Origin of the sequence: Staphylococcus hsinchuensis (assembly GCF_038789205.1) — a bacterium.
Lineage (GTDB): Bacteria > Bacillota > Bacilli > Staphylococcales > Staphylococcaceae > Staphylococcus > Staphylococcus hsinchuensis.
Genome location: NZ_CP128355.1, coordinates 1,440,378 through 1,901,750, shown reverse-complemented (window position 1 = coordinate 1,901,750; position 461,373 = coordinate 1,440,378). Strand labels below are relative to the sequence as shown.

442 protein-coding genes, 2 other RNA genes, 5 pseudogenes, 4 riboswitches and 2 other annotated features (1 of these 455 cut by a window edge) are annotated in these 461,373 nt (G+C 33.3%); of the genes and pseudogenes, 255 read left to right on the top strand and 194 right to left on the bottom strand.

What is annotated here, in order from left to right; translation table 11 throughout:
* From QQM35_RS09485 to QQM35_RS09470, 4 genes are all read left to right on the top strand, one after another.
* Positions 1–38 carry the 3' end of a uroporphyrinogen-III synthase gene (locus tag QQM35_RS09485; protein WP_251520041.1) on the top strand. It extends 640 nt beyond the left edge of the window, so the window shows 38 of its 678 coding nt (coding positions 641–678); its start codon lies beyond the left edge, outside the window; the stop codon is at positions 36–38.
* Complete coding sequence (hemB, locus tag QQM35_RS09480) at positions 38–1,015, top strand: porphobilinogen synthase (protein WP_251943919.1); 978 nt, start codon at positions 38–40, stop codon at positions 1,013–1,015. Before QQM35_RS09485 ends, hemB begins: the two co-directional genes overlap by 1 nt.
* A gap of 12 nt (positions 1,016–1,027) precedes the next feature.
* On the top strand, positions 1,028–2,311 hold the full coding sequence (hemL, locus tag QQM35_RS09475; RefSeq protein ID WP_251942815.1) for a glutamate-1-semialdehyde 2,1-aminomutase: 1,284 nt from the start codon (positions 1,028–1,030) through the stop codon (positions 2,309–2,311).
* A 95-nt stretch (positions 2,312–2,406) separates the two neighbouring features.
* On the top strand, positions 2,407–3,504 hold the full coding sequence (locus QQM35_RS09470) for an AbrB family transcriptional regulator (RefSeq protein ID WP_251520047.1): 1,098 nt from the start codon (positions 2,407–2,409) through the stop codon (positions 3,502–3,504).
* Between the two features lie 82 nt (positions 3,505–3,586).
* Here the strand turns inward: QQM35_RS09470 and QQM35_RS09465 are convergent, their stop codons facing one another.
* On the bottom strand, positions 3,587–4,153 hold the full coding sequence (locus QQM35_RS09465) for a DNA-3-methyladenine glycosylase I (RefSeq protein WP_251520050.1): 567 nt from the start codon (positions 4,151–4,153) through the stop codon (positions 3,587–3,589).
* 59 nt (positions 4,154–4,212) lie between these two features.
* Positions 4,213–4,454 (top strand) — a binding site (T-box leader).
* 42 nt (positions 4,455–4,496) lie between these two features.
* On the opposite strand from QQM35_RS09465, the gene QQM35_RS09460 reads away from it, so the two are divergent.
* From QQM35_RS09460 to QQM35_RS09450, 3 genes are read left to right on the top strand one after another with little or no spacing between them, the layout of a single operon-like run.
* Positions 4,497–7,127 carry a valine--tRNA ligase gene (locus tag QQM35_RS09460; protein WP_251520066.1) on the top strand — a complete coding sequence of 877 codons (2,631 nt, stop codon included), beginning with the start codon at positions 4,497–4,499 and terminating at the stop codon, positions 7,125–7,127.
* An 11-nt stretch (positions 7,128–7,138) separates the two neighbouring features.
* On the top strand, positions 7,139–8,401 hold the full coding sequence (locus QQM35_RS09455) for a folylpolyglutamate synthase/dihydrofolate synthase family protein (protein ID WP_342610359.1): 1,263 nt from the start codon (positions 7,139–7,141) through the stop codon (positions 8,399–8,401).
* Positions 8,402–8,457: 56 nt separating this feature from the next.
* Positions 8,458–8,691 carry a hypothetical protein gene (locus QQM35_RS09450; protein WP_251520072.1) on the top strand — a complete coding sequence of 78 codons (234 nt, stop codon included), beginning with the start codon at positions 8,458–8,460 and terminating at the stop codon, positions 8,689–8,691.
* 114 nt (positions 8,692–8,805) lie between these two features.
* Here the strand turns inward: QQM35_RS09450 and QQM35_RS09445 are convergent, their stop codons facing one another.
* The gene (locus tag QQM35_RS09445; protein WP_251520075.1) at positions 8,806–9,564 is read right to left on the bottom strand and encodes a MerR family transcriptional regulator; all 759 of its coding nucleotides are present in this window, start codon (positions 9,562–9,564) and stop codon (positions 8,806–8,808) included.
* 165 nt (positions 9,565–9,729) lie between these two features.
* Here QQM35_RS09445 and QQM35_RS09440 point away from each other — a divergent pair, with 165 nt between their 5' ends.
* The 5 genes from QQM35_RS09440 (at position 9,730) to QQM35_RS09420 (ending at position 13,247) form a co-directional block, all read left to right on the top strand.
* Complete coding sequence (locus tag QQM35_RS09440) at positions 9,730–10,710, top strand: ketoacyl-ACP synthase III (protein ID WP_251942817.1); 981 nt, start codon at positions 9,730–9,732, stop codon at positions 10,708–10,710.
* A gap of 508 nt (positions 10,711–11,218) precedes the next feature.
* Complete coding sequence (locus QQM35_RS09435) at positions 11,219–11,746, top strand: MarR family winged helix-turn-helix transcriptional regulator (RefSeq protein WP_251520081.1); 528 nt, start codon at positions 11,219–11,221, stop codon at positions 11,744–11,746.
* The gene (locus tag QQM35_RS09430) at positions 11,721–12,089 is read left to right on the top strand and encodes a rhodanese-like domain-containing protein (RefSeq protein WP_251520084.1); all 369 of its coding nucleotides are present in this window, start codon (positions 11,721–11,723) and stop codon (positions 12,087–12,089) included. The genes QQM35_RS09435 and QQM35_RS09430 overlap by 26 nt, the downstream gene beginning before the upstream one ends.
* A 30-nt stretch (positions 12,090–12,119) precedes the next feature.
* Positions 12,120–12,635 carry a MepB family protein gene (locus QQM35_RS09425; RefSeq protein WP_342610357.1) on the top strand — a complete coding sequence of 172 codons (516 nt, stop codon included), beginning with the start codon at positions 12,120–12,122 and terminating at the stop codon, positions 12,633–12,635.
* Positions 12,636–12,656: 21 nt separating this feature from the next.
* On the top strand, positions 12,657–13,247 hold the full coding sequence (locus tag QQM35_RS09420; protein ID WP_251520087.1) for a DJ-1/PfpI family protein: 591 nt from the start codon (positions 12,657–12,659) through the stop codon (positions 13,245–13,247).
* 549 nt (positions 13,248–13,796) lie between these two features.
* Here the strand turns inward: QQM35_RS09420 and QQM35_RS09410 are convergent.
* The gene (locus tag QQM35_RS09410; RefSeq protein WP_251520093.1) at positions 13,797–14,057 is read right to left on the bottom strand and encodes a hypothetical protein; all 261 of its coding nucleotides are present in this window, start codon (positions 14,055–14,057) and stop codon (positions 13,797–13,799) included.
* Between the two features lie 157 nt (positions 14,058–14,214).
* Here QQM35_RS09410 and QQM35_RS09405 point away from each other — a divergent pair, with 157 nt between their 5' ends.
* From QQM35_RS09405 to radC, 3 genes are all read left to right on the top strand, one after another.
* Positions 14,215–15,033: a squalene/phytoene synthase family protein gene (locus tag QQM35_RS09405; RefSeq protein ID WP_251520095.1), complete on the top strand. Its 819-nt coding sequence runs from the start codon at positions 14,215–14,217 to the stop codon at positions 15,031–15,033.
* Between the two features lie 149 nt (positions 15,034–15,182).
* Complete coding sequence (locus QQM35_RS11465) at positions 15,183–15,851, top strand: prepilin peptidase (RefSeq protein WP_418128721.1); 669 nt, start codon at positions 15,183–15,185, stop codon at positions 15,849–15,851.
* Positions 15,852–15,869: 18 nt separating this feature from the next.
* On the top strand, positions 15,870–16,547 hold the full coding sequence (gene radC, locus QQM35_RS09400) for a RadC family protein (RefSeq protein WP_251942821.1): 678 nt from the start codon (positions 15,870–15,872) through the stop codon (positions 16,545–16,547).
* A gap of 159 nt (positions 16,548–16,706) precedes the next feature.
* Here radC and QQM35_RS09395 read toward each other — a convergent pair whose 3' ends face one another.
* A complete protein-coding gene (locus tag QQM35_RS09395; protein ID WP_251520101.1) occupies positions 16,707–16,907 on the bottom strand; it encodes a hypothetical protein in 201 nt (66 codons plus the stop codon).
* Positions 16,908–17,057: 150 nt separating this feature from the next.
* Between QQM35_RS09395 and QQM35_RS09390 the strand changes: the two genes are divergently transcribed.
* From QQM35_RS09390 to QQM35_RS09275, 24 genes are all read left to right on the top strand, one after another.
* A complete protein-coding gene (locus QQM35_RS09390) occupies positions 17,058–17,516 on the top strand; it encodes a DUF4930 family protein (RefSeq protein WP_251520104.1) in 459 nt (152 codons plus the stop codon).
* 70 nt (positions 17,517–17,586) lie between these two features.
* Positions 17,587–17,742, top strand: a complete 156-nt coding sequence (locus tag QQM35_RS09385; RefSeq protein WP_342610355.1) for a hypothetical protein — start codon at positions 17,587–17,589, stop codon at positions 17,740–17,742.
* Between the two features lie 434 nt (positions 17,743–18,176).
* Entirely contained in the window at positions 18,177–19,022 is an 846-nt protein-coding gene (gene mreC, locus QQM35_RS09380; protein WP_342610354.1) for a rod shape-determining protein MreC, read from the top strand.
* A complete protein-coding gene (mreD, locus tag QQM35_RS09375; RefSeq protein ID WP_251520110.1) occupies positions 19,022–19,546 on the top strand; it encodes a rod shape-determining protein MreD in 525 nt (174 codons plus the stop codon). The genes mreC and mreD overlap by 1 nt, the downstream gene beginning before the upstream one ends.
* A gap of 29 nt (positions 19,547–19,575) precedes the next feature.
* Positions 19,576–19,650: a sequence feature (ribosomal protein L21 leader region), on the top strand.
* 12 nt (positions 19,651–19,662) lie between these two features.
* On the top strand, positions 19,663–19,971 hold the full coding sequence (gene rplU / locus QQM35_RS09370) for a 50S ribosomal protein L21 (RefSeq protein ID WP_251520113.1): 309 nt from the start codon (positions 19,663–19,665) through the stop codon (positions 19,969–19,971).
* A gap of 2 nt (positions 19,972–19,973) precedes the next feature.
* Positions 19,974–20,294: a ribosomal-processing cysteine protease Prp gene (locus tag QQM35_RS09365; RefSeq protein WP_251520116.1), complete on the top strand. Its 321-nt coding sequence runs from the start codon at positions 19,974–19,976 to the stop codon at positions 20,292–20,294.
* A gap of 11 nt (positions 20,295–20,305) precedes the next feature.
* Entirely contained in the window at positions 20,306–20,590 is a 285-nt protein-coding gene (gene rpmA, locus QQM35_RS09360) for a 50S ribosomal protein L27 (RefSeq protein ID WP_251520119.1), read from the top strand.
* A 129-nt stretch (positions 20,591–20,719) separates the two neighbouring features.
* Positions 20,720–22,015 carry a GTPase ObgE gene (gene obgE / locus QQM35_RS09355; RefSeq protein ID WP_251520121.1) on the top strand — a complete coding sequence of 432 codons (1,296 nt, stop codon included), beginning with the start codon at positions 20,720–20,722 and terminating at the stop codon, positions 22,013–22,015.
* Positions 22,016–22,026: 11 nt separating this feature from the next.
* The gene (locus tag QQM35_RS09350) at positions 22,027–22,482 is read left to right on the top strand and encodes an ACT domain-containing protein (protein WP_251520124.1); all 456 of its coding nucleotides are present in this window, start codon (positions 22,027–22,029) and stop codon (positions 22,480–22,482) included.
* Positions 22,483–22,495: 13 nt separating this feature from the next.
* On the top strand, positions 22,496–23,095 hold the full coding sequence (gene ruvA, locus QQM35_RS09345; RefSeq protein WP_251520127.1) for a Holliday junction branch migration protein RuvA: 600 nt from the start codon (positions 22,496–22,498) through the stop codon (positions 23,093–23,095).
* A gap of 34 nt (positions 23,096–23,129) precedes the next feature.
* Positions 23,130–24,131 carry a Holliday junction branch migration DNA helicase RuvB gene (gene ruvB / locus QQM35_RS09340; RefSeq protein WP_251942829.1) on the top strand — a complete coding sequence of 334 codons (1,002 nt, stop codon included), beginning with the start codon at positions 23,130–23,132 and terminating at the stop codon, positions 24,129–24,131.
* A 1-nt stretch (position 24,132) separates the two neighbouring features.
* Positions 24,133–25,158 carry a tRNA preQ1(34) S-adenosylmethionine ribosyltransferase-isomerase QueA gene (queA, locus tag QQM35_RS09335; RefSeq protein WP_251520133.1) on the top strand — a complete coding sequence of 342 codons (1,026 nt, stop codon included), beginning with the start codon at positions 24,133–24,135 and terminating at the stop codon, positions 25,156–25,158.
* 20 nt (positions 25,159–25,178) lie between these two features.
* Positions 25,179–26,318 (top strand): tRNA guanosine(34) transglycosylase Tgt, encoded by a 1,140-nt coding sequence (tgt, locus tag QQM35_RS09330; protein ID WP_251520136.1) that lies wholly within the window; start codon positions 25,179–25,181, stop codon positions 26,316–26,318.
* 17 nt (positions 26,319–26,335) lie between these two features.
* On the top strand, positions 26,336–26,596 hold the full coding sequence (yajC, locus tag QQM35_RS09325; RefSeq protein ID WP_251520139.1) for a preprotein translocase subunit YajC: 261 nt from the start codon (positions 26,336–26,338) through the stop codon (positions 26,594–26,596).
* A gap of 468 nt (positions 26,597–27,064) precedes the next feature.
* The gene (secDF, locus tag QQM35_RS09320) at positions 27,065–29,353 is read left to right on the top strand and encodes a protein translocase subunit SecDF (protein WP_251520142.1); all 2,289 of its coding nucleotides are present in this window, start codon (positions 27,065–27,067) and stop codon (positions 29,351–29,353) included.
* Between the two features lie 150 nt (positions 29,354–29,503).
* Complete coding sequence (gene recJ, locus QQM35_RS09315; RefSeq protein WP_251942831.1) at positions 29,504–31,783, top strand: single-stranded-DNA-specific exonuclease RecJ; 2,280 nt, start codon at positions 29,504–29,506, stop codon at positions 31,781–31,783.
* 12 nt (positions 31,784–31,795) lie between these two features.
* Complete coding sequence (locus QQM35_RS09310; RefSeq protein WP_342610351.1) at positions 31,796–32,314, top strand: adenine phosphoribosyltransferase; 519 nt, start codon at positions 31,796–31,798, stop codon at positions 32,312–32,314.
* 510 nt (positions 32,315–32,824) lie between these two features.
* Positions 32,825–35,014, top strand: a complete 2,190-nt coding sequence (locus QQM35_RS09305; RefSeq protein WP_251520195.1) for a RelA/SpoT family protein — start codon at positions 32,825–32,827, stop codon at positions 35,012–35,014.
* 13 nt (positions 35,015–35,027) lie between these two features.
* Positions 35,028–35,480, top strand: a complete 453-nt coding sequence (gene dtd, locus QQM35_RS09300) for a D-aminoacyl-tRNA deacylase (protein ID WP_342610350.1) — start codon at positions 35,028–35,030, stop codon at positions 35,478–35,480.
* Complete coding sequence (locus QQM35_RS09295; RefSeq protein ID WP_251520228.1) at positions 35,477–36,352, top strand: N-acetylmuramoyl-L-alanine amidase; 876 nt, start codon at positions 35,477–35,479, stop codon at positions 36,350–36,352. Before dtd ends, QQM35_RS09295 begins: the two co-directional genes overlap by 4 nt.
* Before the next feature lie 330 nt (positions 36,353–36,682).
* Entirely contained in the window at positions 36,683–37,942 is a 1,260-nt protein-coding gene (hisS, locus tag QQM35_RS09290; protein ID WP_251520246.1) for a histidine--tRNA ligase, read from the top strand.
* 16 nt (positions 37,943–37,958) lie between these two features.
* Positions 37,959–39,725, top strand: coding sequence for an aspartate--tRNA ligase (gene aspS / locus QQM35_RS09285; protein ID WP_251942834.1), 1,767 nt, complete (start codon positions 37,959–37,961; stop codon positions 39,723–39,725).
* 63 nt (positions 39,726–39,788) lie between these two features.
* A non-coding RNA gene (ssrS, locus tag QQM35_RS09280) (6S RNA) lies at positions 39,789–39,980 on the top strand.
* A gap of 173 nt (positions 39,981–40,153) precedes the next feature.
* Entirely contained in the window at positions 40,154–40,924 is a 771-nt protein-coding gene (locus tag QQM35_RS09275) for a tRNA threonylcarbamoyladenosine dehydratase (RefSeq protein ID WP_251520253.1), read from the top strand.
* Between the two features lie 492 nt (positions 40,925–41,416).
* Here QQM35_RS09275 and QQM35_RS09270 read toward each other — a convergent pair whose 3' ends face one another.
* Positions 41,417–42,697 carry a replication-associated recombination protein A gene (locus QQM35_RS09270; protein ID WP_251520256.1) on the bottom strand — a complete coding sequence of 427 codons (1,281 nt, stop codon included), beginning with the start codon at positions 42,695–42,697 and terminating at the stop codon, positions 41,417–41,419.
* Between the two features lie 87 nt (positions 42,698–42,784).
* On the opposite strand from QQM35_RS09270, the gene cymR reads away from it, so the two are divergent.
* The 3 genes from cymR to QQM35_RS09255 all read left to right on the top strand — a co-directional run bounded on the left by cymR (position 42,785) and on the right by QQM35_RS09255 (position 43,694).
* Positions 42,785–43,204 carry a cysteine metabolism transcriptional regulator CymR gene (gene cymR, locus QQM35_RS09265; protein ID WP_251520259.1) on the top strand — a complete coding sequence of 140 codons (420 nt, stop codon included), beginning with the start codon at positions 42,785–42,787 and terminating at the stop codon, positions 43,202–43,204.
* 106 nt (positions 43,205–43,310) lie between these two features.
* Positions 43,311–43,508, top strand: a complete 198-nt coding sequence (locus tag QQM35_RS09260) for a CsbD family protein (RefSeq protein ID WP_251520262.1) — start codon at positions 43,311–43,313, stop codon at positions 43,506–43,508.
* 24 nt (positions 43,509–43,532) lie between these two features.
* Positions 43,533–43,694: a hypothetical protein gene (locus QQM35_RS09255; RefSeq protein WP_251520265.1), complete on the top strand. Its 162-nt coding sequence runs from the start codon at positions 43,533–43,535 to the stop codon at positions 43,692–43,694.
* Between the two features lie 62 nt (positions 43,695–43,756).
* Here the strand turns inward: QQM35_RS09255 and QQM35_RS09250 are convergent, their stop codons facing one another.
* The gene (locus tag QQM35_RS09250; protein WP_251520268.1) at positions 43,757–44,755 is read right to left on the bottom strand and encodes an LLM class flavin-dependent oxidoreductase; all 999 of its coding nucleotides are present in this window, start codon (positions 44,753–44,755) and stop codon (positions 43,757–43,759) included.
* 280 nt (positions 44,756–45,035) lie between these two features.
* Between QQM35_RS09250 and sal the strand changes: the two genes are divergently transcribed.
* From sal to QQM35_RS09150, 21 genes and pseudogenes are all read left to right on the top strand, one after another.
* A complete protein-coding gene (gene sal / locus QQM35_RS09245) occupies positions 45,036–46,667 on the top strand; it encodes a Sal family ABC-F type ribosomal protection protein (protein ID WP_251520271.1) in 1,632 nt (543 codons plus the stop codon).
* A gap of 60 nt (positions 46,668–46,727) precedes the next feature.
* A complete protein-coding gene (locus QQM35_RS09240; RefSeq protein ID WP_251520274.1) occupies positions 46,728–47,870 on the top strand; it encodes a cysteine desulfurase family protein in 1,143 nt (380 codons plus the stop codon).
* Positions 47,871–48,983 carry a tRNA 2-thiouridine(34) synthase MnmA gene (gene mnmA / locus QQM35_RS09235; RefSeq protein ID WP_251520277.1) on the top strand — a complete coding sequence of 371 codons (1,113 nt, stop codon included), beginning with the start codon at positions 47,871–47,873 and terminating at the stop codon, positions 48,981–48,983.
* A 155-nt stretch (positions 48,984–49,138) separates the two neighbouring features.
* Positions 49,139–49,804: a tetratricopeptide repeat protein gene (locus tag QQM35_RS09230; protein WP_251942841.1), complete on the top strand. Its 666-nt coding sequence runs from the start codon at positions 49,139–49,141 to the stop codon at positions 49,802–49,804.
* A 3-nt stretch (positions 49,805–49,807) separates the two neighbouring features.
* Positions 49,808–52,219 carry an SF1B family DNA helicase RecD2 gene (gene recD2 / locus QQM35_RS09225; protein ID WP_342610349.1) on the top strand — a complete coding sequence of 804 codons (2,412 nt, stop codon included), beginning with the start codon at positions 49,808–49,810 and terminating at the stop codon, positions 52,217–52,219.
* Between the two features lie 311 nt (positions 52,220–52,530).
* Complete coding sequence (gene alaS, locus QQM35_RS09220; RefSeq protein WP_342610348.1) at positions 52,531–55,161, top strand: alanine--tRNA ligase; 2,631 nt, start codon at positions 52,531–52,533, stop codon at positions 55,159–55,161.
* 66 nt (positions 55,162–55,227) lie between these two features.
* Positions 55,228–55,488, top strand: coding sequence for an IreB family regulatory phosphoprotein (locus QQM35_RS09215; RefSeq protein WP_342610347.1), 261 nt, complete (start codon positions 55,228–55,230; stop codon positions 55,486–55,488).
* A gap of 2 nt (positions 55,489–55,490) precedes the next feature.
* A complete protein-coding gene (gene ruvX, locus QQM35_RS09210) occupies positions 55,491–55,919 on the top strand; it encodes a Holliday junction resolvase RuvX (RefSeq protein ID WP_251520291.1) in 429 nt (142 codons plus the stop codon).
* 15 nt (positions 55,920–55,934) lie between these two features.
* Complete coding sequence (locus QQM35_RS09205; RefSeq protein ID WP_251520295.1) at positions 55,935–56,258, top strand: DUF1292 domain-containing protein; 324 nt, start codon at positions 55,935–55,937, stop codon at positions 56,256–56,258.
* A gap of 370 nt (positions 56,259–56,628) precedes the next feature.
* Positions 56,629–57,270, top strand: a complete 642-nt coding sequence (locus tag QQM35_RS09200) for an O-methyltransferase (protein ID WP_251520298.1) — start codon at positions 56,629–56,631, stop codon at positions 57,268–57,270.
* On the top strand, positions 57,267–58,190 hold the full coding sequence (locus tag QQM35_RS09195) for a peptidase U32 family protein (RefSeq protein ID WP_251520301.1): 924 nt from the start codon (positions 57,267–57,269) through the stop codon (positions 58,188–58,190). Before QQM35_RS09200 ends, QQM35_RS09195 begins: the two co-directional genes overlap by 4 nt.
* 13 nt (positions 58,191–58,203) lie before the next feature.
* The gene (locus tag QQM35_RS09190) at positions 58,204–59,472 is read left to right on the top strand and encodes a peptidase U32 family protein (RefSeq protein ID WP_251942852.1); all 1,269 of its coding nucleotides are present in this window, start codon (positions 58,204–58,206) and stop codon (positions 59,470–59,472) included.
* Positions 59,472–60,095 (top strand): uridine kinase, encoded by a 624-nt coding sequence (gene udk, locus QQM35_RS09185; protein ID WP_251520307.1) that lies wholly within the window; start codon positions 59,472–59,474, stop codon positions 60,093–60,095. Before QQM35_RS09190 ends, udk begins: the two co-directional genes overlap by 1 nt.
* A gap of 25 nt (positions 60,096–60,120) precedes the next feature.
* Positions 60,121–60,597, top strand: a complete 477-nt coding sequence (gene greA / locus QQM35_RS09180) for a transcription elongation factor GreA (protein ID WP_251520310.1) — start codon at positions 60,121–60,123, stop codon at positions 60,595–60,597.
* 388 nt (positions 60,598–60,985) lie between these two features.
* Positions 60,986–61,720, top strand: a complete 735-nt coding sequence (pxpB, locus tag QQM35_RS09175; RefSeq protein WP_251520329.1) for a 5-oxoprolinase subunit PxpB — start codon at positions 60,986–60,988, stop codon at positions 61,718–61,720.
* Positions 61,710–62,714 (top strand): biotin-dependent carboxyltransferase family protein, encoded by a 1,005-nt coding sequence (locus tag QQM35_RS09170; RefSeq protein WP_251520332.1) that lies wholly within the window; start codon positions 61,710–61,712, stop codon positions 62,712–62,714. Before pxpB ends, QQM35_RS09170 begins: the two co-directional genes overlap by 11 nt.
* 2 nt (positions 62,715–62,716) lie before the next feature.
* A pseudogene (locus tag QQM35_RS11460) lies at positions 62,717–62,825 on the top strand (acetyl-CoA carboxylase biotin carboxyl carrier protein subunit); the annotation flags it as partial.
* A 110-nt stretch (positions 62,826–62,935) separates the two neighbouring features.
* Positions 62,936–63,163, top strand: a pseudogene (locus QQM35_RS11455) (acetyl-CoA carboxylase biotin carboxyl carrier protein); the annotation flags it as partial.
* Positions 63,164–63,185: 22 nt separating this feature from the next.
* Positions 63,186–64,544, top strand: coding sequence for an acetyl-CoA carboxylase biotin carboxylase subunit (locus tag QQM35_RS09160; protein ID WP_251942853.1), 1,359 nt, complete (start codon positions 63,186–63,188; stop codon positions 64,542–64,544).
* Positions 64,545–65,303, top strand: a complete 759-nt coding sequence (pxpA, locus tag QQM35_RS09155) for a 5-oxoprolinase subunit PxpA (RefSeq protein WP_251520338.1) — start codon at positions 64,545–64,547, stop codon at positions 65,301–65,303.
* A gap of 5 nt (positions 65,304–65,308) precedes the next feature.
* Positions 65,309–66,541, top strand: coding sequence for an NRAMP family divalent metal transporter (locus tag QQM35_RS09150; protein WP_251520340.1), 1,233 nt, complete (start codon positions 65,309–65,311; stop codon positions 66,539–66,541).
* 193 nt (positions 66,542–66,734) lie between these two features.
* On the opposite strand, the gene QQM35_RS09145 is transcribed toward QQM35_RS09150, so the two are convergent.
* Positions 66,735–67,055: a GNAT family N-acetyltransferase gene (locus tag QQM35_RS09145; RefSeq protein ID WP_342610587.1), complete on the bottom strand. Its 321-nt coding sequence runs from the start codon at positions 67,053–67,055 to the stop codon at positions 66,735–66,737.
* Between the two features lie 513 nt (positions 67,056–67,568).
* Between QQM35_RS09145 and QQM35_RS09140 the strand changes: the two genes are divergently transcribed.
* Positions 67,569–67,952 carry an effector binding domain-containing protein gene (locus QQM35_RS09140; protein ID WP_342610346.1) on the top strand — a complete coding sequence of 128 codons (384 nt, stop codon included), beginning with the start codon at positions 67,569–67,571 and terminating at the stop codon, positions 67,950–67,952.
* 307 nt (positions 67,953–68,259) lie between these two features.
* Here QQM35_RS09140 and QQM35_RS09135 read toward each other — a convergent pair whose 3' ends face one another.
* On the bottom strand, positions 68,260–68,541 hold the full coding sequence (locus tag QQM35_RS09135; protein WP_342610345.1) for a hypothetical protein: 282 nt from the start codon (positions 68,539–68,541) through the stop codon (positions 68,260–68,262).
* Positions 68,542–68,783: 242 nt separating this feature from the next.
* Here QQM35_RS09135 and QQM35_RS09130 point away from each other — a divergent pair, with 242 nt between their 5' ends.
* From QQM35_RS09130 to holA, 13 genes are all read left to right on the top strand, one after another.
* The gene (locus tag QQM35_RS09130; RefSeq protein WP_251520349.1) at positions 68,784–69,470 is read left to right on the top strand and encodes a 5'-methylthioadenosine/adenosylhomocysteine nucleosidase; all 687 of its coding nucleotides are present in this window, start codon (positions 68,784–68,786) and stop codon (positions 69,468–69,470) included.
* 13 nt (positions 69,471–69,483) lie between these two features.
* Positions 69,484–70,011, top strand: coding sequence for a YqeG family HAD IIIA-type phosphatase (locus QQM35_RS09125; RefSeq protein WP_251942859.1), 528 nt, complete (start codon positions 69,484–69,486; stop codon positions 70,009–70,011).
* Positions 70,012–70,020: 9 nt separating this feature from the next.
* Positions 70,021–71,118 carry a ribosome biogenesis GTPase YqeH gene (gene yqeH, locus QQM35_RS09120; RefSeq protein WP_418129372.1) on the top strand — a complete coding sequence of 366 codons (1,098 nt, stop codon included), beginning with the start codon at positions 70,021–70,023 and terminating at the stop codon, positions 71,116–71,118.
* 13 nt (positions 71,119–71,131) lie between these two features.
* Positions 71,132–71,929, top strand: coding sequence for a shikimate dehydrogenase (gene aroE / locus QQM35_RS09115; RefSeq protein ID WP_251520358.1), 798 nt, complete (start codon positions 71,132–71,134; stop codon positions 71,927–71,929).
* 11 nt (positions 71,930–71,940) lie between these two features.
* Positions 71,941–72,231: a ribosome assembly RNA-binding protein YhbY gene (gene yhbY, locus QQM35_RS09110; RefSeq protein WP_251520361.1), complete on the top strand. Its 291-nt coding sequence runs from the start codon at positions 71,941–71,943 to the stop codon at positions 72,229–72,231.
* Positions 72,231–72,812: a nicotinate (nicotinamide) nucleotide adenylyltransferase gene (nadD, locus tag QQM35_RS09105; RefSeq protein ID WP_251520364.1), complete on the top strand. Its 582-nt coding sequence runs from the start codon at positions 72,231–72,233 to the stop codon at positions 72,810–72,812. Before yhbY ends, nadD begins: the two co-directional genes overlap by 1 nt.
* Positions 72,793–73,377 carry a bis(5'-nucleosyl)-tetraphosphatase (symmetrical) YqeK gene (gene yqeK / locus QQM35_RS09100; protein ID WP_251520367.1) on the top strand — a complete coding sequence of 195 codons (585 nt, stop codon included), beginning with the start codon at positions 72,793–72,795 and terminating at the stop codon, positions 73,375–73,377. The genes nadD and yqeK overlap by 20 nt, the downstream gene beginning before the upstream one ends.
* Positions 73,378–73,731, top strand: coding sequence for a ribosome silencing factor (gene rsfS, locus QQM35_RS09095; protein ID WP_251942862.1), 354 nt, complete (start codon positions 73,378–73,380; stop codon positions 73,729–73,731).
* Positions 73,732–73,733: 2 nt separating this feature from the next.
* Complete coding sequence (locus tag QQM35_RS09090) at positions 73,734–74,453, top strand: class I SAM-dependent DNA methyltransferase (protein ID WP_251520373.1); 720 nt, start codon at positions 73,734–73,736, stop codon at positions 74,451–74,453.
* A 52-nt stretch (positions 74,454–74,505) separates the two neighbouring features.
* Positions 74,506–75,228 carry a helix-hairpin-helix domain-containing protein gene (locus QQM35_RS09085; protein WP_251520375.1) on the top strand — a complete coding sequence of 241 codons (723 nt, stop codon included), beginning with the start codon at positions 74,506–74,508 and terminating at the stop codon, positions 75,226–75,228.
* Between the two features lie 63 nt (positions 75,229–75,291).
* Positions 75,292–75,753, top strand: a complete 462-nt coding sequence (locus QQM35_RS09080) for a ComE operon protein 2 (RefSeq protein ID WP_342610343.1) — start codon at positions 75,292–75,294, stop codon at positions 75,751–75,753.
* A gap of 44 nt (positions 75,754–75,797) precedes the next feature.
* Positions 75,798–77,969 carry a DNA internalization-related competence protein ComEC/Rec2 gene (locus QQM35_RS09075; RefSeq protein ID WP_342610342.1) on the top strand — a complete coding sequence of 724 codons (2,172 nt, stop codon included), beginning with the start codon at positions 75,798–75,800 and terminating at the stop codon, positions 77,967–77,969.
* Between the two features lie 75 nt (positions 77,970–78,044).
* Entirely contained in the window at positions 78,045–79,019 is a 975-nt protein-coding gene (holA, locus tag QQM35_RS09070; protein ID WP_342610341.1) for a DNA polymerase III subunit delta, read from the top strand.
* 41 nt (positions 79,020–79,060) lie between these two features.
* On the opposite strand, the gene rpsT is transcribed toward holA, so the two are convergent.
* Positions 79,061–79,312, bottom strand: coding sequence for a 30S ribosomal protein S20 (rpsT, locus tag QQM35_RS09065; protein ID WP_251520387.1), 252 nt, complete (start codon positions 79,310–79,312; stop codon positions 79,061–79,063).
* 322 nt (positions 79,313–79,634) lie between these two features.
* Here rpsT and lepA point away from each other — a divergent pair, with 322 nt between their 5' ends.
* The 19 genes from lepA (at position 79,635) to recO (ending at position 98,181) form a co-directional block, all read left to right on the top strand.
* The gene (lepA, locus tag QQM35_RS09060) at positions 79,635–81,458 is read left to right on the top strand and encodes a translation elongation factor 4 (protein ID WP_251520397.1); all 1,824 of its coding nucleotides are present in this window, start codon (positions 79,635–79,637) and stop codon (positions 81,456–81,458) included.
* A 148-nt stretch (positions 81,459–81,606) separates the two neighbouring features.
* Positions 81,607–82,731, top strand: coding sequence for a radical SAM family heme chaperone HemW (gene hemW, locus QQM35_RS09055; protein WP_342610340.1), 1,125 nt, complete (start codon positions 81,607–81,609; stop codon positions 82,729–82,731).
* Between the two features lie 95 nt (positions 82,732–82,826).
* Entirely contained in the window at positions 82,827–83,807 is a 981-nt protein-coding gene (gene hrcA, locus QQM35_RS09050; RefSeq protein WP_342610339.1) for a heat-inducible transcriptional repressor HrcA, read from the top strand.
* 26 nt (positions 83,808–83,833) lie between these two features.
* The gene (gene grpE / locus QQM35_RS09045; protein WP_251520412.1) at positions 83,834–84,472 is read left to right on the top strand and encodes a nucleotide exchange factor GrpE; all 639 of its coding nucleotides are present in this window, start codon (positions 83,834–83,836) and stop codon (positions 84,470–84,472) included.
* A 55-nt stretch (positions 84,473–84,527) separates the two neighbouring features.
* Positions 84,528–86,378, top strand: coding sequence for a molecular chaperone DnaK (gene dnaK, locus QQM35_RS09040; protein ID WP_251520414.1), 1,851 nt, complete (start codon positions 84,528–84,530; stop codon positions 86,376–86,378).
* Positions 86,379–86,570: 192 nt separating this feature from the next.
* Positions 86,571–87,701, top strand: coding sequence for a molecular chaperone DnaJ (dnaJ, locus tag QQM35_RS09035; RefSeq protein WP_251520416.1), 1,131 nt, complete (start codon positions 86,571–86,573; stop codon positions 87,699–87,701).
* A 3-nt stretch (positions 87,702–87,704) separates the two neighbouring features.
* Positions 87,705–88,646 carry a 50S ribosomal protein L11 methyltransferase gene (prmA, locus tag QQM35_RS09030; protein ID WP_251520418.1) on the top strand — a complete coding sequence of 314 codons (942 nt, stop codon included), beginning with the start codon at positions 87,705–87,707 and terminating at the stop codon, positions 88,644–88,646.
* Positions 88,646–89,398 carry a 16S rRNA (uracil(1498)-N(3))-methyltransferase gene (locus tag QQM35_RS09025; protein WP_251520420.1) on the top strand — a complete coding sequence of 251 codons (753 nt, stop codon included), beginning with the start codon at positions 88,646–88,648 and terminating at the stop codon, positions 89,396–89,398. Before prmA ends, QQM35_RS09025 begins: the two co-directional genes overlap by 1 nt.
* Before the next feature lie 5 nt (positions 89,399–89,403).
* Entirely contained in the window at positions 89,404–90,750 is a 1,347-nt protein-coding gene (gene mtaB / locus QQM35_RS09020; protein ID WP_251520423.1) for a tRNA (N(6)-L-threonylcarbamoyladenosine(37)-C(2))-methylthiotransferase MtaB, read from the top strand.
* 122 nt (positions 90,751–90,872) lie between these two features.
* The gene (rpsU, locus tag QQM35_RS09015) at positions 90,873–91,049 is read left to right on the top strand and encodes a 30S ribosomal protein S21 (protein WP_251520426.1); all 177 of its coding nucleotides are present in this window, start codon (positions 90,873–90,875) and stop codon (positions 91,047–91,049) included.
* Positions 91,050–91,448: 399 nt separating this feature from the next.
* Positions 91,449–92,159: an NfeD family protein gene (locus tag QQM35_RS09010; RefSeq protein WP_251520429.1), complete on the top strand. Its 711-nt coding sequence runs from the start codon at positions 91,449–91,451 to the stop codon at positions 92,157–92,159.
* A gap of 12 nt (positions 92,160–92,171) precedes the next feature.
* A complete protein-coding gene (gene floA, locus QQM35_RS09005; RefSeq protein WP_251520431.1) occupies positions 92,172–93,158 on the top strand; it encodes a flotillin-like protein FloA in 987 nt (328 codons plus the stop codon).
* 16 nt (positions 93,159–93,174) lie between these two features.
* Positions 93,175–93,831, top strand: a complete 657-nt coding sequence (locus QQM35_RS09000; RefSeq protein ID WP_251520434.1) for a hypothetical protein — start codon at positions 93,175–93,177, stop codon at positions 93,829–93,831.
* Between the two features lie 410 nt (positions 93,832–94,241).
* Positions 94,242–95,189 (top strand): PhoH family protein, encoded by a 948-nt coding sequence (locus tag QQM35_RS08995; protein ID WP_251520437.1) that lies wholly within the window; start codon positions 94,242–94,244, stop codon positions 95,187–95,189.
* A complete protein-coding gene (gene ybeY, locus QQM35_RS08990) occupies positions 95,190–95,651 on the top strand; it encodes an rRNA maturation RNase YbeY (protein ID WP_251520449.1) in 462 nt (153 codons plus the stop codon).
* A 9-nt stretch (positions 95,652–95,660) separates the two neighbouring features.
* Positions 95,661–95,999 carry a diacylglycerol kinase family protein gene (locus QQM35_RS08985; protein ID WP_251942872.1) on the top strand — a complete coding sequence of 113 codons (339 nt, stop codon included), beginning with the start codon at positions 95,661–95,663 and terminating at the stop codon, positions 95,997–95,999.
* Positions 96,000–96,100: 101 nt separating this feature from the next.
* Positions 96,101–96,508, top strand: coding sequence for a cytidine deaminase (gene cdd, locus QQM35_RS08980; RefSeq protein ID WP_251520502.1), 408 nt, complete (start codon positions 96,101–96,103; stop codon positions 96,506–96,508).
* The gene (era, locus tag QQM35_RS08975) at positions 96,505–97,404 is read left to right on the top strand and encodes a GTPase Era (protein WP_342610338.1); all 900 of its coding nucleotides are present in this window, start codon (positions 96,505–96,507) and stop codon (positions 97,402–97,404) included. The genes cdd and era overlap by 4 nt, the downstream gene beginning before the upstream one ends.
* 21 nt (positions 97,405–97,425) lie before the next feature.
* Positions 97,426–98,181, top strand: coding sequence for a DNA repair protein RecO (gene recO / locus QQM35_RS08970; RefSeq protein ID WP_251520561.1), 756 nt, complete (start codon positions 97,426–97,428; stop codon positions 98,179–98,181).
* A 62-nt stretch (positions 98,182–98,243) separates the two neighbouring features.
* Here the strand turns inward: recO and QQM35_RS08965 are convergent, their stop codons facing one another.
* Positions 98,244–99,635, bottom strand: a complete 1,392-nt coding sequence (locus QQM35_RS08965; protein ID WP_251520564.1) for a glycine--tRNA ligase — start codon at positions 99,633–99,635, stop codon at positions 98,244–98,246.
* A gap of 345 nt (positions 99,636–99,980) precedes the next feature.
* Between QQM35_RS08965 and QQM35_RS08960 the strand changes: the two genes are divergently transcribed.
* The 30 genes from QQM35_RS08960 to gcvPB all read left to right on the top strand — a co-directional run bounded on the left by QQM35_RS08960 (position 99,981) and on the right by gcvPB (position 127,588).
* Positions 99,981–100,604 carry a helix-turn-helix transcriptional regulator gene (locus QQM35_RS08960; RefSeq protein ID WP_251520967.1) on the top strand — a complete coding sequence of 208 codons (624 nt, stop codon included), beginning with the start codon at positions 99,981–99,983 and terminating at the stop codon, positions 100,602–100,604.
* Positions 100,605–100,617: 13 nt separating this feature from the next.
* Complete coding sequence (locus QQM35_RS08955; RefSeq protein ID WP_251520567.1) at positions 100,618–101,439, top strand: pyruvate, water dikinase regulatory protein; 822 nt, start codon at positions 100,618–100,620, stop codon at positions 101,437–101,439.
* A gap of 45 nt (positions 101,440–101,484) precedes the next feature.
* A complete protein-coding gene (gene dnaG, locus QQM35_RS08950) occupies positions 101,485–103,260 on the top strand; it encodes a DNA primase (protein ID WP_251942878.1) in 1,776 nt (591 codons plus the stop codon).
* A 128-nt stretch (positions 103,261–103,388) separates the two neighbouring features.
* Positions 103,389–104,495 (top strand): RNA polymerase sigma factor RpoD, encoded by a 1,107-nt coding sequence (gene rpoD, locus QQM35_RS08945; protein ID WP_251520573.1) that lies wholly within the window; start codon positions 103,389–103,391, stop codon positions 104,493–104,495.
* A 68-nt stretch (positions 104,496–104,563) separates the two neighbouring features.
* Positions 104,564–105,241: a tRNA (adenine(22)-N(1))-methyltransferase gene (locus QQM35_RS08940; protein ID WP_251520590.1), complete on the top strand. Its 678-nt coding sequence runs from the start codon at positions 104,564–104,566 to the stop codon at positions 105,239–105,241.
* Positions 105,242–106,345 (top strand): Nif3-like dinuclear metal center hexameric protein, encoded by a 1,104-nt coding sequence (locus QQM35_RS08935; RefSeq protein WP_251520604.1) that lies wholly within the window; start codon positions 105,242–105,244, stop codon positions 106,343–106,345.
* Positions 106,346–106,439: 94 nt separating this feature from the next.
* Positions 106,440–107,771 carry a DEAD/DEAH box helicase gene (locus QQM35_RS08930; RefSeq protein ID WP_251520607.1) on the top strand — a complete coding sequence of 444 codons (1,332 nt, stop codon included), beginning with the start codon at positions 106,440–106,442 and terminating at the stop codon, positions 107,769–107,771.
* A gap of 9 nt (positions 107,772–107,780) precedes the next feature.
* Positions 107,781–108,671, top strand: a complete 891-nt coding sequence (locus QQM35_RS08925; RefSeq protein WP_251520611.1) for a deoxyribonuclease IV — start codon at positions 107,781–107,783, stop codon at positions 108,669–108,671.
* 169 nt (positions 108,672–108,840) lie between these two features.
* Positions 108,841–109,614, top strand: coding sequence for a metal ABC transporter ATP-binding protein (locus tag QQM35_RS08920; RefSeq protein ID WP_251520614.1), 774 nt, complete (start codon positions 108,841–108,843; stop codon positions 109,612–109,614).
* Positions 109,611–110,474 carry a metal ABC transporter permease gene (locus tag QQM35_RS08915; protein ID WP_251520617.1) on the top strand — a complete coding sequence of 288 codons (864 nt, stop codon included), beginning with the start codon at positions 109,611–109,613 and terminating at the stop codon, positions 110,472–110,474. Before QQM35_RS08920 ends, QQM35_RS08915 begins: the two co-directional genes overlap by 4 nt.
* Positions 110,461–110,874 (top strand): Fur family transcriptional regulator, encoded by a 414-nt coding sequence (locus QQM35_RS08910; protein WP_251520619.1) that lies wholly within the window; start codon positions 110,461–110,463, stop codon positions 110,872–110,874. The genes QQM35_RS08915 and QQM35_RS08910 overlap by 14 nt, the downstream gene beginning before the upstream one ends.
* 220 nt (positions 110,875–111,094) lie before the next feature.
* Complete coding sequence (locus QQM35_RS08905; protein ID WP_251520623.1) at positions 111,095–111,694, top strand: superoxide dismutase; 600 nt, start codon at positions 111,095–111,097, stop codon at positions 111,692–111,694.
* Between the two features lie 198 nt (positions 111,695–111,892).
* Positions 111,893–114,085 carry a penicillin-binding transpeptidase domain-containing protein gene (locus QQM35_RS08900; RefSeq protein ID WP_342610337.1) on the top strand — a complete coding sequence of 731 codons (2,193 nt, stop codon included), beginning with the start codon at positions 111,893–111,895 and terminating at the stop codon, positions 114,083–114,085.
* A gap of 103 nt (positions 114,086–114,188) precedes the next feature.
* Complete coding sequence (gene rpmG, locus QQM35_RS08895; protein ID WP_251520629.1) at positions 114,189–114,338, top strand: 50S ribosomal protein L33; 150 nt, start codon at positions 114,189–114,191, stop codon at positions 114,336–114,338.
* Positions 114,339–114,722: 384 nt separating this feature from the next.
* Entirely contained in the window at positions 114,723–115,265 is a 543-nt protein-coding gene (locus QQM35_RS08890) for a 5-formyltetrahydrofolate cyclo-ligase (RefSeq protein WP_251520632.1), read from the top strand.
* 11 nt (positions 115,266–115,276) lie between these two features.
* Positions 115,277–116,716: a rhomboid family intramembrane serine protease gene (locus QQM35_RS08885; RefSeq protein WP_251520635.1), complete on the top strand. Its 1,440-nt coding sequence runs from the start codon at positions 115,277–115,279 to the stop codon at positions 116,714–116,716.
* A gap of 1 nt (position 116,717) precedes the next feature.
* On the top strand, positions 116,718–116,921 hold the full coding sequence (locus QQM35_RS08880) for a YqgQ family protein (protein WP_251520638.1): 204 nt from the start codon (positions 116,718–116,720) through the stop codon (positions 116,919–116,921).
* Between the two features lie 399 nt (positions 116,922–117,320).
* Positions 117,321–118,307 carry a glucokinase gene (locus tag QQM35_RS08875; protein ID WP_251942885.1) on the top strand — a complete coding sequence of 329 codons (987 nt, stop codon included), beginning with the start codon at positions 117,321–117,323 and terminating at the stop codon, positions 118,305–118,307.
* Entirely contained in the window at positions 118,307–118,633 is a 327-nt protein-coding gene (locus QQM35_RS08870) for an MTH1187 family thiamine-binding protein (protein WP_251520646.1), read from the top strand. The genes QQM35_RS08875 and QQM35_RS08870 overlap by 1 nt, the downstream gene beginning before the upstream one ends.
* Positions 118,633–119,256: an MBL fold metallo-hydrolase gene (locus QQM35_RS08865; RefSeq protein WP_251520650.1), complete on the top strand. Its 624-nt coding sequence runs from the start codon at positions 118,633–118,635 to the stop codon at positions 119,254–119,256. The genes QQM35_RS08870 and QQM35_RS08865 overlap by 1 nt, the downstream gene beginning before the upstream one ends.
* Positions 119,257–119,308: 52 nt before the next feature.
* Positions 119,309–120,283: a competence type IV pilus ATPase ComGA gene (gene comGA, locus QQM35_RS08860; RefSeq protein WP_251942889.1), complete on the top strand. Its 975-nt coding sequence runs from the start codon at positions 119,309–119,311 to the stop codon at positions 120,281–120,283.
* The gene (gene comGB, locus QQM35_RS08855; RefSeq protein WP_251942891.1) at positions 120,255–121,322 is read left to right on the top strand and encodes a competence type IV pilus assembly protein ComGB; all 1,068 of its coding nucleotides are present in this window, start codon (positions 120,255–120,257) and stop codon (positions 121,320–121,322) included. The genes comGA and comGB overlap by 29 nt, the downstream gene beginning before the upstream one ends.
* Before the next feature lie 17 nt (positions 121,323–121,339).
* A complete protein-coding gene (gene comGC, locus QQM35_RS08850; protein ID WP_251520656.1) occupies positions 121,340–121,660 on the top strand; it encodes a competence type IV pilus major pilin ComGC in 321 nt (106 codons plus the stop codon).
* Positions 121,647–122,087 (top strand): competence type IV pilus minor pilin ComGD, encoded by a 441-nt coding sequence (comGD, locus tag QQM35_RS08845; protein ID WP_251520659.1) that lies wholly within the window; start codon positions 121,647–121,649, stop codon positions 122,085–122,087. The genes comGC and comGD overlap by 14 nt, the downstream gene beginning before the upstream one ends.
* Positions 122,068–122,364 (top strand): hypothetical protein, encoded by a 297-nt coding sequence (locus QQM35_RS08840; RefSeq protein WP_251520662.1) that lies wholly within the window; start codon positions 122,068–122,070, stop codon positions 122,362–122,364. The genes comGD and QQM35_RS08840 overlap by 20 nt, the downstream gene beginning before the upstream one ends.
* The gene (locus QQM35_RS08835) at positions 122,339–122,776 is read left to right on the top strand and encodes a ComGF family competence protein (protein WP_251520665.1); all 438 of its coding nucleotides are present in this window, start codon (positions 122,339–122,341) and stop codon (positions 122,774–122,776) included. The genes QQM35_RS08840 and QQM35_RS08835 overlap by 26 nt, the downstream gene beginning before the upstream one ends.
* A gap of 206 nt (positions 122,777–122,982) precedes the next feature.
* The gene (locus QQM35_RS08830; protein WP_251520970.1) at positions 122,983–123,456 is read left to right on the top strand and encodes a shikimate kinase; all 474 of its coding nucleotides are present in this window, start codon (positions 122,983–122,985) and stop codon (positions 123,454–123,456) included.
* Positions 123,453–123,593: riboswitch (glycine riboswitch) on the top strand. (Overlaps the previous gene by 4 nt.)
* 74 nt (positions 123,594–123,667) lie before the next feature.
* Positions 123,668–124,759: a glycine cleavage system aminomethyltransferase GcvT gene (gene gcvT, locus QQM35_RS08825; RefSeq protein WP_251520668.1), complete on the top strand. Its 1,092-nt coding sequence runs from the start codon at positions 123,668–123,670 to the stop codon at positions 124,757–124,759.
* A 17-nt stretch (positions 124,760–124,776) separates the two neighbouring features.
* On the top strand, positions 124,777–126,126 hold the full coding sequence (gcvPA, locus tag QQM35_RS08820; RefSeq protein ID WP_251520671.1) for an aminomethyl-transferring glycine dehydrogenase subunit GcvPA: 1,350 nt from the start codon (positions 124,777–124,779) through the stop codon (positions 126,124–126,126).
* Entirely contained in the window at positions 126,116–127,588 is a 1,473-nt protein-coding gene (gcvPB, locus tag QQM35_RS08815) for an aminomethyl-transferring glycine dehydrogenase subunit GcvPB (RefSeq protein WP_251520674.1), read from the top strand. Before gcvPA ends, gcvPB begins: the two co-directional genes overlap by 11 nt.
* A 195-nt stretch (positions 127,589–127,783) precedes the next feature.
* Here the strand turns inward: gcvPB and QQM35_RS08810 are convergent, their stop codons facing one another.
* Positions 127,784–128,170: a rhodanese-like domain-containing protein gene (locus QQM35_RS08810; RefSeq protein WP_251520677.1), complete on the bottom strand. Its 387-nt coding sequence runs from the start codon at positions 128,168–128,170 to the stop codon at positions 127,784–127,786.
* A gap of 167 nt (positions 128,171–128,337) precedes the next feature.
* Between QQM35_RS08810 and QQM35_RS08805 the strand changes: the two genes are divergently transcribed.
* Positions 128,338–129,168: a lipoate--protein ligase family protein gene (locus QQM35_RS08805; protein ID WP_251520681.1), complete on the top strand. Its 831-nt coding sequence runs from the start codon at positions 128,338–128,340 to the stop codon at positions 129,166–129,168.
* 55 nt (positions 129,169–129,223) lie between these two features.
* On the opposite strand, the gene QQM35_RS08800 is transcribed toward QQM35_RS08805, so the two are convergent.
* Positions 129,224–129,445, bottom strand: coding sequence for an SA1362 family protein (locus QQM35_RS08800; RefSeq protein WP_251520684.1), 222 nt, complete (start codon positions 129,443–129,445; stop codon positions 129,224–129,226).
* Positions 129,446–129,468: 23 nt separating this feature from the next.
* The gene (locus QQM35_RS08795) at positions 129,469–130,056 is read right to left on the bottom strand and encodes a hypothetical protein (RefSeq protein ID WP_251520687.1); all 588 of its coding nucleotides are present in this window, start codon (positions 130,054–130,056) and stop codon (positions 129,469–129,471) included.
* Between the two features lie 102 nt (positions 130,057–130,158).
* Here QQM35_RS08795 and QQM35_RS08790 point away from each other — a divergent pair, with 102 nt between their 5' ends.
* The 17 genes from QQM35_RS08790 (at position 130,159) to QQM35_RS08710 (ending at position 146,248) form a co-directional block, all read left to right on the top strand.
* Complete coding sequence (locus QQM35_RS08790) at positions 130,159–131,217, top strand: M24 family metallopeptidase (protein WP_251520690.1); 1,059 nt, start codon at positions 130,159–130,161, stop codon at positions 131,215–131,217.
* A gap of 28 nt (positions 131,218–131,245) precedes the next feature.
* Positions 131,246–131,803 carry an elongation factor P gene (efp, locus tag QQM35_RS08785; RefSeq protein WP_251520693.1) on the top strand — a complete coding sequence of 186 codons (558 nt, stop codon included), beginning with the start codon at positions 131,246–131,248 and terminating at the stop codon, positions 131,801–131,803.
* 199 nt (positions 131,804–132,002) lie between these two features.
* Positions 132,003–132,479, top strand: coding sequence for an acetyl-CoA carboxylase biotin carboxyl carrier protein (gene accB, locus QQM35_RS08780; protein WP_251520696.1), 477 nt, complete (start codon positions 132,003–132,005; stop codon positions 132,477–132,479).
* On the top strand, positions 132,479–133,828 hold the full coding sequence (gene accC / locus QQM35_RS08775) for an acetyl-CoA carboxylase biotin carboxylase subunit (RefSeq protein ID WP_251942903.1): 1,350 nt from the start codon (positions 132,479–132,481) through the stop codon (positions 133,826–133,828). Before accB ends, accC begins: the two co-directional genes overlap by 1 nt.
* Before the next feature lie 22 nt (positions 133,829–133,850).
* Positions 133,851–134,213 carry an Asp23/Gls24 family envelope stress response protein gene (locus QQM35_RS08770; protein WP_251520702.1) on the top strand — a complete coding sequence of 121 codons (363 nt, stop codon included), beginning with the start codon at positions 133,851–133,853 and terminating at the stop codon, positions 134,211–134,213.
* Positions 134,214–134,352: 139 nt separating this feature from the next.
* Entirely contained in the window at positions 134,353–134,739 is a 387-nt protein-coding gene (gene nusB, locus QQM35_RS08765) for a transcription antitermination factor NusB (RefSeq protein WP_251520705.1), read from the top strand.
* A gap of 13 nt (positions 134,740–134,752) precedes the next feature.
* A complete protein-coding gene (xseA, locus tag QQM35_RS08760) occupies positions 134,753–136,093 on the top strand; it encodes an exodeoxyribonuclease VII large subunit (protein WP_251520708.1) in 1,341 nt (446 codons plus the stop codon).
* Entirely contained in the window at positions 136,083–136,319 is a 237-nt protein-coding gene (locus QQM35_RS08755; RefSeq protein ID WP_251520973.1) for an exodeoxyribonuclease VII small subunit, read from the top strand. The genes xseA and QQM35_RS08755 overlap by 11 nt, the downstream gene beginning before the upstream one ends.
* Positions 136,297–137,178, top strand: coding sequence for a polyprenyl synthetase family protein (locus QQM35_RS08750; protein ID WP_251520711.1), 882 nt, complete (start codon positions 136,297–136,299; stop codon positions 137,176–137,178). The genes QQM35_RS08755 and QQM35_RS08750 overlap by 23 nt, the downstream gene beginning before the upstream one ends.
* Positions 137,179–137,465: 287 nt before the next feature.
* The gene (gene ahrC / locus QQM35_RS08745; protein ID WP_251942905.1) at positions 137,466–137,918 is read left to right on the top strand and encodes a transcriptional regulator AhrC/ArgR; all 453 of its coding nucleotides are present in this window, start codon (positions 137,466–137,468) and stop codon (positions 137,916–137,918) included.
* Between the two features lie 23 nt (positions 137,919–137,941).
* Complete coding sequence (recN, locus tag QQM35_RS08740; RefSeq protein WP_251520716.1) at positions 137,942–139,612, top strand: DNA repair protein RecN; 1,671 nt, start codon at positions 137,942–137,944, stop codon at positions 139,610–139,612.
* Between the two features lie 286 nt (positions 139,613–139,898).
* Positions 139,899–141,320 (top strand): dihydrolipoyl dehydrogenase, encoded by a 1,422-nt coding sequence (gene lpdA, locus QQM35_RS08735; RefSeq protein ID WP_342610334.1) that lies wholly within the window; start codon positions 139,899–139,901, stop codon positions 141,318–141,320.
* A gap of 16 nt (positions 141,321–141,336) precedes the next feature.
* On the top strand, positions 141,337–142,335 hold the full coding sequence (locus tag QQM35_RS08730; RefSeq protein WP_251942911.1) for a thiamine pyrophosphate-dependent dehydrogenase E1 component subunit alpha: 999 nt from the start codon (positions 141,337–141,339) through the stop codon (positions 142,333–142,335).
* The gene (locus tag QQM35_RS08725; RefSeq protein ID WP_251942913.1) at positions 142,328–143,311 is read left to right on the top strand and encodes an alpha-ketoacid dehydrogenase subunit beta; all 984 of its coding nucleotides are present in this window, start codon (positions 142,328–142,330) and stop codon (positions 143,309–143,311) included. The genes QQM35_RS08730 and QQM35_RS08725 overlap by 8 nt, the downstream gene beginning before the upstream one ends.
* Before the next feature lie 12 nt (positions 143,312–143,323).
* On the top strand, positions 143,324–144,607 hold the full coding sequence (locus tag QQM35_RS08720; RefSeq protein ID WP_251520728.1) for a dihydrolipoamide acetyltransferase family protein: 1,284 nt from the start codon (positions 143,324–143,326) through the stop codon (positions 144,605–144,607).
* Between the two features lie 205 nt (positions 144,608–144,812).
* Entirely contained in the window at positions 144,813–145,250 is a 438-nt protein-coding gene (gene brxB / locus QQM35_RS08715) for a bacilliredoxin BrxB (RefSeq protein WP_251520731.1), read from the top strand.
* A gap of 11 nt (positions 145,251–145,261) precedes the next feature.
* Entirely contained in the window at positions 145,262–146,248 is a 987-nt protein-coding gene (locus QQM35_RS08710; RefSeq protein WP_251520734.1) for an aromatic acid exporter family protein, read from the top strand.
* A 131-nt stretch (positions 146,249–146,379) separates the two neighbouring features.
* On the opposite strand, the gene prli42 is transcribed toward QQM35_RS08710, so the two are convergent.
* Positions 146,380–146,475, bottom strand: a complete 96-nt coding sequence (prli42, locus tag QQM35_RS08705) for a stressosome-associated protein Prli42 (protein ID WP_251520737.1) — start codon at positions 146,473–146,475, stop codon at positions 146,380–146,382.
* A gap of 222 nt (positions 146,476–146,697) precedes the next feature.
* Between prli42 and QQM35_RS08700 the strand changes: the two are divergent.
* A pseudogene (locus QQM35_RS08700) lies at positions 146,698–147,830 on the top strand (M20/M25/M40 family metallo-hydrolase).
* A 68-nt stretch (positions 147,831–147,898) separates the two neighbouring features.
* Positions 147,899–149,308 carry an NADP-dependent phosphogluconate dehydrogenase gene (gene gndA, locus QQM35_RS08695; RefSeq protein WP_251520740.1) on the top strand — a complete coding sequence of 470 codons (1,410 nt, stop codon included), beginning with the start codon at positions 147,899–147,901 and terminating at the stop codon, positions 149,306–149,308.
* Positions 149,309–149,424: 116 nt separating this feature from the next.
* Here gndA and QQM35_RS08690 read toward each other — a convergent pair whose 3' ends face one another.
* The gene (locus QQM35_RS08690) at positions 149,425–150,279 is read right to left on the bottom strand and encodes an AraC family transcriptional regulator (protein ID WP_251520743.1); all 855 of its coding nucleotides are present in this window, start codon (positions 150,277–150,279) and stop codon (positions 149,425–149,427) included.
* Between the two features lie 222 nt (positions 150,280–150,501).
* The gene (zwf, locus tag QQM35_RS08685; protein WP_251942921.1) at positions 150,502–151,986 is read right to left on the bottom strand and encodes a glucose-6-phosphate dehydrogenase; all 1,485 of its coding nucleotides are present in this window, start codon (positions 151,984–151,986) and stop codon (positions 150,502–150,504) included.
* A gap of 149 nt (positions 151,987–152,135) precedes the next feature.
* Between zwf and rnz the strand changes: the two genes are divergently transcribed.
* Positions 152,136–153,056: a ribonuclease Z gene (gene rnz, locus QQM35_RS08680; RefSeq protein ID WP_251520748.1), complete on the top strand. Its 921-nt coding sequence runs from the start codon at positions 152,136–152,138 to the stop codon at positions 153,054–153,056.
* Positions 153,057–153,151: 95 nt separating this feature from the next.
* Here rnz and proC read toward each other — a convergent pair whose 3' ends face one another.
* Positions 153,152–153,973 (bottom strand): pyrroline-5-carboxylate reductase, encoded by an 822-nt coding sequence (gene proC / locus QQM35_RS08675; protein WP_342610333.1) that lies wholly within the window; start codon positions 153,971–153,973, stop codon positions 153,152–153,154.
* Positions 153,974–154,118: 145 nt separating this feature from the next.
* Between proC and QQM35_RS08670 the strand changes: the two genes are divergently transcribed.
* Positions 154,119–154,871, top strand: coding sequence for an SDR family NAD(P)-dependent oxidoreductase (locus QQM35_RS08670; RefSeq protein ID WP_251520754.1), 753 nt, complete (start codon positions 154,119–154,121; stop codon positions 154,869–154,871).
* A gap of 93 nt (positions 154,872–154,964) precedes the next feature.
* Here QQM35_RS08670 and QQM35_RS08665 read toward each other — a convergent pair whose 3' ends face one another.
* Positions 154,965–155,879, bottom strand: coding sequence for an aldo/keto reductase (locus tag QQM35_RS08665; protein WP_251520757.1), 915 nt, complete (start codon positions 155,877–155,879; stop codon positions 154,965–154,967).
* Between the two features lie 190 nt (positions 155,880–156,069).
* On the opposite strand from QQM35_RS08665, the gene QQM35_RS08660 reads away from it, so the two are divergent.
* From QQM35_RS08660 to xerD, 3 genes are all read left to right on the top strand, one after another.
* Complete coding sequence (locus QQM35_RS08660) at positions 156,070–156,612, top strand: NUDIX hydrolase (protein WP_251520760.1); 543 nt, start codon at positions 156,070–156,072, stop codon at positions 156,610–156,612.
* A 106-nt stretch (positions 156,613–156,718) separates the two neighbouring features.
* Positions 156,719–157,165, top strand: a complete 447-nt coding sequence (locus tag QQM35_RS08655; protein WP_251520762.1) for a Fur family transcriptional regulator — start codon at positions 156,719–156,721, stop codon at positions 157,163–157,165.
* A gap of 159 nt (positions 157,166–157,324) precedes the next feature.
* Positions 157,325–158,212: a site-specific tyrosine recombinase XerD gene (gene xerD, locus QQM35_RS08650; protein WP_342610332.1), complete on the top strand. Its 888-nt coding sequence runs from the start codon at positions 157,325–157,327 to the stop codon at positions 158,210–158,212.
* Positions 158,213–158,310: 98 nt separating this feature from the next.
* Here xerD and QQM35_RS08645 read toward each other — a convergent pair whose 3' ends face one another.
* Positions 158,311–158,826, bottom strand: coding sequence for a DUF309 domain-containing protein (locus QQM35_RS08645; protein ID WP_251520768.1), 516 nt, complete (start codon positions 158,824–158,826; stop codon positions 158,311–158,313).
* 92 nt (positions 158,827–158,918) lie between these two features.
* On the opposite strand from QQM35_RS08645, the gene QQM35_RS08640 reads away from it, so the two are divergent.
* From QQM35_RS08640 to QQM35_RS08615, 6 genes are all read left to right on the top strand, one after another.
* Positions 158,919–159,650, top strand: coding sequence for a segregation and condensation protein A (locus QQM35_RS08640; RefSeq protein ID WP_251520770.1), 732 nt, complete (start codon positions 158,919–158,921; stop codon positions 159,648–159,650).
* Positions 159,637–160,185 carry an SMC-Scp complex subunit ScpB gene (gene scpB / locus QQM35_RS08635; protein ID WP_251520773.1) on the top strand — a complete coding sequence of 183 codons (549 nt, stop codon included), beginning with the start codon at positions 159,637–159,639 and terminating at the stop codon, positions 160,183–160,185. The genes QQM35_RS08640 and scpB overlap by 14 nt, the downstream gene beginning before the upstream one ends.
* Positions 160,178–160,918: a pseudouridine synthase gene (locus tag QQM35_RS08630; protein WP_251520775.1), complete on the top strand. Its 741-nt coding sequence runs from the start codon at positions 160,178–160,180 to the stop codon at positions 160,916–160,918. The genes scpB and QQM35_RS08630 overlap by 8 nt, the downstream gene beginning before the upstream one ends.
* A 111-nt stretch (positions 160,919–161,029) precedes the next feature.
* The gene (locus QQM35_RS08625) at positions 161,030–161,755 is read left to right on the top strand and encodes a response regulator transcription factor (protein ID WP_251520778.1); all 726 of its coding nucleotides are present in this window, start codon (positions 161,030–161,032) and stop codon (positions 161,753–161,755) included.
* Positions 161,739–163,505 carry an ATP-binding protein gene (locus QQM35_RS08620; RefSeq protein ID WP_285813498.1) on the top strand — a complete coding sequence of 589 codons (1,767 nt, stop codon included), beginning with the start codon at positions 161,739–161,741 and terminating at the stop codon, positions 163,503–163,505. The genes QQM35_RS08625 and QQM35_RS08620 overlap by 17 nt, the downstream gene beginning before the upstream one ends.
* A gap of 151 nt (positions 163,506–163,656) precedes the next feature.
* Positions 163,657–163,786: riboswitch (FMN riboswitch) on the top strand.
* Positions 163,787–163,850: 64 nt separating this feature from the next.
* On the top strand, positions 163,851–164,396 hold the full coding sequence (locus tag QQM35_RS08615) for an ECF transporter S component (protein ID WP_342610331.1): 546 nt from the start codon (positions 163,851–163,853) through the stop codon (positions 164,394–164,396).
* A 216-nt stretch (positions 164,397–164,612) separates the two neighbouring features.
* Here the strand turns inward: QQM35_RS08615 and QQM35_RS08610 are convergent, their stop codons facing one another.
* Positions 164,613–164,861, bottom strand: a complete 249-nt coding sequence (locus tag QQM35_RS08610; RefSeq protein ID WP_017637952.1) for a ferredoxin — start codon at positions 164,859–164,861, stop codon at positions 164,613–164,615.
* Positions 164,862–164,969: 108 nt separating this feature from the next.
* Here QQM35_RS08610 and QQM35_RS08605 point away from each other — a divergent pair, with 108 nt between their 5' ends.
* From QQM35_RS08605 to ypdA, 4 genes are all read left to right on the top strand, one after another.
* A complete protein-coding gene (locus QQM35_RS08605) occupies positions 164,970–165,920 on the top strand; it encodes a helix-turn-helix domain-containing protein (RefSeq protein ID WP_251520786.1) in 951 nt (316 codons plus the stop codon).
* 39 nt (positions 165,921–165,959) lie between these two features.
* Positions 165,960–167,339, top strand: coding sequence for an ATP-dependent DNA helicase RecQ (locus tag QQM35_RS08600; RefSeq protein ID WP_342610330.1), 1,380 nt, complete (start codon positions 165,960–165,962; stop codon positions 167,337–167,339).
* Positions 167,340–167,490: 151 nt separating this feature from the next.
* The gene (locus QQM35_RS08595) at positions 167,491–169,116 is read left to right on the top strand and encodes an elastin-binding protein (protein WP_251520792.1); all 1,626 of its coding nucleotides are present in this window, start codon (positions 167,491–167,493) and stop codon (positions 169,114–169,116) included.
* Between the two features lie 241 nt (positions 169,117–169,357).
* The gene (gene ypdA / locus QQM35_RS08590; protein WP_251520795.1) at positions 169,358–170,344 is read left to right on the top strand and encodes a bacillithiol disulfide reductase YpdA; all 987 of its coding nucleotides are present in this window, start codon (positions 169,358–169,360) and stop codon (positions 170,342–170,344) included.
* A 59-nt stretch (positions 170,345–170,403) separates the two neighbouring features.
* Here the strand turns inward: ypdA and QQM35_RS08585 are convergent, their stop codons facing one another.
* Positions 170,404–171,372 (bottom strand): asparaginase, encoded by a 969-nt coding sequence (locus QQM35_RS08585; RefSeq protein ID WP_251520798.1) that lies wholly within the window; start codon positions 171,370–171,372, stop codon positions 170,404–170,406.
* Between the two features lie 78 nt (positions 171,373–171,450).
* On the opposite strand from QQM35_RS08585, the gene cmk reads away from it, so the two are divergent.
* From cmk to QQM35_RS08460, 25 genes are all read left to right on the top strand, one after another.
* Entirely contained in the window at positions 171,451–172,107 is a 657-nt protein-coding gene (cmk, locus tag QQM35_RS08580) for a (d)CMP kinase (RefSeq protein ID WP_251520801.1), read from the top strand.
* Between the two features lie 308 nt (positions 172,108–172,415).
* Positions 172,416–173,609, top strand: coding sequence for a 30S ribosomal protein S1 (gene rpsA / locus QQM35_RS08575; protein ID WP_251520804.1), 1,194 nt, complete (start codon positions 172,416–172,418; stop codon positions 173,607–173,609).
* A gap of 223 nt (positions 173,610–173,832) precedes the next feature.
* Positions 173,833–175,143, top strand: a complete 1,311-nt coding sequence (gene der / locus QQM35_RS08570; protein WP_251520807.1) for a ribosome biogenesis GTPase Der — start codon at positions 173,833–173,835, stop codon at positions 175,141–175,143.
* Between the two features lie 17 nt (positions 175,144–175,160).
* Positions 175,161–176,159: an NAD(P)H-dependent glycerol-3-phosphate dehydrogenase gene (locus QQM35_RS08565; RefSeq protein WP_251520810.1), complete on the top strand. Its 999-nt coding sequence runs from the start codon at positions 175,161–175,163 to the stop codon at positions 176,157–176,159.
* A 171-nt stretch (positions 176,160–176,330) separates the two neighbouring features.
* Positions 176,331–176,603, top strand: a complete 273-nt coding sequence (locus QQM35_RS08560; protein ID WP_251520812.1) for an HU family DNA-binding protein — start codon at positions 176,331–176,333, stop codon at positions 176,601–176,603.
* Positions 176,604–176,881: 278 nt separating this feature from the next.
* On the top strand, positions 176,882–177,445 hold the full coding sequence (locus tag QQM35_RS08555; protein ID WP_342610329.1) for a heptaprenyl diphosphate synthase component 1: 564 nt from the start codon (positions 176,882–176,884) through the stop codon (positions 177,443–177,445).
* A 10-nt stretch (positions 177,446–177,455) separates the two neighbouring features.
* Complete coding sequence (locus QQM35_RS08550) at positions 177,456–178,157, top strand: demethylmenaquinone methyltransferase (RefSeq protein ID WP_251520832.1); 702 nt, start codon at positions 177,456–177,458, stop codon at positions 178,155–178,157.
* A 26-nt stretch (positions 178,158–178,183) separates the two neighbouring features.
* Positions 178,184–179,137: a polyprenyl synthetase family protein gene (locus QQM35_RS08545; RefSeq protein ID WP_251520836.1), complete on the top strand. Its 954-nt coding sequence runs from the start codon at positions 178,184–178,186 to the stop codon at positions 179,135–179,137.
* A 138-nt stretch (positions 179,138–179,275) separates the two neighbouring features.
* Positions 179,276–179,725 carry a nucleoside-diphosphate kinase gene (gene ndk, locus QQM35_RS08540; protein ID WP_251520839.1) on the top strand — a complete coding sequence of 150 codons (450 nt, stop codon included), beginning with the start codon at positions 179,276–179,278 and terminating at the stop codon, positions 179,723–179,725.
* A 291-nt stretch (positions 179,726–180,016) separates the two neighbouring features.
* A complete protein-coding gene (gene aroC / locus QQM35_RS08535) occupies positions 180,017–181,183 on the top strand; it encodes a chorismate synthase (protein WP_251520842.1) in 1,167 nt (388 codons plus the stop codon).
* A gap of 34 nt (positions 181,184–181,217) precedes the next feature.
* On the top strand, positions 181,218–182,285 hold the full coding sequence (aroB, locus tag QQM35_RS08530) for a 3-dehydroquinate synthase (protein WP_251520845.1): 1,068 nt from the start codon (positions 181,218–181,220) through the stop codon (positions 182,283–182,285).
* Between the two features lie 9 nt (positions 182,286–182,294).
* On the top strand, positions 182,295–183,593 hold the full coding sequence (gene aroA / locus QQM35_RS08525) for a 3-phosphoshikimate 1-carboxyvinyltransferase (protein WP_251520847.1): 1,299 nt from the start codon (positions 182,295–182,297) through the stop codon (positions 183,591–183,593).
* Positions 183,594–183,596: 3 nt separating this feature from the next.
* A complete protein-coding gene (locus QQM35_RS08520; protein WP_251520865.1) occupies positions 183,597–184,841 on the top strand; it encodes a tetratricopeptide repeat protein in 1,245 nt (414 codons plus the stop codon).
* A 21-nt stretch (positions 184,842–184,862) separates the two neighbouring features.
* Positions 184,863–185,411 (top strand): YpiB family protein, encoded by a 549-nt coding sequence (locus QQM35_RS08515; RefSeq protein WP_251520891.1) that lies wholly within the window; start codon positions 184,863–184,865, stop codon positions 185,409–185,411.
* Between the two features lie 18 nt (positions 185,412–185,429).
* The gene (locus QQM35_RS08510) at positions 185,430–186,032 is read left to right on the top strand and encodes a DUF1405 domain-containing protein (RefSeq protein ID WP_251520976.1); all 603 of its coding nucleotides are present in this window, start codon (positions 185,430–185,432) and stop codon (positions 186,030–186,032) included.
* Positions 186,033–186,069: 37 nt separating this feature from the next.
* Positions 186,070–186,768 carry a zinc metallopeptidase gene (locus tag QQM35_RS08505; RefSeq protein WP_251520894.1) on the top strand — a complete coding sequence of 233 codons (699 nt, stop codon included), beginning with the start codon at positions 186,070–186,072 and terminating at the stop codon, positions 186,766–186,768.
* A gap of 240 nt (positions 186,769–187,008) precedes the next feature.
* Complete coding sequence (locus QQM35_RS08500) at positions 187,009–187,326, top strand: nucleotide pyrophosphohydrolase (protein ID WP_251520897.1); 318 nt, start codon at positions 187,009–187,011, stop codon at positions 187,324–187,326.
* A 30-nt stretch (positions 187,327–187,356) separates the two neighbouring features.
* Entirely contained in the window at positions 187,357–188,505 is a 1,149-nt protein-coding gene (gene bshA / locus QQM35_RS08495) for an N-acetyl-alpha-D-glucosaminyl L-malate synthase BshA (RefSeq protein WP_251520902.1), read from the top strand.
* The gene (locus tag QQM35_RS08490) at positions 188,498–189,706 is read left to right on the top strand and encodes a CCA tRNA nucleotidyltransferase (RefSeq protein WP_251520904.1); all 1,209 of its coding nucleotides are present in this window, start codon (positions 188,498–188,500) and stop codon (positions 189,704–189,706) included. Before bshA ends, QQM35_RS08490 begins: the two co-directional genes overlap by 8 nt.
* On the top strand, positions 189,690–190,661 hold the full coding sequence (locus QQM35_RS08485) for a biotin--[acetyl-CoA-carboxylase] ligase (RefSeq protein WP_251520906.1): 972 nt from the start codon (positions 189,690–189,692) through the stop codon (positions 190,659–190,661). Before QQM35_RS08490 ends, QQM35_RS08485 begins: the two co-directional genes overlap by 17 nt.
* A 21-nt stretch (positions 190,662–190,682) precedes the next feature.
* Positions 190,683–193,370 (top strand): helicase C-terminal domain-containing protein, encoded by a 2,688-nt coding sequence (locus QQM35_RS08480; RefSeq protein ID WP_342610328.1) that lies wholly within the window; start codon positions 190,683–190,685, stop codon positions 193,368–193,370.
* Positions 193,371–193,469: 99 nt separating this feature from the next.
* Positions 193,470–194,762, top strand: coding sequence for an asparagine--tRNA ligase (asnS, locus tag QQM35_RS08475; protein WP_342610327.1), 1,293 nt, complete (start codon positions 193,470–193,472; stop codon positions 194,760–194,762).
* A gap of 78 nt (positions 194,763–194,840) precedes the next feature.
* Positions 194,841–195,527 carry a DnaD domain-containing protein gene (locus QQM35_RS08470; protein WP_251520912.1) on the top strand — a complete coding sequence of 229 codons (687 nt, stop codon included), beginning with the start codon at positions 194,841–194,843 and terminating at the stop codon, positions 195,525–195,527.
* Positions 195,517–196,170, top strand: a complete 654-nt coding sequence (nth, locus tag QQM35_RS08465; RefSeq protein ID WP_251520914.1) for an endonuclease III — start codon at positions 195,517–195,519, stop codon at positions 196,168–196,170. The genes QQM35_RS08470 and nth overlap by 11 nt, the downstream gene beginning before the upstream one ends.
* Before the next feature lie 33 nt (positions 196,171–196,203).
* Complete coding sequence (locus tag QQM35_RS08460; RefSeq protein ID WP_251520916.1) at positions 196,204–196,536, top strand: YpoC family protein; 333 nt, start codon at positions 196,204–196,206, stop codon at positions 196,534–196,536.
* 84 nt (positions 196,537–196,620) lie between these two features.
* Here the strand turns inward: QQM35_RS08460 and QQM35_RS08455 are convergent, their stop codons facing one another.
* Both QQM35_RS08455 and recU read right to left on the bottom strand, forming a co-directional pair.
* Positions 196,621–198,975 (bottom strand): transglycosylase domain-containing protein, encoded by a 2,355-nt coding sequence (locus tag QQM35_RS08455; protein ID WP_342610326.1) that lies wholly within the window; start codon positions 198,973–198,975, stop codon positions 196,621–196,623.
* Positions 198,972–199,598: a Holliday junction resolvase RecU gene (gene recU / locus QQM35_RS08450; protein ID WP_251520921.1), complete on the bottom strand. Its 627-nt coding sequence runs from the start codon at positions 199,596–199,598 to the stop codon at positions 198,972–198,974. Before recU ends, QQM35_RS08455 begins: the two co-directional genes overlap by 4 nt.
* A 382-nt stretch (positions 199,599–199,980) precedes the next feature.
* Here recU and QQM35_RS08445 point away from each other — a divergent pair, with 382 nt between their 5' ends.
* From QQM35_RS08445 to QQM35_RS08410, 8 genes are all read left to right on the top strand, one after another.
* Entirely contained in the window at positions 199,981–200,319 is a 339-nt protein-coding gene (locus QQM35_RS08445) for a DUF1798 family protein (RefSeq protein WP_251520923.1), read from the top strand.
* Positions 200,316–200,879, top strand: a complete 564-nt coding sequence (locus tag QQM35_RS08440) for a DUF1273 domain-containing protein (protein WP_251520925.1) — start codon at positions 200,316–200,318, stop codon at positions 200,877–200,879. The genes QQM35_RS08445 and QQM35_RS08440 overlap by 4 nt, the downstream gene beginning before the upstream one ends.
* A 13-nt stretch (positions 200,880–200,892) precedes the next feature.
* Positions 200,893–201,225: a cell division regulator GpsB gene (gene gpsB, locus QQM35_RS08435; protein ID WP_251520927.1), complete on the top strand. Its 333-nt coding sequence runs from the start codon at positions 200,893–200,895 to the stop codon at positions 201,223–201,225.
* 105 nt (positions 201,226–201,330) lie between these two features.
* Positions 201,331–201,706: RNase P RNA component class B (gene rnpB, locus QQM35_RS08430), an RNA gene on the top strand.
* Between the two features lie 139 nt (positions 201,707–201,845).
* Positions 201,846–202,982 carry a class I SAM-dependent RNA methyltransferase gene (locus QQM35_RS08425; RefSeq protein ID WP_342610325.1) on the top strand — a complete coding sequence of 379 codons (1,137 nt, stop codon included), beginning with the start codon at positions 201,846–201,848 and terminating at the stop codon, positions 202,980–202,982.
* A gap of 300 nt (positions 202,983–203,282) precedes the next feature.
* The gene (locus QQM35_RS08420) at positions 203,283–203,897 is read left to right on the top strand and encodes an SDR family oxidoreductase (protein ID WP_342610324.1); all 615 of its coding nucleotides are present in this window, start codon (positions 203,283–203,285) and stop codon (positions 203,895–203,897) included.
* A gap of 395 nt (positions 203,898–204,292) precedes the next feature.
* Entirely contained in the window at positions 204,293–207,733 is a 3,441-nt protein-coding gene (locus QQM35_RS08415; RefSeq protein ID WP_251520932.1) for a dynamin family protein, read from the top strand.
* Between the two features lie 19 nt (positions 207,734–207,752).
* A complete protein-coding gene (locus tag QQM35_RS08410) occupies positions 207,753–208,640 on the top strand; it encodes a 5'-3' exonuclease (protein ID WP_342610322.1) in 888 nt (295 codons plus the stop codon).
* Positions 208,641–208,834: 194 nt separating this feature from the next.
* Here QQM35_RS08410 and QQM35_RS08405 read toward each other — a convergent pair whose 3' ends face one another.
* Positions 208,835–209,245 carry a ribonuclease HI family protein gene (locus QQM35_RS08405; RefSeq protein ID WP_251517078.1) on the bottom strand — a complete coding sequence of 137 codons (411 nt, stop codon included), beginning with the start codon at positions 209,243–209,245 and terminating at the stop codon, positions 208,835–208,837.
* Positions 209,246–209,389: 144 nt separating this feature from the next.
* Positions 209,390–210,094: a queuosine precursor transporter gene (locus tag QQM35_RS08400; RefSeq protein WP_251517076.1), complete on the bottom strand. Its 705-nt coding sequence runs from the start codon at positions 210,092–210,094 to the stop codon at positions 209,390–209,392.
* Between the two features lie 221 nt (positions 210,095–210,315).
* Between QQM35_RS08400 and QQM35_RS08395 the strand changes: the two genes are divergently transcribed.
* The 24 genes from QQM35_RS08395 (at position 210,316) to QQM35_RS08275 (ending at position 230,787) form a co-directional block, all read left to right on the top strand.
* On the top strand, positions 210,316–210,510 hold the full coding sequence (locus QQM35_RS08395) for a zinc-finger domain-containing protein (protein ID WP_251517074.1): 195 nt from the start codon (positions 210,316–210,318) through the stop codon (positions 210,508–210,510).
* Between the two features lie 12 nt (positions 210,511–210,522).
* Positions 210,523–210,780 carry a NifU N-terminal domain-containing protein gene (locus QQM35_RS08390; RefSeq protein ID WP_251517072.1) on the top strand — a complete coding sequence of 86 codons (258 nt, stop codon included), beginning with the start codon at positions 210,523–210,525 and terminating at the stop codon, positions 210,778–210,780.
* Between the two features lie 13 nt (positions 210,781–210,793).
* Positions 210,794–211,909: a conserved virulence factor C family protein gene (locus QQM35_RS08385; RefSeq protein ID WP_251942944.1), complete on the top strand. Its 1,116-nt coding sequence runs from the start codon at positions 210,794–210,796 to the stop codon at positions 211,907–211,909.
* 28 nt (positions 211,910–211,937) lie between these two features.
* Complete coding sequence (brxA, locus tag QQM35_RS08380; protein WP_251517068.1) at positions 211,938–212,375, top strand: bacilliredoxin BrxA; 438 nt, start codon at positions 211,938–211,940, stop codon at positions 212,373–212,375.
* A gap of 482 nt (positions 212,376–212,857) precedes the next feature.
* Entirely contained in the window at positions 212,858–213,010 is a 153-nt protein-coding gene (locus QQM35_RS08375; protein ID WP_251517066.1) for a hypothetical protein, read from the top strand.
* Positions 213,011–213,147: 137 nt separating this feature from the next.
* Complete coding sequence (locus QQM35_RS08370) at positions 213,148–213,351, top strand: hypothetical protein (RefSeq protein WP_251517065.1); 204 nt, start codon at positions 213,148–213,150, stop codon at positions 213,349–213,351.
* A 575-nt stretch (positions 213,352–213,926) separates the two neighbouring features.
* Positions 213,927–214,883, top strand: a complete 957-nt coding sequence (locus tag QQM35_RS08365) for a thymidylate synthase (protein ID WP_251517063.1) — start codon at positions 213,927–213,929, stop codon at positions 214,881–214,883.
* A 97-nt stretch (positions 214,884–214,980) separates the two neighbouring features.
* Entirely contained in the window at positions 214,981–215,457 is a 477-nt protein-coding gene (locus QQM35_RS08360) for a dihydrofolate reductase (RefSeq protein WP_251517061.1), read from the top strand.
* A gap of 19 nt (positions 215,458–215,476) precedes the next feature.
* Complete coding sequence (locus tag QQM35_RS08355; protein ID WP_342610321.1) at positions 215,477–216,316, top strand: DegV family protein; 840 nt, start codon at positions 215,477–215,479, stop codon at positions 216,314–216,316.
* Positions 216,317–216,425: 109 nt separating this feature from the next.
* Positions 216,426–216,959, top strand: coding sequence for a peptide-methionine (S)-S-oxide reductase MsrA (msrA, locus tag QQM35_RS08350; protein ID WP_251517057.1), 534 nt, complete (start codon positions 216,426–216,428; stop codon positions 216,957–216,959).
* Complete coding sequence (gene msrB, locus QQM35_RS08345) at positions 216,952–217,380, top strand: peptide-methionine (R)-S-oxide reductase MsrB (RefSeq protein WP_251517054.1); 429 nt, start codon at positions 216,952–216,954, stop codon at positions 217,378–217,380. The genes msrA (QQM35_RS08350) and msrB overlap by 8 nt, the downstream gene beginning before the upstream one ends.
* 17 nt (positions 217,381–217,397) lie before the next feature.
* Positions 217,398–217,898 (top strand): PTS glucose transporter subunit IIA, encoded by a 501-nt coding sequence (locus QQM35_RS08340; RefSeq protein WP_342610320.1) that lies wholly within the window; start codon positions 217,398–217,400, stop codon positions 217,896–217,898.
* Positions 217,898–218,119, top strand: a complete 222-nt coding sequence (locus QQM35_RS08335; RefSeq protein WP_251517049.1) for a YozE family protein — start codon at positions 217,898–217,900, stop codon at positions 218,117–218,119. The genes QQM35_RS08340 and QQM35_RS08335 overlap by 1 nt, the downstream gene beginning before the upstream one ends.
* A 175-nt stretch (positions 218,120–218,294) precedes the next feature.
* The gene (locus tag QQM35_RS08330; RefSeq protein WP_342610319.1) at positions 218,295–219,758 is read left to right on the top strand and encodes a S41 family peptidase; all 1,464 of its coding nucleotides are present in this window, start codon (positions 218,295–218,297) and stop codon (positions 219,756–219,758) included.
* Positions 219,759–219,778: 20 nt separating this feature from the next.
* Positions 219,779–220,288, top strand: coding sequence for a GNAT family N-acetyltransferase (locus QQM35_RS08325; protein ID WP_251517043.1), 510 nt, complete (start codon positions 219,779–219,781; stop codon positions 220,286–220,288).
* Between the two features lie 9 nt (positions 220,289–220,297).
* Entirely contained in the window at positions 220,298–221,371 is a 1,074-nt protein-coding gene (locus QQM35_RS08320; RefSeq protein ID WP_251519032.1) for an undecaprenyldiphospho-muramoylpentapeptide beta-N-acetylglucosaminyltransferase, read from the top strand.
* 14 nt (positions 221,372–221,385) lie between these two features.
* Entirely contained in the window at positions 221,386–222,000 is a 615-nt protein-coding gene (locus tag QQM35_RS08315) for a phosphatase PAP2 family protein (protein ID WP_251517040.1), read from the top strand.
* Positions 222,001–222,547: 547 nt separating this feature from the next.
* On the top strand, positions 222,548–223,210 hold the full coding sequence (locus tag QQM35_RS08305; protein WP_251517037.1) for a response regulator transcription factor: 663 nt from the start codon (positions 222,548–222,550) through the stop codon (positions 223,208–223,210).
* Entirely contained in the window at positions 223,207–224,562 is a 1,356-nt protein-coding gene (locus tag QQM35_RS08300) for a HAMP domain-containing sensor histidine kinase (protein WP_251517033.1), read from the top strand. The genes QQM35_RS08305 and QQM35_RS08300 overlap by 4 nt, the downstream gene beginning before the upstream one ends.
* 197 nt (positions 224,563–224,759) lie before the next feature.
* Entirely contained in the window at positions 224,760–227,561 is a 2,802-nt protein-coding gene (locus QQM35_RS08295) for a 2-oxoglutarate dehydrogenase E1 component (protein ID WP_251516987.1), read from the top strand.
* Between the two features lie 13 nt (positions 227,562–227,574).
* A complete protein-coding gene (sucB, locus tag QQM35_RS08290; RefSeq protein ID WP_251942959.1) occupies positions 227,575–228,849 on the top strand; it encodes a dihydrolipoyllysine-residue succinyltransferase in 1,275 nt (424 codons plus the stop codon).
* A 1,116-nt stretch (positions 228,850–229,965) separates the two neighbouring features.
* Positions 229,966–230,145 carry a hypothetical protein gene (locus tag QQM35_RS08285; RefSeq protein ID WP_342610318.1) on the top strand — a complete coding sequence of 60 codons (180 nt, stop codon included), beginning with the start codon at positions 229,966–229,968 and terminating at the stop codon, positions 230,143–230,145.
* A 141-nt stretch (positions 230,146–230,286) separates the two neighbouring features.
* Positions 230,287–230,466 (top strand): hypothetical protein, encoded by a 180-nt coding sequence (locus QQM35_RS08280; RefSeq protein ID WP_251516937.1) that lies wholly within the window; start codon positions 230,287–230,289, stop codon positions 230,464–230,466.
* A 141-nt stretch (positions 230,467–230,607) separates the two neighbouring features.
* Positions 230,608–230,787 (top strand): hypothetical protein, encoded by a 180-nt coding sequence (locus QQM35_RS08275; RefSeq protein WP_251516934.1) that lies wholly within the window; start codon positions 230,608–230,610, stop codon positions 230,785–230,787.
* A gap of 438 nt (positions 230,788–231,225) precedes the next feature.
* Here the strand turns inward: QQM35_RS08275 and QQM35_RS08270 are convergent, their stop codons facing one another.
* Entirely contained in the window at positions 231,226–231,429 is a 204-nt protein-coding gene (locus tag QQM35_RS08270) for a Mid2-like cell wall stress sensor domain protein (protein WP_251516931.1), read from the bottom strand.
* A gap of 207 nt (positions 231,430–231,636) precedes the next feature.
* Between QQM35_RS08270 and QQM35_RS08265 the strand changes: the two genes are divergently transcribed.
* From QQM35_RS08265 to QQM35_RS08250, 4 genes are all read left to right on the top strand, one after another.
* Positions 231,637–232,449, top strand: a complete 813-nt coding sequence (locus QQM35_RS08265) for a VOC family protein (RefSeq protein WP_251942961.1) — start codon at positions 231,637–231,639, stop codon at positions 232,447–232,449.
* A 17-nt stretch (positions 232,450–232,466) separates the two neighbouring features.
* On the top strand, positions 232,467–232,670 hold the full coding sequence (locus QQM35_RS08260; RefSeq protein ID WP_251516925.1) for a DUF6501 family protein: 204 nt from the start codon (positions 232,467–232,469) through the stop codon (positions 232,668–232,670).
* 266 nt (positions 232,671–232,936) lie between these two features.
* Positions 232,937–233,728, top strand: coding sequence for an ATP-binding protein (locus QQM35_RS08255; RefSeq protein ID WP_251516922.1), 792 nt, complete (start codon positions 232,937–232,939; stop codon positions 233,726–233,728).
* A gap of 12 nt (positions 233,729–233,740) precedes the next feature.
* A complete protein-coding gene (locus QQM35_RS08250) occupies positions 233,741–235,630 on the top strand; it encodes a vWA domain-containing protein (RefSeq protein ID WP_251942963.1) in 1,890 nt (629 codons plus the stop codon).
* Positions 235,631–235,733: 103 nt separating this feature from the next.
* Here the strand turns inward: QQM35_RS08250 and QQM35_RS08245 are convergent, their stop codons facing one another.
* Genes QQM35_RS08245 through QQM35_RS08235 form a run of 3 tightly spaced genes read right to left on the bottom strand, consistent with a single transcriptional unit; the run spans position 235,734 to position 237,812 of the window.
* Entirely contained in the window at positions 235,734–236,885 is a 1,152-nt protein-coding gene (locus QQM35_RS08245; RefSeq protein ID WP_251516917.1) for a toxic anion resistance protein, read from the bottom strand.
* Between the two features lie 23 nt (positions 236,886–236,908).
* The gene (locus QQM35_RS08240) at positions 236,909–237,529 is read right to left on the bottom strand and encodes a 5-bromo-4-chloroindolyl phosphate hydrolysis family protein (protein WP_342610317.1); all 621 of its coding nucleotides are present in this window, start codon (positions 237,527–237,529) and stop codon (positions 236,909–236,911) included.
* Between the two features lie 13 nt (positions 237,530–237,542).
* Positions 237,543–237,812, bottom strand: coding sequence for an acylphosphatase (locus QQM35_RS08235; RefSeq protein WP_251516912.1), 270 nt, complete (start codon positions 237,810–237,812; stop codon positions 237,543–237,545).
* Positions 237,813–238,079: 267 nt separating this feature from the next.
* Here QQM35_RS08235 and msaA point away from each other — a divergent pair, with 267 nt between their 5' ends.
* From msaA to QQM35_RS08220, 3 genes are all read left to right on the top strand, one after another.
* On the top strand, positions 238,080–238,385 hold the full coding sequence (gene msaA, locus QQM35_RS08230) for a regulatory protein MsaA (RefSeq protein ID WP_342610316.1): 306 nt from the start codon (positions 238,080–238,082) through the stop codon (positions 238,383–238,385).
* Positions 238,386–238,569: 184 nt separating this feature from the next.
* Positions 238,570–238,770 (top strand): cold shock protein CspA, encoded by a 201-nt coding sequence (gene cspA / locus QQM35_RS08225; RefSeq protein ID WP_002507639.1) that lies wholly within the window; start codon positions 238,570–238,572, stop codon positions 238,768–238,770.
* A 284-nt stretch (positions 238,771–239,054) separates the two neighbouring features.
* Positions 239,055–240,017 carry an NAD(P)H-dependent flavin oxidoreductase gene (locus QQM35_RS08220; RefSeq protein ID WP_251942968.1) on the top strand — a complete coding sequence of 321 codons (963 nt, stop codon included), beginning with the start codon at positions 239,055–239,057 and terminating at the stop codon, positions 240,015–240,017.
* Between the two features lie 107 nt (positions 240,018–240,124).
* Here the strand turns inward: QQM35_RS08220 and lysA are convergent, their stop codons facing one another.
* The 10 genes from lysA to QQM35_RS08170 form a co-directional block, all read right to left on the bottom strand.
* Positions 240,125–241,390, bottom strand: coding sequence for a diaminopimelate decarboxylase (gene lysA / locus QQM35_RS08215; protein ID WP_251516903.1), 1,266 nt, complete (start codon positions 241,388–241,390; stop codon positions 240,125–240,127).
* Between the two features lie 3 nt (positions 241,391–241,393).
* Positions 241,394–242,467 carry an alanine racemase gene (locus QQM35_RS08210; protein ID WP_342610315.1) on the bottom strand — a complete coding sequence of 358 codons (1,074 nt, stop codon included), beginning with the start codon at positions 242,465–242,467 and terminating at the stop codon, positions 241,394–241,396.
* The gene (locus tag QQM35_RS08205; protein ID WP_251516899.1) at positions 242,467–243,621 is read right to left on the bottom strand and encodes an amidohydrolase; all 1,155 of its coding nucleotides are present in this window, start codon (positions 243,619–243,621) and stop codon (positions 242,467–242,469) included. The genes QQM35_RS08210 and QQM35_RS08205 overlap by 1 nt, the downstream gene beginning before the upstream one ends.
* A gap of 191 nt (positions 243,622–243,812) precedes the next feature.
* Positions 243,813–244,532 carry a 2,3,4,5-tetrahydropyridine-2,6-dicarboxylate N-acetyltransferase gene (dapD, locus tag QQM35_RS08200; protein ID WP_251516897.1) on the bottom strand — a complete coding sequence of 240 codons (720 nt, stop codon included), beginning with the start codon at positions 244,530–244,532 and terminating at the stop codon, positions 243,813–243,815.
* A 23-nt stretch (positions 244,533–244,555) separates the two neighbouring features.
* Positions 244,556–245,278, bottom strand: coding sequence for a 4-hydroxy-tetrahydrodipicolinate reductase (dapB, locus tag QQM35_RS08195; RefSeq protein WP_342610314.1), 723 nt, complete (start codon positions 245,276–245,278; stop codon positions 244,556–244,558).
* Positions 245,275–246,162: a 4-hydroxy-tetrahydrodipicolinate synthase gene (gene dapA / locus QQM35_RS08190; protein WP_251516893.1), complete on the bottom strand. Its 888-nt coding sequence runs from the start codon at positions 246,160–246,162 to the stop codon at positions 245,275–245,277. Before dapA ends, dapB begins: the two co-directional genes overlap by 4 nt.
* A 1-nt stretch (position 246,163) precedes the next feature.
* Positions 246,164–247,153, bottom strand: coding sequence for an aspartate-semialdehyde dehydrogenase (locus tag QQM35_RS08185; protein WP_251516890.1), 990 nt, complete (start codon positions 247,151–247,153; stop codon positions 246,164–246,166).
* Positions 247,154–247,203: 50 nt separating this feature from the next.
* The gene (locus QQM35_RS08180) at positions 247,204–248,406 is read right to left on the bottom strand and encodes an aspartate kinase (RefSeq protein WP_251942976.1); all 1,203 of its coding nucleotides are present in this window, start codon (positions 248,404–248,406) and stop codon (positions 247,204–247,206) included.
* Positions 248,407–248,495: 89 nt separating this feature from the next.
* Positions 248,496–248,674: riboswitch (Lysine riboswitch) on the bottom strand.
* A gap of 301 nt (positions 248,675–248,975) precedes the next feature.
* A complete protein-coding gene (locus QQM35_RS08175) occupies positions 248,976–249,806 on the bottom strand; it encodes an aldo/keto reductase (RefSeq protein WP_251516883.1) in 831 nt (276 codons plus the stop codon).
* A gap of 179 nt (positions 249,807–249,985) precedes the next feature.
* Positions 249,986–251,599, bottom strand: coding sequence for an ABC-F family ATP-binding cassette domain-containing protein (locus QQM35_RS08170; RefSeq protein WP_251516831.1), 1,614 nt, complete (start codon positions 251,597–251,599; stop codon positions 249,986–249,988).
* 141 nt (positions 251,600–251,740) lie between these two features.
* Here QQM35_RS08170 and cvfB point away from each other — a divergent pair, with 141 nt between their 5' ends.
* From cvfB to QQM35_RS08135, 7 genes are all read left to right on the top strand, one after another.
* Complete coding sequence (gene cvfB, locus QQM35_RS08165) at positions 251,741–252,640, top strand: RNA-binding virulence regulatory protein CvfB (protein ID WP_251516828.1); 900 nt, start codon at positions 251,741–251,743, stop codon at positions 252,638–252,640.
* A gap of 439 nt (positions 252,641–253,079) precedes the next feature.
* The gene (locus tag QQM35_RS08160; protein WP_251516825.1) at positions 253,080–254,072 is read left to right on the top strand and encodes a PstS family phosphate ABC transporter substrate-binding protein; all 993 of its coding nucleotides are present in this window, start codon (positions 253,080–253,082) and stop codon (positions 254,070–254,072) included.
* A 203-nt stretch (positions 254,073–254,275) separates the two neighbouring features.
* Positions 254,276–255,205, top strand: coding sequence for a phosphate ABC transporter permease subunit PstC (gene pstC / locus QQM35_RS08155; protein ID WP_251516823.1), 930 nt, complete (start codon positions 254,276–254,278; stop codon positions 255,203–255,205).
* Between the two features lie 2 nt (positions 255,206–255,207).
* A complete protein-coding gene (gene pstA / locus QQM35_RS08150; protein ID WP_251516821.1) occupies positions 255,208–256,119 on the top strand; it encodes a phosphate ABC transporter permease PstA in 912 nt (303 codons plus the stop codon).
* Between the two features lie 85 nt (positions 256,120–256,204).
* Positions 256,205–257,089: a phosphate ABC transporter ATP-binding protein PstB gene (gene pstB, locus QQM35_RS08145; RefSeq protein ID WP_251516819.1), complete on the top strand. Its 885-nt coding sequence runs from the start codon at positions 256,205–256,207 to the stop codon at positions 257,087–257,089.
* Positions 257,090–257,095: 6 nt separating this feature from the next.
* Positions 257,096–257,746 carry a phosphate signaling complex protein PhoU gene (gene phoU / locus QQM35_RS08140; RefSeq protein ID WP_251516817.1) on the top strand — a complete coding sequence of 217 codons (651 nt, stop codon included), beginning with the start codon at positions 257,096–257,098 and terminating at the stop codon, positions 257,744–257,746.
* A gap of 134 nt (positions 257,747–257,880) precedes the next feature.
* Positions 257,881–258,459, top strand: a complete 579-nt coding sequence (locus QQM35_RS08135; RefSeq protein WP_251516815.1) for an ATP-dependent Clp protease proteolytic subunit — start codon at positions 257,881–257,883, stop codon at positions 258,457–258,459.
* A 64-nt stretch (positions 258,460–258,523) separates the two neighbouring features.
* Here QQM35_RS08135 and pepF read toward each other — a convergent pair whose 3' ends face one another.
* Positions 258,524–260,335, bottom strand: a complete 1,812-nt coding sequence (gene pepF / locus QQM35_RS08130; RefSeq protein WP_251942979.1) for an oligoendopeptidase F — start codon at positions 260,333–260,335, stop codon at positions 258,524–258,526.
* Positions 260,336–260,575: 240 nt separating this feature from the next.
* Here pepF and QQM35_RS08125 point away from each other — a divergent pair, with 240 nt between their 5' ends.
* Positions 260,576–260,941: a hypothetical protein gene (locus QQM35_RS08125; RefSeq protein WP_251516811.1), complete on the top strand. Its 366-nt coding sequence runs from the start codon at positions 260,576–260,578 to the stop codon at positions 260,939–260,941.
* Positions 260,942–261,611: 670 nt separating this feature from the next.
* Here QQM35_RS08125 and QQM35_RS08120 read toward each other — a convergent pair.
* The 11 genes from QQM35_RS08120 to QQM35_RS08070 form a co-directional block, all read right to left on the bottom strand.
* Positions 261,612–262,871, bottom strand: coding sequence for an aminoacyltransferase (locus QQM35_RS08120; RefSeq protein WP_251516809.1), 1,260 nt, complete (start codon positions 262,869–262,871; stop codon positions 261,612–261,614).
* Between the two features lie 27 nt (positions 262,872–262,898).
* On the bottom strand, positions 262,899–264,158 hold the full coding sequence (locus QQM35_RS08115) for an aminoacyltransferase (protein ID WP_251516807.1): 1,260 nt from the start codon (positions 264,156–264,158) through the stop codon (positions 262,899–262,901).
* Positions 264,159–264,564: 406 nt separating this feature from the next.
* Entirely contained in the window at positions 264,565–265,224 is a 660-nt protein-coding gene (locus QQM35_RS08110) for a type 1 glutamine amidotransferase domain-containing protein (protein WP_251516805.1), read from the bottom strand.
* Between the two features lie 130 nt (positions 265,225–265,354).
* The gene (trpA, locus tag QQM35_RS08105) at positions 265,355–266,101 is read right to left on the bottom strand and encodes a tryptophan synthase subunit alpha (RefSeq protein WP_251516803.1); all 747 of its coding nucleotides are present in this window, start codon (positions 266,099–266,101) and stop codon (positions 265,355–265,357) included.
* Positions 266,094–267,308 carry a tryptophan synthase subunit beta gene (trpB, locus tag QQM35_RS08100; protein ID WP_251519030.1) on the bottom strand — a complete coding sequence of 405 codons (1,215 nt, stop codon included), beginning with the start codon at positions 267,306–267,308 and terminating at the stop codon, positions 266,094–266,096. Before trpB ends, trpA begins: the two co-directional genes overlap by 8 nt.
* Positions 267,298–267,939, bottom strand: coding sequence for a phosphoribosylanthranilate isomerase (locus QQM35_RS08095; protein WP_251516801.1), 642 nt, complete (start codon positions 267,937–267,939; stop codon positions 267,298–267,300). The genes trpB and QQM35_RS08095 overlap by 11 nt, the downstream gene beginning before the upstream one ends.
* A complete protein-coding gene (gene trpC, locus QQM35_RS08090; protein WP_251516799.1) occupies positions 267,936–268,718 on the bottom strand; it encodes an indole-3-glycerol phosphate synthase TrpC in 783 nt (260 codons plus the stop codon). The genes QQM35_RS08095 and trpC overlap by 4 nt, the downstream gene beginning before the upstream one ends.
* A complete protein-coding gene (gene trpD, locus QQM35_RS08085) occupies positions 268,702–269,718 on the bottom strand; it encodes an anthranilate phosphoribosyltransferase (protein WP_251519029.1) in 1,017 nt (338 codons plus the stop codon). The genes trpC and trpD overlap by 17 nt, the downstream gene beginning before the upstream one ends.
* The gene (locus QQM35_RS08080; protein ID WP_251516797.1) at positions 269,696–270,289 is read right to left on the bottom strand and encodes an anthranilate synthase component II; all 594 of its coding nucleotides are present in this window, start codon (positions 270,287–270,289) and stop codon (positions 269,696–269,698) included. The genes trpD and QQM35_RS08080 overlap by 23 nt, the downstream gene beginning before the upstream one ends.
* Positions 270,286–271,692, bottom strand: coding sequence for an anthranilate synthase component I (locus QQM35_RS08075; RefSeq protein ID WP_251516795.1), 1,407 nt, complete (start codon positions 271,690–271,692; stop codon positions 270,286–270,288). The genes QQM35_RS08080 and QQM35_RS08075 overlap by 4 nt, the downstream gene beginning before the upstream one ends.
* 571 nt (positions 271,693–272,263) lie before the next feature.
* A complete protein-coding gene (locus QQM35_RS08070) occupies positions 272,264–272,818 on the bottom strand; it encodes an NAD(P)H-dependent oxidoreductase (protein ID WP_251516793.1) in 555 nt (184 codons plus the stop codon).
* 291 nt (positions 272,819–273,109) lie between these two features.
* Here QQM35_RS08070 and QQM35_RS08065 point away from each other — a divergent pair, with 291 nt between their 5' ends.
* Positions 273,110–274,201: a prephenate dehydrogenase gene (locus tag QQM35_RS08065; protein WP_251516791.1), complete on the top strand. Its 1,092-nt coding sequence runs from the start codon at positions 273,110–273,112 to the stop codon at positions 274,199–274,201.
* 94 nt (positions 274,202–274,295) lie between these two features.
* Here the strand turns inward: QQM35_RS08065 and QQM35_RS08060 are convergent, their stop codons facing one another.
* Positions 274,296–275,558: a Y-family DNA polymerase gene (locus QQM35_RS08060; RefSeq protein WP_251516789.1), complete on the bottom strand. Its 1,263-nt coding sequence runs from the start codon at positions 275,556–275,558 to the stop codon at positions 274,296–274,298.
* Between the two features lie 147 nt (positions 275,559–275,705).
* Between QQM35_RS08060 and QQM35_RS08055 the strand changes: the two genes are divergently transcribed.
* On the top strand, positions 275,706–275,894 hold the full coding sequence (locus QQM35_RS08055) for a 2-hydroxymuconate tautomerase (protein WP_251516786.1): 189 nt from the start codon (positions 275,706–275,708) through the stop codon (positions 275,892–275,894).
* Positions 275,895–275,962: 68 nt separating this feature from the next.
* Here the strand turns inward: QQM35_RS08055 and QQM35_RS08050 are convergent, their stop codons facing one another.
* On the bottom strand, positions 275,963–276,979 hold the full coding sequence (locus tag QQM35_RS08050; RefSeq protein WP_418128591.1) for an LCP family protein: 1,017 nt from the start codon (positions 276,977–276,979) through the stop codon (positions 275,963–275,965).
* Positions 276,980–277,084: 105 nt separating this feature from the next.
* On the opposite strand from QQM35_RS08050, the gene msrA (QQM35_RS08045) reads away from it, so the two are divergent.
* Positions 277,085–277,600 (top strand): peptide-methionine (S)-S-oxide reductase MsrA, encoded by a 516-nt coding sequence (gene msrA / locus QQM35_RS08045; RefSeq protein WP_251516782.1) that lies wholly within the window; start codon positions 277,085–277,087, stop codon positions 277,598–277,600.
* Between the two features lie 449 nt (positions 277,601–278,049).
* Here msrA (QQM35_RS08045) and QQM35_RS08040 read toward each other — a convergent pair whose 3' ends face one another.
* The 4 genes from QQM35_RS08040 to parE form a co-directional block, all read right to left on the bottom strand.
* Positions 278,050–279,276 carry an AI-2E family transporter gene (locus tag QQM35_RS08040; protein WP_251943931.1) on the bottom strand — a complete coding sequence of 409 codons (1,227 nt, stop codon included), beginning with the start codon at positions 279,274–279,276 and terminating at the stop codon, positions 278,050–278,052.
* A 393-nt stretch (positions 279,277–279,669) separates the two neighbouring features.
* Positions 279,670–281,112 carry an alanine/glycine:cation symporter family protein gene (locus tag QQM35_RS08035; protein ID WP_251516778.1) on the bottom strand — a complete coding sequence of 481 codons (1,443 nt, stop codon included), beginning with the start codon at positions 281,110–281,112 and terminating at the stop codon, positions 279,670–279,672.
* Positions 281,113–281,353: 241 nt separating this feature from the next.
* A complete protein-coding gene (gene parC, locus QQM35_RS08030; protein WP_342610313.1) occupies positions 281,354–283,756 on the bottom strand; it encodes a DNA topoisomerase IV subunit A in 2,403 nt (800 codons plus the stop codon).
* On the bottom strand, positions 283,753–285,747 hold the full coding sequence (gene parE, locus QQM35_RS08025) for a DNA topoisomerase IV subunit B (RefSeq protein WP_251519027.1): 1,995 nt from the start codon (positions 285,745–285,747) through the stop codon (positions 283,753–283,755). The genes parC and parE overlap by 4 nt, the downstream gene beginning before the upstream one ends.
* Positions 285,748–285,945: 198 nt before the next feature.
* On the opposite strand from parE, the gene plsY reads away from it, so the two are divergent.
* The gene (gene plsY, locus QQM35_RS08020; RefSeq protein ID WP_251516774.1) at positions 285,946–286,554 is read left to right on the top strand and encodes a glycerol-3-phosphate 1-O-acyltransferase PlsY; all 609 of its coding nucleotides are present in this window, start codon (positions 285,946–285,948) and stop codon (positions 286,552–286,554) included.
* A 404-nt stretch (positions 286,555–286,958) separates the two neighbouring features.
* Positions 286,959–287,255 carry a HesB/YadR/YfhF family protein gene (locus QQM35_RS08015; protein WP_251516772.1) on the top strand — a complete coding sequence of 99 codons (297 nt, stop codon included), beginning with the start codon at positions 286,959–286,961 and terminating at the stop codon, positions 287,253–287,255.
* A gap of 90 nt (positions 287,256–287,345) precedes the next feature.
* Here the strand turns inward: QQM35_RS08015 and menI are convergent, their stop codons facing one another.
* The 3 genes from menI to QQM35_RS08000 form a co-directional block, all read right to left on the bottom strand.
* Entirely contained in the window at positions 287,346–287,798 is a 453-nt protein-coding gene (gene menI / locus QQM35_RS08010) for a 1,4-dihydroxy-2-naphthoyl-CoA hydrolase MenI (RefSeq protein ID WP_251519025.1), read from the bottom strand.
* 149 nt (positions 287,799–287,947) lie between these two features.
* Positions 287,948–290,653 carry an aconitate hydratase AcnA gene (gene acnA, locus QQM35_RS08005; protein WP_251942994.1) on the bottom strand — a complete coding sequence of 902 codons (2,706 nt, stop codon included), beginning with the start codon at positions 290,651–290,653 and terminating at the stop codon, positions 287,948–287,950.
* Positions 290,654–291,008: 355 nt separating this feature from the next.
* The gene (locus tag QQM35_RS08000) at positions 291,009–292,664 is read right to left on the bottom strand and encodes a glycine betaine uptake BCCT transporter (RefSeq protein WP_251516768.1); all 1,656 of its coding nucleotides are present in this window, start codon (positions 292,662–292,664) and stop codon (positions 291,009–291,011) included.
* 210 nt (positions 292,665–292,874) lie between these two features.
* Here QQM35_RS08000 and mscL point away from each other — a divergent pair, with 210 nt between their 5' ends.
* Entirely contained in the window at positions 292,875–293,234 is a 360-nt protein-coding gene (mscL, locus tag QQM35_RS07995; RefSeq protein ID WP_251516766.1) for a large conductance mechanosensitive channel protein MscL, read from the top strand.
* Between the two features lie 200 nt (positions 293,235–293,434).
* Here mscL and sbcC read toward each other — a convergent pair whose 3' ends face one another.
* The 5 genes from sbcC to QQM35_RS07970 form a co-directional block, all read right to left on the bottom strand.
* Complete coding sequence (gene sbcC, locus QQM35_RS07990; protein ID WP_342610312.1) at positions 293,435–296,464, bottom strand: exonuclease subunit SbcC; 3,030 nt, start codon at positions 296,462–296,464, stop codon at positions 293,435–293,437.
* On the bottom strand, positions 296,465–297,595 hold the full coding sequence (sbcD, locus tag QQM35_RS07985) for an exonuclease subunit SbcD (protein ID WP_251516762.1): 1,131 nt from the start codon (positions 297,593–297,595) through the stop codon (positions 296,465–296,467). It abuts the gene before it with no gap.
* A gap of 143 nt (positions 297,596–297,738) precedes the next feature.
* Positions 297,739–298,206, bottom strand: coding sequence for a CcdC family protein (locus tag QQM35_RS07980; protein WP_251516760.1), 468 nt, complete (start codon positions 298,204–298,206; stop codon positions 297,739–297,741).
* A gap of 239 nt (positions 298,207–298,445) precedes the next feature.
* Positions 298,446–298,631, bottom strand: coding sequence for a hypothetical protein (locus tag QQM35_RS07975; protein ID WP_251516758.1), 186 nt, complete (start codon positions 298,629–298,631; stop codon positions 298,446–298,448).
* A gap of 184 nt (positions 298,632–298,815) precedes the next feature.
* The gene (locus tag QQM35_RS07970) at positions 298,816–299,166 is read right to left on the bottom strand and encodes a hypothetical protein (RefSeq protein ID WP_342610311.1); all 351 of its coding nucleotides are present in this window, start codon (positions 299,164–299,166) and stop codon (positions 298,816–298,818) included.
* Positions 299,167–299,505: 339 nt separating this feature from the next.
* Here QQM35_RS07970 and QQM35_RS07965 point away from each other — a divergent pair, with 339 nt between their 5' ends.
* A complete protein-coding gene (locus tag QQM35_RS07965; protein ID WP_251516754.1) occupies positions 299,506–299,745 on the top strand; it encodes a YneF family protein in 240 nt (79 codons plus the stop codon).
* A gap of 320 nt (positions 299,746–300,065) precedes the next feature.
* Here QQM35_RS07965 and tkt read toward each other — a convergent pair whose 3' ends face one another.
* The 3 genes from tkt to sosA form a co-directional block, all read right to left on the bottom strand.
* Positions 300,066–302,054, bottom strand: coding sequence for a transketolase (gene tkt, locus QQM35_RS07960; protein ID WP_251943000.1), 1,989 nt, complete (start codon positions 302,052–302,054; stop codon positions 300,066–300,068).
* Between the two features lie 92 nt (positions 302,055–302,146).
* A complete protein-coding gene (locus QQM35_RS07955) occupies positions 302,147–302,380 on the bottom strand; it encodes a DUF896 domain-containing protein (protein ID WP_251516750.1) in 234 nt (77 codons plus the stop codon).
* 113 nt (positions 302,381–302,493) lie between these two features.
* Positions 302,494–302,727 (bottom strand): DNA damage-induced cell division inhibitor SosA, encoded by a 234-nt coding sequence (gene sosA / locus QQM35_RS07950; protein WP_251516748.1) that lies wholly within the window; start codon positions 302,725–302,727, stop codon positions 302,494–302,496.
* Positions 302,728–302,868: 141 nt separating this feature from the next.
* Here sosA and lexA point away from each other — a divergent pair, with 141 nt between their 5' ends.
* Entirely contained in the window at positions 302,869–303,492 is a 624-nt protein-coding gene (gene lexA, locus QQM35_RS07945) for a transcriptional repressor LexA (protein ID WP_251516746.1), read from the top strand.
* Positions 303,493–303,691: 199 nt separating this feature from the next.
* Here the strand turns inward: lexA and QQM35_RS07940 are convergent, their stop codons facing one another.
* The 3 genes from QQM35_RS07940 to rpsN form a co-directional block, all read right to left on the bottom strand.
* Positions 303,692–304,675 (bottom strand): CAP-associated domain-containing protein, encoded by a 984-nt coding sequence (locus tag QQM35_RS07940; protein ID WP_418128581.1) that lies wholly within the window; start codon positions 304,673–304,675, stop codon positions 303,692–303,694.
* A gap of 52 nt (positions 304,676–304,727) precedes the next feature.
* Positions 304,728–305,705, bottom strand: a complete 978-nt coding sequence (gene guaC / locus QQM35_RS07935; protein WP_251516744.1) for a GMP reductase — start codon at positions 305,703–305,705, stop codon at positions 304,728–304,730.
* Between the two features lie 319 nt (positions 305,706–306,024).
* Positions 306,025–306,294, bottom strand: coding sequence for a 30S ribosomal protein S14 (gene rpsN / locus QQM35_RS07930; protein WP_251516742.1), 270 nt, complete (start codon positions 306,292–306,294; stop codon positions 306,025–306,027).
* Between the two features lie 331 nt (positions 306,295–306,625).
* On the opposite strand from rpsN, the gene rpmG (QQM35_RS07925) reads away from it, so the two are divergent.
* Positions 306,626–306,775 carry a 50S ribosomal protein L33 gene (gene rpmG, locus QQM35_RS07925; RefSeq protein WP_251516740.1) on the top strand — a complete coding sequence of 50 codons (150 nt, stop codon included), beginning with the start codon at positions 306,626–306,628 and terminating at the stop codon, positions 306,773–306,775.
* 199 nt (positions 306,776–306,974) lie between these two features.
* Here rpmG (QQM35_RS07925) and QQM35_RS07920 read toward each other — a convergent pair whose 3' ends face one another.
* Positions 306,975–308,462 (bottom strand): catalase, encoded by a 1,488-nt coding sequence (locus tag QQM35_RS07920; protein ID WP_251943007.1) that lies wholly within the window; start codon positions 308,460–308,462, stop codon positions 306,975–306,977.
* A 216-nt stretch (positions 308,463–308,678) separates the two neighbouring features.
* Between QQM35_RS07920 and QQM35_RS07915 the strand changes: the two genes are divergently transcribed.
* Positions 308,679–310,127: an amino acid permease gene (locus tag QQM35_RS07915; RefSeq protein ID WP_251516736.1), complete on the top strand. Its 1,449-nt coding sequence runs from the start codon at positions 308,679–308,681 to the stop codon at positions 310,125–310,127.
* Positions 310,128–310,478: 351 nt separating this feature from the next.
* A complete protein-coding gene (locus QQM35_RS07910) occupies positions 310,479–310,793 on the top strand; it encodes a hypothetical protein (RefSeq protein WP_251516734.1) in 315 nt (104 codons plus the stop codon).
* Between the two features lie 65 nt (positions 310,794–310,858).
* Here the strand turns inward: QQM35_RS07910 and QQM35_RS07905 are convergent, their stop codons facing one another.
* From QQM35_RS07905 to QQM35_RS07890, 4 genes are read right to left on the bottom strand one after another with little or no spacing between them, the layout of a single operon-like run.
* Positions 310,859–311,662 (bottom strand): Cof-type HAD-IIB family hydrolase, encoded by an 804-nt coding sequence (locus QQM35_RS07905; RefSeq protein ID WP_251516731.1) that lies wholly within the window; start codon positions 311,660–311,662, stop codon positions 310,859–310,861.
* A gap of 45 nt (positions 311,663–311,707) precedes the next feature.
* Entirely contained in the window at positions 311,708–312,628 is a 921-nt protein-coding gene (thrB, locus tag QQM35_RS07900; protein WP_251943011.1) for a homoserine kinase, read from the bottom strand.
* 2 nt (positions 312,629–312,630) lie between these two features.
* Positions 312,631–313,692 (bottom strand): threonine synthase, encoded by a 1,062-nt coding sequence (gene thrC, locus QQM35_RS07895; protein WP_251943013.1) that lies wholly within the window; start codon positions 313,690–313,692, stop codon positions 312,631–312,633.
* A gap of 5 nt (positions 313,693–313,697) precedes the next feature.
* Positions 313,698–314,978 carry a homoserine dehydrogenase gene (locus QQM35_RS07890; protein WP_251516725.1) on the bottom strand — a complete coding sequence of 427 codons (1,281 nt, stop codon included), beginning with the start codon at positions 314,976–314,978 and terminating at the stop codon, positions 313,698–313,700.
* A 187-nt stretch (positions 314,979–315,165) separates the two neighbouring features.
* Between QQM35_RS07890 and QQM35_RS07885 the strand changes: the two genes are divergently transcribed.
* Positions 315,166–316,533, top strand: coding sequence for an aspartate kinase (locus tag QQM35_RS07885; RefSeq protein WP_251516722.1), 1,368 nt, complete (start codon positions 315,166–315,168; stop codon positions 316,531–316,533).
* 62 nt (positions 316,534–316,595) lie between these two features.
* Here QQM35_RS07885 and QQM35_RS07880 read toward each other — a convergent pair whose 3' ends face one another.
* Positions 316,596–317,189 (bottom strand): hypothetical protein, encoded by a 594-nt coding sequence (locus tag QQM35_RS07880; RefSeq protein WP_251516719.1) that lies wholly within the window; start codon positions 317,187–317,189, stop codon positions 316,596–316,598.
* Between the two features lie 102 nt (positions 317,190–317,291).
* Positions 317,292–317,750, bottom strand: coding sequence for a hypothetical protein (locus tag QQM35_RS07875; protein WP_251516692.1), 459 nt, complete (start codon positions 317,748–317,750; stop codon positions 317,292–317,294).
* Positions 317,751–318,046: 296 nt separating this feature from the next.
* On the opposite strand from QQM35_RS07875, the gene QQM35_RS07870 reads away from it, so the two are divergent.
* Complete coding sequence (locus tag QQM35_RS07870; RefSeq protein ID WP_342610310.1) at positions 318,047–318,907, top strand: hypothetical protein; 861 nt, start codon at positions 318,047–318,049, stop codon at positions 318,905–318,907.
* Between the two features lie 148 nt (positions 318,908–319,055).
* Here the strand turns inward: QQM35_RS07870 and nucI are convergent, their stop codons facing one another.
* The gene (nucI, locus tag QQM35_RS07865; RefSeq protein ID WP_251516671.1) at positions 319,056–319,586 is read right to left on the bottom strand and encodes a thermonuclease NucI; all 531 of its coding nucleotides are present in this window, start codon (positions 319,584–319,586) and stop codon (positions 319,056–319,058) included.
* A gap of 168 nt (positions 319,587–319,754) precedes the next feature.
* Between nucI and QQM35_RS07860 the strand changes: the two genes are divergently transcribed.
* Positions 319,755–319,940 (top strand): LapA family protein, encoded by a 186-nt coding sequence (locus QQM35_RS07860; RefSeq protein WP_251516668.1) that lies wholly within the window; start codon positions 319,755–319,757, stop codon positions 319,938–319,940.
* 74 nt (positions 319,941–320,014) lie between these two features.
* Here QQM35_RS07860 and QQM35_RS07855 read toward each other — a convergent pair whose 3' ends face one another.
* The 5 genes from QQM35_RS07855 to hflX form a co-directional block, all read right to left on the bottom strand.
* Positions 320,015–320,212, bottom strand: coding sequence for a hypothetical protein (locus QQM35_RS07855; RefSeq protein ID WP_251516665.1), 198 nt, complete (start codon positions 320,210–320,212; stop codon positions 320,015–320,017).
* A gap of 271 nt (positions 320,213–320,483) precedes the next feature.
* Positions 320,484–321,824 (bottom strand): type I glutamate--ammonia ligase, encoded by a 1,341-nt coding sequence (glnA, locus tag QQM35_RS07850; protein WP_251516662.1) that lies wholly within the window; start codon positions 321,822–321,824, stop codon positions 320,484–320,486.
* A gap of 17 nt (positions 321,825–321,841) precedes the next feature.
* Positions 321,842–322,213: a MerR family transcriptional regulator gene (locus QQM35_RS07845; RefSeq protein ID WP_251516659.1), complete on the bottom strand. Its 372-nt coding sequence runs from the start codon at positions 322,211–322,213 to the stop codon at positions 321,842–321,844.
* A gap of 253 nt (positions 322,214–322,466) precedes the next feature.
* On the bottom strand, positions 322,467–323,705 hold the full coding sequence (locus tag QQM35_RS07840; protein WP_251943025.1) for an aminotransferase class I/II-fold pyridoxal phosphate-dependent enzyme: 1,239 nt from the start codon (positions 323,703–323,705) through the stop codon (positions 322,467–322,469).
* A gap of 15 nt (positions 323,706–323,720) precedes the next feature.
* Positions 323,721–324,956, bottom strand: a complete 1,236-nt coding sequence (hflX, locus tag QQM35_RS07835; RefSeq protein ID WP_251519021.1) for a GTPase HflX — start codon at positions 324,954–324,956, stop codon at positions 323,721–323,723.
* A 103-nt stretch (positions 324,957–325,059) separates the two neighbouring features.
* Between hflX and QQM35_RS07830 the strand changes: the two genes are divergently transcribed.
* Positions 325,060–325,533, top strand: coding sequence for a glutathione peroxidase (locus QQM35_RS07830; protein WP_418128572.1), 474 nt, complete (start codon positions 325,060–325,062; stop codon positions 325,531–325,533).
* A gap of 155 nt (positions 325,534–325,688) precedes the next feature.
* Here the strand turns inward: QQM35_RS07830 and hfq are convergent, their stop codons facing one another.
* The 17 genes from hfq to QQM35_RS07745 form a co-directional block, all read right to left on the bottom strand.
* Positions 325,689–325,901: an RNA chaperone Hfq gene (gene hfq, locus QQM35_RS07825; RefSeq protein ID WP_251516650.1), complete on the bottom strand. Its 213-nt coding sequence runs from the start codon at positions 325,899–325,901 to the stop codon at positions 325,689–325,691.
* An 8-nt stretch (positions 325,902–325,909) separates the two neighbouring features.
* The gene (gene miaA / locus QQM35_RS07820) at positions 325,910–326,854 is read right to left on the bottom strand and encodes a tRNA (adenosine(37)-N6)-dimethylallyltransferase MiaA (protein WP_251516647.1); all 945 of its coding nucleotides are present in this window, start codon (positions 326,852–326,854) and stop codon (positions 325,910–325,912) included.
* A 5-nt stretch (positions 326,855–326,859) separates the two neighbouring features.
* Positions 326,860–327,789, bottom strand: coding sequence for an alpha/beta fold hydrolase (locus QQM35_RS07815; RefSeq protein ID WP_251516643.1), 930 nt, complete (start codon positions 327,787–327,789; stop codon positions 326,860–326,862).
* Positions 327,790–328,008: 219 nt separating this feature from the next.
* Positions 328,009–329,682, bottom strand: coding sequence for a glycerol-3-phosphate dehydrogenase/oxidase (locus tag QQM35_RS07810; protein WP_251516640.1), 1,674 nt, complete (start codon positions 329,680–329,682; stop codon positions 328,009–328,011).
* A 144-nt stretch (positions 329,683–329,826) separates the two neighbouring features.
* Positions 329,827–331,326: a glycerol kinase GlpK gene (glpK, locus tag QQM35_RS07805; protein ID WP_251516637.1), complete on the bottom strand. Its 1,500-nt coding sequence runs from the start codon at positions 331,324–331,326 to the stop codon at positions 329,827–329,829.
* A 168-nt stretch (positions 331,327–331,494) separates the two neighbouring features.
* A complete protein-coding gene (locus QQM35_RS07800) occupies positions 331,495–332,313 on the bottom strand; it encodes an MIP/aquaporin family protein (protein ID WP_251516634.1) in 819 nt (272 codons plus the stop codon).
* A 364-nt stretch (positions 332,314–332,677) separates the two neighbouring features.
* On the bottom strand, positions 332,678–333,211 hold the full coding sequence (locus QQM35_RS07795; RefSeq protein ID WP_418128566.1) for a glycerol-3-phosphate responsive antiterminator: 534 nt from the start codon (positions 333,209–333,211) through the stop codon (positions 332,678–332,680).
* A 12-nt stretch (positions 333,212–333,223) separates the two neighbouring features.
* Positions 333,224–335,188, bottom strand: a complete 1,965-nt coding sequence (gene mutL / locus QQM35_RS07790) for a DNA mismatch repair endonuclease MutL (protein WP_251516628.1) — start codon at positions 335,186–335,188, stop codon at positions 333,224–333,226.
* Positions 335,189–335,200: 12 nt separating this feature from the next.
* Positions 335,201–337,828, bottom strand: coding sequence for a DNA mismatch repair protein MutS (mutS, locus tag QQM35_RS07785; RefSeq protein WP_418129364.1), 2,628 nt, complete (start codon positions 337,826–337,828; stop codon positions 335,201–335,203).
* Positions 337,829–338,267: 439 nt separating this feature from the next.
* A complete protein-coding gene (gene thiW, locus QQM35_RS07780) occupies positions 338,268–338,756 on the bottom strand; it encodes an energy coupling factor transporter S component ThiW (protein WP_251516620.1) in 489 nt (162 codons plus the stop codon).
* A 29-nt stretch (positions 338,757–338,785) separates the two neighbouring features.
* Complete coding sequence (locus QQM35_RS07775; protein WP_251516617.1) at positions 338,786–339,145, bottom strand: RicAFT regulatory complex protein RicA family protein; 360 nt, start codon at positions 339,143–339,145, stop codon at positions 338,786–338,788.
* Entirely contained in the window at positions 339,145–340,686 is a 1,542-nt protein-coding gene (miaB, locus tag QQM35_RS07770) for a tRNA (N6-isopentenyl adenosine(37)-C2)-methylthiotransferase MiaB (protein ID WP_251516614.1), read from the bottom strand. Before miaB ends, QQM35_RS07775 begins: the two co-directional genes overlap by 1 nt.
* A 287-nt stretch (positions 340,687–340,973) precedes the next feature.
* Entirely contained in the window at positions 340,974–341,270 is a 297-nt protein-coding gene (locus QQM35_RS07765) for a thiamine-binding protein (protein WP_251516611.1), read from the bottom strand.
* Positions 341,271–341,340: 70 nt separating this feature from the next.
* Positions 341,341–341,964, bottom strand: a complete 624-nt coding sequence (locus QQM35_RS07760; protein ID WP_251516608.1) for a poly-gamma-glutamate hydrolase family protein — start codon at positions 341,962–341,964, stop codon at positions 341,341–341,343.
* A 111-nt stretch (positions 341,965–342,075) separates the two neighbouring features.
* Complete coding sequence (locus QQM35_RS07755) at positions 342,076–342,942, bottom strand: 2-oxoacid:ferredoxin oxidoreductase subunit beta (RefSeq protein ID WP_251516605.1); 867 nt, start codon at positions 342,940–342,942, stop codon at positions 342,076–342,078.
* On the bottom strand, positions 342,943–344,703 hold the full coding sequence (locus QQM35_RS07750) for a 2-oxoacid:acceptor oxidoreductase subunit alpha (protein WP_251516602.1): 1,761 nt from the start codon (positions 344,701–344,703) through the stop codon (positions 342,943–342,945).
* 111 nt (positions 344,704–344,814) lie between these two features.
* Entirely contained in the window at positions 344,815–345,606 is a 792-nt protein-coding gene (locus QQM35_RS07745) for a TIGR00282 family metallophosphoesterase (RefSeq protein ID WP_251516600.1), read from the bottom strand.
* A gap of 164 nt (positions 345,607–345,770) precedes the next feature.
* Here QQM35_RS07745 and QQM35_RS07740 point away from each other — a divergent pair, with 164 nt between their 5' ends.
* Complete coding sequence (locus QQM35_RS07740; protein ID WP_251516598.1) at positions 345,771–345,986, top strand: hypothetical protein; 216 nt, start codon at positions 345,771–345,773, stop codon at positions 345,984–345,986.
* A 213-nt stretch (positions 345,987–346,199) separates the two neighbouring features.
* On the opposite strand, the gene rny is transcribed toward QQM35_RS07740, so the two are convergent.
* From rny to ylqF, 42 genes and pseudogenes are all read right to left on the bottom strand, one after another.
* On the bottom strand, positions 346,200–347,759 hold the full coding sequence (rny, locus tag QQM35_RS07735; RefSeq protein WP_251516596.1) for a ribonuclease Y: 1,560 nt from the start codon (positions 347,757–347,759) through the stop codon (positions 346,200–346,202).
* A 281-nt stretch (positions 347,760–348,040) separates the two neighbouring features.
* Positions 348,041–349,087, bottom strand: coding sequence for a recombinase RecA (gene recA / locus QQM35_RS07730; protein ID WP_251516594.1), 1,047 nt, complete (start codon positions 349,085–349,087; stop codon positions 348,041–348,043).
* A gap of 171 nt (positions 349,088–349,258) precedes the next feature.
* The gene (locus QQM35_RS07725) at positions 349,259–350,401 is read right to left on the bottom strand and encodes a CinA family nicotinamide mononucleotide deamidase-related protein (RefSeq protein ID WP_251516592.1); all 1,143 of its coding nucleotides are present in this window, start codon (positions 350,399–350,401) and stop codon (positions 349,259–349,261) included.
* Positions 350,402–350,700: 299 nt separating this feature from the next.
* Positions 350,701–351,285, bottom strand: coding sequence for a CDP-diacylglycerol--glycerol-3-phosphate 3-phosphatidyltransferase (gene pgsA, locus QQM35_RS07720; protein WP_251516586.1), 585 nt, complete (start codon positions 351,283–351,285; stop codon positions 350,701–350,703).
* Positions 351,286–351,310: 25 nt separating this feature from the next.
* Positions 351,311–351,703 (bottom strand): helix-turn-helix domain-containing protein, encoded by a 393-nt coding sequence (locus tag QQM35_RS07715; RefSeq protein WP_251516584.1) that lies wholly within the window; start codon positions 351,701–351,703, stop codon positions 351,311–351,313.
* A 33-nt stretch (positions 351,704–351,736) separates the two neighbouring features.
* On the bottom strand, positions 351,737–352,579 hold the full coding sequence (locus tag QQM35_RS07710) for a YmfK family protein (protein ID WP_251516582.1): 843 nt from the start codon (positions 352,577–352,579) through the stop codon (positions 351,737–351,739).
* 154 nt (positions 352,580–352,733) lie between these two features.
* Positions 352,734–353,438: an elongation factor P 5-aminopentanone reductase gene (gene ymfI, locus QQM35_RS07705; protein WP_251516578.1), complete on the bottom strand. Its 705-nt coding sequence runs from the start codon at positions 353,436–353,438 to the stop codon at positions 352,734–352,736.
* 3 nt (positions 353,439–353,441) lie between these two features.
* On the bottom strand, positions 353,442–354,728 hold the full coding sequence (gene yfmH, locus QQM35_RS07700) for an EF-P 5-aminopentanol modification-associated protein YfmH (protein ID WP_251516576.1): 1,287 nt from the start codon (positions 354,726–354,728) through the stop codon (positions 353,442–353,444).
* Positions 354,721–355,992: an EF-P 5-aminopentanol modification-associated protein YfmF gene (gene yfmF, locus QQM35_RS07695; protein WP_251516574.1), complete on the bottom strand. Its 1,272-nt coding sequence runs from the start codon at positions 355,990–355,992 to the stop codon at positions 354,721–354,723. The genes yfmH and yfmF overlap by 8 nt, the downstream gene beginning before the upstream one ends.
* A gap of 31 nt (positions 355,993–356,023) precedes the next feature.
* Positions 356,024–356,737, bottom strand: a complete 714-nt coding sequence (locus tag QQM35_RS07690) for a GntR family transcriptional regulator (RefSeq protein ID WP_251516572.1) — start codon at positions 356,735–356,737, stop codon at positions 356,024–356,026.
* Positions 356,738–356,739: 2 nt separating this feature from the next.
* Positions 356,740–358,437, bottom strand: a pseudogene (locus tag QQM35_RS07685) (DNA translocase FtsK); the annotation flags it as partial.
* Positions 358,438–359,507: 1,070 nt separating this feature from the next.
* Entirely contained in the window at positions 359,508–361,181 is a 1,674-nt protein-coding gene (rnjB, locus tag QQM35_RS07680; protein WP_251516567.1) for a ribonuclease J2, read from the bottom strand.
* Between the two features lie 251 nt (positions 361,182–361,432).
* Positions 361,433–363,532, bottom strand: coding sequence for a polyribonucleotide nucleotidyltransferase (pnp, locus tag QQM35_RS07675; protein ID WP_251516565.1), 2,100 nt, complete (start codon positions 363,530–363,532; stop codon positions 361,433–361,435).
* 349 nt (positions 363,533–363,881) lie between these two features.
* Positions 363,882–364,151: a 30S ribosomal protein S15 gene (gene rpsO / locus QQM35_RS07670; RefSeq protein ID WP_251516562.1), complete on the bottom strand. Its 270-nt coding sequence runs from the start codon at positions 364,149–364,151 to the stop codon at positions 363,882–363,884.
* Between the two features lie 104 nt (positions 364,152–364,255).
* Positions 364,256–365,227 (bottom strand): bifunctional riboflavin kinase/FAD synthetase, encoded by a 972-nt coding sequence (locus QQM35_RS07665; RefSeq protein ID WP_251516559.1) that lies wholly within the window; start codon positions 365,225–365,227, stop codon positions 364,256–364,258.
* A 13-nt stretch (positions 365,228–365,240) separates the two neighbouring features.
* Positions 365,241–366,158: a tRNA pseudouridine(55) synthase TruB gene (gene truB / locus QQM35_RS07660; RefSeq protein ID WP_251516555.1), complete on the bottom strand. Its 918-nt coding sequence runs from the start codon at positions 366,156–366,158 to the stop codon at positions 365,241–365,243.
* A 123-nt stretch (positions 366,159–366,281) separates the two neighbouring features.
* Complete coding sequence (gene rbfA / locus QQM35_RS07655) at positions 366,282–366,629, bottom strand: 30S ribosome-binding factor RbfA (RefSeq protein ID WP_251516553.1); 348 nt, start codon at positions 366,627–366,629, stop codon at positions 366,282–366,284.
* 408 nt (positions 366,630–367,037) lie between these two features.
* Complete coding sequence (gene infB, locus QQM35_RS07650; protein ID WP_342610307.1) at positions 367,038–369,137, bottom strand: translation initiation factor IF-2; 2,100 nt, start codon at positions 369,135–369,137, stop codon at positions 367,038–367,040.
* Between the two features lie 4 nt (positions 369,138–369,141).
* Positions 369,142–369,459 carry a L7Ae/L30e/S12e/Gadd45 family ribosomal protein gene (locus tag QQM35_RS07645; RefSeq protein ID WP_251516549.1) on the bottom strand — a complete coding sequence of 106 codons (318 nt, stop codon included), beginning with the start codon at positions 369,457–369,459 and terminating at the stop codon, positions 369,142–369,144.
* The gene (rnpM, locus tag QQM35_RS07640; protein WP_251516547.1) at positions 369,456–369,740 is read right to left on the bottom strand and encodes an RNase P modulator RnpM; all 285 of its coding nucleotides are present in this window, start codon (positions 369,738–369,740) and stop codon (positions 369,456–369,458) included. Before rnpM ends, QQM35_RS07645 begins: the two co-directional genes overlap by 4 nt.
* Before the next feature lie 17 nt (positions 369,741–369,757).
* Positions 369,758–370,987, bottom strand: a complete 1,230-nt coding sequence (nusA, locus tag QQM35_RS07635) for a transcription termination factor NusA (protein WP_251516545.1) — start codon at positions 370,985–370,987, stop codon at positions 369,758–369,760.
* Between the two features lie 20 nt (positions 370,988–371,007).
* Entirely contained in the window at positions 371,008–371,475 is a 468-nt protein-coding gene (gene rimP / locus QQM35_RS07630; RefSeq protein ID WP_251516543.1) for a ribosome maturation factor RimP, read from the bottom strand.
* A 150-nt stretch (positions 371,476–371,625) separates the two neighbouring features.
* The gene (locus tag QQM35_RS07625; protein WP_251516542.1) at positions 371,626–375,942 is read right to left on the bottom strand and encodes a PolC-type DNA polymerase III; all 4,317 of its coding nucleotides are present in this window, start codon (positions 375,940–375,942) and stop codon (positions 371,626–371,628) included.
* A 249-nt stretch (positions 375,943–376,191) separates the two neighbouring features.
* A pseudogene (locus QQM35_RS07620) lies at positions 376,192–377,912 on the bottom strand (proline--tRNA ligase).
* Between the two features lie 18 nt (positions 377,913–377,930).
* Entirely contained in the window at positions 377,931–379,217 is a 1,287-nt protein-coding gene (gene rseP, locus QQM35_RS07615; RefSeq protein WP_251516536.1) for an RIP metalloprotease RseP, read from the bottom strand.
* Between the two features lie 254 nt (positions 379,218–379,471).
* Positions 379,472–380,254 (bottom strand): phosphatidate cytidylyltransferase, encoded by a 783-nt coding sequence (locus QQM35_RS07610; protein WP_251516534.1) that lies wholly within the window; start codon positions 380,252–380,254, stop codon positions 379,472–379,474.
* 16 nt (positions 380,255–380,270) lie between these two features.
* Positions 380,271–381,035 (bottom strand): isoprenyl transferase, encoded by a 765-nt coding sequence (locus QQM35_RS07605; protein ID WP_251516530.1) that lies wholly within the window; start codon positions 381,033–381,035, stop codon positions 380,271–380,273.
* Between the two features lie 223 nt (positions 381,036–381,258).
* Positions 381,259–381,813 carry a ribosome recycling factor gene (gene frr / locus QQM35_RS07600; RefSeq protein WP_251516527.1) on the bottom strand — a complete coding sequence of 185 codons (555 nt, stop codon included), beginning with the start codon at positions 381,811–381,813 and terminating at the stop codon, positions 381,259–381,261.
* Between the two features lie 16 nt (positions 381,814–381,829).
* On the bottom strand, positions 381,830–382,552 hold the full coding sequence (pyrH, locus tag QQM35_RS07595) for a UMP kinase (RefSeq protein WP_251516523.1): 723 nt from the start codon (positions 382,550–382,552) through the stop codon (positions 381,830–381,832).
* Between the two features lie 133 nt (positions 382,553–382,685).
* The gene (gene tsf / locus QQM35_RS07590) at positions 382,686–383,564 is read right to left on the bottom strand and encodes a translation elongation factor Ts (RefSeq protein WP_251516519.1); all 879 of its coding nucleotides are present in this window, start codon (positions 383,562–383,564) and stop codon (positions 382,686–382,688) included.
* Between the two features lie 92 nt (positions 383,565–383,656).
* Positions 383,657–384,445: a 30S ribosomal protein S2 gene (gene rpsB / locus QQM35_RS07585; protein ID WP_251516516.1), complete on the bottom strand. Its 789-nt coding sequence runs from the start codon at positions 384,443–384,445 to the stop codon at positions 383,657–383,659.
* Between the two features lie 442 nt (positions 384,446–384,887).
* On the bottom strand, positions 384,888–385,661 hold the full coding sequence (gene codY, locus QQM35_RS07580; protein ID WP_251516513.1) for a GTP-sensing pleiotropic transcriptional regulator CodY: 774 nt from the start codon (positions 385,659–385,661) through the stop codon (positions 384,888–384,890).
* Between the two features lie 24 nt (positions 385,662–385,685).
* Positions 385,686–387,092, bottom strand: coding sequence for an ATP-dependent protease ATPase subunit HslU (gene hslU, locus QQM35_RS07575; RefSeq protein WP_251516510.1), 1,407 nt, complete (start codon positions 387,090–387,092; stop codon positions 385,686–385,688).
* Positions 387,093–387,193: 101 nt separating this feature from the next.
* Positions 387,194–387,736 carry an ATP-dependent protease subunit HslV gene (gene hslV, locus QQM35_RS07570; RefSeq protein ID WP_418128544.1) on the bottom strand — a complete coding sequence of 181 codons (543 nt, stop codon included), beginning with the start codon at positions 387,734–387,736 and terminating at the stop codon, positions 387,194–387,196.
* A 3-nt stretch (positions 387,737–387,739) separates the two neighbouring features.
* Complete coding sequence (gene xerC / locus QQM35_RS07565; RefSeq protein ID WP_418128542.1) at positions 387,740–388,663, bottom strand: tyrosine recombinase XerC; 924 nt, start codon at positions 388,661–388,663, stop codon at positions 387,740–387,742.
* An 84-nt stretch (positions 388,664–388,747) separates the two neighbouring features.
* Positions 388,748–390,055, bottom strand: a complete 1,308-nt coding sequence (trmFO, locus tag QQM35_RS07560; protein ID WP_251516506.1) for an FADH(2)-oxidizing methylenetetrahydrofolate--tRNA-(uracil(54)-C(5))-methyltransferase TrmFO — start codon at positions 390,053–390,055, stop codon at positions 388,748–388,750.
* A gap of 145 nt (positions 390,056–390,200) precedes the next feature.
* Positions 390,201–392,267, bottom strand: coding sequence for a type I DNA topoisomerase (gene topA / locus QQM35_RS07555; RefSeq protein WP_251516504.1), 2,067 nt, complete (start codon positions 392,265–392,267; stop codon positions 390,201–390,203).
* A gap of 159 nt (positions 392,268–392,426) precedes the next feature.
* Positions 392,427–393,308, bottom strand: coding sequence for a DNA-processing protein DprA (dprA, locus tag QQM35_RS07550; protein ID WP_251516502.1), 882 nt, complete (start codon positions 393,306–393,308; stop codon positions 392,427–392,429).
* A gap of 211 nt (positions 393,309–393,519) precedes the next feature.
* A complete protein-coding gene (gene sucD, locus QQM35_RS07545) occupies positions 393,520–394,425 on the bottom strand; it encodes a succinate--CoA ligase subunit alpha (RefSeq protein WP_251516500.1) in 906 nt (301 codons plus the stop codon).
* Positions 394,426–394,446: 21 nt separating this feature from the next.
* Positions 394,447–395,613, bottom strand: a complete 1,167-nt coding sequence (sucC, locus tag QQM35_RS07540) for an ADP-forming succinate--CoA ligase subunit beta (protein WP_251516498.1) — start codon at positions 395,611–395,613, stop codon at positions 394,447–394,449.
* Between the two features lie 101 nt (positions 395,614–395,714).
* A complete protein-coding gene (locus QQM35_RS07535; protein WP_342610586.1) occupies positions 395,715–396,485 on the bottom strand; it encodes a ribonuclease HII in 771 nt (256 codons plus the stop codon).
* Positions 396,486–396,499: 14 nt separating this feature from the next.
* Positions 396,500–397,360: a ribosome biogenesis GTPase YlqF gene (gene ylqF, locus QQM35_RS07530; RefSeq protein WP_251516494.1), complete on the bottom strand. Its 861-nt coding sequence runs from the start codon at positions 397,358–397,360 to the stop codon at positions 396,500–396,502.
* Positions 397,361–397,720: 360 nt separating this feature from the next.
* Here ylqF and QQM35_RS07525 point away from each other — a divergent pair, with 360 nt between their 5' ends.
* Entirely contained in the window at positions 397,721–400,291 is a 2,571-nt protein-coding gene (locus tag QQM35_RS07525; RefSeq protein WP_342610306.1) for a YfhO family protein, read from the top strand.
* Between the two features lie 61 nt (positions 400,292–400,352).
* A complete protein-coding gene (locus tag QQM35_RS07520; RefSeq protein WP_251943068.1) occupies positions 400,353–402,980 on the top strand; it encodes a YfhO family protein in 2,628 nt (875 codons plus the stop codon).
* Between the two features lie 428 nt (positions 402,981–403,408).
* Here the strand turns inward: QQM35_RS07520 and rplS are convergent, their stop codons facing one another.
* From rplS to QQM35_RS07490, 6 genes are all read right to left on the bottom strand, one after another.
* On the bottom strand, positions 403,409–403,759 hold the full coding sequence (gene rplS / locus QQM35_RS07515; RefSeq protein WP_251516488.1) for a 50S ribosomal protein L19: 351 nt from the start codon (positions 403,757–403,759) through the stop codon (positions 403,409–403,411).
* Positions 403,760–403,862: 103 nt separating this feature from the next.
* A complete protein-coding gene (trmD, locus tag QQM35_RS07510; RefSeq protein WP_251516485.1) occupies positions 403,863–404,600 on the bottom strand; it encodes a tRNA (guanosine(37)-N1)-methyltransferase TrmD in 738 nt (245 codons plus the stop codon).
* Entirely contained in the window at positions 404,600–405,106 is a 507-nt protein-coding gene (gene rimM, locus QQM35_RS07505) for a ribosome maturation factor RimM (RefSeq protein WP_251516482.1), read from the bottom strand. Before rimM ends, trmD begins: the two co-directional genes overlap by 1 nt.
* 214 nt (positions 405,107–405,320) lie before the next feature.
* Entirely contained in the window at positions 405,321–405,587 is a 267-nt protein-coding gene (gene rpsP, locus QQM35_RS07500; RefSeq protein WP_251516480.1) for a 30S ribosomal protein S16, read from the bottom strand.
* A gap of 182 nt (positions 405,588–405,769) precedes the next feature.
* Positions 405,770–406,273, bottom strand: coding sequence for a hypothetical protein (locus tag QQM35_RS07495; protein ID WP_251516477.1), 504 nt, complete (start codon positions 406,271–406,273; stop codon positions 405,770–405,772).
* Positions 406,274–406,278: 5 nt separating this feature from the next.
* A complete protein-coding gene (locus QQM35_RS07490) occupies positions 406,279–406,467 on the bottom strand; it encodes a helix-turn-helix transcriptional regulator (protein WP_251516474.1) in 189 nt (62 codons plus the stop codon).
* 153 nt (positions 406,468–406,620) lie between these two features.
* Positions 406,621–406,720: riboswitch (TPP riboswitch) on the top strand.
* Positions 406,721–406,830: 110 nt separating this feature from the next.
* Here QQM35_RS07490 and QQM35_RS07485 point away from each other — a divergent pair.
* Both QQM35_RS07485 and QQM35_RS07480 read left to right on the top strand, forming a co-directional pair.
* On the top strand, positions 406,831–407,583 hold the full coding sequence (locus QQM35_RS07485) for a 3-oxoacyl-ACP reductase (RefSeq protein WP_251516471.1): 753 nt from the start codon (positions 406,831–406,833) through the stop codon (positions 407,581–407,583).
* Positions 407,584–407,610: 27 nt separating this feature from the next.
* Complete coding sequence (locus QQM35_RS07480) at positions 407,611–408,915, top strand: LLM class flavin-dependent oxidoreductase (protein ID WP_342610305.1); 1,305 nt, start codon at positions 407,611–407,613, stop codon at positions 408,913–408,915.
* A gap of 114 nt (positions 408,916–409,029) precedes the next feature.
* On the opposite strand, the gene ffh is transcribed toward QQM35_RS07480, so the two are convergent.
* The 15 genes from ffh to QQM35_RS07405 all read right to left on the bottom strand — a co-directional run bounded on the left by ffh (position 409,030) and on the right by QQM35_RS07405 (position 426,260).
* Positions 409,030–410,397: a signal recognition particle protein gene (gene ffh, locus QQM35_RS07475; RefSeq protein WP_251516465.1), complete on the bottom strand. Its 1,368-nt coding sequence runs from the start codon at positions 410,395–410,397 to the stop codon at positions 409,030–409,032.
* 23 nt (positions 410,398–410,420) lie between these two features.
* A complete protein-coding gene (locus tag QQM35_RS07470; protein WP_251516463.1) occupies positions 410,421–410,753 on the bottom strand; it encodes a putative DNA-binding protein in 333 nt (110 codons plus the stop codon).
* Positions 410,740–411,972, bottom strand: coding sequence for a signal recognition particle-docking protein FtsY (ftsY, locus tag QQM35_RS07465; protein WP_251516461.1), 1,233 nt, complete (start codon positions 411,970–411,972; stop codon positions 410,740–410,742). Before ftsY ends, QQM35_RS07470 begins: the two co-directional genes overlap by 14 nt.
* The gene (gene smc, locus QQM35_RS07460; protein WP_342610304.1) at positions 411,969–415,538 is read right to left on the bottom strand and encodes a chromosome segregation protein SMC; all 3,570 of its coding nucleotides are present in this window, start codon (positions 415,536–415,538) and stop codon (positions 411,969–411,971) included. Before smc ends, ftsY begins: the two co-directional genes overlap by 4 nt.
* 74 nt (positions 415,539–415,612) lie before the next feature.
* Complete coding sequence (gene rnc / locus QQM35_RS07455) at positions 415,613–416,323, bottom strand: ribonuclease III (RefSeq protein WP_418129362.1); 711 nt, start codon at positions 416,321–416,323, stop codon at positions 415,613–415,615.
* A 227-nt stretch (positions 416,324–416,550) separates the two neighbouring features.
* Positions 416,551–416,784 (bottom strand): acyl carrier protein, encoded by a 234-nt coding sequence (locus tag QQM35_RS07450; protein ID WP_251516455.1) that lies wholly within the window; start codon positions 416,782–416,784, stop codon positions 416,551–416,553.
* A gap of 160 nt (positions 416,785–416,944) precedes the next feature.
* Positions 416,945–417,679: a 3-oxoacyl-[acyl-carrier-protein] reductase gene (fabG, locus tag QQM35_RS07445; RefSeq protein ID WP_251516453.1), complete on the bottom strand. Its 735-nt coding sequence runs from the start codon at positions 417,677–417,679 to the stop codon at positions 416,945–416,947.
* Positions 417,672–418,598 (bottom strand): ACP S-malonyltransferase, encoded by a 927-nt coding sequence (gene fabD, locus QQM35_RS07440; protein WP_251516451.1) that lies wholly within the window; start codon positions 418,596–418,598, stop codon positions 417,672–417,674. The genes fabG and fabD overlap by 8 nt, the downstream gene beginning before the upstream one ends.
* On the bottom strand, positions 418,591–419,577 hold the full coding sequence (gene plsX / locus QQM35_RS07435; protein ID WP_251516449.1) for a phosphate acyltransferase PlsX: 987 nt from the start codon (positions 419,575–419,577) through the stop codon (positions 418,591–418,593). The genes fabD and plsX overlap by 8 nt, the downstream gene beginning before the upstream one ends.
* Positions 419,570–420,139, bottom strand: coding sequence for a transcription factor FapR (fapR, locus tag QQM35_RS07430; protein ID WP_251516446.1), 570 nt, complete (start codon positions 420,137–420,139; stop codon positions 419,570–419,572). Before fapR ends, plsX begins: the two co-directional genes overlap by 8 nt.
* 166 nt (positions 420,140–420,305) lie before the next feature.
* A complete protein-coding gene (gene recG / locus QQM35_RS07425; RefSeq protein ID WP_251516429.1) occupies positions 420,306–422,351 on the bottom strand; it encodes an ATP-dependent DNA helicase RecG in 2,046 nt (681 codons plus the stop codon).
* Position 422,352: 1 nt separating this feature from the next.
* Entirely contained in the window at positions 422,353–423,222 is an 870-nt protein-coding gene (gene sdaAA / locus QQM35_RS07420) for an L-serine ammonia-lyase, iron-sulfur-dependent, subunit alpha (RefSeq protein ID WP_251516401.1), read from the bottom strand.
* Positions 423,223–423,235: 13 nt separating this feature from the next.
* Positions 423,236–423,901: an L-serine ammonia-lyase, iron-sulfur-dependent subunit beta gene (sdaAB, locus tag QQM35_RS07415; protein WP_251516398.1), complete on the bottom strand. Its 666-nt coding sequence runs from the start codon at positions 423,899–423,901 to the stop codon at positions 423,236–423,238.
* Positions 423,902–424,212: 311 nt separating this feature from the next.
* Complete coding sequence (gene fakA, locus QQM35_RS07410) at positions 424,213–425,874, bottom strand: fatty acid kinase catalytic subunit FakA (protein ID WP_251516395.1); 1,662 nt, start codon at positions 425,872–425,874, stop codon at positions 424,213–424,215.
* 14 nt (positions 425,875–425,888) lie between these two features.
* Positions 425,889–426,260 carry an Asp23/Gls24 family envelope stress response protein gene (locus QQM35_RS07405; RefSeq protein WP_251516392.1) on the bottom strand — a complete coding sequence of 124 codons (372 nt, stop codon included), beginning with the start codon at positions 426,258–426,260 and terminating at the stop codon, positions 425,889–425,891.
* Between the two features lie 241 nt (positions 426,261–426,501).
* Between QQM35_RS07405 and rpmB the strand changes: the two genes are divergently transcribed.
* Positions 426,502–426,690 (top strand): 50S ribosomal protein L28, encoded by a 189-nt coding sequence (rpmB, locus tag QQM35_RS07400; protein ID WP_002483503.1) that lies wholly within the window; start codon positions 426,502–426,504, stop codon positions 426,688–426,690.
* A gap of 77 nt (positions 426,691–426,767) precedes the next feature.
* Here the strand turns inward: rpmB and QQM35_RS07395 are convergent, their stop codons facing one another.
* The 16 genes from QQM35_RS07395 to gmk form a co-directional block, all read right to left on the bottom strand.
* The gene (locus QQM35_RS07395; RefSeq protein WP_251516389.1) at positions 426,768–427,403 is read right to left on the bottom strand and encodes a thiamine diphosphokinase; all 636 of its coding nucleotides are present in this window, start codon (positions 427,401–427,403) and stop codon (positions 426,768–426,770) included.
* Between the two features lie 5 nt (positions 427,404–427,408).
* Positions 427,409–428,053, bottom strand: coding sequence for a ribulose-phosphate 3-epimerase (gene rpe / locus QQM35_RS07390; RefSeq protein WP_251516386.1), 645 nt, complete (start codon positions 428,051–428,053; stop codon positions 427,409–427,411).
* A gap of 1 nt (position 428,054) precedes the next feature.
* Entirely contained in the window at positions 428,055–428,930 is an 876-nt protein-coding gene (rsgA, locus tag QQM35_RS07385; protein WP_251943084.1) for a ribosome small subunit-dependent GTPase A, read from the bottom strand.
* Between the two features lie 235 nt (positions 428,931–429,165).
* Positions 429,166–429,570, bottom strand: a complete 405-nt coding sequence (locus QQM35_RS07380; protein ID WP_251516381.1) for an SRPBCC domain-containing protein — start codon at positions 429,568–429,570, stop codon at positions 429,166–429,168.
* A gap of 286 nt (positions 429,571–429,856) precedes the next feature.
* Positions 429,857–431,884, bottom strand: coding sequence for a Stk1 family PASTA domain-containing Ser/Thr kinase (gene pknB, locus QQM35_RS07375; protein ID WP_342610303.1), 2,028 nt, complete (start codon positions 431,882–431,884; stop codon positions 429,857–429,859).
* Complete coding sequence (locus QQM35_RS07370; RefSeq protein WP_251516375.1) at positions 431,881–432,624, bottom strand: Stp1/IreP family PP2C-type Ser/Thr phosphatase; 744 nt, start codon at positions 432,622–432,624, stop codon at positions 431,881–431,883. Before QQM35_RS07370 ends, pknB begins: the two co-directional genes overlap by 4 nt.
* A gap of 4 nt (positions 432,625–432,628) precedes the next feature.
* Positions 432,629–433,723: a 23S rRNA (adenine(2503)-C(2))-methyltransferase RlmN gene (gene rlmN, locus QQM35_RS07365; RefSeq protein WP_251516372.1), complete on the bottom strand. Its 1,095-nt coding sequence runs from the start codon at positions 433,721–433,723 to the stop codon at positions 432,629–432,631.
* Positions 433,724–433,726: 3 nt separating this feature from the next.
* Positions 433,727–435,040 (bottom strand): 16S rRNA (cytosine(967)-C(5))-methyltransferase RsmB, encoded by a 1,314-nt coding sequence (gene rsmB, locus QQM35_RS07360; RefSeq protein ID WP_342610302.1) that lies wholly within the window; start codon positions 435,038–435,040, stop codon positions 433,727–433,729.
* Positions 435,037–435,969: a methionyl-tRNA formyltransferase gene (gene fmt / locus QQM35_RS07355; RefSeq protein WP_251519017.1), complete on the bottom strand. Its 933-nt coding sequence runs from the start codon at positions 435,967–435,969 to the stop codon at positions 435,037–435,039. The genes rsmB and fmt overlap by 4 nt, the downstream gene beginning before the upstream one ends.
* Complete coding sequence (locus tag QQM35_RS07350; RefSeq protein ID WP_251516366.1) at positions 435,962–436,450, bottom strand: peptide deformylase; 489 nt, start codon at positions 436,448–436,450, stop codon at positions 435,962–435,964. The genes fmt and QQM35_RS07350 overlap by 8 nt, the downstream gene beginning before the upstream one ends.
* A 287-nt stretch (positions 436,451–436,737) precedes the next feature.
* The gene (locus QQM35_RS07345) at positions 436,738–437,430 is read right to left on the bottom strand and encodes a GNAT family N-acetyltransferase (protein WP_251516364.1); all 693 of its coding nucleotides are present in this window, start codon (positions 437,428–437,430) and stop codon (positions 436,738–436,740) included.
* Positions 437,431–437,549: 119 nt separating this feature from the next.
* On the bottom strand, positions 437,550–437,744 hold the full coding sequence (locus QQM35_RS07340) for a helix-turn-helix domain-containing protein (protein WP_251943092.1): 195 nt from the start codon (positions 437,742–437,744) through the stop codon (positions 437,550–437,552).
* A gap of 256 nt (positions 437,745–438,000) precedes the next feature.
* The gene (gene priA, locus QQM35_RS07335; protein ID WP_342610301.1) at positions 438,001–440,409 is read right to left on the bottom strand and encodes a primosomal protein N'; all 2,409 of its coding nucleotides are present in this window, start codon (positions 440,407–440,409) and stop codon (positions 438,001–438,003) included.
* A 1-nt stretch (position 440,410) separates the two neighbouring features.
* Positions 440,411–441,619, bottom strand: a complete 1,209-nt coding sequence (coaBC, locus tag QQM35_RS07330) for a bifunctional phosphopantothenoylcysteine decarboxylase/phosphopantothenate--cysteine ligase CoaBC (RefSeq protein ID WP_251516358.1) — start codon at positions 441,617–441,619, stop codon at positions 440,411–440,413.
* A 333-nt stretch (positions 441,620–441,952) separates the two neighbouring features.
* Positions 441,953–442,156 carry a DNA-directed RNA polymerase subunit omega gene (gene rpoZ, locus QQM35_RS07325; protein ID WP_251516357.1) on the bottom strand — a complete coding sequence of 68 codons (204 nt, stop codon included), beginning with the start codon at positions 442,154–442,156 and terminating at the stop codon, positions 441,953–441,955.
* On the bottom strand, positions 442,156–442,779 hold the full coding sequence (gene gmk / locus QQM35_RS07320; RefSeq protein WP_251516355.1) for a guanylate kinase: 624 nt from the start codon (positions 442,777–442,779) through the stop codon (positions 442,156–442,158). The genes rpoZ and gmk overlap by 1 nt, the downstream gene beginning before the upstream one ends.
* A gap of 159 nt (positions 442,780–442,938) precedes the next feature.
* On the opposite strand from gmk, the gene QQM35_RS07315 reads away from it, so the two are divergent.
* Entirely contained in the window at positions 442,939–444,636 is a 1,698-nt protein-coding gene (locus QQM35_RS07315; RefSeq protein WP_251516353.1) for an Rqc2 family fibronectin-binding protein, read from the top strand.
* A 101-nt stretch (positions 444,637–444,737) separates the two neighbouring features.
* Here QQM35_RS07315 and QQM35_RS07310 read toward each other — a convergent pair whose 3' ends face one another.
* The 14 genes from QQM35_RS07310 to ileS form a co-directional block, all read right to left on the bottom strand.
* Positions 444,738–445,145 (bottom strand): VOC family protein, encoded by a 408-nt coding sequence (locus QQM35_RS07310; protein ID WP_251516350.1) that lies wholly within the window; start codon positions 445,143–445,145, stop codon positions 444,738–444,740.
* Positions 445,146–445,541: 396 nt separating this feature from the next.
* Positions 445,542–445,919 (bottom strand): VOC family protein, encoded by a 378-nt coding sequence (locus QQM35_RS07305; protein WP_251516347.1) that lies wholly within the window; start codon positions 445,917–445,919, stop codon positions 445,542–445,544.
* A 464-nt stretch (positions 445,920–446,383) separates the two neighbouring features.
* Positions 446,384–446,569, bottom strand: a complete 186-nt coding sequence (locus QQM35_RS07300; RefSeq protein ID WP_251516323.1) for a hypothetical protein — start codon at positions 446,567–446,569, stop codon at positions 446,384–446,386.
* A gap of 25 nt (positions 446,570–446,594) precedes the next feature.
* Complete coding sequence (gene pyrE, locus QQM35_RS07295) at positions 446,595–447,206, bottom strand: orotate phosphoribosyltransferase (protein ID WP_251516320.1); 612 nt, start codon at positions 447,204–447,206, stop codon at positions 446,595–446,597.
* Between the two features lies 1 nt (position 447,207).
* Positions 447,208–447,900 carry an orotidine-5'-phosphate decarboxylase gene (gene pyrF / locus QQM35_RS07290; RefSeq protein WP_342610300.1) on the bottom strand — a complete coding sequence of 231 codons (693 nt, stop codon included), beginning with the start codon at positions 447,898–447,900 and terminating at the stop codon, positions 447,208–447,210.
* Between the two features lie 83 nt (positions 447,901–447,983).
* Positions 447,984–451,157, bottom strand: a complete 3,174-nt coding sequence (gene carB, locus QQM35_RS07285; RefSeq protein ID WP_251516314.1) for a carbamoyl-phosphate synthase large subunit — start codon at positions 451,155–451,157, stop codon at positions 447,984–447,986.
* Complete coding sequence (locus QQM35_RS07280; protein WP_251516311.1) at positions 451,150–452,250, bottom strand: carbamoyl phosphate synthase small subunit; 1,101 nt, start codon at positions 452,248–452,250, stop codon at positions 451,150–451,152. The genes carB and QQM35_RS07280 overlap by 8 nt, the downstream gene beginning before the upstream one ends.
* Positions 452,250–453,524: a dihydroorotase gene (locus tag QQM35_RS07275; protein WP_251516308.1), complete on the bottom strand. Its 1,275-nt coding sequence runs from the start codon at positions 453,522–453,524 to the stop codon at positions 452,250–452,252. The genes QQM35_RS07280 and QQM35_RS07275 overlap by 1 nt, the downstream gene beginning before the upstream one ends.
* A gap of 5 nt (positions 453,525–453,529) precedes the next feature.
* Positions 453,530–454,420 carry an aspartate carbamoyltransferase catalytic subunit gene (locus QQM35_RS07270; protein WP_251943101.1) on the bottom strand — a complete coding sequence of 297 codons (891 nt, stop codon included), beginning with the start codon at positions 454,418–454,420 and terminating at the stop codon, positions 453,530–453,532.
* A gap of 28 nt (positions 454,421–454,448) precedes the next feature.
* Positions 454,449–455,756: a uracil-xanthine permease family protein gene (locus QQM35_RS07265; RefSeq protein ID WP_251943939.1), complete on the bottom strand. Its 1,308-nt coding sequence runs from the start codon at positions 455,754–455,756 to the stop codon at positions 454,449–454,451.
* A 293-nt stretch (positions 455,757–456,049) separates the two neighbouring features.
* On the bottom strand, positions 456,050–456,577 hold the full coding sequence (pyrR, locus tag QQM35_RS07260; RefSeq protein ID WP_251516304.1) for a bifunctional pyr operon transcriptional regulator/uracil phosphoribosyltransferase PyrR: 528 nt from the start codon (positions 456,575–456,577) through the stop codon (positions 456,050–456,052).
* Between the two features lie 379 nt (positions 456,578–456,956).
* The gene (locus QQM35_RS07255; protein WP_251516302.1) at positions 456,957–457,874 is read right to left on the bottom strand and encodes an RluA family pseudouridine synthase; all 918 of its coding nucleotides are present in this window, start codon (positions 457,872–457,874) and stop codon (positions 456,957–456,959) included.
* A 20-nt stretch (positions 457,875–457,894) separates the two neighbouring features.
* The gene (gene lspA, locus QQM35_RS07250; protein ID WP_251516300.1) at positions 457,895–458,371 is read right to left on the bottom strand and encodes a signal peptidase II; all 477 of its coding nucleotides are present in this window, start codon (positions 458,369–458,371) and stop codon (positions 457,895–457,897) included.
* 223 nt (positions 458,372–458,594) lie between these two features.
* Entirely contained in the window at positions 458,595–461,345 is a 2,751-nt protein-coding gene (gene ileS, locus QQM35_RS07245; RefSeq protein ID WP_251516298.1) for an isoleucine--tRNA ligase, read from the bottom strand.
* Between the last annotated feature and the right edge of the window lie 28 nt (positions 461,346–461,373).

Genomic DNA, 461,373 nt, shown 5'->3' with positions numbered 1-461,373 from the left:
CATTAATTAATATTATTAGAGAAAGTTGGGAAAAATGATGAAATTTAATAGACATAGAAGATTACGTAGCAGTAAAACAATGAGAAATATGGTAAGTGAAACACATGTAAGAAAAGAAGACTTAATCTATCCTATATTTGTCGTTGAACGAGATAATGTTAAAGAAGAAATCAAATCTATGCCAGGCATTTACCAATTAAGTTTGAATTTATTAAGTGAAGAAATTAAAGAAGCGCACGATTTAGGCATCAAAGCATTTATGTTCTTCGGTGTACCAAATGAAAAAGATGAAGTTGGTACGGGCGCTTATGATCATAACGGCATCGTTCAAGAAGCTACTCGTTTAGCAAAATCTATGTATGATGATTTACTTGTAGTAGCAGATACGTGTCTATGTGAATACACAGATCATGGTCATTGTGGTGTCGTAAATCATGAAACGAAAGATGTTGATAATGATAAATCATTACCATTATTAGTAAAAACGGCGATTTCTCAAGTTGAAGCGGGTGCAGATATTATAGCTCCTAGTAATATGATGGATGGTTTCGTAGCAGAAATTAGAGCTGGACTTGATGATGCAGGTTATTACAACATTCCAATTATGAGTTATGGTATTAAATATGCCTCAAGTTTCTTTGGACCGTTCCGAGATGCTGCTGAATCAACGCCACAGTTTGGTGATCGTAAAACATATCAAATGGATCCTGCTAATAGACGTGAAGCTTTAAGAGAACTTGACAGTGATCTTAAAGAAGGTGCAGATATGATGATTGTTAAACCTGCTTTAAGTTTCTTAGATATAATTAGAGATGTTAGAAATACGACAAACTTACCAGTGATTGCGTATAACGTAAGTGGGGAATACAGTATGACGAAAGCAGCTGCGCAAAACGGTTGGATTGATGAACAAGCTGTAGTCATGGAACAAATGATTTCTATGAAACGCGCAGGTGCAGATATGATTATCACATATTTCTCTAAAGACATTTGTAGATATCTAGATGAAAAATAAGGAGGCACATTGATGAGATATACAAATTCTGAACAAGCGATGGAAAAGGCGGAAGAACTTATGCCAGGTGGCGTTAACAGCCCCGTACGAGCATTTAAATCTGTAGATACACCAGCTATATTTATGGATCATGGTAAAGGATCTCGTATTTATGATATAGATGGAAATGAATATATTGACTATGTATTAAGTTGGGGACCGTTAATTCTAGGTCATCGTAACGAACAAGTAATCAGCAAAATCCATGAAGCCGTTGATAAAGGTACAAGTTTCGGTGCTTCAACTCTCCAAGAAAATAAATTAGCTGAACTCGTAATTGAACGTGTACCTTCTATTGAAAAGGTGCGTATGGTTTCTTCAGGTACAGAAGCAACATTAGATACGTTACGTCTCGCACGTGGTTATACAGGACGTAATAAGATAGTTAAATTTGTAGGTTGTTATCATGGACACAGTGATTCACTATTAATAAAAGCAGGTTCAGGTGTAGCAACATTAGGACTACCTGATTCACCTGGTGTGCCAGAAGGTATTGCTAAAAATACAATTACTGTACCTTACAATGATTTAGATGCAATTAAAGTTGCCTTTGAAGAATTTGGTGATGACATTGCTGGTGTTATCGTAGAACCTGTAGCAGGCAACATGGGCGTTGTGCCTCCTGTTGAAGGATTTTTACAAGGATTAAGAGATATAACAAATGAATTTGGTTCATTGTTAATCTTTGATGAAGTAATGACAGGCTTCAGAGTAGGGTATAACTGTGCCCAAGGTTATTACAATGTAACACCTGATTTAACTTGTTTAGGTAAAGTTATCGGTGGTGGATTGCCTGTTGGTGCAATTGGTGGTAAAAAAGAAATCATGGATAAAATAGCACCGACTGGTGATATCTATCAAGCTGGTACATTATCAGGTAACCCATTAGCAATGACGAGTGGTTATGAGACGTTAAGTCAATTAACGCCTGAATCTTACGATTATTTCAATCGTTTAGGTGATTTATTAGAAGAAGGACTAACTGAAGTATTTGCGAAACATAACGTGCCAATTACGATTAATAGAGCCGGTTCAATGATTGGTTATTTCTTAAATGAAGGGCCTGTTACCAACTTCGAACAAGCAAATGAAAGTGACCTTGAATTCTTTAGTCAAATGTACAGAGAGATGGCTAAAGAAGGTATATTCTTACCACCTTCACAATTCGAAGGTACTTTCCTTTCGACTGCTCATACGGAAGAAGATATTAAACAAACAGTACAAGCATTTGATCGAGCTTTAAGTAGATTAGTATAATCAACTTCAGTGCCCATGCATAAATTTTGCATGGGTACTTTTTTGTGATTAAATGCACATTGGAGCGTGACGATAAAGACGAAAGATGTGAGGACATGAAGATGCGATTAAAGAATAATATTATTGTATTCATTTTAGCACTTGTGATTAGTTTAATATTAAATGCTGTGCATATGTTACTACCATTTATGTTCGGACCTATCATTGCCAGTATTATTTGTGTAAAAGTTTTCAAAATGAAAGTAGAGTGGCCTCAATCCTTAGGTTTACTAGGTATGATATTACTAGGTGTACAAATTGGTTCAACATTTACTAAAAAAGTTATCCTCGAAATAAAGGATGATTGGTTATCAATTGTTTTCATTACCTTGATGCTATTAACCCTATCGATGATAATTGCATACTTCTTTAAGAAAATTGCAAAAGTAAATTATGAAACTGCAGTTTTAAGTGTCGTGCCCGGCGCCCTAAGTCAAATGTTGATTATGGCCGAAGAAAATAAAAAAGCTAATATTATGGTAGTGAGTTTAACTCAAACTTCTAGAATTATATTCGTAGTTATTTTAGTACCTTTAATATCATTTTTCTTTAAAGATTCAGGGTCCGGAAGTGCTGGAGCATCATCCGTGAAACCATTAACTCAAATGTTATCGCTTCCTAATGTAATAATATTAATTGTTGCAATTGCGCTTGTTTATTATATTATGGATAAGATTAAATTTCCTACTAAGCAATTGCTGGCACCGATTATAGTACTCATCGCGTGGAACTTAATTACAGGTATTAACTTTAAACTAGATAACTTCCTTATAGCAGGTGCACAAATTATTTATATGATTAGAATTGGTATCCAAATATCTAAATTGTTAGATCAGATGAAAGGCCGTGTCGCAGTAGCAATAGCTTTTCAAAATATATCATTAATATTGTTGTCATTTATCATGGTATTGATTATTTCAACATTTACGAAACATCCTATCAATGAATTGTTCTTAGGTGCAGCCCCTGGAGGAATGAGTCAAATTGTTCTTGTTGCAATAGAAACAGGAGCGGATGTCGCCCGAATTTCTAGTTATCACATCTTTAGAATATTCTTTATCCTATTCGTAATAGCACCATTAATCAGTTATCTCTTAAAATATTTAGCAAAATTAGATCTTCAGAAAGAAAAAAACGAAGAATCACAAAGGTGAAAATTCATATATAAATAAACTGTCGATTAACTACAATGTTGATCGACAGTTTTTCTAGAATAAGATATTTTCAATTTGAATGTTATATAGTTTGGTTGTTTGGATTATGAGGACAATCACGTAAGTGGGCGTTATATAAACCTGCTGCTTCTAAAAATGAAAATACTGTAACTGGACCTAAGAATTTAAAACCGTAACTTTTAAGTTTTTTAGATAAACGTGTTGCTCGTTCATCTACCGTAATACGGTCGCTTGAATGAATATACCCCATGTCTATTGGTTCATCATCTACGTATGACCATAGAAACTTACTAAAACTTCCATAATCTTCCTCAATTTTAAAATAACCTTTAGCTTGACTCACAATCGCTTCCAATTTCTTACGATTATGAACGATATTTGGAAATTCCATAAGTGCGTCTATATCACTCTCTGTCATCTGTGCAATTTTTTCTGGTTGAAAATCATGAAAGGCTGCTTCATAAGATGCTTTCTTTTTTAAAATAGTTAACCAAGATAAGCCTGCGTGTTGGGATTCAAGTGCTAATAATTTAAATAATTGATGACTATCATATAATGGTTTGCCCCAAACTTCATCATGATATTTTAAATAAACAGGATCTTTAGTACCAAAAGCGCATTCATTCATTTTTATTCCTCCTGTGGATTGACTTATTTTATTATCCATTATACTATAAATGATGAAAATGAATAATGTCGATTGGGAAGAGTAAATAGAGTTGAATTTCACAGAGAGTGCATATAGGCTGAGAATGTACATTTTACTTTGTTGAAGGTAGCCCAGAATAATCTTTGATTGAACGGCTGTGGAGAGTAAACAGTTAAAGTAGATGAAAGCGTGATTGAGCGTTAATCATAAATTAAGTGCTCGAGATGCATATTTCACATCTTGAGAATTTAGGTGGTACCACGGAATATCCGTCCTATATGATTTAGGACGGATATTTTTATATTTAAGGAGGATGTTGTAAATGGAGATGAAACCAAAGTATAACCCGAGCGAAGTTGAATCGGGTCGCTATGACCAATGGGTTAATAATGGTTATTTTGAAGCGGAAGGTAGTCAAACTAAAGAAACATATACGATCGTAATCCCACCTCCAAATGTGACTGGTAAATTACATTTAGGACATGCATGGGATACGACTTTACAAGATATCATTACACGTATGAAACGTATGCAAGGTTATGACACTTTATATTTACCTGGTATGGATCATGCAGGTATTGCGACTCAAGCTAAAGTTGAAGCTAAGTTAAACGAACAAGGTATTTCACGACATGATATTGGCCGTGAAAAATTCTTAGAACAAGCATGGGATTGGAAAGAAGAATACGCACAGTTTATTCGCAGTCAATGGGCTAAACTAGGATTAGGTTTAGATTATAGTAGAGAGCGTTTCACATTAGATGAAGGTCTTAGTAAAGCAGTTAAAAAGGTCTTTGTTGATATGTACAACAAAGGATTAATTTATCGCGGAGAATATATTATTAACTGGGATCCTCATACACGTACTGCATTATCTGATATCGAGGTTATTCATGAAGATGTACAAGGGAAATTCTATCACTTTAAATATCCTTATGCCGATGGTGATGGATTTATTGAGATTGCTACAACACGCCCTGAAACTATGTTAGGGGATACAGCTATTGTAGTTAACCCAGATGATGAGCGCTATAAAGATGTTATTGGTAAAAAGGTTATTTTACCTATCGTTGGGCGTGAATTACCAATTTTAGCAGATGAATATGTCGATAAAGAATTTGGTAGTGGTGCAATGAAAGTGACACCTGCACATGATCCAAATGATTTCGAAATAGGTAATCGTCATGACTTAGAACGCATCGTAGTTATGGATGAATCTGGTAAGATGAATCAACACGCTGATAAATATGAAGGTATGGATCGATTTGATTGTCGTAAACAACTTGTTGAAGACTTAAAGGCTGAAGATCTTGTTATAAAAATCGAAGAACATGAACATTCTGTCGGACATTCTGAACGTTCTGGTGCGATTGTCGAACCTTATTTATCAACACAATGGTTCGTTAAAATGAAACCACTTGCCGAACAAGCACTCAATAACCAAGATACTGATAACCGTATAGACTTTGTTCCGCAAAGATTTGAAAAGACTTTCAACCGTTGGATGGATGAAATAAGAGATTGGACGATTTCACGTCAGTTATGGTGGGGTCATCAAATCCCTGCATGGTATCACAATGAAACTGGTGAAATGTATGTAGGAGAAGAAGCGCCATCAGATATTGAGAACTGGACACAAGATGAAGATGTACTTGATACTTGGTTCTCAAGTGCTCTATGGCCGTTCTCAACTTTAGGTTGGCCAGATTTAGATAATGAAGATTATCATCGTTATTTCCCAACAAATGTATTAGTTACAGGATATGACATCATCTTTTTCTGGGTAGCTAGAATGATTTTCCAAGGATTAGAATTTACTGGGCAACGTCCATTTAATGATGTGTTACTACATGGCTTAGTACGTGCAGAAGATGGACGTAAAATGAGTAAATCCCTTGGAAATGGCGTTGATCCAATGGATGTTATTAATGAATATGGTGCAGATAGTTTAAGATACTTCCTAGCAACTGGTTCTTCACCAGGTCATGATTTACGTTATTCAACTGAAAAGGTTGAATCCGTATGGAATTTCATTAATAAAATATGGAATGCGGCACGATTTAGCCTCATGAACATTGGCGAAGAGTTTAAAGTTGAAGATGTTGATTTATCAGGCAACTTGTCATTAGCAGATAAATGGATTTTAACGCGATTAAATGAAACAATAAAAACAGTAACTGAGTTAAGTGATAAATATGAATTCGGCGAAGTTGGTCGTGCACTATATAACTTCATTTGGGATGAATTCTGTGATTGGTATATTGAAATGAGTAAGATTCCAATGAATAGTGATGACGAAAGTCAAAAACAAGTCACGCGTTCCGTATTAACTTATGTATTAGATAATACGATGAGAATGTTACATCCATTTATGCCTTTCGTAACAGAACAAATTTGGCAGAATCTTCCACATGAAGGTGACACAATTGTCAAAGCAGCTTGGCCACAAGTTAATGACGCGTTAGTTTTTGATGAAAGTAAGGAAACAATGCAACATCTAGTTGAGATTATAAAATCTGTAAGAACATCTAGGTTAGAAGTGGATACACCGTTATCTAAAGCGATACCTATTTTCATCCGTGCGAAAGATAGCAATATTAAACAAACATTAAATGACAATTCAAACTATATTGATCGTTTCTGTCATCCAAGTGAATTAACAATAGATACAGAAATCGACATTCCAGAAAAAGCTATGACTTCTATAACAACGGCGGGAGAAGTTGTGCTACCATTAGAAGGGCTCATAGATATGGATAAAGAGATAGCTAGATTAGAAAATGAACTTGTCAAATGGGAAAAAGAATTAGACAGAGTAAATAAAAAATTAGCGAATGAAAACTTTGTAAATAAAGCACCTGAAAAAATTATTAATGAAGAACGTGAGAAAAAACAAACGTATCAAGAAAAATATGACGGTGTTAAATTACGAATTAATCAATTAAAAGCATAGGAGTCGTAGAGATGAATTACCTAGACAGCTTATATTGGATACATGAACAAACTAAGTTTGGTGTGAAACCTGGTGTGAGACGTATGGAATGGATGCTCCAACGTTTGAATAATCCTCAAGAAAAGATCCGTGGTATTCATGTAGGTGGAACAAATGGGAAAGGTTCTACCGTTGCATACTTAAGAACTGCATTAGTAGAAAACGGATATCAAGTTGGAACATTCACTTCTCCATTTGTTGAGATTTTTAATGAACGCATCGGATTAAATGGAGAACCTATTTCTGATGATGCCATTGTCGAATTAGTGAAACATGTCAAGCCTGTCAGTGAAGCATTAGTACAAGAAACAGAATTAGGTTCAGCAACTGAATTTGAAATTATTACCACGATGATGTTTTTATATTTTGGAGAAATACATCCAGTGGATTTTGTCATAGTTGAAGCGGGTTTAGGCATAGCAAATGATTCTACAAATGTGTTTAAACCGATACTTTCAATACTTACAAGTATTGGTTTAGATCATACTGAAATTTTAGGAAATACATTTGCGGATATAGCTAGAGACAAAGGTGAAATCGTGAAGACAGAGACACCTGTAATTTACGCTGTTAAAAACGAGGATGCCTTAAAAATTATTCGAAATAACGTTGAAGAAAGAAATGCGATAGGTATCGAGTTAGATAGAGAAATTAGCGTTATTTCCGATGATGAAGAATTCACTTATCGTTACAAAGATTATGAACTTGAAAACTTATTACTAGATATGAAAGGTGAACACCAAAAAGAAAATGCAGCATTAGCAATAACAGCACTTATTGAAATGTATGAATCTAATATAGTAGATTTAGATTTTAATAAGATGATAAATGGTATAGAATCTGTAAGTTGGATAGGTAGAATTGAACAAGTTAAGGAAGAACCAATCATCATTTTAGATGGTGCACATAATGTAGAAAGTGTAGAAGCATTAACAGATACATTAAAAAAATATTATAAGATAGATAACATAGATATACTATTTTCAGCTATTCAAGGTAAACCATTACATGAAATGTTGGATCAACTTACTACGATTGCCTCAACGATGTATATTACTGAATTTGATTTTCCAAAGGGTTTAACAAAGGAAGAAATATACGAAGAATTACAATATGATGATAAAGAAATCATTTATGATTATGTTGACTTTATTGAAAACTATAACGGCGAAGGTTTAATAATTACGGGTAGTTTATATTTTATTAGTGACGTTAAAACTAAGGTTAAATTTTAATTATTTGCATCTAAGTTAATTAATATATTTTGTTTTGCTGGAAGGAGAAGTTTAATTTGAATAAAGACATTAAGTATCCACAATTGAGGCTATTGATTGATGTCATCGGTTCATTAGCAGCAGTAGGCTTTGTAATTATGATGGTATTCGGTAGTTATTTTAAAAATGACACAACTGGTTTTGAATTAGGAATCAATTTAACAGGAGAACTTATGCCAGTATCTATGACATTTTTAAGTATTGTAATTATTTGTGCGGTAGCTTCTATCGTCTTGCAAAGAATTAAATAATCCGGCTTTTTATGCAAAAGAGAGTGGACAGTAATCGAATTTTTAATGGAAAATTCGTGGTCACACCTAAATGAAAAAAGTCTGAGACACCTATTTTTGTCTCAGACTTTTGTTTTATTTATTTACGTATTCTGCAATTGCATCTCTTAAAAACTGCGTACCACCCTTAACGTGTTTATCATAATATGCAGTAAATCGTTCGTCTGCGATATACATTTCGGCTAACCCGAGATGTGCCTCTTTCGTGTATCTTGGCCAAGTGTAAGTCAGCCATTGACGATGCTTATCAGCGAGTAATTGCGCCTCTTCTGAAGTTGGGTCTTGTGTTTGATATGCATCTGCGAGTAATTCTAGTATTTCATGCTCTAATTGTTTAAATTGTTGGAAGTCTTTCTCGGACATTCCCATAACTTTCGCATTGCTCTTATCAATCATATCATTACCATATTTTTCTCTTATTTCATCCCCGTAAAGTGCTTCATTTTTATCAATCATGTCTTGTTTAAATCCTTCAAATTTTTCGTTATCATTCATAGTTACCTTTCCTTTATGGTAGGCTAGCGTTTTTTCAATTGTCGTGAGTATTTGGTCTAAACGATCTCGTTTAGCGGTTAATTTACGATGTTGTTCATCTAATGTTTCAATTTGGTTATACGATGGTTCGTTTAGTAATTTTTTTATCTGTTGTAGTGATAAATCTAATTCTCGATAAAAAACAATCTGTTGTAATACATCGACGTGTGTAGTTTGATAAATACGATAACCTGCTTGATTAATTCTTGATGGTTTGAGTAAATCAATTTCATCATAATAACGTAACGTACGTGGACTTACACCTGAAATTTTAGCTAGTTCACTAACTGTGTACTCCATAACATCACCTCCTACAATTGCAATATAAACTATGACGTAACGTAAACCTCAATACTAAAATAGCATATTTTTATACTAAGCATGTTTTTAATAATATTTGCTATTGTATATTGTTCAGTGGTAAGTTTTATGTAGATTAACTAAGGGTCAATAGGGGGATTATAAATGAATTCGTTAGCAAAAATTACAGCCCATGGGAAATATGTTCCGTCTAAAGTAATGACGAATGAAGATTTTGAAAAAATTGTAGAAACTTCTGATGAATGGATACAACAAAGAACCGGTATTAAAGAACGTAGAATTACTGCTGATAACGAATACACGAGTGATATGAGCTATCAGGCAATTTTAAATCTCAAAGAGAAGTACAATGTAGATTTAACTGATGTAGACATGATTATTAACGCAACAATGACACCCGACTATAAAACGCCAAGCGTAGCAGCATACGTACAAGCTAGACTTGGACTTAAACAATGTGGTTCATTAGATATTAATGCAGCCTGCGCAGGTTTTGCTTATGGATTGAATATAGCGAATGGGTTGATTACTTCTGGACAACATAAAAAGGTATTAGTGGTCGGGGCAGAGGCTTTATCAAAAATTACCGATTATAAAGACAGAAATACATGCATTTTATTTGGTGATGGTGCAGCAGCATTTTTAGTAGAATATAGTGAAGATGAAACGAGTTTCATCGCGAGTAGCACAGGTACTGATGGTGAAAAAGGGAAATATCTCTATAGTACAGATCTATCTAATAAGATGTTTGACGAAGACATGGAAAATCCTGGGTATATCGTACAAAATGGTCGCGGTGTATATAAATGGGCAGTTACTAATGTGCCACAAGTTATTCAAAACACATTATCTCAAACTGAATATAGTATAGATGATTTAAATTGGTTTGTACCACATAGTGCGAATGCACGTATGATTGAAGCAATTTGTAAAAAGTCTGGTATCAGTTATGACAAAGCATTAATGAGTTTACAATATTTTGGAAATACCTCTTCTGCAACGATACCTCTCGCAATTGATTTAGCAATGGAGCAACAAAAGTTAAATAAAGGAGATTTAATGTTGCTCGTTGGTTTTGGTGGAGGATTAACTTACGCCTCTACTTTGATAAAATGGACGATTTAATAATACTTAAGTATAGAATTTAGAATATCAATTTCTAGCATTAAGCCCATCAAAGTTTCTGCAAACTTGATGGGCTTAAATTATATCGATAATTAGTTTTGACTTTGCTCGCTTACCTAGGGGGCTGGGTCGAGCCTCGGTCTCGACACACATCCTGCTCCCTCTGGTGTCTCGCAAGCAACATCACTTTTTATATATGATTATTATAAAATATGACAATTACGTAAATTATAAAGTACAACCTCACCAATTTAACGACTTGTCTTTAAATTAAAAGTTTTAACAACTCTCAATTAACTCTACCAATGGTAACTGAAATGATACCACACATATTGAGAAACATTTAGTAGAAACGATTCCAGAAAAAATTTAATATTTTCTATGGTGCTGCCTCTTATCAACTTAAAGCGATGTAAAATCATATTTTATTTAAAGATGTTTGTGTAAATATACAAATAATGATATCATTAAATTAGTTAGGTACCTAACTAATTAGGAGGCAGTTTTCATGAAAGATTTTTATTTATACGATAGTCCTTCTTTTAAAAGACTTAAAAATTTACGACAAGATTATCCAGAGTTAGATCCGAATTCTGTAATGCTTTATTTAGAGTTACAGAAAACTTATAAGTTAATGAAAGAAAAGCACGATAATTTAATGCAACAGTACGAAATATCAGATGCAAAATTTACAATTATGATGTTATTAACTAAAGAACAAGATATGACATTAGCGCCATCACAATTATCAAAAAAGATAGGAAGTAAAAAATCTACTATTACTGGCATTTTAAAAGGGATGGAGAATAAAGGTTTAATTCAAAGAAAGTTATATGAAGAAGACAAAAGAACTAATTATGTACAGCTTACGAAAGAGGGATTAACTGTATTAAAAAAAGTTTTACCAGAAAATTATGAATTAGTATCTAGTATGTTTGAAACTTTCACTTCAGAAGAAAAGGAGACTTTTTATAATTTAATAAGCAAGTTAAAAAATAAATTATTAAAGGATGAGGAAAATGAAGAAGAAAATTGAATTATTAGAAACATATTTAAGTTTGTATATTAACCATCATGAAGTTTTAGAAGATATGGAAAAAGACGGGAATAAATATAAAGTTATTGACGTAAGAAATGCTCCAAAAAAAGTAAAAAAAGATAAAATAAAGAATTCTATTGAAATACCTGCCAAAGAATTGAAAGAGCAGTTAGATACATTATCTAAGGATTACATTTATGTCGTATATGATTGGACAGGTGGCACAATACTAGGAAAGGTTGCACTACTAGAATTATTGAAGAACGACTTTGAAGCTTATGAATTAGCTGGAGCACTTGAGGGATGGAAAGGTATGAACCTCCCACTTGAAGAAGTTTAAGTAATTAAAATAAAAAAATGAGTGAATGTGATGAAAAAAGTTTTGGATGATTTTAGTTCTTATCAATTTATAAAATATGTACTGTCTTATATGGAGATAGATAGTATAGATAGCCCTACTAAAGAAAGATATAACGTTGAATATGAAGCATTTCAATTTTCTGTTCAAAACACAACCTTTAAAAGTCGGTTAGCAAAACAGACACCTAAGAAAAAAGGGTATTTTGTCGCAATATGGCACAAAAACAAGGACAATGTAAATATTCCATTTCATTTCGAAATCATGCAAGACTTTTTAGTGATTAATATATTAGATAAAAACTATAAAGGACAGTTCATTTTTCCGAAAGAACTTTTAAGACACAAAGGCCTCATTACTTCAAATAAACACAAGGGTAAAATGGCATTTCGTGTGTATCCATCATGGGAAACAAATTTAAATAAAACTGCCAGCCAAACGCAAAAATGGCAACTACAATATTTTATAGATATGTCGGAAGAAATGGATTTCATAAAAATGAAGAATCTGTATTTTAATAAATTTTAAAATCGAAAAGAGGCTATAAAATTGAAAATAGCAACATTTCTTATATTAGACCAATATGCTGAATGGGAAGCAACGTATCTAAGTGCAACTTTGAGCAAGAGTGATGAGTGGGAAATACGAACAATCTCAACTCATCAACAAGTTAGGTCAATAGGTGGGTTTAATACGTTAGTAGATTATACATTAGAAAATGATCCTGGTGATGAAGCGTTACTTGTGTTAGTTGGTGGAGATAGCTGGAATATTGAGGACCCTACTGTGACAGAAAAAGTAAAGGATGCTTTTGATAAAGGCATTGCCATTGGGGCAATTTGTGGGGCAGTCGATTATTTAGCACGTTATGGCTTTTTAAATCAATATATTCATACGGGTAACGATCAATCTTTGTGGTCTAATTATGTTAATTATCAACCTGACAAACATTTTGTGTCTCAACAATCAGTTGCGGATGGCAATCTTGTTACTGCTAATGGAACTGCTGCGCTATCATTTACTCAAAAAGTGTTACAATTAGTGAACTTTGATACAACTGAAAATATAGAAAAGCTGACGTATCTATATCAAAATGGCTTCTATCGTTATTGCGAAAAGTATGGTAATCCATATATGTAATATTTTCGTAATGTAAGACAATTATGCATTTTTACTACAAAAATATTTCATAACTGGGACAGTTAAGCACTGAAATTGACCATTTAATGAATTTAATGTCATTAATTGAAAAAAATGATAGAATTTAAATTACATTATTGTTACAACTATGACATGTATTTTACATTCAATAATAAATGACATGTTAATATTAAAAAATTGGTGTGATTCAGTGGAAAGCCCGATATTATTAAAAAGGTTATTGATACCTGTGTACTTTATATTAGTATTTTTATTATTTTTACTTTTTTGTGTGCATATTAAGACAGAGGTATTTGCAATTTATGTTTTGATTTTTATGTTATTTGGTTTAGGTATTGCTTCCATTATTTATAACTATAAAATCAAGCAGTGACAAATAAATAATAAAACCTTCCTTAGGTTTAAAAAAGGCTGGCATAGATTATGTGCCAGCCTTAAATTTATGTTGTAATCCCTATAAACATGTGTAGGAATACATAGATTATGCTTCATACGGTAAACAAATTTCAATATTCAACCTATATTGTATTAAATAATGAAGACAACTAAAATAATTACAATTAATAAAATTGATATCCAAATGACTATATCTTTAATCTTTCCGTGAAGGACTTCAGGTAACATTAGTAAAATAACGCCTAGGATGACAAGTGTTTTTGACAAATAACTTAAAAAGTTAGGGCTGGGCGTTACTGTGTCCCCAATAATAAGTAAAATAATAGCTAAGATAAAAACATATTTTGCGAAAGAACTAAGTTTTTTTAATATTAATTTGCTTTGATCTTTCATTAATAGCCTCCTACAGGTAATTATGTCTTTTTTAGCGTATCATAATGGTACTTTTTCTAATAGTTAATTTATTAAATTAATATCGTTTATTTGACATAAGAATAATGTTTTATTTTAAGATAATGTGATAGTATTTAAAAAAGGGAGGCAAGGAAAAATGTCAGATAAAAAATTCCCAAAAGATGCGATGCGTGTCTTGAAAGAAACGAGTCGTACATTCTATATACCCATTACATTTTTGGAAAAGGAATTAAAACATTCAGTTGCGTCAGCATATCTTATCATGCGTGCGATTGATGAAATTGAAGATCACGAAGATGTTGATAATGACACTAAAAATAAAATATTATTACAAGTCAGTGATTTATTAAAACATTCATTTGATGAAACGCGTTATCAAGAAATATTGAGTCCTGTAAAAGAAAAAATGCCGGAGGTTACTATACGGTTAGGCGATTGGATTGATGCTTGTCCTGATCAAACAGTGTCAATCGTTACGGAATATTCTAGTGAGATGGCTGAAGGCATGGCAAAATGGGCTAAAGCAAATTGGAATGTTCGTACCCGTGAAGAGTTAGACGATTATACATATTACGTGGCAGGCCTTGTCGGAGTGATGTTGTCCGAGTTATGGGAGGTTTGTGCAGGAGAAAAAACAGATCGTGAACTTGCGATTGGTTATGGTCGAGGACTACAAGCCGTAAATATTTTACGCAACGAAGAAGAAGATTATGAGGAACGTGGTGTAAGTTTTGTTCCAGACGATATGAATCGTGATGATTTATTTAAATATGCCGAGGACAATTTGGCGAAGGCTGATGAATATATGACTATGGTACATAAACGCAGTATAAGACTTTTCTGTAAATTACCATTAGCGTTAGCTCATAAATCTTTAAAAGCAATGAAAGATGGACGTGAAAAGATTTCTCGTCAGGAAGTAGAAGAAACAGTAGAAGAAGTAAAAAAAGATTAAATTAATTTTAAGTGGAACTCAGAACTGATCACGGTCATGAGTTCCATTTTTTTGTATTAAAAGTATAAAATTATAAAAGTTTTTAGGAATATGATAATTTTGTTAAGTTTATGATTTATACGTGCTATACTTAGTACGGAGGCGTTCTGATGATTTATATATTATTATTTTGTCCTGTTCTCTTTAGCTTTTTATATCAATTTTGTGAGGTAGAAGATTTATCGTTAAAATATTTATTTCGTCGATCTACATGTGATTATTGTCATCAACCGTTAGGTTTTACTAGTTTAATACCTATTTGGAGTTTCATCCAACTTAGAGGTCGTTCCATTTGTTGTCACCAACGCATTTCAAGAACATATTTGATTGGTGAATTATTCGCACTTATTCCTATAATTTTTTTTTATTTCACTTTTCCTATCAATTCCACTTCTTATTTACTTACATATTTATTTTTACTCACTTTTGCAATCTATGATTTTAAAACTTTCACCTTACCATTACATGTCTTTATTGTATTTAGTTTCTGTGTGTTTTATTTAATTTCAGGTGAGTGGTTATTTTTTATCTTAGTAACGCTTTTATCACACTTATTTTATTTTCTTTGTCATAAAGGTATAGGATATGGTGATATTTTAATATTTTCTATCTTATCTTACATACTTCCATATAACACGTTAGTTATTATGCTTTTATTAACAAGTATTTTAGCCACTATTTTTGGGCTCTATTACCATTTGTGTTTACATCAGAAAAATAAAAAAATACCATTGTTACCATTTGTATTTATAGCTTTCAATATTGCTATACTATTTTAAACAAGGAGATGAAACATCATGAGAATCAATGAATTGGCAGATTATCAAAAGCCAAAAGAACGCATGCTTAATCATGGTGCCTCTGAATTGTCTCATGCTGAATTGTTAGCAATTCTAATTAATACAGGGCGAAAAGGATATTCAAGTTTAGACATTGCACATGAATTATTGAGATCAGTCAGTAATTTAAAGGAATTAAAGTCACTTTCATTAAATGATCTAAATCAAATCAAAGGAGTAGGAGTATATAAAGCATTAACATTAAAGGCGGCATTTGAACTTGGGGAGCGTATGCATTCAGGTAGTGTTGAAGAAAAGGTTCAAATCAATTCACCAAAAGATGTCGCTAATTATATGATGGCTAAAATGGAGCATTTAAAACAGGAACAACTTGTAGTGTTATTTTTAGATGCTAAAAACGTTGTGTTTAAACAAAAGATAATATTTATTGGTACATTAAATTCTTCAATTGTGCATCCTCGTGAAATATTTAATGAAGCCATTAAACAATCTAGTCATTCAATAATACTCATTCATAATCATCCTTCAGGAGAGGTCACGCCTTCTAATGAAGATATCGAGACAACAAAAAGACTCATCCAATGCGGTGCAATCATAGGTATTGAGATTTTAGATCATATTATTATAGGGGACCATCAATATCTAAGTTTAGCTGAAGAGGGATATATTGATTGAAATTTTGAAATAGATAGACAGAAATCGAATTTTCTGACAGAGGTTTCGTAGCCACTTTTAAATGATAAAGAGTCTGAGACAATTATTTTTGTCCCAGACTCCTACAGATATAGTGGGTTTTTAATTTGAATAGTAAAGATTATTTAAACGTTGAGACAATTAGATACTAGATTTCACATCATAAATTAACTGATTGATATCTACATTGAAATAATCTAGCGCGTATAATGCACCTTGATAAGCTAAATAAAGGCATAAAAGTACAAGACCTATATATATTAAAGCTCTTATAATCGAAACGCTAACTCTAAATAATAAAATAACTAAGAGTGCGATAAGTATGATAGTTAGCACGCTCATGATATATTCACTCCTTTATGTATATCATACAGTTTACAAGACCAATTGACATCGGTCTATGGTAATGTTTGAATTACGCCCATAGACTGATGTAGTTATATACTTATAGAATTTATAATATGATAGTATATTAGAAATGGAGGGTGGTTCATGCGTTTTATATTTAGGTTAATAAAGAATATTATTGCTATCATTGCGATATTGATGATTGTCTTTTTCGCTATGAGATACGCACCAGTTTTAAAAGATCAAGCATGGAACCCAGTTCATAATGAAGAACCATCTATGAATAAGAACGCACCAAACTCACAAATGACCGGTGGCGAAAGGTATACGGTCGAAGATAATGATTTATTGAATAATGTACCATTGAGCCAAGTTAAAAATGTGTTCAATTTTATTGATAAGAGAGAGTTTATGTCAGTATCTGGCATAGGACGTATGGGGTATAATGATAAATATTTAGCAGGCCAAAGAGATGATAAATTTATTATATATAAATTTGGTTCAGATTCTATCAGAGTATATAAAACTGAAATTGAAATGCAACAAGACTTAAATAAAATGGGTCAAAATATTGAGTTAAAACCACCATCAAGCTTTGAGTAACACATTTGAATTATACTATAAAATGCGTTAGCCTTAATACAGTAAATTATTAAAAGGTTGGTGTGTAATGATGAGTGAAAAATCTAGCGAGAAAAAAGCTGATGAACAAGCAAAAGCACAAAATCTATTTGCACGTTGGCGTAAAGATGAAACTTTATATAAAGAAGATGAAAAGGATTCAAACGAATCTAAAGAAACAGATGAATCTAAAGAGGATAATAAATAATATTTTATTAACCAAAATTACAATTTTTCAGATAGCTTAAGAAAGATGGTTTCTCTAACAAGAGACAGCCATCTTTTTTTATTGCAAAATAAAGTGCAACGGTAATCGAATTCGAATCCATTGGTCGAGGGTTAAAGAAATGGTATACTTTGATAGCGTGAGGTAAGTTGAATTTAGAACAAATTTAAACAAGTTATATTTGTTATTCATGCTTGTATTATCGCTAATAGTAATCATATTGATAATATTAATATACATATTTATATTTTTATGGATACATAAATGGTTTTATTTGAAAATTTTTCACATCAAATTATCAAATATAATTTCAAACAATTTTGATATTCATAAATATGGTTAGTGCTTTATTTCATAAGATAAGTAATATAAAATAAGAACAGAACATAATAAGATGGTTAATTGAGGTGTTTAGGTTGTCAAAGTTTTTTAAAAATAACAAAGCGGTTGTTATTTTATGTGCAATCATTCTTTTTATAGCGTTGATTGAGATGTCGTTACGTTCTCAATCACAATCACCAGTTGAACAATATGTGGGTGACTCAGTTTCCTTAGGACAGAGGGTAGTTAGTTATCCTACGCAATTTATCGCTGGTTCAATCGGCAATTTCTTTAATAATGATAAAGATTCTAAAGATGAGTCTGCAAAGTTAAAAAAACTTGAAGCCGAAAATGAAAGATTGAAAGCTGATAACAAGAAATATAAAAAGGAATTGAAAATTGATGATATTTCAAAATATGAGCCGATATCAAGTACAGTTTTGGCAAGAAATCCTGATCAATGGATGAACAAATTAGTAATCAATCAAGGTGCTAAAAATGGAATAGATAAAAATATGGCCGTAATGACTTCGAAAGGTTTAGTAGGTCGTATCACAAAGGTCAACCAATTCTCCTCTCAAGTTGATTTAATTACTACGAAAGCACGTTCCAATCGTTTATCTGTAAACATACAACATAAAGGTAAGAATGTGTTCGGTTTAATCGATCATTACGATTCTAAAAATGAAGAGTTAGTCATTTCAGATGTCGATAATAAAGATAAAATCAAAAAAGGGGATAAAGTTGTTACAAGTGGTTTAGCTGATCAACTTCCAAAAGGTATTTACATAGGTGAAGTTACTAAAGTTCAAAATGACGAATATGGTTTATCAAAACAAGTCAAAATAAAAACAGCAGCTGACTTATCAGATTTAAATCATGTATATGTCGGAAAGAGAGATCCTGATACATTACCAAAAGAAGAAAGTGGGGACAAGTAATGCGTACGTTATCCTACTTCTTAATTGGTTTAATATTATTTTACATTGATACGATTATTGGTTTAGTCATACCAATGCAAATCAATGATAAAGCAATCATCTTTGTACCACATTTAACATTAATGTATCTTTTAATGCTATGCATTTATCGTAGTTTTGGTGTATCTATTGTATTATCTATTATCTTGGGATTAATGGCAGATTTATATTTTGGAAGTTTTTATGGGTTATATCTATTTGGATATATATTACTCGTAGTGATGATGGACTTTTTCTTCAAAACATTTTATAGAGATCATGGAATGATATTTATAGTAGTGTTATTTGGAACTATGGTTTTTGAAGTATACAGTGGTGTTATTTATAGTATTTTAGGTATCGTTGATATGAACGTAGTCAATTTCATATTATTTAGAATGATTCCAACATTTATCTTGAATTTTATTTTATTATTGATTTTATTTCCAATTATCAAGAAATTTACATCGAAAATGCAATTCAAGATTGACAGTAAGAATAGCTGATGCTAAAATGCAGTAGTTGAGTAGTTTATAGCTACATACAACCGCTCAAATACAGGTTTAAGTACATTCAATGTCACCTGCATTTGGCGTGACTTAAATTATAGGAGGTGCAAAGTATGTTTGCTATTATTGAAACAGGCGGTAAACAAGTTAAAGTTGAAGAAGGTCAAGAGATCTTTGTAGAAAAATTAGCTGCAAACGAAGGTGATTCTTTCACTTTCGATAAAGTACTATTTGTAGGTGGAGACGCAGTGAAAGTTGGTGCGCCAACAGTTGAAGGTGCTTCAGTTTCTGCTACAGTGCAAAAGCACGGTCGCGGTAAGAAAATCACTGTTTTCACTTATAAACGTCGTAAAGACTCTAAGCGTAAACAAGGTCATCGTCAACCTTACACTAAATTAACAATCGACAAAATCAACGCATAATTATGATTAAAGTTGATGTTACATTAAATGACGATGGTCAAGTAACAGACGTGATTATGGATGGTCATGCAGAAGCTGGCGATTACGGACATGATCTCGTGTGTGCTGGTGCTTCAGCAGTTCTATTTGGTAGCGTGAATGCTATTATGGGACTAACGACTGAAAAACCAGATATCGATTACGCCGATGATGGAGGATACTTCCACATCAGAAGTGTTGATACAAACAATGAACAAGCGCAATTAATTCTTCAAGCTATGCTCGTATCGTTACAAACTATTGAAGAAGACTATAAAGAAAATATTAGATTAAATTATAAGTGAGGTGCAACCAAATGTTAAAATTAAACTTACAGTTCTTCGCATCTAAAAAAGGGGTAAGTTCTACAAAAAACGGCCGTGACTCAGAATCAAAACGTTTAGGTGCTAAACGTGCTGACGGTCAATACGTAACTGGTGGTTCAATTCTTTTCCGCCAACGTGGTACTAAAATTTATCCTGGTGAAAATGTAGGTCGTGGTGGAGACGATACATTATTCGCTAAAATCGACGGCGTTGTTAAATATGAACGTAAAGGTCGCGACAAAAAACAAGTTTCTGTATACGCAGCAGCTGAGTAATTTTTGTCTTCGGTAACACCAGAAGTTATACTTCTGGTGTTTCTTTTTTGTCTTTATTTTCTACAAAGCTAGATAATGCTATAATAAAAAAGATACGATAAAAGTAAATTGAGAAAAAGAGGTGAAATCATGTTTGTCGATCAAGTTAAAATATCACTTAAAGCAGGTGATGGTGGTAATGGTATAACTGCCTATAGAAGAGAAAAATATGTGCCGTTTGGAGGCCCAGCTGGTGGCGATGGTGGAGACGGTGCAGATGTCGTGTTTGAAGTAGATGAAGGTTTAAGTACCTTATTAGACTTTAGATACCAAACTCATTTCAAAGCTAAACGTGGCGAAGGCGGACAAAGTAGTAATATGCATGGTAAAAATGCAGAAGATTTAGTATTGAAAGTACCACCTGGCACAATTATTAAGAGCTTAGAAACAGAAGAAGTATTAGCCGATTTAGTTGAGCATGGCCAACGTGCTGTGGTTGCTAAAGGAGGTCGCGGTGGTCGTGGAAATTCACGATTTGCATCACCAAGGAACCCTGCACCTGATTTTAGTGAAAATGGTGAACCAGGTGAAGAAATTGATGTCACATTAGAACTGAAATTACTTGCAGATGTCGGATTAGTTGGTTTCCCAAGTGTAGGTAAATCAACATTATTGTCAATAGTTTCAAAAGCAAAACCAAAAATCGGTGCTTATCATTTTACAACGATTAAGCCTAATTTAGGTGTGGTATCTACGAAAGATAATAGAAGTTTCGTCATGGCAGACTTACCAGGTTTAATCGAAGGTGCGTCAGATGGCGTAGGGCTTGGACATCAATTTTTACGACATGTTGAACGTACGAAAGTAATAGTACACATGATTGATATGAGTGGTTCAGAAGGTAGAGATCCTTTTGAAGACTATAAAGTGATAAAAGAAGAATTAAAAGCCTATGAGCAACGATTAGAAGATCGCCCTCAAATCTTGGTGGCGAATAAAATGGACATGCCAGATGCAGAGGATAATTTAGAATTATTTAAAGAACAATTAAATGATGAAACAATGCAAATTATACCTATGTCTACTTTCAAACATGATCACATTGATGAGTTGCTATACACAATTGCTGACAAATTAGAAGAAGTGAAAGACATAGATTTCACCAAAGTTGACGATGAAGCAATGGGTATTAACCGTGTGGTTTATAAACATACGCCAGATCAAGATAAATTTACAATTACACGTGATGATGATGCTGCTTATGTAGTAAGTGGTAAATCGATTGAACGTATATTCAAGATGACTGACTTTAATAGTGAACCAGCAGTACGTCGATTTGCACGTCAAATGCGCTCTATGGGTATTGATGATGCCTTACGTGCACGTGGCTGTGAAAATGGCGATATCGTAAGAATCTTAGGTGGAGAATTCGAATTTGTTGAATAGGAGTGCTAAATATGGACACAAACGATCATAAAAAGTTTTATTTAATTAGAGAAGACGTACTTCCAGAATCGGTTGTTAAAACACTTGAAATTAAAGATGCTTTGAAGAAAGATCCATCACTGTCCATATTTGAAGCTGTTAAACAACATAACTTATCGAGAAGTGCATTTTATAAATATCGAGATACAATTTTTCCTATTGATGACAAAAAAGAAGAAACGAGAGAATTTACATTAATTCTATATGTTAACGACATGGTTGGTATGTTAGCGAATGTACTTAATAAGTTATCCAGTTTAAGCCTATCAGTACTGACGATACATCAAAGTATCCCGATGGAAGGCAGAGCAACTATTACGCTTTCATTAGATGCACAAGCAACAGATTTGGAAATTGATGATATTATGGAATCTATAAAAACCATTGACCATATTTCTAAAGTAGAATTAATCAGTATGTCAATGTAAGGGAGTAAAATAGATGTATGCATATGTAAAAGGAACTTTAACAGAATTATATCCAACACATGTTGTTGTTGAAACGGGTGGAGTTGGTTATGAAATACAGACACCCAATTCCTATCGATTTCAGAAATATTTAGATAATGAATTAAAAATCTTTACGTCTTTAATCGTACGTGAAGATGCTCAGTTACTTTATGGTTTTATAAATCAAGAAGAGAAAGAGATGTTTCTAAATTTAATTAAAGTAACTGGTATTGGACCAAAATCTGCGCTTGCTATATTAGCAACGAGTACGCCAAACGAAGTTAAAATAGCAATTGAAAATGAAAATGATGCGTACCTCACTAAATTTCCAGGTATCGGAAAGAAAACAGCACGACAAATCGTTTTAGATTTAAAAGGTAAAGTTCAAGTTAATGATACAGAAGAACAACAAGTGCTAACTCACGAAGAAACGTCTGATCAATCACCGTTAATCGAAGAAGCGTTACTTGCTCTAGGTGCGTTAGGTTATTCAAAACGAGAACTTACAAAGGTGGAAAAAGCCTTAAATAAAGAAACAGTTGAGTCTGTAGATGACGCAGTTAAACGCGGTTTACAATTACTCGTTTCTTAATATGATAAATTATGTATTATAAGGGGGATTAAACATGGATGATCGAATGGTAGATCAATCATTACATGATGACGAATCTAACTTTGAATTGTCGTTAAGGCCAACCAAATTAAGACAATATATCGGTCAATCAACTATAAAGTCAAATCTAGAAGTTTTTATTAAAGCAGCTAAAATGAGACAAGAACCATTAGATCACGTGTTGTTATTTGGTCCCCCTGGGTTAGGTAAAACGACATTATCAAATATTATAGCGAACGAGATGGAAGTCAATATGAGAACAATAACGGGTCCTTCCATTGAACGACCTGGTGATTTAGCAGCAATATTATCTGGATTACAACCTGGCGATGTTTTGTTTATTGATGAAATACATCGCTTGAGTAGTGTCGTTGAAGAAGTATTATATTCAGCAATGGAAGATTTCTTCTTAGATATTGTCATTGGAAAAGGCGAGGAAGCACGTAGTATTCGTATAGATTTGCCACCATTTACACTCATAGGAGCTACAACGAGATCAGGTAGTTTATCAGCACCTTTACGTGATAGATTTGGTGTTCATCTAAGATTAGAATATTATAAAGAACAAGATTTGAAAGAAATTATATTGCGAACAGCAGAAGTACTTGGTACTCAAATTGATGATGAAAGTGCGAGTGAATTAGCTAAGAGAAGTAGAGGCACACCACGTGTTGCCAATCGTTTACTTAAAAGAGTGAGGGATTTTCAACAGGTGGAAGATGATGACTATATTAAAATTCGTACCACAAAGCGTTCTTTAGAGTTGCTGCAGATTGATGATGAAGGTCTTGATTATATTGATCATAAAATGATGAATTGTATATTAAAGCAATACAATGGTGGACCAGTTGGTCTAGATACGATTGCTGTATCAATTGGTGAAGAACGTGTGACCATTGAAGATGTTTATGAACCATTTTTAATTCAAAAAGGTTTCCTTGAGCGCACACCGAGAGGACGTAAAGCGACGGCATATGCGTTCGAACATTTTAATATGCATGGAGAGAGGGAATAATTTGGAAATTGAAGCATTTGATTATGATTTACCGGAATCTTTAATCGCTCAAACCCCATTGAAAAATAGGGATCAAAGTCGATTGCTTGTTTTAGGCAGATCTACTGGAGAAACAGAGCATAAACAGTTTAAAGATGTTATTGATTATTTTGAGAAAGGCGACACGCTCGTTCTTAATGATACACGTGTAATGCCAGCACGATTATTTGGGCTAAAAGAAGAAACTGGCGCAAAGGTAGAAATGTTAATGTTAAACCAAATCGAAGGCAACGATTGGGAAGTATTACTTAAACCAGCTAAACGTGTCAAAATAGGTCAGGTTTTAACATTTGGAGAAGGCAAAATAAAGGCTGAATGCGTTGAAGAACTAAATCAGGGCGGTCGTATTATGCGTTTACACTATGAAGGTATTTTACAAGAACGTTTAGATGAATTAGGAGAAATGCCATTACCTCCATATATTAAAGAACGTTTAGATGACCCTGATCGATACCAAACTGTATACGCTAAAGCGATTGGTTCAGCTGCTGCACCAACAGCAGGATTACACTTTACAGATGCATTGTTGGAACAAATTCGTGAAAAAGGCGTAAACATTGCCTTTATAACGTTGCATGTAGGTTTAGGCACATTTAGACCTGTAAGTGTTGATAATATAGATGACCATGAAATGCATAGTGAGTATTATCAAATGGATCAACAAACTGCAGACTTATTAAATGATACAAAAGCACGTGGTAAAAAGATTGTGTCAGTTGGTACAACGACAACACGAACGCTTGAAACTATTATGCAAAATCATACAGAATTTAAGGCGCAAAGTGGTTGGACAGATATATTTATCTTCCCAGGATTTCAATACAAAGCAATAGATGCACTTATCACAAATTTCCATTTGCCAAAATCAACGCTCGTAATGTTAGTTTCAGCGTTTAGTACACGTGATAATATATTAAATGCATATAAAGAAGCAGTGGAGATGAAATATAGATTCTTTAGTTTTGGAGATGCTATGTTAATCATATAGTGAAAGGATTGAAATAAAATATGCCAGCAGTGACATATGAACATATAAAAACATGTAAACAATCTGGCGCTCGATTAGGAATCGTTCATACACCGCATGGTTCATTTGAAACGCCGATGTTTATGCCTGTAGGAACAAAAGCGACAGTTAAAACAATGAGCCCTGAAGAACTACATCAAATGAATGCTAAGATTATCCTTGGAAACACCTATCATTTGTGGTTACAACCGGGAAATGATATTATTAAAAAGAGTGGGGGCTTGCACCAGTTTATGAACTGGGATGGTCCTATACTGACGGATTCAGGCGGATTTCAAGTATTTAGTTTAAGTAATTTACGTAATATTACTGAAAAAGGTGTTGAGTTTAGACATCATACCAACGGTTCGAAATTATTTCTAAGTCCTGAGAAATCAATGCAAATTCAGAATGATTTAGGCTCAGATATAATGATGGCATTTGATGAGTGTCCACCAATGCCATCAGAGTATCAATATGTAAAGGACTCACTAGAAAGAACGACACGTTGGGCTGAAAGATGCTTGAAAGCACATCAAAGACCTGAAGATCAAGCTTTATTTGGAATTATTCAAGGTGGAGAATATAAAGATCTTCGTCAACAAAGTGCCGAAGAACTTGTAGCATTAGATTTTCCTGGCTATGCAATTGGTGGTTTGTCTGTAGGTGAACCGAAACCAGTAATGTATGATATGGTTGAACATACTGTACAATTCATGCCAGAAGATAAACCACGTTATTTAATGGGTGTTGGATCACCTGATGCATTAATCGAATGTAGTATACGTGGTATGGATATGTTTGATTGTGTATTGCCGACAAGGATTGCGCGTAACGGCACTTGCATGACTTCACAAGGTAGACTGATCGTAAAGAATGCCAAATATGCGGAAGATTTACGACCGCTTGATGAAGCATGTGATTGTTATACTTGTAGAAATTATAGTCGTGCTTACATAAGACACTTAATCAAGGCAGATGAAACATTTGGTATTCGTCTGACAACGTATCACAACTTACACTTCCTCTTAAAGATGATGGAAGATGTAAGACAAGCAATTCGTGAAGATCGTCTTCTAGATTTCAAAGAAGAATTCTTCGAACAGTATGGGCTCAATGTAGACAACCCTAAAAACTTTTAGAAAGGAGTTTTATAATAATGAATACATTACAGTTTATTTTTCCTGTCTTATTAATCGTATTAATGTATTTCTTAATGATTCGTCCACAACAAAAGAAAGCAAAACAGCATCGTGAAATGATCAATCAAATTGAATCAGGTCAACGCGTAACTACAATTGGTGGTATTAAAGGTACAGTACGTAGTGTTGATGAAACAACTGTTGTATTAACTTTAAATGGCAGTGGCACTGAAGTTACTTTAGAAAAACCAGCAATCAAACAAGTTGATCCTTCATAGTTGTAAAACTGAAGGTTCACGAAGAATAAATGTGTAAAGTGTTTAAGACATTGATATTACACATATTAAAATAAACGATGATTTCTACAGCTATTTGTAGAGGTCATCGTTTTTGTATTTGTTCAAATTTATTCACTTTTACTGGAAAATATCATTTTATATTTCAAAAAAACAAAATGGATGAGTGGTATATTTGGTCATTGTTTATTTTGATTTGCTTTTAAGGAAATTGACAATACATGTTATACTATAGTAGTTGTCATTTTTATTAAATTTACCAAAAGTGATACAATGACGCATGTTCAATCGAAAGGATTGTAAAAATGATTTCATGTGTTTGTTTTTACAAACAATGTAATATGTTAAGATATATATCGCCGTTAGAAAATCATAATTATAGACTTTAACTTGCAATATTATGATTTAATCGAGTATTCTTAAAACATAAGCTTACAATGAGGTGTTCAAGTGAAGAAAGGTAGTAGAATAGTTGCGTTCTTATTACTTGTAGTTCTATTGTTCGCGGGCATGGGACTTACATATAAAAAGGTAGTAAAAGATGTAAACCTTGGTCTAGATTTACAAGGTGGTTTCGAAGTATTATATCAAGTTAACCCTCTTCAAAAAGGCGATAAGGTAGACGATAAAGCAGTAAAAGCAACTGCAAAAACGCTAGAAAATCGTGTCAACGTCTTAGGGGTCTCGGAGCCGAAGATTCAAGTCGAAGATAAAAACAGAATCCGTGTTCAACTTGCCGGAGTTAAAAATCAATCACAGGCGAGAGATATTTTATCTTCACAAGCTAACTTAACGATTCGTGATGCTAATGATCACGTAATGTTAACAGGTAAAGATCTGAAACAGGGCTCTGCGAAGCAAGAATTTAAACAAAATACGAACCAACCCGCTGTTACATTTAAAGTAAAAGATAGCGATAAATTTAGAAAAGTTACAGAAAAAATTTCTAAAAAACGCGAAAATATGATGGTTGTGTGGTTAGATTACGAAAAAGGCGATTCTTATCATAAAGAGAAAAAGAAAGAAGAAAACCACAAAAAGCCTAAATACGTATCTGCCGCTTCCGTAGATAAACCAATTAATTCAGACAGCGTTGAAATTTCTGGTAACTTCAATGGTGAAGAAGGCGTTAAAAAGGCCAAACAAATAGCTGATTTATTAAATTCTGGTTCATTACCAGTAGATTTAAAAGAGATTTATTCAAACTCAGTGGGAGCACAATTTGGTCAAGATGCCTTAAATAAAACAGTGTTTGCTTCACTTATTGGTATTGCGGCAATTTACTTATTTATGATTGGGTTCTATCGATTACCGGGTCTCGTTGCAACAATAGCGTTAACTGCTTATATTTACTTAACGTTATTAGCATTTAACTTTATTTCCGGTGTGTTAACATTACCTGGTCTTGCTGCCCTTGTGCTTGGTGTAGGTATGGCTGTCGATGCTAATATCATTATGTACGAACGGATAAAAGATGAACTCAAGATTGGTCGAACGCTTAAACAAGCGTATAAGAAAGCAAATAAAAGCTCTTTCTTAACAATCGTCGATGCACAGTTAACCACTGTCATTGCTGCAGCAGTACTATTCTTCTTCGGTGAAAGTTCAGTAAAAGGTTTCGCAACAATGTTATTATTAGGTATTTTAATGATCTTTGTTACAGCAGTATTCTTATCACGAGGTTTATTATCATTACTCGTTTCATCAAACTTCTTTAAGAAATCAAAATGGTTGTTTGGTGTTAATAAGAAGAATGTTCATGATATCAACGAAGGTAAGGATGTTCACGATTTAAAAACACCTTACGAACGCATCAATTTCATGAAATTAGCTAAACCATTACTTTCTTTAAGTGTTTTAATATTACTTGTAGGAACGATTATTTTATTCATTTTCAAATTGAATTTAGGTATCGATTTCTCAAGTGGTACACGCGTTGATTTTGACTCGAAAGATCAAGTTAGCGATAAAAAGGTAACGAAAGTATTGGAACAAAAAGATTTCAAACCTGATCAGGTTTCTATAGGTGGTAATGGCAAGCAAGGTACTGTTCAATTTAAAAAGGATTTATCAAAAGATGAAGTCTCTAAAGTTAAATCAACGATTAAAGATGAATTTGGTAAAGATCCTTCAGTCAATACGGTATCACCAGTTATTGGTCAAGAACTTGCTAAGAACGCAATGTTAGCACTTGCGTATGCTGCAATTGGTATTATCTTGTATGTCACATTCAGATTCGAATGGCGCATGGGCTTAGCCTCAATCTTGTCATTATTACACGATGCCTTTATGATTGTTGCTGTATTCAGCTTATTCCGACTTGAAGTCGACATCACATTTATCGCTGCTGTGTTAACGATTATCGGTTATTCTATCAACGACACAATCGTTACATTCGATAGAGTAAGAGAAAACTTACGAAAAGTTAAAGTGATTACTGACAAGTCACAAATTGATGATATTGTGAATAGATCAATACGTCAGACAATGACACGTTCAATCACTACAGTATTAACTGTTGTAATTGTAGTTATAGCACTACTTATTTTAGGTGCAAGCAGTATCTTTAATTTCTCATTAGCATTATTAATCGGATTAATTTCAGGTGTATTCTCATCTGTCTTCGTCGCTGTTCCTTTATGGGGCATTATGAAAAAACGTCAGTTGAAAAAATCAGATAACAACAAATTAGTTGTTCATAAGAAGAAAAAATCAAACGACGAAAAAATCCTCGTTTAATAATCAGATGAAGCCATAATTCATGATAAATCATGAATTATGGCTTTTTAATTTAAATGAAATAAATACAATAAGTAACGGCACTGGTAAACTACTTTTTATTTTAGGTTATCTTTTGTATAATGGCTTGTGGAAACGAGGGAGAGACGTATGATTAAATCTAAATTTAATTGGGATATTCAAACACCCGAAACTGAAATATCAGAAGAAGTTGCATCTAAGTTTAAGTTATCTCCAATAGTCAAGAAAATATTAGAAAGCAAAGGTTTCATTGCTGAAGATACGATTGACTCAATACTATCAGGTACACAAACATTACATGATCCATGGCAACTCAGCGATATGTCAAAAGCAGTAGAACGTATTAACTTTGCTATTGACCAAAATCAAAAGATATTAGTTTATGGAGATTATGATGCAGATGGTGTGACATCAACCACAATACTAGTAAATACGCTTAAAGAACTTGGTGCACACGTTGGCTGGTATATACCAAATCGTTTTTCAGAAGGTTATGGACCAAATGAAATGGCCTTTAAAAATGCATATGATGAAGGTATATCACTTATTATCACCGTAGATAATGGCATCCAGGGTCACGATGAAATTCAAATGATACAAGAATTAGGCGTTGACGTTATTGTCACAGACCATCATGAAATCGGTAGAACTTTACCGAATGCTCATTCAATCATACATCCAATGCATCCTGATTTTGATTATCCTTTTAAATATCTATGTGGTGCGGGCGTAGCTTATAAATTAGCACAAACTTTATTATCACAACCGCCGTCATACTTTGTAGGTTTAGTGGCTATAGGGACAATAGCTGATTTAGTTTCTTTAACTAATGAAAATAGAACACTGGTTAAACAAGGTTTAGAAGTATTAAATGATCATTGTCCACCTTCAATCAAGTCCATTTTAAAGCAAGCTGCTTATAATGATGATATTAATGAAGAAACGGTCGGTTTTGTAATTGGCCCAAGACTTAATGCAGTGGGCAGACTTGAAGATGCGGGACTTGCAGCTGAATTATTAATGTCAGACTCTGAAGACGAGGCAGAATTTCTCGCTGAACAGGTAGAATTCTTTAATCAAGAACGTAAAGATATTGTTGCAAAAATCACAGAACAAGCTTTAGAAATGGCTGAGACACAAGTTCAACAAGGCAATAAGTTCTTACTACTTGCCGAAAGAGATTGGCATGAAGGTGTGCTAGGTATCGTTGCATCAAAAATAGTCGAAACATATCATTTACCTACATTGATATTGAATATTGATGATATTCAAGACCATGCGAAAGGTTCAGCTCGAAGTATCGCTCAAGTTTCGATGTTTGAAATATTAAATAGTCATTCAGATTTAATTTCTAAATTTGGTGGTCATCATATGGCAGCTGGTATGACTATGCCTATTGAAAATGTAGAGCCGTTACAAGAAGCGTTAAATGCATGGATGGATCAACTTGCTGAAACAACATCATTAGAACCAAGTAAAAAGGTAGACGTGCAAATTAATGAATCTGAGATAACGATTGATAACATTCGTGATATTGAAAGGTTGCGACCATTCGGTACTGATTTTGCAAGCCCTTGCTTTGAATTACAAGATGTTAACGTACATCAAGCGAAAGGTATCGGCCAAGATAAAAGACATTTAAAACTCGTAATAGGTCAAAGTCAACTTCAAGCCCTCTATTGGCAAAATGGTAAACTCGTACACGAATTAGGGCAACAACAACCTATCAATGTTATCGGTACATTACAAATTAATGAGTGGAACGGTCATCAATCTCCTCAATTTATGATTCAAGATCTAGCAAGTAATAATTTACAAGTGTTGGATTACCGTAGTAAAAATAAAACAACCAATTTCGAGGAAAATGATACAGAAGTTGCATATTTTATCCATGAAAAAAGTGAAAAATTGGGTGAGCATTATTATTTCTATGGCGAATATGTGCCACGCGATTACGAAAAATATGTACTTAGAGATTTACCTGCGACAATTAAAGAATTGCAAGTTACTTTACAAATGATTAACGCTTCACAAATTTATCTCGTCTTAAATCATAAGCATTCAGTATATTTTGACGGTATGCCAAAGATTGAAACCTTTAAGCAATGTTATAAAGCGCTCATTGCTAAGCAAGAGACAGATTTATCGAAAGATGGGATGCAACTTTGCAATTATTTAAATATTAAGCCTGAGTTACTGAAGTTCATTCTGAAAGTATTTATCGATTTAGAATTTATCCAACAGCAAGAGGGTATAATTAAAATAAATCATTCTTCTGAAAAGACGGCGATTGAATCAAGTCAATTTTACCAAGCACGCCTTGAAAGAATTGAAGTAGAGAAAAGATTGTTGTATGAAGATTTCGGTAATCTGAAACAATGGATTAGAAATGAAATGAAAGAGAACTAGGAGGAAGTTTGTATGGATTTAAAGCAATATGTATCAGAAGTCAGTGATTGGCCAAAACCGGGTGTAAACTTTAAAGATATTACGACAATTATGGATAACGGTGAAGCTTTTGGTTATGCTACGGATCAAATCGTTGAGTATGCTAAAAATAGAGACGTAGACCTTATAGTAGGTCCGGAAGCACGTGGCTTTATAATCGGCTGTCCAGTAGCGTATTCAATGGGAATAGGTTTTGTTCCAGTGCGTAAAGAAGGTAAGTTACCTAGGGAAGTCGAGCGTTATGAATATGATTTAGAATATGGAACAAATGTCTTAACAATGCACAAAGACGCTATTAAACTAGGTCAACGCGTATTAATTACTGACGATTTATTGGCAACTGGTGGGACAGTAGAAGCCACGATTAAAATCGTTGAAAAATTAGGCGGCATTGTGGTCGGTTTAGCTTTCATAATTGAACTTAAATATTTAAATGGTATTGATAAATTAAAAGATTATGATGTTATGCGATTAATCTCTTACGACGAATAATAGAAAGTGTAAATATTAATTAAAAACCAAGTGATGCCAAAGATGTTGGCGGTCATTTGGTTTTTCTCTATGCCAAATATTTATACACTAAGATGGAAATGTTTCCAATTTAGTTAAATTGCTGTAACGCATTATACAAAATGTTATTTCATCTATTGAACGCATTTATTTATTTAATAACATGTAGTATTATATAACTATTATCAAAAATTATAGAGTAAGAATTATAATGTCATATTAGTAACTTAAACCTAAGGATAATACGTATTCGAAATAGAAATTTGCATTTAGAACTTGTCATCAATCACACTTTCAAGTAACTACTAGGTGCATAATAATAAATACAGTATATGTATTTATTATTATGAAAATCGTACTTTTACTATCGTTATATGGGTAAAACAAGTAAACAATGATATCATGTTAAATTTCTTTCTTATCTTGAATTTTTGTAATAATATGACAGATAAATATTGAAATTGATGTTTAAAATAGAATGGGGGGTCTCAAATGAATAATGAATATCCATATAGTGCGGATGAGGTATTATATAAAGCCAAATCATATTTAACAAAAGAAGATTATGAGTTTGTGCTAAAAAGTTATCATATCGCATATGAAGCACATGAAGGACAATTTCGTAAAAATGGCCTTCCATATATCATGCACCCCATTCAGGTCGCAGGTATTTTGACTGAAATGCATTTAGACGGGCCTACCATTGTCGCTGGGTTTTTACATGATGTAATAGAGGATACACCTTATACATTTGATGATGTAAAAGGCATGTTTAATGAAGAAATTGCAGTCATCGTTGAAGGTGTGACTAAACTTAAAAAGGTGAAATACAGATCAAAAGAAGAACAACAAGCTGAAAATCACCGTAAGTTATTTATTGCTATAGCTAAAGATGTGCGTGTCATTTTAGTTAAATTAGCTGATCGTCTACATAATATGAGAACGTTAAAGGCAATGAAAAGAGAAAAACAAATTCGTATTTCTCGAGAGACTTTAGAGATATACGCACCATTAGCGCATCGTTTAGGTATTAATACGATTAAGTGGGAGTTAGAAGATACTTCTTTACGATATATAGATAGCGTGCAATATTTCAGAATTGTCAATTTAATGAGAAAGAAAAGAAGCGAACGAGAAGAATACATTCAAAATGCCATTGACCGTATTAATGTAGATATGACTAAAATGAAAATCGATGGTGAAATTAACGGTAGACCTAAGCATATTTATAGCATTTATAGAAAAATGGTGAAACAGAAGAAGCAATTTGATCAAATATTTGATTTATTAGCTATAAGAGTGATCGTTAATTCGATTAATGATTGCTATGCTGTATTAGGTTTAGTTCACACTTTATGGAAACCTATGCCAGGTAGATTTAAAGACTATATTGCAATGCCTAAACAAAATATGTATCAATCATTACACACCACCGTTGTTGGGCCTAACGGTGATCCATTAGAAATTCAAATTCGTACCTTTGAAATGCATGAAATAGCTGAACATGGGGTTGCTGCGCATTGGGCATATAAAGAAGGCAAACAAGTTACTGACGAATCTCAGAATTTTAATAAAAAACTGAATTGGTTAAAAGAATTAGCCGAAACAGATAATACCACTTCAGATGCGCAAGAATTTATGGAAACACTGAAGTTTGATTTACAAAGTGATAAAGTGTATGCTTTCACGCCTGAAAGTGATGTTATCGAATTACCTTATGGTGCCGTTCCAATAGACTTTGCATATTCGATTCATAGTGAAGTAGGAAATAAGATGATTGGCGCCAAAGTAAATGGTAAAATAGAACCAATCGATTATGTCTTGCAAACAGGTGATATCGTTGAAATTAGAACGAGTAAACATTCATATGGTCCAAGTCGTGATTGGTTAAAAATTGTTAAATCCTCAAGTGCGAAGAGTAAAATTAGAAGTTTCTTCAAAAAACAAGATCGTTCATCGAACATCGAAAAAGGTAAGTTCATGGTCGAAGCGGAAATTAAAGATCAAGGATTTAGAGTTGAAGATGTTTTAACGGATGAAAATATTCAAATCGTAAATGAGAAATATAACTTTACAAATGAAGATGATTTATTTGCAGCAGTTGGGTTCGGCGGTGTGACGTCGTTACAAATCGCAAATAAATTAACAGAAAAGCAACGTATTTTAGATAAACAGAAAGCACTTAACGAAGCACAAGAAATAAGCAAATCAATCCCTATAAAAGACGGCATTACAACTGACAGTGGAGTTTATGTTGAAGGTATTGAAAATGTCTTGATCAAATTATCAAAATGTTGTAATCCAATCCCAGGAGATGATATTGTAGGTTATATCACGAAGGGTCATGGTATAAAGGTACATAGAACTGATTGTCCAAATATTAGAAACGAACAAAACCGTTTAATTAACGTAGAATGGGTGCGTTCTAAAGACTCTTCACAACGATATCAAGTTGATTTAGAAGTTAATGCATATGATAGAAATGGACTACTTAATGAAATATTACAGGCTGTAAATTCTACAAAGAGCAACCTTGTCAAATTTGCTGGTAGATCTGATGTGGATAAAAATGCAGTTATTAATATTAGCGTTATGGTAAAAAATGTAAACGAAGTATACCAAGTTGTAGATAAAATTAAACAGCTCGGAGATGTGTATACCGTCACGAGAGTATGGAATTAGAGGTGCAACATAAATGAAAATAGTGGTTCAAAGAGTAAAAGAAGCAAAGGTTACTAATGAATCCATTGAAAATAGTATAAATCAAGGTTTTTGTTTACTCGTTGGGGTTGGCCAATCTTCAACTAAAGCTGACATAGAGACTTTAGCTAAAAAGATCGCTAATGCACGATTATTTGAAGATGAAAGTGGTAAGTTAAATCTTAATATTCAACAAATTGAAGGTCAGATTCTATCTATTTCTCAATTCACATTATATGCAGATGTTAGAAAAGGAAACCGCCCAGGTTTTGCTAAATCTATGCCACCACAAGAAGCAAAAGAAATGTATGAACAGTTCAATGATGCATTACTTGCTTACGGAATTGAAGTTAAAACAGGTGAATTCGGTACAGACATGCTTGTAGATATCGCAAACGATGGACCTGTGACTGTTATATACGAAAGTCAGGATGGCAAAATAATATGAAAAAAATCATCGCATGGTTAGAGAAACATAATCTTTTAAATTTACCTTCATTAATTATCGCAATTTCTTTTGTTTTCTTTGTAATTTTAATCATTGCATTATTAAATGTTAATGATAAAGATAGTAATAATATTTATGTTACAGAGAACGCTGAGTTAAGAACCGGACCAAGTCCTGTTTATCCTGAATTAAATAAAGTACACCAAGGGCAAAACTTCAACAAAGTAAGTGAACAAGGAAAATGGATTCAAGTAGAGTCATCTAATGGTAAAGAAAAAGGTTGGATTGCTGGGTGGCATACCAACCTCAATATCAAATCTGATGCTAACCCTAACAAAAAACCACTTAAGAAAAAAACAATCGTATTAGACCCTGGACATGGGGGCAGTGATGAAGGAGCTTCCAGTAATACAAATAAAAAAAGTAAAGAAAAGACTTACACTTTGAAAACAGCTAAAGAATTAAAAAAGCTTCTTGAGAAAAAAGGTGCAACTGTAACTATGACACGTAATTCTGATACATATGTGTCACTTGATGATCGAAATATTAAAGGTGATGCTTATATCAGTATACATAACGACGCATTAAAATCAGATAAAGCAAACGGTAGCACAGTTTATTGGTTTAAACAAAATCAACAAACATTAGCCCAAACGTTAAATGCGAGCTTACAGAAAAAAGCATTGTTGACAAATAAAGGTGCAAGACAACAAAACTATCAAGTTTTAAGACAAACTGATATACCAGCTGTATTAATAGAGATGGGCTATATCAGTAATCCAACAGATGAGAATATGATTAAGGATAGATTACACAGACAAATTGTAGAACGTGGCATAGTCGATGGGTTAGAAACTTATTTCTCTGGTTAAATATGTTGCAAATCATTTCAAAAACAGTTAACATATAACTTGAATTCTATATTAAAACCGTTATGATTCTTGAAGACTCACTATGAAACAGGTAGTACAATAATTGTGCGTAGAGACGTAATGCTAGGCTGAAACATTATGCTGAGTAATTTTGGGTTTAAACACAAGAACAGGTGCTTATACAAGCCGTTTAACGAACGTTATTCGTATGAAGTGGGTTACACTTTTTGTTATTGTAACCAATAAGGGTGGCAACACGGAGTTTCGTCCCTTGTATGACTGTATAGTCATGCAAGGGGCTTTTTTATTGTCGAAAAGGAGAGGTTGTTTATGATAAATATTCCTAGAGGGACACAAGATATTTTACCTGAAGAAACCAAAAAATGGCAGTTGATAGAAGCAAAATTACATGAATTAATGAAATTATATAATTATCAAGAAATTAGAACACCTATATTTGAGAGCACTGATTTATTTGCTAGAGGCGTGGGTGATTCAACTGATGTTGTGCAAAAAGAAATGTATACATTTAAAGATAAAGGTGACCGTAGCATTACGTTAAGACCAGAAGGTACAGCGGCTGTAGTACGTTCATATATTGAGAACAAAATGCAAGGTTTACCGAATCAACCAGTTAAACTTTATTATAATGGTCCAATGTTCCGTTATGAACGTAAACAACGCGGACGTTATAGACAATTTACTCAATTCGGTGTAGAAGCAATTGGTGCTGAGAATCCAGCAATTGATGCCGAAGTATTAGCGATGGTTATGCATATATATCAATCATTCGGTTTAAAACATTTGAAACTTGTAATTAATAGTATTGGTGATATTGATTCACGTAAAGAATACAATGAAGCGTTAGTTAAACATTTTGAACCTGTGATAGGCGAGTTTTGTTCTGATTGCCAATCTAGACTACACACGAATCCAATGAGAATACTAGATTGTAAAGTAGACCAAAATCATGAAGCCATTCAAAATGCACCAAAAATTAACGATTATTTAAACGAAGAATCAAAAACATATTTTGCAAATGTAAAACAGTATTTAGATGAGCTCGATATTCCATATGTAGAAGATTCAAACTTAGTTCGTGGATTAGATTATTACACGCACACTGCATTTGAACTAATGATTGATAATCCTGATTATGATGGTGCAATCACAACGCTTTGTGGTGGGGGACGCTATAACGGATTATTAGAGTTATTAGATGGTCCAAGTGAAACAGGCATTGGCTTTGCATTTAGTATCGAACGTTTATTGATGGCTTTAGAAGAAGAAGGCATTGATCTTGGTGTTGAAAATAATTTAGATCTCTTCATCGTTACGATGGGAGAAGAAGCTGATGATTATGCCGTACAATTGTTAAATAAATTACGCCACAACGGTGTGAAAGCTGATAAAGATTACATGGAACGCAAGATTAAAGGTCAAATGAAACAAGCTGATAGACTGAAAGCTCGCTATACAGTTGTTATTGGAGATCAAGAATTAGAAAACAATCAAATTAACGTAAAACATATGGAATCAGGTAACAGTGAAACAATTCGACTATCTGAAATAGTAAACTTTTTTAATTAATAAGGAGAAGATATAAATGAGTAAACGTACTACGTATTGTGGTTTAGTCACAGAAGAGTATTTAGATCAAGAAATCGTATTAAAAGGTTGGGTACATAACCGAAGAGATTTAGGTGGCCTAATCTTTGTTGATTTACGTGATCGTGAAGGTATTGTTCAAATCGTATTTAACCCTGATTTTTCACAAGAAGCTTTAGCGACAGCAGAAACAGTAAGATCAGAATACATCATTGAAGTTAAAGGTACGGTTAAAAAACGTGATCCTGAAACAGTAAATCCTAAAATTGCTACTGGACAAGTTGAACTTCAAGTTTCACACATTGAAATTATAAATAGATCAGAAACACCTCCATTTGCGATTAATGAGGAGAACCAAAACGTTGATGAAAATATTCGCTTAAAGTATCGCTATTTAGATTTAAGAAGACAAGAATTAGCACAAACATTTAAGATGCGTCATCAAACTACACGTTCAATTAGACAATATTTAGATTCTACAGGATTTTTCGATATTGAAACGCCAGTGTTAACAAAATCAACTCCTGAGGGTGCACGTGACTATTTAGTGCCTTCTCGTGTACACGAAGGTGAATTTTATGCACTACCACAATCACCACAGTTATTTAAACAATTATTAATGATCAGTGGTTTCGATAAATATTACCAAATCGTAAAATGTTTCCGTGATGAAGATTTACGTGCTGACCGTCAACCAGAATTTACTCAAGTCGATATTGAAATGAGCTTTGTCGATCAAGAAGATGTTATGGATATGGGAGAAGAAATGCTCCAAAAAGTAGTTAAAGATGTTAAAGGGGTAGAGGTGCCACGACCATTCCCACGTATGACATATAATGAAGCAATGGCTCGTTTCGGTTCAGATAAACCTGATACACGTTTTGGTATGGAATTGAAAGATGTATCTGATTTAGGTCGCTCTATGGATTTCAAAGTATTTAAAGATACAGTAGAAAATAACGGTGAAATTAAAGCAATTGTAGCAGAAGGTGCTGCCGATCAATATACACGTAAAGATATGGATGGCTTAACAGAATTTGTAAATATTTATGGTGCCAAGGGTCTTGCGTGGGTTAAAGTTGTAGATGATGGATTAAGTGGTCCGATTGCAAGATTTTTCGAAGAAGAAAATGTAGAACAAGTATTACAATTAACTGGTGCTAAATCAGGTGACTTAGTGATGTTCGTTGCTGATAAACCAAACGTTGTTGCTCAAAGTTTAGGCGCTTTACGTATTAAGTTAGCTAAAGAATTAGATCTTATCGACCAATCTAAATTAAATTTCTTATGGGTAACTGATTGGCCATTATTAGAATATGACGAAGATACTAAACGTTACACTGCAGCACATCATCCTTTCACTGCACCAAAAACAGAAGACATTGATAAATTAGAAACTGAACCAGAAAATGCTCAAGCTAATGCCTATGATATCGTATTAAACGGTTATGAACTCGGCGGTGGTTCAATAAGAATTCACGAAGCAGAAATTCAACAGAAGATGTTTAAAGCATTAGGTTTCACAGAAGAACAAGTACAAGAACAGTTTGGATTCCTAATGGATGCATTTAAATATGGTGCTCCACCACATGGCGGAATTGCATTAGGCTTAGACCGATTAGTAATGTTATTAACAGGCCGTACGAACTTACGTGATACAATTGCGTTCCCTAAAACTGCATCTGCGACTTGCTTATTAACTAATGCACCAGGTGAAGTGTCTGACGCACAATTAGAAGAGTTATCTTTACGTATCCGTCATTAGTCTAAATGTAAGTTCAAATCCTTGCTAAATAGGAATTATGTGGTATGATATTTAGCATAAGATAGTCATCTGTAGTGTTCGTAAGTTTGCTTTTTATTTGGGCCTAACGCACTTTGATCAGGGAGCTCAATAGGTTTTCTTGCAGCGCACACGCCTCTAAAGGAGGACTTGCAAAACAAGAAACAGGGCACCCACCTGTTATATAGCAGGCCGAATGATCAAGCATTTTATAACTACGGCACAGACGGACTCTATCGGTACGCAAGGCTTTAAGTCTTGCGTATTTTTTTGTTTAAAATGCAAAATTTAAATTAGATAGTTAGTTGATTTAATCTTACGTTGGCAATCATTGTTTCGTTCGATATAATACATATTAAAGCATAGTAGTTTAATAAGAATCATTATTATTTTAAGGAGTAACGATTTAAATGAGACATCAGTTTTCTAGAAACGAATTAGCATATGGCCAAGAAGGTCTAGACCTATTAAAAGAAAAAACAGTTGTCGTATTAGGTGTAGGTGGAGTAGGTTCATTTGCAGCAGAAGCTTTAGCACGTACTAATATAGGACATATTATTTTAATTGATAAAGATGATGTGGATATAACAAATGTCAATCGACAAATACATGCACTCACTACCACTGTAGGACAAAGTAAAGTTAATTTGATGGAAGAACGTATTAAATTAATAAATCCAGAGTGTAAGGTTACATCGTTACATATGTTTTATACTGAAGAAACGTATGAAGCATTATTTAGTGAGTATGACATCGATTATTTTATCGATGCGAGTGATACAATAATGTATAAAGTACATTTAATGAACGAATGTTTAAAGAGAGATATTAAAGTTATTTCAAGTATGGGAGCTGCTAATAAAATAGATCCTACTCGTTTCCAAATTGCAGACATTTCTCAGACACATACAGATCCTATGGCGAAGATTATACGTCAAAAACTTAAAAAGTTAGGCATTCGTCGCGGAATACCAGTTGTTTTTTCCGATGAAAGTCCAATTGTTATTAGAGAAGACGTCAAAGATAAAGTTGGAGATGCAAATGCGCCATCAAGAAAAGGGCAAATGCCACCATCTTCAAATGCTTTTGTTCCAAGCGTTGTAGGATTAATTTGTTCAAGTTATGTTATTAATGACATTTTAAAAGATATACCAGTCACACGTATCAAAGATAAGAGATAAAATAAAAACATTTTAGGATGATAAGAAGAGGCACCATAGGAATGGTTGAATTCATTTTCTAGAATTTTTTTACTAAATGATTTACAATTTGTACGGTATTTTGTCAGGGATAAGCATTTCAGTTTCCATCAGTAGAGTTTCTTGAGACATGTTATAAATTTATACATAAGACACCTCGTTAATTTGGTTTAGTGGTTTTTATTAAATTATACGAAAGTGTCTTATTTTTTTGTAGTAATAATATATAAGAACTAAGTGTTGTTTGCGAGACACCTGTATAGAAGTACTAGCTTCAAAATAGATATATTTTGAAGCTAGTACTTCTTAATGCAAGTGACAATGGTCACTTGTATACCACTGTGATTGGGTCGAGAACGAGGCTCGACCCAGCCCCCTAGGTAAGCGAGCAATAACAAGCCCATCAAAGATCAAAATCTTTGATGGGCTTAATGCTAGGTATTTATGTCCCGGCTTCTATTTTGTTTTAAATCATTACTTGTTTTTGTGTTGTGATTGATTAATATGTTCGAAAATTGATTTAAACTGTTGTTCTGTTTTTGAAGTTGTTTTAGGTTCATAATATATTTTATCTTTTAATTTATCCGGTAAATATTGTTGCGCAACGAATCCGTTATCATAATTATGTGGATATTTGTATCCTATTGCGCGACCTAAATCTTTTGCACCTGAATAATGTCCATCTCGTAAATGATTAGGTATTTGTCCGACGTTGCCTTTTCTAATATCAGACAATGCTGAATCAATTGCCTTAATGCCTGAGTTTGATTTAGGTGAAAGACATAGTTCAATTACGGCTTGGCTTAATGGGATTCTTGCTTCAGGAAAGCCTAGTCTTTCAGCTGATTCAATAGCAGCTAACGTGCGTTGACCAGCACCAGGTGAAGCAAGTCCGATATCTTCATAAGCAATTACAAGCAAACGACGTACAATTGTTGGTAGGTCTCCAGCTTCAATTAAGCGGGCAAGGTAATGCAATGCAGCGTTGACATCACTACCTCGGATTGATTTTTGAAAGGCACTCATCACATCATAATGCATATCGCCATCTTTATCACTGACGAATGCACCTTTTTGTAAGCAATCTTTTGCATCTTGCAATGTAACATGTCTGACGTCGTCTTCTGGTTGTGCACTTAATACTGCTAATTCTAAAGCATTTAATGCACTTCTGACATCTCCTTGACTTTGTGTAGCAAAATACTCAATTGCTCCTTCTTCAACTTGTGGATGATAAGATGCTAGACCATCTTCAGCATTTTCTATTGCACGCTCAATAGCAACTCTAATGTCATTTTCATCTAATGGATACAACTCAAATATTTGTGCTCTTGAACGAATTGCAGGGTTTATTGCATGGTATGGATTAGAAGTCGTGGCACCGATGAGTATGATTTTTCCATTTTCTAAATAAGGTAATAAGAAATCTTGTTTAGCTTTGTCTAATCGATGAATTTCGTCTAACAATAGGATTACTTGTCCAGACATCTTAGCTTCTTCTACAATGAGTTGCATATCTTTTTTTGTATTTGTAACAGCATTTAACTGTCTAAATTTAAATTGTGTGCTTCCTGCAATGGCTTTTGCAATACTTGTTTTACCAATGCCTGGTGGACCATGAAAAATCATTGAAGATAATCTTTTTGTTTCAACCATTCTCCTGATAATCCCTTTAGGGCCGACAAGATGTTGCTGTGAAATAATATCGTCTATGGAGTTTGGTCTCATTTTGGAAGCTAATGGTTCATTAGTCAAAATCATTCAACACCTTTCTAATATAATATTAACGTAAAAAATGATAGAATGTTATCATATAGTATTCGAATTAAGTGAGGTTATAATATGAAAATATCAACAAAAGGGAGATACGGTTTAACTTTAATGATATCTTTAGCTAAGAAACAAGGTCAAGGTTGTGTCTCATTGAAATCAATAGCTGAAGAAAATAATTTAAGTGATTTGTATCTAGAACAACTGGTTGGACCTTTAAGAAATGCAGGATTAATTCGAAGTGTCCGTGGGGCCAAAGGTGGTTACCAATTGCGTATACCAGCAGAAGAAATAACTGCTGGCGACATTATAAGATTATTAGAAGGTCCTATTACATTTGTAGAAAGTATCGAATCTGAACCCCCAGCACAGAAACAATTATGGATAAGAATGCGCGATGCAGTACGAGATGTATTAGATAATACGACTCTAAAGTATTTAGCAGAATATAAAGAAACGAACAATTTAGACGGCTATATGTTTTATATTTAATAATTTTCATTTTTAATAGTGAAGAACTTAAAATATAATATGATATGTTTATAATTTTTCTTAAACGGGAATGTCTAATACATAAGTATTAAGGAGGTTCTTTATAATGGCTGATGAAAGTAAATTTGAACAAGCAAAAGGTAACATGAAAGAAACTGTAGGTAATTTAGCTGACGATAAAGATTTAGAAAATGAAGGTAAAGAAGATAAAGGTTCTGGAAAAGCGAAAGAATTTGTAGAAAATGCAAAAGAAAAAGCTAACGAAACTATCGATAAACTTAAAGGTAATAACAAAGACCAATAAGCTTTATTAAAAGAGGTGTAAAACATGGCTGAAAATTTCTTAGATAAAGCTAAAGAAACTGCAAAAAACGTTTCAGACAAATTAAAAAATAGCGATAATGAAAAAGCACAACAAGCTTCAGAACAAATTGATAAATATACAGGCGGTAGCGAAGACAACAACGAAAACGACAAAGAAAATGAATAGTTGTTAATTATTATAAAAGGCTTAATCCAAATGGATTAAGCCTTTTTATTTATAATAACAACTTACAGTTGTTCGACTACATTTTTTAGCTTTTTATAAGATTCAAGTTGTGCTGTTTGGTCATAGATATAACTAACAGCCATGAGCTCATCTATTTCACCATAATCGTGTATGAATTGATTAAGTTTTTGTTTAACTGTTTCTTCTGATCCAACGAGTGAGTGTTGAATACGCATTTGCGCCATTTCATATTCTCTAGGCGTTAGTAGTCCTTTTAAATCATCAGTAGGGGGTTGGACAGGTTGCATTTTGCCTCGCGTGATACTCGTCATCACTTGAGCTTGTGTTGTTGCTAAATAATGAGCTTGTTCATCAGTATCTGCGACGATCGCATTTAAACAAACAATCATATAAGGCTCGCTTAATACATCTGAAGGTTCAAATAATTCTTTGTATATTTCCATAGCTTCTTTCATTTGTTGTGGAGCAAAATGACCTGCAAATACATAAGGTAATCCCTTTCTCGCAGCTAAATGAGCAGAATCAGTAGACGATCCTAATATATATAAAGGTACATTTTTACCGATTGCAGGATAAGCACGTACATAAGCCTGTTGATTAGCAGGTCCGAAATATGTGGCTAATTGTTCAACTTCGTCAGGGAATTCATAAACACCGTTATGTTGATCCCTTCTCAGTGCGCTTGCCGTTATCATATCTGTGCCGGGTGCTCTACCTAAACCTAGATCTACACGATTAGGAAAGACCGTGGCCATTGTACCGAATTGTTCTGCTACAACGAGGGGGGCATGGTTAGGTAACATAATGCCTCCTGAACCTACACGAATATGATTTGTATGCTCTAAAGTATGTTGAATTAATAGTGCTGTCGCAGAACTTACCAAGTTTGGAGCGTTATGATGTTCTGCAATCCAATAACGATGATAATTTAATGATTCTAAATTTTGAGCTAATGTGACCATATCAGCAATAGCATCTTTATCTTCTTGACCTTCACGAATAGGTACTAAATTTAATGCTGAAAGATTTAAACGTTTCATCTCGTCCTTAACTCTCCTTATTTTAATAATATAAAGAGTATAACAGTCAAAAAGAAAGTTGCGTAAAATATTGCTCACTGTTATAATATACCCAATTAAAACGTTAGGTGGCTTAAATTAAGACGATGGATATAACTCATAAGAAACAATTAATTAATAACAATATATTAAATAAATTATGGGATATGTCTATGTCTTAAAAAGCCCGTGTTATATAAAATAACAGAATATAAATGAGTTCGTTTATGACATGTCATATCTTCGAAAGTGAGGAATAGGTATGTCATTTTATTTTGAAGAAAAACCTTTCGAGAAATATGGTAAAGAACTGATAAAGCACGTTAATATTAAGGTAGAACCAGGGGAACATATCGCAGTGATAGGTGAGAACGGTATAGGGAAGACGACATTACTGCGTTCCATTTTTAATAAATATGAAGAGACAGCTTATTTAATGGAACAAGATTTATCACAATTTCAGGAATTTACTGCTTTAGATTACATTATGTCTTGGTATCCTAAGTTGTTTGAATTGAAGCGTAAAATTACAACAGATTATGAATATATTTCAGATTATATTGAACATAATGGTTATGAAATTGAAGAACGTATTATACGAGTGGCTAAACAATTTGCATTATCTGAGGAAGATTTAGATAAAACATTATCTGTATTGAGTGGCGGACAACAAACTAAAGTAGCATTAGTGAGAGCAATGATTTCGCAACGCAGTTTAATATTATTAGATGAACCTACTAACCATTTAGACCATGAAATGATAGATGAAGTTGTAAAATATATTAACCGTAGTAATAGTAGTCTATTATTTGTGTCGCATCATCGAGGATTCATTGATTTAACTGCCAGTCATATTATTGAAGTCAGTCCGGATAGCACAAGAAAATTTGTAGGTAATTATAGTCAATACCAATCAATTATCGATGTGGAACGCCAAACAGAAGCAAGAGCATATGAAAAAAAGCAAAAGGAAATCAAAGCACTGGAATCGACTATTCAACGCGTTCAAGATTGGCATCATTCTGCTAAACAGTCGGCAAGTGTGCGTAATCCATTAGAACAGAAGCGTTTAAGTAAACTCGCTCAAAAAGCAAAAGTTAAAGAATCTCAACTCAACCAAAAGATTGATAAACTCAATACTCAAAAACCGAATGAAGATAATAGGCATTTTCATTTTGTTAATCAGCATAGTGTAAATAAGAAATTCTTAGTAACTATGAAAGATGTGTCAGTAACAATAAATAATCAAATTATTTTTAATGAGATGAATTTTGAAATAAAACATAATGAAAATATATTACTGACTGGTCCGAATGGTAGTGGTAAATCATTATTGATTGCGTTAATAAGTCAACAATTTGCTCCTGATGAAGGCGATGTATATGTTACTCCTTCATTAAAAATCGCGTATTTCGACCAAAAAAATGCTAATTTGGATTATCAAAGTACACCGCTATCGATGTTATTAGATATGGATGGTATGGCACGGAGCCAAGCGCAAACGATACTTGCTTCATTTGGATTTGATCAACGCAAAATCACTCAACCAATTTCAAATCTATCCATGGGCGAAAAAAGTCGATTACAATTTGTTCTCTTATATTTTTCTAATCCACATTTACTCATATTAGATGAACCGACCAACTATTTCGATATTGCTACACAAGATTTAATTTTAAAAATGTTAGACAGCTTTACAGGCCAAGTATTAATCGTTACACATGATGATTATTTAAAATCCCAGTTTGAAGCTACACATTGGTCAATTGAAAATAATAAATTAGTCAATGTATCATTAACGCCACAAGAAGAATCAAATGTCGATGATACATTAAAATTATTGGAGGATTATAACTCTATTGATGAAGATGGACATTTTCAAACAGACGACTAGAAAATTTAATTAGATGGTGCTATCATTGGAACATTGATAAAATTGTAAGGAGTGTCAAACATGGAAGTTTATGCGGATTATGCTGCAACCACGCCAGTTAAAGAGGAAGTTATAGATAAGATGACTGCAGTGTATCAACAACACTTTGGTAACCCCTCTTCAATTCATAGTGTTGGCAGAAATGCACGTAAATATTTAGATGATGCACGTCGTCAAATTGCTAAAGGATTAGGCGCGAAGACAAGTGAAGTTATCTTTACAAGTGGTGCGACAGAATCAAATAATACCGCTATTAAAGGTATTGCATACGCAAATAAACATCGAGGCAATCATCTCATTACCTCTAAGGTAGAGCATCATTCTGTACTTCATGTATTTGAGCAACTAGAAAGAGAAGGCTTTGACGTTACTTATTTAGATGTAGACAATGAAGGACTTATTAAATTAGATCAATTAGAAGCAGCGATGACTGAGGAAACAATATTAGTTTCTATTATGTTTGTTAATAACGAAGTAGGTACCGTTCAACCAATGTATGACATCGATGCTATCGTTTCTAAATCTAACGCGTTATTCCATGTAGACGCAGTTCAAGCTGTTGGCCATTTAGAGATAGACTTTCATGACTTCGATATTGATACTATGAGTATAACTGCACACAAGTTTGGAGGCCCAAAAGGAATTGGGGCGTTTATAGTTAAAGATGGGACTACAATAAACTTTCCGCAATTAGGTGGAGAACAAGAGAAGAAAAGAAGAGCAGGTACAGAAAATGTGCCTCAAATTGTTGGTTTTGCAGAAGCATTGAAACTAGCGAATGAACATCGAGATGCAAACAATGTTCATTTAATGAACTTAAAGAATTTATTTCTTGTATCATTACAAGAACGTTCAGTTCCATTCGAATACAATGGTTCAATGACTGATTCTACAGGTCATGTAGTAAATCTCTATTTCCCATTTATCGATGTTGAAACGATGTTGACGTTATTAGATTTATCGAATATTTATGTCTCTTCAGGGTCAGCATGTACGGCTGGTACTACAACTGCTTCCCATGTACTCGTTGCCATGTATGGAGATGAAGATAGAGCAAATCATTCCGTTAGATTTAGTTTTAATGAACAAATGACAGAACAAGAGATTAAATATATAACTACGGAAATTCATAAAATTTATCATAAGTTTAAGGAGGAAAATTAGTTGTCAAATAAAGATATACGTGTAGTTGTAGGTATGTCTGGTGGTGTAGATAGTTCAGTGACGGCACACTTGTTAAAAGAACAAGGCTATGATGTCATCGGAATATTTATGAAAAATTGGGACGATACCGATGAAAATGGTGTTTGTACAGCTACAGAAGATTATAATGATGTCATTGAAGTGTGTAACCAAATTGGAATTCCATACTATGCGGTGAATTTCGAACAAGAATATTGGGACAAAGTATTTACTTACTTCTTGGACGAATATAAAAAAGGACGTACACCAAATCCTGATGTGATGTGTAATAAAGAAATTAAATTTAAAGCATTTTTAGAACATGCTTTAAAATTAGGCGCAGACTATGTAGCGACAGGACACTACGCGCGTGTAAGACGACATGAAGATGGTCATGTAGAAATGCTACGCGGTGTAGACAATAACAAAGACCAAACTTATTTCTTAAATCAATTATCTCAATCACAACTAAAACATGTCATGTTCCCAATTGGTGATATCGATAAGAAAGAAGTTCGTAAAATTGCTGAAGAACAAGATTTAGCCACGGCTAAAAAGAAAGATTCTACTGGAATTTGTTTCATAGGCGAACGTAATTTCAAAGAATTCTTATCTAACTATTTACCTGCACAATCAGGTGACATGCGTACATTAGCAGGCGAAAAAGTAGGCACTCATGCAGGATTAATGTATTATACAATAGGCCAGCGTCATGGTCTTGGCATAGGTGGAGACGGCGACCCATGGTTTGTTGTAGGAAAGAATCTAAATGATAACGTGCTTTACGTTGAACAAGGCTTCCACAATGAAGCATTATATAGTGATTATCTAATTGCTTCAGATATTTCATTTGTGAACCCTGTCGATTTAGAAAATGGCTTTAATTGTACGGCTAAATTTAGATATAGACAAAAAGATACAAAAGTTTTCGTATCAAAAGAAAGCGATAATTCAGTTCGAGTTACATTTGATGAACCAGTTAGAGCAATTACACCTGGTCAAGCAGTTGTATTTTACGATGGTGATGTGTGTCTAGGTGGCGCTACTATTGATGACGTGTATAAACAATCAGGTCAATTGAGTTATGTCGTTTAATCATTAATGAATTAAGGTGAGAGATTAGAACAAGTGCACAACAAGAGTATTAAAGACTCTTTGTAATCCGCATCTGTTCTAATCTCTTTTTTTAAAATGAATGTTTCCACCTATATGAAAATGTTATAATAAGATGCAGAAAAGAGGTTTTTTAAGTGAATCAACAACAAATTTATGAATTAATAAAACAAGGTCAATTTGAAACAGCGTTAAAAGCATTATTTGAAAATATAGAAGCTGAACCAAAAGAGGTTGAAAATTACATAAATGCAGGAATATTATTGGCTGAAGCAGGAGAAATTGAAAAAGCTGAACGTTTTTTCCAGAAAGCCTTAACGTTAGATCCTGAAAACGGAGCAATTTATTACAACTTAGCTAACGTCTATTACAATGTGGATCAATTTAAAGACGCAATTAAGTTATATCAACAAGCGTTAAAATTTAACGTAGATAAAATTGATACGAATTATATGATAGGTATGTCTTTCAATCATTTGGAAGCATTCAAAGAAGCTCTACCATTCTTTATGACAGCTGCAGAAATGGACGATCGAAAAGATGTAGAAGTACAGTTTCAATACGGACTCGTACTCTGTCATTTAGAAATGTTTGACCAGGCAATTAAACAATTAGAGTACGTATTAACACTAGATGAAAAACATACAGATGCATTATATAATCTTGGTTTAGCAACTTATATGAAAACTGAAGACACCGACAAGGCGATTAAATTATTTGAACGAGCGGTTGAGATTAACCCAGAACATCATATGAGCCAACACGCAATCACAACCTTTAAAGCTATAGCAGAGGAGGAATAACATATGGATGACCCTACATTATTTACACAGTCGATGATCAAAGGGACTGTTGACGCCATACTTTTTCAAAATAAAGACAACTTTTATACCGTGTTGAAAGTCGACACGATTGAGTCAGACGAGTCATTTGATTCTATGCCGACGATTGTAGGGTTCTTTCCAGATGTTACTGAAGGAGATGTCTATACTTTCAAAGGTCAAGTTGTTACACACCCTAAATACGGTAAACAATTAAAAGCTGAAACATTTGAAAAAGAATTGCCACAAACTAAAGAAGCTATCATCAGTTACTTATCCAGTGAATTATTTAAAGGTATCGGTAAAAAAACAGCGCAAAATATTGTAAATACGATTGGCGAAAATGCAATCAACGACATTTTAAACAACCCAGAAGTATTAGAGCGCGTTCCAGGTTTATCTAAAAAGAAACAAAAGCAAATTGCCGATCAAATTGCTAGTAATCAGGAAACTGAACAAATTATCGTAAGATTACATGACCTTGGATTTGGTCCGAAATTAGCGATGTCCATTTATCAAGCTTATTTAGGTGAAACACTTAATATTGTTGAGAACAAACCCTATCAACTTGTTTATGATGTGCGTGGTATAGGTTTTAATAAAGCAGATGCACTAGCGAGAAAGTTAGGCATTCACTTTAATGATGTAGAAAGAATTAAAGCAGGGTTACTATACGTATTAGAAGAAGAATGTGTAAAACAAGGACATACCTATTTACCGAAAGCATATACACTTGAAACAACACAAGACATGTTATCTAATGAACCTTCCGAAATAATTGAAATAGAAGATTTAGCTCAGGTAGTTGATGATTTGGTGCAAAATGATCAGTTGATTCTACAACAAGATGAGTTAGCGATACCTAGTTTATATTACTCAGAATTAAAAAGTGTACAAAATCTTTATCGAAATTATAGTTATACTCAAAAGTTAACCGAGATAGAACAATCGGATGTATTGATGGAAATTGGAGAGATTGAGGATTATAACAAAGTTTCGTATGCTGCATCACAAAAGGACGCATTACAAACTGCTATCAATTCAAAGGTGATGTTATTAACCGGGGGACCTGGTACTGGTAAGACTACTGTTATCAAAGGTATCGTAGAATTATATGCACAAATTCATGATTTATCACTAAATTACGATGATTATCAGAATAACGACTATCCAGTCGTTTTAGGTGCACCAACAGGTCGCGCTTCTAAACGTTTAGCCGATGCAACAGGATTAGAAGCGATGACCATTCATAGATTAATTGGTTGGAATCAAGATACACAACCCGAAGATTTATTAGAGAATGAAATAAACGCAAAATTGATTATCATTGATGAAATGTCAATGGTCGATACTTGGTTGTTCCATCAATTTATGAACGCAGTACCTTTAGATGCTCAAATCATATTGGTAGGAGATGAAGATCAATTACCATCCGTAGGTCCTGGTCAAGTGTTTAAAGATTTAATAGATTCTAAAGTGATTCCTCGAGTAAATTTGACGGAGGTATATCGACAACAAGATGGCTCAAGTATTATAGAGTTAGCCCACCGAATGAAACTCGGTCAAGACATAGATATTACACAGCGATTCCACGACCGAAGCTTTATTAATTGTTCAACAGAGCAAATACCTAACTTTGTAGAAAAGGTTGTCGCAAGTGCTGTGAAGAAAGGTTACGATATGAGTGATATCCAAGTGTTAGCACCAATGTATAAAGGTGCTGCAGGTATTAAAAAGCTCAATGTAATCTTACAAGATATTTTAAATCCAAAGGAAAAAGATTCAAGAGAAATCACTTTTGGAGAGGTTGTTTTTAGAAAAGGCGATAAAGTTCTGCAACTTGTGAATCGCCCGAGTGATAATATCTTTAATGGCGACATTGGCGTTATCGTCGGTATATTTTGGGCTCAAGAAAATGACTTAAATAAAGATGTGTTAGTCGTGGATTTCGAAGGTAATGAAATCACATTTACGAAACAAGATTTGATGGAACTCACACATGCTTATTGCACTTCAATTCACAAAGCACAAGGTTCAGAGTTTCCTATCGTTATTATGCCGATGGTTAAACAATATTTTAGAATGTTACAAAAGCCTATTCTATATACAGGGCTTACACGAGCAAAGCAATCCTTAGTGTTTTTAGGCGATCCTCAAGCTTTTGAAATAGGCTTGAAGACGCACGGTCAAACGAGAATGACTCATCTGTGTACATTTTTAAAGGCATACTTTAATAATGAAGAAATAGAACCTAAACTTTCAACAGCTAACACGGGCGATTCAGACGAAGAAGAGAATGAATATGCATCGCTCGTATTAACTGAAGAAACGATATTTAAAATTAATCCTATGATTAATATGGGACAAATTACGCCTTATGACTTTGTTGAAGATTGACACGAGCTTGTAAAATAAATACAATAAAGATAACTTCAACATAAAGATGAGTAAATTGTGTTAGTCATAAAGAGATGTGCTGGTTGGTGTAAAGTACAGGTGACACAATTGAACGCTACTTTATGTCAAACTTTATACTTAACTAATTGAGTGATAAATGTGTAAATCATTGACGTTATATACATTGATGAATGTGGTTTACTTTATTTATAACTAGGGTGGTACCGCGAAACGTTCGTCCCTTTTTGAGGATGAGCGTTTTTTTTGTTTGGACAAAACGTTTAAAAATTGTTCTTATGGGAGGAAAAAAGATGAAAAATTTAAAAGCAAGTGAAATTAGACAAAAATACATTGATTTTTTTGTTGAAAAAGGGCATATGGTAGAGCCTTCAGCACCATTAGTACCGATAGATGACGAATCATTATTATGGATTAATTCAGGTGTTGCTACATTAAAAAAATACTTCGATGGTCGTGAGACGCCTAAAAAACCGCGTATTGTAAACTCTCAAAAAGCGATTCGTACGAATGATATAGAGAATGTAGGTTTTACTGCACGTCACCACACATTTTTCGAAATGTTAGGTAATTTCTCAATCGGTGATTACTTTAAAAAAGAAGCAATCGAGTTTGCTTGGGAATTTTTAACAAGTTCAGATTGGATGGGAATGGAACCAGAAAATTTATACGTTACAATTCATCCAGAAGATACTGAAGCATACCGTTTATGGAATGAAGAAATTGGTTTAGAAGAAAGTAGAATAATAAGAATTGAAGGTAACTTCTGGGATATCGGTGAAGGTCCATCTGGTCCTAATACTGAGATATTCTATGATAGAGGGAAGGAGTTTGGACAAGAAGACCCACCAGAAGAAATGTACCCAGGTGGCGAAAACGAGCGCTATTTAGAAGTTTGGAACCTAGTATTTAGTGAATTTAACCATAATAAAGATAATACGTATACGCCGCTTCCAAATAAAAACATTGATACGGGTATGGGACTAGAACGTATGGCATCTATTGCTCAGAATGTACGTACGAACTATGAAACAGATTTATTTATGCCTATTATTAAAGAAGTTGAGCAAATTTCAAACAAAAAATATCTTGAAAATAATACTTATGATATCGCGTTTAAAGTTATTGCAGACCATATCCGAACAATTTCATTTGCTATTTCAGACGGTGCATTGCCAGCTAATGAAGGTCGTGGCTATGTATTACGTCGTCTACTCAGACGTGCAGTTAGATTTAGCCAATCATTAGAAATTAATGAACCATTTATGTATCGCTTAGTTGATATTGTTGCTGAAATTATGGAACCATATTACCCAAATGTGTTACAAAAATCAGACTTTATTAAACGTGTAATTAAATCTGAAGAAGAACGTTTCCATGAAACATTAGAAGAAGGTATGGCTATACTGAATGATTTAGTGGCTGAAGCTAAAGAAGGTTCAAAGATAATAGATGGTAAAGATGCCTTCAAGTTGTATGATACGTATGGTTTCCCAATCGAATTAACAGAAGAGATCGCAACACAAGATAATTTAACTGTTGATATGGAAACATTTAACGTTGAAATGGAAAAACAAAGAGAAAGAGCAAGAAATGCCCGTCAAAATTCACAATCTATGCAAGTGCAAAGTGAAGTATTGAAGAAGATTAATACTGAAAGTAAGTTTGTAGGCTACGATGTTTTAGAAACAAACACAACTTTATCTGATATTATTTTTAATGGTGAACTTGTAGATGAAGTTGAAGCGGGAGAAACGATTCACTTTATTTTACAAGAAACGCCATTTTATGCAGAAAGTGGTGGACAAGTAGCGGATAAAGGAAATATTAGTAATGAAAATTTTGAAATTGCAGTTCAAGCCGTTACAAAAGCACCCAATGGTCAGAACTTGCATAAAGGTGAAGTACAATTTGGCACTGTAACTCAAGGCAGTACAGTGACAGCGACTGTAGATGAAGCTAATCGACGTGTGATTGAGAAGAATCATAGTGCGACGCATTTAGTTCATGCTGCATTAAAAGAAGTATTGGGGGACCATGTTAATCAAGCAGGTTCACTCGTTGAGCCAGATAGACTAAGATTTGACTTTTCACACTTTGGTCCAATGACTGCTGAAGAAATTCAACAAGTAGAAACTAAAGTGAACAATGAAATTTGGAAGAATATTAACGTTAAAGTTCAAGAAATGCCAATCGATGAAGCGAAACAAATGGGAGCTATGGCGTTATTTGGAGAAAAATACGGCGATATCGTACGAGTAGTTAACATGGCGCCATTCTCTATTGAACTTTGCGGTGGTACGCATGTAAATAATACTGCAGAAATTGGCTTATTTAAAATAGTAAGTGAATCAGGTACTGGAGCTGGCGTGCGTAGAATCGAAGCATATACAAGTAAGGCTGCTTTCCTATATTTAGAAAGTATTCAAGAAAAGTTCAATACTGTTAAAGATAATTTAAAAGTTAAATCAGATGACCAAGTCAATGAAAAAGTATTACAATTACAAACGACAGAAAAAGATTTAACGAAACAATTAGAACAAAGCAATAGAGAAATTACGGCACTGAAGATGGGTGACATTAAAGATCAAGTTGAAGAAATAAATGGAATTAAAGTACTTGCTACGGAAGTTGAAGTTGCTAATGCTAAAGCAATTCGTGAAACGATGGATGACTTCAAATCAAAATTACAGGATACAGTGATTATTTTAGTGAGTGACGTCGGAGGCAAGGTTTCTCTAGTAGCAACTGTTCCGAAAGATTTAACAGATAAAGTGAAAGCTGGAGATATCATTAAAAATATGGCACCAGTCGTTGGTGGTAAAGGTGGTGGCCGCCCAGACATGGCTCAAGGCGGTGGTACGGAACCTGAGAACATCACAGAATCATTACGTTTCATTAAAAATTACATTAAATCGCTATAACTTCCTTTTGTAGTACGGTAAAATGTAAGCAAATATGTTTTATTCAAGTTAAAGGAGTGTTTATAAATGGATGGCTTCGACAAAACTATGAAATTTAATTACGAGGAAATTCCTAAAGAGGATGTAAAGACTGTATTTCAAAATGTTTATAATACGTTACAAGAAAGAGATTATAACGCTGTGAACCAAATTGTAGGTTACTTATTATCAGGGGATCCCGCATATATTCCACGTCACAATGAAGCACGAAATCAAATCCGTCGAATTGACAGAGACGATATTATGGAAGAATTAGTGTCTACGTATTTGCAAGAGTACGATAAATAAATATGCTCAAACATAAAATAATTGGTTTAGACGTAGGTAGTAAAACCGTGGGGATCGCTATAAGTGATCTCATGGGATGGACCGCACAAGGTTATGATACACTCCGCATTGATGAAAGTAATAATGATTTAGGTATTGATAAGTTAGTAGAGATTATTAATAAGGAACAAGTAGGCACAGTAGTAATCGGTTTACCAAAAAACATGAACAATTCTATTGGATTTCGCGGCGAGGCTTCGTTACAATACAAGGAGCAACTTAAAGAAACACTGCCATCTATTGAAATTATTATGTGGGATGAGCGATTAAGCACCATGGCTGCAGAACGTTCACTATTAGAGGCTGATGTTTCCAGACAGAAACGTAAAAAGGTAATAGATAAAATGGCAGCAGTATTTATCCTACAAGGATATTTAGACTCTATTCAATAAAAGGAGCGTTTTAAAATGACAGAGCATAATCATGATGCTGAATTAGAAGTTAACAACGAAGAGGAACTATTAACTTTATATGATGAAGAAGGAAATGAAGTATTATATCGTAAAGTCTTAGAATTTTATCATCCAGAATTCAAGAAAGAATACGTTATTCTTGCAGAAGAAGGCGCAGAGTCAGACGATGATGATATGATAGAATTAGTTCCAATGATTAATGACCCAGACGAAGATGGAGAGGGAGGAAAATTCCTTCCTGTTGAAACTGATGAAGAATGGGATATGATCGAAGAAGTGGTTAACACAGAAATGGATGACCATGACCACGAACATTAATTGAGTGGTAATTAAACAAATATGTTATTCAAACCTTCAAAGTATACAACTATATACTTTGAAGGTTTTTTATTATTTATGAGGTCCTTTTGAGAATTATTGGATTCAAATTTAGAAGAAATATATTCACAATTTACACTTATATTCTAACTTACTTTATGGTAAAATATATTAAGTTAAATTGTAACGTTATGGTAAATTGTAATTTTTTAAATATCAAAGACGTCGTGAAGAACGTTAAAAAGATTAACTTAATCAGTCACCTATATATGACTGATTTATTTTATTGTAGGGCGGAAGAAGAGATTATAAATTAAAGAATATCTATGTAAGCCGACCTCTGAACAGTAGATAAAGGAAGTTTTGAAATATGGATAAAAATCATCTATATGTTCTGAGTTTATTAGAACATAATAATGTAGATATAGAATCGTTGAGACCTTACGCTGAAAGGCATAAGGTCCCTATTGTTGATAAAGTCAGTTTAGAGATGATTAAACAAACTATACGCCTTCATAAACCAATACATATATTAGAAATTGGAACGGCTATCGGCTATAGTGCGATGCAATTTGCTTCTGTCGATCGAAATATTCAAGTTACAACGATTGAAAGAGATGAATCAATGATCAATTTGGCTAGAACAAATTTCAAGCAATTTGGGTATGAACAACAAATCAATTTGATAGAAGGAAATGCATTAGAACAGTTTGAGAGCGTTGAGGATAAACAATTCGACATGATTTTTATTGATGCCGCAAAGGCGCAATCATTAAAGTTCTTTCAACTTTTTACACCTTTATTAAAAACAGGTGGTGTTGTAATTACGGATAATGTATTGTACCACGGCTTTGTTTCAGACATAGATGTAGTGAGAACGAGAAATGTACGTCAGATGGTTAAAAAGGTTCAACAATACAATGAGTGGTTAATGCAACAACCTAATTTTAATACAAACTTTTTAAACATAGATGATGGTTTAGCCATTTCAATCAAAGGAGAGTCAAAATGACAGAATTACTAGTAACACCTAAATCTGTTAATCATATAGAAACTTTAATAGAAAAAGGTGCCGATGCATTTGTAATTGGGGAACAGAAATATGGACTGAGACTTGCTGGAGAGTTTAACAAGCAAGCGATGCGTGAGGCAGTTGAATTAATTCATAGTCATAATAAAAAGGCATATGCTGCAGTCAATGGTATTTTTCATAATTATCATCTAAATGGATTAAAAGCATATATTGAATTTTTACATGAAATTCAAGTTGATAGAATCATTTTTGGCGATCCTGCTGTTGTTATGTATGTAAATGAACAAGCAAATCCGATTGCTCTTCATTGGGATGCCGAAACGTTAGTAACCAACTATTTCCAATGTAATTATTGGGGCAAGAAAGGTGCTAAACGTGCACAACTTGCTCGAGAACTAAGTTTAGAAGAAATAATCAATATCAAGAAAAATGCTGACGTTGAAATTGAAGTTCAAGTTCACGGAATGACTTGCATGTTTCAGTCAAAACGAATGTTATTAGGCAATTACTATACATTCCAAGAACGACAATTGAAAATAGAACGTAATCGTGAAGCGAATGAATTGTTACTTTATGATGAAGAAAGAGATAACAAATATCCAGTTTTTGAAGACTACAATGGTACACACATTATGTCGCCGAATGATATTTGTTTAATAGAAGAATTAGATGCATTATTAGAACACGGTATTGATGCGTTGAAGATAGATGGTGTGTTGCAAACTGAAGAATATATCAACGTTTGCACCGAACAATATCGACAAGCAATTGATTTATACGATGAAGATCCAGAACTATATGATGACGAAAAATTTATGTTAGTAGATCCTATTGAAGATATACAACCAGAGCATCGCCCGTTTGATGAAGGATTCTTATTTAAACATACTGTATATTAAGGGAGGCTTTATAATGAAAGTTTTAGAAGAAGTACAACCAAAATCTAAACCTAAGATGAAAAAGCCTGAACTTCTCGCTCCTGCCGGTAATTTAGAAAAACTAAAAATCGCTGTACATTATGGTGCAGATGCTGTATTTTTAGGCGGTCAAGAGTATGGGTTAAGGTCTAATGCAGATAACTTTACGATGGAAGAAATTAAAGAAGGTGTAGAGTTTGCTAATCGTTATGGTGCACAAATTTATGTTACAACTAACATCATTGCTCATGATGAAAATATGGACGGCTTAGATGACTATTTACGTGAATTAGAACAAACAGGAGCAACTGGTATTATTGTTGCTGACCCTTTAATTATCGAAACATGTAAAGAAGTTGCACCTAAATTAGAAATTCATCTATCTACACAACAATCTCTTTCCAACTACAAAGCTGTAGAATTTTGGAAACAAGAAGGATTAGATCGTGTAGTATTAGCGCGTGAAACAGGTGCACGTGAAATGCAGGAAATGAAAGACAAAGTCGATATTGAGATTGAATCCTTTATTCATGGTGCAATGTGTATTGCTTATTCAGGGCGTTGTACATTGAGTAACCACATGACAGCACGTGACTCTAATAGAGGCGGTTGTTGTCAAAGTTGTCGCTGGGATTATGATTTATTGCAAGTAGACGACGAAGGAGAACTAGATTTATTCTATGAAGATGGTGAAGTGACGCCATTTGCAATGAGTCCTAAAGATTTAAAACTAATTGAATCTATTCCCAATATGATGGATATCGGTGTGGACTCATTAAAAATAGAAGGGCGTATGAAGTCTATCCACTATATTGCAACGGTCGTTTCTGTTTACAGAAAGGTTATCGATGCATATGCTGAAGATCCAGACAAGTTTAAAATTAAACCAGAATGGCTCATGGAATTAGATAAATGTGCTAATAGAGATACCGCTTCATCATTTATCGAAGGTACACCAGGATATGAAGAGCAAATGTTTGGAGATCAAAATAACAAAAAAACACCTTATGATTTTTGTGGATTAGTGTTGGATTATGATAAAGAGAGTGGTATTGCGACAGTTCAACAAAGAAATAACTTCAAACCAGGTCAGGAAATCGAATTTTTTGGACCTGAAATAGATACATTCAGACAAGTTATTGATACGATCTATGACGAAGAAGGTAACGAATTGGATGCTGCTAGACATCCATTGCAAATTGTTCAAATCAAAGTAGATCATCCAATTTATGCTAACAACATGATGAGAAAGGAAATTGGATAATGAAACACACAACTATTATCGGCATTGCTGGTGGCTCAGGTTCAGGTAAAACATCAGTAACGAATGAAATCATGAAAAATCTTGAAGGTCACAGTGTAGCTTTGTTAGCACAAGATTATTATTATAAAGATCAATCACATTTATCATTTGAAGAAAGACTTGAAACAAATTATGACCATCCGTTTGCTTTTGATAATGATTTATTAATCAAAAACCTAAATGAGTTGAAAAATGGTCAAACAATCGAGGTGCCGACGTACGATTATTCTACACATACACGTAGTGATGAAACAATTGCATTTGAGCCAAAAGATGTTATCATCGTAGAAGGCATATTTGCACTGGAAAATAAAACATTAAGAGATTTAATGGATGTTAAAATTTATGTCGATACAGATGCAGATTTACGTATTCTTCGTAGATTAATGAGAGATACAGAAGAGCGTGGTCGTACAATGGATTCAGTTATTAACCAATACTTGAATGTTGTTAGACCAATGCACAATCAGTTTATCGAGCCAACGAAAAAGTATGCGGATATTATTATCCCTGAAGGCGGAAGCAACAAAGTGGCTATCGACATAATGACAACAAAGATTCAAACGTTAGTGAGTAAACAATAGTATATATGTAAAGGAAGATGACAATATGGAAAACCAAAAACAATATCCTATGACTCAAGAAGGATTCGAAAAACTTGAACAAGAATTAGAAGAATTAAAGACTGTTAAACGACCAGAAGTCGTTGAAAAAATCAAAGTTGCTCGTTCATTTGGTGACCTTTCAGAGAACTCCGAATACGATGCAGCAAAAGACGAACAAGGATTTATTGAACAAGATATTCAACGTGTAGAACATATGTTACGTAATGCATTAATCATTGAAGATAATGGTGATAATAACCAAGTACAAATCGGCAAAACAGTAACATTTGTTGAACTACCAGGTGAAGAAGAAGAAAGTTATCAAATCGTAGGTTCAGCTGAGTCAGATGCATTTAAAGGTAAGATTTCAAACGAATCACCTATGGCACAAAGCCTTATCGGTAAGAAATTAAACGAAGAAGTACGTGTACCACTACCAAATGGTGATGAAATGAATGTTAAAATTGTTAATATAAAATAATAAACTTAATTATAATTCATTTGTAATGAACTTTAAATTGCAAAAGTACCCATAAATGATGATTTCTATATGTATTTTTATAATAGAAATCATCTTTTTGTGTACGAATCATCTGCAATTTTCATACATTTACACAAAAAATGTAAACGATTACATAATATTTTATATACTTATTGACTGGTTTTTGGTAAATTATAAATATATCTATACATAATTTATCCTTGTGTATTTGCAAAATTTATTTTAACAAAATTGTTGGCAGTGATTACTTATAATTTATATCATTAATTAAGCAAGATTTGTACGTAGATGGTACAATAGTAGTATTACGCGTTAATGAGTATAATCTAAGTTAAATTTTTATTTTATGGTAAAGGGGAGTATTATTTTGGAATATAAGTTGATAAATGAACAGACGTTTATGATTTATTTTAATAACCAAATCGATCGTCAAACGTTCCAAAAAGTACAACAAGTTGAACAATACATAAAAGATCAACAACATGACGCTATAGTTGAAGTTATACCATCATACCGTGCTATTATGGTCAATGTTGATATTACTCAACAGAACGTTAAACAAGTTATTGACGATTTACAGCTAGATCAACTAGATGAGTCACAACTGTCAATGACTGATAGTCGCACACGAGTTATCAATCTACCAGTTGTTTACGGGGGACAATATGGTCAAGATATTGAGGAAGTTGCGAACTATAATGATATTACTGTTGATGAAGTTATTTCCAAACATACAAAGAATGCTTATTTAATCTATATGTTAGGATTTATGCCTGGTTTTCCTTTTTTAGGTGGACTTGATGAAGCATTACATACGCCACGTAGAACAGAACCAAGAACACGCATTGATGCTGGTTCAGTTGGTATCGCTAATAATCAAACAGGTTTATACCCTACAGAGTCACCAGGCGGTTGGCAGATTATTGGGCGTACGCCAATTAAAGTATTTGATTTGAATCGAAACCCTATGTGTTTATATGAACCCGGTGATTATTTGAAATTCTATGCAATCGATGAAGCGACATATGAACAAATTCTCGATGAAATGAAACAATCAGATTTTAATATTGAAAAGTGGGTGAAAGTTCAATATGAGCATTAAAATATTAAAACCAGGTTTATTTAGTACGATTCAAGACTTGGGCAGAATAGGTTATCAAGATCAAGGTTTTTCAACTGCGGGTGTGTTAGATTCATATGCATTTAGATTAGGTCAAGCATTAATCAATAATGAAGGACCTGCGATTGAATGTACCGTGATAGGGCCTGAGATTCAATTTTTAGAAGATAATGCTTTTGTTATCACAGGTGCACTATTTGATGCCAAATTAAATGATGAATCAGTGAGTAATCAGACAGTTTATTCAGTTGAACAAGGTGATGTACTTAAACTTGGCCAAGCCGTGACGGGTGCACGTGGCTATGTACTATTCGAGAAACCCTTGGATTTACCACTTGTAGCTGAAAGTTATTCAACTCATACGCGAAGTCAAATGGGTGGTTTACAAGGCCGTGTGTTAAAACCTAATGATATTATCCCTTGTAAAACAATAGAAGATCTTACTTCACACGTTGCTTACAGTTTAAATATAGATCATCAAGACTTTGAACAAAATACAATTAGAATCATTGAAGGTTCTCAAATTGATGCGTTTTCTCAAGAAGCTCAAGAAATTTTAGTTTCAAATGAATATAAGATTTCTGAAAAATCAGACCGAATGGGCTATCGATTACAAGGTGAAAATATTTCTCCTGAAGAGAAAGCAGATATTATTTCAGAACCTGTAGCTTTAGGTAGCATCCAAGTACCGAATGATGGTAATCCGATTATCCTCCTTAATGATAAACAAACAGTAGGTGGGTATACTAAAATCGCAACTGTATGTGCAGCAGATCTTTCTGTTTTAGCTCAGAAAAAACCAGGTGAAACAATTCATTTTGAGTGGTCTACAGTAGAATCTGCGATAGAAAGTTTAGAACAAAAGGAAAAATCATTCCAAGAAAGAATTAAGCAAGTAGTTGAGATGCCAACTTTTGATATAAATCAAATGCGACGTACGTCAACACGTATTAATAATTTATTAAAAGGAGAATAATAATGAACTTTGAAAATATTGAACAAGTTATCAAATTAATCAAACAAAATGATGTGAAAAAATTTAAATATAAAGATAACGAATATGAAATAGATGTTGACTTTACTGAAGCTGTAAGTCAAAGTCCAGCACCACAAGTAACTCAAGCTACGCAACAAACTGAATCTACTACTTCAACGTCAGATTCACAAAGTAGTTCTGAATCAACTCAAGGAGAAGAAGTTAAATCACCAATGGTTGGTACATTCTTCTTACAAGACGAAAAAGAATTAACTGATCCAATCATTGAGGTTGGCGATGAAGTGAAAAAAGGTGACGTAGTAGGTTATATCGAAGCTATGAAAGTTATGAATGAAGTTACAAGTGATGTCGAAGGTGTAGTCGATGAAATTCTAGTATCACACGGTACGAATGTAGAATATGATCAAGCTATTATTAGAGTGAAATAACTTTGAGAAAGGGGCGTTTGCAGTGTATCGTTGTTTAATTGCAAACAGAGGTGAAATTGCGGTTCGAATCATCCGTGCTTGTAGAGAATTAAATATTGAAACAGTTGCAGTTTATGCAAAAGGGGACGAATCAAGCTTGCACGTTAGTTTGGCTGACCAAGCAATTTGTATTGGTGAAGCGAATCCATTAGATAGTTATTTGAACCAAGATAGAATCATAAGTGCAGCAGATATTACAGGAGCGAATGCAATTCATCCTGGTTATGGATTTTTATCTGAAAGTTCATCATTTGCACAAAAAGTTGAAGAAAATGATATCCACTTTATCGGTCCTACGAAGAAAACGATGGAGTTAATGGGAGATAAAATAACAGCTCGTCAAACAGTTGATAATGCTGGTGTGCCCATTATTCCAGGTTCAACAAATGATGTTAAATCTGTAGAAGAAGTAAAAGAATTGGCTGAAGAAATTGGCTATCCATTAGTATTAAAAGCAGCAAGTGGCGGTGGCGGTAAAGGTATCCGTATCGTTAAATCAGAAGATGAACTTGCAAAATCATTTAAAGAAGCGAAAAGCGAAGGTAAAAAATACTTTGATGATGATCGTGTGTATGTTGAAGCATTTATACCTGTAGCTAAGCACGTAGAAGTTCAAGTTATTGGTGATGGAAAAGACAATTACATACATTTAGGTGAACGTGATTGTTCAGTTCAACGTAAAAATCAAAAGCTCATAGAAGAATCACCATGTGCTGCAATTTCCGATGAAATGAGAGAATCGATGTGTAACGACGCCGTTAAAGTTGCGCGAGCTTCAAATTATAGAAGTGCAGGAACGATTGAGTACCTCGTGACTGATGATGCTTACTATTTTATCGAAATGAATGCACGTATTCAGGTTGAACATACAGTCACTGAAATGCGTTCAAATAGAGACTTATTGAAAGCACAACTTTATTTACTACAAAATGGCGAGCTACCTTTCTCACAAGAAGACATAATCTTTGATGGGCATGTCATAGAAGCGAGAATTAATGCTGAAAATCCACAACGTCAATTCCAACCTTCACCAGGTAAAGTTAAAGCATTACATTTACCACAAGGTCACAACGTTCGTGTTGATAGTTTACTATATCAAGGATACATGGTTTCACCTAATTATGATTCGTTAGTTGCGAAGGTAATCGTAAAATCAGAAGATCGTCAATTAGCAATCAATAAATTAAAAGTGACACTAGATGAGATGGTCATCGATGGATTTACGACAACTGCTGATTTCTTATATGCAGTCTTATCATTCCCATTATATGCTGATGGAGATGCTAAAGATGTCGACATCAAATTCTTAGATAAACATCAAATTATCAAGGAGGAATCATAAATGCAAATAGATTTAAATTGTGATTTAGGAGAAGCATTTGGTAATTATTCATTTGGTGGCGATGCGCAAATTATCCCTCACATTACTTCAGCTAATATAGCTTGTGGTTTCCATGCTGGAGATCCAGATGTAATGAATGAAACGATAAAGCATGCAAAAGAACATGGCATTGGAATTGGTGCGCACCCAGGTCTGCCTGATATACAAGGTTTTGGTCGTAGAAAAATGGATTTATCACCACAGGAAGTTTACGATATTGTTGTTTATCAACTCGGTGCATTAAATGGTTTCTGTCGTATTCACGACGTAAAACTAAACCATGTTAAACCACATGGTGCACTTTACCAAATGGGTGCGAGAGACGCAGCTATTGCTAAAGCTATTGCACAAGCGGTATATGATTTTGATTCTTCACTAATTTACGTTGGTTTATCTAATACATTATTAATTTCAGAAGCAAAAGCAGTTGGCTTAACAACGGCTTCAGAAGTATTTGCAGATAGACGCTATGAGGATGATGGACAACTTGTAAGTCGTAAAGAAAGTGATGCAGTTATTACAGATACAGAGCAAGCAATAGAACAAGTCGTGATGATGGTAAAATCACAAAAAGTTGTTTCAAAAAACAACAAAAAAATTGATATTGAAGCGGATACAATTTGTGTGCACGGCGATGGCGCTCATGCCGTTGAATTTGTATCACAAATCAAAGAAAGATTAACGAAAGAAGGAATTTCTATTTCGAAATTAGGGGGATAAGATATATGGGAGAAAAACAAATACCTAAAGAAAATGACGCGAAGTTTACGAAAAACCATCGCAGGTTGTTATTAGGATCAGTATTCTTAATGGCAACTTCAGCGATTGGGCCTGCGTTTTTAACGCAAACAGCAGTGTTCACTGAACAATTTGCTTCAAGTTTTGCTTTTGCAATTTTACTATCAATCCTGATAGATATTGGAGCTCAAATTAATATATGGCGTGTGTTAGTAGTTACAGGGAAACGTGGACAAGAAGTAGCTAACGATGTTGTAAAAGGTCTAGGAACAGTTATTTCTGTACTCATAGCCATAGGTGGTCTTGCCTTTAACATAGGTAATATCGCCGGTGCAGGTTTAGGTCTACAAGCTATATTTGGGATAGACGTTAAAATTGGTGCAGCAATTACAGCGATTTTATCAATTGCAATCTTTATGAGTAAGAGTGGACAAAAAATCATGGACGTCGTTACGATGTTCCTTGGTATTTTAATGATTGTAGTCATTGCATTTGTAATGGTAAAAGCACAACCACCATATTTAGAAGCAGCACAACATTTAGTATTACCAGAAAAACCGCTCGCACTCGTACTTCCAATTATCACATTAGTTGGTGGTACAGTTGGGGGTTATATCACATTTGCAGGAGCACACAGAATTTTAGACTCAGGTATTGAAGGTAAGTCTTTCTTACCTTTCGTTAATAAAGCAGCTGTTTCTGGTATTTTAACAACTGGTGTATTACGAGCTTTATTATTCTTAGCTGTACTTGGCGTAGTTACAACAGGCGCAGCATTGAACGCAGATAATCCACCTGCATCAGTATTTGAACATGTATTAGGCCCAATAGGTCGTAATATTTTTGGTATCGTTTTATTTGCAGCGGCGATGTCATCAGTTATTGGTTCTGCATACACAAGTGCAACTTTCTTAAAAACTATGACAAAATCTTTAAATAATCGTACTAACTTAATCGTTATAGCATTTATTGTTATTTCTACTCTCGTATTTTTATTTATTGGTAAACCTGTAACATTATTAATCGTTGCAGGTGCGTTAAATGGATTAATTTTACCGGTTACTTTAGGAACAATCTTAATTGCGAGTAAACGTAGATCGATTGTTGGAGATTATAAACATCCAACGTGGATGTTAGTTGCAGGTATTATTGCAGTTATCATAACGATTTTTACAGGGGTATTTTCACTTCAAGAATTAGGTCAATTGTTTGGAAAATAAGGGTTTTGACGACTCTAACATTTCAACCTTGGGTTTTAAATTTTAAAACTCAAGGTTTTTTGTTTTGAAAAAGGACAAAAAAGGCAGATTTAATAAGTAATTTTTTCTAACTTTTCATCTAATTTTTTATCAATTTTTTAATCACGATTTAGAAAATGATTTTTAGATTTCATATTTACCTCAAAATATACAATCACTTATTCCAATACATTATGTATTCTTTGTTTTGAGTTTCATCTTTGGTTTCTTCTTTTATTTTAAAGTTATGATGTTTATAAAATTTAATTGCTTTTTTGTTTTGTTGATATACTTTTAGTGATAGATTATCTTTTTCAGTTTGCAAGTATTTTATTAATTTATCACCTATCCCTTGATTTCTTTCATTTTTTTCAACAAACATTCCTGCTATATAATTATCCACCAAACCGCAGAAACCTATGATTTCTTCATTTCTTGTATAAACAATAATATCAGCTTTTTTAAAGGCTTTTAAAACATTTTCATAATTACTAATCCAATATTTTTCATCGATAAAGTTATGGGTAGTTATATTTGAATTTAATCAGAGGTCTCCTAAAGTCTTTAATTTTTGTTCGTCCTTATTGTTTAATTTATAAATCATTTTTTTACCACCTTGGTCTTGATTTTTAAAGCACGTTGTTATCTTGATGTTACTATAAATTAAATTATACGAATACGCAAAAACTTACCTATTAATTTAGGTGGTTTTTAAGGGTAAAAAAGGACAGATTTAATAAGTAATTTTTTATCAATTTTTTAATCACGATTAAGAAAATGTTTTTTAGACTCTATTTTTAAAAGTTAGAGATACTTTCAAAGTTTTTAGTTTATGTCGAGAATATTTATTGATGGTGAGAAGTACCCTTAACTAAATTTGGAGACGAATGTTGGCAGAGCGTGAGCTATTAAGCCCACGATTCGACAAGTTTTGGGATTGTTAAGGGTTCCGAAGATTAATGTCAATAAAGTAAATTTTTTGGTAAGATAAAAAGAAAGGGGTTATTTTATGAAGTTGTATGTTTATAAAACTGTTAGGACAAATAATTTTGAAGATAAAGATATTATGAATAAAATTCTAGGGATGTGGGATAGCTTTTATAAAAATAATGATGATTATAATGGTAAGGTATATGCAGTTTACTATGATTATGAGTCGAATTATAAAGGCGATTACTCGTTAGCTTTGTGTACAGAAGATATTTTGGCTGATAAATTTTTCGAGGTTGACTTTGCTAAGAGTATTGAATATAAGTGTGCTGGAAAAGATGAAATTATAACCGTATGGAAACGAATTTGGGAAGATGAAGAAGAAAACAAAATTAAAAGAAGTTATGATATTGATTGTGAAGAATATAAAAAAGATGGATCAGTTGTTATACATCTATTTTAGCTTTTTGTAAAACGAGTTTCTTCTTGTATTAATCTTTCAATTAGGAATTTTGCTTTTCAAGATTTCTAGAGGTATTATAGCAGTTATCATAACGATTTTCAAAAGGGTACTTTCATTTCGAGAATTAGGTCAATTTTTTGATAAATAAAAATAGATTTAAATGTAAATAAAGAATGCGAACTTCCTTTAAATTATACAAAAGGGATTCGCATTCTTTTTTTGATATGAAAATTTTATTAATTGAAATTTGTTATTAATTTTTGTCTTGTTTTTTAGTCTAATAACAATTTGATACCTCTAACTATGTTTAATATAAATAAACTGTTAAAGCTAATAATATAATAGCGATAACGATCACTAAAAAGAATAACCATCCACTATCTTGCAATAATGGACCTGATCCTACCAAAGCTAAAATGCCTAAGTAGAAACATACTACGGTTAATATATGATTTAATAATGCTTTGAAACTATGACTAGATGTTTCTCCTTTTGCTACAATACCTACAATAAGTGGTAAAATAATTGGTGCAAAAAAGAAACTTAAATAACTTATAGAAGAAAGAACATGTTCGTTTCGTTGATTCATACGTTACACCTCCTACAACTATTGAACCATATAATTTGCATAAAAGTAATGGTAATGATGTGATATAACAAAAGTGTTAGGTCGTAAGCGTTTGCACCAAATTTGATTCAACATTTTGTCATTATATTGTATGGAAAACATTTATGGGTTATTATTTTATATTTATAGATGTATGATCGAGGTATTTACATAAATATGATAAAATAATCAAGGTTAGGATTAATTTAATGAGGTGAGTGTGAATGATAGGTATCATTGGTGCAATGGAAGAAGAAATTACAATTTTAAAAAATAAATTAACAGAATATGAAGAAATAAATATTGCCCATGTTCATTTTTATAAAGGTAAGCTCGAAGGTAAAGACGTTGTCCTTACTCAAAGTGGTATTGGTAAGGTAAATGCTTCAATATCAACCACATTATTAATTGAAAAGTTTAATCCTGAAGTAATTATTAATACAGGTTCTGCGGGGGCTCTAGATGATAAGCTAAATGTAGGTGATATTGTTGTAAGTGATAAAGTAAGTTATCATGATGCAGATGCTCGTGCATTCGGCTATCAAATAGGCCAAATTCCTCAAATGCCAGAAAGTTATCAAACAAACGTTGGTTTATTGGATAAAACGGTTCAAATTATTGAACAATGTCAACTTGTTGCACAAACAGGTTTGGTTGTCAGTGGGGACAGCTTTATTGGTACACCCGAACAAAAAACACAGATTAAAAGTAACTTTCCAGAAGCGTTAGCAGCTGAAATGGAAGCTACAGCGATTGCACAGACATGTTACCAATTCAATACACCATTTATTATTACCCGTGCCATTTCAGATTTAGCTGATGGAGATGCGGGAATAACATTTGAAGAATTTTTAGGTAAAGCAGCAAAATCGTCTAGTGAAATCGTCGTACGACTCATTAATAATATATAAAAAGGTGAATGATATGGGAATTATTAAAAAAAATTTCTTGCCAAATGAATATGTTCAATCGGTTTATCAAATCGATTTTAATAAATTAGCTGAACAAGGATTTAAAGGCATAATTACAGATTTAGATAATACACTTGTTGGTTGGGATGAGTTACAACCAACTGAATCAATAAAGAAATGGTTTAAACAAGCAGATGACCTTGGCATTACGGTAACGATTGTATCGAATAATCATGAAAAGCGTGTGGCTGATTTTTGTGAAGATTTAAATGTTGATTACATCTTCGAAGCGAGAAAACCACGCGGTCGTGCTTTTAATCAAGCGATTCAACGTATGAATTTACAACCATCTGACATCGTAGTAATTGGAGATCAAATGATGACTGATGTATTTGGTGGGAATCGTCGTGGATTATTTACAATTATGGTTGTGCCAATCAAAAAAACAGACGGTTTTGTTACGAAATTTAATCGCATAGTTGAAAGAAGATTATTGCATCACTTTAAGCGAAAAGGTTATATAAAATGGGAGGAAAACTGATTGACTGAAATAGAAGAATTAAAATGTATAGGTTGTGGCGCGCCATTACAATCTGAGAATCCTGATGCGCCTGGTTATGTGCCTGAACATAATTTATTTCGCGAAGACGTCATTTGCAAGAGATGTTTTCGTCTGAAAAACTATAATGAAGTTCAAGATGTTGGATTAGACAGTGAAGATTTTCTGAATTTACTCAATGGACTTGCAGATAAAAAAGGCTTAATTGTAAATGTAGTAGATGTTTTTGATTTTGAGGGTTCATTTATCAATGCAATTAAAAGAATAGTTGGCAATAAGAAAATTATTTTAGTTGCTAATAAAATAGATTTATTACCTAAACAAATTAATAAACGTCGCGTTAAAGAATGGTTGAAAAAAACTGCACGTCGATACGGACTAGAGGCAGAAGAGGTTGTCTTAATTTCAGCTGAGAAAAATGAAGGTATTGAAGATTTGTTACAATCAATTAATCAGAATCGTAATAATGAAGATGTTTATATCGTTGGCACTACAAATGTCGGCAAATCAACTTTAATAAATAAACTGATTGAACGTAGTGTAGGTGAGAAAGACGTTGTTACTACTTCAAGATTTCCTGGAACGACATTAGATATGATTGATATCCCACTAGATGAAACAACCTTTATGTATGATACACCAGGTGTAATACAGTCTCATCAAATGACTCATCTAGTGTCAGATCAGGAATTAAAAACAATTATGCCTAAAAAGGAAATAAAACAACGTATTTATCAGTTAAATGAAGGGCAAACATTATTCTTTGGAGGTTTAGCAAGAATTGATTATGTTAGCGGTGGCAAACGACCTTTAATCTGTTATTTCTCAAATGAGTTAAATATCCATCGTACTAAAACTGAAAATGCAAATGACTTATGGCGAAATCATTTAGGTGATTTATTATCCCCACCTAATCAAACTGAAAATTTCGATTTAGAAAATATTAAAGCTGTTCGACTAGAAACAGGAAAAGAAAAGAGAGACGTAATGATTTCAGGGCTTGGCTTTATTACGATTGATGCTGGTGCCAAAGTGATCGTACGTGTCCCTAAAAACATTGATGTAGTATTAAGAAATTCTATCATGTAAGGTGTGGTATCAAATGAAATACGCAGTAATTGGTCACCCTATAGATCATTCATTATCACCTGTCATGCACAATGCAAATTTCGAATCTTTAGGTGCGTCTTCATCATATGAAGCATTAAATATACCGGAACAACAATTTCATCTCATTAAAGATATAATATCAGATAAAGGATTAGCAGGTTTTAACGTAACGATTCCTCATAAAGAACGCATTATTCCATATTTGGATGAGATTGATGACCAATCAAAAACAGTTGGCGCAGTTAATACTGTTAATATCGAAAATGGTAAGTGGATTGGGTATAATACAGATGGAATAGGTTATGTAACTGGTCTAAGACAAACCTATGAAAATTTAGAAGAAGCGAAAATTTTAATAATTGGCGCAGGTGGAGCAAGTAAAGGCATCGCGAATGAATTGCAACAATTTGTGAAACCAAAACTTACTGTTGCAAACCGTACATTAAGTCGGTTTGATAACTGGCACTTAGATATTAACAAAATGAGTCTAGCTGAAGCGGAAACTTCATTAGCTAACTTTGATATTGTAATAAACACAACACCAATTGGTATGAAAGATAACCGAGAAGTCGTGATAAGCTTGGACAATCTGTCCTCTCATACATTAGTGAGTGATATTGTTTATATTCCATTTAAAACTTCAATTTTAAAACTAGCTGAAGCAAAGGGAAATCCAATTTATAACGGGTTAGATATGTTTGTGTTTCAAGGCGCAGAAAGTTTTAGAATATGGTCGGGTCAAATGCCTGATATAAACACGATGAAACAAGCTGTATTAAAACGATTATAAAGGAGATTTATATGTTAACAGGAAAACAAAAAAGATTTTTACGTAGTAAAGCACATCATCTTGAACCAATTTTCCAAGTAGGGAAATCTGGTATCAATGACAACATGGTGCAACAACTAGTAGAAACACTTGAAAAAAGAGAATTAATTAAAATCCACGTATTGCAAAATAATTTTGAAGATAAAAATGAATTAGCTCAAGACTTAAGTAAAGCAACTGAAAGTGATGTTGTACAAGTTATCGGGTCTATGATCGTACTATATAAAGAATCTCAAGAAAATAAACAAATTCAATTACCATAATGACACAATCAATTGTATTGTACGGTGGACAGTTTAACCCGATTCACACCGCACATTTAATAGTTGCTAGTGAAGTGAACTTTCAGATCAAACCAGAAAAGTTTGTCTTTTTACCAAGTCATATGTCTCCGCTTAAAAAACATGATGATTATTTAAGTGGTGAACATAGAGTTAACATGATCAAAGGTGCAATCGAAACACTAGGTTTTGGGGAAATTTGGTTAGACGAGTTGGAAAGAAAAGGCCAAAGTTACACTTATGACACAGTAAATGATATCGTTAAACGATATCCTCAAGCACAAGTATTTTTTGTTATAGGAACTGATCAATACAATCAATTAGATAAGTGGTATATGATTGATGCTTTAAAATCAAAGATAACTTTCATCGTCGTAAATCGCGAAAAAGAAACACAAAAGGTAGAACGTGGCATGAAAGCTATAAATATTCCACGAATTGATATTAGTTCAACTTCTATACGAGAAAGAGTAAAAAATAATCAAAACATCCAAATGCTAGTTCCTCAAACAGTAGAAAGCTATATTAGAGAGGAAGGGTTATATGAAAATAGAGAAAGCTAAAAAGTTAATCGAAGATAAATTACCAGAAAAAAGATATAAACATTCTTTAAGAGTAGCTGAAACCGCGGTTAAATTAGCGGATATCTATGATGGTGATAAAGATAAAGCAGAACTCGCAGGTATTTTACATGACTATTGTAAATACGATGACTTAGGTTCAATGTATCAAATCGTCAGACAACATGAACTTAATAGTGATTTACTGAGCTATGGTTCAGAAATTTTACACGGGCCGGTTTGTGCTGTAATTATGAAAGAACAGTATGGTGTCAGCGATGAAGAAGTCTTATTAGCTATTGAAAATCACACGACTGGCCGTGCACAAATGACTAAAACAGAAAAGCTTGTGTTTATTGCAGATTATATAGAACCCGGTCGTCAGACCCCAGGAATTGAAGAAATTCGAGATTTAGCATACAATCAAGGTAGCTTAGATAATACAATTTATGAAATATCTAAGCGAACTGTCTTGCACTTAATCAGTAAGGATATCAATGTTTTTGACGCGACCATTGGATGCTTGAATTATTACAATTATAGTGACCAAAGAGTAAAGGATGATTAAATGAATTCAGATCAATTATTAAACATGGCTGTCGAAGCGACAGAGAGTAAAAGAGCAGAAGATATTATTTCTTTAAACATGAACGGTATTAGCGATATGACAGATTACTTTATCGTTTGCCACGGCAACAATGAAAGACAAGTACAAGCGATTGCACGTTCAGTAAAAGATGCTGCACACGAAGCGGGCATTGATGTAAAACGTATGGAAGGATTTAACGAAGCAAGATGGATACTTATCGATTTAGCTGACGTGGTTGTCCATATTTATCATAAAGACGAACGTGGTTATTACAATATCGAGAAATTATATCAAGATGTTCCTCTGGAAACCTATAGACAGGCAGTTTATTAATTATGGTTCAATATGAAGAAATGAGTTTATTTTATGATCAATTAACATTTGATCAACCATATGAATCATGGTTGGACATCGTAAACCATTTTTCATTGAAAAAGTCATCAATATTAGATTTAGGTTGTGGAACCGGTAGTTTTACAACATTGTTAGAAAGCTTTGATGAGGTAACCGGTATGGATTTAAGCATTGATATGTTATCCGTGGCAACTCAAAAATCTAATAACGTTAACTGGATAGAAGGTGACATGACTGAATTCAATCTCGACAAACAATTTGATGTAATTACGATATTTTGTGATTCATTAAATTATTTGCCAAATGAAGATGATGTCATATCAACATTCTATAATGTCTTCAAACATTTAGACCAAGAAGGTACATTTATGTTTGATGTACATACAGTTCATAAGATGAATACATTATTTAATAATCAAAGCTATATTGATGAGTCAGAAGATGTATTCTTAGCATGGGAAGCTGTTAGAGGTGAAGAACCTCTAAGTGTGTGGCATGACATGACGTTTTTTATTAACCAAAGTGAGCATAACTATAAACGTTTTGATGAATCGCATTACCAACGTACATTTACTGAAGCAAAATATAAAGAAATGCTTACTCGAGTAGGCTTTTCTAAAATAGATACATTTGTAGACTTTGAAATAGAACATCATGATGATAATGCAGCTGAGCGCTTATTTTTCATAGTTAGAAAATAAATAAAGTAAAAGCACTTCTTTATACGTGTAATGTATAATGGAGTGTTTTTTTATGCAACGATATTGGGAGAAGATTAAACCGTTTATTTTAAAGTATAAATTGATTATAGCTTTGAGTCTCACCTTAGTAATGATGTGTGCTTTATTAATATCTAGTTTGTTTAACTCTAATCATGCTAGCTCTGAACCTCTAAAAACGGATGAATTTAATTTGAATCAAACCCCGTCTTTAGCATCATCGACGAACGAATTGTCTGCACAACAAAATAAACATACGCCAAAACAGCCTCAAACTGAATCGCAAAGTACAAATGATTTTATTTATGTTGATATAAAAGGGGCAGTAAAAAAACCAGACGTCTATAAAATGAAAGCAACGGACCGAATTAAACAACTTTTAGCGAAAGCCCAAGCCAAAAGTAATGCTGATTTAAGTCAAGTGAATCTTGCTGAAAAACTTATGGATCAAAAACTCGTCTATATTCCTAAGAAAGGAGAACAAAGTAATCAAATAAGTGGAAATATTGATGGTCATCAAGAAGATGTGGCTGCTACTAGTAATGTTTCTAAATCTGAAAACAGTGAAACAATAAACTTAAATAATGCAACAGAATCTGATTTAATGAAAGTTCCTGGTATCGGACCAGTAAAAGCACAAGCGATAATAGAATATAGAGACAACGAAGGCAGTTTTAATTCTGTAGATCAACTAACTGAAATAAGAGGTATTGGTGAGAAGACATTAGAAAAATTACGAGACTATTTCACAGTTTAGTTATTGAAAAATGATTTAAATATATTTAATCTATGAGTATATGAAATTTTTGGAGGTAACATCATGAAACGAATAAAATGGGATGAATACTTTATGGCTCAAAGTCACTTATTGGCATTACGTTCTACATGTCAGCGTTTGTCAGTAGGTGCGACCATTGTTAAAGATAATAGAATTATTGCTGGCGGATATAATGGTTCAGTTTCCGGCGAAGTACATTGTATTGATGAAGGTTGTTTAATTGAGGATGGCCATTGTATAAGAACGATTCATGCAGAGATGAACGCGTTATTACAATGTGCCAAGCAAGGGGCATCCACTGAAGGAGCAACGATATATGTAACTCATTTTCCTTGTCTCAATTGTACGAAGTCAATTATTCAAGCGGGTATTACAACAATTTATTACGCTGAAGATTATCATAATCATGAGTATGCAATAAGATTATTAGATCAATCTAATATTGAGTATAAAAAAATACCTTTCGACCAGCATCACGTAGCCCAATATTTATTAAATAAATAATAATGATCTACTACGCTATCGCATTATTAGTAGGTATCTTATGGGTGCACGTTAAATTATTAGCTATATGTGTTTTTATATTATTAATCTTTGTTGCCATTAGGAAACATTTTAAATGGCAACAATATTTACTGCTTTTAACTATTCCAATAGTAAGTTATTTTTATTTTCAACACCATTATAATTTAGCAATTTCAAAGCAAACATACATAAAGACACACGAAGATTTTAATGGAAGTGTTCAATTTTTAAACCAAGCCTTTATAAAAGATAATAAATTACAAGGCACAGTCAAAGTAAATGATGATTTATATAAATATTACTATTTTCTAGATAATCAAGATTTAAGTAAAGTGCAAATGTTTCTACAACATCGCAGTTGTAACGTTAAGGGTAAGATAAAGCAGAATAATAAAGATCCAAATAGTAAACCTTTTTTATTTATTAATGATGTGGACTTCAAGAGTTGTAAAGCAACAGATAACGCAGTTTTGTTAAATCTTTTAAATCATCATAAGCAATATATTTATGAGAAGTTGAAAGGGACACAACTCAATAAACCTGAAAGAATTATTGCTCACATTAGTGGTGACACGTTGAAAATGGACGAAGACATTATTGATAAATTTAAAGAAATAGGAATATATCATTTATTAGCAGTGAGTGGCACACATATAGGCATTATAGTGGGATTATTGTATTTCATCTTAAATAAACTTAAGATACCGTTAATATTGATTAACACCATTATTGTTATGATATTGCCAATTTATGCGATTTATACTGATTTTGCTCCGAGTGCGGTACGTGCAATATGTGGGGCTATTTGTATCGTATTGTTTAAAGACCTTATCTTTAAAAATTCAATGAATATTTTAGGTTGTAGTTTTATATTTTTGAGTTTGTTGAACCCCTCGTTAATATATAATATTGGTTTCCAGTTCTCCTATTTAATCACTTTTTGTATATTATTTTCTTCACCAATTTTCACTAATACGACTCCTATTTTTGCGCTCATACATATGACGGTCATTGCCCAATTAGGGTCATTTATTATCAGTGCAATCTATTTTAATCAAATTCAATGGATAGGAATTTTTGCAAATCTATTCTTCGTCCCTTTTTATAGTTTATTATTTTTCCCGATAATTATTTTATATTTTATAACAGTTCATTTTCCTTTTGAAATAAACATTCTCACTTATTTCGTTAATATATTATTTAATTTTCATGATTTTATGATTGAGTTATTTTATTTATTAAGTCGTTTTAAATGGTTTATTCCAAAACTTAGTGAATTGTACGTAGTGATTGCAGTTTTATTGATTTTATTTATGTTGATTATTTATACTTATAAACGCTATTTGTTATTTATTATGATGAATGTTGCGCTTTATGTATTGGTTACTATTCTACCTATCCCCCATGAATATAGATTAACTATGTTAGATGTTGGCCAAGGCGATGCTTTACTATTTGAAACCGCGCATCATCATAGTATTTTAATAGATACCGGTGGAAAGGCGATGCGTCAGAAAGGACATAATAGCCATAATATAGCAAAATACCATATACTACCTACTTTAAAAAAGCATGGTCTAAATCAAATCAATTACCTCGTTTTAACACATCCACATGAAGATCACATCGGTGAACTCTTTTATTTAATTGACCATTTCTCTATTGAACATATTATTATAAATCCAGCTAGTTATAACAGTATACAATTACAACATTTAAAGCACGTCTGCGATCAAAAGCACATCAAATTAATAGACTATGTATCATTATCTTCCTTTAAATTTGATGATGCACAAATTACATTTTGTAAAACAACAATGAATCAATCGCAGGATCTTAATGAACATAGTATTACTACGTATATCCAGTATAAACACTATAAGATTTTATTAATGGGAGATGCGACTACGAATAATGAACAACAATTTTTGCAAAGATATAATATTTCTCATATTGATATTTTGAAAGTTGGACACCACGGTAGTAAAACAAGTTCAAGTGAACAATTTATAAATCAGGTAGAACCTAAAGTTAGTTTAATATCGGTAGGTAAAAACAATATATATAACTTACCAAACAATGAAGTTTTAGAACGACTTCAGCGTTTACATTCAAAAATTTTTATGACCTCAACTGAAGGTGAGACAACTGTGACTTTATCTGAGGAATTACAAGTTGAGACCGAAGCATCATAATGATTTTATCTAGTTAGAAATTATTACACATGATATAATGACGAAGTATGTATTAGCGATGAAAGGGTGCCACTTATGAGTGAAAATATAATCGTTTTATATGGGGAAGTACCTGAATTAATCGAGAAGAAGTCGGAAGAGTTGATTGACCAATATTTAGATGAACCGAAAGATGATTTCAACTTTGTTAAATTTAATTTGTATGAAACAGAAATCTCACAAATTATTGAAGAGGCCTTAACAATGCCGTTGTTCTCAACCCAAAAAGCATTACTCATTCAAAATGCTTTTGTCTTTACTGGAGAAAAGCCACCTAAAGATATTAATCATAATCTTGAAGCATTAAAGGAATTTATTGAAAAATACGATGGTGAAAGTTTAATTATTTTTGAAGTTTATAATACAAAGCTAGATGAAAGAAAAAAGCTTGTTAAAACATTAAAGAAAAATGCCCAATTAAAAAAGATTGAACAAATGTCAGAAGAAGAAATAAAAAAATGGATTCTTAATCAATTACATAATAATTATAAAGACATTAAAAGAGACGGATTAGACTTATTTATTGAGTTAACAGGCGTAAACTATAATATAGTGAAACAAGAGTTAGAAAAATTAATGCTTTTTTTAGGGGATCGTCCAACGATAAACAAACAGGATGTTAACAAAATTGTTAATAGAAGTCTTGAACAGAATGTGTTCCTTCTTACTGATTACATTCAGAAAAATAAAAAAGATAAAGCAATTCAACTTGTAAAAGATTTAATTGCGATGAAAGAAGAACCAATAAAATTACTAGCACTGATTACGAGCAATTATCGTTTGTTTTATCAAAGTAAGATTTTAAGTCAAAAGGGCTATAGTGGGCAACAAATTGCGAAAACGATTAGCGTGCATCCATATCGAGTTAAATTGGCTTTGAATCAAGCTAGATATTATCAATTAGAGGATTTGTTAAATATAATAGATAGCTGTGCAGAAACTGATTATAAATTAAAATCATCCTATATGGATAAGCATTTAATCCTTGAATTGTTCATACTTTCACTTTAAATCAAATAAAAAAAGTTCAAGCTAAGGCTTGAACTTTTTTATTATTTACTACCAGTCATCAATGATGATTTGATGCGAGCAGCTTTATTTTTGTGGATTAAGTTGCGTTGAGATGCTTTGTCAACTTTTTTCAAAGCAAAGCTTACTAATTCATCTTTGTTATCAGCGTTTGTGTTGATAGCTGAATGTGCTCTTTTAATAGCAGTACGCATTTCACTTTTTTGTGAGATATTACGTTCCTCAGCAGTGTGAGTTGTTTTAACACGTTTAATTGCAGATTTAATGTTTGGCATCTATGTCACCTCCTAAAAGTGATCTTTTCTATCAAATAGAAATTTGATTACAACAAGAAATATTTTATCAAAAGGAGCCTTTTTCTGCAATCATTATTTTACTAAAGCACGATTTAATAAATAATATGAGGTTATGCCATTTGGCATAAGCGACAATAACTACTATAATGTTAAGCGTATTAATAACAGAATTTAATAATACTTATATTACTTTAATAGAGTTCTTGAGACGTTTGCAATTGTGTTGTAAAAGCGTTATTATATCGAAGAATGTTATACATAAGATAAGGTAATAATTTTGAAAGTGGGAAGGAAAAATTACATGGATAAACAAGAACGTTTTGATAGAAGGAAAAATATTAGAAATTTTTCTATAATCGCACATATAGATCATGGAAAATCTACATTAGCTGATAGAATTTTAGAAAATACTAAATCAGTTGAAATGAGAGACATGAAAGATCAATTACTAGATTCCATGGATTTAGAAAGAGAACGAGGCATTACAATAAAGTTAAATGCTGTTCGCTTAAAGTATGAAGCTAAAGATGGAGAGGTCTATACGTTCCATCTTATAGATACACCTGGACATGTCGATTTTACATATGAAGTTTCACGTTCATTAGCAGCTTGTGAAGGTGCTATTCTCGTAGTAGATGCTGCTCAAGGTATAGAAGCACAAACACTCGCAAATGTATATTTAGCTTTAGATAACGAACTAGAGTTACTTCCTGTAGTTAATAAAATTGATTTACCAGCAGCTGAACCAGAACGCGTGAAACAAGAACTTGAGGACGTAATCGGTTTAGATCAAGATGAAGTCGTTTTAGCAAGTGCTAAATCTAATATTGGAATTGAAGATATCCTAGAGCAAATCGTTGATACTGTACCACCACCAAGCGGTGATCCAGAAGCACCATTAAAAGCATTAATTTTCGATTCGGAATATGATCCTTATCGAGGTGTTATTTCATCAATTCGCGTTATCGAAGGTGTAGTTAAAGCTGGAGATCGTATTAAAATGATGGCGACAGGTAAAGAGTTCGAAGTGACAGAAGTGGGTATCAACACGCCGAAACAATTAGCCATTGATGAATTAACAGTAGGTGACGTTGGTTATATCATAGCTAATATTAAAAATGTTGATGATTCTCGTGTTGGTGATACAATCACACATGCGGCTAGACCAGCTGAAGAAGCATTAGAAGGTTATAAGAAAATGAACCCGATGGTCTTTTGTGGTCTATTCCCAATAGATAATAAAGACTACAATGATTTACGTGAAGCGCTTGAAAAATTACAGTTAAATGATGCCTCACTTGAATTCGAACCAGAATCATCTCAAGCATTAGGTTTTGGTTACCGTACTGGTTTCCTAGGCATGTTACATATGGAAATTATACAAGAACGTATTGAACGTGAATTCGGAATTGAACTTATAGCGACAGCGCCTTCAGTAATTTACCAATGTATCATGAAAACAGGAGAAGAAATTTCAGTAGATAATCCAGCGCAAATGCCAGAAAGAGATCAAATAGAGGCGATTTATGAACCGTTTGTTAAAGCTACTATGATGGTTCCAAACGATTTCGTAGGTGCGGTAATGGAATTATGTCAACGTAAGCGTGGGAATTTTGTAAATATGGAATATATCGATGATGTACGTGTAAACATCATTTATGAAATTCCATTATCTGAAGTTGTATTTGATTTCTTCGATCAACTTAAATCAAATACGAAAGGTTATGCTTCATTTGATTACGAATTTATTGATAATAAAGAAAGTAATTTAGTGAAAATGGATATCCTCTTAAATAGTGAAAAAGTAGATGCACTTAGCTTTATCGTACATCGTGATTTTGCTTATGAAAGAGGTAAAGCATTAGTTGAAAAACTTAAAACACTCATACCAAGACAACAATTCGAAGTGCCTGTTCAAGCAGCTGTTGGGCAAAAGATAGTAGCCCGTACAAATATTAAATCTATGGGTAAAAACGTATTATCTAAGTGTTACGGCGGGGATATTAGCCGTAAGAGAAAATTATTAGAAAAACAAAAAGCAGGTAAGGCTAAAATGAAAGCAGTTGGTAATGTAGAAATACCTCAAGATGCTTTCTTAGCAGTTTTAAAAATGGATGATGAATAGAAACCTTAATTTTGGAGGTCAGGACAAAGTGCTAATAAATGATTTACCTTTCATAGGTGATTAGCACAACATTATAAAGTGTCCTAGCCTCCAGTTTTTTTGGAAAAATAGAAGTAAAGTAAGTATTATAAAGTCGGGTGAATTAATAATGGAAGTAAAAAGTGCATATATTCATATACCATTTTGCGTGCGAATATGTACATATTGTGATTTCAATAAATATTTTATACAAAATCAACCAGTCGACGAATACTTAGATTGTTTGATAGAAGAAATGGAACGAAGTACTGTACGAACACTACAAACAGTATTTGTGGGAGGCGGGACGCCAACTGCATTAAATTTAGCACAATTAGAAAAGTTATTACTTGCCATCACGAAAATCTTTAACATTAAAGGTGAATTTAGCTTTGAAGCAAACCCTGACGAATTAACTTTAGAAAAAGTAAAATTATTAAAAGCATATGGCGTCAATCGCTTATCGATGGGTGTACAAACATTTAAGCCTGAATTATTAGAAATCTTGGGACGCACTCATAATATGCAAGACATATATCAATCCGTTGAAAACGCTCGTAAAGTAGGTATCCCATCAATTAGTTTAGATTTAATGTACCATTTACCTAGTCAAACAATGGAAGATTTTAAAGATAGTTTAGATAAAGCATTAGCTATGGATATTGATCATATTTCTAGCTACGGGCTTATTTTGGAACCTCAAACTCAATTTTATAATATGTATAGAAAAGGGAAACTGAAGTTGCCGAATGAAGACGTAGGTGAAGAAATGTATGATTATTTATTGCATCGCATGGAACGATCTTCTATGCATCAATACGAAATTTCAAACTTTGGTAAAGAAGGTCATGAATCTGAACATAATAAAGTTTATTGGAGAAATGAAGGTTATTATGGATTTGGTGCAGGTGCTAGTGGTTATGTTGACGGAGAGCGTTATACAAATGTAAACCCTGTGAATCACTATATTAAAAAAATAAAAAGTAATGAACGACCGTTACTACGTTCAGAATTTCCAACAAAAGTTGAACAAATGGAAGAAGAAATGTTTTTAGGCCTACGCATGAACGAAGGCGTTAGTAAGCAGAGATTTTATGATAAATTTGGTCAAACAATAGAGGATATATATGGTTCATCACTTACGCAGTTACTAGATCAACACTTGATTAAAGAAGAAAATAATCATCTCAAATTGACTGATAGAGGCAAGGTTGTAGGTAATCTTGTATTTGAATCATTTTTATTAAACATTTAATTTAAAATTTCGATGCTTTAACATTGACTTACTTTGACCAATTTGATAAATTATAATTAGCACTTGAGAGAAAAGAGTGCTAATGAGGTGAAAGCATGATTAGTGATAGACAATTGAGCATACTTAATGCAATTGTTGAAGACTATGTTGAATTAGGCCAACCAATTGGTTCTAAGACGTTGATAGAACGTCATAAGCTCAATGTAAGCCCAGCTACTATAAGAAATGATATGAAACACCTAGAAGAACTTGCATTGATTGAAAAATTGCATACGTCTTCAGGTCGTTCGCCTTCTGAGTTAGGCATTAGATATTATGTGAACCAATTATTAAAGCAAACATCTCATCAACAAGAGAAGAAGATACAACGGTTGAGAGCATTACTAATTGAAAATCAATACGATATATCATCAACTTTAAGTGAATTTGCTGATGAATTATCAGTAGCCTCTCAATATACAACGTTGGTCATGCATCCTAACCACAATAAAGATATTATTAATAACATCCACTTGATTAGACCCAATGCACATTTGGTTATCATGGTTGTGGTATTTTCATCAGGGCATGTTGAGCACTTACATCTAGCATCTGATGCGCCATTATCAAATGATGAGTTAATGAAAATATCGAATTTTGTTACCGATAAATATAACGAATGGAACAATTATCATTTCGAAGATGAATTAATGTCATTCGTTAATTCCAATATGGAGAAATCATTTATCGAGAACATGCTAAATACAATCGATGCTCATTTTGATAATCAAAGTAATGGCATTTACATGGGTGGAAAGGTTAAACTAATTGATGCATTAAATGAAAATAATGTTTCGTCGATCCAACCCATTTTGCAATATATAGAATCAAAGAAAATCACCCAATTACTTGATGACATGTCTAATTCCGAGATAAATGTTAAGATTGGACATGAAATAGAATCAAGTTTGAGTGATATATCTATCGTTACAAGTGAATATCACATTGATGATAGACTAAAAGGAAAGATAGCGGTAATCGGACCGACGGCTATGAATTATCAAAATGTTATCAAAATCTTAAATACGATTTGGTAACGAGGAAATGTATTGGAGGGCAGACAATGACAGAAAAAAATGAATCAGTAAACAACCAGTTTGATGATCAACAATCAGATGATCAATCAAATTCAGACAACCAAGGTCAGACATCTGAAGAAACGGTTAAAAATACTGAAGAAACGACGCAAGAGGAACAAGACAATCTGCATGAAGACAATACAGAATCAACTGACGCAGATTTAGACCCTAAAGATGAAGAAATTCAACAATTGAAACAAGATGTTCAAGAAAATGAAGAAAAATATTTAAGATTATATGCTGAATTTGAAAACTACAAACGTCGAATTCAAAAAGAAAATCAAACGATGAAAGCTTATAAAGCACAAGATGTGTTGAATGATATTTTACCAACAATTGATAACATCGAACGTGCTTTACAAATAGATGGTGAAGATGAACAATTCAAATCACTTAAAAAAGGTGTAGAAATGGTTCATGAAAGCCTATTAAATGCCTTGAGTAAAAACGGATTAGAAAAAATCGACGCAGAAGGACAGCAATTTGATCCAAATGTACATCAGGCAGTAGTTCAAGATGAAAACCCTGATTATGAATCAGGACAAATCACCCAAGAACTACAAAGTGGTTATAAATTGAAGGAACGTGTATTAAGACCTTCAATGGTTAAAGTAAACCAATAAGAAAAAACATTAATAAAAACATAAATTTCAATAAACATACAGGAGGAATTTTATTATGAGTAAAGTAATAGGTATTGACTTAGGTACAACAAATTCTTGTGTCTCAATTTTAGAAGGTGACGAACCTAAAGTTATCCAAAATCCTGAAGGTGCTAGAACAACTCCATCAGTTGTAGCATTTAAAAACGGTGAAACACAAGTAGGTGAAGTTGCTAAACGCCAAGCAATCACTAACCCTAATACAATTCAATCAATCAAACGTCATATGGGTACAGATTATAAAGTAGATGTTGAAGGCAAATCTTATACACCACAAGAAATCTCAGCAATGGTACTACAAAACTTAAAAGGTACTGCTGAAGATTACTTAGGTGAAAAAGTAGAAAAAGCAGTTATCACAGTACCTGCTTACTTCAATGATGGTGAACGTCAAGCAACTAAAGATGCTGGTAAAATTGCTGGTTTAGAAGTTGAACGTATCATCAACGAACCAACAGCAGCAGCATTAGCATATGGTTTAGACAAAACTGAAGAAGATCAAAAAGTATTAGTATTCGACTTAGGTGGCGGTACTTTTGACGTATCAATCCTAGAATTAGGCGATGGCGTATTTGAAGTACTTTCAACAGCAGGTGACAACAAACTTGGTGGTGACGACTTTGACCAAGTTATCATCGATCACCTAGTATCTGAATTCAAAAAAGAAAACGGCGTTGATTTATCACAAGATAAAATGGCATTACAACGCTTAAAAGACGCTGCAGAAAAAGCTAAAAAAGACTTATCAGGCGTATCTCAAACACAAATTTCATTACCATTCATCTCAGCTGGTGAAAGTGGTCCATTACATTTAGAACTTAACTTAACTCGTTCTAAATTCGAAGAATTAGCTGATTCATTAATCAAACGTACTATGGAACCTACACGTCAAGCTATGAAAGACGCAGGTTTAACAAGTTCAGACATTAACGAAGTTATCTTAGTTGGTGGTTCAACAAGAATCCCAGCAGTACAAGATGCTGTTAAAAAAGAAGTTGGCAAAGAGCCACACAAAGGTGTTAACCCTGACGAAGTAGTAGCTATGGGTGCTGCTATCCAAGGTGGCGTTATCACTGGTGATGTTAAAGACGTAGTATTACTAGACGTTACACCATTATCATTAGGTATTGAAATCATGGGTGGACGTATGAATACACTTATCGAAAGAAATACAACTATTCCAACTTCAAAATCTCAAGTTTACTCAACAGCTGCAGATAATCAACCAGCAGTTGATATCCATGTGTTACAAGGTGAACGTCCAATGGCTTCAGACAACAAAACACTTGGTAGATTCCAATTAACTGATATTCCACCAGCTCCACGTGGCGTACCTCAAATCGAAGTTACTTTCGATATTGATAAAAACGGAATCGTTAATGTTAATGCAAAAGACTTAGGTACTAATAAAGAACAAAACATTACAATTCAATCAAGCTCTTCACTTTCAGACGATGAAATTGACCGTATGGTTAAAGATGCTGAAGAAAATGCAGAAGCAGATAAAAAACGTCGTGAAGAAAGTGATTTACGTAACGAAGCAGATAGCTTAGTATTCCAAGTTGAAAAAACAATTAGTGATCTTGGTGACAACATTGGTGAAGAAGATAAGAAAAATGCTGAAGACAAGAAAGAAGCATTAAAATCAGCACTTGAAGGTGAAGATATCGAAGATATCAGAACTAAGAAAGAAGAATTAGAAAAAGTTGTTCAAGATTTATCAGCAAAAGTTTATGAGCAAGCTGCACAAGCACAACAACAAGCTCAATCTGGTGAATCAGCTGATTCATCTGCACAAGATAGCAATGTAGAAGATGCTGACTTTAAAGAAGTAAAAGATGACGAAAACAAAGACGACAAAAAATAAGTTCAGTAATGACTAACAAATTGTTAATAATCAAATATAACACAATTGCTTAGCCAAAATTAGTCAAAGTCAATTGAACATTGGCTTTGACTTTTTTCTTTATTTTGAATTGCAATGAGGTCACGTTATATAATTTTCTTAAATGAGTTTATATCTCAAACGACTATAAAATACAGTAAAGGAGAGATAACTGTGGCTAAAAGAGATTATTATGAAGTCTTAGGAGTAAGTAAAGATGCTTCGAAAGATGAAATAAAAAAAGCTTACCGTAAATTATCAAAAAAATATCATCCAGATATTAACCAAGAAGAAGGTGCCGACGAAAAGTTCAAAGAGCTTTCAGAAGCATATGAAGTATTAAGTGACGAAAATAAACGTGCAAATTATGATCAATTTGGTCATGATGGTCCACAAGGTGGTTTTGGTGGACAAGGTTTTGGCGGCCAAGACTTCAGTGGCTTCGGCGGCGGTTTCGAAGACATCTTCAGTTCATTCTTTGGTGGTGGAAGACAACGTGATCCAAACGCCCCACGAAAAGGTGATGATTTACAATACACAATGACAGTAACATTCGACGAAGCAGTGTTTGGTACTGAAAAAGAAATTTCTATTCGAAAAGACGTTACTTGTCATACTTGTGATGGTGAAGGTGCAAAACCTGGCACGAAAAAGAAAACTTGTTCATACTGTAACGGTGCCGGTCACGTATCTGTTGAACAAAATACAATTCTTGGCCGAGTAAGAACTGAAAAAGTTTGTCCATCATGTAATGGTACAGGACAAGAATTTGAAGAGCCATGCCCAACTTGTCATGGTAAAGGTACAGAAAATAAAACAGTTAAAATCCGTGTAACTGTGCCTGAAGGTGTAGATAATGAACAACAAATCCGTTTAGCAGGAGAAGGTGGTCCAGGTGAAAACGGAGGACCACAAGGTGATTTATATGTCGTATTTAGAGTAAAACCATCTGACACATTTGATAGAGATGGAGACGATATATTCCATTCGTTAAATATTAGTATTGCGCAAGCAAGCTTAGGTGACGAAATTAAAGTACCTACTCTAAATGGACAGGTAATGCTTACTATTCCAGCAGGTACACAAACAGGTAAACAATTCCGCCTAAAAGATAAAGGTATTAAAAATGTACATGGATACGGATATGGTGACTTGTTTGTAAATGTTAAAGTTGTTACACCAACAAAAATGTCTGATCGACAAAAAGAATTATTACGTGAATTTGCAGAAATAGATGGAGAACAACTAGAAGAGCAACCGACAAATTTCAAAGATAAAGCTAAAAGATTCTTTAAAGGAGAATAGCAAATGAACTGGACCGAAGTATCAATTACAGTAAATCATGACGTTGTCTACGTGGTCACGAATATTCTAGAAGAGTTAGGCTCAAATGGTGTCGTTATCGAAGATTCAAATGATCTTAAACATGACTTTGCAGATAAACATGGTGAAATATTTGAATTAAATGAATCAGATTACCCGGACGAGGGTGTAAGAGTTAAAGCTTATTTCAATGAAATGAAATATACAGCACAACTTAAAAACGAAATTCAAACACAAATTAAGCAAATATCAAACCTCGATAATAATATATTTGAATTTGAAGAATCTACGATAAGAGATCAAGACTGGGAAAATGAATGGAAAAATTATTTCCATCCTTTCCGTGCATCAGAGAAATTTACAATTGTTCCAAGTTGGGAATCATACCAAAAAGAAGACGCAAATGAACTATGTATAGAATTAGATCCTGGAATGGCCTTCGGAACTGGTGATCACCCAACAACAAGCATGTGTTTAAAAGCAATAGAAACATATGTAAAACCTGATGATTCTGTAATTGATGTTGGTACTGGTTCTGGCATTTTAAGCATTGCTTCTCATCTATTGAATGTTCAACATATTAAAGCAATAGATGTTGATGAACTTGCTGTGAGAGTAGCTAAGGAAAACTTCGAAAAAAATCAATGCGTAGATGCAATCGAAATTGTTGAAGGCAATTTATTAAAAGAAGAACAACAACAATATAACGTCGTAATTGCGAATATTTTAGCTCACATTATTGATGAAATGATTGAAGATGCTTATAATACGTTAAAAGAAGATGGTTATTTTATCACATCTGGAATTATTGAGGAAAAACACGAGGCCATCGTAGAACATATGAAGCGTATTGGGTTTAACATTATTTCAATTAATCACGATAACGGATGGGTCTGTATCGTTGGACAGAAAGTGAGCGAATCATAATGCAAAGATATTTTTTAAACCAAAACGCTGATGATCATCAGCGTTTTTTTATTACAAATAAAGATGATATACATCATATTAAAAATGTGATGCGTCATCAAATAGACGATTATATTATTATTACTTTTGAAGATAAACAGGTTTATGAATGTAAAATCATTGATATGAATGACAACGGTGTTGAAATTATACTTGAGAATAAAATTGATATAGATACAGAATTGCCACAGGAGGTTACAATTTGTAGTGGTTTAATCAAAGCAGATAAATACGAGTGGTTGTTACAGAAAGCTACTGAATTAGGGGCAAGCCAATTTATAGCTACAGCGATGCAACGTTCTGTCGTGAAATTAAACAATAATAAAGTTGCGAAGAAATTGGATCGTTGGGAAAAAATTATTAAAGAAGCTGCAGAACAAAGTTATCGACTTACGATTCCTAAAATAAACTATGCATCGAATTTAAAAGAAATTTATGGTAGTATTGAAGAATATGACTATGTTCTTATTGCATATGAAAATGCAGCTAAAGATGGAGAGAATATAAATTTTAAATCGATAATAAAGCAATTCTCTTATGGTGATCGTATCCTTGTCATATTCGGGCCAGAAGGAGGGCTCACCGAAGAAGAGATTTCTTTATTTGATAATAAAGCCAATCAAATTGGTCTTGGTCCGAGAATATTAAGGGCAGAAACAGCACCGCTTTACGTATTGAGTGCTATAAGTTATGAAAAAGATTTATTGGAGTGATATTTATGTCAACTGTAGCCTTTCACACATTAGGCTGTAAAGTAAACCATTACGAAACTGAAGCAATTTGGCAATTATTTAAAGATGCAAATTACGATCGCGTTGACTTTAATACAAACGCTGATGTATTTGTAATCAATACATGTACTGTTACTAACACTGGTGATAAAAAAAGTAGACAGGTTATTAGAAGAGCCATTCGTCAAAATCCTGATGCTGTTGTATGCGTAACAGGTTGTTATGCACAAACTTCACCAGCTGAAATTATGGATATTCCTGGAGTGGATATCGTTGTAGGTACTCAAGATAGAACGAAATTAATTGGTTATATTGAAGAATATAAAAAAGAAAGACAACCTATCAATGGTGTAGGTAATATTATGAAGAATCGTACTTATGAAGAATTAGAGGTACCGTACTTCACTGATAGAACACGTGCATCATTAAAAATTCAAGAAGGTTGTAATAACTTCTGTACATTCTGCATTATTCCATGGGCACGAGGCCTTATGCGCTCTAGAGATCCAGAAAAAGTAGTTGAACAAGCTACGCAATTAGTCGAATCAGGGTATAAAGAAATCGTACTTACAGGTATTCACACAGGTGGATATGGTCAAGATTTAAAAAACTATAATCTTGCTCAACTACTAAGAGATTTAGATACAGTAGATGGTTTAGAACGTATTCGTATTTCTTCTATTGAAGCAAGCCAACTGACGGATGAAGTAATTTCTGTTCTAGAACAATCCAATAAAGTTGTTAGACACTTACACATTCCATTACAATCAGGATCAGATTCGGTTCTAAAACGTATGAGAAGAAAGTATTCTATGGCTCATTTTTCAGAGCGTTTGACTCGTTTGCATGAAGCATTACCTGATTTAGCAGTGACTAGTGATGTTATTGTAGGATTCCCTGGAGAGACTGATGAGGAATTCCAAGAAACATATGATTTCATCGTTAATCATCAATTCTCAGAGTTACACGTATTCCCATATTCACCTAGAATTGGTACACCAGCTGCGAGAATGGACGATCAGATTGATGAAAATATTAAAAATGAACGCGTGCATACTTTAATTAACTTAAGTGATCAACTAGCTAAACAATATGCTTCAAAATTCGATCAAGATGTATTAGAAGTAATACCTGAAGAAGTTGGTAGTGAAGAAGGTACTTTAGTTGGTTATGCAGATAACTATATGAAAGTGGAATTCCAAGGTGACGAATCTTTAATTGGACAAATTGTTAAAGTGAAAATCACTAAACCAGATTATCCAATGAATGAAGGTCAATTATTAAGAATTGTAAACCATGCTTCTAATAGCACTGATCAGTCTGTGTTAGTATAATGTTAAAAATGTAAATTCATAATTGACCCGACTAATAAGTTATATTATACTATTCTATACATAGTTGAATACTATGTGCTGACAATAAAGTTTCGTTGATATTTGGAGGGAGGGAAATACACATGTCTAAAACAGTAGTAAAAAATAACGAATCTCTTGAAGATGCGTTACGTCGATTCAAGCGATCAGTTTCTAAAAGCGGTACAATCCAAGAAGTTCGTAAACGTGAATATTACGAAAAACCAAGTGTTAGACGTAAAAAGAAATCTGAAGCTGCGCGTAAACGCAAATTCAAATAATTGTTTGTTTCGTTGACTCCCTCAACACCAACATTTAATTATAAATAAAAAGCCTTAGTTGTTAATAACAACTAAGGCTTTTTTCTATATTTTTAACAATAAAGTAGATTCAAGTTTGATTAAATGGTTTAGCGAAAATGTGTAAAAGTATCAATGGTCAAACTTTACAAAAAATTATGTACTAATCGACTTAATTTGTCTTCGCATTATATGGATGCGGATCATTGTTTCTTTTATTCTAAGGGTAAATGTGCGATTTATTTCCCATTCATTACTATAATATATTTTGTTTATTCCATTTGAGTAAAAGAATATTATGAAAATATAGAATTTTAAGATGTAAACGGTATAATCATTTATTAATTTCATGTATAATTGAGTGGAGAGCGAGGTGATAGCGTGTTTTCTTCGAATAATTTACATAGAATCTTTGCAACTCAATTTGTAGAAAATGACACCTGGGTAAGCCATATTGCAAATTTCATTGTGAACCCCATTGTTTCACTTATTCTTACTTGTATTATCTTTACGGGGTTTTTATATCAATTATATTCCAAAAAAGTAAATATAATTGGTATCATTGCAACTCTTGCATTGATGACTTTCTTTTTAGGATTCTTTGTTAAGGGTGATGTTAATTTTTACTCAGTATTGTTATTTATTATTGGGGCAATATTAGTCATAATTGAGTTATTTGTCATAGGTGCAGTGATTGGTATTATTGGTTTAATACTCATTACTTTAAGCATAATTACATTAGGTGATAATTTAGTTTTGATGTTAGCCAATGTCGTTATAGCATTAATTTTATCATTAATTGAGTGGGTGGTACTTGTGAAAATATTTAAACGGACAATACCATTTTTAGATAAAGTAGTTCTAAAAGATTCTACAAACGCAGAAGCTGGTTACACTTCTCATGAAGATCGCTCTTATCTAGTTGGTCAAATTGCCAAAACGTCAACAGATTTACGACCAGCTGGCATAATAACTGTTAACAATGAACGTATTGATGCTGTCTCAGATGGTTCTTTTATTTTAAGGAATAAAGAAGTCAAAATTCTAGAAGTTGAAGGTACACGTGTCGTTGTTAGAGAATTTGAATCGTAAAGGAGAGTAAATATGATACCAATTATTATTATTATTGCAGTAGTAGTCGTTTTAGCACTACTAATTCTACTTTCTTTTGTACCTGTTGGATTATGGATTTCAGCTATAGCAGCAGGTGTTAAAGTAAGTATTAGTACACTTGTAGGTATGAGATTAAGACGTGTTTCACCACGTAAAGTGATTTCACCTTTAATCAAAGCACATAAAGCTGGATTAAATTTATCGACAAATCAATTGGAATCACATTTCTTAGCTGGTGGTAATGTGGATCGCGTAGTTGATGCAAATATTGCAGCTCAACGTGCAGACATTGATTTACCTTTTGAAAGAGGTGCAGCAATCGATCTAGCAGGTCGTGATGTATTAGAAGCTGTTCAAATGTCAGTAAATCCAAAGGTTATTGAAACACCATTTATTGCCGGCGTAGCGATGAACGGTATTGAGGTTAAAGCTAAAGCAAGAATTACTGTACGAGCAAATATCGCTCGTCTTGTCGGTGGTGCAGGTGAGGAAACGATTATCGCACGTGTAGGTGAAGGTATTGTTTCAACAATCGGTTCAAGTGAGCATCATACACAAGTGTTAGAAAATCCAGATAATATTTCAAAAACCGTGTTAAGTAAAGGATTAGATTCAGGTACTGCTTTTGAAATACTTTCAATTGATATTGCAGATGTAGATATTAGTAAAAATATCGGTGCAGACCTTCAAACTGAACAAGCACTTGCTGATAAGAATATTGCTCAAGCGAAAGCGGAAGAACGTAGAGCAATGGCTGTAGCAAGTGAACAAGAAATGAAAGCACGCGTTCAAGAAATGAAAGCGAAAGTTGTTGAAGCAGAAGCCGAAGTTCCTAAAGCTATGTCTGAAGCATTACGTTCAGGAAATATTGGAGTAAAAGATTATTACAATCTAAAAAATATCGAAGCTGATACAGGCATGAGAGAATCAATTAATAAACGCACTAACCCAGAAGATAACGGATCACCAGATAAATAATTAGGGGTGATTATATATGAACATTGGTATTATAATTTTTGTAATATCTGTTGTAATTTCTATAATAAGTGCAATTCGTGATGATAACCACAAGAAAAGGAATAAAACCCCTAAACAAACACAATCGTCAAAACCGAATGGTGAGCAGCCAAAATCTAAAGGGTTTTTAGAAGAAATAGAACGTACATTTAAAAAGCTTGAGCAAGAGTTTGATGATCCTTTTGGAGAATATACAGAACCTGAGAAAAAAACGACAGAGAAAAAAGAAACACCAAAACAAAAAGAAGCGCAACCAACTCAACCTCAGCTACAAACAGCAACACGTACTGAGAACAGAGAGGTAAAACCAGAAAAGGTTAAAAAAGTACAAGACGCTAAACCTGTTCAAACTACAAAACAACTTGAAGATGACTTGATGTCTGAACTCGAACAAGTTCGATCTGAAATAGATCGGGAACATGCTAAGCGAATTGAACGAACTGAACGAAAAGCACAAGAAATTATAAAAGATGAAAACTTAAGTGAGAGAACTAAAAGGTATCGCTTAAGACAGTTATTACAATCTAATCAAAACCATGAAGCACAGCCTAAAGAGAAATTACGTTTTGACCAAGATGAAATAGTAAATGGTATCATTTGGTCAGAGGTTTTAGAACAACCTAAACGTTTATAAACACTTGAACGAAAACAAATAGTACGAAACATACTAATAAATATTTTTTACAGTTTGTCGCTGAATATGTTATAAGACTGGACTTATTAAAGGTCCAGTCTTTTTTGTTAACGTGATTTTTAAAAAATGAAATTTACCCATTGAATTTGGGTCGCTTACAAATAATATTTTTGAAATCCATGATATAATGACAGTGTAAGATTTAATTGACAATGACCATTGATAGCATTCTTTGTGTTCGTCTTACATGCATTCATAAATTTTAAAGTTATATTCACTATGTGTTTTCAAATTTAAAATTTTAAATTTCGAGCGCTTCTATGCTTATATTTTAGTATTTATTTTTGTAACAGAAAATTTAATAAGATAAAATGATATTAAACTAATTTTTCAGGAAAAGGAGCACCTATATGCCAGGAATTATTCAAATTGATGACATCAATGAAGCTCAAGCTCTCATTGGAAATAATGATGAACATATCAAAGCCATTGAGGAAGGATTTGATGTCATTGTTCATGCTCGAGGACAAGAAGTTTCAGTTAAGGGAGAACGTATCGAGCATGTTGAAAAAGCAGAATCAGTACTCATTAATCTATTAAAAGTTATACAACAAGACGTTACCATTACGCTTAAAGATGTTGAAGCCGCAATTAAAATGGCTCAAAATGGTAAGATCCAATATTTATTAGATTTATATGATGATGAGATTACTAAAGATGCCTTTGGTAAGGTTATACGTGCTAAAACAATGGGACAACGCCTATACGTGAATGCGATGCATCATAATGATTTAGTATTTGGTGTAGGTCCTGCTGGTACAGGGAAGACATTTTTAGCTGTGGTTTATGCCGCTAAACAACTCCGAAAAGGGAATGTAAAGCGAATCGTGTTAACTAGACCTGCAGTAGAAGCAGGGGAATCATTAGGTTTCTTACCAGGAGATTTAAAAGAAAAAGTCGATCCATATTTACGTCCTTTATACGATGGTTTAAACACAGTTTTAGGTAGAGAACAAACTGAACGTTTTATTGATAGAGGAATCATCGAAATTGCACCACTTGCATATATGCGTGGTCGTACGTTAGATGATGCGTTTGTAATCTTAGACGAAGCACAAAATACAACACATGCTCAAATGAAAATGTTTTTAACACGTTTAGGATTTGGTTCTAAAATGATAGTAACAGGTGACCACACACAAATAGATTTACCAAAAGGTGTTAAGAGCGGATTAAAAGAAGCGATTAAAAAACTTAAAGATGTTAAAGGATTAAGTATTCACCATTTAGACCAAAGCGATGTCGTACGTCATCCATTAGTAAGTAAAATTATAGATCGGTATGAAGGAGAGAACTAAATGTTTACAATAGATTTTAGTGATCATACAAATATAGTTGAAACGGAATGGATTGAACAAATCGAGAAATTATTGAATTTTGCAAAAGACCAAGAAGGTATAGAGAGTGATGCAGAATTATCCATTACATTTGTAGATAAAGAAGAAATTCAAAATATTAATAAAATGTATCGCGATAAAGATAAAGTAACAGATGTTATTTCGTTTGCATTAGAAGAAGATGAACCAGTTATACATGATATTGACATGCCTCGTGTATTAGGCGATATTATTATCTGTACAGATGTTGCAGCTGAACAAGCCGAAACTTATGGCCATACCTTTGAAAGAGAACTAGGTTTTCTAGTATTACATGGTTTCTTACATTTACTTGGATATGATCATATGAATGAAACTGATGAAAAGCAAATGTTTGGTCGACAAGATGAGATATTAAATGCCTATGGCTTAACAAGAGATTAGGGCATTATTATGAAAAGATTTTCTTATGCATTTCAAGGTATGTGGGTCTTGTTGAAGAAAGATTATAAATTTTTGATGCATTTAATAACAGCATTCGTTGTCGTTTGTTTTGGTTTTTTCTTTAACATTTCACGCATAGAATGGCTCTTAATCATCGTTTCAATAGGTCTTGTTATCGCATTTGAAGTAATCAATACTGCTGTGGAGTATGTGGTGGATTTAGTAACTGAAGATTATCATCCTTTAGCTAAACATGCTAAAGATGTTGCCGCGTTTAGCGTGTTAATTGCTGCTATTGTGGCATTTATTGTTGGATTACTCATCTTTATACCTCACATTTTTAAGTAAGTTACTACAATTAAAACAAGGTAAGTAGAGAAAGTAATACAAAGGAACATCTCTTTTCTTTGAAACTTAGAATCTCTACTATTTATTTAGGAGTGATTTATTTGGCATATCAACAACATTATTTTGAAGCAGTAAGAGAGGCACAATCTCGAGCGTATGCACCTTATAGTCAATTTAAAGTAGGCGCTTATTTAGTTACTAAACATGGCCAAACATATTCAGGTGCCAATGTAGAAAATGCAGCTTATCCTATGGCTATTTGTGCTGAGCGTTCAAGTTTAGTAGCAGCAATATCAGATGGCGTTCAACCTGGTGAATTTGAATCAATTACGATTACTGTAGATGCAGAACAACCATCGTCACCGTGTGGCGCATGTCGCCAGTTCTTAAAGGAATTATGCGATGATGATATGCCAGTATATATGACAAATCACAAAGGTGAAATAATCGAATCAACGGTGGGTGAGTTATTACCGTTAGGATTTTCTGGAAAGGATTTAACAAAATGACAGAACATAAATCAGGATTTATATCAATAATAGGTAGACCCAATGTAGGTAAGTCTACTTTTATGAACCACGTTTTAGGACTTAAAATTGCAATTATGTCGGATAAAGCGCAAACTACTAGAAATAAAATTCAAGGTGTTATGACACAAGATGATGCTCAAATCATCTTTTTAGATACACCAGGTATCCATAAACCTAAACATAAACTTGGAGATTATATGATGAAAGTTGCCAAGAATACATTATCGGACACTGATGCGATTATGTTTATGGTTAACGTCACTGAAGAAATTGGTCGTGGTGATGAATTTATCATGGAAATGCTAAAAGATGTTAAAACACCAGTCTTTTTAGTATTAAATAAAATTGATTTAGTGCATCCAGATGCGTTAATGCCTAGAATTGAACAATATAAAGAATATATGGAATTCACAGATGTGATTCCAATTTCAGCACTAGAAGGGTTAAATGTTGATCACTTTATTGAAGTGCTTAAATCATACTTACCAGAAGGACCAAAATATTACCCTGATGACCAAATTTCTGACCATCCTGAACAATTTGTCGTAAGTGAATTAATACGTGAAAAGATTTTACATTTAACAAGTGAAGAGATTCCTCATGCTATCGGGGTGAATGTAGACCGAATGATAAAAGAGTCAGAGGATAGAGTTAGAATTGAAGCCACGATTTTTGTCGAAAGAGATTCACAAAAGGGTATTATAATCGGAAAAGGTGGTAAAAAGTTAAAAGAAGTTGGAAAACGAGCAAGAATTGACATCGAAAGATTACTCGGTTCAAAAGTTTATTTAGAGCTTTGGGTTAAAGTACAGAAAGATTGGCGTAATAAAGTTAATTTCATACGTCAAATGGGATATTTAGAAGATCAAGATTAAGTTGGAAGTCGGTGAGCTATCATGTTAATCAAACAAAAAGGAATTATTATTAAAACGGTTGATTATGGCGAATCCGATAAAATCATAACGATATTAAATGAATATGGTGCCAAAGTACCTCTAATGGTACGCAGGGCAAAAAAGAACAAACAAGGGTTGCAGGCAAATACGCAACTCTTTGTTTATGGTTTATTTATTTATTCAAAATGGAAGGGCATGGGATCTTTAAGTTCAGTTGATGTAATCGAGCAAAATTATCATTTGCGATTAGACATTTATGAAAGTAGTTATGCGAGTTTATGCACTGAAGCTATAGATCGTTCAATCGAATACGACGAGATTTCTCAATTTAGTTATGATTTATTGCATTTTATTCTTGAAAAGATTAAATCAGGTGTTTCAGCTCAGTTGATGTCAGTCGTTGTATTACTGAAATGTATGTCTCGTTTTGGATTCAGTGCAATTTTTGATCATTGCGTAGTCACAGGTAATACAGACCAATCTCAGCTTGTAGGTTATAGCTTTAAATTCGATGGAGCTATTTCACAAAAGGTTATACATCAAGATCCATATGCTTTCAAAATATCTAATAAAACATTGTACTTATTAGATATATTACTTAAATTACCAATTAATCAAATGAATAGTTTGAATATACATGGTGATGTCGTAGACGAAATGTCAGAATTAATTATATTACTATATAAAGAGTACGCAGGGACGTACTTCAAAAGTCAAAAATTAATCAATCAACTTAATCGATTAGAAGATATATAAAACCCGGAAAGTGATGAAATCTCACTCTCCGGGTTTGTTGTTTATATAAGTGTGATTATGAATTAAAAAGTAACTCTTTCAGCTAGGAATGATTCAAGCTCAGAAATTGGCATACGCACTTGTTCCATTGAATCGCGATCACGTACTGTAACTTGTTGATCTTCTAATGAGTCGAAGTCGAATGTGATACAGTATGGTGTACCGATTTCGTCATGACGACGGTAACGTTTACCAATTGATTGTGATTCATCAAAGTCGATTGAGAATTTAGTACTTAGTTGTTCAAAGACTTTGATTGCTTCGCTTGATAATTTTTTACTTAATGGTAATACTGCTGCTTTATATGGTGCTAAGGCAGGGTGGAAACGTAATACAGTTCTAGCATCTTTACTACCTTCAACGCCTTCTTCTTCATATGCATCACATAAGAATGCAAGTGTCACACGATCTGCACCTAATGACGGTTCGATACAATATGGTAAATATTTTTCACCTGTTTCTTGATCATGATATCTGAAGTCTTCACCAGAATGTTCACTATGTTTCTTCAAGTCAAAGTCTGTACGACTTGCGATACCCCATAGTTCACCCCAGCCGAATGGGAAGCGGTATTCAATATCAGTTGTGGCATTTGAATAGTGAGATAATTCATCTGCATCATGATCACGTAAACGTGTGTTGTCTTCGCTTAAGTTTAAGTCTTTAAGCCATTGACTTGCGAATGTTTTCCAGTAATTTTGCCATTCAATTTCTTCGCCTGGTTTACAGAAGAATTCTAATTCCATTTGTTCGAATTCACGTGTTCTAAAGATGAAGTTACCAGGTGTAATTTCATTACGGAATGATTTACCAATTTGACCAATTCCGAATGGTAACTTTTTACGCATTGTACGTTGAACATTTTTATAGTTCACGAAAATACCTTGAGCTGTTTCAGGGCGTAAGAAAAGTTCGTTAGTAGTATCTTCGGTAACACCTTGGAACGTTTTGAACATAAGGTTGAATTGACGAATGTCTGTCCAATTTGCTGTGCCACTTACTTCACAAACAATACCTTCTTCGTCAATAATGCGTTTCATTTCATCAAAGCTTAGACCGTCAGCTACGAAATCTTCATCGCCTTTTTCTTCAGCCATGTAGTTTTCAATTAATTTGTCAGCACGGTAACGAATCTTACTGTCTTTATTATCGATCATTGGATCATTAAAGTTACCTAAATGGCCAGATGCTTCCCAAGTTTTTGGGTTCATTAATATTGCAGCATCGATACCAACGTTATATGGGGATTGCGTGATGAACTTTTGCCACCAAGCTTTTTTAACGTTGTTCTTTAATTCAACACCTAGTGGACCGTAATCCCATGTGTTTGATAAACCACCATAAATGTCACTTCCTGGAAATACAAAACCTCTATGTTTTGCTAATTGAACAATCGTTTCCATATCTTTTGCCATTAAAAAACACTCCTTTTTTTACATAAAAACGCCCCAAGACCAAGAATAAGCCATAAAAGAGCTCACTCAAGGTCTTGGGACGAGTTAATTTTAAAATTTCATTAATTAAATGTATAAATGAATTATTATTTCATAACCCGCGGTTCCACCCAAATTAGTGTGTACACTCGCTTTCAAAGTCATTAAATTGTAGCCAAATATTTATGTTAAGCTCCCACCAACCTTAACTCGCTTTATATACTAATTTTAATGTATTGCTTATTTATTCGCAAGTAAATACATGTATTTGTGGCAATTTTAATTTCAATGTATAATTAATATGAACGAGTGAAAGGGTGAAGTCTTATAGAACTTAATAAAAGACAACAACAAATTGTTGAAATTGTTAAAAGTAATGGCCCGATAACGGGTGAACGAATTGCAGACCGACTCGATTTAACACGCGCTACACTTAGACCTGATTTAGCTATTTTAACAATGTCTGGTATTTTAGAAGCTCGTCCAAGAGTAGGTTATTATTATTCTGGTAAACCAAAGAATAAATTAATAACGGATGAGTTAAAGCAATATATTGTTAAAGATTATGCATCTTTACCGGTTGTAGTTAAAGACGAAATGTCGATATACGATGCGATTTGTACGATTTTCCTAGAAAATGTCAGTACGTTATTTGTCATTAATAAAAATGGAGATTTTTTCGGTGTATGTTCTCGAAAAGATTTATTAAGAGCGTCTATGATTGGAGAGGATATACATACGATGCCAGTGAATATAATAATGACACGCATGCCTAATTTACATTATATTTTCGAAGATGAAAAGGTTGTTCATGCAGCAAAGTTAATGATTGATAAAGAAGTAGATTCTTTACCTATAGTTACAACTAAAGATAACGGTAAATTAGAAGTTAAAGGACGTATTTCTAAAACGACAATTAATAAAATCTTTGTATCATTATCTAATGAATAGGTGGTTTATATAAATGGAAAATATTAGAATTATTGTGGCCTCAGATTCTGTAGGAGAAACTGCTGAACTTGTCGCAAGAGCTTGTTTATCACAATTCAATCCTAAACAGTGTGAAAGAGAAGTAAGTAGATATCCATATATTGATGCACTTGAAAATGTAGACGAAGTTATTCAAGTAGCAATCGATGCAGATGCTATTGTTGTGTATACATTAGTAAAACCTGAAATTCGTAAATATATGGAAGCTAAGGTACGTGAAAATAATATTCAAGCAGTTGATATTATGGGACCATTAATGAATATTTTATTAGAAAAGTTCGATGAAGAACCCTATTTTGAACCAGGGCTCGTACACCAACTGGATGAGGCGTATTTTAAAAAGATCGATGCTATTGAATTCGCAGTTAAATATGACGATGGTAAAGATCCGAAGGGATTATCAAAGGCCGATATTGTATTATTGGGTATTTCTAGAACTTCAAAAACACCACTTTCCCAATATTTAGCACATAAAAGCTATAAAGTTATGAATATACCGATCGTGCCTGAAGTAACACCACCAGATGATTTATTCGAAATCGATCCTTCAAAATGTATTGCTTTGAAGATAAGTGAAGAAAAGCTGAATCGAATTCGCAAAGAACGATTAAAGCAACTAGGTTTAGGTGATCATGCAAGATATGCAACTGAACAACGAATAGAAGAAGAGTTGAATTATTTCCACGAACTTGTAGACAAAGTAGGTTGTCCGGTCATAGATGTATCTGATAAAGCAATTGAAGAAACTGCTAATGATATTATAAGCATCATTGAGCAAAATCGTTTTACAAATTAATACAATAGTATATAATAGTAACCCAACATTTGATAGGTGATAAATTTGAAGATCGATCAAGAGACAATTAATACGATAAAAGCGCGAACAGACATATTAGATTTAGTGAGTGAATATGTCAAATTAGAAAAAAGAGGACGTAATTATATAGGACTATGTCCATTCCACGATGAAAAAACACCTTCATTTTCAGTATCAGAGGATAAGCAAATATGTCATTGTTTTGGTTGTAAAAAAGGTGGAAATGTCTTTCAATTCATACAAGAAATTAAAGGGATTTCCTTTACTGAAGCGGTGAAAGAACTCGGTGAACGTGTCGATGTTAAAGTAGACATAGGAGACAGTCACAACAATCCTTCTCACCAAGTTGCTTCAGAAGATTTACAGATGATTGAAATGCATGAACTTATGCAAGCATATTATCATTATGCTTTAAAAAAGACAGTAGAAGGTGAACAAGCTTTAAACTATTTGAAACAACGTGGTTTTACTGATGAATTAATTGATAAACGTAAAATAGGTTATGCACCGAATAGTGCTAAATTTTGTCATGACTTTTTAGAGCAGAAAGGTTATGACATACAACTCGCATATGAGTCTGGTTTGTTATCCCGTAACGAAGAGAATTTCAGTTACTATGATCGTTTTAGGGATCGGATTATGTTTCCTTTAAATAATGCACAAGGTCGTACAGTAGGATATTCAGGTAGAACATATACGAATCAAGAACCTAAATATTTAAATAGTCCTGAAACACCGATTTTCCAAAAACGAAGATTACTTTATAATTTAGACTTTGCGAGAAGATCTGTGAGACAAAGTGACGAAATTATTTTATTAGAAGGATTTATGGATGTTATTAAGGCTGATCAAGCAGGCCTTAAACAAGTTGTCGCTAGTATGGGAACAAGCCTTTCTCAAGAACATATGACTTTCATAAAAAAACTCACTTCCAATGTGACACTTATGTTTGATGGTGACCGTGCCGGTAGTGAAGCAACGCTAAAGACAGGTCAATTATTATTGCAACAAGGTTTGAATGTATTTGTTATCTCATTACCCAATGGTATGGATCCGGATGAATACATTGAAAAGCATGGTGCAGAAGCCTTCAATTACTTCGTGGAACATGAGAAAAAATCGTTTATCCTATATAAAGTTGCTTTACACAAAGATGAAATTGAAAATAATGATTTAGCTTATGAAAAATATTTAAAAGAAATTATCAATGATATTTCGTACATGAAATCTAATATTCTTCGCAAAAAGATATTGCAAGACGTGTCAGAATTGTTTAAAGTAAGCATTGATAGTCTAAATAAGGAAGTAGGATATAATCACACAGATTACAATTCATACAATCAAACACCTACTGTCCCGCAATTTTCTAACTTATCTAAAGAGGAGAAAGCAGAACGAGCACTCTTGAAACACTTTATGAATGATAAAGATATATTTTTAAATAATCATAAATTAATTGAGTTAGAAGACTTTACAAATCAGTATTTTAAGCGTATATTTAATGTTTTATGTGATTTCTATTCTGAACATGATATGTTCAATTTAAGCGACGTGTTACCATACATCGATTCAAACGAAGTTAAAGAAGTAATGTTTTCATTAGATAATTATGTAATAAATAATGAACCATTTGAAAATGAAATCGATGATTATATCAACACTATGACGATGAATAGAAATGAAGAAACGATTGAGACGCTTAACCACAAGCTACGGGAGGCAAATAGGTTAGGTGATTTTGAACTGCAGAAGTATTATTTAGAAAAGATAGTTAACTACAATAAAAACAATAAAAATTAAATTGATAATGAATATATGTGTATATAAATGCAATATACAACATGTTCAATGTAATATATTATGAAAATTGACAATTTTACTTTTCAATTATTATTTACATGTTGATATTATATTCGGGAGGCCATTTCATGTCAGGAAATAAAGTTAAAGTAAAGAAACAAACAATAGACCCATCTCTAACTTTAGACGATGTAAAAAAACAATTGATTGAAAAAGGTAAAAAAGAAGGTCATTTGAGTCACGAAGATATCGCTGAAAAAATGCAAAATTTCGATATGGATTCTGACCAAATGGATGAATTCTTTGACCAAATCGCAGACAATGACATAAGTTTAGTAAATGAAAAAGATAGTTCTGATACTGATGAAAAATTAAATCCCAATGATTTAAGTGCGCCTCCAGGTGTCAAAATTAATGACCCTGTTCGAATGTATTTAAAAGAAATCGGTCGAGTAAATTTATTAAGCGCACAAGAAGAAATTGAATTAGCAAAACGTATAGAGCAAGGCGATGAAGTTGCGAAGTCCCGATTAGCAGAAGCTAACTTACGTTTAGTAGTAAGTATCGCCAAAAGATATGTAGGTAGAGGTATGTTATTCCTTGATTTAATTCAAGAAGGTAACATGGGACTTATTAAAGCCGTTGAAAAGTTCGACTTTAATAAAGGATTTAAATTCTCAACATATGCAACATGGTGGATTCGTCAAGCAATCACAAGAGCGATTGCCGACCAAGCTCGTACAATTCGTATACCTGTGCATATGGTCGAAACGATTAATAAGTTAATTAGAGTACAAAGACAACTATTACAAGATTTAGGTAGAGATCCAGCACCAGAAGAGATTGGTGAGGAAATGGATCTACCACCTGAAAAAGTAAGAGAAATATTAAAAATAGCACAAGAGCCTGTGTCATTAGAAACACCAATCGGTGAAGAAGATGACAGTCATTTAGGTGATTTCATAGAAGATCAAGAAGCACAAAGCCCTTCAGATCATGCTGCTTATGAATTGTTAAAAGAACAATTAGAAGATGTTCTTGACACATTAACAGATAGAGAAGAAAACGTGCTACGTTTACGTTTTGGTTTAGATGATGGTAGAACACGTACATTAGAAGAAGTTGGTAAAGTCTTTGGTGTAACAAGAGAACGTATTCGTCAAATCGAAGCAAAAGCACTAAGAAAGTTAAGACATCCTAGCAGAAGTAAACGCCTAAAAGACTTCATGGACTAAAATATAAGCTCTTTTGTACGATGATGTACAAAAGAGCTTTTTACATATATTAAAGAGGAGATACGAAAATGATTTCTTTAAATCAAAGGTTAACGCATGTGAGTCGTTATATTATAGGTGATTTTCTTGTCGATATTGGCTCAGATCATGCATATTTGCCAATTTATGCAATTGAAAATCAAATGATTGAAAAAGCTATCGCTGGTGAAGTAATCACTGGCCCATATGAAGCTTCGCAGAAAAACGTGAAACACAATCAGATGACTAATGTAATAGATGTTCGTTTAGGTGATGGTCTCTCCGTTTTGAATGGTGATGAAAAGGTAACATCAATTACAATTTGTGGAATGGGTGGCCCATTAATTGCTAAAATCTTAAATGAAGGTGCCAAAAAATTAACGCATCAACCGCGTTTGATTTTACAAAGTAATATACAATCCAGCGCAATTCGAGAATTATTACCTGAAATCAACTACCAATTAGTAGCAGAAGAAATATTAGAAGAAAAAGGCCATATTTATGAAATTCTAGTATGTGATCCAACTACCACGTCGCATAATCTTTCTGCATTAGAAATTAAATTTGGTCCTTATTTGCTTGAAAATAAAGATGCTTTATTTTATAAAAAATGGCAACGTGAGCTTGATGCATTATTTAAAATAAAAGCTAATTTAAATCCACAACAACATGCCAACCGTTTAACAGAAATTAATAGAGAAATTGAAATGATACAAGAGGTGATTTAAGTGAAAATAAATCAATTATTAAATATTATAAATACTCATGTACCATTAAATACTGCTGAGTCTTGGGATAATGTAGGATTACTCATTGGTGATAATGATTCAGAAATAACCGGAATTTTAACGGGTCTCGACTGTACTGAAGAGGTCGTGGATGAAGCGATTTCTAAAAAATGCAACACGATTATATGTCACCATCCACTCATTTTTAAAGGCGTAAAACAAATTGTCGAACAAGACGGGTATGGTGCAATTATTCGTAAATTGATTGAACATCAAATCAATTTAATTGCGCTACACACTAATCTAGATGTTTATCCAAGTGGCGTAAATGCCATGTTAGCCAACCATTTAAAACTACAACAACAACGAATTTTAAATCCAGAAACAATACATTACTATAAAGTGCATGTTTTTATCCCTCAAACACACCTTGAAACGTTTAAAAATAATCTTTCTCAGCATGGTTTAGCACAAGAAGGTGAATACGAATATTGTTTCTTTGAAAGTTCTGGAACAGGTCAATTTAAGCCAGTTGGAAACGCTCAGCCGTATTTAGGAGACGTAGGAAAAATTGAACACGTTGAAGAATATAAAGTTGAATTTATGATTAACAAACATCAACGACAAACAGCTCAACAATTAGTTGAAAAATACCACCCGTACGAAACACCTGTTTATGATTTTATTAAAATGGAAAAAACAGCTGATTACGGTCTAGGTATGATAGGTGAGTTAGAAGAAAGTATGTCAGTACAAGAATTTGTTGATCATGCTAAAGATGCATTAAAAATGCCTAGTGTAAGATTTGTTGGTGATAATAAGCAGCAAATTAAAAAAGTAGCTATTATTGGTGGTTCTGGCATTGGGTTCGAATATCAAGCTGCTCAGCAAGGTGCAGACATCTTTGTAACTGGTGATATTAAACATCATGATGCTTTAGATGCAAAAATAGCTGGTGTTAACTTGCTCGATATTAATCATTACAGTGAATATGTAATGAAACAAGGACTCAAAGATTTATTGTATCTCTGGTTAGATGGCGAAGACAGTTCACTGAATATCATTGAATCAGAACTTAACACAGATCCTTTTGAATATATGTAAGCATTCAAGTAATTATTAATAAATTGAAATTTAGTTCAAAATTAATTAGTAATCCATTATAATGGATAAGATGAAGTTTTAAGGAGGCTAAATCATGGCGAATCACCCATTCGAAAGTTTTAATTTGGAACCAAGTCTGATTGAAGCTGTTAAAGATTTGAATTTTAATCAACCAACAGAAATTCAACAAAGAGTTATTCCAAAGATTATTAAAGAATTAAGCTTAATTGGACAATCTCAAACTGGTACAGGAAAATCACACGCGTTTTTACTACCATTAATGCACATGATTGATCCAGATATTAAAGAACCACAAGCAGTAGTAGTAGCACCTACAAGAGAATTAGCTCAACAATTATTTGATGTCGCAAGTCACTTAGTTGAGTACAAAAAAGATGTTTCAGTCAAATTATTTATTGGTGGTACAGACATTGTAAGAGATCGACAACGTGTAAAAAACCAACCTCAACTCGTGATTGGTACGCCAACGCGTATTAATGATTTAGCGAAAAATGGTGATCTTCATGTTCATTTAGCATCTTATTTAGTTATTGACGAAGCCGATTTAATGATAGATTTAGGTCTTATTAATGAAGTGGATTTAATTGCAACAAGATTAGAAGATAGTGCCCATATTGCAGTATTTAGTGCTACGATTCCTAAATCATTACATCCATTTTTAAATAAATATTTAGAAAACCCTGAGTTCATTGAAATAGAGAATACAACCCAGAATAAAAAGAATATTGAATTTTATCTAATTCCTACTAAAGGTACGGTTAAAGTTGAGAAGACTTTAAAACTTATAGATATATTAAACCCTTATCTATGTATCATATTTTGTAATAGTAGAGATAATGCAGACGAATTAGCAAAGCAGTTAAATGAATCAGGGATAAAAGTAGGAATGATACATGGTGGTTTAACACCACGTGAACGTAAGCAACAAATGAAACGCATAAGGAATTTAGAGTTTCAGTTTGTTATTGCCAGTGATTTAGCTTCCAGAGGTATTGATATAGAAGGAGTCAGTCATGTAATAAACTTTGATGTTCCAAATGATATAGATTTCTTTACTCACCGTGTCGGCAGGACAGGTAGAGGTCAATATAAAGGTGTTGCCATAACATTATATAGTCCTGAAGAAGAAGAAAATGTATCATTAATTGAACAACGTGGATACAAATTTGAAAATGTCGATATTAAAAATGGTGAATTAAAAGCAATAAATGCACATAATAAACGCCAAACACGTAAGAAAAAAGATGACCACCTTACAAATCAACTTAAACACAAAGTTAAACGAAATAATAAAAAGGTTAAGCCTGGTTATAAAAAGAAATTCAAGCGTAATTTAGAAGAATTAAAACAAAAAGAGCGTAAACAATACAGTAAGCAACAACGACGTAAAAATAGAAAAGGATAGGTGAACGATATGTTATTAGGATCTCACGTTTCTATGAATGGCAAAAAAATGTTACAAGGTTCTGCAGAAGAAGCTGCCCGTTTAGGTGAATCTACCTTTATGATTTATACCGGGGCTCCTCAAAATACGCGCCGTAAACCTATTGAAGAATTAAATATTGAAAAAGGTCAAGAAGTCATGAAAGAACAAGGTTTATCAAATATTGTTGTTCATGCGCCTTATATTATTAATATCGCAAATACTGTAAAACCACATGTATTTGATTTAGGTGTGGAGTTTCTACAAAGTGAAATTGAAAGAACGCAAGCGATCGGCGCGAAAGACATCGTACTTCATCCTGGTTCCCACGTTGGCGAAGGTGCAGATAAAGGTATTGCAAAAATAATTGAAGGTTTGAATGAAGTATTAACTAAAGATAATGATGTTAGAATCGCGTTAGAAACTATGGCGGGTAAAGGATCAGAAGTCGGAAGATCATTTGAAGAAATCGCTAGAATTATCGATGGTGTAAATCATAATGAACGTTTATCAATATGCTTTGATACATGCCATACACATGATGCTGGATACAATGTAAAAGAAGATTTCGATGGTGTATTAAATGAATTTGATAAAATCATTGGAGTCGATCGAATTAAAGTTGTTCATGTGAACGATAGTAAAAACGATATTGGTGCTCATAAAGATAGACACGAAAATATTGGCTTCGGTTATATCGGCTTCGATGCATTAAACTACGTAGTACATCACGATACATTTAAAGATATTCCAAAAATATTAGAGACACCATTTGTTGGTGAAGATAAGAAAAGCAAAAAGCCACCATACAAACTAGAAATAGAAATGCTTAAACAACAACAATTTGATTCAGAATTAAAAAACAAATTGTTGAATGAATAATTGACCTTACGTTTTTTCATTAATTAATTAAACTTTCATAAATAAAGTAAGAGTAGAATGTTAAATCTGTTTAAAAGCAGTTTTTGACGTTCTACTCTTTTTATAATTCGTAAAGATTACTATTTACATAATTGTATGACCCATGTATAGTATAGTACGAGGTGAAAACATGACTACACCAGTTTTTGAATTAAAAAATATAAATTATCATTTTGATAACAAACGTGTGTTAGAGAACATCAATATTAAAATAAATAGAGGTACCTTTCTTGCAATTGTAGGGCCGAACGGTGCCGGTAAATCTACGTTATTGAAACTTATACTGGGCTTACTACCTTTACAAAATGGAGAAATATTAGTCGATGGCAATGACTATAACGGTAAACAGTCGTCTTTGAAAGTAAGTTACGTTTCTCAAAAAGCTCAAGCATTTAAAGCGGGATTCCCAGCTAGTGTTAAAGAAGTCGTAATAAGTGGCTTAACTAAACGTAAAAAGCTAGGTAAATGGTTCAATAAAAATGACGAACGTAAGGTTCAAACTGTACTTAAAAGATTGAATATTGAACATTTAATTGATAAAAATATAGCCGAACTATCAGGAGGTCAACAACAACGTGTACTCGTTGCCAGAGCCTTGATAAGCGATCCAAGTGTGCTTGTACTAGATGAGCCTACAAACGGTATAGATGCAAAACATGTAAGTGAATTTTACGAAACGCTAGAAAGATTAAAGCATGAAGGTGTAACTATTATTTTAGTTACACACGACATAGGTGTGGTGGCAGATACAGCTACAGAAGTGGCATGTTTAAATAAACATTTACATTTCCATGGGACTACAGAAGCCTTTAAATCGTTGGATGAGGTTGAAATTTCGAAAATATATGGACATCCAATCCAATTTGTCGATCACCAACATGATAGGGAGTGTTGTACATCATGATTGAGGCATTATTGAATTTCGACTTCATGAGGTATTCCTTATTAAGTGGGATGCTAATTGGTTTTCTAGCTCCGTTAATTGGAGCATTTATTGTGGTGCGTAGGTTATCATTGATTGCTGATGCACTGAGCCACGTGACACTCGGTGGTATTTCTTTCGGAATGTTTGTTTTAACCATCTTTCCTGCTTTAACTTTCCTTAATCCAATGTGGTTCGGTATTTTATTTGCAATTGTCGGTGCACTGTTAATTGAAAACTTAAGAAGTATGTATAGTAATTATCAAGAAATAGCTATCCCCATCATTATGAGTGCTGGCATAGCTTTAAGTGCTATTTTTATATCTTTATCGGATGGTTTTAACCAAGAAATCGTCGGACTGTTATTCGGTTCGATTAGTGCAGTAACTCAAAGTGATTTGTTGACGATTATCGTGATTGTGATTATTGCAGTTGCATTTATTTTAATATTTTATAAAGAATTATTCATTTTATCTTTCGATGAGGAATATAGTAAAGTTATAGGCATTCCTAAATGGATTCAATTCGTATTCATTATAATCGTAGCAATGGTAATTTCTGCATCAATGCGCGTTGTAGGTATTTTACTAGTAAGTGCTTTAATCACTCTACCTGTCGCAATTGCAATGCGATTTACAAAAGGATTTAAACAATTGATTATCACTAGTATTGTAATTGGAGAATGTTCTGTAGTAGGTGGTTTAATTTTATCTTTCTATATGAATATTTCTCCTGGTGGCGTTATCGTCGTACTACTAGTATTATTATTAGCAATAACGATGGTTTATCAACGTTTAAAATTGAGATCAAATAAAGGAGCTGTTATTGATGGAAACAAATGAAGCAATTGATATTCTTAAACAAGAAGGGCATAAGTACACTGATAAAAGACGTACAATATTAGACATTTTTGTTTCTGAAGATAAATACATCAATGCGAAACATGTTCAGCAAAAAATGGATAAACATTTTCCAGGTATTTCATTTGATACAGTTTATCGTAATCTACATTTATTTAAAGATTTAGGTATTGTAGAAAGTACTGAATTTGATGGTGAAATGAAATTTAGAATTGCATGTACAAACCATCATCATCATCACTTTATTTGTGAAACTTGTGGAGAAACTAAAGTTATTGATTTCTGTCCGTTAGAAGAAGTAAAATCTCAACTTCCAAAAGTAAGTATCAATACTCACAAATTAGAGGTTTATGGTGTTTGTGAACATTGCCAGACAGTATAAGTCGAACAAACGAAGTTAAAACATAGGCCATTAGTCTGAATTCTAATGATCATGAGCCGTAAATGTTTAAAACATCGCTATTTGAGATATACTATAAATGTAGTTAAAGATGACACATAATTTTAATTGACATGCATGATAGTTTGTTAAGCATATTGATTGTTGTCATTTATATTAGTTGTTATGCTTTATTTAACATTAATTAGGAGGATGATTAATTATGGCTTTTGAATTACCAAACTTACCTTATGGTTTCGACGCATTGGAACCACATATCGATAAAGAAACTATGGAAATTCACCATGACAAACACCATAACACTTATGTAACTAAATTAAATAGTGCAATCGAAGGTACTGACTTAGAATCTAAGTCAATCGAAGAAATCGTTGCTAACTTAGATAGTGTACCAGAAGATATTCAAACAGCTGTTCGTAATAATGGTGGCGGACACTTAAACCACTCATTATTCTGGGAATTATTAACTCCTAACTCTGAAGAAAAAGGTACTGTAGTTGATAAAATTAAAGAACAATGGGGTTCTTTAGATGAATTCAAAAAAGAATTCGCAGACAAAGCTGCAGCTCGTTTCGGTTCAGGTTGGGCATGGTTAGTAGTTAACGATGGTAAATTAGAAATCGTTACAACTCCTAACCAAGACAATCCAATTACTGAAGGTAAAACACCTATCCTTGGCTTAGACGTTTGGGAACATGCTTATTACCTTAAATATCAAAACAAACGTCCTGACTACATCAGTGCATTCTGGAATGTAGTTAATTGGGAAAAAGTTGACGAATTATATAACGCTGCAAAATAATTAAATAAAGCGTCAGTAAAGGCTGGGACATGATAATGCCCCAGCCTTCTCTTATTTATATTATTATGTGTGAGATTTTGAAATCTACTATATCAGTAAGATTTCCAATCTACACACTTTTTTAATTAAAATAATAGAAATCTTTAGTGATTTAATATATCATTTGTATTGAGAACTTTTGAATAGAGGTATGTTAATGTGTTAAAAAGACTAAAGGAAAAAACAAAAGAAGAAAAAGCTAGAAATACGATGAATAAAAGAATTGGTTTTTTATTTGGCGTCATCGTATTTATCTTTGCAGTAGTTGTTCTCAGGTTAGGGTATTTACAAATTGCTCAAGGTTCTCATTACAACCAACAAATAAAAAATAGTGAAAACATAACAATGAACGAAGCTGTACCGCGAGGACGCATTCTAGATAGAAATGGAAAAGTCCTAGTTGACAATGCTTCAAAGAAAGCAATTACATATACGAGAGGTAAGAAAACCTCACAAAAAGAAGTTTTAAAAACAGCAAGAGATTTATCAAAATTAATCAAAATGGATACTAAAAAAATTACACCACGAGATAAAGAGGACTATTGGATTCAAATACACCCTAAAAAAGCCAAAGCGCTAATGAAGGAAGAAGAGCAACTGCTCAATGATGGTAGTATTTCTCAAGAAGAATACGATAAGACGCTTTATAAAAAGATAACTGCAAAGCAAACTGACAAGTTATCAGATAAAGACTTACAAATACTTGCGATTTATCGACAAATGATGTCAGGATCTCCAATGGATCCACAAACGATTAAAAATGATGATGTGTCTGATGAAGAATACGCTAGAGTAGCACAAAAATTACCTGATTTACCAGGCGTGAATACGACTACTGATTGGGATAGAAAATATCCTTATAAAGATACTCTAAGAAGTATATTTGGTGATGTATCAACTCCTGAAGAAGGTATACCGAAAGAACTCGTTGATAAGTATTTAGCTAAGGGTTATTCTCGTAATGATCGTGTAGGTAAGTCTTATTTAGAATATCAATATAATGATGTTTTAAAAGGTAAAAAGAAAAATATGAAATACACTACGGATAAATCAGGTAATGTGGTTGATTCTAAAGTGATTAGTAAAGGTTCACGAGGAGATGACCTTGTATTAAGCATTGATATTGATTTACAGAAAAAAACTGAAGACTATCTTGAAAAACAAATTAAAAAATTACGTAGTCAGGGTGCCAAAGATATGGATAATGCCATGATTGTGGTACAAAATCCTAATAACGGTGATATTTTAGCAATGGCAGGTAAGCAAATTGATAAGGACGGAGATATGAAAGATTATGATATCGGTACGTTTACTTCACAATTTGCAGTTGGATCATCAGTAAAAGGTGGTACTTTACTAGCTGGTTATCAAAACAATGCTATAGATGTCGGTGATGAAATGATCGATACTCCATTAAAATTTGCTGGTGGATTAACGAAACGTTCTTACTTTAACAAAAAAGGCAAAGTAAAGATTAACGATAAAGAAGCGTTAATGCACTCATCAAACGTTTACATGTTTAAAACAGCCTTGAAATTAGCAGGTAAACCATTCTCGCCAAATATGACATTACCACCAGATATTTCTGATGCTGGTAAGAAATTACGTAAAGGTTTAAATCAAGTTGGTTTAGGTGTTAAGACAGGTATTGATCTACCAAATGAAACAGTTGGTCAAATAGAACCATTAACGAACAACCCAGGTAATTACTTAGATTTAGCAATTGGTCAGTTTGACACATATACACCAATGCAACTTGCACAATATGTTTCAACTATCGGAAATAATGGTTACAGAATTCAACCACACATTGGTGAAGAAATTAGAAAAGCAAATAACAAAGATAGCCTTGGACCAGTAAAAAATAAAATCAAAGGTACCGTATTAAATAAAGTCAATAATAAACCTTCAGAAATAAAACAAGTTCAAGAAGGGTTCAAGATGGCATTTAATGAAAAAGAAGGTACGGGTTATCAAAGCTTTAAAGATACTGTCGTTCCATCTGCTGGTAAGACTGGTACTGCTGAGGTTTATCAAGATGGAGAATCACGTGTTAACCAAACTTATATAGGCTATGCACCACAGAAAAATCCGAAACTTGCTTTCTCAATTGTTTATACAAACCAACCTGTTCCACCACCATGGTTAAACGGTGGCGATTTAGGTCGCGATGTAATCAATTATTATTTCAAACGAGATAAAGAAGAAAAAGAAAATAAGCAAGAAAATAAACAAGAAAATAAACAACCACAAAATAACGGCCGAAATGCCAACCAAGCCATTAACCAAAATAATAGAAACGTACAAAACGGAGCGAACGCACAAAATAATCTAGTGAATAATAATAACTAATAAAGCTTGCAATCATACGATTTTAATCAAATAGTACTTTTCATTTTTAATTGTAAATGGTATTATAAATAGGTCGTATTTTAAAAGGTAAGGAGGAAATAACATGCGCGTAAATGTTACATTAGCTTGCACAGAATGTGGAGAAAGAAATTACATTACTACAAAAAATAAACGTACAAATCCTGAACGTATCGAAATGAAAAAACACTGTGCTAGAGAAAATAAGCACACACTTCACCGTGAAACGAAATAATAACCTTAACTTAAGGTAAATTTATTGCTCAATATCACATTTATTCGAGTATATAACTAATTAATAAAAATGGGAGTGGAACAGAAATCGAATTTTCTAATAGAGTATTCGCTGTCCCTCCTCGGCAAGGATGACTAGAAATTGAAAAAGCTTGATAAAAGCGTATTTTCAATTCAGTTATATATTGCCAAATTGATTAAGAGTCTGAGACATCTATTTTTGTCTCAGACTCATTTTTAATATGTATAACTTTTGAATTATTTTGTGTTAAGTTTTGTTTTGATAGTAAAAGTAATCATGAAAAATACATAAATCAAAGTTTGATGACATCAAAAACTTAAAACGTTATAATAAGATTAGTATGGAATGCAGGAAGGTGACGACTTGGATAAGAAAAGTTTACGTAAATCAATGATTGATAAAATGAAAAAGTTTTCATATAACTCAAATAAGTCGGATATAGACGCTTATTTAGCTGACCTTTTATTTGATACTGAGGAATACTTGAATGCTCATCGAATTGGAATTGTGCTTTCGATGTCTCACGAAGTAGATACATATTCAATTATTAAACAAATTTTAGATGATGGAAAACAAGTATTTGTACCCAATACTAATTATCAAGAAAAAAGTATGACTTTTAAAAGATTACTCAACCTCCAACAAATTGATAAAGACGAAAAAGGTATATATCAAGTAATGGGAGAAACTGAATTATCCAATCAATTAGATTTAGTCGTCGTACCTGGCGTAGTTTTTAACCAAACTGGTTATAGAATCGGTTATGGTGGCGGTTATTTTGATAAATTTTTACATCAATTTAACCCTACAACACTCAGTTTAATTTATGATTTTCAACTTAGTGATTTTGAACCAGAATCGCATGATCAACCAGTGAGTAAATTGTTGGTCGCTACAACAAAATAATGGAGGTAAAGATGTATACTGAAAAACATTATTGGAAAACAATATACACATGGATAAAGTATCTTAATTATGAAGTTGTCCATAGAAATCAACAGGATGATGAAATATGGTTAGCAAATAAACGTAAACAAAGCGTCGTCGTTTTTAAAAATGGCGCCAATACAACACAAGAAGTAAGATTCTCTAAAGAACGTATTATTGATCATCAAGAAGATATTACTTCTTATTTAGATTTCGAACCGAAGCATTTTAATTTATATATATTTACAGAAAAAACCTTTGCCGATGAACATTTAGATGAAACTGACCCGATCAAATTAAAAGTTAAAGTAATAAGAGAAGAACACCAAATTGACCAGTTACTACCTAATTTCGCTATAAAACAGCTATATTCTAGACGTGAAAAGCAAACGCCAACTTTTTATAAAAATCGTGTATTACATAATGGTGAATTAGAAAAACATATGATTAAATTCGCGCCCGTTACATATAGTCTCATTGCGATTAATGTCATTATATGGCTGTTTATGATTGTTTATTTAAATCATTTTTCAGATATTAAACTGCTAGATGTTGGAGGACTTGTACACTTTAATGTCGTACATGGTGAATGGTATCGATTAATTAGCTCAATCTTCTTACATTACAATTTTGAACACATATTCATGAATATGTTGAGTTTATTTATTTTTGGTAAGATTGTTGAATCGATTATTGGTTCATGGCGAATGTTAGGCATCTTTATTATTTCTGGGATTTTTGCTAACTTTGCTTCACTTTCATTTAATACCGATACAGTGTCGGTTGGAGCAAGTGGTGCGATATTTGGTTTAATCGGTGCAATAATTGTATTTATGTATTTGAGTCAAAAATACGATCGTAAATTGATTATCCAATTACTCGTTGTAATCGCAATTTTAATATTATTATCTTTATTAATGAGTAACGTGAATATCGTAGCGCATATTGGTGGTTTTATTGGTGGTGCATTAATTACTTTAATGGGGTATTACTTTCATAAAGATCGTAACCGATTTTGGATTGTAGTAATTATCATTTTATTACTTTTTATTGCTGCACAAATACGTTTGTTTACAATTAAGGAAGTAAATATTTATAATGCCATCATTACAAAAGAAATGAAAAAGGGTAACTATTCTAAAGCAGACAAAATGGTTGATCAAACTTTCAAGAAAAACTATGCAGATGCGCAAACGTATTATTTAAGTGGATTAATTACTTCAGAACGTTCATCTAAATCAGAAGGCATGGCAAGTTGGAAACGAGGCTTAGATCATTATCCTGATTCAGGTTTACTCAATTATCAACTTGCAGTTGCGAATAGATCCTTAAACGATAATGATAAAGCCAAAAAGTACATTAAAAAAGCAGTAAAAATTGATCCAAACAATTCAGACTATAAAGATTTACAAAAAGAGTTGAGCGATTAATTTGAAGCAACAAAAGCTTGCAACATTTTATGATGTGCAACAATTATTGAAACAATTCGGCTTTATTATTTATTTCAAGGATAAAGATGATATGTATGAGATGATGAAACAAGAAATTAAATCACTTTACCAATATGATTTAATCTCAAAAAATGATTACTTACAATGTATATTAATTATTAATCAACGACAAAAAGAAAAATAATGATTCACTGAAGAGGTAGGAATCCAAGGTACCTGAGACATTAACCATTAAGTAAATGTTCAGAGCTTACTAAGGTAATTCCTTCCTCTTTTTTATTTAATTATGTGTATATGATTTATTAATATTCATGCGACTTATCGTAGTTAAACAAGTTGATTATAATTGCAATTGATAAAGTATTAATATTAAAATAGGTATAAATACAGATTCTATTGTAATTCTAATAGAAAAACCATATTCGATTTTTTCATTCAATTATAGAGCAATTTGTCTTTTTATTTAATAAGTAAAAATATTACATATTGTTTCATTTAAATATTATTTGAAATGCTTTTTAACATGTATTATTGCAACTATAATTGTATGTTTGAATCTTAATTCAAGAAGGATGAGTAATTGATGAAGAAAATTATTTTAGCAGCAGATATAGGTGGTACGACTTGTAAATTAGGTATCTTTGATGAAAATTTAGAAAGATTATCTAAGTGGTCCATAGATACAGATACTTCAGATTCGACAGGTTATCAATTATTGAAAAATATACACGATTCACTCGTTGAACATGTGGAAAAATCTAACTATACGATGAGTGATGTTTTAGGTGTTGGTATTGGGGTGCCAGGTCCTGTCAATTTTGCAACAGGTGAAGTTTACGGTGCAGTAAATTTATACTGGAAAGAAGTAGTAAATGTGCGTAACATATATGAACAATTTGTCGATTGTCCCGTTTTTGTAGACAATGATGCCAATGTAGCTGCGTTAGGTGAAAAACATAAAGGTGCTGGACAAGGTGCAGATGATGTTGTCGCAATAACTTTAGGAACAGGATTAGGTGGAGGCATTATTTCAAATGGTGAAATCGTCCACGGACATAATGGTTCTGGAGCTGAAATAGGCCACTTTAGAGTAGACCAAGATCAACGTTTTAAATGTAACTGCGGCAAATCAGGGTGTATAGAAACTGTTGCATCGGCTACCGGTGTTGTAAATTTAGTTAATTTCTACTATCCAAAATTAACGTTCAAATCATCTATACTACATTTAATCAAAGAAAATAAAGTTACAGCCAAAGCTGTTTTTGATGCTGCTAAAGCGGGCGATCAATTTTGTATTTTCATAACTGAGCGCGTGGCAAACTATATTGCATACTTATGTAGTATATTAAGCGTTACGAGTAACCCTAAATATATTGTGCTCGGTGGTGGAATGTCAACAGCAGGGTTAATTCTAATCGAAAATATTAAAACAGAATATAGAAATATCACATTTTCTCCAGCGCAAGAAGGAACGGAAATTGTTCAAGCCGAGCTAGGTAACGATGCCGGAATAACAGGTGCAGCAGGACTCATATATACTTATATATTAGAGAAGGACGGTGTTAAATAATGGCAATTGTAGACGTAGTTGTAATTCCAGTAGGTACTGAAGGTCCAAGTGTTAGTCAGTATATTGCAGAAATTCAAACAAAGTTAAAGGAATATAAAGCAGAAGGTAAAATTGATTATCAACTTACACCTATGAACACGTTAATTGAAGGGGATTTAAAGGATTTATTCGAAGTGGTACAAGCAATTCATGAGTTACCATTCAATAAAGGACTTGACCGTGTATGCACAAATATTAGAATTGATGATAGACGTGATAAATCTCGTAAAATGGATGATAAAATTCAAGCAGTAGAAAGTCATTTAAATAAAGGTGTAGATAAATAATGAGAATTTCAAAATTAACATTAGGTATTGCAGATACAAATACGTATTTTATAGAAAATGATCAAGATTTAATTATAGTTGATCCTGCGAGTGACAGCGATTTAATCATTAAAAAGGTCAATCAAATTAATAAACCGGTAAAAGCAATTTTATTAACACATGCACACTTCGACCACATCGGTGCACTGGATGATATTGCTCAGCATTATGATGTGCCAGTTTATATGCATCGTGAGGAATTCGATTTCTTAACAGACCCAGAGAAAAATGGATCGGCTAAATTGGTTCCACGTGGCTTTGAAAAAGTAACTAGCCAAGTTCAACCAAAGCCTTTAGATGAAGGGAATACTGAAATTGAAGGTTTCAAATTTAAAGTACTTCATACGCCAGGTCATTCATCAGGAAGTTTAACTTATGTATTTGACGATTTTGCAGTTGTCGGTGATACTTTATTTAAACAAGGTATTGGGCGTACAGACTTATACAAAAGTGATTACGAAACTTTAATTGATTCAATTAAAGATAAACTATTTGAACTTGAAGACGATTTGCCATTATTCCCAGGCCATGGTGAATATACTACAGCGGCAGAAGAAGAAAACAATCCTTTTATAAATGGATAAATTAAAGTAAAACAACGACCTCCTACGTGTATATATGTAGGAGGTGATTTTTTTGAAACAGTTGTTTCGTAATATAATTAATAAAGCCATTGAACAAGAAGCGAGTGATATTCATTTTATCCCGTCAGAACAAGAGGTCGCGCTCAAATTTCGTGTAAATGACCAGTTTATTGATGTAGAGACGATACAATTACAGCTTTATAAGAAATTATTAACCTTTATGAAATATCAAGCTGGTTTAGATGTTTCAAATCATAACAGTGCCCAAAGTGGTAGACACTTGTATAAATTAAAGCAATTGTATTTTTTACGTATATCAACGTTACCTTTGTCACTTGGAAATGAAAGTTGTGTTATCCGCATTATTCCCCAATATTTTCAAAAGCAAAGCCAAGTAAATAATATTGATAATTTATACCGGTTAATGAATAAGAAACAAGGATTGATATTATTTAGTGGGCCTACTGGATCAGGTAAGAGCACTTTAATGTATAACATGGTATTGTATGCGAAAGAACATTTAAATCTCAATATCATAACTGTAGAAGATCCTGTTGAAAGACTAGTGAAAGGCATAACTCAAATTTCAATAAATGAAAAGGCAGGGATTAATTATGCTTCTTCATTTAAAGCGATATTAAGGTGTGATCCCGATGTGATTTTAATTGGTGAAATAAGAGATGCTTCAATTGCTAAATATGTTATCCAAGCTAGTCTTAGCGGTCACCTCGTTTTATCTACCTTACATTCCAGTGATTGTAAAGGAGCATTGTTAAGATTATTAGAAATGGGAATCAGTAAACAAGAAATATGCCAATCTATTATAAGCATGCTTAGTCAACGTTTAGTAACAACATCTGATCAACAAAGAAAATTAATTTATGAGCATCTCACAAAGAATGATATTAAATACTTCTTCGATAATGGTTTATCATTACCTAATGATTTTCAAAACTTAACATATTACCTAAAACAAATGTCGAAGGAGGGAGTGATTTGTGAATCAACGATTGAAAGATATTTATAATTTCTTTCGCTATCGTAAATTAAATGATTATGAAAAGATAGAGATACTACAAAGACTACGCAATTTAATAAGCCATGGTTTTACTCTATCGGAAGCATTTACGTTCTTATTATCTAATATTAAATTTTGTTCTCCCCGTTTGACTGAAAATATTTTAAATGAATTAAAGAACGGTGCGAATTGTTCTGACATTTTAAAGATATTAAATTACCCTAAGACAATTGTAATGCTCATATATTTTTCTGAAATGTTTAGTGAATTAACGATTAGTCTAGCACATGCTGAAGACTATATGTTAGCAAACTATAAAGCTAAGAAAGCACTATATAAGAATCTTCAATATCCTCTCGTATTATTAGGGTTATTCCTCACAATGTTAGTTGTTTTAAATCAAACTATTATCCCTGAGTTTGAAAGTTTATATCAAAATATGGATGTACAGGTTTCAAATTTACAACTATATTTATCACTTTTTATTATGACTTTACCTAGAAATTTATTTTTAACATTTATTCTCCTATTAATACTTTCTTTACTATTACTCCTCATATTTCGCAAACTTTCAATCTATAATAAACATCGCTTTTTATTATTCATCCCAATCATTCGTCAATTTTTTAAATTATATAAAACTTATCGTCTTGCATCAGAATTTTCATTATTTTACAAGAATGGGATAAATTTACAAAAGATCGTAGATATTTATTCCAAGCAAAATGACGACCCTTACTTGTTATTTTTAGCAAATGAAATAAAGTTTGGTACTCACCAAGGGCAAAGTCTCAGTGAAATATTAATCAATATTTCTTGTTTTGATAAGGATTTAATTACCTTTATTGAAGAAGGTGAGAAAAAAGGAAAGGTTGATATTGAATTAAAACTATTTAGTGAAATGATCATGACAAGAATCGAACGAAAACTTCAAACGCTTATTAAATTCATACAACCATGTGTATTTCTATTATTAGCATTTTTAATCGTATCTTTATATCTCGTTATCATGTTACCAATGTTCGATTTGATGCAGACAATAAAATAATTTTAGGAGGCAAAGTTATGAAGAAAAATTTAAAAGTTATTAAAACTAAAGCATTTACTTTGATTGAAATGTTACTCGTGCTTTTAATTATAAGTTTGTTACTTATTTTAATCATTCCAAATATAGCGAAACAATCTAAACATATTCAATCTACAGGGTGTGAGGCTCAAATAAAAATGGTTGAGAGTCAAATCGAAGCTTACACATTGAAACATAATAAAAAGCCAGATTCGATCGAAATCCTCGTATCAGAAGGTTATATTAAGAGTAATCAAAAACAATGTAAAAATGGTTCAACTTTATCTATAAATAATGGTGAAGTAGTTGCGAGTTCTTAAAGCCTTTACTTATTTAGAAATGATTTTTGTTTTAGGTATTATTAGTATTTTACTTTTTATACAAACGCAATTTTTACACGGCGACATCAACGAAAATCAAATGCATCAACATAAATTAAAAAACATTATTGCACATTTTACTTATCTTAAGTCTCAAGCTATACGTAATCAACATTATGTATCAGTCATTTTCGATAAATATTCAAATAAAATCAAAATAATGGAACTGGAACACCGACATCCACCAATTGAGCTAGGACAAGAAAGTTATATTCATCCTCGCACAAATTTAAATTATGTATCTTTTGATAAGCGAGGACATATTAATAAATTTGGTTCATTTTATATTTCAATTCAAAATAAATTATATCGAATCATATTTCATATCGAAAAAGGGCGTATGCGTTTTGAAAAAGTTAAAATGTGAAGCTTCATTATGTTTAGACGCCTTACTTTCGTTTGCACTAATAATGACAATATGCACTATTTTTATACCCATGTTAAAACAGCAAAATATGACTACACTAAATAAATTAAATGATATTGAAATGAAAAGGCGCCTAATTACGATTATTCAAAACTCTTCGAAAAATCAATTAAAATCAGGTATTTCAACAGATGAATATAAAATAAAACTAGACGCCAAAAAATTATGTATTGCTAAAAAGGGAACAAAGGATGAAAAATGTTATACGAAGAATTAATGCTTTTACGTATATAGAAGCTATTTTTACACTTTTTATCACTGTATTAATATTATCAGTAGTACCTATATTAATAAAAACATCATCTACCATCCATCAGGTTTACAATAATCCAGCTTTTGTTGAATTAGAATTTTATGCATATGATATGACTAAAGACTTGCAGTCAGCAAAAAATGCAGAATTTCATACAAACATTAGTAATGACACACTTATAATGAAAACTAAGCACAGAATAACACGTTATGAATTTAAAAATTTTAAAATCGTCAAAACGATAAATGGTGGTGGAAATATTACTATGCTTAATAATGTATTGAATGTCAGATATGAAATTAAAAACAAAACAATCGTTGTACATCTTAAATTATTAGAAAGTGGACATAAATTTGAAAAAACTATTTATTTTTAAATGTAAAGCCTACATGTATCCTTTTGTCACAGTTCTTTTTATGCTATATTTATCTTTAATTACATCGAATATTTATCAATTTTCAATGCAACAAAAAACATTAGATAATTTAGAAAAATCATATGAAAAACGACTTCATATATTAATCAAAGAGGAAGATATATTTGGCAAATAACAGTAGACATCCATTAATTTTCATCGGATTTATGGGAACTGGTAAATCCACTTTAGCAAAACATATTTCGAACAATGAACAACTTTCATTTGTTGATTTAGATAGTTATATTGTAAAAAAAGAAAACAAATCGATACCTCAAATCTTTTCAGATAGTGGTGAAAGTGGTTTTAGAAAGCTCGAAACAAAGTATTTAGAAGAATGTATTAACAAATATGATGTGATAGCTACAGGTGGGGGTATTATTGAAAGCGCTACTGCTCTAAAATTACTTGCATCACAGCAATATGTATTTTGGTTAGATTGCGATTTAAATATTATCTATGACAGGATTAAAAATGATTCTAATAGACCCAATGCTAACAATAAAAGTTATTCAGAATTAAATGACTTGTATTTGAAAAGGGTTTCAAGATATAATGAAATCGCATTCACGAAATTAGATAGTGCAAATCCAATTTCAATCTTATATGAAGTTGTGATGAATCATATTAATAGCGATTGATCAGTATTAGAGAGAATGTGGTTGGGCAAAATATCCCTAAATTTTTTGTATTTTAGGTTTTATCATTTTGTTCAATACCCATCGCCGAAGGTGCAAGTTATACGAAACTCTCAGGCAAAAAGGATAATACTGTGACGCAAACCTGAAAATTATTAACAGGGTAGGCTTTGTCTACTCTGTTTTTTTAATATCAAATGTAGGAGGGGTATGAATGTCTAGTGAATTAAAGAAAACACCTTTATATCAAAGTTTTGTTGATGCTGGTGCTAAAATTGTTGAATTTGGTGGTTGGGCAATGCCTGTTCAATTTTCAAGTATTAAAGAAGAACATAACGCAGTCAGAAACAGCATGGGTTTATTTGATGTAAGTCATATGGGTGAAGTACTCATTAAAGGTAAAGATGCATCAAAGTATGTTCAATATTTATTGACGAACGATACTGACAAAGTTACTACAAGCAAAGCTCAATATACTGCTTTATGTAATGATGAGGGCGGTATCATTGATGATTTAATCACATATAAATTAGATGAAAATGTTTATTTGTTAGTTGTGAATGCAGGCAATACTGTAAAAGATTTTGAATGGATTCAACAACAATCAGAACAATTTGACGTTGAAGTACAGAATGTATCAGATAAATACGGTCAATTAGCCTTACAGGGTCCTGAGGCAAGAGCATTCGTAAAAGAGCATGTCGACACCGACATCGATGAAATGAAGCCGTTTGATTTCAAACAACATGTTTCATTTTTTGATAAAGAAGTGATTCTTTCCCAGTCTGGATATACTGGTGAAGATGGATTTGAAATTTATTGTAATTCTGAAGATTGTGAATTCTTATGGGAAAAATTATTATCATTTGATATTCAACCATGTGGTTTAGGCGCAAGAGATACTTTAAGACTTGAAGCTGGGTTGCCATTGCACGGCCAAGATTTAACAGAAGAAGTTACACCATATGAAGCAGGAATAGCTTTTGCAGCTAAACCCTTAATTGAAGCTGAATTTATAGGAAAATCTGTGTTGAAAGATCAAAAAGAACATGGTTCAAAAGTGAGAGCAATCGGTATTGAAATGATAGATAAGGGTATCCCAAGAACGGGATATATTATATTTGATAATGATGAAAATGAAATTGGTATAGTCACTTCAGGTACTCAGTCACCTTCAAGTGGAAAATCAATTGGTTTAGCTCAAATTGACCGTGAAGCATTTGAAATGGGTAAAGAAATCATTATTCAAGTTAGAAAAAGAAAAGTAAAAGCAAAAATTGTAAAGAAAAATCATATAACTGAATAAAACAAAGGGGTGTTATTGTGAGTCATCGTTATATACCACTTACAGAAGAAGATAAAAAAGAAATGCTCAGTACCATTGGTGCGCAATCAATTGAAGATTTATTTGGTGATGTACCAGAAAATGTACGTCTGAATAGAGAATTAGCTATACCGGATGAAGAATCAGAAACTACTTTAACAAAAAGATTAAGTAGAGTCGCTCAAAAAAATGTTACGAAAGAAACACATACATCATTTTTAGGTGCAGGTGTTTATGATCATTATGCACCATCTGTTGTAGATGCTATGATTTCACGTTCAGAGTTTTATTCTGCATATACACCTTATCAACCTGAGATTTCGCAAGGTGAGCTTCAAGCTATTTTTGAATTTCAAACTTTAATTTGTGAATTAACTGATATGGATATTGCAAATTCTTCTATGTACGATGGGATTACGAGTTTTGCCGAAGCATGTATCTTAGCATTTAATCAAACTAAGAAAAATAAAATAGTAGTTTCTAAGGGGATGCATTATCAAGCGTTACAAGTCCTTAAAACTTATATAAAAACACGTAAAGAATTTGAAATTGTAGAAGTGGATTTAGATGGTACGATTACAGACCTCACTAAATTAGAAAATGCAATTGATGATGATACAGCAGCAGTAGCGGTTCAATATCCGAATTTCTATGGTTCAATTGAAGATTTAGAAAAAATACAATCATTCATTAAAGACAAAAAAGCATTATTTATTGTATATGCTAATCCATTAGCGCTCGGTTTACTTACACCACCTGGAAGTTTCGGCGCAGATATTGTGGTAGGGGATACACAAACTTTCGGTATTCCTACACAATTCGGTGGTCCACATTGTGGCTTTTTTGCTACTACAAAAAAGTTAATGCGTAAAATACCAGGTCGTCTAGTAGGCCAAACAGAAGATAAAGATGGTTACCGTGGATTTGTTTTAACACTTCAAGCACGTGAACAACATATTCGCCGTGATAAAGCCACATCAAATATTTGTTCAAACCAAGCATTAAATGCGCTTGCGTCATCTATATGTATGTCTGCTTTAGGTAAACAAGGTGTTTATGAAATAGCAGAGCGCAACTTTGAAAATGCTAATTATGCAAAAACACAATTCAAACAAGCTGGTTTCGAAGTATCAGATGCAACATCATTTAATGAATTCGTAGTTAAATTCGATTCACCAATTAAAGATATCAATGATGCTTTAATTCAAGAAGGTATCATCGGTGGTTTTGATTTAGGAGAAGCTGATTCAAAGTTTAATAATCATATGCTCATTGCAGTTACTGAATTACGAACAAAAGATGAGATTGATACATTCGTTAAGAAAGCAGGTGAAATCAATGGTAAGTAAATCTAGTCCACTTATATTTGAACGTTCAAAAAAAGATCGTTTTGCATATTCATTGCCAAAAAAAGAAATTGATAATAATGCAGTTGAAGACTTATTAGATGATAAATTTGTCAGAAAAAATAAAGCAGAATTACCTGAAGTTGCAGAATTAGACTTAGTACGCCATTACACAGAACTTTCTAATAAAAACTTTGGGGTTGATTCAGGTTTCTATCCACTCGGTTCATGTACGATGAAGTACAATCCTAAAGTCAATGAAAAAGTAGCACGTATTCCTGGCTTTGCAGAGTCTCATCCTCTTCAAGATGAATCTCAAATACAAGGCTCATTAGAAATTATTCACAGTTTACAAGAAGAGTTAAAAGAAATTACTGGTATGGATGAAGTCACTTTACAACCTGCTGCTGGCGCCCACGGTGAGTGGACAGCACTCATGATTTTCAAAGCATATCATGAAAAAAACGGAGAAGGTCATCGTGACGAAGTGATTGTGCCAGATTCAGCACACGGAACGAACCCAGCTTCTGCAGCATTCGCTGGTTTTAAATCTGTAACTGTTAAATCGAATGAACGAGGCGAAGTTGACATTGACGATTTAAAACGTGTGGTAAGTGGTAACACAGCCGCGATTATGTTAACTAACCCAAATACGCTAGGTATTTTCGAAAAAAATATTATGGAAATACGTAATATTGTACATGAAGTTGGCGGGCTATTGTATTATGATGGAGCAAACTTAAATGCAATTATGGATAAAGTTAGACCAGGAGATATGGGCTTCGATGCTGTTCATTTAAACTTACACAAAACATTTACCGGTCCACATGGAGGCGGTGGCCCTGGTTCAGGTCCTGTTGGTGTAGTTAAAGAACTTGCAAGTTTCTTACCTAAACCAATGGTCGTTAAAGACAACGATGTTTATAAATATGATAATGACATCAAAGATTCTATTGGACGTGTAAAACCATTTTACGGAAACTTTGGTATTTATCTGAGAGCATATACTTATATCCGTTCTATGGGGAATAAGGGCTTACAAGAAGTATCAGAAGCAGCAGTCCTCAACGCAAATTACATTAAAGCTCGCTTAAAAGATCATTTTGAAGTGCCGTACGAACAATTTTGTAAGCATGAGTTTGTATTAAGTGGTTCTAAACAAAAAGCTGAAGGTGTGCGTACACTAGATATGGCAAAACGTTTACTAGATTTTGGTTTCCATCCACCAACAATCTATTTCCCACTTAATGTCGAAGAAGGTATGATGATTGAACCAACAGAAACTGAATCTAAAGAAACGTTAGATTTCTTCTGCGATACAATGATACAAATTGCAAATGAAGCTAAAGAAGATCCAGATAAAGTATTAGAAGCTCCGCATACAACAATTATTGATCGCTTAGATGAAACTCAAGCAGCACGTAAACCAGTATTAAAATTTGAAGGATTAAAAAGCGAAAAATAAATAAACCTCAACTTTAAAAAATTGAACTAACAAAAATAAAAATAAGCGCATGAATAACATCAATATAGATGTATTTCATGTGCTTATTTTGTAGTGTCAGAAAATAAAAAACAACTGTCGAGTGTGAGACGAATGTGCACAATCGAACAGTTGTGTAAAATGATTTATAGGTTTTGTAATTATTAAAGCTAGATTTTATTTTTTCGACTTAATTTTACCAGTCCATTTTTTATATCCGCCTTTTAACATATAAACGTCAGTATAACCATTTTTCTTTAAAATTCTAGCAGCGCGATAGCTCGAAATACCATTACCATCACATAAATAGATAGGTTGATCTTTTCTCAATCCTTGGAAACGTTGCTTAAACATAGTGATTGGAATATTTCTTGCACCATTGATATGACCGTAATCATAGTCAACTTTTTCTCTCACATCTATGACTTGAGCTTTCCTTAATCCATTATGGAATTCATTTTGATTTAATTCCGTTACTGATCTTTTATTAACAAGATAATAATATAACATGTAAGCTATAATGGCAATGAGAACAGCTAGCGCTATAAACCAAAGATTACTCATCTTGCATCCTCCCTAAAATACCGATATTATATATTATAAGACTGTTAAACATATTTATCAAAAGTTTTTTACTATTAAATTGAAATAAATTACGCATAGTTACAATGAATTGTAAACGGTCTCATTGTAGATGTTTGTATTTATTAATTTTGTTAGGAGTTTTTCGCATGACTGAAACATGGAATTTTATAAATACGGGTAGTCGAGACCCGTTTTATAATATGGCTTTAGACGAAGCATTACTCAATTTTGTATCTCGTGGGGAAATTGACCCAGTGATACGTTTTTATACATGGGATCCCGCTACTTTATCTATTGGTTACTTCCAAAGATTAACGAAAGAAATAGATATAGATAAAGTAAACGAAAAGGGATATGGTTTAGTACGACGTCAAACTGGTGGGAGAGGCGTTTTACACGATAAAGAGTTAACATATAGCGTGATTGTACCGGAATCTCACCCAGAAATGCCTTCAACTATAACAGAAGCGTATAGAGTTATTTCTGAAGGCTTGCTTCAAGGATTTAAATCGCTCGGTTTTGATGCACATTTTGCGATACCTCGTACTAAAGAAGAAAAAGATAAGTTAAAACAGCCACGAAGTGCAGTTTGTTTTGACTCACCAAGTTGGTATGAACTCGTTGTTGAAGGCCGAAAGATTGCTGGAAGTGCACAAGTAAGACAAAAGGGCGTTATTTTACAACATGGTTCTCTGCTTCAAGATATAGATATAGAAGATTTGTTTGATATGTTTAAATTTAAAAATGACCGTCTTAAAGCAAAAATGAAAGAAGCATTTGTTGAAAAAGCGGTAGCTATTAATGATATTTCTGATCGACATATTACCATTGATGAAATGGAAGAGGCTTTCGAGCAAGGTTTTAAGCAAGGCCTTAATATTGATTTCAAACCATTAACATTAACTGATGCACAGCAACAAGAAGTTAATGAGCTAATTGAAAAATATAAATCAGACGAGTGGAATTATCGTAAATAAATAAAAAAGCAGTCGTTACTTTTCAAAAGTAACGACTGCTTTTTATTATAATTACTTATCTTCTACGATTTTGTCGTTTGTGTTTACGTAGGGCTCTTTTATATTTGCGCTGATCTTCTGTTAAGAAGAAGAAATAATAAATTAAATATATGATACCTACGATAATTGCTAAATTAATTAACATAGAAACAAAGCTAAATAGAAAATGATTTATATTTAATATTAAACCGACCGCAGCAACGGCCAGAACAATATAAAATAATATTTGTTTAAACATGCTTTAACACTCCCAAAACAACGTCAACTTTGTAAGTTACTTAAACTAATTTCTGACAAGGCTTGTTGTCCTTTTTTTAATTTCTTCTTGTCTTTGCCGTTATATCCGTCTCGAATATCATTCATAGCATCACTTAGTTTTTTATTTAACTTACCAATTTTTTTCTTTTCATCTTTTGTATCATCACTCATTTTTTCATTGTCGATGTCGCTTTTATAATTGTTGTACGCGGATTCCATTTTATTAGATACATCAGTTAATTTATCTTGAATTTTGGAATTCCCTTTATTTTTAGAGACATCGCCCTCTATTTTATTATATTGAGAAAGGGCTTTTGTGACTTCATTATAGTAAGCTGATGATGCTTTTAAATTAGTGTATTTCTTCTTATTAGATTTTGCTTGCTTTTCATTGTTTTTATCTTTTTCTAATGCACTAATTTTTTCTTTTTCACTATTAATGCTATGTTTTAAGTCTTGGATATTACTTTTTAATTTATGGTTTTCTTCTTGTAATTTAGTCGATTTATCTTCTAACGGCGTTAAATTTTGGCTCCCACACCCGGCTAAAAGACAAGATGCACCTAAAAATGCTACAATTTTTTTCTTCATTATTTTCTCCTAATTCAAAAACTGTAATTTTCTATATATATTATGCTATCATTTTATAGTATATAAAGAAAATGTACAAATTAATTGTATAGGGGGAGCGCAATGTCAAGAATAGATAAATTAATTTCAGAATTAACTTCAAAAGAAATTGAAGGTGTTGTCATTTTATCAGATTTTAATAGACGATACTTATCTGGATTTACTGGAACGAGCGGGGCATTAATTATTACTGAAAATGATAAGCGATTAATTACAGACTTTAGATATATTGATCAAGCAACGAGACAAGCTCCAGATTTTGAAATCGTTAACCAACAAGAAACACCAACAAATGAAATACTGAACCAATTCAAACAGTTAAATATTAAAAATATTGGTTTTGAAGGTAATTTACTAAGTTATGATATGTATGAAGCGCTCAATCAAAGTCAAACAAGATTAACAAGTGTCTCAGGCTTAGTTGAAAAAATTAGAGAAGTGAAAGACGCCTCTGAAATAGAAATTATACAAAAAGCTGCAGAAATCGTAGACGAAACATTTGAATATATATTAACTGTGGCTACAGCAGGTATGACAGAACAACAACTTAAAGCAAAATTAGAAAGTAAAATGCTTGAGTTAGGCGCAGAAGGAACATCATTTGATACGATTGTAGCTTCTGGTTATAGAGGCGCATTACCTCATGGCGTGGCGAGTGATAAAGTCATTGAAAAAGGTGACATGATTACTCTAGACTTTGGTGCATATTATAAAGGTTATGCTTCTGACATCACTAGAACATTTGCAATTGGTGAACCTGATCCAAAAATGAAAGAAATTTATCAAATTGTACTTGACGCTAATGAAAAGGCTATTGAAGCAATAAAACCAGGAATGACTGGTAAACAATTAGACGCTATTGCACGAGATTATATTGCTGAAAAAGGGTATGGAGAATTATTCGGACATTCATTAGGGCATGGTATAGGTTTAGATGTACACGAAGGTCCAATGCTTTCAAAAAGATTTGAGAATGAATTAACCATCAATAATTGTGTTACAATTGAACCTGGCATATATGTCGAAGGTTTAGGTGGCGTTCGAATCGAGGATGATGTACTAGTCACAGAAAATGGCTGTCAACGCTTTACTAAATCCTCAAAAAATCTTATTATTTTATAGAAGACCTTACAATTTAGGAGGAAACTAAATGATTTCGGTGAATGATTTTAAAACAGGATTAACAATTTCAGTAGACAATGGTATTTGGAAAGTTATTGATTTCCAACATGTTAAACCAGGTAAAGGATCAGCATTTGTGCGTTCAAAATTACGTAACTTAAGAACAGGTGCGATTCAAGAAAAAACATTCAGAGCTGGTGAAAAAGTTGAACAAGCAATGATTGAAAATCGTCGTATGCAATACTTATATGCAGATGGTGAAATGCATGTGTTTATGGACAATCAAACGTTCGAACAAACAGAATTACCAGAAGATTACCTTAAACATGAGTTGAAATTTTTAAAAGCAAATATGGAAGTTCAAATCCAAAGCTATGAAGGTGAAACAATTGGTATTGAATTACCAAAAACTGTTGAACTCGAAGTAACTGAAACGGAACCTGGTATTAAAGGTGATACAGCTACAGGAGCTACAAAATCTGCTACAGTTGAGACAGGTTATTCACTTAATGTACCTTTATTCGTAAATGAAGGCGACGTACTTGTAGTAAATACAAGTGATGGTAGTTACATTTCAAGAGCGTAAACATATCGTGCAATTTACTTTGCAATTTTTAAATCAGCCTGGGACCCCAAATTGTCTCAGGCTGAATTTGTTTTGACGGAGGTTATTCGACCATCAAAATTGTAATAATTCATTTTTAAGTAATTATATGCTTGAATTGAATATTTTGCTAAAGTAAAATACAATAGGTAAATGATAACAATCTAAAGGAGTCTGTAATATGAACTTTAAAGAAATAAAAGAATTGATTGAAATTCTAGATAAATCAAGTCTAACTGAGATTAATGTTGAGGATAAAGGAAATCATATTAAATTAAAAAAAGAAAAAGAAACTGAAATCATCACTCCACAAATCGGACAACAACAACCTGTTCAACAAGTAGCTCCACAACAAAATGCAGCTTCTGCACCAGCAGATGCACCGGCTAATGAAGGTCAATCTAAGACTGAAATTGATGATAATTTACAAACAATCAATGCACCAATGGTAGGTACATTCTATAAATCTCCTTCACCAGAAGAAAGTCCATATGTAGAAGTAGGCGATTCTGTTTCTAACGAGTCAACCGTATGTATATTAGAAGCAATGAAGTTATTCAATGAAATTCAAGCTGAAGTCTCAGGAGTTATCGCTGAAATCTTAGTAGAAGACGGTCAAATGGTAGAGTATGGCCAACCGTTATTTAAGGTGAAATAATGAAGAAAATATTAATTGCTAACCGAGGAGAAATTGCGGTAAGAATTATCAGAGCGTGCCACGATTTAGGTTTACAAACCGTAGCGATATACTCAGAAGGAGATAAAGACGCATTACATACTCAAATTGCTGATGAAGCATATTGCGTCGGACCAACGCTTTCAAAAGATTCGTACCTTAATATCCCGAATATTTTATCTATTGCAACTTCAACAGGTTGTGATGGTATCCATCCAGGTTATGGATTTTTAGCAGAGAATGGTGATTTCGCAGAATTATGTGAAGCCTGCCAACTTAAATTTATCGGACCAAGTCATGAGTCTATACAAAAAATGGGGATTAAAGACGTTGCAAAAGAAGAAATGAAACGTGCCGATGTGCCTGTTGTTCCAGGTAGTGAAGGTTTAGTTGAAGATATTAAAGCAGCGAAAACGTTAGCTAAAAAAATTGGCTACCCAATTATTATTAAAGCTACTGCAGGTGGTGGTGGAAAAGGAATTCGTGTTGCTCGTAACGAGAAAGAATTAGAAACTGGTTTCAAAATGACGCAACAGGAAGCTGAAACTGCATTCGGTAACGGTGGACTTTATCTAGAAAAATTTATTGAAAACTTTAGACATATTGAAATCCAAATCGTTGGGGACAGATTTGGTAATGTGATTCATCTAGGTGAACGTGATTGTACAATACAACGTAGAATGCAAAAACTAGTTGAAGAAGCCCCATCACCTATACTTTCTGAAGCTCAACGTCAGGAAATGGGAAATGCGGCTATCAGAGCTGCGAAAGCAGTAAATTATGAAAATGCAGGTACAATTGAATTTATTTATGATTTAAATAGTAATGATTTCTACTTTATGGAAATGAATACACGTATTCAAGTTGAACATCCTGTTACCGAAATGGTTACAGGTATTGACCTAGTGAAACTACAATTGCAAATTGCAATGGGAGAAGCTTTACCTTATAAACAAGAAGATATTAATATACAAGGCCATGCAATAGAATTTCGTATTAATGCAGAGAACCCGTATAAAAACTTTATGCCTTCACCAGGTAAAATATCTCAATACTTAGCACCAGGTGGATATGGAGTCAGAATTGAATCAGCATGTTATACTAATTATACAATCCCACCTTATTATGATTCTATGGTCGCTAAGTTAATTATTCACGAGCCGACTAGGGACGAAGCTATTTTAGCAGGCTTACGTGCACTAGGTGAATTCCTAGTTTTAGGCATCGATACAACGATACCATTCCATATAAGACTGTTAAATAATGATATTTTCAGAAGTGGAGAATTTAACACAAACTTCTTAGAAACATACAATATTATGGAAGATTAATTTATTAGGAGGTATGTTGTCCATGGTCAAAGTATCTGAAACTACTAATTCCAATTTAGGGAATATAGAAATTGCACCAGAAATTTTAATTGTCATAGCAAGTATCGCAACATCAGAGGTAAAAGGGATACGAGGGCATTTTAAAGAAATTCAAAATAGCCGTATTGAAGAAATTAGTAAAAAGCAACTCAACAAAGGAGTTAAGATTGAAACTAAATCAGACGGTATTAAAATAGATATATATTGCCCTATCTCATATAATGTAAATATTTCAGAAACAGCTAGAGAAATACAAGAGACCGTATTTAATTCAATTGTTAATATGACTAAGATTCAGCCAAGTCAAATTAATGTGCACATTACAAATATAGAACATACTTCTTAATATTTATAAATTAATAGTAATTTCAACTTTAAAGAAATAGAGAGTACACGTTGCCGATTGCATTGATATAAAATGCATCATTGACAACTGCTCTCACATCTTTATTGTTCAATAAAATAACCATTTGAAGGAGTATAAAATGAGTCGAAAAGAATCAAGAATTCAAGCCTTTCAAACTCTATTTCAATTAGAAATGATTAATAGTGATTTAACAATCGAAGAAGCAATAAGCTTTATTAAGGATGATAATCCAGATTTAGAATTTGATTTTATACATTGGCTCGTAACTGGAGTGAAAGATCACGAAGCCGTATTAGATAAAAAAATAGAGCCACATTTAAAGGATTGGAAAATGGATCGATTATTGAAATCTGATCGTATTATTTTACGTATGTCTACATATGAATTACAACATGGTTCTACACCTCATAAGGTCGTTATAAATGAAGCAGTTGAATTAACAAAGCAATTTAGCGATGAAGACCATTATAAATTTATTAACGGTGTTCTAAGCAATATTGATTAAAAGAGTGAGATAAATGACTGAATATTTAAGTGTTTCTGCAATTACAAAATATATAAAGTATAAGTTTGATCAGGATCCCCATTTGCAATCAGTGCTAATTAAAGGCGAATTATCAAACTTTAAACAACATAGTAGCGGACATCTATACTTTAATGTCAAAGATAAAAATAGTGTTATCCAAGCGATGATGTTTAAAGGGAATGCTTCAAAACTTGATTTTTCACCAAAAGAAGGGGACGAAGTTTTAATAGAAGCACGTATTTCGGTTTATGAACGTCGAGGAAATTATCAAATCTACGTTAATAAAATGCATATCGATGGTGTAGGTAACCTATACCAAAAGTTAGAACAACTTAAGAAGAAGCTTACTAAAGAAGGCTACTTTGATCAAAATATTAAAAAAACGATACCTCAATTCCCTAAAAAAATAGCTATATTAACTGCGGGGACTGGTGCAGCAATTCGTGATATACATAGTACTATAAATAGTAGATACCCGCTTGTGGAACAAATACAAATCAATACGCTCGTACAAGGCGAACAAGCAAAAGATAATATCGTGGAAAATATCAAACAGGCGGATCAGCTTGACGTCGATACGATTATTATTGGTAGAGGCGGTGGCTCGATTGAAGATTTGTGGAACTTTAATGAAGAAGCAGTCGTACAAGCAATTTACCAATGTCGTACACCCATCATTTCAGCAGTGGGACACGAAACTGATTTCACATTAAGTGATTTCGTTGCAGATGTAAGAGCTGCCACACCAACTCAAGCTGCTGTAATTGCCACACCTGATCAATATGAAATTAGACAATATTTACAACAAACGCAATTGACATTGACACGTTTTATAAAACAATTCGTTATAAAGCAACGTAAACAATTAGAACACTTAAGTAGTTATTATAAATTTAAAACACCGTCCTTATTATATGATCAACAAATTCAAAGAAGAGATGATCTCGAGAAGCAAATAAAGTTAAATATGGAACTGAAGTTGAAAAATCATAAACAACAACTCCAATTATTAAATAACCGTATTAATCTCAAAGATTTTCAGCATTTTATCAATCGAGAGCAACGTTCTTTACAACAACAACATGTTTCTCTAACAAAAGTGATGACACAAAATATCGATCATTTAAAAAACCAACTTGCAAGAAAGCTGGAGAATTTAAATAATTTAAGCCCAACGAATACGATGTTACGTGGATATACTATTGTGAATAAGGGTAATCAAGTGGTGACAAGCGCACATGATTTAAATCAAGATGATAATATTGTGTTGACGATGAAAGATGGTTCAGTAGATGCACAAGTTAAGAAAGTTAGGTGTAATGATGACGAATGAAAATCAAAGTTTTGAAGATATGATGAAAGAGTTAGAAAATATTGTCCAAAAGCTTGATAATGAGAATGTTTCATTAGAGGAATCACTCAACTTATATCAACGTGGCATGAAACTTTCAGCAAATTGTGATGAAACGTTGAAAGAAGCAGAGCAAAAAGTTAACGAATTAATGACAGAAAACAATGAGGAGCAAACAAACAGTAATGATGAACCAAAAGATGCATAATTTGACTGAAGAAATGAACACTTTGCTAGCAAATTCTATACCCAATTCTAATTTAGGTACCGATTTAGAAGAAAGCATGTCTTACTCTTTAAATGCTGGTGGAAAACGTATCCGTCCTGTCTTACTACTACTAACTTTAGAAATGTTAGAAGGAGACAAATCTAAAGGGTTAGCAACAGCTACTGCCTTAGAAATGATTCATACGTATTCTTTAATTCATGATGACTTACCAGCTATGGATGATGATGATTATCGTCGTGGTAAATTAACAAACCACAAGGTATATGGTGAGTGGAAAGCCATATTAGCAGGAGATGCTTTATTAACGAAAGCATTTGATTTAATTGCTAATGATCAATCACTTAATTCAGATATAAAAGTGAGACTCCTGCAAAGATTATCATTTGCCAGTGGACATCTTGGAATGGTCGGTGGACAAACATTAGATATGCAAAGTGAATCTCAACAAGTAAATTTAACAACATTAGAACAAATTCATCATGCAAAAACGGGCGCATTATTAAAGTTTGCTGTTATGGCTGCAGTCGATATCGCACAACCAAACGAAAATATTGCATCTTTACTAGAGACTTATAGTGAACATTTAGGTTTAATGTTCCAAATCAAAGATGATTTATTAGATATTTACGGTGATGAACAAAAGTTAGGTAAAGCTGTAGGTAGTGATATCAACAATGATAAGAGTACATACGTATCGTTGCTAGGTATCGAAGGTGCTGAAGAAAAATTAGCACAACATAAAACTGAAGCATATGAATGTTTAAAACAATTATCATCCGAATATGATACTCAATACTTAGATGCAATTGTAAAATTATTTAGTGAACGCGAATCTTAATTATCCAATTTATAAGTTATTAATAATAGAATAAAATGTTAAAATCATACTGCTGTAATGTAGTGTGATTTTTTCTATGATATGTAACTTTTTTATATTTATTCATAAGATACATATTCAATTTTTAGCTATGGAATTATGGTTATATTAAAAATGTTAATGTTAAAATTTTAATATAACGATAGTCACGCATTTTATCTCATAATATATACATTATGATTAGTAGTAGTCAAAGTCTCCATATGTTAAAATATTTGTATAAATATTCGTATATGAGGTGTATAAAAATGGCTAAAAAATCTGTGAGGCATATAAAAATTAGAGAAATCATCTCGAATGAAAAAATTGAAACACAAGATGACTTAGTAAAACGTTTAAATGAATATGAATTGAACGTTACGCAAGCAACGGTTTCAAGAGACATTAAAGAATTACAACTAATAAAGGTGCCAACACCTACAGGTCAATATGTTTATAGCCTTCCAAATGATAGAAAGTACCATCCACTTGAAAAATTAGGACGCTATTTAATGGATTCATTCGTAAATATTGATGGTACTGATAATCTATTAGTATTAAAAACGTTACCAGGAAATGCGCAGTCCATAGGTGCAATTTTAGACCAAATTGATTGGGACGAAGTATTAGGAACAATTTGTGGTGACGATACATGTTTAATTATTTGTAAGGACCAGAAAGCTAGTGAAAGCATCAAGACACGTATCTTTAATCTATTATAAGTTTTTAAGGAAGTGATTTCGTAATGTTACAAACCTTATCCATTAAACAATTCGCCATTATTGATGAATTGGAAGTTCATTTTGGCGATGGATTAACTGTGCTCAGTGGTGAAACTGGCTCTGGTAAATCAATTATTATAGACGCAATAGGTCAATTAATTGGTATGCGTGCTTCATCTGATTTCGTTAGACATGGAGAAAAGAAATCAATTATAGAAGGTATTTTCGATATAGATGAAAGTAAAGAAGCTATTTCATTACTTCACGATTTATCTATCGATATTGATGAAGATTTTCTACTTGTTAAAAGAGAAATATTTAGTTCAGGAAAAAGTATTTGCCGTATCAACAATCAAATCGTAACTTTACAAGATTTGAGAAAAGTAATGCAAGAGTTGCTAGATATACATGGTCAACATGAAACGCAATCTTTATTAAAACAAAAATACCATTTACGCTTATTGGATCATTATGCTGAGGATCGTTATTCGAAATTTTTAAAACAATATGAAGATACATTTGATGCATACAGTGCTAAAAAGAAAGAGCTAGAAGAGTTAGAAACGGCAGATCAAGCACTCTTACAAAGATTGGATTTGTTAAAATTCCAACACGAAGAATTAAAAGAGGCAAAGTTAGTTGAAAATGAAGTTGACCAATTAGAAAAAGATATTAAACGCATTCAAAATTCTGAAAACTTAAGTCTTTCGCTAAATAGTGCACATGTCACGTTAACTGATGAGCATGCCATTACTGATCGGCTTTATGAATTGAGTCAGCAACTTCAGACTATTAATGAAATCATACCAGGACAATATGATCAATTGAAAGAGGAAGTAGACCAGTTTTATTATACGTTAGAAGATGCAAAGCATCAGTTGTATGATGAACTCTCAAATACGGAATTCGATGAACAATATTTAAATACACTAGAAAGCCGTATGAATTTATTAAATAACTTGAAACGTAAATATGGTAAAAATATCAATGAATTAATCGTTTATCAAAGTAAGCTAGAAAATGAAATCAATAAAATAGAAAACTACGAAGAAAGTACTTCAGATTTACGTTTACAAATTGATCAATTATATGAAAAAGTGATGGATTTTGGCCAAAAACTTTCGAAAGAACGTAGAACTGTAGCACAGTCGTTACGTGATCATATCGTAGAAGAAATTCATAATTTACAAATGAAAGATGCAAATTTAGAAATTTCATTTAAACCGCTAGAACAACCGACACGTGAGGGTATTGAATTTGTTGAGTTTCTCATCAGCCCAAACAAAGGTGAACCTTTAAAAAGTTTAAACAAAATAGCTTCAGGCGGAGAATTATCAAGAATCATGTTAGCGTTAAAATCTATTTTCGTTAAAACGAGAGGTCAGACTGCGATACTTTTTGATGAAGTTGATTCTGGTGTGTCTGGACAAGCTGCGCAAAAAATGGCTGAAAAGATGAAAGACTTATCGCAACATATTCAAGTTATATGTATTTCTCATTTACCACAAGTTGCAGCGATGAGTGATCATCACTTATTGATAAGTAAAGCATCAGAGGATGATCGCACAACAACACAAGTAAAGGAATTAACGGGTGAAGGATGTATTGAAGAAGTGGCACGAATGATAGCAGGTGCAAGTGTTACAGAACTCACTAAACAAAATGCCAAGGAAATGATTCAACAAAATAAATAAACAAAATGTCAGCATGAAACTCAATCATTTTGTACAATTATGAAATGGAATAAGCTGCTTATTCAACATCAAAATGAGTAATAATCTTTTAAAATTAATTGCTAAATAAAATGCATTCATTTGATAAATGTAATATTAAATCATAGAATTAAAATTGAAAATGTGAAACAAAAAGTCAAAAAAAAGTTCGAACTGTAATGACTAGAATAGAATTTTATAATAAATCTAATACGCGAATTTACACGAAGTATGTATGATAAATAGAAATTGTTAGGAGTCACTTAAAATGTCAGAAGAACAATATGATTTAGTTATATTAGGCGGAGGGACGGCTGGCTATGTATCCGCAATTAGAGCATCTCAACTAGGTAAAAAGGTAGTTCTAGTCGAAAAATCATTGCTCGGTGGTACATGTTTACACAAAGGTTGTATCCCTACAAAAGCATTGTTGAAATCAGCAGAGGTTGCTAGAACAGTGAATGATGCAAGTGACTTTGGTATAGATGTGGATAGCTTCAAATTAAACTTTAAACGCATCCAAGAACGTAAAGCTGAAATTGTTAATCAAATGTTTCAAGGGGTAAACCATTTGATGCAACATAACAAAATAGATGTCTTCAACGGAACTGGTAGAATACTCGGCCCTTCAATATTTTCACCGCAAAGTGGAACAGTCTCTGTAGAATATGAAGATGGGGAATCAGAGCTCTTACCTAATAATAATGTCTTAATAAGCACAGGTTCTACACCTGCTGAGTTACCATTTTTACCGTTTGATCATAACGTTGTGCTTTCAAGTGACGATATTTTAACGATAGACGAACTTCCGCAATCATTGGCGATTATAGGCGGAGGTGTAATTGGTTTAGAATTTGCTTCCCTAATGACAGATTTCAATGTGGAAGTAACTGTGATTGAAGCAGGAGAACGCATCGTGCCAACTGAAAGCAAGCAAATAGCTAAAACACTGAAAAGTGAACTGACTGAGCGCGGTGTCAATTTCTTTGAAAACACACAACTGACTGAAGAAGATGTAACTGTTGAAGACTCAAATATTAAACTTCAACTCAACCAAGAAACTATTACTTTCGATAAAGCATTAGTTTCAATTGGCCGTAGCCCTAATACTTCAGATATTGGCTTAAATAATACAAAAATTAAATTAACTGAAAAAAATCACATTATTGTAAATGATTTCCAACAAACTGAAGATAAACATATATACGCTGCTGGCGATTGTATAGGCCAATTACAGCTTGCGCATGTTGGTTCAAAAGAAGGGATTACAGCAATTGATCATATGTTCGATGCATCACCAATTGCTATAGATTATTCTAAAATGCCTAAATGTATTTATACTGAACCAGAAGTTGCAAGTATCGGGCATAATATTGATGAGGCTAAAGCACAGAACATTAATGCTAAAGCAATTAAAGTACCATTTAAAGCAATAGGTAAAGCAGTAATAGAAAATGTACAACAACAAAAAGGATTTTGTGAAGTAGTCATTGACAAGGACAATGATGCAGTCATCGGAATAAATATGATTGGCCCACATGTGACCGAACTCATTAACGAAGTCTCATTATTCCAATTTATGAATGGTTCAACTCTTGAACTAGGTTTAACAACACACGCGCATCCTTCACTTTCTGAAATTTTGATGGAATTAGGATTAAAAGTAGAAAATAGAGCGATTCACGTGTGATTAGGAGGAAATATATATGTTTGATTATGAATCAGCTGGTTTAGACAAATCAGATCTTAAAACAATGTACAAATGGATGGATTTAGGCCGTAAAATTGATGAACGTATGTGGTTACTCAATCGGGCAGGTAAGATACCATTTGTAATTAGTTGCCAAGGCCAAGAAGCCGCGCAAATAGGTATGGCTTATGCTATGGAACAAGGAGATATTTCATCTCCGTACTATAGAGATCTAGCTTTAGTAACCTATCTAGGGATGACACCACTAGATTCTATGTTAGCTGCGTTTGGTAAAAGAGATGATATCAACTCAGGCGGAAAGCAAATGCCTTCACATTTTGGCAAAAAAGAAAAAGGCATTCTTTCACAAAGTTCTCCGGTCGGCACTCAAATCGTTCATGCAGTAGGGGCTGCACTCGCTTTAAAAATGGACAATAAACCTAACATTGCGATGACAACAGTAGGCGAAGGTAGTTCAAACCAAGGTGATTTTCACGAAGGTTTAAACTTCGCTGGAATACATAAATTACCGTTTATTTGTGTGATAGAAAATAATAAGTATGCGATTTCTGTACCAGACTCATTACAATATGGGGCTGAAAAGCTCTCGGATAGAGCTATTGGTTATGGTATACATGGTGAACACGTTGATGGCAACGACCCAATTGCAATGTTTAAAGTCATGAAAGAAGCAAGAGAACGTGCTTTAAATGGTGGCGGATCAACATTAATTGAAGCAATGTGTACAAGAATGACAGCTCACTCTTCTGATGATGATGACAAATACCGTACAATTGAAGAACGCGATGAGCTCAAAACACTTGATTGTAACTTAAGATTCAAATCATTTTTATTAGAAAATGAAATCATCGATGAAACATGGTTACAAGAAATAGAAGATGAACATAAAGCGCTCGTTAATGAAGCGACAAAAGAAGCAGAAAAAGCACCTTACCCGTCCGCAGAGGAAACTTATACGCACGTATATGATGAAGGGAGCTTAAACAATGGTTAAATTATCTTATTTAGAAGCAATTCACCAAGCCATAGATCAGTCAATGGAACAAGATGATAACGTCTTTGTATTAGGTGAAGATGTTGGGAAAAAAGGTGGCGTATTTGGTGTAACATTAGGCTTGCAACAAAAATATGGAGAAGCACGTGTGTTAGATACGCCTTTAGCTGAATCGAATATAGTAGGAACAAGTATTGGTGCAGCGATGTTAGGTAAAAGACCAGTAGCAGAAATCCAATTCGCAGAGTATATATTACCTGCAACGAACCAAATTATGAGTGAAGCTGCTAAAATGCGTTACCGTTCAAACAATGATTGGGATTGTCCTATTACAATTCGTTCACCGTTTGGTGGAGGTATCCACGGTGCATTATATCATTCACAAAGTATTGAATCTGTCTTTGCTTCAACGCCTGGTTTAACAATTGTAATCCCTTCAACACCTTATGATGCTAAAGGTTTGTTGCTCGCATCCATTGAGAGTAATGATCCTGTTCTTTATTTTGAACATAAAAAAGCTTACCGTTTACTTAAAGAAGAAGTTCCTGAAACGTATTATACTGTACCTATTGGAAAAGCAGATGTAAAAAGACAAGGTGATGATTTAACTGTCTTCACATATGGATTGTGTGTGAATTACTGTATTCAAGCCGCTGACATGTTAGAAGAAGATGGCTTTAATATTGAAGTAGTGGATTTGCGCACGGTTTATCCTTTAGATAAAGAAACAATTATTGAACGTGCTCGTCGTACGGGTAAAGTTTTATTAGTTACTGAAGATAATTTAGAGGGTAGTATTATATCAGAAGTAGCGGCGATTATTGCTGAGAACTGTTTATTTGATTTAGATGCACCTGTGATGCGCTTAGCAGGACCAGACGTGCCATCAATGCCGTTTTCTCCAACTTTAGAAGATGAGTTTATGATGAACCCTGATAAAATAAAGGTAAAAATGAAAGAACTAGCAGAATTTTAAGGAGGCTCAATTATGGAAATAAAAATGCCTAAACTAGGCGAAAGCGTACATGAAGGTACAATTGAGCAGTGGCTTGTGTCAGTTGGGGATACAATTGAAGAATACGAACCACTTTGTGAAGTGATTACAGATAAAGTAACAGCAGAAGTCCCATCGACATATGCTGGAACGGTAAAAGAAATTGTCGTCGATGAAGGCACAACAGTAGCTGTTGGTGATGTGATTTGCCATTTAGAAACAGATGAAAATGAAGCCGATACAACAGAAGAAGTTGAAAAAGATCAATTTGAGGAATCTGAAGATACTACACAACAAAACAATACCACTAATGGAGATGCCACGTCTGTTTCAAAACCTCAAACATCAAATGATACAAATTCAAAAAATAACGGTAGATATTCACCTGTTGTCTTCAGACTCGCATCAGAAAATCAAATTGATTTGACACAAGTTGAAGGTACAGGATTTGAAGGACGCGTTACGAAAAAAGATATTGAAAAGGTGATTGAGGCCGGTACTCATAAAATTGGCTCATCAACTCATGTCCCTAAAGATTCACCTCGGGTAGAACAACAAGTTAAATATAATGAGCCTTCTCCTGGAACTTCTATTCCTGTCGACGGAGTTAGAAAACAAATAGCGAATAACATGGTGAATAGTGTTAACGAAATCCCTCATGCTTGGATGATGGTAGAAGCTGATGCTACTAATCTTGTTAAAACGCGTAACTACCATAAACAAAATTTTAAAGATAGCGAAGGATATAATTTAACGTACTTTGCATTTTTCGTTAAAGCTGTCGCAGAAGGTCTAAAAGCTTATCCATTGTTAAATAGTAGTTGGAAAGATAAAGAAATTATTATGCATAAAGATATTAATATTTCAATTGCAGTAGCCGATGAAGATAAACTTTATGTTCCAGTTATTAAAAATGCCGATGAAAAATCAATTAAAGGCATTGCTAGAGAAATAAATGAACTTGCGTTAAAAGCAAGAAATCAAAAATTAAAATCAGAAGATATGCAAGGTGGTACTTTCACCGTTAATAATACGGGTACATTTGGATCCGTCTCTTCTATGGGTATAATTAATCACCCTCAAGCAGCAATATTGCAAATCGAATCTGTAATTAAAAAACCAGTTGTCATCGATGATATGATTGCAATTCGTCATATGGTAAATATGTGTATTTCCATTGATCATCGTATACTTGATGGCTTACAAGCAGGTAGATTTATGAATTTTGTAAAAACACGTATTGAACAATATACAATTGAACATACAAGTATATACTAAATGCGACAATAGATTAACTGTAGCTACAGCATAATTCTGATATTTTAATTGCTCTGAGCTACAGTTTTTTTATTAGTAAATAGTTCAAAGTCAAATTATTGCTAATTCTGATAAGCACGCTATTGTTTATAAACTCACTTGTTGAACTATGAAGTAGATATTAGTAAAATAGGACTATCAATTCAATATGAAAGGTGTCGATAACATGGATTTAAACTTCGATTTATATATGACAGATGTTGTCAATCAAGCTAGAAATGAAATAGAAGATGCAGGGTATGAACAATTAACTACTGCAGAAGAAGTTGATAAAGTATTACAACAGCAAGGTACATCATTAGTAATGGTCAATTCTGTTTGTGGTTGTGCGGGTGGTATTGCAAGACCAGCTGCAGCACATGCACTTCATTACGATAAATTGCCAGATAGACTTGTGACAGTATTTGCTGGTCAAGATAAAGAAGCAACACAACAGGCAAGAGATTATTTTGAAGGTTTTGCACCATCTAGTCCTTCATTTGCATTAGTTAAAGATGGTAAAATTACAGAAATGGTAGAGCGTCATCAAATAGAAGGACACGAAGTCATGGACGTTATTAATCAATTGCAATCACTATTTGATAAATATTGTGAAGAAAGATAGAGAAAAGATCAATGCCTCATTTAAATCCATATCGGATCGGCTTTAGAACAATAAAAACGGCTATTGGAATGGCACTTGGAATAATGATTGCTCAATTCATGGGCTTACAAAATTTCGCTTCGAGTGCCATATTAGTAGTACTATGTATAAAACATACAAAAGTTCACTCAGTTAATGCAATCGTTTCTCGATTTGTATCATGTATAATGATTTTGATACTCGGTTCGCTCGTGTTTAGTTTATTAGGACAAAATGCACTTGTGCTCGGTTTGATTGTCTTATTATTCATTCCATTAACAGTGGTATTTAAAGTTCAAGAAGGTATTGTGACGAGTTGTGTCATTTTACTTCATGTATTTAATGCTAAATCCATAGATTTACATTTATTTATAAATGAAATTCTATTATTAATTGTAGGGCTAGGCATCGCATTCTTAATGAATCTCATTATGCCAAGCTTAGATAAAACTTTAAATAACTATAAAACTCAAATTGAAGAGCAATTCACCACTATCTTTGAATCTTTTAAAATGACTTGTAATGTCCCACATGACTCATTAGATATTAAATTCAAAAGTTTAGAAAAAACAATTAGTGCAGCAAAATCGACAGCCTTTAGAGATGTAAAAAATCATTTTGTCCGAAATGAAAATTCTTACTATCATTATTTTGATATGAGGGAAGAACAACTCGAGCTGATGAAAAGAATGACTTTTTTACTTCAAAATCTTGAAACTGATGACCATATGTTAACGAAATTTGCTGATTTATTCGGTGAACTCGCTCATAATGTTAATAGCAATGATTACACGGCGTTACGTTTACATTCTTTATATCAATTACGTTTAGAGTTAAACAATTTAGAATTACCAAAAACACATGAATCATTTAGAACAAGAGCGAGTTTATTTCAATTATTAAATGAATTGGAAGAATATTTAATGATTAAATCTGAGTTTGGTTCATTAAAGTTACACAGTGATTTATACAATAAGTAATGAAATTTTAAATTATAGAAAACAGCCCACCTAAAAGGTTAAAAATAATCTTTTAAGTGGGCTGTCTTTATATTTCTATAGTCAAAAAATACGTGTCTAAACCAAATTTCGATTCAGACACTTAATTCCTACTATCCCATAATAGGTGCAACACTTGATAAAATTAATGCAAGTACAACTGCAACTAACATGACGATGATAATAATTCTTAAAACTTTATTATCCAAATTAACTCCTCCATTACTCATCCAGTTATAAGTTATATAATAAAATTAAAGGTTAGTTGGATTTATCTTTTAGGTAACTGATACCTTAGTTTATTTATGTATTATAACATATTTTTCTGTTACTACAGAAACAAAATATTGTTATCACTCGATTATTTTCAGTAAACTATATGATATACAAGCAATATAATAACGTCAACTCTTTAAGAATGGGTGATGAAAATGGTAAACAAAGAAAGAATCATTCATACATTTCTAGAACTTGTACAAATTGATTCTGAAACAGGAAAAGAACAAGAAATTCAACCAATTTTAAAATCCAAATTTCAATCTTTAGGATTAAATGTTGTTGAAGATAATGCAAATGAAGATCCTAGATTAGGGCTAATAATTTGATTTGTACGTTAGCGTCTAACATAAATAAAAATGATATCGATAAGATATATTTTTCAAGTCATATGGATACTGTCGTACCTGGTGTCAATGTTAAACCAACTATCAATGATGATGGCTACATTTATTCCGATGGTACTACAGTGTTAGGGGCGGATGATAAAGCAGGGCTTGCTGCACTGATCGAATTAATTCAAGTAATGCAAGAACAAAATACACCTCATGGACAAATACAATTTATTATTACAGTTGGCGAGGAATCAGGTCTTTTAGGTGCTAAAGCTATCAATTCTGAACTTATTGATGCAGACTTTGGTTATGCTGTTGATGCAAGCTCTCCAATAGGGTCTACAGTCATTGCTGCTCCAACACAAATGAAAGTCGATGCAACGATTTACGGCAAAACTGCACATGCCAGCGTGCCCGATCAAGGCGTAAGTGCCATCAATATTGCAGCCAAAGCCATCAGTAAAATGCATTTAGGAAAAATTGATGAAGAAACAACTGCAAATATTGGAAGATTTGAAGGTGGTTCGGCAACGAACATCGTTGCTAATAAAGTAACATTAAATGCTGAAGCACGCTCACACTCGGATGAGAAAGTAGAATCTCAAGTCGCACATATGAAATCTGTCTTTGAAAATACTGCACAGTCATTTGGATGTTCAGCAGATGTACGTGTAACTAAAAGTTATCCAGGCTTTCAAATCGATGAAAACGATCATGTAATAGATATTGCTAAAAAAAGTGCGTCTAGTTTAGGACTTAACCCTAAAGCAGTTATTGCAAATAGTGGTTCAGATGGAAATATTTTCAATTTACTCGGTGTTCCTACAGTAATCATCGGCATCGGTTATGAAAATATTCACACGACTAAAGAACGCATTGCTACACAAAACCTCGTTTTACTAGCACAACAATTATTGAAAATAGTTGAGCTCGTCACAAATGAATCAAACTGATTAAGTGAATGTAACTTTCGCTTTATGGTACAATATAGAAGAAATTTTTAATAAGAGAGGTAAGTAATATGTCACAAGAAATCGGTGTAGTAGGTTTAGCCGTAATGGGTAAAAACCTTGCTTGGAATATTGAATCACGTGGATATCATGTTTCTGTATTTAATCGTTCATCTGAAAAAACAGATGAAATGGTTGAAGAATCAAAAGGTAAAAATATACATCCAACTTATTCATTAGAAGAATTTGTAAATTCTTTAGAAAAACCACGTCGTATATTATTAATGGTTAAAGCTGGTCCTGCAACAGATGCTACAATTGACCACTTATTACCATTATTAGATGATGATGATATTTTAATTGATGGCGGTAACACAAATTACCAAGATACAATCAGAAGAAATAAAGCGTTAGAAGAAAGTAATGTAAACTTTATTGGTATGGGTGTTTCAGGTGGAGAAGTCGGTGCTTTAACAGGCCCTTCATTAATGCCAGGTGGACAAAAAGCTGCCTATGATAAAGTAAGTGATATTTTAGATGCTATCTCAGCAAAAGCAGATGATGGTGCTTCTTGTGTAACGTATATCGGGCCAAATGGTGCAGGGCACTACGTGAAAATGGTTCACAATGGAATTGAATATGCTGATATGCAGTTAATAGCTGAAAGTTATGCAATGATGAAAGACTTACTAGGCATGTCACACCAAGAAATTGCACAAACATTTAAAGACTGGAACGCAGGTGAGCTTTCTAGTTATTTAATCGAAATCACTGGTGATATTTTTGAAAAGATAGACGATGAAACGAATGAACCATTAGTAGAAAAGATCTTGGATACTGCTGGTCAAAAGGGTACAGGTAAATGGACGTCTATCAACGCCTTAGAATTAGGTATTCCACTAACAATTATTACGGAGTCAGTTTTTGCTCGTTTTATCTCTTCAATTAAAGAAGAACGTGTAAAAGCTTCAAAACATTTAAATGGACCAGAAATTAAATTTGATGGTAACAAAGATGAATTTTTAGAGAAAATAAGAAAAGCGCTATATATGAGTAAAATCTGTTCATATGCACAAGGTTTTGCACAGATGAAAGAAGCTAGTGACAACAATGAATGGGATTTAAAATTAGGTGAACTTGCAATGATTTGGAGAGCTGGTTGTATAATTCGTGCTCAGTTCTTACAAAAAATTAAAGAAGCCTATGATAATGACAATGAATTACAAAATCTTATGTTAGATCCATATTTCCACGATATCGTTTCTAATTATCAAGATGCACTACGAGACGTTGTGGCTACTGGAGTACGCAACGGTATACCAACACCAGGTTTCTCAGCTAGTATCAATTATTATGATAACTATCGTTCAGCAAACCTACCAGCAAACTTAATTCAAGCACAGCGAGACTATTTTGGTGCACATACTTATCAACGTAAAGATCGTGAAGGCGTGTTCCATACACAATGGATTGAAGAATAAATACATTTATTCAGTACAAATTCAAAATAGCGTAAACATTAGCCAATAAAATAAAGCCCTACAAAAGGTAAAATGAAAACCATTTTGTAGGGCTTTTTTTTCTAACAAAAAACGTATTAATTTTTCTTATTTACTGGCATCCATAATTGCACTTTATTGAAACTATCCTCAAAAGAAAAATCTAACGGATATACTTCGATATAAAGACTGTTACGTTCATATGGCAATGTCATTTGAAGTGTTGTTTCGATATAATACCATGCTTCGTTGACTACGTAATCAAGTTCACCTTGTAGATTGAATTTTGCATATTGCCTTTCTGGTAAAAACCTACTCTCTAAGTGGTCAGGATAACGTTCACTTGGTACACCAACAAATATTTCCATACCTTCATCCAAAGGACAATTAACGACAAATAATTCATGAGGACTTATATCGTTGTAGCGTTTTATATCATCAATAATGCCGTCAAATTGTAAATCTTCTAATAAATCTGGTACTTTAAATGGATCTTCTAACTCGCTAGCATCGAGATACTTTGAATATCCGACTAGCGATATACCTTCATTTTGTTCTAAGCGATAAGGATAAGGGGATTGCTCTGTAACTGATAATTTAATATACAACCTTGATTTCATATTTAATTGATCACGCTTAGTATTCACTTGAATAGGTGAAACCCCATGAAAGTCACTAAAATCATTGGCAAACGCATTGGCATCTTTATATTTATATTTCTTTGCAATATCGATTAACCGACTTGAACCATGAATTAAATCATTTGCAGCCAAGGTCATTCGACGTGCATGTGCATATTCGCTCGGTGATTGTCCGACAATCATTTTAAATGATTGATCAAGGTGAAAAGGTGAAAGGTTAACGTAATCACTGAGTTCTTGTAATTGAACTCGGTCTGGCAAATGATCTTCAATATACACAATTGCCTGTTGTATTTGTTTGATAACGTCCAATACTTTCACTCCTAATTAATCCAAAAACTTGTAAATTCATTTGTTGTATTCATATTATGCTAAATTACATTTTTAAAGTTCGAATTGTCTTCTTTAATCAGATTTATTAATAAAATCGTCATTTATCTCATTTAATAATATAAATGATACCACAAAACGACATTAATAAAAAAGCGACAACACATATGTAATTTTACACATGTGTTGCCGATTCAAACTAATTTAATTTATGCCGTCCCACCAATGATAACCATCTTTGCTTAATAATAAATCACTTTCTAATGGTCCATTTGTACCAGCTTTATAATTTGGAAATTCTGGTTCATGTTGATCCCATTCTTCTTGAATCGCATCAACAAATTTCCAAGTTGATTTTAATTCTTCCCAATGTGTGAAGTTTGTCGCATCACCATTCAGACAGTCAAATAATAAGTTTTCGTAAGCATCTACCGTATTCATTTTATCTTGAGCGCTCATAGCATAAGATAATTGTACTGGTTCTGTATCTATTCCTTGAATATTACGTTTCGCATTCAAATGTAATGATACGCCTTCGTTTGGTTGAATATTGATAACGAGTAAATTAGAATCTAACTTTTTGTCAGTTTCATAATATAAATTCATTGGGACTTCTTTAAATTCTACAACGACTTGGATTGTTTTACTTGTCATCCGTTTACCTGTACGGATATAGAAAGGAACACCAGCCCATCTAAAGTTATCAATCGTCAATTTACCGGCTACGAAAGTGGGGGTGTTAGATTGGTTATCAACCCTATCTTCGTCCCTATAACCTTGAACCGGTTGTCCTTCTATTTCGCTTGCATCATATTGACCACGTACGAAATTGTGTCTCACTTTATCATTTTCAAACATTCTTAATGACTTTAAGGCTTTTACTTTTTCAGCTCGAATATCTTCACTGTTCAAACTAATAGGAGGCTCCATCGCTAATAACGCAACCATTTGTAACATGTGATTTTGTACCATGTCTTTTAATGCGCCATTAGAATCATAATAACCGCCACGTTCTTCTACACCTAATTTCTCTGAAGAAGTGACTTGAATGTTGGAAATATATTTATTGTTCCATAATGGTTCAAACATTGCATTAGCAAAACGTAACACTTCAATATTTTGAACCATATCTTTACCTAAATAATGGTCAATTCGGTAAATTTCTTCTTCAGAAAATGATTTACGTAACTGATCATTCAATACTTTGGCAGATTCTAAATCACTGCCAAACGGTTTTTCAATCACTAAACGTTTGAAACCTTTTGTATTTGTTAATTCGGCAGATTTTAAACAATCAGATATAACTCCGAAGAATTTAGGCGCCATTGCGAGGTAAAATAATCGATTACCTTGTAATTGGAACTGTTGATCTAAACGTTCACTTACTTCTAAAAGTGATTCATAGTTAGCTTTATTTGTTACGTCTAGTTTATGGTAAAAGATATGCGTAATGAATTTATCAAGGTGTTTTGTATCTTTAACATGTTCTTGAATTGATGATTTCACTTGATTACGGAAATCATCATTGGTTAAATCTCTACGACCAATTCCAATGATAGCAATATGTTCATTTAAATTTTCTTGCTGATAAAGATGAAATAATGATGGGAATAACTTTCTGTGACTTAAGTCACCTGTAGCGCCAAATATCGTAATTAGGCATGGTATATCCTTATTTCTAGTATTCAAGATCAAAACCTCAATTCTTTTTATAAATCTGTTCTCATTATAGAACAATATTAATAATGGTTCATATAATTTTGCTTAAAAGCTTTAAAATTCGATATATTTTTGATGTTTGTATATGATAAAATATGTGGAGAAGAGGAGGCATATGCATGGAGATAACGTTTTTTGGTACAAGTGCGGGTCTACCAACTAAAGAAAGAAATACGCAAGCCATAGCATTAAATTTAGAACCTTACGCGAACAGTATATGGTTGTTTGATGTCGGAGAAGGTACACAACATCAGATTTTACATCATTCAATAAAGCTAGGTAAAGTAGACCATATATTTATAACGCATATGCATGGTGATCATATATTTGGGTTACCGGGAGTGCTAACTAGCCGTTCATTCCAAGGTGGAGAAGGTAAACCACTTACAATTATAGGTCCTAAAGGGATTAAATCCTATATCGAAACTAATTTATCATTATCTGAATCTAAATTAAACTATCCGATTACTTACATAGAAATAGAAGATCATTTATCATATCAACATAACGGTTTTAGTGTTACAGCGCAAATTTTACATCATGGTATACCATCCTTTGGATATCGCGTAGAAGTACCTTACACTTCAGGTAAAATTGATGTAGAAGCACTTAAAGCGATAGGTCTTCAACCAGGTCCGAAATATCAAGAAGTTAAAAACAACGAAACATTTGAATATAATGGTTTAATTTACGACTCAAATCAGTTTAAAGGTGATGCAAAAAAAGGACCTGTGATAGCTATTTTTGGAGATACAATGCCTTGTATTAATGAAAAATCTATCGCTCAAGATGCAACAGTAATGGTGCACGAAAGTACATATATAGAGGGTGATATGACTTTAGCTAAAAGATATCATCACAGTCACATTAATCATGTATTTGATTTAATTGACGAAGCAAATGTTGACTATAGTTTGATTACACATTTAAGTAATCGATACACTTTAGAAGAAGTTGAAGAAATAGAAAGTGAGATTAAATCCAGACCAGAAACACCACCATTTGCTTTCGTAAAAGACTTCGATTCATATCAATTTTAAAAAACTATTAAAAATTAACAGAAAAATAAAAGCCAACCCAAAAACTTAATTTCAATTGGGTTGGCTATTGTTTATTAACATTTCAATGTGAAAACTTACTTACTTTCATCATCTTGATTTGATAGTTCAACACTTCTATCTACTGCAGATTTTAAACAATCTTCGAAAATACTTTCTAAATCATATTTAGATAGTGTATCTAATCCCGCTTGTGTCGTGCCACCTTTAGAAGTAATATTTTTACGTAACTGATCCATGCCGAGATCTGAACGCTCAATCATTTTACTTGTCCCTATAATTAAATTACGAATAGATTCTTCGACTTGTGATTTTTCCAAACCTAATCGTGTTCCAGCAGTAACATACTGCTCAAATACATGATATAAAAATGCAGGTCCACTACCTGTAATTGCTGTAACTTGGTGTAAGTTATCTTCGGATACTTCAACAGTTGAACCAAATGCATTAATGAGTTCATCAACTTCACCTTTTGATTTAGGTCCGAAATTATTAGAATAACTAATACCAGTGACTGAATGTCCTACGTGAGCATTTGTGTTTGGCATAATTCGAGCAATTGGATTATCTGATTGAAGTTGTTCTCTAATATAAAGTATAGGTAGACCTGCCATTATAGAAATGAACTTATTATCGCTTTGAATATAAGGTCTGATACGTTCAGCAAGTAAGTCGAAATCATATGGTTTTGTCCCTAAAAATATATAATCGGCGTCCTTTAATAGTTCTTGATCATCATAGCTATAATTAACCCCTAATTCATCAACATATGATTTAAGTGCCTCTTCATTTGAACGGTTAGTTAAATAAATATCTTTTGGGTCTACCATTTCTGATTTCACTATGCCAGAAAAAATGGCGTGTGCCATATTACCTGCACCATAGAATACTAATTTCATGACTTAAACACGCTCCCTCAAAGTTTTATGATTCTATATTAACATAGTATAAAAACTTGGCTAGTCTTTAAAAGGGACAATGACAATCGTGTTTACTATCATATATAATATATCTAACTATTTAATATAGAAAGGGGTGTGCACAATGATAGGGAAGCATTATGTACTAACTGGTGGTACGAGTGGTTTAGGGTATGCTATTTTAAAGCAATTAATCGGAAAAGGGGCACACGTTACAGTATTAGCGAGAAATCCTAACAAATTAAGACAAATAAGTAGTAATCAAGTCACAGTCATCAAATGTGATTTACAATTAAAACAAAATATTGTTGATTTAAAAACACATTTTTCTAATCATAAAATTGATGGCATTATTTATAGTTCAGGTGTAGGATACTTTAAATCTATTGAAGAACACAGTGAAGAAGAAATGATTGAGACTTATACATTAAATGCAATACATTTTAATTTATTACTTTCAACTTTAAGACCTTGTTTATCTCAACATCCGACTATTGTAGGTATAGGAAGTCAATCTGCATTTTTAACACAAGCGCATGCAGCACATTATGGCGCAAGTAAATCAGCATTTAACCAAATATTAAATGCATTACGCATAGAACACCAAGACTATCACGTATTAACAGTAAATACGGGTCCAATCGCTACACCTTTTCATGAAAAAGCAGACCCCACTTTAAATTATGCTAAAAAATATCAACATATGATGCTCGATGCAGATGATTTAGCAATTAAAATAATTCAAGCAATGATTCATCATAAAAAAGAGATAAATGAACCTAAATGGATGCATATCATGTTAAAGGTATATAATATTGCGCCACGATTTTTCGAAAATAATTTTACTTTCTTATTCAACAATAAAAAAAGGGAGTAGGACCGAAATCGAATTTTCTGTTAGAGATTTTGTAGTCCCATTAATTGAAAAAGAGTCTGAGACATTTTTTTGTCTCAGACTCTCTTTTTTAATTTATTTTAAGTGTTGTGTATATTCTAAATTTTTAACGCGTGCACGTGCTGCTTTTACTTTTTCACGGTTGAGTTTTTTAGAGAATTCGTAGTTTTTAATATTTTCATCTAATTGTTCTACAGAGCTTGCACCTACAATGATTGCTCCTAATGCATCTTGAGAAGCTAGATAGTTAAACGTTAAAGCAGTTAAATTATTCTCAATTTCTTTAACTGATGCAATTGTTTCTCCTAGTTCTTGATAATTATAATCAAAAATACCGTCAGCAAATTTTGAATCTAGTGCATCATTACTTTTTGATGTTAATAAACCTTTAAATACAGGTCCTCGTGCAAGTAGTTTTACATTTTTAGCCGCTACGTCTTCTAATAATGATTCTGGGCGATTATCAATTAAATTAAATTGGGACATTAACGTTTCTATATCACTATGTTCTAAGTAATAATTGATTACATTTGGGCGAATAGATGAGATTCCGTAAGCACGGATGGTACCTTCTTGTTTTAATTCATCGAAGGCACTAATTGTTTCATCCATTGGATCGTCAATAGTACCACCGTGTAGTTGATATAAATCTATATGATCTAAATGCAATTTACGTAAAGACTCTTTAACTGAATCTTTAATATGGGCTTTAGATGGATCCCAAAATGTAGAACCATCATCTTGTAAATGATTACCAACTTTAGTTCCTATAACGATATCGTCTCTATTTTGATATTTTTTTAAAACATCTCCGACGATTTCTTCATTTACACCTTTATCATAAATATCAGCTGTATCAAAATAAGTGATGCCATGATCGATTGCTCTTTCAATTATTGGTTCAGCCTGTTTTTTATCTGTACCTAGGCTCATGCAACCAAGACCAACCTCTGAAATTTCAATACCACTTTTCAAAACATTCTTTTGCATGTCTTTTCTCCTTTCGATACACTAAAATCATAAAGATTATTTAAATTTGTTTACCATTTTATTGTACCTGTTTATTTCGCCAAGAAAACATTATATAAATACATAATTTGATTATATAATCTGCCTCCATAAAGCGACAACATATTAATTTTAACAATAACATTAAATAAATAAAAGGAACGTGATGACAATGGAACTCTTCGAAAAAACTTTAAAACGTACACCTATCTATCAAGGAAGTATTATAGATTTAGAAGTACATGATGTAGCTCTACCAGATGGCAAAGAATCAAAACGAGAATTAATATTTCATAATGGGGCAGTTGCAGTTTGTGCGATAACTCCTGAATCTGAGGTTATATTTGTAAAACAATTCCGTAAGCCAGCTGAGAAACCGTTGTTAGAAATACCTGCCGGTAAATTAGAAAAAGGCGAGGAACGAGAAGCAGCAGCAAAAAGAGAGTTAGAAGAAGAAACGGGGTATATTGCAGAGAACTTAGAACTCATTGCGGAAATGTATGGGTCTCCTGGATATTCAAATGAAAAAGTAACGATTTATTTAGCGAAAGATTTAAAAACAGGTGAAATGCATTTAGATGAAGACGAATTTATCAACTTAGTAACATATTCACTTGAAGAATTAAAACAATTATTAGATGACAATGAAGTGGAAGATGCTAAAACCATCATAGCTATTCAACATTTATTGCTTAATTATAATCATTTTAAATAAAAATAGGCCTGTACTTGATAATCTTATCAATTACTGGTAATTTATAGTTATAAATCATTCGACAAATTAAAATGATTATAATTATTAGTAGAGGGGTGAAGCTTCCGTGGAAGAACGTTTAAATCGCGTGAAGCAACAATTACAGCAGTCATCTTATAAATTAACTCCACAAAGAGAGGCGACATTAAGAGTCTTAATTGAAAACGAAAAAGATCATTTAAGTGCTGAGGATGTATATTTGAAAGTAAAAGATAAAGCGCCTGAAATTGGCTTAGCGACTGTATACCGTACACTTGAATTACTTGCAGAACTAAAGGTAGTCGACAAGATTAATTTCGGTGATGGCGTCTCTCGTTTTGATTTAAGAAAAGAAGGTGCGAAGCATTTTCACCACCATCTCGTTTGTATGGAATGCGGTAAAGTTGAAGAAATTGAAGAAGACTTGTTACCTAAAGTTGAAGAAAAGGTCGAACATGATTTCAACTTTCGTATAACTGATCACCGTTTAACATTTCATGGTGTTTGTTCAGATTGTCAATCTAAAGGAAAGTAAATACGATGAATAAGGATAGGATAGAGACTCAAATTACTCATGACTACTCAGTGTGGTAATCACGTGGTTAATTAACGTCCAACCTTATCATCTATGCAATAGATTTGAAGTATAATCCAAATTGAGAATTGCTCTAATTGGTAAAGGTGAGGCGATAACGTGAATGTTATTATAGAAGAATATTTGAAATTTATCCAATTGGAAAAGGGATTGAGCGCAAATACAATCGGTGCATATAAAAGAGATTTAAAAAAGTATCAGTCTTTTCTAGAAGAACAAAATATTAGCCATATCGATTTTGTTGATCGACAAACGATTCAGCAGAGTTTAGGTTACTTGCAAGACCAAGGTATCTCAGCAAAATCACTTGCACGTTTTATTTCGACGATACGTAGTTTTCATCAATTTGCACTTAGAGAGAAATATGCTGCGAAAGATCCTACTGTTCTGATTGAAACGCCTAAATATGATAAAAAGTTACCAGACGTATTAGAAGTAGACGAAGTACTCGCATTGTTAGAAGCTCCAGATTTATCTAAAAATAATGGCTACCGAGATCGAACGATGTTAGAACTACTCTATGCCACAGGTATGAGGGTGTCAGAACTCATCCAAATAAAAGTTGAGGATGTCAATATTATTATGGGATTTGTTAAGGTCTTTGGTAAGGGAAACAAAGAACGAATTGTTCCATTAGGTGAAACAGTGATAGATTATCTTGAAACTTATATGGAAACAGTGAGACCACAGTTGTTGAAAAAAACAGTAACCGATACATTATTTTTAAATATGCATGGGAAACCCTTATCAAGACAAGCTTTGTGGAAAATGATTAAACAAAACGGTATCAAAGCACAAATTTATAAACCACTTACACCACATACATTAAGACATTCCTTTGCAACTCACTTATTAGAAAATGGCGCAGATTTACGTGCCGTTCAAGAAATGTTAGGCCATTCTGATATTTCTACAACACAATTGTACACACATGTATCAAAATCACAAATACGAAAAATGTATAATGCTTACCATCCACGTGCTTAAACACAGATTCGTCCAGTAAATAACGAGTCTGTGTTTTATTGTTTAGATTTTCAGTTGAACCTCATCATTCATGCAAATATTACTGTTTATCTAAGCCGTCATTTATTATTTTGGCGGTTTTGTTGTCTTTCCATCAAGGCGTAATGACGCGCACGATGTACTTCAGTTCTATCACGCTCTAAATGGTGGTTTATAATATAACTATCAACAGCCGGTTCCACATTAAATGTAAAATCAGGATAATGTTTTATAATTAAACAAACCATATCTTCTGTTAGAGGCAAATGCACGGGTTCGAATGGTTGTTTACGCTCGATATTAAATATAAGTTGCTGAATCTCGCTCCGATATTCCTCTAACTTTAATCCTAAATGTACTTCTTTATCAAATAGGTTGATGATGCTCAATGCTTTTTGTGCCGATCTTTTTGCGCCAACTGTATTACCTCTTCGATAATGATAACAAGCAGTTGAAAATAAGATTAAACTCACCACATCATCTTCTTTACTATATCGAGGTTGCGCTTTCCACGCTTCTTCTAATATATCGTGACATAGAAAGTAATGTTGATTGATATGAAATTGATAATAAAATTCTATTAATGCTTGTTCCATTGTTAAACCGCTCCAAATTTAAATGTTTACTATAAACATGCTATAATATTTTAGTGAAAAACGCACATAACTAGTAATTTGAGGTTGATAAAATGTATGAAGTCAAATTAGATGCCTTTAATGGACCTTTAGATTTATTATTGCATCTTATACAAAAGTACGAAATTGATATTTATGATATACCTATGAAATCTTTGACAGCGCAATATATGCAATATATACACGAAATGAATCATCTAGAAATAAACATAGCTAGTGAATATTTGGTCATGGCATCTGAATTATTGATGATTAAAAGTAAAATGCTTCTACCTCAAATGGCTGAAGCCGAAGACCTTGAGGATGACCCTCGTGAAGATTTGGTCGAAAGGCTAATTGAATATCAAAATTATAAGGAATATACAGAAATATTACATGAACATCGCTTAGAACGCGAACACTACTATTCAAAACATCCAACAGACTTATCTGCTATTGAAACGACCGAACAATGGGATGAAAATCAAACTATTGATTTGACTGAACTTATCATCGCTTATCAAAAAGTTAAAAATAGAGTTGAATTTAATAAGCCTAAAACAGTAGAAATACACAAAGAAACATTTACGATTCAACAAGCAACATCACAGGTTCATACAAGATTGAAAGAAGAAGCTTCCTTTAATTTTTTCAGTTTGTTTAACTTTACAGAACCCATTGAATTTGTAGTCACACACTTTCTAGCTATTTTAGAAATGTCAAAATCAGGCATCGTAAATATAGAACAAGTGAAGAGTTTTGAAGACATCAATATCGTTAGAGGAGTTAACTATGGCATTGAATGACACAGGTAAATTAGAAGCTTTATTATACACTGCAGGTGACGAAGGTTTAGATGAAACCCAAATATTAGATATACTAGAAATAGACCAACAAATACTAACTGAATTGGTTGAAGATTTTACATCTCCAGGTCTATGTATACAACATTTCGGAAATACTTATGTATTAACGACGAAAAAGGAAGCTTCAAGTTATATTGAACTTCTCGTTCAACAAAAAGCCAAAATGAAATTATCACAAGCTGCGATGGAAACTTTATCAATAATTGCTTACAACCAGCCTGTTTCAAGAAGTGATGTAGAAATGATTAGAGGCATTAATTCTGATGGCGCTGTAAAAACTTTGATCGCAAGAGGTATGGTAGAGGCTAAAAATGAAACTGACTCCAGAAGTCAGCAACTTTATACTACAGAATTATTCTTAAATATATTTGGAATTGAAAAACTAGAAGAGCTCCCTACAACTGAAGAAGATGAAGCAGAAATTGAAGATTTCTTTAGTAACTTAGTAAATCAAAAAGGAGAAAATGATGAATAAAGAACAAGAAAGATTACAAAAACGTATTGCAAATAGTGGCTATACTTCACGCCGTAAAGCAGAAACTTTAATAGCAGAAGGAAAAGTTAAAGTGAACGGGCAAACAGTAACAGAATTAGGTACCAAAGTACGTCCATCAGACACTGTTGAAGTTGAAGGCGTGAAAATTGAACAAGAAGATAAAATTTATATTTTATTTTATAAACCGTCACAAGTTATAACAAGTGTCTCAGATGACAAAGGTAGAACAGTAGTCACAGATTACTTTAAACAACTCGAAACACGTATTTATCCAGTGGGTCGTTTAGATTATGACACTTCTGGATTATTGCTACTTACTAATGATGGAGATTTCACAAATTTAATGACGCACCCACGTTACAAAATTCAAAAAAAATATGTTGCAAAGCTGAAAGGTTATTTAATGCGTGAAGAAGTGAAATCGCTAGAACGTGGCATTCAATTAGAGGACGGAATGACACAACCAGCAGCAGTAAAAATTAAAAGTCAAGACAAAGAAAAAAATACGACGCTGGTTGAAATCACAATTTCTGAAGGAAGAAATAGACAAGTGCGTCGTATGTTTGAACACTTTGGCTACCAAGTATCAAAATTGCAGCGTATTGAATTTGGACCTTTAAATTTAAAAGGTTTAAACGCCGGTGATGGAAGAGTTTTAACACCACATGAAGTAAAGATTATGCGTCAACTTGCAGAGCATGGAAATAAGTAGAGAAATATTGAGAAAAAATTCACAAACTTTCTATAGAAACCACTTTTTTGAAATAACCTATGATATAATTAAGTAGAAATAGAAAGTTAGCACTGTGGGAGGGCATAAGTTATGTCAAATTTAATATTAATCGTCGATGATGAAGATCGAATCCGCAGATTAATGAAATTATATTTAGAACGAGAATCTTTTGAAATAGACGAAGCAAGAGACGGAAACGAAGCTTATAAAAAAGCGATGGAAAATGATTACGCATGCATTTTATTAGACCTTATGTTACCAGAAATGGATGGTATCATGGTTGCTTCCAAACTCAGAGAGCATAAAGACACTCCAATAATTATGCTAACTGCTAAAGGTGAAGAAACGAATCGTGTTGAAGGATTTGAATCAGGGGCAGATGATTATATCGTTAAGCCATTTTCACCTCGTGAAGTAGTGCTACGTGTTAAAGCACTTTTACGTCGTACACAAGTGGGGCATACTGAACAAAGTGAACCACACGCAAGAGATTTAATTGAATTTGAACACTTGACGATTGATAATGATGCGCATCGCGTTTTAGCTGATGAAAAGCAAGTCAATTTAACACCTAAAGAATACGAACTACTCATTTATTTAGCTAAGACACCAAACAAAGTATTTGATCGAGAACAATTATTGAAAGAAGTTTGGCACTATGAGTTCTACGGAGACTTGCGTACTGTAGATACTCATGTTAAAAGATTAAGAGAAAAATTAAATCGCGTGTCAGAAGACGCTGCTTCAATGATACAGACCGTTTGGGGCGTCGGTTATAAATTTGAGGTTAAATCAGATGATGAATCGCTTGAATAATGTAGTAATTAAACTGTGGTTAACTATAATTCTTATAGTAACGACAGTTTTAATTTTACTCAGTGCCGCGCTTATAACTTTCATTCAATCTTATTATACGCAAGAAACTGAAGATACTTTGACGAAAGATGCGAAAAGAATTAGTCACTTATTAGAGCATTCAAAAGATAAAGAAACAGCAATTTCTCATAGCCGTAAGCTTATCGAAGGGCCTGTCGGTCTTATTATCATGAACGATAAAGATATGAAAACACCTCACGATAATTCTACCAAGAAAAAGATGTTGGAAGAAATTAAAAAAAATAAACAATATGAGTTCGTATTTGATAAACAACAAAAAATATCCAATCATGTCACTTTAGATATAAATGGTAAAAAAAGAAGTTATGTACTGATTGGTTACCCCACAAAAAACCTTAGCTCACACAAAAAAGAAAACGGTGGCGTTTTTATCTACCAAGATTTAAAAACAACAGAAGATACGAGTAATTTAATTACGGTTATCATATTAGCGATTGCTGTAATTTTCTTAGCAATTACTACAGTATTTGCTTTCTTCTTAACTTCGCGAATCACCAAACCTTTACGTAGTTTAAAATCTCAAGCAATGAAAGTTTCGAAAGGTGATTACACACAAGTCGTACCAGTTAATTCTCGTGATGAAATTGGTGAACTCGCACGCACATTTAATACGATGAGTACAGAAATCCAACAACACATCGACGCATTATCATCTTCAAAAAATATTCGAGAAAGTATTATTAATTCAATGGTTGAAGGCGTTGTAGGCTTCAATGAAAGTGACGAAATTATACTATCAAACAAAGTAGCACAAGACACGCTACAATTGTTAGATGAATATGCGAAAGATAAATTATATAAGCAACGTGAAAAAACATTCGAAAGTAAACATACACAATTTGAAGAATACGAAATCAATACACGTTACTTTGTCATTATCACTAGTTACATTGCGCAAATTCAACCAGACGGTCGAAGTGGTATCGTAGCTATTATTCGTGATATGACGAATGAGCATAATATCGATCAAATGAAAAAAGACTTTATCGCTAACGTTTCACATGAGTTAAGAACGCCAATTTCATTGTTACAAGGTTATACTGAATCAATTGTTGATGGGGTTGTAACCGAACCCGATGAAATTCATGATTCTTTAACTATTGTATTGGACGAAACGAAACGCCTAAATAGACTAGTAAACGAATTATTGAATGTTGCGCGTATGGATGCTGAAGGTTTAACTGTTGAAAAAGTGGCACAACCAATCCAACCATTATTAGATAAAATGCAACGAAAATATGAACAACAAGCAAGCGATTTAAAGTTGACGATGCATTTAAATCCAAATACGCATAATCAAACTTGGTATTATGATGCAGATCGAATTGAACAAGTATTGACGAACTTAATTGATAATGCAACGAGATATACCGAACCAAATGACACACTTTCAATTGAAGTTGAAGCATCTAAAACGGTAGATATTTTATATATTTCTGATACTGGTACAGGTATTGCGCCAGAACATTTACAACAAGTTTTTGATCGCTTCTACAAAGTAGATGCCTCTAGAAAGAGAGGTAAGCAAGGAACTGGTTTAGGTTTATTTATTTGTCGTATGATTATTGATGAACATGAAGGCACAATAGATGTTCAAAGTGAGCTTGGGGAAGGTACAACATTTATTATTAAATTACCTAAGCCACCAAAACATGAGTTAACTCATTAAGCATTCATCACGTTCATCTAACATCTAGTTAGTAATTTTTAAATTTATATTTTTCTATAGAATTTAAAAATGCGAATAACCTTAAACTCATAAACAATTTGATTGTATTAAATCAAAATTTAAGGTAAGATATTTTTACTAAATTTAACGATTTCATCTTCGGGGTAGGGTGCAAATCCCAACCAGCAGTAAATAAAGCCTGCGACCTGCATTTGTAAAAATGTGGCTGATCTAGTGAAACTCTAGAGCCGACAGTATAGTCTGGATGGGAGAAGATGGAGGTTTTGTGTTGTTACACCAATCCTCCTATTCTTAAGTAAGATGAATGGAAGGAGAACATTGAAATTGCAACAACAAACCAAAAGATTGATTACGATAAGCATGTTGAGTGCTATTAGTTTCTTACTCATGTTTATCAAAGTACCAATTCCATTTTTACCACCATATCTCACTTTAGATGTGAGTGATGTTCCAGCATTATTGGCTACATTTACAATGGGCCCATTTGCCGGAATTACAGTAGAATTTATTAAAAACTTATTGAACTTTTTCGTTAATATGTCAGATCCAGTAGGACCTTTAGCTAACTTCTTAGCAGCTACAAGTTTCTTATTGACAGCATATTATTTTACTAAAAATAAAAACAATAATACATCTCTAATAATTGGATTAAGTATAGCTACGATAGTCATGACAATCGTATTAAGTATCCTCAATTACTTTGTACTATTGCCATTGTATGGCACGATAATGAATTTAACGAACGTGGTAGAAAATTTAAAAATCATTATCGTTTCCGGTATTATTCCTTTTAATATTATTAAAGGAATTGTAGTTTCAATCTTATTTATGCTACTTTATCGTCGATTGAAAAACTTACTCCCTAGATAATTTTTAATATAAACTATTCAAATTGATTTTGAATATAATAAAACCCTCAGATAAAAAATATCTGAGGGTTTATTACATCATTATCAGTAGGTTTATGACTACTACATAATGTTACATATTTATATTGAATTGAATGTTCTATATCTTAAGATGAATTTGTATCGGTTAGATAAATAACTCCACGCAATGACAATTCATCATTTTATCGAAATAAATTTATTCAAATTTTAATGCATCGCCATCGAATGGTTCTTCTTCGATTTTGATTGAATCAGTCGGACAACCTTCTAAAGCATCTTCCATGTCTTCGTATAATTCTTCTGGTACTTCAGCAGTACCTTGGTTGTCGTCTAATATAACATATGCAATACCTTCATCATCATAGTCATATATATCAGGAGCAGCTGCACCGCATGCGCCACATGCAATACATGTATCCATATCTACAATTGTATATTTAGCCAATTACTTCGCCTCCTTTAGATAAAAATGCTACAATAATAACAATTACTATTGTAATCACTGAAATATATTTTTTCAAATGTTATTGATTTACAAAATGAGGGAATATGAATGAATCACATTATCCACCATGCATATCATCATGCACATCATTATAAATCAACAAAGAGTATCTATAATATACTCATTGGTAAAAAATCTCATCAAACTTTCTTTGATGCTTGTAGTCAAAGCTTATTATCATTATATCATAGCCTACCACAGTTAAAATATCCGTCATTTGAACGATGTATCAAACAACCACCACAATCAACTTCTACGATAATGACACATCCTCGTTATACATATGACAGCATGAATAATACCTTTAAAGCCATGCAATTATTAATCCAAACAATATCTAATACGCAACATGATGTCTATCAGTTCACGCCGATTACTCAACAACGTTCAATACATAGTAAAGTCAAAGCGGTTTACCAAAAACTGAAAACTTCAGAAAATATTGTTGCATGCCAGCAAGAAATTGAGAACTTATTTTATTCTATTAAGGATAAAAACGGATTTACTTATCTACATTACTACTTACAAGGCTTTGAAGAAAGTATGTATACGCGACAACAAGTAAGCCTTATTGAAGGTGTTTCTCAAATAGAGTTATTTGAATATGAAATGATGGATTTAGTGCAGATGCTTTATGAAATAGAAGATAGCGAGAAATACCCTATATTGCATCAATTAATTGTCTTACCGAAGTTATTAAATAAAACGAGGCTATCCTATAAAGGTATATTAGAAGGTAAACATATGGATCAACTCGCGCAAGAACAAAATGTAAAAATAAATACCATTGAAGACCACGTATTAGAACTTTTTATTAAAGGTTATTTAACCAATTACGATAATTATTTAGACACAAATAAGTTTGACACATTTTCTCAATATTATATTAAAAATAAGAGTGAAAAATTAAAAATATACAAAACATTAACCCCTGAGTTAAGTTATTTTGAAATTAAAATGGCAATTGTAGGTATCGAAAGAGGATTTTTCGATATTTGATTTCTTTATCTCATGATTTTTATTCGGCAGGTGAAATATATGTTACATCAAGAACTAGATAAATGGTTTGGTTTTACTTCATTTAAACCAGGACAACAAGAGGTCATACAAAGTGTAATCGATGGGCAGAACACATTAGGAATCTTACCAACGGGTAGTGGGAAAAGCTTATGTTATCAGTTAACCACTTATATAAAACAAAAGCCCACACTTATTATTTCCCCATTAATTTCTTTAATGGATGATCAAGTCATGCAGTTGAAGATACAAGGTGAGAAAAATGCGGCGTGTATTCATTCAGGTTTAGATGAAGAGGAAAAACGATTAAACATTCAGGCCCTTACTTCTAGTAGGTTTATTTTTCTTAGCCCAGAATTTTTATTACAACCACATAATTTTAATTTAATTAAAAGTTTAAATCTCGGTATGATTGTACTTGATGAAGCACATTGTTTATCTGAATGGGGTTATGATTTCAGACCGCATTATGCATTAATCGGTAGTATCATAAAACTCTTTCCTTCTGCGACAATACTCGCTTTAACGGCTACAGCACCACCGTATTTAACTCAAGATTTATTTCAAATGTTACAAAAAGAATTTAAAGTTATTAAGACGCAGATGAATCGAGATAACATTCGTTTTTCACATAAAAATTTCAGTGATGATGATGAAAAAAATGCATGGTTATTACCAACATTAGAAACTTCTGGTCCTACGATAATATATGTATCATCCAAAAAGGTCTGTTTATCATTGGCCAAACAAATTTATCATTATGGGTTTTTAACTGGTATTTATCATTCAGATCTTTCTTATCAAGAGCGACAAACAGTACAACATCAATTTATAAACAATGAAATCCCAATTATTGTTGCAACAAGTGCATTTGGCATGGGTATCAATAAAAAGGATATTCGAACTGTTATACACTATCATTTACCTTCTAGCCCCTCTAATTATATACAAGAAATAGGGCGAGCAGGACGTGATGGCAATCCAAGTCAGGCTATTAGCATGTACCAACCTGATGATCAATATTTATTAGAAACGTTATTATTTACAGATATAATCACTGCTGAGGATGTAAATGATTTTGAATTAGGTGGGTTTGTAGATCCTTATAAACAAGAAATATTAAATTTATTATCGTCATATTACTCATTTTCTCAACTGAAATCCATTTTCGAAAAAACCTACCAACGCAAGTATCATGGCTTTATTAGAATGTTGGGGTATAAATCGTTAGATCAATGCCGTCGTGCGTACATGATGGAGTTCTTTGGAGAAACCTTACTAAATAAACCTGACCCTTGTTGTGATAATGATAGTAATATTCAACCGTTTAACTATTTCAATCGCAAAAAAGTTAAAAGAAAGATAGAATATCAAGAAAAGTTAAAAAATTTATTCAAATAACTTACTATTACTTTACTTAACTTTTTCACACAGGCTATAATACGCATATGGTTATAGTAAGAAATAATATTCAAATTTATAAAATGTACATATTTACCGCTTTTTTGGGTAAAACAGTATATAATTAAATAAATTGAATAAAGAAAGGATGATGAATTTGTCTAAAGATAATTATAAAGATGATTTCGAAAAAAATCGTCAATCCATTGATCCAAAAGAACATCTAGACAAAGACCAAGAGACACATGATGGCGTTAATAATGCTGTCGATAACGAAAAAGAGGAAGTTTCTCGTCATAGTAAAGAACAGTTTCCTCCAAGAAACGCACAAAGAAGACGTCAACGTAGACGTGATGTAGCGACAAATCAAAATGAACCAAATGAACGTAACAACAATCAAGACGTTCGTGGAGAAAGACATCATGACAACGATTCATCATCAGATAGATTCAATAATGATGAAGATCGTCGTCAATTTTCAGAAGACGAACGTCATCGACATAATACAGAAGATGACCAACATCTTCAGGATCGTGATTTAGATGATCGTCACCATGATGAGGACAAAGGCTCTAAGAAGAAAGGCGCTGCAGCAGCTGGAGTCGCAGGTGCAGCAGGAACTGGTGCTTATGCAGCTAAGAAAAAGAAAGATCATGACCATCATGATGATGTAAACCATGACGACAGAAACACTTCAAACAAAGACTTTGATCGTACAGACGATCATCGCAATGATGACCGTGACTTACGTGATGATCATCGTCAAGATGAACATCACGATAAAGACTTTGATAGAGATCATGACAAAGATCATAAAGGCTCTAAGAAGAAAGGCGCTGCAGCAGCTGGTGCAGCAGGCGCGGCTGGAGCTGGTGCTTATGCAACTAAGAAAAAGAAAGATCATGACCATAAAGAACATGATCGTGACCATGCAGATCGCGATCGAAAAAATGAAAGCCGTGATACATCTAAGAAGAAAGGTGCAGCAGCAGGTAGTGCAGCTTCAACACGTAAAAACAATGTAAGAGACGATGATTATGAATATAACCATCGCGATACGAAAAAAGGTGGCTTATTAGGTAAATTATTACCTATCATTGCAGCAATATTATTATTAGCTATATTAGCTATTATCGGTGGTATGTTCTTAAATGGTGGTAAACATGACGAACATAAAGAAGATGATAAAAAAGTAACTGATGATGCTAATAAAGATAAAGCAAACAAAGATAAGAAAAACAATGACGACGCTGACAAAGATAAAGCTGACAAGGATGCAGACAAAGATAAAGCAAGCAACGATACTAAAGAAGATAAATCATCTGAAGATTCAAGCAATAGCAGTGATTCTAGTCAATCTAGTAACGACTCAAACAGTAATGACCAAGCTACAAATGGTGCAGCTGGTTCTGCAGGTAGTCAAGGTAATTCTAATAGCAGTGGTGCTTCAGATAAACAACAAGGAACTAGCCAGTCAAGTGATCAACAAGGTCAAAGCAATTCAAGTCAATCACAAGGTAGTTCATCAAGTAATTCAGGTCAAAGCTCATCATCAAATAGCTCAAATCAATCACAAGGTTCTTCATCAAATGGTTCTGGCCAATCATCAAGCAACAGTGGTCAACGTACAGTAACAGTACATGATAAGAACTTATACAGAGTAGCTATTAAATATTATGGTGCAGGTACACCTGAAAATGTTGCAAAAATTAAAAAAGCTAATAACTTAAGTTCAAACACTATCCATGATGGTCAACGTTTAGTTATTCCACAATAATAGTGTTATAGGACAAACAATTTATTAATAACAAACCTTGCGCATATATTTGCGTAAGGTTTGTTTATTTTTATCAACAGACTTCTATTGATTTAAATAATCATTTTATGAGAAAGGCATGCATATTTAATAAAATATTATCGATTGATTAAAAATTGTCCAAAAAACTAAACCTTCAATTATTTAGTTTTCAACTAACTCTTGATATAATATATAGGTGGTTAAAGGAGGACAGTAATAAATGCAAACAGTAGAAAGTATCATAATCGGCGGCGGCCCATGTGGATTAAGTGCCGCAATAGAACAAAAGAAAAAGGGAATTGAAACGCTAGTAATCGAAAAAGGGAACGTAGTTGATGCGATTTATAACTATCCAACCCATCAAACGTTCTTTTCATCGAGTGATAAACTAAGCATAGGAGATATTCCTTTTATTGTAGAAGATAGTAAACCGCGTAGAAATCAAGCGCTTGTGTATTACCGTGAAGTCGTTAAACATCATCAACTGAATATTAATGCTTTTGAAGAAGTCCTCACTGTGAAAAAGATCAATAACCGTTTTACACTTACAACGACTAAAGATGTTTACCAGTGTCGATTTTTAACGGTAGCGACAGGTTATTATGGACATCATAACGAACTAGAAGTCGAAGGTGCAGAATTACCTAAAGTAAAACATTACTTCAAAGAAGCACATCCATACTTCAACCAAGACGTAGTGATTATTGGTGGTAAAAATTCAGCAGTCGATGCAGCATTAGAATTAGAAAAAGCTGGTGCCAACGTCACTGTACTTTATCGTGGCTCTGTTTATTCAAAAGCAGTAAAACCTTGGATCTTGCCTAACTTTGATTCTTTAGTTAGACATGAAAAAATAGATATGGCATTCAATGCAAATGTAATAAAAATAACTGAAAGCTCTGTAGTATATGAACATGAAGGCCAAACGATAGAAATACCTAATGATTATGTATTTGCTATGATTGGATATCATCCAGACTATGAATTCTTAGAATCTATAGGTATCGAAATCAATACGAACGAATATGGAACAGCTCCCGTTTATAATAGAGAAACTTACGAGACAAATGTAGAAAATTGTTATATTGCAGGAGTTATTGCTGCAGGTAATGACGCAAATACTATTTTCATAGAAAATGGTAAATATCACGGTGGAATTATTACACAAAGTATTCTTACAAAGAAACAAACACCATTAGAATCATAGAATAAAAAGAGTGAGTCACAAATAGTGACTCACTCTTTTTATTTATCTAACTTTTTAATTTAATAATCAAAGTATTTCGTTAATGCTTCTTTATCTAGGTGATTGCTCAATCCTACGAGTAATTTCAGACGTGCTTTAGGACCATTCAATCCGTTAGAAAAAATAACGCCTTTTTTAAATAACTCAGCACCGCCACCTTCATAATCATAAATAGGACCAACGATACCATTAAATGATCGTGAAACAAGTACTAGAGGAATGTCATTTTTAATACAATTGTTTAAACCTTCTAAACATGTCGGTGGTAAATTACCTTGTCCTAATGCCTCTATTATAATTCCATCAACATGATTATTACTATAAAAGTTTAATATGTCACTATCCATGCCCATATATGCCTTTACAAGAGGGATATTTAAGTTAACATCAATATGTTTAAGTATTTGATTAGAAAATGGTCGGTGGTGAAATTGAACTCTATTTTTCGTTAGAACACCAAGTGGGCCATGGTTTGGACTTTGAAATGTATTAATATTCGAAGTATGTGTCTTCGTTACATTACGTGCGGTGTGAATCTCATCGTTAAAGACAACCATTACACCCATGTTTAGAGCTTGATCAGAGGTTGCTACATTTATAGCTGAAATATAATTATATAGACCATCAGAGCCAATTTCATTTGAAGAACGCATCGCACCTGTAATTACGACAGGTTTTGAAATATCTAATGTTAAATCAAGTAAATACGCTGTTTCTTCTAAAGTATCAGTACCATGTGTAATGACAAAACCATCATATATATCTTCTGAAACTGCTTGTTCGATAATTTCTTTGAGTTTTACGACATATTCTGTATTCATATGTGGAGATGGAACATTAAATGGTGTTAATTCGGTAATTTCAGCATATTGTTGAATAATATCTTGATGTTGTGAAATTGGATTATCATCATTAGTCGTAACTTGGTTTGTTTCATTCTGAGACATACTAATCGTACCACCAGTATGTATAACGAGAAGTTTTTTCATGTAGGCATTCCTCCTATTAATGTAATACTATTTTATGATAAAATATTATTCATCAAACAACAAGGAAGGTTTATTGTAATGAAGCTAATCAATATCGCGCTCGATGGTCCTGCAGCAGCAGGGAAGAGTACAATCGCAAAAAGAGTAGCAGAGCAATTATCTATGATTTATGTAGATACAGGTGCGATGTATCGTGCGATTACATATAAATATTTAAAACAAAATAAAACAGATGACTTTGAAGCACTTATAAATTCTACTGAACTGTATTTGACCTATGATAACGAGAAAGGCCAACGTATAATACTTGATAATACAGATGTAACTGATTATTTGAGAGAAAATGATGTAACACAAAACGTTTCATACGTTGCTTCAAAAGAACCCGTACGAACTTTTGCTGTTAAAAAGCAAAAAGAACTGGCTGATAATAAAGGCATCGTTATGGACGGTAGAGATATTGGAACAGTTGTGTTACCAAATGCTGAGCTGAAGGTTTATATGATTGCCTCTGTTGAAGAACGTGCCCAACGTCGTCAAAAAGACAACGAATTGAGGGGTATTGATTCGAACTTAGAACAATTAAAAGAAGAAATCGCAGAACGTGATCATTATGATATGAATCGTGAAATTTCTCCTTTAACTAAAGCTGATGATGCAGTTACTTTAGATACTACTGGAAAAAGTATAGAAACAGTTACGGATGAAATTTTAACGATGGTGAAAAATATTTAAAATTATTACATGACGCGTAAGTCGAATGCACATCTATAAAATCTTTTTTAGTTTTGTATAAAAACGTTAGAATAGTAACAAAAAGGGTAAATAAAAAATGCATATTTTAAAACATATAGTTATGTTGCATGAATAATATGTTTGTAAAATTAAAGTAAAAAAATTTAATTTTAGCTAAAGAATCAACTGTGATTTAACACTAAATTTACATTGATAAACAAGCTTATTCAATCAAAGGATAATTTCTTGACAATTGTATCAGATTATTAGATGTTATAATTATGTAGTGTAATAAGGAGGCAGACAAGATGACTGAAGAATTTAACGAGTCAATGATTCATGACATTAAAGAAGGGGACAAAGTTACTGGCGAAGTAATTGAACTTGAAGAGAAACAAGTAATTGTACATATCAACGGTAGCAAATTCAATGGAATCATCCCTATAAGCCAACTATCAACGCATCATATTGATAACCCAAGTGATGCTGTTAAGGTAGGCGATGAAGTCGGTGCTTATGTTACAAAAGTAGAGTATGACGAAGAGAATGAAACTGGGAATTATATCCTCTCTAAACGTCAACTTGAAACTGAAAAATCATATGAATTTTTACAAGAAAAGCTAGACAATGATGAGACAATCGAAGCAAAAGTAACTGAAATTGTGAAAGGCGGTTTAGTTGTAGATGTTGGTCAAAGAGGTTTCGTACCAGCTTCATTAATTTCAACTGACTTTATAGAAGATTTCTCTGGTTTTGAGGGAGAAACACTTAAGTTGAAAGTAGAAGAGCTAGACCCAGCAAATAATCGCGTTATTTTAAGCCGTAAAGCAGTTGAAGCAATTGAAAATGCTGCTAAAAAAGAATCATTACTAGATTCTCTTAAAGAAGGCGACGTAATCGATGGTAAAGTAGCTAGATTAACAAACTTTGGTGCTTTCATTGATATTGGTGGCGTAGACGGCCTTGTACATGTATCTGAGTTATCTCATGAGCATGTTAAATCTCCGGAAGATGTCGTTAATATCGGTGAAGATGTGAAAGTTAAAGTTAAATCTATAGATAAAGATTCTGAACGCATCTCATTATCTATTAAAGAAACTTTACCTAGTCCATTTGAATCTATTGAAGGTGAAATTAGCGAAGGCGACACAATTGAAGGTAAAGTCGTAAGATTAGCTGATTTTGGTGCTTTCGTAGAAATTAAACCTGGTGTTCAAGGACTAGTTCATATTTCTGAAATTAGTCATAAACATATTGCGACGCCAAGCGAAGCATTAGAACCTGGACAAGAGGTTAGAGTTAAAGTTCTAGGTGTAGATATTGAAAATGAACGTATTTCATTATCTATTAAAGCTACAGAACCTAAAGACGATGACAGCAACAACCAAGGTCCAAGTGATGAAGAATCAACAAACTCTTACATCGACAATGCAGCTGATGATGAAGACAACCCTACATTAGGCGATGTATTTGGTGATAAATTAAAAGATTTTAAATTTTAATATTAACGTTCAAACATTTATATAACCTTGTCTTATTCTAATGAATAGGACAAGGTTTCTTTTTTACCTATTAGAATTTTATAGAAATACATGTCTCAAACACTTAAACTTTATTATTTGGCACTCTATCGCTTATTTTTAAAACAATAAAATTCAATTATTCTTTTGAATTTATTTCCCGTATGATAGAATTATATAGATTAAAAAAGAGAGGAAGTTAGTTATGACTAAACCTGTAGTAGCAATCGTAGGTAGACCAAACGTAGGTAAATCTACAATTTTTAATAGAGTCGTAGGCGAACGTGTTTCTATAGTAGAAGATACACCAGGTGTAACACGTGATCGTATTTATTCTTCAGGGGATTGGTTAACACACGATTTTAACATCATTGATACTGGTGGAATTGAAATTGGTGATGCTCCATTTCAAACTCAAATAAAAGCCCAAGCTGAGATTGCAATTGACGAAGCAGATGCAATAATTTTTATGGTGAACGTAAGGGACGGCTTAACCCAAGGCGATGAATTAATTGCCCAAATGTTATATAAATCCAAGAAGCCAGTCGTACTTGCAGTAAATAAAGTAGACAATCCAGAAGCACGCAATGACATTTATGACTTTTACTCATTAGGATTTGGGGATCCATATCCAATTTCAGGATCACATGGTTTAGGTTTAGGTGATTTATTAGATGAAGTGGTGAAACACTTTAAAGAAGATACACCTGATCCCTACGATGAAGACACTATTCGTCTTTCTATTATCGGAAGACCTAATGTAGGTAAATCAAGTCTCGTAAATGCAATTTTGGGAGAGAAACGAGTTATTGTTTCAAACGTTGCTGGTACAACAAGAGACGCTATCGATACAGAATATCATTATGATGGACAAGATTATGTACTCATCGACACAGCAGGGATGAGAAAGAAAGGTAAAGTATATGAAAATACTGAAAAATATTCAGTATTGCGTGCATTAAAAGCAATAGAACGATCAAATGTAGTACTCGTCGTTATCGATGCAGAAGAGGGTATTATCGAACAAGATAAAAAAGTAGCTGGTTATGCACATGAAGAAGGTAAAGCAATTGTGATTGTTGTAAATAAATGGGATACTGTAGATAAAGAAACAAATACCATGAAAGAATTCAAAGACGAAGTACGCAAAGAGTTTCAGTTTCTAGATTATGCGGAAGTGGCCTTTATTTCTGCCAAAGAAAACCAAAGACTTAAAACGTTATTCCCATATATTAATGAAGCGAGCGAAAATCATAAAAAGCGTGTTCAAAGTTCGACATTGAATGAAGTCATCACTGATGCGATTTCTATGAATCCGACACCGACAGATAAAGGTCGCAGACTAAATGTGTTCTATTCTACACAAGTTGCAATTGAACCACCAACCTTTGTAGTGTTTGTAAATGACGTAGAATTAATGCATTTTTCTTATAAGAGATACCTCGAGAATCAAATTAGATCTGCGTTCGGTTTTGAAGGCACCCCTGTCCATATTATACCGAGAAGAAGAAACTAACGAGTGGAGGAGATACTATGACAAAAATTACTGTTTTTGGAACTGGTAGCTTTGGTACAGCTTTAGCCCATGTACTTGCAGATAATGGTCACCAAGTTTTGATGTGGGGAAAAAATGAACAGACAATTAACGAATTAAATGATAGCCATAAAAATAGCAAATATTTAAAAAATATCGAGCTAAATAAACAACTTAAAGCAACAGGAGATATAGAAACTGCAATTAATTATGCAGATGTCTTTTTAATCGCATTACCAACTAAAGCGATTCGATCTGTAGTTTCAGAAATCGACAGTAAACTAACTACTAAAAAGACTTTTATCCACGTTGCCAAAGGTATTGAAAATGATACTTATAAACGTGTTTCAGAAATGATTGAAGACACATTAGATCCGTCACATAATGCAGGTATTGGCGTATTATCTGGACCAAGTCATGCAGAAGAAGTTGTTGTCAAGCAACCAACAACAATTGCAGCATCTTCTAAATCTTCAGAAGTAAGCTTACTCACTCAAGATTTATTTATGAATGATTATTTACGTATTTATACAAATGATGATTTAATCGGTGTTGAGTTAGGCGGCGCTTTAAAAAATATCATAGCCGTCGCAAGCGGAGTACTTTCTGGTCTTGGTTATGGAGATAATGCTAAGGCGGCACTCATGACTAGAGGTTTAGCTGAAATTAGTCGTTTAGGAGAAAAACTCGGCGCAAATCCTCTTACATTCCAAGGTTTAGGAGGAATCGGTGACTTAATCGTCACATGTACTTCTACTCATTCTCGTAATTATACGTTGGGATATAAATTAGGTGAAGGAAAGTCATTAGATCAGGCTTTAGAGGAAATGAATATGGTCGTTGAAGGTATAAATACTACGAACTCAGTTTATCATTTAGCACAATCACAAGGTGTGGAAATGCCAATTACTGAAGCATTATACAGTGTTTTATTTGAAAATAGACCCGTTGAAGAAAGTGTTAAAGATCTAATGGGGCGTGGCAAAAAGTCGGAATAAGTTTGCGACTTTTACACTTTTTAATTAATTTATTACAAATTAAGGTCTAACACCCTATTATTTCAAGGTCTTTTACACATAAATCGTTGCAGTTCAAGTTCTCGTTGTGTTAAAGTCATAGCATAATGATATTGCGATATCATTATAAACCCTAGGGGAGGTGAATTCATAATGAACAAAACAGATTTAATCAATGCTGTTGCTGATCAAGCAGACTTAACTAAAAAAGAAGCTGGTTCAGCTGTTGACGCAGTATTCGAATCAATTCAAAAATCACTTTCTAAAGGTGAAAAAGTACAATTAATTGGATTCGGTAATTTCGAGGTACGTGAACGTGCTGCTCGTAAAGGTCGTAATCCTCAAACAGGTAAAGAAATTGACATCCCTGCTAGCAAAGTTCCAGCATTCAAAGCTGGTAAAGCTTTAAAAGACGCAGTAAAATAATTCTTTACGTAAAGCCCTTTTAAAAGGGGCTTTTTCTTTTTATCTCATATTAAATTAAAACATAACATATCATAAATATATTTCTATATCGTATTATACATAATAATAAAACTAACGGAAATCAACCCGTTAAACTTAAAATACGAACACATAATTAAACTTTCCAAATAATAAGCAAAGTTCCAGCCGAGCAAAATAAAATTTCATTAATAACCGTTGATTTTATTTTTCTTTATATAATGTTAAGATATAATTGGATTATGACGTGAGGTGTGAACATGGAAACAACTGTAAATTTACTAGAAAAACAAATATCAAATAGACTTCATGGAGTGAATCATTTTGAATCAATATACATTAACCCTGTATTAGGTGAAATGCTTGATTCATTCGATATACCTAAAGAAGCAAAACTTGCTTGCCTCACAATAGATACTGCCATGCGTCATTTAGACGCAGTTGAATCAACGCTAACTTCAAAGCAATCAATTTTAATCGGTGATTTGTTGAGTGCACATTTTTACACGATATTAGCTCAATTAAATGACCCAATTTTCCAAAAAGAAATTTCAACTGCTATAGTTAAAATAAATGAAATAAAATCATCCATACATAATGATGAAATACCCAAAGCACAAATGGGTCATAAAATACTTTTAGCAGAAAATACATTTCCTTCCATTACTTTAAAAAGATATGCTCCAAACTTTAATAAACAAGCATTAAACCGTCTTTTACTTGAGCATATCCAACAAAAAAGACCCGCATATTTAAATAAATATTCTAATGAAGATATGCAACTGTTTATATCAAATATAAAAACAGAAATAGATGATAAATGAGGTTAAAATTATGAAAGATAATAATGCAAAAAAAGAACAAGTACACAATGTATTTCAAAATATTTCAGGTAAATATGATCGTCTCAATAACATAATTAGCTTTGAACAGCATAAGATTTGGCGTAAACAAGTGATGTCTGAAATGAAAGTGAAACAAGGAAGCAAAGCTTTAGATGTGTGTTGTGGCACTGCCGATTGGTCCATTGCATTAGGAAAAGCTGTGGGACCCAATGGTGAGGTTATCGGTTTGGACTTTAGTGAAAACATGCTCGAAGTAGGTAAATCTAAAACCAAAGATATGGATAATATTCAACTCGTCCTTGGAGATGCAATGAATTTACCATTCGAAGATAACTCATTTGATTACGTTACAATAGGGTTTGGTTTAAGAAATGTTCCCGATTACTTGGCCACGTTAAAAGAACTAAATCGTGTACTTAAACCTGGGGGAATGGTTGTATGTTTAGAAACGAGTCAACCAACTGCACCTGTATTTGCGCAAATGTATAAAGTTTATTTTAAATTTATAATGCCTATTTTTGGTAAAGTTTTTGCAAAATCAAAAGATGAATATGAATGGCTACAACAATCTACTTTTGATTTCCCTGATAAGGAAAAACTGAGAAGACTATTTGCCCAAGCAGGATTTAGTCATATTAAAGTTCGTAGCTTCACAGGTGGCGTTTCAGCAATGCACCTTGGCTATAAATAATTATGAAACAACCAAAGGTGATTAGCGTGTCAAAGTTAAATTTGAATTCTGAGATAAAGAAAGTTGAAAAACAAATAGCCCAAGCCATTAAAAGTGAGGACCCTGTGCTAGAAGAAGCTTCATTTCATTTACTATCATCAGGTGGAAAACGTGTACGTCCCGCATTCGCAATTTTGAGTAGTCAATTTGGTGATCATAAAAATGAAGACGTCTATCGCGTTGCAGTTTCTCTAGAACTCATACATATGGCGACCCTTGTGCATGATGATGTAATTGATCGTAGTGATCGCCGTCGTGGTAGACTCACGATTTCTAAAAAATGGGATCAACCGACAGCAATTCTTACAGGGAATTTCCTGTTAGCATTAGGATTAGAATATATTTCCAATATAGAAGATAACCGTGTACATGAAGTTATTTCTAGTGCGATTGTTGATGTGTGTAAAGGGGAATTATTTCAATTTCAAGACCAGTTTAATAGCGAACAATCGATTATAAATTATTTGAGAAGAATCAATAGAAAAACAGCGCTATTAATTCAATTGTCTACAGAAGTAGGTGCAATTGCTGCAGGTGCAGATAAACGAACTGTACATCAACTTAAAATGATAGGGCATTATATTGGAATGAGTTTCCAAATCGTAGATGATATTTTAGATTTTACAAGTACAGATAAACAATTAGGCAAACCATCTGGCAGTGATTTAATGAATGGTCACTTCACATTACCTGTACTTTTAGAAATGAAAGTTAATGAAAGATTTAAGAAGGAAATCCAACAGCTCAATGCATCAAGTAGTAAAGAATCTTTTGATTACTGCATCGAAACGATAAGAAATTCAGATGTCATTCAACAATCACAACAAGTAAGTGATAAATATTTAGATAAGGCTCTAAAACTTATTAATCAGTTGGAAAATGATGAGGCAAAACCACTCTTTAAAAAGATAATTAAAAAAATGTCTAAAAGAAAGACCTAACTTTACCAAAACTATTGAAAGCGCTTTACAATACTGTTATTATGATAGTTGTTCTGACAGTTATTCATGTCAGTTACACATAATAAAATATTTGTTTATTCAAGCTTATATACATAACAATAGGGGGATACAATCAAGATGGAACGTACATTTCTAATGATTAAACCAGATGCAGTACAAAGAAATTTAGTAGGGGAAATTATTTCACGTGTTGAACGTAAAGGACTTAAATTAGTTGCTGGTAAATTAATGTCAGTACCAAAGTCATTAGCTGAAGAACATTATGGTGAGCATAAAGACAAACCATTCTATAATAGCTTAATTGACTTCATCACTTCAGCACCTGTATTTGCAATGGTAGTCGAAGCAGAAGATGCAGTTAGCATTTCTCGTCATATTATTGGTACAACAAACCCAGCTGAAGCTGCACCAGGTACAATTAGAGGAGACCTAGGTCTTACAGTTGGCCGTAATATTATCCACGGTTCTGATTCTGTTGAATCTGCTAAAAAAGAAATCAATCTTTGGTTCAAAGAAGATGAATTAGCTGATTATGAAGGTAACAGCGAAAACTGGTTATACGAATAATCTTATAACTTTAACAAACACCTGTTAATATTTAATTAATAAAATAAAGAGTTTTTAAATGATGATTTTTATTGTTTGCGCAATAAGAATCATCATTTTTTATTTGGATAATTTAACAAAACGACTAACTGTAACAAATGAAATATGAGATGTTACAATATAATCACTTATTATTCTAATCATTCAAAATAAACAATTATATTCATATATCACTATTAATTTGATTTTATGAAAATGATAAGTTACATTATATATACTAATTTAAAGCACTAAAGAACGGAGTGGTAAACAATGAGATATTTAACTTCTGGAGAATCACATGGACCTCAGTTAACAGTTATTATAGAAGGCGTACCCGCAAATTTAGCTATTACAGCAGAAGAGATCAACGAAGAAATGTTTAAAAGACAAGGTGGCTATGGCCGTGGTCGTCGTATGCAAATTGAAAAAGATGCAATCGACATTGTATCAGGTGTGCGCAATGGCTATACATTAGGTAGTCCAATCACGTTAGTAGTTACGAATGATGATTTCACACATTGGAGAAAAATCATGGGTGCTGCTCCGATATCAGAAGAAGAACAAGAAAATATGAAACGCGTGATTACAAAACCACGCCCGGGACATGCAGATTTAGTCGGTGGGATGAAATATAACCACAGAGATTTAAGAAATGTACTTGAACGTTCATCTGCAAGAGAAACCGCTGCACGTGTAGCAGTTGGTGCTGTTTCTAAGATTTTATTAAAACAACTGGATATTCATTCATATAGTAGAGTAATAGAAATTGGTGGCGTGAAAGATGAAAACGAATATGACCTCGAAACAATCAAAGCGAATGTCGATACAAATGATGTACGTGTGATTAATGAGGACATCGCTCAACAAATGCGTGATAAAATCAATGAAGCGAAGAAGGCTGGCGATTCAGTTGGTGGTGTTGTTCAAACAATTGTAGAAGGTTTACCAGTCGGCATTGGAAGTTATGTACAATATGATAGAAAGTTAGACGGTAGAATAGCTCAAGGTGTTGTGAGTATCAACGCCTTTAAAGGTGTAAGTTTTGGCGCTGGATTCACGGCTGCGAGTAAACCAGGTAGCGAAATTCAAGATGAAATTTTATATGATGCAACAACAGGTTATTACAGAGGCTCAAACAATTTAGGTGGCTTTGAAGGTGGTATGTCCAATGGTATGCCAATTATCGTCAATGGCGTAATGAAACCTATCCCAACTTTATATAAACCATTAAACTCTGTGGACATCAATTCGAAAGAATCATTTAAAGCTTCTATTGAGCGTTCAGATAGTTGTGCAGTTCCTGCAGCAAGTGTTGTAGCCGAAAACGTAGTAGCATTTGAAATCGCAAGAGCTGTATTAGAAGAATTTCAATCTAACCACATGGAACAGCTTAGCGCCCAAGTTGAACAACAACGTCAATTGAATATCGAATTTTAAATAAACAAAATAGACATGACTGTAAGGTGAGTTTATGAAATTAGAAACAACTTATCAATCTAATAATTATCCAATCATTGTAGAACACCATGCTTTAGAGCAATTACACAAATATATAGATAGCTATAAAGATATTGTCCTTATCATTGATGAAACCGTATATCAACAATGGGAGCCTTCTATTAAATTTTTATCGGCAGAATACGAAGCACATCAAATTATTATCCCATCAGGTGAAGCGACAAAAACGATGGCTTTCTATGAATCAACAATTGAACAATTATTAAGTTATCAACTCACACGTAAAACTTGTTTAATAGCAATAGGCGGTGGTGCTACTGGTGACTTTACAGGATTCCTCGCTGCAACGCTATTACGAGGTGTAGATTTTATACAAGTACCAACTACAATTCTTGCGCACGATTCAAGCGTAGGTGGGAAGGTTGGTATTAACTCTAAGCACGGTAAAAATTTAATTGGTGCATTTTACCGACCTAAAGCTGTAATATATGATTTAGATTTTTTATCAACATTGCCGTATTCTGAAGTGATTAGTGGTTATGCCGAAGTATATAAACATGCACTGTTAACAAATCAACAAGCCCTTGATGAAATAGAATCACATTTTCCTGATCAAAATAGTTTATCTTCACTAAAAGGTATAGATTACTATCTATTTAAAGGCATTGAAACGAAATTAAATATTATTATACAAGACGAAAAGGAAGCAAATGTACGTAAATATTTGAATTTGGGCCATACATTTGGTCACGCAGTGGAGTATACTTTAAAAATTCCACATGGTCATGCTGTGATGATTGGTATTATTTATCAATTTATTGTAGCGAATAAAATATTTAATCATAACAATGATATCAATCATTATATAAAATACTTCGAATCATTAGGTTATCCATTATCGTTGATAAAGAAATTAGACTTTGAAGATTTATACACATTGATGCTTAAAGACAAGAAAAATGATCAAAATGGCATACAGATGGTGTTATTAGAAAGTATCGGTCAACCTGTTGTAAAACACGTAGATTATGAAATATTATATTCTGCATTTACATCGTTATTATCACATTTGAAAAAGTAGGTGTTTGAAATGGTAAATAATAAAGTTATTCAAATTAAAGGTCCTCTAAAAGGAGAATTAGAAGTACCTGGAGATAAATCCATGACTCATCGTGCAATTATTCTCGGTTCACTTGCTAACGGTGTGTCTACCATCCATAAACCGTTATTAGGTGAAGACTGTTTACGCACAGTTGAAATCTTTAGACAATTAGGGGTCGATATCACTGTTGGAGAAGAGAAAATTGTCATTAACTCTCCAGGATATCAACATTTCAACACACCACACCAAGTCTTATATACAGGTAATTCAGGAACTACTACGCGTTTAGTGGCAGGGTTATTATGTGGCTTAGGTTTAGAAACTGTTTTGTCAGGTGATGAATCAATAGGCAAACGCCCTATGGACAGAATTATGAAACCTTTGCGATTAATGAACGCAGAGATTTCTGGAATTGACAATAATTATACACCACTTATCATTAAACCATCTATAATTCGTGGTGTGACATATGATATGGAAGTCGCAAGCGCCCAAGTTAAAAGTGCTATTTTGTTTGCAAGCTTATTTGCACGAGAGGAAACTCGAATTAATGAAATTGATATCACACGTAATCATACTGAGACAATGTTTCAACATTTTAATATACCTATTGAAACACAAGAACAATCGATTTCAATGCCAGCAAATGGCATTCAACATATCAAGCCATCTGAATTCCATGTACCAGGAGATATTTCATCTGCGACTTACTTTATCGTAGCTGGGTTAATTACACCAGGAAGCGATATTACAATTCATAATGTAGGTGTAAATCCAACACGTTCAGGTATTATTGATATCGTTAAACAAATGGGTGGTAACATCCGCTTACTGAATTTAACTGATGATCCAGAACCAACCGCTTCGATACATGTTACATATTCTCCAAATATGAAAGGTATCCAAATAGATGGTAGTCTCGTTCCTAGAGCCATTGATGAAATCCCTAGTATTGCACTTTTATGTACACAAGCTAATGGTAAGAGTATCATAAAAAATGCAGAAGAACTTAAAGTTAAAGAAACGAATCGTATTGATACCACTGCAAATATGTTAAACTTGTTAGGTTTCGCATTACAACCTACAGACGATGGGATGATTATCGAACCTTCTACATTAGTTAATGAAACAGAGGTCGATAGTATGACGGACCATCGTATTGGTATGATGCTAACTATCGCTAGCCTGTTGACGAATGAATCTATTACGATTAAACGCTTTGATGCAGTTAACGTCTCATTCCCAGGCTTTTTAGAAAAACTACAACAATTACAAAATGGAGGCTAAAGCATGCAAGATATCTACAAACTTATTGATGATATCAACTTGCAAAAGTTAGATAACTTAGATACACGTGTCAATGATGCATTAAGTTCTACAAACGACGATGCGTTATTTATACTTGGCGAAACTTTATACAATTATGGTTTGACGCCTCAAGGTCTTGAAGTCTTTCGAACGTTATATCATAAATATCCCGACGAACCGGAACTATTGATTTATTTTATCGAAGGGCTTATTTCTGAAAATCAAACTGACGATGCATTAGAATATTTAAATGAAGTCGAAATCTCACCTGAACGACTCATGTTAGAAGCAGATTTATATCAACAACTTAATATGATGGAAGTCGCAATCGATAAATTAGTGGAAGTAATCGATTTAGAACCTAACGATCCAATTACGCATTTCGCACTTGCGGAACTGCTCTATTATGACGGCCAATATCTAAGAGCGACTCATGAGTATGAAACTGTATTAGATACTGGTGAATATGAAATCAATGGCGTTAACTTATTCTCACGCGTAGCTGATTGCAGTCTCCAAAGTGGTAACTACACTGATGCAATTAAAATGTTCGACGAGATCAGTGAAGATGAAATGGTCTCAGAGGATTACTTGAAAAAAGCCATTGCTTATGAGAAAAATGAATTAACTCAAGAAGCGATTAAACTCGTTCAAGAATTGTTATCTAAAGATCCTGATTTTATCCAGGCTTATTTATATTTGCAACAACTATACGAAGATGAACATAATCATGCAGATGCAATAGAAATTGGTAAAGAAGGTTTACGACTCACGCAATTCTATAAAGAACTTATGGTTTCAACGGGTCGCATTGCGATCGAGCATGGAGACGCTAACGAAGGCGTCGACTTATTAATCCAGGCGTTAGAAGTAGATCATGCATATCATGAACCACTACTTATATTAAGTGAATTATATCGTCGAGAAGAAGATTACGAAGCAATTATAGGTCTGTTAAAATATGTTGATGAAGAAGATTTAGATCCAATTTATATGTGGCATTTAGCTTATGCTTTAGGACAAGAAGAACGAGACAAGGAAGCACAACATTTCTTTGAATTGGCATATGATACATTGAAAACACAGTCAGCATTTTTAGGTGATTATTATTTCTATTTAATTGAAATTGGTAAAACTGAGAAAGCAAGAGAAATATTAAATAAATTACTCGAAATGGACCCAAATAATGCGACTTGGCACGACGAATCTGAACGACTCTCATTATGATAGTTGAGTAAGGAGGGCATTATGACTGATTCTATTAACAAAATGAAAGTAACGTTTATAGAATATTTGCTATTTCATTATCATTTTAAATCACGAATAAGTATTTGGGTATTAAATTATATAAAGTCCTCTGAAGAAACGATTAAGCATATTCACTTCGTCGATGAACTTGTACCCGAACACAATACGTTAGAAATTGCTATTTCCGAGTCACATGCCCATGGAATTCAACTAACTCTGGATCATACTGTACTTATTAATACAGATGAAATTTTTCATCACATTGTAAAACAGGGGATAAATTTTGATATTAAAATACACTTCCCTGAATCACAAGAGAGAGAAACTAAATTAGATGATTTATTAATCGCGCAGTTAGTTCACTCGCCTAATTATATGTTGTATATCCAAGATATATATAGCATACCTTTATCTCAGCAAAGTGAGTCTTCAATTATCCAGCACTTACAAGAAAATATTGACTTAAGTTTACAACTTCACGACAAAACATTATTTTATCAACTTTCACAAATACTCAATACGTTCAAATTGAGAAACGTTAATAAATAACAATGAAGGACGGACATGATGAATATAAAGTCGCTATGGAATTTAATCATTTATAATAAAGCTATTTTGATATTTTTATTAGTTTGTAACGCTCTAGGTACAATATATGGTTATATTTGGTATGGAACACAATTATTTGTTACACCTTGGTACTTCATTCCTTTCGTACCAGATAGTCCAACAGCCACATTATTTCTATGTATCGCTATCATCGCTTTGCTATTCAAGAAAAACTTACCAATCATTGAATGTCTAGCATTTGTCACTTTGATTAAATATGGTGTCTGGGCTGTATTAATGAACATTATATTGATGTTTGTGAATCACGAAATTTCAGTGATGAGCTGTATGTTAATACTGTCTCATGGCATCATGGCATTACAGGCATTTATTTTCTATCCAAGATTTAAAGTAACTTTAGTCGCATTTATTGTTACGATGGTTTGGGTATTCCATAACGACTTAATTGACTATGTCTTTATGCAATATCCTGTATATGATTTTATAGAAAAAAATGTCCCAACTGTTGCTTATATCGCATTTATATTAAGTATTATTTCTTTAATTCTTTATTTATTTTTAAATCGATTTAAACGGTCTAAAATAATTGACCTTTCTTAACGTTCACAGTAGAATAATACTAAAGGAGTGAGGATTTTTGTCTTTTATCTATATGATTATATACTTTGTTATTTTAATGATTATTCCTTTATGGGCCCAACACAAAGTTAAATCTAATTACGAGAAATACTCTCAAGTTAGATCAACAAGTGGAAAGACAGGCCAAGAGGTTGCACTTGAAATCTTACATGCCAATGGTATTCACGATGTAGACGTCGTTAAAGGCGACGGTTTTTTAACTGACCATTACGATCCTAGAAAGAAAGTATTAGTACTATCACCAGCCAACTTTGATAGACCTTCAGTTGCTGGTACCGCAATTGCAGCACACGAAGTAGGCCATGCTATCCAACATGCTGAAGGTTATTTCTTCTTAAGATTTAGAGCTGCACTCGTACCATTAGCTAACGTAGGAAGTTCAATCGGTTACTTAGCTGTGACTGCTGGAATCTTCTTAACTATCTTCCATAGTGCTCTTGGTAGTACAGCGTTATGGATTGGTGCTGGATTTATGTCACTTGCAGTATTATTCTCAATCATCACGCTACCGGTTGAATTTAATGCCAGTAGCCGAGCGATGAAACAAATCACGAGTCTCGATATTGTAAACGAAAAAGAATACAGACATGCTAAGAAAGTACTTTCAGCAGCAGCAATGACATATGTTGCTTCTACTGCAGTAGCATTAGCCGAACTAGCACGAATCGTCCTTTTAGCTAATTCAAGTGAAGAATAAGAACATATTCTAACTGTATTGCTAATATAAAATACAACAAACCAGATGCTTTATTAAGCATTTGGTTTGTTTTTTTGTGGAAATTTCTTTAAAACAAAAATAATCATTTGAAATTGTTTATATAATACTAAACGTTCTACCTGATTTAAGGTATAAAACAATGTGAATGTGTTGCAGTAACAATGCATGACCCGTAAAATTAAGATATACTATAATATGTCGTAATAAGAGAGGTAAATTATGAAATCTATGAAAATGATGCAAACTGAAGTAGATGAATATATTAGCCAATTTAAGGCAGGTTATTTTTCCCCATTAGCAAATCTTGCGCGACTAACGGAAGAAGTCGGCGAGTTATCACGTGAAATCAATCACGTATACGGTGAGAAAAAGAAAAAATCTTCGGAAGCTGACAATACAATTAAAGCCGAACTCGGAGATAACTTATTTGTATTACTATGTATTGCAAACTCATTAGATATAGATATGACCGAAAGTTTCAATGAAACAATGGATAAATTCAATACTCGAGATAAAGATCGGTTTGAAAGAAAGTAATTCACCATAACAAATAGGGGGAATGGCACTATGAAAATAGGAATCACATGTTATCCGTCGATGGGTGGTTCAGGAATCATAGCTACTGAATTAGGTATCAAGTTAGCTGAACGAGGTCATGATATCCATTTCATTACTTCAAATATTCCTTTTAGAATACGTAAACCGCTACCTAATATTACTTTTCATCAAGTGGAAGTCAATCAATATTCAGTGTTTCAATACCCGCCATATGATATTACACTCAGTACAAAGATAGCTGAAGTTGTAAATGAATACGACCTTGATTTATTACATATGCATTATGCAGTACCACATGCAATCTGTGGCATTCTTGCAAAACATATGTCTGAAAAAGATATTAAGATTATGACAACGCTCCATGGTACAGATATAACTGTCTTAGGTTATGATCACTCTTTAAAAAATGCAATTAAATTTGGAATTGAAGGCAGTGATATTGTGACGAGTGTAAGTCAATCACTTGCAGATCAAACGAAAGAAATCATTGAAACTGACAAAGATATCGTCCCAATTTATAACTTTGTTAGAGAAAATGAATTTCCTACAAAACCAACTATACCTACTGAAAAAAATGAAAAATTAAAATCCTGCTATGGCATTAAACCTGAGGAAAAGGTTTTGATTCATGTTTCTAACTTTAGGTCTGTTAAACGTATCGATACGATTGTAGATACATTTGCTAAAGTGCATAAACAAATACCATCCAAACTATTGCTTCTAGGAGATGGACCTGAACTCATGAACGTGAAAAAGCAAGCGAGGTCACTGAATTTAGAAGATAAAATTTTATTTTTAGGTAAACAAAACTGGGTAAGTGATTTCTACCAAATTTCAGATATAAAGTTACTCCTAAGTGAAAAGGAAAGTTTCGGTTTATCATTGTTAGAAGCAATGAAAACTGGCGTAGTACCAATTGGTTCCACAGCAGGCGGAATAAAAGAAGTAATCAAACATAACGAAACAGGTTACATCGTAAATGTTGGAGATAGCGAAGCTGCAAGTAAATATGCGATTGAATTGTTAACAAAACCTGAGCTTTATAAATCCATGCAAGAAAAAATGCTAACGGATGTATCAGAACGTTTCTCATCTGAATTGATTACTGACCAATACGAGTACTATTACAAGAAAATGTTAGAGGGATACAATGACTAAAACTTTATTTGAAACAGCAAAACCGATTCTAGAACAATTAATAGACCATCAATTTCAAGCATTTTTTGTAGGAGGGTCCGTGAGAGATTATCTCATGGGAAAGTCTATTCATGACATAGATATCACGACAAGTGCAACACCCGATGAAATAGAAAGCATATTTCCTAGAACTGTTCCTATCGGTCGAGAGCATGGAACTATTAATGTTATATTTGAAGACGACCAGTACGAAGTGACCACCTTTAGAGCTGAAGGTCAATACAGCGATCATCGTAGACCAAATGAAGTATATTTTGTGAGGGAATTGTACGAAGACGTTAAACGAAGAGACTTTACAATGAACGCAATCGCAATGGATATAAATTACCACATTCACGATTACTTTGAAGGTTATAAAGATATAAAAAATAACATCATCAGAACGGTTGGCGATCCAATAGAGCGTTTTACAGAAGATGCTTTACGAATCTTAAGAGGTTTACGATTCCAATCACAACTATCATTTAATATTGAACCCTCAACCTACGAAGCGATGAAAAGAAGTATCCAAGATATATCACATTTGTCGATTGAGCGTATCGTAGTTGAATTAACAAAGTTAACGCAGGGCACAAACGTAGAACAAAGCTTTGAAAATTTAAAGTCGTTTAATGCTTTTGAATATATTCCTTTCTTTAAACAATACGATTTAACGAAAATTGAGTTAACCGAATCAACAGATTGGTTACTATTTCTAGCAATTTTGAAAGCACAACAACCACAGGTAAATGCAAATTTATCCGAATTAAAAATAAGTAATAATGATAAAAAACAAGTGAGCCATTATAAAAGTTTAATCCAAGCTTTACCTAAGGTTCAATCTAAAAATGATTTGAAAGTGTTTGTCTACGATTTCGGTAAAGCAAACATCCTTCATGTGTTATCTCACCATACGCAACTAAATAAAAATAATATTGCAAAGTATTCACCACTGATTATCAACAAAGAAACGATTGAGGAAATTGCAGCACAATTACCGATAATGCAAAGGAAAGATATTGATATTAATGGTAAAGATATGATTGAATATACAGATAAAAAAAGCGGACCGTGGATTAAAGATGCACTAAGACAAATTGAAATAGCAATTATTAAAGGCGAAGTAAAAAATTTAAAAAGTGATTTATTAGAATGGGTGAAAGTGAATGTCAAAATATCTTAAGGATGTTATAAATATTTTGTATAAACAACGGCCAGATTATGTTTCAGGTCAATATATTGCAGAACAACTAAAAATTTCACGTACTGCTGTTAAAAAGATTATTGATCAGCTCAAAAGTGAAGGTTGTGAAATTGATTCAATTAATCATAAAGGGCATTGCTTAAATACGCTACCTGAAAAATGGTATAGTGGCATTGTTAAACCAATGTTACAAGCAAATAATGTATTTGATCACATTAAAGTGTTAGAAACTACACCATCTACACAGATTGAAGCGAAACAAAAATTAGTTGGTAATTCAGACACATTTTTAATTTTAAGTGATGAACAAACAAAAGGGAAAGGGCGTTTTAATCGACCTTGGTCCTCATCTAAAGGTAAAGGCTTATGGATGTCAATTGTTTTAAGACCTCAAGTACCTTTCAATATGCTTGCTAAATTCAATCTTTTCCTTGCACTTGGCATTCGTGATGCAATTCAACAATATAGTGATCATCACGTTTCAGTAAAATGGCCAAACGATATTTATATTGATGGCAAAAAAGTATGTGGCTTTTTAACTGAAATGGTTGCAAATAGTGATGGTATTGAAGCAGTAATATGTGGAATTGGTATTAATATGAATCATTTACCAGAGGATTTTACTGGAGAACTACAACAGAAAGCAACGAGTGTGAAAATACATGCTCAATCTGAATTTAATCGTTATGAATTTCTCAATACGTTAGTAAATAATATAGAATATCGATATAACCAGTTTTTAGAGGAGCCTTTTGCGACGATAAGAGATGAATATATTAATGCTTCCAATATATGGGGCAGAGAACTGAAGTTCACTGAAAATGACAAACAATTCTATGGTGAAGCTAAAGATATAGATGAAGATGGATTCTTAATTGTGATTGATAAAGATCACAATCAACATCGATTAATTAGCGCTGATATTGATTGGTAATAATAGAAAGGAGGAATAAACATGAATAAACCTTGTTATGCAGTGATAGATTTAGAGACAACAGGTAACCAACTTAATTATGACGATATTATTCAAGTTGGCGTTACTTTCGTCCAAGACAACAAGATTATAGATAGCTATCACTCTATGATTAAAACTGACCTAGAAATTCCTCCTTTTATACAAGCTTTAACGTCTATTGAAGAAGATATGTTAACACAAGCACCATATTTTAAAGAAATAGCCTCTGAACTCTATAGTAAAATAAAAAATTGCGTGTTCGTTGCACACAATGTATCGTTTGATCTTAACTTTTTAAAGAAAGCTTTTAGTAATTGTCATATAAAATATCAACCACGAAAAGTATTAGATACTTTAGAGTTATTTAAAATTGCGTTCCCTACAGATAAAAGTTATCAGTTAAGTGAATTAGCCGAAGCTCATCATATTCAATTGAATCATGCTCATAGAGCTGATGAAGATGCTGAAACAACAGCACAGTTAATGGTTAAAGCATTTAATAAACTAGAAGCTTTACCGACAGATACTTTAAAGCAACTTTATTATTTAACGAAAAACTTAAAATATGACTTAAATGACATCATTTTTGAAATGGTAAGAACGCAGCCTCAACAGTTATTAGGGGATAAATACGAACAATTTGAACAAATTATATATAAAAGACAAACCGATTTTAAAGCACCCATTTTAGATTTCGATGGCACTTTAAAAGATTTATACACTCTGATTACTGAAAAGCTCAACCTTACATATCGTCCTCAGCAGTTATATTTATCTGAAATCATACTTGAACAATTAATGCATAATGAAAAAGCAATGATTGAAGCACCATTAGGAAGCGGTAAATCATTCGCATATTTATTAGCTGCCATTATGTATTATATTGAGACAGGTAAACACGTGATGATTTCGACAAATACGAAATTATTACAAAATCAACTTTTAGAAAAAGATATACCTGCATTAAAACAAGCGCTTAACTTTAAAATCAATGCCTATTTAATCAAAAGTCGAAGAGACTATATTTCCTTAGGTATGGTAAGCCAAATTTTAAAAGAAGGCTCAAATAACTATGACGTTAATTTATTAAAGATGCAATTACTCGTTTGGTTAACCGAAACTGAGACAGGGGATATACAAGAATTAGGGTTAAAAGGCGGCCAAAAAATGTATTTTGAACAGCGCTTAGACACATATGTGCCTGTGCGCAATGATTTGCATTATTTCAATTTTATAAAACGAAATACACAAAATATACAAATCGGTATTACGAATCATGCACACCTCATTCATGCTATGCCTGACAATGCAATATACGAATTGTTCGATGATTGTATTATTGATGAGGCACATAGACTGCCTGACTATGCATTAAATCAAGTCACAAATGAACTGAGTTATTCAGATATAAAATACCAACTTGGCTTAATCGGTAAAACAGAACAAGAAAAATCATTAAAATTAATAGACAACCTAGAGCAACAACGCATATTGGAGAAACTTGACATCCCACCTATAGATGTATTTGGTCTTAAAACGATGATAAATGAAGTACATGAATTAAATGACCGTTTATTTAATTCATTGTTAGAAATTGTTCAAAAATCAAATGTTTATGATGATGAAATAAATAGGGAACATTTTGTCTATCAATTTGACGTCAATATTATTATCGAGCATTTACAACATATTATTCATAAATTAAATGTTACGTTGGAGTTCTTCAATGGAATGAGTCACCCAACAATTAAAACAGTCCGTAAACAATTGCTTTATATTAACAATCGATTTAAAGCGATTGAACAGAGTCTCACAAATGAACATGTTAGCTATTTATCAATTAAAAATTTAAATCAAAAATCAACAATTAAGTTGCATGTAAAAGACTACGAAGTCAAAGATATTTTAACAAAACAAGTGCTAAACCAGTTTAATTCACTAACATTCATTTCAGGGACTTTAACGTTCAATCATTCATTTGATCATTTTAAACAGTGGTTTACAGAAGACATAACTTTTAATACTTATGAATTAGATCATAAAATGACATCTTCGAATCAAACTACGGTATTCTTGCCAAATGACGTAACATCATATAATTATAAAAATACGGAAGCATATGTATCTTCAATCGTTAATTATATCGTTGAATACGTAAATGTAGTTGAATCAAAATGTCTCGTACTTTTCACGAGCTATAAAATGATGTATATGGTTCAAGAATTATTGTTCGACTTACCTGAACTTGATGATTATGTGATATTAAGCCAGCAACAAAATCAAAATTATAAAATAGTGCAACAATTTAATAGTTTCGATAAATCTATATTGCTCGGTACAGGAACGTTCTTTGAAGGCTTTGACTTCCAATCTACGGGTGTGAAATGTGTAATGATTGCAAAATTACCATTTATGAATCAAAATAACGCGAAATATTGGTTAATGGAGTCAGAGTTCGCCTCAACATTTAAAGAATATATTTTACCTGATGCTGTGACTCGCTTCCGACAGGGCTTAGGTCGCTTAATACGTAATGAAGATGATAAAGGTATTATTGTTTCGTTCGATGATCGATTAATTAGAAGCAATTACAGACAATTTTTCAAACAAACGTTAGAAAATTACCAACAACGAAAAGGAAATATCAAACAATTTACTAAAATATTAGAGAAATTAAATAAATCCTAGTTTTAAATATTTCCTTTCAGTGAATCAACTAGAACTTAAATACGTATTTTGTTAAAATAAATAAGTGTTAAATGAAGAAATAAAATTAGGAGTTTGGTTATGAATACTACAATTAAACAAGCAAAACAGCATCTCAATGAAGAAGTAACAATCGGAGCGTGGTTAACGAATAAACGCTCAAGTGGGAAAATTGCTTTCCTACAACTTAGAGACGGAACAGGTTTTATGCAAGGAGTAGTTGTAAAAAATAATGTTTCAGAAGAAGTTTTCCAACTTGCAAAAGACATTACGCAAGAAACTTCTTTATACGTGACAGGGGAAATAACAGAAGATTATCGCTCAGATTTAGGTTACGAAATGCAAGTTAAATCAATAGAAGTCATTGCTGAAGCGCATGATTATCCAATCACACCAAAAGACCATGGAACAGAGTTTTTAATGGATCATCGTCATTTATGGCTACGTTCAAAGAAACAACATGCCGTTATGAAAATTCGTAATGAAATCATTCGAGCAACTTACGAATTCTTTAATGATAATGATTTCACTAAAATTGATCCACCGATATTAACTGCAAGTGCGCCAGAAGGTACAAGTGAATTATTCCATACAAAATATTTCGATGAAGATGCGTTCTTATCTCAAAGTGGTCAATTATACATGGAAGCAGCAGCAATGGCACATGGTCGTGTATTTTCTTTTGGTCCAACGTTCAGAGCCGAAAAATCAAAAACACGTCGTCACTTGATTGAATTTTGGATGATTGAACCTGAAATGGCTTTTTGTAATCATCAACAAAGTCTAGAAATTCAAGAACAATATGTAGCTCATGTCGTTCAATCAGTATTGAAGAACTGTAAATTAGATTTGAAAGCATTAGATCGAGATACTACGAATCTTGAAAAGGTAACAACACCTTTCCCACGTATCACTTATGATGACGCAGTAGAATTCTTAAAGGAACAAGGTTTCGATGATATTGAATGGGGCGAAGATTTCGGAGCTCCACATGAAACTGCGATTGCCAATCACTATGATTTACCTGTATTTATCACAAATTATCCAACGAAAATTAAACCATTTTATATGCAACCTAATCCAGATAATGAGGACACAGTGCTTTGTGCCGATTTAATCGCACCAGAAGGATACGGTGAAATCATTGGTGGTTCAGAGCGTATCAATGATTTATCTTTACTAGAACAACGTATTGATGAACATCAGTTAGATGCAGAAAGTTATAGTTATTATTTAGATTTACGTCGTTACGGTAGTGTACCGCATAGTGGATTTGGTTTAGGTCTAGAAAGAACTGTAGCTTGGTTAACAGGTGTAGAACATGTAAGAGAAACTTCACCGTTCCCACGTTTACTAAACCGTTTATATCCATAAACAGTACGACTAACATTACGTCCAGTCTGATTAAAAGACTGGGCGTTTTTCAAAATGTAAACCATTGAGGTGATTAAATTGAATATAGAATTTTTAAAAAGTAGACCCGTCATTATCCATAAAGAACTACTTGAGCACTATAATGAGTTCGGATTAACAGAAACGGATCTCGTTATATTGATTAAACTCATATATGCTTCTGAAATTTCAAAAAAGCAACCTACAGTAGAGTCATTACAGCAAGGTACAACATTAGATTCGCGTGCAATTACCTCAATTATCCAAAATTTAATTCAACTTGATTTATTAGATTTAAATGTTAGCAAAGATGAAGAAGGTAAATTCACTGAATACATGAATCTTGATAAATTTTATGAAAAACTAAATGAACTATTTGAGCAACTTAATGTGAAAGAAGCATCAAATCAAGATAAGATTGCGTTTCAAACGTTATTTCAGCAATTTGAACAAGCATTTGGAAGACCATTGTCACCGTTTGAAATAGAAACGCTCAATCAATGGATTGATTATGATCAACATAGTTTAAATATTATTCAAGCTGCACTTGATGAAGCAATGATGCAAAGTAAAATGAGTTTCAAATATATTGATCGTATCTTATTAAATTGGAAGAAAAATAATGTGGAAACCATTGAAGATTCTAAAAAAGTAAGTCACCAATTTCACAAACCACAAATGAAACATAATGTGAAGAAAGTTCCGAAATTTGATTGGTTGAATGGAGAGAATTCAAATGATAAGTAATAAAAAATCCCTTGAAATGATAGACATCATTGCAGATATGTTTCCAAATGCACAAATTGAACTCGTACATGACAATGCATTTGAACTTACAATTGCTGTACTTTTATCTGCACAGACTACCGATAATTCAGTCAACAAAATAACTAAATCTTTATTTAAAAAATACAAAACACCCCAAGACTATATTGATGTAGATATTTCAGAATTAGAGAATGATTTACGCACAATCGGTTTATATCGAAATAAAGCCAAAAATATAAAAAAATTATGTCAGTCATTGTTAGAAAAATTTGATGGAAAAATACCAAATACGCACAAAGAATTAGAAAGTTTAGCCGGTGTAGGTAGAAAAACGGCAAATGTTGTAATGAGTGTTGCCTTTGATGAACCCTCATTAGCCGTTGATACACATGTAGAACGTGTTTCAAAAAGGTTAGGTATTTGTCGTTGGAAAGACAACGTAAGACAAGTAGAAGATAGATTATGCAAAGTTATTCCTAAAGAACGTTGGAATAAATCACATCATCAACTTATTTTTTTCGGACGTTATCATTGTTTAGCTCGAAAACCAAAGTGTGATATTTGTCCATTATTAGAAATGTGTAGAGAAGGACAAAAGCGTATCAAAGCTGAAGCAAAATAGTTTAAAACAGTAACTAAGAGGTGTGAATTAAACATGACGGATAAAGATCGTTTTACACAACTTGAAGAACAATTGGATAAATTTGCACAAGCCAAAAAATTAAAAACTCCAGAAGCAAAAGATTTATTAGATCAATATTTCGACTTAATTATCAATTACTTTAAAGAAATAAATGATGTCGCTTCAATCGATTTTGATCAAATGGAAGATTATCCAGTTGTACCTATGAATTTCGAAGAACGTTATCATTATATGATTGAACGTAAATATCACTTCATGGGCTATAGACAAATGAAAACTTTAAAAACGGAGTTAGTTAAAATGAACGCCTCATATAAAATCCGTTCAAAAAATAAACATTCATAATACAGATTAAGTAAGCTACATTTACAAAATTAAATTGATAAGAAAAAAACCCGATTCCATATTGGAATCGGGTTTTAAACTAACTTAAGATGCTTTATTATTACCAAAAATTGCATTTAAGTTAAATAAACTACTTAAAGCGTTTGAGCCACTAGAACCATTTGAACTGCTTGAATTTTGTTGGTTAGCACCAGCATTTTGTTGGTTATTACCACTTGCATTACTAGCACTACCATTTGTTACAGTTCCACTATTTGATGTACCACCGCTCGAGTTATTGCTTGATGATCTAGATTGTGAAGATGAATTGCTACTTTGTTTATCATCATCTTTTTTGTCTGAGCTTGAAGAACTGCTTGAACTACCTTGTCCTTCTGGTTTATCACTCGTTGTATTGTGGTCTTCATGACCTTTAACAGATAATGAATCTTTGTCAGATCCTTCAACAGAATCTGGTTTCTCGAAGTCTTTACCATCTTTAGAAGCAATGTCACCCATAACATCTTCAAGTAAATATTGTGGGTATTCTTGTTCTTTGTGTCCGACGAATGAATTTGTTCCACCTTGTTTAACTTGGTTGAAGCCCATCCATACAGACATACTGTATTTAGGAGTGAAACCGTTAATCCAAACGTCTTTGGCAGCATCATCAGGTAAGTTATATTGTTTATAAGTTTGGTCGCCATACGTACCAGTACCTGTTTTAGCTGCAAGGTTAACACCAGAAACGCCATGTCCATAAGCAGAACCATAAGGTTCAAATGTACCTTTTAATACTTCTGCTAACATGTAAGCTGTGTAATCTTTCATAGCTTTCTTACTTATATGTTCATATTCCACAGTTTCACCGTCGTCTTTAACAACTTTCTTAATTGAATGCGCGTTGTTATAGTCACCGCCATTGGCAATAGATGCAAAGGCTGATGCTAATTGAGTAGGTGAGAATTCTGAAGATGAACCACCAAGTACTTCAGAAGCGCCGATTTTACTTTGATAATCTAAGCCAACATTCTCGGCAAATTTCTTAGGTGCATCTTCGCCTGCATCTTCTTTAGATGCTTGCCAAGCTTTAAGCGCTGGAATGTTGAAACTTTCACGTAATGCATCGTATAATCTTACATTTCCGTGACCATTACCATCGTAGTTTTTGAAGCCTACACCATCAACTTGATAATTGGCCTCATCTTGGATTTCATGGTTTGTTGCCCATTGCATATTTTCAATCGCTGGACCGTATGCTAAGAATGGTTTTAATGATGAACCAGTAGGGTGAGGATCCGTTGCTAAGTTTCTATCTTTAATATCTTCGTAGTCACGACCACCAGATATCGCAACAAGTCCGCCACTCTCACTATCGACAATACTTGAACCTACTTGTTGGTCACCGTTTTTATAGTAATTACCATTGTCGATACGGTTTTGCAATGTTTTTTGAACATCTTTATCCATGTTTGTGTAAATCTTAATACCGCTGTTTAATACATCGCCAAGTTTTTCATTTTTGAATTCTTTGTTGTTCATTAACTCTGACTTAACGAAGTTGATGTATGAATCGTATTCTTTATTAGATTTATCTTCAGTAACTTGACGTTGTTTATCAGTACGTTTTACTAAAGTATCTTGTAAAGAAGTTTTTTGTGCTTTTTCTTTTTGTTTTTCAGTAATTCTGCCATGTTTGGCCATTAGATAAAGCACTGTATCTTTACGATTCTCAGCTTGTTTTGGATGATCATAAACATTGTTTAGGTTCGGAACCTGTGGTAAACCTGCAAGATAAGCTGATTCTGCTAAACTCAAATCATCTAAATCTTTGTTGAAATAATATTTAGCAGCAGCTTTAACACCTGTCACACCATCAGAGTAATAAATTTTGTTCAAGTAAATTTGGAAAATTTCATCTTTACTATATTCTTGCTCTAGACGGTATGAAAGATATGCTTCTTGAGCTTTACGGCCGATAGATTTTTGGTCATTAAGGAAAGTACGTTTAACAACTTGTTGTGTTAACGTAGAAGCACCTTGTGAACCAAATCCACCTGTAACGTTTTTAGCTACAGCGCCAAATAAACGTTTGTAATCAATTGCTCCGTGTTTGTAGAAACTGTTATCTTCAGTTGCTAATACAGCATCTTTCATCTGTTTAGGTACTTTGTCAATGTCAACGTGCTCTTGTCTGGCACCATTATCAAGTGTCTTAACTAAGTCGCCATCTCTGTCATAGATTTTAGCTGGCTTGTTATCACTTAATTTTGCATCTGTAAATGCAGGTGCTTTCCAAGCATAATATGCAAAGAGCAAAATACCAATAAGAGCTAATGCAATAAAGGCGATTACAAGAAAACCAAAGATTTTGATAATCGTTCGCTTCACATTTCTATTATTCTTTTGTCCGGACTCACTACTTTTATTAGTAAGTGAAGTCCCTTTCTTTTCCGTCATACGCGGTCCTCACTTTCATCTAATATCAACTTATCAACAGCATTGATGTAATTCAAACGTGGTTGATACTGATAGGGAATATAGTAACCATTTTTTTTAATTTCTTCAACCGTTATAGACTTTTTAATTCCATTTAAATATCTTTCCCAAAAATATTTAAAATTAGCATAAGGCAAAAGATAAACTTCATCTAATGTTTTAAATCTAATGAGTAAAAACACAACTCCATTTTGATTGAAACATGCATCCATATGTTTAACTTGATGTTTATGCATATTACTTAATGGAAATGAAGTTTTATTTTTCGTCTCTTTTGCTTCAAAGTCTAAATAATACCCATTATAAATTCCATTATAATCGGTAGTTGAAGGTGTTCTGAAATAAGCCTCGTTTATGACAGCCTTACTTCTCATGGGGTAATGAACATTTACTATTTGCACTGGGGTAGGTTTCTTATGAATGACAGCGATTTCGTTATCCAAATAATATTTGTTCGATAATTCTATGTCTTTTTCTAATGACATACCTCTACCACCGTAATTAATATTACTAGATTGCGTGGTATTTGTACGTCCGACCTGAGTCTTATTTCCTTTAAATGGTCTTCCATTAGGATAATTCAATGTATTATCACCACTTTTTGTTTGGTTTACAAAACCTTTTCCATTATAACCGAAGTCAAATGGAAATACCAAACTACAAATTAATGTATTTAATGGAGTATAAATACATTAGTTATTATTTTAACGTGCTTTCTCTAAATAAACAATAAAGATTGTAAGAACTAACATATATGTTAGTTTTAGATACGCAAAAAAGATTTAAGGCTTGTTATCTGCACCCGATATATTAGCACTACTTTTCGACTCTATTTCTAGAAAATGCTATTCATTTATGCCAGACAACAAACCGAAATCAACTTATTAAAGTTTTATAGTTGATTGCCACACTTAAAATGACTAACAACTTTTTTCATGATAAATTTAAGTTGTAGGAGGGAACTTCATGCATACCCTTATTTCTCAACTTTTACATAAAGTTCAGACGATGCAGGAACGATACGAAGAAGTAAAATCAACAAATTCGGATTATGATTTTTATAATGACGTCGTTCCGTTCACACAAGAAATAGATGCACTTCTAAAACAGTTTATGTATTATAAAACAAGTATCATCGACTTACCTTATATGAACTTACAAAAGTATCAATTATTAATATCAAACATTGAAGAATTATCCGTTGAATGTCATTTCCAACGTACGAGCCGCAAACTATTTACTGAAAAATTAAAAGCCGTTCAGTATGATTTATCATATATACAAAGAAGTGAAACTCAATTATGATTAAGACAGTTTATGTAACAGGTTATAAGCCTTTTGAACTTAATATATTTAAAGAAGATATTCCAGAAGTGGCATATCTTAAACAATTTATTCGCCACAAATTAATTTTACTGATTGAAGAAGGTTTAGAATGGGTATTAATACAAGGTAAGTTGGGTATAGAATTATGGGCAGCAGAAGAAGTACTTGATTTAAAAACTACATACCCGGAGTTGAAGTTAGGTATTATTACTCCATTCTACGGGCATAGTGAACAGTGGAATGAGCAAAACCAACTAAAATACCAAAAGATTTTACAACAAAGTGATTTTGCTGAAAGTGTATTCCACTCATCATATGAAGGGCCTCATCAATTTAAACAAACTGATCAGTTTATGTTAGATCATACAGATCAAACATTATTAATATATGATGAAGAACAAGAGGCGAGCCCAAAGTATTTTAAACATATGTTAGTTGATTTTATGGACAAAACAAATTATACTTGTGACATTGTTACGTTTGATGAATTGACTGAGTTTATCAACGATTTACAATGGTCTCAAGATCAAAGTTTCTAATGAGGTGAAAAAAATGGCAGATGTTTCTTTAAAATTATCAGCAAAAGATATTTATGAAAAAGATTTCGAGAAAACAATGACACGTGGTTATAGAAGGGAAGAAGTTGATGCCTTCTTAGACGACATCATTGCAGATTACCAAAAAATGTCAGATTTAGATAGCCAAGTCGTTAAATTATCAGAAGAAAACAATAAACTTAAAAAAGAACTTGAAGAATTACGTTTACGTGTGGCAACTTCACGCCCACAAGAGAATAAAAACTTCTCATCTAACAACAATTCAAGTAATAATGTTGATATTCTTAAAAGAATTTCTAACTTGGAAAAAGCAGTTTTCGGTAAGTAATACTACTTTTAATATTGCAATATCGATTTAAACAAGTTTTGTTTTCAAACAAAACTTGTTTTTTATTGTTTCAATCTAAGAAAAATGATACAATTCTAAAGATGGTGTTTCGGGTAATCGCTATAGCGATATAGAGGAAAGTCCATGCTCACACAATCTGAGATGATTGTAGTGTTCGTGCTTGACGAAACAATAAGTCAAGGCATTAAATTGACGGCAACGAAATAACCTAAGTCTTTTGATATGGTTAGAATAGTTTGAAAGTGCCACAGTGACGTAGCTTTTATAGAAATATAAAAGGTGGAACGCGGTAAACCCCTCGAGTGAGCAATCCAAATTAGGTAGGAGCACTTTTTTAGCGGAATTCAACGCATAATTAAGCCATTCTTTAGTGAAGAATGGAGACAGATGATTACCACCTGCGTACAAGTGTGACTAGTGCACGTTCGTAGTACAATGGTACAAAACATGGCTTACAGAAATACCATCACTAGACCCAAGCTCTCCCATTTCGGAGAGCTTTTTTAATTTTAAAATATTACAACTGAATCTACACATATCTATTTAAATGAACTTTTGATAAAATAAATACATAATTACTTTTAAGAAGGAGACATAACATGTACCAACTACTAGCCGTATGCCCAATGGGATTAGAATCCGTCGTGGCAAAAGAAGTCCAAGAATTAGGGTACGAAACAACTGTCGAAAACGGTCGAATCTTTTTCGAAGGTGACGAAGAAGCTATCGCAAAGTGTAATTTGTGGTTACGTACTGCAGATAGATTAAAAATTGTTATGGGACAATTTAAAGCAACAACATTCGATAGTTTATTTGAACAAACAAAAGCGTTACCTTGGGAGACAATTATTGAAAATGGTGGAAACTTTCCAGTTCAAGGACGAAGTGTAAAATCCACTTTATATAGTGTACCTGATTGCCAAGCTATAGTTAAAAAAGCAATCGTTGAACGCTTGAAAGAAGCATATCAACAAAGTGGTTGGTTAGATGAGACAGGAGCGAAATATCCAGTCGAAGTAGCCATATTAAAAGATAAGGCATTATTAACAGTCGATACATCAGGTTCAGGTCTCAACAAACGTGGATATCGTATGGCACAAGGGGAAGCACCAATTAAAGAAACACTTGCTGCAAGCCTTATTCGGTTAGCTAACTGGACAGGCGATACACCGTTAATAGATCCCTTCTGTGGTTCAGGGACTATTGCCATTGAAGCTAGTTTAATTGCACAAAATATAGCACCTGGCTTTAATCGTGACTTTGTCTCAGAATCTTGGGACATGATGCCTGACCAACTCTACAACGAAATGCGTGACGCAGCTGATCAACAAGCAGATTACGATAGGAAAATTGAAATTTACGCTTCGGATATTGATCCTGAAATGATAGAAATTGCGCGTCGTAATGCCGAAGAAGTTGGACTTAGTGATATCATCAACTTTAATATTAAAGATGTAAATACATTAACTGTTGATAAAGATAAACCCGTTGCACTCGTTGGTAACCCGCCTTATGGTGAACGTATCGGAGACCGCGACGAAGTAGAAGAAATGTACCGTTATATTGGTAAATTGCTTAATGAAAACCCATATTTATCTGCATATATACTAACAAGCTATTCTGAATTCGAACATTTAGTAAATAAAAAAGCTACAAAACGCCGTAAATTATTTAACGGCTATATCAAGTGTACTTATTTCCAATATTGGGGTAAAAAACTGCCTAAAAAAGATTAATAAAAACGTAAACATCAATTCATACGACGAATCAGTTTGTTGCGACAAATGTATTCGTCGTATTTCTTTTTCAGTAAACTTAATCTATCTAAAAATTTGAAACTTACACATTTCATAACTTAATTTGATTCATGCGACTTTAAGCGTTTATCATTAGAATAAAAGGTCAAACTATAGTAGTGTGAGGTAAAAGGATAATACTTTCTTTTATAAAACGCTAAATTTATATTAATCATCAATAAAAGAAAATAAATGTTTAAGATATAAAATTATAAATAATTACAGATTAGGAGTGATTAAATGGCAAGAGTGTTAATATTAGGTGCAAACGGAGAAGTTTCAAAAGCTGCAATAAATTCATTTCTAGAAAATACATCGTTCACTTTAAGACTATTTTTACGAGACGCAAATCGATTACCTTATTATGCTTCTGATAGAATTCGAGTTCGTGAAGGAGATGCAACAAATTATGAAGATGTAAGTCATGCAATGAATGATGTAGATATTGTTTTTGCAAGTCTCTCCGGAGAATTAGATAAAGAAGCGCAATATATTGTAAAAGCAATGAAAGAGAAAAATGTAAAACGACTTATTTTCGTTACAGCTTTAGGTATTTACGATGAAGTTCCTGGTGAGTATGGTGAATGGGTTAAACAACAAATTGCGGAAATGTTACCTATTTATAAAAAGGCAGCGGACATCATTGAACAATCAGGCTTAGATTATACAATCTTCAGACCTGCTAAATTAACACAAATGAATGAAGTTGATTATGAAATAACACAAAAAAATGAACCATTTAAAGGTAAAGAAGTTTCAAGAAAGAGTGTCGCTGAAGTCGCAGTGAATATCGCTAAAAATCCAGAATTACACCTTAATAAAAACATAGGTATTAACAAACCGATAAAAGAATAAGTTATAGAAATTTAGAATAATAATAAAAAATAATGATGCGTTTCGGAAACTTTGAGTAATAGTGATTTACGTTCAAAAGCCTCTAGTTATTAAGTTTCCGACCTATACAAAAGGAATGAACTAGGAGTGCAAGCTAAGTATTAGCACATTTTCTATCCAGCTACCTACTGCCTAGTCGACAAAGAGTCTGAGACATATTTTTGTCTCAGACTCTTTTCTCGTTTATTTAGGAAGGGATATTATATTCTTAAAACGTAATATTTCAATGATTTGTTCATTTTTAAACAACTTAATCAATAATGTTTCATAAATATGTATAGTCTTCCTTTTGACAGAGAGGAATTTATTATACAATGTATGTAATTACATAATCAGTAATAAAAGGGGATACAATAATGAATTACACGCAACAACTCGATATATTATATAAATTAAAAAAGGAAGTAGAAAAATCAAATAATGATAGGCTTGTTCATATTATTAATCAAGTTATTAAAAAGGTTTATTTAGAACAATATACTGTCACATTTGTAGGACATTTTTCTGCTGGTAAATCGACTTTAATCAATACACTATTAGAAGAAAGTATCTTACCTAGTTCACCTGTACCGACAACGAGTAATACAGCAATCGTTTCAATTACTGATGAAAAAGGTATTATCGCTAATTTGAGCAATAAAAAGTACACTGAGTTGAACAACTACGATGAAGTAAAACAAATGAACAGAGAGAATATTGATGTTGAATCTGTGGAAATAAAATCAACTTCTAATAAATTTAACAATGGATTCACGCTACAAGACACACCAGGCGTTGATTCCAATGTAGCAACGCACCAATCAAGTACCGAAGAATTTATGTATACAAGTAATTTATTATTTTATACCGTTGATTATAACCATGTTCAATCTGCCCTTAATTTCCAATTCATGAAACAACTGAATCAAGCCGGAGTACCAGTAGTCTTTGTAATCAATCAGATAGATAAACACAATGACGATGAAATTAGTTTTGATACATTTAAATCACGTGTCGAACAATCAATTAGCGAATGGGAAATTGATCTTGATCGAATATTCTATGTATCTAAATTTGAACATGAACATAATGAAATTAATGCTCTGTCAGATTATTTAATTGAAAAAGATAATAATAGAGAGTCAATTGAATCTTATGTGGACAGAATTGTAAATTTCATTACTAAGGAACAATTATCTTATATCCAAGACGAAATCCATGACACTTTAGACGAGCTAGATATTAAAGAAGAAGATTTTGACCAGGCTTATATTAATTTCCAACAAAATCAAGAAGTGAGCGAAGAAGCGAAGTTATTAAATGATCCTGAAAAACTTTATGAATTTTTAAAGCAAAAACGTAAAGATATTTTAGAAAATGCTTATATCATGACGCATGATACGAGAGAAAAAATTCGTTATTATCTTGAAAGCCGAACAAAAGACTTCAAAGTAGGTGGATTGTTTAATAAAAAGGCAAAAACTGAACAAGAACAACAACAAAGACTTGATGCAGTTGTTGAACAGTTACAAGAGAAAGTGAATCAAGAAGTTCGCCAACCATTACGTAGTGACATGGCATTTTTAACACGTTTCATCAATTCTTCTGAAATTAAAAATGAAATTTTAAATCAGCATTATACGATAAAGCCTGAGTTAATTACAGATTTATATCAAATGCAAATTAGTATTAGTAATCAATATGTACTCACATTTTCAGACGATTTAATGAAATCTCTTAAACAGTATATCGGTAAAGAATCAGATCCGTTATTTAAAAAAGCAATAAGCCATTCAGAAGCTTCAGATATGTCTGTAGAGCAGCAAGAAGACTTTAATGACTACGAGAAATTTATGCAATTACGCAATTTAAGAGAATCTCTTGAAACTGAAAATTATCAGCATTATTATATCCATATTGATGATTCATTAGATAAATTAATCGGTAGAACACAAATTGATTACACACCTAAAGCCCATGAGGAACAAGAAACACAACGTCGTCAAACACAAAAAAGTGAACTGAATCAACTGACAGACCAAACACCTCGCATAGAAAAAGGTTTAAAACTTATAGAAGATGTGCCTTTATTCGTACAGACGAAAAAAGATATTAACGACACGTTAGAACGACTTGAAAATAAAGTTATTAAAATTGGTGTGTTCGGTACATTCAGTGCAGGTAAGAGTAGTTTGATTAACGCATTATTAGGTGACCATTATCTCGTAAGTTCACCAAACCCAACAACAGCTGCCATGACGGAGTTAACTTATGGTCATGAAAATCAAATAACATTAAAATCAGAAGATCAACTATTAGATGAACTTAACCAAGTCTTCCAATTTGAAAATAAATCGTTTGATAGCGTGGCATCATTTTTACAAAAAAATACGAAACAACTTAAATCTAAACTAGAAAAAAATAAATTAGCATTTGTCAATGCTATTGAACAACATTTCGATATGTACCAATCAATGTTGAACGACGGTCTAACACATACAATTTCTAAAGATGATGTGAAAAAATGGAGTGCCGAAGATGCTTATGCGACATTCGTAAATACCGTTCACATTAAATTACCTTTAGAATGGTTAAAAGATAAAATCATCGTCGATTCTTTAGGTTTACACTCAAACAACCAACGCCATACAAATGAAACTGAAAAAGTGCTAACTTCATCAGATTTAATCTTGTATGTAAGTTATTTCAACCATTCATTCACAGAAAATGACAAACTCTTTATTGAACATATGAAAGAAATGAATCAACTGAACGAAAACCAAGCATTCAAAATGATTATTAACGCTACGGATTTAGCAGAATCCGAGGAAGACTTAAATGCAGTTACAGACTATGTGGAAGACGCATTAGCAAAAGTGAATATGCAATCACAAATCTTCCCCGTATCTAGTAGAGAAGCCTTAAAGTCAGGAGACGAGGGCATAAAAGAATTAACGCAAAGTATAGATTACTTTGCTGAAGTTGAATCAAAAGATATATTACAAAGTCAAATGTTACAACAACTTCAACACATTTCAAATGCATATGAGCAAATGATAGAGGACGCACATAATAATAAAGCCCAAATTGAAAAACGTAACCAACAGTTAAAGCGTTATGATGAATCACAAATTATTGATCCAAGTATTTTACAAACGGCAGAACAAAGAACGAACAATGAAGTCGAAGACCAAGTTTATCATTTAAATGAACGTTTAAAAATTCAACTATTGGATGAAGTAAAATCAATTTATAACGGACAGATGACGAAAAATAGTAACTTTAAAGAAGAAAAACGTCATTCAACGCAAATTTATTTAGATCAAATACATCAACGTCTGTATTTAGAACAAACATTATTATTAGAGCGTATTAAAAAATACTACCATGAACAATTACATGCAGAAATTGCACCACTTAAGAAAGATTTAGCACATTTACATGTCTTTTTCGATCCAGAATTTGATAGTAGTCAAATTGAAATTAATGAACCATTATTAAAAATTGAATTAAATCAAATGGTAGATCAATTACCTAAATCATTATCTAAGAAAAATATTTTACAACCTAAAATGCAAAGTGAAATTCAATCAAAAATAAATGAAACAACTATTGAATTACTTGCTCCAGGTATTAGCCATTTACGTGAAACATTGTCTCAAATCGTTGAACAAATGGACGATAATGCTCAAACAAGATTTGATAATTATGAAACAGACTTACATGACCAAATTAAAGAATTGTTATCATTCGATTTAGACGAAACACTGATAAAACAATTAGAAGACACGAATGCTTCATTAAAAGAACTCGTGTAAAAGAAAGAGGTACAATATCATGGCAAATAGAATTTTACTCGTGGATGGTATGGCTTTGTTATTCCGACATTTTTATGCAACGAGTATTCATAAACAATTTATGCGCAATAGCTCTGGTACTCCAACGAATGCAATCCAGGGCGTACTGCGCCATGTTTATACAGCAATACACGAAATAAATCCAACGCATGTTGCTATTTGTTGGGATATGGGAAAAGTGACATTCAGAAATGATATGTTTGAAGGTTATAAACAAAATAGGCCTCAACCACCGGAAGAATTAATACCTCAATTCGACAAAGTGAAAGCCATCACTGAAGAACTAGGTTTCGTTAATATTGGTATAGATCATTACGAGGCAGACGATGTCATAGGTACTTTGGCACATGAATATTCTACGTCTAATGAAGTTTATGTCATTACCGGTGATCGAGATATCTTACAGTGTCTAAACGATAATGTAGAAATATGGTTAACTAAAAAAGGATTTAATATATACAATCGTTATACATTAGATCGTTTTAAAGAAGAATATGAACTTAATCCGAAACAACTCGTTGATGTTAAAGCGTTTATGGGTGATCCTTCAGATGGTTATCCAGGTGTGAAAGGTATCGGTGAAAAGACTGCGATTAAATTGATTCGCCAATATGATACTGTTGAAAGCGTACTAGATTCACTTCATGAGCTTACACCAGGTCAGCGTTCAAAAATTGAAGCAAACATAGAAGATTTAAAATTATCAAAGACTTTAGCACAAATTCATCTTCACGTACCAATCTCAACAACACCATTATTGGAACGTATGGACTATAAAAATCATAAATCTTTAGCCGAAATTCTCAACATTTGTGAAAATCACGAATTAAAAGTTACGCATAAATATTTGGTAGCGAACTTTAAATAACTTAGCAAAAGAACTTTCAACAAATTAAACAAAAAACATCTTAGAATAGAGATCTCAAATTCTTTATAAAAAGCCATGGAAAAGATTGTTGTAACAATCTTTTCCATGGCTTTATTTATATTCTCACTTCGAATTATATGCGAACTCAGACCTATATGTTAGAAAAGTAAGACAAATAATACGCCGTTATTTATTTAATGCTTTTTTGAATTGGATTTCGTAAACTTATATAACGCGTTTTTTGCATGATGGTTTGCTTCTTTATTTTTATTGCGTGGAATCCAATTTACAAAAAATAAATCAAACTGCTGAGATAACTTGATGGCTTGATTAAAATATGGTCTGAACTTTTCAGATTTCACTCTACCTCTTTCAATACTATCTTCTACTAATTGTGAATCAGTATAAATAATTGCAGTATCAATTTGATGTTTGATTGCACATTCCATAGCATAAATCAAAGTAGCCCATTCTGCACTATGATTATCGAGTGTGCCTAATGATTGTTCATAATGAAAGCGATTATCTTCCGTAATAATTACCACTGCTCCAAAACTTTCACCTGGATTGCCAGCAGTTGCTGCATCAAAATAAATTTTCGCCATAAACTTCACCTTTATGATTAGTACTACTCTAATATTATCAAAGCCATAGATATGATACCAATTATCGTAATTTTAATATAAAGAAAGGTTTACCAGATACTGTTAGATATCCAATAAACCTCTTAAAGTTATATATATTATATATTAATAACCTTCGTCTAAGTGTTTAATTTTACCTTTACGGTACAATGACTTCGCCCAATAACCAAAGGGCACATTAAATACTGTTGAAACCATCTTCAATACATATGTTGTAATAAAGATTTCAAACACTGCTCCTAATGGCATTGTACCTAAAAATGCAATCGTTACGAATAAAGCTGTATCTAATATATTACTAATAATCGTACTTCCATAAGCTCTTAAAATAAATGTTTTATCCGAATTAAATGTTCTCTTAATTAATGAAAAAATAAAGACATCTAAATGTTGCCCAATAATATAAGCAATAATTGACCCAAGTGCAATTCTTGGAACTAGATTAAAGATTGTATCTAAAGCTGATTGAGATGTATCGATATCAGCAGGAATAAAATGTAACGACATTTGCATCACAATAATCATTACTAAAGTTGAACTAAAACCTAACCAGACAGCACGTTTAGCAATCTTTCTTCCATAAATATCATTTAATATATCAGTAGCTAAATAAATTGATGCAAACATCACATTACCCAATGTTGCGGAAATGGTGAATATATCAATTGTTTTTATAACTTGAATATTGGCGATTACTGTTCCAAGTGCAATCCAGACAATCAAACCTTGTTTCCCAAAAAGTCTGAACATCGTAACTAACAATAGAAATGTTACAATAAAGGTAAATATGCCAAAAATTTCATTAAACAATTTAATTACCTCCTAAATTTTGTTACAGCGGGTGTTTAGAAACCGCAATTTCGACAACTTTGTTATTCTACCAAAAAAGTGCGTTTTTGCATATAGTTTATTTTATATTTATAATTATTCTAATTCATTCGTAAATTTAAAATCATATATTAAACAAAGTTTGGTTCAGATGCTATAATGTGCTCAAGTGCATTTCAAATTAATTTTAGCATTATAGGAGTGTGGCTGTTATCCTAACTTATTCTGAAAAAGAAGCAATCAATGCGATTGATCATTTGATGAACACATATTGTAACCAATGCTTATTAAAAAATCATTTACGCAAAACAGAAGGAAAAACACACGCACACCATTTTTGTATTAGTGAATGTTCCATTGGTAAACAAATCAAACAATTAGGTAATGAATTACAATAAGGAGGAACTATTTTGGATTATAAATCAGTAACATCAACACCAAGTCCGGATACAATTAAAATCGTTTTAAATAAAGAGAGAGAAGATAACCAATCAACAACTTATACAAAGTCACAAGAAGGCCAACCTCTATTTATAAATGAATTGCTTCAAATTGAAGGTGTAAAATCAATATTTTATGTGATGGATTTTATCTCAATAGATAAAACACCAGAAGCAAATTGGGATGATTTAACTCCTAAAATTACTGAACGACTCACTGAATTATAAAGGAGGTAAGCATATGGAAATCGTTCGCGTAGAACCAACACCAAGTCCAAATACAATGAAAGTCGTGTTGGACGAAAAGAGACAAGATAATCAATCAAACACTTATAATAAACCTCAAGATAATCAACCACAATTTATCAATGATTTATTATCAATTGACGGAGTAAAATCTATTTTCCATGTGATGGATTTCTTAGCGATAGATAAACAACCAAAATACGATTGGGAAGATGTATTACCTATCATTACTTCAACTTTAAATGATGAAAGTGAATCAGCTAAAGATGAGCCGGTACCTGATGAACACTTTGGTGAAGTTAAGGTTGAAATTTTAAAATTTAAAGGTATTCCATACCAAATCAAACTTACTGATGCTGAACACGAAGAGCGTCAACAATTACCAGAAAAGTTTGTCGATAGTATGTTGTCTGCTCAAAAAGAACAAGATAATGTAGTATTTTTACGTAAATGGGATGACTGGGGCGTTCGTTACGGTGAAATGGACGAGATCATGAATTCAATTGTTGAAGAAATTCATGCTATTTATCCAGATCAAACATTAAAAGAACTTGTAGATAAAGCGTTGTCTACTGATATCGTGATGCCAGAGGATAAATATGTTCACGTGACACTTGAAGAATATAGAGCTGCAGAAGATTGGAAAGCTCGATTACGCATGTTAAAATCATTCCCAACACCTACTGAAGATGACATTCCGTTATTATCTGAAGCATTAGGGGAAAGTAAAGTCCCGCTTAGACGTGAAGCGATTGTTTTAATAGGTATGATTGAAGATGAAAGCATATTACCTTACATGTATAAAGGTCTCAATGATCCAAGCCCAGCAGTGAGACGTACAGCTGGAGATTGTATTAGTGATTTAGGATTTAAAGATGCTTTACCTGAAATGGAAAAGGCATTAGATGATCCACAAAAAATCGTACGTTGGCGTGCAGCGATGTTTATGTTCGATGAAGCTGGTCCGGAACAATTAGAAACATTAAAAGCGCATGCTGATGATTCAGCATATGAAGTTAAATTACAAATTGAAATGGCCATTTCACGTATAGAAAATGGGGACGAGGCTTTAGGATCAGTTTGGAAACAAATTGCAAATAGAAATAAATAAATCACATCGTGAATTGGAGTGTTAAAATATGAATGCTTATGAAGCTTATATGAACGAATTAGCAAATGAAATGCGAAACGAATTAACGAATAGAGATTTTAAAAGTTTAGAAACATCAGATCAAGTTTCTGACTTTATGAACACAGTCGGTGAAGAAGAAACGACTTTTGTTGTTGTTAACTCTACATGTGGTTGTGCTGCTGGCTTAGCAAGACCTGCAGCTGTAACTGTAGCTGAACAAAACGATAAAAAACCAGATTATAAAGTAACCGTGTTTGCTGGTCAAGATAAAGAAGCAACAGAAGAGATGAGATCATTTATCCAACAAGTACCATCAAGTCCATCTTATGCATTATTCCAAGGTCAAACTTTAAAACATTTCATCCCACGTGAACATATTGAAGGTAGAGACATTCAAGATATTTGCATGGATATTAAAGATGCATTCGACGAACATTGTAAGTAGACCTCCTTTAAAACTTAATCGTTTAATATTTAACACAACTAGCGATTTTTTTAAAAATCGCTAGTTTTTATTTTACTAAACTTACTCAAACAATCATTATAAATTGAAATAAATGTGCAAATGAACTCATTCAATAATTGCTTTTAATAATCTTACTTATTGCGAGTGCAAAAATATAAATGACTGTGACCCAGGAGTGGGTGGTTATATGTTTATAACTGCCTATCTTTTATAGCAGATAGCAGATTCTTGAATAAGTTTGTTTATTATATCTTTAGAAAGTGAGTAATCACTTATAATTTAAACATTTAAAAAAATAGATGTTACATACCGAAATAGAGTCCTTGAACTACTAGGAAAGTACAATACTTTATTTACAGATTGACATTACGTGAATGATGGAGAGCCTGTAATTCTCTTATTGATGATATACCTGACAATGATTAACTGTTACACTGTAGTTAATTAGGGAGATGATATAAATGGAAAATATTCGGTTAGATGGCGAAATGACTTATGATGAATTAATGGCAGAACTTGAACAAGGTCTTAAAGATGCAAAAGAAAATGAGAAACTAATTAAAGAATTAGAAGAAAAAGAACGAAAAGAAAAAGATAGAGGATCTAAAAAATGAAACCATTACAATTAGATGGAGAATTATCCTATGATGAGGTAATTGCAATACTTGAGCAGACTATTGAAGATGCAAAAAAAGAATCTAAAGAGTGAAATTTATTTGTGTATAATTGTATAGTAATAAGGTGGGATAAAATGAAACTATGGGAATATGTAGGTAAAAAAGTTAGAGTATATTTTAAAGATGGAGATATTTATGATGGTATAGTTATAGATTTTGATCACGATTATGATACTTATAACGGACAAAATGCCATATTATTAAGAACAGATGACAGTATGTTTAGTATTGACGAAAACGAAATTGAATCAATTAAAGTAATTGAATCCGAAGAATAACTTTTTTATTGTGTATAGCACAAAAGTGTATTTTTATATTTTTATTTAGAGGCTTAGCCCCTAATACCTATTTTAAAAGTGTTTCAAGCTTGATAACAATGTTTTTAGCAATGTCTGTTATCAACTTAAATTTGCGAAAGTTCAGTATTACTATAATTATAAATACTATAACTTTTATGTAATACTTATTTCCCCATCTATTAAGTTAGGTGGGGTTAGTTGCGTACTGAGAGGTCCTCTTTTGTACAGTGATATTTGTTGGTACATTGTTCGTTATAAATAAATCATTACCCCGATATAAGTAAAGGGTGGCGTATTAGTTTTTATTTTTCCTTAACTACTGAATACTTAATTGTATTCAGTAGCTTTTTTATTCTATAATGTAGATTACGTATGTTAACGAATTATACAATATATAGTTAATTGTACTTTTACAATACAATTTTAAAGGCAAAAAGGACAAGAAAATAAATATAATCAAAATATAGTTATAACCCTTGATATATAAGGATTTAAGAAGATTTATAAAAGTTCTAGATATTTAAATACAGTACAATAATTGGAGTGTGAGTAATATGTTAAATGATTTCGATAAAGTGTATCATGACCTATGTGAAGAGGTATTAGAGATAGGGAATAAACGAAATGATAGAACAAATACGGGAACTATTTCAAAGTTTGGCCATCAAATGAGATTTGATTTGAGTAAAGGATTTCCTTTACTTACTACAAAGAAAGTATCCTTTAAACTCATAGCAACCGAATTACTTTGGTTCATTAAAGGGGATACAAATATTCAATATTTACTTCAATATAATAACAATATTTGGAATGAATGGGCTTTTGACAATTATATTCAATCTGACGATTACAATGGTCCGGATATGACTGACTTCGGTCATAGAGCTCAAGTAGATTCAGATTTCAAAGAACAATATCAATCACAAATGAAACAATTTAAAGAAAAAATATTAAATGATGACGCATTTGCACAAAAATACGGGGATTTAGGTAATGTTTATGGTAAACAGTGGCGAGATTGGATTGATCAAAACAGTAATCATTTTGACCAGCTCAAAACAGTAATTAACCAAATCAAAACTAATCCAAATTCAAGAAGACATATCGTTTCAGCATGGAACCCAACTGAAATTGATACAATGGCCTTACCTCCTTGCCATACGATGTTCCAATTCTACGTTGAAGATAACAAACTCAGTTGTCAGCTTTATCAACGTAGTGGTGATATCTTTTTAGGTATTCCTTTCAACATAGCAAGTTATAGTCTATTAACACACTTAATCGCTAAAGAATGCGGTCTAGAAGTAGGTGAGTTCGTCCACACAATTGGTGATGCACATATTTATTCCAACCATATTGATGCCGTGAAAACGCAACTCGAACGTAGCAGTTATGCACCACCAAAACTAAAAATTAATTCTGATGCTTCTATCTTTGACATCAATTATGAAGATTTAGAAATTGTAAATTATGATTCCCATCCTTCAATAAAAGCACCTATAGCAGTTTAATTTTTAGATATCATTTAATATACTGCTGAATTTATTATATAATGGGCGTTATATAAGTATTAAATCGTTTTCATAAATTAGTTTAGGGAGGTAAATCATGACGCTATCAATACTTGTTGCTCATGATCAAAATCGTGTTATAGGTAAAGATAATCAATTACCATGGCATTTGCCAAATGACTTAAAGCACGTTAAAGCTTTAACAACAGACAATACTTTAGTCATGGGAAGAGCAACATTTGACTCTATAGGTAAACCATTACCGAATCGTAGAAATATTGTATTAACTAGAAATAAGGCTTTTAAACATGAAGGCGTTGAAACGATACATTCTATTGATGAAATTTATCAATTAACCGGTCACGTTTTCATATTTGGAGGACAGTCATTATTCGAAGAAATGATCGACGAAGTTGATGATATGTATATTACTGTAATTGAAGCAAAATATAACGGTGATACATTTTTCCCTAAATATACCTTTGAAGATTGGGATGTAATATCATCTGAACAAGGTCAATTAGATGATAAAAATACGATTCCTCATACTTTTTTACATTTAAAACGAAAGTAACGTTAACAGGAGGATAATTATGCCGATTAAAAAAATAGTAACTGACTCGACATCTGACTTATCAAAGGAATACTTAACTTCAAAAAATATACATGTCATTCCATTAAATTTAACAATAGATGGTCAATCATATGTAGACCAAGTAGATATTTCATCAGAAAGTTATATAGAAAGATTAGAAGCAGGCGCTGATGTTAAGACCAGCCAACCATCTATTGGTAAGTTTATTGAACTATATGATGAACTTGGTGCCGATGGTTCTGAAATTATTAGTATTCATCTAACGTCTGGTCTCAGTGGTACGTATCAAACAGCTTTGCAAGCGAGTCATATGACGGATAGTAATGTAACGGTTATTGATTCAAAGTCCATTTCTTATGGACTCGGTTATCAAATTCAACACATCGTGGAGTGGAATGAGGCCGGAGAATCAACAGCAACGATATTAGAAAAAATCAAACAATTACAACAAAATATTAAGCTATTTGTCGTTATTGGCCAACTGAGTCAACTTATTAAAGGTGGCAGAATAAGTAAAACAAAGGGTCTCATTGGAAATATGATGAAAATAAAACCAATAGGGACATTAGTAGATGGAAAAATTGAACTCATCCATAACTCAAGAACCCAAAATGCGAGTGTTCAATATTTAAAAAAAGAAGTTAATGCTTTTGTAGAAAATAGCAGCATTAAATCAATTGGTATCGCGCATGCAAATATTCTAGAATTTGTCGATAAAATTAAAAATCAATTTTCTACTGAATTTAACGTTACTCACTTTGATACTAATATTACTTCACCTGTTATATCTACACATACTGGTCAAGGTGCCATTGGACTTGTTATACTAAAGCACTAAACATTAATAGGTAGAGTTACAAACTCAATTAAAAATTAGACATAAGTCAATTTAATAGAAGAATTGATATAATAATGATACATTTATTATAAAAATAAGTATAAGGAGGTTGGTTATGGCTTACGCGACTTTAGCTGGTGGATGTTTTTGGTGTTTAGTTAAGCCGTTCACATCTTTCCCTGGCATTAAACAAGTTGTATCAGGTTATAGCGGTGGTCATACAGAGAACCCAACTTATGAAAGTGTTAGTACAAATCAAACCGGACATGTAGAAGCTGTGCAAATCGAATATGATACTGAAACAACTTCGTTTGAAAATATATTAGATGTATATTTCAAAACATTTGATCCTACAGATAATGAAGGGCAATTCTTTGATCGCGGTGCACATTATCAACCAGCTATTTTTTATCATGATGAGCATCAAAAAAAGGCTGCTGAAGCTAAGATACAACAACTTAATGAACAAAATATTTTCGAAAATCCAGTTATCACACCCATCAAACCATATAAAAATTTCTATCCTGCAGAAGAAGCACATCAAGATTTTTATAAAAAGAATCCAATGCATTACGAGCAATATCAACGTGGTTCAGGTAGAAAAGCTTTTATAGAAAAACATTGGGGGAAACAAAATGATTAAAAAAGATAAAAATGATTTAACTGACATGGAATATCTCGTAACTCAAGAAAATGGAACTGAACCTCCATTTCAAAACGAATATTGGAATCATTTTGAAAAAGGTATTTATGTTGATAAAATATCTGGCAAACCATTATTTACTTCAGAAGAGAAATTTGAATCTGATTGTGGTTGGCCTAGTTTTTCCAAAGCATTAGATGACGATGAAGTCATTGAATTAGTAGATAAGACGCACGGAATGATTCGAACTGAAGTCCGTTCTGAGAATGCCAATAGCCATTTAGGTCACGTATTTAATGATGGCCCTAAAGAATCTGGCGGTTTACGCTATTGCATTAATTCAGCTGCGGTTCAATTCATTCCATATGACAAATTAAAAGACTTAGGCTACGAAGATTTAATATCACATTTTGAGAAATAATAAGGAGCGAATGACTTATGTTTAAAAAATTATTTGGTAAAGGTAAAGAAGTGAAAAAAGAAAGTGAAATTTATGCACCAATGACTGGTGAATACGTTAAGATTGAGGATATTCCAGATCCAGTATTCGCTCAAAAAATGATGGGCGAAGGTTTTGGTATTAAACCTACTGAAGGTGAAGTTGTATCACCAATCGAAGGTAAAGTTGATAACGTGTTCCCAACAAAACACGCAATCGGTTTAAAAGCTGATAACGATCTTGAAATTCTTGTTCATATCGGTTTAGATACAGTTCAATTGGACGGTAAAGGCTTTGAAATCTTAGTAGAAAGTGGCGATACAGTTAAATTAGGTGACCCACTTGTAAAATTTGATTTAGATTATATCAACGAACATGCAAAATCAGTTATTTCACCAGTAATTATTACAAACTCAGATAGTTTAACTGATATTAGTAGTGCAGAAGTTTCATCATTAGTAAAAGGTGCAACGAAAGTTATTGATGTGACAATTAAATAATGAAAGATTATTCTTTTTATCAATTTGCACTAGCTGTACGGGGAAGAAAAGATATAAAAGGCGAATTTGCAGAGCAAGTTTTCAATGATCTTTCTTTCCCTAAGCATGAAAAGGATTTTAATGCTTTGTCAGATTATATTGAAACACAAAGCGATATTACAATTTCAATGTCAGTGTTCGATGATTTATACGAAGAATACTTAGAATGGTTAAAATTCTAATACATGTTTTATTTGTGCAAAACTTATGAATTATATTAAAATAAAATGTATCAGTATAGATAGCTAGGGTTAATCCAAAACGATTCAATCCTAGCTTCTTTTATTTTTACTGTTTAACCACAAACCAATTTATTTTCAGTGGATACATTATACATATGTTTTAGGAAGTGATTAAATGTCAGAGGATAATAACCTCAATAATCAACAGAAAGAACATCAAAGCCAACCGTCTCATAAAAAAATTCATTTTAAACGTCGTAATTTTATATTATTACTTCTATTAACAATTTTAATCACCGTTATATTAACTGCCTTTCTAACCATGGCAGTATTAAATTGGAAAAGCGGATTAAATAAAGACCAAAGAGCTGAAATGAAGAAAATTGAGAATGTCTACAAAACTTTAAACGATGATTATTATAAAAAAACAAGTTCTGAAAAATTATCTAATGCCGCGATTAATGGAATGGTTAAAGAACTCGGTGATCCATATTCAGACTATATGACGAAGAATGAAACTAAATCATTTAATGAAGATGTTTCAGGAGATTTTGTAGGAATTGGTGCAGAAATGCAACAAAAACATAATAAAATAGAAATTACGAGTCCTATGAAACATTCTCCAGCAGAAAAAGCAGGCCTTCAACCGAAAGATGTCGTTAAAAAAGTCAATGGCAAATCAATTAAAGGACAACCACTTGAAGCCATTGTTAAAAAAGTTCGTGGTAAAAAAGGAACTAAAGTAACTTTAACAGTAGAACGCGCACATCATGAACATGAGGTTACGATGAAACGTGATACGATTCATGTGAAAAGTGTCGAATACGAAAAACATAAAAACGTCGGAGTCTTTACAATTAATAAATTCCAAAACAGTACAGCTGGAGAACTGAAATCAGGTATTTTAAAAGCACATAAAAAAGGTGTACGAAAAATTGTCATTGATTTAAGAAATAATCCAGGTGGATTATTAGATGAAGCAGTTAAAATGGCAAATATATTCATTGATAAAGGTAAAACAGTCGTTCAACTTCAAAAAGGTGATCATAAAGAACAGATTAAAACTTCAAATGACGCTTTGAAAGAAGCAAAAGATATGGACGTTGCTATATTAGTAAATAAAGGTTCAGCAAGTGCTTCAGAAGTATTTACCGGAGCGATGAAAGATTATAATAAAGCAGATGTTTATGGATCTAAAACTTTTGGTAAAGGAATCGTACAAACAACTAAAGAATTTGGCGACAAAGCATTATTAAAATATACGAATATGAAATGGTTAACACCTAAATCACATTATATTCATGGTAAAGGAATAAAACCTGATGTAAAAATAAGTGAACCTGCTTATCAATCTTTAACTGTTATTCCAAATGATAAAACTTATCAGTTGGGTGACAACAATAAAAATGTTAAAACTATGAAAGTAGGTTTATCAGCTTTAGGTTTTAAAGTAGATGATCAATCAAATGAATTTAATCATTCATTAAAAAATGCGATCACCTCTTTCCAAAAAGAAAATAACCTACAAGAAACAGGTACTTTTAACAAGAAAACAAATGAAAAGTTCACTGAACAACTTGTCAAAAAAGCGAATAAAAATGACACTGTACTCAACAAATTGCTTAAAAAAATACAGTAAAGGTCAAGAGGTGTATAATAATGATTAGAAATGGTGAAATTAAAGATATCCCTAAAATTATTCAGATCGTTGATGAAGCTAAGAGATTAATGAGAGAAGATGACAACACACAATGGGATGAATATTATCCTGTTGAAGAACATTTTGAAGAAGATATTAAAACCAATACACTCTTTGTCCTAGAAGAGCAATCAGAAGTTATAGCATTTATTGTTGTCGACCAACAACAATCAGAATGGTATGATTATTTTGAATGGCCAATAGATAGAGAAGGCGCATATGTTATTCATCGATTAGCTGCACTTCCTGGTTATAAAGGAGCTGCAACACAATTATTCGATTTTGCTGTTAATATGGCACTTGAACATGATATTCATGTCATGTTAACTGATACATTTTCATTAAATAAACGCGCTCAAGGTCTATTTACTAAATTTGGCTTTACTAAAGCAGGTGAAGCTGAAGTTAATTACCATCCTTTTGATAAAGGTAAACCATTCTATGCATATTACAAAACAATTAAGGAGTAGTGGGAATTGATGACGAAAATTGCATTTACTGGTGGAGGCACAGTCGGTCATGTCTCTGTTAATTTAAGTTTAATTCCAACCGCCTTGGAACAAGGTGATGAAACATTTTATATAGGATCTAAAAATGGTATTGAACGTGAGATGGTTGAATCACAATTACCTAATGTTAAATACCATGCGATTTCAAGCGGGAAATTGAGACGCTACCTTTCATTCGAAAATGTGAAAGATGTCTTCAAAGTACTAAAAGGCATACTAGATGCACGTAAAGTACTGAAGAAAGAAAAACCAGATATCTTATTTTCAAAGGGTGGATTTGTCTCTGTACCTGTAGTAATAGCTGCTAGATCTTTAAAAATTCCTACAATTGTACATGAATCTGATTTAACACCTGGTTTAGCGAATAAGATTGCACTTAAATTTGCTAAAAAGATTTACACAACTTTCGAAGATACTAAGCAATACTTACCTGAAGGCAAAGCAGACTTTGTCGGAGCAACAATTCGTGAAGATTTAAAATCAGGTAACAAAGATCGTGGCTACCAACTGACATCTTTCAAAGCGAATAGAAAGGTATTGTTAGTTATGGGTGGTAGTTTAGGAAGTAAAAAGTTAAATAGCATTATTAGAGAAAATTTGAAATCATTACAAAAAACGTATCAAATTATTCATTTAACTGGTAAAGGTTTGTTAGATACAAGTTATAATGAAACAGAAGGTTACGTTCAATACGAATTTGTAAAAGATGATTTAACTGATTTACTCGCAATTACTGATACCGTAATTAGCCGCGCTGGTTCAAATGCAATATATGAGTTTTTAACTCTTAAAATACCAATGTTATTAATCCCATTAGGTCTTGATCAATCAAGAGGAGATCAAATCGATAATGCTAAAAACTTTGAATCAAAAGGATTTGGCCGAACAATTCCTGAAGATACACTAACTAAAGATCAATTAATTGATCAGTTGTATGATATTGAAAAAAATCGTCAAGATATCATTAATCAAATGAAAACGTATAAAGAAAGCTATACCCGTCAAGAACTATATAATAAAATAATTCAAGACGGTCGAAGTTAATTGGAGGTTGTGCAATGAGTCGTTGGAAAAGAATTTCATTACTAATCATATTCACTTTAATATTTGGCATCATTGCATTTTTCCATGAATCAAGATTAGGAAAATGGATAGATAATGAAGTATATGATTTCATTTATTCTACGGAAAGTTTCATTACTACAACCTTCTTTCTTGGTGTCACAAAGATAGGTGAAGTTTGGGCAATGATTTGCTTATCATTAATGCTTGTCGCTTATCTTATGTTAAAGAGATTGCATATTGAAACATTATTTTTTGCAATCGCTATGATTTTATCTAGTACTTTAAATCCATTATTAAAAAATATCTTTGATAGAGAAAGACCTACGTTATTACGTTTAATAGATATAAGTGGATTTAGTTTCCCTAGTGGCCATGCTATGGGTTCTACAGCCTATTTTGGCAGTATTATGTTTATAGCGAATCGATTAATGAAAGGGAAGTCAAAAGGCTTTATGATTGGCCTTTGTGCGCTCTTTATTTTAATGATATCAACATCAAGAGTATATCTAGGTGTACACTATCCAACTGATATTATTGCAGGAATTATCGGTGGCGCATTTTGTGTTGTATTATCAACATTAATACTCAATCAAAAATTACAACAATAAATATAGAAAAAACGAGCAGATTATTAAGGAATCTGCTCGTTTTATATTAGGTTGAATTTACACCTAATTAAAAGCTAGGAAATTATTTTTGCGTTAGACGGTTTGATAACCATACCTTACATAACAAGTATAGAATTTAATTCTAATCATTATGCATAAGGACTTATCTTCCTATCATGCTTAAAATTTTGGTATCCGCAAACAAAATAATTAAGCAACAAATCATGTAAGTATCCGCATTTAATAATTTCCATAACTTACGTATCTAAGGGCATATAAAAAAGGGGATATTTCTGAAAACGATTCTTCCAAATAAAAGAAATTAAATGTGGGGGGAATATCTCTTAAAGGAATGATAATCATTTTCAATTACTATTATACATCGTTGAGAATGATTGTCAATTAAAAATTAAAATTTTCATTCTTATTTTTTCTTAACAAGTCTTTGTCTTCTTTAAATGTAAGATAATTGCTTGTTATTAATTTATCAATGAAATACTTTCTTGAAGTGATATTTTAATTTATTATAGTAAGTGAGGTGCATCCAATGACAAAGATATTAATAGTAGAAGATGAACAAAATCTTGCTCGATTTATAGAACTTGAACTTAAACATGAAAATTATGATGTCGACATTGAATACGATGGTAGACCGGGGCTAGACAAGGCTTTAAACCATGATTATGACTTAATATTACTAGATTTAATGCTACCGAATATTAATGGTTTAGAAATTTGTCGACAAATACGCCAAGATAAATCTACACCTATTATAATTATTACCGCTAAAAGTGATACATATGATAAAGTGGCTGGTTTAGATTACGGAGCAGACGATTATATTGTTAAACCATTTGATATTGAAGAATTACTAGCTCGAATCCGTGCAATGCTACGTAGACAACCTCAAAAAGATGTCATTGATATCAGAGGCCTACAAATTGATAAAGAAGCATTCAAAGTAACTGTCGATGGCGTCCAACTTGACTTAACGAAAACGGAATACGACTTATTATATTTACTTGCTGAAAATAAAAATCACGTCATGCAAAGAGAGCAAATCATTACTGATGTATGGGGCTTTGACAGTGAAGTCGAAACAAATGTTGTTGATGTCTATATACGATATTTGAGAAATAAACTTAAACCATTTGGCAAAGATAAATATATAGAAACAGTCCGTGGTGTAGGTTATGTGATTAGACAATGAAACAGAGAAAATTAAGAACACAATGGATGTTAATTACAACGACAATCACTTTTTTAACAATTTTCTGTTTCAGTATTATCATTACTTTTTTTCTCAGTAGTTCGTTACGACATAGTGAATTTAACGAGGCTCAAAGAAGTTCAAATGAAGTTTATAAGTTATTTCAAACGAAACAATTTAATGAAATTACACCGTTAGATTTCAATGCTTCTTTAGGTAATTATCAAAAGGTTTTCTTATTTAATGATCACGGTAAAAAATTATTTGAGACTTCCAATTTGGATTCTATAGATTACTCGCCACCATTTTCAAAGGATGAAGTCGATAGAGTCACAATAAAAACACATCATAATAAAGAATATTTAGTAATTACAGAACCTATTAATGCTTCCAACTTCAAAGGTTATAGCATCATCGTGCATTCATTAGAAGAATACGAAGCACTTGTTAATTCGTTATATTTGGTAGCTTTAATATTTGGAATTATCGCTACTTTAATTACGACAATTATAAGTTATTATTTTTCTTCACAAATAACAAAACCTTTAGAACTCATGTCGAATAAAATGCAACAAATCAGACGAGATGGTTTCCAGGAAAAGGTCGAACTTACTACAACTTATGAAGAAACTGATAATTTAATTATTACCTTTAATGCAATGATGTCACAATTAGAAGAATCCTTTAATCAACAACGACAATTCGTTGAAGATGCATCACATGAATTACGTACACCATTACAAATCATTCAAGGGCATTTAAACTTAATTCAACGTTGGGGTAAAAAAGACCCTGAAGTGCTTAAAGAGTCATTAGATATTTCTCTTGAAGAGATGTCGAGGATTACAAGATTAGTAGAAGAATTATTGATGCTAACAAAGGAAAATAACAATCTTCAAATCAATGAGCAAGAAGATGTAAACATCAATCAAGAAATTGCTGCACGCATTAAATCACTGAAACAATTACATCAAGATTACACGTTTGAATTTGAACCATCGGCTAAACCACTTAATTTAAAAATAGATCGATATCAATTCGAGCAAGTGTTAATTATTTTCATAGATAACGCGATGAAATACGACCAACAAAATAAGCATATTCATATTCAAACAAACCTTAAGAATAAACAAATCTCCATTGAAATAACCGATCATGGTGTAGGAATTCCGAAAGAGGATATCGACTTTATCTTCGATCGCTTTTATCGTGTTGATAAATCACGTTCAAGAAAATTAGGTGGAAATGGTCTTGGTTTATCTATTGCCAAAAAGATTATCGAATTAAATCATGGCACAATAAATGTGGACAGCGAAGTAGGAAAATATACAACATTTAAAATTACTTTTTAACAGTGATTTTACAACATATATAGTTGTTAATATACGCTTTTTGTATGTTACACTATCATATGCAATGGAACAAAGCAGAACCACCATTAAAATGGTTCTGCTTTTTCATAATCTAACGCTTTTCGTACTTTAATTTAAACAAGTTTAATGCTATTATTTACTTGTAAGCGTTTCAACTATTTTGTGGAGGGTGTAATATGAGCAACGATAAACAGGTTTCCGAGGCACCTGTGAACTTCGGGGCAAATTTAGGATATGTTTTAGATTTATATGATATTTATCTACAAGATCCTTCATCTGTACCTGAAGATTTACAAGTCCTTTTTAGTACAATAAAAAACGGTGAAGCTCACATCGAATCAAAAGCAACTACTCAATCAGATTCTGGTAAAGGTGATAGCACGATTAAACGCGTTATGCGCCTTATCGATAATATTCGTCAATATGGGCATTTATTGGCAGATATCTATCCAGTAAATAGACCGAACAGAGAACATGTTCCAAAATTAGCAATTGAAGATTTTAATTTAGATAAAGAAACGCTCGAATCTATCTCTGCTGGTATTGTTTCTGATCACTTCGAAGATATTTACGATAATGCATACGAAGCCATTTTACGTATGGAAAAACGCTATAAAGGCCCAATTGCCTTCGAATATACACACATTAACAACAGTAAAGAACGTGTGTGGTTAAAACGTAGAATCGAAACACCATACAAAGCTAATTTAAATGACGAACAAAAGATTGAATTATTCAAAAATTTAGCACATGTAGAAGGTTTCGAAAAATATCTTCATAAAAACTTTGTTGGAGCGAAACGTTTCTCAATTGAAGGTGTAGACACACTTGTTCCAATGCTACAAAAAACATTAAGACTTGCAAGTGATGAAGGAATTCACAATATTCAAATTGGGATGGCTCACCGTGGAAGACTAAATGTCTTAACACACGTTTTAGAAAAGCCATATGAAATGATGATTTCTGAATTCATGCACACAGATCCAATGAAATTCTTACCAGAAGATGGCAGTTTAAAATTAACTTCTGGTTGGTCAGGTGACGTGAAGTATCACTTAGGCGGTGTGAAAACTACTCAATCATATGGTATTGAACAACGTATTTCACTAGCTAATAACCCAAGTCATTTAGAAATCGTATCTCCTGTAGTACTAGGTAAAACACGTGCAAACCAAGATGATACAGATCATGCTGGCGCAGTGACTACAGAATACAATGATTCTATGCCAATTATTATTCATGGTGATGCAGCATACCCAGGTCAAGGTATTAACTTTGAAGCTATGAACTTAGGCGACTTAGACGGCTATTCAACTGGCGGTTCATTACACATCATTACTAACAATAGAATCGGCTTCACTACTGAACCTGAAGATGGTCGTTCTACAACATATTCATCAGACGTAGCCAAAGGTTACGACGTGCCAATTATGCACGTAAATGCTGACAATGTAGAAGCAACGATTGAAGCTATTGAAATTGCTATGGCGTTCAGAAAAGAATTCAAAAAGGATGTCGTTATTGATTTAGTAGGTTACCGTCGTTATGGTCATAACGAAATGGATGAACCATCAATTACTAACCCAATACAATATCACAATATCCGCAAACATGATTCAGTTGAATTATTATATGGAAAGCAATTAGTTGAAGAGAATATTATTTCTGAAGATCAAATGAATGAAATTCTTGATCAAGTCCAAAAAACATTACGTGCAGCACACGACAAGATTGATAAAAACGATAAAATGGACAACCCAGAAATGCAAAAACCTGATACCCTTGCAGAACCATTACAACCAATTGATTCTGACGTAAGTTTCGATCATTTAAAAGAAATTAACGACGCAATGCTTTCATATCCAGAAGGCTTTAACATCTTGAAAAAACTTAACAAAGTATTAGAAAAACGTCGTGAACCTTTCGAAAGTGAAGATGGTTTAGTAGATTGGGCACAAGCTGAACAGCTAGCATTTGCTACAATTATGCAAAACGGCACACCAATCCGATTAACAGGACAAGATACTGAACGTGGTACATTCAGTCATAGACATGCGGTCTTACATGATCCAGATTCTGGCGAACAATATATTCCGCTTAATCATGTTCCTGATCAAAAAGCTACGTTTGATGTTCATAATTCACCATTATCAGAAGCTGCCGTAGTTGGTTTCGAATATGGTTATAATGTTCAAAATAAATCTTGTATGACGATTTGGGAAGCACAATACGGAGACTTTTCAAATATGGCGCAAATGATATTTGATAACTTCTTATTCAGTGCAAGAGCTAAATGGGGAGAACGTTCAGGCCTTACATTATTCTTACCACATTCATACGAAGGTCAAGGCGCAGAACACTCATCTGCACGTTTAGAAAGATTTTTACAACTTGCTGGCGAAAATAACTCCACTGTTGTTAATTTATCAAGCTCAAGTAACTACTTCCATTTATTACGTGCACAAGCAGCAAGCTTAGGCACAGAATCTATGCGTCCTCTAGTAGTAATGTCACCGAAGAGTCTATTACGTAATAAGACAGTTGCTGATACAATTGATAAATTTACATCAGGACAATTCGAACCTATCTTACCTGAACCAAGTAATAAAGATAGCGTGAAGAAAGTTATTCTAGCATCTGGTAAAATGTTTATAGATTTAAAAGAATATCTAGCTAAAAATCCTGATGATTCTATTTCACTAATAGCAGTGGAAAGATTATATCCATTCCCTGATTCAGAAATAGAAGCAGTATTAAATGAGTTACCAAACTTAGAACATGTTGCTTGGGTACAAGAAGAACCTAAAAACCAAGGTGCATGGTCATTCGTTTATCCTTATCTGAAAGATTTAACGACAGATAAGTATGATTTAAGTTATCATGGACGTATACAACGTTCAGCTCCTGCTGAAGGAGACGGCGAAATTCATAAACTCGTTCAAAATATGATTATAGAACAAAGTACAAAATTAAATTAGGGGGAAATTAAGCATGCCAGAGGTAAAAGTTCCAGAATTAGCAGAGTCAATTACAGAAGGTACCGTTGCAGAATGGTTAAAACAAGTAGGAGATAGCGTAGATAAAGGTGAAGCTATCTTAGAATTAGAAACTGATAAAGTTAACGTTGAAGTTGTTTCTGAAGATGCAGGTGTATTACAAGAACAACTAGCTGAAGAAGGCGACACAGTTGAAGTTGGCCAAGCAGTTGCTAAAGTTGGTGAAGGTAGCGGTAACAATTCAGAATCTTCTTCTAGCCAAGATGATTCAAAAGAAGAATCTAAACAACAAGATTCTAAACAAGAATCTTCATCTGATTCACAACAATCAGAATCTAAATCAGATTCAAGCTCATCAGATGACAGCAATAATCAACGTATAAATGCAACACCATCAGCACGTAGATATGCTCGTGAAAAAGGTATTGATTTATCAGAAATTGCTCCTCAAACGAATGATATCGTAAGAAAAGAGCATGTTGATCAAAATCAATCACAACAACAATCTTCACAATCTTCTTCATCTAAAGAAGAACCTAAACAATCAGCACCACAAAAACCATCAAAACCAGTCATCAGAGAAAAAATGTCACGTCGTAAGAAGACAGCTGCTAAAAAATTATTAGAAGTATCTAATAATACAGCAATGCTTACTACATTCAATGAAGTAGATATGACAAACGTTATGAACTTACGTAAACGTAAAAAAGAACAATTTATTAAAGATCATGACGGTACAAAACTTGGATTTATGTCATTCTTCACAAAAGCATCAGTTGCAGCATTGAAGAAATTCCCTGAAGTAAATGCTGAAATTGACGGCGAAGACATGATTACTAAACAATTCTATGATATCGGTGTAGCTGTATCTACAGATGATGGTTTACTTGTACCATTCGTAAGAGATTGCGATAAGAAAAACTTTGCTGAAATTGAAGATGAAATTGCTAACTTAGCTACTAAAGCTAGAGATAAAAAGCTTGGTTTAGATGATATGGTAAATGGTTCATTTACAATCACTAACGGTGGTATCTTCGGTTCAATGATGTCAACACCAATCATCAATGGTAACCAAGCAGCAATCTTAGGTATGCACTCAATCATTACTCGTCCAATTGCTGTTGATAAAGATACAATTGAAAACCGTCCAATGATGTACATCGCATTAAGCTATGATCACAGAATCATTGATGGTAAAGAAGCAGTTGGATTCTTAAAAACGATTAAAGAATTAATCGAAAACCCTGAAGATTTATTATTAGAATCTTAATCCACAACACAAAATAGTTTATTAATCCAAACACAACGGCGCTCAGCGTCGTTGTGTTTTTATGCTTTGGTGTATTTTGAAAAAGCAACCCAAAATCCCCCATAACATTATTATTTCTCTTTAATATTCATTAAAAAAGTGCCTAAATTATAGACACTTATTACTGTACTAATCTTTAATTATTATATCCGTAATTATTAATAAACTCTTCGTCATATTCTTCTAATTCATAAATTAAGTTTTCAGCCATACTATCTGTAACGTGTGTATAAATTTTTAGAGTCATATTCCTATCAAAATGACCTACGTGCTCAGCACTTGTATTGCTTTTAATGGTATTACATGCTGTTAGTATTGAACTATGGGTATGGCGGCATTGTATGCGCGGTTACACGCTTTGTGATACTGGTAATCTCCGACGCTTCTTTTAAGATATAATTTATCTTATTATTTGAAAGAAGGTTACCTTTTTATTTGTGAAAATAAAATCTCCTTCTAAAAAGTCAGGAACAAATTTATTGAATTGTTTATAAAAGAACAGTAAAATGATTCTAAAGATTTTGACAATAAAACCTAGAAAAGATAAATCGTTCCTTAAATGAACAAGGATATTAAATTAAATATTTTTTATGTATTTGTACAAAATGTAACACTATGTATTATTTACAGTGTTACTTATTAACAGAATATAAGTGGGTGTAACACATGAAAAAGAACAGGCATAGGCAATTAACTTTACATGAAAAATGAGCTTTAGACGGCGAGGCTATACGTAAATCAAATCCTGAAAAATACAATGGAGAAACAACAAACGAAGAAGTAAAAGAATTTGCTAAATTTTTAGACATGTTAAAAAGTAAGAGAGAAAAAAGGAATATGTATAATTCCAAAGAAATGACTAGAGATGAGCGACAGGCATTAGCAGATGAGTTTGAAAAGTTTAAAAAGTGAAAGAAGAAAAAGAAGATATGAATAATAACATTAGCTTATAATCGTTGTAGAAAGCAAAGAGACAAATTAAATAATTTTTATATGTATGCATAAATCGTTTTATTTTGTGTATCTTTGCTATTATCTGTATTGTTATTTATTTCAAAAGATGAGAGGGATTAGTACATGGATAAAGATAATAAAAGACCTTTAATCTTACATGAAAAATGGATTATAGACGGAGAGATTATTTCTAAATTAGAGCCAGGAAAATACGATAAAGAACTGACTAAAGAAGAGATACAAGCATTTGCAGATGAATTAGAACAGTTAAAAAGGGACAGAGAAAAAAAGGGTTATAAGTAATTCAAATAGCTTATAAACATTTTAGAAAGCAAAGAGACAAATTAAATAATTTTTATACGTATATAAAAATCGTCACATTATATAGTATCTTTGCTATTATCTGCATTGTTATTTATTTCAGAAGATGAGAGGGATTAACACATGGATAAAGATAATAAAAGACCTTTAACCTTACATGAAAAATGGATTATAGACGGAGAGATTATTTCTAAATTAGAGCCAGGAAAATACGATAAAGAACTGACTAAAGAAGAGATACAAGCATTTGCAGATGAATTAGAACAGTTAAAAAGGGACAGAGAAAAAAAGGGTTATAAGTAATTCAAATAGCTTATAAACATTTTAGAAAGCAAAGAGACAAATTAAATAATTTTTTTACGTATATAAAAATCGTCACACTATACAGTATCTTTGCTATTATCTGCATTGTTATTTATTTCAGAAGATGAGAGGGATTAACACATGGATAAAGATAATAAAAGACCTTTAACCTTACACGAAAAATGGATATTAGACGGAGAGGCTATTAAAAATGCCGCTCCAGGAAAATACGATGAAGGTTTGAGTGATGAAGAATTCCAAGACTTTAGTAATCGATTAGAAAAACTAAAAAGCGACAGAGAAAAAAAGGGTTATGAGTAATCACAATAGCTTACAAATATTGTGTGAAACAATTAAATAATTTTTTGCATTTGTACAAATAATACATTAGGTACTATGTATTAAATATGTACATTCTTTAGCATTATATTTATTTACAATAAAGGAGCTACTAAACATAGCACAAGACAGTACTATACATCTTGTGCAGACTTTGAAAGATTGTATAATAGTAGCAAGCAACGACGTATTGAGCAACAGTCAGACAGTTCTTATTATGTTAATCGTAACCGGACTAGCTTTATCGCATTTGATTGAGTATTTAAAGGATTCTAATGATTATATCAAGGAAATTAAATACTAAAAGTCATAGCGATTTACTAATAAAGTAGTTCGTTTTTTTATGATTGTATTTAGGTAAAAAAAGGAGTCTGAGACAAAAATAGGTGTCTCAGACTCTTTATTAATGACCGAAAAATTTTATTTAGCTAATAAAGCTATAATTTCAACAATAACTAAGATTAAAAATAGAATAAAAATAATGCCGTAAATTTTATTTTGTTTTGCTAACTTTTCGTTATTATTTTCACCTTTATTTTTCTTACTGGCATTTGTAATTAAACTGATTGCTGCATACACTGCAACAAGTACGGTGATGGCGAATATAATCCATGTACCTGACATATGTGACACCCTCCTAAATTGAACATAAAATGATTATTTAATGACATTTTATAGTTATATTAATTACAGTTTAATATATTTCGTTGTTATATCCAATGACGAAAAACCAAAAATTAATAAAGTCGTTTTCTTTCGGAGTTCATCATATAAATAATAACGAAAATACGTTATAATGGTTGCAAAGACATAGGTAGAGGGGTTATTAACATGAATGGTCTTAGAAGTGTTACGACAGGTACAAATGATTTATTCCAAACTAAAAAGATTTTTAATGAAATAATTGGACTCAACGTTAATGAAATGGGAAACGCATTACGATTTGGTGATGCAGAACTCAGTTCAGGAACGCGATTACATTTTGTTGAAATTCCAAATTATTCAATTGAAAATAATAATATAGATGAAATCAGTGTACGTGTACCTAGTGATGAAGGTTTAATTGAATATAAATCTATTTTAGATAAACTTGAATATAACCATAGTGATATTGCAAATTTGAATGGACATTCATATTTTAATTTTCAAGATCAAAATGGACAAACATTTAATATTTTTTCAAACGAGCACAATACTGGTGCACCATTAGGAATGCCTTCTTTTGAAAGTTCAGTCAATCCGTTACATCAAGTTCAGGGACTAGGGCCAGTGTTAGTAAAAGTCAATCAATTACTAATTACGCAATCAATACTTACACAAGTCTTCGGACTAGATCACTTTGCTGAATATACTCCTTCAAGTGAACAATCTAAAGCAATTCAAGTATTTCGTATTGGTGATGGTGGACTAGGCGGAGAATTACATATTTATGAGGTTGAAGAAGAATTAAAAATGCCTGAACATGGTATTGTAGAACAAATTGAATTTGCAACTGAATCAAAAGAGCAATTTCAAAACGCCATGCAACAACTTGAATCTATAGGGATTAAGTACCAAACATTGGATCAAGGCGGAGAACAATCTTTAAGAATCACTGAAAATAGTGGGCTAACATTTATTTTAACTTTGGAAAATAATAAATAATAGAAAGGTCGATTCAAATGTTACATGAAACTTGGAAGGATAAAGAACCAGTTAAAAAAGTTGAAGTTGTACATACGGATGCTCAAAAGTTTAAAGTTTCCGATATGTTAACAGTAGGTAAACAATATGATGTTGTAAACGAAACAGAAGAATATTATCAAATTATAGATAATTCAGGCTTAGTAGGCGGATACTTTAAAACTTATTTTAAAGAAGTTTAAACCATTATACATTTACACCTTAAGTTTAGATTAAACAATACAATACTAAAATAAATGAGTGGGTGGGACAAAAATTCAATTTTCTAATAGAGTTTTCGTATTCCACCCTGGCAAGGATGACTAGGATTAAAAAGGCTTAATACAAGCGCATTTTCAATTCAGACATCTACTGCCAAGTTGCCAAAGAGTCTGAGACACCTATTTTGTCTCAGACTCAGTCTATTTTAAAAAGCGTTAAAAATGTAATTAACTAAAGGAGTATAGATATGGATCAAGCGCGTTATATCAATAAAGATGAAACAGTATTTAATGATGCACAAGCGTTAATGCAATTAAATAAAAACTTATTATTAAAAGGGCCGACAGGTTCAGGTAAAACAAAATTAGCTGAAACATTGAGCGAAACGTTAAATCGTCCTATGCACCAAGTAAACTGTTCAGTAGATTTAGATGCAGAAAGTTTACTAGGCTTTAAAACGATTAAAACAAATGAAGAAGGTTCACAAGAAATTGTTTTCATTGATGGCCCAGTGATTCAAGCTATGAAACAAGGTCATATATTATATATCGATGAGATTAATATGGCTAAACCCGAAGCATTACCAATCTTGAACGGTGTATTAGATTACCGAAGAAAATTAACTAACCCATTCACGGGAGAAGTTATTGAGGCTGCCCCTGGTTTCAATGTCATCGCTGCAATTAACGAAGGTTATATTGGTACTTTACCGATGAACGAAGCTTTAAAAAACCGTTTCGTCGTAATTCAAGTGGATTACATTGATGGAGAGACATTATTTGACGTTATTAAAAATCAAAGTAAATTACAAGATGATACACTTATTAACAGTATTATTAAATTTAACGAAGATTTACGAACAATGACGAAACAAGGACAAATATCAGAAGAAGCTTCAAGTATCAGAGCGCTCATTGATTTAAGTGATTTAGCAACAGTGATGCCTATAGAAAGAGCGATTAAACGCACAATCATTGATAAATTAGAAGATACACGTGAGCAACAAGCAATCGTGAACGCAGTAGAATTGAACTTTTAGTGAGGGATATGTATGAGTGATCGTTTTATTAAGTTTAATGACGAACAAGTAGACGCCAAACAAATCATGATGTTACAAGATTTAGCGCGTTTATTGCTAAAAAATGAACAAACACAAGTAAAAATACAGAAGTTCCCTTATTATGATCCAATTTCTAATACGTTGGTAACAAGTTCATTTTGGTCCCATAGGTCAGCTCAAATAGAGCAACTCGGTTTAAAGTCCGACATCATGTTAGCTGCTTATGGTTACTCTATGATGGATCAGAGCATTGTTAATCAGGTCATCCATGAAACTGAATTTGGACATCGTAGTTTTTATCAACAATTATTTAAATTACTCGAAGATCAACGTGTACTCAATGAAATAATAAAATTACGCCCAGCGAGTAAACCTATGATTCAAACACGCATCAACGCACGCCTGAAATTTAACCAAAGTCAACTTAATGTCTATAAAACAAAAATGACCTTCACTGATTTAGTCTTTTTATATATAGAGCGCTCATTTTTACTAGAAAATTTCTATGACGCCCCACAAGTACATCCACAAATAGATGATGTATTAGTACAAATGTACCAATACTTGCCTAATTTCTTCTATAATGAGTCATCAGAAGATAATATGTATTTGGCACAAAGAATGATGTTTCAAATAGATGATTTACTCAAAGAAGATATGCTCAATGAATATTACCATTTGCCTAAAAAGGTTTACGAATCGATTGAAGCACTACAATTTGAAGATATAAAACGAACGGATGCCAGTCAAACCGATGGAAAATCAGAAGAATCTAATGACGATGATGTAGTTTCAGAACAAATGGAATCTAAAAATCAAGATAGTGCATCAGAAGGCGGGGCTTATTTAGAAATGGAGCTCCATGAAGGTGAAAATAGCGATAACGCCATTGATGAGGAAAACGCCCGAGAAGGTGATGCCAGCGATGATATAACAGATGTTCAAACTAAAAAAGGTAAAGGATCTACACAACAATTAGATAGTGATGAAGGTGAAGCAACGGGTACTCATCCAGCACTTACATTATCTGGAATAAATAAAAACGTTGAAATTATATGGAATACACCTGTAATCCAAGACCAAGATATTATTAAATATGAAGACTTTGTATCTCATGTGCAATTTGAAATAAAAGACCTAATACAAATTATTAAAAAAGCCATAGACCGTGCACATCAAGATGAACGTCGTAATTTAACTAAAGGGCGTTTACAAAGAAATCTAATCAATTGGTTTATTGACGACCAATATAAGTTATTTTATAAAAAACAAGATCTAAGCCAAACATTCGACGCTACATTTACTTTATTAGTGGATGCATCAGCAAGTATGCATGATAAGATGGAAGAAACTCAAAAAGGGGTCGTACTCTTCCATGAAACGTTAAAGTCGTTAAATATTAATCATGAAGTACTTGCCTTTAATGAGGATGCATTTGATGCTGATGATAAAAAGCAACCAAATATTATCGATGAAATTATTACTTATCATCATTCTACCTTTGAAAAAGATAGCCCTAGAATTATGTCACTGACGCCTCAAGATGATAATCGAGATGGCGTTGCAATTCGAATAGGGGCGAACAGACTAATTCGTCATGCACATAAACAGAAATTCTTGATTGTCTTCTCTGATGGAGAACCGTCTGCCTTTAATTATGCTCAAGACGGTATATTAGACACTTATGAAGCTGTTGAATCAGCACGTAAACTTGGAATTGAAGTATTTAATGTATTTTTAAGTCAAGAACCGATTACCGAAGATATAGAACAGACGATTCATAATATTTATGGTCAATATGCACTCTTTGTTGAAGGTGTAGAACATTTACCAAGTCATTTATCTCCATTATTAAAGAAATTATTACTAAAATCATTTTAAATGTTTAAAAATCTCAAACTAAACAAATACTTATGTATCTTAAATATTTAGCATACAAAAAGAAGCACGAAATCTAATTTTTTAATAGATTTCGTGCTTTGCTTTAATATTTATCTGTTATACGATGTTGTTGTTTCACATCGATGAGGTGCTCTTGTAATTCTGATTCTAACGATTGTAAATCAGATTCAGCTTGTTTTCGTTTATTTCTACCATCTTCTTGGATTTTTAACGTTTGTTCTATCGTTTCAATAATATCACTTTGCGTTGTTTTTAAAGTTTCAATATCTACAATACCACGCTCATTTTCAGTGGCAGTTTCAACCGCATTTTGCTTTAATAGCTCTGAATTTTTCAATAACAAATCATTCGTCGTGTCAGTAACTGCTTTTTGAGCAGAAACTGCATTACGTTGTCGCATCAATGTTAGGGCGATTGACATTTGATTTTTCCATAAAGGAATACTAGTTAATATTGAACTTTGTATTTTTTCAGCAAGTGCTTGATTCACATTTTGAATCATACGAATTTGTGGGGCAGTTTGAATCGCAATTTGTCGAGATAATTGTAAGTCATATACACGTTTATCTAATCGATCTATAAATTGTTCCATATCAGATGCAGCTTGCACATCCATTTGGTTCCCCGTAGATTTTGCTTTGTCCATTAATTTAGGCACTTCTTCTTCTTTTAATTGTGCCTGCTTTAACTTAGCTGCTTCGATATATATAGACAACTCATTAAAATAATCTTTATTCATATCATATAGTTCATCTAACATTTCAACATCTTTATTTAAATTGCGTTTATGCTTATCTAATTCAATAGAAATGCGATCAATTTGAGAGCCGACAGATTGCATTCTAGAAAAAATTTCATTTGCCGATGCTTTCGTACGTTTGAACAATCTTTTTAATTTTGATTGGTTTTGCTGATTGAGTTCATCAGGGTTTACAGACTTTAACTTACTCATTAAACCATTAAGTGATTCACCGACCGGTCCAACGTCTCCCGTTTTTACTTCATTTAATATACGATGAGAGAAATGTGACATACCTGATTGAGCTTGTGTACCATAATTTAATAATCCTTCGTTATCCATTGGTTTTATACTTTTACTGAGTTGTTTAATTTTTTCTTGTTCTTCTTCTGAAAATTGTTGTCGCTGTTCTATAATATTTGAATTGTCATTTGAATTATTATCAATATATTTATCCAATGGGTGTGAATTTAATAAGTCGTGTTCATCTGGCATCTTTCTATCACTCCGTATAAATATTATTTGTGTCGTTTTTGTTCCATTTTATTTACTTCAATTTCAACGTCTAATTTATTAAAGTCGCTTTCATTTACTCTTTTTAAATCGGCTACCATCGTTCTTCTAACTTCTTCTAAAGTAATACGTGTTTGTTCGAGCTTCTGCTTTTCTTCTTGTGATTTTTTTGGGGATTTAGCTAATCTCGTATATGATTCTATTAAGATTAAAGCATTATCAATATGTGAATAGAAAAAGCTTTCCACATTGAAAAATATAGCCGGTTGTTGTTTCACTGATAAGAAAATTGCACGTGAAATTCGGTATATATCATTAATTTGTTTAAAGTCTTTTAACGATCTTATATTGACAAATGATTTTAAAATGCGCTTATTCTTTTCTTGAACTTGCTTTAATTGATTTTTAACAAATAGGTAATCTCTTCTAGATAATCCAATTTCTTTTAAATACTTTCTTGAAGTTAAGCGTTGGGTAGGGAAATAGACGAATAAAAAAGTTAATGCTGAAATTAAAGCATCAAAAACCATTTGAATTTCAAGTACAAACACACTAACAATCCAAGCAATTATTGCAATAGGAAATCCAATGATTACTCCCAAAAGTCGAGAAATATTATATCTCAATTGTCATCTTCCTTTATATCGATTTAAATTTTGTCCATGAATTTGTCGTATCCAATACATCTATCGTATAATCCTTAACTTTAGAAACGGGTGAAGCTCCATTTACAACTGCATCTATAAATGCATTTAAGTCTTCCTCTTCACCTTGAGCATATATTTCAACGTAATTATCTACGTTTTGTACTGTACCTACAATTTGATATCGCTTTGCAATCTTAGCAGTATAATATCTAAAACCGACACCTTGTACAGTACCAAATACTTTAATATGCTTACATTGCATATAATCACCTCTTACCTTCATTATACGAAATTTAACAGTTCAACACTAATAATTGCGTTTATAAAGTATCTAGGCATCCGTCAAAAGTATGAGCCGTAAAACTTGATTTTACATTGTATGTCGTTACAATATAAAACATAATCTAATGGTATCCGTAAATAACGAAATGATAAACAATTTGATTAATTATAATTGAATAATGAAGTAACAAGTCAATTCTCAAAACTACCAAGTTGACTTTGCGCCGAATATGAAAGGGTGGAAAAAATGTGGACTGTAACAAAAATTCGCGCAGATTATGAAGGATGGTGGTTATTCGATAATTGGAAAGATCAGATTATAGAATATTACAACTTCGAAACGTATAACGAAATGATAAATAAATATATTGAACTCATTGAGTTAAGTAAAGATAAATATGATAATCATTTAGTTGGCAAACACAATATTCATGCATTTTTTAACAATTGTGATTTAAGATTTTGTGAAGACTGTGATGAAGATCTTCAAATATTTTATAGTTTTATAGTTCTAAAAAATACTGAAGTTTATTATAATTTGCCTCTTTATTAAAAATTACTTTTTTAATATTTGTATTGCATTTCACCTCAAAATGCCTTATAATACGTATTAAGCAATTGTTTTATTCCATATTGCAAAGAATATTGTGTGACAGATAATAGCTGTGAAATTGTATTTTTTGTAATATGCGAATAACGCATATTGAATGAATTTTAGTCTTGGAGGTTTCACAGTTATGAAACAAGGTACAGTAAAATGGTTTAACGCTGAAAAAGGTTTTGGTTTTATCGAAGTTGAAGGAGAAAACGACGTATTCGTACACTTCTCAGCTATTAACCAAGAAGGTTACAAATCATTAGAAGAAGGTCAATCAGTAGAATTTGAAGTAGTTGAAGGCGACCGCGGTCCTCAAGCTGCAAACGTTGCTAAACTATAAATATAAATTGAAATATTGACTAGACAAAGAGCCTTCTTTAAGGTTCTTTTTTTATTATAAATATAAACGTTGTCAATTTATAATTTAGATACAAATTTTTTTAATTGACAAAGAGTCTGAAACATTTTTTGTTTCAGGCTCTTTTTAATATATATTGCTTCATATCAATCTAAATACTATAGGTACATAAATTCGTACTATGTTAATTAATATTGCCTTCTTCAAATCACAAACTTACTATATTACTATCTCATTTATCAGATTAAATAAAGAAGGGTAGATATATGAGAAATAGAGTAAGTGACATTTTAAATATTGAAAAACCTATTATTCAAGGTGCGTTAAATTCTTTAACAAATCCAGAATTTGTTGCCGCAGTAAGTGAAGCAGGAGGCCTCGGTATTATGGGGCCTAATGCTGGAGAAGCAAGAAATACGCGTTCGGCAGTTGAAACAACAGAACGGATGAGAAAGGAAATTAGAAAAATTAAAGCGCTAACTGATAAACCTTTTGCATCTACAATTATGGTGAATACACGTATGAACTTTACTTATCGTATTGTAGATATGCTAATCGAAGAAGAAGTCCCTGCAATTTTAGTGAATGAAATACTAGATGAAACAATTTATAATAAAATTAAAAAACATAACATCAAAATTATATACCGTCCGATTACTCCTACAACCGAAAAAGCCAAAGCTGCAGAAAAACTAGGTGCAGATGTCTTTGTAGCAACAGGTTTTGACGAAGGCGGTTCTGTACCAGAGCGAATTATCGGCACATTCTCAATAGTACCGATGATTGCCGATTCGATTGATATTCCAGTAATTGCTGCTGGTGGGATAGGTGATGTTAGAGGAGTTAGGGCTGCATTTGCACTCGGCGCTGAAGCAGTATATATAGGTAGTGCCTTTATTCCAACATATGAAAATCCAGCTGCTAAAAATGTAAAACAGTATATCGTAGATTCAAAAGCTGAAGACATTCTTCTTTTTAGAAGCGAACCTGCTTATTATCGTTCACTTCCTGGCAAATTGGCACACGAGTTGGTCGAAATGGACAAAGCTGGTGCGACAAATGAAGAATTAGCCAAACATATGGGTGCAGGTAAAAAAATGCGACTAGGCATGGTAGAAGGTGATACAGATAACGGTTATGTTTCTGTGGGTACCGGAATAAGTCCAATAAAATCTATTCGAAGCGTTAAAGAAGTAGTAGATGATTTGATGCAGGACTTTAACGATTAAATATAGAGGTTGAGTTGAATTGTTAAAACCCATGAAAAGTTTTATAGTAACATCTTTTCATGGGCTTATTTTATATTCATAATTCAATCAATAAATGTATTTTATATTTATTTTGTATCATTAATAATTAATTGGCGAAGTGATTGACGCTTAATAACTTCTCTAGCTTTACCATCCTTAATAAAGAAGACTGAAGGCTTTTGCATTTGATTGTAATTTGAAGCCATAGAATAGTGGTAGGCACCTGTTGATAATATTGCTAAATAATCTCCACGTTGAACAGAACTTGGTAACTTCGCATCTTTAATAATAATATCTCCAGACTCACACAATTTACCAGCAATCGTTACTGTTTCATCCGCTTCCTCATTTCTATTTACTAATAATGCTTCATACTTTGCATCATATAGTGCAGTACGAATATGATCACTCATACCACCATCAACGGATACATATTTATTTACATTCGGTATTTCTTTAATAGTACCAACCTCGTATAAAGTAATGCCCGCTTCACCAACAATTGATCTTCCTGGTTCAATACCAATTTCTGGTACAGGATAGCTTAATTCTTCTGTAATTTGCTTGATTGCATCTGTGATTTCAGCAATACCTTCTTCGATAGGGAAACTAACATCACCCTTGACATATTTAATACCGAATCCACCACCTAAGTTAAGTAAATCAACTTCAATGTCATTTTCTTTTAACCATTGTAATACTAAACGGGCAGTTTCTATCATTGCTTCCGTTCCTTCAATTTGTGAACCAACATGGAAGTGCACACCTTTTAATGATAAGTGCTTAGAAGTTTGAACTTGTTCTACAGCTTGTTGTGCTAAACCATGCTTAATAGATAAACCAAACTTGCTATCTTCCTGACCAGTTTGTATAAATTCATGTGTATGTGCTTCCACACCAGGATTCAAACGAATAACAACATTCGTAGTTTCACTCGCATAGCGATCAATTAAAGCTATTTCATCTAATGAATCAATAACGATATAACCGACTTTATTTTCTAAAGCATAGCGGATTTCTTGTTTCGTCTTATTGTTACCGTGGAAGTGAATATGTTGAGGGTCAAACCCTGCAGCAAGTGCTGTATATAATTCACCTTCAGAAACGACATCAAGTTCTAATCCTTCTTCCTCAACTAATTTCACCATTTGTAAACATGTAAATGCTTTAGATGCATATGAAATATTATATTTTAAACCACTTTTCTTAAATGCATCGTGGTAACGTTGCATCTGATTTCTTATTTCTGTCTCATCATAAACAATTGTTGGTGTACCAAAACTTTGAGCGACTGTTTTAAGGCTTGTACCACCCATTGTAAGTTCACCGTTATTATTATATTCAGTTACCATAATTTATCTATACTCCTTTATTAATGAATCGTGATTCATTGCACTTAATTGTTCGGAATTTGCACCTACACCTTTAAAGGTATATTCGTCCACGCGTATGTCATTACTGTATAATGTAACTTCATCTTGCGCTTGAACTTGCTCATCAACTTCGACAAACATATGGCTCATCATCAAGGCTCGAATAGGGTAGCGTTTGCCATTGATAAGTGCTTCATGTTTAGCTCTTGATTTTAAAATGCCATCGCCATAACCAACATCAACCACCGCCAGGCGAGTTTGATCATTTTGCGCTTCAAACGCAAAGCTATATCCATAAAAATCTCCGGCATTAACTTCTCTTATTTGAATAATATTACCTTTGACGGTTAGAGACTGGCGAATCTCGTCTTCGTTTATTGTACTATACGGTCTTGAACCATACAAAGCAATACCGATTCGAGCATGTGTGTGATGGGGGAGGACGTCATTTTCTCTATAATAACTGGCGCTATTTTGGGCATGTATCATCTCAAATTGATAGCCTTCACTTAATAAAGTTTCAACTACATCTAGCCATGCTTGACGTTCAATTGAATATTCAGGTACATCAAATTCATCTGCATAACCGAAATGTGTCCATAAACCTGCAATTTTCATTTTATGTACATTATTATTTTGAGCATGATGTTCTAACACTTCTTTAATTTCTAAAAGAGATTTAAACCCAGAACGATGTAATAGATTTTCAAATTCTAAGTGTACATGAATATCACGTAAATCTTCTAAATGTTCATAGTAAAATGATAGGGAAGGTAAAGTCATGTGAATATTATGTTCACGTACCTTGTCAAACTCGTAAACTGCATTCATCAAAAATATTGTTGCATTTGGTGCTAATGCACGCACACGAATAGCCTCTCTTAAAGATGTCGTACTAAATGTATTGATACCTGCTCGTAAAAACTGTTGTACAGCAAATTCTAAACCATAGTGATATGCATTATTTTTAACTACAGCCATAATAGAATTTCCTTTAACAACGTTTACTGCATTTTTATAAAATTGTTCTGTATCTACCGACCAAATCGCAGTCATTAACCATGCACCTCATCATAAGTTGATAATATTTGTTCATAATAATCTGCTATACGAATGAGCATATGCTCATTAAAATTCAATGTAGCAGTATGGAGACCTGTTACAAATCCTTTTTCTTCATCTCTTGTACCTACAAATACAAAGTAACTTGGAGCCATACGTTGATAAAAGCTAAAATCCTCACCGAATAAAAATGGAGTTGGTTTATCAATGATTTCCAAGTCTGAGCTTTCTAAACCTCGAACCACATGTTTACGTAAAGAAGGATCATTATACGTAGGCGGATAACCTTCTGCAAATTCTACTCTACATTCAACATTAAATAGCAAAGCAACACTTTCAGAAATTTTGTTCATTTGATTTTTAACAATTTCTAAATCCTTTTCATCATAAGTACGGATTGTGCCTTCTAAATAACCGTGACTAGGGACAGTATTAATCGCTTCACCCGCTTCAAAGTGCCCCATGTGTACAATGTTACGTTTTAATCCATTTAAATGATATTGTTGAATTTGTCCTACTTGAGTCAACACGTGTTGTAACGCTTCACCACATGAATGACCTTGTTCTTTATCAGCTACATGACTAGATAGGCCATGTAAGTAAAAACGGTATTCTGTTGCACTTGCAGTAATTTCTTCATCTCTAATTACAACTTTTCCTTCATTTTCAAATGGGTTAACGTGAACACCAAACACTGATTCAATAGGATACTTATCAAATGCGCCTGCTCGAATTAATCGATTCGCGCCGCCACCTGTTTCTTCAGCTGGTTGAAAGATAAAAACGACATTTTGCGGTAATGTACCTTGATCTGCCATAGCTTTACAACGTTTAACAAATAACATTAACGCTGTAGTATGCCCATCATGACCACACGCATGCATCACATTGTCTGTTTTACTTTTATATGGCACCTCATTTTCCTCAAATATAGGTAGCGCATCTATATCTGCACGAAAAGCAATAGTATGGGTACCGTTTCCTGGTAAATATGCGATGAGACCTGTTTCTAATGGTCGTTCATATTCGATTCCGTATTCATCTAAAAATTTGGCAATATATGTAGTTGTTTCAAATTCATGCAAGCTCAATTCTGGATGTTGATGTAAATGACGTCTATGTTTAGTTACAAATTCTAATTCGTTCATGGTTATCAGATCCTTATAAAATAATATTCAATTGAAAATAGGTATCACGTTTAATCAATACCATATTTTTATGTATAAAAATTTAGAAGCCAATAGGGTGGGGCATTTAAAAATAAGTCATTGCTTATTTTGGATTAGAGTCCGCCCCGACCTCAATTGCTTCTAATGTGTTTTGACTTTAGCTTAAAGTATTAGTCATTTAATTTTCTTAATGCAGATACAATTTCACGTTTAGAATCTTCCACTTCGTGAGATTGCTTGATAACTTTAGCTGGCGTACCTGCAACAACTGCGCCTGCTGGAACATCTTGCGTTACAATAGCACCCGCTGCAACGATGGCACCTTCACCAACTGTTACACCTTCAAGTATTACTGCATTTGCTCCAATTAATACATTATCTTCAATAACAACAGGAGAGGCACTAGGGGGCTCAATCACACCAGCTAATACTGCACCTGCGCCAACGTGTACATTTTTACCAGTTGTCGCACGACCGCCTAAAGCAGCGTTCATATCAACCATTGTACCTTCACCGACAACAGCACCAATATTAATTGTTGCGCCCATCATGACTACAGCACCATCTTCAATGATTGCTTGTTCGCGTATGAATGCGCCTGGCTCAATACGTGCATTTGTATTTGTTAAGTCTTTTAAAGGAATTGCTGAATTACGACGATCCATTTCGATTTCTAAATCTTCAATAACGTTTTGGTTTGACTCATAAAATGCTTTCCAATCATCTGATTCACAGAAAATAACTTTCGAGTTATCTCCACCAAATACTTTGAAGCTTTCTGGGAATTCAACGCTTTCAAAGTTCCCGTTTGCATAAACTTTAAGTGGTGTAGATTTTTTTGCATCACTAATATATTGAATAATTTCCTCTGCTGATAAATGTTGTACCATAAATTTAAACACTCCTTATTATTTTATAAATTATCAAATGTGTAATATGCATTAGGTTTATTTACTAATTTCTCTGCGGCACCAATGGCACCGTTTGCAAAGATGTCTTTAGACTGCGCACGATGTGTAATTTCAATCGTTTCATCAGTACCTGCGAACAATACATCATGTTGGCCTACAATCGTGCCACCACGTACTGCATGAATACCGATTTCGTCTTCAGTACGTTTATCTGATTTTTCGTGACGGTCATACACTGGCGTAGATTGTTGTCTCAGTTCCTTTATAACATCATATAACTTCACCAAAGTGCCACTTGGTGCATCTACTTTTTTATTGTGATGCGCTTCAGTTAACTCAATATCAAAGTCTTGTAATAGAGGAACTGCCGCTTCTAAAATCTTCGTTAACGCATGTACCCCGTAACTCATATTCGCACTGAAGAACACTGGCATATCTTCACTTAATGATTTTAATTTATCGATTATTTGTTCTTTTTCTCCAGTAGTAGCAATTACTAAAGGTAAGTTAAATTCTTCTTCTAACAATGGTAATAATAATTCTGGGTTTGAAAAATCAATCGCCACATCAGCATCTTTAGCATCTGCTATGTGTTCAACAGTAGGGTAAGGATATGATTTAGAACTATCCCTAACAATAATACCTACAATTTTATGACCATTTTCTTCTGCTAAACGTGCAACACGTTGGTTCATTGCACCATATCCGATTAATAAGATATTCATCCATTGTCACCTGCTTTATATTGTTCGTATGCTTGTTCTAATTGTTGACGCTCATTATCTTCTAATGGAACAAGTGGAAGACGTAATTCATAATTGCCGAATCCTTCTACTGTAGTTAATACTTTGATCGGAATAGGGTTCACATCGACAGCAAGTGCATCTAACAGCGTTTCAATCGGTTTAAAGTCTGATGCTATATCTTTACCATTTTTACTATCATCATAAAGAGATTGGAATGCTTGAGGAATCACATTTGCGACCACCGAAATTACACCGTGTCCGCCTCTGTTATAAAACTCAACAACATTGTCATCATTTCCACTTAATAAAGTGAAGTTATCTAAATCTACACGTTTTTTAACATCTTCTAGGAACTCAAAATCGTTCGTAGCATCTTTTATCGCAACAATATATTCATTTTTACTTAGAGTTTCTACAGTTTCAGCTTCAATTGTCATATTCGTTCTTGAAGGCACGTCATATAATACAACTGGTAATTTCACAGCATTTGCAATTTTTGTAAAATGTTCAATTAAACCGCGTTGATTCGTTTTATTATAATAGGGTGTAATTAACATAATGCCATCTGCACCTAACTCTTTAGCACGAATTGATGCTTGAATTGACTTTTGTGTACTGTTTGTTCCTGTACCTGCGATGACTGGTACATTACCATTGACTTCGTTTACAACAACTTCAAGAATGCGATCTTTCTCTTCATCTGACAAAGTTGGATTCTCTGCTGTTGTACCATTGACAACGATTGACTTTGCGTTATTTTCTAATAAGTAACTAACGTGCTTTCTTAGTGCATCATAATCAACCTCATTATGTGTAAATGGTGTAATTAACGCTACACCTACGCCTTCAAAAATGTGTCCCATATTATTTTACTCCTTTCAAACTCTTTACTTGTTCAAGTATTTGTACGGCATTGAGTGCTGCACCTTTCAATAAGTTGTCTGAAGTACACCATACATGGAAAGTATTATCTAATGATTCATCGCGACGAATACGACCTACAAAGATTTCGTCTTTACCTGTTGAGTGAATAGCTAATGGATATTCATTTTTCTCAGGATTATCGATGAGAACAACTCGATTATCTTTTTCAAATAATGATTGAATTGATTCAACCGTGGCTTCATTATTCAAAGTTACACTCATGTGTACACTGTGACTATCTTGTACGGGTACACGTACACACGTTGCAGTCACTTTTAAATGATCATCGTGTAAAATTTTGCGTGTTTCGTCTATCATTTTTTGTTCTTCTTTTGTATACCCATCTTCTAAGAAAATATCTATATGTGGTAAAACGTTATTATAAATAGGGTGTGGATACGCCTGTGGTTCTCTACCATTTGCTCCTTCAGCTAAGTCCTCTTTACCTTTAACCCCCGAGCCTGATACCGCTTGATACGTCGTATATGCAACACGTTGTAAACCGTATGCCTCTTGTAACACCTTTAACGGAACAACTGATTGTATTGTTGAACAGTTGGGGTTAGCGATAATCTGTCTATCAAGTACGGGTTCATTGACTTCAGGTACGATTAAATCAATACCGTCTGTCATTCTCCATTGACTTGAATTGTCAATAACTATAGCGCCAGCTTGCTCAAAAATAGGGGAGAAGTGTGCACTTGTACTACCACCTGCACTCATTAATACATAATCAAAATGCTCACTTGCTGCCTCATCTGTTAGTTCTTGTACAGTATATGTTTTTCCTTGAAACTCTATTTCTGTTCCTGCTGATCTTGCTGATGAAAATAATACTAATTCATCATAAGGAATATTTTTACGATCTAATGTTTGTAACATATTTCTTCCAACTAAACCTGTTGCTCCAGCTACTGCTAATCTTGTCATAGTTCTACACTCCATTTTCTATTATTTAATTTTGTTGAAATTAGGAAAATTCAGATTTCGAAAGCTTGATATAAAGCACTGACAGCACGTTTACCATTGTCAGCATCAATTACACACGAAATACTTATCTCTGAAGTTGTTGTTTGGTAAAACTCAATATCGTTTTCAATCAATGTGATAAATGCTTTTGATGCAACACCTGACATATCACGCATGCCTGAACCTATTAATGAAATTTTTACATAATCTTCGTTAATTTTGAAATCTAAAGCGTTAAATTGTTCAGTTAATGATTCTAAAATTTTTGTTAATTGAATAGCATCTGTATCTTTAAATGTGAATGACATTTGCAGACCTTCTAAATTAACAATTTGCGAAATCATGTCGACGTTGACGGCGCCTTCTTCTAATTTATTAAATAATGCTGTTAATAAGCGATCATCTGGTAGGGGATAACTAATCGTAACATGCATCATATGTGTATCTAATGCAACCCCTGTAACGGCTTTCTTTTCTAATAATTCTGTTTGAGACATAATCCATGTTCCTTTCACATTTGATAAAGTTCTGCCTAAATATAGCGGTATATTATAATTATGAGCGAGTTCGACGCTTCGTGTTTCTAAAACACCTGCACCTAAAGCACTCATTTCCATCATTTCTTCATAAGATACGTATTCAAGTCGTTTCGCATCCTTATAAACACGAGGGTCTGTAGCATAAACACCATCAACATCAGTGTAAATTTCACAAGGTGTATTATTACTCGCTGCTAAAGCTACTGCTGTTGTATCTGAACCACCACGTCCAAGCGTTGTAATTTCCATATCTTCGTTAACACCTTGAAATCCTGCAATAACCAATACATCATTGTCCTCAAAAGCTTGATTAAATGTTTCAGGATTTATTTCTGCAATTCTACTCTTTAAATGATGTCCAACAGTTTTGATACCAGCTTGATATCCGGTCATTGCTCTTGCATTAACGCCGATATCATTTAATACCATCGACATATATGAAACTGTTTGTTGTTCTCCAGTCGTTAAAAGTAATGCAAGTTCTTGTTCCTTAGGTTGAGTCGTTAATGAAGAAACATTGTCCATAAGTTGATCGGTCGTTTTACCCATCGCACTTACAACGACAATGAGTTGCTCGCCATTTTCGACCCTTTGTTTTAACATACCAGCGATATTTTTAATTTTTATAAAATCACTTACAGATGATCCACCAAATTTCAAAACACTTCTTTCCAATTACATATCCTCCTCATATCAGTAGGGGAGAATCACAATAATATAAAAAAAGAACATGTTCGGAATGCGAACCTGTTCTAAAATTTATATACAAGTGATGCACTCCATTATTTAACAATAATGACAGACTCTCAGCTCTTAACCATAAAGTCCAACATGTTATAAACTGCTATTATAACTGTTTCGGCATCTCACCCTTTCAAAATTAGCTGCTAGCAGGCAGATACTTCTAAAATTTACTCATGATTGATGCGCCTCATCAATAATTATTTAATTGTTATTTATGGTACTTATTATACATACAGGCTATAGTACTGTAAACTGATTTGAGCAAATTTTTTAAATAAACTGAAAAATTTGTGATTTAAAGTATGAAAGTGCTCAAAAGGTGTATATTGTATATGCGGATCAATGGATTTGCTTTTAATCCATGCGAAAAAAGTGGGGGAAGTACTTATAAAAACATGATTTTCGTATCATTTAGTAAATAAAAAGACAATTTCTATACATTTAAATAGAAATTGCCTTTAAATTGGTCAAGTAACTTTATTTCCAATACTGAAAGAGATTTAAAATTCTTCGTAAGTAGCAGGGTCTTGACCTTTTCGTCGACCATCAGCTTTCGTTAATTGATCAATTTGAGCTAAATCCTCATCATTTAAATAGAAATCAAATAGGTTTTTATTTTCCAATTGTCTTGAAATAGACGTCGCCTTAGGAATAGGAACAACACCATTTTGAATATGCCATTTTAAAATAATTTGCGGAACAGATTTATTATACTTTTCAGCAATCGTGACTATTGTTTGGTCATGCATAACATCCGAAGCACGACCAAGCGGGCTCCATGCTTGTGTAATAATACCTTTATCATTATGGTATTGAATCATTTCTTTTTGATTAAAGTAAGGATGTAATTCAATTTGGTTTACAACAGGTAACACACCAGTTTCTTTTTCTAACCTTTCAATATGCTCTGGAAGGAAATTACATACACCAATAGATTTTATTAAACCTGCTTTTTGAGCTGCAATCATCGCTTTCCATGCTTCTACATATTTTCCTTGCTTAGGATTTGGCCAGTGAATTAAGTATAAGTCAATATATTCAACATTCAGACGGTATATAGATTCTTGAATCGCAGTGAGCGCTTCATCATAACTCTGATAACGACCAGGAAGTTTAGAAGTAACAATAATTTCATCTCTTGAAACGTGACTATTTGCGATAGCACGTCCAACCGTACCTTCATTTTCATAATTATAAGCAGTGTCTAATACAGAATAACCATTCTTTAATGCATTGCTAATTGCGTGCATTCCATGTGTCCCATTTAACTTATATGTACCGAAACCAATTTGTGGCATTACTTGTCCATCATGCATAAAATAATTTTCCATTACTACATTCCTCCTATTTCAATTCAATACTTATTATAAAAAGTCATCTAATTAAATTCAAAATATTAAGCACTGTCACAAAAGCATTCGTATAAAAAAGTGGGGCAGAAACCTCGCTTTTAGCTTTAGGTTTCTACCCCAAAATTTAAATATATGTGTTATAAAATTATGATGTAAATTTAAGCATTTGCTTGTGTTAACACACCAGTTTCTTTTAAGTACTCTTCATAAGAAATTTCTTTAGATAATGCACCTTCTGGATTTAGATCAATGACACGATTTGCGATTGTATTGATAAATTCGAAGTCATATGAAGTGAAGATAATTGAACCTTTAAATGCTTTCAAACCATCATTTACTGCAGTAATACTTTCTAGGTCTAAATGGTTTGTTGGTTCATCTAGTAATAGGACATTTGCACTAGATAACATCATTTTACTTAACATACAACGCACTTTCTCGCCACCTGATAAGACGCTAGCTTTTTTCTTAACTTCTTCGCCACTAAATAACATACGTCCTAAGAAACCACGTAGGAATGTTTCTGTTTGTTCATCTTCAGGAGCATATTGACGTAACCAGTCAACTAAGTTCATATCAACGCCTTCAAAGTATTCTGAGTTATCTTTCGGTAAATAACTTCTTGAAGTTGTCACACCCCATCTTACTGTTCCTTCATCTGGTTCCATTTCACCAGCTAAAATTTTCAATAGAGTTGTTTTAGCAATTTCACTATCTCCTACAAGTACAGCTTTATCGTTAGGGAACATAGTGAATGAAATGTTATCTAATACTTTTTCGCCGTCGACTGTTTTAGAAACATTTTCAACGAATAGTAAATCATTACCAATTTCTCTTTCAGGCGTAAAGTTTACAAATGGGTAACGACGTGAAGAAGGCTGGATGTCATCTAATTCAATTTTTTCTAATTGTTTTTTACGACTTGTTGCTTGTTTAGATTTTGACGCATTCGCTGAGAAACGTGCAACGAAATCTTGCAATTCTTTAATCTTTTCTTCTTTTTTCTTGTTTTGCTCTTGCGCCATTTTCATTGCTAATTGACTTGATTGATACCAGAAATCATAGTTACCAACGTAAATTTTAATTTTACCATAGTCTAAATCAGCTATATGCGTACACACATTATTTAAGAAGTGTCTATCATGTGAGACAACAATTACAGTATTTTCAAAATTAATAAGGAAATCTTCTAACCAGCTAATTGCAGGAATATCCAAACCATTGGTAGGCTCGTCGAGTAGTAATACATCTGGATCACCGAATAGACTTTGAGCTAATAATACTTTCACTTTTTGGTTGTTTTCTAGTTCAGACATTGTTTTATCTTGAAGATCAGCACTAATACCTAATCCTGAAAGTAATGAACCAGCATCAGCTTCAGCATTCCAACCGTTCATTTCGGCAAATTCACCTTCAAGTTCAGCAGCTTTGATACCATCTTCATCACTAAAATCAGGTTTCATATAAATTTCATCTTTTTCTTTCATTACCTTAAATAAACGTTCATGACCTTTAATAACTACATCAATCACGCGTTCATCTTCATAAGCAAAGTGATCCTGTTTTAAGATAGCCATACGTTGATCTTTACCTAACGAAACGTGACCAGTTTGGGCATCAATTTCTCCAGATAATATCTTTAAGAATGTTGATTTCCCAGCACCATTCGCACCTATAAGGCCGTAGCAATTGCCATCAGTAAATTTTATATTTACATCTTCGAATAATTTACGATCACCAAATCGTAAACTTACATCAGTAACTTGTAACATGCATTTTCTCCTTTTCCGTTATTCTAACGGTCAAATTATAACACACTTACTTAGCTCTTTCGACCAAAGTTAAAGTAGTCAATGCCATAAAACAATTTGCATGTTATAATAGGAAGAAACTAATGTGCGAAGGAGAACAATATGGCTCAAGATGAAAAAGATATTGTAGGTTCTATAGAATTTCTACAAGTAATGGGTGTAGAAGGGTCCACATACAAATTAAAGGGACCAAATGGAGAAGACGTAAAACTCAATAAATCAGAAATTAATGAAGAAGACGATTTAGAAATAGGAGAAGAGTATAGCTTTTTCATTTATCCAAACCGTTCAGGTGATTTGTTTGCCACACAAAATATGCCTGATATTACAACAAACAAATATGATTTCGTTAAAGTATTGAAAACAGATCGAGACGGCGCTCATGTAGATGTAGGTTTACCGAGAGAGGTATTAATCCCATGGGAAGACTTACCTAAAGTAAAAGAAATTTGGCCAACTCAAGGCGATGAACTACTTGTCACACTGCGTATAGACAGAGAAAGAAATATGTTTGCACGACTTGCAACTGAAACAATTGTTGAGCAAATGTTCACGCCAGTTGACAATGACGAAATGCACAATCAGGTTATTGAAGCTCGTCCTTATAGATTATTAAGAGTAGGTAGCTTCCTTCTATCTAAAGATGGTTACAAAATCTTTGTTCATGAATCAGAAAGAAAAGAAGAACCACGCTTAGGTGAAAATGTCTCAGTACGTATAATCGGTTACAACGAAAAGGGTGAACTTAATGGTTCTTTTTTACCACTAGCACATGAGCGATTGGATGAAGATGGTCAGCACATATTTGATTTACTTGTCGAATATGACGGAGAATTACCTTTTTGGGATAAATCCAGTCCTGAAGCTATTAAAGAAGTGTTTAATATGAGCAAGGGTGCCTTTAAACGTGCAATCGGTCATCTATACAAACATAAAATTATCAATATCGAAACAGGTAAGATTACGCTAACTAAAAAGGGTTGGAGTAGAATAGAAGAGTAATCTATCTTAGTAATTATTTAGTAGAAAATAACTTCACATGATTTAAGTTGAAACATAAATATTAGCATTAAGTCCATCAATGGTTAAAAACTTTTGGTGGACTTATTTTTTATACCAATATTCATATTTTGAGTTTCTTCTATAATAAAGAAACAAATATACATCAATTTATATAATTTGATTTTAATGTTCAGTAACAATAAATAACAAATACATAAATCTAGTGAAATACAGTCTCAACCTACAAATACCAACAAACATTAAAACAGTTATCTATTCAGTTGCTGGCCAAATAATAAGAAAAATATTTCGTTGGCAAGCTATCTTAACAAAATATTTACATTAAAGTCATTTGTAATTAATATACGATGTGTAGTATAAGGGTTGTAAGAAATACATATAACTTTTTGGGTTATTTATTTATTAGGAGGATGTTTCAATGAAAAAATGGCAATTATTTGGTACTACAGTAGTTGGTGCTTCACTTTTATTAGGAGCTTGCGGAGGTAACGGTGGCTCTGATTCAGGTTCAGGAGAAGGTAAAGACGTTAAAGGAGAAGTTAAAGGCGATGGGTCATCAACAGTAGGTCCAATCATTGAAAAATTAAACGAAAAATTCAACAAAAAATTTCCAAATGTAACTGTTTCAAATGCACAATCAGGTACTGGGGGCGGATTTGAAAAGTTCATTTCTGGAAGTACTGATTTTTCAAATGCATCTAGACCAATAAAAGATGACGAGAAGAAAAAATTAAAAGACAAAGGTATCGATTATAAAGAATACAAAATCGGCCAAGATGGTGTAACAGTTACTGTAAACAAAGATAATGATTTCGTTAAAGAATTATCTAAAAAACAATTGAAAAAAATCTACTCTGGCGAAGCTAAAACTTGGAAAGATGTTAATTCTAAATGGCCAGACAAAGAAATCAAACCATTCTCACCTAACCAATCACATGGTACTTATGACTTCTTTAGTGAAGAAGTAATGGACAAAGGTGATATCAAAGCTGATAAGAACTCAGATACAAACCAAATCGTATCTAACGTAGACAAAAACAAACAAGCTATCGGATACTTCGGTTATGACTACTACAAAGAAAACAAAGACAAATTAAAAGTAGTTAACATCAAAGACGAAAAAGGTAAACTTACAAAACCTTCAGAAAAAACTATCCAAAATGGTTCATACGTATTAAGTAGACCATTATTCATCTACGCTAACGAGAAGAAATTAAAAGATAACAAAGGTTTACAAGAATTCTTGAAATTCACATTAAAAGATAAAGGTAAATCAGCTGAAGATGTAGGTTTAGTTGCATTACCTAAAGACAAATACACTAAACAACTTGATAAATTAAATAAATTTATCGACAAAAATAGTGATAGCAAAGACAGCAAAAAAGACGACAGCAAAAAAGAAGATAAGTAAACATAGCTTTATTTCTTAAAGGTTGGGAATTTGGAAGTGGGGGGCGAAAGTGACAGTTTTAAATGTCACTTTCCTCTACATTCCTTGTTCTGTAAGACTAATGTATACAAGTGCTATCCATTTCGCTTGTATGCAATTAGTTAACAGAGACTCCCAACCTTTTTTAATAATTTGGGAGACAAATAAAGAAGGAAGGTATTGAAATGGCGAATTCGCAACCATCAGTAGGTGAGATGATTAAAAAGAATAATGCTAAAAAGAAAGGCCTTAGTGATAAAATTGTACCTTTAATTTTAGGTATCATCGCATTATTCTCAATATTAGCTACAATCGGTATTATTGTTACGTTATTGACAGAGACAATTACATTTTTCACACGCGTACCAATCACACAATTTCTATTTAAAACACAATGGGATCCAGCAAGTTCAGAACCTAAATATGGTATATGGGCATTAATACTAGGTACTCTTAAAATCACATTTATTGCAACAATTGTTGCAGTACCTTTAGGTTTAGGTGCAGCACTTTACTTAAGTGAATATGCTTCAAGTCGTGCAAGAAGAATTATTAAACCTATTTTAGAAATATTATCTGGTATTCCGACTATTGTATTTGGTTTCTTCGCAGTATCATTCGTAACTCCTATATTAAGAGCAATCTTCCCGTTCATTGATAGTTTAAACTCTATCAGTCCAGGGATTGTTGTAGGTATTATGATTATTCCATTAATTTCAAGTATGAGTGAGGATGCAATGTCATCTGTACCTGACAAAATGCGTGAAGGTGCACTTGGTTTAGGTGCTACAAAATTTGAAGTAGCAACAAAAGTTGTGTTACCAGCAGCAATTTCAGGTGTTATGGCATCAATTGTATTAGCGATTTCTCGTGCTATCGGTGAAACTATGATCGTATCGTTAGCAGCAGGTAGTTCACCAAAATTCGATTTAAGTCTTACTAATTCAATTCAAACTATGACAGGCTACATTGTAGAAATCGCATCAGGTGATGCAACATTTGGATCAGACCAATATTACAGTATTTACGCTGTTGGGTTCACATTATTCTTATTCACATTAATCATGAACCTATTATCACAATGGATTACGAAACGCTTTAGAGAGGAGTATTAATTATGAGCGAGTCTAATAATAAAACACTAGTCGATCAAAATACTGTAGACAACAAGCTCTCTGGCAGACTTAATAAGAATAAATTCAACAAAGCAGCGTTTTTCGCTTGTACATTAGTTGGTTTAATCGTTCTTGCTGCTTTAATTATCAATACATTAATCCAAGGTGCAGGGCATTTAACACCTAAATTCTTCACAAGTTTCTCATCTTCTACGCCATCAATGGCCGGTATTAAAGGAGCGTTAATGGGAACACTTTGGTTAATGATAACTATCATTCCAATTTCAATCATCTTAGGTGTCGGTACAGCAATCTATCTTGAAGAATATGCAAAAGATAATGCTTTTACAAAATTCGTAAGACTTTGTATTAATAACTTAGCCGGTGTACCATCTGTTGTATTCGGTTTACTTGGTTTAACGCTTTTCGTAAGAGGTATGAATGTTCCAGCTTTAGCTATGCATGAAACAGTTATTGCAGCCGCATTAACAATGTCATTACTAATTTTACCTGTTATTATCGTATCTAGCCAAGAAGCAATAAGAGCGGTACCTAATTCAGTAAAAGAAGCTTCATATGGTTTAGGTGGTAATAAATGGCAAACAATTCGTCGTGTCGTATTACCAGCAGCCATCCCTGGTATTTTAACTGGATTTATCTTAGCTTTATCAAGAGCATTAGGTGAAACAGCGCCATTAATCTTGATTGGTATTCCAACAGTTTTATTACACGTACCAACAAGTATCTTTGATAAATTCCAAGCATTACCAATCACGATTTACAACTGGGCAAAAATGCCTCAAGACGAATTCCAAAACGTTGCAGCAGCCGGAATTATAGTATTATTAGTAATCTTATTATTAATGAATGCAGTTGCAATCTTCTTACGTAATAAATATAGCAAGAAATATTAATGAACTTTTCATATAAACAACAGTGAATTGATGGGGAAATCACTTAAACAAGAGATATAAATGAGTTCAAAAAGGAGTTTTAATTATGGATAAAAAAACAATCTCAGAAGATAAAAAAGAACTTGAATCAACAACTAATGAACAGTCAGCACCAGCGACTACAATCGACACAAATAATACAAACAAAAAAGAAAGCTCAATTCCAGATAGCCAAAAAAACATTGTTTATTCAACTAAAAATTTAGACTTATGGTATGGTGAAAATCATGCTTTAAAAAACATTAACTTAGATGTTTTAGAAAACACAGTTACTGCAATTATCGGACCTTCAGGTTGCGGTAAATCAACTTACATCAAAACATTAAATCGTATGGTTGAATTAGTACCTTCAGTTAAAACAGCTGGTAAAATTATGTATCGTGATCAAAACATCTTTGATGATAATTATTCAGTTGAAAAGTTAAGAACAAACGTAGGAATGGTCTTCCAACAACCAAACCCATTCCCTAAATCAATCTATGATAATATTACTTACGGACCAAAAATTCACGGTATTAAAGACAAAAAGGTTTTAGACGAAATCGTAGAAAAATCATTACGTGGTGCAGCAATTTGGGATGAATTAAAAGATCGTTTAAATACGAACGCATACAGTTTATCAGGTGGTCAGCAACAACGTGTTTGTATCGCTCGTAGTTTAGCGATTGAACCAGATGTAATCCTAATGGACGAACCAACATCAGCTTTAGACCCTATTTCAACATTAAAAGTTGAAGAATTAGTTCAAAACTTAAAAGAAAATTACTCAATTATTATCGTTACACACAACATGCAACAAGCAGCACGTGTTTCTGATAAAACAGCATTCTTCCTTAACGGTTATGTAAATGAATATGATGATACTGATAAATTATTCTCAAATCCTTCTGATAAACAAACAGAAGATTACATTTCAGGTAGATTTGGTTAATACCGAATGGTAATAATTCGAGAAAAATATGAAGGCCAATTAGACGATCTTGTTAAAGATTTACGTCGACTTGGCCTTTACGTTTATCAGCACATATCATATGCCCTACAATCGTTAAGCGAAGAGGACCGTAATTATGCACGACAAACAATTGAGAGAGATAAAGTTATCAATGCTTTAGAAACTGATATTAACGAAAAGGTCATCATGCTTATAACAAAGCAACAACCCATTGCTACAGATTTACGATTAATGATGGCCTCTCTGAAAATCGCGAGTGATTTAGAAAGAATTGGCGATAATGCAGCAAGTATTGCTAAAATACGTTTGCGTGCAAAAATTACCGATCACTATGTACTAACACGACTTAACACGATGGGTAAATTGGCATTGTTAATGCTTAAAGATATGAGAGATGCAGTAAAACACAACGACATCACGTTAATTAAAGAAATTATAGAACGTGATAAAGATATTGATGATTTATATAAAAACATCGTAAATACAACGTATTTAATTGACAATGACCCATTTGTGGCAGGACAAGCACATCTTGCAGCACGCCATTTAGAAAGAGTAGGAGATCACATCGGTAATGTTGCTGAAAATATTTACTTTTTCATTACTGGTGAACGATACGAAACATACAATAAATAAATTAAATGCTTACAACCCAAAATATAAAAGGATCAATCAGACCAAGAGAAGGTTATGATTGATTCTTTTTAATGTTTAATTGTATTTTAGTCGTGTATGATAAAAGAGTAAAATTTTTTAGAGAAGGTGATGACATGGCAGAGAATAAAAACTTCGATAATCAAAACAATTCCGATTTATTAACACAAAAAATGTTAGAAACGCGTACGGTTATTATTTCTGGTGAAATTAATGATGAAACGGCGTATGACGTAGCAAATAAATTATTATTATTAGAAGCAACGAGTGATGAACCAATCAACTTGTTCATTTCTACTCAAGGAGGCCATGTTGACTCTGGTTTCTATATTCGTGATATGATTAACTTTATTAAACCAAAAGTGAACATTATTGGTTCAGGTTGGGTAGTAAGCGCAGGTATCTTTATCTTCTTGTCAGGAGAAAAAGAAAGACGCTATAGTTTACCAAATACACGCTTTATGATGCATCAACCGAGTGGTGGTGCACAAGGTCAATCAACTGAAATTGAAATTACTGCACGTGAAATCGTAAGAACACGTAAACGTATCAATGAAGTTATTGCTCAAGAAACAGGTCAAAAAATTGAAAAAGTTGAAGAAGATACGAACAGAGATTATTGGTTAAGTGTGGAAGAAGCCGTTGAGTATGGAATTGTAAATAAAATTATAAGTAGCAGAGATGAACTTGAATAACTCAAAAATAAATTAATATATAAAAACGGACTGAGTAATAACAGTCCGTTTTTTATATATTGAATTACTCACTTTGTTCAATTTCATCAGTTAACTTTTCTAATTCATCCACGAGATGACCAATATAGCGAATTGTCGAACGTAATGGTTTATCTGTACGAATATCAATACTAGCGGTATCTGCCAAGTCAATTGGTGATTGACTACCACCAGCACTTAAAGTCTCTAACCATTGATCCACAGCCTGTTGGCCTTCTTTTTTAATTTTTTGAGACATCACTGTCCCAATCGTTAACCCTGCTGAATACGTATACGAGTATAATCCCATATAATAATGAGGTTGGCGCATCCAAGTTAATTCGACGCCATCTGATAATTTAACCGCATTTCCGAAGAATTGACCATAAACATCACGCATAATTTCATTAAGTACAGGGGCTGTAAGGGATTCACCATTATCTACCTTATTATATACTTCTCTTTGAAACGCTGCTTCTAACAAATGCGTTACCATATTATGGTAATAAGTTCGTGAAATAATAGAACCGATTACCCATCTTTTGAATTTTGGGTCGTCACTTGAATCGATTAAATAATTAGCCATTAACATTTCATTCATCGTAGAAGGTGCCTCTACAAAGTACATAGATGGTTCTGATTCTAAATAATTTTGATGTTTTTGAGCCAGCGTAAAATGTCCTGCATGACCTAATTCATGTGCCAGAACAAAAGTTTCTGTCATCTTACCAGTCCAAGAAATAAATACATACGAATGCGTAGCATAGGGACTAGCACAATATGCACCCGTCTCTTTACCTTTATTTTGTGCAAAATCAATCCATCTATCTTTATAAGCACGTTCAACCATATTTAAATAATCTTGGCCAAGTATTTTTAAAGCGCCAAAGATATACTGTTTTGAATCTTCAATTGAAATGGATGGTTCATAATCAGGGTCAATCGATACTTGTAAATCTTCAAAACGCATCGTATCTTGTCCATGAACACGTTTTAGTAACTTTGCGTATTTCTGCATAATTGGCGCCAGGTCACTCATAATAACATCGATTTGACGGTCAAACATTTCACGTGTCACTTCTTGCTCTGATAACAAATAGTCGATAACAGAATCATAACCTCTAAGATTTGCTTCAATTTTTTCTTGTTGAACATGCATATTATATGTAGCCGCAGTAGTATGTTGGTATTTACTGATTGCATGACTAAAATATTTAAAGCTTTTTCTGCGGAATTCTGTATCTGGATCATCCTCATATTCATTTTCAAAAGTTGTATAATCCAATGGATAAGTTTGGTCTTTATATTTAAATGTACCAAAATCAATATCTAACATTTTTGTAATGCCATACAGCTCAAAAGGACTGTCAAAAGTAGGGGATAAACTAGCTAAAGTACTTTCAACTTCAGGTGATAATTGATATTGTTGCTTATCTTTCAACTTTTTTAAATAATGTGGATATTTACTGTTTTCAATTAACTCATTGATTAATGATTCAGGTTGTTGCAAAATTTCTGATTCAACAAAAGTTAGTTCACTAGCAATTTTCCCATTGTAATTAGTTAGCTTTGAACTTAACGTTTGTGCTGCTTCATTTGTAACATCAACACTTAATCTTAATTCTGCATAGTTACTCATTCGATCAACATTTATTAGTATTTCCACATATGTATCTAATGCATGTTCAATCGTTTTTATATTATTGAGCGTGTTATAAAATTGCTTGTGGAAATCCTGGGCTTGTTTTAATGTGATATCTAACATTTCATAGAATTCAGCATCTGTTGCAAATAATTCTGTAATATCCCAAGTTTCTTCTTGAGGGACATGTTTTCGTTTTGGTAAAGATTCGACCATACAATCACTCCTTAAGCATACTTTATATCATTATTCACTGTTAATTATACTAGAAAACACCACAAAAAATACACTACAGGGCTTACATTTCATCGCTAATAGAGCATCAATATTAAATTTATCTAAAATACAATAATTATTTTCGATTGTACAGCTAAAGACTGAATGAAAATCTTAATAAATTTAGTATAATAATATTAAGATTAATTATGCATACTATAATATTAAGGAGCGCTAAAGATGACATTAACCGATTTACCACACTACTTATGGATTACTGTAATTGCTGTCATATTATTAACTGTATTTAATACACTCGTGTTGCATAAATGGTTTGCTACACCAATCATTACATTTCTTATATTAACTATAGCAGCATTTTTCATTCCAATATTCTATGATATATCTTATAAACCGTTATTCGGTTATGCGATGTTCATGTCTATCATAAGCATAATTATAAGTTTCTTAATATGGTTCTTTACGAGAAATTGGCGACGTCAACGTGAACAAAAGAGAATTGAAAAAGTTATACGAAAGCATCATCATTATTATGGCCAAAATCATTATCCAAGAAATGATTTCAATCATCATTATCGTTACTAATAGAAACTCAATTACAAGATTTAAAGTTCAGTGCATAAGGTACTGAACTTTTTTATATACACGATTAAACGAAATGAACATAAATCTCATAAATGGGGCACCTTTTTTTAAATATAGATAACTTCCTATAATATATATTATGTAAACTAAAAAGAAATTGAAAATCTATACTCAATAATTCAGCATTATTTATCATGCATTATCAATAAATTACAATTTGTAAGTTGTCATGCATGTATCTATTAATCATTTCGTAAGATGCATCAATCTATAAACTTTCTAATCACTATGGTTATGAAATTTGCACTGAGCTTTATACTGATATGCAAAATCATTTTTCGATGCAACTCACGTTAAATCTCAGCATTACTCCTAATATTTAAATTAAAAATTTAATATCAGAAACCTGTATATATGCAAATGGCTCAAGATTTATTAGAAATAATTATATAATTAATAGAATCAACAATATAACAATAAACTTGCTATGAAATAGTACTAATAAACTCATTATTTTATAAGTAATCCTTAATTACAGTAAGTTTCAATTAAAATAAATATATATAGTTTACATAATATTTCTATAGTTAATTTAATTCCTACTAAAAGAAAAAGCTTATAGGCATTTTCATATACCTATAAGCCTTAAATATAATATCTAGAACTTATGTTATTTCTTAATTTTCTTTCTTGCTTTGTTTAATGTATTGAATAACCAATATTTTGTTTTCTTAATTGGTTTATAGAAGTCGCCGATAAGTTCTTCGATTTGAACATTGAAACCACGTTTAAAGCGATATACGCCGTAGTCTTCACTGTTTTCTGTGAAATCTCCTGATAAACCGTAGAAATTGTAACGTGTATATCCATGCTCGAAACAGTAATTAATCATGAACCAATGCATCATATATGGTCCCATATATTGGTTATACTTTTCTGAAGAACCGCCAGAGAAGTAGTTCACTTCATAAGCATTTGTAAAGTAAACGCCTGATGCTAGGTTTAAGACTGAACCGTCTGTTTGTCTTAACTCACTCGCTTGTAACAATTCTTTCTTGTCATGTTCAATTTGTTTATCGAGTTCAGCAATTTTCTTTAATTGTTTATCTGATTTATTTTCTTTTGCCATCATTTGATCACGACGAGATTCTTTATCGTTTAATGACTCTTGTGTGTTGTTAATATATTCATCTAAATCGATATATGCTAACGGTATTAATGCTTTATCTCCGTAATTATCGATAAAGTTATAGAAATATTCGTCTGTTTTTGAAACGAAACCAGTACGTGCTTCAGTTTCACGATAAAGCTCTAAAAATTGATCAAATTCATCACGTTTAAGGAAACGAACTTTTACGCCGTAGTTAATTGCTTTATTGACATTACGCTTTCTTTGGCTATCAAATTGCTTTTTAAGTGAGGCTGGTGTTTCATTTTCTAAGTTTAACACGCCCATCCAACGAACTTGACTTGAACTATCATACTGAGTTGTGAATCCGTGATGCGTATAGCCATGTGATTTAAACAAGTTCACTAAGGCGTCATTTTTATCTCGATCTGGGAATTGATTAATATCTTTATCATAAATATTGTAAATCCAGTATGGGTCTAATTTTACATATAAGCAGTTATGTTGTTGTAAATAACTATCGAGTTCACGTAAGTAGAAATCGATTAATCCTAAATCATTATAATCCATCACAGGACCACGGTTAGAATAATAAACATAGCTACCCATAGTAGGAATTTTTGAGAAAAGACTAGCTGCAATAACTTGATTATCATCATCTTTTAAGCCCAGTAATACAACTTGAAATCCATCATTTTCTCTTGTCGCAATATTTTCTTTCACTTGGAAATAATGACTTTCTAACGCTGGATTCTGTACAAAATTTTCGTATTCTTTGACAGTTAACTCAGTAAATTTCATTCTAGCTTAGTTCCCTTCTATATATGTTTACTTTTTGTCCTTAATATCTTTTAATTTCTTATAAATGTTATAAATAGGTTTGTTAATCGGTTTAATAAAGTCACCAACATATTCTACAACGTCTGCGTTATAGCCTTTTTTAAATTTAACAACTCCCGCATCTTCTGCATCTTCTGAAAAATCACCAGTAATTCCATAGAAGTTATAACGATTAATTCCATGTTCTAAAGCATAGTTAATCATTTTCCATTGAATTGCGTAGCTTCCTGCAAAGTGTCTAAACTCATTAGCTGTACCACCAGCATAATATACAACTTCAAATGGATTAATTATGAAGAATGCAGCCGATATTGGTAATTCATTCCCATGTTCTTCTTGTAATGCTTTCGCTTCGTCAATTTTTTGTTGATTTGCTACAAGTTGTTTTTCTAAATTGTCTCGCTTATTGTACGACTTTTTATTGTCTGGTCGTTTTTCGATATCTTTTAATGCTTTATTAATATCTTTAGTTAAAGCTTCTCGATCAAGTTTCAACTCTTCGATGTATTCATCAAAGTCCATGTAAGCTAATGGTACTAAGACACGATCCTTATAATACTTCAAACGATTGTAATAGAAACTATCATTTCTATCGTCGAAGGCTTTCGTCTCAGAAGTTTCTTCCATAAATTGGCGGAAAATCGGTAATTCTTCTTTATTTAAAAATCTAATCTTAACGCCATTTTTCTGAACTTTTTTAGTATTACGTTTTCTTAAACTATCCATTCCTTTTAAAACGTCTTTTTCAGTTTTATCTGTTAAATCTAAAACAGAATGGAACCGAACTTGTTTGTCAGAATGGAAACCTGTGAAAAATCCTTGGTGTTTAAATCCAAGTTGCTTCATCTTATCAAAGAACCAATCATTTCCTGCATTTTCAAGTACGTCACCCTCGTGGTTACGATACTGATATGCTAAATATGGATCTACTCTTAAATAGATTGCATTATGTTTTTTTGCATATTGTGCCAATTCATTAAAGAAAAAATGAACAAGTTCTTTATTATCAAAATCTATAACAGGTCCTCTGTTCGTATAGAAAGATTTGAAAAAACGCATTACAGGTATTGCTGTCATTAAACAAGCTGCAATAACTTGATTATTATTATCCTTTATACCTACTAAATGCGTTTCAGCACCTTCTGCAACCTTTAATTCATAGTTCGCAGTCATTTGAGTGAAATGACTGTTGGGCATTTTATCTGTAAATTCCCTGAATTCTTTAGCGGTTAAATTTGTAAATTTCATTTTTTAATAAACTCCTAATTGTCTATAGTACTTTGATACAATGTTTGCTCTTAATCTCGATTATTATACAATAATCGTTCATAAAACAAAATCAATACCTATTTTGTGCATCGTACCTATCACTTTTATATAACATAAACAGATTTTTCCACTATAAGTATCTTTATATCCTTTATTATATCATTCATACAAATTTATCAAAGAATAAACTATTATGAATATGACTTATCTTTATTTCAATTATTACTTTAAGCATCATTATTTAATTAAATTGTAAAATAATACTATAATTGCTATTTTAAATAATACTGACTATGTACATAGGTCAATTGAAAAAATAAAAACTGGAAAACACTACGTTCTCCAGTTTTTTATAATACTTTTAGCTTAAGCTTCAACTTTCATATTATTTTAAAGCATCTCTTAATGCTTCACCGATTGCAACGCTTGATTGTGGATTTTGACCTGTAATAAATTGTCCATCTTTTTCCACGTGTACTGAGAAGTTATCATCGGCAACAAATTTAGCACCTTGGTTTTCTAATTCCGTTTGAGTTAGGAAAGGTACTTTTTCGTCTAATTTCATCGTACGTTCTTCATCATCTGTAAATGAAGTTAATGTCACGCCGTCAACTAAGAAATTACCATCGTTGTCTTTGGCACCTACAAAAGCACTTGGACCATGACAAACTGATGAAATATACTTACCTTCACCTTTAAATTGTGCAAGAATTGCTGCAAGCTTTTGATTGTGTGCATAATCAAATACTGTGCCGTGACCACCAGGTAAATAAACAGCATCGTAATTATCAACATTAACATCATCTAAACTAGATAATTGTTTAATTTTTTCAACGAAGTCACTATATTTATTTAATTCATCGTTTTGAGTAGAATTAGGGTCAATCGGTACTTCCCCACCGTTGATTGAAACAAGATCTACATCAACACCTGATTCCGTTAAAATATTATAAGGTTCACTCGCCTCTTCTAACCATAATCCTGTAGGTGTACCGTCGTCATATTGATCTCTGCTTGTTAAAACAAACAATACTTTTTTAGTCAAAATTGTCACCTCTATATAATGAATTTGAAATTAGCTTAAGTTATTACTATACATGCGCTTTTTATTACTTAGCATGATGCTAATTTCTCTTCAAAGATTCTAATGATACTTTACCCGTATTATTTATATGTTATTCATTTTGATCTAGAGGTTTATCTAACGCTTGTCGAATAGATTTTAGAAATTGTATAGTTGTTTCCACATTATCATTTTCAAAGCGTTTGACAATTTCACTCCCCATAACGACACCATCTGCTACACTCACAATATCAGTAACATGTAACGAGTTACGAATGCCGAAACCAGCTACTACTGGTATATCTGTTAATGTTTGAATGTGTTGAATCGTACGCTTTAAATCTGGATGGAATTTACCATTTTCACCCGTAGTTGCATTCATCGTCACTGTATACATGAACCCTTCAGCGTCTTTCGCAATTTGTTCAATTCGTGATTCAGAAGTAGTCATCGCAATTAAAGAAATGATATTTACAGTACGATTTGGATGACGTTTCTTCAATTGTTGTATGAGTTCATGTGGTAAATCTGGAATGATTACACCATAAATACCAGCTTGCGCACATGCGTTGAAAAATTCAGTTTCGCCATAATGTTGAATGATGTTGTAATAGGTCATTAGCACATAGTTACTCGTAATTTCTTCTTGATGTTTTTCTAATTGATCGATAATATACTGTACATTCACACCTTCTTCTATTGCTTTAGCCCCAGCATCCATAATTACCGGTCCATCAGCTACCGGGTCCGAGAAAGGCACACCGATTTCCACAATATCGGCTCCAACTTCATTTAATGTCTTTAAATTATCAATAAATGACGTATTTCCCATAATGTATGGTATAAATAGTTTACGCATCGCCTTCACCACCTTTATTCATATATGCACGGATTGTATCCATATCTTTATCTCCACGACCAGATACAGTTACTACAATAATTTCATCTTCGCTCATTCGAGGTGCAAGCTCCTCAACGTAACTTAAAGCATGCGCACTTTCAATAGCTGGTATAATACCTTCTGCTTTAGTAAATCGTACAAGTGCTTCCATTGCTTGATTATCACTCGCCGTCACATAATCTACTCTTCCAATATCATGATAATACGAATGTTCAGGACCAACCCCTGGGTAATCTAACCCTGCTGAAATTGAATGTGCTAATTGAATTTGACCATCTTCATTTTGTAACAAATACATTTTAGTCCCATGTAGCACCCCGACTTTGCCTTGCGTGATTGCTAATGCATGACGATCCGTTTTTACACCTTTACCAGCAGCTTCTACACCATATAATTTAACGTCGTCTTTTATAAATGGATAAAACGTGCCTATCGCATTGGATCCTCCACCTACACAAGCAACGATTGCATCAGGTAAACGCCCTTCTTTATCTTGTATTTGACCTTTGATTTCTTCTCCGATGACACTTTGAAAGTCTCGTACCATTGTTGGAAATGGATCAGGTCCAAGCGCAGAACCTAACAAGTAATGCGTATCATCTACGTGACTCACCCAGTATTGTAGTGCTTTATTTACAGCATCTGACAACGTGCCTTGCCCTTCAGTTACTGATTTAACTGTCGCACCTAACAATTCCATTCTAAATACGTTTAGCGATTGTCGTTTAATATCTTCTTCACCCATAAATACAACGAGTTCCATATCAAATAACGCGGCAACAGTTGCACTCGCAACCCCGTGCTGGCCTGCACCAGTTTCTGCTACGAGTTTCTTCTTGCCCATGCGTTTTGCAAGTAAAGCTTGTCCTAATGCGTTGTTGATTTTATGCGCGCCAGTATGGTTTAAATCTTCTCTTTTCAAATAAATTTTTGCCCCACCTAATGTTTCCGTATAAGATTTCGCATACGTTAACGGTGTTTCTCGCCCTACATATTCTTTTAAATAATACGTTAATTCTTCTTTAATTTGTGGGTCTTCTTTCGCTTTGTTATAGGCTTGTTTCAGTTCTTGAATTGCTGGCATTAACGTTTCTGGTACAAATTGTCCCCCGTATTCACCGAAAAAACCAAATTCATCTGCTTGCGTTTGAATATTACGTTGCATCATATTTTTTCTCCTTTACTTTTAAAATAATGTCTTTCATCTTATTTATATCTTTAACATCTTCACTTTCGATTCCACTCGCAATGTCGTATCCACTATGCGCTAATTCTAATTGCTCTATTTTGTTAATATTTTCAAGATCAATTCCGCCTGCAATCAAAAATTCAATTCCTGTGAGTCCTTGCAATATTTCCCAATTATAAACTTTACCTGTACCACCATAACTTTCTGAAGGTGTATCTATAATAAATAGGTCGATATCAGTGCGATAATATTCAATCGCGTTTGATAAAGCATCTTTGTCTGAAGCGGGCAGTGCTTTAATTAATTTAATGTGCGGAAAAAGTCGTTTTATTTGTTGAATGAATTCTATACTTTCTGAACCGTGTAATTGTATAGCCGTTAATGAAGTCGATTCGATAAGGTTTGAAATTGTATCAAAATTAGGATTAACGACTACCACAACCTTTTCTATATGCTTTGGAATTATATCCGTAAACTGTTTGATTGTCGGAACGTCGACATATCTTTTACTTTTGGGATAATGTATAAACCCAATTGCGTCAATATTTAAATCTCTAACTTTAGCAACATCTTCCAACGTACGAAATCCACAAAATTTTAATTTCATCGTTGGACCTTCTCTAATTTTAAACTTGGTAAAAATTGACTCAAGTCATCGCAAGTCATCAATGATTCCCCTATTAACATTCCGCTTATACCTGATGCTACAATATTTTCAACATCACTTCGGTTACGGACTCCACTTTCTGAAATATAATTCACATTGGGTTGATAATCTTCTAAAATTTCGTTTGTATGCAATACATCAGTAACAAAACGTTTTAAATCCCTATTATTAATACCGATTAATTCAGCACCAAGTTGATGTGCTCTCTTAAGTTCTGCTTTATCATGCACTTCAACTAACACTTCTAAGTTTAAAGATCGTGCGTAATGATAAAGTTCCTGTAATTCTTCATCATTTAATACGTTTACGATGAGTAATATAATTGATGCGCCAGCCTTGCGTGCAACATCAATTTGTATTTTTTCAACTATAAAATCTTTACATAACACCGGTAAATTCGTCTCGATAGTTAACTCTTGTAACCTTTCAAAACTACCTTCAAAATACTGTTCATCTGTAAGTATTGAAACTGCATTCGCACCATATTGTTCATATTGCTTAACCTGTTGTATTAAATTTCTTTCAGGTAATCTATCAATAGATGGACTTTTAGATTTTATTTCAGCAATGATGGCTAATTCTTTTGAAGACTTTATTTGGTCGTTTAATGTTTGTTTATGTGAAACGTCAACGGCTGTTAAAGTTTTTAATTTATCTTCGTAATATCCTTGTGCTAATAAATCTCTTTTATAAGCTACAATTTCATCCAATATAGTCATATTGATGTCCTCCCATTTTGTTATATTGTGCTAATGCTGCTCCATCATTTATTAATTTACTAGCTAAATGTACGCCTTGTTGAATCGAGTCAGTTTGTTCAGCTACGTACAAAGCGATACCTGCGTTTAACACGACGACATCTCGTTTTGCACTTTGTTCTTCACCATTAAGAATACGTTTAGTGATTGATAGATTATCATGAGCCGAGCCTCCAACGAGATCGCTATTCGGTGCATAGTCAAATCCTAAATCTTGTGCGTTAAGCGTATAATGTTGGATTTGTCCATCAGATGTTAGTTCATAGATAATATTATCTCCTGATAGAGTGGCTTCATCCATACCATTGGCACCATGCAATACGATTGCCCGTCTTCTACCTAAGTCTGAAAGCGTTCGAGTGATTTTTTCTAACTTTGAAGGTTCATACACGCCCATAACTTGATAATCTAACTGGAACGGATTAATCATCGGGCCTGTAATATTAAAGATAGTTGGTTTATCGATGCCTTTTCGTATAGGTTGAATATGTTTCATCACAGGATATGTTTCAGTCGCACTTAAAAATGCTAATCCTTTCTCTCTCACTTGTTCTATCGTTTTTTCAACCGAGGTCGTTTTGATGTTCATCGCTTTTAACAAATCGGTACTCCCTGAAGCGGAAGTTATGCTCTTATTACCATGTTTAATAACAGGAACACCCGCACTTGCAACTACGAAAGATACCGTTGTTGAAATATTGAAACTATGCGATTTATCTCCTCCTGTACCACACACACAAATACTATTAGGAAACTGAGGTTGTTGTTCATACATTGTCTGAATTAAACTGTTTGCGATATAAGTTAATTCATTTTGGGTAATTTCTTTATTTGAGAACGTAGACAATAACTGCTTTTTTGTCTCTTCCTTTGCTGTTTCATCTAGTAAAAAGGTAATAAATTGATTCATTTGTTGTTGATTCAACGGTTCATGTTGATTAATTTGTTCTTGAAGTCGCATCATGTTTCACCTCTTGGGTTATTTTTAAGAAATTGATAATGATTTGAGTGCCATGTTCAGTTGCAAATGATTCTGGATGATATTGAATACCAAAGTGCGGTTTCATCTTGTGTTGTAAGCCTTGTATACAATCTGGCGTTTCTGCCGTCACGATTAAAGATGTTGGTAATGATTTAGGATCAGTAATTAATGAATGATACCTCATAATTTCTGAATATTCTGTAATATTTTCGTATAGTTGCGTTCTTTTTACAATCTTCATTCGATCTGTTTTACCGTGTTTTATATTTTCACCTTGTATGACTTCCCCACCATAAAAACATGATAAAGCTTGGGAACCTAGGCATACTCCTAATATTGGTTTATGTTGATAGTGTTCAATAATTCTCATCAAGAGATTGGTATCTAACGGATGACCTGGACCAGGCGAAATAATAATGCCGTCAATCTCATTTTGATAGTCAAAAACTTTAGGGTCATCAGGATACTTCACTATAACCTCTGTTTGTTGCGCAACCATATCAACTAAATTATAAGTAAACGAATCATAGTTATCGACGATGAGTATCATGGGGACACCTCCAAAAGACTTTTAGCTTTAAGTTGGGTTTCTTGGAATTCTTTCTCTGGGACTGAATCATACACTACGCCACAACCTGCTTGAACATTGATATTGTGCTCATCTATCATCATTGTACGTATTGCTAAGGCGAAATCTAACTCATGATTACAATTGATATAGCCTATTCCCCCACTATAAACACCACGTTTATGAGGGTAGTTTTCGTAAATACGTTGAATTGCTCTCAGTTTCGGTGCGCCTGACACTGTGCCAGTTGGTAATAAACTTGCAATGACCGACATAGGAGAATAATTATCAGGAACTTTACCACTTACTTCACTAACGATATGCATGACATGTTCGTAACGCTCAATTGCCATTAACTTTTCTAACTTTGAAGTCCCTGTAAGACTAATTCTATGAATATCGTTTCTTCCTAAATCCACTAACATACGATGTTCGCTTATTTCTTTTTCATCATTTTTAAGTTGTTGTTCATTAGCATAATCTTCTTCTTCAGTTTGCCCTCTTTTAATTGTTCCAGCGATTGGGTTGGTTACGACTTTCTGATCTTTAACTTTTACAAAGCTCTCAGGCGAACTTCCTACAATAATAGGTTGATCTATATTCAAGTAATACATATAAGGACTAGGATTTTGTCGTTTTAAATTTTGATAGAGTTGATATGACAACTGTTGTAATTTACTTCCAAAGTGATGTTCATAACTATAAATGATTGATGGGACTACTTGGAACATGTCCCCTTGTCTAATGAGTGATTTCATATTTCTAACCGTTGTTTCAAATTGTTCTGGCGTAATATTAGACTTAATTTGTTTATCGTTATTTTCATAATTTATTGTTGGCGGATAAATGTTAATTTCTTTTAATTCTTCAACTCGACGATCAATTCTAGCTTTCAACTGTGCTTCATTTTGATTTGAAAATAAATTGGTCGCAATCACATATAGGTGTTCTTTATAATGATCAAATGCGTAAACATCCTCGACCATGTGTAAGCGCACATCGTGTTGCTGATGATCTTCAAGGGGGTGTTGCTTTAACTTTGGAAATTCATGTCTCACTAAGTCAAAGCTACACGTACCCACAAACCCAGAAATAAATGGTAAATCTGCGAGCGACTCTTCTTGAATATTAACTTTATAACGATCAATAAACTGTTTTAATTTGTCATACGGTTGGTCATTTTCTACGATTTGTTTTTCGTTCTTTTCAATCGTCAATGTTTCGTCATCTAACGTGATAGAACCATACGTATCAAATATCACCATAGAATAACGGCCCTTCAATTTAGATTGTTCCGAACTTTCTAATATGATTTTATGTTTTTTAAGTCTTGCTAGCGCTTCAGGTGTAACTTCGGCGTGCAATTTTTTATATTGTATCAACATCTGATTTGCCTCCCTTTTGAAAATTAAAAAAACAGCATCCTTAAAATAAAAGACGCTGTTGCGTGGTACCACCTAAATTAGCAGAATATTAAACTCTACTCACTCAAATCATTTTATAAAATTATGATCCAACAAAACCCAATTTCAGTATATGTGCGTGTTAGTTTACATCAACCACTAACTTTCTGAGACTACGTTTACATAACTTACTACATTTTGTTTTCTTTAAAAATTTCCAAATAAAAAGCACCACAATAACACGTACTATAAGGACGCGTTACCGTGGTGCCACCTTAGTTAACATTCTTCATGTTCACTTTCAATTGCTCTATTTATAGTGACGTTTAAAAGCCCAATTCACGATATATGCAGTGCTAATTTCCATCAACCATTAGCTTTCTGATTAACTACTCAACATATACGCTACTCATACTTTCAACATTTAACTTCAATTTCTGAAGTAGTAATTAACTAGTATAGTACAAGCAACATTCTCTTTTGTCAACAATGAATTCTTATTTTTCTAAATATTTCAATATCTATACCTTGTGTATAAATTCTATCTCCATGGTTACATTCTGTCAAAAACTTCTTTTACGTGGCCTGCCAATTTTATTTTATAATGTTCTATATTTGTGTGTTTCACGACGTTATAAATTGCAAATGTTGGCAGTGATGTCATACCAATATATTGATTCATTTTGTGTAAGTGTAACATCGCCTCATCTAAAGAACGTCCGTCATAAAATGCCTCTTTATTATCAAAAATGGCCTCTGGCGCATTCCATGTTAATGAAAGTAAATATTGTTTATCAGTAAACTGTCCACCTTGTCCATATTGATCTGACCCTTTAAAGAATATGCGATCCATATATACTTGATCGATATATTGCTTGAACTTACCAGGTATACTAAACCAATATATTGGTGTCTGCATTATAATTATGTCTGCACGCAACCATTTTTCAATTTCCTCATCTACATCATATCCTTGATCTACTATCGTTGTTTCAACATTAAATTTATCTTTTAGTAATCTTTCCCATTCTTCAAAAATTGTTTGGTTCAACTGCCCTTTTGATTTTTTATAGTATTCGTGACCATTAATGATTAATATATTTTTCATTTTCTTTCCACCTTCGTGTTTTATTATGTATTAAAATTATAAATTGATAGTATCTTTTTGAGAAGTACGCACTTTTTTGTACTATAGGCACATTTTAGTAACTATTGCGCTACGCTTTTAATTGAACTACTTTAAAAATTAATTTATTTAGAGGTTTTACCTACTTTTTGTACATCTCAAAACGTCATTCCACGTTTTGCTTCTAACAAATGTATTAAACTATTATTGCTAATTATCTATCGCTCATTTACAATATAAATATTCTGAAAAATTAGACAGAGGTGATCGTTAATGCAAAACATTTTATTTGTAGGTTTAGGATTAATTGGCGGAAGTTTAGCTAGCAATTTGAAATACTATCACGATGATATTTCTATTACTGCCTACGATGCAGATACGACACAATTAGATAAAGCTTTATCCATTGGGATTATAGATCATATTTCTACAGACTATAAAATGAGTGTGCAAGAAGCAGATATGATTATATATGCAACACCTGTTAAGCAAACTGTTCAATATTTACAATCGTTACCGCACTATCAAACTAAAAGTGGTCTAATCGTTACTGATACAGGTAGTACGAAATCCACAATTCAACAATTTGAAACCTCACTTTTACAACACAACATTCATTTAATTGGTGGGCACCCTATGGCTGGTAGCCATAAGTCTGGCGTACTTAACGCTAAAAAACACCTATTTGAGAATGCCTTCTACATTCTTGTGCACAACGAATCTGACAATGACGAGGCCTCTACTGTCGTGAAAGAATTATTACAATCTACTGCAGCTAAATTTATTACTACAACTGCGGATGAACATGATTTTGTAACGAGTATCGTCAGTCATGTTCCTCACATTATTGCGTCGAGTCTCGTTCATCTAAACGCCAATCACGTTAAAGATTCATCTTTAGTTAAGACACTTGCAGCGGGAGGCTTTAGAGATATCACTAGAATTGCTAGTAGTAATCCAATTATGTGGCGTGATATCACCCTTGAAAATAAACATATCATCTTATCTATGTTACAAGAATGGAAATCACAAATGACTGAAGTCATACAATTAATTGAGAGCGACCAACCAACGGCGCTCCATGATTTCTTTAATGAAGCTAAACTTTATCGGGATGAACTTCCCCTTAAATCACAAGGTGCCTTATCTATAGAGTATGATCTATACGTTGATATCCCCGATGAACCGGGTATGATTAGCAAAGTTACAAACATTCTAAGTTTACATAATATTTCTATTAGCAACTTAAGAATATTAGAAGTACGTGAAGATATTTATGGCGCCTTGCGTATTAGTTTTAAAACGCCTGAAGACCGTAAAAAAGGTGCGCTTGCCTTAGAAGACTTTGATACGTATATTGCTTAACCCATGCATACACAATAATAACCAGTAAATAAACAACCTTATGTTTATTTACTGGTTATTTAAATACATGATTGTATTGTAGTTATTGTTTATATTACATCTTATGGCCAGCCATTAGTCCTAAACGGCCATTCTTCGTTCCTGCGTCTGTATATGAAACCGCCCGTGATACAATGCCTTTACCATATTTTGAATGTAACTCGTCAATCGTTTTCGCTAACCGTTCTTTTCTCTTTCGTTCATACTCATTAATAAATAAATTCAGTTGACGATCTTTCTCATCGATAAATTGCGTTAATGACACACTTACTGTTCTATAAAGCGCTTGCTTATCACATAACTTATCTGCAAAATGTTCAATTACTTTAAATATATTCTCATCTAAATTTGTCGGATCTTCTAATGTATATTGTTTGTTAACCCCACCATCATCACTATAACCAAATGAAAAATGGATCGTTTTTGCTAATTGATTTCTAGCTCTTACACGACTAGCCACATCTTCAATTAACTCTCTCATAACCACTTTTGTTTCCTCAAAACGGTAATCTCTCATCAAAATCTGACTTTTACAAATGGAAGGATTTACTACTTCATATTTATCTCGTATTTTACTCTTGTCTATTCCATTCGCATGTAGATGTAAATCTGTACCTATAATGCCAAAATCTCTCTTTAAATATTGATGAGGATAATTAGCTAAATCACCTACCGTAAAAATACCTCGTTTATTTAATTTGGCTTCCGTACGTGAACTAATACCCCAAAATTCACTCAACGGTTGAATGGGCCAAAGTTTTTGAGGTACATCATGGTAACGCCATTCTGCAATCATACTTGGAGAATGTTTCGCTTCTACATCCATCGCAATTTTACTTAGCAACATATTCGAACCAATCCCTATCGAACAATCGATATCGGTTTCTGCCTTTATTTCAAATTGAAGCTTCTTACAAAATGATTGGATTGTCGTGCTAAAACGATGATAACTATCGGTTACATCTATAAAGAACTCGTCGATACTGTATTGATGTAAATCTTCCGGAGGGACATAACGTAATGCAATCTTAGAAATAGCGATTGAAACTTCTAAATACTTTCTCATACTTGGATTAATAATATAAATGTCATTTCTATGAGGGATTTCAAATAATCTAGAGCCTGTTTTAATTCCTAGTTTCTTTAACGGTGCCGTAGCTGCTAATACAACTGAACCTTGTCTCTTTGTATCTGCAACGACTGCTAACTTCTCTTCTCTAGGGTCTAATCCTTTCTCGATACAAGAGACGCTAGCAAAAAAACTCTTCTGATCCACACACAATATATCTCTTTCTTCCACTAAATTATAATCATACATCCCAGCAAACCTCCTTGATGATTTAATTATATACGAACACTTGTTCTTTTTCAATACCTATAAGAACACTTGTTCTATTCTGAATTTTTGTAATATTATAAAAATTAATGGTATAATCATAATCAAATAATTAAGGAGGAAAACAACATGCCGATTGTAAATGTTAAATTATTAGAAGGCCGTTCTGACGAACAATTAAAAGATTTAGTAGCTGAAGTTACTCAAGCGGTTGAAAAAACGACTGGAGCAAACAAACAAGCGATACAAGTTGTAATAGAAGAAATGAAATCAACACATTATGGCGTTGCCGGTGTCAGAAAGTCAGACGAAGCATAATAAAAAGAGGTTGGACATCGTGTCCAACCTCTAAATTATGCTCATAAATGATTTAATGCTACCCATTTTTATTCTTCTAAGAACTTTTCGACTTCCTTTTTATTGGTAGCTTGATCAATTTGTAAAGCACTACCATCAGCAGGTGTTTGAATATCATGGTATGAACCTTTAACCGGTAACGTAGTAGATTTAATATTTTTATCCCCACGTAATCCGAAGCTCAATCCTGTTTGCATCAACGTTTTATCTTGCATGTTCGTATTCATATATCCTCTTAATATACCTGCTACTTTTGGTAATTTTGGTAAAGTACTGAAACTTACAAGTTCATGTTTCAATGCCTGCATCACTTGTTGTTGTCTACGAACTCTTCCAAAGTCTCCTTCTTCATCATGACGGAATCTAGCGTAACCAAGTAACTCTTTACCATTTAATAAACGATGACCTTTTTTCAGAGATACACCGATGTTTTCAGACATATCCTTTTCAACATCCATAGGTACACCATTAGGTTCTAATTCGTCTACCATTTTTTCAAAACCTTTAAAATCCAAAATAGCGTAATATTCAGGATTTATACCTAAGTTTTTATTTAAAGTTTTTCTTAATAATTCTGGTCCGCCCATAGAATATGCAGAATTAATTTTATGTTTTCCTTTACCAGGAATATCTGCATAAATGTCACGCATGACTGACATGATTTTCATTTTTTTATGAACGTAATCATATTGAGCAATCATAATTGAATCCGTTCTTGAAATGCCACCTTGCTCTTTATCGGCCCCTAATACCATAATGGTTAATTTACCGTCATTTTTTACTGGGCCATTAAATTTATGTTCTTTCATTGTTTTACCCTGGTCTTTCGCATATTTAATACCAGAGTTATATCCATGAATGACATAACCAATCAATATTGCAAAAACGATTAAAATACCCAAAATTATAAATGGAAACTTCTTAATACGTCTCTTTGTCGAACGACGGTTTGATTGGTCTAGATTGTCTTCATGATTTGCATAATCTGTGTTGTTTCTCTTTTGTCTCTTCACTTGTATCAACCTTATATCTTCAAAATTGCACATGTATGTACTATAATTAATATATACTAACTTATATAAAAACTGTATAAAAATCAAGTCTAAACTGAATAAATCAGACTAAGGTCCAATAATGAAAGGAAGTTAAACATGAATATAAATAAAGCCTATTTCGCAGGTGGTTGCTTCTGGTGCATGGTAAAACCATTTGATACATTTGAAGGCATAGAGCAAGTGACTTCAGGATATATGGGCGGACACGTAGACAACCCTACATATGAACAAGTCAAAACGGGTGAAACTGGCCATTTAGAAACAGTTGAAGTTGAATACGATGTGGCCCTATTTTCTTACCATAAATTATTGGAAATTTTCTTTTCTGTAATAGATCCGACAGATTCAGAAGGCCAATATCAAGACAGAGGCTCCCAATATAGAACAGCAATTTTTTATACGAATGAAGATCAAAAGGAAGTTGCAGAAACTTATATTGAGAAGATGAAACAAACTATCGATAAAGATAAAGCAATCGCCACAAAAATCTTACCTGCGACAAGTTTCTATAAAGCAGAAACAGAACACCAAAATTTTTATAAGAAAAACCCAGAACGATATGCAGAAGAACAAAAACAACGTGAAGCATACGCAAATAAAATGAATAAATAATAAGACATAAAAAGGAGTGGAACTGAAATCGAATTTTTTAATAATGATTTCATAATCCCACCTAATTGACTAAGAGTCTGAGACATCTATTTTTGTCTCAGACGTTTTTTATTTATTTCAATGTTCACTTTACAGATATTGAAAGCGTTTTCTATTAGTGTTATATTAGTTGAGTAACTTAATTACATGCGTATTTAAGTTCAACTCTTTAAGTCAATGATATTTAAAAAGTTTACGTTAGTTTATTAAGTAACTAATCACTTCTCCTTTAATTAGTTACAACCTTATATTAATTAATACTCCTAAGCAAAGAGGTCGGGAAAATAGTGCTAATCAGTGTAGAAATCACTTAGCTATTTAATTCCCACCTCTTATTTTTAACTCCAAATTAAAAAGGCTGCCAATGAACTCAACTAAGGTTTCACTGACAGCTGTTTTATTATAAGCATTTAACGAATAACTTCTTCATCTTTAATTTCATATTCGCCCGCATCATTACCATAATATTTATTATATCTACGTTTATATAATAAGAATAAATGTGATACAAGTACTTTTAATATAGCATAACCAGGGATACCTAAAATCACGCCTACAACACCTAATATATTTCCTGCGCTTAATAAGATAAATATAATTGTTAAAGGATGAATTTTTAAAGTTTTCCCCATTACATTTGGTGAAATAAAGTGTCCTTCCACAAATTGTACCAAAGTCCAAACCACAACTAATTTAAGCAACATTATAGGTGAAGTGATTAAGGCAATAATGATTGCAGGTGAAATGGCAATTGTGGGACCAAGATAAGGTACAACGCTTGTCACTGCTGCAATACACGCTAAAATTAATGAATAATCTAAACCGATAATACTATATCCAATAAATAAAAGAATACCTATACAAAATGAAACGATAATTTGACCTTGGATATAAGAACCAACTTGTTCACTCATTTTATCTAATAAATCGTGATAATCTTTTCGGAATTTTGGAGGTATCATATTTGTAGAAAATTCTTTAAAACGATGCCCATCTTTTAACATAAAGAATAACACAAATGGTGTGGTAACGATCACAACACCGATGTTAACTAATGCTTCCGCAAAGACTTTAACTTTAGAACCAAAATCATTAAAGTAACTTGAAATCATAGATGGTATCTTCTTAGCTAACGTATCTAACTGATCTTGAATTTGACCATAAAAATTTGAAATAACAGAGTTTTTAGTCACACTATCAATAAAATCATTTATTTTATCAACGTATGTAGGGAAATTATTACCAAAACTCTTCAACTGTGTACTAATTAAAGGGATAAGTAAATTAACGGCTAGCGTAATGACCCCTATAATTAATAAGAATAAAATCGTTACGCCCCACACTCTTGCAATGTTATATCGTTCCATCAAGTTCACTAACGGGTTAAATAAATAATATAAAATGAGAGAAACGACAATAGGTGCAGCTATCGTATTAAAGACAATGATGAAAGGTTTAAAGATATAAGATACTTGGTCAAAAATAAATATCGCAACACCTAGCAATATAAGGATTATTAAACCAAATATTATATCTTTACCTCCTAGAAACTTCATAAAGCGGGTTTCTGGAAAACTCAAAGGTAATTTTCCTTTTTTACCTTGTTGATCTTGCTTTGTTTCGTGTTCAGTTGTCATCAAATTCACCAATCCTTAAATAAATTCTTACTATTACGTCAAAGCAAGGACAAAAGTAATTTAATTTTAGGCTCCGAAAATGGTGCACATATCACAAATTTCAAATGTCCTAACATCAATATGCTTATTATTTAACATATTTATTAATACACATTCGTATATAAATCTAAACTGACTATTGTAAGTATTATACACTGTAAAGGTTATATTTAAAAGTTCTATTATAAAACCTTAAACAAACTACGTGGGCATAAACGCCTTAGTCATACTCATTAACGATTTCATTTTTGTCATTTCTATATAATTAAGCTAAATGGTCAAAATATTATAAAAAAAGCGGGATAGAAATCTATATAAAGCCATAGATTTCTAAATCCCGCCAATTAAACTTTATTATTTTTTCATGCCCCAACTTTCAATACCAAATAAATTTATTTCTAAATTTTCTGGTCTAAAGACAGGCTTTCTACCTGCTTTACGTTGTTTGTTGTAATCTTTCATCACAGCAAATGCAATATTGGATAGACCTATAATTGCGACTAAGTTCACTATAGCCATTAGACCCATAAATAAGTCTGCAGTACTCCAAACAACTTCAGTTTTAACGACTGCACCAATAAATACTAATACTACAACTAGACATCTGAAAATGAATAGGATTACTTTATTACCAGACAAGAATTCAATATTTGATTGTCCGTAATAATAATTACCAACTACAGATGAAAACGCAAATAATGTAATTGCAACGGTTAAGAAAATACCACCGCCACTACCTAAATGCTCATTTAAAGCTGATTGCGTAACGGCTACACCTTGTGGTGCTTTTTCACCGAACTTCAATCCAGAATATAGTAAAATCATAATCGCTGTTGATGTACAAACAAGCATAGTATCAAAGAATACACCTAAAGATTGAATTAAACCTTGTTTTACAGGGTGTGGCACTGCTGCAGTTGCTGCTGCATTAGGTGCAGAACCCATACCAGCTTCATTTGAGAATAAACCACGTTTTACCCCTTGTAATATAGTAGCACCAATCGTACCACCTGTTACTTGTTCTAGACCAAATGCGCTCTTAATAATAGTTAAAATCATAGGAATAATTTGGTCAAAATTTAATAATAAAATAACGACAACGATTAAAATATATAAAAGTGCCATAACAGGTACGATTACGGATGATAATTTAGCAATACTTCTTACACCACCAAAAATTATGATGGCAGTAAATACTGCTAAAACAATACCAGTGATAAAAGGACTAACGTGATATTGTGTCTTTAATGACTCTGCAATTGTATTAGACTGTACCGTATTAAAAACAAACGCGAAAGTAACAGTAATTAAAACCGCAAATACAATACCTAACCATTTTTGATTTAAGCCTTTAGTTATGTAATAAGCAGGGCCTCCACGGAAACCACCATCTTTGTCAGGTACTTTATACACTTGTGCTAAAGTTGCTTCAATAAAAGCACTGGCTGCACCAATTAATGCAATAATCCACATCCAAAATACAGCCCCAGGTCCACCTAGTACAATTGCAGTTGCAACACCGGCTATATTTCCGGTACCAACACGAGATGCTGCACTGATTGCGAACGCTTGGAATGGAGCAATACCTTTCTTACCATTGTCTAAAGTTTCCGGTTTCTCACCCACAGCACGGAACATTTCTGGAAATGTTCGAATTTGAACAAATTTAGAGCTGATCGTGAAAAATATCCCTGCTGTTAATAACAGACCAATGAGGTATTGCGACCATATTAAATCATTCCCGACTTGGACAAATGCTTTGAACCAACCAGGAATTAAACTATCAAAATCTTTCAAGTAAATCCCTCTCATCTCTTCATTTAAATTTTTATATAAGCAAGAGACTTAAAGCTATTAGGTAAATCGTCTTAAGATAACATACCCAATATAAACAAATTAAAAATCTACCGTCATTTAAAACGTTCAGAATTTAAATTTATTTCCACACTATAAATCTCTTGATTTCTTAAATATAGATGTACTTAAATGATATTTTATCACTAAATCAGTGTATTGACTAATTAATTTTTAAAAGCAACTATTTTACGGTTAATTGTTCAACTTCTCCAAATTCATTTATATCTACAACAAAGCTACCATTCGTGTATTGTTCAGAAAGATGAATGCTATTAATTTCGCCTGTTTCTTGTTGATCTTTAGAGTAAAGTGTATACTGCGTATGCTCAGGAGTAACAACTTCAGCCGCAACAATTCTATGAGGCGCTTTCTTTAACTCTTTCAATAACGTAATACCACGTTGGGCACGTTTAGCGACTTGTAATACTTTAAAACTTATACGTTTCAGCGCACCGCGTTGTGTCGCCATTAAAATAGTTTGTCCCTCTTCTACTAATTGTGTCATCACTACATGGTCGCCATCCTTTAAATTAATAGATTTAACACCAGCCGCTCTTAATCCAGTATCAGACAATTCATCGCTCATATATGTGAGTGACATACCTTTGTTCGTGAGCACTGTAATCAATTGTGATGAATCGATACGCATTACATTGAGCAATTCATCACCTTGCTTTAATTTCATTGCAATAAGTGGTTTATTAAAACGTGATGTTTTAAACATTGAGACATTGCTTTTCTTAATCATGCCATTACGTGTCGCAAGGATATAATATGCATCTGTCTCAAATTGACGTTCAAACTGCATATCAATGACGTATTCGTCCTCGTCTATTGAAACGATTTGTGAAACGTGTTGACCTAACTCTTTCCATTTTACTTCAGCCAATTTATGCACAGGAATAAACAAATAACGTCCTTTATTCGTAAATATTAACACAGTATCTAGTGTGTTCACTTCCGCATGTCTAAACAATGCATCACCAGATTTAACACCTACCTCTTCAACACCACTGGCATTGTAACTGCGTAAAGAAGTACGTTTAATATAACCATGGTTTGTCATACTCACGATTACGTTTTCACTAGGAACCATAACTTCTTTATCGATTTTAATTTCTTCAATTTCAGCTTCAATTGTTGAAAGTCTGTCTTGTTTAAAACGCTTTCTAATATCAGAAAGTTCTTCTTTGATAACATTTAATAATGCGTCATGATTATCTAAAATATTTCTAAGTTTATCTATTAATGCCTTTAGTTCATCATGTTCTTCTCTTAGTTGAACAATATCCGTATTTGTTAAACGGTATAATTGTAACGTTACAATCGCTTCAGCTTGTGCGTCTGTAAGATCAAATTCATCAACTAAATTGACTTTAGCATCTTGTTTATTTTTTGAATTTCTAATAATGTGAATCACTTCGTCAAGTACAGATAAAGCTTTCATTAAACCTTCAACGATGTGCATTCTACTCTCAGCTTGATCTAGTTCATGACGAGTACGTCTTGTAACAACATCAATTTGATGATTTAAATAACTATCGATGATTTCACGAATACCCATTAATTTTGGTCGTCCGTCACTAATCGCAACCATATTAAAGTTATATGCTACTTGTAAATCAGTATTTTTATACAAGTAATTTGCTACGGATTCACTATTTACATCTTTTTTCAATTCAATAGCGATACGTAACCCTGTGCGATCGGTTTCATCTCGTACTTCAACAATGCCATCAACTTTTTTATCCGCACGGAGCTCATCAATCTTTTTAACAAGGGAACTTTTATTAACTTCATACGGAACTTCAGTCACTACTAATTCTTTTCTACCATTTCGTAATGTTTCAACATCAACTTTAGAACGTACGATAATCTTACCTTTACCAGTTTCATACGCTTTCTTAATTCCATTTACACCTTGAATAATACCACCAGTTGGAAAGTCTGGTCCCTTCACATATTTCATTAATTGATTAACAGTAATGTCAGGGTTATCAATATATTTTAACGTCGCTTGAATAACTTCAGCTAAGTTATGTGGTGGAATATCTGTCGCATACCCAGAAGAAATTCCTGTACTACCATTAATTAATAACTGAGGTAGTCTCGCAGGTAATACCATAGGTTCAGTTGTCGTATCATCATAGTTAGGCATAAATGGTACAGTATCTTTATTAATATCTCTTAGCAGTTCAGCAGAAATTTTACTTAATTTAGCTTCAGTATAACGCATCGCTGCAGCTGGATCGTTATCAATACTACCATTGTTACCTTGCATTTCAATTAATACATGACGTAGTTTCCAGTCTTGACTAAGACGTACCATTGCATCATAAACAGATGTGTCACCATGAGGGTGATACTGTCCGATAACATCACCGACAGATTTCGCACTTTTTCGGAAACCTTTATCATACGTATTCCCACTTGAATACATCGCGTATAAAATGCGTCGTTGAACAGGTTTAAGTCCATCACGGACATCAGGTAGTGCACGTTCTTGAATGATGTATTTACTATATCTACCAAATCGGTCGCCTATGACATCCTCTAGCGACAAATCTTGAATTATTTCACTCAATTTACTTCCTCCTCATCGGAACTGTCCTGTTCTAAAATTTCCACTGCTTGATTATCTAAAATACTTTGATCTTCTTGTAGACCAAATTCAACGTGTTGTTCAATCCATTCACGACGTGGTGCAACTTTATCACCCATCAATGTAGTCACACGCTTAGATGAACGCAAATCATCTTCAACTTGGACTCTTATTAAAGTACGAGTTTCAGGATTCATCGTTGTTTCCCATAGTTGGTCTGCATTCATTTCACCAAGACCTTTGTAACGTTGTAATGAAAATCCTTTTCCAAGTTCTTTTTGTAATTTCTCTAGTTCTTCATCTGTCCATGCGTATTCAATCTTTTTAGATGCACCTTTACCTTTTTCGAGTTTGTATAAAGGAGGTAACGCAATAAATACTCTTCCGGCTTCAACGAGTGGTTTCATATATTTAAAGAAGAACGTTAAAAGTAATACCTGGATGTGAGCTCCATCCGTATCAGCATCGGTCATAATAATGATGCGATTATAATTACTATCATCAAGTTTAAATTCGTGTCCTACACCGGCACCAATTGTATGAATAATTGTATTGATTTCTTCATTTTTGAAAATATCATCAAGTTTAGCCTTTTCAGTATTGATAACTTTACCACGTAACGGTAATATTGCTTGATATTTACGATCTCTACCTAATTTGGCAGAACCACCTGCTGAATCCCCTTCGACTAAATACAGTTCTTTTTTCTCCGTATTTTTACTTTGCGCTGGTGTTAGCTTACCAGATAATAACGTATCTTTACGTTTATTTTTCTTACCTGAACGAGCATCTTCACGTGCTTTACGTGCAGCTTCTCTCGCTTGTTGTGCTTTTACTGCCTTTTTAACGAGTGATTTGGATAGCTGGCCTTTCTCTTCGAGGTAATAAGGTAATTTTTCAGCAACGACTGAATCTACAGCACTTCTTGCCTCTGAAGTTCCTAATTTAGATTTCGTTTGTCCTTCAAATTGAAGTAATTCCTCTGGAACACGAATAGAGATAATTGCTGTTAAACCTTCCCTAATGTCGCTACCATCTAAATTCTTATCTTTCTCTTTTAATTCATTAATGCGTCGCGCATAATCATTAAACACACGTGTCATAGCCGTTTTAAAACCTGACTCATGTGTTCCACCATCTTTTGTTCGAACATTATTTACGAAACTTAAAATACTTTCAGAATATTGATCGTTGTATTGGAATGCAACATCTACTTCAATACCGTTTGCTTCCCCCACAAAATTCGCAACATCATGAAGAACCTCTTTACCTTCATTGACATAACCAACGAAGGCTTTAATGCCATCTTCATAGTGGAATACATCTTTACGCTCTTTCCCAGATCTGTGATCTTGTAAGACAATTTTTAAATCCTTTAATAAAAACGCTGATTCTTGTAAGCGCTCACTTAACGTTTCATAATTAAATTCAGATGCAGTTTTAAAAATTTCATCATCCGGTTTAAATGTTACATTCGTTCCGGTACGTTTTGTTTTTCCTTGTTTAATTAAGCCTGAGGCAGGTACGCCTCCATTTTTAAATTGTTGACTATATTTATAACCATCTCTATGGATTTCTACTTCTAACCATGAACTTAATGCGTTTACTACAGAAGCACCTACACCATGCAATCCACCTGATGTTTTATAGCCACCTTGTCCGAATTTCCCACCTGCATGAAGCACAGTGAAAATGACTTCTACAGTTGGCTTTCCTGAAGCATGAATTCCCGTTGGCATACCACGGCCATTATCTTCAATAGTAATACTTTCATCTTTATTAATACTAACTGTAATTTCATTTCCGAAACCATTTAATACTTCATCGACGGAATTATCGACAATTTCATACACTAAGTGATGTAAACCACGTTTATCGGTAGATCCAATGTACATTCCTGGTCGTTTTCTAACTGCTTCAAGCCCCTCAAGCACTTGAATCGAATCATCCGAATAATTATTTTGTTTATTCATTGTCAATCGTTTCGCCCTCCTACAAACGTACGTTCGTTTTTAAAACCATACAATAGTTATTTTTATATAAAACTTACTAAAATGCAAGCATCAAATTAATATTTAAGTTAAACTATAAAATGTGAGAAATTTATTCGTATATCGTCGTTCAAATGTGATAAAATGAATTTAATGTCATTAAAGGATGTGTGATTAAATATGATGATTGCAGTCATGTTAATACTCAGTTACCTCGTTGGTGCTTTTCCAAGTGGCTTTGTTGTAGGTAAATTATTTTACAAAAAAGATATTAGACAATTGGGGAGCAAAAATACAGGTGCAACGAATAGTTTCAGAGTACTAGGTAAACCGGCAGGATTTTTAGTGACTTTCCTAGATATGTTTAAAGGTTTTATTGTAGTATTCTTCCCTTTATGGTTCCCTATACACGCAGATGGCCCAGTTAGTTCATTCTTTACAAACGGACTTATTGTTGGTGTATTCGCTATTGCGGGACATGTTTATCCTATATATTTAGGATTTAAAGGTGGTAAAGCAGTTGCAACAAGTGCAGGCGTAATATTCGGTGTTAATCCAATATTATTATTAATACTTGTAGGTATATTCTTTATTATTCTATATTTAACAAAATACGTTTCACTATCTAGTATTACCGCAACGATTTGCTGTGTCATTGGCGCATTATTAATTCGAGACTATATTCTAGTACTCGTTAGCTTTGGCGTTGGATTGTTATTAATCATACGCCATCGTACAAACATCGTTAGAATCTTTAAAGGTGAAGAGCCTAAGATCAAATGGATGTAAATAAATTTAAAGATATTAACAGAGAAAGTGCATTGAGCACGCATCTAATTATGGCTGGAACATATATTTGTTCCAGCTTTTTTGTACTCTATAAGAAATAAATTAAAGGTCAGGCATAAAACCAATAAGTTACTATTAACCAATCTAAGTTCAATACTTACCACTTAATAATACAAAAATTATTTTATAACTTTTCCTTTACATCAATTATACGCCTTTTACTTTTATAAAAACAAGATAAATTTATTTTATTATTAATAATCAAGTTGAATTGACTTATTATAAAAGTGCACAATTTTAATGTTAAAATAGTTCATAACGGGTATGGATATAAATAATGTATTTCATATAGTAAGTGTTCAAAAATATTACGCTACTATAGCGAAAGGAGACTGTATAACGTCATGAATATAGAATTATCAGATGAAGCAGTAAAATGGTTCAAAGATGAATTAGAATTGCCAGAAGAAGGTAAAGTGTTGTTATTTTACGTAAGATACGGTGGCGAATTCCAGTTAAAACAAGGATTCAGCCCAGCATTCACTGTAGATAAAAGAGAAGACATTGAAATTGGTTTTGAGAATGAATTTAATGGGTTTAACATTGCTATTGCTGAGAAAGACTTATGGTACTTCGAGGACAATCACCTTTATATAGATGTAAATGATTCCATTGATGAAATTGCGTATAGCACTAAATAATAAATCTTAAGAAAATATAATTGATCATATAAAGAGGAGCTGGATAGAATCTTAAATTTTTAAGATTCTATCCAGCTCCTCATTTTACAGTTATTTTGTTACTTCGTAAGTTTCCCCTGCTTTGTTTCTTTTTTCAATTTCCTGGTATTTCTCATGCCATTCAGGGAAATATTTATCTAGTCGAATAGGTTTAAAATCACTTTTCTTAATACATGTAAGCGTCGTTGAACCTGTTGTAGCAAGCTCCCCTGCTTCATTATATATTTCATAGCGATAGCAGGATCTCAAACGAGAATATTTTTCTACCCATGTTTTTATTTTGACCTTTTCAGGATATGTAATGGATTTAATATACTTAATATCTAAATCTGTTACTGGTGAAATAATGCCACTATCTTCCATGTCTTTATAACTAAATCCTAATTTATAAATATAGTCTGTTCTAGCTACTTCAAACCAAGTAGGATAGTTACCATGATAAATAAACCCCATTTGATCCGTTTCCTGATAACGAGATTCAATTTCTGTAATACTGTAAATCATCATTTATTCCTCTTTTCAAACATCTTTGCTATTAGCAATATTAACATACAACGTGAAAAATACAGAAACTTTATCGCTCACATAATAAAATAAAGGCTAGGACAATGTTTGCCCTAGCCTTATTTATAGATATAATTTCAAAATATATCTTATGAGTTAGCTAATTTCTTTCTTAGAACAAGTTGTAAGATACCACCGTGACGATAGTAATCTAATTCAACGTTTGAATCGAAACGAGCAATAGCTTCGAATTCTACAACTTCACCACTATCTTTCTTAGCTTGGACTTTAATTAAGTCATGTGGTTTCACATCTTCAGTAATTTCTACTGAGATTTCTTCTGTACCGTCAAGGCCTAAGCTATCTGCTGATTCGCCATCTTTAAATTGTAATGGTAATACACCCATCATAACTAAGTTTGAACGGTGAATTCTTTCATAACTTTGAGCGATAACTGTTTTAACACCTAATAAGTTTGTACCTTTAGCTGCCCAGTCACGAGAAGAACCCATACCGTAATCGTTACCAGCTAGTACTACTAAACCAGTGCCATCTTCTTTATATTTCATAGCTGCATCGTAGATAGGCATTTGTTCACCAGTTGGCCAGTAAGTAGTAAATCCACCTTCTGTACCTGGAGCTAATTGGTTCTTAATACGAATATTAGCAAATGTACCACGTACCATTACTTCATGGTTACCACGACGTGAACCATAAGAGTTGAACTGACGAATAGGTACATTGTGATCTAATAAATATTTACCTGCTGGTGTATCTTTACCAATCGCACCTGCTGGAGAAATATGGTCAGTTGTCACTGAATCACCGAATTTACCCATTACACGTAAACCATTTAATGGTTCGATAGTGCCAGGTTCTTTAGACATATCTTGGAAGAATGTTGGGTTTTGGATGTAAGTAGATTCAGGATCAAAGTCGTAAAGTGGACGATCAGTAACATCGATTTCATTCCACATTTCGTTGTTGTTGTATACAGTTTCATATTCTTCTTTGAATAATTGTGGTGTAACTGCATTATCAACTGTATCTGCAACTTCTTTAATTGATGGCCAGATATCTTTAAGGTAAACATCTTCGCCGTCTTTACCTTTACCTAATGGTTCGTTTTGTAAGTCGATATCTACAGTTCCCGCTAAAGCATACGCTACTACTAATTGCGGTGATGCTAAGTAGTTCGCTTTTACTAATGGATGGATACGACCTTCGAAGTTACGGTTACCAGATAATACTGAAGTAACAAGTAAGTCTTCGTCAGCAATTGCTTTTTCAATTTCTTCCATCAATGGACCTGAGTTACCGATACAAGTTGTACAACCGTAACCAACTAAGTTAAATCCAAGTTGATCTAAATAAGTTTGTAAACCTGAATCTCTTAGGTAACCTGTAACAACTTTTGAACCAGGTGCTAGTGATGTTTTTACGAAATCAGGTACTTCTAAGCCTTTTTCTACAGCTTTTTTCGCTACTAATCCTGCACCTAACATTACATATGGGTTAGATGTATTAGTACATGACGTAATTGCGGCAATCGCAATGTCACCTGTTTTCATTGTTGAAGTATGACCGTCATTGAATTTGATTTCTGCAGTTTTATCAAATTCTTCTTCTGTTAATCCATGTCCTTGGTTACCAGCTGGAGCTGTAACTGATTTTTCGAATTCTTCTTTCATATCACTTAAGAAGATTAAATCTTGTGGACGTTTTGGACCTGATAATGAAGCTTCTACAGTAGATAAATCTAAATCAACAACGTCAGTATATTCTGGTTCGTCATTATCTACAGTAAAGAACATATCATTTTCAGTTAAGTATGTTTTTACAAGATCGATTTGTTCATCAGAACGACCTGTTAAACGCATATATTTTAATGCTTCTTCATCAACTGGGAAGAAACCACAAGTAGCACCATATTCTGGAGCCATGTTAGCAATTGTTGCACGGTCAGCTAATGGTAAGTGTTGTACACCAGGACCGAAGAATTCAACAAATTTACCAACTACGCCTTTTTTACGTAATTCTTGAGTTACGCGTAATGCTAAGTCAGTAGCTGTAGAACCTTGTGGTAATGCGTTAGTTAATCTTACACCAATAACTTCTGGAATTGGGAAATATGAAGGTTGTCCAAGCATACCTGCTTCGGCTTCGATACCGCCGACACCCCAACCTAATACACCAAGACCGTTAATCATAGTTGTATGAGAGTCAGTACCTACAAGTGTATCTGGGAAAGCAACTGTTTCACCTTCGTCTTCACGTGCGTGAACAACATTTGCTAAATACTCTAAGTTAACTTGGTGTACGATACCTGTTGCAGGTGGTACAGCGCTATAGTTATTAAATGCTTTTGTAGCCCAGTTTAAGAATTGGTAACGTTCATAGTTTCTTTCGAATTCTAATTTCATGTTACGTTCTAATGCATCTGGGTTTGCGTAACTATCAACTTGTACAGAGTGGTCGATAACTAAGTCAACTGGTACTTCTGGGTTGATTTTGTTTAAGTCCCCACCTACGTCGTTCATAGCTTTACGTAATGAAGCTAAATCAACTACGGCTGGAACACCAGTGAAGTCTTGTAAAATAACTCGTGAAGGTTTGAATGGTACTTCGCCCTTAGAACCCTCAGCAAAGTTAGATAATGATTTAATATGTTCATCAGTAATTACAAAGCCATCTTCTTGTCTTAACACAGATTCTAAAAGAACTCTGATTGAATATGGCAATTTAGAAATTTTAGTCAAACCTTGTTCTTCTAAAGTTTTTAAATCATAGTAAGTATACGATTTACCATTAAGGTCGAACGACTTTTTAGCTTGTTGCTTAATATTAGAAGCCATAATATTCCCCCTGAAAATTTTTAAAATATAAAGTTGTTACCTAAATTGTATAATTATATAACGTTTAAAACAACTGAATTACCTAAGAAACTATGTATTTTTGTATTTGAATTTTAAATAGGTACATATAACAAAAACTTATCACTAATCATGTGTGTAATAAGTTATTATTATTAATTGATAATCATTTTCAGTTAAATAATAAATGATGCTGCTTTAATTTCTTTGAAACTGAACTTTTACATTTTGATTTTTGATTATTTTAAGTATTGGTATAAAAAAATCCTAGAAGATTAAAGTAATCTTCTAGGATTTCTCTATTAGAATCTAGGATCTTCCCAGTCTCATTAAGTTATTATTTTTCTGAGTGTTCTTCGTATTTTTCTGCATTTCTTAATGAACTACGTCTTTCAATAATATCATCTTCATAATCATCTTGTTGATGTTGAACGTAATCTTGTAAACGATGTTTATTCGGCGTTAGTGTTAAGCCTAAGAATTTACGTTCTTGGTTCGCATCTTTATAGAATGATATCATCATCATTATTACTACAAAGGAGAACGGCAAGGCACTGATAATCGCAGCACTTTGTATAGCGTTTAATGCTTTAGTACCATCTCCGCCACCAGCTAATAATAATACGAATGCGATAAGTGATTGAGCAATACCCCAAGTTACTTTGACAACATTAGATGGTTCTAATGATCCGTAACTTGTTTGCATTCCTAATACGAACGTAGCTGAATCGGCTGAAGTAATAAAGAATGAACCAATTAATAGTAAGGCAATAATTGATAAAATCATGCCTAAAGGTAAATGATGGAATACCCCGAATAATTGAGTTTCTGGTGTCATTTCAAATAATTTAGGGTGTTTTTTACCTGATTCAATACCAAGTACACCAAACACACTGAACCAAATGAAACTTACGAGAGCTGGAACTAAAAGAACACCTGCGATAAACTCACGAATTGAACGTCCTTTTGATACACGTGCGATGAAAATACCAACGAATGGGCTCCAGCTTAACCACCAACCCCAGTAGTATAATGTCCAACTAGACATCCATTTTTGTTTCTGAGGGTTTTGTGCGGCAGTATCAAATGTATTTAATAAAAATGAATTTAATAGACTACCTGTTGAGCTTGTCATCATGTTTAAGATTAATACTGTAGGGCCGATAATTAATACCGCAATCATTAAAATGGCACCTAAGCTGATATTCAAGTTACTTAAATATTGAATACCTTTACTTAAACCAGACCAAGCACTCATTAAGAATAAAATTGTAACAATTAAAATAATGATGGCTTGTACCCATACATTGTTTGGGATATCAAATAAGTAGTTTAGTCCACCATTGATTTGTAATGCACCCATACCTAGTGATACGGCTACACCTACGACTGTAGCAAATACTGCTAAAACATCAATGATTGTCCCTATTGGACCTTCTACTTTATTACCTAAAATAGGGCGTAATGTTCTTGAAATCAGTCCTGGTTCTCCCTTTCTAAATTGTGCATAAGCAAGTGCTAATGCTACTACACCATAAATTGCCCATGCATGGAATCCCCAATGGAAGAAAGTTGAACGTAAAGCTTCAGTGTACGCCGCTTTAGTTTTAGGATCTGCACTTGGAGGTGCTGCGAAGTCTGACATTGGTTCTGCAGCGCCATAGAATACAAGTCCAATTCCCATACCTGCACTGAATAACATTGCAAACCATGAAATCGTGTTAAACTCTGGCTTGTCGTTCGGTTTACCGAGTTTCAGCTTTCCAATTGGGCTAAAGATTAGGAAAATACAGAAGAATACAATAAACGTAGTAAGAATTAAGTAATACCATCCAAGGTTAGTAGTAATCCATAGCTTAATCTTGTTAGTAACTGTGTCGAATTGAGTTGGTAAAAAAGCACCAATCAAAACAACAATCGCAACAACGATTGCACTATAGATAAAAACAGGAGATATCTTCTTACCGCTTACTTGTTTATCAGAAGAATTCATAATTAATTACTCCCTTTCTTATTCATATGAAATTTTTTAAAATCTAAGCAGAAAAATTGCAAACACTAAACAATTCTACTTTCGATTAACCATTAATTAGAATAACAAACCGAAGTATTATAATCAAATTTAGGTAAAAAAACTATTTTCTTAATATTTCATATGTTGTATAATCAATTTTATATTTTTTAGTTAAGAAAGGATCAGTGTATGTTTAAAGAATTCAAAGAGTTTGCATTTAAAGGTAATGTATTAGAATTAGCAATTGCGGTTGTTATGGGGGCTGCCTTTAATAAAATAGTGACAGCTTTAGTTACATATATCATCATGCCTTTAATCGGATTAATATTTGGTACAGTTAATTTTGCTAAAAGCTGGTCATTTATGGGCATTAAATATGGGATGTTTGTGCAATCTATTATCGATTTTATCATTATTGCTTTTGCATTATTCATCTTCGTAAAAATTGCTAGTACCATTATGAAAAAAGAAGAAGAAACTGAAGAAATTGACGAAAATACAGTGTTGTTAACTGAAATTCGTGACTTATTACGAGAGAAAAATAATTAGAGGTAAAGCGGGAGTGGCACAGAAATCGAATTTTCTAATAGAGATTTCGTAGTCCCACCCCAATAATGATGTCTAGGATTGAAAAAAGCTTGATCTAAGCGTATTTTCAATTCAGATATCTACTGCCAAGTTGAAAAGAGTCTGAGACACCTATTTTTGTCTCAGACTCTCTTTATTTTATATAAAGGAATATTATTAAATCACTGCATTTTGAAACGCGTTGTACTATGATATTGCTTTGTTTCTACTTCTAAAATCAATGGGATACGTTGTTTTAATTCGCTCACATGAGATATGATGCCAACCATTCTACCTGTTGATTTTAAACCAACTAATGTATCTAAAGCTGTCTCTAGTGTTTCTTGATCTAAAGTACCGAATCCTTCGTCAACAAACATTGAATCAAGAGATATACCTCCCGATTCCTCTTGGACGACTTCACTTAGCCCAAGCGCTAAAGCTAAAGAAGCTTGGAAAGTTTCACCGCCTGATAATGAAGTAATATGACGTGAACGATTTGAATGATTATCAAAAACATCAATTTCTAACCCACTGTAACCTTGAGAAACTTGTTGACGTCTAACTAACTGATATCTTTGTCCTGACATTATATCTAAACGTTTATTAGCTTGAATAAGTATACGTTGTAAATAATGAATTAAAACGTAATTTTCTAAAGTTAGCTTTTGTGGATTCTTTCCTGATAATACTTCTGACAATTGGAATATCTCTTGTTGTTCTTTTAAATCTTCTTCTAACTTTTCCACCATTTGTTTAATAATTTTTATTTTTGTCTCATTAAATTCTACTTTATATTCATGTTGGCTGAGTTGTGAGGCAATTTGTTCATATGATTGTTGCTGTTCTTGTAGTTGTGATTTTAGTTGAGTAATATCTTCTAATTGTTCATTTTCTGTTTGTTTTTTCAATTGCTCAATTTCTATTTCAAGCGTCTGTCTATTCTTCTTATATTGTTCAATTGTGCGTTCCAATTTATCTTTTTCAGGTAAACGTTCCATTACGATTTTTATCTGATCAATAGAATCAAAGCCAATTTTTTTCATCTCTGAATTGATTTGGTTATCCATTTGTTTTAATTCTGCTTTTGTTTCAGAAACGTTTTGACTTAGAAAATGAACATTGTTCTGTTCAATTGATAATTTGTTAGTTAAATTTTGCACAGTGCGCTCTAGTTCAGATAAGGACGTGTCATAGTCTTGTACAGTTTTCAACTCGTGCTTATAATTTTGTACAAATAACGTTACGTCTTGGTATTGTGTTGTTTTTTCAAAATCTTGTATAGTAATTTCGTTTTGTTTGATTTCATGATCGATATTTTTTAATTTCAATTGTGAATCATGTTCAGCTTGATTAAGTTGTTGTAAATGCTCTTTGAGTTGCTCGACTTGTTTATTTTCTTCATTTAACTGCCGTTTCTCATTTTCTTTATTTTGAAGTTGATTTTCTAAGTCATCAGTTTTTGTGTCTGTTTTGATATCTGTTTCGAACTTTGATAGTTGCTCCCTTTTTATACGTAATTCACTCTCGTATTGAATTTTTTTATTTTGTTGTTGATTTAATAAATTTTCTAATTCTGCAATCTCTTGATGTCTTTTCGATATGTCTTCAAAATCAACATGTTGTTCAACTTCTGTTACTTCATGACCACAAATAGGACATTGCTCACCTACTTCTATAGCAGATTGTATATTGGCTATAATTTCTTGTTTATTATTTAAATCAATATTAGATTTATCAATTGATGCATATTTATCTTTTAAAAATTGGATTTCATTTAAACTTTGTTCTAATTTTTCTTCAATTTGTATTGTTTCTTCTGCTAATTGTTGATGTTCTTCTTTTCTTTTATCTATTTGTTTTAATTCATTAATATGGCTAGTCAATTTATAAATCTCTTCATTTAAACTTTCAATTTTCGAATAATCTGCTTTCCTATTATTCAATTTATTTTTTTGCTCATTCAATTTATTTTGCTGTTGCTGATACTTATTCGCCATTTCATCATATGTTTCAGTTAATTGTTTTAAGCTATGATATGATGTTTGATATTTTTGAGCATTTTCATAAAATAATTTGCACTGATTTAAAAATTCTCTTTTTTTCTCAATTTCCTCATTATTTGTCTTATATTGATTTAATTCTATTGAATGCGTTTCTAGTTGTTTCGAAATATCAATAACAATATTTTGCTTTTCTTCTAATTCAGTTGTTGTCTTTGCAGTTTTGTCTAATAACTTTTGCTGGGTATCAACAAGTGTTGCAATAGGTCTTACTTCGTTAAGTTCTTTAACTAATTTTTCTTTTGTCTTTATCTCTGATTCTTCAGTTATTAGTTTTTCGTACTCTTCATTTTTAGTTTTTAAATTTTTAAATGCCTCTTCTAACTTTAAATTTTTTTCTAATTTAATTTCAGCATCTTTAAGCATTTTACTTTGAAAGTCTTTTTGTTGTTTTAATTCGTTCTTAATTGAGTGACCTATTTCAGTATATTCTGGTAATAATTCTAGTATTTTTTGTGTCTGTCTAGCTGTGATTTGTTTATGCGCATTCAGTATTTCATTATCAAAAGTATTGATTTCTTGCCAATTTGATTCTAATAATTGATATTGTTGTTCGATATGGGACTTTACTTCATTAATGTCCTCAGATAATTTATTTTGAATATCTACGAATCGTTGACTATTAAATAACGTTCTTAATATCTCTTGTTTCTCTGAACTTTTAGAAAGTAAAAATCTCTTGAATTCACCTTGAGGCAAAATAAATAACTGACGAAATTGTTCAACGTTAACACCTAACAAATCAATTAGATAGCGTTTTCCACTACTAATTTTGCTTTCTATCAATTTATATTGATTATCCACCAATTCATAAATTGATAATTGACCTAATGTTGGGCTTTTATTTCCTTCTTTATGGAAAGCATCTTGGCGAATGATTTTAAATTGTTGATTTCTAATCTTAAACTCGAATTCTACTATCATTGGTGATTTACCATCTGCGAAATGACTGCGTAATTCTCCTTCTTTTCTATCTTTAGTTGAGGCCTCACCAAATAATGCAAACACAATAGCATCGAAAATCATTGTTTTCCCTGATCCAGTCTTTCCACTAATTAAAAACAAATGATTTTCTTGTAACTGTCGAAAGTCTATCGTTTCATTTAAAAAAGGGCCAAAGTTTTTTAATTTAACAACTAATGGTTTCATTTACGCGTCACCTCCATTAAGAAAGTCATTTAATATATAGTTTAATTTATCGTTTTGAGCAGACGTTAACGTTTCATCCGTTATTTCTTCATAAAACTTTTTAATAATCGTTTCGTCTTCAAACTTTTGAATTTCTTCATCTGATTGATAAATAGAAGTATTAAATTCGAATGATTGGTTTGTTAATGCTAAAGTATTTTTATAAATTTGCTTTAAGTGCATCATTGGATCAGTCACATGAGACATATGCTTTAACTTAAAATGCAAATAATTTTCTTTATTTTTTATAGCAAGTCGCTCATGTATAGCATCTTCATAATCACCTTCTACAACTTCCAGTTCTCTCCTAGGTTTTAATGGTATAAACTGATCTTTGATTTGATGTTCCTCTATTTCAACACGTCGATAACCTTTCGCTTGGTTAACTTCTGAAAAAGAATATTGAAGTAAAGAACCACTATAATTAATAAAATCAGAATTAATACTAAATGGATGATGTAAATGACCTAACATGACTTTATCAAACATGTTAAAAGTGTCCTCTTCAACGGATTCCACAGTGCCAATCGTTAAAGGTCTTTCTGATTCAGACCTAATGCCGCCTTGCACTGTTAAATGTCCAATTAATATATTAATATTTTCGTTATTAATTGATTGTTGTATGTATTTCAGGCATTTACTTACTGCTTGTTGATGTGTTGTTATCGAATCATCACTAAAGTAATCCTGAATTTCGTTTATTGTTGCAAATGGCATTGTATAAAAATCAATACCATTTATAGAGATAGGCTTATTCATATCTTCTAGTCGCGTACGAATATAAAATTGTGATCTTTCAAACCAACGTGAACCATAATCTAGTCGTTCTTTACCATCATGATTACCACTAATAATGATTAAAGGAATATGCATTTCTAAATTTAATTTGTTTATTGTTTTTTCAAGCAACTGTATAGCTTCTTTATTTGGATAACTCGTGTCGTACAAATCCCCCGCAATAACAATTACGTCAGGTTGCTCATTGTGCATAGAATTTATAAATTGATCTAAAATATACGCTTGGTCTTCTAATAAAGATTTACCATTAAGTATCTTACCTAAGTGCCAATCACCTGTATGAATAACCTTCATCTTTTCACCTCTTATAGAACGTTTGTTCGTATTAATTTCATTTTATAACATTTTCTTACTCGTTACAAGTACTATATCGAGTTTAAACAAAAAAACTACCAGCCATTTAAGGCTGGTAGATACATCATTACATCTGCTGTTTATTATTTAACTAATGATTTCTTTACTTTTTTAAATTTATAAAGCATGGCTAATCTCCAAGGTACAATCATACAAAATGCTAATAAGAAAAACATACCTGCAACTTCGCCAGGTTCAATTTGGTTACTGACAAAGATTTTAATAACAGTTCGAATTACTAATAAAGAAATTAAAATAATTGGAAAAGCTTTAGAGCGTTTCATATAAATTTCTGTACCGTCTGTTTCAAATCTTGAAGTCCAAATAAGTACAATAGAAAATAAAAATCCTAAGATAATACATTCTAAAATTTCTAAACCTGTTAATCTAAAATACGGAATTACATACATTAATGCACCTGTGGCCATAAAAAATGGTGGTAAAATAATTTTCTTTTCATTGACTGGAAATTTCTGTGCTTTCATACGAATGATTACGACACCAATCCCCATTAAAAAAGCAAAGACAATCGAAAAGACTAAATAGAGCATGCTACACCTTCTTTAAATTTCTATATGTTAAATCACTTTGTTAGTATATCACTTTACACTTTTTAGGTCAGTACCTACTTACTTTATTTCACTATTTACTCACAAATTCACTCTAATATAATTAAAATTTTTCATAGATTAATTTAAAAAGAAAACCTTTCATAGCTACCTAATTTCTAGGAACTGTGAAAGGTTTAATCTCAAAATAAAATTTCGGCTAAATTGATTTTATTATATATTTACATTGTTTGCGTTACATCGTTAGAATTGCATACATCATTTAATAAGTCTCTTAAATAATCCATGTCATGTATTTGCATGGCTTGATGATATTTCTTGAATGAGGCTTCATTAGAAAAATTAATATGCATGTTTGCAAGACGATCTAAAACTTCTTTATCATGCATGGTATAAGCGTCTTTCACTTATTACTACCTCCTTTATGGTTAATTATTATATCAAATATATACTCCGATTTAAAATAATTATTCTGAATATTTAAAATTAAAAAAGCTCGCCGTGATTTTAAACCACGACGAGTCTTATTTCAGCAAATTAATCTCAACATTTTATAACTTTTTTATCTTTATAAAAGGACTTTATTTCACACTAGTCTAAATCGTATTTACTTAAATCTAAATAGCCTGCACTTTCATATGTTGCATGTGTATTATCACCATAATAAACTTTACCAGTATTTTTCATAATTTTAATTTCATACATACCACCAGCGCCAGCTGAATTAGCTAATGAAATTGAGTAATAATCACCTTTATCTACCATACCTTTACCTAATACATCTACGTTCCCGTCTAAATGGAATTCTGTTTCTACACGTTGTAACGCATCATTTTGTAATTCATTTTCACCTTGTGTAGATGCTTGTGCTGGTTGATTAATAAGTAACATCGCTCCTGCAACTAAACTAGCTCCAATTAAACCAAAATTTTTCTTAAACATGTAACATGTTTCCCCTTTCACTTATTTTGTAATCTAAATGTAACATTCTGTAATATTATAGTCAACTAAATGTAATAAATTTATATAAGTTGTATTATTCTGATTAATTTTACACTCAATTAATGATTAATTAAATTTATTTACGAGAGATATTTAATTCTATTCATGAATATACATTAGGCCATTTATAGTTTTAAATGTCGAGTTCTAATTCATTTATTTACAAAGTGAAATTAAACTTGATATAATACTTGGGGTCAGTATATATGATTGGTTTAACCCTTGAAAAAAGGTATAACTTTTAGTAAAATTCATATCGATAGGAAAGTGGGTGAAACAATGCCAGTATGGATCGCTATAATTATCATCGTTTTAGCACTTATTTTAGGATTGGTCGGTGGATTTTTCCTTGCTAGAAAATACATGATGGATTATCTTAAAAAGAACCCACCAATTAACGAAGAAATGTTACGTATGATGATGATGCAAATGGGTCAAAAACCATCACAAAAGAAAATCAACCAAATGATGACAATGATGAATAAAAACCAAGATGCACAATTTAAAAAGGCTAAATAGTCTATGAATAAAGGGATTGAGTGAACTTAAAAAAGTTCGCTCAATCCCATTTTTTTGCCTTAGTAAAAATTTATTTAGCTACATGAAAAATATAATGTATATTATCATTACAATACTGATAGCACTTATAAAATTATTGAAAAATGTTTGTAGTTTTAACTTTTGTATTTTCGTCACTTCTTTTGTCTCTTTTCTGTTAGTGACATATTTTCTATTAATTACATTATATAAATTTATCCAATATTTGTGTATAAAAAAACGATCCGATAGTAAATATCAGACCGTTTTTCAACTTAATTTAAAGTTTTATTTTATATTAATTAAAATGTTTGAATTTGGTTTAATACATTTTCTTTAGTAAAGCCGTATTTTTCTACGACTAAATTGCCTGGAGCACTTGCACCAAATCCATCGATACCAATCACTTTACCTTCTGTTCCAACGTATTTATGCCAACCTAATGGTGATGCCATTTCAATTGCAACACGTTTAGTGATTGAAGAAGGAATGACTGATTCTTTATATTCATCTGATTGTTGATCAAATGCGTGCCAGTTTGGCATTGATACAACACGTACACCTTTTCCTTGAGCTTCAAGATCTTTAGCTGCTTCAATCGCTAAATTAACTTCAGATCCTGTCGCTAATAATAAGAATTCAGGTTCTTGTTTTGATTCAAATACTGTGTAAGCGCCCTTTCTTACACCTTCTTCAACTGTTTCTTTAGATAAGTCCATCGTTGTAAGATTTTGTCTAGTTAAGACAAGAGATGTCGGAGTGCCTTCAGATTCGAGAGCAACTTCCCAAGCAACACGTGTTTCATTACCATCTGCTGGACGGATAACATTCATATTTGGAATTGCTCGTAAACCTGCTAATTGTTCAATAGGTTCATGAGTTGGACCATCTTCACCCACTGCAATTGAATCATGAGTAAAGATAAATGTTGAATTTAATCCCATAATTGATGATAAACGAAGCGCAGGTTTTAAATAGTCACTGAAAACAAAGAATGTAGCCGCATAAGGATGTAAACCACCGTGAGCAGCCATTCCATTTACTGCTGCGCCCATCGCAAATTCACGAACACCAAACCAAATATTTTTACCTTCTGGTGTATCTTTATCAAAGTCAGTTGCTTCTTTTACGTTAGATTTATTTGAACCTGCTAAATCTGCTGAGCCACCGAAGAATGATGGAACTGATTTACTTAAAGCTTGAATAACTTCACCTGAATCAGCACGAGAAGCACCACTATGACCTGCTTCAAATTCTGGTAATTCATCTTTGTAGTTTTGAGGTAATTTACCACTAATAGCTAATTTGAATTCTTCTGCAAGTTCTGGATATTGTTTACTGTATTGTTCTACAAGTTTATCCCAATCATCTTCTTGTTCATTAGCACGTTTTAACATTGTTTGCTGGAATATTTCATAAACCTCATCTGGAACATTAAAACGTTGTTCAGGGTCTAAACCATATTGTTCGAGTGCTAATTTTCTTTCGTCTTCACCTAAAGGTGCACCATGTACCCCATGTGTACCTTGTTTGTTAGGAGCACCAAAGCCGATAACTGTTTTTATTTCAATCATTGTTGGTGCATTTTGTTTTTTAGCTTTTTCAATCGCCTGATCTATCGCATCAATATCGTTACCATCTTCAACTAAAATGTGTTCCCAACCATATGCTTCAAAACGACCTTTAATATCTTCAGAAAATGCTTTATCTAAGTCGCCATCTAAAGAAATATCATTTGAATCATATAGCACAATTAATTTGTCTAGCTGACTATGACCTGCTAATGAAGCAGCTTCATGAGAAATACCTTCCATTAAATCCCCATCAGAAGCAAGTACATAAGTATAATGATCTACAACATTTGCATCTTCTTTATTAAATTTACCTGCTAAATGTTTTTCAGCCATTGCCATACCAACAGACATAGCGAAACCTTGTCCAAGTGGACCCGTTGTAACTTCTACACCGTCTGTATGCTTATATTCAGGATGTCCAGGTGTTTTAGAACCCCATTGTCTAAATTGTTTAAGCTCTTCAAGTTCTAAGCTTCCTGAAACATGCAATAAACTGTAAAGTAAAGCCGATCCATGCCCAGCTGATAACACAAAACGATCTCTATTAAAGAAATCTTTAGATTGTGGATTAAAGTTTAAATGGCGTGTCCATAATGTATATGCCATAGGAGCTGCGCCCATCGGAAGTCCAGGATGCCCTGAATTCGCTTGTTCAACTGCATCGATACTCAAAGCTCTTATTGTATCAATCGCTAATTGATCTTTCTCTCTATTCATCTATATTACTTCCTTTCTACTTGCAAATTTCATAATCATTATACACGATTGATCTTATCTTTAACAAAATAATGTTTATGTTAAAATGCTATCTATTTTTTTGAATCTAATTTTCTCTTAACTTTGTCAGGAGTAACGTCATTCCCTTCTGGGTCAATAACGCGGGTATTTTCAATTTGTTGTTTGAAACTTTTTCTAAAAGAATCTAAATATGCCTTTCTTAATTTAGATTGTTCTTTGGCTTCAGTTTCTGTTAATCCAGTTTCTTTTTTCTTTTTTGCTAATTCATTTATTCGTTTAATATCTACTTGATCTTTGTTACCCATTGTTAACCTCCGTCTTTCATAATATAAAAAATATAACAAAAAAGTGAACGAAACTAAATAGTTTCGCTCACTATCTCCCCAATCCTTAATAATCAAATTGACTTAGAAAAGTTTTAATTCACAGCTAACATCATAGAATGATGATCATGTTCGGTTTCTTTCTTCTCATCTATCGATAATTGATGTTGCAATGAATCTTGTTTAGACACTTGATGATCTTCTAATTCGTACGGATGTTCTGTATTTGCATTATGGTATGCATTTAAGATAAATATACTAAAAATGACCATAGTTACTATCATTACAACTAAATAATTCATAATTTCTTCTTTATATATAGAAAACATTTAACTCACTCCTAGAACGTTTGTTTGTATTTTTAATATACCAGAACGAATGTTCTAAGTCAACACCAAAACGAACAAACGTTTGTAAAAGGTGTTTAAGCATGCTATAATGAAGACAAATTAAATTAGGGAGTGCCTATTATGAAAGAATTAACTAAACGTCAAACTGAAATTTTTGATTTTATTAAGCAAACTGTACAATTAAAAGGTTATCCACCAAGTGTGCGTGAAATTGGAGAAGCAGTCGGATTAGCATCAAGCTCAACTGTACATGGCCATCTATCTCGACTTGAAGAAAAAGGATACATTAAGAGAGACCCGACGAAACCTCGTGCGATAGAAATAGTAAGCGAACAGTTAGGCGAACCAATCAACATGGAAGAAACAATTCATGTTCCTGTTATTGGTAAAGTCACTGCCGGTATTCCAATCACTGCAGTAGAAAATGTTGAAGAATACTTCCCGTTACCAGAACACTTCACATCAACACATAACAGTGATATTTTTATATTAAATGTCATAGGTGATAGTATGATAGAAGCTGGAATTTTAGATGGAGATAGAGTAATCGTTAGAAGTCAAACAATCGCTGAAAATGGTGATATCATAGTGGCTATGACAGAAGAAAATGAAGCGACAGTTAAACGTTTCTACAAAGAAAAAACACGCTATCGTTTACAACCTGAGAATTCAACGATGGAACCAATTTATTTAGAACAAGTGACAGTATTAGGAAAAGTAGTAGGTCTCTTTAGAGAAATGTAATACTGCAAATAAGATATAAAGACACTCTCAAAAAACAAAGAGGTTGAGCGTTATGCTCAACCTCTTATTTTTCATCTTTAATTTCTAAAACTTCTTTTACTTTTTCTAATATATCTTCTGTTTTTTCTTCTTTGTTTGTAGACATATCTTTCTCATCCTCACAAAAGAAATGATACCCATTCAAATTTTCATTTAAACATTAACCGGTATAATCTTCAGTCCAATATGGCTGACGCTCATCATTAAAGTCACTGCCTACCCCTAATGTTTTAAACTTACGATTTAAGATATTTTTCCTATGTCCTAATGAGTTCATTAAGCCTTGATGAGCAAATATACTACTTGTTTGGCCATATGCTAAATTTTCTCCAGCCGTATTAAACTCATGGCCATCCGCTTCCATTCGGTCAAATGGAGATTCTCCTGATTGATTATCATGAGCAAAATATTGATGCTCTGCCATATCTTCACTGTGTTTTCTCGCAGTATCAGATATGCCTGAACTATAATCTAATGTCGAAATACCATGTTGTACTCTTTCCGCATTTACGAGATCAAAGTTCTGTAATTCAAAGCTTTTAGCTAAATTATCTGAAGGTGCACCATATTGTTGTTGTAAACGATTTTCCATTTGATCACTCACTTGGAGCATCGCCGTTAAATTATTGTCATTATGTTCATCATAAAATGCAGTTGTATAAATTTTATTATCATGGAATGTATCATATTCTTTATCTTTTATTTCATATCTTACGAAACCTTTTCTCTTGGCATCTATCGGTTGACCTAACCTATTTCTCACTTTGTCTTTCGGTGTACCATACTTAATCTTTGATTTAGAAGAGATGACATTCTGATTACTATATAAAGCGTTAACTTTATTATCTATATAACTTACCATCACAAATGAACGATAATTATCGTTATAGTAAGTATACCAATTTGTACCATATTCATTTGACGTTACGCGTTTAGCTTTACCTAAATTACGTTCTACTTTACTTTTCGACATATGCATTTGAATATTGTTAAAAGCAAATGCTTGTTTTTCAGGTACTTTTAAAGTCTTTTGAGGTTCTGACGTATCTGATGTCCAACTTGCCACATGAGACTTCACTTGTTGTTCAAATGATTGAATTGGTTTAGGTTCCTTTATAGGTATAATTAACACAATGAGTAACAATGCGACTACATATAATACAAACTTTTTAATCGTTTACACCTTCTCTATGGAATTAGTCTCTATCCCCATTGAAAATTGAATTACGAACAATTACATAGTCTACTTTTCTAAGTGAATTTAAATCTTTCCCACCTGCGTATGAAATTGAACTTTGTAAATCTTGTTGCATTTCAATTAAAGTATCATTTAATGAACCTTTATGTTCAACAAACATTTTTTTACCTTCAACGTTTTTATGTTCACCTTTTTGGAACTCTGATGCACTACCGAAGTATTCTTTATACAATTTTCCATCTAATTCAACAGTTTCACCAGGTGATTCTTCATGCGCGGCAAATAGTGAGCCAATCATTACCATTGAAGCTCCGAAACGAATTGATTTTGCAATATCACCGTGTGTTCTAAGACCACCATCAGCGATAATTGGTTTACGAGCTGCTTTACTACACAGGTTAAGTGCAGATAACTGCCAACCGCCTGTTCCAAATCCTGTTTTAATTTTTGTAATACAAACTCGCCCTGGACCGATACCTACTTTCGTTGCATCAGCACCAGCATTTTCTAGTTCACGAACGCCTTCAGGTGTACCCACGTTACCTGCAATAACAAAACTTTCTGGAAGATGTTGTTTAATATGTTTAATCATATTGATTACAGAATCTGAATGACCGTGGGCGATATCAATTGTAATATATTCAGGCACTAAGTTTTCACTAGCTAATTCTTTAATAAAATCAAATTCACGTGCTTTTACCCCAACTGAAATTGAAGCAAATAATCCGTTTTCTTGCATTTCTTTAATGAAATTATTTCTTTTATCTTCTTCAAAACGGTGCATGATATAGAAATAATCGTGTTCAGCAAACCATTTTGCTAGTGATTCATTCATAACTGTTTGCATATTTGCAGGTACTACTGGTAATTTAAATTTTCTTGGACCAAACTCTACTGTAGTATCACATTCACTTCTACTTTCAACGATACATTTATTTGGTATTAATTGTATATCTTCGTAATCAAATATTTTCATAGTATAGAAACCCCAATCTCTTAATTATTAATATTGTTTGGCAAATTCGTTCAATTATTTATTAATTGTCGCTCAGTCTTACACATTCTGGCTCAATTTCTAAATAAAACTATATCTCTTCTTAACCATTAGATAATATACATTGTTTTTGAACAAATGTAAATGGACTAAGGTTGTATCATCGTAACAATATATTATGAAAACAAAATTAATGATTTCATCTTGTTACATTCTATTTTTTTATGACTCATGGGGTTATACAAATAAAAAGGGCTGTGTCATTATTTCGAGTCACAGCCTTTACTATAAAATCATAAATTTACCAGCTTGATTTCTTAACGCCAGGAATTTGACCTTTGTGTGCATAATCTCTTAAAGCAATTCTTGACATGCCAAATTTACGATAAACACCTCTTGGTCGACCAGTAACTTGGCAACGTCTTGTTAAACGTGTCGGTGATGAATCTCTTGGTAGCTTTCTTAAAGCTTCATAGTCACCTTTTGCCTTTAGTTCTTTTCTTAATTCATAATATTGTTCAACCAAAGCTTGGCGTTTTTGTTCTTTAGCTATTTTTGATTTTTTAGCCATTCCATAAAACCTCCTCTATTAAATCGTAATGATTACGTTTTATTATAGTAACACACATTTTTATATAGTCAAATAGCACATTGAAATATTTTTCTTATGTATTTCTTTGATTGCTATATATGACTATGCAACTTTGAGCAAATATAACTTGTTTCTACTATTGTAATGTCTAAAATTTCAAATTAATTACACATCTACCTATAAACCTTTTATTCATTGTTAAAAGTTTAAAGCTATTATTTATAAAATGTAAAAATGGAGTTGATTCCCTTGTCACTATATGCTAAAATTTTAAAACGTAATCATTCCTGTTAAGAAAGAGGTGTAAACATTGCGCGTAAATATCACATTAGCATGTACAGAATGTGGAGATCGTAATTATATTTCTACTAAAAATAAAAGAAATAATCCTGAGCGTATTGAACTTAAAAAATACTGCCCTAGATTAAATAAATATACATTACATCGTGAAACGAAATAATCTCCTCCAAATAATAACTTTTAAAATGCGACATGTTTTAAAATTAAATTTTAATAAAGACCGACTACGAACGCATTACAATTGCAAACACTCGTAGCCGGTCTTTTTATTTTACTCTGGTGTAATAACTAAAATGTAATTAAGGATAAAGTGTATTCAACGTTAGAAACGTACTAACGTAATAGGTAAATCGCTTCGCTTAATCAGGTAGGTTTAAATCCACATTACTAATATCAATACCTAAAGCATTAGCAACACCTTTACCGTAATCTGGATCTGCTTTAAAACAATGTCGAATATGACGATGTTGAACTTCTAAAGTTGTACCTTGCATTTCATCAGCTGTATTTTTAAAGATACGTTCTTGTTGTTCTTTCGATTGTATACGGAACAGTCGTCCAGGTTGTTCGAAGTAGTTGTCATCATCTTCACGATAATTATGTTCATATACATCGCCTTCTACTTGTAAAGAAGGTTTCTTATATTGTGGTTGATCTTCAAAGGCACCAGTACTATTTGGATAGTAATGTGTGCTGCCACCTTGATTATCATCTAAAATTCTCATTTGTCCATCTCTACTAAATGGACAGATATTTTCTACGCCGACCCCTTTAGGTTGGTTAACAGGTATTTGCCAATGATTAACACCTAGTCTATAACGTTGGGCATCCCCATATGAGAATATTCTACCTTGCAACATTTTATCTGGTGAAAAATCAATACCAGGCACAATATTTGTTGGTGCAAATGCCGCTTGCTCTACATCTTGGAAATAGTTGTTTGGGTTACGATTAAGTTCAAATTCTCCAACTTCTATTAATGGATAATCTCCTTTGTACCATACCTTAGTTAAATCAAAAGGATTATCTTTATGATTTCTTGCCTGTTCCTCAGTCATAACCTGGATATACATTTTCCATTTAGGAAAATCACCACGTTCAATTGCTTCAAATAAATCACGTTGAGAAGACTCTCTATCATTCGCAATGACTTGAGCCGCTTCATCTTGTGATAAATTTTCTATACCTTGTTGTGTTCTAAAATGAAACTTCACCCAAACACGTTCACCTTGTTCGTTATACATAGAATATGTGTGTGAACCAAAACCATGCATATTTCTAAACCCTTTAGGTATACCGCGGTCAGACATTAATATAGTCACTTGATGCAATGCTTCTGGAAGTGACGTCCAAAAATCCCAATTATTTTGTGCACTGCGCATATTTGTTCTTGGGTCGCGTTTAACTGCATGGTTTAAACTAGCAAATAGTTTTGGATCTCTGAAGAAGAATACCGGAGTATTATTTCCAACTAGATCCCAGTTCCCTTCATCAGTGTAGAATTTTAAAGCAAAACCACGAATATCTCGCTCTGCATCAGCAGCGCCTCTTTCGCCAGCTACAGTTGAAAAACGTGCGAACATTTCAGTCTGTTTTCCAACTTTTGAAAAGATACTAGCTGATGTATATTGCGTGATATCATTTGTCACTGTGAATGTACCGAATGCACCTGAACCTTTCGCATGCATTCTTCTTTCTGGTATGACTTCCCGATCAAAATGAGCCATTTGCTCTAAGAAATACCAATCTTGCATTACAAGTGGACCTCTAGGCCCAGCAGTCATACTATTTTCTCTATCTGAAACTGGAGCTCCGAATAAACTAGTTAAATGTCTTCTATTACTCATATAGGTTCCTCCTCAGTTGTCCTCAACTATAATTATTATAATCTAGCTTAATAGTAATCTATCGCCTCCTTAAAATCAACAAAATAAACTAGAATGATTATAAATTTCTGAATATTCTAATTTTAATTCCTAGTTCATTAAAAAAGCATTGCCATAAGGTAGTAAAAGCATTAAAATGTAACTTATATAAATTTTAAGAATATAGGAGACGTATACATGACAGAAAATAAAAATAACATGAAACGTGGTCTCAGTTCTCGTCATATTTCGATGATTGCTATAGGAGGTGCCATTGGTACAGGTTTATTTGTAGCAACAGGAAGTGTTATTGCTCAAGCAGGACCTGGTGGCGCAATACTGGCTTATTTAATTATCGGTGTGATGTTGTATTTCCTTATGTCTTCGATTGGAGAGCTGGCAACCTTTTACCCTGTATCGGGTTCGTTCAGCTCATACTCCACTCGATTCGTAGACAGTTCCCTAGGATTTACAATGGGCTGGTTATACTGGTTGATGTGGTTACTTGTTTCAAGTGTCGATATTATCATTGCAGCAAACGTATTAAATTATTGGGACGTATTTCACTTTTTTAATCCAGTAATTTGGAGCATAATCTTTTTAGTTTTATTATTTTTACTCAATATCTTTTCAGTTAAAGCTTTCGGCGAAACTGAATTTTGGTTATCTTTAATTAAAGTAGTAACAATTTTAATATTTATCGTCGTCGGTATTTTAACAATTGTAGGTATTTTAGGCGGAAAAACTTATGGAACACATAATTTCATAACGGGGGAAGCTCCTTTTGTTGGAGGATTTTCAGGATTTTTAGCTGTGTTACTTATTGCTGGTTTTTCTGTCGGTGGTACAGAAGTTGTGGCAGTCACAGCTGGGGAATCATCAAATCCAAATAAGTCTATGCCAAAAGCAATTAAACAAGTATTCTGGAGAATATTGTTATTCTACGTCCTTTCTATCGCAGTGATTTCGGCAATTATCCCTTATAATGATTCATTATTATTAAATAAACATGAATCAGTTACACAAAGCCCGTTTACAATTGTTTTTGATCGTATCGGTATTGCATTTGCTGCCTCTGTGATAAATGCTGTTATATTGACCTCACTATTATCAGCTGCTAATTCAGGAATCTATACGACAAGTCGACTGTTATTCTCATTAGCTGAAGATAGCCAGGCACCTAAAGTCTTCGGCAAACTGCAAAAAACAACGAAATTACCTATACTATCTATTTGCATGAGTTTTTTAGTGATCTTTACAGTTATTATAATCGCGCAATTTAAGTCAGATATTGTCTTTTCGTTATTAAACATTATTGGATCGCTAGTCATCGTGGTTTGGGGATCAAGTATTTTAGCTCAAATCAGATTACGTCGAGCAATTAAAAAGCAACACAAAAACCCAGATGATGTTTTACCTTATAAAGCACCATTTTACCCATTGGGTCCAATTATTGTTATTGTTGCTATACTTATCTTATTTGTAGGTAACTCAGTCGGAGCAATGATTTCAGGTGACTATATGGCAGTATTACGTAATGTTTTACCGATAATAATTTTAATGCTCGTTTATTTATCGCATAAATTTATCAAAAAAACTAAAGTTGTGAAACTCAACGACATTAATTTAGAGCAACATAAATATTAATCAATATTGCATTGAAATAGACAAACTTAAATTGTCTGTTTCAATGCATTTTATTTTTTGGGAGTGGGACAGAAATCGAATTTTCTAATAAAAATTTCGTAGTCCCATCCAGGCAAGGATGACTAGGATTGGATAAGCTTGATATAAGCGCATTTTTATTTCAATCATCTTCTGACTCATTGACAAAGAAGCTGAGACAACTATTTTTGTCCCAACCTCTTAGTTGAAGTCCCTTTATATATTGCGATTAATTATTTTTCACGATGTGCAAAGTATGATTAATTATTTTTCACGATGTGCAAAGTATAGTATAATAATGTGCAAGAGCAACATATTTTAGAGGTGGAAATTATGATTGGGCAAACAAATTTATTTGATGATGTATTAGAAACTGAAGAACGTTTCGTTATAGTCGTACAATCACTAGAAGAAAAAAATAATCGCCTTATTAAACGTACATTAAGAGAATACAGTGGTTTAGATCATTCCCAAATGGAAAGTCTATTTGAACATTTAAAAGATTTATTTTTAGAAGAAGAGTTCGAAGAAAACCAATCAGCATTTTCAATTACGATTTATACTAATTTAGATTATGCAGCAGATCATGTGTATGCACTTGTTAAACGTCACCGAGGTAAAAATGAATGGACACATACAGCTAAATAACATTATATGTACATAGAAAATCCCATCAGTTATATAACTGATGGGATTTTTTTATTTATTTTAAATTATAAAATTTGTTTAAGTGCATATGGGATACCATCTTCATCATTACTTAAAGTAACGGAATCTGCTACTGATTTTATTTCATCGTTTGCGTTAGCCATTGCGATACCTTTTCCTACTTCTTGTAGCATTGATAAATCATTGGAACTGTCTCCAAACGCTATCACTTGTTTGATATCGATATCTAACTGTTCACACAAACTTGAAACTGTATTTGCTTTAGAAACATCTTTAGCCATAAATTCTAAAAAGATTGGCTTACTTGTAGTTACATCTACCTTATCATTAAATTGGTTACCTAATTCATCGAGTAATTCTTTAATATGTGATTCGTAATCTACGCCCATCACTTTAGGTACATCAGTTTGAATATACTCTTTTATATCGTCAACTTGTTTCATAGGTAAACCAGTGAGTTCAGATTCTTTGTTCATATATTCATGTTCACCATCATAGACAATATAACCATCATAATAAGTAAGCGTAAATAATTCATGTTCTCGACAATAATCTATAATATTATCAAATTGCTCTTTCGGTATAGTTCGACTCGTTTCTACCTTTCCATCTTGTACGCGAGATGTTTTACCTCCGTTATAACTAATAATATAACTGTTAAATTCATCTAATTTTAGTGATTGAGCTGTAGGTAGCATGCCTTCTGTAGGACGACCTGAAGCAAGAATCACGTGATAACCTTGTTGTTGAATTTGAATAAGATAATCAGCTGTATCTTTACTTACCTTGTTATCGGAAGTTAATAAAGTGTCATCCATGTCTAACACAATGTATTGATATTGATTCATGTGGTCAAACTCCTTTCAACGCCTTGTATTATAAAGTATCACACTTTAATCGCGTTGGTAAAGTATCTTTGATTTCACACCTGTTACATTAATTGTTACTAATTCAGAGCTACAGTCATTAAATTCACGTTTTAAAGTTCTTACAAGTTCACCGCTTTTTTCTGGTGCAATTAATGTCAAGATTGTTGGTCCAGCACCGCTTATAACCGTGGCGTATGCTTGAAATGACTTAGCCATAGCTTTAACTTGTTGGAATTGAGGTATAAGGTGTTGACGATATGGCTCATGAAAACCATCTTGTTCCATCATTTTACCTGCAAGTGAATAATTATGTTGAATTAATGCACTAATCATTGTATTACTGATTGCACTGTATTGTACTGCCTTTTTATGTGAAAAATTCGAAGGTAAAGCTTCACGTGACGCTTCCGTCTTTAACTCATATGAAGGTATTGTCAAGATACAATCTACTTGTGGGATATCGATGTATGAAACGTCAGTGACATTTGTTTCAGGATTATAATATCCAAGCACTAGTCCCCCATAAATGGTTGGTGCTACATTGTCAGGATGACCTTCAAATTCTGTGGCAAGTTGTAATAATTCATATTTAGACAATTCTATATCACCAAAATAATTAGCGATATAGAGAGCGCCCACTAATGCTGATGCTGATGAACCCAAACCTCTAGCTAATGGTATTTCGCTTCTCATTTCTATATTTAAACCAGGCAATTGAACATCAAATTTCTTCGCAACTTTTTGTGCTATTTGATAAATGTAATGTGTCGTATCGGTAGGCAAACCTTCCAAGTTAGGACCGATATGATGAAACTGCCATTCATTTGTATCATTTGTGGTAACGTCTAAAAATAAAAATTTATTCAAAGCCATACCTATTGAATCAAAACCAACACCTAAATTAGCTGTTGATGCAGGTATTTTCAAATGAAGCACATCTTTCATAATTAAAGTTTCTCCTTAATATACTTTAAAATACTTTGTTTGTCGTTGGCTAATGGTTGGATAGGATTGTCTAACAATGAAATTGCTGTGTCTGGATCTTTTAAACCGTTACCCGTTAATACTGCAACAATTTTTTTACCTTTAGGTAATTTACCCGCACGATGTAATTTAATTAAGCCTGCAATAGAAGCATTACTTGCTGGTTCACTAAACACGCCATCATTACGGGCCATCATTTGATAAGCCTCTAAAATTTCATCATCTGTAACACTATCAATATAACCATCAGATTCAGCAAGTGTATGTTTGGCTTTATCCCAACTTGCTGGATTACCAATACGAATCGCAGTCGCAACTGTATCGGGATTAGTAACTACTCTATCTTGAACAATTGGTGATGCACCTTCAGCCTGGAATCCATACATATTTGGCAATTGCGTGCCATGACTATCATGGTATTCTTTAAAGCCTTTCCAATAAGCAGAAATATTGCCCGCATTACCTACAGGAATTGCTAAAATATCTGGCGCCTCTCCACCAAGTTGTTCGATAACTTCGAAGGCACCTGTTTTCTGGCCTTCAATTCTGTATGGATTGACTGAGTTCACTAGTGCTATTTCACCATTTTGAGCTACTTCCTTCACAATTTCTAAAGCTTCATCAAAGTTACCATCTATAGACACAATTTCCGCGCCATACATTACGGCTTGAGATAATTTACCGAGAGCAATTTTGCCTTCTGGAATAACAACAATGGCTTTTAACCCTGCACGTGCAGCATAAGCAGCTGCAGATGCAGAAGTATTACCAGTTGAAGCGCAAATGACTACTTTTTTGCCTTCTTCCTTTGCTTTAGCCATTGCCATAACCATTCCTCTATCTTTAAATGAACCAGTTGGGTTTGCACCTTCATATTTAACATGAAGTTCAATACCTAAATATTCTGACATTTTTTCGCAATAAATCAGTGGCGTTTGCCCTTCTTGCAATGTTAATTTAGGTGTATTTTCATTTACTGGTAAATGTGACTCGAATTCGCTGATTAAACCTTGCCATTGTTTCATATTTATTAAACCCCTTCAACTGGATAAATTTTTTGTACTTCAAAACCAGAATCATTTAGTGTTGATGCTTGTAATTCATCTATATCTTCTACGATAACTGCTACAGTATACGTATCTCGACCACTTAATTGCAGTGATTTATGAAGTGGAAGCTTGGATTTTAATTCGTCTTCTAAATTATTCAAATCTTGATCTTTAGTATTAAGTACAACGTAGTAACTTAATTTTTCTTTGATTGCCACTTCACTTTCATCTTCCATCATTTCTTTTGTTTCATCAGTTTTTAATTCAAAATGTGGTGGTAGTGTATGCAAGTTTGATTCAAACTGAAGCGTTACATTCAATAAGTCACTTACAACAGCACTACCTGTTGCTAAACTACCTGCACCTTTACCATAAAACATCGTTTCTCCGACAGCATCACCAATAACATAAATGGCATTATACTCGTCTTCAACAGCAGCTAATTGATGTTGTTTACTAATTAATGTTGGTTCTACTGAGGCACTTACTTTGCCTTTTTCATACGTACCTTTACCAATTAATTTAATTTTATAGCCTAACTTATCTGCAACTTTGATATCTGATAATTCAATATCACGCATACCATGAAGTTCAACATCTGATAAATTAATAACTTGATTAAAAGTTAAATAAGAAGTGATAACAACCTTTCTAGCTGCATCAATACCTTCAACATCATCTGTTGGGTCAGCTTCAGCAAAACCTAATTCTTTTGCTTCAGAAAGTGCGTCTTCGAATGTTTTTTCATTTTTAGTCATTTGGCTCAATATAAAGTTAGAAGTACCGTTTAAAATACCCATAAATTTAGTAATATTGTTTGCATTCAAACCATTGTTGATCGCATTAACAATAGGTATTCCTCCTGCCACACTTGCTTCATATTTCAGTGCGACATCGTTTTCTTGTGCTAAATCTTCTAATACGTTTAAATGTACTGCTAATAAGTCTTTATTGGCAGTAATGACATGTTTCTTAGAATTAAGTGCACGTTTTAACCAATCTACAGTTGGTTCAATACCACCCATAACCTCAACGATAATATCAATCGTATCATCATTTAATATTTCATCTATATCTTCTGTTAAATGATACTTTGAGATATTAATTGGTCGTGATTTTGATTTGTTACGTACAAGAATGTGGCGAATATTAATATCTTTGTCCATCGTATCTTTAATTTGTTGTTTATTTTCTTCAATTATTTTAACCACACCAGAACCTACAGTTCCTAAGCCTAACAAGGCTACATTTAATTCTTTCATGTCATCATTCCTCCGATTGTTTTTCTTAAAAATACAATTGTACAGTTGAAATATACTAAGATATGGTATAGTATAAATTCATTCCTTCTTTTTGTAAAGGACGAAACAAAGCGTATTTATATATTATCATTCAGAAGATAAAAACTAAACTAAATTTTCAGATTTTTGTGAAAGGTTGTATGACACTATGAAAGTAGCGAAGTTCGGAGGAAGTTCTGTTTCCAATGCAGAACAAATCAAAAAGGTATTAGACATCGTAAATGCGGATAAAGATAGAAAGATTATTATTGTATCTGCACCAGGCAAACGACACAAAGAAGATGTAAAAACGACTGATTTATTGTTGCGTCTTTATGAAAAAGTCCTCGCAGGTATTGATTACACTGCAAAGAAACAAGAAATTATTCAAAGATATGCGGATATTATTAATGATTTAGAAATGTCAGACGATTTACTGGAGCAAATTGATGATACTTTAGAATCATTTATTAAACAGTTGAAAGATAAACCTGAACGTTTACAAGATGCATTGTTGTCTTGTGGTGAAAACTTTAATGCACAACTCATCGCAACCTACAATAATAGTCGTGGTATTCCAACACGTTACATTTCACCTGGTGATGCGGGTATTACTGTCACTGATTTACCACAAAACGCACAGGTCCTCGATCAATCCTATGAAGCTTTATACAAACTGCGTGATTATGATGAAAAGTTAATTATCCCTGGTTATTTTGGTATGTCACGTCAAAATTATGTAGTCACCTTCCCTAGAGGTGGGTCAGACATTACTGGCGCAATTGTTTCTCGTGGTGTTCGCGCTGATCTTTATGAAAACTTTACAGATGTTTCAGGTATTTTTAGAGCAAACCCTACTATCGTTCCAAATCCACTCTCTATAGATGAGATTACATATCGTGAAATGCGTGAATTATCATATGCTGGATTTGGCGTATTTCATGATGAGGCATTACAGCCACTTTATAAAGATAGAATTCCAGTTGTAATTAAAAACACGAATCGTCCAAATGATACAGGTACTTTTATTCGACATGATCGTGAAATAAATTCTAACAATGTCGTCAGTGGTATTAGCTGTGACAAAGGATTTACGGTATTAAGTATTAAAAAATATTTAATGAACAGACAAGTCGGTTTTACTCGAAAAGTATTAGGAATTCTTGAGGATTATAATATATCATTTGATCATATGCCATCTGGAATTGATAATATCAGTATTATCATGCGCTCAAAAGAGATAGAAAATGTTGAACAAAAAGTGTTAAATGATATCCGTCAAAGATGCGATGTCGATGAATTAAGTGTAGAGCACGATTTAGCTATTTTAATGATTGTTGGCGAAGGCATGCATCGCATAATTGGTACGGCTAATATGATTACGCACGCTTTAGCAGAATCAAAAATCAATTTAAGAATGATGAACCAAGGTGCATCAGAAATCTCAATGATGTTTGGAATTGACGTAGATGATGCTGATAAAGCCGTTAAAGCGACATACGAATATTGTTATAATGGCGAAGCACTACAAATATAAAAAAAATCCTTCAAATCTTAAATGCTATAACTAACGTTAACATCTTATGATTTGAAGGGTTTTTATATTACTCTTTTTTCAAAACGAACAGCTTGATTAATGCGATCGTCTCCTACAATTGTACGTAACGTCATAAATTGATAGTAACTTAGAGCATCTAACACCGATCTATAATTAGGTATTTTATGGTAGTTTGTAGGTTCTAATAGCTCATACATCAATACAATTTCAGGTTTGATATAATCTACATCCCATTTAATTGAGTGAAAATAAATGTGCTTTTCAGGGAGTCTAATATTATGATTCCATCTAAACATCCACATTTCATCTTCGACATCGTAAACGATGATGGTCATGATGAGATTATCTTCCTCGAAAATATTTGCGTGTTGAATAGTTGAGAAGTCGGCTTCATGAAAATTTGTTGTCGTGCAATGTTCATCTACTAATTCAATCTTAAGTGAGTCAGGAATATACTTTAAAATTTCACCTAAATACTTTCTTTCTGCACTGATATCTACACGACCTTCTATATTAAAACCATCAGTTAAAAATAATTGCTTAGCAATTTCACCGTGGTATTTAAATAGATTTCCAACTTTCTCATTTAAATTGGTAACTAATGATTTTATTGTACTCTCTTGGCGATTATCCACGTAAGACCTCCTTAGGAAGTAAGCGCTTCCATTAATATCTATTATATAATTTGTGCATGGATATTTCAATGTATTACTTTTACTTAAATGAAATGGTGCATATTAATACAGCTCTGATATCATATGGTATTCATTTGATGAGCTAACATTTACTTTTTCTGGATTGTTTATAACTACAAACTCAGTCGTCTGGTTAATTAATGCGCGTTGTATTGTCGCCACTTCTGGCATTGTATGTAATAGGTCGTTGCCATCTATGTATGGTATCACTGCAAAATAAAATTGGATCTGATATTTTTTATATGTATTGGTCTCATTAATTCCTGTGATAACGTGAAATGCATGATTAACTTTTCCATTTGGTAAAATGAGATTAAAATTTGTATACTTTGCTACATATTGAATAACATCGGTAGAAATACTAATAATTGATACTTTTTTATTTTCATTTTTTAATGTATCAATTATATAATAAGCCATTGGATCATTATCCAAAGCAATAATATCTCCTTTATTTATTTCTTTTATTAATTTGTTAAAATAATCCTTTTTAGAACTCATTTACTGTTCCTCCATATTTATCATGCATTTGAATCTCTTACTTTCTATTTTTACCATACTTTTAATGTAAATTATATATTAATATAGCTATTTATAAGTTTAATTTTTACAGAAACGTACAATAATTATAATGGGATGTGTTTTTGTCTAAAGGTATAAATATATTTTATTAGTTAGCACTTGATTAATTAATTACCCATCATTGATTACGTCTAATGATTAAGTAAAACTAATGAGAATTTTTTGATGCCTTTACGTATAAGTACACATATTATTAACGATGAGGATGATTTTTTATGGTATTAGTCAATTCATTAATAGTTGTCATAATTATTCTAATTGCGGCAATTTTCATTAACAAACATTTTTTACAACGACGTATTGATGCAGAAAATTACGCCAATAATCAAATGGTGGCTAGACTCAGTTCAATTAGAAGAGAAAACCTATCGCTTAAAAATCAGATGTTACATTTTGATGGGAATACAGATGTACATCATCATGGTTTACGCAAAGCAAAGCACGTATTAAACGATATCTTTTCTGAGTATAAAGATAATCATACGATTGAACACTTTGAAATTATAGGCACTGATAAACTTGCAGTAAAGCACCCTCTTTTTGAAAATATGAGACCTTTTGATTATGTTGTTATTTCTGACAAAGGTATTTTCAATATTGATGTGAAAAGTTGGAAACAGAAAACATTTTACCACTTTACAATTGATCCTAAAGCTGACCTACCACCAGAACGTATCGATTTAAATCAAAATGTTGGGCGTTACGTTGCTACACAATATCATAGTCAATTCCAATCATCACGCCCATCAACTTATACTTTCACCGAACAAATTAAGCAACATTCTGTTATTTATGATTTTTACGATTATGATCCTTATGAAACAGCAGCTGCTAAAACAAGAGAGCTTGAAAATAAACTCGATCAAAATTTATCATCTAAAATCAAGAGTGTCGGATTAGTTTACTTTACTGATGGTAGTGTAAATATTATTGAAGGACCTAAAGAAAAAGAAAACAATGCCGAAACAGTTTCTTCAAAATCATCATTAAGAAACGTAATTGGTGAAACAATTAATCAATCAAAAACAGGTCTATCTAATGAAGAATTTGATAATATCGTTGCACAGTTTCATTAAGTATAAGTGACTAATAAAAAACCCAATCTCATATAGTGAGGTTGGGTTTTTTATACGCACAAACTGAGGATACTGCATTATCGAATCAGTTGTCGTATACTATCTCTTCTTCATTTACACAAAAGCCTTTGTGAAAAATTGTTACTTATTATGAAGCCCAGATGTTAATATTTTTTTGTTGAGCATGGCGTTCTTCTTTTTCTAACAGACTTCTATATTTATTATTCGGCGCATAGTATTTTTCTCGAGCCAGTCCTTTTTCAATTAACTCTTGATTATACATGTTCTTTTTATCCATCCACACGTAAGCTAACGTTCGTCCATACTGGTCATGTTTCTCTTGATCATATTCTAAGTATACATTCTTGTTTGTTAGATGTGATTTACTATAATTAGACGCCTTCTTACCATATGGTTGAACAGCTGTATGTGGTTTCACTGTCTCAGGTGTATCAACTCCAATGAGTCTCACTTTAAGTTTATGATGTTGTTGGTCATGCGCTACAAAAGTATCACCATCTACCACTCTGTCCACATGAACGCGATCCATTGACTTTTTGTCTTTTGTGCCAGTATGATTTCCTTTAAATGGACCAGAATGGTTAATAATTTGGAAAAATAATACACCTACAATGATAATTAAACTAACAATTGCTATTATTTTTTTCGAATTTTTCATTTTTACTCCTCTTTAAAAAAACATTCCAAATTATCATAAATAAATCTTTTTTATACGTCAATAACTAATAACTTAACCAATCAACTTTCGATTAGTCTAAAATAGACTCGCTTTATTTCAATAATATCTTCATATATAATAGTTATGTTAGGAGTGAACGTGTTAATTATGAAAAATGAAAATTTAGTTTCTACTATTGCAATTATAGTTGCAATTATTATTGGAATCATATTACAAGTACAGTTTCAATTACCTTTATTAGTTTCTGCTGTTGTTGCAGTTTTCTTAGGGATTTTCGTCGGTTTTATAATAGTAATGGTGCAATCGATTATAAAAAAAAAGAACAATAAATAAAGTTACAGCGATGCCAGAAATCATTAAAAAATAATGGATTTCTGGCATCGCTCTTTTTATCTCTTTATTTTTATTTAAGCTTCTTTCACAAATGTTAGAATCGCATTAAATTCTTGTTCTTCAGCTGAAAACTTAGTGATACTTTGTTGATTAATTGTAGAATCTAGTAATTTATAATTTGAAAGTTCTTCTTGTCCGAGCATTTCATTTATCTTTTGCTCTAATTGTGTAAGTTCACTAGCATTTACTGTCATTAATTTAACTTGTTGCATATGGCACGTCTCCTTTATTAAATTTTCATTATAAAAAATACTATTTTTATATGAGTCTAAGACAAAAATAGATGCTTCAGACTCTTTAACATTGAGTGGGAATACGAAATCTCTGTCCCATTTCTTAATTTAATTTCACTATATAGTTATTGTACCCATTTTGCACCCAAATGACTCCAAAATATATGTGGGTACAAAAAAACGATTCGCATTATCCAAATTGAATAACACGAATCGCTTATTATCAGTAATTTTCCCTCTTGTTTAGCACCTAGTATTGTTTAATATATTGTTCTCTTTCCCATTCAGAAACTTGAGTTCTGTAATAATCCCATTCGATTGATTTTGAGTTAACGAATTGATTATAAATATGGTTACCTAATGCATCTTTAATAGATTCATTGTCTTTCATAGCTTTAATTGCTGTATATAAAGTAGAAGGTAAATCTTGGATACCAACCGCTTCACGTTCTTCACGATTCATTTCATAAATGTTTTGATTTACTGGTTCAGGTACTTCTAATTTATTTTTAATACCGTCTAGACCTGCTTTTAAGATAGCTGCAAGTGCTAAGTAAGGGTTAGCTGCTGGGTCTACTGAACGTACCTCAACACGTGTTGATAACCCACGAGAAGATGGTACACGAATTAATGGAGAACGGTTCTTACCACTCCAAGCAATGTAACAAGGTGCTTCGTAACCAGGTACTAAACGTTTATATGAATTTACAAGTGGGTTACATACTGCAGTGAATCCACGTGCATTTTTCATAATACCAGCTAAGAAGTGGAATGCATCGTCTGTCATTTGCATGTCGCCATTTGGATCGTAGAATGCATTTTCATCACCTTTGAATAGTGATACGTTGAAGTGCATACCACTACCGTTCACACCGAATAATGGTTTTGGCATAAACGTTGCATGTAAGTTATGTTGACGCGCGATTGTTTTTACAACTAATTTGAATGTTTGGATGTTGTCACAAGCTGTAATTGCATCAGCATATTTGAAATCAATTTCGTGCTGACCAGGCGCTACTTCGTGGTGACTTGCTTCGATGTCGAAGCCCATGTCTTCTAATTCTAATACGATATCACGTCGACAATTTTCACCTAAGTCTGTAGGTGCAAGGTCGAAGTATCCACCGTCATCGTTTAATTCTAAAGTAGGTTCACCTTTTTCATCTAATTTGAATAAGAAGAATTCTGGCTCAGGTCCAAGATTGATATCTGTGTAACCTAATTCTTGCATTTCATCTAAAACACGTTTTAAATTAGCACGAGGGTCACCTTCGAATGGTGTACCGTCAGTTTTATAAACATCACAGATTAAACGCGCAACTTTACCTTGTCCAGCTGTCCATGGGAAGATTACCCATGTATCTAAATCTGGGTATAAATACATATCTGATTCTTCGATACGAACGAAACCTTCAATTGAAGATCCGTCGAACATCATTTCGTTGTTTAATACTTTATCTAATTGACTTACTGGAACCTCTACATTTTTAATGATACCTAAAATATCTGTAAATTGTAGACGTAAGTATCTTACGTTTTCTTCCTTAGCAAACTTTTGAATATCTTCTTTACTAAAAGTACGTTCTGGCATAATCTATGTCCTCCAGTCTATTTTTTGATAAAACGTGATAAATCACCACGATTTATCGGAATCGCTTCTCGTTGCGGTTTCTGTGTAGCTTCTACTATCATTTTTTTCCGTGTTAGTTGTTCATCGTCAGAGAGATGTTCTTGTTCATTATGTATGATTTGTTTTATGCCTCTCATATTAAAGCCTTTTTCAATGAGGCTTTTTATTTCTAAAAGGCGTTCCAAATCATTTAATGAAAAAAGTCGTTTATTCCCTTCTGAACGTTGAGGTTTAATTAGTTCATGTGTTTCATAGTAACGAATTTGTCTCGCAGATAATTCGCTTAACTTTGTGACAACACTCATAGAGAAGACAGGCATATTTCGTCTTAATGTATCATTGGACTGCATTCCTATCACCTCTACTTTTGAACTTGTATTTAATTTAGCACATTCAACATGCAATTTCAAAAATATGTCAGGTTTTCTAACATCATTGCCAAAACGTTGATATAACTGTGATTCAAAAGCTAATTTTTATTTCAGATAAAAAAACAACCGAAAGTTATGTTAAAAAATTAAAAAAATCCATATTCATTCACGAATAATTAACGTAAATTTTTCGTGAAAATATGGATTTTACATCTGACATTATAATACGTTATTAAATTAATTGCTCTTTTTGAAGTCTTTCTGCTGCTCTAGATACTGCAAGTTTAACGTGTTCATATGTTAAACCACCTTGTACGTAGGCTTCATATGGTGGTCGAATAGGTCCGTCTGCCGAAAGTTCAATAGAGGACCCTTGCACAAAAGTACCTGCAGCCATAATGACATCATCTTCATATCCTGGCATATAGGCAGGTTCAGGGCTAAAGTGTGCATTAATTGGTGAAGCATGTTGTATGCTTTGGCAAAATTGAATCATTTGTTCTTTTGTATCAAATTCAACCGTTTGAATTAAATCGGTTCTCGGTGCGTCATATTTAGGGTTTGTTCGCATGTTCATTTTCTCTAATAATAAACTTGTGAATAGTGCACCTTTCAAACTTTGGCTTACAACGTGTGGCGCTAAGAAAAATCCTTGATACATTTCTTGTAATGAATTCAATGAAGCACCTGCTTCTTTACCTATACCTGGTGCTGTGAGGCGATAGCCACAACGTTCGATTAATGATGCTTTACCGGCAATATAACCCCCAATTTTAGCTAACCCGCCACCTGGATTTTTAATAAGTGAACCAGCAATTAAGTCAGCTCCACATTCAATCGGTTCACGACGTTCTACAAATTCTCCATAACAATTATCTACAAAGATAATAATATTAGGGTAATGTGTCTTGATTTTTTCTATTGCCGCTTCAATTTCATTTAACCCTATTGATGGGCGTTGATCATAGCCCTTTGATCGTTGTATGGCAATCATTTTAGTTTTGTCATTTATCGATCGTAATACACGGTCAACATCAATGGTACCCTTGTTTAAGTCAACTTTATTATAGCTCACACCGTGTTCCTGCAAACTTTCAATACCATTACCATTTATACCGATGACTTCTAATAAAGTATCATATGGATCACCAGTGATATATAATAATTCATCACCATATTTCAAAGTGCTTTGCAAAGCAATAGTAATCGCATGCGTGCCTGAAATAATCTGAGGTCTTACAATCGCATCTTCAGCTTTAAAAGTACGAGCATATATTTCTTCTAAATGATCACGGCCGAGGTCATCATAACCATAACCTGTTGTACCTTGTAAGTCACTTTCTGTTGCTTTCACTGCATGGAATGCATCTAAGACCTTTTCTTGATTTTCATATGCGATTGTTTCTATCTCTTTAAAATACGGTGCTAATGTTGTTTCAACTTCATTTATTAACTTCTTTATTTCAGTCATGATGTATAACTTCCTTTAATCATTTTTATAGCCTTTAATAATAAATTGTTCATTATCTTCATCAAAGTTTAACTCACTCACTAAAGTATGTTGCTTTAAATAATACAATCTTTCGGCATCAGCACTTGCTACATGTTCTTCATAGTATGTGAGCGTTTGTTTAATTTGCTCGAATAAAAAGTCTTTCACTTTTTGAATATCTTCTTGATTTGTAGTAGAAACAAAAATAGATGAAGGAGAAGCTGGAGGCTCTACCTCTGTACATAAATCCTTTTTATTGTATATCACCGCTTGTGGTATATCTCCCATATCTAGATCTTTAATAATTTCATTTACCGTTTCATATTGAATACGGTATTCTGGATGACTGCGATCCACGACATGTAGCAAAAGATCAGCATCTTTCGCTTCTTCCAATGTAGATTTAAACGCGGCAATTAATGTTGTTGGCAACTTCTGAATGAATCCAACCGTATCCGATAAAATTAGATTGAAGCCTTCATTAATTTGTATTTGACGCGTCTTAGGATCAAGTGTAGCAAATAGTAAATTCTTTTCATATGTTGATTCGTTTGCCAATACGTTAAACCAAGAAGATTTACCTGCGTTTGTATAACCAACTAACGCTATCTGATAAACATTGTTTTTTTCTCTGTGTTCTCTATAACGTTCACGATGATCTATGACTGTTTGAAGCTGATGTTTAATTTCGTTCATTCGTGTTCTAATATGACGTCTGTCCATTTCAAGTTTCGTTTCCCCAGGACCACGTGTTCCAATACCGCCGCCTAAGCGAGATAAACTACGACCATGTCCTTGAAGTCTTGGCATAAGATATTCTAATTGTGCTAATTCAACTTGTAATTTACCTTCTTTACTTCTCGCTCTTAAGGCAAATATTTCTAATATTAACTGTGTACGATCAATAATTTTTACATTTAAATTACCGTTTAAAGTTTTCGATTGTGCTGTCGTTAATTCATCATTAGTGACTACTACGTCAACATCATGATGTTGAATATAGGCTTGTATTTCTTCTAATTTACCTTTACCTACATAATATTTATGATCGACTTGATGTCGATTTTGTGAAAATTGTGTTTGCACGTTTAGTTGGCAAGTCTTTGAAAGTGATTCAAGTTCTACCATTGTCGAATCAAAGCGATTTTCATCTTCTGATTGCACATGTACGCCAACGAGTATGGCTGTTTCGTATTGTTTATCTGTAGAATGTAATTTTTGTTGGGTCATCATATGCACCTCGTTTCATAGTTTTCTTAGCCATTCTATCATAGTGTGTACTTCAAGACTATAGGCTTCAATTGTGTTAAATTTAATTTAAGAGGTGATGGAAATGAATATTTATGATATTGAAGTTCAAAAAACAAATGGAGATACGTATCAATTAGAGGATTACAAAGGACAAGTAATGTTAATCGTTAACACTGCGAGTGAATGTGGTTTCACGCCTCAATTTGAAGGTTTGCAACAACTGTACAATGAATATAAAGACCAATCGTTTGTTGTTTTAGGATTCCCATGTAACCAATTTGGCGGTCAAGAACCAGGTACTGGTGAAGAGGCCACACATAATTGTAAAATCAACTACGGTGTTACCTTCCCTATGCATGAGAAGATTGATGTTAAAGGCGAGCATCAACATCCTTTATTTAAATTTTTAACTGAAGCACAAAATGGCTTTTTAAATGAAAAGATTAAATGGAATTTCACAAAGTTCTTGATAGATAGAGAAGGTAACGTTGTTAATCGTTTCGCACCACAAAAGAAACCTGAACAAATTAAGGCTGAAATTGAAGACGTACTTTAATCGTAAATTTTGAGACAAAATTTTATATTAAAAATAATGAGAGTCTGAGACAATAAATTATTGTCTCAGACTCTTTTTCATTAAGTGGGACTACGAAATGTCAGTTAAAAAAATCGATTTCAGTCCCATTCCATCGTTTTGTTTTTAATAATTAATTATTCTTCAGCATCATCAATGGTAAATGTACTAATAGCATGCTTATAAATCAGATGTTGTTTTCCTTGTGATTGTAAGCAAACTAAGTACTTGTCATAATCCTCAATGATTCCTTTCATTTGGAAGCCATTGATTAAAAAAACGACGACTTTCGTTTTTTCATCCCTAAATTGGCCTAGGAATTTGTCTTGGATGCTTTCATGTTTAATCATTCTTTGTGTTACTCCTTTGTCTTTATTAGGGCGGAAACTTCTTCTAACATTAATGATAGTGAACGCTGCTCTTTATCTAACCATACAACATCTAGTTTATTTTTAAACCATGTCATTTGGCGCTTTGCATAATTTCTTGAATGCTGCTTTAAAATAACTGCTGCATCCTCTAAATCCATCTCGCCTTTCACTACGGGCACCATTTCTTTATAGCCAATCGCTTGCATACTTTGACACGATTCGTATCCTTGGTTAACGAGCTGTTCAACTTCATTTAATAATCCGCGTTCCAACATTATATCAACGCGTTCATTTATGTTTTGATATAAAGTATTACGCGACATTTCTATCCCTAGTAATAATGTATCATAAATTAGGTCGCCATGTTGCATTTTCTTGCGAGAACTTAAAAGTTTTTTTGTTTTTAAATAATATTGTATGGCTCTTACTACTCTTTTTCTATTATTAGGGTGAATATCGCGTGCCGAATCTTTATCAAATGTTGCCAAATATGCATGAAGTTCATCATTAGACAATTGTTCTAGTTGCTTTAATTTCGCTTCAACACGTTCGTTCTCTTCATCAGAAATCGTTTCATCATCGAAGTCGTAATCATAAATTAATGATTGAATATACAAGCCAGTCCCACCTGCAATGATGGGTGTACGACCTCGCTCAGTAATTTCAGATATGAGTCGTTGTGCTCGTTCTTTAAATGCATAAGCTGAAAAGTTATCGTCTGGTTCTAAAATATCAATCATATGATGTGGTACAGTATTCATTTCTTCCTTAGAAACTTTGGCAGTACCTATGTCCATCTGTTTGTATACTTGCATCGAATCGCCACTAATAATTTCACCATTGAAACGTTTTGCAAGTTCGATACTGAAGTCGGACTTCCCCACAGCTGTCGGGCCTACGACAACTATGATAAAAGGTTTACCGTCTCTCATATAAGTCAACTCTCTCTATCTTTTAAAATTTGTTTCTCTATCCATTCATACATATGTTGCCAAGTTGTTTCACAATCATTTTCCAACAATATCTCATGTCTCTTATTTTTATACAATTGAACGGTAATATGTTGAATACCAGCTTGTTTATAAATCTTGCCTAATCGACGGATGCCATTGCCATATTCACCTAATGGATCTTCTTTCCCTGATATAAGTAAAATAGGTAAATTTGGATTCAACTTTTTCATTACTTTAGTTTTGCTTGTAGTAATTTGTTGTTTAACAACTTGGTATATTAATTGGTTGGAAACAAGAAATCCTGAGTTAGGATCCTTTTCATAACGTTTTACTTCATTTCTGTCACTTGAAAGCCAATCATTATCTGAATGAACGTTTTTAATATTTTTATTAAACGATTTATACATAGAATTATTTAACCATTTCATGCGACGATTTTTGCCGCAGAAAATTGTAATTAACTTTAATGCAATCATAGCCGGAATACTCTTTAACTTGGAATGTTGCATTGTACCGATGAGGATTAATCCCTGTGCAGCATGAGGATATCTATAGGCAAAAACTCGTGCAACCATGGAACCCATTGAATGACCTATCACAATATAAGGTATATCATTATAACGTGTGCAAATCGTTTGTGCGATTTCATATGTATCGTCAGCAGCTAACTCTAAATTTTGAATATGTCCTTTTTGCTTTTCATCGAGGTGTTTACCATGACCTCTATGATTATGCCTAATAACATCGTAGCCTTGCTGATTCAATGATTTTATTAATTTATCGTATCTACCCATATGTTCAGACATTCCATGCAGAAAATGCACAACACCAATTGTGTCATGCTTTGCTTTGTCTCGTTTAACTTCTAACATGGTCCCATCTGAAACTGTGATAAAAAATTCATTCTCATTCATTTCTTTGCCCCCAAAAACAAATGTCAATTCATATGTATTGTATGTTCAATATACCTTTAAGATACTATGTTATCAAATAGTTAGCAACAAGTTAATTGATTTAAAATTTTCTAATTCGTTATCTTAACACTCAAAAAAGCCAATCAGAGTAAAAACTCTGATTGGCTAACCATATGCAATATTTCAAACTACCATTCATTATTAGGTACAGAAGCTTTATTATTCTTTAACAGCTGGTTGGTTGTTACCTGATTGAGCTTCATCAATAGCTACTTGTAATTCTTTAGTGTATTGAACTTTCTCGATGTTTGAGTAACCTAATAATTCAGTCATAATATCGATTACTCTATCTTTATATTCTAATACGTCATCGATTTTGAAGTATAATTTACCTGTACGACGGATAAAGAAGTCAGTTGGACGATAAACCATTTCATTTTGAATTGAATAAACAAGTTCTGTATAAATATCTAATGGAATACCTGACTCTTGATATTGTGCCGTTTGTGCGATCTTGAATAAATCTTCAGCATTTGAACCGTATTTTGAAGCGAAATGACGAGCAATATCTTCATCGATTTGATAAGCTTGAGCATCTTTTACTTTTTCTTCTACAAAATGTTCAAAGTTTTTACTGCCGCCAACATCTCCGCCTGAAATTGGTAAGTTTTTAGTTTCACATTTTTTGAATTTTAATCCATATTCTGATTTTAAGCGTTTAGAAAGTAAGTCAACGATTTCTAAAGCCATGTGACGATAGCCAGTTAATTTACCGCCAGCGATTGTAAGAAGACCTGATTTACCTTCCCAAACTTCGTCTTTTCTTGAAATTTCAGAAGGGTCTTTACCTTCTTCTAAAATTAACGGTCTTACACCAGCCCATGATGATTCAATGTCATCATCAGTAGCTTCAACTTCTGGGAACATGTAATTGATAGCATCAATTAAATAATCTCTGTCTTCTTGTGTTGGTAGTGGTGATGTTTTGTCATTATCATAGAATGTGTCTGTTGTACCAACATATGCTTTACCTTCACGTGGAATCGCAAAGATCATACGGCCATCTTTTTCAGTATCAAAGTAAACTGCTTGACCTAATGGGAATTTAGATTGATCGATAACAATGTGAACACCTTTAGTTAAACGTAATTGTTTATTGTTACGAGCATAGTCTCCGCTACGTACTTCATCTACCCATGGACCACTTGCATTAATTACTTTTTTAGATTTAATTGGATAAGTTTCACCATTGATTTGGTCTTCTACATGAATACCATTAACTTTTTCATTTGTATCATAAGTGAAATGTACTGATTTAGTATGATTAAGAATTGTCGCGCCTTTTTCTTCAGCACGTTTCATAACTTCGATTGTTAAACGTGCGTCATCTGTACGATATTCAACGTAAGAACCGCCACCTTTAAGACCATCTTTTTTAACTAATGGTTCTTTTTCTAAAGTTTGTTTTGAGTTTAACATTTTCTTACGTTCAGATTTTTTTACACCAGCAAGTCTATCATACATTGCAAGGCCAAGTGATGTTGAGAATTTACCGAATGTTCCACCTTTATGCATAGGTAAAAGCATACGTTCTGGTGTAGTTACGTGTGGACCATTTTCGTATACAATCGCACGTTCACGACCTGTTTCAGCTACAACACCAACTTGGAATTGTTTTAAGTAACGTAAACCACCGTGTACTAATTTAGTTGAACGAGAGCTTGTTCCTTGTGCAAAGTCTTGCATTTCTACTAAAGCTACTTTCATACCTCTTTGGCTAGCATCTAAAGCAATACCAGCACCAGTAATTCCGCCACCAATAATGACAACATCATAAGTTTCGTTTTTTAAATCATGCTTGATTTGTTCTCTTTTTAAAGTTGATAAACTCATACCTTTGCGCCTCCTAATATATTAAAAAAAGAGAGACCCTTCCCATACATATATAAATTGTACGAACAGAGTCTCTCTTTTCTCGTGTCTTATTATTAACTTACCCTTATTATAGCATAATTAACAAGAAATAGTCTAATTTTATTATTCTTCAGGTTTGAATACTTGTGTAGCTTCTACTGCTTTCTTCCAACCTTTATATAATTTTTCTCTTTCTTCTTCTTGCATTTCTGGTTTAAATTCTTTTTCGATTTTTCTACGATCTTCAATTTCGTCTTTATTTTCCCAGAATTCAACTGCAAGTCCAGCTAGATATGCTGCACCTAAAGCAGTCGTTTCATTAATCTCAGGACGTTCAACACCTACATTTAATAAATCTGATTGGAATTGCATGATGAAGTTATTTTTAACAGCACCACCGTCAACACGTAAACTATTTACTTTGATGCTTGAATCTTTTTCCATTGATTCTAAAACGTCACGTGTTTGGTAACAAAGTGATTCCAATGTAGCACGGATGAAATGTTCTTTTTCAGTACCACGTGTTAATCCGAATACTGCTCCACGTGCTTCAGCATCCCAATATGGTGTACCTAGACCAACAAATGCAGGTACGACATATACACCTTCAGATGATTCTACTCGCTCTGCATAATTTTCAGATTGTGGAGCTGAATTAATCATTCTTAATCCGTCTCTTAACCATTGAATTGCTGAACCTGATACGAAGATTGAACCCTCAAGTGCATAATTTACTTTTCCATCTAATCCGTATGCAATAGTAGTTAATAATCCACTTTCTGAGGCTACTGCTTCTTCACCAGTGTTCATTAACATGAAACCGCCAGTTCCGTAAGTGTTTTTAACGTCTCCACGGTCGAAACAAGCTTGACCGAATAATGCAGCTTGTTGGTCACCTGCGATACCTGCGATTGGTACCTCTTGACCATAGAAATGATAATCGATTGTGTTCGCGTAAACATCACTTGATTCTTTAACTTCAGGTAACATTGATTTAGGGATGTCTAATATTTCTAATAATTCGTCATCCCATTCTAAATCATGGATATTGTAGATTAATGTACGGCTAGCATTTGTATAGTCTGTAATGTGGGCTTTACCGCCTGATAACTTCCATACTAACCATGAATCAATTGTACCGAATAATAAGTCACCATTTTCAGCTTTTTCTTTTGCACTGTCAACATTGTCAAGAATCCATTTAACTTTTGTTCCTGCAAAGTAAGGATCTAGTAAAAGACCAGTCTTTTTACGGAATTTATCTTCCAATCCTTTATCTTTCAACTCTTGGCAAATACTTTGTGTCTGACGAGATTGCCATACAATCGCATGATAAATTGGACGGTTTGTCTTTTTATCCCAAACTACTGTCGTTTCACGTTGGTTTGTAATACCGATACCTGCAATTTGATCTGCACCGATATTTTGTTCATTTAACACTTCAGCAATAACCGCTAAAACTGAAGTCCAAATTTCATTCGCGTCGTGTTCAACCCAACCTGATTTTGGAAAATACTGCTTAAATTCACGTTGCGCAACGCCTACAATTTCACCATCTTTATTGAATAAAATTGCTCTAGAGCTTGTTGTACCTTGGTCAATTGATAAAATATACTTTTCCATCTTCATACACTCCCTATTACTTCTGTTTGATGACACAATCTTATATGTAGTAATCAGACATCAATTACAAATATTACACTCAATAATATATTCCCATCAAGTTTTTTAATCAAACTTTTACTAGAATGATTGATTGTAACTTACTAATGTTCGACATACCCAATAAAATTAATAGACAGATTCAATATCTTTATTTTTTTTAGATTTATTTAACACAACGCCTAGAACTAACGTTAGGATTAATACTACAATCCCTACAACTGACATTGCATCAAATGCACCTTTATAAAATAATCTATAAATTACCGCACCGATCATACCACCAGCAATAGGTCCTAATACCGGTACAATCGCATAGCCCCAATTTGATTCACCTTTACCTGCGATTGGTAAGATAGCATGTGCAATACGAGGTCCTAAATCACGAGCAGGGTTAATCGCATAACCAGTTGGTCCGCCTAAACTTAAACCAATTGCTACGATTAATCCACCAACGATTAATGGGTTTAACCCATCAGCAATTTTATTTGTTCCAATGAAAAGTAATCCTAATGTTAAAATTGCAGTCCCAACAATCTCAGTTAAGAAGTTTGCAAAGTAGTTCTTAACAGTCGGTGCTGTAGAGAAAACGCCTAATTTAGCATCTTTATCTTCTGTATGTTTCCATTGTGCTAAATACGCTAACCAAACTAGAAACGCACCAAAAATACCACCAAGAATTTGACAAATAATATAACCTGGAACCATTGACCATTTCAATGCTCCATCCATGGCGAATGCTAACGTTACAGCGGGATTTAAATGTGCACCAGATACGCCACCTACCGCATAAGCTCCCATAGTAACTGCAAGTCCCCAACCTGCAGCAATAACAATCCAATCAGCACCGTGTCCTGCACTTCTCTTTAAGTTAACGTTCGCACAGACACCGCCACCGAACAAGATCAGAATTGCTGTTCCCAAAAATTCAGCAAAAAATACATTCATTTATATTCCTCCTAAAAAGAGACAAGGAGATCCCCACAATTGTATCCAGTGATGAACAACCGTTCTCGATACTGTAGAAATCTCCTATCTCTGTTCTAATTATTAACTTGATTTTATATTATACTTTCTTTGTAAGCGTTGTCAACATCTTTTTTATTTTCTCTCTCATTTTAAAAATTAAAAACTTTATCTTAATATTGGTTTAGTTTGTTTTTATAAAAATTGAATGATGTTAAATTATTTGATAAACCAAGCGTTTTCAAATGATTTAAAACTCATTTATACATATTTAATTACCAAATTGATGATGTTTATTTTAAAAATAAATCTCAATAATAATAAAAAAAGCGCAGAACTTTATGTTTTACCATAAAGTTCTTGCACTCGTAGTAATATATCTCGCACCATTTTCAATGGCTAAATCCACTTCTTCTACTTCATTTATTAAACCGCCTGCGATGACATCTGTTTGGGTCTCTTTATTAATGATATTTATAGCTTTAGTAGCTATTCCAGGTAACACTTCAACGAGATCAGGCTCTACGCGTTTAATAAGTTGAATGCTGCGTTGTAACGCTTGGCTATCTAATATAAATACGCGAAAAACTGTAGTAGTGCCTAATGATTTGGCTTTATTTATTACTTTCGTCTTTGTAGAGATGATGCCCTTAGGTTTATATGTTTGAATTAAATATTCACAAGCAAATTCGTCGTGACTCATACCTTTGATCAAATCAACATGTAAATAAAATCCTACATGATGTTTATTTAATAATTCTATAATGCTTTTAACATGACCGACATGCATATCCAACAAAACACAAGAAGTATAATCCGTTTTGATTAGCTTTTCTAAATCTTTCATTGACCTTACAGCTGGTAAAATATGGGGTTTCACTTTTTTCATCTCCTACATAATTCGTTTAAAGAGTCGTTCCAATTCATAATTTGAAAAGTTAATAATAATCGGTCTACCATGCGGACACGTAAATGGATCTTCAGTTTCACGTAATTGATCAACAAGATCTGACATTTCATTATTTTTCAAATAGTGATTGGCCTTAATTGATTTTTTACAGCTCATCATTATAGCCGCTTCTTCACGAATCCTTTTAATATCTACCTTTTTATGTTCTAATACATATTCAATCATATCTTTAATGATTTCTTCTACTTCAACACTTGGAAACCATACAGGATAACTATCAACGATATAATCGTTGCCACCAAACGGTTCTAAATGCACGCCTACTCGATCTAATTCATTAATATGTTGTTGAATTATGAACATTTCATCTTTTGAAAAATGGAAAGTTAATGGTATCAATAAGTTTTGTACTTCGTTTGAAACTTCCCCAATTTTTTCACGGAAATATTCATATTTGATTCGTTCTTGTGCTGCGTGTTGATCAATCATATACATGCCATTTTCATTTTGTGCAATGATGTAAGTCCCATGAACTTGCCCAACGACTTCCATATATGGTACACGGCGAGATGGATCTTTACTTATAGCACCTTTGATATCTGATTGTTCAGCAATATCATCATTTTTTTCGTCTAATTGTTGATGTTCTAAGTCATACAATATTTCGCGTTGAGATTTAGTATATCCGTCTTTATTCGATAATTGTTCTTGTATTTTTGAGTCTTCTTTTGTTGTTGATTGATATGACATATTATCGGAATCTTCATATTCCATGCCTGATTTTTTAGCGTCGTTATTTTCTGCATCACCTTGCTCATCATTTTCCTGTTGTTGAGCAACCTTGGTGTCATTTAAATGTGATTGTTGTTGTCTTTTTTCAAAATCAATCTTTTGTTGTTCAAATTGGTCGAGTACTTTATTTTTTTGTGCTATTTTATCCATATCATTGTGAGGGATTAATATACGATCTTTAAAAGCTTCCCTAATTTTATCCACAATAAGTTCAAATAATTGATCCTCTTTTGATAATCGTACTTCTAATTTAGTCGGATGCACGTTCACATCAACTAATATTGGATCCATCTCAATATTAATATAACAAATCGGATATCGACCAATCGTTAAAAGCGTATGATACCCTTCTAAAATTGCTTTATTTAACAAAAAGTTTTTAATGTAACGGCCATTAATGAAAATAGAAATATAATGTTTGTTACTTCTAGAATGTTCAGGTTTAGCAACAAATCCTTCTAAATGGTAGTCACTTGTATCACCTGAAATGTGAACGAGGTCTTTCGCAACCTTCATACCGTAAATTTCAGCCATAACCTCGTTTGTTCGACCTGAGCCATTCGTTTTGATGATTGTTTTGTCATCAGAAACAAGCGAGATTCGAATATCTGGATGACTCATTGCCATGCGATTAACGATATCAGTAATTTTTCCTAATTCTGTATATAAACTTTTAATATATTTTAAACGCGCGGGTGTATTATAAAAGAGCGATTCAACTAAAATATCTGTGCCTCTTTTAGCTTTTGCTGGCTTGCGTTCAAGTATTTGACCATTTTCCACATAGATCTGTTGTCCTTCTTCTTCATCAGTACAAGTTTGTAATGTAACTTTAGCTACTGACGATATACTGGCTAATGCTTCACCTCTAAAACCTAAAGTCCTTATATGAAATAGGTCATCGTCAGCGTCTAACTTACTCGTAGCATGACGATGAAAGACTAAATCCAAATCATCTGATTGAATACCTGTTCCATTATCAACGACACGAATAGATTGTACACCCGCTTCTTTTACTTCAATATTAATTTCTGTTGCTTTCGCATCAATCGCATTTTCAAGCAATTCCTTTACGACAGAACCGGGTCGCTCAACGACTTCACCGGCTGCGATTTTATTTGCCAAAGAGGTTTGTAATTCTTTAATTTTACCCATGAAACTTCACCTCTATTTTAATTCTTTTTGTAATTCACTCAATTTTATTAATGCCTCAATCGGTGTCATATTTGAGATATTTAAAGACTTTATTTCATGTTCAATTTCACTATATTGTGCTGGTTTATCAAATAAATCAAATTCTGGTTGTTCGAATTGATTTTCGTAATTATGTTCGTTTGCGTGGTTTTCAGTTTGATTTAGGCGTGCATTTTGAAGGTTTTGTTGGTTAACATTTTCAGAAGATGCATCAGTTTCAGATTGAAGTTGATGTACAGCAACATCAGTTTGGTGTTTATCTTCGGTTTCAAATGCTTCTAAAATGACTTGTGCTCTGTTAATAATTTCATCTGGTAAATCTGCTAGTTTAGCTACTTGAATACCATAACTATCATCTACAGCCCCATCTTTCACTTTATGCAAGAAGATTAACTCTCCATGATATTCGTTCGCTGCGACGTGTACATTTTTCAAACAAGGTAATGACTGATCTAATGTTGTTAATTCATGATAATGTGTTGAGAATAATGTCTTAGCATGAGAAGTGTTGGCCACATATTCAATCATCGCTTGAGCCAATGCAAGACCATCATACGTTGATGTACCACGACCGATTTCATCAAAGATAATTAAACTATCTTCGGTCGCATTTGCAAGTGCTTTCTGTGCTTCTAACATTTCTACCATAAATGTACTCTTACCAGAAACTAAATCATCTGCGGCACCGATACGTGTAAATATTTGATCGAAGATAGGTAAAGTGGCGTCATCACATGGTACAAAAGAACCCATTTGAGCCATAATACTTATAATTGCCACTTGTCTCATGTACGTAGATTTACCCGACATATTAGGACCAGTGATTAAGTAAATAAAGGTTTCTTGATCTAAAGCACAATCATTTGGTACATAATCATTATGATCCATGACACGTTCAACAACAGGATGACGTGAATTGGTTAAATTCAAGGTCTTATCTTCACTAAATGTAGGACGCGCGAAATTATATTTTTGTGCTATTTCTGCAAAGCTTTGTAAACAGTCAATTTCTGAAATAACTTTAGCTTGTTGTTGTAATTGACTCGTATATGCTTTAATTTGTTCTCTTAATTGTACAAACAATTGATATTCTAATTCAATCGCCTTATCTTCTGCACCTAAAATAATATCTTCTTTCTCTTTTAATTCATCCGTGATAAAACGCTCAGCATTTGAAAGTGTTTGTTTGCGTTGATAACCATATTGAGTTGGGTCAAAACCTTGTAAATTTGCTCTTGTTATTTCAATAAAGTAACCAAAAACCTTATTAAAACTAATTTTTAGTGATTTTATACCTGTGCGTTGTCTTTCTTTCGTTTGTAATTCTGCTAACCAACTTTTACCATTTTTAGACGCTTCTAGAAATTCATCTAATTGTTGATTAAACCCATGTTTAAAGAGGCCACCATCTTTAACAGAAATAGGTGGTTCTTCAACTAAACTTTCTTCTAATAACGAAAGTAAATCGTCCAATGGCTCCAATTGCTGAAATTGAGTTGTAGTTTGAGAATCGAAAGTATCAAGTAATGATTTAATATTTGGTATTTCAGCAATAGAATGCTTGAGTTGAATTAAATCACGCGCATTGACATTCCCATAACTTACGCGCCCAACAAGACGTTCAATATCATAAACTTGATTTAAATATCCTCTTAAAGTATCACGCTCAATAAAGTGATTCATGAATTGGTCAACAGTTTCTAAACGTGCATTGATTTGTTGCTTATGAATTAATGGGCGATCTATCCATTGTTTAAGACGACGTGCTCCCATTGGCGTTTTCGTTTCGTCCATTAACCATAGCAATGTTCCTTTTTTACTCTTTAAACGAATACTTTCAGTTAATTCAAGATTACGTTTTGCATAGAAATCCATTTTCATAAAGTCAATGGCTTCATATTTTACAACATCTTCTATATGTGAAAGATCTCTTTTCTGAGTATGATGAATATAGTCTAATAAAATTTGTGTTGCTTTATACATGACGCCATCTTTAGATGTATTGACCTTATACATAACATCTGATATTTCAGGTGTCAAAGTAATCGTCTCTGTTGTTAGACTGATTTGTCGTTTTAAGGCTTCCGTCAACGCTTCATGTACAACAATTTCATTCGGATTGATCGTTGTGATCTCATTCATTAAAGTTGCTTCGTCTTTAAAATGAGTCACCTTTAATTCACCTGTTGAAACATCACAATAGCTTAATGCGTAATCCTCATTGTTTTTAATAAAGCTTAAAATATAATTGTTTTGTTTTTCATCGATACCATTTTGATCCATTACTGTACCTGGCGTTATGATGCGAACAACTTCACGATGTACCATACCTTTGGTCTGTTTAGGATCTTCCATCTGCTCGCATATCGCAACTTTATAGCCGTTTTGGATTAACGTTTCTATATAACTATCTGCTGAATGGTAAGGTACACCACACATTGGAATTGGGTTGTCTTTTTTAGCATCTCTCTTTGTCAAAGTAATTTCAAGAACCCTCGCTGCTTCTTTAGCATCTTCAAAAAACATTTCATAGAAATCGCCTAATCTAAAAAAGAGTAAACAATCTTGATATTGTGATTTGATCTTCAAATATTGTTGCATCATTGGCGTTTGGTTTGTCATTATCTATTTCACAATCCTTTTGAATAGTATAGTATAAGCATTTTTAATTTGGGTTATGTAATGCTTTCTATATTAAAGTGTTACAGTAACACTAATTATTTCGTTTGATATTCATACTTATTAAATGTTGAAATTTTATTTTTTATCCCGTACACATTTGGAAATGAGGCAGAAATCGAATTTTCTTTTAGAGATTTCATAGTCTCACTCCGTTTGTAAAAAATCTGAGACATCTATTTTTGTCTCAGACTCTATTAACTATTAAATTTTAACATATGTTAAATCTCTAGCCCATTTATTTATTTTTCAGCAATGTTTATTTTGTTTACTAATATAGCCCTCATTTTAATAAAACCTATATGCTAAACACAAAAAGCACGTTTAGACTCATTCACCAATCTAAACGTGCGCTTTCAAATTATAAATAACGTTGTAATATGCCTCGACGTTTCAATATCATTAATATCATATAACTGATGATTGCACCGATGACACTTGATACGACGAACGCTAACATTAATGGTTTAATTGCGACATCACCGAATCCTAACACCCAAGCCAATGGGATACATAAAATACTTCCGATGATGCCAGTACCAATGATTTCACCTACTGCCGCCATAAATATATGCTTTCTATAATGATAAAAACCACTTGCAAGTAGTACACCGATCATACTACCTGGGAATGCAAACACACTACCTGTACCAAAAGTGATTCGTAAAATCGAGGAAATCAATGCTTGTGCAAGTCCAAACCATGGCCCGACAAAGACCGCACATAATACATTGATTAAATGTTGGATTGGTGCAGCTTTAACGGGTCCTAACGGAATGACTACAATGCTACTTAATACTACATTGAGGGCAATGAATATTGCTGTAAATGTAAATTTTTTCATTGGCATGTGTATCATTCCCTTTCTCTTAAGTATTTTCAGTCATTCTTTTCTTGTTCTATATTTAATCGATCAGCCATTGTGTCGATCATCATTTGTAATAATTCATTCGCTTCTGCCTGTGATTCCCTAAATTCTTCTACAATTGGCATTACGTTGATGTTTTCTTCTATATCTTGAATTTTATTTTCTGATTGCTTAAGTGCTTCAAGCTTACCGTAGTTTTGTAAATTAACTGATTGCTTTTGGTTTTTCTTTAAATCTTTCATACGGTCAGCAACCCGTGGATTGTTGTGGATTTGTTGTTCAACATTTTGATAGGCTTTAACTGTTTCTAACGCTTCAATTTGCTTGCTTAAATCATCCGCCGCTTTAAGAATTTCATCTTTTTCATACATTATACTGTCACCATGTTGCTTTCGCTTTCACGCAAATACGTACCATTTAATGAGTATTGTTTCGCTTCATCAACTTGAACTTCAACAATTTTACCGATTGCAGACTTCGGACCTTCAAAGTTAACTAATTTATTTCTTTCAGTATAACCTGCAAGTACATTATCGTCTTTCTTACTTGTACCTTCACACAATACTTTGACTACTTCACCATCGTACTGTTGGAGAGCTTTTTCAGAGTAATATGAAACCTTTTTATTTAAGCGCTGTAAACGTTCTTTTTTCACGTCTAATGGTACATTGTCTTTCATTTTAGCGGCTGGCGTACCATCTCTTTGTGAATAAATGTAAGTATAAGCATGTTCGAATTCAACTTCATCATACAATGTCAATGTTTCTTCAAACTGTTCTTCAGTCTCATTTGGATAGCCAACAATTATATCAGTTGTTAAGGCAACGTTAGGAATCTTAGCTTTAATACGTGCTACTAAATCTAAGTAACTTTCACGTGTATATTTACGTCCCATAATTTTCAATACGGCATCATTACCTGATTGTACTGGTAAATGAATATGAGGAACGATGTTGCCGCCTTCAGCAATAACATCAATCATATGGTCTGTGAAATCCCATGGGTGACTCGTTGTAAATCTAACGCGTGGAATATCAATTTTACTAATATCTTCTAATAAATCTCCTAAACCATATTCTAAATCATCAATATCTTTACCGTATGAGTTAACGTTTTGTCCAAGTAGCGTAATTTCTTGATAACCTTGGCGGGCTAAATCACGCACTTCTTCGATAATATCATGAGGACGACGGCTACGCTCTTTACCACGTGTAAACGGCACTATACAATATGTACAGAATTTGTCACAACCGTACATGATATTGACCCAAGCCTTTATGTTGCCTTCTCTTACTTTAGGAAGATTTTCAATGACATCCCCTTCTTTAGACCATACTTCAACGACCATCGCTTTAGAAAGATATGCTTCTTCTAAAATTTCTGGTAAACGATGAATGTTATGCGTACCGAAAATCATATCGACATTTTGGAATGACTTTAAAATCTTGTTTACGACAGACTCTTCTTGTGACATACAACCGCAAACGCCAATAACTGTTTCTGGTTTTTCTTTTTTTAAATGTTTTAAATTACCAATTTCACTGAAAACTTTATTTTCAGCATTTTCACGAATCGCACAAGTATTGATCAATATAACATCAGCTTGATTAATGTCATCAATTGGAGTATAACCTAGAGCACCAAGTATACCCGCCATAACTTCTGTATCATGTGCATTCATTTGACAACCATATGTTTTTATTAAAAATGTCTTACCTTTACCCATATTGCGATATTTCTCATCGATATGGAAATCATGATTATATTTAACTTCTTCTTTACCACGCTTTTTAGCTTGTTTTAAATTAGGTGGCTGATAAACGTGTTCAAAGTACTTACTATAATCTTTTTCTTTTTTATCACGTTCGGCTAAAATGTCGATCGAAGTACCTTTTCTTTGTTCTTCATTCACTTTACAAAATCCTTTCTATATCATAAAAAACTAAACATATCCCTTAATATGATCTATTTATATATGCAAAATTATTATTAATTCTGTTAATTTCTATGCGTAATCATTACTACATTATATTAAATATTTAGCTAAAGTGCAAAATGTCTTTGAATATGTACGTGATAGATAAATAGAAGTTCAGTAACAGATAACAATATATAGAGAGTGCACTAAAAATAAAACACTATCTACTCCTTTAATGAATAGATAGTGTTTTCGACACAATGTGATAATCTAAAAATATTTTAGTTTTCGTCATATTTCCCTGTTAATGTTTCTATTGAGATACCTTCAGGAACGTGATAAAACTTCACTTGACTAATGGTACTTGGAACTTCTAATTCAACCATACGATCATGTAATTTTTGAATAAGTATTAGGCACTCGCTCATTTCACCTTGAACCGTTGTTTCTAAAGCCCCTACTCTATACTTTAACCCAGATTGATCAATAATTTTAATTGCTTCATCTACATAAGGAATAACGTCTTCACCGTTAGCTGGTTTTGGGATAATTTGAATACTCATTAATGTATCATGCATATAAGACATCCTTTACTTTAAGTTTATTTGCTCAATTAATTATTTCTTTCTTAATATCATCATATGCATATTATCTTTCTTGTTCAATAGCTTTTATAAGTGCCTCTGCGAAATCAAACATGAAATCGTCCCAATTATCTTCATTTTCTCTATGATGTAGGCTGAACTTTTTATTTTTAAAGAAATCTTTTCTTAATTGTTCTGTTAACTCAAGTTGTACGCCTGCACCTTTTTGACAACGATTTACAAAATTTGCTTTCCCTTTACCATCAATGTGACGCGGCGCTGGCTTAACTACAACTTCAATTTCGGATAAAGTTTGCTCTATTTTTTCAATAAGTGAATCATCATTGCCACCAATATAAACTTCAGGTTGATCTCCTTTACAACCATGCAAAGAAACAGCAATGTCGTTTTGCTCAACCATTTCATTTAAAGTCGGGTCATCAAAGTGTTCAGACGTAACATGTAATTCATTATTTTTATTCTTTCTAATACCTTTAAAAGTGTAAAAGTTGTAATCTCCTTTGTCACTTACACAACGTCCTAGTTCAGTCGTCCCTCTCTCAATCGCACCACCGTGTACAGCAGTTATGAGAATAGGTTGATCTGACTTACGTACTTGAACTTCCCAGTCTACGCCTTGTTCCATTTCATCAAAGAGTTCAGTCATCGATTTAAAACGGTCTACCATTTAAAACGCTCCTTTAAAGTTTAGTAAAACAAAAAATAGTCGACACTACACAAATATTTCGTTTATATCTGTATAGTATCAACTATTTAATTAAGTTAGTAGTTTAACCGTTTATATAAATTGTTTTTTCAATTCTTCAAATTGATTTGCTTCTAACTGAATATCTTTTTTAGCTAACGGTTTGCCTTCCATTTCAGCAATTTGTGACTCAAATGAAGGGGTTTCTTTATCTTGATATACAATGCCTTTAATTAACGAATCATATTCAAGTACTTTTTGAGAAGCTACTGATTTATCTGTAACATCGTATCCTTCAATATCCTCGATATCAGTTAAATTTTCTTTAAACCAATCATACGTATTCACTTTATTGTATGTGACACATGGTGAGAATACATTCACAAATGAGAAACCATCATGGTTTATAGCTTCTTCTATCATTTTCGTAAGTGCTTTAATATCACTTGAGAAGCCTTGTGCTACAAATGTTGCTCCAGAAGATAGTGCAAGTTCTAATGGTGCGACATTTTGCTCGATATTACCTTTTGGCGTAGATTTAGTCACGAATCCTTGCGCGGAAGATGGTGAAGTTTGGCCTTTTGTAAGTCCGTATATCTGATTATCCATTACTATATACGTAATATTCATATTTCTACGTAAGGCATGTATCGTATGTCCCATACCTATTGCGTAACCGTCACCATCGCCACCTGATACAATGACATTTAAATCTCGGTTAGCCATTTTCACACCTTGAGCTAGTGGAAGTGCACGACCATGAATACCGTGCACGCCATAAGCATTCACGTAACCTGATAAACGCCCAGAGCAACCGATACCTGTAATTAATGCAACTTCTTCAGGTTCTAACCCTACATTTACTGCTGCTTTTTGAATTGCTGCTTGTACTGAGAAGTCACCACAACCAGGACACCAATTCGGTTTAACATTGTTTCTAAAATCTTTAAATGTTGCCATTTATACCAACTCCTTTAGGTCTTTGGCAATTTCTAATCCCTTTGTCTCAATTTCTTTAGGAAGGAATGGCGTACCATTATATTTCGTTTGGTTTACTAATTTATCGCCTACATTGACATTCATCTTAATTATATTTGCAAGTTGTCCTTGGTAATTGTGTTCAACGACAACCACTTTAGATGCTTTATCTATTGCTTGTTGAATTGTTTCTTTCGGGAATGGATGGATTTGTCTAATTTGTAAATGGTTCACACTTACACCTTGTTGCTCTAATCGTTGCTTACCTTCTTGAATCGCACCTTTAGTTGAGATAAATCCGAGATATAAAATATCTGCTTCGTCGTGTTGCGTATCTGCTTCTACTGGATCTTCTATGAGTAAATGCTCAGTTTTACGCATACGTTTTTCCATTTGTTGTTGTCTATTTTCTGCCGCTTCACTCGTTTTACCTTCTTCATTGTGTTCAACACCTGTTACATGGTGAATACCACCTTTTGTTCCTGGAACAGGACGTGGTGATATACCACTTTCAGTTAAAGCGTAACGTTTAAAGTATGCTTTATCTCCTTCATCTCGTTCAATTTCTGAATCGATAAGTTCACCGCGGTTGATTGAGATTTTATTATAATCTAAATCTTCAACTGTTTGTTTACCTAATGATAATTGTAAATCACTTAAAATGATTACAGGACACTGATAAATTTCAGCTAAGTTAAATGCCTCTGTTGTTAGATAAAATGCATCTTCTGCATCAGTAGGTGCCACAACAATCTTAGGTATATCACCATGTGTACCATAAATCATTTGCATTAAATCAGACTGTTCTTGCTTAGTTGGAAGTCCAGTAGATGGTCCACCTCGTTGTGTATTAACGACAACAAATGGTGTTTCAGTCATCCCCGATAATCCGATTGCTTCCATCATTAATGACAATCCTGGTCCAGCACTCGCTGTAAAGGCACGAACGCCTGCATAGTTTGATCCAATTGCCATATTAGCAGCAGCAATTTCATCTTCAGTTTGTACGACCGTACCACCAACTTTAGGTAGATTTTCAATCATATATTCCATGATTTCTGAAGCAGGTGTAATTGGGTAAGCAGCCATAAATCTAGCACCGCCTGACAATGCACCTAATCCTATCGCATCATTACCTATCATATAAAGATGAGGTTGCTTCGTCGTTGCTTCAAGTTCATAATCACCTTTGATTGTTTCTAGATGCTCAGTCATTAATTTATATCCTTCATGCAGCGCTTGTATATTCATCTCTACAACTTTTTCACCTTTTTTACTAAACATATTAGTGATGAGAGATTCAAAATCTTCAGTTTCTAAATGCATTACTGCACATGTAGCACCTATAGCAACCATGTTTTTCATTAAAGCTGTGCCGAGTTCTTTTGCGGTTGCTGTAAATGGTAAATCTATTAATTGAGCCTGACAGTCTTCTGGTTTTTCAGGCTTTGCTTTACTATCCGCGATAATAACACTATCTGATCGCATTTCATGGTGGTTAACTTCTATTGTTTCTTGATCAAATGCAATCAATATATCTAAGTCGTCACTTATTGCATGAACGGGTGTTGTAGATACTCTAATTTTATTATTGGTATGTCCGCCTTTAATTCTACTTGAAAAATGACGATAACCATATAAATAGTATCCTTTACGGTTCATTGCAGTTGCGAAGATTTCTCCTGTTGATTCGATACCTTCACCTTGTTGACCGCCCACTTTCCATGATACTTGTGATTTCATATCATCTTGCCTCCTAGTGGTAATTTCTTTTATTTTTAATGATATCAAAATAAACCACCTTTATACTATGATAAAAGTGGTACAATACTAAACTCATACTAATGGACGATACTATGTTAAAGGATGATCGTCATTAATTAAAACACGTTCAATGTGTTTTGTCTTACCGTTTTTATCAAGGTCAATAATTACACCTGATAATACACTACGACCTGTGTCAGGTACGACATGTCTTTGTGGTAAGCTCGTTAAGAATCGGTAAATCACTTCGTCACGATTAATACCTAATATACCATCATAATAACCAGTCATTCCGACATCTGTAATGTAACCTGTACGACCTGGTAAGATTCTTTCGTCCGAAGTTTGTATATGTGTATGCGTACCGACAACGGCACTCACTCTTCCATCTAAATACCAACCCATTGCATTTTTCTCAGATGTAGTTTCCGCATGAAAATCCACGAAGATGTAATCCGTTTCTTTTTGAGCTTCTTCAATTAGTGCATCCGCTTTTTTAAATGGATCATCTATATCTTGCATAAATGCACGGCCTTGTAAGTTAATAACCGCTAACTTTATATCGTTAATTTGGACAAATCTCATTCCCACTCCCGGTGCTTCTTCCGGATAATTTGCTGGACGTACCATACGTTTTGCTTCATCAATAAAATCATATATCTGACGTTGACCGTATGTATGGTTGCCCATCGTCATAAAATCTACGCCTTCGCGTAATAATTCTTTATATATTTTTTCAGTGATACCTTTACCGTGGGCAGCATTTTCAGCATTTACAATTGTAATTGTAGGTCTATGTGTTTGTTTTAATTTGGATAGATAAGTTGAAATGGCTTCTCTACCAACCTTACCTACGATATCCCCAATAAATAATATTCTCATTTATAAGTTCATCCTCTCTTACTGCTAGTTTAAAGTAAATGAGATATGAAGAAAAGTATCTTCTAAAAATATCTAAAATAAATATAAGTTTTAATCATTGTTCAAGTGGTATCAATAATAGTAGATTAAAATTTTTCTAAACCAAAACATAGGAGTTGTAATATATGTCAATTAACATTGATCCACAACATTTTGCTGATTTAGTAGTTACAGCAAATCCATCTAAAAGTGAAGACGCAGAAGATATCGCTAAAGAAAGTTTAGAACTATATATCAATGCGTACCGTTTAGCTGAAAGATATGCTAACATCGCAACTAATTGTTATGATACTGCTGAAATCATTCAAGAAGTAAAATCTGCAGACTTAGAGTTAAAATAAGTTAAATATAAATTGAATCTCATTTTTGAATAATAAGTAGATTAGAAATATATTTAAATTGAGAAAGAGGCTGGGACAAAAATAGTTGTCTCAGCTTCTTTGTTAACTAGTGGGACTACGAGATCTCTATTAGAAAATTCGATTTCTCTCCCACACCCATTTTTCATAGAATTTATGTACAAATAAAAAAGCTAGCCCGAATTGGCTAGCTGATTATTTTGCATATTCAATTGCTCTCGTCTCACGAACAACTGTCACTTTTATATGACCTGGATATTGAAGTTCATCTTCAATTTGGTCTTTGATATCTCTTGCTAAGCGATGAGATTTTAAATCGTCGATATTGTCTGGTGATACGATTACACGAATCTCTCTACCAGCTTGGATCGCAAATGCCTTTTCAACACCATCATAGCTTTCAGATAATGTTTCCAATCTTTCCAATCTTCTAATATAATTTTCTAACGTCTCTTTACGAGCACCTGGTCTAGCTGCAGATAATGCATCGGCTGCTGCAACTAATATAGAAATAATAGAAGTTGGTTCTACGTCCCCGTGATGTGAATGAATAGCGTTAATAACTATTTCTTTTTCATCATATTTCTTAGCTAATTCGACACCAATTTCAACATGGCTACCTTCGACTTCATGATCGATTGCTTTACCAACATCATGTAATAAGCCGGCTCTTTTAGCTATTGTAACGTCTTCTCCTAGTTCAGCTGCTAACATTCCACTTAGGTGAGCAACTTCAATAGAATGTTTTAAAACATTTTGTCCATAGCTTGTACGATACTGTAATCGTCCTAAAATTTTCACTAAATCTGGATGCATATTATGAACGTTAATTTCAAATGTAGCTTGTTCACCAGCATCTCTAATAATATCATCTACTTCTTTACGGGCTTTATCGACCATGTCTTCGATGCGACCCGGATGTATACGACCATCTGATACTAGATTTACTAAAGCTGTTCTAGCAATTTCTCGACGAATTGGGTCAAATCCTGAAAGTATTACTGCTTCAGGCGTATCATCTATAATTAAATCAATGCCTGTTAATGTCTCTAATGTTCTAATATTACGGCCTTCTCTTCCAATAATTCGACCTTTCATCTCATCATTCGGTAAGTTTACAACAGAAACGGTTGATTCCGTTGTATGTTCAGCTGCTAATCTTTGAACAGTAGTAGCTAATAATTCTTTCGCATTTTTATCGACCGCTTCTTTAGCTTCTCTTTCTTTTTCCTTAACAAGTACTGCAATATCTTGTGACAATTCATCTTCGACTCTTTGAAGTTGCTCTTGGGCAGCTTCTTCTTGAGTGAGACCAGAGATGCGTTCTAATTCTTGTTCATGCTTATTTATTAATGATTGAACACTACTCTCTTTTGCATCTACTTGTTGTTGTTGTTCTTCAAGTTCAGATTCTTTTTGCTCTAAAATCTCATCTTTTTTGTCTAAGAGATCAGATTTTCGATCTAGATTTTCTTCTTTTTGAAGAAGTCGGGTTTCTTGCCTTTGAAGATCACCACGTCTCTCACGAAGTTCATTTTCACTTTGTTCTTTTAAGAATTGATTTTCTTCTTTAGCTTCTAAGAGCTTTTCCTTCTTAATATTATCTGCTTCTTTTTTACCGTGAGCGATAATATCTTCGGCAGTTTGTCTTGCTTGTAATTGCTTTTGATGCAATAAATTACGGGCTATCATATACCCTACAACAACTCCGAGAATAATACCTAGCAAAACGAGTAGGAGGTTTAATAAATCCACACAAACACCCCCTTTTCTAGGATTTTTGCTCTTTATATCAAATTCAAATATGATTATATGAAGTTATATAAGAATCATACAACTACAATTGTACGGTCTTAAGTAAATAAGTGTCAAGGTTTCCATTTCAATAATTTACCTACTTATAACAACACTTAAATACAACTTCATAATTCAAAAAATAAGATTTATTCTAATATAAAAAGAGCGTATACCTTATATATACGCTCTAACTATAGAATATCATATATAACTATTATATTGGTGGTTAAACTCTAATTTTATTCATCAAAAAGTGTTTCAGGAGTACTTTCTTCTTCTGACTCTTCTACATCTCCATCAAAAATACCCAATTTCTCGCGTAATTTCTGATCGATGTCGTTTTTCACTTCTGGATTTTCTTTCAAGTAAGTTTTAACATTTTCCTTACCTTGACCCATACGGTCACCATTATATGAATACCATGCACCTGATTTATCAACAATATCGTTTTCTACACCTAAATCGATAAGCTCTCCTTCTTTAGAAATACCTTTACCATACATAATATCAACTTCTGCTACTCTGAATGGTGGAGCAACTTTGTTTTTAACTACTTTAATCTTAGTTCTATTACCAACAATATCTTGACCTTGTTTCAATTGTTCAGCACGGCGAACTTCAATACGAATAGAACTATAGAATTTCAATGCACGACCACCAGGTGTTACTTCAGGGTTACCGAACATAACGCCGACTTTTTCACGTACTTGGTTGATAAAGATTGCTGTAGTATTAGATTTAGAAATAGCTGCAGATAACTTACGTAGTGCTTGTGACATTAATCTCGCTTGTAAACCTACGTGCGTATCGCCCATTTCACCTTCAATTTCAGCCTTTGGTGTTAATGCTGCAACAGAGTCAACTACTACAATATCAACAGCGCCACTTCGAACGAACGCTTCTGCGATTTCTAAACCTTGCTCTCCGTGATCTGGTTGTGATAAGTAAAGATTATCAATGTCGACACCTAAGGCTTGAGCGTATACAGGGTCTAATGCATGCTCAGCGTCGATAAATGCTGCGATACCACCATTTTTCTGAACTTCAGCGATAGCGTGTAAGGCAACTGTCGTCTTACCAGAACTTTCTGGACCATAAATCTCAACTATACGGCCTTTAGGGTAACCACCTACGCCTAATGCGTTATCTAATGTTACTGACCCACTTGATACACTTGAAACTCTGCGACCTTTATTATCACCGAGTTTCATTACTGCACCTTTACCAAATGATTTCTCCATATTCTTTATAACTGTATCTAATGCTTTTTGACGATCGTTATCCAATGCTGGACCTCCTATACGAGAATAATCTCTGTAAAATATCTTACTCATACTATACCTTGAATTTAAACATAGTTCAAGTATTTTACGAATATTTGTTCGTTAATTTTATAGGCGAAAAGACTCAAAAGAGAACACACGTGCTATTTTTGAATTTTGTAGTCAATCATCTATTTAATTTAGCCAATTTAGTAATCTGATGAGTACATAGTTTTGTGTTCTAGATTTTTGTAATTTGTTCCTTTTTGACATTTTAAATGTTTGGATTTTAAGTTTACCCTTTTCTAAAATACCTAAATACACATTTTCGTCTTTATTTAATATGGCGATACCTATATCAGTTTTATATAAATCTTTTACAATTGTCGCTCCAACTGACAATTGTCTCTCAATCGTTGCATCATCTTGAACAAATTGTGTGTGATGCGGTAACATGCCTTGTAATTTATAATCCTCGTTAAAGTTTTGTAATCTTGAATATAACTCTCCATCAGTGACACCATCATAAATCGCAAATGATTGTTTCATTTCGTTCATAAATGCTTGTTCGATAACAATGTCATCTGAACCATAATAATATTTACCCACACGTGAAAGTATTTCTTTTTTTATAGGCTTTATTAACTTTTCACATTTCTTAACTGAAGTTGCATTTGCAGTAAGACGTAAATTAACTTCGTGAGCACCCGCTAAAGGAGCAAGCGTCGGATTCGTCTGTTCATCGATAAGATCAAGCAGCTCAGTCTCCAACTTAGATTCTCCAATACCAGCAAATCGTAATAATTCTGAATGTATTATACGTTCGTCATCCATGAGATGTGGTAACAGTTCTTCCTTTGCCATCGGTTGCATTTCTCTAGGCGGTCCAGGAAGTAAGGCAATCTTTTTATCATGATGATCTACAAGCATACCTGGTGCCATACCAACTTTATTCGTTAATACGTGTGAACCTTCTATGACAAGTGCTTGTTGACGATTATTCGCAGTCATCTCAACTTTTTGATCGTTAAAATATTGTTCGATACTTTCAAGTGCCGTTTGATCGGTAACAAGTTCACGATCTAAACATTTGGCAATTGTATGTTTCGTTAAATCATCTTTCGTTGGTCCTAATCCTCCTGTAAATATTACAGCATCATGATTATTCAGTGCATTGTTAAAGACACGTTCTAATCTTTGCGGATTATCACCTACTACAACGTGTTCAACAACACTATGCCCTATGCCGTTTAATAATTTAGATAGATATTGACCATTTGTATTTACAATTTGTCCTAGCAGTAATTCTGAACCAACAGCAATAATAGATATTTTCACTTTATGCCTCCTTACGCTTCTTATATAAATTTATAACTATAAAATTTCTACATTCCTTATTATAAAGCGAGAAGCGTATAAAAACTAAAATTTCGTTTTAACTCTATTAGTTTTTGAAATTTTATATAAAAAAAGGATGGGACAGAAATCAATTTTTAATAGAGATTTCGTAGCCCCACCTCGGCAATGATGACTAGGATTGAAAAAAGCTTGGTATATGCACATTTTCAGTTCAGACATTTATTGCCTAGTTAACAAAAGTCTGAGACATCTTTTACTGTCTCAGACTTTTTAATGAATTATTGATGTTTCGCTTTAAATACATCGCGACCTTTATAGAAATACTCAATACCAGATAAAATGGTGAAGAATACACCGATATAAAGTAAAACTTGTCCTATAGGGAAGCCAATCCAATGTGCAAACGGATCTCCGAATAAAATCCATATAATTGCAACCATTGTAACAGCTGTCTTCACTTTACCTAATTGACCTGCAGCACTCACAAAGCCTTGTTCAATTTGTAATAGACGTAAACCTGTTACTGCAAATTCACGTGCGATAATAATAATCGCAACAACTGAATTAGATAAACCAATTTCAATAAGTACAATCAGTGCACTTGAAACTAATAATTTATCCGCTAGAGGATCTAAAAATTTCCCCATATTTGTTACAAGTTGCCATTTTCTAGCTAAATAACCATCGACATAGTCACTTAGTGATGCAACTACAAAAATAATACCACTGATTAATAATTCAATTCTAATTTCGTATCCACCTAAAATCGATACTGTACCAAATCCAAAATTACATAACGCAAATAAAATAAAAAACGGAATCAAGATAACCCTAAACAGTGTTATCCAATTCGGTATATTCATACTAAATCCTCATTTCTATAATAACTTAAAACAGCAATACTGCTATAATCCACAAGATAACCGTGATAATGACAACAAAGCTCATCGTAATTGCTAACTGCCATGGTTCATTGTCTTTAGAGCGATATGTAGGTTTCTCATCTTTAGAAAAAGCTGATAGTGTTCGATCTAATTTATGATTACTATCGGGAATTTCGTCTCTATGCGAATCAATTAATTGATTCGCGTCAACATTAACCGCATTAGCATATTTTTTAATAAAGCCTTCAGCATAATTTTCGTTTGTTAAAGAAGAAAATTGATTTTGTTCAATTAAAGTTAAAGTACTGCGTTTAATCTGCGTACGTGATTCTAATTCATATAACGTCATGCCTAAGCTTTCTCTATTACTCTTTAATGTTTGACCAATCGACTTCAAGATGTAAATCCTCCTCAACACTTATCAAATATACTATTCTAATAAACCAAAACCGTCACCGAAACCATCGCCAAAGCCGTCACCACTAAAGTCCAAGTTATTTTTACTCTTGACTGTTTGTTGCTTCATCGCTTCGTATTGAATTTCTTGGTTTTCATTTTCTCTTAATTCAATAATATAGTCAAAGTCGTTCATTTCATAATCACTCGTCTCTACGAATAAATCAGGGTGTTCTACTACCTTAACAGCAGGTAAACTCATAACTTCTTTAACGAGTTCTTGGTGTTTTTGGCTTGATTCTCTTGCTGTCACAGCGCCATCGATAATGTAAACATGATCTGAATCATATTCCCCTTTGATTAATGAACTTCTCACAGTTTGCTTAATTAAAGTAGAACTGATAAATAGCCATCTTTTATGCGCACAGACGCTGCCTGCAACTATAGACTCAGTCTTACCAACACGTGGCATACCTCGAATACCTATTAACTTATGTCCTTGTTCTTTAAAGATTTCAGCCATAAAATCAACAAGTAAACCTAAATCATCACGTTCAAAACGGAATGTCTTTTTATCATCAGCATCTTGTTCAATATATCGCCCATGACGTACTGCCAAGCGATCTCTCAATTCAGGCTGACGCAACTTCGTGATAGAAATATCTTCAATTTCTTGTACGATTTTTTCAAATCTTTTAACCTTTTCTAAATTATCTGATTTGATTAATAAACCTCTACGGCCTTCATCTATACCATTTATCGTAACAATGCTAATTCCCATCATACCAAGTAAACTAGATACATCCCCTAAAAGACCAGCACGGTTGATAGAAATTTCATATTCAAGATACCATTCTTTTTTTGTTGCAACTGCCATACAGCTTACACCCCTTCGTTTATCCAATGGTTATATACTATTATAATAGACTTGTAAAAATAATACGTCTAGCATTTTTAAAAATTTAGTGTAAAAATCATTTAAAAAACAACCAAACTAACCATTCAATATAAATTAAATCAGCGTCTATCGTTTATAAATACCAAGCGCCATTTACCTTTTGAACAGTGCCCGTTATGCTTTGTGACATAGGATTACACAAATAACTACAACAATGTGCGACTTCTTCTGGTTGAATCAAACGTTGTTGCGGTAATTCTTGTATCATTTGTGCAAGTTCGTCTTCTGACCAAGCTTGCGACATTGCACCATCCACGAACCCTGGGGCAATTGCATTTACTGTAACTCGTGTCATCGCTAACTCCTGGCTTAATGCTTTTACAAAGCCTATTTGAGCAGCTTTCATAGCTGAGTATACAGATTCAAAACTCGCGCCTGTTTCACCCCAAATTGAACTGATAACTATCAACCTTCCAGTGTCACTTTGTCGCAGTATATCTACAAAATACCTACATATTCTAATTAACTGCCGAACATGAATATGATAACTTTGGTCAATCTCGTCATCAGTCATATCTTGTATCATCCCGTATAAAGCCGTTCCAGGTGAATAGATTAAACAATCCAACTGTTTTATAAAACCAAAATCATGTGCTAAATCGATTGACTTATGTAAATCACTCTGTACGAACTGAACCGGTTGTTTTTTATAAGTTTCCTTTAAATATTCAATATCAGCAGTATGGTAGTGAACAATAACTTCATAACCATCTTCTAATAACCGTTCTACAATTGCTGAGCCGATTGTACCTGAGCCACCGAGAACTAACGCTTTCATAGTTTATTTCATCTCCAGACGACTATCTACCATTTGATCTATATCTAAGCATAACTTAGCTGTTTCATTGACACTTTCCAACGTAATACTTTCTACAATTTCTAATAAATCGAAGAAACTGACCCCTTCAAAGTAAAGCTTAGTATATTGATTGGCGATATATTCAGGCGAGTTCAGTCCTGAAATAAATTCTCCTATAAATTGTTTTTTCAATAATTCAAATGCTTCTTGATCATTTAACTTGCCTTGATACTGCTTTAATTCATCTAATAACAGCGTCTTTAATTTGTCAGGCTCTTCAGTGGCACTCGTAATTAATGAAAAACTATACGATGGTTCAAGCATAAATTGATAACCAAACGTTTCATCTATGAGTTGCTGATTTAATAGGGTTTGGTAAAATTCAGTTTCTTCGCCAAACACAAGTTCAAAAAATAAAGTCATCTCTAAATCACGTTTTACAAATTGTTCAGCATGGATATCATCCATAACTTGGTTTTTAAATCCTAACATAAGACGTGGTGATTGTATCTTCATCTTTTCACTAACAAAAGACTGATTAACCTCTCGTTTTTCATTTAAAGGGTCACGCACAATCTTTGGTTGATTCGTTTTATTTCTATTATTTTCATGATCTGCAATAACATTATAAATATGCTCTGGATCAACATCGCCTACGACAAATAACACCATATTAGAAGGATGATAAAATGTTTCATAACATAAATATAAATCATCTTTCGTAATATTATATATACTTTCTTCGCTTCCAGCTATATCTACACGTATTGGGTGTGTCTCATACATTGAACGTAACGTATTAAACATTAATTTATAACCCGGTTGTTCTTGATACATTTTTATTTCTTCAGCGATGATACCTTTTTCTTTATCAACGGTTTCCTTAGTAAAGTAAGGCGTTTCCACCATCTTTAATAAACGTATGATATTACGTTCTACATGATCCGTTGCACTGAATAAATAGCTTGTGCGATCAAAACTCGTAAACGCATTCACTTGTGCGTTATCTTCAGCAAATGCTGTAAATAAATCTTCGTCTTCATTTTCAAATAATTTATGTTCTAAAAAATGAGCTACACCATCTGGTACGTTCACATACTCATCACTACCGTGTGGCTTAAAACGACTATCAAGCGAACCAAACTGCGTTGTATACGTTACGAATGTTTTTTGGAAACCAGGTTTAGGGATGATAAATACTTTCAAACCGTTATTTAATTGGTCATCATATACGTGTTCATCTATTTGTTGGTAGTAGGTTTTATTCACTTTGTTCCCCTCCTTGCGTCAAGACATATACTGTATCCAATATCGTTTGTTTGGCCACTTCCGTCACGTCTTCTTTAGTCACTTGTTGAATTTCTTTAATAATCATCGATTCCGTAAGTGGTTCATCGAGTAAAATATTATTATTTAAAATTTCGATCATACTTTTTGGACGGTCTTGGGATTCTTGGCGTTGAGAAATAATAACTTTTTTAGCTAATTCTAATTTATCTTCAGAGAATTGGCCTTGTTGTAATTTCTCAAATTCTTTAATAACCGTTTCCTTTGCAGTTTGCACTTTATCTACGGAAACGCCACTTAATACAAACATGTAACCATTTTTAGCATCAATTTGAGAGTGAATTGAATATGCTAAACTTTGTTTCTCTCTAACTTCGTTAAATAGAATTGAAGAAGGGTCTCCACCAAAAATCATATTTAACACAGCAATTGCAAAATATTGAGTATCCCCGAAAGTTGCCGGTAATTTATAACCAAAGTTAATTTTAGCTTGGTCTACTTCGTCATATTCTTCTATTTCCTGAGGTCTTTGATGTTCTTGCAATTGTGGTGCTTCAAGTGATAATGCATATGATTTAGAATTAAGATTAAAATATGTATTAACCTGTGATTTCACAGTTTGTTCATCCACATTCCCTACTACATAAACCGCACAAAAATCATCTTGCAACATAGATTGATATGTATGATATAAATTCTCAGCCGTAACGTGAGGTATGTAATCCACTTGTCCTGAAGATAAATGTCTATACGGTTGTTCACCAAACATGTATTGTAGTAAATTTAAGAACGAAATTTGTGATTTATTGTCTACAATAGATTGTAACTTTTTTGTTAGTAATGCTTTTTCTTGAGTAACGAACGTTTCATCGAAGGCTTCGTCATTAACTAACGGGTTCCAAATCATTTCTTTCAAAAGATTTAAACCTTTTTCGAATAAAGGCGTTTTATCTGTTAAGTATTTTTCGTTTACTAATTCTAATGTAAACGTAATGACATGTTTATCTTTAAATTTGGAAACATAGCTATTTACGTAAGCACCATATAATTGAGATAGCTCCTTACTAAATACTTTATCGGAAGGCCATTGTTTCGTAGCACGTATTAAAACTTTGCTTAATATCGACCTTGCCGTCATTGTTTCACTGTCCATAGGTGCCATGAATTTTAACGCTATGGTTGTAGTTTTAAATTTAGATGTAGGCATAACTTTTATATGTATATTATTCTGTGGTTCAATATTCAAATGAACTTGCCTCCCTTGACTATATGGTTATTTATAATTTCTTTCTTACCGTTTTAAATTTCACTAAACTACTTTTAAAATAATTAAATGAATAAAATATAGGTTGATTCAATTCATCATAGTGTATGATTTTTAAAAGCATTAAACCTTCATGAGGTGAAGCGTCTAATAAATCAGAAATATGCGGCTCATAACTGATTGCTTCCAATTCAGTCTCAGCAAATTTAACACGTTTCTCTGTATGTTGTTCAATCGCTTCTATTAAAGATTCGTCACTATTCTGATATTGCATACATGTTATAAAATCAGTTGGCACTTTATCTAAACAGTAAACTAATGGCATTCGGTTTGCAGTTCGAATGCGTTCTATAATCGTCACATAAGTTTTATCAGGTACATTTAATTTTTTTGCATCCAGTGAAGTGGCTGGCTTTTCGTCAAAACTAATGAACTCTGTACCTGCACGATAACCATGTTGTTCAATCATATCACTGATACTGACAAGTTCCCCTAAGGGATAGAAGAATGGGTGCTGTGATTTAACGCTCGCACCCTCTTCTAAATGATTTGATAATACCTGCTCAGTAATTAGCTCATCAATTGCATCAAACACATCGTCTGTTTTAACTTTAAGTTCACGTGCAATTGCGAGGTGGCTCGGTAGTTGCGCACCGTCTTGAAGCTCGCCTTGATTGATTTGTTGTAAAATCCATTCTTTAACTTTATAAACAGATGTAAGCTCCACAATTACACCTCCTCGTTATTTAAATCGACTAAAATTTGTCTTGGTTTACTACCTTTTTGTGGGCCAATAACTTGATTACGCTCTAAATCATCCATGAGTCTAGAAGCTCGGTTATATCCGATCCTAAACTGACGTTGTAGTAATGAAGTACTCGCTTTTTGTTTCTCAATAACGAATAAATATGCTTCATCGTATAAGCTATCTTCACTTTTCATTTCAGATTTTTCTACTGGTGCGTCAGGTTCCATTTCCTTAACGTAATTGGCTTTTTGTTGTTCAACCACGAAATCCACTACATTCTGTACTTCTTTTTCACTTAAGAATGCACCTTGGACACGTGTTCTCGTTGAACCACCATTCGCAACGTATAACATATCACCTTTACCGAGTAATTTATCAGCACCCGCACTATCTATGATTGTTCTTGAGTCAGTTTGAGAACTAACTGCAAAGGCAATTCTGGTTGGGATATTATTTTTAATCAATCCAGTTATCACGTCTACAGATGGACGTTGTGTGGCAATAATTAAATGAATACCTGCAGCACGCGCAAGTTGAGTGAGTCGTTGAATAGAATTTTCAACTTCTTTTCCAGCTACCATCATTAAATCTGCCAACTCATCGACGATAACTACAATATAAGGTAATTCTGGCTGTTTTTCATCAAGTTCTTCATTTTGACGTCTAATGATCTCATTATACCCTTCAATATTCTTAGTAGACGCATGGTGGAATAAATCATAACGACGTTCCATTTCTGCCACTATTTTTTCTAGTGCTTGTGATGCCTTATGTGGGTTTGTCACCACGGGTATCAACAGATGGGGAATACCATTATATACGTTTAACTCAACCATTTTAGGGTCAATTAACATGAGTTTGACTTCATGTGGCTTCGCATTTAATAAGATACTGGTAATAATACCATTGATACAAACAGATTTACCACTCCCTGTTGAACCAGCGACAAGTAAATGCGGCATGTTATTTAATTGTACTGTGACTGGATTTCCCGAAATATCTCTACCTAACCCAACTTCGAGTTTATTCTTAGCTGGGAACTTTTCATCTAATACTTCTTTAAGTGAAACAAGTGATATTTTGTCATTAGGTACTTCGATACCTACAGCCGAACGACCAGGAATCGGTGCTTCAATTCTTATATCTTTAGCTGCTAAAGCTAACGCAATATCGCTGTGCAAGTTAACTATTTTACTTACTTTCACACCTTGTGCAGGTTGAACTTCATACTGCGTCACAGCTGGACCAATTTTAATTTGAGTTACACGTGCATCTACACCAAAGTTCTTCAATGTTGTCTCTAACAGTTGGCCTTTTTTCTGAACTTCTGTTTTAGAGGTCGATTGTTGTTTTGTAGGTTGGTCAAGTAAATCTAATGGTGGAATCGTATACGATGCATTACCTACCTCTCCTGCACCTTGAATAGAACTATTCGAAGTATCCGATTCATTATGTTCCTCATTTTTATCAGGCTCAGCGTTGTAAGATTGTGCATGACTATTAGTATTTCCCACGTTTTCTTCACCAAAATTGCGTTTCTTACGTGTACGTTTCGCAGTTGATGAAGCTTGCGTTACATTTGAATCTTCACTATCACCGTGACCATAAATCGGTATATTAGATTGTTGTTCTTTATCTGTTATTTCAGGAAAATCTGAAACATCTTTTACATTGTCTTGTTCTTCTTGTTGTTGTTTAGCTTGTTGCTCTCTTTCAGCCTTTTTCTCTGCTCTCACCCGGGCTTTGGCATCTCTTTTCACTTTATTATGTTTACGTTTTTCTTGTAGACTTTCAGATGCATCTTGCCCTTTCGTTTTCATATTTTCAAAAAAGATTTTAGATACATCACGGTGTTTTTGTTTCATGAGTAAAATAATGCTTGAAATAAACAATAAAAGTGTCATGAAAATAACGCCTGCGATTGAAATAAGCGGAATACTTAAACTTAAAAGATAATGCCCGAGTAAACCACCACCGAAATTTGGGAAGTAAGTATCTTTGTATGAGTGATATACATGAGATAGCACCGGTTCTCTTTCGGCTTTCGCTCTATGTGTAAAGTAAAAAACGATATGGGAAACAAGTAGAAGTACTACTTGTAAAATAAATGCTCCGACCGTTCGTCGCGTTTTTGGTAAAGCTTTAAAATAAGTTAAGAATACTGTACTGATTAAGATGAGTACGTATGTTAAGTAACGACTAATCCCAAATAAATAGTTGAAGAAACTATCTACCATTGTACCTACAATGCCTAGTTGAAAAGCACCTAACACAATTAATATAAATATAATAATTGCGACTATATATCTAATTGGGCTATCTTTTTGGTTTTTCTTTCGATTTGTCGTCTTTTTCTTTCTAGTTGGTGTTTTTCTTTTGGTGTTCGTTCTTTTTTTAGTTTGGGCCACATCTTGCACCTTCTTTTCAAATATAATTTCTTTGTATTGTAAGTATGTTTAACTAAAAAATAGTACGTTTCAATTTTTTATTCTATTGTCTTCGTTATATGTATCGTTCACCATTTTATTGCAACGACTTTATAACAATTATCATATCATATTGAACAAGTTAAAATGTTTAAAATTTAAGTTTCTATGTAAGTGCTATATGCTTATCATAATATCATAAAAGAGGTAAAGACAATGGGCGCTTTTAAATATAAGTTTAGTAGATTAATGCAGGTTCATCATCTACTATCATATATTTACCTAAGCGTTTGCCTTAACCTCTTTGTTTATTAATTATTGATTTAAATTTCAGAAATAACTGGAATAATCATTGGTCGACGTTTTGTGTTTTCAAATAGTAATTTACTAATTTGATCACGCATATTTTGTTTTATTTCTGACCATTCAATTCTTTTCTCTTGCAGTCCTTCTTCAACAATTTCTCGTACTTTTTCTTCAGCTTCGTTTAACAACTCTTCGCTTTCACGAACATATACGAAACCTCTTGATTGAATTTCAGGGCCTGCACAAATGCGTCTGTTTTTCGGATCTAACGTTACAACAGCGATAAATATACCATCTTCTGCTAATAAATGACGGTCTCTTAATACGATGTTGCCTACGTCTCCAACGCCGATACCATCAATGAGTACGTTACCTGAATTAACCTTTTCGTTTAAAATCATTTCCTCGCCGTTATAATTAACTACATCGCCTTTTTCAACTAAGAATATTTTCTCAGGTGAAACGCCAGCTTCATTTGCGAGTTTCGCATGAGCGATTTGCATCTTGAACTCACCATTAACTGGAATGAAATATTCAGGTTTCATCATATTAATCATCATTTTTAATTCTTCCATGCATCCATGACTAGATGCGTGGATTTTCTTATTATTTGGAATGATTTCAGCGCCAGCACGCACTAATTCATTTAGTGTATTACCAACGATTACTTCCATATTTGCTGAAGCTGTAATCGCTAAAAATACTGAATCTCCTGGTTCAATGTTCATAATTTTATGTTTTTGTTGAGCCATTTGATTTAATGCTTCAACCGGTTCACCTTGCATACCCGTTGCAATGATAATCACTTCATTTTTAGGATAATTTTCAACCTCATTAATTGGAATTAATAAATCTTTAGGTATATCAAAGTATCCCATTTTACGAGCAATGTTAAACGAACTTTCTAATGAACGACCAAGGAATGATACCTTTCTATTCAATTTGCTCGCTAAATTTAACACTTGTTGGATGCGTATAAAGTTTGATGCGTAGCAAGATACTATTAATCTTCCCTTAACTTTTGTAAATGCATCATGCATATGTGACTCGATAACATTTTCAGGTGTGTTATAGCCAGGTTTCTCTGCCTCTGTAGAATCACTGATTAATGCAAATACACCATCTTCACCAATTTCAGTCATTTTCTTCAAATCCGGTGCATAATGCCCATGTAAACTTTGATCAAATTTGAATTCACCAGTATAAACAATGGCACCATATGAAGTATGAATACAAACACCTAAACTGTCAGGGATACTATGTGTCGTATTAAAGAATGTCACATTTACACCTTTAAAACGCATAATTGACTCATTATTAACTGTATAATATCTAATCTTTTTGTTGATATTACGTGCCTTCATATTCTCTTTGATTAAGCCAATCGTTAGCTTTGAACCATATACAGGTGCATCTACCTGTTCTAACACGTAAGAAACCGCACCAATTGCATGTTCGTGCCCATGTGTTAGGAAAATTCCTTTTAATTTTTCTTTATTATCGATGACATACTGAATGTCAGGTATTACGATGTCTACACCTAGCATTTCGTCTTCGGGAAACATCAAACCTGCATCTAACATAAACATTTCATCGTCTACTTCAACGATATACATATTCTTCGCAATTTCTCCTACTCCGCCTAGAGGGATGATGCGAATATTTTTAATCTTTTTCTTTATTAAACTCAAAATGTTACCTCCTATGTAAAATCCCCGTCCGTAATAAACTCATATTTCATTATAAGTTAAAATATGCCTTATGTACACTATTAAAGTAATAGCTATCAACTTCGTAAAATTATTAATATGGCCCTTATTTTTCAAAAGATTGCCAGGGCTTTTTTTATACCGCATTAATAAAATGAGCTATTCGCAATGTTTAGTATTTAAACACTGCGAATAGCTTAAAAATAATTATTAAATTTACTTATATAAAGACATTAATCATTTAAAAGCACTTTATGAGATGCGTTCACGCGACCTTGTTTATCGATTTCAGTCACTTTCACTTTAAATGTGTCGCCTACTTTTAATACATCTTCTACTTTATCAATGCGCTCTTTAGCAATTTGTGAAATGTGTACTAAAGCATCTTTACCTGGGAATAATTCGACAAAAGCACCATATTTTTCGATACGTTTGACTTTCCCATCGTACACTTGACCTACTTCCGCTTCACGCGTGATATCTTCGATAATCTTACGCGCAGCTTCTATTGCTTCTTTATCTACAGCACCGATAATAATCGTACCATCTTGTTCAATGTCTAATTTAACGCCAGTTTCATCGATGATTTCATTAATTTTCTTACCACCAGGTCCAATAACGTCACGAATTTTATCCGGTTTAATTGTCATCTTTTCTACTTTAGGTGCATACATACTTAGTTCAGTACGTGGTGTATCTATCGTTTGCATCATATGATTTAAAATCGTCATACGGCCTTCACGTGCTTGATCTAAGGCTTCTTGAATAATCTCTTTCGTTAAGCCATCAATTTTAATATCCATTTGAATCGCTGTGATACCTTTAGAAGTACCTGCAACTTTAAAGTCCATATCTCCTAAAGCATCTTCCATACCTTGAATATCTGTTAATATTGTATAACTATCATCACGTGTCACGAGACCCATCGCAATACCAGCTACAGGTGCTTTAATAGGAACACCAGCGTCCATTAATGCTAAAGTAGATCCACAAATTGATGCTTGTGATGAGGAACCGTTTGATTCTAATACTTCACTTACAACTCTCACAGTATAAGGGAATTCAGTAACATCAGGTATAATATGTCGTAGTGCACGTTCACCTAATGCACCGTGTCCAATTTCTCTACGACCTGGTGAACGAACAGGACCTGTTTCACCAACTGAGTAATTTGGGAAGTTGTAATGGTGCATGAAACGTTTTTGTTCTTCTTCACCAAGTCCATCTAAGATTTGATATTCACTCATTGAACCTAAAGTTACAACAGATAACGCTTGAGTTTGTCCTCTTGTAAACAATCCTGAACCGTGCGCTCTTGGTAATAAGCCTACTTCAGTATCTAGTGGTCTAATTTCATCTGTTTTACGTCCATCTGGTCTGATTTTTTCTTCAGCAATTAATCTTCTTACTTCTTCTTTAACAAGGTCATTTAATATGCTATGCACTTCTTCGATTAAAGATTCATTCTCTTCGTCTTCTTCATCTACGAATTCGGCAACGACTTTATCTTTAAGGTTATCGATATTGTCATCGCGTTGTTGTTTATCAAATGTAAGCACCGCTTCTTTTAATCCATAAGATTCAGTAAGTGATTGTACTTTTTCAAACAACGTTTCATCTTGTTCTTCTGGAATGAATTCTTTCTTCTCTGGTTGAAGATTATCAATGATTTCTTCTTGGAATGCCACTAAGCGTTGAATTTCACTATGTCCAAAGAAGATTGCATCTAACATTTCTTCTTCTGTAATTTCACTTGCGCCAGCCTCTACCATGTTGACAGCATCTTTATGACCCGCAACTTCTAAATCTAGTAATGAAACTTCTTTTTGTTCAACAGTTGGATTAATGATATATTCACCATCAATATATCCAACATTTACACCAGCGATTGGGCCTTGGAATGGAATGTCTGAAACACTTAATGCCATAGATGAGCCAATCATTGCTGCCATTTCTGGTGAACAATCTGGATCTGCACTTAATACAGTATTCATTATTTGAACATCATAACGATAGCCATTTGGGAATAACGGTCTTATCGGTCTGTCAATGAGACGAGCAGTTAAGGTCGCTTCATCACTTGGGCGTCCCTCACGCTTTTTAAAACCACCTGGTATTTTACCTGCAGCGTACATTTTTTCTTCGTAGTTTACCATTAATGGGAAGAAATCACCTTCACGTGGTTCCTTAGAAGCAACTGCCGTAGATAATACGACTGTATCACCATATCGAACGAGAACTGCACCATTTGCTTGTTTAGCTAATTGACCAGTTTCGATTGTTAATGATCTATTCGCCCATTCGGTTTTGAATACTTTTTTCTCTTGAGACATTGCGAATCTCCTCTCATATATCTAATACATCTATCATATCATTTATTACTTTATTTTTATAATGGAACTTATTATTTTTGGTCACAATTTGATTATATTAAAATGTAGAGTGCATAACTGTATAACTCGTGAATAAATGTAGGTTTTCTCTACATTTCGAATTCAAATTTAAACGTATTTTGAATATTGATACAACTAACTCTTCAATACATTTTTCAGTTCATTATGTATATTATAACTAACAACTTTTTATCGTAGTTTCAATTTAATATTTTCAAAAGGCTCATAATATAGAATTAGCCTGAGACACACGTTGATGCCTCAGGCTTAATTAAATATCCGTGTAGAATTAACGACGGATGCCTAATGATTTAATTAATTCACGGTAACGTTGAATGTCTTTCTTACGTAGGTAGTTAAGTAAATGTCTACGACGACCTACCATTTTTAATAATCCACGACGTGAATGATGGTCTTTTTTGTGAATACGTAAATGATCGTTTAATGCACTGATTTCCGCAGTTAAAACAGCTACTTGAACCTCTGGAGACCCAGTGTCTGCTTCGTGTGTACGGTATTCTTTGATTAATTCATTTTTACGTTCTTGTGAAATTGCCATAATCAATTTCCTCCTTAATTAGTTTTTACGTGCCTCAATCTGGGCAAAACGTCGGAGTCTCGAAATGCCAAGATAAAGGTCCTATATGTCATTTAAATACTGACTTAAATATTATATGATAAATCATCACCAAAATCAACCGCTAATAAATACTTTGCACGCTCTTTATCTTTATTCATTTGTTCAACAAGTGGATCAATACCATCAAATTTTATTTCTGGTCTTAAAAAATGGTGCCAGTAAACAATAACTCGTTCACCGTAAATGTTTTCATCGAAATCAAACAGGTTAACCTCGATAACGATTTGTGCTTTGGCTGGATCATGGAATGTTGGCTTAACCCCTACATTTGCTACGCCACGATACAATTTAGATTCGGGACCAATTTCCATCGTTACAGCGTATACGCCCTTTTTCGGTAACACGTAATCATCACTTGGTTCTACGTTAGCAGTAGGAAATCCAATAGTACGACCGCGTTTTTCTCCTTGAACTACTGTACCTTTAATTCGATATCTATAGCCTAGAGAGTCATTCGCGTCTTGTAATTCCCCTTCCTTAAGCGCCTTACGTATATCCGTAGTTGAAATTTTTTCAGATTCTCTTTCTTGTTTATAAACAGTCGTAGTATTAAAGTGTTCAACTTGATCGAGAATCATCATATTGCCTTTTCCATACTTTCCAAAGGTAAAATCAAAGCCAGCAACACATTCTTTAACATGGTTGTTGATGATATAATTTTCAATAAAATCTTCCACACTGACTGATGCAAATTTGGAAGAAAAATTAATAATTAAACAATAATCTATACCATACGACTCCATAATTTCTACTTTATCTTGTATCGGCGTTAAATAATCAGTACGTTTACGCTCAGGGTTCAACACTACAGAAGGGTGAGGATCAAAAGTCATGACAGCTTTCTTTAAACCAGTTTCTTCTGCTCTTTGGTTTAAAGTTTCAAAAACTTTGGCGTGGCCTCGATGCATGCCATCAAAAAAGCCAAACGCCATCGCCACATCTTCTTTAATATATTGATCTTCCTGTATTGGATGTGTGATTTCAATCACTTTCATGCTACATTCTCCTTTAATTAAATACCTTTTTCGGTTTGATTTCATTGTTTTTTTCAGGATGGGGTTCATATATCGCGTATACTTGTTTAGTTTGTTGATCCACCATGACTACATCAGTAGTAATATTGATATCAAAATCGGTTTTATTAAATTTCTGACCATGTTGGATTTTAAATTTCATTGTTTCATTATCAACGAAAATATGCGTTAACCCTTTCAAACCATATTCTATAGGAAAAAGCTTCTGATGTAATGAACCTTGCTCATGTAATCGACCTACATCTTCCAATGTTAAACTTTCATCGATTTGAAATCCCCCACTTGAAGTTCGTGTGAGCTGAGACATATGTGCAGGTAATGTTAGTGCTCGACCAATATCTGTTGCTAAAGTTCTAATATATGTACCCTTTCCACATTCTACAATGATGTCGAAATGACATAAGTTATCTTCGAAACGAAGATCAGAAGTACGTTCAATTTGATAAATGTCCACTTCTCGTTCTGGACGCTCTACTGTCTCATTATTACGAGCGTATTCGTATAGTTTTTTGCCGTTTACTTTTACTGCAGAATAATACGGAGGAATTTGCTTAATCGTCCCTTTGAATTGCTTAAGTATTTGATCTACATGGGAGGCGGTTAAATGGTTAGAGGTAACAGATTGACGTTCCAACACTTCACCTGTTTGATCTTCTGTCGTCGTACTTAACCCTAACGTCACTGTGGCACGATAGGTTTTACCCATCTCCATAATGTAGTCACTGACCTTGGTTGCTTTCCCTATACATATCGGTAGGACGCCTGCCACTTCGGGATCTAAAGTACCTGTGTGGCCTATCTTTTTTAATTTTAAAATCTTGCGTAATTTAAACACAATATCATGACTTGTAAAGCCTCTGTCTTTATATACTGGTAAAATGCCATTGTACATTGCTATGATGCCACCTATCATTTTTGTTATTTAATTAATATCTTATCATGATGACGAATGATATGACATAACGAAAAAGCCGAAACATAAAATCTCATCGTTTATGTTCCAGCTTTTAATAAATTATTGATCTTTTTTGTGTAAATCTTGGATAAGTTTTTCAATTTTATTACCGTAATCGATGGACTCATCATATTCAAAGTATAATTCCGGTACTACACGTAATCTCATACGTGAACCTAATTCTGATTTTATATAACCAGTTGCTTTTTCTAATCCTTTAAACGTATCATCAACTTGTTTCTCGTCTCCAAGGACTGTTAAATATACAGTTGCCATAGACAAATCATTCGTTACTTTAACATCAGTAATTGTGAGAAATCCAATACGTGGATCTTTAACTTTGTTATTTGCAATATCCATGATTTCTTGTTTCATTTGTTCTCCAACACGTTCTGCTCTCATATTCATTGTTATTCACCTCTTCCTTTTTCGTATCTCTTTCAAATTTCTTCTTATACACACCATACGAATTATAAGACATTGTATTTAAAGACGTCAACGATAATAGTTTTATATACATGCTATATGCGTTGTTTGAAACATTAATACAAAATATTTTCAATTTCAACACTTAGGCATTATTTTATTTCTTAAGTGTTTTGATACAATTCGAAAATGAAATAAATACAAATAAAATATACCGTCCAATTCCTAACTGTCGTATTATAGTTCTTAATTGTATTGATTCATACATTTTTTGTAACAATATTTGATTGAACGTAGCATTAATTTCATTTTTGAAAAACGAAAACCATGATTTTCAGCTAGATTGTGAAAATCATGGTTTTCAATGACTATAATTGATAAGCTACTATCTTATCTTTTAATTTCAACCATTTCAAATGCTTCAATAATGTCGCCTTCTTTAAGGTCATTGTATTTTTCAATTGTAATACCACATTCATAACCTTGAGCAACTTCTTTAGCATCATCTTTGTAACGTTTTAATGTATCAAGTTCGCCTTCGAATTGTACAATGCCATCGCGGATTACTCGAACACCAGCATTTCTTGTAATCTTACCATCAGTCACGTAACTACCAGCGATTGTACCGACTTTAGAAACTTTAAATGTTTGACGTACTTCAGCTTGTCCAATGACTTGTTCTTCATATTCTGGATCAAGCATACCTTTCATTGCCGTTTCAATTTCTTCGATTACGTTATAGATAACACGGTGTAAGCGCATATCTACACCTTCTTGTTCTGCAGCGCGTTTAGCACCTGCATCTGGACGCACATTAAATCCAATGATAATACCATTAGAAGCATTTGCTAATGTAACGTCTGATTCGTTAACTGCACCGACAGCAGTATGAATGATACGTACGTTTACACCTTCAACATCAATCTTCATTAATGAAGCGGCTAAAGCTTCTACTGAACCTTGCACGTCACCTTTAATGATAACATTAAGGTCTTTCATTTCACCTTGTTTCATTTGCTCGAATAAGTTATCTAGAGAAACATTTTTACTCTCTTGTCTTTGTTGTAAAACGTTTGTTTCACGACGTGCTTCACCGATACGACGTGCTTGTTTTTCATCTTTAAATACTACGAAACGGTCACCAGCTTGTGGTACATCATTGATACCAGTAATTTCAACCGGTGTTGATGGGCCTGCTGATTTAATACGCTGACCTAAATCATTAACCATTGCACGAATACGGCCATAAGTATTACCGACTACTAGTGAGTCACCAACATTTAATGTACCGTTTTGAACGAGTAATGACGCAGCTGGTCCACGTGATTTATCTAATTCTGCTTCTATCACTGTACCAACAGCATGTTTACTTGGATTAGCTTTTAACTCTGAAATTTCAGAAGTTAATACAATCATTTCAAGTAAATCGTCGATACCTTCACCACTTAATGCAGAAAGCGGAACAAAGATTGTGTCGCCGCCCCAATCTTCTGGGATTAAACCGTGTTCAGTAAGTTCTTGCATCACTCTGTCAGGGTTTGATGTTGGTTTATCGATTTTGTTTACTGCTACGATTGTAGGCACATCTGCTTCTTTAGCATGGTTAATCGCTTCAATTGTTTGAGGCATAACACCGTCATCGGCCGCAACAACTAAGATTGTAATATCTGTGACTTGGGCACCTCTGGCACGCATTGTTGTAAATGCTGCGTGACCTGGTGTATCAAGGAATGTGATTTTTTTGCCGTCATTTTCAATTTGGTAAGCACCGATATGTTGTGTGATACCACCTGCTTCACCGGCTGTTACTTTTGTATGGCGGATTGAATCAAGTAAAGTTGTTTTACCATGGTCAACGTGTCCCATGATAGTAACTACTGCTGGACGTTCTACTGTGTTTTCTTCATCGTCCTCGTCATCGAAATAAACTGATAAATCTTGTTCATCGACAACAACTTCTTTTTCCATTTCAACGCCATAGTCATCAACGATGAGTTCTAATGATTCTTCATCAAGAGATTGGTTAATATTAGCCATTATGCCTAGCATAAATAATTTTTTAATGATTTCAGATGAATCAACATTTAATTTTTCAGAAAGTTCACCTACTGTGATGCCTTCTTGGTACGTAATTTTAGATGGCATTTCTTTTGGTTCTTCTGACTCTTGTGGTTTATTACCTTTGTTGTTTTTATTATTCTTTTTGTTGTTCTTATTATTTTGTTTATTATTCTTTTTATTTTGATTACCTTTTTGTTTAGGTTTATTTGAATTTGCTTGTTGTTTATTTTGGTTGTTTTGTTTAGATGGTTGTTCAGATGATTTTTGTTCATTTGATTTATATTTTTTGTCTAATGCTTTAATTTGATCATCTTCTAAAGCTTGCATATGGTTAGAAACTTCAACGTCCATTTTTTTAAGTTCGTCAATAATTTCTTTACTCTTTAAATTTAATTCTTTTGCATATTCGTAAATTCTTTTTTTACTCATATAGTCACTCCTTACGATATTCATCTATCATTGATATCAGTTTCTTTGAAAAACCATCATCAGTGATTCCTATATTCACACGTTCTTCCTTGCCTAAAGCTTGGCCTAATTCTATTCTCGTTCCAAAAACACGCAAAGGTACGCCATAACTTTCACATTTATCTGTAATGGTTTTAGTTGAATTGACAGAAGCATCTGTAGCAATAATGACAAGTTTTAATTTATTCTTCTTTAAGTCATTTAATATGACGGATTGACCTGTCTTCACTTTTCTTGCACGCATTGCTAAACCTAAAAAATTTACGATTTGAAATTTGTTCATTTAGGAATCTCTTCACGATATATGAGACGTATAATTTCTTTGTAAACGGGTTCTAGCGTCTCTTGACTCGCTTTAAAATATTTTTCTAACACTTGTTTTTGTTGTGCTTCTTCTACTAATTTAACATTTTTAGAAACATATGCACCGCGACCTTGTTTTTTACCAGTAGCATCTGCAAAGATCTCGCCTTCTTTGTTGATGACTACGCGTATTAAATCTTTTTTAGGATGCATTTCGTTAGAAAGTATACATTTACGCATTGGAATTTTTTTCTTTTTCATAAAGCAATCACTCCAAATTATTTCTCAGCGTTTTCATCTTGATCAGTAGCTTCAGCTGTTTCGTGCTCTTCAGTTGTTTCAGTGTCGTCATTCGCTTGCTCTTCTGTTAATTCTGACTCATCTGATTCTGAGTGAATATCATGAGATGATGCAAATGCTTCGCTTTCGCTGTCTTCCATTTCTAACTCATCGTTAGGATAAATCCCTTCTTCACGTGCATCTGATTCTGATTTGATATCAATCTTCCAACCTGTTAATTTTGCAGCTAGTCGTGCATTTTGACCACGTTTACCAATTGCTAATGATAATTGATAATCAGGGACAACAACGATTGTTGATTGATTTTCTTCATCAACAATGACTTGTAATACTTGAGATGGGCTTAATGCATTTTTAACGAAAATCTTAGGATCATCATTCCATTGAACAATATCAATTTTTTCGCCACCAAGTTCTTCAACAACCGCTTCAACGCGTGCACCTTTTGAACCTACACAAGCACCTACTGCATCGATGTCTGGGTTATCTGCATGAACACTTATCTTAGAACGGTCTCCAGCTTCACGAGCTACAGATTTCACGATAACAGTACCATCAAATATTTCTGGTACTTCTTGTTCAAATAAACGCTTTAACAAACCAGGATGACTTCGAGACACATAGATTTGAGGTCCTTTTGTTGTTTGTTCTACTTTATTTACATAAACTTTGATTCTTTCATTCGGAATGTATTTTTCATTTGGACTTCTTTCCGCTTCTGATAATACCGCTTCTGTACGGCCTAAATTTACGTAAACATAGCGGTGGTCAACTCTATCAATTAATCCAGTCATGATGTCTTCTTCTTTATCGATAAATTCATCATAAAGAATTTCGCGTTCAGCATCACGTAAACGTTGCATAACAGCTTGTTTCGCTGCTTGAGCACCGACACGACCAAAATCACTTGGTGTAACGTCTTCTTCATAAATATCTCCTACTTCATAAGCAGGGTTACGCACTAAAGCAGTACTTAAGTCAACCTCATCACGATTGTCGAATACTTCTTCAACGACTTCTTTTCGTGCGACAACTTTGAACGTACCTTCATCCATGTTTAACTCAACACGTACGTTTCGCGCACTATCATAATTTTTCTTATAGGCAGTAATTAACGCTGCTTCAATAGCATCGATTAACACTTCTCTTGGAATTTTCTTCTCTTTTTCTAAATATTCAGTAGCTAACAATAATTCATTACTTGACACAATTAATCCTCCTAATCACGTTAAATCATAACAGCATGACGTGCTTTAGCGATTTTATTTCTTGGAATTGTAACTTTTTTCTTTTTAGATTTCTCTTTAACTTCCATCACAATTGAATCGTCTTCAACTGATTGCAGAATACCTAGCCACTCTTTTGCACCTTCAATTGGAGCATATAATGAAACATATACAGGGTTATTGACTGCATTTTGAAAATCTTTTTCCTTTTTAATAGGTCTCTCCGCACCTGGAGATGCTATATCAAGATAGTACATCTCTTGAATTGGATCTTCAGCATCCATGACTTCACTAATTTTTTCAGATGCTAAAGTACAATCATTTAAATCTACGCCGCCTTCTTTATCAATTGCTACACGTAAAAAACGATCTTTTCCTTCTTTTGTAAATTCAACATCAACCAATTCGAAATTCAATTCATCCAACACTGGTTCAATCATTGCTTCAATTTGCTCAGTTAATTTATTCATGCTGACCTCCTTTTATGGCAAATAGAAAAGAGCGGGAAAATACCCCACTCTTTCTGCCTGAGTCTAATTTTTTAAGCACGTTTATTATATCACATGTTATTGCGCTGTACAAATGCGCACACGATCTATGATAAAACATGTGCTTTTTATCTACATATCAAAAATAGAAAGTTGTGCTTTCTCAGGTAAATCTGGTAATGAACCTAGTTCATCTAAATAATCAATAACTTTTTGTGACAGACCTGCTTTTTTATTTAATTCCTCTTTTGATAAGAATGGTCCTTCGTCTCTCGCATCTACAATTCTTTGTGCAACATTTTCACCGAGACCAGGAACTGCAATAAATGGCGGAATTAACGTATCGCCTTCTATGATAAAGTCATACGCTTTACTCTTTTCTAAACTGATAGGTTGAATACGAAATCCACGTTGTGCCATTTCATTCACTAATTCAAGTACGGTTAACGTGTCTTTTTCCTTTTTAGATAAATCCATATAACGACCATACATCTCTTTCACAGTGTTACGGATACTTTCTTTATCCTTTATCATTGAAATAAGATCAAAGTCAGAAGCACGCACTGTAAAATAACTAGCATAATAATAAAGTGGATAATGCACTTTGAAATATGCAATACGTACAGCCATCAATACATATGCAGCCGCGTGGGCTTTAGGGAACATGTATTTAATCTTTCTACATGAATCGAGATACCAATCAGGAACATCATTCCCTACCATGGCTTCAACCATTTCATCAGTTAAACCTCTACCTTTACGTACGAATTCCATTGTTTTAAAGGCTAACGGTGGTTCAATTCCATTATACATAAGATATACCATAATATCGTCACGACAACATATAACGCTCGATAAGTCACAAGTGCCTGAGCGAATAAGGTCTTGGGCGTTACCTAACCATACGTCTGTACCATGTGATAACCCTGATATACGTACCAATTCAGAGAAAGAAGTTGGTTTCGTATCTTCTAACATTTGACGCACGAAACCTGTACCGAACTCAGGTACACCAAAAGTTCCAGTCTTACAAAGTATTTCATCTTCTGTAACACCTAAAGACTCTGGAGAACTGAAGATGCCCATTGTTTCTTTATCATCTACCGGTATTGTCTTTGGATCTATACCAGATAAATCTTGCAACATACGAATCATAGTAGGGTCATCGTGTCCGAGTATATCTAGTTTCAATACGTTGTCATGAATAGAATGGAAATCGAAGTGTGTCGTTTTCCATGCTGAAGATTGATCATCAGCAGGATATTGTACTGGTGTGAAATCATAAATATCCATATAATCAGGTACAACGATAATACCACCAGGGTGTTGCCCAGTAGTTCTTTTGACGCCTGTACAACCTTTAACTAATCGATCAACTTCAGCTCCACGTTTATGAATGCCTTGATCGTTGAGATAGCCTTTTACGAAACCAAATGCCGTCTTTTCAGCTACTGTACCTATCGTACCAGCTCTAAACACTTTATCTTCACCGAATAATTCTTTCGTATAATTATGAGCATGTGGTTGGTATTCACCACTAAAGTTTAAGTCGATATCAGGTACTTTATCTCCTTTGAATCCTAAGAACGTTTCGAAAGGAATATCTTGCCCTTCTTTAATTAATTCAGTACCACATGTTTCACATTTTTTATCAGGTAAATCAAAACCTGACCCGACAGAACCATCGTCAAAAAATTCACTCGTTTTACAGTGAGGACATATATAATGTGGTGGTAAAGGATTGACTTCTGTAATTTCAGTCATCGTCGCTACGAAACTCGAACCAACCGAACCACGAGAACCAACTAAATAACCATCATCTAATGATTTTTTAACCAGGCGTTGTGAAATTAAGTAAATAACTGAAAATCCATTTCCGATAATACTTTCTAATTCTTTCTCTAATCGATCGATAACGATTTGTGGTAAGTCTTCACCATATAGTGCTTTCGCATTAGAATAACTCAATTCACGAATTTCCTCGTTTGCGCCATCCATTCTAGGGGTGTAAAGTTCATCTTTAATCGGAACGACACGTTCTATACGATCTGCTAAAGCATTCGTATTTTTCACAACGACTTCATTTGCTTTTTCTTCACCTAAGAAATGGAATTCATCTAACATTTCATCTGTTGTTCTAAAATGTGCGTCAGGTAAAGTTGTACGGTTCAATGGATTACCTGGTTGAGATGCAATTAAAATCTTACGTGCAATAGCATCATGTTCATGTAAAAAATGCGCATTCCCTGTAGCAATAACTGGGATATCATTGACGCTACCCGCTTCGATTAATCGATCATAGATTTCATGTAATGTATCAGTATCACGTACGAGTTCGCGGTCAATTAAATCTTGATAAAGTGCAGGTGGTTGTATTTCTATAAAATCATAGTATTTAGCAATGCGTTCAACTTGAGATTGATCTTTTTGCATCACTGCAGTAAACACTTCACCTTCATCACATGCTGAACCTACAAGGATACCTTCACGATATTCATTCATTAATGAACGCGGTATTCTAGGCGTTCTATAATAATATTTAACTAATGAATCGCTGACGATTTTAAATAAGTTCTTCAAACCTTGTTGGTTTTGGACAATGAGATTGACATGGGTAGGACGAGCACGCTTATAAGCATCTTCATTCGAAAGTGACTGATTAATGTCTTGGTGATTGTATACTTCAAGCTCTTCTAACTGTTTAAGCATTTTGATAAAAATGTATGCTGTCGCTTCCGTATCATAAATCGCACGGTGGTGTTGCGTAAGTTCTACACCGTATTTCTTAGCTAAGAAATTTAATCCATGTTTACCAAACTCAGTGTTTATCGTACGTGATAGCTCTAACGTATCGATAACTCCATTTGTCGATTCACCAAGGCCAACACTTTCATATCCTGTATCTATAAAGCCCATATCGAAAGAAGCATTATGAGCTACGAAAATGGCATCGCCAACCCATTCCTTAAATTCTGTTAACACTTCGTCAATTTCTGGTGCATCGACTAGCATATCGTCTGTAATATGCGTTAAGTTTTTAATCGTTTCAGATAGACGTTCGTGTGGATTACTAAAGCGTTCGAATTTATCTACTATCTCACCATCTTCAACTTTAACGGCTGCGAGTTCGATAATTTTGTCGTATTGGTTGGATAAACCCGTTGTCTCGACGTCAAAAACAACATATGTTGCTGATTTCAGGTTACGGTCTTTGGGCTTATAGGCAATTGGCACGCCGTCGTCAACGAGCATACCTTCCATACCGTAAATCATTTTTATATCATTTTTTTCAGCTGCTGCATGGGCATCTGGAAATGCTTGAACAACATTATGATCCGTCACAGCTATTGCCTGGTGGCCCCATTTAGCTGCTTGCTCAACGTATGAACTGATATTCGGTATACCATCCATTTGACTCATTGAAGAATGCAAGTGAAATTCTACGCGCTTTTCTTCAGCCTTATCTTGTTTAGGATTTTTCTTTATTTCCTCAATATCAGACATCATCATCACGAGATCACGCACGAATGTATCTTCTTCAATACGTCCTTGTGCACGTACCCATTTTCCTACACTCAGTGCTTTGAAATGATCTAAGTCATCTTTATTTTTACGTGTGAACATTTTTAATACGAGTGAGTCCGTATAATCAGTAACTTTAAGTTCTACAATATGACGTCCACTTTTTAGTTCTTTAAGATTAATATCAAAAATAACACCTTCAACTGCTACTTTAAATTCTTCTTCTAAGATAGACTCAATCGGACGTACATTTTCAATTTGAATTGGTTTTCCAATCTGACATTTTGATACTGAACTTTCGTTATTATCTTGTTGTTTGGCTTTTTCAGCTTTCATTTTTTCTAATTTCTCAGTTGCTTCGCGGGCACTTTTTTGATCTTCTTCTTGAATATGTGCTTCTAGTGATGCTAAATTTTCGTCATTTTCTGTATCATCTGTTTCAAAAATAACTTGGTTAATGTCAAAACCACACTTCTTATAAGCATCTGTTAAATGACCATTACATGCTTTATCAAAATGTTGACGTTCGATATCATTTTGACAAACAACCTTTAAAACATTTCCAGACATGATTAATTTCTTTTGTTTTAACTGCCCTTTCACTTTTGGTGACAGTTGTGTTTGGTCGATACAATGACTGAAATATTTTATCGCTAGCTCATCTTGAGGTGTCGTATCACGTACAGAAATATTATAATCAACTTCCGCAATTGGACTGAACTCTTCTTTAACTGCATGGGTAAACAGTAAATAATCTTCTACTGATAAAAAATATGGAAACACAAATTGAAACAGCCATGTGCGTTTAGATGTCGACACATCTACACGTGTTAATTCGCTCTGTTCGATAAATGAGGCATCTAACTGATTTTCCATTTTAATTTGATCTACAAGTACTTTAAATTTTTCCTGATTTGTCATTGTCATGACATGAACCACCTAACTTTCAATAACACTACACTTTTTCAATATTTGTATGGGTCTCGGCTATGTATTTATACAAGTTCTATAATATTATGTTTATTTCTAAATATCTAATAGTTAAACTTAAGTTCTAATTTCGTCCACTTTTCAAAATAGTAAGAGGTTAGGACGATAGCATTGTATTCAAACTATACGGTGTTTGAATCAATTTGCAGAACTTTGTCCCAACCTCTTAAACCTGTTCAATCTAGATCACAAAATGAATTTGAATATTAAATTTGAGTATATAAATTTTAGATATAATTTACTAATTGATCCACATGAACATCTTCGCTATCACCTGTATCACGTCGTTTCACTTCCACGATACCTTCTGAAGCATTTTTTCCAACAACGATACGGATTGGTAATCCAATTAAGTCTGCGTCATTGAATTTCACACCTGCACGTTCTTTTCTATCATCATAAAGTACTTGATAACTTTCTTTAATCTGTGCATAGAGTTGGTCTGCTAATTCACGTTGATCATCTTTTTTAGGGTTAATAGTGATTAAGTGCACATCATATGGTGTCACTGATTTTGGCCAAATGATACCATTTTCGTCACTGTTTTGTTCAACAATGGCACTTAATGTTCTTGAAACCCCAATACCATAACAACCCATTAATAGTGATTGAGCTCTTCCTTGATTATCTAAAATCGTAGCATTCATTGACTCAGAATATTTTTTACCTAATTTAAAGACTTGGCCTACTTCAATACCTTCTGCAAAATGCGCTTCACCTGAACCATCTGCGAGAGGTTCACCTTCTAAAATAAATCTGAAGTCTCCAAAGGCTTCTACCTCAAAGTCTCTTCCAACATTCGCATTCAATAAGTGATATCCATCTTCATTAGCACCTACAACGATATTATTTAAGTCTTGTATATAGTTATCAGCGTATACTTTAATATCTTTGTCAAAGACTGGACCTAGTGATCCAGGTTTCGCACCTAATAAGTTCACTATTTCATCTTCAGTAGCAAATTCGATATTATCAGTTTCGAAATAACTCTTAAGTTTCACATCATTTATTTCATGGTGACCACGAATTAGGACCATAATAAATTCTCCCTCGACTTTAAACACCATTGATTTTGTCGTTTCGTCTAATGGTTTTTCTAAAAAGTCTGCTAGTGCTTGTGCTGTCTTCACGTCTGGTGTTGCTACTTTAGTTAACGATTGGATTTCATCGTGTTTTTCATTTGGACTATAAACAACTTCCGCTTTTTCGATATTCGCAGCGTAATCACTTTGCTGACTGTAAACGATGGTGTCTTCACCGATTTCACTTAATGCCATAAATTCATGTGTATGACTACCTCCAATTGCACCTGAATCAGCTACTACAGGTCGTGCATTTAATCCAACTCTACTAAATATACGTTTATACGCATCATACATTTGTTGATAAGCTTCATCCAATGACGTTTCGTCAGCATGGAACGAATAAGCATCTTTCATAATGAATTCTCTACCACGGAGTAAACCGAAGCGCGGACGTTTTTCATCTCTATATTTAGACTGGATTTGGAATAAAGTTAATGGCAGTTGTTTATACGATTTAAGTTCATCACGTACGAGTGACGTCACGACTTCTTCATGTGTTGGACCTAAAGCAAATTCACGACCATTGCGATCTTTTAAACGCATAAGTTCAGGACCATATGCATTCCAACGCCCTGATTCTTCCCAAAGTTCAGATTGTTGTAATGCCGGCATTAATATTTCTACCGCATCAATATTTTCCATTTCTTCTCTAATAATTGCTTCAATATTGTTTAACACCTTTGTAGCGAGAGGTAAATAACTGTAAATACCACTCGTGCTTTGTTTAATAAGTCCGCCTTTTAATAATAAACTGTGACTTCGCGCTTCTGCACCAGCTGGTTCTTCTTTCATAGTTGGTATAAACACTTTGGATTGTTTCATGCTTATAAATCCCCTTTCTTATAAGAAATAGCGTTGGATATCATTCCATGTTACGAGCACCATTAAAATTAAAACGAATATTGCGCCTACAGCAATAATGGCTGTCTCCGCCTTTTTGTTTAATGGCTTTCTAAATATAGCTTCATAAAATACGAATAAAATACGTCCACCATCTAATGCTGGAATTGGTAATAAGTTCATTAAACCTAAGTTAACACTTAATAATGCTGTCCAAGAAATTAAATTAATAATACCTGTTTTAACGACAGTGTCTACATTATGATAAATACCTACTGGGCCATTCAACATATTCAGTGAGAAGTGTCCCGTAAAGATACTAGCAATCATACCTACAATAGCCGTTAATACGATTTTTACTGCGAAAATCGTTCTATTAAATCCATCAACGATTGGTTTAAATAATGTATGTTCAGTTGAAGGTTGATAACCTAATAAATATTTTGTTTCTTTTTGTGTTTTTGATAATTTCACTTCTTCTTTCTTAGGTTTTACGTTAAATGTTTTTTGCTTACCGTCTCTATCAACCGTAAGTTTTACTTTATCACCTTTGCTTTTCTTAAGTGCGTTACTAATAGCGTCTTGATCATTTGTCTTTTTGTTATCTATTTTAACAATCTTATCTCCTGATTTTAATCCTGCATGTTCGGCTGGAGAGTCTTTACCTACTTTATCCACGCCATTCGTAGGAGTACCTTGGAAATAAGCTAAACCAATAAATAAAACGAGCGCTAGTAAAAAGTTAAATAACGGACCGGCAAATAGTGTTAAAAATTTCTGGAAAGGCTTTTTGTGAGTGAATTGACGATCTCTTGGGGCAATTTGAATCAAACTACCATTTTCTACATAATACGCTTTCTTAGCAATTGAATAATGATGTCTTTCTTGGTCATATGACGTGACACCTTCCACAAATAAATCATCTTTAAAATCACATGATTTCACTTCGATTGCTTCAATTTGTTGGAATTTGTGTTGATCGTCTAAAATAATATGAGTAATTTCATCTTTATCATTAACTTTGATTTTTACGTGCATACCTGGTTTGACGAGTGGTTCTTCTAAACCATCACCAGCCATACGTACGTAACCACCTACTGGTAATAAGCGAATTGTATATAATGTTTCATTCTTTCTAAAGCTAAATATTTTAGGTCCCATACCAATCGCAAACTCTGGACACATAATCCCTGCGCGTTTAGCGAAAAACATATGCCCATATTCATGCACTGATACAAGCAAACCAAAAACAATAATAAAAGCAACAATTGTTACAAGAAAACTCAATTAAATACACCTCATATTTTATATTAAACTTGGCAATTCGTTAAATTGATATATTCACCAATAAACATACCATATTTTATGTAAATATCTGTAGTTCATATATACATGAATTCATTTCAATTTACTACTAAAAGCTATCTGAAAACTCTATTTCATTTAACAAAAGGAGTTAAGAGACAAATTCAATTAATATTTAACAGTGAAATTATCCCATTAACTCCTATATAAAATCATATCTCATTGTATTGTTTATATTACATTTGTATCAATAGAATATTTAATAGTGGTAAAACGAACATAAAACTATCAAATCTATCTAATATCCCACCATGACCTGGCAATAAACGTCCTGAGTCTTTAACTCCAAAATGACGCTTGAAACCAGATTCAACGAGATCACCCAATTGACCAAACATACTTAAAATAATTGTAAAAATAATTAACAACCAAAGAGGAATATTAAAATCTACAAAAATAATCATTACCAATGGTACGGTAATACTACAAATTAGCCCACCAATAAAACCTTCAATCGTTTTATTTGGACTAATCACAGGCCACAAATTATGTTTCCCCATCAATCTACCAAAGATATAAGCACCTGTATCCGTTAACCACACTACTAGGAACGCAAACAATATGTATTGTAAACCTTCTTCACGTGTTTCATAAAAATACATGAACCCTATACCTACATAGGCAATTGACATTAAACAGAAAGCCGCATCCATAAAGCTAAATCTATTTTTCGATAGCACTGTATAACTTAACAATACAAAACTCATTCCTATAAGTCCCTTTAATTGTAAGTCACTTACCCATTCGCCTGCATGTTGAGGTAACATAATAATCAACACACCAAGTGCACTTATAATACCTGGAATAGATAAAAATTTAATCATATTCATATTTAAAAGCTCTTTTAACCCAATAAAAGCGAGTAAATATGAGAATAAAATTAAACTGATGCCTCCCTTCAATAAGAAAGGAAGAAAGACGATAAGTGCAATAATTGCCGTTAAAGTTCTAACTTTCATACTTTTCTCCTCACTATTATAATCCACCAAATCTTCTTTGGCGTGATTGATAGATTTTAATACAATCAATTAAATCATGTTTATCAAAATCTGGCCATAATTTTTCATTAAAAATAAATTCGCTATAAGATGCTTGCCAAATTAAGAAGTTACTTATACGTTGTTCTCCTGAACTTCTTATTAAAAGGTCAGGATCTGGATAATTATGCGTCATTAAATGTTCGTTGATCATATCTTCTGTTATATCATCACTAGACATTTGATTGGCAGCGAGTTTTTCGTAAATTGATTTTACACTATGTACAATTTCTGCACGTCCGCCATAATTGAGTGCAAAGATTAATTTGAGTCCCGTATTATGTTGCGTTTCTACTTTCGCTTTATTAATCGCATTTAAAGTTGAATTAGGTAAGTCTTCAAGAAATCCAATTGTTTCTACTTTTACATTATTTTCAATTAATTCTGGTAAAAATGTTTTTAAAAAATCGACCGGTAAATTCATTATGTAATTAACTTCACTCTTAGGTCGCGTCCAATTTTCCGTTGAAAATGCGTAAAGTGTTAAATATTTAATACCTAAATCACTAGCTTCACGTGTAACTTTTTTCACCGTTTGCATACCTTGATAATGCCCTTTAATACGTGGTAGCTTTCTTTGTTTTGCCCAACGGCCATTACCATCCATGATAATTGCGACATGTTGAGGTATATTATCTAAATCTAGTTCAATATTGGAGTGATCTGATTCATTTCTTTTTTGCTTTCTTGACTTTTTAAACATGGTATTTCCTCCGAATGTGGTCCTAACTGTTTATTATAAAAAGTATATAATACATTTAACTATCATTTTATCATAATAGAAATCGTGGTTGAATAAACAAATAAAAAACTGTACCAAAGTATGATTTGATACAGTTCAGACAAAAATTTGGAAATACTTTTATTCTTACATAAAGCTGAATAAATATTCGCCATATTAAACGTAAGTAAATCCGTTGACCACTTTAAACTGACATAATATCTTGCTCTTTTTCTTCTAGTAATTGATCAATTTCTTTAATTGAATCATCAGTTAGTTTTTGAACATCATCAGTTTGTGATTTTAAATCATCTTCAGTGATGTCTCCGTCTTTTTCTTGTTTCTTAAGTGTATCGTTAGCATCACGACGTACATTTCTTACTGCTACTTTCGCATTTTCACCAGTTTTTTTAACTTCTTTAACTAACTCTTTACGGCGTTCTTCTGTTAATGCCGGAACACTAATACGAATTACTTCGCCATCACTTGTAGGATTAACACCTAAGTTTGCTGCATTAATTGCTTTTTCAATTGTTTCAACGGAAGATTTGTCATATGGTGAAACGACAAGTAAACGTGCTTCTGGTACGTTAATGCTTGCTAATTGTTGAACTGGTGTTGAAGCACCGTAATAATCAACATTTACACCATTTAATAAATTAGAGTTCGCTCTTCCTGCATTAATGTTTGCTAATTCTCTTGATAAATTATCAACAGATTTTTGCATTTTTGATTTAGTATCATTCATAATGTCACTCATTGTCATACACCTCTGATTATTTTGTAATTAATGTTCCTATTTTTTCACCCGTCACTGCACGTTTGATGTTACCTTCTTCAGTAATAGAGAATACATTCAATGGAATATTGTTATCCATACAGAATGATGATGCAGTAGAATCCATAACTTGTAATCCTTCTTGTAACATTTGGATATGTGTTAAATGATCATATTTAACTGCATCTTTATCTACTTTAGGGTCTGCTGAATATACACCATCAACATTATTTTTACCCATCAAGATTACATCAGCTTCAACTTCTGCTGCACGTAATGCTGCTGTCGTATCTGTTGAGAAATATGGATTTCCAATACCTGCCGCGAAGATAACTACGCGACCTTTTTCTAAATGTCTAATTGCACGGCGTCTGATATAAGGTTCAGCTACTTGTTTCATTTCGATTGATGTTAACACTCTTGTATCACATTCTAGCTGTTCTAAGCTATCTTGTAATGCTAATGCATTCATTACAGTGGCTAACATGCCCATGTAATCCGCAGTACCACGATCCATTCCTAAATCGCTTCCTGTCTTACCTCTCCAAATATTTCCGCCACCAACGATAACTGCAATTTCGCAATCCATTTTTGATACTTCTGTTAACTGTTCAGCAATACTTTTGATGATGATTGGATTAATACCAAAACCGTCATTTCCTGCTAGTGCTTCGCCACTTAATTTTAAAACAACACGTTTGTAATTAGAAGTTTGAGCCATTGTCTTATCCTCTCTATTGTAAAAATATGTAAATGATACAAGTAAAGAAGACACAATAGTGATTCCGATACAAAAGCGTTCCTCTCATATGGATTACAGAAGGTGTCTTCTTTCTTGTTCTAATTATAATTAATTATTTCATTTGTCCTTTAACTTCATCAGCAAAGTTTTCTTCGCGTTTTTCCATACCTTCGCCTACTTCGTAACGTACGAAGTCAACAAGTTTACCACCTTTAGATTTTAAGAAACCTTCTACTGTTTGGTCAGGATCTTTTACAAAGTTTTGGTCAACTGCACAAATTTCTTGTAAATATTTACGTAAACGACCTTCAACCATTTTTTCTACGATGTTTTCAGGTTTACCTTCGTTTAATGCTTGTTGTTTTAATACGTCTTTTTCATGTGCGATTTCATCTTCGCTAACTTGCTCAGATGATACATATTTAGGGTTGATTGCAGCGATGTGCATTGCAACATCTTTAGCGGCATCTGAATCATCAGTACCTTCTACTACTGATAATACACCGATACGTCCACCCATGTGTAGGTAAGAACCGAATGCATCATTGTCTGATTTAGTTCTTACTGCGAAACGACGGATGCTAAGTTTTTCACCGATTGTTGAAATCGCTTCTTTCATGCGTTCGTCAACTGATTTACCATTTGGTAATTTAGTTTCTAATAAAGCTTCTACAGTTTCTGCTTTAGTTTCTAGAACTTGAATAGCAATTTCTTTAACTAACTCTTGGAAACCTTCGTTTCGTGCTACGAAATCTGTTTCAGAATTGATTTCTACGATTGCTGCCTCGTTACCTTTTTGTTCAACATGTACTAAACCTTCAGCAGCGATACGGTCTGACTTTTTAGCAGCTTTAGCAATACCTTTTTCGCGTAGGAAATCTACCGCTTTATCGATATCACCATCAGTTTCTGTTAGCGCTTTTTTACAGTCCATCATACCTGCGCCAGTTTTTTCACGTAATTCTTTTACAAGTTTAGCTGAAATTGCCATTACATATTCCTCCAATGTTAATAATTTTCAATGTATTTATTTTAAAAAAAGGTGATAAGCCTTTTTATCTTATCACCCATTTTACATTATTCTTAGTTTGATTCAACAGAAGTGTTTTCTTCAGTTGTTTCTTTATCAGTAGCTTCTTCTGAATCTTTCATATCGATGTTCTGTTCTGCAGCTACTTCTTCATTTGATACACCTTGTTGACCTTCTAAGATTGCGTCTGCCATCTTACCAGTTAATAATTTAACGGCACGGATAGCATCATCGTTTGCAGGGATAACATAATCTATTTCATCAGGATCACAGTTTGTATCCACGATACCTACGATAGGGATGTTTAATTTACGTGCCTCTGCAATTGCGTTGCGCTCTTTACGAGGGTCAACAACAAATAATGCTTCAGGCATTGATTTCATATCACGAATTCCGCCTAAGAATTTGATTAAGCGATCGTATTCTTTTTTAAGTTCTACAACTTCTTTTTTAGGTAATACTTCGAATAAGCCATCTTCTTCCATTTTTTCAATTTCAGAGATGCGTTTGATACGTTTTGAAATCGTCTTGTAGTTAGTTAAAATTCCGCCTAACCATCTTTGGTTAACGTAGAATTGACCTGAACGTTCAGCTTCTGCTTTAACTGACTCTTGAGCTTGTTTCTTAGTACCTACGAATAATACTTTACCGCCATCTTCTGATAATTGCTTAACGAAATTGTAAGCTTCTTCTACTTTCTTAACTGTTTTTTGTAAGTCGATAATATAGATACCATTTCTCTCAGTGAAAATGTATCTTTTCATTTTTGGGTTCCAACGGCGTGTTTGGTGACCGAAGTGAACACCTGCTTCTAGCAATTGTTTCATTGAAATTACTGCCATGATTAAATTCCTCCTATTGGTTAATTACCTCCACAAAAAGCTCATATAAACACGATACATTTGTACCGCACCCTTTATACTTACACTCTTTGTGTGTGTATTGGCTTTATAGCCGTGAACTAATATACCACATTTATGTGTTTTCCGCAAGCATTTCATTTTCACATTTATAAATATTTTTGAAACCCCCGGAAAATTATTTGAATTTCAACTATTACATAAATTATTTATAAATAACATACCCTCTCAATTTTCTAGGACTTTATCTGAGAAAAAATTAGCCTATAAATTCACAAAAATAATGGAAAAAACAATCCCTATATGTTTTCAATAGAAATTGTCTTTTCCACTCATAAGAGAACTTTAACTCCTAAGCTCAATTAGATAAAAGTAATTGTCAGCATTTATATATTAATTCATCAACTTAATTTACGATTAAAAATTATTTATTTCGTTCTAACTCATCTAAAAACTTATCTTTTTTAACTTTAATGAATGTACCTTTCATACCTAATGAACGTGATTCAATGACACCAGCACTTTCAAGCTTTCTTAACGCATTTACGATTACTGAACGTGTGATGCCTACTCTGTCAGCTACTTTTGAAGCGATAAGCAAGCCTTCATTACCACCTAATTCTTCGAAAATATGTTCAATTGCTTCACTTTCTGAATATGATAATGAATTGATAGCCATGTTGATTGCTGCTTTGTCACGTGCTTCTTTTTCTACTTCATTATGTTTTTCACGTAAGATTTCCATACCGATAACTGTTGACGCATATTCACCGAGTACTAAGTCGTTTTCAGAGAAATCATCTTGCACTCTTCCAAGTACTAAAGTACCTAAACGTTCTCCACCACCTAAGATTGGGAAAATTGTAGTTCTACTATCAATGAAAAAGTCTCTATTTTCAGGTGGAAAAACAGTTAACACGTTATCGATATCGATATTTGATTGTGTTTCTTTAACATCCATTAATTGGTCTGTATATTCCCCTGGAATATGACGATTTTCTAGCATTTGGATGATACGTTCATGCTTTAAAAGTTCATTTAAACTTGACCCAAGTATTTTACCTTTTCTTGATACGATGAATACGTTAGTTACAGTAACACTACTGATTGTTTGGGCAACATCTTTAAAGTCAACCGCAATTCCTTTGTGCTTTTGTAAAAGTGTATTTAGTTCTCTCGTTTTTGATAGTAAACTCATATTACTTCTCCTTTGTGATAAATTTTATAAGATAAATGCACTTAAATCTTTGTTGGTTGAAATTGATTTTAATTTGTCATCAACGTATTGTGGCGTAATGTCAACAGCTACGTCTGGCATGCTTGGTGCTTCAAATGACAAGTCTTCTAACATTTTTTCTAATATTGTATGCAATCTACGTGCACCAATATTATCAGTATCTTGGTTAACTTGGAAAGCTATTTCTGCTAAACGTTTAATCGCTTCATCAGAAAAGTTAACAGTTACTTGTTCTGTGTGTAGCAGTGCTTCATATTGTTTAATTAATGATAATTTAGGTTCAGTTAATATTCTTACAAAGTCATCTACTGATAGACTTTTTAATTCTACACGAATTGGGAAACGACCTTGTAATTCAGGTATCAAATCACTTGGTTTCGCAACATGGAAAGCCCCTGCTCCGATAAATAGCATATGTTCCGTATTTACAGTACCATATTTAGTTTGGATCATGCTACCTTCAAGTATAGGTAAAATGTCTCTTTGAACGCCTTGCCTAGAAACATCTTGTCCTGAATTTTGGTTGTTCGTTGCAACTTTGTCAATTTCATCAATGAAGATGATGCCCATTTGTTCTGCAAGCTCTAACGCTTCTTGATTTGCTGATTCATGATCAATTAATTCATCAGCATATTGATCAGTTAAAATCTTACGCGCTGACTTAACTGGGATTTCTTTTTCTACCTTTTTCTTTGGTAAAAGTTGATTCATCATATCTTGCATTTGTTGATTTTGATTTGTTCCTAACATCCCCATAGCACCTGGGTCTTGTTCAACTTTTATTTTCACTTTTTCATTTTCTAGCTCGCCTTGTTCAAGTTGTTTTTTAATTTCTGAACGTTTTGTTTTAATTTCTTCTGTTGGAGGTTCTTCTTCCTCATCATTGTTTTGACCAAAGTTTGGCATTGCGCCACCGAACAGTGATTCAAGTGGATTACTACTATTTTGACTCGCTTTCTTCTTCATGCTTGGAACTAATAATTTTACTAACTTATCATTGGCCTTAACTTCAGCTTCATCTTGTACGACTGCTTTCTTTTGATCTTTGACTAAGCGTACAGCAACATCAACGAGATCTCTCACCATACTTTCAACGTCACGACCAACATATCCCACTTCGGTAAATTTCGTTGCTTCAACTTTTATAAAAGGAGCACCTACGATTTTCGCCATACGTCTTGCTATTTCTGTTTTACCTACACCAGTTGGTCCCATCATTAATATATTTTTTGGTGCAATTTCTTGTTTTTCTTCTTCAGATAATTGGCTTCTACGATATCTATTACGTAACGCAATTGCGACTTTACGTTTCGCGTCATCTTGACCCACAATATATTGATTTAATTCGGAAACAATATCTTTTGGGGTTAAACTTATACCTTTCGTCTCCATTATAAAACCGACCTCCGATTTTTAATACTTACTTCTTATTTAAATAAATCTATAACTTTAAAATAATTGTATTATTTTCCCTAAATAGCGAATGACTTTCGTTATAACTCTTCTACAACAATCTGATCATTTGTAAACACACAAATATCAGAAGCTACCTTTAGACTTTCATAAGCCATTTCTTTAGCGCTTAAGTTCGTAGCATGTCGTTTCAATGCACGTCCTGCACTTAATGCATAATTACCGCCTGATCCTATTGCAATAATATCATCATCAGGAGCAATCACTTCACCTGTTCCGCTTACTACAAGAATAGCATCTTTATCCATGACGATAAGCATCGCTTCTAATTGGCGTAATTGTTTGTCACCACGCCATTCTTTAGCTAATTCAACAGCTGCTCTTTCTAGATTCCCGCTAAATTGTTGTAATTTCGTTTCGAACTTTTCAAATAACGTGAATGCATCTGCAACACTACCAGCAAATCCAGCCAGAACTTTATCATTATATAAACGTCTAACTTTTCTAGCTGTCTGTTTCATTATAACTTGTTCGCCTAATGTGACTTGCCCGTCGCCAGCCATCGCTGAGTGGCCATTATGTTGCACTGCGTAAATAGTAGTTGCATGAATTGAAGTACTCATAATTTAATTCTCCTTTTTAGCACGTGGATGTGCGTTTAAATAGGTTTTACGTAATTGTTCATTTGTTACATGTGTGTATCGTCCTGTAGTTGATAAATTAACATGTCCTAACAGTGACTGGACAGTTCTTAAGTCTGCACCTTCGTTCAACATGTGTGTTGCGAAAGTGTGGCGCAACTTATGTGGATGAATATCCGTTACGCCTGATGTTCGCTTAACGATATCATTAAGCACGTAACGTACCCCGCGTTCAGTAATAGGGGCACCATTCATATTCACAAGTAAATAATTGTGATCTTGGTAATTGAGTGGTGAGAACATCGATTGATAACGTTCAATACTTTGTTTACAAAACTCCCCAAAAGGAATAAAACGTTCTTTACCGCCCTTACCTAACACTTTAACGCCTGGTAAATTCATATCCAAGTCAGTAATTTGTATATTCACTAATTCTGAAACCCTGATACCAGTAGCATAAAGTAATTCTAAAATCACTCTATCGCGTAAACCTTTTTTTGCGTCTTTTTCAACGGTTTCAAACAAAGCTTGCATTTCGGCTTCGTAAAAGAAGTGCGGTAAATACTGTTCTTTCTTTGGATGTACAAGTTGTACGAACGGATTAACGATCGTGTCATCTTGCGTCATCCAATATTCATAAAAACTTCTTAGCGTAGAAATTTTACGAGAAACAGTAGTTCTTTTCAAGCCTTTTGAATATAAAAAACTCAAATAGTTTCTAGCATCTTTGTATTGAAATGTATTCAAATTTAAAAGTTCTTGTTCTAAAAAAGTATTAAACTGATGTAAGTCGTCATGATATGACTTTAATGTGTGTTGAGAAAATTGTTTCTCTGTTTTTAACATATATAAATATGATTGTTGGATTTCTTCCAAAAAAATCCCTCCATACAATATGAATTGTAGCATATTGATAGAGGGAACTGCGAAAAATAACTATAAAGTTGTATCATATTTTCAAAATATTATAATCAATCTGTCGCAAACGTTATATTAAAGTGTTTTCTTGAAATTATCTAAATAATCTAAAGCACGATGAGCTAATTTTTCATAGCGTTCTTTTTTATCTTTAATTCGTTTTTCAAATGCAGGTAGTAAACCAAAGTTTGCGTTCATTGGTTGAAAGTTCTTATCATTTTTGGCATTTGCAATATAGTGAGCCATACTTCCGAGCATTGTTTCTCTAGGGAATATAACTTCACCTTTTTCTTGTAGTTTGTGTGCTAAGTTGATACTAGCGATTAAACCACTTGCTGCACTTTCAACATAACCTTCTACGCCAGTCATTTGACCTGCAAAGTATAAATGCTCGTGACCCATTAATTCGTATTTCTCGTTTAACACATCAGGTGAATTGATAAATGTATTACGATGCATCACGCCATATCTTACAATATCAACATTTTCTAATCCTGGAATGAGATGAATAACTTCTTTTTGTGCGCCCCATTTAAGGTGCGTTTGGAAACCTACGATATTGTATAACGTTCCAGCTGCGTCATCTTGTCTTAATTGAACAACTGCATAAGGTCTTTCACCTGTTTTAGGGTCTTCTAATCCTACCGGTTTCATAGGTCCAAAGAGTAATGTTTTACGACCACGCTCTGCCATAACTTCAAATGGCATACAACCTTCGAAATATTTCTCTTTTTCAAACTCATTAACGGGTGCAACTTCTGCTTCTAGTACCGCATCATAAAATCGATTGAACTCTTCTTCTGTCATTGGGCAATTTAAATATGCTGCTTCGCCTTTATCGTAACGTGATTTTAAATAGACTTTATTCATATCAATGCTATCTTTCTCAACAATTGGTGCAGCCGCATCATAGAAATACAATTGATCTTTACCGGTAATGTCTACAATTTCTTGTGCTAAGTTTTCAGTAGTTAACGGACCAGTTGCAATAATTGTATAACCTTCTGGTATATGATTAACTTCTTCATTCAATACTGTAACGTTTGGATGATTCTTTAAAGTTTCCGTAATATATCCTGCGAAATCATGACGGTCTACCGCTAATGCGCCACCAGCAGGTACACGCGCTTTATCCGCTGCACTTATAACAAGCGAATCTAATCTTCTCATTTCTTCTTTTAAAACACCTACTGCATTCGTTAGAGCATTACCTCTTAATGAATTTGAACAAACAAGTTCAGCAAATTTATCTGTGTGATGCGCTGGTGTTTGTTTCACCGGTCGCATTTCTATTAAATTTACCTTTATTCCTCGTTGCGCTAACTGATAAGCTGCTTCTGAACCAGCTAAACCAGCACCAACGACGTTAACAGTTTCTACCATAAATTTTCCTCCATTTCATTAAAAAAGCAACTCAGACACGTTTATAAGTAAAATCCACTCCTACTTTATAATCTTCGGCCTGAAGTTGCTTATCATATTGTTTATTTAAAAGCTTGTCATACATAACAGCTTAAATGATATAAAATTATTTTTGTTCTTCTTCCTTGTAATCGCAGTTTGAACAAACCACTTGGCTCTTTCGTCTTTGTTTTTTCTCAACTAAGTAATGTTCACACTTAGGACAAGATCTTCCTACTGGTTTATCCCATGTAACGAAGTCACATTCTGGATATCTAGAACAACCATAAAATACTCTGTTTTTCTTAGATTTTCGTTCTACGACTTCACCTTTGTGACATGTTGGGCATTTTACTCCAATTTCTTTTACAATCGCTTTAGTATTTCTACAATCAGGGAAATTTGAGCATGCCATAAATTTACCATAACGCCCCATTTTAATTACCATAGGGGAACCACAAACTTCACAATCTTCGCCTGCAGGTTCATCTTTTATTTCAATTTTTTCCATCTCTTCTTCCGCACGTTCAACGTCTAGTTTAAAACTACTATAAAAATCAGAGATAACTTTCTTCCAACCAATATCACCAACAGCAATTTTATCTAAAAGCGTTTCCATATTGACAGTGAAATCTACATCGATAATTTCAGGGAAATAATCTTTCACTTGTTCATTTACGATTTCACCTAATTCTGTTGGTACGAAACGTTTACTTTCATTTTTAACGTAATTACGTTTCTGAATTGTATCAATTGTTGGTGCATATGTTGATGGTCGTCCGATCTTTAACTCTTCTAATGTTTTGACTAAACGTGCCTCTGTATAGCGAGGAGGTGGCTGCGTAAAGTGTTGTGAAGGTTCAATCTTAGTTGCTGTAACCATTTCGCCTTCTTCGATATTAGGTAGTTTATTTTCTTTACCATTATCATTATCATCTTTTGATTCTACATAAAGCGTCATGAAACCTTTAAATTTAATCGTTTGACCATTAGCTCTAAATTTAATGTCGTTTTGAGTTAAATCTAACGCTACAGTATCTAGTATAGCTGGTGCCATTTGACTAGCAACGAAACGTTCCCAAATTAACTTGTATAATCTATATTGATCTCGAGTTAAAAACTGTTTCATTTCGCTTGGCGTACGATTTGAACTTGTCGGTCTAATCGCCTCGTGCGCATCTTGATCACCTTGTCCTTTAGCCTTTCTACGGGAGACATAAGATTTTCCATAAGTTTCCTCGATGAAGGACTTAGCTTCTGCTTTTGCTTGATCTGAAATACGTGTAGAGTCTGTACGCATATACGTAATTAAACCAACTGTACCTTTACGTTTCAAATCGATACCTTCATATAGTTGCTGGGCTAACATCATTGTTTTACGTGCTTTAAAATTCAATTTTCTTGCTGCTTCTTGTTGTAATGTAGAAGTAGTAAATGGATTAGATGGTTGACGCGTCTTTTCTTTTTTAGTGACTTTCGTTACTTCAAATTGGTCCCCATCTAATTGAGTCGTAATTTTATCTACTTCATCTTTATTTGGTAATTTAAACGGTTTATCTTTTAAATGTAAAAATTTAGCATTGAATTTAGAACGTTTATATCTAAATTCACCTTCAATTTTCCAATATTCTTCCGGATTGAAGTTTCGAATTTCATTTTCACGATCAATCACTAATCGTAGTGCCACTGATTGTACACGTCCGGCAGATAAACCTTTTTTAACTTTTTTCCATAAAACCGGTGAAATATTGTATCCTACAAGTCGATCTAGCATACGACGTGCTTGTTGTGCATCTACAAGCTCCATCTCAATGCCTCTTGGATGTTTAAAACTATCTTTAACTGCGTCTTTTGTTATTTCATTAAATACTACTCTGTTTTCTTTTGAATCCTCAATGTTTAAAATATTCGCCAAATGCCAAGCAATTGCTTCACCTTCACGGTCGGGGTCACTCGCTAAATAGACTTTTTTCGCTTTTTTAGCATGTCTTTTTAATTCTTTAACAACTGGGCCCTTCCCACGTATTGTAATATATTTTGGTTCATAATCATTTTCAACATCAACACCCATTTGACTACGAGGCAAATCTCGGACGTGCCCCATCGATGCGATGACTTTATATTTTTTACCTAAATATTTTTCAATGGTTTTAGCTTTTGCAGGCGATTCAACTATGACTAAATTTTCTGCCAAAGTAGTTACCCCCTTGCATTTCTAATTACAAAGATAAATGATAAACGTTGTATTTTGATTTTGTCAATATTTTTAACGTTTATTATATCAAAACTAATACGATGGCAGTAGAAATTTTAAAAAATTTTCATAATTTTTTTGAGATATTTATAAAAAATATCAGTGAAATCTAAGTAAAAAATCTTCTAGAATATCATTTTCTTTAACGATGATTTTAGCACCTTGTTGTGCGCAAAGTAAATTTCCTTTAGTTAATGGATTGAACAGAGACCCTGGCAACACATACACATCTCTATTTTGATCTAATGCAAATTGAGTTGTGATACATGTCCCACTTTTTTCAGTTGATTCTGTGATTAATACGCCTCTTGATAAACCACTGATGAGACGGTTACGTTCTGGAAAGTGATGTTTTAATGGCTTTTCATATGGTGTATATTCACTAATAACTAAGCCATCTTTTTCTAAGTGGGTTCTCAAATGTCGTGTTTCCTTTGGGTAATGGTTCAAATGACCAAAGCCTAACACAGCAATCGTCTTCATGCTAAAATCGAGAGCACATTGATGCGCCATTTGATCAGCGCCTTTTGCTAAACCAGATATAATTGTGAAATGATGCATATTAAATGAAGGAAATAGCTTATTGAGTGCACGTTGAGTATAATTAGTTGCCTGTCTTGAGCCGATGATTGCTAACGTTCTCTTTTCATTAAATAATTGAGGATTACCTTTGTAGAATAAAATTAAAGGTGGATGATAAATTTCTCGCAATAAAGTAGGATATGTAGATTGATAAATTGAAGTATAATGGATTCTCCATTTTTTTAATGATTGCTCGATGTCTTCATTTGTACATTGTATAAATTGATTATGTATTGCTTCCTTATACTTTGATTTAATTCGATTGAGAAACAAACTTAATAAGTACTGACAACGTTTTTCACTCATTTCTAGAAAATTGGGATATTCAGATAGGAGTTGATAAATACGTGTCGTAGTTAATCCAGCGAACCTTAATCTTAGTAAACATTTTGTTTTCATATAAATACGCCCTTTCACACGTATTATACAGTGAATAAGGACATTGTTCCTTTACATAATGGTGTCAAAAATTCTATTAATTTAATGGATTTTTAAAGAGTAAAATTAAAATCAAAAAATAAGTTACTTACAAAAACAAAATGAAACAATGACAAAAAGCACAAACCCTAAATAAGGGCTTGTGCTTTTTCATTTATATCAATCTAACCAATTATTTTACAGTTAATAATTCGTCGTAGATGCCAGCTTTTTTAGCAGCATCGATTAATGTAGTACCGATTTCTGATGGTGTATCAGCTGTTTCAACACCACAATCGTTTAAAGTTTTGATTTTTTCAGATGCAGTACCTTTACCGCCTGAAATAATCGCACCAGCGTGTCCCATACGTTTACCTGGAGGAGCTGTTTGTCCACCGATAAATCCAACTACTGGTTTGTTCATATTTTCTTTAATCCATTGAGCAGCTTCTTCTTCGGCAGTACCACCGATTTCACCGATCATAACAACTGCTTTAGTATCGTCATCTTCATTGAATGCTTTCAATACATCGATAAAGTTAGTACCGTTAACTGGGTCGCCACCGATACCAACAGCAGTAGATTGACCAATACCTTCTTCAGATAATTGATGAACTGCTTCGTAAGTTAAAGTACCTGAACGAGATACAACACCTACGTGACCTTTTTTGTGGATATAACCAGGCATGATACCAATCTTAGTTTCATCAGAAGTAATAACACCTGGGCAGTTAGGACCAACTAGGCGAGTTTTCTTACCTTCCATGAAACGTTTAACTTTAATCATGTCAATTACTGGAATATGCTCTGTAATACAGATTGCTAAATCTAATTCAGCGTCTGTACATTCTAAAATTGCATCAGCAGCAAATGGCGCTGGTACATAAATTACAGATACATTAGCACCAGTTTCTTCTTTAGCTTCTTGAACTGTATTGTATACTGGCACACCTTCAACAACTTGTCCACCTTTACCTGGTGTAACACCTGCTACGATTTGTGTACCATATTCTAACATTTGTTTTGTATGGAAAAGGGCAGTAGACCCTGTAATACCTTGTACGATTACTTTTGTATTTTTATCAACAAATACACTCATTATTGTGCTCCCATCCTTTCCTTACGCTTCGTTTACTAGTTTAACAATTTTTTGAGCGCCTTCAGCCATAGTTGAAGCTGATTCGATTGCTAAACCAGAGTCTTGTAAGATTTGTTTACCGATTTCTACGTTTGTACCTTCAAGGCGAACAACTAAAGGTAAATCTAATTCTACTTCTTTGACTGCCGCTACAATACCTTCTGCGATGACATCACAACGCATGATTCCACCAAAGATATTTACGAAAATACCTTTAACGTTTTCATCACCTAAGATGATTTTGAAAGCTTCTGTAACCTTTTCTTTTGTAGCACCGCCACCAACGTCTAGGAAGTTAGCTGGGTTTCCACCGAAGTGGTTGATTGTATCCATTGTTGCCATTGCAAGACCTGCACCGTTAACCATACAACCGATATTTCCGTCTAATGCAATGTAAGATAAATCATATTTAGATGCTTCGATTTCTTTCGGATCTTCTTCGTCTAAGTCACGTAATTCAACGATATCTTTATGTCTGAATAAAGCGTTGTCGTCGAAGTTGATCTTAGAGTCAAGCGCTAAAACTTCACCTTCACCTGTTGTAACAAGTGGGTTAATTTCAACGATTGAACAATCTTTTTCCATAAATACATTATAAAGACCCATTAAGAATTTAGCTGCTTTACCAACTGATTCTTTAGGGATATTAATGTTGAAAGCAATACGACGTGCTTGGTATGGTGAAAGACCAACAACTGGGTCGATTACTTCTTTAAAGATTTTTTCTGGAGATTGTGCTGCTACTTCTTCGATTTCTGTACCGCCTTCTTCAGATGCCATTAAAGTGACTCTGTCAGTTGCACGGTCGATTACGAAACCGACATAGTATTCTTTTTGAATGTCGCAACCTTCTTCGATATAAAGACGTTTAACTTCTTTACCTTCTGGACCAGTTTGATGCGTAACTAAAGTGTGACCTAATAATTCTTTTGCATAAGTCTCAACTTCAGAAAGAGATTTAGCGATTTTAACACCGCCAGCTTTACCTCTACCACCGGCATGAATTTGAGCTTTAACTACGTAAACCTCTGAGTTTAATTCTTTTGCCTTTTCAACTGCCTCTTCAGCAGTAAATGCTACGCGTCCTTCTGGGACAGCAACGCCCATAGAACGAAAAATTGCTTTACCTTGATACTCGTGGATATTCATTCTCCATCCTCCTGTTTCTTAGGTTAAGTTCATATTTAATTATAAGTAATGAAAGCGCTATTGTAAACTGATTTACTATGTTATTTTAAAATATTTATTAATCAAATATTCTTATAAAGAGATCGAATTGGTTCAAATGACTTTCGATGATGTGCAAGAACACCTTGTTGTCTAATTGCTTCGAGGTGTTGTTTCGTGCCATACCCCGCATTTCGTTCGAAACCATATTCGGGATATCGCTCGCCTAAATCACGCATATAACGATCACGATGTTCTTTAGCTAATACACTCGCAGCCGCAATTGAAACACTTCTTGAATCACCTTTTATAAGTGATTGCTGTTCAATTTCAACATCTAATTCCATTGCGTCAATAAGTAGATGCGTTGGTTGTATTTTTAAACTATCAATAGCACGTTTCATTGCTACTTTTGTAGCTTCATATATGTTCATTGAATCAATCTCTTCTACTGATGCATAGCCGTAAGCATAATCACGCAATGTCTCCGTAAGTTGACGCTCTAAGTGTTGGCGCTTTACGTGAGAAAGTTTTTTCGAATCATTTAAACCAGTATATGCATGATCCTCATTCAATATGACTGCACAGGCAACAACCGGACCTGCAAGCGGGCCTCTACCCACTTCATCTATACCACAAATCAATGCATTTTCACCATTTTTTAAAATATTATTCTCAAATTGCGACATTGTTTCATATTCTTCAAGTAATCGTTGCTGTTGTTCTAGTTGCTTAACTCTTGATTTAATTGCTTGTTGTACACTTTTTCGTTGGTCGTTATATATTGATAACTGTTGAATTTCATTTATTGTATATACAGATTGTAATAAACCTTTAATTTCCTTAATCGTCATCTTGTCATTCAAAGTTACACGTCCATTTCATCATATAAATCAAAGGTATACGTACCAACTTTTGCATTGCGTACATCATAAATAATTGCGTCTATCACCGCTTCATAATCTACTTCGTTTCCTTTTTGTAGCATACCTCTTCTTCGTCCAATAGCTTCAAACCAATCTAAATTTTCATCTTCGTCAGATAAATCAACATCAAAGTGTTGTTTCAGCCCTTCAATATCATGCGCTTTTAAAAAGTCTAAACCGTATATCGCGACTTCATCTAAATGCACGATACTATCCTTAATCGCACCTGTTATACTCAATTTCTTACCAATTGTTTGATCTTCGAACTTAGGCCACAATATACCAGGTGTATCTAATAGTTGTAATGATTTGCCTACTTTAATCCATTGTTGTTGTTTCGTCACGCCTGGCGTATTACCAGTTTTTGCGATTGATTGCTTGGATAATTTGTTTATGAGTGTTGATTTACCTACATTTGGTATACCGACAATCATCGCTCTAATCGCTCTCGGTTTTAAACCTTTCGCTTTTTCTTTCGCAAATTTTTCTTCTGTTGCTTTAGTTGCGGCTTGCTCTACTTGTTTTAGTCCTTTACCGTGTTTCGCGTCTATTGCGACTGGAAAGTAACCTTGTGCTTTAAAATAAGTTTCCCACTTTTCCAGTTCTTTTAAATTAGACATATCTTTTTTATTTAAAATTACGACACGAGGCTTTTGTTGGATTACTTCATCTATTACAGGATTTCGAGAGCTATATGGAATACGTGCATCGACAAGTTCAAATACAACATCGACCTTTTTTAATTGTTCGGCAACTTCTCTTTTGGCCTTTGCCATATGGCCTGGATACCATTGAATTACCATTTTTATCACCTTTCTATATTCAATTAAACACATTTACAAAATCACTTTTTTCACCATTGCATCATAACATGTGATGCGAACGTGTATAAATTTTGTAGAGAAAGTTTGTTTATTACTTATTATTATAAATGAATTTCTTACAAATAACCTCACTTTTCATAACTCTATTCCTTTTTTAAGGTTAGACTTTTACTCATGGTGATTTTCAAAAATACCATTTTCTTTGCATTGTTACTATTAAAAACGATTATTTTAAATGAGGAATACATATTTTTAAGTAGATTTTAATATTTTATTTTAACTTAATTAAAGAAACATAGTTAAAATGATTATATATCTAAACTTTTTAGGAGATCGCATATGAATCGTAACAAGTTATATATATTTTTATTCTTATTTTTAGCTATCATTGGTCACGGATATATCATTTATCGTTTTTTCCATGATGGCGTTCTTTTCACAGGACCCAATGATGGCATGGAACAAATGGTTCCGATTCAAAAATATTTATATAACCAATGGTCGCATGGCAATTGGTTTTACTCTACTGATTTTGGCTTAGGTGGCGATTTCTTTACTGACTTAAGCTATTATTTCACCACTAACATATTATTTATTATCAATGTCATCATCATTGCATTTTTAAAGATTTTTATTCCGTTAGATACATCTTCTATGATGTTCTGGATGACGAATGCGCTTATAGTTTCAGTCATCAAATCAGCAATTGCAATGTATGCAACGTATCTATATGTAAATTACATTACACATAATAAAAAAATATCACTTTTCACAGCATTTATTTTTGTTGTTTCACCTTTATATTTCCGATTTACAGTCTATTGGCCATTTTTCAGTGACATATTTATCTTATTACCATTATTACTATGGTCAATTGAACGTTATTTAAAAAACGGGAAAATTGGTTGGTTTATAGTTATCAGTGCACTTTCATTGGTAAACAATTTTTACTTTGCATATTATCAATTACTTACAGGTCTCATCTATCTTATTGTAAGACTCGTCTTTAAACATAAAGATGATATACTACCTAGGCTTAAAGCACTGAAAACAATAACAATTGCAGCAATATTAGCGTTAATCTGTAGTTTATTCACCTTTTCACATGGAATTCAAAGCTTTTTAAATAACCGACGCGTACCATTTCGCGGACATGTGGATATGTTTGAAAAATTTAATCAAAATACAGATATTTTTTATGATAATTATTTAATCGTCATATTATTCGTCACTGTACAAGCATTGTTGGCTTTCAAATTGTATAAACATTACTATTTTAGATTATTTGCGGTACTTACTATTATTTCAATCATCGCGAGTTTTGTACCATTTGTTGATCAGTTATTTAATGGTTTATCAGCGCCTCAAAAGCGTTGGCATTACTTGTTAGCATTTAATTCAGCCATGCTTATCGGCTTATACGTTAAACATTTTCGTTCAGTTTCAATAGTAAATTATGTGGTAACGTCTATTCTTGGTTTAGCTATTATCTTCATAAGTGCGTGGCGTTTCGATAATTATGTGGCATGGCTATGGTTTGCACCCGTTGTGACATTGGTCGGTTTATTAGTTTTACTTGTTAACCATAAAAATGAACGTAAAAAACTAAGTTATTTTTATGCAATTGCAATTATGATACTTACTGTTTTTGTTTCAATCGTATTTACACGAAATCAAATTTTCTTCCAAGATCACGTAGAACGTGCGAGCAAATTTTATACGAATGCGAGTAAGTATAGTACGCCATTACAACGACAACTCGTGTCAGAAATGAAACACGATAAAAATGAGGATGAACGCATAGATTGGCGTGTAAACGAACAAGATAATACCCCAATGTATCAAAACTTTAAAGGTTTAAGTCTATATTCAAGTATTTTCGATCATAATATACTTGATTTTTACTACGATGCTATGAAGATCAACTTAAAGAACGAATCACTCAGCAGGTACCAAACTACTAATGGACGTCAAAATATAGCAAGTTTGTTCTCTGTACGTTATTTAATGTTGAAAGAATATCAACATAACGTTCCTGAACATTTTAAACAGATAAAATCATCAGGTCAGTATAGAGTGTTTGAAAACACATTGAACTTACCTGCCGTTTCTGTAACGAATAACGTATATAATGCGCAAAGCATACATTCTGCCATAGATAGAGAGCATGCTATGATGGATGGCGTTATTATGGAAAATCAAGGTAAAAAATACGATGATCAATCACCTAACCTTTTTAGAGAGTCCAAAACAACGTACGAAGATATGAAAAAAATTAGCCATGATAAATATCAACTGAGTAAAGCTGAAGACCGTTTCAAAATCCATATCCCTAAAGATGTACGTAAACGTTATGAAGATTACTATGTGACTATGAAAATAAACCGCGGTCAACCAGATAGTAATTATACTGTCAATGTTAATGGTTATCTCAATAGTAGACTTTTCAACAATTCTACTTATCGCACAGGGGTTGATACACAACTTTATAGAACCAAACCAGATAAAAATGGTAATATATATATTGAACTGAGTCCTAAAGGCACATTTGATGTGAAGTTTCTACGCCTTGATGGTGAAAATTATAAAAAATTAAAACAAGCGAAACAAAAGCGAACGCAAGGTCATCACTATCACGATATTAAAAATGGCGTTAAAGTCAATTTAAAAGAACATAACAAGGGTACAGCAGTAGTTAATATTCCTTATCGTGAAGGGATGGTCGCTTACGTTGATGGAAGAAAAGTCTCACCTAAAAAAGTCAATTATATGATGACGGGCGTGCCAGTTTCATCAAAGGACAAAGAAATAATCATTAAATATCGCCCTAAACTTTGGTATACAATGTTAATTGTTTCTATAATCGGGATCGTTGTTAGTGTAATTTGGGTACGTCGTCGAAAGGACTAACATTCATATGTTAGCTAAATTTAAATTAATAAAAGGAGAATTGCAGTTATGAGGTATGACCATGTTAAATAAGATCTGGTCTAATAAATTTACAAGATTGCTAACCATATTAGCATTAGGGGTCGCCGTAAGCTTTATGGCTTACGCCCCTTATATTTATCGTTACATTACTCAAGGCATTGTCTTTAGTGGATCTGGTGATGGCTATCGACAAATGATGCCTTTCCAAATGTATTTATATGAGCATATTTCCCAATTCAAGAGTTTTTATGATCATTCATTTGGTTTAGGCGGCGATTACATAAAAGATTTATCATATTATTATGCCACATCACCATTTACTTACATTAATTTTATTTTTGTGTGGATTAGTGAAACAGTATTTCATGCTAATCCGCATTCATTACATTTCTGGGCGACAAATCAACTCATTGTTTCATTTTTTAAAGGTGTCGCAGGGTTTGTTATAGCGTTCTATTATTTTAGATATTTGAGATTTAAATTTGTTACCACTTTTATAAGCGCTATGCTATTTGGCGCTTCAACGACAATGATACATTTTAATTTTACTTGGTCTTATTACGGCGATTTATTTATTTTCTTACCTTTATCTTTATGGGGATTGGAACGCTTATTTAAAGAAAGAAAAGCAGGATTATTTATTTTCGCTATTGCTTTAACACTATTTTCAAATTTCTATTTCAGTTACTACGAGGCTATAGTTGTTTTAGCATATTACATATATAGATGTGTTTATCCTCACCCTCAAGATAGCATTACACGCAAACAAAAATTATGGGTTATACCAATAGCGGTGTTCATAAGTACATTAATAGGTATTTGGGGATTCTATACTGGTGTTTCTTCATTTTTAAATAATGATCGTGTCAGTAATCCCCATTTTAAAATTGAAATGTTTACAAACTTTGCTAGACAGAAACATTTCTTCAGTAATGGTTTTTACATAACCGTTTCAATTATTGCCGTCGTAGCACTATTATCGTTTAAGCTATACCGTCATTACTATTATCGTTTATTCGCTGTTGCAACATGGATTATGTTAATTGGTTCATTAACGCCCTACTTCGATAGTATGTTTAACGGTTTTTCAACACCAGAACGACGTTGGGTTTATATCTTAGCATTAACGACGGCTGGTCTGATTGCATTATTTATTCAACATTTATCGGAACTGACATTTAAAGATTATGTCTATGCCTGTACACCAACACTACTCATCATGTTTGTCATGTCATTAGTCGTTAAAAATGAAGTTATGACATGGATGTACGTTTGCTTAGTTCTCATGTTGTTTATCGGTTTGATACTGTTCAAACGTAAACTAATGACGAAACCTTGGACTTTAATAACATTAGTCGCCCTATTACTAATTCAACAAATCGTCATTTTAAGTAATGATCACCATAATAATGTAGTAAGATATGAATCAACTTTAAATAATATGAATGATTCAAGTTATAAAAGTAAAGCACTCAATCAAAGCATTAAACAAGTCAATGAAAAACACAGTGACGATCCTTTATCACGTATAGATTACATGTCGGCATATGGATTGAACTCACCAATGATTTATCATTTTGATGGGATTGCACTATATTCAAGTATATTTGATGGAGATATTTTGAAATACTATGATAAACAACTTCAAATTAATATGCCGGTGGATAAAAATAGTACCTATCGATTAATGTCAAATAGAGCTAACGAGATGGCTTTATGGGACGTCAAAGACCGCTTTAGAAGACCGAATGATTTAAACATGTCTTATGGGTTCAAACAACACGATATTGTAAAACACTCAGATAAAGAATCATTTATTCATTCAACAAACCAAATTGACTATCCAAGTGCACATATCGCACATAAAGTTTACGATAAAGATGAACTGAAATCACCGCTGGACCGTGAACAAGCTATGTTGAAGGGTGTCGTGTTTAACGATAATAAACATAAAGCAAACAGCCATTTAAAATTAAATCAAAATTTATTAAATAAAACTAAATCTGAATTACACAATGCACATCGAGATGATAAAGGTCATTTAATCATCGAACAAGATAAAGGCGGCGTTTCTTATCACCTTCCATCTTCAATTGCTAATAAATATAAAGATATGTATGTTGAGATGGATGTAGAGTTACTCTCTCCTGACAAACAACATGATGTAGCTGTAAATGAATATAACCAACACCGTAATGAACTTTCTTATAAATATAGACGTTTTGTATCGCCTGTAACTATGCGCGTTAAAGCGAATCAAAATTTAGATATTAAATTATCTAAAGGACAATACCGCTTTAACATTAAAGGCATTTATGGTGAAAATTATCATACATTAAAACAAGCTACACATAGGCTAGATAAAGTAGATGTTAAGCAAACACGTTCAGGTTATACAATTCACAAAGATAAAAATGATCATGGTTATATCGTGTTGCCAATGGCCTATAGAGAAGGTATGCATGCACAAGCAAATGGTAAGCAAGTTCCAGTACAACAAGGTAACGGTATAATGACCGTGATCCCAGTAGAAAAAGGACAACAAACGATTAAACTCAGTTATACACCACCACACACACTTTTATTAATTCTCCTAAGTAGTATTGGAATCATACTCAGTATTGGTTTCACATGGTGGTTGAGACACAAGTTAAAAGTTAAAAAATAATTACGTAACAATCCATTTAATTGTTCCGTATAATAAAAAAAGGACGAGTCTGAGATAAACATAGGTTTCTCAGACTCTTTATCAACTTGGCAGTAGATGTCTGAATTGAAAATGCGCTTATAATAAGCTTTTTTCAATCCTAGTCATCCTTGCCGGGATGGGACTGCGAAATCTTTAATAAAAATTCGATTTCTGTCCTACTCCCACTTTTTTATTAACAATTTCAAAATTTGTTCATACATCTATATTTAAACTGACTATTATCGTTTTCGTCTCGATTTCATCAAGTCATCCTTCACAATAAAATGTACATCATAAAATGAAATTTATTATTATACAAAAAAGGTCTGAGACACTGAAAATGTCTCAGACCTTTTTTATATCGTAAATTGCTTAAAACTGTACTTTGTTTAAACCTTATTTGCTGATTAACGAATTTCTTTGATTCGAGCAGCTTTACCACGTAATTCACGTAAGTAGTATAATTTAGCACGACGTACTTTACCACGACGTCTAACTTCGATTTTTTCGATTTTAGGTGTGTGTAATGGGAATGTACGTTCAACACCTACACCTGAAGAAATCTTACGTACTGTGAAAGTTTCTGAAATACCTCCACCGCGACGTTTGATAACTACACCTTCGAATACTTGGATACGCTCACGGTTACCTTCAATAATACGTACGTGTACTCTTAAAGAGTCACCTGGACGGAATGAAGGGATATCTGTGCGTAATTGTGATTGTGTAACTGCTTCGATTAATTTGTGATTACTCATAATTTATTCTCTCCTTCAGCCTATGTTCTTGCCTCGACAAAATATAGCAGCGGACCATAGTGATTTTTCGTGCTTCGCACACTTAAAATATATTAGCACACTGCTATTTATTTTTCAATTGCTTTTTGTGATTTTCCAGTATCTTTTTATCATTATCTGAAAGATCATAATGCTCTAATAAATCAGGACGTTTCTCCCATGTTCTGATTAACTTTTGTTCGTGTCTCCAAGCATCTATATGGGCATGATTTCCTGATAATAACACTTCAGGCACTTCCATATCATTATAATTTCGAGGACGTGTGTATTGAGGAAATTCTAATAAGCCGTCTTGAAAAGAATCATCTTCATGTGACTGTTGATTACCTAGCACACCTGGTAATAATCTTACGATAGCATCTGTCATTACCATTGCCGGTAATTCTCCACCTGTTAATACATAATCACCCATAGAGATTTCATCGGTTACTAAATGTTCACGTATACGTTCGTCATAACCTTCATAATGACCACAAATGAACACAAGATGATCTGATTCACTCAATTCTTGAGCAATTTCTTGACTGAATGGGCGGCCTTGAGGGCACATTAATATAACACGTGATTCAGCTGTTTGTTCAATGTGCTCTAAAGCATTAAACATTGGTTCAGGCTTCAATACCATACCTTGACCCCCACCAAATGGATAATCGTCTACCTGATTGTGTTTATTATTAGCATAGTCACGAAAATTATGCGTATGAACTTGTAATAATGATTTATCTTGCGCTCTTTTTAAAATTGAATGATTTAAAACGCCATCAAACATTTCTGGAAATAATGTTAAAAAATCTATTTTCATTAGTCTAATAACCCTTCCATTGGTGTAATTGTAATACTTCTACCTTCTACGTCTACATCTTTCACCACATCTGCAATATATGGGATTAAATATTCTTTCTCACCTTTGACAATCCAGACGTCATTTGCACCCGTTTCCATAATATTAATCACACGTCCAATTGGCGTGCCCTCATCGTCAAACACAGTACAACCAATAATATCAGAATAGAAGTATTCATGTTCCCCTAATTCGATTTCTTCGTGATCGCGTTCTTGTAATAAAGTTTCGCCCTTTAAATATTCGATATCATTAATATTGTTTACACCTTCAAATGTAACTAAATGAAATCCTTTATGTACTCGGTGTGAAGCGATTGTGAATTCGATAGGTTGTTGATCTTCACGTTCGATTGTCACAATTTCTCCTGGTTGAAAACGTGTATCTGTAAAATCTGAATTTGATTTTATTTTAATTTCACCTTTTACACCATGTGTATTAACGAATTTACCTACTTCAACTTTCATATTCTGTCCCTCCGCTTTTTAAAATTCACACGGATACCCATTGCTGGCCATGTTCCAAACTCACTATATTATAACACGTATCATTACTCAAAGTATTACCTAAATCATAAGCTATAGTTAGATCAACCATAGCAATTTCTAAAATTTAACTTACTAAGTAAAGAAGGCTGAGACAAAAAATGTCTCAGCCTTTAAACTTGCTATACATATCAAACTATTTTAGTTCGTCGAATTTTTTCATAATACCTTGTTTAGATAAGATATTGTGAACAGTGTCAGTTGGTCTTGCACCTTCTTTTAACCATTTTAATGCTAGCTCTTCGTCGATTTTAACTTCTGGAGCTTGAACATTATTTGGGTTGTAAGTACCAATTTGTTCAATGCTACGACCATCACGTGGCGCACGAGCATCAGCTGCTACAATACGGTAGAATGGATTTCTTTTAGAACCTAAACGTTTTAAACGTAATTTAACTGCCATTTATATTCTCTCCTTTAATATGTTTTACTTTTTATTTTCTACAAGAAGTAATGATAACAGTTAAATATCTACTTGTAAAGAGTTTATTCTTTACCATTTCAAAAAATATTGTTTTGTATCATGTCAGGCAGTTAGTGCTATGGAATAATGGATCGAAAGGTATTAACTATTTACCCATGACACTAGTCTTCAATTTTAATTTTACTTTTCGCTACAAAGTAAGATAGAAAACTAAAGACAAAACCAGCTATAAATGAAGAAAAGAGAGTATAACCTTCAATTTGCAGCTGTTTAGTTATGCATAGATTGAATACTATGCTAAATATTAAATACGTAAATACAATGAATATACCGGAAATAAAACATTGAAATCGTATCTTTTTCAATAATTGTCGATATTCGTGCTGAGAAGTAACTAATTCATCTCTTACATCTTCCTTTCTCAAGGAAATCATAACTGTCAATGCTTCTACAAACCCTAAGACCATGAGTAAAATGCTACCTAAAGAAATTTGCTTGAAGTAAGCATCAAAACAAATACTTATAAATGCGAATAAAATTGTGAGATAAAATGAAATAAAAAAGACGCTTACTATCTTTGAATAAATGATTTGTAATTCTCTCTCGTCCTTATCATTAATGAAACCGAGAAAACGTTTCATATGCTTCTGATTGTTTTCATTCATTTTAATTACTCCTCCCAAAAAATATCGTCTAATGTTGCGCCTAATGCTAGACAAATGTTAATACATAAATTTAATGAGGGATTGTACTTATTATTTTCAATTAAATTAATTGTCTGTCTTGAAACATTTACCTTTCGAGCTAATTCTAATTGAGATAATTGATTCTTTTTCCTATATTCATTAAGTTTATTCAAGCAATCACACCTCAAAAATGTCATATATATTGTACATTAACGATAGTATATACTGATGTTGATGTCAAATATATATGACAAAAGGACATACATTCTATTTCACAAAGCTTGACACAACAGTCGATTAACTTTACATTGAAGTTAAATTAAATAAATAGACACTAGGGGTGTTTTTAACTGAGATAAGCTTTAGCTCAAACCCTTCGAACCTGATCTAGTTTGAACTAGCGTAGGAAAGTGTGGATGATGTTATCGTTGATTTAGAATTAAATTCTATTGATATAAACATGAATTTCTCATACACAACTTTCTTTTTATGAAAGTTGTGTTTTTTATTGATTAAATATTTTAGGAGAGATGTATATGCGTAAAACAGTATTAGTTACAGGTAGTAGCCGTGGATTAGGTGCAACTACTGTTAAAACATTGGCTGAGCAAGGACACAACGTTGTAATTAATTATTTTCAAAGTGAATCAAAGGCTCAACAGCTCGTGGAAGAAATCGGTACAGATCAAGCGATTGCTATTCAAGCCGATGTAACAAAAAGAGATGAAGTAGAAGCATTAGTTCAGAAAGCGTCACAACATTTCGGTCAAATTGATGCTATCGTGAATAATGCACTCGTTGGTTTCAAATTTGACCCGACACAACAAAAGGCATTTAAAGATTTATCTTGGGAAGATTACCAACAACAACTTGATGGTACGTTGAAATCAGCTTTTAATGTGATACAGAGTGTATTACCTCAATTTATAGATAGACAAGATGGTGCAATTGTTTCTATCGGTACTAACTTATATCAAAATCCTGTTGTTCCCTATCATGAATATACAACAGCTAAAGCAGGTCTCATTGGTTTAACTCGTAATGTAGCCGCTGAATTAGGTCAACAAGGCATACGAGCTAATGTAGTTTCTGGTGGGTTACTAAAGACAACAGACGCAAGTGCAGCGACGACGCCAGAGGTATTCGATATGATTGGCCAAACTACGCCTTTAAGAAAGGTTACAACACCACAAGATGTAGCAAATATGGTAGCTTATTTAATTTCTGATCAAGCTACAGGTATAACAGGTCAAAACTTTACAATTGATGGCGGTTTAACGATGAATTAATTTTTCTTATGTATGAGGTGTGAGTTTATGAATAATGAAGAAACAAAGGAAATCAATATAGGGATATTAATCATTGCATGTGGACATCATCAAGCAGCATGGTTAATGCCCGATTCTAGTATCGAACGTGTAGGAGATATGACTTACTATCAAGAATTAGCACAAATCGCAGAACGCGGTCTATTTGATGCGGTATTTTTTGCAGATAATCAAGCTTTCCCTGCAAATTCAGATAGCGATATGCCTGCGTTTTGGTTTGATCCTATTGTCAGTTTATCTGTCTTATCTCAAGTAACAAATCATGTGGGACTAGTTGCAACCATTTCGAGCACTTTCTCAAATCCATTTACCGCAGCACGCCAAATATTGAGTTTAGATCATATTACTGGTGGGCGTATCGGATGGAATCTTGTGACTTCCATGACAGACTTAGAAGCATGGAATCATAATTTACCTGAACTTCCTGAACGTGCTTCACGTTATGAAAAAGCAGATGAATTTGCAGAATTAATGAATAAGTTACTCGTTTCATGGGATGAAAAAGACTTTATACATGATAGACAAAATCAACGTATCATCAACTCAGACGAGATTAATGCGTTTAATCATCAAGGTAAGTATTTTAACGTTAATGGTCCTCTGACTGTTCCAAAAAGCCCTCAACAAAAACCAGTTGCGATGCAAGCAGGTGCATCAAAGCAAGGTGTAGCTTTAGCCACTAAATATGCAGACGCAGTTTATTCTGTATCATGGAACTTAAAGCAAGCAAAAGCCTTTCGTAAAAAACTAGATACCCAAATAGAAAATAGCGATGTAGAACAAAGACATATTAAAATCTTCCCCGGTTTAGTCACATATGTAGGCGAAACGACGGAAGAGGCCTATGCTAAAAAGGAACGATTAGATCAATCGCTACCAATTGAGGCAGCTTTAAATCAACTCAGTTTCTTTATACAACAAGATTGTAGCGACTGGAACTTGGATGAACCTGTACCACCCTTACCGCCTGTAGAAGAATTCACGGGTCCAGTTGGGCGTTATGAGACAGTTTTAGAAATTATTCGTGATACCGAACCAACATTACGTGAATTACTCGGTTACCTTAGTGCAGGTGGCGGTCATTTAACACTTATCGGTACTCCTAAAGAAATTGTAGATACGATGCAAGAATGGATTGAACTTGGTGTGGCTGATGGCTTCAATTTAATGCCACCAGTTCTCCCTAATAGTTTAGAAGATTTCGTAGACTATATCATACCTGAATTGCAAAGAAGGGGCTTATTTAGAACAGCTTATGAAGGTTCTACGTTTAGAGAAAATTTAGGCATTTAATTTACGATTCCGTAAATCTTAACTTATCCCACTTTTTTTAAAAATAGATGCAAAATAAAAACACGGTAGCTCGCGCATTGCGATTACTACCGTGCTTTTTTATATCTTTATTGCTTAGAATGGTAAATTCATACCATTAAGCATGTTTTCCATTTGTTTACGTTTACCTTTTTTACCTTTGCCGCCACCAGTGAATTGTTTCATCATTTTCTTCATTTCATTGAATTGTTTCATAAGACGATTCACTTCTTGTAATGAACGGCCAGAACCTTTGGCAATACGTTTCTTACGAGAGACATTAAGTGTTTCTGGATTGCTACGCTCAGTCGCAGTCATTGATTGAATAATTGCTTTAATATGGTCTATCTGTTTGTCGTCCATTTTAAGATTGTCTAGACCTTTCATCTTATTCATACCAGGAATCATTTTCATAATGTCATCTAATGGTCCTAAGTTCTTCACTTGGTCTAATTGTTCAAGGAAATCATCTAGGGTAAATGATGAAGTTCTCATTTTTTTCTCAAGATTTTTCGCTTTTTCTTGATCTACATCTTGTTGTGCCTTTTCAATGAGACTAAGAACGTCTCCCATTCCGAGTATACGTGATGCCATTCGTTCTGGATGGAATAGTTCTAAACCATCTAATTTTTCACTCACACCGACAAATTTGATAGGTTTCTGCGTTACAGAACGGATTGAAAGTGCTGCACCACCACGTGTATCACCATCAAGTTTTGTTAATGTTACACCAGAAATTGTGAGTTGATCATCGAATGATTGTGCTACATTAACAGCATCTTGACCTGTCATGGCATCAACGACTAACATAATTTCATCAGGTTTCGTAATTTCTTTAACGTCACTTAATTCTTGCATCAATGCTTCATCTACATGTAAACGCCCAGCAGTATCAATAATTACGAAATCTAAATGTTCTTCTTTTGCATGTTTAATCGCATTGTCCACGATTTGTTGTGGTTTAACTTGGTCACCTTCTGTATATACTGGAATGTCGATTTGTTTACCGACAGTTTCCAATTGGTCAATTGCAGCTGGTCGATAAATATCTGCTGCAACGAGTAATGGCTTTTTATTATATTTTTTACGCATTAATAGTGCTAGTTTACCAGCAGTTGTCGTTTTACCTGCACCTTGTAAACCAACCATCATTACAACAGTTGGCGGCTTGTTAGCCATCTTTATGGTAGAGTTCTCCCCACCCATCAGTTGTGTTAGTTCGTCTTGTACGATCTTGATGACTTGTTGACCAGGTGTAAGAGATTTCATTACATCTGAACCCAAGGCTCTATCTGATACAGTCTTTACAAATTCTTTAACGACTTTAAAGTTAACATCGGCTTCTAATAACGCTAATCTTACTTCACGCATCATTGTTTTAATATCAGCTTCAGTTACTTTACCTTTGCCTCGAATTTTTTCCATCGTTCCTTGTAAACGATCGGATAATCCTTCAAAAGCCATATTAATTCCCTCCTTTAACTAATTTATTCTAAATCCTCAAGTTGTTGAATGTATGCATTCATTTTATGTGGATCATTTGTATATTTTTTCATTTCATCATATATCAATTTTCGTTGTTCAAAGCTTTTATACAATCCCAATTTGGCTTCGTAATCTTCTACTAAATCGCCAGTTCTTCTTATGTTATCATACACTGCTTGTCGACTCACATCAAACGTGTCAGCAATTTCACTCAGTGAATAATCTTGAAGGTAGAATAATTCTAAGTAATTGCGTTGTTTCTTTGTGAGAAGTGATTGATAAAAATCAAACAGGTAATTCATGCGAATCGTTTTAATTAAATCATTTTGGCTCATGGTATTGACCTTCTATCTCATTATCAGTTGACTCTGATTGTTCCTCATTATGGTCAATTTCAGATTCATCTACATTTTGTTCTATCATATCAGCGAATAATCCATAGACATAACTTTCTGGGTTAAACGGTTGTAAGTCGTCTAGTTTTTCACCTAAACCTACGTATTTAACTGGTATGTGTAATTCATTTCGAATTGCTAATACAATACCACCTTTAGCTGTACCATCTAATTTAGTTAATACGATACCTGTTACATTAGTAACTTCTTTAAATGATTTTGCTTGTGATAAGGCATTTTGACCCGTTGTTGCATCTAAACATAATAATACTTCATGTGGTGCGTCTGGTACTGCACGACCAATGACACGTTTTACTTTCTCTAACTCATTCATCAAGTTAGCTTTATTTTGTAAACGACCTGCAGTATCGCAAATTAATATATCTGCACCCTTACTCTTCGCAGCGTTAATCGCATCATAAATGACAGCAGCAGGATCTGAACCTTCACTTTGACTCGTTACTTCGACACCGACACGGTCTCCCCAAATATTTAACTGTTCAATTGCACCTGCACGGAAAGTATCACCGGCAGCAAGCATAACTTTTTTACCTTCTGATTGGTAACGGTGCGCTAACTTACCAATTGTCGTTGTCTTACCTACACCGTTTACGCCTACCATTAAAATCACATTTAATCTACCATCTTCTAAATCCATTGCTTCTGAATTTTCTTCATCTTGATGGTAAATATCAACGATTTTTTCAACGATAACTTCACGTAAATCTTCTGTTTCAGTAATATTACGTTTTTGCGCTTCAAAACGTAACTCTTCCACGAGTTGCATCACTGTATCAAAACCAACATCCGCAGTGATTAACATTTCTTCTAGCGCTTCGAAAAAGTCTTCGTCAACTTTACGGTAACGTGCGATTAAGTTATTTAATTGTTCTTGGAAATTTTCTCTCGATTTCTCTAAACCAGCTTTAAATTTAGCACCAATTTGTTGCGCTTCAATTTCTTCAAAATCTTCAATCGAAATTAAGCCATCTTCATCAAAATCAGCTTCACTTAATTTTCTAGGAGCTTTCTTTTTCGGTTGTTCTTCTTGGTCATCTTCTAGAGGTTGTTCCTCATCTGAATCTAACGGTTCTAACTCATCTTGCACGTCTTCTGGTGTACCAGAAAATTTATCTTTTAATCTTTTAAAAAAGCTCATGCTTGATCCTCCTCCATCACTTTATCTATCGTATTTAGATTAACACTGACTAATTTTGAAACACCTGATTCTTGCATAGTCACACCATACAATCTGTCTGAAAATTCCATTGTGCCTTTTCGATGCGTAATCACAATGAATTGTGTTTGATCTGAAAGTTGCCTTAAATATTGTGCATATCTAATCACATTCGCTTCGTCTAAAGCCGCTTCCACTTCATCTAAAATCACAAATGGTGCTGAACGTACTTTTAACATTGCAAACAACAATGCAATAGCACTAAGCGCACGTTCTCCTCCACTTAATAATGATAAATGTTGTAACTTTTTCCCTGGGGGTTGAACAATAATATCCACGCCTGCAGTTAAGTAATTATCATCCGTCAAACGTAATTCAGCTTGTCCACCACCAAAAAGAGATTTGAAAACTTGAGAAAAATGGCCTTTTACAGCATGGAACGTCTCTTTGAAACGATCTTTTACTTCCTGATCCATTTCATCTATGATTTGTTCTAATGTCGCTTTGGCTTCTCTTAAATCAGTACGTTGCTCGTCTAAAAATGTATAGCGTTCATTAATTTCTTCAAACTGTTCAATCGCATTTAAATTCACTGGACCGAGTTCTTCAATTGACATTTTAGTGAGCTTGACTTTCTTACGCAAATCTTCAATTGGCTGATCTAACTCATATTGCTCACGTGCACGTTCAAAAGTTAAGTGATAATCCTCACTTAAATGATCTATCGCATGATTGATTAATACATCCAAACGAGATTGCTCTGATTTAATGTCTTGGTAATGATTTTCTATTGATAGTATATCTTGGTTTGCTTCTTGGAGACTTTGCTCTGATGTTTCAATTGTATCATTCAATTCTATTCTACGCGATTTAATTTCTTGGAGTGAATGAGATAATTTTTCTTTTTCAGATTTACTCTTGTTGATATTATTTTGAATTGTATTAAATGCGGTTTCGCCTGTCATTTCTTCTGAATTAAATAATTCTATTTGTTCTTTTAATCTCTGTTGTTGTGACTCAATCTCATTGAGTTGTTTTGTTAATCTTTTTTCGGATTGCTTTTGTGAACTTAATCGTTCTTTAATCACCGCTAAATCCGATTGTTGTTGATGTAATTGTTGTTGTTGCTGTGTTGTATTTGCTTTACCTTCTTTAGATAGTTGTGTATAACGATTGATCTCTTCTTCATATTGTTTTAAAGCGTCTTTAATTTCAGTTAATCTTTGTTGTTTTTCTGCTAAAGTCTGTTTACTTGTTTCACTTTGGTAACCGTCATTAAGTTCAAATTCAAATTCTTCATGTGTCTCTTTAAGTTCCATCTCACTTTTTTTCAATCGCTCAATTTCAAATTCTTCATTGCGCACACTTTGTTTTAATGTATTTAAGGATTGGCTCGTCTCAAAATAGCGTTCACTTAAATGCTCTGCTTGTTCTTTAACAGATTGACATTGCTGTTCTAAGTTACGTGTTTGTTTTTGATAAGTCGCAAATTGTTCACGCATCTTTGATAATTCATCTTTTTGAGCTAAAATGCTTTTAGATTTACGCGAGCCACCACCAGTCATAGAACCACCTGGGTTCACGATGTCACCTTCTAATGTTACGATTCGCGTACGGTAGCGTATCATTCTTGCTAGTTCGTTTGCATTTTTTAAAGTATCAACAATTATCGTATTACCTAGTAAGTTTTGAACAACGTTTTGATATGCTTTATCCGCTTCTACCGCTTGTGCACCTATATTGATAAAACCATCGGCATGTTGTGCAGACATTAATATGTCATTACTCAACTGTCTCGGCTGAATTACATTTAATGGTAAAAATGTTGCTCTACCTAAACCTTGTTGTTTTAAATATTGAATCGCTTGTCTACCATCTTTCTCTGTATCAACGATGACATGTTGTAAAGAAGCACCTAAGGCAGTTTCTATTGCTTTAGTCAAATCTGAAGGTACATTGATAACCTCAGCTACTGCACCATGAATCCCTGAAAGTTGCTTGTTCTTCGCTTTGAGAACATGCTTTACACCATTGAAGAAATAACTATAATCCTCTTCTTGAGTAGCAAGACTATCAATACGTGTTTTTAATTTTTCGTTATAACGATATGCTTGGTGTAATTGATCTTCATAATTTGTCTGTTGTTGTTTAAGTGACTTCATTTGTTGTTCATATTCGTTTAATTGTTGTTGCACTTTATTGAGTTGATCTTTTTCAGATTTGTAATGTTGTTGCTTAACACCTAAATCATTTTGAATCTGTTTCAACTCTTCAAAAGCTTCAACCAAACGGGAATCTAAACGTGATTTTTTGGACTCATTCTCTTTAATTGTATGCTCTAAAAACCGAATATCATTGTTAACATCCGATTGTTCGGACATAAGTTGATAATAGTGATCTTTAATGTTTTCTAATTTTTCATCATGATCCTCATCAGACATAACTAGCTGTGATTCTAAATCCTGAATACTTGAAGTTAACGTGTTTTGTTTTACTTTTAAAGTATTAATTTGTTCACGTACTGTTTCACGTTCTTGAATATACGTGCTATGTTGATCGTCTAAACTGGCTTGTTCTTCTTCAAATCGCGCATTCGTTTCTGATTGGTTTTTCTTTCTTTCTTCCAATACGTTGAGTTGACCTGAATACTTTTCAACTTCTTCCGTTGCTTTAACTAATTGCGCATTGAGTGATTCGATTTGCTCATCAATTTGCTGTCTTTCAGCTTTATATTTGTTTAAAGCTTTTGTAAGAGTCGTTTGTTCAGCTTCTTTATTTTGTTGTTGGCCTTTTAATTGATTCAACTTACGATCGAGTTCATGTATATGATTATGATATTGTTCAATATCATAAACTGTGACTAAGACATCACTCTTCTCCATTTCTTGAGACAGATGTTTATATTCTTTAGCAATTGCTGCCTCTTCTCTTAATGGTTCAACTCGTCCTTCTAAATCATATAATATATCTTCGACACGATTAAGGTTATCTTCTGTTTGATCTAACTTTTGAACTGACGTTGCTTTTCGTTTTTTATATTTTAAAACGCCTGCAGATTCTTCTAAAATTTGTCTACGGTCAACAGGCTTTGCATTTAAAATCTCATCTACACGCCCTTGTGAAATAATGCTAAATGCTTCCTTACCCAGACCTGAATCTAACAATAATTCGGTAATGTCTTTTAAACGTGCACGATCATTATTAATATAATATTCGCTTTCACCACTTCGATACAATCGACGTGTGACTATCACTTTTGAAGCGTCAACTTGCAGTAATCCTGAACTATTATCTAATTCTAACTTCACTTCCGCAAAGTTTTGAGCGGATCTATGTTCTGCTCCGGAAAAAATAATGTCTTCCATCTTAGTGCCTCTAAGTGATTTGGCTGATTGCTCACCTAGTACCCATTTTATTGCATCCGTTATATTACTCTTACCACTACCGTTTGGGCCAACTATCGACGTAACGCCTTTATCAAACTGGACATTGGTGTGTTCTGCAAAAGATTTAAACCCAACGGCATCTATTGACTTTAAATATACCATGCTATTCTCCTTAAATTTACATTCCCTATCAGAGATTGTGACAAGATCATTTAATATAATACGTTAAAATAAATCTAATTTTCTTCTTTTTTCATTTCTTTATATGCACTTTCTGCTGCTTTTTGTTCCGATTCTTTTTTGGTTTTGCCTTGTCCTTTTGCTACCGCAATTCCTTCTAACAAGACTTCTGAAGTAAACAATCGATGATGTGCAGGGCCTTCCTCATTAATTAAGCGATAGGTTACTTCACCTTTATTTCTTTGATGCATATATTCTTGGAATTGAGTCTTAAAATCTACGACCCCTTCTAATTCATTTTCTTCTACGTAAGGGAAGATAATTTTTTTAGCGAATGACCATACTGAATCTAAACCTTGATCTAAATATAATGCGCCAATAAATGCTTCAAACGCATCTGAAACTAGGGATGGTCTCGTACGTCCACCTGTTTTTTCTTCACCTTTACCTAGTAAAATAAGTTCATTAAGTTGAATTTTATTTGCAAATATTACAAGTGAGGGCTCACAAACAATTGTTGCACGCATCTTCGTCAAGTTGCCTTCTGGTAACTCTGGATACTTATCAAACAAATAACGTGAAACCGTCAATTCTAATACCGCATCTCCTAAAAATTCTAAACGTTCATTGTGATCTAACCGATTCATATTGAAATCATTGATAAAGCTAGAATGTGAAAAAGCTTGTTGATATAATTCAATATTATCGTGATTTAATTCCAAGGCTTTCATCTTTTGTTTAAAATGCTTTTGGAATTGTTGTATCATCTCTTCTTTTTTTAAATTGGTCAATCTATGTCCTCCTAAATAATTCTGAAAATGTACGAATACTATTATATTTTACGTGATTTTACTACAAAACTAAAGAGAAAACCTACCATTTTACACCTACGAAATGAGTTATATTTTGGACAGGCGTGTAGTTCAGTTTTCTCACGTTTAACATTAAATTAAAAAAACTGAGCCGTTGTAAAAACGACTCAGATATGAATTTATTATTTTTCTAAGTTATTGATAAATTGAACTGCGTCACCAACAGTGTTGATTTTTTCAGCTTCTTCATCAGGAATTTCAGTGTCAAATTCATCTTCTAATTCCATAACTAATTCAGCTATATCAAGTGAGTCAGCGCCTAAGTCATCTTTGAAAGATGCATCTTCAGTTACTTTGTCAGCGTCAACACCTAAACGGTCAACGATGATATCTTTTACTTTGTCGAAGTTTTCCACGTCGATTCACCTCCTTTTAAAAGCAAGTTAAAGACTTTTACATTTTCCCATTTTCTGAAATGAAATACAAGTACTATTATTGATGATTATTATACATGACAAATAGTATTGGTTACAGGAATAATATTATGGGATAAAGTCTTCTCACTTGTTGAGAATATTACATGTACATACCACCATTTACATGAATTGTTTGGCCTGTGATATATTTTGCTTTATCTGACGCTAAAAATGCTACTGTATTTGCGATATCTGTATCTTCACCAAATTTAGCAAGTGGAATTTGCTCTAGCATTTGATCTTTAAGTTCGTCACTAAGTGCATCTGTCATATCTGACACGATGAAACCAGGAGCTACAGCATTCACGGTAATGCCACGAGAAGCTAATTCACGTGCAGATGATTTAGTTAAACCAATTACACCCGCTTTAGTTGCTACGTAGTTTGCTTGACCTGGATTTCCTACAGCACCAACGACACTAGATAGGTTGATGATTGATCCGCCTTTTTGTCTTAACATTTGTGGTGTTACCTTTTGAATACAATTGAATACACCTTTTAAGTTTGTATCGATCACGTCATCCCATTCATGTTCTTTCATACGCATCAATAAGTTGTCTCGAGTGATACCTGCATTGTTTACAAGCACATCTACAGAACCGAATTGGCCTACAACCTCTTTAATCATTGCTTTAACTTCATCGCCATTCGCAACATTTGCTTGAATTGCGAAACTGTCTACACCTTTTGCTTTGATTTCTTCAACTACGGCTTCCGCTTTTTCTTTATTTCCAGCGTAGTTAACTGCTACATTATAGCCTTCTTCAGCAAGTTGAATCGCAATACTACGTCCAATACCTCTTGAAGCACCTGTAACTAATGCACTTTTACTCATTTTCATTCCACCCTTTTACATCTTCTAATGTTTGAATTGAAGTTACTTTAACATCTCTGTTTATTTTCTTAATGAGTCCTGATAATACTTTGCCTGGTCCAATTTCTATGAAATGATCCACACCTTGTTCAATTAACCATTGTGCAGATTCAATAAATTGAACTGGAGAATATAATTGCTCTATCATATGTTGTTTAATTACTTTAGCGTCTGTTTCGCCTTTTGCATTAACATTTTGAATCACTGGAAATTGTGCATCTTGCCATTCAAATTGATCAATAAATTGTGAGAAATCTTCTTTAATAACTTCCATCATTGAAGAATGGAAAGGACCTGATACTGCAAGTGGTAATACACGTTTAGCACCAAGTGATTTTCCTTCTGCCACTAACTTATCGATTAGCGTTTTGTGACCTGACACAACAATCTGACCTGGAGAATTGATATTTGCAGGTTCAATAATTTCATCTTCTGTAGATAGCTTTTTACAAATATCTTGAACATCTTCTAAATCCAGACCTAATACTGCTGCCATACTGCCTACACCATCTGGGAAGGCTTCAGCCATCAATTGGCCACGTTTACGTACAATTTTCACAGCGTCTTCAAACTTTAACACGCCACTCGCAACGAGACTGGCATATTCTCCTAAGCTATGTCCCATTGTATAATCTGACTTTATGTCATTCAAACTATTTAGTAATGCAATACTATGAGTAAGTAATGCAGGTTGTGTATTCTCAGTCTGACCTAGTTTACCTTCTTCATCTGTAAACATTGTTTCTAATAAATCAAAATCCATTTGTCCTTGCGCTTGGTTTAGTATGGCTGTCGCGCTTTCTGATTCGTTGTATAAATCTTGTGCCATTCCTACTTTTTGTGAGCCTTGTCCTGGGAAAATAATTGCTGTTTTACTCATTTTTTTCACCTACCGTGTTTTTCATTATAGATACGATATTTTGCTCGCCAGCGATTTTTGCTTGTCTAATTGCTGAATAAAATGCTTTAGCACTTGAACTACCATGTGCTTTTACTACAATACCATTTAATCCTAATAAAACCGAGCCACCATATTCGGCATAATCTACTTTTGACGTTAACTCGTCTAAATCTTTTCTTAATATAAGCGCTGCAATTTTATTTTTAAAGTTACTTAATAAAGTAGATTTAAGCATTTTTCCGATTGATTTAGCGACACCTTCTAAGTTTTTAAGCACCATGTTACCAGTGAAACCATCCGTAACAATAACATCTGAAACATCGTCCATTAATCCTTTGGCTTCTACATTACCAGTAAACCGGAAACCATTTTGTTCATTCATAAGTTTGTAGGCTTTCTTAGTTAAAGCATTACCTTTAGCATTTTCAGTACCGATATTTAATAAACTTACAGATGGGTTATCTATCCCGCGTATTTTTTGAGCATAAATATTACCAAGTTGACCATATTGCAATAAATGCTCCGCTTTTGCGTCAGCATTAGCGCCTACATCCATAAAGACAAAGCCTTTACCTGAAATCGTAGGTAAAGTAACAACTAAGGCCGGGCGTTCAACGCCTTTAATTCTACCAACGATGAATAATCCAGCTGACATTAAAGCGCCTGTATTCCCTGCTGATACACAGCCATCTGCTTCACCTGATTTCACTGCCTCTGCTGCGCGAACCATTGAGCTATCTTTTTTACGTTTAATCGCTCGAACGGGTTCATCTTCCATTGAAATTGTTTCTGTGCAATGACGTACTTCAATACGTGAATGATTTAGTTGGCATTTATTTTTATCTCCAAATAAAATCACTTCTAAATCTTCAAAATCTTTCACCGCTTTTTCAACTGCTTCTAAAACGATGTCAGGTGCGTTATCTCCGCCCATCATATCAATTGCAATTTTAACCATTCTCTTCATCCTCACTTGTATAATACATTTTGAATGTACCTCTAAAAACTAACGCATTTTTTACATACGATTCCACTTTGATCGTAAAGTATTTGTTTGTTATATCAAGCGTTTGTGCTTCAGCTCTAACTGTATCATTTAGTTTTACAGGTTGTAAAAATTCCACCTTACTATCTCTCGTTAAAACGATTGGTCTATGTATAAGTGCAACGCATAATGAGTTCGCTTGGGCAAATAAAACGTGTCCTCTGGCAATTTTATTTCTCGTAAAGACAGAGTCTTCATCTACTTTGATAATAGACGTTGCATGCTTATCAGGACTAACGTTAATAACATCCCCAATTATCTCACTACCATCTATTGAGCGAATGCGTTCGTGATTTTTTCTAGCTACTGTTTTAATGCGTTTTCTTAATTCAGGAATATTTAAGTGTGTGCGGTCCAGTCTAATTGTTTGAATGCTTACAGAAAATAGCATACTTAAATCTTGATCAGTAATAAAAGGGTTTTTTTCAATTTCTTTTTTAATTGCATTTCTACGTTCTATTTTACGTAATTTCATTTTATAACTCCCTTTTTTAGTACCAAGTCTTAAACATTCCTCAAATATAATAACACTTTCTATTAAATATGCTCAACACATAACATTGATTTATGGTATATTAATTTAAATTCAATCTTAGGAACGTGAATATCATGTGTCATTTAATTAAGAATTTCACAAATCTTTAATCAAAATTCATGTGTAATAAATGTGTTTCTATAAATGTTCTTAACCGATTGTATTGATCGTTAAAGAATTCACCTGATTGTATGAGCTCAGCAGCTTCATCACGTGCCACTTCGAGCATTTTATAATCTTCGACGATATTTGCAACAAGAAAATCAGGTAACCCACTTTGTTTTACACCGAAGAAATCTCCTGGACCTCGCATCTCTAAATCTCTTTCACTTAACTCGAATCCATCAGTGGTTTGTGTCATTATATTCATGCGTTCTATACCCGTTTCTGTCTTTGGGGAAGCAAGTAATACACAATAACTTTGATGTTCACTACGACCAACGCGCCCTCTTAACTGGTGTAACGTAGATAAACCAAAGCGATCTGCATCATAAATCATCATAAATGTTGCATTAGGAACATTGACTCCAACTTCAACCACTGTTGTAGAAACAAGAATATCAATGTCATGGTTACTAAATCGATGCATGACATCATCCTTTTCTTCAGAACTCATCTTTCCATGTAACAATCCGACACGATCAGGTTCATAATATGCTTGCAACGATTCATAAAGCGCAACTACGTTTTGAACTTCTTCTAAATGTTCAGAGCTTTCAATGAGTGGACAAATAACATATGCTTGTCTTCCTTTTTTCAGTTCTGTGGTCATTTGATTGAGGACTTGTTCATAGGCTTCATGCTTAGACCAAGTCGTAATGATCTGTTTACGGCCTTTTGGTAATTGTTTGATGGAAGAAACATCCATTTCACCAAATACTGAAATAGCTAACGTTCGTGGAATAGGCGTTGCTGTCATAAATAACACATTGGTCATTGCACCTTTTTCTCTCAGTAATTGACGTTGATTCACACCAAATCGATGTTGTTCATCAGTAATCACTAAACCGACATTATCAAATTGAACATCATCTTGAATAAGTGCGTGTGTCCCAACCACACAATCGATTTCATTTTTATGTAATTGTTCTAGCAGTAATTTTCGACGTTTCCCTTTCACCGAACCTGTCAGTAAGGCAATATTCATACGATCACCAAATAGTTCTGATAAACTTTCTGCATGTTGTTCGGCTAATATTTCAGTAGGTACCATTAATGCCGATTGATAGCCAGCAGTTTTTAATGCATACATACAAATCGCTGCTACAATTGTTTTACCTGAACCAACATCACCTTGTAGTAAACGATGCATACGTATTGGTGCCTTTAAATCTCTAAAAATTTCATTAACACTTTGCTTTTGAGCATCAGTCAACTCAAACGGTAATTCACTAATAAATTGTTTCACTAGTGGCAAATCATAAGCTACTTCAATTGCTTCGTCAGAAGTCTTCTCTAAACGATTGAGCCATTGCATACGCAATTCAAACATAAACAATTCAGTAAATGCGTAAGTACGACGTGCATGTAACAAAGATGTCTTATCAGGGGCAAAATGTAAGGCGTTAATTGTGTTAGAGAGTGATTCTAACTTATATTTATTACGTAACTCATCTGATAACCATTCGTGTATCGTAACATGGTTCAAAGTACTTCTAATCATATCTCTAAGCGGCTTTTGTTTAATGCCTTCTTTAATTCGATAGACAGGCTCATACTGTTCCTCTTCAGATGATTGTTTGTTAAAGAACATACGATTACCATTTATTTCTTGTTTACTCCGATTCCATTTACCTTTTATAGTCACCGTGTCATGTAATGTTATTTTCTTTTTCAAATAAGGTTGATTAAAAAATATACATTTTACAGCGATTTGATTGACCATTAAATGCACCGTTAATTTAGATTTATTTCTACCAAAAAAAGCGACAGTTGGAGTTGAGTAGACCTCGCCTTCAACTGTCACTGTCGCTTGATCTTCAGCCTCATTTAAATTGACAATCGTATTATCTTCATAACGAATTGGAAAATATAAAATTAAATCTTCAACGGTGTGTATATTTAATTCATTCAATACAGATAATCTCTTGGGCCCTAAACCTTTTATTTGAGATAAAGGGAATGGATTATCAATCAAATTGACTTTAGACATGTTAATCACCAAATATTTCTTGTTTTAGTTTCTGTCCTGTAGGTGTACCTGCAAGTCCACCACGTCCAGTTTCACGTAGTGCAGATGGCATTGTTTGACCAATCTTATACATTGCTTCGATAACTTCATCAGTTGGAATTCTTGAAGTTACACCAGCTAATGCCATATCAGCAGATACGATTGCATTTGATGCACCTGCTGCATTTCTTTTTACACATGGAACTTCTACTAAGCCTGCAACTGGGTCACATACTAACCCGAGCATATTTTTTAGGCAAATCGCAAAGGCTTCAGATGATTGTCTAGGTGTTCCACCTGCAAGTTCCACTGTCGCTGCTGCTGCCATTGCTGCCGCGGAACCAACTTCGGCTTGACAACCACCGGCTGCACCTGAAATTGAAGAATTGTTAGCCACTACATATCCGAATGCACCAGATGTTAATAAGAAGTTTAACATATCTTTACGTGATGGTTCTAAACGTGGTTTAAGTCCAAATAACACGCCTGGTACAACACCTGCTGAACCTGCTGTTGGTGTAGCACAAATTTGTCCCATCGCTGCATTCACTTCATTTGTAGCAACGGCTTTACTTACAGCATCTAACAACGTTGCCCCAGCTAATGATTTGCCTGTTTCTAAATATTTCTTAATTAATACTGCATCTCCACCAGTCATACCAGTCTTAGAAGTTACACCATTTAATCCATCTTCTAAAGCTTTTTCCATAGTTTGTAAATTATGATCCATATGGTCATAGATTTCTTCTTCTGATTGACCTGTAACTTCTTTTTCTTGTTCCATCATTACTTCATGAATACTCATATCTTTTTCTTCACATAAAGTAATTAACTCTTCAACACTTTTAAACATTAGTAAACCTCCATTAGGCGTTATCCATAAGTGAAACAGTCTGTACGCCTTTTACGTTTTTTATTTTATCGATAATTTCATCGTTAACATTTTCATCTAATTCGCAAGTCATTAGTGCTTCATCGCCTTTTTCTTTTCTTGAAACTTGCATACTCCCAACGTTTATATTTGCATCTCCAATAATGTTTGCAACTTTACCTATTGTGCCAAACGTATCTTCATGGAAGACGAGTAATGCTGGGTAATTTCCACTAATCGCAATATCAAATCCATCAATCGCTGAAATTTCGATTTTCCCGCCACCGATTGATACACCTTCTACTGATATTTCTTTATCATCATCTTTCATATTAATCGTAGCTGTATTTGGATGAGATTTTTCTTCTGACATCTCTATGAAATTGACTTTCATTCCTTCTTTTTCAGCCGTTTCTAGACTATTTCGTAAACGGTCATCATCAGTGTCGTACCCCAATAAACCACCGACTAAAGCTACATCTGTACCATGTCCTTTGTATGTGTCTTTAAAAGAACCATATAAATATATATCTGCCTGTTTTGGTAATGTGTTAAATAAATTTCTTGCCACAAGTCCAATTCTAACTGCACCTGCTGTATGTGAAGATGACGGACCTACCATTGTCGGTCCAATAATGTCAAATACTGATTTAAATTTCATAATTTTACCCCACTCTTATTTATAGTGTTTCTAATGTGTTGCGCTTACATTACAACGTTTTATATAGTATAACAACTACACAGATGTTTATAAACCATTATAACTGTTTTAAAAGATTTTATAATTTTGTAAAATTAAGTTAATTATTAATTCTAAGTTGTTATATCACTGTTATTAAATCTAACTTTAAAAAATACCATTTAGAAAAAAGATAAAAAATTGATGGAAGTTATCATTTCCGTAAAAAACCTATCAGTTACCTTTCGATAACTGATAGGTTAAATGTAATCATATACTCAAATAACTACAATTTATTCAACAGAAAATAAATATTGATATACTGGTTGGTTACCCTCGTGTTGTTCCACTTCAATATCTGGATAATTGGAATTCATCCATTCTTCTATATGGGAAGTGACAGAAGCTTCTGCATCTTCACCCACAATCATTGTCATGATTTCACTTTCATCTTCAACCATGTTCTCTAATAATGATTTCACTGTTTCAAATAAATCTTGCTCACTAGTGACTATTTTTTCATTTTTCAAACCAAGGTATGAATCTTTTTTAATATCAACGCCATCAATCGTCGTATCACGCACTGCATGTGTCACTGCACCAGAAGTCACCAACTCGATTGAATCCAACATGCGCTGTTTATTGTTTTCAAGAGAATCGCTTTCATCATAATTAAATAATGCAGCAATACCTTGAGGGATTGATTTTGTCGGAATCACAATGGTTTCACATTTAACGATTTTCGCTGCTTGTTCACTTGCCAGCATAATATTTTTATTATTTGGTAAAATAATCGCACGTTTACATTGTGATTTTTCAATGACTTTAACGATATCTTCAGTAGAAGGGTTCATCGTTTGGCCACCACTAATGATGTGTGTGCCGCCCATTGATTTGAATAAATCTGATATGCCTTCACCCATTGAAATTGTAATAACTGCAGTTTCTACCGTTTGAGGTTGTTCTTCTGCTTTGTTTTGATCTTTTGATTGCTCGCTTTTTTTAACGACTTCACGGTGCTGTTCACGCATATTTTCTGCTTTCACTTTAATAAGTTCACCATATTGTTGGCCATAGTTAAATACATTACCTGGCGTTTCAGTATGAACGTGTACCTTTACAATTTCATCATCATTTATCACTAACAATGAATCACCGAACTCGCTCATATCTTTTCTAAATGTTTCTTCGTCAAATTGGCGTTTGTTTTTACCAAAGCGCACCATCATCTCTGTACAATAACCGTAAACGATATCTTCGGTGTTAATTACACCATGAAAATCATGCTCGTCATTAACGAATGATTCAGTATCTATTTTTTGTACTTTAGTTTCTACTTTTTCACCTTTAAGTGCTTTAAGGAAACCTTCGTATACTACGACTAATCCTTTACCACCACTATCGACAACACCAACTTCCTTTAATACTGGTAAAAGATTCGGTGTGTTTTCTAGTGAATCTTCTGCAGCTTTTAGCGTTGCTTCCATGAGTTCAATGCAGTTGTCTGTTGATTTTGCTGTTTCAACAGCAGCTTTGGCCGCATCTCTAGCTACAGTTAAAATTGTTCCTTCTACGGGTTTCATAATTGCTTTATATGCAGTTTCAACGCCAGCGTCAAAACTTTCTGCTAATTGTTGGGTATTAATTTCATCATATGTTTTTAAATTTTTGCTGAATCCTCTAAACAATTGAGAAAGAATGACACCTGAGTTACCTCTTGCCCCCATAAGTAACCCTTTAGAAAATGTCTTTCCTAATTCACCTATGTGTTGAGATAAATTACTTTCCACCGCTTCTTTTCCTGAAGTCATTGTTAAATTCATATTCGTTCCAGTATCGCCATCTGGCACTGGATACACATTTAATGAATCCACCAATTCTGCATGATTTGATAAATTTTGCGCCCCTTGAATAATCATATCCGCAAATAATTTACCATTTATATTCCTAACCATTTCACAATGTCCTCCTAGTGTTTCGTACCATTATTAACACGTACGCCTTGTACAAATATATTTATTGAATTCACTTTAACCTTTAATGTTTTCTCTAATGTATATTTCACTGTTGATTGTAAATTACTTGCTACTTCAGATATTTTTGTACCATAACTTACTATGATATACATATCAACATTGATAACGCCGTTATTATCTTTTACTATTATCCCTTTTGAATAGTTTTCCTGCCCTAAAATTTCAGCAATTCCATCTTTTACTTGTTGTTTAGAAGCCATACCTACAATTCCATAACATTCTACTGCTTTGCTACCTACTACAGATGCAATCACTTCATTTGAAATGTCAATACTGCCGTAATCATTCGTAATTTCTAATGTCATTTTATTAGGGCCTCCTAATTAATGGTTGTTCCACAATTTTCTATTAATATTTATTCTTTAAGTAAAATACACTATTTATTCGGATTTTACAATTATATCACATATTAATTTTAACAAAAGTTCTAGCAATGTAAACTAAGAATGTATTTTCATGTTGAAATCTTTCCCTAAATGTGGTACATTATTCAAGTATGTAGTAGATACGTGTATTTATATTTATTAAATTAAAGGAGGTACTTTCATGGGCAAACAATGTTTCGTAACAGGTCGTAAAGCCTCAACAGGAAACAATCGTTCACACGCTTTAAACTCTTCTAAAAGAAGATGGAATGCTAACCTTCAAAAAGTTAGAATTCTTGTAGACGGTAAACCTAAAAAAGTTTGGGTTTCTGCACGTGCTTTAAAATCTGGTAAAGTTACTAGAGTTTAATAAATATAATGCACGCATAAAAGACCAGTCCTTATGTGGAGGACTGGTCTTTTTAATTTATTATAATTTTAAATTGATTAATCCTTACTGCGTATCATCAACACACTACCTTCGATGATTTCGACAATACCTTCTTTCTCGTTCAATTCATTGGATATTGTTAATGTCGAGCCTTGATGTAATGTTTCTTGTTCCAAATTATATTTGAAGTTTGATAAGCTAATCGTCGTTTTATCATGTACTGGTATAAACGAAATATAGTGATAAATATTAGAATAAGCGACTTGATTTATAGTGTCAGTTAAATATTGTATTTCATTTTTATCATCAATTAATTTAATCACGACATTCATTTCTTGATATTGTGGTTTTTCTAATATTTGTACAGCACCTAAAAAATGATCTAAACGACCACCCGTTGCGCCATACACATCAATTTCTTTATAACCACTTTCAACTGCTTGTTCTATACCTAAAGCTAAATCAGTATCGTTTTTTTCTGGATTTAAAGGGTTTAATTTTAACTGATTTGACAATTTACGTTGTTCTTCCTCATCTATAGAATCAAAATCCCCTACAGCAAAAAGTTGGTGTATGTCATGGTTATATAAAATAAGCGCCCCTCGATCAATACCTATCCACGATTCAGACTGTTTTTCTTCCAAAATATTATCCGGTAGGTTACGGTTTCCACATAGTAAATTTACTTTCATCAGTTTCAACCTTTCAGTGTTTGTGTAGCTACATTAAAGTCATCATGATTAAAATAATATGAGCCTGCTACTGCCATTGTCGCCCCTGCTTCAACGACTGAGTGTATCGTTTGATCATTAATACCACCATCTACTTCTATATCGAATTCTAAATTTGATTCAGCTTTGATATGTGATAAGTGTGATACTTTTTCAAGACAATTATCGATAAATGTTTGACCACCAAACCCTGGATTCACTGTCATCACTAACACATAATCTACCATTTTCAATACGGGTAAAATTGAACTTACAGGTGTACCAGGATTTATAACAACTCCAGCTTTTACATTTTCAGCTTTGATTCGTTCTATTAAGCGATGGATATGAGGTGTTGCTTCAACGTGTACAGAAATCATATCTGCACCATGGTCGGCAAACATTTTAACGTAATCTTCTGGCTTTTCAATCATTAAGTGTACGTCTATCGGCAAAGAGGTCGCCTTACGAACCGCATCTAGAATAGGGATGCCTATTGAAATATTCGGTACAAATTGTCCGTCCATAACGTCAAAATGCACACCATCTACCCTTGCATTTTCTAAGTTTACCAATGTTTGTTGTAGGTTTAAAAAATCTGCTGATAATAAAGATGGATATAATTTGACCATTTTAATATCGTTCCTTTCTCTCTGCTATTTCATTGTAAAGTTGCAAGTAATGGTCATAGCGAAAATCAGCTATATTTCCGTTTTCTAATTCAGTTTTTACGTTACAATGAGGTTCTTTCACGTGATTGCAATTTCGGAATTTACAATAATCACCATATTCGTTTATCTCCATAAAGTAATTTTTTACTTCATCCTTTTGAATATGATTAAAATCTAACGAACTAAACCCAGGTGTATCCGCAATATAACCATTTGCACGGGGATACAACTCGACATGTCTAGTCGTATGCCTACCACGATTTAATGATTGTGAAATATCTTGGGTTTCGATGTGTAAATCTGGGAATAATTGGTTAAGCAATGTAGATTTACCTACGCCCGACTGCCCACTTAAAACGGCTAAACCTTCTCCCCACTGATTACATATCAATTCAATGTCATCATTCATACTTACAAATTGCGTTTGGTAACCCATAGATTGATATACATCTAAAATTTGTTCGATTTGTTGAATTTTTTCATCTGATGCTAAATCTTTTTTGGTTACCAGGATTCTAGGGCGTAAATGATAGGAATGAGCAATAACTAAGTATCTGTCTAATAATTGCGTTGAAAATTCTGGTTCAACTGCACTCATAACAATAATCAAATGATCAATATTACTAACGGGAGGTCGTTTTAATGCATTTGTCCTTTCGTGTACATGATGTATATAACCTTCTGTAATATTTTCTACTTCGAAATCAACAACATCTCCCACTAAAGGAGAAAATTTCTTTTTACGAAATAACCCTCTAGGTTTCGTATCAAATAATTCTCCATCTACTTCCACTTGATATACTCCGCTGATTAATTTTATGATACGTCCTGTTTTCACTGAAACACCTCTTTTCGTTGTTGCATATATTTTCTTGTTTAAAATAAAAGACTTAAAACTATTTTATATTAAAAAATCAACTTCGTCAGTTACTATAGCTTAAAATTAAAAACGATTACATATGTAAAAGCTGAGACAAAACAACTTCATTTAATTAGTGTTTACATCTATATTAAATGAAACCTACAAGTCTTGTCTCAACTTTAGTATTATTAATTAAAATTATATAGGGCGTTTATCGTAAAGCTGCACGAATTTTATTACCAAATTCAACATAACTCTTAAGACAACTTAACATATAAACCCAACCTTCTTTTTGTCCTAAAATGAAATCCACATTATTATCATCTAAACCTTTTTCAGTTGCAGTCACAAGTGTTTGTCCTGATTCCTCTTCAAATGAAATAACAATTGTGCGCCCGTCCCATTTAAATTCTATCAATTCATTTGGAACCACTTTTGTAATATCTAAATTAATTACTGCATCATACTCTTTATATTCAACAGTCACTGTTTTACCTGTTTCCCATCTTTCAGAACTAGATGAAAACCAAAATCCACCTATTTGTTCCGGATCAACAATCGCTTCAAAAACCTTACTTGCATCTGATTCAACAACCATTTTTGTATCTATTTGCACTAACCAACACTCCTTTGTCTTTTGCTTTTAATTATAGTAGCCACAGTTAAGATTTCAAAACGTTTAAATCATCTGACACCTTCAAACAAAAAATGGGAGTGGGACAAAACTCAATCTTTCTAATAAAGATTTCGTAGTCCTGCCCCTGCAAGAATGGCTAGGTTTGGTAAAGGTTAATATAAGTGCATTTACAATTCGGTCATCTACTGTCTAATTAACAAAGAAGCTGAGACAACTATTTTTGTCCCAGCCTCTCCTAGTTTTATTTTATGATAAAATTCATCTTTTATTCATACGGAATGTCTTTATCGGCAACAATATCTCCGTCTACACGTACGGTATAACCAGCAGTTTTACCTTTCTCAATCGTCATCGGAATCTTAATCGTTTTATCCTTTTTAATTTTGAAAGTTTCAGCCGCAGAAGTACCATCATTATCTTTGTCTCGAATATAAACTTTTACTTCTTGACTATCATCGTCTTCTCCTGTATACGGCACATCTACAGATTCGGTATATTTTTTCGTGTCCGTATCGTCTGATGATTTTTCTTTATCTTCATCAGCACTCGCTTTACTATCAGCTTTGTCTGGCGATCCTGTCGACACAGTCAATTTAACTGTAGAGCCTTCTTTCACCTCTTTATCTTTAGGTGTTTGGCTAATGACATTATTCTTTTTAATATCTTTATCCGCTTGTTCTTTATCAACAACTACATTTAAGCCTTTTTGTTCAAGTTCAGATTTAGCTTTATCCACTGGCTTATTGACATAGTCGTCTACATACACTTTTTTAATACCTAAAGATTCAGTTAAAGTAATATTACTATCATTAACTTTAACTCTTTTACCTGGATCAATATTTTGCTTTTCAATCAAGCCTTTATCTAAATTATGCGTCGTATAACTTTGTTCAAAATTGATATCATTTATACCTAGGTTTTTCAGTTTATTTATAGCTTCATCTTTCTTTATACCATAGAGGTTTGGCATATCGACCATTTTAAGGCCTTTAGATAGAACGATATCAACTTTACTACCTTCTTCTAGTCGTTCACCTTTTTTAGGGTTTGTTTTAATAATTTTATTTTCCGGATACTTGTCACTATATGCTCGTGACACATTACCTACTTTTAAATTATTTTTTTCTAAAATATGTTGACCTGTTTTTTCTGTTTTACCTACTATGTCAGGAGAAACCAAGAATTTGTGACCGAACATACCTATCGCTAAAAATGCGATGAGTGCTAGCAATAATAGTGTCACAATAATAGTATAGAGAACTATTTTTCGTTTTGATTTTTTTTGTGGTTTTTTTGGACGTTGATGTGATTCATCTGATTGAAATTGTTGTTGATTTACAATAGGAATCTCCATCGTTTTTTTTATATTTTTGCCTTGTGTTTCTTTCTTTGTTTTTTCGTTAATTTCTGATTTATTAATCTTCACAGTTTCAGCACTGTCATCAGAAGAATTATAAACCTTTTCATTTTCACGTTGTGTTGACAATACAGTATCCAAATCACGTTGCATTTCTTCAACCGATTGATAACGATCTTCTTTATTTTTCTCAGTAGCCTTTAAAATGACATTACTTAAAGCTTGAGGTACAACATGTCGTTTCTCTGTAGCATTTGGCATTGGCGTTTGTAAATGTTTGATTGCTATACCGATAGCAGTTTCTCCAGTAAATGGCGGTTTACCAACTAACATTTCATACAACACAACACCAATTGAGTATATATCTGTACCATTATCTGTTGTTTCACCACGTGCTTGTTCAGGAGAAAGGTATTGAACCGTTCCCAATACATGGTTCGTTTGTGTCATTGTGGTTTCACTTAACGCCTTAGCAATACCAAAATCTAATATCTTTAACGTCTGATGTTGATCAACGAGTATGTTTTGCGGTTTAATATCACGATGGACGATTTTAGTGGCGTGAGCATGTTTAATACCTTCTAATATTTGGTTAATAAAGTTCAGTACTAATTTTAAGTCTAAAGGTTTGTGTTTCTGAATATACTCAGACAATGTTAAACCTTGTATATATTCCATAACTAGAAAAAAGTTGTCATCGTTTTCCGTCACATCAAACACGTTTACAATGTTCGGATGTGAAAGTTGAGTTAGATTATGGACTTCACGCTCAAATCGCATGATTGTGTCATCTTTTTCATTTGCGGGTATATTGATGGCTTTCACAGCTACTTTACGATTTAAAATTGTGTCATTCGCAAGGTAGACTGTGCTCATGCCACCGCCACCAAGTTTATTTAATATTTCATATCGGTCATTAATCACTTTGCCTATCATACTTTATCACCTTCAATTTCTGCCAATATCAGGCTGACATTATCATTGGTGTCAGATGATTTAGCAAGTTCGATTAAATTTTGACCTTGTTGGGCTAATTCATTTGGTTGTTGCAATGCCTCGTGAATCGTTTGATCATGTACAAAATCTGTTAAACCATCTGTATTTAATAATATATAATCGTAAAAATTAATTCTTTTTACAAAAATATCTGGTGTTACTAATTTGTCTGTCCCCATCACTTTCGTAATGATATTACGTTGTGGGTGGTTAAATGCTTCTTCCGGTGTAATTTGTCCCATCATAACGAGATGATTTACAAATGAATGATCATTAGTTATTTGTTCTATTTCTCTGCTGTTAATAATATAAGCACGAGAATCACCGATATTAGCCATTACGGTAAATCGATCGTAGATTAAAGCACAGACACAAGTTGTCCCCATACCTCTGTATTCAGGGGTTTCTACTGATTTTTGATACAACTCTCGATTAATCGACTTTAAGGTTGCGCGCAACCAATTTTCAGCTTGATCTGGCTCTATAAGGTTTTCTGATTCAAAATATCTTTGCAATTCTTTCGTTACGAATTGACTCGCCACTTCTCCTGCGCGATGACCACCCATGCCATCACACAAGACGAGTAATTGTTGATCAGTTTGATTATAAAAAACGCCACCAGCATCCTCATTCTTTTCTCGAAATTGACCTGTATCAGTAAAAAATTGTGCTCTTAGCATATCTCTACCTCGTTTCTACTTGTCTTTCCTTAGCACGTAATTGACCACAAGCAGCATCAATATCTGCACCTTGTTCACGTCTAATTGTAGCATTGATTCCTAAACGTTTTAATTCCTTTTCAAAGTTAAATATATCATCTTTTGGTGTCTTAACGTAATTTCTTTCAGGTACGTGGTTGACTGGAATTAAGTTGACGTGACAATTTAAGTGTTGGATTAGGTGTGCTAATTCACGCGCGTGTTTAGGTTGATCGTTAACGCCTCCGAATAACCCATATTCGAAAGTGATACGTCTATTCGTTTTCTCTTGATAATAATTAATTGCTTCCATTAGTTTTTCTACATTATAAGCTCTATTGATAGGCATTAAACGAGAACGTATTTCATCGTTTGCACCATGTAAACTTACAGCAAAGTTTATTTGGATGTCTTCTTCCGCAAAGTCATATATACGAGGAATGATACCCGATGTTGATACAGTGATATGACGTGCACCAATATTTAATCCATTATCATCGTTAACAATTCTTAAAAAGTCCATCATTTCATCATAGTTTTCAAATGGTTCGCCAATGCCCATAATAACAATTTGTGAAACACGCTCTTCAGTAGCGTCAAGCGCTTTTTGAACTGTTAATACTTGAGAGACAATTTCACCTGCTTCTAAATTACGCTTTAAACCGCCTAAAGTAGAGGCACAGAATGTACAACCGATACGACAACCAACTTGGGTTGTCACACATACTGAATTTCCATATTCATGACGCATTAAGACAGTTTCAATCGTATAACCATCTTGAAGTTCAAACAAGAACTTAATCGTACCGTCTCTACTTTCTTGTTTAACAACTGTTGAGAGTGTTGTCATAGCAAAGTTTTCTTTCAATAATTCTCTTAAATCCTTAGATAAGTTTGTCATTTCATCGATGTCATCTACACGCTTTTCATAAAGCCATTCAAAAATCTGCTTTGCTCTAAATTTTTGTTGACCCTTTTCTACTAACCAATTTTGCATTTCATCGTATCTTAACGAATAAATTGATTGCTTTTCAAAATTTGGCAAGAATTTATTCTTTTTCTTCTTTTCTGAGGTAATCATGTATTAATTTTCCTTTCTTTTAATTCTAGTTATAAAAAATCCATCAGAGTTAAAGTCTTGGGGTAGTATTTGCATCGTTTTTACAAGTTCACCAGTAATAGGATGAACAATAGGATCAAATTCAAAGTCTTTATTAGCTTTTAAAAATGTATAAATAACGTTCTCATTTTCCATTTGTTCTATCGTACAAGTTGAATACATTAACGTGCCACCTGGTTTCACGCTATCTTTGACATTGTCTAATATAGCTAACTGAGTTTCAACAAGTGAATCAATGCTTGTTTGTGACTGTTCGTATTTAATTTCGGGTTTATGGCGTAATACACCAAACCCACTACACGGAGCATCAACTAAAATCTTATCATATACTTTAGCGTACTTTTTAGTAGCATCATGTTCAAAAGAGGAAATGTTAGATAATCTTAACTTTTTAATATTAAAGTCGATTAAATCTATTTTGTGTTCGTGAATATCTGTCGCACCAATATTACCTGTATCATTTAATATTTCTGCCATATGGCATGCTTTACCACCCGGTGCACTACAAGCATCTAACACTTCATCGCCCTCTTTAAGATCCATTAGATGCGCCACAAACATCGAACTTTTATCTTGAATCGAAATCAAACCGTCTTTAAACAGACGCGATTCAATAATCGGCTTACTACTAATATGGAGACAATAAGCTAAATGTGGATCGACCTGCACACTATAACCTTCTTGTTCTAACCTTGATTGTGCTTCAGATACCGTAATTCTTGTGAGATTTACCCGCACAGTTTGATCTACCTTTGTTAACAGTGACTGTGCGATTGTTTCAGTTTGTGGTATATCGTGATGAGTCACCCAATGATCGACTAACCATTTTGGTAAACTATACTGTAAGGCAATTCTCTTCTTATCATCAGTGATCTCTGAAAAGTCGGGTAACTCACTACGCATGATTGATCGCAGTATACCATTGACAACATTTCCGTTATGCGGTCCACCTTTTGATTTAGCGATTTCAACAGCTTCATTGATAATCGCATGTTCTGGCACTTTATCTAGATAGACATATTGATAAATACTCATCCATAGTAACTGACGTACCCAACCTTTCAACTTCGTTTGAACAAAGGGTTTTAAATAATAATCTAAGGTGAATTTTCGCTTTAAAGTTCCGTAAACGAGTTCTGTAAATAAAGCTTTATCTGAGCGATTTAATTCATTATTTGAGAGCACTTCGTTAATGACGATATTACTATAGGCTTTATCGTTTAAAATATCTTGTAAGGTTTCAAATGCTAATGATCTTACTGTAACGTCTAATGTCATGTTAATTCCTTTCCTACGAGTGAGTCTTGAACGCCACTCAAGTAACTTGCAGCTAACATGCGTTTCTTACCGGCAACTTGAATATCTGTTAATGCAATCGCATCATCAGAGCCTGTAGCTACAATAATAGCCTTTTTAGTCGTTTCTATAATTGTACCCGGTTTACCAGATTTACCTTTTTCAATACGCGCTGCAAATAATTTCATATTTCCATCATCCATTTTTGTATATGCTACAGGCCAAGGAGATAATCCACGTATATGGTTGTATATTGTTTCAGCAGATTGAGACCAATCAACTTTTTCATCTTCTCTACTTATGTTTGAAGCAAAGGTTGCTGCTGTTTCATCTTGAGGGATGCTATCGTTCGTACCATTTATAATTGAAGGCAATGTTTCTTTGAGTAAATCTGCACCTAAAAAGCTTAATTTATCGTGCATAGAACCTACATCGTCTTGTTCTTCAATGGCGATAGATTGTTGAGAAATGATATTACCTGCATCGAGTTTCTTAACCATATACATGATGGTAATACCTGTTTCCTTTTCGCCCTCGATAATCGCTTGATGTATAGGTGCACCGCCTCGATATTTTGGTAATAATGAGGCATGCACGTTAATTGCTCCTAACTTTGGTGCATTTAATAAAGATTCAGGTAGTAATTGACCAAATGCTGCCGTGACGATTAAATCCGCATCTAAATCAATTAATTTTTGTAAGTCATCAGATTGAGATAGCTTTTCAGGCTGATAGACAGGTAGACCGTGATCAACTGCGACTTGTTTAACTGGTGGCGATGTGAGTTTACGCTTTCTACCAACAGGACGATCAGGTTGTGTTACGACTGCTATCACATTGTGTTCTGCAATTAGCATTTCTAATACTTTTGTTGAAAAATCTGGTGTACCCATAAAGATTACATTACTCATTTTCAAAATACGCCTCCACTTCTTCTTCATTTAATATTTTTTCAGCTCGTTGCGTAAATACAATTCCTTCAAAATGATCCATCATATGTAAAATCATACGTGCAACGTCATCGTGAGCTGTCATTTCTACTTCATTACCTTTTTTATCATTACTCTTTACGACAATCATTTTACTACGTTTCACTTCACCGAATACATCAGGAAAACTCACAGACCCTTCTAAATCTGTATCTGTTTCTTCTGACGCACTGACTAATTGTGGGTTAATCAATTGTAGTAAGCCATCAACTTCCATATCAATCATCGCAACCTGTTGAGATATTCCAATCTGAGGTGCACATATTGCAGACGCTTCTTCTGCGTACATCGTATCTTCTAAATCAAGTAATAATTGTTCTAATTGCGAATCAAATTGCGTTGTTTGTGGGATCTTTTTAGATAATATTGGATGTTTTGCTGGCACAAGTTTTTTTATCGTCATCTTGCTTACTCCTTAGAAAATTTCATCATGTCATTATAACTTACTTTTACTAGATTTGCACCCTGTTCTTCGACACTCAATCTATATTCTTATAGTAATATGATATGAAGTTGAATGCTAAAGATAAACAATGTTTATGCTGTATTATAATTTTAAATATAATTTTAGTTTACATAATAATGTTATGGTTTTAATATTTTTAAAATAAAACTAGAACATATCTCTATGCTCTAGTCGGTGTGTAATAATATTTAACTTTGTAGATGTATATGCCTTCGATCGTTACTTTATTTAATAGATAAAGTTGTTCGCTGACGCCCTTCTTCATCAAAGTTCGTAGGGTCTAACCATCTTTCATAAAACGGTTTAATGTTATACCAATCACTATCTGTCATTGCAAACCAACTTGTATCACGTGTTCTCCCTTTATATATAACATGGTTTCTAAAAGTACCTTCATATTGGAAACCAAGTCGTTGTGCTGCTTTTTTAGAGGGTTGATTGAGTGCATCACATTTCCATTCGTACCTTCTATATCCTAAGTTGTCGAATACATGTCGTGCTAATAAGAATTGTGCTTCCGTAGCAATCCGACTTTTCTGTAATTGATTTGAATAATGAATATGTCCTACTTCAATCGTACCGTGATTACAGTTGATACGTAACAGTGATACAATACCTAATGCTCGATTGGATGATTTATCAATTACAGCTATATAATAAGGGTCTTTACTCGTAATTTTCTCTCTAAATTGCTCTTTAAATGCAATATACGTTTGTGGTTGATCATCTGGTAAATATGTCCAATTAGGTGCATCTGATTCTTCTTTAAAATGCATATATAAGTCATCAATATGATGCTCTGTAAACTTTTCCAATCTGCAATAAATCCCAGTTAATGTTGAAAAATGTGGCATAGGTGGGTTATTAAAATCTGTTATTGATTCTCCAATAGGTTGATTAAAACGATTATATTGCATATTTGCTAGCCCCCTTTGTCATTAAATAAAATATATATTGTTTGACTAAAACTATTTGAAATGCAATCAAAATAATATTTTGTCATTTAACTAGGATTATAACTCAATCATACTTATGATTAACCAACATCATCTGCTGTCGTATTGAAAAACTCAGCTAACATCTTCGCATCCTCTTCTTTCAACATTTCTTTTTTAGCTTCAATATTTCTTATCATGTCCTTACTTAAATTTGAATTATATAATGAAGCTAAACGATTCGATAATTCTTCTATGCTCAAACCGGTAGCTTCTCTATTACTCATTAAACTCATAAGCACACCCCTCTGCACGAAAAATAAAATGTTATCCTTGAACTATCACAACATCTAAAACAATTGAAAAATTAAAATATTCTGAATATTTACTCGTTATTAATTAATATACCTTTATCATGGTTTAAATGCAATCCATGTTTAGTTCTATTTTAAATATTTTTAGAGTAAATACATTCAAAAAAATAGTACCTGAAACATCAATCAAAAAATAAAATCCCACTCAAAGATTTAAATTCTTTGAATGGGATTGTATTTACATTAACATTTGTGGGTTGATATCAATTTTTAATGAAAGTTTATCTTTAACATATAAATCATGGTAGTATTCATCTAAATATTTTAGGGCGTCTACTAATGCTGGCTCTTGTTTGTATTTGATTAATATTTGGAAACGATATTCTTTATTTATTCTTGATAATGCTGCAGGTGATGGCCCTAATACGAGCGATTTATCAGTTAAATATTGCAATAAAATTTTATGAATATGTTTTGAAGCTTCCATGACTTTTTTCATGTCTTTATGTGAAATCGTAAAGTTAATTAAAAAGAAATATGGAGGGTATTTTCCAAGTTTACGATAATTCATTTCTTTATCATAAAATTCTTTGAAGTTATTAGCTTGAACGTCTTTAATTGCATAATGTTCCGGATTATAAGTTTGTATAATTACCTTTCCTTCTTTTTCATGTCGTCCGGCACGACCTGCAACTTGGGTCAACAATTGGAATGTTCTTTCACTTGCTCTGAAATCTGGTAAATTTAACATCGTATCGGCATTCAACACACCGACTAACGTGATATTTGGGAAATCTAATCCTTTGGCAATCATTTGTGTGCCTAACAAGATATCTCCTTTACCTTCGCCGAAATCTTCTAGTAACTTTTCATGGGCGCCTTTACGTGAAGTCGTATCGACATCCATACGTATGATTCGAGCCTCTGGAAATGTTTGTTGTAATAACTCTTCAACACGTTGTGTCCCTGTCCCAACTTGTCTAATATGGTCACTCTCACAGTTTGGACATTGGTTCGAAGGTGTAGCTTGGTAACCACAATAATGACATTTCAACTGATCCGTTGACTTATGATAAGTTAAAGAAATATCACAATTTGGACATTGTGGTACGTGACCACAATCCCGACAAAGCATAAATGAAGCATAACCGCGTCTGTTTAAAAACAACACGATTTGTTCTTGTCGAGCAAGTTTTTCTTCAATTGCTTGATGTAACTGTTTAGAAAACATGGAACGGTTACCCGAGCTTAATTCCTCTCTCATATCAACAATATCGACTTCAGGTAATATCTTTTGATTAACTCTAGAAGGTAACGCTAACAGTTCATATACACCCTTTTCAGCACGTGCAAAGCTTTCTAAACTTGGCGTCGCACTCCCTAAAATTAATGGGCAATGATGATACTGACTCCGCCATTGTGCGATATCTCGTGCATGGTATCGTGGATAATCTTCTTGCTTATATGAAGATTCATGTTCTTCATCGATGATAATCATGCCTAAGTTTTTAAAAGGGGCAAAGACACTCGAGCGTGCACCTACACTCACACTTGCTTTTCCGTCACGTATTTTTTGCCACTCGTCATAACGTTCGCCTTTCGATAATCCCGAATGCAGTACAGCCACATCATCACCAAACCGACGTTTAAAACGCAATACCATTTGTGGCGTTAACGCAATTTCAGGTACGAGCATCATCGCTTGTTTCCCAAGATTAAGCACCGTTTCAATCGTCTGTAAATACACCTCGGTTTTACCTGATCCTGTTACGCCGTGAAGTAAAAATGTCCGTTGTTGCTGAGATTCAATCGTTTCTATTATTGAATCATAAGCTACTTGTTGCTCGGTGGTTAGTACTTGTTTTTCATCTTGTTCAAACACACGCGTTTCAAAAGGATCTCGATCAATGATGGCATCATATTTTTCAATAAATCCTTTACGAATTAATGTATCGATACTAGATTTAGAAAAGGACATTTCATCTAATTGTTTCAGAGTTACAGTATGGTGTTGTTCATCAATCAAATAAGCATAAACATCATATTGTTTCGGTGACTTTTCTAATGAACCTAACACTGCATCAACATCAAAGCCTTCAATTAACCTTACCGCTCTTTGTTTCTTTTTTGATACATTTTGCGTCAGTTTCGTTTCTTCTGAAATGACACCTTGCTTTAATAGAGGTGTTATAGCCGTTAAATCATTATTAGATTGAGCTTCTTTGTATGGGTATAACCCTTCGTTATTAAATTTTAGTTGTAGTTGTTGGGGTACTTCTGAAAATGATTCAATTTTAAAGTATTTCGTATACTTTGCTTTTATAGCACTCGGTAACATTGCCTCTAACATCGAAATACGTTTCGTAACAAAATATTGGTTGTACCACTCTGTTAATTGAATGAGTTCTTGTGTTAACTCAGGTTGGATATCTTGAATCTCTTTAATTTTCTTTAATTTTGAAATATCCATATCCGAATCAGGTTGGTCAGTCAGAGACATAATGTATCCTTGTACAGTTCGTGGACCAAATGGCACAATCACACGCATCCCAACTTGAATCATGGCTTGCATTTGATCCGGAATTAAATAATCAAAAGTGAAGTCAACACTTTTTGACGGAATGTCTACTATGACCTTTGCTATCATACTAATGCCACCTTGCTTCTACACTATCTACAATCATTTCTGCTAACTCTGTTTTTTTCTTTTTACCTAAATGTATATCATTACCATCTTTAAAGTACATCGTATAATCATTGTCGTCTGAACTAAATCCTATAGATAAATCTCCAACGTTATTAGCAATAATTACATCTGCTTTTTTACGTTCTAGCTTTTGCTTAGCATAAGCTTCAATATTTTGAGTTTCAGCTGCAAATCCAACTAAATATTGGTGTGTTTTATGTTCTCCTAAATATTTAAGAATATCCGGCGTACGTTTGAATGTGACAGATAATGTACCATCTTGTTTCTTCAATTTATGGTCTAGTGGTGTTTCTGGAGCATAATCTGAAACTGCTGCAGCTTTAAAGATAATGTCTTGGTTCTCGAAATTTGATTTTACAGCTTCAAACATTTCATCGGCACTCTTAACTTGAATTAAGTTGACCTGTTCTGGTGCTGTGAGATTTGTCGGTCCTGAAACAAGTGTGACAAGTGCACCACGTTGTTGAAGTGTTTCAGCTAAAGCATAACCTATTTTACCTGATGAACGATTAGATAAATATCTAACAGGATCAAGCTCTTCGACAGTCGGTCCTGCAGTAATTAAGACATGCTTACCTTTAAAACGACTTGGTTGTTCATGTGTAGATTCCTCTTCATTTTTGAAAAAGTGAGTCAAACGTTCAACGATTTGTAATGGTTCTTCCATACGTCCTTTAGCTACATAGCCACATGCTAAAAAGCCTTCACCAGGTTCTAAAAAGTGATATCCATCTGAACGTAAAATTGACATATTATGTTGCGTTCTATTGTTTTCATACATATGAACATTCATTGCAGGTGCAACGAACTTTGGTGTTTCTGTAGCAAGTAGCGTTGAAGTGACCATATCATCAGCAATACCATGTGCTAACTTTGCAAGGGTATTGGCAGTAGCAGGTGCGACAACGATGGCATCCGCCCAATCACCTAAAGCAACATGTTGTATTTCTTCTGGATTTTGTTCAATAAAGGTACTTGTATAAACCGTATTTCGACCAATCGCTTGAAAAGCTAAAGGCGTAACAAATTCTTGAGCATGATCAGTTAACATTACTCTGACATCGTAACCCGCTTGAGTGAGTTTACTCGTTAAATCAATCGCTTTATAAGCTGCAATACCGCCAGTAACGGCAAGTAATATTCGTTTCATTGCACATATCCTCCAACTAGAAATTTGTATCATACTTTTCTATTTATTTTAAAATTAAAGAAAATTTATCGTCATTATTTAATTTATTACTTTGTATTATACACAAAAGCTCAACAAAATTAAAAAGGGAGCAAGACAGAAATCTCATGGAAAAGATTTCGGCTAGAATATCAGATTTCATTTTTTAAGCTCACTACCGTGCTAAAAACAATAAAGAAATCTTATTGAACAAAGTGATATAAGTAAAGGTAGAGACCTCAATTGCCTCTACCTTCACTCATGTTATTAAATTATGTGTAATGTATTAACTTAATAAAATTGCATTTTAACAGTTTATTTAACTGTTCCGTTTGGATATACTTCGCCGTTAGCAATTTCTTCTAATGCTTTACCAACAGGTTTTTTTGATTCATAACTTGCTTGTACTTCTGTTTCAGGTTTTTCATCAATTTCACGTGCACGTTTAGCAGCTGTAGTTGCTACTAAATATTGTGAGTTAACTTGCTTCATTAATTGGTTTAAAGGTGGATTTAACATTATTTTTTCGCCTCCAAAATCATTTTTCTATATTTCGCTTCAATTCGTTCTCTTTTCAAATGCTCAGCGTCGACAATGGATTGAATACGTTGCTTTGCTAAATCTATTTCATCATTAACGACGACATAATCATACAAGTTCATCATTTCGACTTCTTTACGCGCTTCAGTAACGCGGCTTTGGATCTTTTCATCTGATTCCGTACCTCTGCCAACCAAGCGTTCACGTAAATCGTCTAAGCTTGGTGGCGCCAAAAAAATAAATAATGCATCAGGAAATTTCTTACGCACTTGTTTTGCGCCTTCAACTTCTATTTCTAAAAATACATCATAACCATCATCCATCGTGTTCTTAACATACTCAACAGGTGTCCCATAATAGTTTCCTACGTATTCTGCATATTCTATAAATTGATCTTGTTTAATTAGCTCTTCAAACTCAGCCTTTGTTTTGAAGAAATAATCAACACCATCCTCTTCGCCTTCACGCATATTACGTGTGGTCATAGAGATAGAATATTTGTATGAAGTAGACGGGTCTTCAAATATCTTCTTTCTAACTGTACCTTTGCCCACACCAGATGGTCCAGATAATACTATCAACAAACCTTTCTCATTATCCATGAATTACGACCTCTCTAAGCTATTCTTCTATTATTAACACATGATACCATATTCCCTATTTAATTGTATAGCTCTTTTAGGCTTAAACTTTGACGATGACCTATCGTTTTCTACATGTTACAATACAATGAATGACTAAAAATAAGGTGGCAGATAATCATGGCATTTGATGGCTTATTTACAAGAAAAATGGTGGAATCTTTACAAGATCTTGTCGATGGTCGTATTCATAAGATTAACCAACCAGAAAACGACACAATTATACTCGTTGTACGTCAAAATAGACAAAATCATCAACTCTTACTTTCTATTCATCCTAGCTTTAGCAGAATGCACATCACTGCTAAAAAATATGATAATCCTTTCGACCCACCTATGTTTGCACGAGTTTTTCGTAAGCATTTAGAAGGCGGTATTATCAAGGCAATTAGACAAATTGATAATGATAGACGTGTAGAAATTGATGTACAGAGTAAAGATGAAATTGGCGATACGATGCATCGTACCATCATTCTTGAAATTATGGGAAAACATAGTAACTTAATCCTCGTAAACGAAGAAAGAAAAATAATTGAAGGCTTTAAACACCTCACTCCTAATACAAACCAATATCGTACCGTGATGCCGGGCTTTCAATATGATGCACCACCTACACAACATAAAATGAACCCTTATGAGAAAACAGGTAATGATGTACTATCTTATATAGATTTCAATAGTGGCAAAATCGCCAAACAATTGCTCAACCATTTTGAAGGATTTAGCCCATTAATAACAAAGGAAATCGTCAATAGAAAGCAATTTATGACGACCGAAACATTACCACAAGCTTATGATGAGGTCATGGCCCAAACCGAGCAAGCACCTGTCCCAGTCTTCCATAAAAACCATAAAACGGGTAAAGAAGACTTTTATTTTATGGAACTAGACCAATTTTATGATGATGTAGTGAAATATGATTCTTTACACGATTTGTTAGATAGATACTTTGATGCACGTGGCGAAAGAGAACGCGTGAAACAAAGAGCAAATGATTTAGTTAAATTTGTGCATCAACAATTAAATAAATACCAAAATAAAATTTCTAAGTTATATGCAGAACAAGAAGGCACGAAAGATAAAGAACTCCAACAACTATATGGAGAACTTATAACAGCAAACATTTACCGTATCAATCAGGGAGATGAGGAACTAACTGCTTTAAATTACTACAATAATGAAGAAGTCACGATTCCTTTAAACCCAACGAAATCACCTGCAGTTAATGCTCAATATTATTATAAGCAATACAATAAACTAAAAACGCGTGAAAGTGAATTGCACCATCAAATCCAATTAACAAAAGAGAATATCGCTTATTTCGAAGGTATTGAACAACAACTCAAACATATTTCTGTTGATGATATAGATGATATTCGTGACGAATTATCAGAACAAGGTTATATGAAACAACGAAAGCAAAATAAGAAAAAACGAAAACAAAAAATTCAGTTACAAGAATATCGTTCTTCAGATGGTGATACAATTCTCGTTGGTAAAAATAATAAACAAAATGATTATTTAACGAACAAAAAGGCTGATAAAAATCATATTTGGTTCCACACAAAAGATATACCAGGTTCCCATGTTGTGATATTAAACGACCAACCAAGTGAGACGACGATTAAAGAAGCGGCTATGTTATCAGGGTATTTCTCCAAAGCAGGTAATTCTGGTCAAATACCTGTTGATTATACTTTAATTAAACATGTTCATAAACCGTCTGGTGCGAAACCAGGGTTTGTCACTTACGATAATCAAAAAACTTTATATGCAACACCAGATTATGACTACATTCAACAATTAAAGGTCAAATAATGAATGGTTAAAGTCTTAATAATTTTAAAAAGCACCTTAGTTTGTACACTAAGGTGCTTTTTGTATATTGTAATTTTGAGCTCGTATAATGGTTACTTATACTACTGTTGTTCCGGTAAAGCTAATTGGAAATTAACACCAAATTTATCTTGAATCCAAGCAAATTCACGGAATGGTGGCATCTCTGTTTTAGGCATAAGAATTGCACCTTCACGTTTCAATTTACTAAATAATTGTTCCATTTCCATTGCGCTATCTACGGTCACGTATAATGACATAGCTGGATTCATTTCAATGTCTACATTATTCACATTATCAATGGCCATAAAGATTTGATCTTTTAATCTAAAGATTGCATGTTGAACCGTTCCTGTCGGTTCTTCATCATCTTCCCCATATCGAACAATATTTAATATTTCTGCATCTTCAAATGCATCAATGTATAAATTAATGGCTTCTTCTGCTTCGCCATTAAACATTAAAAACGTAGTTATTTTTGGAATGTTCATCATTTCCCCTCCTTGACCACTATGGTAACCTATCACATCTGATAATTCGAATATTTTACGTATATCTAACATGCATTTATAAAATGTTGAAAGTTACATAATCTATGAGTTAAAGACGTTTCCTTTCTTTTTAAACCAAATATCGTTAAAATATATACAAAGTCTAACGGAGGTATCACAATGTTACATTATCTAATTCCCCTATTAATTGCCGTATTAGTACTACTTATTGGCTACATCATTATAAAAATCATGATTCGATAGTAATTTTTAAGTAAGAATAAACAACCCAAATATATTATGGACTAATTTCAATCCGTGTGAATATTAAAAACCTCCGTATCATTCATTTAAAAATGAGTAATACGGAGGTATTAGTCTATAAGCAAAGTAGATTTATTTAACTTCTTTTACTGCAAAATAATTATCTTCTGGGTCAGCAAAGTTAAATACTCTGCCCATCGGTAAAGTCATCACTTCTCCGACTGTAATATCATTATCTTTTAAATGTTGATACAAATCATCAAATTGTGTAGTTGCAAACATGAGTGATGGTGTTGCAGTGCTTACGCCCATATCCATTTCATCAACTTTTGCCTTGTCTTGTAAGACAATCGCAGTTTCTGCTTTGTCTTGTGGTAGCAACTTAACTATACGCATGCCCATTTCTTCTGTATCTTCAGAAACTGTGAAATTTAAATATTCAGTCCAAAACTGCATCACTTTATCATGATCGTAAACGTAAATCATTACTTCATCTAATCTTTTTACCATATAAATAATCTCCTTAAATAAATTGTTGAAATTACAAACTATTAAAATTAAATAGAAGCCAATCATCAAAACCTATATACATGTCACACTTATATTATATCATGGTCGCGCTATATTCACTCTGTACGTCCTTTTTAACCTACCTCCTTAATTTATAAATCTACAATGTTCAAGAGAGACTCTACTAAACTATATAAGCGTGGTTAATTCAAAAAGTATGGATTATCACTGTAATTTCTATTGATTCGATTTTTTTATTAATAACTAGGTCTACACGTACTTACATTTCCATTTTCACTATAGTGTTCAAAACCAGTATACTCCTTTGTCAACGAACATTGCCAAATCGAAATCAACCTTCATATTTAACAAAAATCAGGCTACTTATCTCCTGTTTATTACAGAAAATGAGTAGCCTGATTCGAGTTCATTATTTAACTTTCAATTAAATAGTAAGAGCCATTCTACAAGTTCTTTTTATCTTTGATGTTTGATTTTGATTGTTTGTAAAAGTCGTTTTCTTCTTTATCTTCTGAATTCATTTCTTGCTTATACTTATCGTCATCGTGTTTTCTATAGTCATCATCTTTTTTCAAAAAATCATTGATATGTGAAAAATTTTGATAGGATTCTTCTGGGCTTTTTGTCATACATGTACCCCCTTTGGGTTACATATTATGACAAGTTGTCTCTCCAATCAACTAAAGTAGTAATGTCTGATTCAGAAATTTGCCCATTTTCTTTTGCAACTTCAATTAATTCATTATAATTACTGAGTGTATAAAATGGTACTTGCGCTTCTTCAAATTGATCATCGGCTTTCTTTAAACCGTATGTGAAGATTGCTACGACACCTAATACTTCAGCGCCTGCTTCTTTTAAAGCTTCAACTGCTGTAATAGATGATCCACCTGTCGAAATTAAATCTTCAATTACAACCACTTTCTTACCTTCACTTTGAGCACCTTCTATTTGATTTTGTTTACCATGGCTTTTACTCTTAGAACGAACATAGTTCATAGGTAAATCTAATACTTCAGATACATATGCTGCATGAGGGATGCCTGCAGTTGCAGTCCCTGAAACGATTTGACCTTCTGGAAATTGTTGTTGAATTAAGTCACTTAAACCATCTCTAATATCACGTCGAACGCTAGGGAAACCTAGAGTAACTCGATTGTCGCAATAAATTGGTGATTTTATTCCTGAACTCCACGTAAATAAATCATTTGGAGATAACGTTACTGCTTCGATATCTAATAATGCTTTCGCAATGTTTTTCGCCATATTAACTTAACCAACTTTCTTTTATTTTTTGATAACTTGCGAGCGGATCGTCACTTTGAGTAATAGGTCTTCCGACAACGATATGTGTCGAGCCCATTTCTTTTGCTTGTTCTGGTGTCGTCACACGTTTTTGATCGTTTACAGCTGCATCAGCAGGTCTGATACCAGGTGTAACTTTTAAAAATGATGTGCCTAAGTGTTCCTTTAACAATGCCGTCTCTAACGGTGAACAAACAACACCATCTAAGCCTGCCTTTTTTGCTAGTTGAGCATAATTTAGTACAGCTTCATCGATTGTAGTTTGTATATTTTGTTCTTGTTGTAATACCGCTTCAGTTGTTGAAGTTAATTGTGTGACTGCGATAATCTTTATATCTTTATTATGCTTTTTAATACCTTCTAATGCACGTTCCATCATAGCAGTACCACCTGCAGCATGAACGTTTACTAAGTCGACATCTAATTTACTCAAACCTTCCATTGTTTTACCGACTGTATTTGGAATATCATGCAATTTCAAATCTAGAAATATATCATGACCACGTGCTTTAATCGATTCAATCAATTGCGGTCCAGTTTGATAAAATAGTTCCATACCTACCTTAACAAATAATGGTTCATCAAATTGATCTAAAAACTGATTTACTGACTCTATTGAGTCAAAATCTAATGCAATAATTGGTAAAGTCTTCATTATGTTAGTACACCTCAAATTGATTACAAATAGTTGAAATCAAGGGCTATGCAAATGTTAGCCCGTTGATTCAATCAAATGATTTACATGTTTTTCATAGTGAAAGTCATACTTTCAATGACATTCGTTAATGCATTTGCTGTATCTAATGAAGTAAGACAAGGTACACCGTTTTCTACTGATGTTCTTCTAATTTGGAAGCCGTCTCTTTCAACTTCTTTACCTTTTGTCATAGTATTTACAACAATTTGAACTTCACCTTGTTGAATGCGCGTTAGAAGATCATCTTCGCCGCCAATTTTGCCAACCACTTCAGCAGGAATTTGATGTTCTTTAAGTTTTTGTGCCGTACCTTCTGTTGCTAAAATCTTATAGCCTACTTCGTTAAGTCGAGCAGCAATACTTACTACTTCGTCTTTATCTTTATCACTCACTGTCATTAATACAGTACCATGGTCTTTAACTTCTACACCACTTGCTGTTAAACCTTTGAATAATGCTTTTTCCATCGTTGCGTCTTTACCCATTACTTCACCTGTTGATTTCATTTCAGGTCCAAGCGTAATATCTACGTTTTTCAGTTTGTTAAAACTGAACACTGGGGCTTTTACAAAGACGCCCTCAGAATATGGTTGAATACCTTCCTTGTAACCCATGTCGACAAGTTTCTCACCGATAATTGAACGCATTGCAAGTTGAGCCATTTGAATGCCGGTAATTTTACTTAAGAATGGTACAGTACGACTAGAACGTGGGTTAACTTCAAGAACATATACCCCATCATGTGCTACAACAAATTGAATGTTGATAAGGCCAACAATATTAAGCCCTTTCGCAAGTTTAACCGTATAATCTTCTAAAATTTCCATTTCTTCATTTGATAATGTTTGCGGAGGATAAACTGCGATTGAGTCACCTGAATGGACACCTGCACGTTCAATGTGTTCCATAATTCCTGGGATAATTACTGTATCTCCATCACTGATTGCATCGACTTCAATTTCTTTACCTGTTAAATATCTATCGACAAGTACTGGATGGTCAGGGCTTGCTTTAACTGCTTGATTCATATAATTTTTAAGCTCGTCATCACTATTTACAATTTCCATAGCTCGACCACCTAATACATAAGAAGGTCTCACGACGACAGGATAGCCGATGTTACGTGCATTTTCTAAAGCACCTTCTGGAGATGTAGCTGTTTTACCTTTAGGTTGTGGCACGTTAATTGTGTGTAACAATGCTTCGAATTCCTTACGATCTTCAGCACGGTTTAAGTCTTCTAATGTCGTACCTAAGATATTTACACCACGATTCGCAAGTTTATCCGCTAAATTAATTGCTGTTTGACCCCCGAATTGGACAACGACACCTTTAGGTTGCTCTAAGTTGATGATATTCATTACATCTTCTTCAGTTAAAGGTTCAAAGTATAATTTATCTGAAATTGAAAAGTCTGTTGAAACTGTTTCAGGGTTATTATTGACAATAATAGCTTCGTAGCCTGCTTTTTGAATTGCCCAAACCGCATGTACAGTTGCATAGTCAAACTCAACACCTTGACCGATTCTAATCGGACCTGAACCAAGTACTAAGATTTTTTCTTGTTCTGTCACGTTCGATTCATTTTCTTGTTCATACGTACCATAGTAATACGGTGTTGTTGATTCGAATTCAGCAGCACAAGTGTCGACCATTTTATAAACAGGTGTAATACCATGTTGTTGTCTTAAATTAAATACTTCTTCCTCTGACATATTAAAACGGTGTGCAATGACACGGTCACTGAAGCCATAATCTTTAGCGAATTTTAGATAATCGATGTCGCCACTATTTGCTTTTAAATCATGTTCAATATCAATAATATGTTTAAATTTATTTAAGAAGAAATAATCAATTTTAGTCATTTCATGTAATTCTTCTAACGTTGTTCCACGACGAATCGCCTCTCCAATAAAGAATAAACGTTCATCATCTTGGTCTTTAATACGTGTTTTGATGTAATCTAAGTCGAATGTTTCACCATTTGGTAAACCTAAATGATGTACACCATATTCAAGTGAGCGAATAGCCTTTAATAGAGATTCTTCATATGTTCTACCAATAGCCATTACTTCACCAGTTGCTTTCATTTGAGTTCCTAGTACACGTTCACCTTTTTCAAATTTATCGAATGGGAAACGTGGAATTTTTGAAATAACATAATCAAGCGAAGGTTCAAATGCCGCGTATGATGTACCTGTTACTGGATTTAACATTTCATCAAGTGATAAGCCGATAGCGATTTTAGCTGCTAGCTTAGCAATTGGATAACCAGTTGCTTTGGAAGCTAATGCTGATGAACGTGACACACGTGGGTTAACTTCGATGATGTAATAGTCCATTGAATGCGGATCTAATGCTAGCTGAACATTACAGCCACCTTCAATTCCAAGTGCGCGAATAACCTTTAATGAGACATCGCGTAACATTTGATACTCAACATCAGATAAAGTTTGACTCGGTGCAACTACGATTGAGTCACCCGTATGGATACCCACTGGGTCAATATTTTCCATGTTACATACTACAATGGCGTTATCATTTTTATCACGCATAACTTCATATTCAATTTCTTTGAAGCCGGCGATTGATTTTTCAATTAAACATTTTGTAGCTGGGCTATAGTGTAAACCATTTGAAACGATTTCTTGTAGTTCTTCATCGTTGTGGCAAATACCGCCACCAGTGCCACCCATGGTAAATGCTGGTCGCACGATAAGTGGATAACCCACTTGCTCCTTAAATGTAAATGCTTGTTCTACCGTGTTAACAATATCACTTTCAGGCACTGCAACGCCTAGTTCGTTCATTAAGCTTCTAAATAATTCTCTGTCTTCGGCTTGTTGAATAGATGATAGCTTTGTGCCTAGAAGTTGTACATTATTCGCTTCTAACACACCACTATCATTTAATTGAATAGCCATGTTAAGACCAGTTTGGCCACCTAATGTAGGTAATAATGCATCTGGTTGTTCTTTACGTATAATGCGCGCAATGAAATCATGCGTTAATGGTTCGATATAAACTTTATCCGCGATTTCATTATCTGTCATAATTGTTGCTGGGTTTGAATTTACTAAAATAACGCGGTAACCTTCTTCTTTTAATGCTAAACACGCTTGTGTTCCAGCGTAATCGAATTCCGCAGCTTGGCCGATGATAATAGGTCCTGAACCTATAACTAATATTGTTTTGATATCTTCACGTTTAGGCATTGATTGTATGCTCCTTTGTTTGATATTGTTTCATCATTTTTATAAATTCATCGAATAAATAGTTTGAATCAGTTGGTCCTGGGCACGCCTCTGGGTGATATTGTACTGAAAATGCTGGCAATGTCTTATGGCGTAAACCTTCAACTGTATTATCATTAATTGCGATATGCGTCACTTCTAATTCCGTATCTTTTAACGAATCTTTATCTATCGCATAACCATGGTTTTGACTTGTTAAGGCGATTTTACCTGTTTTCAAATCTTTAACTGGGTGGTTCGCACCACGATGACCGAATTTCATTTTAAATGAAGTAGCACCTTGAGAAAGTGCAAAGAGTTGATGTCCTAAACAGATACCGAAGAACGGAATATGTCCTAATATACCTTTAATCATTTCAACTGCTACTTGAACTTCTTCTGGATCACCAGGACCATTTGATAACATTACGCCATCCGGTGTCATACGTTTAATCGCTTCAGCTGAAGTATCATATGGTACAACTGTTACGTTACATCCACGCGCGTTCAGCTCTCTGACGATGTTTTGTTTTTTACCGAAGTCCACTAGTACAACACTTAAATCATAACCCGTTGAAACATAAGGTGATTTGGTTGATACAGTTGTAACTTCGTTTCGAGGTAATTCTAATGTTTTTAATCGTTCAATAACTTGATCGATTTGTGCTTTATCATCGGTAAATGCAGCTTTAAGCACACCGAATTGTCTAATCTTACGCGTGATACTACGTGTATCGACACCTTTAATACCAGGAATATTATATTCGACAAGAATTTCATGGAACGTCTTTTGCTTTCTGAAGTTACTTGGGTGTGTACTTGCTTCTTTCACAACAACTCCATTTAATGTTGGTACAAGTGATTCAAAGTCATCTCGATTGATACCATAATTTCCAATTAATGGATATGTGAATGTAATAATTTGACCTGTATAAGATGGGTCTGAAATTGTTTCTTGATAACCTGTCATCGCAGTATTAAATACGATTTCGCCTTCTGTAACTTCATCTGAACCTATTGGATAACCTTCATAGTAAGAACCATCTTCTAGCACAAGATATCGTTTTTGCAACATTATTTTTCCTCCTTAAATTTAACTTCACCTTCAACTAATGTTAATACTGGAGTGCCGTATACTTTATTTCCTAAGAATGGTGTGTTCGTTCCTTTTGATGCGAAGTCTTCAGCTTTAATTTCTCTTTCTTCATCTAAATTAATAACTGTTAAATCAGCAAGACTACCTTCTTCTAAAGTACCGTATGGTAAATCAAAAGTTTGTGCTGGTTTGATTGTTAAATAATCAACAAGTTGTTGTAATGACCAGTCACCATTTTTAACAAAGTTTGTATATAATAATGGGAATGCTGTTTCACTACCTACGATACCGAATGGTGCTTTCGTCATTGGTTGGTCTTTTTCTTCAGCTGCATGTGGTGCATGATCCGTTGCGATACAATCAATCGTACCATCTAATAAACCTTCTAATAATGCATCACGGTCTTCTTTACTTCTTAGTGGTGGATTCATTTTATAAATCGCATTATCACCTGGTACATCATCTTCAGTTAATAATAAGTGATGTGGTGTGACCTCAGCTGTCACGTTGATACCAGCCTTTTTAGCATCGCGAATTGTACGAACACTTTCTTTCGTAGATACGTGACATACGTGATAGTGTGCACCAGCTGCTTCAGCTAATAATACATCACGAGCTATTTGAACCGCTTCACAAATATTTGGAATACCAGGGATATCTAATTCTTTACTACGTTTACCATCATGCATTGCTCCACCATAGATTAAGCTATTATCTTCGCAGTGTGCGACAACGGCTTTATTTTGCTTCGCTGCTGCTTTCATTGCTTCATACATCATACTCGCTTGTTGGACACCAACACCATCATCTGTGAAAGCAAATGCGCCTTGTTGAGTAAGTGCTTCGAAATCTACATGTTCTTGACCTGCTTGTCTAACTGTAATAGCTGCATATGGTAATACACGAACTTGAGCATTCGCTTCGATTAACGCGTTTAAATGTTGCATATTGGCTACTGAATCAGGTACAGGTCTTGTATTTGGCATTGGGCAAACAGTTGTAAAGCCGCCTCTTGCTGCTGCTTTCGTACCTGTTTCAATTGTCTCTTTATGTTCTCCGCCTGGTTCACGTAAATGTACGTGTACGTCAACTAAACCTGGCGCAACGAATTGGCCTTGGGCATCAATGACTTCTGTGTTGTCATCTACTTCGATTTGTTGACCAATCTGTTTAATTTTCTTTCCATCAATTAAAATTGATACGTCTGTAAGTTCACCGTTTTTTAATATTTTAGCATTCGTTATTAATTTCATTTTAATTACCCCTTTTTCTGTAAAATATAATCAATGACTGCCATTCTTAAATACATGCCATTTTCCATTTGTTCAAAAATACGAGACTGTGAAGCTTCTACAAGAGAAGCATCGATTTCTACACCGCGATTGACTGGTGCTGGATGCATCACAATCGCATGATCTTGCAATTGTTCGTAACGTTTTAAAGTCAAACCAAAATGTTCATGATAATCGTTCACTTCAAATTGCTTACTTTCACTTTGTTCATGTCTTTCATGTTGTACTCTTAATAACATGACGATATCAACTTGATCAATCACTTCATCAATATCCACATACGGTGCATCTAAACGCTCATCTTTCCACGAGTCAGGACTTGAAAACATCACGTTAGCGCCTAAAGCTTTTAAACTATGGTAATTGCTTCTCGCTACACGAGAATTTTTAATATCGCCACAAATCAAAATATTCAGTCCTTCAAATGAACCAAATTCCTCATTAATTGTCATTAAATCAAGCAAACTTTGTGTAGGGTGTTGGCCACTTCCATCTCCACCGTTAATAATAGGTATATTTAATGAAGCTAATTCGTCGTAATAAGCATTTTGTGAGTGACGAATGACTAACACATCTGCACCGACCATCTCCAGCGTTTTACATGTATCATAGAGTGACTCACCCTTTTGCACTGAAGAAGTTGAAGTTTCAAAATCAATTAATTTTAGTCCTAGCTTTTGTTCAGCTACGAGGAAACTGCTTTTGGTACGTGTTGAATTTTCAAAGAATAAATTTGCGACAAATTGCTTGTCATACTGTTGTGGCTCATATTGACCATTCTTAATCTCACTTGCACGCTGGATTAATGTCTTTATTTCTGTATTTGAAAGATGTTCCATAGATAATAAATTTTCCAATTTAAGACCTCCATTTAAGCACATTTTCTTACTGTTGAGCCTTAGAAGTTTCGGGTAATATCAAATTCAATATGATGCCTGCTAACGCAGCTAATGCCATACCTTCAATTTCTAATTTGATACCCACTCCATTTAAGTTAAATACTAAATTTCCAATACCGATGACTAAGATGACCGACGCGATCACTAAATTACGATTACTTGAGAAATCTACATTACTTTCTACCAGCATTCTCAATCCACTTGCCGCAATAATACCGAAAAGTAGAATTGATACGCCACCCATAACGGGTGTTGGTATTGATGACACAAGTGCCGTAAATTTTCCAATAAACCCTAATAAGATTGCGATACATGCCGCCCCACCAATTACATAAATACTATAGATTTTAGTAATTGCAAGTACACCGATATTTTCACCGTATGTCGTACTTGGTGGACCACCGATGAGACTAGCAAACATCGTCGATACACCATCACCTATAATTGACCTATCGAGCCCTGGATCTTCAAAGAAGTTTTTACCTACGATTTTATTAATTACTAGTTGGTGGCCAATATGTTCACTAACAGTCACAAAGACGATAGGTATTAAAACTAATATCAAACCTAGATTGAAAGACGGAGTGTAATCTTTAAACGGTAAATAAATTTCAGGAAACTGTAACCACTTCGCTTCGGCGATAGAGCTAAATTTAACTAAGCCCATAAACGCTGATAATATATAACCGGTAGTAATGCCGATAAGTACCGGTATTAAAGATAGAAAACCTTTAAAGAATCCTTGAACGATGATTGTGACTAACAATGTTACCATTGCGACAACAACATAACTTAAGTTATAGCCTTTCATATCTGCAGAATTTTCAAACATGGCCATATTGACTGCAGTAGGTGCTAAACTTAAACCGATAACCATGATGACTGGTCCTACCACAACAGGTGGTAATAAACGCATCAACCATCTCGTACCGCTCAACTTAATAGCTAAACCAATTAAGATGTACATTAACCCACTCATGAATAATGCAATTAACATGTCACCTAAACTGTGAGAATGTAATCCAGTGATTATCGGTGTGATAAAAGCAAAGCTTGAACCGAGATAAGCTGGAATCTTAGCTTGCGTAATTAAGATGTACAATAGTGTCCCAATACCTGATGCAATTAATGCTGAGGATATCGGTAAACCTGTTAAAAATGGAACTAATACGGTAGAACCAAACATCGCAAATAAATGCTGTGTACTTAAAAAAGCCCACTGACTCAATTTTGGTTTGTCTTTTACATCTAATATTGGTTTAACCGTGCGTTCAAACATCGCTTCATTTTTCATCATTTTTATATATCCTTCCATAAAAAAATCTCTTTACATTTATTTCATGTAAAGAGACTAAAAAGTAGACAAAATCCTAATTTAATGAATCAACTGTGCGACGCAACTATATTCGCATGTAGTTTATAAATCATTAAAATATATAGATTATGCTTTGAAATGTTCAATTTACGTTTCACCTAAATATATAGCTTAAGTTTAATTGAGAAAGCTTTTCGAATACTTAAGTTTTTATGCAAAAACGTAATATTTGAACATCCCCCTTTTCAGTCTCTCGTACTGAATTAAAGGTGCTATTCAATTACTACAGCATTTCTTGGATCGATTTCTTCAAGAAACACTGATACTGCTTCTTCTCTTGCAGTTGGTATGTTCTTTCCAACAAAGTCAGCACGTATTGGTAGTTCACGATGACCTCGATCGACTAATGTGGCGAGGCCAATTTTCTTAGGTCGTGCGTATTGCAATACAGCATCTAGTGAAGCTCGAACCGTTCGCCCTGTATATAAGACATCATCGATAATGATAACAACCTGATCGGTAATATTCACATCGATTTCGTATGTTTGTTTGCCAATAGGTGTGCGCTTTTGTTCCAAGTCATCTCGAAATTGTGTAATATCTAGTGTTCCTGTAGGTACAACAGTATCTTCTATACGCTCGATCTTCTGTTGAATTCTTCGTGCTAAAAATGCACCTCGTGTTTTAATACCTAACAGAATTAAATTATCCGTACCTTTATTATATTCTAAAATTTCATGTGCGATACGTGTTGTTGTTCTTTCAATAGCTGCTTCATCCATAATAATTCTCTCTGACAATTTAGGCACCTACCTTCGTAGCAATAATTTATTATTTATGTATAATAAAAAGAAAACCTCATGTCTTTGGCTTAGACATGAGGTTTATCACAAGTTAATTTATTCTCAAACATCAAACACCATCGGTTAGGTGTCTAAAGATACAGATTGATATCATCAGTTAGACGCTAAGTTATGGATATTAATATACATCCTAACCATTAGTCTAACTACTTAACTGTGTGTACATTCATGTCTTTGAAGCCTCTCTGGACTGCAATTAAAGACGTACGTTTTCATTATTAAATTACATTCATGATACCATGATTTAAAATGTCATGCAAATGAATTTCGAATATAATTTTCAATAATATATTTAGCGTGATACGAACGTTGATGTTTATTTGTCGCTCTTACGAATGTCTTCTAATACCTTTTGGAATTCCTCAGGTAGCTCTGATGTTTGCTCTGTATATTCGCCAGTCACTGGATGTTCGAAGCCTATTACGCCTGCATGCAATGCTTGACCACCTATATCTAATGTCTTTCTAGGTCCATATTTTGGATCCCCTACAAGTGGATAGCCAATATATTTCATATGCACACGTATTTGATGGGTACGCCCTGTTTCAAGCTGACATTCAATTAATGTATAGTTATTAAAATGTTCCAATACATTAAAATGTGTAATCGCTTCTTTACCTTCGTCAACAACGTCCATAGATTGACGATCTTTCGTATTTCTCCCTATTGGTGCGTCAACTGTACCATAATCATGTGGAATATTTCCGTGGACTAAAGCGACATATTTACGTGTAACTGATTTTTCTACTAATTGATCTACAAGGCTTCGGTGCGCTTGATCGTTTTTAGCTACCATTAACAACCCAGAAGTATCTTTATCAATACGGTGAACAATGCCCGGGCGGATTTCCCCATTTATTCCTGATAAATCTTTCATTTGATACATCAATCCATTAACTAATGTACCTGAATAATGTCCAGCTGAGGGGTGTACGACCATCCCTTTAGGTTTATAAACTACAGCCACATCATCATCTTCATAATAAATATCTAAGTTTAAATCTTCAGGTTCAATGTCTGCTTCAACTGTTTCTTTTTCCGTAACAACGATTTGATCATCAAGCTTTACTTTGTAGTTTGATTTAACTACTTTATCATTAACTTGAACGAGCGACTCTTTTATCCAGTCTTGAATTTGTGTACGTGACCATTCGCCATTAAATTCTGGTAATATTTTGTCGATACGTTTACCGACATCTTCTGGAGTTTCTACTGTAAAATTAAAGCTTTGCATTCATAACTCACTCCTTTATGTTATTTTTCTTTCGACGAATCTTTGAATAAAGCAATAATGATTAAAATTACGCCAATAGTTAAGCTTGCATCTGCAATATTAAATATTGGGAAATCATAGCCAAATATATATGTATCAATAAAATCGACTACTTTTCCATGTATGACACGATCAATAAAGTTTCCAAGTGCACCTGCAAATATTAAACTAATCGCTATTTGCATAAATAAATTATTTTTCGCTTCTTTCACATAGAAATAGACGAGTACGATTAATACGATAATAGTAATAATATAGAACAAGCCCATCTTACCGCTTAACATGCCCCAAGCAGCTCCGTCATTTCGGTGAGAGGTAATATTTAAAAATTGAGGAATCACTTCAAATGAATCTCCAACTTTCATCGAACTTGCGATAATCAACTTTGTAATTTGATCTGCTATTATAATAAAGAGTGTGACAAATAATGTAATTCCGATATAGTACTGACGTTTCATGTCGTACCTCCTGTTCTTAGTTCCTTCAGTTTAACAATCTTTATTATATCTTACTCAAAGTGATAAAAAAAGTTAGAGTACGTATTAATCATTCTCGAATGATTACGTCATACGTTGTTCATTTTTAAAATGAGTTTCCAATAAAAAAGTGACTGCTTGTCCTCGAGTCAAAATAAGACAAGCAGTCACTATAAAGTTATTATTAAAGATAATACGTTGTCACTTATACAAGTGTTTTAACAACTTCTTGGCATCGTGGACATAAATCATCTAGCTCTCCTACAGAACCTAGTGTTTCACTATAGTTCCAGCAACGTTGACATTTTTCGCCATGTGCGTGTTCAATACGGATATCACCATATTGATATGATTCACCATCATTAAGCGTATCCACGACTTCAACTTGAGAAGTTATAAATAATTGTTGTAAATCATCGAATTGTTGTAAGAATGAAGTTGCATCAAAGTTATCATTACTAGCGATTGTAACTTTTGCTTCAAGTGATTTACCGATTGTTTTATCGTTTCTAGCTGATTCTAATGCACGGTTAACATCGTCACGTAAATGCATTAATGTATTCCATTTTTCAACGAATTCTGTATCCACATCTTTGACTTCAGGCATGTGTGTTAAATGTACACTTTCAGCTTCAACATGAGGGATGTGTGACCAAACTTCATCAGCTGTATGCACTAAGATTGGTGCTAATAAACGTGTCATATCAACGACAATTTGATATAGCACAGTTTGCATGCTACGACGTTTATGTGAGTCACGTTCTTCGATATATAAAATATCTTTACCGTAATCTAAGTAGAAATTACTTAATTCTACGTTAATGAAGTTTTGAACTTCTTGATAGATATCTAGATAATCGAAGTTATCATAGTGTTCAAATGTGTTGGCAGTAAATTCTCTTAATCTATTTAAGATATAGCGATCTACATCAAGTAATTCATTTTCAGCAATAGCATTCGATTTCGGATCAAAATCATTCACATTACCTAACATGAATCTCAATGTATTTCTAATCTTACGATACACATCGGCAGTTTGTTTTAAGATTTCATCTGAGATACGAACATCATTTAAGAAATCAACACTACTTACCCATAAACGTGCAATGTCAGCACCTTTTTGTTTAATGATTTGATCAGGCACAATCGTGTTACCTAATGATTTACTCATTTTCTTACCTTCGCCATCCATAACGAAACCGTGAGAAAGTAACATTTTATAAGGTGATTTACCTCTTGTAGCCACAGATGTTGTGATTGAAGAGTTAAACCAACCGCGATATTGGTCACTACCTTCAAAGTATAAATCTGATGGGAATGATAAATTATCTCGTCCTTCTAATACTGCTCTATGAGATGAGCCTGAATCGAACCAAACGTCCATGATATCTGTTTCTTTCGTAAATTCACCATTCGGGCTTCCTGGATGCGTAAATCCTTCTGGTAATAACTCTTTAGCTTCACGTTCAAACCAAATATTTGAGCCATGTTGTTCAAATAAATCTGCAACGTGGTTTACAGTTTCTTGTGTCATGATGATGTCACCGTTTTCAGCATAAAATACTGGTAAAGGTACACCCCATACACGTTGACGTGAAATTACCCATTCGCCACGATCACGGATCATGTTGTAGATACGCGTTTTTCCCCAATCAACTTTGAATTGAGTATCGTTGATTGCATCTAAAATATCGTTACGTACCTTATCAATTGACGCAAACCATTGTGGTGTAGCTCTGAAAATTACTGGTTTCTTTGTACGCCAATCATGCGGATAACTGTGCGTGATAAATTCTAGGTTTAATAATGCACCATTCTCTTTAAGCAAATCAGTAATTTCTTTATTTGCTTTATCGTAGAACATACCTTCAAATTGACCAGCTTCTTCAGTAAACACACCTCTACTATTAACTGGGCTAATAACAGGTAAATCATATTTTTGACCTACGATGTAGTCATCTTCCCCGTGTCCAGGTGCAGTATGAACGCAACCAGTACCTGCATCTGTCGTAACATGTAAACCATTAATAACTAATGAAACACGATCAACAAACGGATGTTGCGCTTCTACATATTCTAACTCTTTACCTGTAAATTCTTTTTCTAATTCAATTTCATTTTCGTCCCAATTTAGTGCTTCGGCTACATCATCAGCTAAATCTTTACCGATAATATATTTTTCACCATTCACTCGGTATTGGCCGTAAGTTAAATCAGGATGTACAGTGATTGCAACATTTGATGGTAATGTCCAAGGTGTAGTTGTCCAGATAATGAATTTTGCATCCTCATCCACTGTACCTTTCGTATCTTTCACATCGAAAGCGACGTAGATAGAAGGTGAACGTTTATCGTGATACTCGATCTCTGCTTCTGCTAAGGAAGATTCACTTGAAGGTGACCAGTAGACTGGCTTTTTACCTTTATAGATTAATCCTTTGTCAGCCATTTCACCAAATAAACGAATTTGTGCTGCTTCGTATTCTGGGTTTAAAGTAATATATGGATTATCGAATTCACCATTAACACCTAAACGTTTAAAATCTTTTTTCTGAATTTCAACTTGTTCTAGTGCGAATTCTTTACATTTTTCTCTGAATTCTGCAACTGTCAATTCTTTACGTTTTACGCCCTTTTTCGTTAATGCTTGTTCGATTGGTAAACCATGCGTATCCCAACCTGGAACGTATGGCGCATAAAAACCACGCATCGTTTTATAGCGAGTGATAAAATCTTTGATGATTTTATTTAACGCATGACCCATATGTAAACTACCATTCGCATATGGTGGTCCATCGTGTAAAATGTATGACTCTTGTCCTTCGTTTTGTTTTAATGCTTTTTCGTAAATTGATTTACTTTCCCACTCTTCTTGGATTTTTGGTTCTTTATTAGGTAATCCTCCACGCATTGGGAAAGCTGTCTTTGGCATGAGTAACGTCTCTTTATAATCCATAATTTACACTCCTTATTGATAATATTCT

Bases quoted from the DNA above. Each gene is read 5' to 3' on its own strand.
- QQM35_RS07765 (WP_251516611.1), bottom strand. From the start codon at position 341,270: ATGCATGATACATTAATGAGTATTCAAATTATCCCAAAACCAGCTAAC.
- QQM35_RS08490 (WP_251520904.1), top strand. From the start codon at position 188,498: ATGACTAAAACTTTATTTGAAACAGCAAAACCGATTCTAGAACAATTA.
- pxpA (WP_251520338.1), top strand. From the start codon at position 64,545: ATGCAAATAGATTTAAATTGTGATTTAGGAGAAGCATTTGGTAATTAT.
- QQM35_RS07340 (WP_251943092.1), bottom strand. From the start codon at position 437,744: ATGAGTTTAATGAGTAATAGAGAAGCTACCGGTTTGAGCATAGAAGAA.
- QQM35_RS07525 (WP_342610306.1), top strand. From the start codon at position 397,721: ATGAATCGTAACAAGTTATATATATTTTTATTCTTATTTTTAGCTATC.
- lepA (WP_251520397.1), top strand. From the start codon at position 79,635: ATGGATAAACAAGAACGTTTTGATAGAAGGAAAAATATTAGAAATTTT.
- mreD (WP_251520110.1), top strand. From the start codon at position 19,022: ATGCGTACGTTATCCTACTTCTTAATTGGTTTAATATTATTTTACATT.
- sosA (WP_251516748.1), bottom strand. From the start codon at position 302,727: ATGTTTTCTATATATAAAGAAGAAATTATGAATTATTTAGTTGTAATG.
- gmk (WP_251516355.1), bottom strand. From the start codon at position 442,779: ATGGATAATGAGAAAGGTTTGTTGATAGTATTATCTGGACCATCTGGT.
- QQM35_RS08080 (WP_251516797.1), bottom strand. From the start codon at position 270,289: ATGATACTCATCGTCGATAACTATGATTCGTTTACTTATAATTTAGTT.
- QQM35_RS08515 (WP_251520891.1), top strand. From the start codon at position 184,863: ATGACTGATTCTATTAACAAAATGAAAGTAACGTTTATAGAATATTTG.
- QQM35_RS07255 (WP_251516302.1), bottom strand. From the start codon at position 457,874: ATGCAAAGCTTTAATTTTACAGTAGAAACTCCAGAAGATGTCGGTAAA.
- ruvA (WP_251520127.1), top strand. From the start codon at position 22,496: ATGTATGCATATGTAAAAGGAACTTTAACAGAATTATATCCAACACAT.
- QQM35_RS07955 (WP_251516750.1), bottom strand. From the start codon at position 302,380: ATGGGTAACAAAGATCAAGTAGATATTAAACGAATAAATGAATTAGCA.
- era (WP_342610338.1), top strand. From the start codon at position 96,505: ATGACAGAACATAAATCAGGATTTATATCAATAATAGGTAGACCCAAT.
- QQM35_RS08550 (WP_251520832.1), top strand. From the start codon at position 177,456: ATGAAAGATAATAATGCAAAAAAAGAACAAGTACACAATGTATTTCAA.
- recJ (WP_251942831.1), top strand. From the start codon at position 29,504: ATGATTAAATCTAAATTTAATTGGGATATTCAAACACCCGAAACTGAA.
- QQM35_RS09140 (WP_342610346.1), top strand. From the start codon at position 67,569: ATGAAGTTGTATGTTTATAAAACTGTTAGGACAAATAATTTTGAAGAT.
- floA (WP_251520431.1), top strand. From the start codon at position 92,172: ATGATACCAATTATTATTATTATTGCAGTAGTAGTCGTTTTAGCACTA.
- radC (WP_251942821.1), top strand. From the start codon at position 15,870: ATGAGAATCAATGAATTGGCAGATTATCAAAAGCCAAAAGAACGCATG.
- aspS (WP_251942834.1), top strand. From the start codon at position 37,959: ATGAGTAAACGTACTACGTATTGTGGTTTAGTCACAGAAGAGTATTTA.
- tsf (WP_251516519.1), bottom strand. From the start codon at position 383,564: ATGGCAATTTCAGCTAAACTTGTAAAAGAATTACGTGAAAAAACTGGC.
- rnpM (WP_251516547.1), bottom strand. From the start codon at position 369,740: ATGAAAAAGAAAAAAATTCCAATGCGTAAATGTATACTTTCTAACGAA.
- QQM35_RS11465 (WP_418128721.1), top strand. From the start codon at position 15,183: ATGATTTATATATTATTATTTTGTCCTGTTCTCTTTAGCTTTTTATAT.
- dnaK (WP_251520414.1), top strand. From the start codon at position 84,528: ATGAGTAAAGTAATAGGTATTGACTTAGGTACAACAAATTCTTGTGTC.
- ybeY (WP_251520449.1), top strand. From the start codon at position 95,190: ATGTTTACAATAGATTTTAGTGATCATACAAATATAGTTGAAACGGAA.
- QQM35_RS08405 (WP_251517078.1), bottom strand. From the start codon at position 209,245: ATGGCGAAAATTTATTTTGATGCAGCAACTGCTGGCAATCCAGGTGAA.
- QQM35_RS08770 (WP_251520702.1), top strand. From the start codon at position 133,851: ATGGTCAAAGTATCTGAAACTACTAATTCCAATTTAGGGAATATAGAA.
- QQM35_RS08040 (WP_251943931.1), bottom strand. From the start codon at position 279,276: ATGACAACTGAACACGAAACAAAGCAAGATCAACAAGGTAAAAAAGGA.
- QQM35_RS07910 (WP_251516734.1), top strand. From the start codon at position 310,479: ATGATTGGGCAAACAAATTTATTTGATGATGTATTAGAAACTGAAGAA.
- ftsY (WP_251516461.1), bottom strand. From the start codon at position 411,972: ATGAGCTTTTTTAAAAGATTAAAAGATAAATTTTCTGGTACACCAGAA.
- hslV (WP_418128544.1), bottom strand. From the start codon at position 387,736: ATGAGTACTTCAATTCATGCAACTACTATTTACGCAGTGCAACATAAT.
- QQM35_RS08115 (WP_251516807.1), bottom strand. From the start codon at position 264,158: ATGAAATTTACAAATTTAACCGCTAAAGAATTCAGGGAATTTACAGAT.
- QQM35_RS08595 (WP_251520792.1), top strand. From the start codon at position 167,491: ATGAATTTGTCTAAAGATAATTATAAAGATGATTTCGAAAAAAATCGT.
- smc (WP_342610304.1), bottom strand. From the start codon at position 415,538: ATGGTATATTTAAAGTCAATAGATGCCGTTGGGTTTAAATCTTTTGCA.
- QQM35_RS08355 (WP_342610321.1), top strand. From the start codon at position 215,477: ATGCCGATTAAAAAAATAGTAACTGACTCGACATCTGACTTATCAAAG.
- fakA (WP_251516395.1), bottom strand. From the start codon at position 425,874: ATGGTTAGGAATATAAATGGTAAATTATTTGCGGATATGATTATTCAA.
- QQM35_RS09395 (WP_251520101.1), bottom strand. From the start codon at position 16,907: ATGAGCGTGCTAACTATCATACTTATCGCACTCTTAGTTATTTTATTA.
- brxB (WP_251520731.1), top strand. From the start codon at position 144,813: ATGGATTTAAACTTCGATTTATATATGACAGATGTTGTCAATCAAGCT.
- QQM35_RS08410 (WP_342610322.1), top strand. From the start codon at position 207,753: ATGGCAAATAGAATTTTACTCGTGGATGGTATGGCTTTGTTATTCCGA.
- QQM35_RS08720 (WP_251520728.1), top strand. From the start codon at position 143,324: ATGGAAATAAAAATGCCTAAACTAGGCGAAAGCGTACATGAAGGTACA.
- nucI (WP_251516671.1), bottom strand. From the start codon at position 319,586: ATGAAAAATTCGAAAAAAATAATAGCAATTGTTAGTTTAATTATCATT.
- QQM35_RS07470 (WP_251516463.1), bottom strand. From the start codon at position 410,753: ATGAGCCAAAATGATTTAATTAAAACGATTCGCATGAATTACCTGTTT.
- QQM35_RS07535 (WP_342610586.1), bottom strand. From the start codon at position 396,485: ATGACGATTAAGGAAATTAAAGGTTTATTACAATCTGTATATACAATA.
- rplU (WP_251520113.1), top strand. From the start codon at position 19,663: ATGTTTGCTATTATTGAAACAGGCGGTAAACAAGTTAAAGTTGAAGAA.
- sbcD (WP_251516762.1), bottom strand. From the start codon at position 297,595: ATGAAGGTTATTCATACAGGTGATTGGCACTTAGGTAAGATACTTAAT.
- rimP (WP_251516543.1), bottom strand. From the start codon at position 371,475: ATGAATAAATTAACTGAGCAAATTGAAGCAATGATTGAACCAGTGTTG.
- QQM35_RS08600 (WP_342610330.1), top strand. From the start codon at position 165,960: ATGTTACATCAAGAACTAGATAAATGGTTTGGTTTTACTTCATTTAAA.
- QQM35_RS08280 (WP_251516937.1), top strand. From the start codon at position 230,287: ATGGATAAAGATAATAAAAGACCTTTAACCTTACATGAAAAATGGATT.
- scpB (WP_251520773.1), top strand. From the start codon at position 159,637: ATGGCATTGAATGACACAGGTAAATTAGAAGCTTTATTATACACTGCA.
- QQM35_RS07300 (WP_251516323.1), bottom strand. From the start codon at position 446,569: ATGACAAAAAGCCCAGAAGAATCCTATCAAAATTTTTCACATATCAAT.
- QQM35_RS08425 (WP_342610325.1), top strand. From the start codon at position 201,846: ATGTACCAACTACTAGCCGTATGCCCAATGGGATTAGAATCCGTCGTG.
- thiW (WP_251516620.1), bottom strand. From the start codon at position 338,756: ATGCCAATGAAAAAATTTACATTTACAGCAATATTCATTGCCCTCAAT.
- hfq (WP_251516650.1), bottom strand. From the start codon at position 325,901: ATGATTAAACATGAAAGCATCCAAGACAAATTCCTAGGCCAATTTAGG.
- QQM35_RS07775 (WP_251516617.1), bottom strand. From the start codon at position 339,145: ATGTATGAAAAAGATGAAATTCTTAAAGCGGCGGATGATTTAAGCAAG.
- QQM35_RS07485 (WP_251516471.1), top strand. From the start codon at position 406,831: ATGCGTAAAACAGTATTAGTTACAGGTAGTAGCCGTGGATTAGGTGCA.
- pyrF (WP_342610300.1), bottom strand. From the start codon at position 447,900: ATGAAGACTTTACCAATTATTGCATTAGATTTTGACTCAATAGAGTCA.
- pyrH (WP_251516523.1), bottom strand. From the start codon at position 382,552: ATGGCTCAAACTTCTAATTACAAACGTGTTGTTTTAAAATTAAGTGGC.
- QQM35_RS08520 (WP_251520865.1), top strand. From the start codon at position 183,597: ATGCAAGATATCTACAAACTTATTGATGATATCAACTTGCAAAAGTTA.
- QQM35_RS09385 (WP_342610355.1), top strand. From the start codon at position 17,587: ATGAGTGAAAAATCTAGCGAGAAAAAAGCTGATGAACAAGCAAAAGCA.
- miaA (WP_251516647.1), bottom strand. From the start codon at position 326,854: ATGAGAGACGGTAAACCTTTTATCATAGTTGTCGTAGGCCCGACAGCT.
- QQM35_RS08330 (WP_342610319.1), top strand. From the start codon at position 218,295: ATGTCAGAGGATAATAACCTCAATAATCAACAGAAAGAACATCAAAGC.
- rpe (WP_251516386.1), bottom strand. From the start codon at position 428,053: ATGGTCAAATTATATCCATCTTTATTATCAGCAGATTTTTTAAACCTA.
- QQM35_RS07875 (WP_251516692.1), bottom strand. From the start codon at position 317,750: ATGAGTTCTAAAAAGGATTATTTTAACAAATTAATAAAAGAAATAAAT.
- ffh (WP_251516465.1), bottom strand. From the start codon at position 410,397: ATGGCTTTTGAAGGATTATCCGATCGTTTACAAGGAACGATGGAAAAA.
- QQM35_RS09135 (WP_342610345.1), bottom strand. From the start codon at position 68,541: ATGAATCAACGAAACGAACATGTTCTTTCTTCTATAAGTTATTTAAGT.
- rpsT (WP_251520387.1), bottom strand. From the start codon at position 79,312: ATGCCAAACATTAAATCTGCAATTAAACGTGTTAAAACAACTCACACT.
- pstC (WP_251516823.1), top strand. From the start codon at position 254,276: ATGGCGAATTCGCAACCATCAGTAGGTGAGATGATTAAAAAGAATAAT.
- bshA (WP_251520902.1), top strand. From the start codon at position 187,357: ATGAAAATAGGAATCACATGTTATCCGTCGATGGGTGGTTCAGGAATC.
- QQM35_RS09250 (WP_251520268.1), bottom strand. From the start codon at position 44,755: ATGAAACGTTTAAATCTTTCAGCATTAAATTTAGTACCTATTCGTGAA.
- QQM35_RS08095 (WP_251516801.1), bottom strand. From the start codon at position 267,939: ATGAAATTAAAATTTTGTGGATTTCGTACGTTGGAAGATGTTGCTAAA.
- comGC (WP_251520656.1), top strand. From the start codon at position 121,340: ATGAAGAAAAATTTAAAAGTTATTAAAACTAAAGCATTTACTTTGATT.
- hslU (WP_251516510.1), bottom strand. From the start codon at position 387,092: ATGGAGACGAAAGGTATAAGTTTAACCCCAAAAGATATTGTTTCCGAA.
- ymfI (WP_251516578.1), bottom strand. From the start codon at position 353,438: ATGAAAGCGTTAGTTCTCGGTGGCTCAGGTACAATCGGCTCAGCAATT.
- ndk (WP_251520839.1), top strand. From the start codon at position 179,276: ATGGAACGTACATTTCTAATGATTAAACCAGATGCAGTACAAAGAAAT.
- sal (WP_251520271.1), top strand. From the start codon at position 45,036: ATGTCATTTTATTTTGAAGAAAAACCTTTCGAGAAATATGGTAAAGAA.
- QQM35_RS07815 (WP_251516643.1), bottom strand. From the start codon at position 327,789: ATGAATGAGAATGAATTTTTTATCACAGTTTCAGATGGGACCATGTTA.
- trmD (WP_251516485.1), bottom strand. From the start codon at position 404,600: ATGAAAATAGATTTTTTAACATTATTTCCAGAAATGTTTGATGGCGTT.
- QQM35_RS08630 (WP_251520775.1), top strand. From the start codon at position 160,178: ATGAATAAAGAACAAGAAAGATTACAAAAACGTATTGCAAATAGTGGC.
- QQM35_RS08170 (WP_251516831.1), bottom strand. From the start codon at position 251,599: ATGTTACAAGTTACTGATGTAAGTTTACGATTTGGTGATCGTAAATTA.
- QQM35_RS09435 (WP_251520081.1), top strand. From the start codon at position 11,219: ATGAAAGATTTTTATTTATACGATAGTCCTTCTTTTAAAAGACTTAAA.
- sdaAA (WP_251516401.1), bottom strand. From the start codon at position 423,222: ATGTTTAAAAGTGTTGAAGAGTTAATTACTTTATGTGAAGAAAAAGAT.
- QQM35_RS08285 (WP_342610318.1), top strand. From the start codon at position 229,966: ATGGATAAAGATAATAAAAGACCTTTAATCTTACATGAAAAATGGATT.
- acnA (WP_251942994.1), bottom strand. From the start codon at position 290,653: ATGGCTTCTAATATTAAGCAACAAGCTAAAAAGTCGTTCGACCTTAAT.
- QQM35_RS08955 (WP_251520567.1), top strand. From the start codon at position 100,618: ATGGAAAATATTAGAATTATTGTGGCCTCAGATTCTGTAGGAGAAACT.
- QQM35_RS08460 (WP_251520916.1), top strand. From the start codon at position 196,204: ATGACGGATAAAGATCGTTTTACACAACTTGAAGAACAATTGGATAAA.
- ruvX (WP_251520291.1), top strand. From the start codon at position 55,491: ATGCTCAAACATAAAATAATTGGTTTAGACGTAGGTAGTAAAACCGTG.
- QQM35_RS07625 (WP_251516542.1), bottom strand. From the start codon at position 375,942: ATGACAATGACAAATCAGGAAAAATTTAAAGTACTTGTAGATCAAATT.
- QQM35_RS08995 (WP_251520437.1), top strand. From the start codon at position 94,242: ATGCCAGGAATTATTCAAATTGATGACATCAATGAAGCTCAAGCTCTC.
- msrA (WP_251516782.1), top strand. From the start codon at position 277,085: ATGAATATAAATAAAGCCTATTTCGCAGGTGGTTGCTTCTGGTGCATG.
- QQM35_RS07310 (WP_251516350.1), bottom strand. From the start codon at position 445,145: ATGAACATTCCAAAAATAACTACGTTTTTAATGTTTAATGGCGAAGCA.
- recN (WP_251520716.1), top strand. From the start codon at position 137,942: ATGTTACAAACCTTATCCATTAAACAATTCGCCATTATTGATGAATTG.
- lysA (WP_251516903.1), bottom strand. From the start codon at position 241,390: ATGGTAACTGAATATAATAATAACGGTGAACTTACAATGGGTGGTACA.
- QQM35_RS08710 (WP_251520734.1), top strand. From the start codon at position 145,262: ATGCCTCATTTAAATCCATATCGGATCGGCTTTAGAACAATAAAAACG.
- QQM35_RS08790 (WP_251520690.1), top strand. From the start codon at position 130,159: ATGTCAAGAATAGATAAATTAATTTCAGAATTAACTTCAAAAGAAATT.
- QQM35_RS07890 (WP_251516725.1), bottom strand. From the start codon at position 314,978: ATGAAAGAATTAAATGTAGCCTTGTTAGGCTTAGGAACTGTAGGTTCT.
- QQM35_RS08750 (WP_251520711.1), top strand. From the start codon at position 136,297: ATGATGAACCAAAAGATGCATAATTTGACTGAAGAAATGAACACTTTG.
- yhbY (WP_251520361.1), top strand. From the start codon at position 71,941: ATGTTAACAGGAAAACAAAAAAGATTTTTACGTAGTAAAGCACATCAT.
- QQM35_RS08245 (WP_251516917.1), bottom strand. From the start codon at position 236,885: ATGCCAGATGAACACGACTTATTAAATTCACACCCATTGGATAAATAT.
- QQM35_RS09430 (WP_251520084.1), top strand. From the start codon at position 11,721: ATGAGGAAAATGAAGAAGAAAATTGAATTATTAGAAACATATTTAAGT.
- QQM35_RS09170 (WP_251520332.1), top strand. From the start codon at position 61,710: ATGAGCATTAAAATATTAAAACCAGGTTTATTTAGTACGATTCAAGAC.
- QQM35_RS08965 (WP_251520564.1), bottom strand. From the start codon at position 99,635: ATGGCAAAAGATATGGAAACGATTGTTCAATTAGCAAAACATAGAGGT.
- QQM35_RS07645 (WP_251516549.1), bottom strand. From the start codon at position 369,459: ATGAACAAATTTCAAATCGTAAATTTTTTAGGTTTAGCAATGCGTGCA.
- proC (WP_342610333.1), bottom strand. From the start codon at position 153,973: ATGAAATTAGTATTCTATGGTGCAGGTAATATGGCACACGCCATTTTT.
- pgsA (WP_251516586.1), bottom strand. From the start codon at position 351,285: ATGAATATACCGAATTGGATAACACTGTTTAGGGTTATCTTGATTCCG.
- QQM35_RS08510 (WP_251520976.1), top strand. From the start codon at position 185,430: ATGAATATAAAGTCGCTATGGAATTTAATCATTTATAATAAAGCTATT.
- QQM35_RS08640 (WP_251520770.1), top strand. From the start codon at position 158,919: ATGTATGAAGTCAAATTAGATGCCTTTAATGGACCTTTAGATTTATTA.
- xseA (WP_251520708.1), top strand. From the start codon at position 134,753: ATGACTGAATATTTAAGTGTTTCTGCAATTACAAAATATATAAAGTAT.
- QQM35_RS09465 (WP_251520050.1), bottom strand. From the start codon at position 4,153: ATGAATGAATGCGCTTTTGGTACTAAAGATCCTGTTTATTTAAAATAT.
- QQM35_RS09410 (WP_251520093.1), bottom strand. From the start codon at position 14,057: ATGAAAGATCAAAGCAAATTAATATTAAAAAAACTTAGTTCTTTCGCA.
- rpsO (WP_251516562.1), bottom strand. From the start codon at position 364,151: ATGGCAATTTCACAAGAACGTAAAAATGAATTAATCAAAGAATACCGT.
- rimM (WP_251516482.1), bottom strand. From the start codon at position 405,106: ATGAAAGTTGAAGTAGGTAAATTCGTTAATACACATGGTGTAAAAGGT.
- QQM35_RS09460 (WP_251520066.1), top strand. From the start codon at position 4,497: ATGGAGATGAAACCAAAGTATAACCCGAGCGAAGTTGAATCGGGTCGC.
- lpdA (WP_342610334.1), top strand. From the start codon at position 139,899: ATGTCAGAAGAACAATATGATTTAGTTATATTAGGCGGAGGGACGGCT.
- ruvB (WP_251942829.1), top strand. From the start codon at position 23,130: ATGGATGATCGAATGGTAGATCAATCATTACATGATGACGAATCTAAC.
- msaA (WP_342610316.1), top strand. From the start codon at position 238,080: ATGTGGACTGTAACAAAAATTCGCGCAGATTATGAAGGATGGTGGTTA.
- QQM35_RS08050 (WP_418128591.1), bottom strand. From the start codon at position 276,979: ATGTGCAATTTTGAAGATATAAGGTTGATACAAGTGAAGAGACAAAAG.
- QQM35_RS07305 (WP_251516347.1), bottom strand. From the start codon at position 445,919: ATGGTAAAAAGATTAGATGAAGTAATGATTTACGTTTACGATCATGAT.
- QQM35_RS08160 (WP_251516825.1), top strand. From the start codon at position 253,080: ATGAAAAAATGGCAATTATTTGGTACTACAGTAGTTGGTGCTTCACTT.
- QQM35_RS09240 (WP_251520274.1), top strand. From the start codon at position 46,728: ATGGAAGTTTATGCGGATTATGCTGCAACCACGCCAGTTAAAGAGGAA.
- rplS (WP_251516488.1), bottom strand. From the start codon at position 403,759: ATGAGTAATCACAAATTAATCGAAGCAGTTACACAATCACAATTACGC.
- QQM35_RS07755 (WP_251516605.1), bottom strand. From the start codon at position 342,942: ATGGCAACATTTAAAGATTTTAGAAACAATGTTAAACCGAATTGGTGT.
- dprA (WP_251516502.1), bottom strand. From the start codon at position 393,308: ATGAAAACAAAATGTTTACTAAGATTAAGGTTCGCTGGATTAACTACG.
- alaS (WP_342610348.1), top strand. From the start codon at position 52,531: ATGAAAAATTTAAAAGCAAGTGAAATTAGACAAAAATACATTGATTTT.
- prmA (WP_251520418.1), top strand. From the start codon at position 87,705: ATGAACTGGACCGAAGTATCAATTACAGTAAATCATGACGTTGTCTAC.
- QQM35_RS08875 (WP_251942885.1), top strand. From the start codon at position 117,321: ATGAAGAAAATTATTTTAGCAGCAGATATAGGTGGTACGACTTGTAAA.
- QQM35_RS09390 (WP_251520104.1), top strand. From the start codon at position 17,058: ATGCGTTTTATATTTAGGTTAATAAAGAATATTATTGCTATCATTGCG.
- dapA (WP_251516893.1), bottom strand. From the start codon at position 246,162: ATGGGACACATTTTTGAAGGCGTAGGTGTAGCGTTAATTACACCATTT.
- QQM35_RS08270 (WP_251516931.1), bottom strand. From the start codon at position 231,429: ATGTCAGGTACATGGATTATATTCGCCATCACCGTACTTGTTGCAGTG.
- fabD (WP_251516451.1), bottom strand. From the start codon at position 418,598: ATGAGTAAAACAGCAATTATTTTCCCAGGACAAGGCTCACAAAAAGTA.
- plsY (WP_251516774.1), top strand. From the start codon at position 285,946: ATGATGATTGCAGTCATGTTAATACTCAGTTACCTCGTTGGTGCTTTT.
- QQM35_RS09080 (WP_342610343.1), top strand. From the start codon at position 75,292: ATGAAACGAATAAAATGGGATGAATACTTTATGGCTCAAAGTCACTTA.
- QQM35_RS09215 (WP_342610347.1), top strand. From the start codon at position 55,228: ATGGATGGCTTCGACAAAACTATGAAATTTAATTACGAGGAAATTCCT.
- greA (WP_251520310.1), top strand. From the start codon at position 60,121: ATGGAAAACCAAAAACAATATCCTATGACTCAAGAAGGATTCGAAAAA.
- QQM35_RS07750 (WP_251516602.1), bottom strand. From the start codon at position 344,703: ATGAAATCACAAGTATCATGGAAAGTGGGCGGTCAACAAGGTGAAGGT.
- QQM35_RS07810 (WP_251516640.1), bottom strand. From the start codon at position 329,682: ATGAGTTTATCAACTTTAAAAAGAGAACAAATCAAGCATGATTTAAAA.
- QQM35_RS07845 (WP_251516659.1), bottom strand. From the start codon at position 322,213: ATGCAGTCCAATGATACATTAAGACGAAATATGCCTGTCTTCTCTATG.
- sucB (WP_251942959.1), top strand. From the start codon at position 227,575: ATGCCAGAGGTAAAAGTTCCAGAATTAGCAGAGTCAATTACAGAAGGT.
- QQM35_RS08315 (WP_251517040.1), top strand. From the start codon at position 221,386: ATGAGTCGTTGGAAAAGAATTTCATTACTAATCATATTCACTTTAATA.
- QQM35_RS07520 (WP_251943068.1), top strand. From the start codon at position 400,353: ATGTTAAATAAGATCTGGTCTAATAAATTTACAAGATTGCTAACCATA.
- rnz (WP_251520748.1), top strand. From the start codon at position 152,136: ATGGAGATAACGTTTTTTGGTACAAGTGCGGGTCTACCAACTAAAGAA.
- QQM35_RS08220 (WP_251942968.1), top strand. From the start codon at position 239,055: ATGAGAAATAGAGTAAGTGACATTTTAAATATTGAAAAACCTATTATT.
- rpsA (WP_251520804.1), top strand. From the start codon at position 172,416: ATGACTGAAGAATTTAACGAGTCAATGATTCATGACATTAAAGAAGGG.
- QQM35_RS08360 (WP_251517061.1), top strand. From the start codon at position 214,981: ATGACGCTATCAATACTTGTTGCTCATGATCAAAATCGTGTTATAGGT.
- gpsB (WP_251520927.1), top strand. From the start codon at position 200,893: ATGGCAGATGTTTCTTTAAAATTATCAGCAAAAGATATTTATGAAAAA.
- QQM35_RS09440 (WP_251942817.1), top strand. From the start codon at position 9,730: ATGAATTCGTTAGCAAAAATTACAGCCCATGGGAAATATGTTCCGTCT.
- fabG (WP_251516453.1), bottom strand. From the start codon at position 417,679: ATGAGTAAAAGTGCATTAGTTACAGGTGCTTCAAGAGGTATTGGACGT.
- QQM35_RS09445 (WP_251520075.1), bottom strand. From the start codon at position 9,564: ATGGAGTACACAGTTAGTGAACTAGCTAAAATTTCAGGTGTAAGTCCA.
- aroC (WP_251520842.1), top strand. From the start codon at position 180,017: ATGAGATATTTAACTTCTGGAGAATCACATGGACCTCAGTTAACAGTT.
- QQM35_RS08725 (WP_251942913.1), top strand. From the start codon at position 142,328: ATGGTTAAATTATCTTATTTAGAAGCAATTCACCAAGCCATAGATCAG.
- plsX (WP_251516449.1), bottom strand. From the start codon at position 419,577: ATGGTTAAAATTGCAATTGATATGATGGGCGGAGATAACGCACCTGAC.
- recO (WP_251520561.1), top strand. From the start codon at position 97,426: ATGTTAATCAAACAAAAAGGAATTATTATTAAAACGGTTGATTATGGC.
- QQM35_RS08560 (WP_251520812.1), top strand. From the start codon at position 176,331: ATGAACAAAACAGATTTAATCAATGCTGTTGCTGATCAAGCAGACTTA.
- QQM35_RS07920 (WP_251943007.1), bottom strand. From the start codon at position 308,462: ATGAGTAATAGAAGACATTTAACTAGTTTATTCGGAGCTCCAGTTTCA.
- mutL (WP_251516628.1), bottom strand. From the start codon at position 335,188: ATGGGTAAAATTAAAGAATTACAAACCTCTTTGGCAAATAAAATCGCA.
- cymR (WP_251520259.1), top strand. From the start codon at position 42,785: ATGAAAATATCAACAAAAGGGAGATACGGTTTAACTTTAATGATATCT.
- QQM35_RS07970 (WP_342610311.1), bottom strand. From the start codon at position 299,166: ATGTTTAAGAAAAATTTTGGTTTAATTGGAGCTAGTTTAGTTGCAGGA.
- QQM35_RS08805 (WP_251520681.1), top strand. From the start codon at position 128,338: ATGACTGAAACATGGAATTTTATAAATACGGGTAGTCGAGACCCGTTT.
- QQM35_RS08135 (WP_251516815.1), top strand. From the start codon at position 257,881: ATGGCAGAGAATAAAAACTTCGATAATCAAAACAATTCCGATTTATTA.
- QQM35_RS09190 (WP_251942852.1), top strand. From the start codon at position 58,204: ATGAAAGTTTTAGAAGAAGTACAACCAAAATCTAAACCTAAGATGAAA.
- trpD (WP_251519029.1), bottom strand. From the start codon at position 269,718: ATGCGACTTCAAGAACAAATTAATCAACATGAACCGTTGAATCAACAA.
- QQM35_RS09125 (WP_251942859.1), top strand. From the start codon at position 69,484: ATGGGAATTATTAAAAAAAATTTCTTGCCAAATGAATATGTTCAATCG.
- QQM35_RS08255 (WP_251516922.1), top strand. From the start codon at position 232,937: ATGGATCAAGCGCGTTATATCAATAAAGATGAAACAGTATTTAATGAT.
- QQM35_RS08865 (WP_251520650.1), top strand. From the start codon at position 118,633: ATGAGAATTTCAAAATTAACATTAGGTATTGCAGATACAAATACGTAT.
- QQM35_RS07345 (WP_251516364.1), bottom strand. From the start codon at position 437,430: ATGCAATATAATCGTTTTAATCAACCTATTGGAGAATCAATAACAGAT.
- hemB (WP_251943919.1), top strand. From the start codon at position 38: ATGAAATTTAATAGACATAGAAGATTACGTAGCAGTAAAACAATGAGA.
- QQM35_RS09470 (WP_251520047.1), top strand. From the start codon at position 2,407: ATGAAGATGCGATTAAAGAATAATATTATTGTATTCATTTTAGCACTT.
- nadD (WP_251520364.1), top strand. From the start codon at position 72,231: ATGACACAATCAATTGTATTGTACGGTGGACAGTTTAACCCGATTCAC.
- ylqF (WP_251516494.1), bottom strand. From the start codon at position 397,360: ATGGTAATTCAATGGTATCCAGGCCATATGGCAAAGGCCAAAAGAGAA.
- rlmN (WP_251516372.1), bottom strand. From the start codon at position 433,723: ATGATTACCTCAGAAAAGAAGAAAAAGAATAAATTCTTGCCAAATTTT.
- QQM35_RS08260 (WP_251516925.1), top strand. From the start codon at position 232,467: ATGTTACATGAAACTTGGAAGGATAAAGAACCAGTTAAAAAAGTTGAA.
- QQM35_RS08800 (WP_251520684.1), bottom strand. From the start codon at position 129,445: ATGTTTAAACAAATATTATTTTATATTGTTCTGGCCGTTGCTGCGGTC.
- mtaB (WP_251520423.1), top strand. From the start codon at position 89,404: ATGTCAACTGTAGCCTTTCACACATTAGGCTGTAAAGTAAACCATTAC.
- rpmG (WP_251520629.1), top strand. From the start codon at position 114,189: ATGCGCGTAAATGTTACATTAGCTTGCACAGAATGTGGAGAAAGAAAT.
- QQM35_RS07885 (WP_251516722.1), top strand. From the start codon at position 315,166: ATGAAAGTAGCGAAGTTCGGAGGAAGTTCTGTTTCCAATGCAGAACAA.
- carB (WP_251516314.1), bottom strand. From the start codon at position 451,157: ATGCCTAAACGTGAAGATATCAAAACAATATTAGTTATAGGTTCAGGA.
- yajC (WP_251520139.1), top strand. From the start codon at position 26,336: ATGAATACATTACAGTTTATTTTTCCTGTCTTATTAATCGTATTAATG.
- der (WP_251520807.1), top strand. From the start codon at position 173,833: ATGACTAAACCTGTAGTAGCAATCGTAGGTAGACCAAACGTAGGTAAA.
- QQM35_RS08385 (WP_251942944.1), top strand. From the start codon at position 210,794: ATGGAAATCGTTCGCGTAGAACCAACACCAAGTCCAAATACAATGAAA.
- QQM35_RS07980 (WP_251516760.1), bottom strand. From the start codon at position 298,206: ATGCTCTATTTAGTCTTTTCGATTGTCTTTGCTTTTTTAATGGGGATT.
- QQM35_RS08810 (WP_251520677.1), bottom strand. From the start codon at position 128,170: ATGAGTAATCTTTGGTTTATAGCGCTAGCTGTTCTCATTGCCATTATA.
- tkt (WP_251943000.1), bottom strand. From the start codon at position 302,054: ATGAATAGAGAGAAAGATCAATTAGCGATTGATACAATAAGAGCTTTG.
- pstB (WP_251516819.1), top strand. From the start codon at position 256,205: ATGGATAAAAAAACAATCTCAGAAGATAAAAAAGAACTTGAATCAACA.
- QQM35_RS08320 (WP_251519032.1), top strand. From the start codon at position 220,298: ATGACGAAAATTGCATTTACTGGTGGAGGCACAGTCGGTCATGTCTCT.
- QQM35_RS08305 (WP_251517037.1), top strand. From the start codon at position 222,548: ATGACAAAGATATTAATAGTAGAAGATGAACAAAATCTTGCTCGATTT.
- QQM35_RS09295 (WP_251520228.1), top strand. From the start codon at position 35,477: ATGAAAAAAATCATCGCATGGTTAGAGAAACATAATCTTTTAAATTTA.
- QQM35_RS09085 (WP_251520375.1), top strand. From the start codon at position 74,506: ATGCAACGATATTGGGAGAAGATTAAACCGTTTATTTTAAAGTATAAA.
- QQM35_RS09090 (WP_251520373.1), top strand. From the start codon at position 73,734: ATGGTTCAATATGAAGAAATGAGTTTATTTTATGATCAATTAACATTT.
- hflX (WP_251519021.1), bottom strand. From the start codon at position 324,956: ATGACCCAACAAAAATTACATTCTACAGATAAACAATACGAAACAGCC.
- QQM35_RS08060 (WP_251516789.1), bottom strand. From the start codon at position 275,558: ATGTATGATTATAATTTAGTGGAAGAAAGAGATATATTGTGTGTGGAT.
- hemW (WP_342610340.1), top strand. From the start codon at position 81,607: ATGGAAGTAAAAAGTGCATATATTCATATACCATTTTGCGTGCGAATA.
- dapD (WP_251516897.1), bottom strand. From the start codon at position 244,532: ATGGTACAACATTTATCAGCAGAGGAAATTATTCAATATATTAGTGAT.
- glnA (WP_251516662.1), bottom strand. From the start codon at position 321,824: ATGCCAGAACGTACTTTTAGTAAAGAAGATATTCAAAAGTTTGCTAAG.
- QQM35_RS08500 (WP_251520897.1), top strand. From the start codon at position 187,009: ATGAAATCTATGAAAATGATGCAAACTGAAGTAGATGAATATATTAGC.
- QQM35_RS08905 (WP_251520623.1), top strand. From the start codon at position 111,095: ATGGCTTTTGAATTACCAAACTTACCTTATGGTTTCGACGCATTGGAA.
- QQM35_RS07855 (WP_251516665.1), bottom strand. From the start codon at position 320,212: ATGCAACAAGTTAAATTAATGACAGTAAATGCTAGTGAACTTACACAA.
- efp (WP_251520693.1), top strand. From the start codon at position 131,246: ATGATTTCGGTGAATGATTTTAAAACAGGATTAACAATTTCAGTAGAC.
- obgE (WP_251520121.1), top strand. From the start codon at position 20,720: ATGTTTGTCGATCAAGTTAAAATATCACTTAAAGCAGGTGATGGTGGT.
- QQM35_RS08835 (WP_251520665.1), top strand. From the start codon at position 122,339: ATGAAAAATGTTATACGAAGAATTAATGCTTTTACGTATATAGAAGCT.
- QQM35_RS08015 (WP_251516772.1), top strand. From the start codon at position 286,959: ATGAATATAGAATTATCAGATGAAGCAGTAAAATGGTTCAAAGATGAA.
- ypdA (WP_251520795.1), top strand. From the start codon at position 169,358: ATGCAAACAGTAGAAAGTATCATAATCGGCGGCGGCCCATGTGGATTA.
- rpsU (WP_251520426.1), top strand. From the start codon at position 90,873: ATGTCTAAAACAGTAGTAAAAAATAACGAATCTCTTGAAGATGCGTTA.
- QQM35_RS07870 (WP_342610310.1), top strand. From the start codon at position 318,047: ATGGTATTAGTCAATTCATTAATAGTTGTCATAATTATTCTAATTGCG.
- sucD (WP_251516500.1), bottom strand. From the start codon at position 394,425: ATGAGTGTATTTGTTGATAAAAATACAAAAGTAATCGTACAAGGTATT.
- rpsP (WP_251516480.1), bottom strand. From the start codon at position 405,587: ATGGCAGTTAAATTACGTTTAAAACGTTTAGGTTCTAAAAGAAATCCA.
- QQM35_RS07860 (WP_251516668.1), top strand. From the start codon at position 319,755: ATGAAAAATGAAAATTTAGTTTCTACTATTGCAATTATAGTTGCAATT.
- rbfA (WP_251516553.1), bottom strand. From the start codon at position 366,629: ATGAATATGAGAGCAGAACGTGTTGGAGAACAAATGAAACAAGAAATC.
- pstA (WP_251516821.1), top strand. From the start codon at position 255,208: ATGAGCGAGTCTAATAATAAAACACTAGTCGATCAAAATACTGTAGAC.
- QQM35_RS08175 (WP_251516883.1), bottom strand. From the start codon at position 249,806: ATGGAAAATTATTTTATGCATGATGGACAAGTAATGCCACAAATTGGT.
- hemL (WP_251942815.1), top strand. From the start codon at position 1,028: ATGAGATATACAAATTCTGAACAAGCGATGGAAAAGGCGGAAGAACTT.
- fapR (WP_251516446.1), bottom strand. From the start codon at position 420,139: ATGAAATTACGTAAAATAGAACGTAGAAATGCAATTAAAAAAGAAATT.
- hrcA (WP_342610339.1), top strand. From the start codon at position 82,827: ATGATTAGTGATAGACAATTGAGCATACTTAATGCAATTGTTGAAGAC.
- QQM35_RS09255 (WP_251520265.1), top strand. From the start codon at position 43,533: ATGGCTGAAAATTTCTTAGATAAAGCTAAAGAAACTGCAAAAAACGTT.
- QQM35_RS09025 (WP_251520420.1), top strand. From the start codon at position 88,646: ATGCAAAGATATTTTTTAAACCAAAACGCTGATGATCATCAGCGTTTT.
- trmFO (WP_251516506.1), bottom strand. From the start codon at position 390,055: ATGGTAGAAACTGTTAACGTCGTTGGTGCTGGTTTAGCTGGTTCAGAA.
- QQM35_RS09260 (WP_251520262.1), top strand. From the start codon at position 43,311: ATGGCTGATGAAAGTAAATTTGAACAAGCAAAAGGTAACATGAAAGAA.
- QQM35_RS07905 (WP_251516731.1), bottom strand. From the start codon at position 311,662: ATGAATCAATATCAATACATTGTGTTAGACATGGATGACACTTTATTA.
- aroA (WP_251520847.1), top strand. From the start codon at position 182,295: ATGGTAAATAATAAAGTTATTCAAATTAAAGGTCCTCTAAAAGGAGAA.
- QQM35_RS07965 (WP_251516754.1), top strand. From the start codon at position 299,506: ATGCCAGTATGGATCGCTATAATTATCATCGTTTTAGCACTTATTTTA.
- msrB (WP_251517054.1), top strand. From the start codon at position 216,952: ATGATTAAAAAAGATAAAAATGATTTAACTGACATGGAATATCTCGTA.
- QQM35_RS09305 (WP_251520195.1), top strand. From the start codon at position 32,825: ATGAATAATGAATATCCATATAGTGCGGATGAGGTATTATATAAAGCC.
- QQM35_RS08445 (WP_251520923.1), top strand. From the start codon at position 199,981: ATGCATACCCTTATTTCTCAACTTTTACATAAAGTTCAGACGATGCAG.
- QQM35_RS08335 (WP_251517049.1), top strand. From the start codon at position 217,898: ATGAAAGATTATTCTTTTTATCAATTTGCACTAGCTGTACGGGGAAGA.
- QQM35_RS07280 (WP_251516311.1), bottom strand. From the start codon at position 452,250: ATGTTGCAAAAACGATATCTTGTGCTAGAAGATGGTTCTTACTATGAA.
- QQM35_RS07830 (WP_418128572.1), top strand. From the start codon at position 325,060: ATGAATATTTATGATATTGAAGTTCAAAAAACAAATGGAGATACGTAT.
- QQM35_RS09150 (WP_251520340.1), top strand. From the start codon at position 65,309: ATGGGAGAAAAACAAATACCTAAAGAAAATGACGCGAAGTTTACGAAA.
- QQM35_RS08985 (WP_251942872.1), top strand. From the start codon at position 95,661: ATGAAAAGATTTTCTTATGCATTTCAAGGTATGTGGGTCTTGTTGAAG.
- QQM35_RS08375 (WP_251517066.1), top strand. From the start codon at position 212,858: ATGGAAAATATTCGGTTAGATGGCGAAATGACTTATGATGAATTAATG.
- QQM35_RS08485 (WP_251520906.1), top strand. From the start codon at position 189,690: ATGTCAAAATATCTTAAGGATGTTATAAATATTTTGTATAAACAACGG.
- QQM35_RS07480 (WP_342610305.1), top strand. From the start codon at position 407,611: ATGAATAATGAAGAAACAAAGGAAATCAATATAGGGATATTAATCATT.
- accB (WP_251520696.1), top strand. From the start codon at position 132,003: ATGAACTTTAAAGAAATAAAAGAATTGATTGAAATTCTAGATAAATCA.
- QQM35_RS07265 (WP_251943939.1), bottom strand. From the start codon at position 455,756: ATGAAAAATGAAGCGATGTTTGAACGCACGGTTAAACCAATATTAGAT.
- sdaAB (WP_251516398.1), bottom strand. From the start codon at position 423,901: ATGAAATTTAAATCAGTATTTGACATTATTGGACCGACAATGGTAGGT.
- tgt (WP_251520136.1), top strand. From the start codon at position 25,179: ATGCCAGCAGTGACATATGAACATATAAAAACATGTAAACAATCTGGC.
- QQM35_RS08000 (WP_251516768.1), bottom strand. From the start codon at position 292,664: ATGAATTCTTCTGATAAACAAGTAAGCGGTAAGAAGATATCTCCTGTT.
- QQM35_RS07800 (WP_251516634.1), bottom strand. From the start codon at position 332,313: ATGAATGTATTTTTTGCTGAATTTTTGGGAACAGCAATTCTGATCTTG.
- pyrE (WP_251516320.1), bottom strand. From the start codon at position 447,206: ATGGCGAAAAACATTGCGAAAGCATTATTAGATATCGAAGCAGTAACG.
- QQM35_RS08185 (WP_251516890.1), bottom strand. From the start codon at position 247,153: ATGACAAGATTAGCAGTAGCTGGAGCAACAGGTTTAGTTGGAAGAAAT.
- QQM35_RS08210 (WP_342610315.1), bottom strand. From the start codon at position 242,467: ATGACTGCGATTTGGTCGGTAGATACAGAACAATTTTATAAAAATGCA.
- rpsB (WP_251516516.1), bottom strand. From the start codon at position 384,445: ATGGCAGTAATTTCAATGAAACAATTGCTAGAAGCAGGTGTTCACTTC.
- QQM35_RS08925 (WP_251520611.1), top strand. From the start codon at position 107,781: ATGTTATTAGGATCTCACGTTTCTATGAATGGCAAAAAAATGTTACAA.
- lspA (WP_251516300.1), bottom strand. From the start codon at position 458,371: ATGAAACGTCAGTACTATATCGGAATTACATTATTTGTCACACTCTTT.
- gcvPB (WP_251520674.1), top strand. From the start codon at position 126,116: ATGGTAAGTAAATCTAGTCCACTTATATTTGAACGTTCAAAAAAAGAT.
- QQM35_RS08915 (WP_251520617.1), top strand. From the start codon at position 109,611: ATGATTGAGGCATTATTGAATTTCGACTTCATGAGGTATTCCTTATTA.
- codY (WP_251516513.1), bottom strand. From the start codon at position 385,661: ATGAGTTTACTATCAAAAACGAGAGAACTAAATACACTTTTACAAAAG.
- cspA (WP_002507639.1), top strand. From the start codon at position 238,570: ATGAAACAAGGTACAGTAAAATGGTTTAACGCTGAAAAAGGTTTTGGT.
- QQM35_RS08455 (WP_342610326.1), bottom strand. From the start codon at position 198,975: ATGACGGAAAAGAAAGGGACTTCACTTACTAATAAAAGTAGTGAGTCC.
- QQM35_RS08480 (WP_342610328.1), top strand. From the start codon at position 190,683: ATGAATAAACCTTGTTATGCAGTGATAGATTTAGAGACAACAGGTAAC.
- frr (WP_251516527.1), bottom strand. From the start codon at position 381,813: ATGAGTGACATTATGAATGATACTAAATCAAAAATGCAAAAATCTGTT.
- QQM35_RS09000 (WP_251520434.1), top strand. From the start codon at position 93,175: ATGAACATTGGTATTATAATTTTTGTAATATCTGTTGTAATTTCTATA.
- sbcC (WP_342610312.1), bottom strand. From the start codon at position 296,464: ATGAAACCATTAGTTGTTAAATTAAAAAACTTTGGCCCTTTTTTAAAT.
- QQM35_RS07405 (WP_251516392.1), bottom strand. From the start codon at position 426,260: ATGACATTAGAAATTACGAATGATTACGGCAGTATTGACATTTCAAAT.
- QQM35_RS08585 (WP_251520798.1), bottom strand. From the start codon at position 171,372: ATGAAAAAACTTCTCGTTATACATACTGGTGGTACGATTAGTATGTCT.
- QQM35_RS08670 (WP_251520754.1), top strand. From the start codon at position 154,119: ATGATAGGGAAGCATTATGTACTAACTGGTGGTACGAGTGGTTTAGGG.
- QQM35_RS07395 (WP_251516389.1), bottom strand. From the start codon at position 427,403: ATGAAAGTAAATTTACTATGTGGAAACCGTAACCTACCGGATAATATT.
- QQM35_RS08920 (WP_251520614.1), top strand. From the start codon at position 108,841: ATGACTACACCAGTTTTTGAATTAAAAAATATAAATTATCATTTTGAT.
- ahrC (WP_251942905.1), top strand. From the start codon at position 137,466: ATGGCTAAAAAATCTGTGAGGCATATAAAAATTAGAGAAATCATCTCG.
- thrB (WP_251943011.1), bottom strand. From the start codon at position 312,628: ATGAAAGATGTGCTTCATTTGAAAATACCTGCATCAACAGCTAATTTA.
- coaBC (WP_251516358.1), bottom strand. From the start codon at position 441,619: ATGAAACGAATATTACTTGCCGTTACTGGCGGTATTGCAGCTTATAAA.
- QQM35_RS08265 (WP_251942961.1), top strand. From the start codon at position 231,637: ATGAATGGTCTTAGAAGTGTTACGACAGGTACAAATGATTTATTCCAA.
- udk (WP_251520307.1), top strand. From the start codon at position 59,472: ATGAAACACACAACTATTATCGGCATTGCTGGTGGCTCAGGTTCAGGT.
- aroE (WP_251520358.1), top strand. From the start codon at position 71,132: ATGAAATACGCAGTAATTGGTCACCCTATAGATCATTCATTATCACCT.
- QQM35_RS09350 (WP_251520124.1), top strand. From the start codon at position 22,027: ATGGACACAAACGATCATAAAAAGTTTTATTTAATTAGAGAAGACGTA.
- parE (WP_251519027.1), bottom strand. From the start codon at position 285,747: ATGAATAAACAAAATAATTATTCGGATGATTCGATTCAAGTGCTTGAG.
- pnp (WP_251516565.1), bottom strand. From the start codon at position 363,532: ATGTCTCAAGAGAAAAAAGTATTCAAAACCGAATGGGCGAATAGATCA.
- QQM35_RS07605 (WP_251516530.1), bottom strand. From the start codon at position 381,035: ATGTTTAAAAAGTCAAGAAAGCAAAAAAGAAATGAATCAGATCACTCC.
- QQM35_RS08235 (WP_251516912.1), bottom strand. From the start codon at position 237,812: ATGCAATGTAAGCATATTAAAGTATTTGGTACTGTACAAGGTGTCGGT.
- nth (WP_251520914.1), top strand. From the start codon at position 195,517: ATGATAAGTAATAAAAAATCCCTTGAAATGATAGACATCATTGCAGAT.
- QQM35_RS08075 (WP_251516795.1), bottom strand. From the start codon at position 271,692: ATGTTGATACAATATAAAAAATTGCACGCCGAAGTTACACCTGAAGCG.
- QQM35_RS07275 (WP_251516308.1), bottom strand. From the start codon at position 453,524: ATGAAATTAATAACGAATGCTAAAATATTAAAAAACGGTGAACTTACA.
- QQM35_RS08795 (WP_251520687.1), bottom strand. From the start codon at position 130,056: ATGAAGAAAAAAATTGTAGCATTTTTAGGTGCATCTTGTCTTTTAGCC.
- fmt (WP_251519017.1), bottom strand. From the start codon at position 435,969: ATGAGTAATGTAATCTTTATGGGTACACCAGATTTTTCAACAAAAGTA.
- QQM35_RS08275 (WP_251516934.1), top strand. From the start codon at position 230,608: ATGGATAAAGATAATAAAAGACCTTTAACCTTACACGAAAAATGGATA.
- QQM35_RS09195 (WP_251520301.1), top strand. From the start codon at position 57,267: ATGACAGAATTACTAGTAACACCTAAATCTGTTAATCATATAGAAACT.
- QQM35_RS07760 (WP_251516608.1), bottom strand. From the start codon at position 341,964: ATGGTAGACCGTTTTAAATCGATGACTGAACTCTTTGATGAAATGGAA.
- QQM35_RS09425 (WP_342610357.1), top strand. From the start codon at position 12,120: ATGAAAAAAGTTTTGGATGATTTTAGTTCTTATCAATTTATAAAATAT.
- pepF (WP_251942979.1), bottom strand. From the start codon at position 260,335: ATGGTCGAATCTTTACCAAAACGAAAACATGTCCCTCAAGAAGAAACT.
- QQM35_RS08930 (WP_251520607.1), top strand. From the start codon at position 106,440: ATGGCGAATCACCCATTCGAAAGTTTTAATTTGGAACCAAGTCTGATT.
- QQM35_RS08645 (WP_251520768.1), bottom strand. From the start codon at position 158,826: ATGGAACAAGCATTAATAGAATTTTATTATCAATTTCATATCAATCAA.
- mutS (WP_418129364.1), bottom strand. From the start codon at position 337,828: ATGCAACAATATTTGAAGATCAAATCACAATATCAAGATTGTTTACTC.
- ileS (WP_251516298.1), bottom strand. From the start codon at position 461,345: ATGGATTATAAAGAGACGTTACTCATGCCAAAGACAGCTTTCCCAATG.
- cmk (WP_251520801.1), top strand. From the start codon at position 171,451: ATGAAGCTAATCAATATCGCGCTCGATGGTCCTGCAGCAGCAGGGAAG.
- QQM35_RS08555 (WP_342610329.1), top strand. From the start codon at position 176,882: ATGGAAACAACTGTAAATTTACTAGAAAAACAAATATCAAATAGACTT.
- QQM35_RS07840 (WP_251943025.1), bottom strand. From the start codon at position 323,705: ATGACTGAAATAAAGAAGTTAATAAATGAAGTTGAAACAACATTAGCA.
- menI (WP_251519025.1), bottom strand. From the start codon at position 287,798: ATGATTTACAGTATTACAGAAATTGAATCTCGTTATCAGGAAACGGAT.
- infB (WP_342610307.1), bottom strand. From the start codon at position 369,137: ATGAGTAAAAAAAGAATTTACGAATATGCAAAAGAATTAAATTTAAAG.
- rpoD (WP_251520573.1), top strand. From the start codon at position 103,389: ATGTCAGGAAATAAAGTTAAAGTAAAGAAACAAACAATAGACCCATCT.
- recD2 (WP_342610349.1), top strand. From the start codon at position 49,808: ATGGATGACCCTACATTATTTACACAGTCGATGATCAAAGGGACTGTT.
- QQM35_RS08940 (WP_251520590.1), top strand. From the start codon at position 104,564: ATGATTTCTTTAAATCAAAGGTTAACGCATGTGAGTCGTTATATTATA.
- thrC (WP_251943013.1), bottom strand. From the start codon at position 313,692: ATGAAACAATGGCAAGGTTTAATCAGCGAATTCGAGTCACATTTACCA.
- mscL (WP_251516766.1), top strand. From the start codon at position 292,875: ATGTTTAAAGAATTCAAAGAGTTTGCATTTAAAGGTAATGTATTAGAA.
- QQM35_RS07495 (WP_251516477.1), bottom strand. From the start codon at position 406,273: ATGAATGAAAACAATCAGAAGCATATGAAACGTTTTCTCGGTTTCATT.
- QQM35_RS08415 (WP_251520932.1), top strand. From the start codon at position 204,293: ATGAATTACACGCAACAACTCGATATATTATATAAATTAAAAAAGGAA.
- QQM35_RS08440 (WP_251520925.1), top strand. From the start codon at position 200,316: ATGATTAAGACAGTTTATGTAACAGGTTATAAGCCTTTTGAACTTAAT.
- pknB (WP_342610303.1), bottom strand. From the start codon at position 431,884: ATGATAGGCAAAGTGATTAATGACCGATATGAAATATTAAATAAACTT.
- rpmA (WP_251520119.1), top strand. From the start codon at position 20,306: ATGTTAAAATTAAACTTACAGTTCTTCGCATCTAAAAAAGGGGTAAGT.
- QQM35_RS08340 (WP_342610320.1), top strand. From the start codon at position 217,398: ATGTTTAAAAAATTATTTGGTAAAGGTAAAGAAGTGAAAAAAGAAAGT.
- QQM35_RS08420 (WP_342610324.1), top strand. From the start codon at position 203,283: ATGGCAAGAGTGTTAATATTAGGTGCAAACGGAGAAGTTTCAAAAGCT.
- accC (WP_251942903.1), top strand. From the start codon at position 132,479: ATGAAGAAAATATTAATTGCTAACCGAGGAGAAATTGCGGTAAGAATT.
- trpB (WP_251519030.1), bottom strand. From the start codon at position 267,308: ATGCAACGTAATATTCAAACGCAAGCAGATGAATTTGGTTTTTTCGGT.
- rpoZ (WP_251516357.1), bottom strand. From the start codon at position 442,156: ATGTTAAATCCACCTTTAAACCAATTAATGAAGCAAGTTAACTCACAA.
- QQM35_RS08065 (WP_251516791.1), top strand. From the start codon at position 273,110: ATGCAAAACATTTTATTTGTAGGTTTAGGATTAATTGGCGGAAGTTTA.
- aroB (WP_251520845.1), top strand. From the start codon at position 181,218: ATGAAATTAGAAACAACTTATCAATCTAATAATTATCCAATCATTGTA.
- QQM35_RS08325 (WP_251517043.1), top strand. From the start codon at position 219,779: ATGATTAGAAATGGTGAAATTAAAGATATCCCTAAAATTATTCAGATC.
- yqeK (WP_251520367.1), top strand. From the start codon at position 72,793: ATGAAAATAGAGAAAGCTAAAAAGTTAATCGAAGATAAATTACCAGAA.
- sucC (WP_251516498.1), bottom strand. From the start codon at position 395,613: ATGAATATCCACGAGTATCAAGGTAAAGCAATTTTTCGTTCTATGGGC.
- dapB (WP_342610314.1), bottom strand. From the start codon at position 245,278: ATGAATATCTTATTAATCGGATATGGTGCAATGAACCAACGTGTTGCA.
- QQM35_RS08730 (WP_251942911.1), top strand. From the start codon at position 141,337: ATGTTTGATTATGAATCAGCTGGTTTAGACAAATCAGATCTTAAAACA.
- QQM35_RS08565 (WP_251520810.1), top strand. From the start codon at position 175,161: ATGACAAAAATTACTGTTTTTGGAACTGGTAGCTTTGGTACAGCTTTA.
- recG (WP_251516429.1), bottom strand. From the start codon at position 422,351: ATGTCTAAAGTCAATTTGATTGATAATCCATTCCCTTTATCTCAAATA.
- grpE (WP_251520412.1), top strand. From the start codon at position 83,834: ATGACAGAAAAAAATGAATCAGTAAACAACCAGTTTGATGATCAACAA.
- QQM35_RS08370 (WP_251517065.1), top strand. From the start codon at position 213,148: ATGAAACTATGGGAATATGTAGGTAAAAAAGTTAGAGTATATTTTAAA.
- brxA (WP_251517068.1), top strand. From the start codon at position 211,938: ATGAATGCTTATGAAGCTTATATGAACGAATTAGCAAATGAAATGCGA.
- QQM35_RS08625 (WP_251520778.1), top strand. From the start codon at position 161,030: ATGTCAAATTTAATATTAATCGTCGATGATGAAGATCGAATCCGCAGA.
- QQM35_RS09130 (WP_251520349.1), top strand. From the start codon at position 68,784: ATGATAGGTATCATTGGTGCAATGGAAGAAGAAATTACAATTTTAAAA.
- QQM35_RS09405 (WP_251520095.1), top strand. From the start codon at position 14,215: ATGTCAGATAAAAAATTCCCAAAAGATGCGATGCGTGTCTTGAAAGAA.
- QQM35_RS09200 (WP_251520298.1), top strand. From the start codon at position 56,629: ATGGATAAAAATCATCTATATGTTCTGAGTTTATTAGAACATAATAAT.
- QQM35_RS08365 (WP_251517063.1), top strand. From the start codon at position 213,927: ATGTTAAATGATTTCGATAAAGTGTATCATGACCTATGTGAAGAGGTA.
- rsfS (WP_251942862.1), top strand. From the start codon at position 73,378: ATGAATTCAGATCAATTATTAAACATGGCTGTCGAAGCGACAGAGAGT.
- QQM35_RS08870 (WP_251520646.1), top strand. From the start codon at position 118,307: ATGGCAATTGTAGACGTAGTTGTAATTCCAGTAGGTACTGAAGGTCCA.
- asnS (WP_342610327.1), top strand. From the start codon at position 193,470: ATGAATACTACAATTAAACAAGCAAAACAGCATCTCAATGAAGAAGTA.
- QQM35_RS07710 (WP_251516582.1), bottom strand. From the start codon at position 352,579: ATGGCAGTTGCAACAAAAAAAGAATGGTATCTTGAATATGAAATTTCT.
- QQM35_RS07740 (WP_251516598.1), top strand. From the start codon at position 345,771: ATGTCAATTAACATTGATCCACAACATTTTGCTGATTTAGTAGTTACA.
- rpmB (WP_002483503.1), top strand. From the start codon at position 426,502: ATGGGCAAACAATGTTTCGTAACAGGTCGTAAAGCCTCAACAGGAAAC.
- QQM35_RS07915 (WP_251516736.1), top strand. From the start codon at position 308,679: ATGACAGAAAATAAAAATAACATGAAACGTGGTCTCAGTTCTCGTCAT.
- QQM35_RS08070 (WP_251516793.1), bottom strand. From the start codon at position 272,818: ATGAAAAATATATTAATCATTAATGGTCACGAATACTATAAAAAATCA.
- QQM35_RS08885 (WP_251520635.1), top strand. From the start codon at position 115,277: ATGTATACTGAAAAACATTATTGGAAAACAATATACACATGGATAAAG.
- QQM35_RS09310 (WP_342610351.1), top strand. From the start codon at position 31,796: ATGGATTTAAAGCAATATGTATCAGAAGTCAGTGATTGGCCAAAACCG.
- rnc (WP_418129362.1), bottom strand. From the start codon at position 416,323: ATGATACAACAATTCCAAAAGCATTTTAAACAAAAGATGAAAGCCTTG.
- cvfB (WP_251516828.1), top strand. From the start codon at position 251,741: ATGGCTCAAGATGAAAAAGATATTGTAGGTTCTATAGAATTTCTACAA.
- QQM35_RS07665 (WP_251516559.1), bottom strand. From the start codon at position 365,227: ATGAAAGTGATTGAAATCACACATCCAATACAGGAAGATCAATATATT.
- trpA (WP_251516803.1), bottom strand. From the start codon at position 266,101: ATGCGTAAACTATTTATACCATACATTATGGGAAATACGTCATTTATT.
- gcvT (WP_251520668.1), top strand. From the start codon at position 123,668: ATGTCTAGTGAATTAAAGAAAACACCTTTATATCAAAGTTTTGTTGAT.
- trpC (WP_251516799.1), bottom strand. From the start codon at position 268,718: ATGACTATATTGGATGAAATTGTAGCTTATAAAAGAGATTTATTAGCA.
- QQM35_RS09365 (WP_251520116.1), top strand. From the start codon at position 19,974: ATGATTAAAGTTGATGTTACATTAAATGACGATGGTCAAGTAACAGAC.
- dtd (WP_342610350.1), top strand. From the start codon at position 35,028: ATGAAAATAGTGGTTCAAAGAGTAAAAGAAGCAAAGGTTACTAATGAA.
- rsmB (WP_342610302.1), bottom strand. From the start codon at position 435,040: ATGACATTAGACGTTACAGTAAGATCATTAGCATTTGAAACCTTACAA.
- QQM35_RS08205 (WP_251516899.1), bottom strand. From the start codon at position 243,621: ATGAACGAATTAGAATTTGTAACTAAACATAGACGTCATTTACATCAA.
- QQM35_RS08300 (WP_251517033.1), top strand. From the start codon at position 223,207: ATGAAACAGAGAAAATTAAGAACACAATGGATGTTAATTACAACGACA.
- QQM35_RS08125 (WP_251516811.1), top strand. From the start codon at position 260,576: ATGACATTAACCGATTTACCACACTACTTATGGATTACTGTAATTGCT.
- QQM35_RS08910 (WP_251520619.1), top strand. From the start codon at position 110,461: ATGGAAACAAATGAAGCAATTGATATTCTTAAACAAGAAGGGCATAAG.
- hisS (WP_251520246.1), top strand. From the start codon at position 36,683: ATGATAAATATTCCTAGAGGGACACAAGATATTTTACCTGAAGAAACC.
- holA (WP_342610341.1), top strand. From the start codon at position 78,045: ATGAGTGAAAATATAATCGTTTTATATGGGGAAGTACCTGAATTAATC.
- QQM35_RS07350 (WP_251516366.1), bottom strand. From the start codon at position 436,450: ATGACGATAAAAAAACTTGTGCCAGCAAAACATCCAATATTATCTAAA.
- QQM35_RS08250 (WP_251942963.1), top strand. From the start codon at position 233,741: ATGAGTGATCGTTTTATTAAGTTTAATGACGAACAAGTAGACGCCAAA.
- QQM35_RS08620 (WP_285813498.1), top strand. From the start codon at position 161,739: ATGAATCGCTTGAATAATGTAGTAATTAAACTGTGGTTAACTATAATT.
- lexA (WP_251516746.1), top strand. From the start codon at position 302,869: ATGAAAGAATTAACTAAACGTCAAACTGAAATTTTTGATTTTATTAAG.
- nusB (WP_251520705.1), top strand. From the start codon at position 134,353: ATGAGTCGAAAAGAATCAAGAATTCAAGCCTTTCAAACTCTATTTCAA.
- QQM35_RS08830 (WP_251520970.1), top strand. From the start codon at position 122,983: ATGGGAACTGGTAAATCCACTTTAGCAAAACATATTTCGAACAATGAA.
- QQM35_RS08665 (WP_251520757.1), bottom strand. From the start codon at position 155,879: ATGCAAAAGAATGTTTTGAAAAGTGGTATTGAAATTTCAGAGGTTGGT.
- xerC (WP_418128542.1), bottom strand. From the start codon at position 388,663: ATGCTACAATTCATATTGTATGGAGGGATTTTTTTGGAAGAAATCCAA.
- priA (WP_342610301.1), bottom strand. From the start codon at position 440,409: ATGATAGCAAAGGTCATAGTAGACATTCCGTCAAAAAGTGTTGACTTC.
- QQM35_RS08660 (WP_251520760.1), top strand. From the start codon at position 156,070: ATGGAACTCTTCGAAAAAACTTTAAAACGTACACCTATCTATCAAGGA.
- QQM35_RS08605 (WP_251520786.1), top strand. From the start codon at position 164,970: ATGAATCACATTATCCACCATGCATATCATCATGCACATCATTATAAA.
- QQM35_RS08295 (WP_251516987.1), top strand. From the start codon at position 224,760: ATGAGCAACGATAAACAGGTTTCCGAGGCACCTGTGAACTTCGGGGCA.
- QQM35_RS09275 (WP_251520253.1), top strand. From the start codon at position 40,154: ATGAGACATCAGTTTTCTAGAAACGAATTAGCATATGGCCAAGAAGGT.
- QQM35_RS08755 (WP_251520973.1), top strand. From the start codon at position 136,083: ATGACGAATGAAAATCAAAGTTTTGAAGATATGATGAAAGAGTTAGAA.
- QQM35_RS08055 (WP_251516786.1), top strand. From the start codon at position 275,706: ATGCCGATTGTAAATGTTAAATTATTAGAAGGCCGTTCTGACGAACAA.
- QQM35_RS07745 (WP_251516600.1), bottom strand. From the start codon at position 345,606: ATGAGAATATTATTTATTGGGGATATCGTAGGTAAGGTTGGTAGAGAA.
- QQM35_RS08120 (WP_251516809.1), bottom strand. From the start codon at position 262,871: ATGAAATTTACTGAGTTAACTGTCAAAGAATACGAAAATTTTGTACAG.
- rpsN (WP_251516742.1), bottom strand. From the start codon at position 306,294: ATGGCTAAAAAATCAAAAATAGCTAAAGAACAAAAACGCCAAGCTTTG.
- QQM35_RS07370 (WP_251516375.1), bottom strand. From the start codon at position 432,624: ATGCTAAGAGCACAATTTTTTACTGATACAGGTCAATTTCGAGAAAAG.
- glpK (WP_251516637.1), bottom strand. From the start codon at position 331,326: ATGGAAAAGTATATTTTATCAATTGACCAAGGTACAACAAGCTCTAGA.
- QQM35_RS07315 (WP_251516353.1), top strand. From the start codon at position 442,939: ATGGCATTTGATGGCTTATTTACAAGAAAAATGGTGGAATCTTTACAA.
- QQM35_RS07610 (WP_251516534.1), bottom strand. From the start codon at position 380,254: ATGAAAGTTAGAACTTTAACGGCAATTATTGCACTTATCGTCTTTCTT.
- QQM35_RS09455 (WP_342610359.1), top strand. From the start codon at position 7,139: ATGAATTACCTAGACAGCTTATATTGGATACATGAACAAACTAAGTTT.
- gndA (WP_251520740.1), top strand. From the start codon at position 147,899: ATGTCACAAGAAATCGGTGTAGTAGGTTTAGCCGTAATGGGTAAAAAC.
- phoU (WP_251516817.1), top strand. From the start codon at position 257,096: ATGGTAATAATTCGAGAAAAATATGAAGGCCAATTAGACGATCTTGTT.
- QQM35_RS09205 (WP_251520295.1), top strand. From the start codon at position 55,935: ATGACAGAGCATAATCATGATGCTGAATTAGAAGTTAACAACGAAGAG.
- guaC (WP_251516744.1), bottom strand. From the start codon at position 305,705: ATGAAAATATTTGATTACGAAGATATACAATTAATACCAAATAAATGT.
- truB (WP_251516555.1), bottom strand. From the start codon at position 366,158: ATGTACAATGGCATTTTACCAGTATATAAAGACAGAGGCTTTACAAGT.